Raw genomic sequence first — 326,318 nt, forward strand, 5'->3', positions numbered from 1 at the left:
CAATAGGCTTGGCTCCGAGGTGGTAGAGCTTATGCCGCTGACTGGCGAGGCTGGACTCGATATCTCGAAGGCTTTGTCGGCCAGAAATCTGGGACATCGCAATGCCAATGAACTGATCCCAGCGTGAAGCAGAACGGAGCTTTTGCCCTACATGATGCTCACGGGCCGTTCGCTCGAAATCATGTCTGGACAAGGGCTGGAGCAACTGATGAAACGCGGTGTTATGATGAGACAAAGCCTGAATCCTTTGTGAGTAGAGTGTTTGGTCGCACTCTCATTTTACTCACTCGGATTCAGGCTTTTTCATTTACTGCTATTTATGGGACAGCAGTGGCCCAGCGGCTCCCTTCTTTTACGTTTTAGCGCGTTTTCACTGAGGGGGTAATACCGATGCCAGATGGAGAGGCGCAACGTCGCAGTGCTCGATCATCATGAAAACTTCACGGATCTTCGGGGTGACGTCGTCAGGAAAACGGCTTAATCGAGAAGCAGTGACCATCTGGAAATCCTGTTGCACCAGAAAGGTGGGTGTCAGGGGCGATACCTGGATATAGGTCTTATCACCGATGGTCCGGGCGATGTAGATATCGCCATCCAGCCCATATCTGTTTTCCGGCATTTCGATGCGACCGGTTCGGCAGGGTGCTGGGTTGGACTGCCCGGCCGCAGTGGGGGCACTGACTTCTGTTGGATCAGCGCCTGCTGCAATAGCCTCTGCAAGCCGATCAGCTTCCTGCTCCGCTTGCATTCTCGCGCTCCGTGCATCGGTATCGACTTCAGCATTGGTCGGGTTCAGGGCCAGTTTTTCGTCGACCAAAAACATGATGCCCCTGGTGCCGATAAAACTGACAACCAGCACGATGAGAATCGACTTCAGGACGGTGTTCATCTGTAAGTGTCCATGGCTATCGATTTCCGGAAAACCGGATACTGCATCCATTCAAATTATATCAAAGTATAAGTAAAGCAAGTTTTCGTCGGGAATTCCATTCATATCCGCGGGGCATGTCAGGTCAATAGTAGGAATTGACGGTTGTTTTTAATATTAGTAAAAGCTAAATTAAATTGTATTAATAAAAACAACAGCAGCAGGAGTGATTCATGGCGGATATCGTGATTATCGGTGCCGGCGTTGGCGGTATGCCGATGGCTTATGAGATGAAGGCGTTGGCGCGCCCTGAGGATCGGGTCATCGTCGTCAGTGACAAGGACTATTTTCATTTCGTCCCCTCCAATCCCTGGGTCGCCGTCGACTGGCGTAAGCGAGATGACATCCTGATCCCCCTTGATAAACCACTGAGCAAACGTTCCATTGAGCTGGTTGTGGCCGTGGTGGAAAAGGTAGTACCTGAAGGCAACCGTCTGGAGCTCTCCGACGGACGCAGCCTCACCTACGATCATCTGGTGATTGCGACCGGTCCGCGCCTGGCCTTCGATGAAGTTCCGGGCCTTGGCCCTGAGGGGGAAACTCAATCCATCTGCCATGTGGATCACGCCGAGAAGGCCTGTGAGCGCTGGAAAGTGTTTGTCGAGAAGCCGGGGCCCATCGTCGTGGGTGCCGTTCAAGGCGCCTCCTGCTTTGGACCCGCCTATGAGTTTGCATTCATTATGGATAAGGACCTGCGTGACCGTAAAATCCGCGATCAGGTACCGATTACCTTCGTGACGCCCGAGCCCTACATTGGGCACCTGGGTCTTGATGGTGTGGGCGACAGCAAAACCATGATGGAATCGGAGCTCAGACAGCACCATATCGACTGGATCTGTAATGCGCGCGTTGAAAAGATCGAAAACGGTGTGATGTATGTGGTCGAGTGTGATGAGCAGGGCGAGGAGAAGAAACGCCACGAGTTGCCGTTTGACTATTCAATGATGTTACCGGCTTTTACCGGCATCGATGCGGTGCGTGGGGTGGAGGGGCTGGTGAACCCCCGGGGCTTTGTGATTATCGACGACTACCAACGCAACCCGACCCATCCCAATATCTGGGGTATCGGTGTCGCTGTAGCCATCGCCCCAAAAAAGCCTACCCCGGTACCTACCGGGGTGCCCAAAACCGGTTTTATGATCGAAAGCATGGTGACGGCCACCGCCTTGAATATCCGCGCCGAGCTGGATGGCGAACCGGCTTCCTCCCGGGCGAGCTGGAATGCGGTCTGTCTGGCCGATATGGGGGATACCGGGATCGCCTTTGTGGCCATGCCCCAGATCCCGCCACGTAACGTCAACTGGATGAAAAAGGGCAAATGGGTGCATCTCGCCAAGGTGGCGTTTGAGAAATACTTCATGCGCAAGGTCAGCCATGGCCAGTGTGACCCGATCTACGAGAAGGTTGTGCTGAAATCACTGGGGATCGAAAAGCTAAAATCCCAGTGACAACTGCTCTGATGGCGGCGTCTCGTCCAGGGTGACGCTGATGCCGACCAGGCGCACACGTCTTCCGGCGGCCCGCGCGTAAGCCGTATTCAGCACCGCGTCGAGAATGTCGCTGCGAAGCTGAACGGCCTGGCCGGCGGCCGTAGTCTGCTGAAAATCATGAAATTTCAGTTTGACCGTCACCGACTTGAACGTACGGCCCCGGAGTCGTTTCCGGAGTTCGGGCAGGAGGCTTTCGAGCACGTCGCGACACTGCCCCGAGGTGACCAGATCCCGCGCCAGGGTGGTTTCCACGCCAACGGATTTGCGCTCTCGCGACGGTTGTACCGGGCGGTTATCAATGCCCCGGGCACGCTGATAGAGGCTGTGTCCAAACTTGCCAAACGCTTCGGTCAACGCTTCCAGCGACCAATTCAGCAGGTCGCTTCCCTGTTTCAAACCCAGCGACTCCAGTTTTTCAGCGGTTCTTGGCCCGACGCCCGGGAACTTGTGCAGGGGTAACGCCGCCACAAAGGATTCGACCTGATCGGGCGTGATCACGCATTGGCCGTTGGGCTTGTTCTCGTCCGAGGCGATTTTGGCCAGAAACTTATTAGGGGCGATGCCGGCTGATGCGGTCAGTCCGGTTTCCTCCAGGATTTCACGGCGAATCTGCTCGGCAATTAATGTGGCACTTCCCCGGCACGCCCTGCAATCACTGACATCCAGGTAGGCTTCATCAAGCGATAGCGGCTCAATCAACTCGGTATAGCGGGCAAACACTTCGCGTATCTGGGCCGATACGGCCTTGTAAACCGACATGCGTCCCGGAATCAATATCAGCTCCGGGCAGCGGCGCTTGGCTTCGGCACTGGGCATAGCCGAATGAATACCGAAGCGGCGCGCTTCATAGCTGCAGGTGGAAATCACGCCCCTGGAATCCGCTTTACCGCCCACGGCGATCGGCTTGCCTTTCAGAGCGGGGTTATCCCGAATTTCCACTGAGGCGTAAAAAGCATCCATATCCACATGGATAATCTTTCGCTGCATTATCGGGCGCCTCGCGAGGTGTTAACCCCCGGTACGCTATTTGGAGTACACTTGCGTCGCATGGATTTGTGTATAAGGGAGCTCAACGTGTTTTTCAACAATAATAAAATTAAACAGCAACTTGCCGGTATGGAAGCGACGCTGCAGGAGATCCAGGCAGATAACCGTCGCCTTGAAGCAGAAAACGCGCGTTTACAGGAGCAGCTGGCCAGCCAGGCGAGTGCTCAGTCTCAGGACGCAGGGTACGAACAGCAGCTGTGTGGCGCCTGGATTAAAGGGGGGCAGCTGATTCAAGCGACCCGGGAAAGTATTGCCGGCAGCGCGCAGTCCCTGCTTGATGAGCGCGAGGGACTGAATAGTTCGCGGACTATTTTTGATGAAAGCCGCGGTGCGGTCCAACAGATTCTTTCGCAGATCCATCAGATCCGCAACGGTGCGCAGGAAAGTACCGGCAAGCTCAGTGAGCTTACATCCCTGGCCGATCAAATTGAGAAGTTCGTCTCGGTCATCACGGATATCTCCGATCAGACCAATCTGCTCGCATTGAATGCGGCGATAGAAGCGGCCCGGGCCGGTGAATCCGGCCGTGGATTTGCCGTGGTAGCTGATGAGGTTAGGAATTTGGCGCGCAAGGCCAGCGATGCCAGCAGCGAGATCGCCGCGCTGGTGAATAAAATCGTTGTCAGTACTCAGGCCGCCAGCGGTGATATCGGTTCAGTGCAAACGGCGAGTGAAGAGGTGGTGGCGTCCGCGGAGCAGATCCGGGCCGGTATGGATCAAGTCGTTAGCCTGTCTGGCCGCATGCGCGAGGTGATCAGTAACAGTGCCTCCGACGCGTTTTTTGAGACCGTCAAACTCGATCATGTGGCCTGGAAAAACAATATCTATGATGCGCTGATTAATGGCCGCGCCACTCATGAACAGGCGGTGGCGGACCATACGGCCTGTCGTTTGGGCCAGTGGTATTACATGGGCGAAGGTGCGCAGCGCTACAGTGAACTGCAAAGCTTTCATCGCCTCGAAGCACCCCATGAGGCCGTGCACCGGTCGGGCCGAGCGGCGCTTGATGCGGCGGCGGAAAACCGGATGGCAGATACGGTGCGTCACCTGGCGGCCATGGAGGAGGCGAGCCTGAAAGTTGCGGAAGTGATTGACAGTATGGCTCAGGAAGCGGAGCGCAGCCTCAGCTTCTAATCCTCCCAGACCTCCCTGACCGGTTCCCCGAAGTCGTCGTAGATTATTTTTTTACGGGGTTTGCGCGGAGCCGCGCGGCTTTTGTCGGGTTTATGTGCGGACTTGCTGCGACGGGCGTCGACGGCGGCCATCACGTCCATCAGTGGAGTGCGTGGCTGCGCGCCCCTGCCATCGGTAAATGGCGGGTGATAGGCGCTTCGTTCGTCCAGTCCGCTGGCACCCTGTGTGACTTGCTGAATTTCACCGCCGTCGCTGACATATTCAGCAACCTGTCGTTCCAGCTCGCGGCGTAGATCGGCTTTAGTGACGCGTTTACTCATGTCGGCGATTAGACCGCTTTCCGGCTTGGTTGTCACCCTCCTGCGTGGTTGAGACAGTATCTGTTGAACTGCTGTGCTGGGCCAGTACACAGGCGTAGATGCGATGTACCTGCGCGCTGAAGTTCTCCACGCTATGCGCCCGGGCGCAGTCCAGCGCCTGGCTCGAAAGGGCTTGGTGTTTGCTGTCGTCCAACAGCAGAGATTCTACCCGGTCGCACCACTGGCTGCGGTCGGGGGCGGTTTTATAACCGTTTTTGTCGTCAGTGACGATATCATCGATGCCGCTAGAGCGAACTGCGACAACCGGCATGCCCGCGGCCATGGCCTCCAGTACGACCATGCCCTGGGTTTCAGAGCGTGAGGCGAAGACAAACAGATCTCCAAGACGACAGTACGCGGCCAGCTCATCGGGCGGGACCGCACCCAGCAGCTGTACCTGATTCGCCAGGTCCAGAGTCGCGATTTTCCGCTCCAGTCGTTCGCGCTCCTGGCCATCACCAAGAATCAAGCAGCGGAAGCTGACCTGGCCACGCTGTTTCAGCTTAAGCAACCCTTCAATCAGGAAATCGATATCTTTTTCCCGGCTCAGGCGGGAGATGCTGATCAGTACCTTTTCATTGCCCAGTTTGAGCTCCGCCCTGCGCTTATCGATCTGTGCTTGCGGTACATCCCTGAACCGGTTGAACTCAATGCCTGTGGGCTGCACGAACACCGGCTTTTTGACGCCAATCATGCGCAGGTACTCCTCTGCAGACTCGGTGGGTACGATGACCCCGTCGCAGCGGTTGGCAAACCGGCGTACCAGACTGTGAGAGACCAGATTACGGAAGAGTGGGCCGGGCAAGGGCACGTAATGGGCGTAGTGCTCCAGCCGGGTATGGTAGGTATAGATCGCCGGAACTCTGAGTCGCCGTGCGATAAACAAGCCTGCACTGCCAAGCCAGAACGGGTGGTGGACATGGATCAAGTCAGGCTTGAACCGGAAGATACGGGTGTAGATTCGAGGTTCAAAGATGTTTGCCAGTCGAAATTCGCGCTTCTTACCCAGGGGTAGCAACGCACCGGCGCGGATTGTTTCGTCCTCGTCTTTAGCGGGTGAGTCGTAGCCCGGTGCTACAACCCGTACCTGGTGACCGCGCTCTTTCAATCCCCGTCTTAAGCGATCGATTGAGATGGGTACGCCCCCGATAAAGGGCAGGTAGTTGTTGGTAAACATGGCTATACGCAATGATTTATCAAGGTAAGGCTCGGGCTCCACGTCGTAGCTGGGGTAGTAGTCACGGTCAACGAAGATAGCGCTATACAGCCCGGTGCCCACAAGGACTAACGCACTCACGAGCAGAATAAAATTGAGATACCCCACATAAAAAAGCGAGTGGATAAAGAACCAGAGTCCTTCCAGAGTCCGCCAGATTGGATGCTGGCCGGAGTCCAGCCGGACGGGCTCGACGCTGACTCCGCTCTCGTTAACAGTAACCAGCGTATAGTGATAGAAACCCTGGTCGGTACTGGGCACAAAACCACCGCCCCCGCCCGTCATAATATAGCGCGTCCCCTGGGGTTGCTGGCTGACATAGAGCGGCAGACCGGTTGAAAAGGCGGTGTCGACGTTATGGGTTTCGGCCAGCATGACAAAGGCGTTGCGCAGAGTGTCCGGGAACAGGTATTCAAATTCGATCCCCAGTGGAGAAGAATCCTCGACCGGACGCAGGGCGTAATCGCTAAACAGGAAGGTGTGCGGTTGCCGGTTAGCCTGAAGCTCCTCTTCAAGCCAGCGTAACTGCCACTGGGGGCTTGTTTTACCGGTACTGTCGAGGAAAATAAAACGGCTGTTCCCGGCCGCAAAAGAGAACAGGTAAGGGCCAAAATGATCGTAAAAGCGAAAGCCCCCTAAGCGACTGTTCTCATTTTCCCCGAAGGTCAGCAAATAGGGTATCTCAAGACGCGAGAGGGTTCGGTAGAGGGCGCGGTACTTATCTTCTCCACCGCTGCTGACGGCATCGCCCGCCGAAATCATAAAGTCGATATCGGCGCTGTTCAGGCGCGGTATGATCTTGCGCTCAAAAATACCGATCGAGTTGTTGATATTACCGACAACGGCGAACCTGAACTCGTCGCGTCCTGCCAGTGCCGCCTCGATCCGTTCTACCTGCGTGGCATGGATTGCGGAAAAATCCTGCTCGAAGAAATTCAGATAGATCTTGTAGATCACCAACAGGGCAACGATCAGGGCATTGAGATAAAAGAGGGCGCGTAACCGTGGTTTAGTCATTGGGCCTCGGCCTGAAAACGGTGTGGAGAGTGACAGGAACGCCGATCAGCATGCCCAGATGAATGGTTAAAAAACGCCAGACGAGGATGGTCAGCACCAGATCACCGGACTGCACCAGTGCGGAGAAGAACAGGCCAAACACCCCCTCGGCGACGCCGGAGGCGCCGGGTGTCGGGGCGAAATACATGATAAACGTTGTGACAACGAGAAGGCCCAGCGTCAGCCCGTAGTCCACATCATAATCCAGGCCCCAGAGTACCACGGCCGGGAAGGAGAACAGCGCCAGAAGAAAGCCTGCCGTAAATAGAATCGCCAGCAAAGCGTAGCCGCACTGACCTTGAAAGAAAGCGCGGCATGCGTAGCGAAAGCGCAGCAGTTCACGACGGATAAAGAAATGCCAGCGCCCGCGACGCTGTTGGTTGATGAGGTGAAAACGACTCAGCAACAGAATCACTTGATCGGCGGTGGCCAGAAGCCAGCGCATGCGCCAGAGCAGCACTGCGAAAAAAAGCAGGTAAGCGGCCGCGAAGAGCGCCAGGTAGGCAGCCAGCTGATCGCCCAGCGGGCTCTCCCGTAAAGGCGGCAGCAGTAGAAGCAGTAGCGGGGTCGGTAGAAAAATAAAGAAAACTGCTTGTAGCGTTCTCAGCGTGGTAGCCGCTGTCGCCGCACCCAGGTGAACGCCCTGATGACGAAGGTACCAGATCTGGGCGACGCCGCCGCCTGTCGCCATGGGCGTTACATTGGAGACGAGCAGGTTGATGAATACGAGCCGGGTCTGAGCCAGCAGCGGAATTCGGTAGCCCAGTGCGCGCAGCGTAAAGTAGAGACGCAATCCATCGCAGGTGAAGTAGAGCAACAACAGTAAAGCGAGTGCTAGAAGAAACAACGGGTCGAACAGCCGACCATCCAGCGCGGGCCGCTCCAGATCGAGCTCGCTGACCATCACGTAGGGCACTGCGGCGCTCAGTGCAATGAACAAGGCCGTGAAAAGGAGCAACCTTTTCAGCGAGGGGCGCTGGGAGGGTTGTGCGCTCGAGTCCCTGATGCGATCTCTCCTAAGGTGGTGTTAGCTCTATTGTGGGGTGAGCGGCCAGGAAATCAACCCTTGATAAACAGTGGTTTATCGATAATGACCCTCTGGTTATAAGGGGCAATAGGGGCTATATTGTCGGCCATAAGCAACTTTATTGTTTCTCGGGCAACCTCTGTGTAGTCACGAACTTTACTATACTGAGTCGCACACAGGTTAGATCGACACGCGCCTCTCTCCATGTCGGTCGACTGCCCTGATATCGATGTTACACCCGGTTCGGGAGTACGAGACGCGATGGATTTTTCGGGCAGAAGTAGCAGGGGGCTCGCTCTCCTGCTTGCTGGCCTCACTTTGCTGATAGTTGCACTGCTGCTGATTCCCGAGCAGCCGCTCCCGGTTTGGTGGGTTACAGTCCCAGTCATATTTATGGGTAGCCTGACCCTTTGGTTGGTTCAGGTGTATCGCCGCTCGTTTCATGCCCAGCGGTGGGACAGGTTGACCCGTCGGTGCCGGGAGTTGCCCTATCTGGGCGTTGCGCTGCTGGATCTGGATCATGAACAGTGGAGCTGGAACAACCGGTCGATGGGACGGCTGCTTGGGGTGGATCCGGATCGAATGAGCTGGGCGTCGTTTCACGCGCTGCTGGTTGAGGCTGAACGGGAGGCAGCCACCGACATATATGTTCGGTTTAAGCGTGGCGAGTTGAGCTACCACCATGTGGAGCACTGGTTGGTGCGTCAGAACGACCAGGTGCGGCGGTGTCTCGAATTTGATCTGCAGCTGATCAGGGATGAAGAGGATTGCCGTTACCTGTTGGCGACCGCGTACGATATCACCGAGCAGAGGCTGGCGCTTAACTTGCTGCAGCGTCAGCGCGATCTGTATGAAATGCTGTCTCAGACCAATCAGGCCATCGTCCGGGCGCGGGATCGTCAATCGCTGCTGCAGTCGATCGTCTCCATCGCGGTTCGTCAGGGGCATATTCATCATGCCTGGATCGGTTCCTATCGCGACGAGAAACTGGTGCCGTTAGTTTGGGAGAGTGAGAACGAGGCCGAGCTGCTCCAGGTGCTCAATGCGGTGGACAAAATCGGTGAAAAGGCGCCCACTATTCAGGCGCTCAAGGCGAACCGGATTCAGATCTGGAATGTGGTCGATGAAACCGTTCAGATGGATGATCAGACTCGGCGTCTGGCACGTTTGGGGGGGATTCAGGCAGTTGCGGCGCTGCCTCTGCACCAGGAGGGTGAGCTGGTCGGCAATCTGACGCTGTACTCCAGCCAGCCCTACTTTTTCGATCAGTGGGTGATGCGAACCCTGGCGGAGATGGCCAGTGATATCAGCTTTTCATTGGCCAATCTGGCACGTCGCCAGAAGCTGGAGACCGCCAATCAGATCATTGAGTCAAGCTCGGTCGTGGTATTGCGTTGGTCTCTTTCGGCACCGCACACGATTCTGTTCGTCAGCGGCAACGTCAAGCGCTGGGGCTATGAGGCAAACGCGTTGATAGGACGTCCACTGGACTCGTTGATCTTTGCGTCGGATCAGGCCCGTTTCTGTCAACTTTCGGCACAGGTGGTCAGTGACAGCCAGCAGCGTTTTCGGCTGCTCAGTGCCGATGGAACGGCGCGTTGGGTCGAGGCGCAGCTGGTTGCTCATAGCGGCGCGGAAGGACCGGAAATTGAAGCGTTGATCAGGGATGTGCAGGCACGCAAAGAGCATGAAGAGCGTTTGCAGCTGGCCGGTGCGGTGTTTCAGAGCACCCGTGAGGGTGTCGTGGTAACCGATGACGAGCAGCGAATTCTCGAGGTGAACCGGGCCTTTAGCCAGCTGTTAGGCTATGAGCCGTCCGAAGTCATCGGAGAGACGCCCCGTCTGTTCAGTTCCGGTCGGCACGATGCGGCCTTCTACCGCCGAATGTGGGACAGCCTGGACCGGGATGGCAGCTGGCAGGGTGAAATCTGGAACCGGCGTAAAGATGGCACCTTGATTCCGGAGCTGCTGACGATCACGCGGGTGGATGACCCGGACGGGGGCGAGCGGCGCTATGTAGCCGTATTCGCTGATGTGACTGAGATCAAGCGCTCGTCGGAGCGGATCGAGTTTCTGGCCCACAACGATCCGGTGACGGAACTTCCCAACCGGACTCTATTTCTCTCCTTGTTGGATCAAGCGCTGCGCTCGAGTCATCGACATCAAAACGAAGTTGCGCTGCTGATTCTTGATCTGGACCACTTCAAGGATGTGAATGACAGCTATGGTCACGCCGTGGGTGATGAACTGCTGCAGCTGATAGCGGTTCGAATGGGGGGCTATCTGCGTGAGAGTGATACCCTGGCGCGTTTGGGCGGCGATGAGTTCGGGGTCATGCTGGTGGGTTCCGGGCGTCGCTTTGACGCCAGCCGGGTAGCCGAGCACCTGATCGCGCTGATGTCTCAAACCTGCAAGCTCTCGAACGGGGTGGAGATTAAGCCGGGTGTCAGCATCGGTATCAGCCTGAGTCAGTCCCGGAAGGCGTTGACCGCTCAAGACATGCTGCAGGAGGCCGATGCGGCGCTATATCGTGCCAAGTCACTGGGCCGTGGCTCCTACAGCTTCTTCTCCGAGGAGCTGACAAGAGAGGCCGCGCGTCGCGTCGAGCTGGAAGTCAAACTACGCCGTGCGATTGAGAATGAGCAGCTTGAAGTCCACTACCAACCTCAAGTTGATATCGTCAGCGGCAACATTGTCGGTGCTGAAGCCCTGGTCCGCTGGCCGGATGCGGAGCGGGGATACATTCCGCCGGCCGAATTTATCCCCCTGGCCGAACAGTCGGGTCTGATCAATATCCTGGGTGACTGGGTGCTGCAAGAGGTGTGCAGGCAGGGCGCTCAATGGATTGCGCAGGGACACCCTCCGCTGCCCTTGGCGGTCAATCTGTCGCCGGGACAACTGCGCAGCGAGCGGTTGACAGAGCGCATTGCAACCATTCTGGAGCGGTGCGCATTGCCGGCGCAGTGGCTGGAGCTTGAGCTGACAGAGGGGGCGTTGATGCACGACCCGGACACGGCTGAACTGTTACTTTCCCGTCTGCGTAAGCAGGGGATGCGACTGGCGCTGGATGATTTTGGAACCGGATATTCGTCTTTGGCCTATCTGCGTCGCTTCCCGCTGGATGTGCTTAAAATCGACAAGTCCTTTGTCGATGCGCTGCCCCACGAGCCCGAAGGGACTGCAATTGCCCGCACGATCGTGGCGATGGGACGCAGCCTTGGCATGCGGGTACTGGCTGAGGGGGTCGAGACTCAGGAGCAGCTCGATGCTTTACGGGCGATGTCATGCGATACCTACCAGGGCTACCTCTGTAGCCCTGCGTTACCGCCGGAGCAGTTTATCCAGTTCGTCAGTCGTTCACGGCAATCGCTTCCAGTCGAGTGACCCATTCATCCTTCCTGTGATCGGGCAGGAAACTGGCTGTCAGACTGTTCCGGGCCAGTTGGCGAGCCTGAGATTCAGTCATGCCGAGGGCATCCCGGACCGCGATAAAATTATCCAGCAGGTAGCCGCCGAAATAGGCCGGGTCATCCGCGTTAATGGTGATGCACAGGCCCTGATCCAGCAGCGCCATCAGATTGTGATCCGCCATTGTCCGGAACACCTTCAGCCGTGTATTGGATAGAGGACAAACGGTCAGTGGGATGAATCGCTGTTTGAGCTCGTCGACCAGGTCCGGATCGTCGGTACAGCGCACGCCATGATCAATACGTTCCACCTGCAACAGCTCCAGCGCTTCGCGAATATAGGCCGGAGGCCCTTCCTCTCCAGCGTGGGCGACGACATGAAACCCCAGCTCCCGTGCCTTTTGGAATACCTGCTGAAACTTGCTAGGCGGGTTGCCCTGTTCGGCACTGTCCAGTCCTACTCCAATGAAGCGGTCGCGAAAAGGCATAGCCGATTCCAGCGTTTGCAGGGCTGATGCTTCACTCAGGTCTCGCAGGAAACTCAGTATCAGGGCATGGGTGATTCCCAGTTTCTGTTCGCCGTCTACCAGTGCCCGATGAATACCTTGAAGCGGTACTTCAATGGGTAAGCCCCTTTGCGTGTGGGTCTGTGGATCAAAAAACGGTTCCACATGGACAACGCCATCGTCGGCACACCGTTGCAGATACGCCCAGGTCAGATCATAAAAGTCCTGTTCCGTGCGCAGTACATCGGCACCTTGATAGTAGAGGTTCAGAAAAGACTGCAGGTTGTCAAAGTCATAGGCCGCTTTCAGGGTTGCCACGTCCGGGTAGGGCAGTTTGATCTTGTTGCGATCAGCCAGGGCAAACATCAGTTCCGCTTCCAGCGTGCCCTCCAGGTGGAGGTGAAGTTCCGCTTTGGGCAAGCGGCGGATAAAGTCAGTATCGGCATTGGGCATAGTGCTTCTCCGCACAGTGATGTTGGTTAAAGTTTAAGCTGGGCTTGCCGGGCGTCAATCAGAGAGTCTTTTCTTGGCAAGATACATTCTATAAAGTAACCACAACAATAACTTAACGTTCCAACCAGTGGCATGGGTGATTCTCCGCCCGGTGTTGCCGGTTTTCGATACCAGGGCCCTGGTTCAGGTGTCCTAAGGAGCAGTGTGCCGAGCGGTTTTGTAGGTTACCTGGGTTCGATTCTGCTGTTGGCGTTGACCTATCTGGCAACCGCGTTGCTCGCCAGTGGTGTGGGCCTGCATCAGCAGATCATGCCATTTTGGGCGCCGGCGGGTGTTGCTCTGGCCGCCGTGCTGCGCTTTGGCCCCGGTATATTGCCGGGTGTGCTGCTGGGTAACCTGGCCTTTAACCTGGTTATCCCGCTGAGCTGGAGCGACTCGCTTACCACAGCCAATATCCTGACCGCGTTACTGATCGGTGCCGGGGCCTGTATTCAGGCGGCCGTAGCGGGCGCGTTGATTCGCCTGTTTGATGCCGACCCACTGGCCCCCGGCAGTGGCAGAGCCCTGTTCGCCTATGCCTTGATTGCAGGGCCAGTCAGTTGTCTGATCAATGCCACCATCGGCACAAGCGCGGTAACCTTCATCAACGCCGCCGGGGGTAGTGCCGGCTTTCTGAGTGACTGGTCGAGCTGGTGGATCGGTGACAGCTTCGGTGCCATCGTTGTGACGCCCCTGATTCTGGCGCTGTTGAAGGACCGAGAGGGTAAGAAAAGACACCTGTCTCTTGCCGTCCGGTTGATTGGCGTCATTGTCGCCGTCATGTTGCTCAATGCGCTCTTTATGGAGCGGCTGGGCTCACAGCTCAAGCGGGACTTTGAACGCGATACACGGTTGATTCAGGCCCAGCTCTCCTCGGCGGTCCAGCGAAACTTCGCAGACCTCTCTTTCCTTGGACAGCGCTTCACCGAGCCGGGCGGGGTCAGTCCTGCCGCATTCCGTCAACAGGTTCTGGCGCTGAAATCGGATAATCCCAGTGTCCGCGCCTACTCCTGGGACCCGTTGATTAGCCGGGAAAACCGTTCCGTATTCGAACGTCGGACAGCCGAGTTGCTGGGGGAGCCCTATGAGGTTTACGGTGAGTCGCCGCACGACAGTGATCTGCTAATCCCGGTGCAGTTTGTGGAGCCGATCGAGATGAACCGGCCTGCGCTGGGGTTCAACCTCCTGTCACTGGAAGACAGGCGGCGCTGGGTCATTCTGGCACAGGAGACGGGCGCGCCTGTGGTGACCGAAATCCTGAATTTGACCCAGGCACCGGATGAAGCCGGGTTTTTGATTCTGCACCCGGTGTACCGCTTGATCGGCGACTATGGCCCGCTCAGTCGCCAGCGCGTGCTGGTGGGCTTTATGGTCGGGGTATTTACCGTGGACCAGCTGCTGTCTGGCGCAGTTGAAGGGAAATCCCGCGGTGCGATCGAGTTGTCGCTCTATGAGGAAGGAGACAGTAAACCGTTTTTCTCGTCAGCGGGAATCGAGCAGGCAGACAAAGCGCTAACAAGTACGTTTGAGCTTCAGGTGGGCCAACGTCAGTGGCATATAGAGGCTCACCCCGGTGCTGACTACATGGCCGCACACCCGGCCAGCAATGCGCTTGATCTGCAGCTGATGCTGGCGTTGAGCGCCGTTGTCACCTCCGTGTTGATGCTGGCGATGCATGATCGAGAAAGAATACTGCTCGCCGAGGTCAACCGGCAGACGCGCTCGCTGGCGTTCCAGGCCAGGCATGATGATCTGACAGGGCTACCGAACCGCGCACATCTGCTTGAGACCGTGCATGGGCGGATCAGTGCTGGTGAAGCCAAAGCGTTCTCGTTGCTGTTTATCGATCTCGATCGCTTCAAACTGATCAATGATAGTTTGGGGCACCAGATGGGGGATCGATTGCTGCGCAAGTTGTCGGAAGTGCTCTGCGAGCGTCTGCCGAAAGGGAGTCATCTTTACCGCATGGGCGGTGACGAGTTTATTCTGCTGGTGGAAGGCGATAAGCGTGCCGCCTGTGATGAGGCTGATCGCGTTCTGATCGCCTGCACGCTGCCGCTTGAGGTAGACGCTGTTCGCCTGCAGGTGACCGCCAGTATCGGCATCAGCCTCTATCCCGAGCATGGCCGTGATCTGGATACCCTGATTAAACACGCCGATACGGCCATGTATCGCGCCAAAGCTCACGGTAAGAATCGCTACGTGGTTTATACCGAAGAATATACCGATCAGGCGTTTCGCTCCTTCTCGCTGGAGCAGGACCTGCGCCTGGCGCTGCAGCGGCGGGAGTTGGTGTTGCATTACCAGCCTCAGTTTGACTTGGCCAGTATGAAGCCCGTAGGTACTGAAGCGTTGGTGCGTTGGCAGCATCCCGAACATGGCTTGCTCCCACCGGGGCAGTTTATCGAGCTGGCGGAAGAAACTCAGCTGATCATCCCGCTGGGCTGGCAGGTGATTGAACTGGCTTGTGAACAGATGCAGCGCTGGGATGCCGAGGGGTTCGCGATGCCCTGTGTGGCGATCAATATATCGCCGCAGCAGCTGTTGCAGGTGGATTTTGTCGAGCGTCTGAATGCGCTGGTGGATGAGAAAGAGGTCCATCGGAGTCGGATTGAGCTGGAGATCACCGAGTTGATGATCATGCAGGATCCGGATCTGGCGATGATGCAGCTGCATAACCTTCGTAAATCCGGCTATCGCATCGCGCTGGATGATTTTGGCACGGGCTACTCATCGCTTGATCGACTCAAGCACCTGCCACTGGACCGTCTGAAAATTGACCAGGCGTTTACGCGCGATATCGGCAAGAATCCGAAGGATGAAGCCGTTATTCTGACGATCATTGCGCTGGGCCGCAGCCTGGGGATCGAGGTGCTGGCCGAGGGGGTTGAAACCGAGGCTCAGCAGGCATTTTTGGCGCAGCATGACTGCAACAGTGTGCAGGGGTACCTGCTGGGGCGGCCGGTTCCGCCGGAGTCTCTGAAAATTACCGTTTAAGCGGAGCCGGCGGCCCCTGGCGCTGTCCGGCGATCTGGCGGTACTGGCGTGGCGAGACGCCGGTCTGATTGCGAAAAAAGCGCGTGAAGTAGGCGGGGTCGTTAAACCCGAGCTCTGCCGCAATATCCTGAACACGGGTGGCGGTATACGTGAGTTGGCGTTGAGCTTCGAGCAGGCGTCGCTCATGGAGCAGCTGAATCGCAGTGCGCCCGGTCAGCTGTTTGCAGAGCTGATTCAGGTAGGGCGGTGTGATACCCAACTCATCCGCGTACTGCTCCACAGTCATTCCATGGTGATAACTCTGATTGATCCGCTCCAGGTAGGTTTCCAGATGGCGACTGCGGGGGTGCTGCATCACGGGCTTGCCGGCCTGTCGCTGCTGGAGCCGTTCACAGCGGATCACCAGCAGATCAATCAACGCCTGCAGTGAGCGGTCCCGGCTGCTGTCCGGGGCGTTCCGGTACTCCTCAAGCAGCATCTCCAGCAGCGTTTCGAGCCGCTTTTCATCCTTTTCCAACGGCACCAGCTGTGTTTGTGACAGCACCGGTTGAGACCGGTTCAGGGCTCGCTGTGTGCGCTCCAGTCGGGCCATGGAAATAGAAACAACCGTGCCACTGACGTCCCCCGACCAAAGGAAATCATGCACACACATGGGGGAAATAATGATGAGCTGGGGCGCGTGGACTGTCTGAATATGCCCGTCGATTTTTGCCTGTCCCTGCCCGCTTTGCAGATGAAACAGCTGTACAAGCCCCGGATGACGGTGGGGACGAATCTTGAAGGCGTGCGCACGGGAACGGGTGATCAGGGGTTCACAATGTAAATCGTCGGTGTCGGCACGCCACTGCTCTTCGCCATAAAACTGAACCGTAGGTATTGGATAGGGCTCACTCATCAGCATCTCACTTAAGCTGGATATCTTCGAAATATACAAGTTTTAATGCTGTATGTCCCTTCAGTGAAGAGGTGTTTAAACCCAGAATGGTTCCACCTGCCGGCGCCCAGGCTGTGCCGGCAACGACTGAAAATAAACAAAAGGCGGAACGGTTATGGTTTGGACTCGACACGACTACGACGAGATACCGGGTACGTACGTTTTTGATGGAAAACGTGCTAATTCCGGTTATGCACTAAACAAGATGGCTTTTTCTTTCAACTCCGAAGAAAACAGGAAGGCATTCGCGGCTGATATGGATGGCTACTGCCGCCGTTACGGGTTGAGTGATGAACAGCGTGAAGCGGTCTTGGCCGGGGATTTCCTCAAGCTGTTGCACTTGGGTGGTAACGTCTATTACCTGGCCAAAATCGCGGTCTTCCATGGACTAAATGTGCAAGATGCCGGTGCTGCATTCCAGGGCATTACCACCGCCGAATTCAAACAAAAACTGCTCGATCAGTCGGCCGGTTTTGAAACTCAGCTGAAGCGCGAAGGGGGATACTGGCATGGCTAAGATTATAGGTGGACTGACAACATCGCATATTCCCGCCGTAGGCAATGCCATGGCTGAGGGCCTGGAGCAGGATCCATACTGGAAGCGGTTTTTCGAGGGTTATGAGCCGGTCAAGCAGTGGTTGGATGAGGTTAAACCGGATCTCGCCATCGTGGTCTACAACGATCATGGCTTGAATTTCTTCCTGAATCAGGTACCCACCTTCGCGCTGGGCTGTGCTGACAACTACCAGAATGACGACGAGGGCTGGGGCATTCCCGCCAGCGCCGATGTGCCCGGGGATGCGCAGTTTTCATGGCATCTGGCCGAGTCGCTGATTCGGCAGGAGTTCGATATGACCACCTGTCAGGAGATGAAGGTGGACCACGGCTTCATGGTGCCAATGAATCTGTTCTGGCGCCATCATGAGAGCTGGCCGCTGAAGGCGATTCCGCTGGCCGTTAATACCGTGCAACATCCGCTGACCAGTGCCGCTCGCTGCTTCAAACTGGGTAAGGCTCTGCGCAAGGCGGTGGATAGCTATCCGGACGATCTGAAAGTCGTGGTTATCGGCACCGGTGGCCTGTCACACCAGCTGCAGGGTGAGCGCGCGGGTATCATCGATGTGGAGTTTGATCTGCAGTGCATCGACAAGATCATCAATGAGCCCGAGTGGATGACCGGGCTGTCCAATGATTACATTATGGAAAAAGCGGGTACTGAGGGGATCGAGGTGATCATGTGGATGATCATGCGCGGTGCACTCAGCGATAAGGTGGATGTGCTGCACAAGCACTACCACGCGCCGATCTCCAATACCGGCGCCGGTGTGCTGCTGCTCACCGATGCTCAGTAATGGGTAATCCGGCTCGGTGTTTTATGCCCGAGCCGGTTCCTTTTGGCGCAGATCTTCTCGAATCATCGCGATAAACGCTTCAATCAAGTGGGGGTCGAACTGCCCCTGCTCTTTCTCCGCTTCAAGTATTGAGATCGCTTTCTCGGCGGTCATCCCCTTACGGTATATACGGTCACCGGTCATGGCATCCCAGGTGTCGGCAATGGCTACGATGCGCGCCAATAATGGTATCTCCTCGCCCGCCAGACCGTCGGGATAGCCTTTGCCATCCCAGCGTTCATGGTGCCAGGCGGCGATATCGGCAAAGGCTCGGAAACGACTCAGCGGCTTCATGATGCTGGCGGTCATCACCGGATGCTGGCGCATGCGGTGATACTCTTCATCATCCAGCGGGGCCGGCTTGTTAAGGATGCTGTCGGGGATGCCGATTTTGCCCAGGTCGTGCATCAGGGCGCCTCGTCGCAGCATCGAGATCTGCTCGGCATCAAGGCCAATCCGTTCGCCCAGGCGCTTTGCGTAATGGGAAACACGACCGGAGTGCTGGGCGGTGTAGGGGTCTTTGGCTTCCAATGCCTGAGTCAGGGATTTGAGGGTCTCAATATAGCTTTTTTCCTGAGCCTCGAGCAGATCCTGAACGCTTTGCGCCAGGTGATTGATGCCACTGCCCAGTTCACCGATCTCATCGTTCTGACGTACATCGGCGCGACTCTCCAGCTTGCCCTTGTATAAAGCCTGAACCGTGCGATGGAGGTGTTGAACCGGGCCGGTTAAACGATAGTGGGTGTAGAGGCCCAGTAACACCAGCATCACGGCTGAGCTGAACAGAATCGAGTACCACATCTGCTGCTCGAACGGTCCGTCAAAGCGACTAATGGCCATTTTGATACCGGTCAGGTTCATCTCCGCCTCAAGCCCGGCGATTCGGCCATCGGGCAGTTTGATCGGAATCATATAGTCCGCTTTGACCGTTTCATGGTGTTGGTCCCACTCATGTTTTTCGCCCAGAGAGCTCTGCCGGGACTCGATCACCCGTGCGTAGGGCCCGCTGATCTCTTTGGCTGAACGGCTGGCATCGCTGTGGGCGATGATGGTGCCATCCTCACCGAAAATATAGAGCTCGAGAACTTCCATCCGGTTCTGGCTGGCGTTGATCGCATCGGCTTCGCTCTCCAGAGCCTGATCGGTGGCAGGCAAGCGCCCCAGTTCGATATTGCGGCCCAGAGTGTCCAGAAGAATGCCGATCTGGCTGCTGGTTTCGCTGAGAAATGCCTCCTCCATGACGGCATCGCTGCGCTGAGTCATGATGACACCGTTCAGCAGCAGGATGAGCAGGGCCACAATCAGAAAGCGCATGGAGAGCGGTATACGCAGTTTGTGGTTCCGGTCGGCAGTTATCTCCGGCATTCGGTTCACTCCGGCAGAGCTAGGATAAAACCCTATTGTGCGTGATAGTACTCGTGGAGAAAACCACGGGTGCCGGATAAAAGTGTCCGTACCAGCTAAAAAGGGCGTCAGACCAGGTATTTGTGGGTTTCATGTATCCGGCAGTGCGGCCACGTCGACCGAGACGCTGAGCTTCTGAGAGCCGCCCCCATCGAAGATTACACCGCGTAGCGGTGTCACATCCCCGTAATCCCGGCCAATGGCGGTGGTAATGTGTTGTTCTGCCGGCATGTTGTCGTTGGTGGGGTCAAATTCGAACCAGCCCTCACCCGGTGAGTAGACCGCAAACCAGGCGTGTGATGCATCGGAGCCGATCAGCTTTTGCTGGCCCGGCGGGGGCAGGGTTTCCAGGTAGCCACTGACATAGCGTGCGGCGAAGCCCAGTGAGCGCAGGCAGGCGATGGCCAGGTGAGCGAAGTCCTGGCACACGCCACGACGGTGTTCCAGCACTGCGTGCAGGGGCGTGGCCACGTTGCTGAAACCCGGGTCGTATTTAAAGTCGGTATAGATACGCGTGGTCAACTCCCGGACCGCCGACAGCAGGGGCCGGTCTTCACTGAATGAGGGCGCGGCATACTCTCGAATCACATCAGTCGCGCGAATCATGGGCGAGTCCAGACAGAACTCCCGGGCTAACAACGTCTCTTCATCCACGGCACTGCGTGTCAATTCCAGTGCCCGGGCACAGCTATTGCCCAGGTCGAGATCAAAATTAAGCGTGGGCTGAATGATTTTGATCTGGCTGGTTACGTCGATCTGCAGGGAGCTGTGGGGCTCCTGGATCGAAAAATAGTAGTAAAGATTGGCGTAAAAATCCTCGCGACGCACGCTGTACACCGGTGTCGGGGTGATACGGATCTGTGTGCTCAGGCACTGCTGACGCTGAGTATCCCGGGGCAGCAGGTGGGCGCGGTTGTAGCACAGGGAGACCGGGTTGGCGTACTCGTACTTTGTCAGGTGTCGGATGCGGTAGATCATGGCTCTTCGCTCCAGCTCGACTGCACCAGCTGCTGCGGACCGCTGCGGTGGTCAAAGTACCGGTCGGAGACCGCATTGGCTGCCGTACAGAGTAGCGTCTGTATCCGGGCCAGACGTTCATCCATGATTTCTCGGATGCCGCTGTCGGCCGCTTCCGCCAGTTCTGCCGGACGTGTTAGCTGGACCAGTGTCAGTGCTTCCAGAATGCTGCGGTGCTCTTCAGTCAGCACCGGTGAGCGTTCGCGACTCTGCAACTGTTCTATATGTTGGCGTAACAGGTCGATCTGGTAGTGCAGTGAGCGCGGGTTGGTCTTGTCGAGCATGATCAGGGTCAGACCCTGATCCAGCAGAGGCCGGGTCCGGTAGCGCCGACGGTAGGTGATCAGGACTTCGCTGGTTAGCAGGACTGTTTCTACCACCTGCTCCTGCTCCGAATCTTCCAGAACCGGCACCAGTAGGGCCCGTAACAGCGCGGTGCTTTGCAGGGTGCGCTCCAGGCGCCGCCCCATCTCCAGGAAACGCCAGCCGAAGCCACGAATCATGCTTTCCTGCGTCAGGCCCGACAGCGCCAGCAACGTGGTGACCAGTGGATCCAGTGCTTCTTCGGGCGCGGCTGTCAGGCCATTGCGTAGCTGAGCCGGTAACTGCGACAGCGCATCACGCAGGTCGTTGATCACCCGGTGGGTATCGGCAGAAAGCATCTCCTTGGTTTCTTCGGTGCAGTTGAGCATGGCCCGCAGATTGGCGGTGATACTGCCTGAACGCCGTGAATCAAGTATCACGGACAGCAGCTCATCCTCGGGTTTGGCCAGTGATGCACCACTGGGGCCATTAAAGCCGGGGTACGTCGTTGTGACCTGCGTCACCGCTTTGAGCAGCAGGTCGCGCACATTTTCGGGCAGAACACCGGTACTGTTGAGCTGGATAAATACGGTTCGCAGCAGGCGCATGCCCGCTTCCGCCCGTTCGCTGTAGCGGCCCAGCCAGAACAGGTTTTCCACCACGCGGCTGGGCAGGTCACTGGTCTGATCCTCGACAAACACCGGCGGGCGCTCTTCGATAAAGCTGACCCGGCGCTGGGGCTCGGAGGCGAGCACCCAGGTATCTTTGCTGGTGGCGCCCAGCTGGTTACTGACAATCCACTGATCGCAGCTGCTGGCGACGCGGGTCAGTCCTCCCGGCATGATGCTGTAGGCGCTCTGGTCGGCGACGGCAAAGCCGCGCAGGACTGTGGGCCGAGGGAGCAGCTCGTTGTGTTGCCAGGATGGAGACGAGCCGGGCAGGTTGGCTTCCTGAGCAATGTAGTGCAGGGGGGCCGCGCAGATCTGCTGCTTGAGCTTTTCCAGCTGCGCCGGGTTCAGGGTCTGGCAGTAGACGCTCTGCTCACCGGCGCGTCGGGCCGTGGGCTTGATAATCAGTTTGTTCAGGTTTGCGAGGACATGGGATCGATCTTCCGGATCCCCCATCCACCAGGTTTTTGCGGAGGGCAGGGCTAACTCGTGACCGAGGAAAAAGTGTGCGATCTCGGGCAGGAATTTATGCAGTGCCGGATTTTCCAGTACGCCCGAACCCAGTGGATTGGCAATGACAACGTTACCGGCGCGGGCAACCTCCAGCAAGCCTGCAACGCCCAGGTGTGAGTCCGAGCGCAGCTCCACCGGGTCACACCAGGTGTCATCCACACGACGCAGGATAATATCGACCCGGTGCAGCCCATCCAGTGACTTCATCCAGACATACCCGTTTCGAACCGTGAGGTCACCGCCCTGAACCAGTGAGTAGCCCAGATAGTTGGCCAGGTAGGTATGTTCGAAATAGGTTTCGCTGTAGGCACCCGGGGTCAGAATCACGACCCGCGGTGAATCGCCGTTGGGTGAAAGCGATGCCATTTTGCGCCGCATCGCCTGGAAAAACAGCGACAGGCGGTGTACCTGGCTGTCGCGGAACAGGCTCGGCAAAACCCGCGACATCACGGTCCGGTTTTCCAGCGCATAACCGGCGCCACTGGGTGCCTGGGTGCGATCACCGATGACTGTCATTTGGCCATCGCAATTTCGAACCATATCGACACCGTGCAGGATTAGCTGTTTGTCACCGGGAATACGTACGCCCTGACAGGCACGCAGAAATCCATGGTGGGAGTAAAGCAGCTCCGGCGGGATGATGCGGTGCCGGATCAGTTCCCGGGGGCCATAGAGGTCTTTCAGGATCAAATCGAACAGCTCTGCGCGCTCGACCAGGCCGGTCTCAATGCGGCTCCACTCTTCGCTGTCGATCAGCAGTGGGATCGGATCCAGGCCCCAGGTACGGCTGGTATCCGCCTCGCCGGCGATGTTGTATGTAGCACCGTCGTCACGGAGGATGCGCAACGCTTTCCTCTGACGGTCGCTGAGGCCCTCGGTCCCCATGGCGGTCAGCCCTTCGAGCAGGTAGCGCCAGTGTTCGCGCACCTTGCCTTCGGGGCTGTACACTTCGTCATAGAAGCTGTCCGGTCTTGAGTAACGCAGGGCGTTCTCGACCGGTTTCAGGCTATCTTGCGTTGCCACGTGATCCACTCAGTTTTTGGTCCGTCAAGCGAGAAAATGAAAAGCGGGCGTCATCATAGGAGATTTGCCCGCTTCAGGCCAGAAAGCCGTGCCCCAAATCAGGGCTCTCGCCGCAGGTCCAACGTGTAGGGGTACTCGTTGCTGGGCTCCTCCGGCGGCGGTGCCATCGGGCGAGGGCCCTCCTTATTGGGGAAGAACTCCCGCAGGGCTTCATGGAAGGGGGGCGGTGTCACGGCACCCGGTGTATGCCCGTAATCCCAGAATCGGTTAACGCGTCGCGACTCTGCCTCAAACGCATTGATCGGCTGAGTGTCATAACTACGTCCGCCGGGATGGGTGACGTGATAGGTGCAGCCGCCGATCGAGTGGCCATTCCATGTATCGATCAGGTCGAACACCAGCGGTGCATGGATGCCGATGGTGGGGTGCAGGGCTGAGGGCGGGTCCCAGGCTCGATACCGCACACCACCCACGTATTCGCCGTGACGGCCGGTGCTATGCAGTGGCACCCGACGCCCGTTACAGGCCAGCACGTAGCGACTGTCGGTCAGGCCGGTTACACGGGCCTGCAGGCGCTCCACCGAGGAGTCCACATAACGTGCGGTACCAAAACTGGAGATCTCTTCACCGAGCACATGCCAGGGTTCGATCGCCCAGCGCAGCTCGATTTGGATATCGTCGATCTGCACACGGCCATAGTGCGGAAAACGGAACTCTTCAAACGGTGCCAGCCATTCCAGTTGGAAGGGTAGACCGTGGGCCTGAAGATCATTCACCACATCGCGCAGGTCAGACCAGACATAGTGCGGCAGCATAAACCGGTCATGCAGCTCCGTACCCCAGCGCGCCAGGGGCTTGCGGTACGGCTCCTTCCAGAAACGGGCGACCAGTGCACGGAGCAGCAGCACCTGAACCAGCGACATCTGTGCATGGGGCGGCATTTCGAAGCCGCGGAACTCCAGTATACCCTGGCGACCCGAGGCGGTGCCCGGCGCATAGAGTTTGTCGATACAGAACTCGGAGCGGTGGGTGTTACCGGTGATATCCACCAGCAGGTTACGCATCAAGCGATCAACCAGCCAGGGTTTGTCGACAAGGCCTTCCGGCATCTGCTGGAAGGCGATCTCCAGCTCATACAGCGCTTCGTGACGTCCTTCGTCGACGCGCGGAGCCTGGCTGGTCGGACCGATAAACATGCCCGAGAACAGGTAAGACAGCGCCGGGTGGTGTTGCCAGTATGTGACGAGAGAACGCAGCAGATCCGGGCGACGCAACAGCGGGCTGTCCGCGGGCGTAACACCGCCCAGGGTCACGTGGTTACCGCCGCCTGTGCCACCATGACGGCCGTCGATCATGAATTTCTCAGTGCCCAGGCGTGACAGCCGTGCCTCGTCGTACAGCGCGGTGGTGTTTTCCACCAGTTCCTTCCAGCTCGTGGCCGGGTGGATATTGACCTCGATGACACCGGGGTCCGGTGTAACCAGCAGTTTCTGCAGGCGGGAGTCCTTGGGGGGCTCATAACCCTCAATGACCACCGGCAGGTTAAGTTCGGCTGCGGTATGCTCGATGGCATTAATCAGGCCGACGTAGTGCTCCAGATACTGCAGCGGCGGCAGGAACAGATACAGCCGTCCATCACGCGGTTCGATGCAGAGTGCAGTCTTGACCACATCAACCCATTTGCCTTCGCCGGATTCCTCCTGGGCATCCGCGTCTGGCATGATCTGGCGGTTATCAGCGCTGTTGATAGTCTCCTGTGACGGCTTCATATCCGCGAAGGGGCGGTAGCTCGGCAGTGGTGACTGTTCCGCGAACGGATCACGCTCGGGCTCGATTTCGGCCTCTTCGCGAGCGACCCAGGGCAGGGTGCTCAGCGGTAGCCGGAAGCCCAGCGGTGAGTCACCGGGGATCAGTGTCAGCTGCTCGCGCCTGAGCTCCCAGGGCGATGAACGCCAGCTCTGCTGGCCATAGTGCCAACCCAGCGGCAGCACATAGCCGGTTGGGGTATCCAGTCCACGGTCAAGCAGTTTGGCTAGACGCTTGCGCTCCAGATCATCCTTAAGGTTGATCTTTTTCGGATCCACGTTGACCGGTAGCTGCTGCTCCTGCCAGAGGTAGTAAAGTGCATCCTCATGGGCCTCGATCAGATACTTGTGATCGACATCCAGGCGTTGGCACAGGGTTTTCATAAACCACTGCGCCTCCGCGAGGCCGAAGCCGTAGTTCTTATCGACCCGAGCCAGAAGTTTGGGATCATGCCACAGAGGCTCGCCGTCGGTACGCCAGTAGCAGCCCAGCGCCCAGCGTGGAACTTCTTCGCCGGGATACCATTTGCCCTGCCCGTAATGGAGCAGACCTTCGGGCGCGAAACGCGAACGCAGCCGCAACAGCAGGTCTTTGGCCAGGCGCAGTTTATCGTCACCCAGGGCCTCGATATTCCATTGCGCGGAGTCCATATCGTCAATCGAGACGAAGGTGGGCTCGCCGCCCATGGTCAGACGCACATCGCCCGCTTCAAGCTCCTCGTCGATGGCTTTGCCCAGCGCATCGATACAGGCCCACTGCTCCTCACTGTATGGCTTGGTTACACGAGGGTCTTCGTGAATACGGAACACCTCGTTGGCGTAGGCGAACTCCACCTCACACTTATCGGAGTAGCCGGTAACCGGGGCGGCCGATGCGGGGGAGGGAGTACAGGCCAGCGGGATATGGCCCTCACCGGCAAAGAGACCGGAGGTTGGATCGAGTCCGACCCAGCCGGCCCCCGGGATAAACACTTCGCACCAGGCGTGCAGGTCGGTAAAGTCCTCGGCAGCGCCGGAGGGACCATCCAATGCTTCCTGATCCTGTTTGAGTTGAACCAGGTAGCCGGAGACAAAGCGTGCCGCCAGACCCAGCTTGCGGAGGATCTGAACCAGAAGCCAAGCACTGTCGCGGCAGGAGCCTTTGGCCAGTTCGAGTGTTTCCTCGCAGGTTTGTACACCGGGCTCCATGCGGATGCCGTACTCGATCTCTTTTTCGAGTCGCTGATTCAAATGAACCAGGAAATCGATGATGCGGGTTTTATCGCGCGGTACGCTTTTGACCCAGGTGTCGAGCTGCTCACCCTCTTCCATGACTTCGAGGTAGGGCTGCAGTTCTTTCTTCAGCGCATCGTCGTAGGTAAAGGGGTAGTTCTCTGCATACTCTTCGACAAAAAAGTCGAAGGGGTTGATCACCGTCATATCGGCGATCACCTCCACCTCAAACTTGAACTTGCGCGTTTTTTCCGGGAATACCAGGCGTGCCAGATAGTTACCGAACGGGTCCTGCTGCCAGTTGATAAAGTGGTTGTCTGGCTCGATCTTCAGACTATAGCTGTGGATATGGGTGCGAGAATGAGCTGCCGGCCGCAGGCGAAGAACATGCGGCGACAGGTTGACGGCACGATCGAACTGGTACTCGGTGGAGTGGCGAATCGCGATACGAATAGTCACGGCTTAGGTCCTTCAGGGTACTGGAAACCAGGTTTCGGCAATGGCTTCATGCAATGAACCGAACTGTACCTGCAAATCGTTCAGGAAATCGCGGAAATCGTTACCCAGGTCGGTATCCGATTCGATCTTGAGCGCATCAAGCTTGATACTCTTGATCTTCTTATGCACGTTCTCATTCTTGGGGAGTTTTCCTGCCGCCACATCCATCTGGGTCAGACAGAATTGGATCGCCCGCGGGAAGTGCGGATCTTCCAGCATGAAATTGGCGACCTCCGGCCCATAAACCGGCCCTTTGATTGTCTTGCGATAGGCCATATACGCGCTGGCCGAGCGCAATACGTTGCCCCAGACAATCTGGCGCAGGTTAACACTGGCATCTCCGTTGGCTTCCAACAGGCCAAATGCACCCGCATCCAGGATACGGGTGGTCATATCCGCCCGTTCGAGATCTCGCCCGAGCTTCATGAACTGCCAACCGGCATCATGGCTCATGGTGCCGTAGAGCAGTCCCGACAGCATCTGGCAGCCCTTGATGACCTCGGACAGGAACTCGTGGCGCTGGGAGCGGTTGATCCCTTGTTGGATGTTGTTCTTGGCAAAGAGGTAGACCTCGTTGATCAGCTCCCAGGTTTCTGCCGGAACCACATCACGGGATGTGCGAATGTTCTCGCGCACCATCTTCAGTGCCGACAGCATGGAGCTGGGATTGGTGTCGTCCGAAAGCATAAACTTGACGACGTTACGCTCGTCCTGGTTCTTGTAGCGGTCCTCGAACAGTTCGGTTGCACTGTTCAGAATGACCAGGTTGTACCAGCCGATATCGATCTCATTGGGGATATCGAACAGCAGCTTGTCGTAGACGTTAACCAGGCGGGCGGTGTTTTCGACACGCTCCAGATAACGGGATGTCCAGTACAGACGTTCAGCAACTTTGGATAGCATGATCAAACCTCCCCTGTTTCCACAATCCAGGTGTCCTTACTGCCCCCGCCCTGAGAGGAGTTGACCACCAGCGAGCCTTTGCGCATGGCAACGCGGGTCAGGCCACCGGTGGTGACGTAGATATTCTTGCCTTGCAGAATAAAGGGGCGCAGATCCAGATGGCGCGGCTCCAGAGCACCTTTCTCGACGATGGTTGGGGCCGTGGAAAGCTTCAAAGTGGGCTGAGCAATATAGTTGCGGGGATTCTCCTTGATCAGCTTGGCGAAGGCTGCTTGATCTTTCTTGGTGGAGTGAGGGCCTACCAGCATGCCGTAACCGCCCGATTCATTGGCCGGCTTGACCACAAGCTTGTCCAGGTTTTCCAGTACAAAGGCGCGCTGCTCTTCATCTTCGCAGAGATAGGTTTCCACGTTTTTGATGATCGGTTCCTCGTCCAGATAGTAGCGTATGATGTCCGGCACATAGGCGTAGACTACCTTGTCGTCGGCGACACCGGCGCCCGGTGCGTTGGCGAGTCCCACATTCCCTTTCTGCCAGGCGCGCATCAGGCCGGGAACACCCAGTGCGGAGTCCTTACGGAACACTTCTGGATCCAGGAACAGGTCGTCAATACGGCGGTAGATCACATCCACCCGTTCCAGTCCGCTGATTGTGCGCATGTAGACACAGTCGTCGTCGCTCACTACCAGGTCTGAGCCTTCTACCAGTTCCACACCCATCTGCTGAGCGAGGAAGGCGTGTTCAAAATAGGCCGAGTTGAATATGCCCGGAGTCAGGACGGCAACCACCGGCTTTTTCACTGTACGGGGGGAAAGTGACGCCAGCATGTCGAACAGGTTCGAGCAGTAATCGTCGACCGGAAGAATGCGATCGTTTTCGAACAGCTCCGGCAGAACGCGCTTGGTAATCGCCCGGTTCTCGAGCATGTAAGAGACGCCGGAGGGAACGCGCAGGTTATCTTCGAGCACATAAAACTCGCCGTCGCTATCGCGCACCAAATCAGTGCCGCAGATGTGTGCCCAAACCCCAAAAGGGGGCGAAATGCCGACACACTCGGGCCGAAAGTTCTTGGAAGCGGTAATAATATGCTCGGGAATGACGCCATCCTTGATGATCTTCTGATCGTGGTAGAGATCATCAATAAACATATTCAGCGCTTTAAGCCGCTGCTTGAGACCGGCGGCCGTTTTCTCCCACTGCTTGGCGGAGATAGTGCGTGGGATGATATCGAAGGGCCAGGCGCGGTCGATATTTCCCTCCTCGGTGTAGACGGTAAAGCTTACCCCCATCTCCTGGATTGTGGCCTCAGCCATCTGACGCCGGGTTTCTACTTCCTCTTCACTCAGAGAGTTCAGATAGGAGATCAAGCGTTTTGCGGGAAGCCGGGGGTTGCCGGCTGGAGTGACCAGTTCATCGAAAAAATCCTGAGGTTCGTATCGCTTCCAATCCATACTCATGAGTGAGTCCATCTTCAACTGGTGGCCGTTGTTCGGGTGGTACCGGATTGCCCGGTAACCCTCTGTTCTCTATGGTGTTCTTTGCCGGGTATGTTCCCGGAATAAGCGGCACTGTATCCGGGCTACCTCGTGCCCGTAGCCCGGCAGGAGCCGCCAGGCGTATGCCGGGGTCCTGTAAACATTAGCAATATATAAGCCATCGTCTGCTTGGCACTCGGTTTTCCTTGACCAACGAGCCAAACACACGGCTGCACACCCTAACATCCAAAGGCGTCATGAATAAGTCGATGGCTCGATCTCGGTCACGAACCTGCTCATTGTCTGAAGCGGTATGGATGAGAGGATCCTCATATAGGTATAGCACTGGGATAAGCGGTGTAACAGGTTTTTGAGCCGTGTCAGGCGGGTGGGATGCTAACGCAGGTGTTATTGCTGAGGGCTTCTATACTCAAGGTCATCGGTTTGTTGGTGGAGAGGTGATCGCGCTATGCGAGCAATCGATTCCCGGGCCGGCTTGCGGTGGGTGTTGTTCTGGAGCCTGCTGTTGACCGTCCTGTCAGTGCATTCGGAAGAGACTGTTCAGCCAGGAAGTATCTGGGCATTAACACTGGATGATGTGGTAGGGCCTGCCTCCGCCGATTATCTGGTGCGGGGGATTGAGCGTGCAAAGGAGGCCGATGCGGTGGCGGTACTCCTGACGATCAACACCCCCGGCGGCTTGGATAGTGCCATGCGCGCAATGATATCCGCGGTACTGGCGTCCGACGTTCCCGTGCTTTGCTATGTGGCACCGTCCGGGGCACGGGCCGCCAGCGCCGGTACCTATCTGCTATATGCCTGTCACCTGGCCGCCATGGCGCCCGCCACCAACCTGGGCGCGGCGACGCCGGTTTCTATCTCGACACCGATCAGTCCTTCACCGGGTTCCGACGGAGGCGGCTCCCGGGAGCAGGAGGGAGAGGAGTCGTCTCCGGTGGGGCAGGGCAGCGCCATGGAGCGCAAGGTTATCAATGACGCGGTTGCCTATATCCGCGGATTGGCGGAGCTGCGAGGCCGCAATGCTGATTGGGCAGAGCGCGCCGTGCGCGAGGGTGTCAGCCTGACGGCCACCGAGGCACTGGATCAGCAGGTGATTGATCTTGTGGCCGAGGATCGGACTCAGCTGCTAGCCGATGCGAATGGAGTCCGCGTCATGATCAATGGCGAGCCCCGGATCTTGGATCTACAGGGACGCCCTTTGTTTTCGTTTGCACCTGACTGGCGTAGCCAGTTTTTGTCGGTGATCACCAACCCCAATGTGGCCTATGTACTGATGCTGATCGGCATTTACGGCCTGATTCTGGAGTTCTCTAATCCGGGCTTTGGTCTTCCGGGTGTCGTGGGCGCTATCTGCCTGATGGTGGCGCTGTATGCCTTCCAGGTGTTGCCAATCAGTTATGCCGGACTTGGCCTGATGCTCCTCGGTGTGGGTCTGATCGCGGCAGAAGCGATGATGCCCAGCTTTGGGGTGTTAGGTGTGGGTGGTCTGGTGGCGTTTGTGGTGGGCTCGATCATTTTAATGGATACCGAAGTGCCGGCTTACCAGATTGCCATGCCGGTGATCGTGGCGCTGGCCGTCACCACCGGGGCGCTGTTATTTGCGGTGCTGGGAATGGCGTTGAAGGCCCATCAGAGGCCACGGCTTATGGGTAGCGGTGCGGCTCGAGGGCAAACGGTCACCATTGAGCAAGTCTATGAGGGTCAGGCATTAGCCCGTTTTGAGGGCGAACTCTGGGAGGTGCGCTGTCCTGATGCGTTGGCGGTGGGGGATCGGGTAAAAATTCATGAAGTTGATGGCTTAACGCTGGTCGTCGATAGACAGGAGGTGTGAAATGTTGGGTTTTCCCTATTTCGTAACAACGATTGTGGTGCTGGCGGTTCTGCTCCTGCTCTCCATGTTTCGGGTACTGCGGGAGTATGAACGCGGTGTGATTTTCCTGTTGGGCCGGTTCTACAAGGTCAAGGGGCCGGGCTTGATCATCGTCGTACCGGTAATCCAGCAGATGGTGCGCGTGGATCTGCGCACACTGGTGATGGATGTACCGACCCAGGATGTGATCTCCATGGACAACGTTTCGGTTCAGGTCAACGCCGTGATCTACTTCCGTGTGGTGGATCCGGAAAAAGCGATTATTCACGTGGAGAACTACCTGGAAGCCACCAGTCAGCTGTCACAAACCACGCTGCGTTCGGTGCTGGGCCAGCATGAGCTTGACGATATGCTGTCGGCGCGGGATCAACTCAACGCCGATATTCAAAAGATCCTCGATAAACAGACCGATGCCTGGGGGATCAAGGTGGCCAATGTGGAGATTAAGCATGTGGATCTGGACGAGAGTATGATCCGCGCCATTGCCAAGCAGGCAGAGGCAGAGCGCGCCCGTCGTGCCAAGGTAATCCATGCCAGCGGTGAGCTGGAAGCCTCGGAGCAGTTGTTGGGTGCCGCAAAGCGGTTGGCTGAACAGCCCCAGGCGATCCAGCTGCGCTATATGCAGACGTTGACTGAAGTGACCAATCAGGGCACCCACACGATTGTATTCCCGTTGCCGATCGACCTGATGAGCAAGATGAGTGATCTGGCCGATGTGGTAGCAGCCAGGCAAGGGACGCAGTCCGAGCCACAAGAGCAAAATAGCAATCATGGGAGTGAGGCGCCTGATCGGACGTAACGGATCAACGCGCATAAGCTCATCCCCAATCGTTCTTAGCGGTTTATCCTGCGCGCTGTATAATTTGCGGCCTTAAATTCCGGAAGATCCCGGGATGTCCGCTATAAATGTCGGGAAATACCCTTCGCCGACCACTCGGATGGTGAACGTTAATATGGATAAACCCTCTCCGCTGGCGCTAACCCCGCTGGCGCTGTTTCTGCTGTTTTTCGTGGGCAGCGGCCTCTGGTATCAGTTCCAGGGGACCGAATTTGCCTTTTACCAGATCTCCGCACCGGTGGCGATTTTGCCGGCCATCGTGCTGGCCGTACTGCTGGCCAAAGGGCCTCTGAACGAGCGGATCAATACCTTTATCGAAGGTGTGGGTGATAACACGATTATCACCATGGTGCTGATCTATCTGCTGGCCGGTGCGTTCGCCAGTGTCGCCAAGGCGGTCGGCGGTGTGGATGCTACCGTGAACTTCGGCCTCAGTGTGATACCACCGGCGTTTGTTCTCCCCGGCCTGTTCGTGATCGCCGCCTTTGTGGCCACTTCCATGGGGACCTCCATGGGCACCATCGCGGCTATCGCGCCGATCGCGGTGGGTGTGGCCGAGGCGACAGAGTTATCGCTGCCGTTAACGGTGGCCACCGTGGTGGGCGGAGCCATGTTTGGCGATAACCTGTCGATCATCTCCGATACGACGATCGCTGCGACCCGCACCCAGGGCTGCGCCATGCGCGACAAGTTCAAGCTTAACTTCAAGATTGCGCTGCCGGCGGCACTGCTGACCCTGGTCTGGCTCTGGTTCCAGAGCAGTACCGCCAGAGTCGAAGTGCCGGGTGATTATGACTTGATCCGTGTGCTGCCTTACCTGGCCGTTCTGGTGCTTGCGGTACTGGGCGTCAACGTGATGTTGGTGCTGTTTGTCGGCATTCTGCTGGCAGGGGGTGTGGGGCTGGTACTGACGCCGGATTATAACGTTGCCCAGTGGTCCCAGGATATTTATGCCGGTTACACCGGTATGCAGGAGATCCTGATCCTGTCACTGCTGATTGGTGGGCTTGGGGCGATGATGAAGTCCCAGGGCGGTCTGGCCTGGGTGTCCAGTGTGATCGACCGTATCAGTCGTATCGGGAAGCGCGAGCCGGGCACTCGCAGCGGTGAGCTGAGTATCAGTGCCGCCGTGGCGCTGACCAACGTCTGTACCGCCAACAACACAGTGGCGATTCTGCTAGCGGGGTCATTGGCCAGGGATATTGCCCAGCGTCACGACGTGGACCCGCGCCGCAGTGCCAGCCTGATCGATATCTTCTCATGCGTGGTGCAGGGACTGATCCCCTATGGCGCACAGGTACTGCTGGCGGCCTCCACCGCCAAGCTTTCACCGCTGGCGCTGATTGGCAATATCTACTATTGCTGGTTGCTGGCGTTGGTGGCCCTGGTGTCGATTGCTGTTGGCTATCCGCGTCTCAAGGTGCAGCCCACCCGCCAGCTCGCCTGATTACTCGCCCCTGAGCTGCTTGACCAGTGCGGCAGGCAGCTCGGTCAGGGTGAGGCTGCCTGTATCCGGGTCGAACCTGATGTTCTTGCCCAGTGATTCGTTGCTGAAGCTGATCGATACGTCCCGGCTACGACCGCTGTAACGGATGTATTTTTTCAGGCTGGAGCGGTCCGGGATGAAGGTGTCCTTCAGTTCCGGATCGCGTGTCTCGATGAACTGGTCGAGCCCGGTGGGAGCCTGGCTCTCTATCTCGCCGGAGAGTTCGCGGTAGTTTACAGAGTCGCCGTTTTTAACCTGTTCGATACAGTACTCGGCGACCTCTTTCTGATAGCGCCGGCCAGTCTCTTCCGGCATCTCCTTACTGTAATCTTCCACCAGCGACATGAACCGCTCGGTATCGGCGGTGGTATTGACGGTATCGGTGAAGCTGAGGAAGTCCATCATCAGTTTCTGCATCGGCCTTTCGCCAAAGCCGAAGCTGATCGTCAGGAATTTATGTTCATCGGGTTGGTGCACCTGATCCAGGTTGATTGTGGCGCAGAAGCCGAGTTTGGTGAAGTCGATATACTCGCAATCATCGGGCTTGTTATCGGCATCCACCCTGATCCCATCGCGCTGGCGCAGCTGAGCCAGCCAGAGGACAGGGCCCGCTTCCTGCTCGTCCACGGCAAACAGCCAATAGCCGTCGGACTCCACGTCCTGCTCTTCCAGTGCGATGGCCAGGTACTCGATGGCTTTCTGGCTGAATGAGACCAGGTTCAACGTATCGCCCAACCAGTTCACGACCAGTCCCTTGAAAACACCCGCTTCGTTGGCAAAGCAGCCGTAGCGCTTGCTGGCGCGGCGCACGAACAGTGGCTTGATCTCATTGAGCAGACGGCTCTCTGTTTCGCTCAGCTCCAGCGGCTTATCGCTGAGGCTGAAGGACTTGTCGCCGCTCTCGCGGGTGAGGCGGTGGATGATCGCTTGAGAAACAGACATGTGGACTCCGGCTGAAGAAACAGGCGCGGCATTATACCTCAGCGCCCGGGTTCGTTCCGATAGTCACGCCCGGGCAAAGCCGGGTGATTTTGTCCAGCATGAACCGGATGGGGCTCTAATGTTGGGATTCATGACCGTCTCCCTGATTCGCATGTTCAGCCCCCAAAATCATCGTAGCGGATGTTTTCCGGGTCCACGCCGAGGCTGTCGAGCATCTCGATTACCCCCTTGAGCATGGGTGGAGGGCCGCATAAGTAATACTCGCAGTCCTCCGGCGCCGGATGCTCGGACAGGTATTGCTCGTAGAGTACTTCATGGATGAAGCCGGTAGCGCCCTCCCAGTCATCCTCCGAGCGTGGGTCGGACAGGGCAACCGTCCATTCGAAGTTGTCATGCTCCCGGGCAAGCTCATCAAAGTCCTTGGTGTAAAACAGCTCCTTGAGGTTCCGTGCGCCATACCAGAAGCTGATTTTTCGCGCGCTGTTCAGGCGCTTGAGCTGGTCGAAGATATGCGAGCGCATCGGGGCCATGCCGGCACCGCCACCGATAAAGATCATCTCGTTGTTGCTGTCATCGGCGAAGAAGTCGCCAAAGGGGCCGGTGATCTCCACCGTGTCTCCGGGTTTAAGGCTGTACATGTAGGCCGAGACGATACCGGGCGGGATTTTGTCCATCGCTTTGGGCGGGGGCGTGGCTAGCCGCACGATCAGCGTCACGATGCCGGTTTCATCCACGTAGTTGGCCATGGAGTAGGCGCGGCTCTGAGGCTCCGAGGTTTTCGTTTCCAATGCCCAGAGCCCCATTTGCTCCCAGTCGTCCTGATATTCGCGGTCGATGTCAAAATCACGGTACTTGATCTCGCAGGGCGGGCAAGCGACCTGGATATAGGCACCGGCACGGAAGTCGATCAGCTCGTCCTTCGGTAACTTCAGCGTAATCTCTTTCATCAGTGTACCTACGCAGCGGCTGGACTTGACGGTGCAGAGCCATTGCCCGACGCCGAAGACATCATCCGGCACCCGGATATCCAGGTCGTCATGGACCACCAGCTGGCAGGCCAGGCGGACGCCGTCGCGTTTTTCGCGCACGCTCAGCTGATCACTCTCAGCCGGGCCCGGCGAGCTTCGGCCGGATTCGACCTGGACCTTGCACTGTTTGCAGATTCCCTTGCCGCCGCAGGCGGATGAAAGATGAATGCCATCTTCATCCAGTGCGCCGAGCAGTTTAACGCCGACCGGGAGACTCAGTGTTTTCTCGTTATTCACCCGGATTTTTACACCGCTGGATGGAATCAAGTATTTTCGTGCCAGCAGTATGGTTATCACCAGCGTGAGCACGACGCCGGTAAAAAACACCACACCCAACAGAATAGCTTGCATGACTGCCTACTCGCTTCCGCGCAGGCCGATAGTCACAGGTGCGACCTGTGCGGTATAACTTGAGAGTGAGCTCCTCCCTGAGCCCTGTTTATGGTCAATCGTTACTATGACTATAGAAGATGACTTGAATTGGAGTGCTTTCGCTGCCGGGCACCCCCCGATATAGTCGGGTGTTTAATAACATTACAGGCCCTGGTAACGGATATGCCCGACTTGTCATCCCGGTTCTCCATTCAACGTCCCTACCATCCGCGTGACGAAGCACCCGCAAATTATCGGGTAGCTCGTTGTGGTATCTCGGCGCTTGAGCGACAGCTGGAGAGTGACCGCGGACGCATAATCAACTCCGCGGCGGTGCGTCGCCTGCAGCAGAAAACTCAGGTGTTTCCCCTTGAGCATAATGCGGCGGTGCGCAGCCGGCTAACCCATTCGTTGGAGGTTCAGCAAACCGGGCGCTTTATTGTTCGTACCGTATTTGAAGAGCTCGGAGGCGGTGCCGGTATCCTGGGCCTCGGCGGACTGGAGAGAGCGACGGAGTCTCTCGTTGAGATGGCGTGCCTGATGCACGATATCGGCAACCCGCCGTTTGGGCACTTTGGCGAAGCGGCGATTTCCCGGTGGTTTGAGCAGACTCTACCGCAGCTACCGCCATTTACCCATGACGACCTTGATGAGCCGGGCAAGGCGCTGCGTAATGAATTGCTCCGAGAACTCAGTAGCTTTGAGGGCAACGCTCAGGCGATCCGGCTGATCAGTCAGCTGCAAAAGCTCAATCTGACATATACCCAGAGCGCCTGCATTTTCAAATATACCCGGTGCGCCACCGAGCCTAAACCGTCCGCCGGTGACGGCTTGGATTACCTGCGGAAAAAGCCTGGGTATTACTTCTCCGAGGGGGAATTTATCCAGCGGATGCAACGGGCGTTGGATATGGCGCCGGGACACCGCTTCCCGCTGACCTACCTGATGGAGGCGGCCGATGATATCGCCTACTGCCTGGCCGATCTGGAGGATGGCGTTGATAAGGGTATTCTCAGCTGCGAGCGTCTGGCCGACCTGCTCAAGCAGCAGTTTCGTGAGTTGCGAGAGCCCTTTGGGGATGGAGAATCACACCACTTCAACGGCAAGCGCTTTGCGGACTTGATCGATTACGCACTTAAGCGCTCCCAACAGGAGAGTATCAACAAGGAGCATGAGTTCTTTGTCTGGATGCGGGTCAATCTGGTGCACCCGCTGGTCAGGCATGCCGCGCAAGCGTTTATCGACAACATTGAGGCCGTGGCCGAGGGTAGTCTCAACCGCGCGCTACTGGAGGATGAGTCGCCCTGCCACAGCATTGTCGAGACGCTGAAGCAGGTAGCGATTCGACACGTATTTTCGGTGCCGGAGGTGGAAACGCTGGAGCTTCAGGGCTATCGCATCATCTCGGGGCTGCTGGAGCACTATCAGCCGCTCCTGATGCTACCCATGGATCAGTTCGAACGGCTCTGCACGGGTGGGAGTCGTGGGCTCCTGGTGGAAAGCCGGCTGTTTCATCGATTGCCCAACAAACATGTCAAAGCTTATCTGACTCTGCGTGATCAGCCCCCGATGTTGTCGAATGGTCGGACTCTGGATGCCCAGGTCTGGGAGCGCTACTGTCGGTGTCGTTTGCTGCAGGATATGGTGAGCGGTATGACCGATCAGTTTGCGCTGGATGAGTACAAAGCGCTGTCGGTGATGGGTGGCTGAGGCTGTAGGGGAGGGGCGCGTGACCATGAGGACCTCGAGCGGCGATGAATTTTCCAGCTGGGTTGTCGAGCTGATGCAGTGCATCGGCCCGGTCACTCCCAGACGCATGTTCGGCGGCACAGGGCTGTTTCTCGATGGCTTGATGTTCGCCCTGGTGATCGACGGGATTCTCTATTTGAAAGCGGATGAACAAACCCGGGCGCTGTTTATCGATCAGGGGCTGGAGCCCTTTACCTACCTGCGCAAGGGAAAACCCTGCGCGTTGTCGTACTATCAGGCGCCGGAAGAGGCTCTGGAGTCACTGGACGTGATGCGAGAGTGGGGCAGCCAAGCCTATGGCGTGGCACTGCGGGCGCGTAACGCCTAGCGGTGTTGTCGGAGGCCTCCGTTCGCGGTACCAGAGCCCCCGATACATCCGATTGCGGTTCAACCTTCGGATTCAAATTCAATCTCGCCCAGCGTGGTGATGACGGGTTGAACCCCGGCCCAAACCGGAAGGTTCATGTCCTCAGCATCATCCACCGGCCCACCGGTACGAATCTTGGCGGACACTTCGTCGAGTGTGAAGGCGATAACGCTGGTGGCTTTCAGCTCGGTTTCATTGGCCGGGCGCGCCTCTTTGGAACGTCCTTCATGGAACTTTTCGATCAGCTGGTCCAGCGACCGGCTTTTCTCATCGGGATCATCCACCAGGCGTGCATGACCGTAGATCAACACGCTGCGGTAATTCACGGAGTGATGGAAGGCGGAACGGGCAAAGACAATGCCATCCAGCAGTGTGACGGCGATGCAGGCTTCAGCACCCTCCAGCAGAACTTTGAACAATCCGTTTTTGCTGGACCCATGGACATACAGCTGGTCGCCGTCGCGCCAGTGGATAGTCGGTTGCAGTAGCGGCTTTCCGTTCAGCTGGGTGCTGACATGGCAGAGTAGCGCCTCGTCGAGGATCGCGTTGACCGTTTCCTTATCGTAGTTGGCCCTTTTCGCGCCCCGTTTGACCCGGGTCCGTTCGGTCTGTGTGTATTCGCTCATTGGCATTGGCTCCTTCAGTTGATGTGGATAGACTAGGGCTCATATTGGGTCTATTAAAGATCCAGTTTTATTGAAAATATTAGACCCACTATGGATGAAACAGGACTGACACGGACAGACTTGGGGCTTTTTCTGGAACTGAGCGCGATTGATCCGGAACTGCCTGCCTATCGACGTTTGTTTCTGGCCCTGCGCCGCTCGATCCTGAAGCGGCATATCGCCGGGGGCGCACGTGTGCCCTCCACCCGGACACTTGCCGGTGCGCTGGGAATCTCTCGTAATACGGTGAAAAGTGCCTATGAACTGCTTCAGGCTGAGGGCTACCTGGTTTCGCGACGGGGAGCCGGCTGCTATGTGGCCGATCTGCCCGAAATAGCGCCCGTGCACGTCGATGGTGAGCAGGCCAGTGCCGCCCGATCTGCGTGGGAGCCCCAGGCGCCACCTGCTCAAAACCCGTCGTACCAGTTGCTTCAGCCTGCGGTGCCGGCCCTGGATCAGTTTCCATACCGACGCTGGCAGCGAGCGCTGCAGAGTTCGGTGTCCAGCCCCCGTCTGTTGGCAGGCGATCCCCAGGGTGATGCGCGCCTGCGCCAGGAAATTGTGCGTTGGCTCAGCGCTCAGCGCGGCATGCAGGCTGATGCCAGTCAGGTGGTGATTACATCCGGTTCGCAGCAGGGGCTTTATCTGGTGGCGAATGAGCTGATAGCAGCCGGTGAGCCCGTGGCTCTGGAGCTACCCGGTTTTCCCGGTACTGAACGTGTTTTCGAGAGAGTCGGTGCGCAGATCGAACATTTTCGCCAACAGGATTTGGATGATATGGAAGCGCTGAGTAGGGTGAAGTTGATGGTCATAACACCGTCGCGCAACTTCCCGCTTGGACACACGCTGCCCGCCGACCGGCGCCTTGCACTGCTGAATCGGGCACATGAAAAAGGGAGCTGGCTGGTGGAAGATGACTACGACTCGGAGTTCTCCGCCGGTCCGGCGCTGTCTGCGCTGTTTTCGCTGGATAACCGGGAGCGGGTCATCTATGCAGGCACCTTCAGCCGGACCCTGTTTCCCGGGCTTCGTATCGGTTATCTGGTTATACCTAAGGGGTTGGTAGATCGCTTTGTGGCTCTGCGGCGAATTATCGACGGCGGGCTGTCGACTCCAGCGCAGGTGGCGTTGGCGGAATTCATGGCGAACGGTGACTATAGCCGACATCTCCGGCGAATGAAGCGGCTCTATGGGCAGCGACGGCAGCAACTTGAACAGCTACTGTCAAATAGCGCGCTCGCCAATTTACCGGTAATCGATGCCGGAGGCGGGATGCATCTCTGTCTGCAGTTACCCGATAGCTGGGATGACCATGCTTTAGCGCAGTCCCTTGTAAAGAAGGGGGTCAGCGCGAGAGCACTCCGTCTTTATGACAGTGCCGGCAGGCCCGGTCTTGTACTGGGCTTTGCCGCTGATGGCGCGGAGCGGCTGGCCCGGGGCGTTCAGCTGCTGGAGCAGGTGGTTGGGCCAGCGCTTTCCGGACGTTGAGTCAGGTTGCGCCGAGCGTCTCTACCCACCCCAAACCTCTTTCAACCGTCCAGAACAGTGCCAGAGCAAGACTGGGGTAGATGATAGCTTTGGTGAGTTGTGTTCGATTCAGACAGTTGAACTGCGTCGAGGCCCAGTGTGCAATCGCGAGCGTTACAAACACCAGGATTTGTCCTGCTTCGATACCCAGGTTGAATCCGGCCCAGTGAACCAGCAGTTCTGACACCTTCAGACCCGTCGCGTGTTCCAGTACATTGGCAAAGCCCAGACCGTGCAGCAGTCCGATCATACCGACTTGCCAGAGTGGCAGTGCATGGCGGTCAGGTGTGAGAAGCAGGCGTAAAAATCCGTAGACTATCGACAGCGCAATCAGTGTTTCGATTAAAGGAATGCTCAGAGGAGGCAGGGCTAACCAGCCCAGAGCCACTGCCCCGAGCGTCAGTGAGTGGCCCGCGGTAAAGATCAGCGAGTTATGGATAACGCGCCGCCACTGTTTGGCCCCGAATACCAGCACACACAGGAACAGCAAGTGGTCGAGGCCGATAAGCACATGGTGAACCCCGGAAGCGAATTGAGTAGCGAGCCGCTCCCCGATACCGGGTGGCGCGGCAAAGGATATATCCAGTGGGCCGTTGGAGGTCAGCTTTCCGGTCGGTGTGGTCAGAATATTGATTGACTGGTCTCGAATGACAGGCCATTCAGTGCCAGCGCTCGTGATACGCCGTATCTGCTGTAGCCGGGTATCAGGCACTCTCAGTTTAAGGTCGATCACCGCTTCTTCCAGCAGCAGCGTCGATGCAGGCAGGGACCAGCCTGGCTGAAGCGTCTGTTCGATGGCTGGTAAATAGCCGAAGGGTGAACGTTGGGCTATGGGTTCGATGCGGGCGGATTCCAGCTCTATCCCGGGGCTCCCGGTCTGCTCGAGATGGATCTGCAGATAAGAGACTGCGCGGTTTTTCAGTAATTGTTTATCGCCGCTCAGTGCCGGCAGATCCAGCACCGGTCGCTGTTCGGTATTGAGTCTGGTGTAGGGAGGCGCGGGGCTGTTGTCGCCCTGTTGCCAGTCCGGCTCCAGTAGTAGCGATGCCATCGGGACGCGGGCGTAAATCCATGTACCTCCAGCATCTTCGGTCAGGTAGATGATACGGGCGAGGAAGTTCTGGAAATGGGCATTCGCGGTCAGTGGCAGGAGCGAGAAGCTCAGTATCAGTAGAGTACGAAAGAGGCTTTGCATGGTTTGCTTCCCGGAAGCCCGCCCCCGGCAGGGCGGGCGGTTAATGGTCAGTCGCGAGGGTCCCACAGGCGCGAGTCGGTGGTTTTCTCGTAGGCTTTACCATCCGGCGCACTGACCAGTTCCATCTGCATCCCCCACGGGGCCATGAAGTAGATCCAGGTCAAGCCTTCAAGTGGTCCGCTGGTAAAAGGGTGTGGCGTCCCCAGAAACTTGACGCCCCTGTCCTTCATGTAGCTGATCGCCTGATCCAGGTCGTCGACATAGAAGGCGATATGGTGGCCTCCGATATCGCTGTTCCTGGGCTGACTGGGGTTCTGGTCCGGAGCGGTGTACTCGAAGATCTCGAAGTTGGTGCCGTTGCCGCATCGCACCAGATGGGCGACCGGGATGGTGGCACGTGGATTCACGTTCAGGTTCTCTTTCATCCAGTCATCCTCGAACGGGCCAAAGGGGCCAATGGTGAAGAAGGCTTCACAGCCCATCACATCGACCAGAAAGCCCACCGCCTCCTCGGTATCGGGGACGGTAAATCCAAAGTGATCCGTGCCTCGCATGCCGGGGGTCGCGGCCTGGGTCAAAGTGGATGTGCAGAGCAGGGTAGTGGCTAACAGCGCATGTCTGAGCAGAGCTTTCATGGTGGTACTCCAGTTTGTTTTTTTAAATTTCAGCCCGAAGCTTTCGGGCGGGGAGTTGTGCCTCGCGCGAGTCACAAAAAGGGAAAAAGGGGTGCGCAGGGCGCACCCAAAACAGATGCCTCTCAGGCTCTGGGGATGGGAACAAGGCAGACGACGGTGGGTCTAGATAGCGCCCTGTTTCATCTGTTCGGCGATGTAGTCCGCCTGACGGATCGCCAGGGCGACAATCGTCAGGGTCGGATTTTCGGTTCCACTGGTGGTGAACTGGCTGCCATCGGAGACGAACAGGTTCTTGATCTCATGGCTTTGCCCCCAGCCATTGACTACGCCGTCGCGGGCGTATTTGCTCATGCGGTTGGTACCCATGTTGTGACTGGCCGGGTAGGGGGGCAGATAGTTCACTTTCTTTGCGCCCACCGCTTCCAGCAGCTCGGTGGATTTGTCATAGGCGTGATTGCGCATGCGGGTATCGTTGATATGGTCGGTCTTATAGACCACCGGAACAGGCAGGCCGTATTGGTCTTTCTCCGTGGGGTGCAGGGTGATGTTGTTGGATTCCACCGGCATATCTTCGCCGCAGACCCAGAAACCCGCCATCTTGTCGTAGTTAGCCAGCGAGTCGGCTAACTCACGCCCCCATCCGGATTTGCCCGGGTTGAGGAAGGCGGACATGAAGGGCAGGCCCAGGTGCAAGATTTCAAGCTCGTAGCCGGCGTAGTGGCCACGACTGGGATCGTTATCCTTCCACTCATGGACGACGCCGGGCACCACGGTGCTTTTATACATGTGTACCGGCTTTTCGAACTCTGCGTAGACACCCGCGGTGGTGTGGGTCATATAGTTCTGGCCCACCTGACCCGAACCATTGGCCAGGCCGTCGGGGAACATGGCCGAAGCCGAGTTCAGCAGCAGCCGTGGTGACTCGATGGAATTTGCGGCCACAGAGACCAGGCGTGCTTTCTGGAAATGGTGGTTGCCATCCTTGTCGGCATAGAGCACGCCGGTGACTTTACCGCTCTTGTCGTGCTCGATACGCAAGGCCATGGATTGGGGACGTACCTCAACCAGCCCGGTGGCCTCGGCCTTGGGGATCTCTGTGTACATGGTGGACCACTTGGCACCAATCCGGCAGCCCTGCATACAGAATCCGTTGACCTGGCAGGCCGGTCGTCCGTCACGTATTTCGGTATTGATTGCCAGTGTCGCCTGCTCACATTTGGCACCGATACGGCGGGCCCCCTCCTCAACCACCTTGTAATGGCTGCTTTTACCATGGAAGGGCATGCCGGTGGCTTCGGTGCCGCAGACCCCCATCTTCTGCTCGGCTTTATAATAGTAGGGCTCAAGCTCTTTCAGCGTGATGGGCCAGTCGAGCACGTTGGCACCGGGAATGGTGCCGTTTTCCGTGCGCATACGGAACTCGTGCTCCTGAAACCGCATGGCGACACCCGCCCAGTGTACGGTGGCGCCGCCCACGCCCTTGACGATCCAGGCCGGGAGGTTGGGAAAGTCCTTGGCCAGTCGGGCGGGACCTTCCACATAGCGTTTGTCGAGCCAGGAGATCTTGCCGAACATCTTCCACTCGTCATTTTCGATATCGTCCAGCTTGAAGCGTTTGCCCGCCTCGAGTACGACAGATCTGATACCTTTCTGGGCCAGCTCGTTAGCCAAGGTCCCGCCGCCCGCGCCGGAGCCGACGATTACAACCAGGCTGTCATCATTGAGATCAAATTGTGTAGTCATTATTTGTTACTCCCACTCAAAGCCAGTCGATCTTGTCGTAACCCCGGTTGATGTAACCGCCCTTTTCCCAGGCGGAGCCGCCGTAGCCGAAACGGGGCCAGAGTTCCGGGTTGTTGTAGATACCCATCATCAGATCGCCCTTGATGCGCTGGAAGAAGGAGCTGTCTTCCATGGCGCGTAGTACGAAAACACGATCCGGCTCATTTTCGAGTTCGAGGAAGTTGCGGGCGAACAGCTGCTGGCTGCGCTGATCCAGCTCCTTCACGCCTTCAGCGAGCAGTTTTTTGAGTGCCGTGTCGGCATTGGCTTTATGGGCAAGCGGGGTCAGAACCGCGGCGTAATATTTATCTTCCAGGGTGTCGTGGGGGTAGATATCGCGGGCCATGCGCAGCAGTGTGGCGCTGCCATGTTCGCCCACGGCTGAAGCGGCCCAGGCGGTGGGTGTGAGCAGGCCGGTGCTCAGGATACCCAGCCCTGCCACGGCGATGCCGGAGCGGCCGAGGAAGCGCCGACGGCTCAGGTCGGTCGCTGGTTTTTCTGTTGTATTTTTCATGGTGACTCCATTTCTACTTGTTATTGGATGTCGCTTTATTTGCTGTTTAAGCGGATCAGAGTGTTTCGACGTAACGGCTGAATCGTGCCTCCAGTTGCTCGATGGTTTCGCCGAGCAGGTTGGATCTGCCGGGCAGCAGCTCAGCCAGGGATACATGGCGCTCCGCCCGGATGAAGGGGGCCATGCCGCAGTGGTGATAGAAGGCGTTGCCGGCTTGCCAGAGCCAGTCGAGCTCAGCCTCGCAGAGCACGACCGCATGGGAGAGCACCGCAAACTCGTTGTCCGATTCCGAAACTCCGGACTCCAGACGGCGCCAGCGCTGGGCGGTGCCGGCCAGCTTGCGGCCCTCTACCACAACGTTGTAATCGCCATCGCAGAAAGCGCCGTTTACCGAGGCACAGTGGCTCTCGATGCCCTGCCCGGCGAGGTGCTCAATCAGGGGGCGACAAAGCGTCATATAGCTGTCGTGAATGGCGCCCTTGTGGCGCTTGCTGCGAAACGCCAGTGCCACATTGATCAGCCCCGGCGACTGGGGGGTCAGGTCGCCACCGGTGGCGCGGACCTGAACCGGCCAGCCATCCAGGATCATCCGTCCAGCCGCCATGGCGTATTGCGGCCGACGGGTCAGCCGCTGCGGCACCACCAACGACTGGCTGCACCGCCAGATCAGAAAGCCGGCCCGAACCTCTCCACGGCTGACAGCCGAGAGCAGGGCCATCTCGCGTTCCAGTCCCTCGGACGGAGAGAGGATCTCCTGTGTTGGGTGAATCCGTGGGGCATCAAAGTCGACTGCCGGTGCATTCATGGCGCTCACCCTTTCTCGATCAGGTTACAGAGATCGGTCAGGAAGGCGGCGGCCGGTGCACCGTCGACTGCCCGGTGATCAAAGCTCAGAGAGAGGCCCATTACACGGCGCGGTTCGACGCTGAGATCCGACATGACCCGGGGCTGCAGGCGCGTCTCGCCAATCCCCAGAATGGCAATCTGCGGCAGATTGACGATGGGCGTAAAAAACTGGACGCGGGATAGCCCCAGGTTGCTCAGCGTAAAAGTGCCACCGGTCATTTCCGGGACGCTCAGTTTGTTCTCTTTGGCACGCTGAGCCAGCTCTTTCCGAGCGGCGCTGCGCTCCATCAGCGAGAGTTCACCGGCGTTGAACAGCGTTGGCGCTGCCAGCAGATTGCCGGGCAGCGCCATCGCCAGACTCAAGTGAATGGCGTCATGCAGGCGGATCTCTTTCCCCTCCACCCGACCGTTGAGGCCCGGGTGTTCGCCAAGCGTTGTGATCACCGCCTGGGCCACCAGGTCTTCGATAGAAACCTTGATTCCCTGGTTAGCCAGCCGCTGTTTGGTGGCAAACAGCTCGGTGGCATCGCACTCGGCGTGGTGGGTCAACTGGGCGGCTTCATCCAGGCTGCGGCGCATGTTGTCGGCGATCATTCCCCGCATGCCGCGCAGCGGAATCACGCGGCCCGGATTCTGCTCGATAGTGGGTTGTGCGGTCATATCACGCTCCTCAATCGATGGTGGCAACGAGGTCGCCCTTGTCGACCACGTCGTCGATATCCTTGATGATCTTCAACGTGCCGGAGGCGGGCGCTGACAGCTCATACTGGATCTTCTGAACCATCAGCTCGGCGATCATTTCGCCCTCACTGACCTCCCCGCCATCGCTGGCCAGCCAGCTGGTAATAACGGCTTCGCTGTCTTCTTCCCAGAGGTTTTCCGGTACCCGTACTTCAGTGCTCATGCGTTGTTCTCCATCAGTTCGTAAGCGGCAATAATCTTGTCGGCATTGGGCAGGGCCCACTGCTCCATGGGACGGGAGAAGGGAATTGGAATATCGGGGTAGGCGACACGTTGGGGCGCGGCTTTGAGCGCTACGCCCTGCTCGGCAACGGTGCAGATAATCTCGCCACTGACGCCATAGCTCTGGTAGTCCTCATCCACAACGATCAGGCGTCCGGTTTTGCGTACCGACTCGATCACCGTGTCGCGATCCAGTGGTACCAGTGAGCGCAGGTCGATGACTTCGGCACTGACGCCGCGCTCGGCCAGCTTGCGCGCCGCTTTGATGCCGTGGTGAACGCCGGAGGTAATGCCGACGATGGTCACATCGGTACCTTCCTGAACCACGGCTGCCTTACCGATGGGAACGGTATAGGACGCCTCGGGAACGTGGACAATGGCGTCCTTTTCGGTGCCGAGCCAGCCCATCCCCTGCAATGCCTTATGGAACATGAAAATCACCGGATTGTTATCGCGGATGGCCGCGGTCATCAGCCCCTTGGCGTCGTAGGCGTTGGAGGGGGCAACCACTTTCATGCCCGGCAGGTGGGCAAAGGTGGCGTGCAAACACTGGGAGTGCTGGCCGGCGTCGGAGTAACCGCCGCCGGTGGAGGTCATCAGTACCACCGGCACCTGTACTTTACCGCCGGAAAAATAGGTGTTTTTGGCCATCAGGTTGTAGATGGCATCGAAACAGACGCCAAAAAAATCGACAAACATAAGCTCGACAATCGGTCGCATGCCGTCGGACGCAGCGCCTACTGCGGCGCCCATGAAGGCGGTTTCCGAGATGGGGGTGTCGCGTACCCGTTCGCTGCCGAACTCGTCGTGCAGACCCCGGGTGTTGCCGAAGACACCGCCCAGGGGGCCGATATCCTCACCCATCACGAATACGCGTTCGTCCACGCGCATCTCCTGCGCAATGGCTTCTGCCATGGCCCGAGCGATGGTCAGTTTTCTCTCTTTAGTGGCAACGGTCATGGTGTTGCTCCTTCTGTCTATTATCTGGACCCGATAGCCTGCCTACGCGGCCTGATTGGGGCTGACGATGATCTTGACGTGGTGATCCTTGTTGGCGACCAGCTCCTTAAAACCCTTCTCAAGGATTTCACCGATCCGGATCCGCCCGCTGATCAGGGGGCGTACATCGATGCGACCGTCATTGATCATCGCGATGACATCGGCAAACTCGCCGTTATAGGCCAGAGAGCCGATCACTTGCTTTTCGGTGGCAACGATCTCGAAAAAGTTAAATGCACTTGGCTCCTCAAAGACTCCCACCAGTACTGATTTACCGCCTTTGCGAACCAGGTCGAGCGAGAGTTTGGCGGTGTCCTTGTGGCCGATGCATTCGAACGCGACATCAGCGCCGTAGCCGCGGGTGATCTGTTGGGTCTGTTCGACGGCATCACATTCAGAGGGGTCGAACACTTCATGCGCACCCACTTCCAGCGCCTTGGCTTTGCGGGCCTCCGACATCTCCAGGGCGATAACCCGGGAGGCACCGGCGGCACGGGCGCAGATGATTGTGCACAGGCCGATGGTTCCGGCACCGACCACCACCACCGTTTTGCCCAGCAGGTCACCGGCCTGCTTCACCGCATGCATGCCAACGGCCAGCGGCTCGATCAGAGCGCCGGCTTCGGTGGGAAATCCATCGGGCAGGGCATAAAGCAGATCGGCCGGAACATTGACGTACTCGGCGAAAGCGCCATTGTTCATCAGGCCAGTGAAGGCCAGTTTCTGACACAGGTTGTATTGACCGCGCTTGCAATAATCACATTCGCCACAGTGCTGGCAGGCATCGGCGGTGACACGATCACCCAGTCCGAAGCCGGTTACGCCTTCGCCAAGGGCTGTTATCTCGCCGCTGAACTCATGGCCGAGAATGCATTGGCCACTGATACCGGTCAGAGGGTGGGGTTCGTCGGTGGGAATAAACACGGGACCGGCCACATATTCGTGCAGATCGGAGCCGCAGATGCCGCACCAGTGCACTTTAATCTGTACCCAACCCGGTTGGGGGTGGTCCGGGAGGGGAACCGGCTCGACGCGGATGTCCTGACGACCGTGCCACACGGCCGCTTGCATAGTAGATGTCTGGCTCATTGTTGTTATCCTCTTGTCGCCATTGATCAGTTCGGGGGTCAGGCGAATACCTTCTCCATCGCTTCTTCAGGGGCCGGATACTCACTGTCGCGAGCGAATTGGATGGCCAGATCCACACGCTCATGGCTTCTCTGGACCAGCTCCTGATCTTGCTCTTCGGTCCAGCTCTCTGTGTCGATCAGGTGTTGGCGCATTTTCGGGATGGGGTCGCGGGCAAACAGGGCTTCTTTCTCCCCGTCGGGGCGGTATCCTTCGGCATCACCCATGAAGTGGCCTGCCAGGCGGTAAGTTTCGATCTCGATCAGGGAAGGGCCCTCACCCCGGCGGGCGCGGTCGATCGCTTCACCGGCTACCTCGAAGATCGCCAGCGGATCGTTGCCGGGGATGTAATGGCCGGGAATGCCGTAGGCAGCGGCGCGGGCATCGTTATGTTCGATGGCGGTGGATGTACTTTTGGCCACCGATATGCCCCAGGCGTTGTCTTCGATGACAAAGATCACAGGCAGCTTCCAGACCGCCGCCAGGTTGAGTGACTCATGGAAGGCGCCCTGGTTAGCGGCACCTTCACCGAGGAAGGCGACAGCAACGCCGGCTTTCTTCTGTAGCTGGCGGGAGAGGGCGGCACCGACCGCCGGCCCCATACCTTCGGCGATGATGCCTGAACAGGAGAAATTCACGTCGGCATCGAAAATATGCATATGGCCGCCGCGTCCGCCGCTAAGGCCTGTTTTTTTGCCAAAGATTTCGGCCGTCATGCCGTCTAGATCCACGCCTTTGGCAATGGCGACATGGTGGGGGCGGTGGGTTGAGGTGACCACATCGCCCGCTTCAAGGTGAGCACACACGCCGACGGCACAGGGTTCCTGGCCATTGGACAGGTGCATCTCGCCGGGAATGGGACCGTTGGCCATATTGAAGGCGGGTGATTTGCCCTCCATGTATATTTTCTCGATGCACTCCTCGAAATAACGGCTGGTGTGCATCTGTTCGTACATCCAGAGTTTTTGAGTTCGGTTTGGCTTCATGGTGAAACCTCTCCTTATATTCTTATGTTTGGAGTGAATGGCGCAGGGGCCGGGGTAGCACGCCGCGCCTTTAACAGAACTAGGGCAAGGCTTGTGCCATTAGTACAAGTTATTGATATAAATATGATTTTTAAGATTTCATGAAGCGGCCTGCTACAGAGTGTCGCAGGTGGGTGATACACAGTGGTTTAGGGCGTGCGACGGTGTGTAGAGTGGGGTATCGCGGGTGGACAGGTGATTAAATAACCCTCTATGATTGGGGAATAACTATAAACACAGGGGCCCCTCCAGGCAGTTATGGGCACTTACAACCAAGATCAACATATATTGCTGCCATCACAGCGTGATCAGGCAGAAATACCTACTCAGATACGCGGTTCCTGGGAACGTTGCATCGACCGCTACAAGCTCGAGCCCGGGCGCGATCTGCTTCCTCCCCGTCTCTCCGACCGAGAACTTCAACGTGAGCAGACTGAGCTCGACAGCCTTTTACATGTGGCAGAGCCGGTTTTTCAACGCCTTCGACAGGTAGGGGGTAACTCCGGTTACTGTGTGTTGGTCACCAACGCCCGTGGCGTTGTGCTTAGGCAGTTTATCGATACCCAGCAGGGCGAAGAGCTCAAAGAGCATGGTATGCGTGTCGGCACGGTCTGGAGTGAGGAGCTGGTGGGTACCAATGGCTTGGGTACCTGTCTGGCAACCGGCGAGGCGCTCACGGTGTATGCTCAGGAGCACTTTGGCCGGGAGCTGCGCCGTTTCAGTTGCTCCACCGCGCCGCTGATCTCGCCCCACGGAGAGATGATCGGCGCGCTGGATATCTCTACTTACGCTCAGGGCGAGAAACAGCTGCAGGGACTGGCGCAGAATCTGGTGTGTGACAGTGCGGACCAGATAGAAGCGGCCATGTTCCGCTACGCCTTTCGTTCGGCACACCTGCTGTCGATCGTTTGGGGACGGGAGGGTGATCCATCACTGAGCAGTGCACTGATTGCCACCAATGACGGGGGAACCGTTATCGGCATTACCACGCCGGCGTTGATGTTGCTTGGAGTCAGTGAGCGCGCCCAGATGATCGGCCTGGGCTTGTCGGAGCTTTTCGGCGTAACGCTTGAGGAGCTTCACCGGGAACCCTGTCGGTGTGCGGGGCTGGGCGACGACTCACACGTGATGTGGCTGAGCTGCCTGGACTCCCGAGTATTGACATCACCCTCAGTGACACGGGCTGAAATCAGCGCCAAACCGCTGAGCAGAGACCCCAATAACCCGCTTGTTCAGCTTGCCGGTGGCGATCATCGCCTGGCGCGCAACGCGGAAATTTGTCAGCGCGTTATCAATCGCAGGATCAATGTGTTGCTGCAGGGTGAAACCGGTACCGGCAAAGAGGTGTGGGCGCGGGCGATCCATGACAGCAGTCAGCGTGCTGAAAAGCCTTTTGTAACGCTTAACTGTGCGGCAATTCCCGAGTCGCTGATTGAAAGTGAGCTCTTTGGCTATAGTGCCGGTACATTTACCGGCGGTTTGAAAGGCGGCAAAGTCGGTAAAATTCAGGCCAGCCATGGCGGAACGCTGTTCCTTGATGAGATTGGCGATATGCCACTTGCGCTCCAGGCCCGTCTGCTGCGGGTGCTGGCCGAGGGCGAGATCACACCGTTGGGGGAGATCAAGGCGGTACCCATTGATCTGCACGTGATCACGGCAACCCACCGTGATTTGAAGCAGTTGATCGCCGATGGCGGATTTCGTGAGGATCTCTACTACCGTATCAGCGGTGTCCGTGTAGAACTGCCTGCGTTGCGAGAGCGTGCGGATAAAGCCGAGCTGATTGACCGAGTGCTTGACGAGATCAGTGAACAAAAGATCGAGCTTTCAGATGAGGTACGCCGGATTTTGACCGCCTATGAGTGGCCGGGGAATATCCGACAGCTGAAAAACGTTTTGCAGTTTGCGCTCTGTATGTCTGATGGCGAGCGCATTTACCCGCAGGACCTGCCCGAGGAGGTGCTGAGCAGACCGCTGGAAAACAGAGCGGCTATTTCAAACCTCCCGGACCATCCTCCCGAGCGCATGGTTTCCCTGGGAATACCCGCCAGGACCGCCGACGAGGAGGGGGAGCGCGGTCATCTGCTCAGTACGCTGGAAGCAAATCGCTGGGTGGTATCAAGGGCGGCCAAAGCCCTTGGCATCAGCCGCTCCACACTGCACCGGAAGATCAAAAAGTACAGTCTAAATTAAATCGGTGTTACAGCACGCTGTTAAAGCACTCCAGCTGCGGCGGCCCAAGGTAGATATCCTTGGCCGGTTTGGCATTGGCGTGTGCCTTGCGGAAGGCTTCGGACTTGGTCCAATTCTCGAAGGCTTCCTCTGACGCCCAGACGCTGTGAGAAGCGAATAGCGTGCACTCCTCGGTGGTCGGGCCCTGCAACAGGTTAAAGCTCTTGAAGCCCGGCACCTCATTGAGATGGGTTTCCCGGTTCTTCCAGATGTCGATGAAATCCTGCTCTTTACCCGGTGCGATCCGGAAACGATTCATGGCGATATACATGACTAATCCTCAGAAATGTGCTGCTTTAAAAGAGGCAGTGTAACTCTGCTAACGCCGGGTTAGAAAGGCAACAGGCGTACGCGTTGGTCTCGAAAGCGTTATGACAACCCGGTATCCTCGACCCTGAGTTAACCAAAGGAGAGTGGGATGTATCGCAGTGTGCTTGAGTTCTGGTTTGATGAACTGACGCCAGCGCAATGGTGGAAAAAAGATGAGGCGCTGGATCAACTGATCACTGAACGCTTCGGGGCGTTGTTCGAGAAGGCCAGGAAAAGTGAGCTGTTTGGCTGGCGGCGGGTGGCTGATGGACGTCTGGCCGAGATCATCATGCTGGATCAGTTTTCCCGCCATATCCACCGGGACACCCCTGATGCCTTTGCCCAGGATGATATGGCGCTTGTGCTCGCGCAGGAAGCTGTGTCTGCAGCGGCGGATATCGCGCTTACGCCCAAGCAGCGGACTTTCCTTTACATGCCTTATATGCATTCCGAGTCCGCCTTGATCCACCAGGTTGCGGAGAAACTGTTTCGTTCCACCGGCCAGACCGACTCGTTGGAATATGAGCTCCGTCACAAGGCGATCATCGACCGTTTTGGGCGTTATCCACATCGAAACGAGATACTGGGGCGCGAGTCGACGCAGGAAGAGATTGAGTTTCTCAAGCAGCCGGGATCCTCGTTCTGATATCGGGTGCGTTGCTGCATCAGACCAACGGTGCGCTGGGTCGCGGCCCCTCCGCCAACAGTTCGGATAGCCGCTGCAGCCCTGTTCCGAGCTGCTCTCGGTGTGGGGGCGGTGTCAGGCATATTCTGACAGCTTGCGGGGCGGGTTGGCTGCCCACGCAGAAGGGTTCGGGGCTTACCAGAGTAACGCCGCGGCTGGCTGCCTGAGTGATAAAGTCACTGGCGCGCCAGGGGTCAGGCAGATGAAGCCAGGCCTGGAACCCGCACGGGTGGGCCAGAAAGTCATAGCCCGCCAGATGTTGCTCCAGCAGCCGGTGGCGCGCCTCCAGCTCCCGCCACTGCCAGTCGATCAGCTCCTGCGCGTCTGGGGAGGTCAGCCATTCACAGACGGCTGCGCCCATCAGTCCCGGTGTAGACCAACACTCCGCGCGCAGACCGGCACTGAGCTGGGGAATCAATGCAGTGGGTGCCCGTAAGGCGCCAAACCTCAATCCGCCGGCGAGTATCTTTGAAACACTGAAAATGTACAGCGAACGTTCCGGTGCCAGGCGGTAAAAAGGGGTACCGCGCAATGCCGGACTCACGTACTGGACACCATCCTCAAGAATCAACAGATCATAACGACGAGCCAGCTCTACGATCGCCCTGCGGCGGGCTTCGCTCATTTGAATGGCGGTGGGATTGTTGTGCTCCGGCATCAGATAGATCAGCCGAATACGCTGGCGCTGGCACAGCTTCTCCAGTGCATCGGGTCGCATGCCCTCACGATCCATCGGCACCGGCAGGTGTTTCAGTCCCAGTTGCCGTGCCGCGGCAATCATACCCGGATAAGTCAGGGCGTCTGATGCGACCGCCTCTCCGGGCCGGATCAGTGTCTGCAGGGCCAGGAAATCGGCATGCTGGCCACCGGTGGTCAGAATCAGCTCTTCGCCGCTCATCGGCAGCTCCTGTGCAGTGAGCCACTGGGCAAGCTGCATACGCTGAGCCGGTGAACCCTGTTCGGGCTGATAGCTGAGTGACTGTGCGATTAAATCAGGTCGACTGCTTAATTTGGTCAGCGTTTGACTGAGTTGCTGAGCCCGTGTTGTTGAAGGAATCGGGATGCTCAGTGACAGGTCGATACTGTCCCCATCGGCCTTGGAAAGATGATGAAAGTCCGGCGTTTGCGATCCAACCTGACGCACGCGCGTCCCGCTGCCGACTCTGGCCTCTACCAAACCTCGGCGTTCCGCTTCCCGATAAGCCCGGGTGACAGTACCGACCGTAACGCCAAGCGCATCGGCCAGCAGGCGCTGTGGCGGCAGCGGGGCGCCGGGCTCCAGTGTGCCGTCGGCTATGGATGCCGCCAGCGCATCCGCTACCGACTTATAGATCGGGCCCGACAGCGTGTCGAGTTCCGGTAGCCAGCTGCATCGGCTCCGGGCTCTTGCTTGAATGCTCAAACCGCTCTCCTGTCAGTTACTGGAATTGTCATCATGACAATGAATTGTAACGGTCTCAAAGTGTTTATTGTAACCCTTTTATCTGCTGTGTAGATTGAATTGTACCTCTTGTTAAGAGGTGTTGTTCATTGTTTTGGGAAATTGAATCGATACAATTTAAGGAGGTCGATATGATTCCGGTTATTCCAATGATGTCTCACGCTGTGCGCCCGGCAGTTGTTATGGCTCGATCTTCTTTCATGAATCGATCCAAACCCAACCAGATACTTACAGACAGTGAGGGGCCGGGGCATGATCTCTACTACTGAGTTAGCGGCTATCGCAGGCCCATTCATCGCTTTTGCTTTCAGCATGTCGGCAACGCCTGGCCCCAATAACATGATGTTGACGGCGTCCGGGGCAAATTACGGTTTCTGGCGCACATTGCCTCATATGCTTGGCATAACGGTGGGGTGTATGGTCCTGATGAGCGGAGTGGCGCTGGGGCTGGGGGCCTTGTTTCAGCAGTGGCCCGCGTTGCAAACCCTGTTAAAGGTTGTTGGCAGTCTCTATCTGGTCTGGTTAGCCTGGAAAATTGCAACGGCACCGCCTCCGAAGCAGGGAGAACCGTCGGATCGTCGCCGGCCACTCACATTCTGGCAGGCGGCCGCGTTTCAGTTCGCAAATCCCAAGGCCTGGGTGATGACAATTTCCGGAATTGCGTCATTTACCCTCACCGGGGATGCGTTTCTGAGTTCGGCACTGGTTCTGATCGTCTTGATGGGGTTAACGAACCTGCCATCAATCGCAATGTGGGCCGGGTTTGGTGTAGCCATCGGCCGGTTGTTGAAAACACCAACCCATTGGCGCTGCTTCAATTGGGGCATGGGTGGGTTAACCGCGGCCTGTGTCGTGATGATCCTGGTTTGATACTCAAACCTATGCCCTGATTTGCATCCAGGGTACAAAAACAGTTGCCTGTAGCCCGGCAGGCGGCGTAAGCCGCTTGCCGGGACTTATCTTTTGCTATTTGCGGAAAATCCAACTATCCCTTAAGCGTCCCTTATACTGACTCAAAGCACAAAATAGGGGATGACCTTAATACGATTGAGTGGCAGAATCGGGGGTTTATCTGACTCTGCGGTCAGAAGTTGCTGCACGGAACCGGGGAATGACCGAAACAAAAACCGCCCTTGAACTGATCGATATACACAAGTCTTTTGGCTCGCTTGAGGTGCTCAAGGGGGTCTCCTTAAGTGCCGGTGATGGTGAGGTGATCTCCATCCTGGGTTCCAGTGGTTCCGGCAAAAGTACGCTGCTACGTTGTATTAATCTGCTGGAACGTCCCAGCCAGGGAAAGATCCGGGTGTCCGGTGAAGAGCTGGAGATGAAGGCCGACAAAAACGGTGACCTTCGTGCAGTGAATGCCCGCCAATTAGAGCGAATGCGCTCGCGGATCGGGTTCGTGTTTCAGAATTTTAACCTCTGGCCCCACAAATCAATCGTCGAAAATATTATCGAGGCACCGACCCAGGTCCTGGGTCTGCCCAAAGATAAGGCCTACGCACGTGCCGAAGCATTGCTCGATCGTGTCGGGCTTCTGGAAAAACGCGATGCCTACCCGGCTAATTTGTCTGGTGGGCAGCAGCAGCGTATCGCCATAGCGCGTGCACTGGCCATGGAACCGCAGGTTCTGTTGTTTGACGAGCCGACCTCTGCGCTGGACCCTGAGCTGGTCAACGAAGTGTTGGCGGTCATGAGATCTCTGGCTGAAGAGGGGAGGACGATGCTGATCGTGACCCACGAGATGCGTTTCGCGCGCGAGGTCTCCAGCCAGGTGGTCTTCCTGCATCAAGGGCAGATTGAGGAGTCCGGGCCGCCGGAAGATGTGTTCGACCGCCCGAAATCACAACGGGTCCGTGACTTCATGGCAAGTCACGCCTGATACCTATCCAAAAAACCAAGAAGACGGTGAAAACGCTATGAAACTACGCAAACTGATATCTGTTGCATCGCTGGCCGCTGTAACGGCGCTGGGTAGTCTGAGTGCTTCGGCTGCCGACAAGATCCGGATCGCCACCGAAGGCGCCTATGCACCGTTCAATATGACCAATGAGCAGGGTGAGTTGGTCGGATTTGATGTGGAGATTGCGAAAGCGCTGTGCGAGCAGATGCAGGCGGAGTGTGAAATCGTCGCTCAGGACTGGGACGGCATTATTCCCGGACTGTTGGGCCGTAAGTATGACGCGATTGTTGCTTCCATGTCGATTACCGAAGAGCGTCTGCGCGTCGTGGACTTTACCCAGCCTTACTACTCTAACGTTCTGGCATTCGTCGGGCCTGAAGGTAAGACGCTGGATACCAGTAAAGAGGGCCTCAAAGGGCTGACCGTTGGGGCGCAGCGCGCGACCGTAGCTGGGCAGTACCTGGAAGATAATCTGGCCGATAGCGTTAACGTAAAGCTCTATGACACGCAGGACAACGCATACCTGGATTTAGCCGCAGGCCGTCTGGATGCACTGCTGTCTGACAAGTTCCCGGCCTATGACTGGTTGCGCAGTGAAGATGGCAAAGGGTTTGAGTTCAAAGGTGAGGATATCGACATCGACGACAAGATCGCGATTGCCGTGCGCAAGGGAGATGGGTTGAAGGATAAGCTCAGTGCAGCGATTGCAGCGATTGTCGAGAACGGCACCTACGCTGAGATCAACGCCCGTTACTTCCCGTTCTCGATCTACTGATCTATCGGTGGCGCTCCGTTGGAGCGCCCGTTTCGGAATATTCAATCGATGGATTTACTCGGTTTTGGTGACCTGCTGCTCTCGGGCACCTGGGTAACGATCAAGCTGGCGCTGACCAGTCTGTTGTTTGGGCTGCTGTTCGGTTTGCTGGGGGCGGCTGCCAAGCTGTCGCCGATTAAACCGTTGCGGATGCTGGCAACGCTGTATACCACGTTGATCCGAGGCATCCCGGAGCTGTTGCTGGTCTTGACGATCTATTTCGGCGGCTCCATGGTGCTGATGGCGATCGCCGAGCAGTTTGGGTACACCGAATATATCGAGATCAGTGCGTTTGCCGCAGGTGTGGCAGCGTTATCCATCGCTTTCGGTGCCTATGCGACAGAGGTATTTCGCGCGGCTATTCAAGCGATTCCCAAAGGACAGTGGGAGTCCGCCCAAGCGTTGGGCATGACACCGTTGAAAACCTTCTTTCGCATTATCCTGCCGCAGGTTTGGCGTCTCGCGTTGCCGGGCCTGGGTAATCTGTTTCAGGTGTTGCTGAAGGATACCGCGTTGGTGTCGGTTGTGGGTTTAAACGACCTGATGCGTCAGGCCTATGTCGCGACGGGCTCCACCAAACAACCTTTTACCTTCTATATGGCAGCGGCGCTGATCTATCTGGGACTCACCGTGCTATCCACGCTGACAACAACCTGGCTTGAGCGTACGGCAGATCCCGCTGCGCGTGGAGGTGCGGCATGAATTGGAGCTGGGATGTCATTATTGATTACTTCCCGCGCCTGCTGGATGGCGTCTGGGTAACGTTGGAGCTGGTATTTCTGTCGGGACTGTTCGGCTTGTTGCTGGCGGTGCCCCTGGCTCTGATGCGGGCTTCGCCTAATCGGTGGCTGAGAATCCTGCCGTTTGGCTACATCTTTTTCTTTCGCGGAACGCCGCTTCTGGTCCAGATCTTCCTGATCTACTACGGCTCGTCTCAGTTTGATGCCGTGAGGGAGTCGGCGCTCTGGCCGATTTTGAAAGAGCCATACTGGTGCGCGATTATAGCTTTTACCCTGAATACGGCGGCTTACTCGGCCGAGTTGATTCGGGGAGCCATCCAGGCCATCCCCAAGGGTGAGCTGGAGGCTGCGGATGCCTTTGGTATGAGTAAAGCGCTGAAAATCCGCCGAATTGTTCTGCCCCGCGCGTTTGGTATAGTCCTCCCGGCCTACGGCAACGAGCTGATCCTGATGCTCAAAAGCAGCTCGCTGGCATCGACCATTACCCTATTGGATATCACTGGTGCCGCAAGGACGATCATCGCCAGGACCTATACACCGCTAGAGATATTCTTTGCGGCGGGGATGCTCTATCTGGTAATCAGCGCGATTATGATTGGCGGGTTCCGTCTGCTGGAGAGACGGCTGAACCGTCACCAGCATTACCGTGGTCCCGACGAAGTAGCCAAGGTCGACCCGCGTCTGGCGGAGTAGGGCTGAAAGCCCGTGTAGCCCGGCAGTAGCCGAAGGCGTATGCCGGGAAAGTTGGCTGCTCAGGCGTCGCTATTAATGACGTTGGTAGGCAGGACCGACTGCTCCTTCACCTCTTCCATCACGATATAACTCTTCGAGTTCTTCACGCCGGGCAGTGTCAGCAGCATCTGTCCGAGCAGCTCCCGGTATTGCGACATATCATGCAGCCGTGCCTTGAGCAGGTAATCGGCATCGCCGGAAACCAGGTGGCACTCCAGGATATAGGGCAGGCTTTCTACCGCCTTGTTGAACTTCTCGAACGCATCCGGTGACTGATAGGAGAGGGCGATTTCAACGAACACGAGCAGGTTGTAATCGAGCATCTCCGGGTTTACACGGGCATGGTAACCGGTAATCACGCCGTCTCGCTCCAGGCGTTTGACACGCTCCATGCAGGGGGTCGTGGAGAGACCGACGCGATCCGCCAGCTCCGTATATGAGATCCGTCCCTCCTGTTGCAGGATAGTCAGGATGTTGCGGTCGATGCGGTCGAGTTTTCGTGTTTTCTGCACAGAAGCCATAATGTGGTCATATATTTCGATTTTATTGTGAACTGTAGGCTATTTTAGCGATTTATAGCCAAATTCACAAAAAAATAATCTTGCTGATCCCTTAGAATGTTTTCCCGGCCAACCGACAGGCTTATGGCGGTCATAAAACGTATCTTCGATGCTACAAGATAAGTCGCTCTGTTGCATCCGTTTGACGGCTGGAGATTGGCATCGAGCCCGGGCATGGGAGAAGATAGGCGAGTCGGATCCTCCGCTCTTCTGACACCACATCTCCAGTTGATTTAAAGGAACAATCATGTCGAATAAAAGCATTATCAGTACCGACAAGGCGCCGGCGGCGATCGGCCCATACTCCCAGGCGGTGAAGGTTGGTAACACCGTTTATATGTCAGGCCAGATACCGCTGGTACCGGAAACCATGGAAGTGGTCACCGAGTCGTTTGAAGCGCAGGCCGTGCAGGTTTTCGAAAACCTGAGTGCTGTGGCTCAAGCCGCAGGCGGATCCTTGGCCGACATGGTCAAGCTCACCATTCTGCTCTCCGATATGGACTACTTTGCGGAGGTGAACACCGTCATGCAGCGTTACTTCAGTGAGCCTTACCCGGCGCGTGCGGCATTTGCTGTGAAGTCGCTGCCCAAGGGCGTGGATATCGAGATCGAAGGCGTGCTGGTCACCGCCGAATAAAGCCCACCAAGCGGAGGAGGGACAATGAGTCGAAAAGTGCGTGCTGATATCGACCTGGAGGCTATCCGGCATAACTACCGGCTGGCCTGCGCTCAAGCGCCGGACGCGAAGGCGGTTGCTATCATCAAGGCTAATGCTTACGGCCACGGTGCAATACCCGTGGCGCGGGCATTGGAAGCAGAGGTGCCGGCGTTCGGCGTTGCCTGCATCGAGGAGGCGTTGGAGTTGCGTGAAAGCGGTATTAAGTTACCGATCATGCTGCTTGAGGGCTGTTTCGATGAGCAGGAACTGCCACTGGTAGACAAGTTTGGATTCTGGGTGGCCGTTCATTCCTTGCATCAGGTGGAAGCGCTGGAGAAAGCCTCGTTTTCCAGTCGGTTTCCTGTCTTCCTGAAGGTGGATACCGGCATGCATCGGCTTGGCTTCGATCCTGCCGATGTGCCCGAAATGGTCGAGCGTCTCCAGCGCCTGGCCTGTTGTGAAGAGGTGATCCTGATGACCCACTTCGCTCGCTCCGATGAGCCGGCGGAGGTTGCGACAGCACAGCAGATCGAGCGATTTGAATCGATTCCGGGAGCCGCTGAGTTGGGTGCATGCCTGTCCAATTCGGCGGCCGTTATGGCCTGGCCCCGGGCTCACCGCAGCTGGCTTCGCCCCGGGATGATGCTTTATGGCGCAACACCCTTCACCGAATCTCAACGAGTGGCGGATCAGCTTCAGGCTGCGATGACGCTAACCACCGAGGTGATTGCGTTGCGCGATGTGGCTGAGGGTGAAGCGGTGGGCTACGGTGGAACCTTTGTCTGTAAGCGGCCAACGCGCATCGCAACCATCGCCATGGGGTACGGTGATGGCTATCCACGCCATGCTCAGAATGGTACGCCTGTGGTCATCCACGGACGACGGGCGGCTGTAGCCGGGCGCGTGTCCATGGATATGATGACCATCGATGTGACCGATGTGCCGGATGTAAACATCGGTGATCGGGTTGAGCTCTTTGGTAAAGCGTTGTCGGCGGCGGAGGTTGCCACCTGGTGCGGGACTATCCCCTACACCATGGTGACCTGTCTGACGCCCCGTGTGCCTCGCTATTACAGCGAGTAACGCCGGTTATTGACGGTCGAGCAGGCTAACCAGCATCTGCTTGACCGTTTCCGGTTCAAACGGCTTGTCAGCCATGGCGTCAACGCCGGACTGGCGGATATTCTTCAAATGCGCCTCATGTGCCTCTGAGGTCACCATCATGATTGGAATGTGTGAGTGCATTTCCGAGTGGCGGATAAAACTGGCCAGCTCCGCACCGTTGACCTCGGGCATGTTGTAGTCGGTGACGACCAGATCAACCATCTCGGTCTGAAGCTTCCGTATGGCATCACTGCCATCCACTGCCTCCACCAAGTGTCGAATCCCCAGGTTCTGCAGCACGCGGAGAATGTGACGGCGGGCCATACGGCTGTCATCGACCACCATGACACGCACCGAATCGATATCGAACATCTCCAGATCGACTTCATCGTTACCCAGCAGGTCCAACGTCGCGTTAAGGGCCGCGCCCAGATGATCGCGGTTGAACGGCTTGGGCAGGATGGCGACCACGCCGGATTGCTTGAATACCTCAAGCTGTTCACGCCGGGTTTCGCTGGAGATCAGCATGAAGGGGATATCGGCTTTGGCACCATCCGAGCGGATAAACTTCAGTAGCTGGTCGGCGGAGCCATCCTCGTAGTGGAGCGAGCTGATAATCAGGTCGGGATGGATGCGGTCAAGGATCTCCAGCGCTTCAGCCTTGGTTCTGACGGCATCGATTGCCATCACCTGCTCATCCTCAAGCTGGTGCATGATGATCTTGCGCTGCATGGTCGAGGGTTCGATCAACAGAATATGCAGATCATCGGTACTGATCCTGGACATCGCTCTTACCTTGGTTGTTATAGTACTTGCGCAGCTGAGTACTGCGTATTACTCGTGATTCGTGAACCACGAATAACATTACAAACTGAGTGCGATTAAGACTTTATCGGCAAGTGGGCGTGATTTCCAGCGCTCGAACCATTTAAGCGGTGACCCAGATCACCGATGCGTCCTCGTCGCTGACTGAAACCAGCGCATGACCCATCTCGCAGTCATAGTAGGCGCTGTCTCCGGTGCTCAGACGCAGTGGTTCGTAGAACTCCGTATAAAGCATCAGTTCGCCGCTGAGTACATAAAGAAACTCTTCCCCGTCGTGACGCACCCAGTCCTTGTATTCATCGAAGGTGCGGGCGCGCACAACGGTGCGATAAGGGATCATCTTTTTGGCAGAGAGATTCGTTGCCAGCAGCTCATGTTCATAGGTTGGAGTTGGGTGAGGCAGGCCCTCGCCATGACGGGTAATATCCCGTCTGCCGCCACCGCTGCGGTTGCGTTTGGGTTGGGTGAACAGTTGAGGCATGTCGATCCCCAGGCCGTTAACCAGCTTGGTCACGGCGCTGAAGGTCGGCGAGATCTGCTCGTTCTCGATTTTGGAAAGAGTCGAGCGAGCCAGGCCAGTCAACCGGCTGGCCTCTTCCAGTGTGAGGTTCTGGCTCAGCCGGATCTCTCGAACTCTTTGCCCCAGTTGCAGTGGTTCAACACGCGCATCGGTACCGGCGCGCTCAACCTGAAGATTCTGTTTGTCTGCCTGTAGAAAGTGGGGGTGATCGGCCATCAAGCTCTCCGCCGCATATACATCGGGAAACATTGTTTCCTAAAGTATACTTTTTGCGTACGGATCACCACATCAGATCATCAGGAATCTTGTAATCAGCGTAAGGATCGTCCTCATCCGGCTGGTCAGGCTCCGGCCGCGGCAGAACCGTGTCGGGAAGCCGCTGCTCGATACGCTCAACCACATCGGCGGGAATCAGGGCATACTCATCATCAAAAAAGGCGATACGTAACTGGCCGCGAGCAAGCTGACCGAGCATACCGTCATTGATCCAGAGCTGCTTAACCTTCTTGTCGTGCACAAAGTTGTAACGTGTTTCGCCCTCTTTCGGCAGCGTAACCCGATGTTGGGCGATCAGCTGGCGTACCTCTGCGGTCGCGGCTTTTTGCGCCTGCTCGGCCTGGCGCTGGCGGTTCAGTTCCCGGTCCTTCTCCGCCTTGGCCTGACGGGCGGCTTCCAGTGCGGCTTGCTGATCAGCATTATCCTTGGGCGCCTGCCCCTTTTTCTCTTTTTTCTTCGCCTGCTTGGCTTTCTTGGCTTGTTGCTTGTTGGCTACGCCGGCCTTGAGTAGCTGTTCCTGTAGTGAAATCGCCATGCTGGTACCCGAAAGATAAACGTTGTTTTGAGCCGTTACACAGAGCGGGAACTATACCGGAAGGGAGCGCTGGAGTGGAGGGTGATTGGCCTCGGTAAGTCGTGTGACAGGGCAGGCTGGAGTGAGGATAATGGATACTTAGCTATCGAATGACCACCTGTTGCAAGGATACGAATATGTCACTGATGTTATGGGGCTCGCTGTTTCTCGTTTGCCTGATGGGCGCCATGTCGCCGGGGCCGAGCCTCGCGGTTGTGTTGCGGGAAACAGTACGGAACAGCCGCTGGCATGGTGTGATCGCCGGGCTCTCCCATGCGCTTGGTGTGGGGCTCTGGGCGTTTCTCACTGTGCACGGCCTGGCGCTACTGGTTACCGAGCATCAGGGGCTGTATATGGCGTTGAGCTGGGGCGGCGCAGCCTATCTTGCCTGGATGGGCGTCCAGGCCTGGCGCCATGCCGGCGAGGCTAAAGCGCTTCAGATCGAAGAGGGCCGAGTGCATTCGCTTTTCACGGCGGCCCGTGCCGGTGCGATGATCTCACTGTTAAACCCCAAGCTGGCTCTGTTCTTCATGGCGCTGTTTTCGCAGTTTGTCAGTGCCGAACAAAGCCTGCTGGCTCAGTGGGTGATGATTTTAACCGCTACGGTTGTGGATGGAGCCTGGTACACATTGGTGGCGCTGATGCTGTCACAGCCCCGCCTGCTTAAGGCGCTGCGCCGCAGAGCAGCACTTGTGGAACGTGCCACCGGTACCATTTTGCTGGGGCTTGCGGTGCGGGTCGTGACGCTTTAACGGACAACCAAGGCGAGATAATTCATGGCAATAGGGCGAAAGATAAAGGGATGGCTCGGCGAGGAGCGTGTTGAAGCGCTTCGTGGTCGCTTACATGAGATCGGTGAACAAACAACCGAGCGGCATCTACGTCTGGCAGTGACCGGGTTGAGTCAAAGTGGCAAGACCGTTTTTATCACAGCGCTGATCCATCATCTGCAGCAAGCCCACCGCAGTGGCTCGTTGCCGTTTTTTGAGGTGGCAGCCAGCGAGCGGTTGGTAAGCACCCGGAACCTGAGTGCCGAGTCGGACAACCCGTTCCCGTTGGATGAGGCGCTGGCCGGTTTATCTCAGGAGCCTCCGCGCTGGCCTGAGTCCACCCGGGGGCTTTCCGAGGTACGTCTGGCGCTGCGCTATCGCCGGCCTGCCGGTCTGCGCCGGGTGCTTGGGGAAACCGGTACGCTCTATCTGGATGTCATCGATTATCCGGGGGAGTGGCTGCTGGACCTGCCGATGCTGCAGTTGGACTTCGGTCAGTGGTGTAAGCAGCAGTCCCGTCTGTTCGCGCGGGAGCCGCGCTCCTCGCTTTCAGCGCAATGGCGGGCGCGGCTTCAGGAGGTCGACTGGGCCGCACCGGCACAGCCGGATCTGATTCGTACACTGAGCCTGGAGTTTTCCGGCTTGCTGCAGCAGTTGCGGGAGGACCCATACGCGCTGAGCCTGCTGCAACCGGGGCGGTTGGTGTTGCCCGGTGAAGAAACAGACGACGAGCGTCTGCATCTGTTTCCTCTGCTGGTCGACAGCTGGCCTGAAAATGGCTGGCCCGAGGGTAGCAATGGCGCGCTCCTGGAGCAGCGTTACCACCGCTATCGTGATGAGCTGGTCCGGCCGTTTTATACCAAGCACTTCGCCCGCTTTGACCGGCAGATTGTATTGGTGGATTGCCTGAAAACACTCAATCGTGGTGAGGAATGTTTTCGGGATATGCAGGCGGCGCTGACCGATATTCTGCAAAGCTTTAACTATGGCCGATCGGGTTTTTTACGCCGGTTGTTCAGTCCCCGCATCGACCGGGTTTTGTTTGCCTCTACCAAGGCGGACCATGTCACCTCCAATCAGCACCACAACCTGGACCGGTTTCTGGAGTTGATTATTCAGGATGCTCAACGGGATGTCCGGTTTGAAGGCATTGAAACGCGCTGCATGGCCGTCGCCTCGGTGCGCTCCACGGAAGCGGCTCAGGCCCGGGTGGATGGGCAGCAGCTTTCCTGTCTGCGTGGGCGGCGTAAATCCGATGGTGAAGAGGTCGCGCTGTTTCCCGGTGAGGTGCCGGTGGAGCTGCCTGAGCCCTCTGACTGGAATGAAGAGCGCTTTCGTTTTGTCGACTTCGCACCGGCGCGTCTGCCCATGAACAGCCTCAAGGCCAGGCATCATATCCGGCTGGATCAGGTGCTCGAATACATGATGGAGGATCTGTTCCGATGAGCGATGACAGTCAGTGGAAAAAACCGCGCTACATCGACCCGGCACGCTTGGATAATGCCCCGGATTCTGCTGCGCGCCATCTGGGATACCCACCCCGTAGCCCGGCCGAAGACCAGAGGCCGTATGCCGGGAATCCGATACCACCCCAAGAGTTCCCGCTCGAGCAGGTAACAATCGAACCTGATGAAACAGATCAGCCTGTCACAACAGAAGCGCCCCAAAAAAGGGGCCTCTGGCGAAAGGTGTTTGCCTATTCGGCCACGGCGGTTCTTGTGACAGGTGTCGGGCTGGAGCTATACCGCCTTCTCGACTGGGGCTTTAGCACTCATATTGCTTTGGGCTCAACGCTGGCTGCGCTGCTCTCACTGGCGGCTGGAAGTGGCGCATTGCAGCTTTGGCGCAGTTTAAAAGGTCTGCGTCAGCTTCGTCGGACCGAGGAGTTGCAGGCGCAGGCGGCACGATTGGGGGAGCAGAGCGGCCAGGGGCAGGCAGCGGCTTTTCTTAGAAGACTGGAGCAGCAGTATCGGAATCAGCCGGGCCAGCGTGATATTGCCGATGCGATCCGCGACCTGGACTCCGCCTACAGTGACTCTGAAGTGGTCGAGTACCTGAGCCGCCACTTGTTTCTGGAGCAGGATGCGCGGGCGCGGCGTTGTGTGCAGCGCTATTCGGTGGAATCGGGGGTGCTGGTGGCGCTGAGTCCCTGGGCGAGCTTCGATATGCTGTTGGTGGGCTGGCGCAACCTGAGGATGCTGCGCGAAGTGGCAGCCATTTACGGCATCGCGCCTGGCGCGGCCACTCAATGGGCGCTGTTAAAGCGCGTCATGCATAGCCTGGCCTTCGCCGGACTGAGCGAAATGGCCATGGATGCGGGATCAACCGCACTCAGCGGCTCTCTCACAGCTAGTCTTTCGGCAAGAGCAGGGCAGGGGCTCGGTGCCGGGCTGTTTACGGCGCGTACCGGGCTTGAAGCGATTCGGCGTTGCCGGCCCATACCCAGTGAACAGCGGGACCGTAAGGTGTTGAAAGCAGTGACGGAAGGAATTGTTCAGAGATTGAGCCCAGCATCGGGAAAGGGCTGATCTTTCTCTTTAGAGGGGTTTGCATTCGTCAGACACGCTGCTTATACTGCGCGCCTGTTTCAGACAGTGATCGCTGTTTTGAAGCTAGGCGCAAAGCCGCGTTATGGTGGCTCTGCCGGTCCTCTCGCAACGATAAGCCGTGAACCTGGTCAGGCCCGGAAGGGAGCAGCCACAGCGGTAGACTCGTGTGCCGGGATGCTAGGCTGGTGGGGCCACCCCCAATAACGCTAAATTAGTCGTCAATGAGCTTTTTGTCTGCTGGCCTGCGCTTCTTAGCGTCTCGGTAGAAATTTTCGTGTGGGCCCAGGTTGAGTAGATAGAGCGTGAGCCGCTCTTCTTGCCAGCTGTAGCCCAGTAAAAACTGCTGACGCTCTACTGAAAACTTATATACCCGCATGTAAGAAAGATCGCCTTTCTTTTGCACACCGATCTCGGGATTGTCTACGACTTTGTCAATTGCATCTTCGACGGCTTCCAGTACCGCCTCCGGAAGTCTTTTGATCGCCTTGCTGAAGACGGGGGACTCGTAAACCTCAATCTGATTTTCGTTTTGTTCTTCGCTCATATTTGGTTACGTGCCCTGAGTTGACGGCCTCAGTCGCGAGCAGAGCATCGCGTATGAACTCATAGGTTAAATCAGGATTCTCTTCTGCTATCTGACCGATCTTTGCCCAATGTTCAATCTGCTTTGGTACAGTGCGAAATGAAGCCGAAGAGTGAATTTTCGCGTTTTCGACGAATTCGTCGTCTAAGCGAACACTTGTAGCCATTTCATATCTCCTTTACTCGCTTACCATTAATCAACGTAGCTGATTAGCCTCTGGGTAGACCTTTTATCTATCGATCAGGGCCTCATCTGCATTCATTTTCCTCGCGAGTATTGTTGTACTTTGCGACAAATTGTCGCGTTTTGCAATGTTTTGATATTTTTACCTCTGGAACGTTGCCTGAGAAATTGCTTTGAACCCGGTCAGGCCCGGAAGGGGGCAGTTGCAACAATAATCCGATTTCGCCCCAGTTTTTTGGCTTCATAAAGAGCCGTATCAGCACGGCGCAACAGGCTGTCGTAATCGTCATCTGGATTGATGCGGGTGATACCGGCGCTGACTGTCAGGTAAATGGTTTCGCCGCCCGGGGTCAGGAAGGGGGTGTCACAAAACCGTTGATGGATGCGTTCGGTGGCCTGCAGAGCCGCGGCTTCATCGATGAACGGCATTAAAGCGATAAATTCCTCGCCACCGTAGCGGAACCCGTCATCGGAGTGGCGCAGGTTGTGACGAATAATCTCGGCAAACTTGCGCAGCACTTCATCGCCGAACAGATGGCCGTGATTGTCATTGAGTTGTTTGAAGTGGTCGAGATCCATCATCGCCAGTGACATCGGCTGCTGGTAACGCTGGCAGAGCTCAATCTGCCGGTTAATCTCTTTTCTTAACTGGCGCGCATTATAAAGCTGTGTCAGGTCATCGGTGACGCTAAGCTCGCGGTAGCGCCGCTCATTTTCAACCAGTTGCTGTTCGGCCTTTTTGCGGTCGGTAATAATGACCAGTGTCTCGATGGCCCCGACCACTTTATGGTCGCAGTCCATCAGTGGGGCGGCAGTAAATGACAGCCATTCTCCGTCGTCGCCGATATCAGGGAAGAAGTCTTCGGCAGCGTAGGCGCCCTCGATCTTTGCGGCTTGTGTGAGCTTTGACGAGTAAAACTGACTGAGCGTATCGGCTTCGGCATTATCGACGATGATATCCGCCATGGTGGGGCGTGGGTGGGAGTAGAAAGGCATCCACTGTTTACGCGTTCCAATCATCTCCCCGGCGGAGAGCCCGGTTGCGCTGGCCAGCGCCAGATTCCAGTGGGTTATACGGTGCTCCCGGTTGATCACAAAAGCGGGGATAGCCAGCTTGTTGATCAGCTCATCGGGTGGAATCAGCTCCGTCAGAGGATCCAGGGGTTCAAGGGTTGCATGCTCCGACTGCTCCGGTACTTCTTCTGTTGCCATCAACTCTGTGCTCATCTATCGACTATCTGAGGCCCTGCAGTCACACGCTGTTATCCCGGGATGTTCCGGCGGAGGGTGCGGGGCTCTAGAAAAATCCATACTAAGCGAACGGCTATCATCCTTTAATTACAGAATAGTCGTATTCCATCCGCAGTAAAGGCCGCAGGAGCGTAACGACGCCGTGGCCAGGGCGTGGTAAGATCACCCCCTTTATCGAGACCCGGCGAGAACAGAACGAGGCGCGATGAGTTATCAGGTATTGGCACGGAAGTGGCGCCCCAGCCGCTTCCAGGAGATGGTGGGGCAGGAGCATGTCCTGAAAGCGCTGGTCAACGCGCTGGATGATGACCGGTTGCACCACGCCTACCTTTTTACGGGTACCCGCGGGGTCGGTAAAACATCCATCGCCCGGCTGTTTGCCAAGTCGTTGAACTGTGAGACCGGCGTATCCTCTGAACCCTGTGGCCAATGTACGGCCTGCCGTGAGATTGCCGAGGGGCGGTTTGTCGACTTGATCGAAGTTGACGCGGCCTCCCGGACCAAGGTGGAAGATACCCGTGAGCTGCTGGAAAATGTTCAGTACGCGCCCACACACGGGCGTTTCAAGGTTTACCTCATCGACGAGGTCCACATGCTCTCCGGCCACTCCTTCAATGCGTTGCTGAAAACGCTTGAAGAGCCGCCGCCCCATGTGAAGTTCCTGTTGGCGACCACTGACCCGCAGAAGCTGCCGGTGACCATTTTGTCGCGTTGCCTGCAGTTCAACCTGAAAAACCTGGTGCCTGAGCGGATCGTCAACCATCTGCGACATGTGCTGGAGGCGGAGTCGATTCAGTTTGAAGACCCTGCTCTGTGGCTCCTGGCTCGTTCGGCTGATGGATCGATGCGCGATGCGCTGAGTCTGACTGATCAGGCGATCGCCTATGGCGCAGGTGTCGTTAACGAGTCCGATGTGCGGGCCATGCTGGGTACCATCGATCAGCACCTGGTCTACGCCATACTGGATGCCGTGGCACGCCAGGATGGTGCTGCGGTGATGAATGTATGCGCGCAGCTGGCCGAGTTCTCGCCCGACTATGGCAGCGTGCTGGCTGAGCTGATCAGCTTGTTGCACCGGGTGGCGTTGGCACAGGCGGTGCCCGACGCAGTCGACAACAGCCTGGGTGATCTGGAGCGGGTGCGTGAGCTGGCAGCCGGTATGCGCGCTGAAGATACTCAGCTGTACTACCAGATTGCGGTTATGGGGCGTAAAGACCTGCCCTATGTGCCTCATGCGCGGGAAGGGCTGGAGATGGTTCTGCTGCGCATGCTGGCGTTCCGGCCGGCAGGTGCAGCTGTTGCCAAAAAGGCTCCGCCGGCTGAAGTAACATCAACTGCCGCCGGTAACGCCCATTTAGCCGACAACGTGCCCGCTCCAATGCCCAAGCCGGAAGCGGTGCCTGAGCCAGAACCAGAGCCTCCCAGGCAGGAGCCCAAGCCTGAACCTGCGATCAACACGGAACCACCGGTTGAGCCTCAGCCGGTTGAGCCAGCGCCCGTTTATACGCCCGGGCCTGCTCAGCCGGCGATGGTGCCTGATTCTCAGGAGATGCCGCGCTATGACGAGCCGCCTCCCTGGGATGAGTACGAAACCTCAGCCCCGGTATCGCGGCAGGCCGAGCCGGCGCCGGAGCCTGTTGAGCCTCCGGTAAAAAAGCCTGAGCCACCGCCCGCGCCGCCGTCGGCTCCGGCGGTGGAGAGCGAGAAACGCACACTGGCTCAGGAAACCGATGATCTGCCCGTGGAGCTGTCGGCGTTGAATGAGGCCCATTGGGTCAGTTTGGCGCTTGCGTTGGGGCTGAGTGGTATGACCGACAGTCTGGCGCGTGCCCTGTCTCTGGAATCGGTCAGTGCAAGCGGTCTGTGTTTCCACTATACCGCCGAGCAGGAGGCGATGCTGAACCAGACTCAGCGCGATCGTATTGCCGCGGCTTTGAAAGAGCGCTTTGGCGATGCGATCGATGTCACGTTTGAGCAGGCACCGCAAACTCGTGAAACGCCGGCTCAATATCTGGCGCGGCGCAAGGCTGAACGGCAGGCCGAAGCCGTGGCGTCAATGAAAGCAGACCCGCTGGTCCAGCAGATAATCGACCAGTTCGGGGCACGTATTGAAGAAGAATCTGTCACACCCATAGATCCAAATTAAGTAAAGAGGTTATCCGAGATGATGAAGGGTATGGGCAACATGGGCAATTTGATGAAGCAAGCCCAGAAAATGCAGGAAGAGATGCAGAAGGCTCAGGAAGAGATCGCCAACGCCGAAGTAACCGGCGAGTCGGGCGCGGGCCTGGTCAGCATTGTGATGAACGGTCGTCACGATGTGAAAAAAGTAAACATCGATGACAGCCTGCTGGAAGAGGAGAAGGAGATTCTGGAAGATCTGGTTGCCGCTGCGATCAATGACGCGGTGCGCAAAGTCGAACAGGATACTCAGGACCGTATGTCCAAAGTGACCTCCGGCATGGGCATGCCGCCCGGCTTCAAGATGCCGTTCTAACCATGGCGTTCAGTCCTCTGCTGCAAGAGTTGATTACATCGCTGCGCTGCCTGCCCGGCGTCGGTCCCAAGTCCGCCCAGCGTATGGCGCTACACCTGCTTGAGCGCGACCGTGAGGCTGCGCAGCGCCTGTCGCAGGCGCTGGTCGACGCCGTGGAAAATATCGGTGAATGTACTCAGTGCCGGACGCTCTCGGAAGATCCGGTTTGTGAGATCTGCGCTGATGAGTCCCGGGATCGTTCCCTGCTGTGCGTGCTTGAGTCACCGGTGGATATGATGGCGGTGGAGCAGACCGGCGGCTACAACGGCATCTACTATGTCTTGAAAGGCCATCTTTCGCCGATTGACGGGATTGGGCCTGACGCGCTGGGCATCGATGCGCTCGTGGAGCGGGTCAACAACAGCGACGTGCAGGAGCTTATTCTCGCCACCAACCCAACGGTGGAGGGGGAGGCGACTTCCCACTATATAGCTGAGCAGTTCAGCGGTGAGCCGTTGCGTATCACCCGAATCGCCCACGGTGTTCCCGTGGGTGGCGAGTTGGAATTTGTCGATGGCGGGACGCTCGCCCATGCCTTTGCTGGTCGACGTGTATTGCTCAAGGAGTCTGAATGAGCGAGGCAACCCCCTGGGATTGGCGTGTACTGGAAGCATCGGCCGATGCACCCTGCTGGATTCGAGATAGTGCGACGCTGGCGCAGTACTGCGCTCAGTGGCGGGCGTTGCCGATGGTGGCGCTGGATACCGAGTTTATGCGCACCGATACCTTCTACCCCAAGCCGGGCTTAATTCAGTTAGCGGATGAAACCACCTGCTACCTGATAGACCCGCTCTGTATTGAAGATTTCAGTGCATTTTCGGAGCTGATGGCTGATAGCCGTGTACTCAAGGTGATACATGCAGGCAGTGAAGACCTGGAACTGCTACTCAACAGTTTTGGCGTACTACCAGAGCCGATGTTTGATACCCAGGTTGCTGCTGCGTTTGCTGGCTGGGGCTTCAGCATGGGGTTGCAGCGTTTGGTGGACCATGCGCTGGGGGTTCAGATCGGCAAGGCGGAAACCACCTCGGACTGGCTGCAGCGCCCGCTGACACCTCAGCAGGAGCATTATGCGGCCCTGGATGTGGCCTACCTGCCCAGCATCGCTCTGCAGTTAAAGGCGGACCTTGAGAGTAAAGGTCGTCTGGAGTGGGTTCTGGAAGAGTGTGCTGAGCAGCGCCTGTCGGTTATTGATACAGATCCGGAAGGCTGGAGCTACTACCAGCGCTTCAGTCAGGTCTGGAATATACCCGATGTGAAGCGCGCGGGCTTGCGCGACCTGACGGCCTGGCGTGAGCGTACGTGCCGGGCGCGTGATATTCCCCGCAACCGTCTGTTACGTAACCAGCACCTGCTATCGATCGTAAATCGTTGGCCTCTGACGCTTGAAAGCCTGGCGCGGGTGCCTGAACTGCGTCGTCGCGTGGTCAAAGACGACGGTGAGGCGATACTGGCCTGTTTGTTGGGTGCCGATGAATCAGCACAACGTAATCCGCCTGAGCCCATCGTGCGTCCGCTACACTATGCATGGAATAAGCGAATTAAAGCGCTGAAAGCGATCGGTCGTGAAGTGGCCGAAAGAGAGGGCATCGCTCAGGAAGTATTGTTGCGTAAACGCGATATCGATGCACTGATTCAGTCACGCACAGAGGCTGGCAGTTATGAACTGCCGCGTAGCTTGTCTGGCTGGCGCAAGACTTTAGTGGGTGATCGCCTGCTGGAGAAGCTGAACGCGTTTGAAAACGAGAATTAAGATGAAGATTTGCAGTATTTACAAAAGCCCCAAAAAAGATGAGATGTACCTCTACGTTGATAAGCGGGATGGCCTGGCCCGCGTACCGGAAGAGCTGCTGGAGCTGTTTGGTAAACCGGTACATGCCATGGATATGCCGATGAAGGCTGATCGTAAACTGGCGCGCGTGGATGCGAAGAAGGTGCTGGAGGGCATCACCGAGAAGGGCTACTACCTGCAGATGCCACCCCCCAAGGAAGAGTACATGCTGGACCTGTTCCGGAATCGACCAGAAACCGGTGTACGCTGATGGCACAGGAAGTCTTCTGGCGCCGTAAATCGCTAAACGAAATGACCGCCAGCGAATGGGAATCGCTCTGCGATGGTTGCGCGCTGTGCTGTTTACATAAGGTTGAAGATGAAGATACGCAGGAGGTGTTTTACACCACCGTGGTCTGTCATCTGCTTGATCTGGAAAACTGCCACTGCACCGAGTACGAGCGCCGCTGCGAGTTGGTACCATCCTGCATAAAACTGCAGCCCAGGGATGTGGAGTCATTCGATTGGTTGCCGCCCACCTGTGCCTATCGGCTGATTCACGAAGGTAAAGACTTGCCGGAATGGCACCCGTTGGTGAGCGGTAAGGCGGACAGCGTTATCAAATCAAACGCATCGGTTTTGAGCGTCTACGAAGTGCGTGATAACGAAATTCACGAAGAAGAACTGATTAACTTTGTAGTGGAGTAATGGGATTTTCCCGGCATCCTCCTTACGGCTCCTGCCGGGCTACGGCTATCTGTTACCCAAACACCATCCCCAGGTAGAGTGCGTTAATCTGCTCGCCCCAAAGAATGGCGATCCATCCCGCAATTGCCAGATAAGGCCCAAACGGCAGCGGGTTGGAAGCCTCATGGCGCTTGGCGGCCATCAAAGCAAACGCAAGAATAACGCCCACCACGGACGATAAAAGAATAGTCAGCGGTAAAACCTGATACCCACCCCAGGCACCGATGGCTGCCAGCAGTTTAAAATCCCCATAACCCATCCCTTCCTTGCCGGTGAGCAGCTTAAAGGCCCAAAACACACTCCAGAGCACCAGATACCCGGCGGCTGCACCATAAACGGCATTCTCAAGGCCAGTGAAAACGCCCTGGCTGTTTAGCAGTAAGCCAAGCCAAAGGAGGGGAAGGGTAATCTTATCCGGCAGTAACTGATGGTCGATATCGATAAAGGTAAGCGCGATCAAGCTCCAGGTGAGCAACAGTAGCGCAATGCCCTCAACGCCCAATCCGTATTGCCAGCCGATAAAGGCGCCGAGTAGCCCGGACAGCGCTTCAATAGAAGGATAGCGGGCCGAGATCCGGGTGCCACATTGACTGCAGCAGCCCTTGAGAACCAGAAAGCTAATTACCGGGATATTCTCAAACCAGCGGATCTGATGGCCGCATTTATTGCAGCGTGATGCAGGTACCGCAAGATTAAAGCGCTCTTGGTGTTCCTCAGTCGCCTGGCCGGTGTCTGCGAGCCATTCCCGCTCCATCATCACAGGCAGGCGGAGAATGACCACGTTTAAAAAACTGCCAACCATCAGGGCGAAGAACAGCCCGACAACCAGTGCAAAAAGACCCGGTTCGACCAATAGCGCCATTAAACCACGTTACCCAGCTGGAAGATCGGCAGATACATGGCGATAACAAGGCCACCCACAAGAATACCGAGGATTGCCATGATCAAAGGCTCCAGCAGACTGGACAGGTTATCAACGGCGTTATCAACGGACTCCTCGTAGAAGTTGGCCACCTTATCCAGCATCATATCCAGCGAGCCGGATTCTTCACCGATGGAGACCATTTGTACCACCATAACGGGAAATACGCCGGACATATTAATCGCGTTAGTCAGCGACTGACCGGTGGATACCCCGTTTCGGATTTGCAGCGTTGCGTTACGGTACACCACGTTACCGGCTGCACCAGCCGTAGAGTCCAGAGCCTGAACCAGCGGGACGCCGGCTGCAAAGGTCGTGGCCAGAGTTCGGGCGAAACGAGCGACAATCGCTTCGTTAATGATAGGACCAATAATCGGAAACTTCAGGATCCCGCGATCGATAGCATTTCTGAGCTTTTCCGATCGTTTGAATGTGTAACCAAACCCAAAGCCAAATGCGACAATGCCTAAAAGACCTATAAACCAGTAGTCCTGCGCAAACTCAGATAAACCTATAACCCATAACGTAAAAGCCGGTAGATCGGCGCCGAAGCCCCGAAATACATCATCAAAAACAGGAACAACTTTAACCAGCAGAATAGCAGTGACTATGATTGCAACGATAATAACCGCGGTTGGATAGGTCAGCGCTTTTTTGATTTTTGCTTTAAGGGACTCAATTTTCTCTTTGTAAGTAGCCACGCGGTCCAGCATGGTCTCTAGCTGACCGGAGGCTTCACCGGATCGAACAAGACTGACAAAGAGGTCATCGAAATAGAGAGGATGCCGGGAAAGTGCCGTGGAAAAATCTGTACCCCCAGATACATCTCCTCGGATATCGTAAATCAACTCTTTCAGTTTGTTTTTTTCAGCACCCTGGCCAACGATATCCAGCCCCTGAATCAGCGGGACACCTGCTTTCATCATCGTTGCCATTTGCCGGGTAAAGAAGGCGATATCCAGCGGCTTGATGGGTTTGTTGCGTTTGCTGCCAAGGCTTAGGGAGCTTTCTTTTTTGACCTTGTTAGGGTTGATGCCCTGCTTGCGCAGCAAGGCTTTGGCGGAAGCGATACTTTCAGCGTCAATTTTGCCTTTACTGTTATTGCCGCTTTTATCTTTCCCTTGCCACTCAAATGTCTTTCGACTGGCTTCCTTGGTTTTCGTTGCCATAAATGGGCCCTGTTGTTAGCTCGCCTGCTGCTGTCAGTTAAACTTTAATTACCCGGTTCATCTCTTCCAGGCTTGTCAGCCCAGCAGCGACTTTTAACAAGCCGGATTGGCGCAGTGTCTTGAAGCCCTGTTCGCGGGCTACCCTGAGTATATCCAGTGAGTTGCCGTTTTCCATAATGCACTCGGCAATCTCCGTTGTCATCACCAGCATCTCGTAGATCCCCACGCGGCCCTTGTAGCCCCGGTTGCACTTGGGACAACCGTCGTGGTTGGGCTCAAACAGGTGCAGGTTTTTAATCTGGTCCGGCTTGAACCCCTCCTCAAGAAGCGCGGCTTCGGGTATCTCCACCGGGTTCTTACAGCTCTCGCACAGTCGTCGAGCCAGGCGCTGAGCAATGATTAGACTCACCGAGGTGGCGATGTTAAAAGCCGGAACGCCCATATTGCGCAGGCGGGTCAGGGTCTCCGGGGCGCTGTTGGTGTGCAGTGTGGAGAGTACCATATGACCGGTTTGAGCGGCCTTGATCGCGATTTCCGCTGTTTCCAGGTCGCGGATCTCACCCACCATCACCACGTCCGGGTCTTGTCGCAGGAAGGAGCGCAGGGCTTCGGCGAACGTCAGACCAACCTTGGGGTTTACGTGAACCTGGTTTATCCCCTCCATATTGATCTCAACCGGGTCCTCCGCGGTGGAGATATTGCGCTCTTCCGTATTAAGGATGTTCAGGCCGGTGTAGAGGGTTACCGTTTTACCTGAACCGGTCGGGCCTGTAACCAGCACCATCCCCTGAGGCCTGTTCAGAGTCCCCATGTAGATCTCCTTCTGGTCCGGTTCGAAGCCGAGCGCATCAACACCAATGGTTGCGCTGGTCGGGTCCAGGATACGCAGTACGATCTTCTCACCCCAAAGCGTTGGCAGGGTGTTCACACGAAAATCGATGGCGCGTTTATCGGAGACCTTAAGCTTTATACGGCCGTCCTGCGGGATACGTCGCTCGGCAATATCCATGTTGGACATAACCTTAAGTCGGGCGGATAGCCGCGAGGCCAGATTGGTCGGCGGCTTGCTCACTTCCTGCAAAATGCCATCGATACGGCAGCGGACACGGTAGGCTTTTTCGTAGGGTTCAAAGTGAATATCGGAGGCACCATTACGAATCGCGTCGAGGAGAATTTTATTGATAAACCGAACAATGGGCGCGTCGGAAGCGGCTTCCTCTGCCGTCTCCTCCTTTTTCTCTTCTTTTTTCTCGTCTAAATCAAGGTTATCAAGGTCTTCATCATCCAGTTCTTCCAGCGCTTCACTGCCCGCGTCGAGGAAGCTTTCAATACGGCGGACCAGCTTGTCCTGCTCGACAATGACCGCCTCAGTAGTCACGCCGGTATGGAACTTGATCTCGTCCAGTGCCTGAAGATTGGTAGGGTCCGATATAGCAACGAAAAGCCGATTCTGGCGTTGTATCAGTGGTAGCGCACGGTGTTTGCTGATCAGGTGATCAGAGATCACGCCTTTCGGAATTACTTCGGAATTGAATGCGTCCAGATCGAGCAGGGGCAGCCCAAACTCAAGAGACGCGGCGTTTGCCGCCCGGTGGGCACTGACCAGCCGCTGGTTGATGATGTAACTGACGAAGGACTCATTGGCCTCTCTTGCCGCATTTTGCGCCTCCATGGCGACGTCGGCTGAGAATATCCCGTCGTTAACAAGCCGTTTGGCCAGGCCGCTAAGTGGTTGAAATCCGTTTGACAACTGCTTTACCTTAAGCTTCGAGCGATGCGATCAGATCACGAATCCAGCGTTTTAGGTACTCTATAGCAGCGCTTCGCATCAGGCAAATGGCAAGGCAGCGCCAAGCGCCGTATCATGATCTAAAACAACTGTTTCAGGCACAATTATGAGTGAAGTTTCGGGGCGATGCCATGAGTGATACGCGAGACTGGCAGGCTTTGAATCTGTTTAACCTCTATCGCGTTGCGCTCAGTGGCTTCCTGGTCCTGCTGTCGTCCAATGTCTACACACCCAGTGGATTCAACCCCTGGGCGCCCAATCTCTTTTCCATCTGTGCCCTGGTCTATTTTGCACTCAGCCTGATTTCTGGCTTGAGTATTCAGCGACGTGAAGCACCACGTCAGCTTCTTTTCAGGGTGCAGATCCTGATCGACCTCGTGCTGCTCTGTTTACTGAGTTTTGCAATCGGCAACCCTACGGACCCATTCGGCTATCTCCTGGTGATACCGGTGGCCTTTTCCGGGTATTGGCAGCCGGGGCGTATGACCCAGTTTTATTCAGCGCTGGCGATACTGGGATTGTTGACGGTGGTCGCACTGCATGCGTGGTTTGGCGCACAGGGATATTCAGCGCTCCATTTGGGGGCGCTTGGTGCGGTGTTGCTTGCTATTGGCCTGATCAGTGGCCTGGTTGGCAGCAAAGTCGCGGAGTCACAAAGCCTGGCGCGGGAGCGGGAGCTGGACCTGGATACAGTAACGGAATTGAATGCCACGGTTGTCAGGCATATGGAAGATGGCATGTTGGTGATTGATAATGCGGGCTATCTTGTCCTGATGAATCCGTCCGCCGCCCGGATGATGGATCTTCCCGAAAATCTCAGGTTGCCCGTAGATATAAACCAGCTGTTACCGCGTCTTCAGCAACACCTCAATAACTGGCGTACAACGGCTGATACAGCGCCGGTGCTGATGGGGGGGATTTTCATTCAGTTTGCGGCCATGGGACGCGGAAGGCATCAAAAATTTCTGGTTCTTCTCGAAGATAAGGAAGTACAGAGCCAAGCGTTACAGAAAGAAAAACTCGCTGCACTCGGCCGCCTGACGGCGTCATTGGCCCATGAGATACGAAATCCGTTGGGTGCCATTAGCCAGTCTGCTCAGCTGTTGGCGGAGGCCCCGGCGCTGGATGCCGAAGACCAGCAACTGCTCACCATTATTCAAGGTCAATCCCGCAGGCTGAACACGCTGGTAGAGGATATCCTAAAGCTCTCGAGACAACGCACCGCTCATGAAGTCGACATCAGCCTGGCGGATTGGCTGGGTATTCTGGTTGATGAATGGCGACGCACTTGGCCGGACTTGGTGCAGTTTCTGGAGTTATCCGTAGGGGCGGAGTGCCGCCAGCTCAGTGTGAGCTGTGATCCGGGGCAGGTCCGGCAGATTATCACGATCTTGCTGGAGAATGCGCAGCGCCATGGGGTGGTAGAAGGTCAGCGTTTAAAGCTGGAAATTTATGTGGGGCGGCTGGACTACAATGCCGCCCCTTATATCGAAGTGAAAGATAACGGTCCCGGTATTCCTTCGGAGAGGCAGGGGGAAATCTTCGAACCTTTCTTCACTACCCATGGCAGTGGTACCGGGTTAGGGCTGTTTTTGGCACAGGAACTCGCATCGGCAAACCATTGTACCTTACGATATAGTGATAATCCGGAAGGCGGAAGTTGCTTCCGGCTGAATTTTCCGATGGACCGACCAATGAAAAAACGTTATGACCCAGAGTGACGGCAAGCAAGGGCGTATCCTGATTGTCGATGATGAGGTAGACCTGCGCTCGCTCCTGCAAATTACCTTTAAGCGGATGGGCCTCAGTTCGGTGGCCGAGCCGGACCTGCATTCGGCACGAGAGAGACTAAAAAAGGATCAGTTTGATCTGTGCCTCACCGATATGCGGCTACCGGATGGGCGGGGGATGGAGCTGGTGGAGGAGATTCAGCAACGCTATCCACACATGCCGGTGGCTGTCATCACGGCGTTCGGGAATATGGAGCTTGCTGTAGAGGCGCTGAGAGCGGGTGCGTTTGACTGTGTCAGTAAACCGGTAGACCTGGAAGTACTCCGGGCATTGGTGAGCAGAGCGTTAACCGTTGAAAAAAGCCCTGCCGTAAACGCAAGCCTAAGTGAAGAAAGGCTCGTTGGCCGTTCACGGGCTATGCGGGCACTTAAGGAACGCATCGACAAACTCGCCCGTAGCCAGGCCCCGGTGTGTATCAGCGGGGAATCGGGTACCGGGAAAGAGGTGATTGCTCGTGAGATCCATGCGCGTGGGCCAAGGGCAGACAAGCCTTTTATTCCCGTTAACTGCGGAGCGATTCCTGCAGACCTGATTGAGTCAGAATTCTTTGGCCATCTGAAGGGGGCGTTCACAGGTGCAAGCCAGCCCAGAAGCGGTTTTTTTCAGGCGGCGGAAGGCGGCACCCTGTTTCTGGATGAAATAGCCGACATGCCGCTGCCCATGCAGGTAAAGCTGCTCCGAGCTATCCAAGAGCGACGTATACGCCCGATAGGAGCAGAGAAAGAGCTCCCAGTCGATGTTCGGATACTTAGCGCCAGTCACAAGGCGCTGGATCGGGAAGTGCGAGAGGGCCGGTTTCGTGAAGATCTTTATTATCGGATCAACGTTATCGACCTGCACGTGCCGCCCCTGCGTGAGCGCCCCGAGGATGTTGAACTGCTGACCGAGCGAATACTGGCCCAACTGGCTGGTGTTTACGGTCAGAGCTTCGAGTTGACGGAGTCCGCGAGAAGCGCGTTGGTGGTGCATGACTTCCCCGGCAATGTGAGGGAGCTGGAAAACATCCTGGAGCGTGCCGCTGCGTTGTGCGAACACAGTAAAATAGAAGCGGAAGACCTGGGGCTGAGTGAGGAGTCGCTATCTCGACCCGGCAAAAACGCAGAGCCACGCGAAAATTTGGCCGTGGAGCTGAGCTTGGACGATGAGGCGGGCCCGGATAACGAGCTCGAACTAATTACAGAGGCGCTGGAGGCGCGGCGCTGGAACCGTACAGCGGCGGCGAAGGACTTGGGGTTGACACTACGTCAGTTAAGATATCGCATGAAAAAGTACCATATCGACTAAGCAACACTGACATGAATCAAACGGCAGTTTGTCAAATACTGACGAAAGGCGTGACAAAGTGTCAGGGTTTGCCATATCCTGAACAGCGGTAAGGGTGGTAAGCGCCGAAATTAAGGGGTTCCAGGTGGTTGGCACCTAAATTGCTTAATCCAATTTGGATTTAAATGGATTTCAACTCGCTGGAGAGATGAAAATGATGAAGAAGACACAACAGGGTTTTACCCTCATTGAATTGATGATCGTTGTAGCGATCATCGGTATCCTGGCTGCAGTGGCTCTGCCCGCCTATCAGGATTATACGAACAAGGCAAAGGCATCAGAAGTTGTTTTGGCTGCAAGTTCTGCGCGTACGTGTATCACTGAAATCGTACAGTCTGCTGGTTCAGGAGCGTCTTTGAGTAGTTGTGCAAGTGGTTACCAGGCTACTCAATACGTGGCGAGTCTGTCTATAACCGGTTCAGGCGTCGTTACAGCAAAAGGTTCTTCAGAGTTTGATGAATCACTCGAAATTGTGCTGACTCCTTCAATGTCGACCTACCATATTGAAAAGTGGACATGCTCTGGCACCCCAACAAAATGGATGCCTGGCTCTTGCCGCGGTTAATTTCTGAATAATTTTGATTGCAAATCCCCGGCTTAGCCGGGGATTTTTATTTGTATTGAAAATGTTTATTAAATTCCTTTTTTCTCCTGCCTCTCTTTTTCTGATTTTGCTCTTTATTTATTTGCCGGGAATTAGTGGAGCCCTGTATTACGATGATTACGCAAACCTGAAGAACTTATCTTCTATTAGTGACTTTAATAGCATTTATGATTTTGTTTTTAGTGGAAGAGCTGGTCCCCTAGGTAGACCCATAGCGCTCTTTTCATTTGTGCCATTTTCATCAGGATGGCCCGAAAATAAGCGCTTTGTGTTAGCTTTTAATATATTAATTCACTGCGTTAACTTTATATTGATATATTTATTATCCAAATTGATCCTAGTAAAAAGATTCGATGAATATAAAAAAATAGCTTTGCTTACAGCATTTTTATGGGCGGTTTTACCGATATTAGCTTCGACAACATTAATAACCATACAGCGGATGACAAGCTTAGCCGCATCATTTGGTATTCTAGGTTTAATTGGTTTTGTATGGGCATATAAGTTTTATGGATTTAAAAAGTATACCGAAGCCACGTTAATCCAATTCTCTTTGCTTGGTATCGGGACAGTTTTATCTGTTTTTACAAAAGAAACAGGCGCTCTTATTCCTATTTTTGCCTTTCTGTTAGATAGAACTATCTTTAGAGAAAGGCTGTATTTTAGAGTAAAGCCATATCTGGCTTACTCTAGAAGCTTTTTATTGGCAGCTCCTCTTATATTTTTTGTTTTTTATTTGTCACCTTTAAACAACGATTGGTTTGATAACAATAATTTTAGAGGCTTTTCGTTATGGGAGCGGTTTTCTACAGAGTTGACTATATTATGGGAGTATTTGTACCGAGGTTTTTTCCCCCAAAGCCCGACAGCGTATGGTCCCTTCCATGATTACTATGGAATTCGTGAATGGGATGTGATAACGATTGTAAGTGCTAGTTTATGGGTTTTTATAATATGTTTCAGTGCGTTTATATATAGAAAAAGTAAATGGCCGTTTTTTGCGGTTTTTTGGTTTTTAACTGGCCACCTTGCTGAGTCTACATTTATTAATCTGGAATTGTACTTTGAGCACCGGAATTACTTGGCGATGTATGGGGTGTGTTTAGCATTGACCATTGGTGCATATTCTGTGAAGGGGCCTCTTCGCAACGTTGTGAGAAGTGCATACATCTTGTACTTATTCCTCCTTGGAGCGATATTGCTGTCCATGACGTCGCTCTGGGGAGATCCGGTCCGAGCTGCCGATACTTGGAACATTAAACATCCTGGATCTGCAAGAGCAGTCTTACATGCCGTATTTCTAGACTTAGAAGAGAATAACAGTGATAAAATAGATAAAAGGGGCGTGGCTCTTCGAGAGTATCAGCGGAAAGCAATTGCATTGGAAGCTTTTGACAGAACAAAGAAAGCTTGTCCTGATTGCATAGATGTAAGGTTGATGGCGCTTGTATATAGCTGTGACTTTAACGATATTAAAGACAGAGCTGAGAGGTTAGATGAGCTTTCAGCTATCGCGCGGGTTGGTCGGGTTAATATGAATGTTGCGGATAATTTATTTGAATTAGTGGATCTTGCTATTAACCGAAGCTGTGAGGAAGTAACGATCAAAAATGTTTATAAGTTCGTCAATGAGCTTTCGGAAAACATAGCGGTCAAATCAACTATGTATGCTAGCAAAATACTGTTCAACAAGGCTCGTTTGCTAGAGGTTATAGGGAATTATGATGTTCTTTTAAAAGTACTGCGAGAAGCTGAACGGATATCTCCTAAAGCTCTACCTATTCTTCAGTATCAAGTTTATATAATGAAGAGAAATGGTGATTACGAAAGCGCAATAAAAGCAGTAGAAAGGAGACGAAAAAGTATTTTAAAAGGCGAAAATGAAAATGAATCTGGAGCAATGAATATGACGGTATTAGAAAAAATATTGGATGAAATAGATGCTGAAAGGAATGAAGGAAGAAAGATTCATGACTGAAATAACTGTCATAATTCCAGCAAAGAATGAGGAACGAGGTATAGGAGATTGTTTGAAAAAATTGAGAGAAGTTTGTCCTGAGTACCAAGTGGTAGTTGTAAATGACGGCTCAACGGATAGCACTAAAGCTATTTCAGAGTTAGCAGGAGCTATTGTACTAAATCATCCATACTCAAAAGGTAATGGCGCAGCAATAAAAACAGGTGCCAGATTTGCTAAAGGTGATCTATTAATATTTATGGATGCTGACGGTCAACATGATCCGTCAGATATTCCAAGATTAATTGATAAACTAAATGAGGGGTATGATCTAGTTGTTGGTGCTAGAGAAAGAGGGTCTCAAGCTAGTCTAGCAAGGGGTATGGCGAACCGATTTTATAATTGGTTAGCTAGTAATATCACCGGACATCGTGTCAAAGATCTAACGTCGGGTTATAGAGTAGTTAAAGCTGAGAAGTTCAAAGAATTCATTTATCTATTGCCAAATGGGTTTTCCTATCCAACAACTAGTACGATGGCATTCTTCCGAGCTGGATATTCTGTAGCTTATGTTCCAATTCACGCATCAAAACGAGTTGGACAAAGCCATCTAAAGATTTTCAAGGATGGTATTAGGTTTTTATTAATAATTTTTAAGATAGGTGTACTTTATTCCCCGTTAAAACTTTTTGCACCTATTTCATTTTTTCTTTTTTTAAGTGCAAGTGCTTGGTACATATATACTGGATTTACGACTGGAAGATTCACAAATATGAGTGCTCTTCTCTATGGCGGAAGTGTGATGGTATTTCTAATGGGTCTTATTTCGGAACAGATAACCGCGCTGCTTTATAAAGATAAAGGCTAATTTTTGTATGAAAGTTTGCTATATACTAGCGTATAAGTCTCCCAGCTATATAAGAAGTCTCTCTTTAATTAATGCGCTAAAAAAAACAACCTGGGTTGAGCTGGATCTGATTATTAATGAACGTAGAGGGATGCTTAGATATTTTGAGGTTCTTTCTAAATTATATAAATATAGAAAGAATAGAGATGTAGTTTACATCATAGGGTTTCGTGGGATCGAAATTTATTGGCCTGTGAGATGGCTAGTAGGAACTTCTACAATAGCACTAGACGCTCTAATGTCGCCGTATTTGTCACTGTCTGAAGAAAGAAAATTCGGTTGGTTTGGAGCCATGGCTTCCTATTTTTATCAACCGTTTGAGGCGTCAGTAATGAAAGATGCTAATTTAGTATTTACAGATACTGAAGGGCATTCAGATAAGTTCTCAAGTTGCTTCAACATTAACGAAAGCAAGGTAAAAATTATTCCAATAGGGGCTATAGAGAACTCCTACATCCCAAAAACGTTAGATGAAAAAAGCGAGTTCGTAGTACTTTACTACGGTTCTTTTTTGCCTCTCCATGGTGTGGAAACACTATTTAAAGCAATTTTAAATTTGAGGGGGGTTCCTATCCTATTTCAGTTAATAGGAGGAGGAAAAAAAATTGAAAGAAGGGTTAAATATATCAATAAAACTTTTCCTGATGTAAAGATCAAATATGAAAGGTGGGTTGACTATCGTGACTTAATTAATGAAATAATACCGAAAGCAAATTTAATTTTAGGAGGGCCTTTCGGGGGAACACCGCAAGCGTCTAGAGTCGTTACGGGAAAAACGGTTCAAGCGTTAGCCTCTTCTAAGGCTTGTATTGTAGGTGCAATGAATCGAAACGCATATGATTTTGTAGATAAATTTAACTGCTTATTAGTATCACAGAATGATCATGCTGATTTAACTGATAAAATAATTTGGGCGTTTGAAAATAGAGATAAGTTGATGAATATAGGTATAAACGGCAAAAAACTATATCAACATCATTTTGATGAGCACATTATTACTGATAGAGTTCAGAGTGCTTTAAGAAGTCTAACTTTTTAGTTTGCGGATAATTGTTTTAGATAGATCAAAAATGTACTGAGATATCGTGTATTCTTTTTTTAAGCACTTTATTTGAATATACAGTCTTTTTAAGTAATCTGCTGTTTTTAAAGGGTTTGATAATTTTTTGATATAAAAAAGATAACCTGCTTTCTTTGCGCCAATGACGTTGCGAGAATGTTGTCTGTAATAAACTAGTGGTTCATCGATGAAATATATGATGCCTCTATTTTTCATTACCTGGCAAGAAATCCACCAATCGTGCATCATGGCCTCGTTTGGTATCGGCGACGAAAGATTAACGGCTTTTCTATTGAAGATCATTGCACAACCAGAAACGCTATTCTCGACTAATATGTCTTCAAGCCTTTCAATTTTCTTTTTTAGCTTTAAGTGAAAGAAAAAGGAATCTTCAAAAATTGTTCCGGTTTCATCGATTAGTGATAAATCAGAATGGACCAATATTGGTAACTCTGGATTAGATTTTTCTAGCTCCAATATTTTATTATACATCTTCTCTAATTTTTCAGGTAACCAGATATCATCTTGGTCAGAAAACATAATGTAAGAAGATGATGATTTATTAAGAAGATATGAAAAGTTTTTTTTTGCTCCACCTGGAAAAAAATCGTCATCTAAGAAAAATACTTTATCTGGCATTTTCTGTGTGTAGGACCTAATGATGTTTCTTGTCTCATCGTTGGAACCATCATCGTGAATGATCAAGCGAAATGATTGAAAGCTTTGATTAATTATTGAGTCAATTTGTTGTCTTAAGTATTCGGCACCATTATATGTGGCTAACAAAACGTCTATCATCATATTTTGATATCTAATGATATATTATTTCTTTTGATTAAATGATGTAGAGATTTTAAGTTCTGATATTGCGTGTCGCTCATTTGAATATAGAGGTGTCTGAAATTGATTTTTTTTGAGTGAAGTAAATAGGGGAGTATCATTGTTTCTCCCATTATAATATCCCCTTCATACTCTATTATAGAGCCTTCTAGCGAAAAATCTTGGGCGAAAATCTCCTTTAAATTCGATTGCCTTTCTAAATGAATCCTTTTATTAGGGTTTGGATGTCTAATTATGCACACTTTTTTATATTTAGAAGGTAAAGAATTCACGCCCAACGATTCTATGATTACTGCATCGTAATTGTTAAGGTTTTCACAAGGCTGGCTTTTATCGAATAAGCTATTGATGTTTTCTGGTCTTACTTTTCTTATGTTGGATGTCCAGGAGCCCATTTTAGTGTAGTCGGAAAATGTAACTAGTGAACGTGCCTTTTGAGTTAAATTTTTCGAAATATTGATCGGATTTTCTCTCAATGTATCCATTCCATCATCTATTAAATTTACGTTATTAAGTAAATTGATGTAATGGAGTAGACTCTTATTTATCCTGTCATGTGGCACATAAGCCTCAATATTCGAAAGTGGTAGTAGATTGAATATGTTACATAAAATTGACGTCTTTGATATTGGTATATATTTTACGTTTTTGATAGCTTTATTTGGCGCTATTCTGGCTCTATCAAATAGCAAGAAGTATTTTATATTCTTATTTTTTTCCTGCTCGGCAAGACTGGTGGCTAAAGAAAAGGTGATTTTATTAAGGCACAATACAATCTTATTCATTTATAAATATTTTTTGCCAGTCATCTAAAATTCTTTTATTCTGGAGATAAATTAGTTTATCTATGTCGCCCCTCTGTCTTGTTTTTTTTGCGCTATATTTTAAATTTTCATAGTCGACACCTATGGTAATGAATTCCTGATACTTCTTATAACTTGGTATTGGGTCTGCTATTACGTTTAACCCATGTGAAAGAGCAGTTAAAACTCTATTAGATGATTTTGATAATGTGAAAGGAGTTTTTTTAATTGGTATAATACATGTATCATGGAGACTAAGAATATCCGATGAAAATTGCAAATTCCATTCAATATATAAAGTAGGACATTTTAGCCTTTCTAATATTGGACTAAAGCTTTTTTTTGAGTTGCTCATTACAGTAAAAGTAATTGGGCGTTTTTCATATACTTTATTCAAGATATCAATGGTTAGTGAAAGATCGTCGATCCCACCGCCCGAGTGTGGTGTCCCTTTATTACCAAACCAAATGATATTTTCGGGCCCTTTAGCTTCGTTGGATTTTAAAAAAGATTTAAGCCTTTTATATTCTCTATATTTGCTGGGGCTAAAGATTGTATCATACTTTGAATATGAGCTAGGCTTTTCAGTCAAATCCTCTATAACTCTTATTTTGTTTTTGTTTTTGTATTTTGATATCTCGTTTGCTAAATAATCGCTCGATGTGATTATATTATCAATTTTATCGATCGCGTTAATAAAGTCTATTTTCCTTTTTTTTAATTTAGGTGTTTCATGTTTGTAGAAGATATGATTATCACATAAATCAAGATATAGTTCGGTGCCAAATTTCTCTTTAAGCTTTATGGCATGCGCAATACTTTTTGAATCATAACGTTTTGATAAAATAAGGGTGTGAGGTCTTCTAAATGAAAATAAGAAAGGTTTTTTTATATAGAATGATGGTCCGTAAAGACGCTCCTCAAATAATTTAACGATATTAAGGCAGCGTATCCTATAGCTTGCAACTCTTTTATTATTTGTTTGCGGCCAAAAATAGATGTTCAAATTTTTCTCCTGATATTTGGTCTAGCTATTATTTCTATTCTGGCGCTTTGATGCGTAATACCTAAAAAAAAGGATAGTATTGCTCTTAGAAATAATGCTTTTCTGGAATTCTTTATCCATCTAAATAACGAATTTATCAGGCTTCCTTTATTTGTATATATTAATATACTTTCAATAATAGTGTTCGGATTTTTTTGCCACCGCACATTCGTTATTTCATACCCAGATTCTTGTAGGACACGAATTATCGATTTTTTATTGAAGTGATATAAGTGTGTCGGTAATTGTATATCGTAACATTTATCTCTAAAAATTCGCCTGCAAAGCGAGTTGGCATCGGGTATGGAAATAACTAATATTCCATCATCGGAGATCCAGTTTCTTATCTTTTTTAGGATCTTAGTGGGGGCATGCATATGCTCTAAAACCATCCACATAGTCACCACGTCGAAATATTTTCCAAGGTCCCTTAAATCATATATGTCTGTATATAGAATGTCTAAGTTACTATTAACTACATTATTTTCGGCATGGGAGGAAAATTCGATTCCTTTAACTTTCCAGCCCTTATCTTGCATTTCATTGATATATGCACCGTTAGCACACCCAATGTCTAGTAGATTTCCTGGTGGTTTTTTCTTAATGCATCTATTTTCAAGGCCCAACAACACTGCCAACTTATAGGCAAAGTTGCTTTTGTGTTTCTTACGTTCCTGTGAGTGATTGTAAGGTGTATATGTTGATGGGTAATAATACCCTATTGTATCTCTCGTTGGCCTTGGGTTTGTACGCTGAAGTCCACATGTCAAACATTCTACAATGGTGTAAGTTCCTTCTAAGCCATGTAAATGATCTCGACCGGATAGAACATGTTCATCGCGAGGTACGCAGCCATTGGGGCAGGTACAAAATTCTAACTCTATGAAACTTGGTATGTCATTCATGAAGTTTTTTTCTAAGAATTAAAAAGAGTATACCAAAATTAGACATGTAATGTAGCGTAATACCTAAAGCAATCCCTTTTATTCCAAACATCAAAAATAGTATGTATTTATAGATTATGCCAATGAGAAATCCTATTATTCCTATTTGTGCGGGTGTTTTATTTGAGCCTATTGTGAAGAAGAAAGCATTTGTTAAGATCCCACTAAGTGACGCAAATAGGAAACCACTTAAAATTATCATTATTTCAATTAAATTTTTTGTTAGACTTTGATCGATGTTCATCAAGTCTGAAAGAAGCTGAGGTATAAAAATGAATGAAATTCCGAGTGCGGTGATTATTATTAAGGTTCCGGATGTGATTATAAATAGTGATCGTATGTACAGCTTATATGCTTTTCTTTTTTCTTTCCTGTTTATGAGATTTGAGAAGCTAGGGATTAGAGGAGTGATGTAGACTTTTTCGGATATTGCAATTACGCTTGATATAATTGTCTGTGCAATATTTAAATCCGTTATTCCGCCTGCCTGTGTGTGTGAAGCGAAGTGCCTATCCACTAAAGGTGATGCTTTATAAAATGGTGTGGTTAGTGTAATAGGAAGCATTTTTAGCCATTCATCTTTCCTTGTTATTGATGTTTTTATTAAAGGTTTTTTGAAATCTATTATAAAAAGCTGGATGCTGTAAATAATAATGGATCGAGTTAGCATCCCCCAAGCTGCCATCGTTATATCTTCATTTCTTAGAGTTAAACTTAAAAAAATTAATAATATAACAGTTCCTACTAGGCTTGGAGTTTCTGCTAAAAGGTAAAACTCCTGAGACCTAAGCGTTATTGATATATATGCTGATATAATGCCAAAAAACGTACAAAACGATAAAATATAACTATAATCTTTGAAGTTTTCGATGTTTTCTTTTGAAAAGCCTGTAAAGATGAAACTTTCAGAGAAGTATGTCGAAATAAGAGATAAAATTAACGCAATAAGCGCTGAAATTATTGAATGGGCATAGCCAATCGATTTTTTTCTTCTGAATTGTGACCTGTTGTCATCGGCATTTGATATCGTAAGTTTTGTATACCATACGCTATGTAAGCTTGCAGTCCCGACAGCTAAAAGTATAAAAGGGATAGTTTGTGCAGCTATGAAAGTGTCTGTTTTTTCTCCAGGACCTATAAGCAAAATTATTAGTATTTGTATTGTCGCTTGGCCTATAAGTTGCGCTCCTGTAACCGCAGCAATATAAAACCTACGTTTCTTTGATACCATTATTTTTTTTGTTTGCAATAGGTCATTTTTTCTTTTTCATCGAACCATTCTTTAGCGAAGTCGGTATCTCGGTATTCGTTAAAATATGGACCTCCAATCGTCCAATGAATGTTCATGATTTCATTAGGTGGAGATGAGTATTCACCTACTAACCAGTTCCACTTCACATCTAATTCGCCAATATCCTCATCATTAAGCCACATGAAGCGGTGGAGGTTCATTGCCGGTGCTGTATTTATAAAGTCAGGAGTCAATTTTCTATTAGCGGGATGATTACAATTCCATAATATAACAGAAGACCAATTCTTCCTCGGATATTTATACTGTTTGTTTCCTAAATATTTATATTCGCACCTTGGGGTATAATCGTGTTTTACAACGTACACTGCCTTTCCGGGGTTTTTATCGACTTCATTTAAGAGGTTGTATATATCAGTCTGAATTAACATGTCACAATCAAAAAAAACAGCCCATCCCTTATAATCTGAAAGAAAGGGAACTAAAAACCTAGTGAATGAGAAGTCATTTGACTGCTTCGGGTCTCGTTCTCTTTTATATATTCCTTTTAAATTTTTTGTGCTTAGCGGAATAATAGAGACGGGCTTTGAGCTTCTAGTAAATATGGAGTGGGCCATTGTATGCCACGCAATTGATTCTACTTCATCGTACCCAATGAAAATATTTAACATTTCTCTACTCTTTTCGTTAAAGATTACCTACGATTTTGGGGCATGAAGTTCTACTTCTAAGAAGTTCCGTCCATGTTTATCCTTCTCCGATAAGGTTGGACTACCCTTGTCTAGGGGCCAGTCTATTCCTAGTGTTTTGTCATTCCATAATATGATCTGCTCATAGTTTGGTTGATAAAAGTCTGTGCATTTGTATTGAAATTCTGCAATCACCCCAGTGACTAAGAAACCATGTGCAAATCCAGGAGGGATCCATAACATCCGGCTATTCTCTTCCGACAGATATTCGCCAACCCACTGTCCGAAGGTGGGTGACGAAGGGCGAATATCGACCGCGACATCGAATACTTCACCGCGGGTTACCCTTACCAGTTTGCCCTGAGGGTGCTTGATCTGATAATGCAGTCCCCTAAGGGTATTTTTTACTGACCTGCTATGGTTGTCCTGTACGAACTTGGCGTCGATGCCGGCTTCGTGGAAATCTCGCTCGTTCCAGCTCTCCATGAAAAAGCCGCGTTCGTCTTTGAAGACCTTGGGTTCGATAATCTTGACGTCGGGAATTTTGGTTTCTATGACTTTCATAAGTTTCGTTCGGTTGGCTTATGCTTCAGCAGCTTTTTCAGATAGACGCCGTAGCTGTTCTTTTGCAGCTTTTCGGCCTCTGCGAGCAACTGGTCGTCGTTAATAAAGCCCATACGGTAGGCGATCTCTTCCGGGCAGGCTATCTTAAGACTCTGGCGCTTTTCCAGTGTTTCTATGAAACTGGCAGCTTCTTGAAGAGAGTCGAACGTACCGGTGTCGAGCCAGGCAAACCCGCGCCCAAGTAACTGTACATTGAGATCGCCGCGTTCCAGATACGCTTGGTTGACGCTGGTGATTTCGAGTTCGCCTCGATCCGAAGGCTCTATCTGTTTGGCGATGGCTACAACATCATTGTCATAGAAGTAGAGGCCGGTAACGGCATAGTCAGACTTTGGTACGGCAGGCTTTTCTTCGATGGAAACCGCTCTTTGCTGCGCGTCGAACTCAACCACGCCAAAGCGTTCTGGATCGGAAACCTGGTAGCCGAATACGGTAGCGCCTTTTGTTTGACTAGCGGCGCGTTGCAACATCTTACTCAGCCCTTGTCCATAGTAAATGTTGTCGCCCAGTACCAGACAAACACTGTCCTGTCCGATGAAGCTTTCGCCGATGATAAACGCTTGGGCAAGTCCATCCGGGCTGGGTTGAACGGCGTATGTCAGGTTTATTCCCCACTGGCTGCCGTCATTTAGCAACCGCTTGAAGCTCGCTTGATCTTCTGGGGTTGTGATTATCAATATGTCCCGTATTCCCGCCAGCATCAGTACAGACAGAGGGTAATAGATCATCGGCTTGTCGTAGACTGGCAGGAGCTGTTTGGAGATTCCCCGTGTGATGGGGTAGAGGCGGGTGCCGGAGCCGCCGGCGAGGACTATCCCTTTCATCTATTTCTCCAGGAATTCATTTAATGTTGAGGCCAGTTCAGTTTTCCACTCGGGTAGTTGAATATTGAGGGCCTGCTCTAATTTGCTTGTGTCTAATCGTGAGTTCAATGGACGCTTGGCCGGGGTTGGGTATTGATGTGTGGGAATAGGGTTGATGTCGTCTGCCGTTAACATTAAGGGCTCGCTTTCCCGGCTTGCGACATTGAAGATCTCCCGGGCAAATCCATGCCAACTCGTGTGTCCCCTTGGCGCAAGGTGATATATCCCGCTCTCTAAACCACTGTGAGCGGCCAGGGCCGTGACGTTTGCAATCAGTCTCGCGGGTGTGGGGGAGCCAATCTGATCATCCACTACGTTCAGCTCGGTGCGTTGTTTACCCAGATCGAGCATTGTTCTCATAAAATTCTTCCCACGCGCACTGTAGACCCAACTGGTGCGGAAAATCAGATGCTCGCAGCCTGAGTGCAGGATCGCCAGGTCGCCTTGGAGTTTAGTCTCTCCATATCGGTTTACAGGAGAGCCTTCCATTGATTCTTTTCGGAAGGATTGGTGATTGCCGTCATAGACGTAATCGGAGGAGTAGTGGACAAGTAGCGAGCCTTGCGTGGCTGAGTGGTTTGCCAGTATCTCGGGTAAATCCGCGTTCAGCTTTCTGGCGAGGTCCGGCTCGCTCTCTGCTTTATCAACCTGCGTGTAGGCGGCGGCGTTAATGACGATGTTGGGGCTGGTTTTTTGCAGGTACGCTTCCACTGCGGGTAGATCTGACAGGTCCAGTTCCTTGCGGCCGGGTGCGTACACCTTTCCTAAGCAGGCGATTGATCGACACACTTCAAAACCGACTTGACCGGTGGCGCCTAGCACCAGGATTTTCATCGCTGTATCCCTAGGCGTTCGCGCGAATAATTACCTGATTGTGCTTTTCGGCACCAGTCCAGGTTATCTAGGTACCATTTAACTGTTTTCTTTATCCCGCTCTCGAAGGTTTCAGCCGGGGTCCAGCCTAACTCTTTTTTAATTTTCGAGGCGTCAATTGCGTACCTCCGATCATGGCCGGGCCGGTCTTCAACGTAAGTGATTAAATCTCTGTAATGGGTGTCGGTTGGGGCTAGCTGCTGAAGTGTACTGCAGATGGTTTCAACCACTTCGATGTTACGTTTTTCGTTGTTTCCGCCAATGTTATAGGTTTCCCCGGGCGCGCCTTTTTCCAGGACGGTGCTCAGTGCACGGGCATGGTCTTCTACGTATAACCAGTCCCTGATCTGGTCACCCTTCCCGTAAACGGGTAGTGGCCGCTGCTCCAGTGCGTTCAGTATGATCAGGGGAATAAGCTTTTCCGGGAAGTGGTATGGCCCATAGTTGTTCGAGCAGTTGGTTATCATCGTGGGTAGACCGTAACTGCGTGCCCATGCTCTGACTAAATGATCGGAGCTGGCCTTGGATGCGGAATAGGGTGAGCTTGGGGCGTATGAAGTTAACTCGGAGAAGAGCTGCGCGGCGGCCTTATCATCGTCGTCGGGATGGGGGAGGTCGCCGTACACTTCATCGGTTGAGACGTGCAGTAGGCGGAAGCGATTTTTTTGCTCGTCCTGTAACCCCTGCCAGTATGCCCGGGATACTTCGAGTAATGTGTAGGTGCCTACGATGTTGGTTTCAATGAAGGCGGCGGGGCCATCTATTGATCGGTCCACGTGACTTTCAGCAGCCAGGTGCATTATGGCGTCTGGCTTGTGTGTATCGAACACCCTTTCCAGCTCGGGTCGGTTGCAGATATCGACATGCTCGAAGGTGTAACGGGGCGACTGGGCAACGGATTCAACGTTCGCAAGATTCCCGGCATAGGTGAGCTTATCGAGGTTTATCACCTCGTGATCGGTGTTTTGGATCAGGTGCCGCACAACGGCAGAGCCAATGAAGCCGGCACCGCCGGTGACAAGTATTTTCATCGTATCGTTTACTTCTGCCAGGTTTGCCCCGGATTTCGCTTTGCTGCATCGGGGCTACAGGGGCGAATAGCCAAGGCGCTAACCATGCGAGGCTATTTCGATTGTTGGTGCTCGCTCTCTGCCTTGGTAAAGAGCAGATAATGAAGCTTTAAGGCGGCTCTTCGCCTGGTTATCGCCATGGACTATTCGTATCTCTAGGGGCCTCTGTTTGATGCCGGCAACGAAGTTGATCAGGTCGTTTTTATCGGCATGGGCGGAGTAGCCACTGATGGTTTCGATGCGTGCGCGTATATCGATGCGTTCATCATCAAGCCAGACGTATCCGCCCTGGGGGCCGTATTGCTGGATATCGCGTCCTGGGGTGCCTTGGGCCTGGTAACCGACGAAGAGTACCGCATGCTTGGGGTTGTTCAGCATCGCTTTCAGGTAGTTAACGATCCGCCCTGCATTGCACATACCGCTGCCGGCGATAACGATGGCGGGGCGTTTGCTTTCGTTGAGGTGCTGGACCATTTGCATGTGTTGCTGATGGTTGTCGACCACAAGGAGGTTGTCAAAGCTCAGTGGTTTACCGCCCCGGCGCAGATGCTCGTGGGCTTCTTCGTCCCAGTAGGGTTTCAGTTCTTTGTACAGTTCTGTGAACCGGGTTGCCAGCGGGGAGTCCAGAATAACCGGCAGGGGCTCGGTCTGGTCAGCGGTGATTGTTTCCAGTTCGTAAAGGAGCTCTTGAGTGCGGCCAATGCTGAAGGCGGGTATCAGTACGGTGCCTTGGTTTTCTTGGGCTCGTTCGATGGCCTCCGCCAGGTGTTGCTGGCGCTGTTCCCGGTTTTCGTGGGCTTTGTCGCCGTAGGTGGATTCCAGAATCAATCTGTCCGCGCGCTCCGGTGATTGGGGCTCGGGGAGGATCGGCGTGTGGGGCGCGCCCAAATCACCTGAAAAGACGGTGACTTCGGTACTGCCGTCATGCTTGTCGGTGGTTTCACACTCTATATAGGCTGAACCCAAGATGTGGCCTGCACGTTGGAGCCGAACTTTCAGTTGTCTGTCAGCGGTCTCGATCAGGCTGAACCACTGGTTGTAGGGCAGTGCGATCATCCGCTCCCGAATCGTTTTCAGGTACTTCTCTACATGGGTATGGTCGCGGCTCACCCCGAGTTTGAAGGCGTCTTCCAGTACCGGTTCCAGCAGTAGCGATGAAGGGCGTGAGCAGATGATCGGCCCTTGGTAACCGGTTGCAAGCAGCCAGGGCAGGCGGCCCACGTGGTCGATATGTACATGGGTAAGAATCAGCGCTTTGATGCTTTCGGTCTCAAAATCGATATCCAGACTGTTGCCGGCTTCGTTACCTTGAAACAGGCCGCAGTCTACCAGCAGGCTGTTGTTCGAGTCGGTGTAGAGCTGGTGACATGAGCCGGTGACGCCGTTGGTCGCTCCGTGATGTATAACTGTTGTTTGCATTTCACGTCCTTGTGAAGGGTTTCTAGCGGTATTTTTCAGCAAATTTAAGCGTGCCTTCAAATACGGAAAGCAGCTCTTTTGAAAGCTTATAGGCTTTGTTCAGCAGGCTCGCTTGCAGTTCTGGATCATCTGGGTAGTCGTGGGCGAACTGGTTTCTCATTTCCCTGAGTAATAGCCATTGCTGCGTTGAGGGGATAGCACCAAGTTTTTCAAGCCGGTTGAGTTTGTCGATAAAGGCTGTCAAATCACCCTGCTCGTAAGTCAGATCCAGCAGGGCAGGGAAGAGTTTTGCTCCCATCGCATCCTGTAGCTTGGAGAAGCGAACGATAAACTGATCCAAGATTGCCAGGTCTACATCGCCAATGTTTGATAGATTTTCAGCGGTTAACGGAAATTGGTTGGACAGCGTATTTTGTGCCCAGCGCAGGCGTTTAGCGTGAGCCGCGCAGGTTTCGACGGTTTGATCAAACTGTTTCATAACGGGATGCCGCTGGCTTTGGCTGACCGGTGGATCGCGAGCTCCGGTGTTTGGGTGCGATGAATGACCAGGTCGATTTTTTGATCTCCCAGTTTGGCGTGTAGCTCTGCCAGGGCATTTAATTTTGCGTCAACCAAAGTGTCTGGGTCATCCAACTCCGGCTCGATATAGAGGTCAATATCGCCGCCGAGGGCGCCATCATCGGTACGTGATCCAAACAGTAAAATATGGGACGCCTCACCAAAATACCGTTTTAGGGTTTGCTGAATTGTAGTTTTTTGCCGATTAGTCAGGCGCATGGTTTTGACTGCGTTGGTTATCCGAAAATCCGCTTGTGATACTCGTGATCCAGTTCCCACATGGAGCTGATTCTGTTTTCTTCCCGGGCCAGGCGTAGCGTGTCTTTGGCGAGCAGTACTTTTCCTGATGAAATCACGCTATAGGCCAGTGTGAGCGGTATATGGTTTATATCCACCACTGATATTGGCTTGCTGTCCTTGGGCAGGGCATCTTGCCAGCGTTGCGCCAGAAGCTCCGGTTGTAGCCGCTTTTCCCAGGCGTCGTCAGGAAATCTGTTAAATGCCACCGCTAAATCATAGTCACTGTCGGCCTGGGCGGTCCCTTTCGCACGAGAGCCATATAGCCAAAGAATGCATACATTCGGCTCTTCCCGGGCTAAGGCGGTCAGCGTTTCCAGAGTAGGGTCCTGCTTCAGGCTCATGTGATCAGCCCTTGAGCAAACTGGAAACGTTCCTCGGCCAGCTGTGCTAAGTGTTCACGCATTGCATCGCAGTATGCAGTGTCATCGATGGCTGGATGTTTTGTCACGCATTGTCCCATCAGTTCTCGGCAGGGGTTTCAGGCACGCTACCGCCCGGAGGTTGTCTCGGGCGCCCTCGAACCCTGAGTATTCGTCGATGTTTTCTAGTTTAGGTCGTTTCGGTCACGGCGTGGGGGAGTTCCGCAGGTTCTGTTTGATAGTACATATCAAGCGACTGCCACTCCTGCTCGGTGCCATCTTCTATCCGTTTGACCCAGACCCGGCCCAATTGATCCACGGCGTAGATAATATGGGTAGAGCCTTCTTGAATAACTTGTATCTGACTGATTCGCAAAGTTTTTGGCAGGTGCATCCTGTGCCCTCCATGGTTTTCAGTGTGCCATAGATGACCGCTGAAGAGGAACTGTTCAAACGGCCATTTGAGAACTTGGATGGATGCAATAATGGGGCCGCGGGTGGTTGTCAGACCCGCGGTTGGATGATAGGGATTCAGGTCAGCCGCATCGACAGGTCGATAGCCCGGCAATGCTTGGTTAGCGCGCCAATGGAAATATAGTCAACGCCGGTCTCCGCAAAGGTGACGAGCGTTGTATCGGTAATATTGCCGGAGGCTTCCAGCTTGGCGCGTCCGGCGGTCGTTTCAACCGCTTCTCGCATCTGGTCTGGGCTGAAGTTATCGAGCATGATGATATCTGCCCCGGCCTCGAGCGCCTCATTGAGTTGGGTGCGGGTTTCTACTTCCACTTCTACAGGCTTTCCGGGGGCCATCTCACGCGCCTTGCTGACGGCGGCAGCAATCCCGCCGCAGGCGAGAATATGGTTTTCCTTGATCAGGAAGGCGTCGAAGAGTCCGATACGATGGTTGAAACAGCCGCCACAGCTGACCGCATACTTTTGAGCCATACGCAGTCCGGGGATGGTTTTGCGGGTGTCCAGCAGGCGCACTGATGTATGGGCAACTTGGGCGGCGTAAGCGGCGGCTATCGTGGCTGTGCCGGAGAGTGTCTGCAGGAAGTTAAGGGCTGCACGCTCTCCGGTGAGTAGTGAGCGGGCCGGGCCTTCAAAAGAGAACAGGGTCTGTTCAGGTGTCACGGAGTCCCCATCATGGACGTGCCACTGCAGCGTGACTGATGGGTCTACCTGCCGAAACACCTCGTCAACCCAGGCGGTTCCGCAGATGCGTGCTGCCTCGCGCGTGATTACACGACCCTGAGCCTTTTCCTGTTCGGGGATCAGTACCGCGGTAATGTCGCCATCGCCAATATCCTCGCTCAGTGCTGCCCGCACATTGGCTTGGATAATGGGTTTTAGGGTCTCGAGAGTCAGCATAATAAGCTCCGTTAGTCTTGCGAGGGCGTATTCTAGCGAACTCCCCGTATGTGAAGAAACAGAACCGCTCATTTGGCGTTACAAATGTCAGATTCTGACGAGAAGGTTGTTCGATTGTCAGGAGGTGACTCTATTCCGAGCCGCCGTTTTACTTAGTTGTAGCCTGAGAGCATCCCAGATGTAACGAAGTAGAATCCGGGGCTTGGTCCGATATGCCTCGCTGCTCTGCTCGTGGCGGAATGATTTTTGCTTTGTTTGGTTAATTGATGTACAAAAAGTGTGCGTTAGTTTCAGGCCTGTCGTCTGATTTATGAGTTTGGGTGCGTTGATGCCAGAGAACAGATCTCAAGAAAATGGTTTTAGCCTGATCGAGCTTATGATCACGCTGGCGATCGCGGTGATCCTGTTAACCGTGGGCGTTCCCTCGTACAGTAACTTTGTTCAGGATGCGCGTCTTGACGCGGCCCAGGACTCCCTGCTTGCTGCTATGCAGTTTGCGCAGAGCGAAGCGCTGAAGCGTAACGAGCAGATCAAAGTTCAGCCAAAAACCTGTGGTGCGGGAGGATGTGACTGGTCCTCTGGGCTAAACGTGCTCCATCTTTCACCTGATCCTGATGTGGTCTTGAGAGAGACCGAGGCGTTGGATAACGTCACTCTGGCCTGTACCAGTGGTTGTGATTCCCTGACATTTTATGGCGATGGCGCGTTGACAGCAGCTGCTGCCGGCGCGCAGTTTTCGGCATGCACGCCTCAGGGTAATGGACGCGGATTTCAGGTTTACATGACGGGTAAAGTTAAAAAGGTGGCGGATACTGACGACGGAGATGCGGTGACAGGATGCTGATAACGGGGTTGTGTAGAAAGCGCGACAAACGCCAGCGAGGCTTTTCGATGATAGAAGCCCTGATAACCTTGTTGCTGTTTTCGATTGGCATGCTCGCGCTGGGAGCGATGTACGGACGTGGGCTTGCTGTCAGCCACTCAAGTTATCTGCGCTCGCTAGCCGCAATTCAGGCAGCCGATATGGCGGAGCGTATGCGGGCCAATCCTTTTGGTGCCGTTAACGTTTACGAATTGGCAGATAATGAATGCACTGCCGCTGCGCAGCCGGCATTACCGGCGAGCTGCTCAGGTGATTGTGAGGGCGATACCCTGACGCCGGATGAACTCGCGGGTTGGGATCTGAATGCATGGTGTAACTCGAATTTGGCACTGTTTGGCGGTTTGTTTAATACCGCGACGATAAAGCCGGACGACGCCAGTGCTCCCGATTATTATGACATCCAGATTTCCTGGGGTGAGCGCAGCGTTACCGGTAATAATCAAAAGTCGGTTCAAAACCAGACATTTACCTATAGGTTCAAACCATGAAAAGCCTAGCGTTGAGAAGGCAAGCGGGTATCTCGCTGATTGAGCTGATGATCTCCATGGTTATCGGTTTGATTCTGGTGTTGGGTGTGGTTCAGGCGTTGGTAATGAGCAGGTCTGCAGTTGTCAGTCAGGAGAGTATGGCGGGTATTGCGGAGAATGCGCGTATCGCGTTCGAAATTATGAACCGAGAACTGCGCATGGGAACGCTTACCGGGGTGACGGCTAACTCGGTCACTTTTGAGGCCGAAAATGGAGCAACCCTCACCTACGCGGTTAACGGGACCGATTTAGAGGTCAGTGGTAGTCCGCTGGTTGATGGCATTAATGGTTTTTCGGTGGCTTTTGGATACCGACCAACCGCCGGTAGTGACAATATTGTGTATTCTACCAACCCGGCTGATTTGCCGGCAGACTTGTCTGATGTGCTTCTTCTTCGGCTTGGATTGACGCTAGCGGACCCTGAGGATAGTGGGTCCGATTTGCATATGGGGCAGCGCACCATCACTCACACAGTCGCGCTGCGTGAACCTCTGCTAGCCGCCATTTCTGGTATAGCCTCTGGGTCCGGCGGCGGATCCGGTGGAGGTGGTTCCGGCGGTGGAGACTCCGGTGGCGGTGATTCCGGTGGTGGAGATTCCGGTGGCGGGGATTCCGGCAGTGGAGATTCCGGTGGTGGAGATTCCGGTGGCGGGGATTCCGGCGGTGGAGATTCCGGTGGCGGTGATTCCGGTGGCGGGGATTCCGGCAGTGGAGATTCCGGTGGTGGAGATTCCGGTGGCGGGGATTCCGGCGGTGGTGATCCCGAGACGTGTATGCTCACGGTGTCAGGGAGCGCTCAGCATAAGAATTCCGTTATGACGGTATCTGTCGATGGGGCTGAGGCGACATCGTGCAATGCATACGAGACCGGCTCCGGCAGCAATAAGCGAGCGGTTTACAATTGCAGTGTGGGCAGTACCGAATCTGGCCTGAGCATCTCAGTTTTTGATGACCACGGCAGTGGCGCGACACGGAGTGATACGCTCTCTTGCGCCGGAGATAGCTCGGTAGAGCTGGTGCTTGACTTCTAAGGAACGGACGAATGAAGAGAGATCAAGGCTTTACACTGATTGAGTTAATGATTGTTGTTGCTATCGTTGCGATTATAGCGGCAGTTGCTTTGCCCTCCTATTTTGCGCAGGTACGAGATTCCAAGCGTACAGAGGGGCAGGTGGCTTTGATGGATTTGGCCCAGCAGCTTGAGCGCTGTTTTACCCAGGACAATAGTTATAACGGCGCAAGTTGCCCGGCAGAAGGCGCGAATGGCAGCACCGAAAGCGGTTACTATGATCTGGAGATTGTGGCTGCGTCGACCGATGCCACCACTTATACGTTAACGGCAACGCCTACATTTGATGACCCGGACTGCGGTACCTTGACGCTTACCCAGACCGGAAGCAAAACCGCCAGTGGTGGCGGCGACTGTTGGTAGTTAATTAAAACCGGGAATCCCAGATGGAACGAATCAGATCCAAAGAGAGTGGGGCGGCTTTGATCATCGGGATGATTATCCTGACGATTATGGCTATTGCCGGTATATCCATGATGGATACGACACTGCAGGACGAGCGCAAGACCAGTAATGCCAACGCCAGGCTTCAGGCCTTTCTGGCAGCGGAGGCGGGCGTTAACGCGGCCCGGGACTATGTGCTCTCGCTGTCCGACTGGGACCCCAGCGGGTGCACGGTAGGTGATGCGTTCAATAGCATGTCGGGCGTTTCCTATGACAGTACCAATGGAACAAGCTACACCGTTACCATCAATGCCTGTAATTCCGACAGCGTTGAGTTGGCGAGTGTCGGTTCTCAGACGGGTACGAACTCTACGCGCACGATTTCGTTTCTGATGATGGCCGCTTCGGACCCGCCTGGTGGTGATCCTCCCGCTGCGATTACCTGTCTTGGCGGCCCCTGCACAATTGATCCGGGTAATGGCAATGATGCGCCTATTGATGGCCGTGACCACGATATGCCGGAAGACGGTTGCAGTGGTAACAGCTGCTGGATGGATCCGATTGAAGGCGGCGATGCCATTCCTTCGGTCTACCTGGACGACCCTGACAACAGTACGCTTGTTGGTGCCCCGGGTGCGAGCAAGACATCTTTCTGTGGTCAAGACAGTAGCGATCCTACCTCGACGGTATGTGGGAACGATATAAACACCACCGCTGTTTGGGATGCGGGCGATTATCCGGATGACCCTGATACGGGTGAATCGACAGCGCCGACTCAAGAGCAGTACTTTGGCGATAGTTCGTTGCTGGGGGATGTGCTTTCAAAAGCAGAAAGTGCTAACTCCACCTTGGGCACCCACGATACGCCCAAGGTGACCAAGATCGATACGGACACCAGCGTGAGCGGGAATAGCTATAACGCGGGGTATCTCGTGGTGGATGGGGCCGAGTTCAGCCGCAGTGGTACCGGTGTTTACGTAGGGCTGGTCGTTGTAACTGGCTGCGGAACGATCGCTAATAGCGGTAACTTTGTGGTCTATGGCGCTATCATTATTGATGGTACCGGGTGTGGTGATGACTATCAGCCCGTGACCGGAAACGGTACCATCGATGTCAAATACAGCTCGACAGCGCTGGGCTTTGTCAGCGGTTTTATCTTCGCTGGTGATCCTTACGTGGATGACTGGGTCGAGAGTATTGATCGTGCATCGGATGCCTGATCATTGGATCAGGCATTGAATTCCATGGTTTGGCCTGGAAGTTTTTCTTTTGTTATCACAAGCGGTTAGTAAAGCGCCCTCTCCCAATTGCGATGACCGCCCGGGAGAGGAGATCTCCCTCCTTGTCGTTCACAATATCAGCCTTCCCCCGGGCCAGTTCGGCGGCCCGGGTATCCGGCAGCTGTTCACCAACTGCCTGGATCCCGACGAGCATCCCTTCTACCGTGAAATCCATGAGCTGCGCGTCTCTGCCCATCTCCTGATTGACAGGGAAGGACAGGTAATCCAGTTTGTGCCCTTCGAAAAGCGGGCTTGGCATGCGGGCGTTTCTCAGTTTGAAGGGCGCGAGCGTTGCAACGATTTCTCCATCGGTATTGAGCTGGAGGGCGCGGATGACATTCCCTACACGGATATTCAGTATCAGGTGTTAGCGGATGTTACGCGCGAGTTGATGGCGCTTTACCCCGAGATAACACCGGATCGAATTGTTGGGCATTGTGATATTGCGCCTGGACGTAAGACCGACCCGGGGCCCGCGTTTGATTGGGAGCGGTATAGAAATTTAATTATCGGCTGATCAGGTTTTCCGGATTTCGCTTCGCTGCATCCGGGCGAAGACGCCAATTACGTTCCTTCCGGGCTACATTCGCGAATGATTTTCACTTATTATTAACCTTTGATTTTGCAGGTGCACAGCGCCGGGTGGGTGTTTGTGCCGGAGTGATCAGGGGACCTATGCGCGAGTTATTGGCGGTTGATGGGCTGAAATGCGCTTACCAGGGCCAGCCGGTTTTGGAGTCTGTCAGTTTTACGATAGAAGAGGGCGAGATCGCGTGTTTACTGGGTCCAAGTGGTTGCGGTAAGACGACGGTCCTGCGGGCAATCGCCGGCTTTATCGAGTTGCAGGCCGGTTCAATTCGGATTAACGGCGAGACGATTAGCAGTGCGCAGAGCATTGTGCCTCCAGAGCGTCGTGGAATGGGGATGGTTTTCCAGGATTACGCTCTATTCCCTCATTTGAGTATTGCGGACAACATCGCGTTTGGACTCAAGGGATTAAGCCGGCCCGAGAAAAATGCGGTGGTCGATGAGGTTCTGGCGCTGGTTGAGTTGCCAGACCTTGCCAAGCGCTACCCTCACGAGTTATCCGGTGGTCAGCAGCAGCGCGTTGCGCTGGCCCGTGCACTCGCGCCCAAGCCGCGTCTATTGTTGATGGATGAGCCGTTCTCCAATCTGGATACGGACCTGAGGCGTCAGCTTTCAGGTGAGATGCGCCGAATCCTCAAGAAGCAGGGCATCGCGTCGATCATGGTGACCCATGACCAACAGGAAGCGTTCACGATCAGTGACCGCCTGGGTGTTCTGTCGGCGGGCCGCGTGCAGCAGTGGGGGACTCCCGAAGAGCTGTTCTACCAGCCCAGTACACCTGAGGTCGCTGCGTTTGTTGGCAAGGGCGTTATGGTGGAAGGGAAGGCACTGGCGGCTGATCGGCTTCAGTGTGAGCTGGGTGATTTGGAGTTTGCCGAGCCTTTTGGTCCGGCGGATCTGGACGGTTGTCCGGTTCGCTTGTTTTTGCGCCCTACCGATATCCAGCTGTCGCGGGATGGTGGTGTGGAGGCCGAGGTGCTCAGCTGTGAATTCCAGGGGAGTCAGACCCTTTATCGACTGCGTTTGGACTCCGGGTTGGAGCTGGAGTCAGTTGAGGGGGGAATGCACCGTTACCCGATAGGTGAGCGGTTATGTGTTCATGTCGCTCCACATCGGCCGATTGTGTTCTTCAGTTAAGAGAGGTCTTATGTCTAATCGCCACCCACTGAAAGTGGGTCTCACCGGCGGTATCGGCAGTGGTAAGAGCGCCGCCGCCAGCCTGTTCGCGGCGCTTGGCGTTGATGTTGTCGATTCCGATGTGGTGGCGCGACAGGTGGTCGAGCCGGGTGAGGCGGCGCTTGATGAGATCGCTCTCCGCTTTGGGCCTGAGATTCTGCTCGCTTCCGGGGAGTTGAATCGTCGGGCGTTGCGGGAGATTATCTTTAATGATCCGGAACAGAAGCGCTGGCTCGAAGCGCTGTTGCATCCGTTGATCCGCGCGCGCACGGTTCAGGCGCTCGACTCATCAAGCTCTGCCTATGTGATACTGGTATCGCCGCTGCTCTTTGAGAGTGGTCAGGATGCGTTGGTTGATACGGTGGTTGTGGTTGATGTTGATGAGGCACACCAGCTTGATAGAACGAGTGCGCGGGATGAGGTTGATGCAAGACAGGTGCGCAGCATTATGGCGACTCAGCTGGCCGCTGAAGCGCGCAGGGCGCGCGCCGATTATCTCATTGATAACCGTGGAGACCTGGGCGCGCTGGAGAGTCAGGTGGCCAGTCTTCATCGGAAGCTGCTAGCATTGGCGCAAATGCGAGAGAAGGGAGCAGAGTAATGGGTCGCGAGATCAAGTGCCCTCAATGCGGCAAAGCGACAGTGTATAGCACCGATAATCCGTTTCGGCCTTTTTGCAGCAAGCGCTGCCGGTTGATCGACCTGGGCGAGTGGGCGAGCGAGGGGTACCAAATAGCCTCAGAGCCTGGCCTTGATGATTACAGTACAGGTCTGGAGCCGGAAGAGCAGCCATTTACACCGACGCGGCATTAATTTTCCCGGCATCCGCTGGCGCTTCTGCCGGGCTACAAAATAAGGACACAAAAAAGAGCGCCGGAGCGCTCTTTTTTAATGCCTGCAGAAAGACTGGATATTAGTCTTTCTGGCTGGCCAGTTGCTGCTTGATCAGGTCGCCGATAGTGGTCGGACCGGCCACTTCAACTTCCTGGTTACGAACAGCGTTGATCGCTTCTTTCTCTTCAGCCTGATCTTTCGCACGGATAGACAGGTTGATGCTGCGGTTGCGACGGTCAGCGCCAGTGATCTTGGCTTCAACGTTTTCACCGACAGACAGCACAGTGCTGGCGTCTTCGATGCGGTCAGTCGAGATCTCGGCAACCTTCAGGTAGCCTTCGATGCCTTCTGCCAGATCGATGACTGCACCCTTGGCGTCAACGCTCTTGACCGGAGCGGTTACGATAGAGCCTTTCGGGTGAGCTGCCAGGAATTCGCTGAACGGATCCGAAGCGAGCTGCTTGATACCCAGAGAGATACGCTCTTTCTCAGCGTCGATGGACAGGATAACCGCGTCCACTTCTTCGCCTTTCTTGAACTGACGCAGCGCAGTTTCCGGATCCGCATCCCAAGAGATGTCGGACATGTGAACCAGGCCGTCCAGGTCGTTATCCAGACCAACGAAGATACCGAAGTCGGTGATGGTCTTGATAGTGCCGCTGACACGGTCGCCGGCAGCGTACTGCTCGGAGAAGCCAACCCACGGGTTCTGGGTGCACTGCTTGATACCCAGGGAGATGCGGCGACGCTCTTCGTCCACATCCAGGATCATCACTTCTACCTCGTCACCGATGTTAACGATCTTGGACGGGTGGATGTTCTTGTTGGTCCAGGACATTTCGGAAACGTGTACCAGGCCTTCAACACCATCTTCGATGGAAGCGAAGCAGCCGTAGTCGGTCAGGTTGGTGACGCGAGCGGCAACCTTGGAGCCAGCCGGGTAACGAGCCTTGATGTCATCCCACGGATCAGCAGACAGCTGCTTGAGGCCCAGGGAGATACGGCCACTTTCTTTGTCGAACTTGATGATCTTGACGGTGATCTCGTCGCCCGGAGTCAGCATTTCGCTCGGGTGGGAGATACGCTTCCAAGCCATATCGGTGATGTGCAGCAGGCCGTCAACACCACCCAGATCGATGAATGCACCGTAGTTGGTGAGGTTCTTGACGAAACCTTTAGCGATCTGACCTTCTTCCAGGGTAGCCAGCAGCTCTTCACGCTGAGCGCTGTTAGCTTCCTGCAGAACCGCGCGGCGAGAAACAACGATGTTGTTACGCTTCGGGTCCAGCTTGATCAGTTTGAATTCCAGCTCTTTGCCTTCCAGGTGGTCAACGTCACGGATCGGGCGCACGTCAACCAGAGAGCCCGGCAGGAAGCCCTGGATGTTGTTGATGCTGACAGTGAAGCCGCCTTTGACCTTGCCGGAGATGTAACCTTTGACGGTTTCTTCGGCTTCGAACTTGGTCTGCAGAACTTCCCATGCTTCAGCGCGCTTCGCCTTTTCGCGGGACAGACGGGTTTCACCGAAGCCATCTTCAACCGCTTCCAGCGCGACCTTAACGGTGTCGCCGACTGCGATTTCGAGTTCGTTGGCATCGTTGATGAACTGTGAACGCGGGATAACGGCTTCAGATTTGAGGCCTGCGTTTACAGTTACCCAGTCGCTGTCGATATCGACAACTTCACCCATGACCAGGGTGCCCGGGGTCATAGCTACGTTTTGCAGGGATTCTTCAAACAGTTCAGCAAAGCTTTCGCTCATGAAAATGTCCTATTTTGCGCCGGGTAACCCCAATTTGGTCGGTTTTTCCGGCTTGCCAGCCTGTATCGTCAGCTATACAGGGTCGGTTATCGATAGTCATCCACAGCCCCACCGCGCTGACGTAGGTGGATCGCAGATGATAAAGTGGCAAAATTATACAGATCGGGCCGCTTCGTGAACAGCCCTAACGTGAATGGGATCAGCCTGCCGGGCCAGTGCTCAAACTGGCTTGCAGCTTTTTGCGCAGCGGGATCTGACAGGGCGGAAGCACGATATCCAGGTCTGCCTGAATCGCCTCCGACAGGTTTACAGAGTCGGGGTTCTCGAACCAGCGGGCGATATCCCGGGCTTCCTGGGCATTATTGGCTGCCAGCTCGACGGCGTTGCCGACGCAGAAACCGTAGGTGACCAGTTCTTCATCGATCAGCTCTTCACGCTGCCCATGGTCAAGCAACATGCGATTCGCTTCCATAAAGCGCTCATATTCCAGCAGGGCGGCGCTGGCCATCATCTCTATCCAGAACTTGCTGTAGCCCTGGGCTTCCCGCAAGTTGCCGATCTTTCTGGCGAGCTCCTGGCGAGTGCGTTCCAGCTCCTGGCTCAGCGTCTCTGGTGCGAACTGCTCATTCAGCGACTTGTACTGCTCCAGGGAATCCACCTGCTCCTCAAGTTGCGTTATCTGGTACTTCAACGCTTCGTTTTCGTCGAGCAGTTTTTCCTTGTCTTTTAGCAGGCCATCGATCACCTTCTCAACGGGCGACAGGTCATCTTCTGCAAAGGTGGCAGGGACTTGCTTTGCCCCCAGTTCGCCGGTCGACTCGGTGTAGGGGCTCACCGGTATAATCTCAAAGCCGAATTTTTGCAGTATCTCTTCGTTAGCTTGTTGCTGCGCTTGAATTGAATCCCAATAGACGAAAACAGCTGTGCCAATTGAGCCCAGCACCAAGGGCACCGCAACGGCGAGAACAATCGCTGTTTTACTGATTTTCATTCCTTTGCCTCAGTGAGTCATCCTGCTTTGCGCCGTTGTCTGGCGGCTGACCAAGTTCGCCATATCAAGCGTAATCGCTGCGGTTTCTCGTAATACCGCTTCGGAGTCCGGGTCGATCGGCAGCCCCTGTTCATCCTTCGGTCGCATATCGTCAAGGGCAGAGAGCGTTTCGGCAGGTTCCAGTCCCTTCGCTTTGCGGCGCTGGTTCTCTCGCGCCAGGAGGCGAGCTTCGGCCTCGTCACGCTCTTGGCGAAGCTTCTGCTCGTTTAGCGTGATTTTGTTGGCGCGTTTGCGGTCATGGAGATGGCTGACCTGATCTCGCATAAAAATAAAATCCGGGTTGTCGTCGGTGCGATCGTGGTGCCGCTGCGCGAGTTCAGGTACCAGGCTGCGTAGGGATGGAAAACGCCCGTAGCGCACAGGTTTGACCTGATCCCAGGGGAGGGCGGCATCCAGCGCGCTTTCGCCGATATCTTTCTCGTCGTAGAGCGCAGGAAAGTTGATATCGGGTTCAACGCCCCGGTGCTGTGTGCTCTCGCCGGAGATGCGGTAGAACTTGGAGTGGGTCATCTTAAGTTGCCCGTGATCGATGGGCTGTACGACCTGCACGGTTCCTTTGCCAAAAGTACGGTTGCCGACAACCAGGCCGCGCTGGTAATCCTGAATCGCACCGGCGAATATTTCGGAAGCCGATGCGCTCAGCCGATTGACCAGTATCGTTAACGGGCCGTTCCAGGCCACATCCGGATCAAAGTCGCCCAGGATATCCACCCGGCCTTCGGGGTCACGAATCTGGACGGTCGGGCCACGGCTAATGAAAAGCCCAACCAGCTCGTTGGCTTCTCGCAAAGAGCCGCCCCCGTTATCTCTCAGGTCGATGACGATGCCTTCAACCTGCTCACGTTTGAGCTCCTCGATCAGCTTACGGACGTCCCGCGTGGTGCTTTTGTAGTCAGGGTCGCCACGCTGCATCGCGGTGAAATCGATGTAGAAAGCGGGGATGGTGATGACGCCGATCTTGTGGGGCTCACCCTGCTGATCCAGCTCCAACACGCGACTCTTGGCGGCCTGTTCTTCGAGCTTCACGGTATTGCGCACCAGTCGTACTGTCTTGCGCAGCGTCTGGTCGACCGCATCGGCCGGGATGATCTGCAGACGTACAACGGTATCTTTGGGGCCGCGGATCAACTGGACCACATCATCCAGACGCCAGCCGACGATATCTTCAAACTCGCCATCCTCACCCTGGGCCACACCGACAATCAGGTCCGCCGGTTTCAATTGGCCGCTTTTCGATGCGGGGCCTGCCGGTACCAGCCTGACAATCTTGGTCATTTCGTCTTCACGTTGAAGCACCGCGCCGATCCCTTCAAGGGACAGGCTCATGTTGATGCGGAAGCTCTCGGCATTGACCGGCGAGAAATACTGGGTGTGCGGGTCGAATTCAGCGGTCAGTGTATTCACGTAGGCCTGGAATACGTCCTCGCTTTTGGCTTGTTCAGCGCGGCTTTTCTGGGCACGAAAGCGCTTGAGGAGCAGCTCGCGGGCTTCATCGACTTCCTTACCGGCGAGTTTCAGGCTCAGCAGATCGTTCTTCAGGCGCTTGCGCCAGAGATCGTTCATTTCAGCTTCTGTTTCGATCCAGGGGGCGCTGTCGCGTTCAAGATCGATCGATTCATCAACGGTAAAATCGTACTCGGTGTTTTCGTCTTCGAGCCGACTGATCAGAAAATCCAGACGCGAAAGTTGACGCTCTTCAAGGCGGTTGAAGAGGCCGTAGGCTGCGCTCAGGTCGCCACGTTTTACCTGATCATCGAGTTGACTGCGCAGGGTTTCGAACTCTCGAATATCCGATGCGTAGAAATAGCTGCGCGTCGGGTCCAGGCGTTCGAGGTATCGATCCAGCAACGAACTCGACAGGCTGTCGTTAATCTCGATCTGGTTATAGTGGCCCTCTTTGAGCGTGGTGATTACGTCCAGCAGTGTCTGGCGATATACCGGGTCGGGGTCGAGACGCGCCTGGGCGGAAAAACTGAAGGTGAGGGCGGTGGTGGCCAGCAGCGCGAGTAGCGCCCGGATTGGCTTTCTCATCTGAGCAATGGGCTCCTGATCGTACACAATATTAACCTCTACCTGTGACCTGCCCGGTGCCTTCTGGGTTCCCTTCTAGAGGCGTCACGACTGTCACTCGGAACCACCGAGTGTAGTCAGGGGCTCATGTAATGTAAAATCGTTGCGAATTCGCGAACTTGGGAGATGACATGCATTTTAGCAGACGCTGGCTGCTCGTGATTGCTGCACTGGGAGTGCTGGCCGGGTGTGGCGAGGACCCGGAGGAGGCCAAGTTCCGTCAAGAGCTGATCGACAAAGCACTCAATGATGAGACGCGCAAAGCGGGCGACGCGTTTTTGGCCCGCAATGCAGAGAAACCGGATGTTCAGGTAAAACCCTCCGGTCTTCAGTTCCGGGTTATCGAAACCGGCGACGGCGTATCTCCCGGACCCAAGGATGTGGTCACCGTTCACTATGAGGGCCGACGGATTGATGATGTGGTGTTCGACAGCTCCTACGAGCGCGACAAGCCCGCGAGATTTCCTTTAAATCAGGTTATTCAGGGTTGGAGCGAAGGGCTTCAGGATATGAAGGTTGGCGGCGTACGTGAACTCTATCTTCCCGCTGATTTAGCCTATGGTGCACGCAGCCCATCGCATCTGATACCGGCCAATTCGGCACTGATTTTCAAGGTGGAGCTGCTTGATGTGGAGCCTGCCGATTCCGCGACCGATCCGAACCAGGGGGAATAGGGAATGAACCTGCAGACTTTCAACAGTGATCTCTTCAGTTTTCTTGATGCATCGCCCAGTCCCTGGCATGCCGTTGAGTCGATGGCCGCCCGGTTGAACGCGGCCGGTTTTACAGAGCTGATGGAGCGCGATAACTGGCGTACAGAGCCGGGCAAAGGGTATTACGTGATTCGCAACGGCTCATCGATCATTGCCTGGCGGGCACCGCAAACGGCGGTTGAAACCTCCGGCTGGCGCCTGGTGGGCGCCCATACCGACTCGCCCTGTTTGCGTGTCAAACCTCAGCCGGAAGCTAACCGGAGCGATTATTTTCAGCTGGGTGTTGAGGTATATGGTGGTGCGCTCCTCAATCCCTGGTTTGACCGCGATCTATCCATCGCCGGACGTGTTAATTACCGGGATAGCCGTGGCGATTTGTGTCAGGCGCTGGTGAACTTTGAGCGGCCGGTGGCCACGATACCGAGCCTGGCGATCCATCTGGACCGGGAGGCGAACAAAAGCCGCAGTATCAATGCGCAGACTTATCTGCCGCCGGTGCTGGGGCAGGGCGGAGGTAAGCAAATGTTCCGTGATCTGTTGGCTCAGCAGCTGAGTGTTCAGGGTGTGGCCGATGTGGATCGCGTGCTCGATTACGAGCTCTGTTTTTACGATGTGCAGGGGGCCGGCCAGGTGGGACTGGAGGGTGAGTTTATCGCCTCTGCACGTCTTGATAACCTGCTCAGCTGTTATATCGGCTTGCAGGCATTGCTGGCCTCTTCGGCTGGTGAAGGGCAGGTGCTGGTCTGCAACGACCATGAAGAAGTCGGCAGCATGAGTGCAGCCGGGGCGCAGGGGCCGATGCTCAAGCAGTGGCTGGAACGGTTGATGCCGGAGGCTCAGGCCCGTAACCGCGCCTTGGCCAGCTCCATGATGATCTCGGCGGATAACGCCCATGCGCTGCATCCCAACTTCATGGATAAGCATGACGAGAACCATGGGCCCTTGATCAATGGCGGGCCGGTGATCAAGATTAATGCGAATCAACGTTATGCCAGTAACAGCGAGACCAGTTCGCTGTTTCGCGAGCTGGCGGCTCAGGTTGAAGAGCCGGTCCAATCATTTGTTGTGCGCTCCGATATGGGGTGTGGCAGCACGATTGGCCCTATCACCGCGGCAGAGCTGGGTGTACGTACGCTGGATATCGGTGTGCCTCAGTTTGCCATGCACTCCATCAGGGAACTTGCCGGCAGCCGTGATGCGTACTCGCTCTTCCGCATACTGAAGCCGTTTTATGAACTAGAAAGTGTGTAAACACCGTGGAGGGCAAGGATGCCTACAATTTCAGAGTTTTTCGGCATCGTTATCAGGATGTATTATGATGATCACAGCCCACCGCATTTCCACGCTTATTATGGTGATCAAGCAGCCTTGATCAGTATTGAAACATTGGAGTTGATCGAAGGCTCGCTATCGAAACGCGCGACAGCGATGGTGCTGGAATGGGCCCAGGCACACCGTGAGGAACTGAAAGCCGATTGGGCTTTGGCTGAAAAGCATCAACCTCTTGAGAAAATCGCGCCTCTGGAGTGATTACATGCATAAAGTGACAAGTGTTCGAGTTAAGCCTGGATACGTATTGGTGTTGACGTTTGAGGATGGTACGGAGGGTGAGGTTTCCGTTGCGGATCGTTTGTTTGGCCCCATGTTCGAACCTTTGAAAGACCCAGAGTTCTTTGCTCAAGTCCGTGTCGACAAATTTGGTGCTGTGTGTTGGCCCAATGAAGCTGATCTTGCGCCGGATGCCCTCTATCAGAAAGTCAGGTCTGCTGCATAACAGGATTGCTGCGACTCCCCATTTATTTGAGAACTTCTAGGCTTGTGCCATCCTGAATAGGGAGAGAAAAACTCTCCGCGACTGTGCTTCAGGAGGCCGCTATGGGACGGGCGATCCGCTCAGCCGATTTTTCCGAACGTTCGATTCAGCGCTTCAAAAAGCGCCTCAACTGTGAACTTGAAGTGCTGGGCCGGCTGCTTGCTACACCCGGGTTCGGGGAGGGAGATCGCAGTTTTGGTGCCGAGCTTGAGCTCTACCTTGTTAATGCTCAGGGGCGCCCGGTGGGATGCAATGCCGAAGTTCAGGAGGCACTGAAAAAACCGCAGGTGACGCTGGAGCTTAACCGCTACAACATTGAGTACAACCTGTCGCCGGTGCCTGTGCGGGGTCGGCCGTTCGCAGCTACCGAACAGCAGATTCTCGATGCGTTCGCGATGCTCGATAGTGCTGCGGACGAGCATGGTGCCCGGGTGTTACTCATCGGTATTCTGCCAACACTGAAGCGTCGTGATTTCGGGCCGCGTAATATGACCGATCTGGCCCGCTATCACTGTTTGACCCAGCGCCTGGCGGACCTGCGCGGCAAGCTGTTTTCGATCCGCATCAATGGTGAAGAGCCTGTTGAACTCCGTTCCCGGGATCTGACGCTGGAAGGTGCCAACACCTCATTGCAGTTGCACTATCGGGTGGAGCCTGCCAACTACGCCCGCATTTTCAACGCGGTGCAGTTGGCTACGCCCATAGCATTAGGCATTGCTGTGAATTCGCCGTTTATGGTCGGTAAACGGCTCTGGCAGGAAACCCGGATTCCCCTGTTTAAGCACGCGATCGATGGCTACACGCGTGACTTGAGAGACGCACATCTGCCCTCACGTGTGGACTTTGGTAACGGATGGGTGAGGGAGGGGGTACATGAGCTTTTTGCCGAGAATGTGCGCCTGCATGAGCCGCTGCTGCCGATCTGCAATCGCAATAATCCGGAACGGTTGTTGGAGGAGGGCGAGATACCCGATCTTCCTGAACTGCAACTGCATCAGGGGACCGTCTGGCCCTGGAATCGCGCAATTTACGATGCAGCGGATGGCGGTCACCTGCGGATCGAATTAAGAGCCCTGCCCGCGGGGCCAACCGCCTGCGATATGATGGCTAATGCTGCGTTTTTGATCGGACTCAGTGAGGGGCTCGCGCCGGAGATGGAGCGTTACATTCCGGCCATGCCCTACCAAACCCTGGTTTACAACTTTTACCGGGCTGCCGAGCATGGGATGCAGGCCCAGCTTTTCTGGCCCGCACAATCTGGAGGCTTCGAAGAGTTGACCGTTCTGGAGCTGGCGCGGCGGCTGTTACCCGTTGCCTATCAGGGGCTTGAGCGAGCCGGGATTTACAAACGCGACAGAGACCACTACCTGGGTCTGATCGAAGAACGTTTGAGCGCAGGCCAGACCGGGGCGTCCTGGCAGCTACGCCAGTTCAACCGCCTTTTCCGCTCGAACAAGCGACATATTGCGCTAAGCAAAATGGTTCGGGGTTATATGGAGTACAGTCACCAGAATATCCCCGTTGCTCAATGGAAGGATATAACGTGACCACAGAAAACGACCCGATTCGAATTATAGAGGCACCGAGTTCGGCAAGCTGGGCGAGTGATGCGGCTGCTTTTCTCGAGCAGCTGGGTGGGGCCGCCATGATCATTGTTCCGGGGCGGGATCGATCGCGCACGCGGGCTGTTTGCACCTTGTTGCATGGCAATGAGCCGTCGGGCCTGCGTGCGTTGCATCGTTTCCTGCGTTCGGGGCATCAGCCGGCCGTCAATCTGATCTGCTTCATCCCCGCCGTTGAGACAGCACTGCATGAGCAGCTGCATCAGCACCGCTACCTGCCCGGTGAGCGGGATATGAATCGCTGTTTTTTGCCGCCCTATAATGACCGTCCAGGGCGAATCGCCGAACGGCTGCTGCAGTTGATCGCTGCTTTCCGGCCGGAGTGTCTGGTCGATATTCACAACACCTCCGGTGCGGGGCCGGCCTTTGGCGTCGTTGCCCATGAGGATGAACAGCACGAGGCACTGGTCTCTCTGTTCACGAAGCATCTGGTCGTGACCGATATTCGTCTGGGGGCGCTGATGGAGATGAGCCGCCCGGAGATGCCGATAGTGACCGTGGAGTGTGGTGGTGCCGGCGATACCCGCGCCGATCGTGTCGCGTTCGAGGGATTGATGCGCTATGTGGATGATGATCAGGTTTTGAAATTAGCGCGTGGCACCCATCTGGAGATCTACCATACCCCGGCGCGACTTGAACTGATCGATGATGCGCAGCTCGCCTTTGCGACCCGGCCTGTGCCCGGCGCCGATCTGACCGTTCCGCCGGATCTCGAGCGATTTAACTTCGGAACGGCTCCGGCCGGTACGTTTATCGGTTGGTTGGCACCCGGCGAGGCGCCGGCTCAAAAACTGAGGGCGCGCAGTGGTTCTGGCGTTGATCGCTTTACGGAACTGTTTCGGATTGATCAGGGACGTCTGGTGACGGCGCAGCCGCTCAAACTGTTTATGATTACGCACAGGCCCGACATCGCCAAAAGCGATTGCCTTCTCTATGCCGCGCCGGAAAGTGGTCACAGTCGTCTGTGACCACGGTTGCCGTGATTTAGACCATCGCCGGGTAATCGGTATAACCGGTAGGTGTTGACGCGTAGAAGGTGCTGGGATCGGGTTTGTTCAGCTCAGCCTGTTGCTGCGCCCTTTGAGCAAGATCCGGGTTGGCGATGTAAAGCACGCCAAACGCCACCGCATCCGCGTTACCTTCATTGATCCAGGCTTCTGCGCTGTCCGGCGTAAAGCGTTCATTGGCAATAAATACCCCGCCGAATTCCTGTTTCAGTGTTGGTCCGAGGCTGTCTTCTCCAACCTTTTCGCGTGCGCAGATAAAGGCCAGGTTTCGCTTACCGAGTTCACGGGCGACATAGGTGTAGGTGGCACTCAGGTTGCTGTCATGCATATCGTGCGCATCGGCACGGGGTGAGAGGTGCATTCCGACACGATCACTGCCCCAGACCTCAACGACGGCATCGGCTACCTCAAGCATCAGGCGTGCGCGGTTCTCCAGAGAGCCGCCGTAGGCATCGGTGCGCTGGTTGGTACCTTCGAGCAGGAACTGCTCCAGCAGATAGCCATTGGCACCGTGAATCTCGACGCCGTCGAAACCAGCCGCTTTCGCGTTGATAGCCCCCTGGCGGTAAGCCTCGACAATACCGGCGATCTCGTCCGTTTCCAGTGCGCGAGGTGTTACGTAGGACTTTTCCGGGCGTACCAGGCTGACCGTACCTGCCGGTTGAATAGCACTGGGAGCAACGGGGTCTCGGCCATCCAGGTATATCGGGTCTGAGATGCGGCCCACATGCCAGAGCTGCAGAACAATCCGCCCGCCTTCAGCGTGAACCGCTTCGGTGACCCGCTTCCAGCCCTCGACCTGCTCATCGGACCAGATTCCGGGTGTGTTGGGGTAGCCCACGCCCATGGGGCAGACCGACGTGGCTTCTGAAATGATCAGGCCGGCACCCGCCCGCTGGCGGTAGTACTCCACCATTAAGTCACCGGGGATTCGACCGGCCTCGGCCCTGCAGCGGGTCAAAGGTGCCATGACGAATCGGTTGGGTAGCTCAAGTGCGCCGACGGTTAACGGCTCGAACATTTTACTCATCAGTTATAACCCCTTTGATTTGCGAATTTTCCCGAACTTCGTGATATTCCGTCCGGTACACACGTCTGTGCAGCCCGGCAGGAGCCGAAGGCGGATGCCGGGGGCTACAGAGTCTGCTCCAGGGCGTCGAGAAACGCCTTAATCGTTTCTTCATTGCGCTTGAAGTAGACCCACTGGCCGACCTTGCGTGTTGTGACCAGGTTGGCTTTCTGCAACGTCGACAGGTGCGCCGAAGTCGTGGATTGGGATAGCCCGGTTTTCTTGTCGATCATGCCGGCACACACGCCGTAGTCCAATGGATGCGCCTGATCTGAAAACCAGCGCTCGGGTTCCTTCAGCCATGCCAGAATCTGGCGGCGGACCGGGTGTGCCAGGGCTTTGGTCGCGGTGTCGATTTCGTTGCTGTCAGTCATTTCAATATCGATTTTTTTCGAAATATATATCGAATTATTTGGATATACAAGCAGGGGTTTATCCGAAGTATGCCAGAAATCGGGATCGGATAGTTCCCGGCAGAGCCGAAGGAGGATGCCGGGACGGAATCAGGACGCTTTTGCTATCACCTGGGTGGGACGCTTTTTGCCTCTGCGCTCGTTAATCAACGGTACACACTGGTGGTCATCCCGGTAGATCACTTCGCAGTCGTAACACTGGATGCATTCGCTGTAGTTGATTCTGCCTGAGGGCTCTATCGCGCGGATTCCGCACCGGTTGGCGCAAAGCTGACAGGGGCTGCCACACTCCTCACGTCTTGGTAACCAGCGGAAAACATGTAGTTTCCCGACCACGGCAAAGAAGGCACCGAGGGGGCACAGGTAGCGGCAGAAAAACTTGTGAATGAAGAGCCCCGCGATGAGCAGCAACAGGGCGTAGATCACAAATGGCCACTCGCGCACAAAACCCATGGTGATGGCGGTTTTGAAGGGTTCCACCTCGGCACCGCGTTCGGCGGCGCTCAGTGAATAAAAGCTGACGCCGACCAGTCCGGCTAAAAGCAGGTACTTGATGGCCCAGAGACGGCGATGAATTTTGAAGGGTATGCGGCGCTGTTTGATCTTCATCTTTTTGGCGATTTCACCCACGAGCTCCTGCAACGCGCCGAACGGGCAAAGCCAGCCGCAAAAATAGCCGCGTCCCCATAGGACCAGAGTTAACAGGACATAGCACCAGAGGATAAAGATGACCGGATCGATCATCAGAACCGATGAGTCTGCGCTGCCTGCGACGACTCTCAGGATGGTAAAAACGTTGGTTATCGACAGCTGACCCTGGGTCAGATAACCGATAAACACCAGTGTGTAGGCCAGGTAGCCCCAGCGAATAGCCTTGAAGCGTGTGTTATCCGCCGTTACCCAGCGATGCCCGAAGATAATAGCCGTTAACAACAGGAGGCCAATGGTGAGCACGGCGATTTTCAGGGCGCTGTCTTGCCAGATTTGCACCCACAACGGTGTGCTCTTAGTGGTTTGAGGCTCCTCGACAATGAACAGCCGTTCAGGCAGTTGGTACTCCGCGGCAAAGGTACGAATCTCATCCGGCCTCAGATAGCCTTGGGGGCGGTTAACGACAAGTTTGAGAGTCCAGGGGGAGGCCGGGTCGAAGCCGGCACCACGTTTGATCCGAAACAGTCGAAACTCTTCAAAGTCGGGCATTGCTGAAGGCTGCTGCGGTTCAATCACGTTGTAAAAGTCCAGGTCTCGCAACTCGACCTGAATGCCATTTTGTTCAAGCGCCAGACGGTCTGGCGGTGTGCCGCGCACAAAGTCATCACCCAGAATCGAATAGGGGCCCCGGTTCATAACCAGAATTGCATGCTCGCCCGGCTCCAGCTTCTCCTTCATCAGGCGCTGGTAGTGCGCATCACCGAGCAGGTAACGGCCTGTGCTCGGGGTGTTCAGGTAGGCAAACTGGAGGTCGATGAAGTTTTCACTGTTCGGGTTATCTTCGCTCTGGCCGTCGAAGGCGTTATCAACGTCGCTCTGGCTGAGTGTCAGTGAGCGGACCCAGTTATTTTCGGTGAGTTGCGGCCAGTCCAGCGGTTCATATAAGTCCTCACGGACTTTGGCAGGTGGTTTGCGATAGGGGATCAGTCCCGTCGCCTGGGCTGCCTGGATAGCGGACAGCATCACGGTTTCGTTCAGGACGATGGCAGAGACTGTCGCTTTGGTGATTCCGTCTATATAAACGTTACTGCCAGAGTGTTTGTCCCGAACCGTGGCACTGGTGACCTTGATGGTGTGGCGCAGATCCAGACCCGGGTATTGATCGGTAAAGCGGTGCATGGGCTCGGGGCCCAGGCCATGCAGAAAAATGGGCTCATGGTGTTCCAGTACTTTTACGCCTTTGTAGAGCCCATCCCGATCGATACCGACCAGCAACTGGTAAGGGGCACCGGAGAAACCGGGAGGCGTCACATAATCGCTGGAAAGAAAGGCGTAGCCAATGAGTTCAGTGACCTGATAGACCGGCCAGACGGGCGGATCATCCTGGTGTGGCTTAATCTCGGTGGCTTGCGGAAAGATCTCCTTGATCAGCTCCGGAATTGGCCGGTTGTCAGTATCCGGTTGAGCCATGGCTGGGGTATTCAAGGCTCCCGGGGCCAACAACAAAACGAGCGCCACGCTCAGGCGCTTTGATAAGAGCCGCATACCTGCACCCTCTGGTTCTTTATTGTTATCCTGACCAGAGTGTCAGAGTGGGGCCGTGCTGGCTAAGGGTCGTTGGGCCTAATCTGACTGCTACTTTGGGCGTAGCGCAAAGAGTTTCGGCTACTGATAGGAAGGGTGATGCACGCATATTTGGATGAGCAGTTGCTGGAGCAGGTTTCTGCCCTGGCGGGGCGGGCCGGGGAGGCGATTATGGCCGTCTACCAGCGGGATTTTGATGTCACTCATAAGGCGGATGAATCGCCACTGACCGAAGCTGATTGCGCAGCCCATCGGTTGATTATGACGGGCCTGGCCGAGCTGGAGCCCCGGTTGCCTGTGCTCTCGGAAGAGGATGTGACCGGTTTTAAGGGCCCGGACGCTGAAGGCCGCTATTGGTTGGTGGACCCTCTTGATGGAACCAAGGAGTTCATCAAGAGAAATGGTGACTTTACGGTCAACATCGCACTGGTTGAGCAGGGCTGCCCCGTGTTGGGCGTGGTGTTCGCGCCGGTGACTCAGGTGGGCTGGCGCGCGGCGAAGGGGCTGGGTGCCTGGCGTTATGATTCGGCGGGTGCTGCACCCATCAAGGTCCGAAAGCACCGGTCAGAGGAGCCCTGGCATATGCTGAGAAGCCGTTCCCACCCCAGTGTCGACATGCAGGTCTGGCTGGAGGCGATGAGGCGTAAAGGGGAGGTGAAGCTGGAGTCGGTAGGGAGCTCGTTGAAGTTCTGCTACATCGCGGAAGGGCGGGCTGACCTCTACCCCAGATTAGGGCCGACCTCGTTGTGGGATACCGCAGCTGCCCAGGCCGTACTTGAGGAGGCCGGTGGCGCGGTAATTCGATTGGATGGCCAGGCGCTTTCTTACGAGGATACCGATGAGGTTCTGAACCCATGGTTTATAGCCCGGGGTGAGAGTGACGTAGATTGGGCCGAGTTTGCGACAAGGCTCTTCACACCTGGCCCGGATGGAGCCTAGCGAAATCCGGGGCAAAAAAAACGGGCGCCGATCGGCGCCCGTTTTAAGGTCGTACTGACTGCTATTTAAACGGACAGGGAGTCCAGCAGGTTGTTCAGCGTGCGGCTCGGACGCATAACGTCAGAGGCTTTGGCCGGGTCTGCGTGGTAGTAACCACCGATATCAACAGGCTGACCCTGAACGGCGTTAAGCTCGTCAACGATCTTCTGCTCGTTCTCGGTCATCTCTTTAGCCAGTGGCTTGAAGATATCGGCCAGCGCCGCATCGTCGGTCTGGTTGGCCAGTTCCTGTGCCCAGTACAGGGCCAGGTAGAAGTGGCTGCCGCGGTTGTCGAGTTCGCCAACCTTGCGTGACGGAGACTTGTTGTTCTCCAGAATCTGGCCGGTCGCTTTGTCCAGCGCCTGTCCCAGAACACGGGCACTCGGGTTGTCGTACTTCATGCCCATCTCGTCGAGAGAGGCTGCCAGTGCCAGGAACTCACCCAGTGAATCCCAGCGCAGGTGGTTCTCCTGAACCAGCTGCTGAACGTGCTTCGGAGCAGAGCCGCCCGCACCGGTTTCGTACATGCCGCCACCGGCCATCAGCGGAACGATGGACAGCATCTTGGCTGAGGTGCCCAGTTCCATGATCGGGAACAGGTCAGTCAGGTAATCGCGCAGTACGTTACCGGTGACAGAGATGGTGTCCTTGCCGCGGATGGCACGCTCCATGGATTCGCGAATCGCGCTGTTGTAATCCATGATGCGAATGTCCAGGCCGGTCAGGTCATGCTCTTTCAGGTACTCTTCGACCTTGGCTTTCAGTTGCATGTCGTGAGCACGTTCCGGGTCCAGCCAGAAGATGGCAGGTGTGTCGGAGTTGCGGGCACGGTTAACGGCCAGCTTGACCCAGTCGCGGATCGGCGCGTCTTTGGTCTGGCAGGCACGCCAGATGTCGCCTTTTTCCACTTCGTGCTGCATCAGCACTTCGCCGGTAGCGGCATTAACCACACGCATGGTGCCGTCAGCCTTCATTTCGAAGGTCTTGTCGTGGGAGCCGTATTCTTCCGCTTTCTGAGCCATCAGACCCACGTTCGGTACGGAGCCCATGGTCGTCGGATCGAAAGCGCCGTTGGTCTTACAGAAGTTGATCACTTCCTGGTAGATGCGGGCGTAAGTCGATTCCGGCATGACTGCCTTGGTGTCTTTCAGCTTGCCGTCGCGGCCCCACATCTGACCGGAGCTGCGGATCATCGCCGGCATGGAGGCATCGACAATAACGTCGCTCGGGATGTGCAGGTTGGTGATGCCTTTAACGGAATCCACCATGGCCATTTCCGGACGCTCGGCGTAGCAGTCATGGATATCCTGCAGGATCTCTTCCTGCTGGGATTCCGGCAGCTGCTTGATTTTGTCGTAAACGCTGGACAGACCGTTGTTCGGGTTAACGCCCAGCTCTTCGAACGTCTCGCCCCACTTGTCGAACAGATCTTTGTAATAAACGGTGACAGCGTGACCGAATACGATCGGGTGGGAGACTTTCATCATGGTCGCCTTCACGTGCAGGGACCACATAACACCGGTTTCTTTACATTCGTTGAGTGTCTCTTCGAAGAAGTCGCGCAGTTCGCGGCAGCTCATACGCATGCTGTCGAACACTTCACCCTGCTGCAGGGGCAGCTCTTTCTTGACCTCTACGTTGCCATCTTTACCGACGAATTCGATGCGGACATCACCGGCATCTTTCATGGTGATGGACTGCTCGCTGGAGAAAAAGTCGCCGCCGCGCATGTAATCGGCGTGAGACTGAGATGCCTTGCTCCACTTGCCCATAGAGTGCGGGTATTTGCGGGCGAATGCTTTGACTGCGGCGGGCGCACGGCGGTCAGAGTTGCCTTCGCGCAGAACCGGGTTTACCGCACTGCCGAGAATCTTGCTGTAGCGGGCTTTATTTTCTTTCTCTTCATCGGTCTTGGGTTCTTCTACGTACTCGGGTATGTCGTAGCCCTGAGACTGCAGTTCCTTGATAGCAGCGCGCAGCTGAGGAACGGAGGCACTGATATTCGGTAACTTGATGATGTTGGCGTCCGGGCTCTGGGTCAGCTGGCCCAGCTCGGCCAGGGCGTCCGGTACGCGCTGATCTTCGCTCAGACGCTCCGGGAATGCAGCGAGAACGCGGGCTGCAACGGAGATGTCACTGGTTTCGACTTCGATACCGGCGGCTGCCGCGAAGGAGCGAACGATCGGCAGCAGGGAGTGAGTCGCCAGCGCCGGTGCCTCGTCGGTAATCGTGTAGATGATTTTCTGATTTGATGTCGTCATTCTTTTCCCCAGTGTTGTATGGCGTGTAGCCAATAGTGCTCGAAAAGGTGACTTGGGAACCCATCGGCCAGCCGATGACTTCTTGGCGAGCCTTGTAAACTTTGAGGCTTCCGGTTTCCCTGATGATCGCCCTAATCAACTGTTAGAGGCCGCAGGAATGGCGCGGTCTCCTACTTTATACGTAATTTTTGTGGCGTCGCATTGTACCTAAAGAGGAGCGGCCGATATAGCGTGAGTCCGGTCTGAAAGCGTGTTTTTGGGCATTTCTAGCCATAAGTCTAATAAGAAAAACGGAAATTGAATGGCCTTGTTGTTATAGCCTGACCAGCGGGTGAGAAACCCGACCGATGATTGATTCGGCTCAATACTGTCTCTTTATTGCTGCGTTAGTATCCGCGCTTTCCAAGAATCTACCCATTTCCAACAGGCCGGGGTGTGTATGTCCGTAGTCGAAGGTTCGCGCTTACCGCAGGTGGCACTTGCGTTCATGAATGAGGATCACGCCCGGGCAGAGTCTCTGCTTCAGCGTCTGGAGGCTATGATCGCCAATGCGGCCACCGATCGTGAATCCCGGGAAGAGATCGGGCGCTTGCTCGCGGCGCTGTATGAACATTGTCAGCAGCACTTCACCCATGAAGAGCGGGAGATGGAGCGTGTGAACTTTCCGGCACTGGCGTGCCACCAGGGCGAGCACGCCCGTGTTATTGCGCAGATGGATCAGGCGTGCCGCCAGTGGCGCGCTGCCGGCGACGTGGGCCACCTCTACGAATATCTGTCAATTCTGCCCGACTGGCTTCGCAATCATGTGGCCACCATGGATCACGTGACAGCCGAGTTTGTCAGCCGTCACGACGAGGTCAGCTAAGTTCCAGTTGAATATGGAAGGTGGTTCCGACGTCCGGGTTTGAGGTGACGGCCATATGGCCCTGGTGCTGTTCCGTTATCACGAAGTGCGCAAACGACAGGCGCTTGCCGGCCCCCGTTGTCCGTGGGTCCTGATCACTGTTGTGCAGGTAGGGTTCAAACAGGTACATCTGTTCATCGTCGGTGAGCCCTTTGCCGTTGTGCTGGATTCTCAGGGATACCGCGTCGTAGCTTTGGCCGACATAAAGCTTGATGGTTGGCTGAAAGTCGCTGTCCGTTTTCTCGGCGATCGAGTGATAGGCGTGACGGAACAGGCTCAGGAAAACCTGCTGCAACTCGGTCACATAGCAGGGGATCAGCGGCAGCCCCTCCTCGTAATGACGCTCGATCACAATATCACTGAAGCTTACCGTGTCCGGCAGTGTCAGAACGTCGCTGGCCTGCTCCAGTGAGTGTTCCAGAATATCGATGACGTTGGCGGGCTCCGGCTTGTCAGTACGGCCACGCGCAAACTGCATCAGGTTGCGTATGATCGATTCCACCTGCTCACCATTACGTGACGCGTTATCCAGCAGCTGCTGGACCTTGTTGGTATCCGGTGCGCTGTCGCATCCCTGTGGGGAGAGTTTTCCCGACTCCAGGATTCCCTGGAAGCTTCTGAGATCAAACAGAATCGCCTGTAGCGGGGTGTTGATGTCGTTGGCCATGGCGGTGGCAAGCTCGCCCATGGAGGAGAGCTTGTCATGGTGGATCAGCATGTTCTCCGCCGTGACACGCTTGGTCACATCATCAACCAGAATCACCACGCCGGGTTCGCTGTAGTTCTCCAGCGGGTAGACCATGATATCGAAGTGGTAGCTGCCCGGCTGGCTATGACGCAGCGTGATCGCCTCGCCTTTCTCCAGGGCCTTCTGGATATGGCGAGGCGCTACGGTAATGTCGGAATAGATTGACCACAGGTTCTGGCCGATCGCATCGTCTGCGCTGATACCGGAGATCTGTTCCGCCCGCCGGTTCCAGTGGGTGATATTGCCTTTGTCGTTCAAACCCACCAACACCAGCGGCATGGAGCTGAGAATGTTGTGGATGTAGGCCTCGGATGCCTTGAGCATCTTGGTGGTAATGACATGCTCGGCGACTTCGCGCTCCAGTTTGGCCGTTCGCTCCTGAACCCTTTCCTCCAGATGACCTTTGATCTCCTCCAGAGCGATGTTGTAGCGCCGTGCCCGGCGCCAGGTGATAAACAGGATCAGCGCAACCAGCGTCAGGAGAATGATCAGAACGCCGCTGGAGAAGTTGGCGACATACTGCCACTTGGTACTGCCGTCATCCTCCTTGAAGACATCAAGCAGGGCGGCCTGGGCGAACGGCTGAACGAGCAAGAGGGAAAGCGCAGATAGAAATCGGATCATAGTGTATGTCATCGATGTCGGTGAAAAGGTGAATCAATAGCATCAGAACGCGGTAAAGCGATGCTATCGGATGACGAATCCGACGATTATAGCGGATAGCGCGCGTCGACGGGATAGAGGGCGGTCGATTGTCTTGCCTAACAGGGTGGTTAGTAAATTTTCGGTATGCGGTCTAACTGGAATGTTTGATTTCGATTGGTTGAGTCCCCCTTGGGGTGTAACCCCAGGTGTAACACCTGAGCGGCGCGATCCTTGGCTGCTAGCGTTCATTGGCATGGTACTTGTTTCCAGGTGGATATATAGCGGAAAGCAGCGTTTCCCGGATTACGCTTCGCTGTATCCGGGTTACGGGTAGGTGTAGCCCGGCAGGAGCCGCAGGCGGATGCCGGGAACAGAGAGAGCGATAGATGAATACAGACAACGTCCTGATCCTGGGTATCGGGAATCTGCTTTGGGCTGACGAGGGGTTTGGCGTCCGTTGTGTCGAGCTGCTCAATCAGCGCTACCGTTTTGCCGACACTGTCAGCCTGCTTGATGGCGGCACCCAGGGAATCTACCTGGTCCAGCATGTTCAGCAGGCCGATATCCTGGTCGTGTTTGATGCGATCGATTATGGGCTGGAGCCGGGCACCCTTAAGGTGGTTCGTGACGACGAGGTGCCGAAGTTTATGGGTGCCAAACAGATGAGCCTGCATCAGACAGGCTTCCAGGAAGTGCTGGCGATGGCGGAGTTTACCGGCGCCTACCCGCGGGAGCTGATCCTGATCGGTGTACAGCCGCAGATGCTGGAGGACTTCGGGGGCAGCTTGACCGAGCCGGTACGTGCGCAACTGGACCGGTCACTGGAAATTGCCCTTGAGTACCTGGCCGAGCGCGATATCCGCCCGCTTGAAACCATCACGGCACCGACTCCGGGTACGGAGGAGCCTTTATCACCGCAGCAGTTGGCGCTGGAGCGTTACGAGTCCGGGCGACCGGATGAGGCCGAAGCCTTTCGCCACGGTGATATCCGGTTCGTCAATATGACCCGTGGCGAGGAGGATTAACGGTGTGTATCGGCATTCCCATGCAGGTGATAGTCGTCGAAGCAGGGCGGGCACTTTGCTCGGATAGCGACCGTCGCGACTGGGTAGATATCCGGCTGGTAGACACACCGGCACCGGGGAGTTGGCTATTGGTTTTTGCCGGCGCGGCCCGTGAGTTGATCAGCGCCGAGAGAGCGGCCCAGGTGCGAGATGCCCTGCGTGCACTCCAGGCCAGCGCTGAGGGCGATCATGCCCGGATAGATAACCTGTTTTCTGATCTGGTGAACCGGGAACCCACGCTGCCGCCCCACCTTCAGGCTCAGTTGGAACAACATAATAAAGGGGATAAAGAGTGAACCATCCACTACTTAATCAGCTGGTGGAGCGCCATGGCTTCCCCTGCCTGAACAGCGAGAATTTCGACTCGTTCATCAAGAAGGCCCCCTGGTCGGTGCTGTTTTTTACCGAAGACCCCAACCGCTTCTCAGAGTCTCTGGATGTGGCCGTGATTCTGCCGGAGCTTGCCAAGCGCTTCACTCAGCTATCACCGGCCGTGATTGCCCGGGACTCAGAGCGTGCGCTCCAGGGGCGGTATAACTTCAACGCCTGGCCAACCCTGGTTTTTTTGCGGGAAGGGCGCTATCTGGGTGCGCTGTCACGGGTTCGCAACTGGGATGAGTACCTCGCGGAGGTCGAACGTATCTTGAGTCTTGAGCCATCCCGCGACCCGGGCATCGGGATTCCGGTCGTTTCCAGCACCTCGTCAGCCTCGCCCTGCGGCCACTAAGGAGTGATCATGAAAACCGATATTCCGCTGTTTGATCTGACACCGGCCATAGGTCCCGGCTCTAAATCCGAAGACGATGGCCTCAGTTATATGCCGATGCCGAAAGAGATGCATACCTTCGAGCCGCCGAGGTTGCCGGAGCCGGAAGAGCTCTCCCAGGCCCCGGGGGCTATGGTACTGCTGGGGCGTGTGCAGGAGGCGCTGGATCAATACCGGCCGGGGCAGGCTGTAGAAGTCATCGAACTGGATAGTCTGGATGAGGCTGAAAAAGCGCTGCTATACCAGGTCCTGGGAGAGGGTGAGGTTGCGCTTCAGATTATCGGTGATCACCCGGTTCGAGCCCAGGAGACCGTGTTGGCGGGGCTCTGGTGGTTACAGAAGTTGGATCAAGCGGGCGCGGTCGTTAGCCAGTGGCTGGAGGTGGCCGATGTGCCTCAATGTGCCCGCGACAATGCCTTCCCCTCGTCGGATGTTCCGGTGATCGAACTGGATCAGTTGCCGTTGGGCGTTCTGAATGCAGGGCCTGTTCTGGTGGAGTTGTTGGATGTGGCCCGCAAGCACCAACAGGAGGCCCGTGAACTGCCCCATGTGATTAACCTCTCACTGCTGCCGTTTGCGCCTGAGGATCATCAGTTTCTCGGAGAAAAACTGGGACAGGGACAGGTAGTGATCCTCTCCCGGGGATATGGAAACTGCCGTATCAGTGCCACCGCGATCGCCGGTATCTGGCGCGTTCAGTATTACAACAGTACCGACCAGCTGATACTCGATACGCTGGAGGTGATCGATATCCCTCAGGTGGCCTGTGCGGCGCGGGAGGATCTGGAAGATTCCGCAGAGCGCCTGCGGGAGATGCGCGAGGTTTTGGTGTGAGCGCGGGTTTTGAGGGAAGCTATCTGGGCGATGACAGCCGAATTACGGATACAACCCGGTTGGAATGCAAGATTTGCTGGTATCTCTACGACCCGAGTGACGGTGATGAGGTCTGGCAGATCCCGCCCGGCACGCCTTTTACCGCGTTGCCCGATCACTGGCGCTGCCCGCAGTGCGATGGCGACCGAGACCAGTTTATGGTCGTGGATGAGCCATGAGCACCGTGGAGCATCTGTTACTGGCGCATTACCGGGATGCAGCGCAGCGCATGGGCGACATACCGCTTTATAACGCAGCGCTTGAGGTTGAGCTGGTGGCCTGGCAGTTGCTGGATCAGAGCGGGGCAGCGGGTATTTTGGTGACGCCCTGGTGTGTCAATCTGCTCTGGGTGCCGCTAAACCAAGTCGATATGCCCGTTAAAGGCGAGCCCTGTGTATTAGCCCTTGAATCAGGTGAGTATGAGGGTGTCTGCGCGGAGCTCGCCTCAGTGGGGCGCTATGGTAGTGCGGCCCTGATTTCGGATACCAGCGTCATGATCGACCACGAACAGGCGCGAGCATTGGCGAACGAAATGGCGGCGCTGATCTTCGCGCCTGCTGTTGCCCACGAGGCTCAAGCGTCTGAGGCGCTTGCTCAAGGCAAGCCTGAAAATCCGCAACGGCGCGCGTTGTTCCGACGTGCACTGGGAGGTGCCCAGTGAGTGTGGGGCCAGGCCAGCTGTGCGTCGATATACGCCATGATGGCAGGCAGATAACGGATCTCAGCGTGGCGCTGGAGCGTCCGGTTGACGCTGTTTCCAGGCTGCTTGTCGGGCGGACGCCGGAGGAGGGGCTCGCACTGGTCGGCGTCCTTTTTTCGCTCTGCGGGAGAGCGCATCAGGCCGCCGGCAGTCTGGCGGTGGCCCGCGCCTTGGGCACTGAAGTCTCGGCTGAGCAGTGGTGGCGGCAACAGCATCTGTTGGTGGTGGAGCGTGTGCGAGAAACCGCTTTACGGTTGATGCGAGACTGGCAGCTGCCCGGTACTGATGAGTCTTCAGTCCGGGAGCTTCTGGCGCGCACGGCGACGTTGATTTCGTTAGTGGAAAGCTCGGGTTCTGACCTGGCTCAGAGTGCACTGACGTTAAAGAATTGGTGGCTTGGGCTGTGTCGGGCCGACGATAGTTGGAGCGCCTGGTGCGAAATGCGGTCGCTGCGGTGGCAGGGCATCACTCTGGGGCCGGGCTTGCCAGACCTTGAACCTGAGCGAGTCAAGAGCGCCGTTGCAGACTGGGTTCGAGGTGAACCGAATGAACCGGCGCGACTTAAAAACCTGCTTGCCGTTTGCGGGCAGACCGGGCCGGCGGCGAGTGGCGAACTGACAGAGGCGAAGGCGGTGATTCAGTCCTGTCTCGAAAGGTTGTTGATGCAGATTGAAGCCGACCTTGCCTGGCTGGTTGCGCCTCACTTAAGTGTGCAGCCGGAGCTCGAGCACGGGGACACAATCCGGGGCGAGGAGCTGGGTTGGGCCTGGGTTCAGACCGCCCGGGGTTGGCTCCTGCATTCGGTTGCCATGGATAGAGGCCGGATCGCACGCTGGATGATACTGGCTCCAACCGACGTGAACTTTCATACTGAAGGTGTGCTTCGCAAACGCCTGCCGGGTGTGAAGGTTGAGCCGGAAAAGGCGAAGGCGTTGGTGAGCGATTTGGTGCTGGCGCTAGACCCCTGCGTGGATTACAAGGTGAGTATTCAATATGCATGAGATGTCGATTGCCGAAGGGGTGATACAGCTCCTTGAGGAGCAGGCGGTCAGTCAGGGGTACTCCCGGGTCAAGCGGGTCTGGCTGGAAATAGGGCCTCTGGCTGCGGTGGAGAGTGAAGCGCTGCGCTTCTGTTTCGACGCTGTGACCCGAGGTACGCTGGCGGAGCAGGCGCAGCTGGATATTATCGATCTGCCCGGTGAGGCCTGGTGTCTGGCGTGCTCCAGCCAGGTACCGATCACACAACGTTATGATAGCTGTGTTAACTGCGGTAGTTTCCAGCTGCAGGTGACGCGGGGCGATGAACTGAGAATCAAAGAACTGGAGGTGGAGTAGTATGTGTACCGTGTGCGGCTGTGGCGAAGGCGAAGTACAGGTGGCAGGTCACGAACACAGTCACGAACATCACCACCACGGACATGAGGGTGGACATCACCACCATCACGAACAACCCGACAGCTCCCCGCTGGTGGCCCAGGGGCAGAACCTGCATTACGGCAAGGGTGCCGCCCATGCTCACGCACCCGGTATGAGCCAGAGCCGCATGGTGCAGATCGAGCAGGATATCCTGGGTAAGAATGACCGGTATGCGGCTCAGAACCGGGCGCGTTTCGACGCGAAGTCGCTGTTCGCGCTGAATCTCGTTTCCAGCCCGGGTTCGGGTAAGACGACTCTGCTGACCCGGACCATCGAACTGCTTGGCGAGCGCATCCCGCTGGCGGTGATCGAGGGTGACCAGCAGACCGCCAACGATGCCGAACGGATCCGCGCCACCGGCGCGCGTGCGGTACAGATCAACACCGGCAAAGGCTGTCATCTGGATGCCCACATGGTCGGCCACGCGCTGGAACATCTGGATGCTCTGGAGGGCGGTGTTCTGTTTATAGAGAACGTGGGCAACCTGGTGTGTCCGGCGGCTTTCGATTTGGGAGAGGCTCATAAGGTGGCGATCCTCTCAGTGACCGAAGGTGAAGACAAACCGCTTAAGTACCCGGATATGTTCCACGCAGCGGATCTGATGTTACTGAACAAAACCGATCTGCTGCCCTACCTGGATTTCGATGTGGAAGCCTGTCTTGAATACGCCCGCCGGGTGAACCCGGAGATAGAGGTGATTCAGGTGTCTGCTCGCTCGGGCGAGGGTATGAGCGACTGGCTTGAGTGGATCGACAGCCGCCGCACAGCTCGCATCCGCCAACGAATCGAGACATTGCAGAAGCAGGCTCAATCGCTTGAAGCGCTGCTGTGACGGGGAGCCGCTAATGTCGAATCAGCCCCGCGCAACCGTACTCTGTGTTGATGATGAAGTGCGCTCACTGGAAACGCTGGAGCGCACCCTGGATGAAGCTTTCGACGTACTCACGGCCCGCAGTGCCGAAGAGGCGATGTCGCTGCTGGAGAGTAACCGGGTACAGGCGGTGCTCTGTGATCAGCGCATGCCCGGCCAGACCGGTGTTGAATTTCTGATCGCGGTGCGGGAACGCTTCCCGCAAACGGCGCGTTTGATTCTGTCCGGCTACACCGATTCAGAGGATATTATCCGGGGGTTGAACGATGCCGGAATCTTTCAGTACCTGACCAAACCCTGGCACCCGGATCATCTGCTCCTGACCTTGAAAAACGCCTGTCAGCTGATGGCACTGCAGTCGGAGAATGAGCTGCTGGCTACGGAGATGCGCCTGACGACGCCGCAGGTGGAAGCCCAGGTGGAAGCGAAGAAGGCGCGTCTGAGGCAACGCTTCGACTTCAGTGAAATACTGCGTGCCGCAGACAGTCCGCTTAATCCGCTTTGCGATCAGGTTGCCCAGATTGCACCCTTCGATATCTCGGTTCTGGTAACCGGCCCTTCCGGAAGCGGCAAGGAGCTGTTCGCCCGGGCGCTGCATTACAACAGCCTGCGTGCAGACAAGCCCTTCGTGGTTGAGAACTGTGGTGCCATGCCCGATGAACTGCTGGCTTCAGAGCTGTTCGGGCACCGCAAGGGCGCGTTCACCGGCGCGATCAACGATCACGTAGGTCTGTTTGAACAGGCGGATGGCGGCACCATTTTTCTGGACGAGATCGGTGAGATCTCTCCGGCGTTTCAGGTCAAGCTGTTGCGTGTGCTGCAGGAGCGCGAGGTGCGTCGGGTGGGGGATAGCCAGCGCCGGCCGATCAATGTACGTGTGATCGCCTCCACCAATCGCAGTCTCGAAGAGGAGGTGCGGGCCGGGCGCTTCCGAGAAGATCTGTATTACCGGTTGGCCGAGGTCACGCTGGAGCTTCCATCCCTGTCTCAGCGGCCGAGTGATATCCCGGTGCTGGTGCGGGCCTTCCTCGATCAGGCGGGGGAGGCGTTCGACAAGCCCGTCGACGGTTTCAGTGACGAGGCGATTGAGTGCCTGCAGGGATATGGCTGGCCCGGTAACGTGCGCGAACTGCAAAACGAGGTGCGCCGTATGCTGGTGATGGCGCGGGATCCGGTACTGGGAGCCGACCTTCTGAACCCACGGGTTCTGCGTACCTGTGTGGATGGTGAGCCCGCGCCGATGCTGGCGGAGGTGGCAGACCTCAGCGGCACTCTGAAAGAGCGGGTAGAGCAGCTGGAGAAGCAGATTCTGCGCGAAACCCTGATTCGTCACCGCTGGAACAAGAGCCGCGCCGCGCGGGAGCTGGGACTCTCCCGGGTGGGGCTTCGCGCCAAGATCGAACGCTACGAGCTGGAGACACACTGATGCCCGCCGTGCGCCTTCTGGTCAGCGGCCAGGTGCAGGGGGTGGGATTTCGCCCTTTTGTGCATCGGCTGGCCACTGGGCTGGCGCTGAAAGGCGCAGTCAGTAACGGTCACCAGGGCGTACAGATCGATCTTCAAGGAGAGGACGACGCACTGGCCTGTTTTCGCCGGTCACTGGAGCGCGAGCTGCCAGCGCTGGCACGGATTGACCAAGTCCGCGAAACGCCGCTGGAACCGGGTGAGCCCTTTACCGATTTCCGCATTATCGCCAGTGAACACAGTGACCGGCCCCTGGACCTTCCGGTTACGCCGGATGCGGCCGTTTGTCATGATTGTTTGCGGGAGCTGTTTGATCCGTTAGACCGGCGCTACCGCTACCCGTTTATCAACTGCACACACTGTGGTCCGCGCTACTCACTGATCCGGGCGCTGCCCTATGATCGCCCCAACACCTCCATGGCCGCCTTTAAGCAGTGTGCTGCCTGTGAGCAGGAGTACCAGGCTCCCGAACACCGGCGCTTTCATGCCCAGCCCAACGCCTGCCCATCCTGCGGGCCCCGGTTGTGGGCTGCGGACAACCGTGGAGCGCCCGTTGAGGGTGATCCGATCGTAATGGCTGTGGCGGCGATCCAGCGGGGCGAGATTCTGGCTGTCCGGGGCGTCGGCGGTTTTCACCTGGTGTGTGATGCCACCAACGCGGCAGCCGTGCGAAAGCTGCGTGAGCGTAAGTGCCGTCCGAGTAAACCATTTGCGATTATGGGCTTGAATGCGCCGTCACTGGCAATTCAGGTTGAGGTGACGGCAAACGGCCTGGCGCTTTTGCGATCGAGTATCGCGCCGATCGTGCTTCAGCGTCGACTCAAAGGCTCAGGCCTGCCTGATGCGTTAGCACCGGGCCTTGATCGTCTGGGCGTAATGCTGCCTCATACCCCGCTGCACTGGCTGCTGTTTCACGAGGCGGCTCAGCGACCAGGGGGAGTCGATTGGTTGGCGCAGCCACATTCAATGCTACTGGTGATGACCAGTGCCAACCGCAGCGGAGAACCACTTATTACCGCTAACGATGAGGCGCTGTGTAAGTTGGGCGGTATTGCCGACCTGTTTCTGCTGCATGATCGCGAGATCGAGCACCGCTGCGATGATTCCCTGTTTAATGCCCTCAGCGAGCCGGCCATGCCGATTCGGTTGGGTCGAGGCGCTGCGCCGCTGGCCCTGTCTCTGCCTGAGCGCGGGCCTTCGGTGCTGGCGTTGGGCGCTTATTTGAAGAATACCCTCTGCCTGACGCAAGGCGCCCGTGCCTATCTCTCGCACCATGTGGGAGACCTGGATAATGCTGACAACTGTCGCACACTGGAGCGCACGGTGGATCAGTTGTGTGATCTGCTGAGCGTGCGCCCGGGGCATATCGCCTGTGACCTGCATCCCGACTTCCATGCCAGCCGTTACGCTCAGCGGTTGAGCGAGCACTGGGGTGTGCCCTTGCATCCTGTTCAGCACCATCACGCCCATGTGGCGGCGGTGATGGCGGAACACGGCCACTGTGAGCCTGTGCTCGGGGTGGCCCTGGATGGGGTCGGCCTGGGGTGGGACGGGTTGCTGAGAGGCGGTGAGTTGTTGCGTGTGGATCGACAGGGTTTTAAACCGCTTGCCGCTTTAACACCACTGCCACTGCCCGGCGGCGATGCGGCGGCCAGAGAGCCCTGGCGGATGGCGGTGGCGGTGCTCTATCGCTTAGGGCGGCATGATCTGATTGATCAGCGCTATGCTGACTGCGCCGCTATTCAACCGGTTCTAAAGATGCTGGAGCGCGGTGTTAACTGTCCGCCAACCACCAGCCTGGGACGGGCCTTTGATGCGGCGGCCGGGCTGCTGGGTATCTGTGAACGGCAGTCGTATGAAGCACATGCGCCCATGTTGCTTGAGGCGTTGGCAAACAGTCGGGGTTTTCAAACTGAGCAGCAGCGAGGTGCGCTTATACAGGCGACTGATCTGCGCGGTGACCTGGATCTGTTGCCTTTGTTCGCTTCGCTCCTTGAGGCGACGGATCCGGCTGAGGGTGCACGCGCTTTTCACGCGGGGCTGGTTACGTTGCTGAGTGCATGGATAGCCCGGCACGCGGAGCACGAGGGGTTGAACACGGTCGCACTGAGTGGGGGCTGTCTGCTGAACCTGTATCTACGGGACGGCCTGCGTGAACGACTTAGCCAACAGGGGTTTAGTGTCTTGTTGCCGGAAAAAGTGCCGGCCAACGACGCTGCTATTAGTCTGGGCCAGGCGTGGGTGGTACAGATGCGGTTGGATCGCGGTCAACTATTGAATAATTAAAAGCAGTAAGAGGAAACAGCCATGTGTCTGGCGATTCCGGTACGGATCGAAAAGCTGATCGATGAAGAGCGTGCGCTGGCCGATATCGGCGGTGTGCGCAAGGAGATCAATATAGCCCTGGTGGATGATCTGCAGGTGGGCGACTACGTGATCCTGCACGTGGGGTACGCATTGAACAAGCTTGATCCGGAGGAGGCAGCGAAAACGCTGGCGCTGTTCGAGGAGTTGGGGCAGCTGCAGGCGGCCCGGGATGCGGCCCTGGAAGGGGAGGCTCAGTCGTGAAGTATGTTGATGAGTTTCGCGATGGCGATAAAGCCCGCAATATCGCCGCCCAAATCCGGGTTGAGGCTGACCCGGCTCGCACCTATAACCTGATGGAGTTCTGTGGCGGTCATACCCATGCCATCTTTCGGTATGGCATTCCTGATCTGTTGCCGGACAACGTGAAGCTGATCCATGGCCCCGGTTGCCCCGTTTGCGTCCTTCCCATTGGTCGGCTGGATATGGCGATCAACCTGGCCCGGCGCCCGGATGTAATCCTCTGTACCTACGGCGATATGCTGCGGGTGCCGGGCTCCGGACGGGAAAGTCTGATGAAAGTGCGTGCCGAGGGCACCGACGTTCGTATGCTCTATTCACCGGCGGATGCGATCAAGCTGGCACAGCAGCACCCGGACAAGCAGGTGGTGTTTTTTGCTATCGGTTTCGAGACCACGACACCGCCCACGGCGCTGGTACTGGACCAGGCGAGAAAGCTGGGACTCGATAACTTCTCAGTATTCTGCAACCACGTCCTGACGCCGGCGGCGATGCACGCCATTCTCAATACCCCGGAAGCGGATAACGGTGCTCTTGCATTGGATGGCTTTATCGGCCCGGCCCATGTCAGCACCGTAATCGGCTCGGCACCCTATGAGCCCTTTCCGCAACAGTATAATCGGCCGGTCGTAATTGCCGGGTTTGAGCCGCTGGATGTGCTTCAGGCGATTCTGATGCTGATCCGACAGCTTAACGAGGGCCGCTGTGAAGTGGAGAACGAGTTCACCCGTGCCGTAACCCGCCAGGGAAACCTGAAGGCTCAGGCGATGGTGGACCGTGTATTTGAACGGCGCGCCAGTTTCGAATGGCGAGGGCTTGGTGCCATACCGGAAAGCGCGCTGCAGATACGCTCGGAATACGCGCAGTTTGATGCCGAAAAGCGGTTTGAGCTGGAGCAGCTGGAGGGGCGTGAGAATAAGGCCTGTGAGTGTCCTGCGATTCTCCGGGGGGTGAAGAACCCGCGCGACTGCAAACTCTTTGCTAACCCCTGTACACCGGACAACCCTCTGGGCTCCTGCATGGTCTCTTCGGAGGGGGCCTGCGCGGCCTACTACAGCTACGGGCGCCACAGTGAAAGCCGCATACCGGTACAGGAGCAGCGGGTATGAGTCGTTTAAATATCGCCAATGGCCGGATCGAAATGGTCCACGGCAGCGGTGGACGTGCCATGGCCGAGCTGATTGACCAGCTTTTTGCACAGGCGTTTGATAATGAGTGGCTGGCGCAGAGCAACGATCAGGCGCAGTTTGAGCTGCCTCCGGGGCGCGTCGTGATGGCCACCGATAGTCATGTGGTCTCGCCGCTGTTTTTTCCAGGCGGCGATATCGGTTCGCTATCGGTGCATGGAACCATCAACGATGTGGCCATGGCAGGGGCTACCCCCTGTTACCTCTCGGCGGGTTTCATTCTTGAGGAAGGGTTTGCTCTGGCCGATCTGAAACGCATTGTGGATTCGATGGCGGCCGCGTCGAAAGAAGCGGGTGTACCAATCGTCACCGGCGACACCAAAGTGGTTGAACGCGGTAAAGGCGATGGCGTTTTTATCAACACCACCGGTATCGGGGTCGTGCCGGAAGGGCTTAACCTATCCGGTGACCGGGCTCAGCCCGGCGATGCGATTCTGGTTTCTGGCTCGATGGGGGATCATGGCGTCTGCATTCTCTCTCTGCGCGAGAGTCTCGGGTTCGAAAGTGAAATCCAGTCGGACTCCCAGGCGCTGCATGGGCTGGTGGCGGCCATGGTGGATGCGATTCCCGACATCCGCTGTCTGCGCGACCCCACCCGGGGCGGGCTGGCCAATACATTGAACGAGCTGGCGCATCAGTCCGGGGTGGGCATGCAGCTTTGGGAGAAACAGATCCCGGTGCGTGAACAGGTTAAAGCGGCTTGTGAATTCCTGGGGCTGGATCCTCTCTACGTGGCTAACGAAGGTAAGCTGATCGCGATCTGCCCTCAGGACCGGGCCGAGCAGCTGCTTGCGGTGATGCGGGCACATCCTCAGGGCGAGGAGGCCGCGATTGTCGGTCAGGTCGTGGAGGATCCGCACCGGTTTGTCCAGATGGAAACCCGCTTCGGCGGCAATCGGATGGTGGATTGGCTGAACGGCGAACAGTTGCCCCGGATCTGCTAGTCAGCGCTTTTTAGAGCGGAGTCAGTCGCGTATAGACCCAGAGCACCGCAAAGCAGGTCGCCAGCATAACCGGCGCATAGATTCGGTTTAAACGTAACAGCTCCAGAGCGCCGATTCCGTAGCGGGCTCTCAGGCTGAGCTGAACCCCGGAGAAGGGGGATAAACCGACCCCCAGCGACCAACCCATCAGCATGGTCAGACCCAGCAGGTTGGGATCTTCCACGGTTGGCGCGAGTACGCCGCCGACCAGTACGACACTGGTGACCGGATGCATGCCCGCCATGGCCAGGCCGACCAGGACCAGCAGTGTGACCGACGCCGCACCTGCGCCGAAGTGATCAGGTGCCAGCGCCAGGTTCAGGGAAGAGAGAGTGGCGGCCACGCCGGCCGCCAGCATGGCGGCGGCGACAAACAGAAAAATCTCCCCGGCCATATTGGGCAGCCCATCACGAATATGGAGCAGACCCTCAGTCAGGCCGCTATTGCCGCCGCCGATGAGAAGCCATACCAGCGTGACGAGCAAGGCAATGAGAGAGACCAGGGTCAGGACTTTTACCTCGGGCCAGATCAGGTGGGCGATAATCACCGACACGGCCAAGGCCACGGGCAGCCAGAGCGACTGCAGGTGCATGGGGTAGCCGGCGGTAATCTCTGCGTCCGGCGAACGTCGAATTTCCCATGCAGTAAACAGCAGGGCGACGAGACCGAGCGGGAGGCCGAACGTAACCAGTGATGAAAGCTGGGCACCGGGCGCGCTGATCAGCGCCATACCCATGGCTGCAAAAAAGGGAGACCAGAATGCGCAAATCGCGAAACTGCGCAGCAGTGTGACTGCCTGGAGCGGCGTCATAGCGCTTTGCGTCCGTAAGCGGTCGCCGACGATTAACACCGCGGAAATATTGATCACCGAGCCAAATAGATGGGTACCGATCAAGGTATTGGTCAGCGCGGTTTTGCCTCTGGGCAGTGCTTCATTACTGCGGATGCCGGATGTGGCCACCAGTCGTAGAAAGCTGACGCCGATCAGCATGGCAACCACCATCTGGTTACCCGCCAGCGCCTGGAACAGGTAGCGCGTGTCCGCGCCGTTGGCGAGACCGAAGAGCAGTCCAATAACGCCGATCAAAAAGAGAGGGCCAATCTGTTTGAGCTGGCTGCGGTTAAGACGAGGGAATAGCAAAATGGCAGCGAGCCAGAGTGGAACGCCCACCCAGTGGCCGGCAAACCACCCGGTCAGCCCGGTGGTCAGTGCCGTAATCAGAGTAATAAAGAGCAGCCAGCCCGCGAGTGCAGCTATCCGTGCTTTCATGGTGTGAGATACGGCCCCGTTTAGCGATGGATAAAGCGCGTTATGATCCCTGTGGCTGCGGTTAAACGCAAATGTCAGGAGGCAGACCGAGGTGAACCGGTCAGGCTGTCATTGAGTCTCAGGGTGAATGGCTCGAGCGTCAATCGGCCCAGCGGGCGCGGATCGCTTCGAACTCCGGTAACAGGTTTTCCAGATGTGTGACCAGCTGCGGGTCGAAGTGCTTACCGCTCTGCTCTCGGATGTGCGCCACCGTGCGATCAAAGCTCCAGGGCTCCTTGTAGGGGCGGCGGCTGGTCAGGGCATCGAACACATCGGCCAGGGCGACAATACGCCCTTCAATGGGAATTGCCTCGCCCTTGAGGCCCTGCGGGTAACCGCTGCCATCCCATTTTTCGTGGTGGGTCAGCGCCACTGAGCGGGCCAAACGAATCAGACGGGCACTGGAGTCACCGAGTATTTCAGCACCGATGATCGGGTGCTGCTTCATAATGGTGAACTCTTCGTCGGTGAGTTTGCCCGGCTTGGTCAGGATCTCATCGGGTACGCCGATCTTGCCGATATCGTGCATGGGGGCCGCGTGCAGCAGATCTTCGGCGGCGGGTGCGGAAAAACCGCAGGCCAGCGCCAGAAGGCGAGAGTAGTGGCTCATTCGCAGAACATGCTGGCCGGTTTCGTTATCCTTGTATTCGGCGGCCCGGCTGAGCTTCTGAATCAGCTGCACATGGGCTTCGGTGAGCGCATCGGCGCGAACAAGCGACAGGTGGGTTTTGACGCGCGCTTTGATAATCGCGGGAACGACCGGCTTGGTGATAAAGTCGACAGCGCCAAGCTCAAACCCGTGGGCTTCATCCACGCTGTCACGCAGCGCTGTCACAAAAATCACCGGAATCGACTGAGTCAGCGGATTTTGCTTCAGGGTCGTACACACGTCGTACCCGGTGATACCCGGCATCATCACGTCGAGCAGAATCAGATCAGGCTTTTCCTGCTCGGCCAACGTCAATGCGTCGTCCCCGTTACGGGCAAACAGTAACCGGTACTCCTCGTGCAGGAGCTGTCGCAACACCTTGAGGTTGGATGGCTCGTCATCCACGACCAGAATCGAGGCTTTGGCATCCGGTCCGTTCATTGGGCATTCTCCTGGTGTATCTGTTCGTCCGTGGGCAGCAGCTCCAGCGCGGTCCTGAAGTCAAACTCGTCCAGCGCATTAAGCGCAGGTTGAAGCTGCTCGCGCAGGGCGGGCGGGCAGTTCTGGTTTAACTGTTCGACCAGCGCATCGTCCATCTCGCCATGGTGACAGAGGTTGCGCAGTTGCTCCAGTGCGGTCGTAAAAAGTGCCCAGTCCTTCGGCTGCTCAGCTTGATGCAGGGTTTCTTCCGGCTTGAGGCTTTCAAGCTCGTTCAACTCAGATTCTACACGGTTGAGCAGCTGCTGAACCTCATCGATCAGACGTCGGCAACGCTGGGTATTTTTCTGCTTGGCATCGGATTCCAGGCTGCTCAGGCGCCGGGACAGGCGACTCAGAGCCAGGTTGCCCGCCACACCCGCAGCGGCGTGGCTCTGCTGAATCAGCTCAGTCCACTGGCCCTGTGTGACCTGAGTGACTGTTATGGGGGCTTGTTTCAGTCTTTCCAGGAAGCGACGCAGCTGTTCACAATAGCGGGGCTCCGAGCCCCAAAGTGCCAGTGCTTTGGATAGGTCTATCTGTACATTGGGTCGCCGACGTGATTCCAGTACGGATGCGGTGGGCGTGACCGCATGATCCAGTACCCGTGCCAGCTCTTCCATCAACAGTGTGGGGTCGATCGGCTTGTTTGCGAAACCGTTCATACCCGCATCGCGCGCGGCCTGCCGGTCGGATTCGAGTACGCTGGCGGTCAGTGCGACGATGGGTAATGGCTTGAGTCCCAGGTCCTGTTCTCGCTGGCGTTGCCGGCGGGCGGCGCTGAGACCATCCAGGTTGGGCATCTGCACATCGAAGATGGCCAGATCAAACGGATCGCGCTCAAGCTGTGCCAGAGCCTCGATGCCGTCGTGGGCTTTCACCACGTGATGGCCATCGCGAGTCAGGATCAGTTCGAGCAGCTCCAGGTTCTGTTCGATGTCATCCGCGATCAGCACATTGAGCGGCGGCAGGCTTGGATGTGCCTGTGATTTCTGAGGCTGCTCGTCCGGGGGGATGGCTTCGGTGAGTGGCAGCGAAAAGTGAAAGCAGCTGCCGACGCCTGGCGTACTGGTGGCTCCGATCTCTCCGCCCATCAGCTCCACCAACTGTTTACTGATGGTCGTCCCTAAGCCGGTACCACCGAAACGGCGGCTCATGGAGGCATCGGCCTGGGTGAAGGGGTCAAAAATATTGGCCAGCGCCTCGGGTTCCAGGCCAATCCCGGTATCGATGACGCGGAACTCGATTGAGTCGCTGTCCGCTAACGGGGCAACGTGCAGGTGGACATGACCCACCTCCGTAAACTTGATGGCGTTACCCAGCAGGTTGTTAAGCACCTGGCCGATACGCTCTGGCGCGCCCAGAAAATAGTTCGGAAGCTGTTCATCCAGTTTCAGTTCAAGCGCCAGTCCTTTCTGTTGTGCCTGCAACCAGAGCGTCGAGATAATGCCATCGAGCAGCTCGTGGAGGGAAAACGGGCGAACCTCCAGCTCCAGCTTGCCTCGTTCCAGTTTGGCGCTGTCCAGAATATCGTTCAGAAGGTGAAGGAGGGAACGGCCTGCATTGGCGATCAGGTGAGTGTAACGGCGCTGCTGATCATCCAGGTCCGTATCCATCAATACATCGCTAAAGCCGATGATGGAGTTCATCGGCGTGCGGATTTCATGACTCATGTTAGCCAGGAAAGTCGCCTTGGCCATGGCGGCGTGCTCGGCATCGCGTTTAGCTTCTCGCAGCGCCTGCTCCATTCGTTGACGTTCAGTAATATCCAGCAGGACCCCATCGATCCAGGGAGTTTCTCCATCTTTACTGAGTCCAAATCCGCCACTGTCCAGCACCCATATTTCGCGACCGTCCCTGCGAGCAATGCGGTACTCGATGGCGTAGCTGGTCCCCGCCTGCTGTGCGTTGAGGACATTCTCCATGACCGATTGCCGGTCATCCGGATGGATCAGATCGCCCATGTTTATACGACCGTTCAGGAAATCCCGGTCGCTCCAGCCGGTCAGCTCTTCCACCGCATCACTGACAAAGAGCATGCTCCAGTTCGTATCGATCAGGCAGCGAAAGGCAACCCCCGGCATATTGCTGATCAGGGAGCTGTACTGCTGCTCGCTTTCCCGTAACGCCGTTTCAATGGCCCTTCGTTCACTGATATCGGTAATAAAGCCCACGTAAAGCGACGGCAAACCCGGTTGTTTGACTTCCCCGACCCCCAGTCGGATCGGTATCTGTCGGCCATCTTTGTGAAGGGCCATCACTTCCCGGCCTGAGCCGATAATTTTGGGTTGTCGGGTTTCGCGGTAGTTTTTCAGATAACCGTCGTGGTTCTGCCGATAGGGCTCGGGCATCAGAACGCTGACATTGCGGCCAATCACTTCCCTGGCTTGCCAGCCCAGTATGTGCTCGGCCGCCGGGTTCATCGCCTGCACGATACCCCGTTCACTGATCGTGATAATTCCATCCACCGCCGTATCCAGGATCGCCTCCAGCTGGCGCTGGTGCTCCCGGTTTTCCCGTGAGAGGAAACGGTAGCGAATCAATGTATTGGCCACGGCGGCACCGCCGAGCAGCGTTACGGTGATAACGGCAATAAGTAACGCAAATGGAAGGTTGGCATCCGTGCTCTCCGGGGTTGTAGCGGCGGTCGCTTCAAAGCTCACGGCCTGCATCCCGGTGTAGTGCATGGCGGTAATGGCGCTGCCCAGCACCAGTCCGCAAAGCGGTCGATTCAGACGCCGAAAGCGCTCGGGTAGCAGGGTTGAAGCGGTGCGTGCGCTGAGGATAAGCGCGAGACTGGCGATCAAGATCGCGACCAGAAACGACCCGGCAATGTAGAGCAGGTTGTAATGCATCAGTGCGTCCATGCTCATGGCCATCATGCCGGTATAGTGCATGATGCCAATGCCGCTACCGACAACGGTGCCGGCGAGGATAAGCGCTCTGAATCGAGGTTTGGGCTGCGCCAGGGTACTCATCACTGCACCGCCGGCAACCAGAGCCGGGACCACCGACAGCGCGGTAGCCGTAACGTCATAGTTCACGGCAAAGGGCAGACGGTAGGCCAGCATGCCGACAAAGTGCATCGACCAGGTGCCCCCGGCAAGTACCAGGGCGCCGCCGGCCAGAATGACTCGCCGCACTGATTTTCCGGGGCTGAGCCGGGCCGTGTCCAGACTGAGTAATGCCAGGATCGCAGAGGCGACGGCAATGACAAAGGATACGAAGACAATCTCTGTCACATAGTAGCCGGTGATCGGGGTGCCGGTCACGAGTACCGAGGCTGGGGCCATCTGAGTCATTGATGGATTCCGTTGTCGCTGCGTCCGAAATCCGTCCGGTACGTATTTAAAAGGGCAGTGGATCGGCGAGTCTATCCAATGTTGACCAGGATGCCAAGTTGTAGCCCGGGAGTGCCGCGTAAGGGGCCTGTGTATTGCGATTGGAATATTTCATTTATGTAGTTCGTTATAAGAATTTCTTTCGCCCTAAAGAGTTTCGGTTGTTCGTTCATCAACTCATCTTTTAGCCGTCACGATTCGGAAATGTCATTTCATTAGCCTGTGCACCATTCATTATCAACGGTGCAGGTGAGTATGAAAAACAAGGTGATTCTGGTCGTGCTCGACGGCTTGGCTTACGAGACCGCCAGCACCTGTATGGGCTATTTGCATGCTTTGACTGCACAGGGTATCGCTCGACTGTATCGCCTGGAGTGCGAGTTACCCTCACTTTCAAGGCCGCTGTACGAAACGATTCTTACCGGTGTAACACCGGTGCTCAGTGGCATCAGCCACAACGGGATTACGCGTAATTCAACCCAGCAGAGCTTGTTTCACCGGGCTCGCTCTGCCCAGCTGATCACTGCTGCTGCGGCATATCACTGGATCTCGGAACTTTACAACCGCACACCCTATGATCCGGTGCGTGACCGGTTTACCGAGGCGCCCGAGCTGCCAATCCAATATGGCTGCTTTTATCACCGGGACCACTACCCCGATGACCACCTGCTGCTTGATGCGGAATGGTTGCGTCGGCGACATGATCCGGACCTCCTTTTGATTCACCCCATGAATATCGATGATGCCGGTCATAAGGCTGGATTTGATAGTTCCGCCTACCGCAATGCGGCCCGCCACGCGGATGCGACACTTTCCCATTACCTGCCGGAATGGATCGCCAACGGTTATCGGATAGTGATTACCGCCGACCATGGCATGAACAACGATCGCTCCCATGGCGGCACCTTGCCTGAAGAGCGCGAAGTACCGCTGTACCTGATCGGTGAGCGGTTTAGTCAGGCGCCTCACAATGGCATACGGCAGACCGATATTTACCCATTGGTCCTGACGTTGCTCGGTATACGGGAGTGTGACAACGCTGATCTGGGTGGGTTGATCAGGGAGGTAGGCGCATGAGTCTGGCGATCTTTGATCTGGATGAAACCCTGATTCGGGGCGACACGGCGTCGCTCTTTTGCCGCTTTATGGTGGATACCGGGTTAGCTGACGGCACTTTCGTCGATCGGGAGCAGGAGCTGATGCAGCGCTATGCCGACGAGACGTTGTCGATGCCGGAGTACGTGGCTTTTATGCTCAAACCGCTGCGGCAACTCGATGTGGACCAGGTGAACGCGCTGATGCCTCGGTTTGTGGACGATTGTATAGCGCATCGGATCTATCCTCAGGCGCACTCCCTGATTGCTCATCAGCGTGCAGTGGGGCGTCACCCACTGATTATCTCCGCAACGCCGGAGTTTCTGGTACGGGCTGTGGCCCGAGCACTGGCCGTGGATGATGTGTTGGCGATCAACCTGGAAGTGGATGAGAGCCAGCGTTATAGCGGTGCAATCCAGGGCATACCGACATACCGGGACGGCAAAGTTCACAGGCTTCTCGATTGGCTGAAGGAAACCGGCTACTCCCTGGAAAACGCTCGCTTTTACTCCGACTCGATCAATGACCTCCCGCTGCTCGAGTGTGTCGAGTACCCATTCTGTGCCAACCCCGATCCCAGGCTGGCCGCTGTGGCCAGGCAACGGGGGTGGCCGGTTATGCATTGGAACGATATCGAAAGTGTGGGTTACCGCGCTGAAGAGTCGCAGCCCAGTGGAACAGTTCTATATCCCTGAAACCGCTAAGACAGGAAGACAAGCATGAACAAGCAGTTCCTTGCGAAAAGTATCGCAGCTGGTGTCGCCACTTTTATGGCTGGTGGCGCACTGGCGGCCTGCCCGACCCTGACCGGTCCCGAGCAGGGTGGCCAGTTTCCGCACGTGTTCGAAAAGGATGAATTCGAGGCGAAGCACTCATGTGAAATGAGCTTCAGTGAAAACCCGGTGATTGGTCAGCTGAACCAGCGGATCGCCGGCAACCCCGGACTTGCCCCGCTGGCAGAGCGTTTGCCGGCGGAGCCGCTGGTGGTGGTGCCCTACGCCGAAGTGGGGCGTTATGGCGGCGTTCTGGATGGTATCTCCAAGGCGACCGAGTCCGGCACATCGGACCTGCTCTCCATCCGTCATGTAAACCTGCTGCGCTTTAGCGATGACTTGAGCACCGTTGTCCCGAATGTGGCCAAGTCCTGGTCGTGGAACGATGACTACACCGAACTGACGCTGGAGCTGCGTGAAGGTCATAAATGGTCCGACGGCAAGCCGTTCACCGCTGAAGATATCGTGTTCTGGTACGAGAACCTGGTCCTCGATACCCATGTGATCAAGGAACCCAAAGCGCGCTTCCTGTCCGCGGGTAAGCCGATGAAGGTGGAAGCGCTGGATGCGGCCACCGTGCGTTTCAGCCTCAATGTGCCCAAGCCGGGTCTGACCGCCATGTTTGCATCTGATTTCGCGCAGCCGTTTCAACCCAAACACCTGATTGGCCAGTTCCATCCGGCGCTGAACCCGGAAGCGGACAAACTGGCTCAGTCGCTGGGCTTTGAAAACGGTTATGAGGTGGTCAAGTTCTACTACGGCCAGTCTGACTGGAAAGATGTGCCGACCCCGATACTCAAGGATGCGGAGAAAGCTCAGAAGCTGGTCGATGCCGGCTTTACAGCGACAGCACCGACGCTTGAGTCTCATATCGTTGTTGAGGATACCCTGGAAGGGCGTCGTCTGGTGGCTAACCCCTATTTCTTCCAGGTGGACACCGCCGGTAATCAACTTCCTTATATCAACGAAATCAACGAAGTGTATATCGGGGATGAGGATATCCAGAGCGCCAAGATGATCGCCGGGGAGATCGACTATAAAACTCAGGCGGTTAACCTGACTTCAGCGCCGGTTCTGCTGGAGAACAGCGAGCAGGGCGGCTATGACGTGGCGCTGCGTCCGACCATCGGCATGACCACCTTCGCCTTTAACCTGACCGACAAGGACAGTGAGCGCCGGGCGGTATTCAATGACGTTAACTTCCGCCGGGCCATGTCGGTAGCGATCGATCGAGCTCAGATCAACGAGGTCGCCTATTTCGGACTGGGTAAGCCAGCTCAGTACACCGCCTTCGATGCCGATACCGCACCATTCATCACCGAAGCGGTGAAGACTGCCTGGACCGAGCATGATGTGGCCAAGGCCGCTCAGTTGCTGGACCAGGCCGGTGTTGTCGATAAGGACGGCGACGGTATGCGTGACCTGCCATCCGGTAAGAAGCTGGAGCTTAATATCCAGTACTCGACTCAGGGCGTCGCCACAAAAGTGGTGGAAATTGTCGCCAACAACTGGACCCAGGTCGGTGTGAAAACCAGCCTTAAAGAGGTGACCAGTGATGAGTACCGCAACGCCCAATCGGCCAACGACCTCAGTGTCATGGTCTGGAACATGGGCAGCCCGCAGTTCACCCTGGCAACCGACCCGGCCTGGCTGCTGCCGCCCTATGGCACCTTCTTCGATCTGCGTACCGGGATGGAGTGGGCTCAATACCTGAGCACCGAGGGTAAAGAGGGTACTCAGCCGCCGCAGACCGTGTATGACATGAAAGCGCTGGCCGAGCAGTTTGGAACACTCGAACTGGGCAGCGATGAATCTCAGAAGGTCGGCCTGGAGATCGCCAAGCGCACCGTTGACGATCTGTTCATTATCGGCACGGTTAAGGCGGTCAGCCCCATCTACCGCAACAACAAACTGAACAATTTCAACGTTCAGAAAACCGCCTCCTACGACTACTACTGGAGCTACCCCTACCAGCCCAAGCAGTGGTTCTTGAGCGAGTAAGGGCATTCGACCGGGCGCCTTCGTGGCGCCCGCTTCTGCAAGCATCATCTGCGGTGGTGTTTCCAGAAGCGCAGCGGTGTAAATCTTGAACGGATAGCAGAGATGACAGCGTTTTTTGCCAACACCTGGTTGTTTTGGCTGTTACTTTTGACCGGCGGCGGCCTGTGGCTTGCCGCACGCCAGAGTGACTATTTTCACTACGTATTCAACCGTTACCTGATGGCGTTGATCACACTGTTGTTGGTCAGTTTTGTCGTGTTCGGCTTGATGGAGGTGCTGCCCGGCGATTGTGCGGAAAAGTACATGGCGTACAAAAACACTCAGGGTGAGGTGATCAGCCAGGCCATGATCGATGCGGAGCGGGCACGCATGGGGCTGGACCAGCCGATGGTGCAACGTTGGCTGAACTGGGTCACTGACCTGACGTTGCGTGGCGATCTGGGTTTCAGCTGTGCCAAGCGTCAGTCGGTGAATCTGGCTCTGGGGGATCGCTTCTGGATGAGCCTGGGGTTCTGCCTGGCCGGACTGTTCCTGGCCTACCTGATCGCTGTTCCCTTTGGCATTCTGTCCGCTTACGTGCTCAACAAACCCTGGGTTGATCGTAATCCCCAGAACTCGCCCGGACAGCGAATGCGCAACTCCGTGCTGCTGGGCATCAACAAACTGGTTGATCTGCAGTTGAGGATTATCAGCTACCTGGGGCTGGCACTGCCGAACTTCCTGTTGGCCCTCACCATTATCCTGCTCTATGTGTTTGCCGGAGAGCCGACGCCCACCGGGTTGTTCTCCGATCAGTGGCGCAATGTGCCCTGGTTTGTCGATGGTAGTTTCCAGCTTGGCAAGCTGACCGATTTTCTGGGTCATATCTGGTTGCCGATTTTTGTTATCGGCTGGGCCGCCACCGCGTTGCAGTTGCAGACCGTAAGGGCGCTGGTGGTGGATGAGTCCAACAAGCTGTACGTGGAAGCAGCACGCGCTCGTGGCATCGAGGGTTTCTCGCTCTGGGCCCGTTATCCGGTGCGCCACTCCATCAGTCCGCTGTTCAACTCGGTGGGGTTCGATTTTCAGCGGGTGTTCAACGACCTGCCCATCGTTGCGGTGGTGATCGGCTTGACCGATGCTGCGGCGCTGTTGATTGAGGCGCTGGCGATGACCAACGATCAGGAGCTGGCGGCCGGCATTTTGTTTTTGGTGGCAGTGGTGGTGATCGGCATGAATCTGGTGACCGATGTGGTGTTGGCCGCTGTGGATCCGCGGGTCCGCCGCAGTGTGATGTCGACGGGGGGGCAGTGATGCTGACATGGATAGGCAAGTGGCGCCGCTCGGCCACAGGCCAAAATGAAGAGTCTTACTACACGGCGGGGCAGTTTGCCCTGATAAAGGCGCGTTTCGTTAAGAAAACCACCGGTGTTGTCGCAGGTATTGTTCTGCTGGCTCTGGTGCTTCTGGGGCTGTTCGCACCCTTCTTTTCCCCGGTGGATCCGACGATTCGAGGGGCAGACCCGGACTACCGGCGCGGTGCGCCACAAGCGGTTCATTTCTGTGACAGTAACGGTTGTTCGCTCAGGCCCTTCGTTTACACCTATGTGAAAGAACGTCCCAAGCTGGATCTGAGCGCCTTGGCCGGCGGTGATCTCAATGCGCTTGATAAGCTCACCTCCAGCGGTGCACTGAATGCCTCGACACAGAACAAGTTCATCGAGCAAACCGATCAGCGGCGCTACCTGCAGTTTTTTGTTCGCGACTGGGAGTACAGCTTGCTGGAGATTGGCTGGCTGGGTGTCGATATCCGCTCAAGCTTACATCTATTCGGTGTGGAGCAGGGCAAGATTCACCTGATGGGCACCGATGAGGATGGCAAGGATGTCTTCAGCCGGACGCTGCACGCGATCTGGGTGACAATCAGTATCGCCGTGGTTGCGCTGGTGGTTAAGCTCTTTACCTCCCTGCTGGTGGGGGGCGTCAGTGGGTATTTCGGGGGGCGTGTTGATACGGTACTGATGAGTATCACGGAGGCGGTGAGGGTGATACCGCCGATACCGATCTATCTTGCCTGTGCCGTTGCGCTGTCACAGATCGATCTGACCCCGGTTCAGCGTTACTTCGCCATTGCCGTGGTAATCGGGGCGCTGGATTTCGCCACCCTGGGGCGGCGACTGCGCACCCATATCCTGGTGGAGCGTAATCAGGATTATGTGTTGGCGGCGCAGCTGTGTGGTTCCTCCACCGGGCGGATCATCTGGCGCCATCTGGTACCCAGCTTTTCCAGTTATATCATTGTGGATACGCTGATCAACTTTCCCTACGTCATCCTGGCCGAGACCAGCCTGAGTTTTCTGGGGCTGGGTCTGACCGAACCGGTCAATAGTCTGGGGGTGTTGCTGCAGAAGGCGCAGGACCCGGATATTCAGCAGAATATGGTCTGGCAGTACTTCCCGGTCGTGGTGTTTGTCGCACTGATCATGGCCTTCGTATTTGTTGGCGACGCCCTGCGCGATGCCGCAGACCCTTACTCGGAGCGCAACCGATGAAACTACAGAGTAAGCCTGCGATGCCATTACTGGAAATTAACGATCTGACGGTGGACTTTGAAACGCCGGAAGGCACTATTCGGGCGGTTGACCACCTCAATATGACCATCGAGCCGGGCGAGGTGATGGGGCTGGTCGGTGAGAGCGGCTCGGGTAAGTCGATCACCGCCAAGACCCTGATGCGCCTGAATCCCGGCAATGCGCGGATACAGGCGCAGAGCCGAATCCAGTTCCATCGTGACCCGAGTGTGGATGTGCTTAAGTTGCGTGGTCGCGATCTGCGAATCGTTCGCGGTGGTGAAGTCTCGATGATCTTTCAGGAGCCGATGGCCAGCTTTGCCCCGGCCATCCGCATCGGTGACCAGATCGTTGAGACAATTCGCCTGCATCTGGGTCATGACCGGCAAACAGCGCGACGTATCGGCATCGAGCTGTTTGAGCGGGTGGGCATCCGTGAGCCGGAAAAACGGTTTGATCAGTATGTGTTTGAGCTTTCCGGTGGGATGCGTCAGCGGGCGATGATCGCCATGGCGCTGGCCACCAAGCCGAAGCTGCTGATTGCTGATGAGCCGACCACGGCACTGGATGTGACCATACAGGCGCAGGTGCTGGAACTGATGATGGAGCTGCGTGAGCAGCTGGGTATGGCGATACTGTTTATCACCCATGATCTGGGCGTGATCTCCAAGGTAGCGGACCGCCTTACGGTGATGCAGCGGGGCAAAATGGTGGAACAGGGGCACGCGCAGGCGGTACTTCATGCGCCGATGCACGGCTACACCCGCAAGCTGCTTGATGCGCTACCGCACCTTAACGATCTGCCTCAGCCGCCCACGGAGCGCCCGGCCCCCCTGGTCTCGATAAACGCGCTCTCGATCAGCTATCCGCAGTCTGGAAGGCGCAAGGCGGAAGCTTTCCTGGCCGTTCCAGAGGTCTCGCTGGAGCTACCCCGAGGGCAGATTATCGGCCTGGTGGGCGAAAGTGGTTCGGGAAAAACGTCGCTGGGTAAAGCGTTGTTGGGTGCGGCCCCGATCAGCGGCGGTGAAGTGGTATACCATACCGACCCGCCGCTGCGTCTTACTGGAAAGGGTCGGATCGACCGGCGCCGTTTTGCCCGTGTGGCCCAGCTTGTCTTTCAGGACCCGTACAGCTCCCTGAATCCACGAATGACCGTGCGGGATATCATCGCTGAGCCCCTGGAGGCGATGAAAATCTGCAAATCCCGCGAAGAGATAGACCGCAAAGTGATCGAAGCTGCGCAGCGCTGTCATCTCGAAACATCGCATCTACGCCGTTTCCCCCACGCCTTTTCGGGCGGACAACGTCAGCGCATCAGCATCGCACGGGCGCTGATTTGCGAACCTCAATTCCTGGTGGCCGACGAGGCCGTTGCTGCGCTGGATGTTTCGATCCAGTCGGAGATTCTGACGCTTTTGCGTGAACTGCGCGACGAATTGGGCCTGACAATCCTGTTTATTTCCCACGACCTGAGCGTCGTCGCCAACCTCTGCGATCATATCTGTGTGATGCAGCATGGAAAGCTGGTGGAACAGGGTAGTGTGCGCCAGATTTTCCTGGAACCGAGGGAAATCTACACCCAATCCCTGATCGCTTCGATACCGGTGATTGAGGCACCCCGACGTCAAGATCTGTTGGTGACGTTGTGAGTGACGGTTCAGATCATTGGATTCCCGGGCTATCGATGACGGAGATACGCGCATTTAATGCGACGGTTCAGGAAGGCAATTTTTCGCGGGCAGCGCTTTATCTCGGTGTCAGCCAGCCAGCGGTTACGGCTCAGATTCGTAAGTTGGAAGCGCGCTTCGATATCCCGCTACTGGAGCGCTTTAACCAAACCATCAAGCTCACCCATCTGGGCCAGCAGCTTTATCGAATTACGCGGCAGTACAGGGATCTCGAGTCTTCGATTCAGTCATTGATTGCACCGCCATGGGATGCGCGCCCGCTGGAGGTGAGGTTGGCAACCGCGTCACCTTTGGTATTCATGCCGTTAATCACGGCCTTTAGCCAGGCTTACCCGGACTCCACGCTGAAAATTACCTCGGGCACCACCGATGAGTGTCGTGATCTGGTACTCGCGAGCGAAGTGGATTTGGGACTGTTTCCGTTACCGGATTCGGAGCCCGGCTTGTCGCGGTTGGCGTTCCATTCCCATCAACTGGTCGCGGTTATTCATCCTGACAACCGGTTGGCCGCCGAGTCGAGTGTGAGTGTCCATCAGTTGGCCAATGAAGCGCTGATTTTTTCACGGAACGAGTCGTTCACGCAGAAACGGGTTAATGAGGTATTTGCCCGGGCTGGGCTTTTTCCTACCTCCAACATTCTGATGAATGTCAGGGCGGATATTTGTGAAGCAGTGGCCCACGGGCTGGGTGTCGGTTTTGCTCTCAGCCACGATATCCGATCTGATGATGCGCGTTACAGAGCCGTGCCGGTAAAAGAGGCGGCATTCGAGGTTCACGAACATCTGGTCTGGTTGAAATCACGCACGCATCTGCCTGAAGTTCAGCACTTTGTCGGGCTGGCTATAGAATCAAGGCGTTAGCGGTATGTGCGACATTTGCGACAATAATTTACTGTCCTTTCCCGGGAGTGTGTGATAAATCTCCCTCCTGATTTCCAATGGCGAGTTGAGACCTTGGCGCGTCCTCCCCTCGCTTTGTAAGCAGGTATTGGATTGGACCAGATCACAAACCCCGGTAAGCGTCGGTTAACCAACGTCGCATCTTTTTTGCTGTCCCTTCTGCTGGGCCTGTGTATCCTGTTTTTGCTTGTTACCAACTGGCGTCTAAACCAGCTGCGAGAGGTTCAGTTGCAGCTGGAAAATGCCGATAATCTGTCGGTGCTGACAGAGCATCTGGCTTTGCGTCGGGGGCTGAGGGCGATTCAGGGGGAGGGTGATCCCAAGGTTGGCCAGGAACTGGTGTTCATCGATCAACTGCTTGATGAAAGGACGCTTCAGGCAGGCCGAGTCTACCGTGAAAATGCGGCAGTCCAATCGGTGCTGCGGCAGGTTCGAGATTTGACACAAAGCACCCGCCAGACCGGTGTTTCTGATCCCATTCGCGATTTCCAGCTGCATACCGAATTAATCGGTACGATTCTCGATCTGCTGAGTGAGCCGCTGATTCCGGCGGCATCCATGCTGACCGCTCGGGACGAGCAGGCACTTCGCTACATCATTCATCAAAGTAAACAATACCATGAGTTACTGGGGCAGATGCGAGGGGCGATCTCTGCCTACATGGTCAATCTTGCCCCCGATTGGGCCGCGGTAGCGCGCTCGAAAATCGAGCAGGTTGAGGAGCTAAGCCCCACTCATCATCGTAACCTTTACCGGTTGGCGGAGGATCTTCCTACCGTGACCGATCAGCTACATCGCATGGAAGATGTGGCCCTGCGAAGCGAAATCGAGCTGATCAATGCGCTAAAACGGGCTTTACGCCAGGAGTCGGACCTCGATAGTACGGAACTTTTCTACCTGGCGACCCGATTCATGGATTTAAACGGGTTTGTCGATAACGTGTTTAAGCAAGAGTTCGAGCGCCAGCTGGATGCGATGAGTGCGCGATACTATCGCGATGTGCTCTTATTAATCGCGGCTCTGGCCGCACTGATTACTGGCAAAATCGTCCTGTACACCCGAAAGCTCAACCGGGAGAAGCAAAGCACGGCGCAGCTGAACAGCACCCTGTCGATGTTCAAGCGGGCCATGGATGAGCACGCGATCATCAGTATCACGGACGCCAAAGGGGTGATCACCTATATCAATCAAAAGTTTCGTGAAGTCAGTGGGTTTGATGAATCGGAGTTGATTGGTAAAACCCATCGAGTGATTAACTCCGGCTTCCATCCCCCTGGCTTTTTTGCCGAGCTTTGGCAATCGGCCCTTGCCGGTAAGGTATGGACTAACGAGGTCTGTAATCGACGTAAGGATGGCAGCCTATATTGGGTGTCTGCCACGGTTTTTCCGCAGATGGGGGAGGACGGTAAGCTGGAATCCATCATTTCTGTGCGCACGGAGATCACCGAGCAGAAAGCGATTGAGCGACAACTTCAGGAGGAGAAGGCCAAGGCCGATCAGGCCAACCGTGCCAAGAGCCAGTTCCTGGCCAATATGAGTCATGAAATACGCACGCCGATGAACGCGGTCATCGGCTTTACTCATCTGGCCCTTAGAGACGAGTCTACTCCACATACCCGGAGTTACCTGAGCAAGATAGAGCGCGCTGCGAAAGGCCTGTTGGCGATTATCAACGACATTCTGGATCTGTCCAAAATCGAGTCGGGTAAGCTGGGGATCGAACAGACGTCGGTAAACCTGCGCGATCTGGTCGATGATGCGGTGCACAGCGTATCAATCAGAGGCGACAGACAGGAAACGGTCCCCATCCTGACCGACTGGGATGAGCGGATTCCCGAACGGGTCCGAGGCGATCCTGTTCGGGTTGGTCAAGTGCTGCTCAATCTCTTGTCCAATGCCGTCAAGTTTACCGAGCGTGGGGAGGTGCGTGTTTCCGTGCGGATGGGGGCCGAGCAGGGCGACGGGTGTATCCAGGTTTTCTTCTACGTCATCGATACCGGCATCGGCATTTCGCAGGAGCAGAAAGCAAAGCTGTTTAAACCCTTCTCCCAGGCCGATGATTCGACCACCCGGCTATATGGGGGAACCGGGCTGGGGCTCTCAATCAGTAAACAGCTCGTTGAGCTGATGGGGGGAGAGATTCAGGTTCAGTCGGCACCCGGCCAGGGTAGCTGTTTCTATTTCTCGTTGCCTTTTGAGACCGCCGGCGTTGATGCCGTTGAAGCGGAGGGAGCCCCGCAATCGACTGCTGCTGTGACGAAAAGCGCTCTGCTCGCACCGCCGCCACAGCCGGTCGAACTGACGGGTCGGCGAATCCTGGTGGTGGAAGATAATCAGATAAACCAGGAGGTGATTGCAGGGCTCTTGGCTCCCTACCAGGCGTCATTGACTCTGGCAGGTGATGGTGCTCAAGCGCTGGAGCAGCTGCGTGCCGGGTCGTTCGATCTGGTGCTAAGTGATATTCAGATGCCGGTGATGGATGGGCGCGAGTTTGCTCGCCGAGCTATTGAGGAGCTGGGTGACGCCTGTCCTCCTATTATCGCGATGACCGCACATGTCTCTGCTGAGGAGGTCAGTCTGTGTCTTGAAGCTGGGATGACGGACCATCTGGCGAAACCTATAGAGCCGAAACGCCTGGACGCGGTACTTGGCCAATGGTTGCCGGGTATGAGCGGGTCGACTGTTGACTCTGAAGCTCCGGTCTCGGATACCAGTACCACTATTGATGACGAAACCATTGATGTTAAGCGCGGACTGATGATGGTTGGAGGAGACAAGGCGTTACTGGCTGCTGCGCTCTCCGTATATGCGGATACCTATCGGCACTTCGATTTTGAGACCGAGCGCTGTGAGTCGGATGATGACCAGCGTGCGGTGCACTCGTTGAAAAGTGTCGGGGGGACGCTGGGGATGCAAGCCCTGGCTGTGGAAGCTGTTGAGCTTGAAAAGCAGCTCAAGGCCGGCAGCTTGCCAACGTCTGAGGAAGCCGATGATTTTGTCGCTTTAGTCAGACGTTGGGCGCGTGAGGCAGAACGCGTGCAGCGTGAACTGCTGGCTCAAGAGTGAGTGTCCTGATCTTTCAGAAGACGGTTCTTCGCTTCGATCCACTGCGCCATGTACTGGGTGCTCTTCATGCTATGGTGGCGCAGCATGGCTCCGGTGAAGTTAGCCAATCGGTGAGGTTCCAGATTCTCTCGTAACTGCTTGATCCGCTCAATCAAAGTCTTCTCGTGCCGGTCGATGGCAAAGCGTTCGTTGTGTAGCTCAAAACCTTGATGCTGGTAACGGGTCCACTGGCTCGCTTCGCAATAGAGTGATGCCGCGAGTGTGGCAAACTGTTCCGGCGAGTCCGCCAGGGGTTGTGGCCAGCTATCGGCCCCGTTCATCCCCTCTGCCCCGATCGATGTCGTGATTGACGGCGTGCCACAGGCCAGTGCGTCCACTAACTTGCCTTTAAGTCCGGCGCCAAAGCGCAGTGGGGCGAGGTTAACTCGAGCTTGCTGCATCACATCGTTTACGTTATCCGCCCATCCTTTGACCATAAAACCTTCTCTGGGGTTGTGGAGCTGGGTTGCTTTGGGTGGCGGGTAGGCCCCATAGATATGGAGTTCGGCCTGCGGCAGTTGCTTACGGATCAATGGCCAGATCGTCTGCTTGAGCCAGAGCATGGCATCCCAGTTGGGGGCATGGCGGAAATTGCCGATGACGATGAAGTGCTGACGTTCTTCAAATCCAGGAAGTCGTTTCTTGTGCTCGGCAGTGACCGGAGGCCGCATAAACGGAAGCTCCAGAAGCAGAGCAGGGTCAACGTTGAAGTCAGTCCTCAGGCGATCGATTTCGGCACCGGAAATCATCAGGGACAGGTCACTTCGTAGAATAGCCGCTATTTCGCGCTTGGCGTGCTCTGAAAACAGGAGCTCTAATGGCACATCCATCTGAACCTGTCCGGTTCGCTTGCAGGCCTGCTGGCGTGCATATCGTAAGCTGGCGAGATCCTCGGTGTCGAGTATGCGTACTGCATCAGGGCAGCACATTTCTACCCGCCAACCAAATTGCTCCTCCATCATGAAGCGATCAAACATCACCAGATCGGGCTGCAGTTCACGGATAAAGTCATCGAAGCTTGAGCAGTTCAGTGCGATGTTGATTTCGGAGATACCGAGGGCCGGGAGGTTGGCGCGATGCGTGCTTTTCTCGGCGGGGCTGGCAAAGGTGACCTGCCAGTTCTGGCGACGATAGGCGTCAAGCAGGGCGAGCATGCGGTATCCAGCAGCGCTGGAGGCGGGCTCTGGCCAGACATAGCCGATAACGAGGATGTTCATGATGAATCAACCAACCCAGGCATAGAGGGCGTGTTATGAGGGTGGTTATAAAGAAAGATAAAGATGGTCGGAGTGGAGGGATTCGAACCCCCGACCCTCTGGTCCCAAACCAGATGCGCTACCAAACTGCGCTACACTCCGACGGGGATGGCTCCTCGAGCTGGACTCGAACCAGCGACCAATAGATTAACAGTCTACTGCTCTACCAACTGAGCTATCGAGGAATATCCCGTTTCGGTAAGGTGGTTGGCTCCTCGAGCTGGACTCGAACCAGCGACCAATAGATTAACAGTCTACTGCTCTACCAACTGAGCTATCGAGGAACACCTCAACCGAGGACGCGTATATTAATGACCGGCCCCAGGCGCGTCAAGCGCTTACGGGAAAAGATTTTCTGTCGTGGAATTTCGTTTAATTCCTGATCAAATAATGACTTACGTAAGGGGACGCATCTCGGAATTTTGGGCCAAGCAGCCTCTAGCCTGAGGCAAAGAATCAATGAAACCGGCGGCAGCTTGTGTCTGTCGGAGCCGCTCCGCATTAAAAGATGTAACAGGGGTGTACTTTGGTCCAATAACCTAACGCCGATTCACTGCTTTAATTCATTTAAGGGGCGTGCGTTCGTACTTATATCTTATGAGTTCGCCCGACATGGAAGCTGGACCAGAGACGCGGTCGAGCCCTCAACTCAAGCAGTCGAGGTGGGTCATGTCGGACGTTATCGGTACAGTATCTTTTTTGAGTGGAACTACCATCGCCGTTGCCGGTGATGGGGTCGAACGTGAGTTGTCGCTGGGTGACGCGGTTATGATGGGCGACGTCGTCCAGGTTCGCGGCACGTCCCGAGTTGAGATCTCGCTTGAGAACGGCGAGACAGTCGCTCTGAACGGGGGGCAGGAGTGGATAGCCTCGACAGGGGCTGAAACAGCGCAGCCGTCAACTTCCGGCGATGTGATTGGCACGGTCACGTCTGTTTCGGGGCAGGTCGTTGCTGTCGCAGCGGACGGCACTGAGCGCGTGCTTCTTGCCGGTGATGTTATCCGTGCCGACGAGGTGGTTCGCACGGGGCCGGATGCGCGCATTGAGTTCGCGATGGAGTCTGGTCGTCCGGTAGTACTGGAGAACGGACAGAGCTGGCTGGCCTCGTCTGACACATACACTCCGGCTGATCAGTTCGATCCTTCAGAAGCAGTATCGGCTGAGGATTCTTTCTCCGACATCGATGCTATTCAGGCCGCAATTCTTGCCGGCCAGGACCCGACAGCGGTTGGTGAAGCCACCGCAGCGGGTGCTCCCGGAGCTGGTGCTGGCGGTGGTGCCGGCAATGAAGGCTCAAGCTTTGTTACATTAAATCGCACCGGTGAGGAGGTTGATCCGACCGCAGGTTATGGGACCAGTGGGCTTGGCGACGGGAACCTCAATACCATTAACGACGAGTCGCTCCTTGGAAATCGTGAACCGGTTGCGGCACCGGATACGTTCTCCATCGATGAAGATGCGACGTTAACAATTGTTGCGCCGGGCGTCCTTGGCAATGATTCCGATCCGGATGGTGACCCGTTGACGGTTGTTAGCTTTACCGGGACCAGCAACGGATCGGTTAGTTTGTCTCCGGATGGCACGCTTTCATATACGCCCAATCCAAATTTCAACGGCGTAGATACGCTGACTTACACGGTTGATGATGGTAACGGTGCCACCTCGTCAACCACCGTGACCATCAATGTAAATCCGGTCAACGACGAGCCCGTTGCTGTTAATGATGCATTTACCACCGACGAAGATACGGTGCTTACCGTGGCTCCTTCCGGGGTGTTGGCCAATGATAGCGACCTGGATGGCGATACGCTGACCGTATCCAGTTTCACTCAGCCTGCCAACGGCACTGTTAGCATTGGTGCCGACGGTTCTTTGCAATACACACCGAATGAAGACTTCAACGGTGTCGATACACTCAGCTACACCGTGAGCGACGGTAACGGTGGAACCGCCTCGGCAACTGTATCGATTACCGTAAACCCAATAAACGATGATCCGGATGCAGTTGATGATGCTTTCAGCACTGACGAAGATACCGCGTTAGTTATCGCTCCGGCGGGCGTGCTGGCGAATGATAGCGATGTCGATGGCGATACGCTGACAGTTACCAGCTTTACCCAACCTGCTAATGGGACTGTTTCCATCAACGGTGACGGGGCACTCGAGTATACGCCGAACGAGAATTTTAACGGTGTCGAAACACTGACCTATAGCATCAGCGATGGTAACGGCGGCACGGACACAGCCACTGTGACGATTACCGTTAACCCGGTCAATGACGACCCGGAAGCGGTGGATGATAGCTATACAACGGATGAAGATACCGCACTCTCTATCGCGCCTGCCGGCGTCCTGGCCAATGACAGCGACCTGGACGGCGATACACTGACGGTTTCCAGCTTTACTCAACCGGCGAACGGTACGGTTAGCATCGGTTCTGATGGCTCACTGCAATACACGCCGAACGCTAACTTCAACGGTGTTGATACACTGACCTATACCGTTAGTGACGGCAATGGTGGAACGGATACAGCCACCGTAGCGATCACGGTTAATCCGATTAATGATGCCCCTGATGCGGTCGATGATGCGTACACCACTGACGAAGACGTAGTGCTGACCATCGCGCCTGCCGGTGTGTTGAACAATGATAGCGATGTCGATGGTGACTCCCTGACCGTCACCAGCTTCACTCAGCCAGCTAACGGCAGTGTCCTGCTTGGCGCGAACGGCGCGCTTCAATACACTCCTGACGAAAACTTCAACGGCACCGATACGCTGACCTACACCATTAGCGATGGCAATGGTGGGAGCGATACAGCGACCGTGGCCATCACCGTAAATCCGGTTAACGATGCGCCGGAAGCGGTTGATGATGCCTACGAAGTAGCTGAAGACACGGTCTTGACCATTGTGCCTTCGGGCGTATTGGATAACGACAGTGATGAAGACGGTGACACTCTGACCGTCAGCAGCTTCACTCAGCCGGCCAATGGTTCAGTGACGGTGGGTGCCAACGGTGCACTGGAATATACGCCAGACGAAAACTTCAACGGTATCGATACGCTGACTTACACAGTCAGCGACGGTAACGGTGGAACGGACACGGCTACGGTTTCTATCACCGTTACACCGGTTAACGATTCGCCGGATGCGGTCGATGATACCTATGAAACAACTGAGGATACGCCGCTGACCGTTGTGCCGGCGGGTGTCTTGGGTAACGACAGCGACCCGGATGGTGACCCGCTGACCGTTACCGGCTTCACGCAACCGGCTAACGGTACTGTGGCGGTCGGTAGCGATGGCTCCCTGGAGTACACGCCGAATGAGAACTTCAACGGTACCGAAACCTTTTCCTACACCATCAGTGACGGTAACGGCGGCACAGACACAGCGACAGTGACTATCAATGTCGGTGTCGTCAACGACCAGCCGGATGCTGTGGATGATACGTACGATACGACCGAAGATACGCCGCTGACCATCGCACCGGTAGGTGTGCTGGGTAACGACAGTGACCCGGATGGTGATCCGTTGACTGTTACCAGCTTCACTCAACCGGCCAACGGTACGGTGACTATTGGCAGCGATGGATCTCTGCAGTACACCCCGGATGAAAATTTCAACGGTACCGATACCCTGACCTACACCATCAGCGATGGCAATGGTGGAAGCGATTCAGCGACCGTTACGATCAACGTAGCATCCGTCAACGATACGCCGGATGCGGTGGATGATAGTTACACCACTAACGAAGATACGGTTCTGACCATTGCGCCAGTTGGTGTCCTGGTAAACGACAGCGACCCGGACGGCGATACGTTGACCGTAACCAGCTTCACCCAGCCAGCCAACGGATCGGTGACAATAGGTAGTGACGGTGCGCTGCAGTACACCCCGGATCAGAATTTCAACGGCACCGATACGCTGACCTACACCATCAGTGATGGCAATGGCGGTTCGGACTCCGCGACGGTGAGTATCACTGTGACGCCGGTGAATGACGGTCCGGATGCGGTGAACGATACCTATACGACCAGCGAAGACACGGTGCTTACAATCGCACCGGCCGGTGTATTGAGTAATGACACGGACCTGGACGGCGATACGCTGATTGTTACCAGCTTCACCCAGCCCGCTAACGGCTCGGTGACAATTGGTAGTAATGGCTCGCTTCAATACACCCCGGATGCCAACTTCAACGGCACCGACACACTGACCTACACCATCAGCGACGGCAATGGCGGTAGCGACACGGCAACGGTGACTATTAATGTCACCGAGTCCAACGATACTCCGGACGCTGTAAATGATACCTACACCACCAACGAAGATACGGTGCTGAATATTGCGCCGGTGGGTGTTCTGGTCAATGACAATGACCCGGATGGGGATACATTGGCCGTTACCAGCTTCACCCAGCCCGCTAACGGCTCGGTGACAATCAGTAGCAACGGCTCGCTTCAATACACCCCGGATGCCAATTTTAACGGCACCGATACGCTGACCTATACCATCAGTGACGGCAACGGTGGTTCCGATACGGCTACCGTTACAATCATTGTGAATCCGGTAAATGATGCACCTGATGCCGTTAGTGACAGCTATACAACCGGCGAAGATACGACGTTGACGATCGCTGCGGCGGGTATCCTGGGCAACGACAGTGATCCTGATGGGGATACACTGACCGTGTCCAGCTACACGCAGCCGGCCAACGGTTCAGTATCCATCGGTAGCAACGGGTCGCTTCAATATACCCCGGATGCCAACTTTAACGGCACCGACACACTGACCTATACCATCAGCGATGGCAATGGCGGTAGCGACACGGCGACGGTGACTATTACCGTTAACCCAAGTAATGATGGACCCGATGCGGTTAATGACAACTACACCACCCAAGAAGATACTGCACTGATCATCGAGCCGGTCGGCGTGTTGATCAATGACAGCGACCCCGATGGGGATAATCTGACGGTGACCAGTTTCACTCAGCCGGGCAACGGTTCAGTGACCGTGGGTAGCAACGGTTCTTTGCAGTACACGCCGGATGCTAACTACAACGGTAGTGATAGCTTTACTTATACCATCAGCGACGGGAACGGCGGCACCGATACTGCCACCGTTAATATCAATGTAACGCCGATCAATGACCTGCCTACGGCCGTTAGCGATGAATACTCCACAACGGAAGACACACCTCTGAGTGCAAGCTCGGTATTCACCCGCGTCGATGGTGGCGAAAACCTTGACGATCATGATGTTGAAGACAGTCCGAGCCAGTTCACGATTGTTGGAATTCGTCAGGACGCCAACGATTTAAGTGGTGGCAGCTCTCAGCAGGATCCATCGTCCCTGACGTTGTTTACCAATGGCGGTGGCACCGTGGTGATGAACATTGCGGATGGCACCTTCACCTACGATCCTGCCGCTAACTTCAACGGGACTGACAGCTTCCAGTACCAGATGCAGGACAGCGATGGCGGCCAGAGTAACTGGGCGACCGTGACGCTGAATGTGGGTGCGGAGAATGACCTGCCGGTGGCCGTGGACGATAGCTACAGCTTGAGCGAAGATGGCAGCCTCTCTGCCAGCTCCGTGTTCAGCAAGGTTGATAGCGGTGAAAGCCAGGACGACCACGATGTGGAAGATACGGCGTCTGACTTCACCATCGTGGGTATCCGTCAGGACGGCCAGGACAGCACCGGTGGTGCGTTGAACCAGGCTGAGACCACGCTGACGCTGACCACCGATGGCGGTGGCACCGTGGTGATGAACATTGCGGATGGCACCTTCACCTACGATCCTGCCGCTAACTTCAACGGCACTGACAGCTTCCAGTATCAGATGCAGGACAGCGATGGAGGCCAGAGTAACTGGGCAACCGTGACGCTGAATGTGGGGTCGGTCAATGATCTCCCTGAGTTTGGAGAGATGTCTTCATTGCTGGTTGATGAGGACGATCTACTGCTTACGCCGGTAGATGAAGCCACCGATAGTGGGACTGTAACGGTAACTGATCTAGATGGTGATTCGGTCAGCGTTAACTTTGCATCCAGCCAGACTTTGCCCTCGGGATTGAAGACAGCTTCGGGTGATACGGTGAGCTTTGATGCTTCACAGAGTACCAGCACCAAGCTTGTCGCTGTGGATGAGAGTAACAAAACCGTCTTTACCGTGACCCTTTCTTCAACCAGCACAGGGGCTACCACGACCAGCGCTGCCTATGTATTTACGCTCTATCAGGCCCTGATGCACTCGGGTGATGGCGAGGCCAGCAGTACGGATATCGGGTTGTCCTTCACGCTGGAAGCGGATGATGGCAACACACCCAGCGGTTCGCTGCCGACAACGACATTGACCGTTGATGTGAATGACGATGTGCCGGCAGTGCTGAATACATCGGATGCTCAGATTAGTGAAGCGTTGAACGCCAGTGTAACCGGAGACCTGGAAGTCAGCTTCGGGGCGGATGGTTTTGGATCGCTGGTGTTCAGCACTAATGTGACGACGACCCGCTCCGACACCGGTGCAACGGTTGAGTTGAAATCGGGTGGTGAAACACTGACCTGGTCACTGCAGGATACCAATAATGATGGTGTCGATGAGCTTGTAGGATCCAATAGCCAGGGAGCCGTCGTTACTGTCGAAGCATTACTCGACACTGACCAGTATGAAGTCACCCTGGATCAGCTATTGGATCCGATACAGGAGCAAGTGGACTTTGAGTGGCTGGCTGAGTCGGTTAGCCAGCCAACAGGCCCGCTGTCTGCTTTCGATATTGAGGATAACCAGGGAGATATTGTCGCTCGGCTTGTTGATTACAACGGTGGTACGGTCAACGGTAGCTCCGATGGGTTTGGCGTGGATGGCAACACCATTCAGGCGAACTCCAATGAAGTGATGAAAGTGGATTTCCTGGGGGCCAAGATAACGAGTGCAAGCGTGTCGTTGTTAGAGAAGTCGACCGATGCGGTTATAGAAGTAAAAGCGTTTGATAGCGATAACAACCAAGTGGGTAGTACCTATACGGTAGATTTTTCGACTATCACTGCAGGAACTCACGAGGCTACAGTTGCGGCATCGGGTGGGGATACCATCAGCTATCTGACTGTCGCCGGGATAAATGGCAACTCAAAGGTTATCGGCGTTTCGGCAGATGGGTACACAGACGTGGACGTCGAAGGGGTGGACCTGGGTATCAGTGGCCATATCACCGACGCCGATGGTGACTATGCAACACCGGTAGCTTCCTCTGAGTTTGATATGGATGTGACCGTTCTGTTGGATAACAATACCAACCCGGCTGAGTAAAAGTGCCAAAGAAAACCCCCTTCAAGTTAACTTGAAGGGGGTTTTTAGTGTCCGCAATTCACTTGGCAATGCGTCTCTGCAAATCGGTCCAAAGCCCTAGCTTTCCTGAACTCCCCACGCGTTGACCCGTGCCCCTTTCTTTGGCCAGCCAAAGCCCATCGCCATTAAAGCTATAGACCGGAACCAGGTCTTTGCGTTGATTCGCCGGAAGAATCTGTGGATTCAGGTTGTCCAGTACCAACGGTATTGAGCGAGGCTCGGGGAAATAGGTCAGCACCATATGGGCCTCGCCCCAGTTCAGCGCCTTGACATACATAATCCGCATGCGGTCATCGGGGATACCCAATTCCCGCAGCGTGAAGTACTTGGCGATCGCGTAGTCTTCACAGTCGCCGCCATAGGTAGTGAGCTTCTCAAACGGTGTGGCCCAGTAATCTTTCACCTTCCAGTGAACAATATCGGTGTAGTAAGGGATGAGGTTGAAAAAGTCATTTACCTCTTTAACCTTCTCCGCTTCGCTCAGGTTTTGATTGGACTCAACCAGGTTTTTAAGTGCGTTGAGTCGCAATACGGCCCCTTTGCCGAACTTAGCTTCAACCCGGTTTAGCAGCCCGGGGCTGAACTCCACCAGGTTGCTTGCGACCGCGGACTGACATAGCGCCGAAGCGGCGACTAGCCAGCAGGACAGGGTCAGTGCCCGGGCGAGGTGTATCAGGCCCTTCATGAGTGCACTCCGTTACCGGCTTGCCGCTGTCAGGCCGATTTCCCGGATCGCTTCGTAGTCGGCGTCCGACTCGACTGCTTCGGCCAGTACGTTAACGTTAAGCAGATCGCCGAGCTCTTTCATCGCTTCCACAAGACGCCGTTTCTCGGAGTCACTGCTGATATGCTCGGTATAGATCCGTGCCAGACGGATGTAGTCCAGTTTGAACGATTTAAGGTCGTTCATCGGGATGAACCGGCTTTCAAAGCGTTTGAGAATAACCTTGGCCCCGGCGCGGTGGGCGAACTCGATGAAGCTGGCGAACGCCGGCATGTTCCGGGTCGCGCCATAGGCCGTCACACTGAAGACCAAGTGAGCGGCTTGCGCTGGATGCTCATGAAGCAAAGCGTAGACCTGGCGACGGAACTCGTTATCGGCCAATGTCGTGAACGAAAGGTTGACGGCTATATCCTGGGCCACATTATCAACCCGGATACGCTCCAGAACCTGTTTCACAATATGCAGGTCAAACTCAACGATGCGTCCCAGTGTTTCGGCTACGGAGATAAAGGTGCCGATCGGTAACGCTTCTCCATCAGAATCGAAGACCTTGGACATCGCTTCTTCAATGATGAGTTTGTCCTCGTTCCTGGAGGCAAGTGAATAAGCCTGCATACCGTAATCGATTCTGACATGTTTGTTGTCGACGATCTCGGCGACCAGTTTTTTCCACTCATCCATACTGCGCGTGTTAGCGCTGTACTCGGTGATGGCAAAACTGTTCTGGCCTATCAGACGGGCTTTTTCGTAGGCTTCCGTCGCTGCAGATACAAGAGCGGCGGTAGTGCCCTGCGGATCAAAGGCGACGCCGCCGATATGCGCGACATTTTCTCGATCATACTGTTTGCCCAGCTGGGCAAGGCGACTAAGAATTTTCTCGCACAGAGCTTCTGCACTTTTTTGGTCAGCCGAGTCGGAAATCAGAATGAACTCCGAACCCACGATTCGGTATAGAAACTGCCCATTGGCACTTTGATCCTCGAGCCCCGCCCGAATCTGCTGGACGAATTCGCGGATAAATGTATCGACACGCTCGGAGCTGTTCTTTGCCGCCAGTTCGCCCAGCTCATGGATGCGGATGATGAACACATAGCCCTGCTGCCGGGACATGAAGCGTTCTTTCATCTCTGTTTCGAAGGTACTGCGGGTTTCCAGACCGGTCAGCTCGTCAACGCGCAGTCGCTTGCCGGTCGCTTCGAGTTTCTGGTTGAGGCCGGTGATAACCCTCTCAATCTTGTTGGACATCAGGTTCATGGCGTGGGCGACGGTTTTTATCTCCGTAGTCCAAGGCAGCTTTTCTATGGTCTCGAAACGGCCATCGGCGATGCTCAGGGCCTGGCTTTCAATGCGCTTAAGCGGTCGCAGGACCAGGCGGATCAGAAGGAACAGGATGCCGATAAAGATCGCCAGCGCTATGCAGGCAAAGATCAATGACTCGCGGGCCTGTTGCCAGAGCTTAAGATAACCAAGGCCCGGGTGGATGGTGACGTGTACTTCGCCGCCCACAACCCAGCCGGCGTCGATTTCAGAGCTGGCGGTAACCGTTTGCATGGGTAGCAGATCAGTAAACCAGGTGGGTACGTCGTCAAAGGATTTGGGGTTGGTGCGCTGGACTAAAGTGTCGCCATCAATATTCTCCAGCCGGATCTCCAGATAGTATCCCCGGTCAAAAATGGTGTTCACCATCGTTGAAAGAATGGTGTCGTCCTGATCGAGAATGTAGGGGCTGAGCGAAAGCCCAAGGGATGTGGCCGTATCCTGGGCGTGTACCTCTGACTCGACCTGCAGGTAGTCGCGTATATTGCTGAGGCTCGTGTAGAAGTTGATCGCAAAGATAGCGAGGAACATGGCCGATACGAGCAACAGCAGCTGCTTCGCCAGTGTCATCGATTGACTCCCTTCTCGATAATAAGCGCCAAAATTCGTAAAGGGAGTCTGATGAGCTCAGGCTAGCCTGCCAGCCAAGCTGTTTGATAGGGCTGAAGCTCCAGCGTTCCCATCCGGTCATTGTAGACCTGATCGCTGAGAAGGTCGCGCCATTCCTCGTTATGGGGCAGGTTAATTGCCGATAGCGAAACCGATTGAGAGTGGTCCGTAATATTGCTGATGGCAAAAATATGCTGGTTTCCGTCCAGGCTCTGACGCCAGAGTGCCACGATGGCATCGCCGAGCTGCAGCGTGAATTGCGGCCCGTTGGGGTGAAATGCCGGTTGCGACCGGCGCAGTGCAATCAGTTTTCGGAGGCGGCTCAACACCTGTGCATGATTATTGAGCGGGTCGGCCAACGCGGATTCCAGCTCGTCGCTGTCCCACTGGTGCCGGTTGATTGCACGATTATGCTGTGACAGCTCCACCCGACGGTAATCGTTTTCGGTACTCAGAAGACTGTGGATGTAAAACGCAGGAATGCCCTCCATGGCCAGCATGATGGCATGGGCGCAAATAAAGCGCTCGATCTGCCAGCTGTCTTCCCCCTGGAGAGTGCCTCGCATGGCGTCGAACAGGGCCACATTGATCTCGTAGGGACGCACTTGCCCGGTAGCGAGGGAACGCCAGGATATTTTGGCGCCGAACTGTTCCAGAGCCCTGACCATCTGGTTGACCTCGTGTTCGTTGAGCAGTCCTTCCACCGGACGCAGGCCGATGCCATCGTGTGAGGCGATAAAGTTAAGATAACAGGTACCCTGCTGAGTGGGAGGCATACCCATCAGCCAGGTTCGGATCGCGCTGCTGTTACCGGTCAGCAGGGTATTAACCAGTAACGGGGGGAGCGAAAAATTGTAGATACTGTGCGCTTCGTTGGCGTTACCGAAGTAGGAGAGGTTCTCCTGATTGGGAATGTTGGTTTCGGTAATGATGATTGAGCCCGGTTTGGCGTGTTCGACCAATAAGCGCAGCAGGCGGATGACTTCGTGGGTTTCCGGCAGGTTGATACAGGGCGTGCCCAGCTCTTTCCAGAGAAAGGCCACTGCATCCAGGCGAATGATGCGCACGCCGTGATCGAGATACTTGCGCAGAATGCCGACAAACTCCAGAAGCACCGCTGGGTTGCTGAAATCCAGGTCAACCTGATCGTGGCTGAAAGTGCACCAGACGTAGCGGGTGCCGTTGAGGGTTTCCACTTCCTTGAGCAGCGGTGAGGTGCGAGGGCGCACGACCTGGCTGATATCGTCTTCAGGCGATGCGAGGCGGAAGTAATCACGGCCCGGCTCCCGGTCTGCCTTGAAATTTTCGAACCAGAGGCTGCGGCTGGAGCAGTGGTTGATCACCAGATCCGCCATCAGATCAAATTCGCTGGCGATCGCTTCGATATCACGCCACTCACCGAGGCCGTCATTCACCTCCACATAGTTGATTACCGAGAAGCCATCATCTGAGCTCCACGGAAAGAAGGGAAGGATATGAACAGCGCTTATGGTGTCTCTGAGGTGCTTATGCAGAAAGCCTTTGAGTGTGGCTAGTGGTTTCTCCTTCTCATTCAGTATGCTGTCACCGTAGCTGATCAGTAGCGTGGTGCCTTCGTCCCAGAGGTTTTCATGAGGGGGAGGCGCACAGCATCCGGCGTCAAGCCCCATACGCTCAACCACCTGGTCGGTGAGAAGGTCGTTGCTACCCCTGGGGTAGATGGCGTCCAGGTGAGCATGGATGCGTTGTTTCAGCTGTACCAGCTCGGTGGCGCTCATGCAGAAAACTCCTGTGTATCTGCCTCCACGGCTTCAATCAGGCGCTCGAAGATATCGGGTACCGCGCTGCTGACCCGGTTCCAGCTGGGGATAAACGGAGTTTCCATGGGTTTGCTGAGGAAGTCTTCGCCGGCGCGCATCACGTTGCGAGCGAACATCTCCACCGCCAGCTCCTCATTGTGAATATCGAACTCCAGGCCATTGATCAACGCGTCGTTGCGATAGGTCTCCACAAAATCCAGCGCGATGCGGAAGTAGGTGGCTTTGAGTGTCCTGAACAGCTCCTGGTTAAATACCACGCCCTGAGTTGCGAGCTTGCGGAACATCGATTTACTGATGTCGATCGACATCTTGGAGAGACCGGCTTCCGCGTTTTCCGCCGACATGGGTTGATGCTTGTGGTCGTAGGTCTGGGCGATATCCACCTGGCAGATTCGATTGTGGCTGTAGTTACGGTTCATTTCCGACAGCATACCCACTTCCAGCCCCCAGTCGCTGGGAATTCGGATGTCATTGATGACGTCGCGGCGGAACGAAAACTCCCCGGCCAGCGGGTAACGAAATGAGTCCATGAACTCCAGGTATTCCGTGGGCCCGAACACTTTCTTCAAAGCACGTATCAAGGGTGTCACCAGCAGGCGGCTGACACGACCGTTGATGCGGCCATCGGCAACACGGGCGTAATACCCTTTGCAGAACTCGTAGTTGAAACTGGGGTTGGCGACAGGATAGATCAGCCGGGCCAGCAGGCCCCGGTCGTAGGTCAGGATATCGCAGTCGTGCAGGGCGACCGACTCGGCGCGGCCGGTGGCCAGTACATAGCCCAGGCAATACCAGACGTTTCGACCCTTGCCCGGCTCCCGGGGTGCCAGATCCAGTTCGCTCAGGCAGCGATCGATCTCCCTGAGCCTGGGGCCGTCGTTCCAGAGCACGCGGTGGTGCTGAGGCAAGCGGTTAAAGAATGAGAGCGCGCTGCGGTATTGCGCCTCATCGGCGCGGTCCAGGCCGATGACTATCTCGTTGAGATAGGGAACCTTGCAGAGATCATCCAGTATTTTCGGTAGCGCCGGACCTTCCAACTCCGAGTAGAGCGAAGGCAGGACCAGCGACATGGGGCGCTGCTTGCCATAGCGCGTCAGCTCCGACTCCATCTCGCCCAGCGGACGGTCGCAAAGGTTATGGAGCGTTGTTATTACACCGTTTTGATAAAAATCGCCCATGGTTCTCTCCTGTCAGGCGGGGGATGACAGTCTGACCCCACCACATGGAGTCAGGGAGCGCCGTAACGATCTAGCAGTTTTTGGACCACATCGTTCCATCCCTGGGCACCTGTGCGCTCGCTGTAGATCACTTCAGGGGCGGAAATCTCCGGTGCCGGACGAGCACGGTTGGCGATCAGGACGGCGATATCAGCGGCTTCGAGCATGGCGATATCGTTATCGCTATCTCCCAGCGCGATAACAACCGGCGTATCGCCAAATACCGGACGGTAAAGCAGCTTGAGTCGTTCCAGTGCAGCGCCCTTGTTGGCTTCGGCGCCGAGTATGCTAAGGAAACGTCCGCCCTGAAGGCCGTGCAGATCGTGGTCAGCCAGCTCCGCCAGGAACTCTCGGCGTTTCTCATCGCTGTCTTGCCATAAAACGGCTTCGGAATAGCGCCGTTTGAGGGCCAGCGGAGCTGCTTCGGCGGACAGGCCCGTCTGTTTTTGCAGTTCCTCCTGAGTCCAGTCGCTGAAGGTTTCAAACCGGTATTTCTGTTTGAGCTGGGTCAGCAGGTCGCGTATTTCGGCAACACCCACACCCAGCGGCAGCTCTACGTATCCTTCGGTGATCTCTGTGGTTGTCCCCTCAAGGTGCATATGCTGCTCTGGAATGCACAGCGCAGAGCCGTTTTCGATAATAAAAGGATCCGTATTGCCAAGCGCTTCACGCAGCTGCAGGAGTTCCGCCCGGGTTTTGCTGGTATTCAGAATCACCGGTATACCCGCGGCGTGGGCACGCTCCAGAGCCGGAACTGCCTCATCAAAGCGGTAGTCCTCATGGTTGAGCATGGTGCCGTCCAGGTCGGTGACAATAAGTAGCGGTTCAGTTTTTTGTGAGATGATCTCGGTCATAACGTTGTTGTTCCGGTGCACCTCGGAGTGGGTGCTGCCGGATCACTCTCCTGACAATGTTCGGTGAAATAATTGTTCTGCTACATGGGTTATAGCAATTAATCGCCATAAGTCCCATGGGTGACCTCAAGACTGCCCCGGATCAGGCATTAGAATTTATATTGTGCACTCATATGGTGCGTTTTGTGGTTTTCGGTGAGTGATTAAATAGAGCCTATAATGTAACTAACTTTCATCAGCTCGGTTTTAGAGGCTTGCTTCTCGCAACTGGCGAGATGCGTCTGACTAAAGTCTAACTTGCTGAAGTCTCGGTAGTTTCATGTGAATAGTGGTTTTTGCGGGTTTTGCCTGTTGTAGATACAGGTAATTGAGTTACGTTTTTGTTATTATTTGTTTCTGTGCGAAGAGGCTTGTAAGGATCCTAGGAGCTCCATGACCCCATTTAATCTCGTTCATGAAATTGACGCCGCTTTGGAGAGTCTAAACCGCTCGGAAAAGAAAGTCGCCGAGGTGATCCTGGCTGATCCACAGGCTGCCACACGTGCCTCTATCGCGGTTTTAGCGAAGGCGGCCCAGGTCAGTGAACCGACGGTAAACCGATTTTGTAAGCGTTTTAATACCGCGGGGTTTCCTGATTTCAAGTTGCATCTGGCGCAGGCCTTGGCCAGTGGCGTGCCGTATGTGACGCGTAATGTGGAGCCGGATGATACGGCCGAGCTCTACACGCCCAAGATTTTTGAGGCCACCATGGCGAGCCTGTCGATCGCCAAAGAGCGGTTGAACCCCAGCGATATAAATCTGGCGGTGGACCAGCTCATCCAGGCCAAGCAGATCGCCTTCTATGGGTTGGGTGCGTGCGGCTCTGTGGCGCAGGACGCACAGCATAAGTTCTTTCGTTTCAATATTCCGGTGGTTGCCTATGATGACGTCATGATGCAGCGGATGGTGGCAGCGGCGTCAGGTACTGGTGACGTGATCGTGATTTTTTCCAGCACCGGGCGCACGCGAGAGTTAGTCGATGTGGCAGCGGTGGCGCGTGAAAGCGGTGCCACCGTCGTCGGCATCACAAATCCGGATTCCCCACTGACGCGCCACTGTACCATCGTTCTCGGTGTTGATGAGCCGGAAGACACCGACATTTACATGCCGATGATGTCGCGTATTGTGCAACTGGTGGTTGTCGATATTCTGGCAACGGGGGTTACATTGCGACGCGGCCCGGATTTCCTGCCGCATTTAAAGCGCATCAAACAAAGTCTGAAGGATACACGTTATCCGGCAACGCCTCGGCGCGAGGATGCTGAGTAAACGAGACGGATGAGCCCGGCTCGGGTGTCGTATCCTCGGAAAGATAACCGGTCCAAGGAGTCAGCTATGTCTGCAGTCCTGTTCAATAGTCACAGCACGGCCGACGGTCAAATAATTATGGAGGTTGTGCTCAACGCAGAGCGCAGCCTGAACGCGCTCAGTCTGGAGATGATTGGCCTGATAGGGGCCAGGCTTACTCAGTGGGAGGGTGATGATCAGGTTCGTGCCGTGGTGCTTAGAGGAGCGGGCAGCAAGGCGTTCTGTGCCGGCGGTGACGTGGTCGCGCTGTACCATGCGTTAAAAAGCGGCAGTGACCGGGATACGGCTCGACGCTACTTTGAAGCGGAGTACAGGCTGGACTATCAACTCCATACCTATTCCAAGCCGTTGATCTGCTGGGGTGATGGGATTGTCATGGGTGGGGGTATGGGGCTGCTCAGCGGTTGCAGTCAGCGTGTCGTGACCGAGCACTCAATGCTGGCGATGCCGGAGGTGACTATCGGTCTGTTTCCGGATGTGGGGGCAAGCTGGTTTCTGAATCGGCTACCGGGGCGTTTGGGGCTGTTTTTGGCGATGACCGGAAACCCTGTGAACGCCGCTGACGCTATCTACCTGGGTCTGGCAGACCGCTTCATCACCTCCGATCGTTACGCGTTCATGCTTGAACAGTTGTGCGAGCAGGTTTGGACCGGCGAAGACGCGGAGCGACTGGTCAGCCGCGTTTTACGCACGCTCGAGGCGGAAAGTAAATCGCAGTTCAGCCCACACTCGCCGGTACGTGATCACTTCGATCTGATTCAGGATATCACCGACCAGGACAGTGTGGACGCCGTTGTTGAAGCATTGCTCGCGACCGAAACCAATGATAAATGGATAGAACGGGCTCAGAACGCCGTACGTAAGGGTAGCGCGCTGTCGCTTTGGTTGATCGATCGCCAGCTGCGGCGATGCCGCTCTCTTTCCTTACGTGAGTGCTTTGCCGAAGAGCTGAATCTGGCGGTTCAATGTGCATTGCATCGGGAGTTTCCGGAGGGGGTTCGGGCATTGCTGGTGGATAAGGATCGCAAGCCGCAGTGGACGTTCGCGTCGGCCGGTGGTGTGAGTAAGCAAGCGGTAGATCAATTCTTTGAGCCGGTTTGGCCGGAAAGCCCGTTGGCGGATCTGCCGAAGCCGGATGTGGCGGCCGATTAAAATCTGAGCACATTTCTTGCTTGGTCTGTTGGCAGGATATTTCGAAGCCATCGGGTGAGGGTGATGCCAGCACAGTCGTTGCGCGATCCGGGTTTTCTCAATCACTCTCCGATCTGAGCCTGTTGTTTGGGGTTGAATTCGGTTTTATGGAGGTGACTATGAGTAGCGATTATCAGAAAGCAGAGCCGAAGCCGGAATTTACAGTGCGGCGTAAGCTGAAATTTGAGTGTGACAATGAGCAGCAGTGCCATCGCGCGCTTGAACATTTACGGAATATGTCTGCTGTCGTATCGGCAGAGTGCGAGGCTGATAGGCTGTGTTTGAAATATGATGCGGCGTTGGTCCAGCTGGATCAGTTGCTGGACTTGATCGAGCCTGCCGGGTTAACGCTCCGTAACGGGTGGCTTGATCGTGTCAGACTTGGCTTTTACCGCATGACGGATCGAAATACTTATGATGCGGCGAGGCATGTGCCGCACTGTTGCAGTAAATCGCCCAAATAGGTTGGGAGGCCGCATGGAAATAGCGGTGCTGCATTATTCAGCCAATAAAAAACTTCAGAGTTTACCGGTATGGCGGTAGACTTGCGCAAACGCAGGTTTCGCCCGCGCCTGCTTGTATCCGCCGGGATATTCGGTGTGGCCTTTCTATAATACTTTGCTTGGCACCGTTCAGGATGTCAGCTGTTAGCACATTTATGATGAAAGAAGACGAGATTACTGAGTACCTTCAGCAGTTCTCCATGGAGCAGCTGGAACAGATCAAGTTATTGGTTGAAACAACCGCAAAAAAGAAAAAAGCGCAGCGTGAAAAACCGATGCGCTCGACGGTTGGGTTGCCTCCCACACCCCCTAAAGACGTCGCCGCACTGGCGGAAGCTGCGGATCTGGATATCAGCAGTCTCATGCGGGATATCGATCGCCGTAAGCGCTGATTTTCCACATAAATATCCGCCTGGGTGGTTGATTTCAGGCAAAAATAAGGCATCTGTCGATAAACTACGACATTGGTCAAAAAAAGCTGACATACCAGTTGCATCTTCAATCCCACGCCGTTTTAATGGACACCGTTGCGAGGCTTACAACTGACAGTTGGTAGATTCGCAACAGTGTGACAAAAATAAGCAGGCGATCTTCGCCCCGATAAAGCCAACCTGTACTGATGGGGGTAGTAATGGCTATCAGTATCGAACTTCCGTCAGAACTCTGTATCTCCGAAGTGGAGTCGCTCAAGCTACAACTCCTGGAGGCCCTCTCCCAAGCGGAAGACGTGGATCTAGATGGAGCCGGGGTTGAGCGTATCGACACGGCCGGAATTCAACTTCTGGTCGCACTTTCCAAGCTCGTTGAAACTCAAGGCGGTTGCATGCAGTGGCGCCAGGCTTCGTCTACTCTGGTTGAAGCGGCCAGCGAACTGGGTGCGGGCGACCAACTTAATCTTCCCTCTCGGTAACACCAAGGTTTTTACAATATGGCAATGATCCTCGTAGTGGATGACTCCGCTTCTCTGCGGAGTATGGTTTCCTTCTCGCTGAAGCAGGAGGGTCATCAGGTCACTGAGGCATCGAGCGGTCAGGATGGACTGAATAAAGCCAAGCAAGGCAAATTCGATCTCGTGCTCACGGATGTCAACATGCCCGGCATGGATGGCATCACACTCTGTTCAGAGTTGCGTAAGTTGCCGGCGTTTAAATTTACGCCGATTCTCGTGCTTACCACGGAAAGCTCGGCGGATATGAAACAGAAAGGCAAGGCGGCCGGTGCAACGGGCTGGCTGGTTAAGCCGTTTAACCCCGATACGCTGTTGAGTACGGTAAAACGCGTAATCCGCTGAGGGTTCTCGCATGTCGATCGACCTGTCCGAATTCATTCCGGTCTTTCTCGAAGAGAGTTTCGAGGGGCTGGACACGATGGAGTCCTGTTTGCTGGAGCTGCAGCCCGGTGATATGGAAACTATCAATACCATTTTCCGAGCGGCTCATTCTATTAAGGGCGGGTCGGGCACCTTTGGCTTCGATGAGGTTGGGCGCTTTACTCACGAACTGGAAACCCTGCTCGACAAAATGCGTAATGGGCAGTGTGAGGTGACACCGGACAGGGTAGCGTTGCTGTTATCCTCGGTAGACTGTGTACGCAGTCTCCTTGTATCCGCCAGTGAGGGTGGGGAGGTCGACCGCAGCCAGGTCGAAGAGGTAGAGCGCCAGTTGGTCGCTGTGGTTCACGGCGATGAGGTATCCACCCTGGCTGATTCCTCCGCCTCTGCGCCGGACGAAGGCGTCGTTGACGGGGGCGATGGCTGGCGCATCCGCTTTACACCCGACCCCGGGCTGCTGATGAGCGGCAACGACCCGATGTTGCTGTTTCGAGAGTTGGCGCTGCTCGGCCCGCTCGAGATAAATCTGCTGACCGATGCCCTGCCTGCGCTGGATAACCTGGACCCCACTGAATTATATCTCGCTTGGGAATTAACGTTGTCCGCGGCTGTGGATGAAACAAGTATTCGCGAGATCTTCGAGTGGGTCGAAGATGACTGTGAATTGATACTTGAACCATTTACGGCCGGGACGACCGGGGCGGAATCCGGTCAAACGTGGGACATTACGCTTCGGCCCGACGCCGACTTTCTGGTGACTGGAAACGATCCGCTTCTACTGTTCAGAGAACTGGCTGAGCTGGGTGCTCTACAGGTGCTGCTGGATTCGGAAAACCTGCCGGCGCTGGATCAACTGGACCCGGTAGAGCTCCGGTTAAACTGGCACATGACTTTGCATTCCGCGTGCTCCGAGGCCGATATTCGTGCGGTGTTTGATTGGGTGGACGACCAGTGTGAGCTAATCATTACGCCAGTGGGGGGAAGCCCAAACCCCGAGAGTGCGGGCACTGCTGGAGGGGCGCAGCCTCTCATCTCCGGTGAACCAATCAGTTCCGCCCCCGCCGCATCTGAAGCCACCGGCGATCAGATCCTACCGCCGTCAGCCCCAGCCGGAGCCCCGAAGTCTGCCGTTAAATCGGATACCAAGCCCGCCGCGAAGGCCCCAGCAGGGCGTTCAGGGGCCGACTCTTCATCAATCCGTGTAGAGACAGGAAAAGTTGACGCACTGATTGACCGGGTGGGCGAGCTGGTGATCACCCAGGCGATGCTGGCCCAGGTGTGTGAACAGCTGTCCGATATCGATCATCCAGCTGTCGAGCAGCTCCTGGCGGGGCTCGGTCAGCTGGAGCGAAATACCCGGGATCTGCAGGAAGATGTAATGCGGGTTCGGATGCTGCCAATCAGTTTTGTATTCAACCGTTTTCCCCGCGTCGTGCACGATGTAAGCAGCAAACTGGGTAAAAAGGTGGAGTTGCTGCTCAAGGGCGAGCAAACCGAGCTCGATAAAACCGTTATGGAGAAGATTGGCGACCCGTTGGTGCACCTTGTACGGAACTCGCTTGATCATGGTCTCGAGACACCGGCCGAACGGTTTTCGGTTGGTAAGCCGGAAACTGGCCAGGTACTGCTTAATGCCTACCACGAAGGCGGCTATATCGTTATCGACATCTCCGACGATGGTCGCGGGCTCAACCGGGACAAGATTCTCGGTAAAGCGGTCGAGAAGGGCTTGGTGTCAGCGGATGCGAATCTGGCACCTCACGAAATCGATGAGTTGATCTTTTTACCGGGATTTTCGACCGCTGATCAGGTCAGTGATCTTTCCGGCCGCGGCGTGGGTATGGACGTGGTGCGGCGCAATATCGAGTCGCTGGGCGGCCATGTGTCGGTGCACTCGGTTCCTGGCGAAGGGAGCCGGTTTAGCGTTCGTCTGCCGCTAACCCTGGCCATCGTTGATGGCCAGCTGGTCAGGCTGGGGCAGGATACCTATATCGTGCCACTGGTCTCCATCGTTGAAACGATCAAGGCCAGCGATTCAATGTTGACCGCGCTCGGCGGTAGCCGCTGCCTGCTCAGGTTCCGGGGCGAGTACCTCCCTCTGGTGAATCTGCGAGAGCTGTTTGAGCTGGACGGGCCTCCCGCCGATATTGCCGAGCACCTGATCGTGGTGGTTGAGAACGCCGGTCAAAAGCTGGGATTGATTGTCGATGAGCTGATGGGGCAGCAGCAGGCTGTGATCAAGAGCCTTGAGGTCAACTTCAAGCGAATTGCAGGAATTGCAGGCGCGACAATCATGGGCGATGGCGGTGTTGCGCTGATTCTGGATGTCGCCGGCCTGATGGGGGTTGCTCTGGACCCGGAATTGGCCAGCGCGGCGCGACGCCGCAGTAAGCAGGAGGGGTTGGATCAATGACGGCGAAGAACCTGCGGGCCGATGCTGAAGGCGGGCAGTACCTGAGCTTTCTGGTTGATAACGAAGAGTATGCGGTTGATATCCTCCGCGTTCAGGAAGTCCGGGGATGGACGCCGGTGACACGCATTCCGAACAGCCCGGGTTATCTCAAGGGCGTACTGAATCTGCGCGGAGCGATTGTTCCCGTGGTTGATATGCGCGAGCGATTTGGTTTTCCGGTCCGTACCTACGATCCGACCACGGTGGTGGTGGTCGTGAAGGTGCTGACGCAGGACCGAGAGCGCGTGATGGGGCTCGTGGTTGATGCTGTTTATGAGACCTACCACATAGCGCCGTCGGATATACGGCCGGCCCCGGAGGTGGGGACGGCGATTAGCAGTGACTATATTGGCGGGCTGGCCGCTATTGAGGAGCGCATGGTCGTGATTCTCGATATCGACCGCCTGATGAATTCCCGTGAGCTGGCGGTGGAGCCGGCACTTGTTGACTAACAAGAGCAGCTGTTTCGGAGGCTGACCCATGAAAACGAACCTGCCGGTGACGGATAACGAAGTCAAGCTCAAGGATGGGCAGGAGCTGGTAACCAAGACGGACCTGAAAGGGATCATTACGTACACCAACCCCGCTTTTATTGAAGTGAGTGGTTTCAGCCGTGCTGAGCTGGTTGGTGCCAATCACAACATTGTTCGTCACCCGGATATGCCGGAAGCGGCGTTCAAGGATCTGTGGGAGACCCTCAAGCTCGGTCGGCCCTGGTCCAAGCTGGTCAAAAACCGCTGTAAGAATGGCGATTACTACTGGGTTCGGGCGAACGTGACGCCGATTTTCCAGAACGGTCGCGTGGTTGAGTATATGTCGGTTCGGGTGCGCCCAACTGATGAGGAGATCAGCGATGCCGAGGCGCTCTATGCGCGGCTGAACGACGGCAAAGCCAGCCTGCCCAGCCCCTCCCGTATACCTACGGCAACGTTGCAGTCTGAATATACCCGTTCAGTGGTTACCGCGTCGGTGATTGGCACTGTCATCGGTGGTGGTGGCTTCCTGGCCGGCGGCGGTGAGTGGGCGTTGGCGGCGGGTGGCATCGCGGGTGTGTTTACGCTCGCCTGGGGTGGTTATTCCCTGCTTAGAAACCGAGTGGTAGAGCCGCTTAAAGCCGTACAGGTTCGTATGCGCGAAGTCGCCGAAGGGAACTACCTTAAGCCGATGGCGATCGAAACGGCGGGTGAAATCGGTGAGCTGGAGCGGATGACCAAAATTCTGGCGGTTAAGCTGGGTTTTGAGGTCAATGATTCCAAGTTGAACGAACGCCGCGCTCAACGCATCAAGGTCGCTTTGGATAACGTTAACTCCAACGTCATGGTAGCCGCCAACAACGGCGAAATTATCTACCTGAATGAAGCTGTTCTGGAGATGATGCGCAAGGCCGAGAGCGACATTCGCAAGGACCTGCCGGAGTTCAGCGCCGATACGATACTGGGTTCCAATTTTGACCTGTTCCACAAAGATCCGAGCCATCAGCGCCGGATGCTTGAAGCACTGAAAGATACCCATCGGGCCCGGATCAAGGTAGGTGGCCGTAGCTTCGACCTGGTCGCCAACCCTGTAATAGATGAAGAAGACAATCGTCTGGGCACCGTTGTGGAGTGGTCGGATGTGACCGAACAGCTGATTGCTGAGCGCGAAGTGGCCGATCTGATCTCGGAAGCGTCTGAGGGACGCTTGGATCGACGCCTGGAGGTCGCGCACTACGAAGGCTTCATGCGGACGATTGCCGGTGGTGTCAATGAACTGCTGGAAGCGATTGTGCGTCCTCTACACGAGATCAAACGAGTCGTTTCAGCGTTGGCCGACGGGGATCTGACCCAGAAGATGGAGGGGCAGTATCGGGGTGATTTTGCCGAGCTGCACGGCGCACTGAACCAGTCGGTAGAGCGTCTTGAGAGCATGGTGAATGATATCCGTCACTCCGGTAGCAGCATTGCTGTCGGTGCTTCGGAAATCGCCACCGGTAACACGACCCTCAGTGAACGAACCGAAGCTCAGGCAGCCAGCCTGCAGGAAACCGCTGCCAGCATGGAGCAGATGACCAGTACCGTTAAGCAGAATGCGGACAGTGCTGAGGAGGCCAGTCGTTTGGCCAAGGATGCCCGGCAGCTGGCGACCCAGGGGGGAGAGATCTCGACCCGGGTGACTCAGTCCATGAGTGAAATCAGCGCGAGTTCCTCCAAGATCTCTGAAATCATTGGTGTAATTGACGAGATCGCCTTCCAGACCAATTTGCTGGCACTTAATGCGGCCGTAGAGGCAGCGCGTGCCGGTGAGCAGGGGCGTGGCTTTGCCGTCGTCGCTTCAGAGGTGCGTAATCTGGCTCAGCGCAGTGCTTCCGCCGCTAAAGAGATCAAGGAGCTGATCAGCGATAGCGTAGCCCGAGTCGGTGAAGGTGAGCGCTATGTTAAAGAATCGGGGCTGGCACTTGAGCAGATCATGGGCGCCATCGAGAGCGTGAGCTCCATTGTCGGTGATATCGCCGAGGCCAGCCGCGAGCAGGCGGTGGGTATCGATCAGGTGAATGTGGCCGTTAACAGCATGGACGAAGGTACTCAGCAGAATGCCGCGTTGGTGGAAGAGGTGGCCGCGGCATCTTCGGCCATGGAAGAGCAGGCCGCACAGCTGCAGCGGCTGGTGAACATGTTCCGCGTCAATGGGGGTGAGGCTCAGGCTGCAGCTCCGGTGAAACGTGAGCAGGTATCAAAAATTCGTCAGATGGCAGCACAAACCAACCAGCATGCTCAGCCGGTCACGTCGCCGCGCGCTCAGGCAAGTAAGGTAGCCAGCACCGACGACGAATGGGAAGAGTTCTGAGATAGCGCCGATGAGTGAGCGTGGTGTTTCCGTCAGCGACCGGGAACAGCCTGAGAAAGTCCGGGAGTTCACGTTTACCCGCCGTGATTTCGATTGGGTAAGACGCGAACTTCAGGATTATGCAGGCATCGTGCTGGCCGAAAATAAGCAGGATATGGTGTACAACCGTCTGGTGAGCCGCATTCGCGCACTGAAGCTGAAGAGTTTTAGTGAGTACTTTGCGCTGTTGGACGGATCGCCTGAGGAGTTTGGTCAGTTCATCAACGCGATGACCACCAATCTCACCGCTTTTTTCAGGGAAAAGCACCATTTCGATTACCTGGCAACCCGATTGCTGCCGGCGATCAGGGTTCAAGGTGAGCGCCGTTTACGGGGCTGGTCCGCCGGTTGCTCTATGGGTGAGGAGCCTTACAGCATAGCGATTGCGCTCCATGAGGCGCTCAGTGACTTTGATCAGTGGGATATTCGCTTGCTTGCCTCTGATATCGATTCGGGCGTGCTCAGAACGGCTGAAGCCGGTGTTTACTCCATGGAGCGTCTGAGCACGATCGACACGGGCGTTGTGCGTCGTGCCTTCATGAAGGGGACCGGGGCTAACGCGGGTCGGGTGAGAGTAAAGTCTCACCTCAGGGATATGATCAGCTTTCGGCAGATTAATTTGATGCAGCCCTTCCCGATTAAAGGGCCGCTGGATTTTATATTTTGTCGAAACGTGATGATCTATTTTGACCAGCCGACTCAGGCACGGTTACTGGACCGGTTTGCGGATGTGCTCGCACCGGGCGGTGTGCTGATGGTTGGTCATTCCGAGTCGCCTTATCGACTGACCAAGCGCCTTCGATTGATCGGCGGCACCGTTTACCAGAAGGTGTCTTGAATTGAGTGCTATCCCTCAACAGCCCGGAACACTGCCAGGCTTCGGACAATACCGGATGCACTGGGACCCGCGCTGGCAGGCCTATACGGTCAAAATTGGACCGGGTGATTACTACGTTGCGGCGGTTAGAGCCGGCGAGCGTCCGCCACTGATTACGACTGTGCTGGGTTCCTGTGTCTCCGTTTGTATTTGTGATCCGAAGGCCGGGCTCGGCGGCATGAACCATTTTATGCTCCCCGATGAGCAGCCGGGCAATGACCCGCTGAGCCGAAGTGCGCGCTACGGCGCTTTCGCCATGGAGCAGCTGATCAACGAGTTGCTTCATTTCGGCGCGTCCCGGGATCGGCTGGAAGTTAAGGTCACCGGTGGCGGCGATATGACCGGTGGCCACTGGCAGATTGGCGAGCAAAATGCGCGCTTTGTCCACCGTTACCTCCTGTCAGAAGGTTTCAGGGTGCTGTCGGAAGATCTGGGTGGTGCATGCAGTCGACGTGTTGTGTATGACCCCGCTGTTGGCCGAATGCTGGTTAAGAAAAGTGAGGCCCAGTGGCGCACCGAACTGCTCGAGCAGGAGCGCCGTTACCGGGATACCATCGTCAGTGAGCCGGATGGCGGCGATGTGGAACTGTTTTAATACTACTGATGAGGAGGGCGGATGGCCGCTGTCCGTGTACTGATCGTCGATGACTCCCGAGTCGTTCGGGAAGTGTTGCGAGATCTGCTCGACTCGCACCCGGGTATCGATGTTGTGGGTGTCGCTGAAGATCCTTTCGAAGCGCGGGATCTGATTAAAAAGTTGAATCCGGATCTGATTACGCTGGACGTGGAGATGCCACGCATGGATGGCATTACGTTTCTGCGTAACCTGATGCGGCTGCGACCGATGCCTGTTCTGATGCTCTCGTCACTGACGCAGGCGGGGGCGGAGGTCACCCTGGATGCACTGGAGGCCGGGGCTGTTGACTTTATGCCCAAGCCAGCTCGGGATGCGGATGATGATGCGCTTGATGATTTCCGCACTCTGCTTTGTGACAAGGTACTGGCGGCGGCGTCTGCCCCGATCCGGCAACGTCAGTTGGATCGCTCCCGTGTGGCACCGGTGAGTGCACCGGCGGCTGTGCTGCCGACCGAGCTGGTCAGGAATGGGCTGATTGGAATCGGTGCTTCTACCGGCGGTACGGTGGCGCTACTGGAGGTACTGCGGGCGTTGCCGACTCAGCTTCCTCCCATCGTAATCACCCAGCATATTCCCGCCGCCTTCAGTGAGCGGCTTGCCAAACGTATCGACGAAGCGTCCCGCATTAGGGTGTCTGAGTTGGTGGATGGAGAAAAGCTACTGCCCAGTCATGCCTATCTGGCACCGGGAGACCGCCATTTGAAGGTTGAGAAACGGGGTGGTCAGCTGATAGGACGTGTACTCGATTCCGACAAGGTGAACCGTCACCGCCCTTCGGTTGAGGTGATGTTCGATTCGTGTCGTGCCGTTCCGGCCCGGAATCTGGCGTTAGTGATGCTGACCGGAATGGGGGAGGATGGTGCCGAGACGATGGCGGAAATGCGTCGTAGCGGTGTTTTTACCATCGCTCAGGACAAGGCCAGCAGCATTGTCTGGGGGATGCCCGGTGCCGTGGTTAATCGCGATGGTGCAGAGCAGGTGTTGCCGTTACAGTCCATCGCTCCGGCGTTGGTGGAACATTTTAAAGCCAAGGCGGACCGTCTTGAGTCAGGAGCATAATTATGTCCAAACAGAGCCTTTTACCAACGCTGCTACTGGGAGTCGCGGCATTGATTTTGGCAGGGCTGCAGCTGGGATGGACACCGAGCTGGGCGGGCTGGGTCAGCTTGGTACTGATGATGGCGTCGATGATTTGGGTGGTGCGGCCGAACATAAGCGCTCGAGTAAACGAAGGCGAGTCCGCTGAAACCAACGAGTTGCCGGAAGAGTATGGCCAGACCCTGGATGAGCTGGGGCAGACGCTGAACTCCGAAGTCAGCCTGGTGCGTCAGGAGAGTGATCGGGTACGTGGGCTGGTTGGCGATGCCGTTGAGTTGATGCGCGAAAGTTTTTTGCAGCTCAATGAACTGAGCGACCGGCAGCAACAGATTACGCATCAGGTGTTGAGTCAGGCGAATCGGCAGAATGCGGATGGTTACTCCATGGAGGACTTTGTTAATGAGTCCAACAGCTCGCTGGACGGCTTTGTATCGGTCATTGTGGGCGTCAGTCGGAGCAGTCTTGATATCGTCCACCGTATCGATGACATGATGGATAAGCTCGAACAGATCTTTGCGTTGATCGAAAACGTGGAGGGTATCGCCTCCCAGACCAATCTTCTGGCGCTCAACGCCAGTATCGAGGCCGCTCGCGCAGGCGAAGTGGGCCGCGGCTTTGCCGTGGTTGCGGATGAAGTACGGACTCTGTCGAAGAACTCTTCCTCTCTCAATCATGAGATTCGCGATACGATTCAGGGCGCAAAACAGACAATCAATGAACTGCGCAGTTCGGTTGGTGAGATGGCATCCACGGACCTGAGTGACAATATCGAGGTGAAGGAGCGGGTGGCGGAGATCATGTCCACCATGGCCGGTATGAATGAAACCCTCAACAGCAAGATTTCGGAGATGTCCGACATCGGCGATGCCGTTTCCAATGCGGTTCAGGGGGCTGTGCGTTCACTGCAGTTTGAGGATATCTCTTCACAAACGTTGGATGCGATGGCGGGCAATCTGGATGCACTGGAAGAGATGGCGCAGATGGTAGCACAGCTGCGTCGTGAAGATGCGCGTATCAGTAGCGATACACTGAGTGAGATTCGGGCACGCTGTCAGGCGTTGCGCGAAGAGTCTGAAACCCGTTACGCCCGTCCAACCGTTTCCCAGCAGAGTATGTCGGAAGGCGAAGTGGAACTGTTCTGAACCATCAGGAGAAAAAAGGAATGTCTGTAACCACCCGAGTCGATGCCGAGAAAAAGCGTGTCGTTATCAATATCAGTGGCAAGTTCGATTTCTCGCTGCATCAGCAGTTTCGCGAGGCGTACCGTGACCGTACCGAACGCGGTTATCGTTTTGAACTGAACTTGAGCGAAGCCAACTATATGGATAGCTCTGCGCTGGGTATGGTGCTGCTGCTCAAGGAACACGCGGAGAAACAGGGCAGCCAGGTGGTGATCACTCGCCCCGGAGAGTCGATTCGCAAGATCCTCAAGATCGCCAATTTCGACAAGCTGGTGCCGATCGAGGGCTGACAATGCTGGACGGGATCCTCAAGCAGGACAGAGAGTACGATGAAAACCTGGTGATGATCGTTGATGATTCGATGATCAACCGCATGGTGTTGGTATCTACGGTCGAGAAGCTCGGTCTGCAAACCGTTGAAGCGGAAAGTGGAGAACAGGCGCTTGAGCAGTTTGAGCAGCACCGTCCGGGAATGGTCATTACCGATGTGCGTATGCCCGGTATGGATGGCCTGGAGCTGACCCGTCGCCTCAAGGAGATGACCGGCGAGTACTTTCTTCCGGTGATCATCGTTTCTGCGACAGATGAAGACAACATTATCTCCGACAGTATCGACGTCGGGGGCGACGCCTATCTTAAGCGTCCCTTTCCAGCCGTAGTACTGGCCAGTCAGGTTAAGGCGCTTAAGCGTTTTAGCGCCCTTCATCGACAACTGCGCCATCACAATGAGGTCCGTCAACGGGAGGATGAGATTGCCGAACAGCTCTTCAGTCGGGCTGTCGATGTGGGCAATGCGGAGGATGAGGGACTTTGTTTCCTCAAGCGCAGTGCCGAGACCTTCAGTGGTGACCTGGTGGTTAGCGCACGCCGACCCAATGGTGATCTGAATGTCCTTCTGGGGGATATCACCGGTCATGGGTTAACTACGACAATCGGTGCACTTCCGGTATCCGAAACATTTCGTGCCATGACCAAGAAAGGATACGAGCTGGAAGAGATTGTCGCCCAGATCAATCGCAAGCTTTTAAAGCTGCTGCCCACCGGGATGTTCGTGGCAACTGCCGTTTTATCGCTGTCGGCGCAGGCCCGTTTCGTAAGAATCTGGAACGGCGGCTTACCCGACATTCTGATCCAGCGCGGTGAACGTCTGACTGCAATCGGTTCATCCCACCCGCCGCTGGGTATCTTACGCCGTATTGATCAGCTCGATATCAAGACTGAGCCTCTGGATAGCAACACCCGCTTGCTGCTGTTCAGTGATGGTTTAATAGAGGCATCCAATGCGGACGGGGAGCTGTTTGGTGAAGAGCGTGTCAAAGAGTTGGTGGGGCGCTGTGCTCAACGTTGCTGCCGACTGGTTGACCAAATCGATTCAGAACTGACTCAGTTCATGGCGGATACGGCGTTTCAGGATGATGTGACCGTTGTTGAAATTGATGGCGAGCGGTTACAGCGGCCGATGGCTGCGCCAGCCAAAAGCGTGTTGGCCACACCCCAGATCGAAGAGTCCGCGATTGATCACTGGAACTGGTCGGTAGAGCTGCAGGGGCGCTCTTTGGCCCGCGTGGATCCAGTGGCTCAGGCGATGCACCAGCTTTACGAGTATGAAGGAAACGACGAGCACTGGCAGGTCGTATTCACGGTGTTGACCGAGTTGTATGTGAATGCTCTGGATCATGGCGTACTGGAGTTGGACTCGTCGCTCAAATCCAGTGCTGAGGGCTTCGCTCAGTATTATGAAACGCGAGAGCAAAGGTTGACGGACCTGTCCGGCGGGACCGTCAATATTGAACTGCAACATACCCGCTTTAGTAATGGCGGCCGCCTGATCATCAAGGTGACCGATAGCGGTCGCGGCTTTGACTATGATGCCTGGCAGGTTAAATCCGCATCGGCTGCCGGCCTGAGTGGACGGGGCATCCATCTGATCCGCGAGGTCTGTGATGGCTTGACCTACAGCGAAGGCGGCTGCTGCGCCGAAGCCACTTACCGTTACGCCCTCTGATCTATCCGTGTCGGGCCAATGTCGCCCGGCACGCCTTCCTACACTGTCTGCTTTGCGACAAACACTCTGCAATTGTTTGTTTGTCGTCTCTTTGTTCGTGTCTGCTTTTCTGTAATCGACTGTTAAACAAAGATTTTTTTCGTGGAACGCTGTTTGCAGCGTGATAAGCGAGAAACTCCTTTCGGTTGCAGAGGTCCGCCAGATGACAACCAGTGTGCGTCAAGCAGTGATCAACGATACCACCTTGCGTGATGGTGAGCAGACCGCCGGCGTCGCGTTTAACGCTGAAGAGAAGGTACAGATCGCGCGAGCGTTGGCGGATGCCGGAGTGGGTGAGCTGGAGATCGGTATTCCAGCCATGGGCGAAGCCGAGCGTGATGTTATGCGGGCCATCGCCTCCGAGGTTAACAACGCGCGTCTGATGGCCTGGTGCCGGATGTGCGACAACGACCTCTATTCTGCTATCGACACCGGCGTAGACTTGGTAGACCTTTCCATCGCTGCCTCCGATCAGCAGATCTCCCACAAACTGAATCGCGATCGTGGCTGGGTGCTGGCGCAGATTGAGCGCCAGACGCGCAAAGCGTTGGATCTGGGGTTTGAGGTGTGTATCGGCTGCGAAGACGCATCCCGTGCCGATATCGATTTCCTGCGTCAGATGATCGATACCGCTGTTGCTGCCGGTGCCCGTCGAATTCGCTACGCCGATACGCTGGGTATTCTCGAACCTTTCGGTGTGCTGCAGATTATGCAGACCCTGCGTGCCCATACCGACCTGGAGATCGAAATGCACGCTCATAACGACCTTGGGCTTGCCACGGCCAATACCCATGCGGCTGTGCTGGGGGGCGCTACCCATATCAATACCACCGTCAATGGTCTGGGCGAACGCGCCGGTAACGCTGCGCTTGAGGAGGCTGTTGTCGGGCTCAAGCATCTGTACGGAATCGATACCGGCGTCGATATCGCCAGCCTGCCGCGCCTCTCGGCTTTGGTGGAAGTGGCGTCTGGGCGCGCGGTTCACTGCCAGAAAAGTCTGGTAGGCAGCCATGTTTTTACCCATGAAGCGGGCGTTCATACGGACGGACTGTTGAAAGATTGCCGTAACTACCAGGGTGTCGACCCGCTATTGCTGGGTCGTCAACATGAGTTGGTATTGGGCAAGCACTCAGGTACCCGCGCCGTGATCCACGCTTTTGGATTGCTCGGTATCGAGCTAAGTCGCGACGTAGCAGGCTCTGTTTTGAATGAGATTCGCGGGTTTGTGACCCGCACCAAACGCAGCCCCTCACCGCAGGAGTTGCAACAGCTGTATACCCATCTGCTCAATGCTGAAGGAGGTCTTCACTATGAAGCCGGAAACTGATCGTACCGAAGAGAACAAGCGTCATCAGGCGGAAGATCAACATGCTGCAGCGATGAAGCGCCACCTGGTGCTGTCTGGATTCATGATGGGGCGTGGCGCGCCGGTTGCACGTCCGGTTACCCGTTGTCCGGGTAAGTGAGGATTGATGATGACCGCGACAATCGCCACCGAAAAACAGGCAGGCAAGCCCAATGGGTTGCTGGCGGCCTGGCGCGAGGATGTGCGTTGCGTATTTCAACGCGATCCTGCCGCGCGTAACTGGATTGAAGTATTGACGACTTATCCCGGTGTCCACGCCGTCCTGATGCATCGCCTGGCACACAAGCTGTGGCGCGCCAATTGGCGGTTCGCAGCCCGTCTGATCGCTTACCTGATGCGGTTGGTTACCAATGTGGATATTCATCCGGGTGCGAAAGTCGGTGCGCGATTGTTCATTGATCATGGAGCCGGTGTGGTGATCGGTGAAACGGCTGTGATCGGGGATGATGTGACCCTTTATCACGGCGTTACGCTTGGCGGCACCAGCTGGAACAAAGGCCGTCGACATCCCACCTTGGGTGACCGGGTATTGGTTGGTGCCGGTGCAAAGGTGTTGGGACCGATTACGATCGCCAGCGATGCCCGGGTAGGGGCGAACTCCGTGGTTGTTCAGGATGTTCCGGAAGGCGGCACTGTCGTCGGCATCCCCGGGCGAATCGTGTCCGATAAGCCGGTCACCAGCGGTGAACATGGTATCAACCTGAACCACCACCTTATTCCCGATCCGGTTGGTCGCGCAATCAGTTGCCTGCTTGACCGCATCGACACGCTTGAGGCCCGACTTGAGGCGCAGGGGCGTCTTGAGCCTGACTATCAGGCAACTTTTTACTCCAACTGCACTCCGTCCAGCGATATCTGCGAAAAGGACTGTGCAGGCGGCAAGCAACATTATTCCTGAGGAGTCGCACGATGGATCTGCACGATTTTGATGTCAACGACCTGTATTTCGAGTCGCCTCCCGAGGCGCGGGTCCTTGATCTGCTCGAGCAGGCCTCACACGCCTACGGCGAGGGGAAGGCTGAGCCCTATCTGCAGGAGGCTCACGCTCTGGCGCCGGATAACCTGATGGTGCATGTGGCGCTCTATCGTTTCTATTACTACCAGCATCGGTACGCCGATGCGCTGAGCATCGCCGAATGCGCGATCGCGATCTCCGGGCGTCTGTTTGGTTTTCGTGGTCATTGGCGCCAGATGACGCTGGAACTGCTGGCTCACGGCATGGTGCAGTCTTTCAGCATGGTGCGTTTCTACCTGCTGGCTCTGAAAGGCGCAGGTTATCTGCAGCTGCGAATGGGAGAGATTGAAGCGGGGGTCGAACGTCTGGAGAAGGTGCAGGAGCTGGATACCGCCGATCGACTCAATGTTTCGATGCTGCTTGAAGTCGCCTACAACCATATGGGCATCTACACACTTAAACAGCGCATGACTGCGTGAGGGGAACCGTTATGAGCGACATCACATTCATCGACGATCTGGAAGAGCTGAGCTCAGCGGAAGAGTTTCTCGAGTTTTTTGAAATCGAGTTCGACGCCAAGGTGGTGATGGTCAACCGCCTGCATATCATGCAGCGTTTTCACGACTACATCAGCAAGGCGTCTGATCTGCCGGATGTCGAAAGCGACGAAGCCGGGCTAAAAGCGGTTTACAAGTCGATGCTGGAGCGTGCCTATACCGACTTTGTAGAGTCCGATGCCCTGACCGAAAAGGTGTTCAAGGTGTTTCATATGCATGAGCCCCAGACCACCTTCGTTCCCCTTGATCAACTGATGGAGTCTTAACGCCTATGCGTCCTCGCTTCGAATATGGTGATGAAGTGCGTTTGATCCGCAATGTCCGCAACGACGGTACCTTTCCCGGCACCGAAGTGGGGCAGCTGTTGATGAAGCGTGGGGCTGTGGGATGTGTCTACGATGTGGGCACCTATCTGCAGGATCAGCTGATCTACAAGGTGCACTTTCTCGGTGAGAACAAAACCGTAGGTTGTCGTGAGGAGGAGCTGATTCCGGCCGCAGATCCCTGGGTCCAGAACCGCTTTGAGTTTCGCGACAAGGTTAAAACCCGCTGCGCGCTTAAATTTGAAGGTGAATTGATCGCTCAGGCAGGTGATCGCGGCGAAATCGAAAATGTGTTGCGCGATGAAGAGATCGAGGGTGGCATCCATTACAACCTGTATATCAATGGACACACGATCATGATCCCGGAAATGGCTTTGGAACCCGCCGAGCCAGAGGAGTCTGATAATGAGCATACCCACTGACAATCCCCATGCGGTTTACGCCCTGTTCAAGCTGGCGTGGAGCCACTATGAATGTGCGCCGAAAGACCTGGATGCAGAACAGTCCAAGGAAGCCGCAGCGCGCGTAGCGCATCAGCTAAATATCGAGAGTGCAATTCTCTACTCAGACGAGAACCAGGGAATCGTGGTGCCGGATGGGCAGATCAAGCGAGCGCTGAGTGAGATTCGAACCCGTTTTCAGAATGAAGAGCAGTTTCTTCTGGCGCTGGAACAGGCTGATCTTGATCTGACGCTCCTTGAAGAAGGTCTCACTCGCGAGCTTCAGGTCGAAGCGGTTCTGGATCGCGTCACAGCAGGAAACGTTTCGGTCAGTAAAGAGGATGCTGAGCTTTTCTACTACATGCATCCTGAGCGTTTCTCGGTTAGCGAAAAGCGAGAAGTGCGCCACATTCTGATCACCGTCAACGACGATTACGCTGAAAACAGTGAGAGCAAAGCACTGGAACGTATTCGTGAGATTCGTGCCCGAGTGGAGAAAAAGCCCGCCCGCTTCGAAGATCAGGCCATGAAACATTCGGAGTGTCCCACCGCCATGCATGGTGGTTTAGTGGGCAAGGTCGAACGCGGCAAGCTGTTCCCGGAGCTTGACGCCGTGTTGTTTGAAATGAACTCCGGTGAGCTCAGTGAGCCGGTGCGGTCGGAGTTGGGTTTCCACCTTCTGTTGTGTGGCGAGATCGAACCGGCACGCACCGTTCCGCTTGATGAGATCCTACCTAAACTGCGGCAGAGCCTTGAAGACCGTCAGCGCGCGCAGTTCCAGCGCCAATGGATTACAGAACAGCTCAGCCGCATGAATACACCAGCCCAAGTGGTGAACGCATGACTGATAACTCCAAGCTCCAATGCTCGTTTTGTGGCGTCGAGCAGTCGCCTGAAACCCCTTTGATTTCAGGGAACGATGGCTATATCTGCTCCGCCTGTGTCGAGTTGGCCCACCAGGTCGTCAACAGTTGGGGGCAAAGCGCAAAACGCGCTGATCTGGCTGAGACGCTACGGGTCCCTAAAGAGATCAAGGAACACCTGGATCAATATGTTATTGGTCAGGATGGAGCGAAAGAGATTCTGGCGGTTGCCGTTTATAACCACTACCAGCGTCTGATCAACATGGGCCAGAATGAAAGCCTGCATGATGTGGAGCAGGCGGTGGAGCTGGAAAAGTCCAATGTTTTGATGGCCGGGCCCTCCGGCACCGGTAAAACACTGCTGGTTAAGAGCCTGGCTCGGGTCATTGGTGTACCCTTTGTTGTCGCCGATGCGACTACCCTGACTCAGGCTGGCTACGTGGGCGATGATGTGGATACCATCCTGCGCCGTTTGGTGGATGCTGCCGATGGGGATGTGCAGCGTGCTCAGTGGGGGATCGTTTACGTCGATGAAGTCGACAAACTGGCCAACAAGGGGGCTGGCGCCACGGCGACCCGTGATGTTTCCGGTGAGGGTGTGCAGCAGGCACTGCTGAAGATGGTTGAAGGCAATGAAGTTAAGGTTCCCAAAAGTGGCCGTCGTCACGAGGGCGGTGAAGAGGTCATCGATACCACCAATATCCTGTTCATCGTTGGTGGGGCCTTCCCGGGACTTGAGGAGCTGGTGCGCAAACGTTTGAAGCCTGAAAAAGCCGGTATCGGTTTCCAGGCGGCGTTTGTCGAAGATCCGGAACATAGTCATGATCAACTGCTCGCTGCTCTGCAGCCGGATGATCTGCAGGGGTTTGGTCTGATCCCCGAGTTTATCGGTCGCTTCCCGGTGATTACCTTCCTCCACGAACTCGATGCAGATGCGTTGGTGCGGGTCTTGAAGGAGCCGCGCAACTCGCTGGTCAAGCAGTACACTCAGCTGTTTGCCTACCAGGGCGTTGAGCTTAATTTCACCGAGGAGGCTTTGAGCCGGATCGCGGAGCTCGCCTGTACCCGTGGCACCGGTGCCCGTGGTCTGCGTTCCATCATGGAGTCGGTGTTACGCCGCACCATGTATGAAATGCCTTCCAATCCACAGATCAAGAAAGCGGTGGTTGATCGCGAGCAGGTGGATGATGCCAGCGAGTTGATCGTTCGCGAGATCTTCGGCGACGGTGAGGAGAATGAGAACCGGGTCGAAGAGGAGCTGGCAACACAGGCTGAACAGAAAGGTGCTCAGTCGTAGTTCTTTAAACTTCAAACGCATAAAAAATCCCGCCACGGCGGGATTTTTTATGCACGGGAGATTCCCGGATTCCATTTTATTCCATCCAGACGGTAGCCCGGCAGAAGCCGATAGGCGCATGCCGGGACGCAGGTAATAAAAAACGGCGCACCAGGGCGCCGTGAATAGGGAACGTGATGAGAGAGATCGGTTCGGGAATCAGACGTTCAGGTCGAATTCCGGTGCGATCTGAGACAGCCAGGTGTTCAGACGCTCGTCGGTCAGGTTGGACTGGTTGTCCAGGTCCAGAACCAGGCCGACGAAGTTGCCATCCTCACCAACAGCTTCAGAGCTGTTGAACTCGTAGCCATCGGTGGGCCAGGGACCAACGATTTTAGCGCCACGCTCGGAGAAGAATTCGTTCAGCTCGCCCAGAGCATCTACAAATTCATCCGGGTAGCCTACCTGGTCGCCGAGGCCGATCAGCGCGATAGTCTTGCCGCTGAAGTCCTTGTCTTCAATCTTGGGCAGAAACTCTTCCCAGCTCTCGTCTTCCATATCCGCGGAGAGGCCGGGCAGAAGGCCTTCACCCAGAGTCGGAGTGGCGAGGATCAGGAAGTCGTATGCAGCGAACTCGTCCGGATCAGCCCGATTGACGTTGAGTGGCTTGGCCATGGTCTCGTCGTCGAATTTCTTGCCGATCATTTTGGCAACCTTGCGGGTTTTACCTGTATCGCTGCCAAAGAAAAGACCGATACGTGCCATGATGTTCTCCTTCAGGTCATCAACTACAACAATAAAAGCGATCCCGGCGGGCGGGGGTTAGTTATTGAGGTAGATGCGAATTCCATACCATGGCTGTTTTAGGCGTTAACCCCCTGATTTGGGGCCTGGAATAGGAGGATTGTCGTAAAAGTGTCGGGTGCTTGTCATAAACCCCACAGGTCGTTCAAAAAGTTGGGCTGTGGGATTTATGACAAGCGTCGTTGGTGTCGTCATTCGCAAGCGATCAGGGGTGTCATACAGTGTGCACGGGGCTGGGTGGTACTGCTTGAGCCCAGTAGTGACGCGCCTTTGATCTGTGCGTAGACCTGCTGCCCCTCCTTGAGGGCCATCTGTTCTACCGATTTGCGAGTGACGCTGGCCAGCAGGGGGCTTCCCTCTCCCATATTACCGATACGCAGCAGTATGTTGAGGCTGGGGCCGTCGGTGGGGAGGATTTTCCAGATCACGGCAGGCAGTCGATTGAGGATGGTGGTATTGAGCGCTTCCTGATGGCTCAGGCTGACATCGGTGGAGGCGATCCTTAATCGCTTGTAGACGCCGGTAGGGCCGAGCTGGTCCGGTACTTCCAAAGTTCCTCCCTCGATCTGCAGGGTGCTCAGGCCGTAGCGGGCATCGTAGTGTCGTACCTGGCCATCCAGTACGGTCACCGCATCCTGGGCGCGCCCAAATGGCAGATCTGGCCGGGTCAGCAGTTCGCCAATTTCGCCCTTGGCGATGATCGAGCCTTCTTTGAGTAGCAATAGATGATCGGCCAGGCGCTCCACTTCGCGGCGGTCATGGGTGACATAAATGACCGGTATTTCCAGGTGGGAGTGTAGCTGCTCCAGGTAGGGTAAAATTTCGTTTTTGTTGTCCTGATCCAGCGCTGAAAGGGGTTCGTCCATCAACAGCAGGCGCGGTTTCATCAGCAGGGCGCGAGCGATAGCCACCCGCTGCTTTTCGCCGCCGGACAGGGCATGAATATCGCGCTCCAACAGGTGGTCGATTCCCAGCAGGCCGGTCAGTTCGTGCAGCTCGTTGTCGTTCGAGCTCTTGATGCCGGCGCGTCGACGACCATAGGTCAGGTTGCGTTTTACGTTCAGGTGAGCAAACAGCCCCGGCTCTTGGAATACATAGCCGATGGGGCGTTTGTGGGTAGGCATGAACTGTTTCCCGTTCTGCCAGATCTCGCCATCTACCTCCAGCTTACCTTCGGGCAGAAAGTTTAAGCCGGCTATACAACGCAACAGTGTGGTTTTACCGCAGCCGGACGGGCCAAACAGGGCGGTTACGCCGCGTGACGGAATAGAAAACTCGAAATCGAGCTGAAAGTCACCCAGCTGTCCCCGGAAGCAGGCATTCAATGTGGTCATCGGTAGAGTCGCCCCCAGCGTTTCTCAATCAACATCATGGTAAAGATCAGGGCGAAAGACCCCACGAGCATACCGCCAGAAAGAATATGGGCCTGGGTCCACTCCAGGGACTCCACATGGTCATAGATGGCAATCGAAAGAACTTTTGTTTCCCCCGGCAGGTTGCCACCGATCATCAGTACGACGCCAAACTCGCCCACGGTATGGGCAAACCCCAGTACCGCACCGGTCAGAAAGCCGGGCCGTGCCAACGGCAGAGCTACAGTCAGGAATCGGTCCAGCGGCGAGGCGCGCAGGGTGGCGGCCACCTCAAGCGGTTGCGAACCAATCGCCTCAAACGCATTGCGTATCGGCTGTACCACAAACGGCAGCGAGTAGATAACCGAGCCGATAACCAGGCCTTCGAAAGTGAAGGGCAGCGTGATATCGAAGTGCTCCTTGAGAAAGCCGCCCGGCGCGTTTTGAGGTGACATCGCCAATAACAGATAGAAGCCCAGTACGGTGGGGGGCAGGACCAAGGGTAGTGCGACCATGGCATTGATGATCTCTTTCCACCAGACCCGGTTGCGGGATAGCCACCAGGCCAGTGGTGTACCAACCAACAGCAGTATCAGCGTGGTAAGTGCGGCCAGCTTTAAGGTCAGAAATATCGCCTCACTCATGGGTATCTCCGGTGTGTTTTTTTCAGCAAGACAGCCTCTGTTGGACGGCCCCGCCTGACGCTTTACTCAAGGCCGTAGCCGTATCGCTGAATGATTTCTCGAGCTGAGTCGCCCTTCAGGTAGTCCATCCATGCAGTTGCGGCCTCATTGTCGGCACTTGCACTGAGCAGTACTGCTTGCTGGCGTATTGGACTATAAAGCGATTGCGGGATCAGCCAGCTTGAGCCGGTGCTGTCCAGTGCAATCTGGGCGCGGGCAACCATAGCGGCGGGTACCGCACCGGAGTACGCCATTTGGTAGGTCTGAGCGATGCTGTCTCCACGCACGGTGGTGCTTTGGTAGTGCTCCCAGAGCCCCATCGCTTCCATGGCTTCAACGGCGGCGGCTCCATAGGGAGCGGTTTTCGGGTTGGCAATTGCCAGGCGTTCCAACGATTTATCTTTCAGTACAGATCCATCGTCGTCGATAGTTGAGTCTCCGGCACTCCAGAGTACCAGTTGGCCTACCGCGTAGGTGAACAGAGAGTCTGTAACCGCTTGCCCATCGCTGACCAGTTTCTCGGGGCGCGCTGCATCGGCCGCCAGAAATACATCGAAAGGCGCGCCGTTAATGATCTGGGCGTAGAGTTTCCCGGTCGAAGCAAAGCTAAGTTCGACGGTATGCCCGGTATCCTGCTCAAATCGGGCGGCAATCTCCTTGGCCGCTGCCGTAAAGTTGGCCGCCACGGCTGCCTGCACCTCACCGGCGCTGACTTGAGCTCCTGTGGCAAGAGGGCCGCTGACGAGTATCGCCTTAAACGCTGTGTTAATCCGCATATCTGTTTCCTTTCAGTTTGTTGGGTCCGTTGGCTGAGCTCAATCGGCTGTTGCGATCATGATCTCTTCAGGTTTGATCAAAAGCTGAACCCGGGCACCCTGTTTGATCCAGCTTTCTTCGTTGATGTCGAAGGGACGGGCTAAAGCCAGCTCCGCGGTATCGCCGAACCTGAGAACGAGTTCTCGCCCCAGGGCACTGCTGTCACAGCGAACAATGCGTGCCGGGATACAGTTCACGTCACCTCCGGGTGGGTTGGCCTGTGGGGGCAGCAGGTCCGGCGTGGTTGCCTTGATGATGGCGTATACCTCGCGCTTTGGACGCAGCGCCAGACGCTCGATACTGCTGCGCGTGATATGGCTCGTCACCAACGCGCCACCCAGGTTCAGAGTGAGGCGGGCGATTACGCCATCGATCCGAATCTCGGAAATAACCCCCTGTAGCTGATTGCGTGCGCTGAACCTGAGCCCGGCGAATCGGGGGGGAGCGGGGTCTTGCCGGGATTGGTAAATCCGCATCAGCGACAACAGAGCTTCTCCTGCCGCGGTTAAAGAGCTGCCGCCACCGCGTGCGCCACCGGTATGCCCAAGGGTCAGGGGGGTGCCACTGTCCCGGTCCAGCTCGCGTAGATGATTCCAGGCGGTTTTATAGCTGACACCGAGTTGTTGCGCGGCGCGGGTCAGTGAGCCGGTCGTGGCTATTGCGTCGAGTAGTCGCAAGCGCTTCTCCAGTCTGCGCTTCTTTGCCAGGCTTTCGACCAGAGCTTCCAGCTGATAGTCCCTATCGATCATGGTTTTATACCGTTATGTAAATAAAGCTGTTTCCAAGTATAGAGCTTAAACCGTGCCGCATATTTAATTATTTGATTAATAATGAATTAAATGATGCCGTACGGTAATTATTCGTTATGTAAAAATGTAGATACAGGTACAAATGTAGGTTATTCGACAAGGGATTGTCGGGTGGTTGGTCAGTGCGAGCCGTCGGAAGACGGCCCCTTATACGTGGGCCTGATTTCCGTTAGAATCGATCTCTTAAATGTTCAGCGAGTGGACCCGTTTTCAGTGCTCTTCAATAAGCTACCGGACGATATCTTTCTGCCGCTCTCGGGTCAGAACCGCTACATCTATGAAGTGGTTCTGCTGGAGCTGGCGGATCTGTTTTTCGATGAGGATCTGATCGATCCTTTTATCCCCAAAGATCTGGTGCGCTCGACGATCGAAAATGCAGTGGTTCGCTTCGGCATTCGACGTTGGGCAGCAGAAAGTGACGAGGAGGGCGAGAGTGAAGTTCCGCTTTCCAGCGCTGACTATACCAATCGTATCTACCGGCGGTTGGTTCAGACCGGTTGGCTGGAGGAGGAGCAGCGAATCTATCGCACCTACGTGCTGCTCTCGCCGGCGATCAGCTATCTGCTGCGTTCGCTCACATCCATCGCGCGGCTTGAAAAACGCAGCTACGGCGGTGCTGTACTCAATGTGCTCAGCTCGCTGGAGTCGGCGATTGCCGATCCGGAAGGGCGTGGTATTACGCTGGCGGAAGCAGCACAAACCGCGGCTGATTTCAGCGCCCATCTGACCGATATGCTTTTGGGGCTACGCGAGCTCAAGATTAGTCTCTCGGGCAGTTCGACGCCGCAGGAGATTGTGCGCAGCTTTTTCGACCGGTTCGTTGAGCATATCCTGGTTTCCGATTACAAAACGTTGAAGACCAAGAACAACCCGTTCCGCTTCCGGCGCAAGATTCTTTCGATGATGCGTGATCTTCAGTTTGACCCGCTCAAGGTGGATCAGCTGACGCGCCATTATCAGATGCAGTACGAGCTGGATCAGGAAGAGGCGGAAGCGCTGGTTCACCAGCATATCAACCGTATTATCCGGATCTTCGAGTCCGTGGATCAGCGCCTGGCTGCCATCGACGACTTCCGCTATCAGCTTGAAAAACGCGTGGCGGATACGGTCCGTTACATGGATAAGACCACACCGGGCATGGCAGCGCGCCTCTCACGTTTGATCGCCGAGCTGGCTAAAAAAGAGGACTCGGCGATTCCTTCGGTGGGCAACCTGGAGGAGGTGGGCTTTATCTCGCCCTCCAGCGTGCGCTCCCCGATCCGCCGTCGTGTGGAAGCCAAGCCGCGCATGATCACTCAGGCCGAGATCGACCCGAAGGTGCTGGAACTACGGCAGCTGTTCAAAGAGTGGAAGGAGCGGCGCGAGGTCAAGGTAGACCGGATCGAAGCCTACCTCGAAGAGCAGTTCGCCGGTCGGGACTCGCTCAATGCTACTGAATTCCGCATCGACAGTATCGAGGACTACATCTGCTTCAGTTATGTGCGCCACCTCAACTCGCTGGGTAAAAAGGCGCGCAAAACGGCGGATCGTTACCGCATCCAGTTCGAAGACCGCTACGTCAATGTCTCCGACATGGTGGAGTGTCGTGGCTTCGTGATTCACAGAACAACCTCAGGAACCTCTACAGGAACGCCCAATGCTAGGTGATCTGCAAAAAGTCGTCTCCCGCAACGAACAGCATCAAGCGGACGATTTCATCCGTGCGGCCAACCTGCTGCTGACCAGTCAGTTTCTCTACGCTGACCGCCCGTCTCACCGCGAGCACTACTTCCTGGTTGCCGGGAATGTGGAGTACTTCCGCAATCTGTTTGCAGCCATTGGCTGGAGTCTGGTCTATCAGCCGGATGAGGCCTATCTGGGGATACTGCCGCAGGGTGAGGAGCGCGTGCTGCGTCTGCGTCTGGACGAGTCTCTGCTTCTGCTCTGCCTGCGCCAACAGTATGAAGCCAAGCTGGAGGCGTTTGAGGTGGAGGATGGCAAGGCGTACAGCTCCACCGATGAGTTGCTGAGGCTCTATGTAAACCTCACCGGCAAAGAGATTCCCAACGAAACCCGTCTCAAGGAGATCCTTTCGCTCTTTACCCGCCATGGTGTGGTTGAGCGCAGCAAGGCGGACGAAACCGATCCTAAAAATGTCCCATTGCGGATCAATCCGACGATTCGTCAGGTGGTCGTTGAGGATTATATCGGTCAGCTTGAGGCCCTTTGCGATATTGAAAATCGTGATGAGGTGCAGGATCTGATCGAGGAGGAGGTCGAGCAGAATCGCCGTGCCGAAGATCAGTCCGCCGCTGAAGCGGTATCCGAGGTGCAGCCGGGGGCGGAGGAGCTGGCACCCGATAGCGATCTCCCGGCAGATAGCGAGCAAGCTGTAAACAACGACGAAAACGAGATAGAAGCAACCCGGGAGCGCAGCGATGAAACAGCTTAACCGTATGGTGCTGGTCAACTGGTACGTCCTGGGGGCCATGGAAATACCGATCAAGGGCAATGTTGCCATTGTCGGACCGAACGGCTCCGGTAAGTCGTCGCTGCTTGATGCGATGCAGACGGTCCTGATGGGTGGCCATAAGCGTCATCTGAGTTTCAACGCCTCTGCCGGTGAGAAGAGTGAACGTTCTCTGCGCACCTACTGTCTGGGTTTTCTCGATGATCAGGGCAAGAAGAACAGCGCCCGTGAGGACTCGATTACCTACCTGGCGATGAGCTTTTTTGATACCGAGACCGCTCAGGAAAGCTGTGTCGGTATCGCTATCAGCGCATCCACCGCCAGTGCCGATGAAGAGATTCTGGGTCGCTTTTTGCTGCCTGACTTCTCGGTCACTTTGGATGACTTTACGGTAAAAGAGGGTAACGGGCGGATGCCGAGGCCCTGGACCGAAGTGCGCGACAGCCTGATGAAGCAGTGTCCGGATATGGTGCTGGAGAAGCGTGCGGCGAAGTTCGTCAAGGAGATGGTGAGCCACCTCAGTCACGATCCGCAGGTGCCGAATGATGACGATAAATTTGTTAAGAACTTCAAGAACGCGTTGAAGTTTGTGCCCATCGACAGCCCGACCCGCTTTGTACGTGAGTTCGTGCTGGATGAAAATATCGTTCATGTGGGTGCGTTTCGTAAGTCGCTCGATGAATACCGGGTGATGGAGCAGAAAACCCAGGAAGTGGCCAACCGCATCGGCGAGCTGGAGAAGGTGCAGGAGATGTGCCGGGGTATCGCGCGTAACCTGCGTAACTCAGTGGAGTATGAGTGGGTTGTCCATGAGACCCGTTTCGAACAGGCAGACTTCAAGAAGGAAGCCGCTGCCGAGCGCCTGGAAGAGGCGCAGGAGCAGGAAGAGAAACTTCAGGTTGAATTGGGGCAGATCAGCGAGCAGCTTAATAAGGCGATTCAGGATCTGGCTAACGCCCGTGCTGAACTCAATACCTCCGATTCCGCCCACCAGATCAATGCGCTGGAATCCTCCATTCGTGCTCATCAGCATGAACTGAACGTGGTGAAAGAGCGCATTCAGAATGTCTATAACCTGTTGCGGACCACGGTCGGCTTCGCTGAGCATACTGATATGCTGCCGGAGAGTTTCCGTCCGCTGGTTGCCCAGTCGGTCGAACTCTGGCGCTCGGGTGAGAATGTATTGGCCGAGGCCTGGCCGCAGTCTCCGGTGGATGTGGACACCACGGTGGAGCAGCTTCGCGCCGGGATCGATTCCGTGCGCAAGGCCGTATCCCGCCGCTACGAGGAGTCGGTGATCCGACTCAATGAGCTGCGCTCAACGATCCAGAATCAGAAAAGCGCGGTTGAGCAGCTGCAGCAGGGCCGGGCGCCCATCCGGCACAACACCCGCGAGTTGATGGAGCTGCTGGCCGAGTACGGTATCCAGTCCACACCGATCTGTGAGCTGGTGGATATCAATGACGACAAATGGCGCATTGCCATTGAGTCTTTCCTCGGCGCCCGCCGTGAAGCGTTGGTGGTGGAGCCGGACCGGGTTAAAGAAGCGATTACCCTGTATCGTCGCAAGGGACGTCACCTGAAAGGTTGCCGCGTTATCAACACCACCAAGTCCGGCGACTGGCTGCATCGCAGCAAGCGTGGCTCCCTGGCTGAGTTTATCGATACCGATAATGATCATGCCCGTGCTTATATGAACCGAGCGCTGGGCGGTGTTATGGCGGTGGAAACCGAGCAGGAGCTGCTTAAACAGGAGCGCGCGCTAACCTACGACTGCATGCTGCAGACCGAGGGCTCGACCACCTCGATCAACGAGCTGAGCCCGATCATGGGCATTCGTCGCCGCGGTGATCAGCTGGAGCTGCAAGGCAAGCAGGTTGATGAGCTGATCGCCGAGTTTACGACACTTGGCAAGAAACACGAAACACTGGAAAAACTGCGTGATTCATTGATCAGTCTGGCTAACGGCCTGATGGGTGTTAACGAGCGGGTTTACGACCTGTGTACCCAGCGTGAGCAGATCAGTGGTGAGATCCGCGGCTTCGAGCAGGCAATTCACGACCTGCGCAACCACGATGACTCCGGTATCCAGGCCCGAATTGCCGAGCTGGCCGAACATCAGAAAGCGGTCGAGACGAAGCAGAAGTCCCTGATGGACAAGCTGCAGAAGGTGCGTACCAGCATCATCAAGGACAACGCATCGCTGGAAGTGCTGGATCAGGATTTGGTTGAGCATGCTCAGGCTCGTACCGTCTGTGAAGAGAATACCCATTTTGATGCACAGGCGGCGCAGGAAAAGCGTGACTACCTGGATGAGACCTGTGGGGGAGAGCTGGAGCGCATCATCTTTGAGGCGGCCAAGAAAGCTCAGGGCGAGCTTCAGCTGCATGAGAAGAAAAAGAACGGCGTACGCGATGCCGTGGCCCAGTACAAGGCGCGTTACCACGGCGGTGGCATGAGCCACCAGGAGCTGGACAAGATCGGCCCCAACTCCACCCATGAGGATCTGGAGAAGTTTGTCGACAGCACCGTGGAAGCGCTGCGCGAATCGGAGCTGGCCGAATACGCCAGGAAGGCGGAGCGTGCGCGTCTGGAAGCGGAGACTGCTTTCCGCTCCGACTTTGTTGCGCACCTGAACGACCAGATCAACAAGATTCGTGATCTGATCCGTGAGCTGAACTCTCACTTGAAGAACCGTCCGTTCCACAAGGAGATGTACAGCTTCGAGATGATGCCCAACCCCGAGCTCAAGGATATCCTGGAGCTGGTGGAGGCCTATACCCGGATGGATCAGGCCAATGTGGGGTCTCTGTTCGATATCCAGCATGACGGCGACAGTACCCATCGTGACGCCCTGGCGCGGATCCATGATGTACTCAAGGATGAGGGCGAAAGTAGCCTGTTGCAGGATTACCGTAACTTCTACAATTTCGAGCTGGTGGTGAAAGATCTGCAGGGGAACCGCAAGACCACGCTGTCTCAGCGGATCAAGACCGGTTCCGGTGGTGAGCACCAGGTGCCGTTCTATGTGGCGATGGCGGCGGCATTGGGCGCGACCTATCGTCTGAAAGAGGGCAGTGATGGTAAGCCGGTGGGTGGTTTCAGCCTGTCGGTGTTCGATGAGGCGTTCAACAAGCTGGATTCAGAAAACACGGTGACCTCGCTTGGCTTTATGTCGGATCTGGGGCTGCAGACTATCATCGCGGCGCCGGATGAAAAGTACTCGCTGCTGTCCTCCTGCATGGATACGATCATTAACGTGTGCCGGGATGGTCGCGTAGTCGATGTGGATGTGGAGTTTCCCACCGATAAGGGCAAAGAACTATTGGCGTCCGATCATCCTTACAAGCTGATGCCGCGAGAGGAGCTGGAAAGCAGCGAAGCGGATCAGGCTGAGCTGGTCTGATCGTTTCAAAGCGCGGGTTGTTCCGACTCGCGCAGCCGCGGGGGCGGTGGTTCGAGGTTGGGGGTAAAGCTGGCCAATGGCTCTCCCTTGTAGAGTACGAACAGCCGGCCGCCGTCCCGGGCTACCTGCCAGTGTTCCGCGCTATCGCGCAGGGCGATCAGCAGGGTGCGGGGGGAGAGCAGTGGCGGGTTACACTCGTCGTTCCAGTCTCGGTACTGAGCGTTAGCCAGTAGTTTTGATAACGACGCGACGGTCCAGTTGTCGGGGAGCTCTCGTAACGGTGTGAGAAGGCCCGATTGTGAGGGTGCGATCAGGTTGGGCTCGCGGGCGCGGCGTTTACGTACACTGACATCGCCATGCACGCCGAGCAGCGCGTTATCACGCACGTTGGCATCAAACTCCAGTTGCTCCAGTCCCTCAATGATCCGTCTTAACGACCAGTTACACCCCTTGATCAGGTCCCAGGCGGGTTTCATGGAGGCCCTGGAGCCCAGGGTGTAGCGCTCGGGGTCCCGGTGATCCTGGCTAAACAGAGTCAGTTGCAGAAAGTGGGTTTGAAAATCCACCAGACACTCGGGCTGTTCAATCAGACAGTAAGGCTGTTCGCGGCGCATAAACGCCAGCCACTGTGAGCGATTTTCCAGTTCCGGGAGTACACGAATAATCATCAAAGCGCACCTGAATCGAGCGCCCCATTGTATAGGTAGAAACAGCCGATGACGATAAAGTTACTGAACCGTTCAGCACTGACTGTGCGACCCAAAGCGCCGATGGCGGACTGGGTTGCCCGGGTTGCGCCGGACGAGGCATTGGATCTGGAGCAGCTTCGTCGGGAGGGGACAACATACCTGATCGATGAAGTGGAACAGGAAAGTGACTTTGCAGATGCGCTTAAAAACGGATGGCAGGCGATCTTTGAAAACGAACTGGCGGCCTGGGACGAGTTTGCCGATGAATGGCCAGAACCGCTGACACCTGAGCTGTTCGATCAGTGGTTTGACGTGGAGCCGCAAATACTGGCGTTTGACCTGTCGGCACAGCCCTTGCTTCGGGCAGAACTGGAGAGTTGATCGAATAATATCGATAGCCCGGGAGTTGTCGGGTGATGGAGAGCGTTATGAAGGATGTTGTCGGGCACCTTGAGTTGCACCCATTGAGGGATTCGCTCTATGACGAGCTGCACTCGCGTCCGTTCCAGGTAATTCCAAGCCCGGCACGGGTGACTCATCTGGCACTCCAGGTGAATGAGGAGCAGAAAAAGGAGCAGTTTCTTCATCTGCAACGGCTTCACGAGCTGCTCGGATACGAGGTGCCCGAATATGAGACGCACTGTTACGAACAGACCTTTGGGCAGCTGCGCATTCGATGGGAAAAACACCTGGAATTCACCAGCTATACCTTTATCAATCTGGCGCCGAGTCAGGGTGGTAACCCCTTCGATGAAGCCGGCATCAGCGTCCTTCCCGCCGGCTGGCTGGAGCAGATGCCCGGTACCGTAATCGCCGCTTTCCATGTGGCCATTGAGGACGCCCGCGAACATCCGGAACCGGGTCCCGAAGGGGTTAAGCCCTGGTTTGAGAATCTGCGCCTTATTGGCTCCAGCCCCCAGAACGGTGATGCCCGGGTCTGGACCACGTTCCGGCTGCATTCGGATGGGTTCGGGCGGCTGCTGGTTTACAACAAGCGTATGAGTGACTCTCAGCTGGGGCGTCTGGTTCAGCGTCTGGTGGAGATCGAAACCTATCGCCTGATGACCTTGCTGGCTCTGCCCGAGGCGCGCCGGATCTCGCCGATGCTGGGGGATATGGATGCACAGCTGGCGCAGATTACCCACCTGTTGGCCGAGAACGGCGAGGCGGACGAAAGCGGTCTGCTCGCAGAACTCACCCAGATGGCAGCGCGCATCGAGGCATTCCGGGCTCAGACGACTTTCCGGTTTGCCGCCACCCGTGCCTATGGCGACCTGATCATGAGCCGGATCGACGAGCTCAAGGAGGATGAGGTCTCCGGCCATCTGACCATCAACGAATTTCTAAGCCGTCGATTGCTTCCTGCGGTGCGGACTTGCAGCGGGGTCGGGGAACGTCTGGAAGACCTTTCGCGCCGGGTGGACCGGGCATCTGACATGATGCGTACCCGGGTCGAGATGGCGATCCAGCAGCAAAACCGGGAGCTGCTCAGCTCCATGGATCGCCGTTCCAAGATACAGTTGATGATGCAGCATACGGTGGAAGGTCTGTCCGTGGCCGCAATCAGTTATTATCTGGTCGGGCTGGTAAAATATCTGCTCGAAGCGCTGTATGGGGCCGGAGTACCTTTCGACAAGAGCATTGTCACCGGTATCATGGTGCCTATCGTGTTGCTGGTGGTTTGGATGGCCACCCGGCGTATACATCATCACTTCCACACGCTGGCCAAGAAAGAGCTACCGGAAGTTGAAGCGGAGACAAAACGCAATGAGCGTCGAAAACGAGATTGAGAAACGCCTGCGTGACGGGCTGGAGCTGATCGAGTACCGGTTGGAAAACGAGAGTCACATGCACTCCGGTGATCGTACCGATACCCACTTTAAACTGGTTGCGGTCAGTCCGGACTTCTCCGGCAAGCGACTGGTTCAGCGTCATCAGCAGATCTATGGCTTGTTGTCTGACCTGATGCAGAACCCGATTCATGCTCTGGCGATGCACCTGCATACACCGGAGGAGTGGGCGAGTCAGCAGGGTTTTGTGCCGGATTCCCCCAATTGTATGGGCGGTTCTAAAACCGGTTGATCGTTTTAACCGGCGCACGCCCTCAGTGTCTGCCGGGGGGCTCTGATTGAAAACGCTGTGCGGCGATTGTCAGCCATGGGAGAGTGAGATGTCCGAACATGAGTACCGCCGGGTAAAGGCGTCCCAGACCACGCTCAAGGAGCTGATGGTTCCGCACTATGCCAACTTCGGCGGCAAGGTCCATGGTGGCGTGATTCTTTCGCTGATGGATAAGATCGCGTACACCTGCGCCGCGTCCCACGCGCGCAGTTACTGTGTTACCGCCTCGATCGATTCGGTGGACTTTCTCAATCCGGTAGAAGTGGGCGAGCTGCTTACCCTGCATGCGTCGGTAAACTACGTCGGGCGCTCCTCCATGGAAGTGGGGATCAAGGTGATCTCGGAAGATTTTCACAACGGTATCGTGAAACCGACCAATACCTCCTACTTCACTATGGTGGCCGTGAATGAAGAGACCCGTAAGCCGATGACGGTTCCCGGGTTGGTGCTTGAGGACGATGTGGAGATAAAACGCTTCCTGGAAGGGATGATGCGCCGACGCTTCAAGCAGCACCACCGTGAAGAGATGCGTGAAGCTCGCCGAGCCCTTGATATTGAAAAAGAGCTGCACAAGCTTGAAGGGCAGAACTGCCAACTGGAACGCAGCTAAACGCATAGTCAGTAGCCCCCGGAATAAGCGGCGCATATCCCAGGGGCTATATGTTCGTACCCTCCGAATACAGTGTCCGTCTGGACGTGTACTAAGTCTGTTGGAAGGTGGCTCTGGCGCAATACCGCGCGTGAGCCCTATCGACTGATCCTTCAAGACCCCATTTTTTAGTGAACTCAATTCATCTCTCGTGTGAGCATTTCTAACGCGTTCATATGTCTTTAGTGTTGCTAATGCGAATAAGAATGTATATCGTTTAGATAAAGATAAGCTATCGTGCTTGCTAGAGATGTGTGGAGTAAAAGGATGAATCAGGAAGCCTCAGCGATCGGCACTGGAAACAGCGAGCCCGTTATTCAGACGCATAGCGATATATCGGCGCAGGCGCTGCTCGATCATCTCCAGAGCAGTGCGACAGATCCGCTTCCAGTCACGGATACCACTTTGAACGGCTGGCAGGAGGCTGCTGCGACAAAGCTGGTGGACTTTCTACAGATCGGCGGTCCGGTGGTGTGGATTCTTAGCCTGTTCTCGGTTTTTGCATTGACCATTCTGTGTATCAAGCTATGGCAGTTTGCACGCCTGCGCCCCGAAAGCCGGGCCAGTGTGGAGCAGGCGTTGGCTCACTGGCAGGCCGGTGATGATCAGCAGGCGATCACCTGTCTGAACCGCAGCCGACCTCTGGGGGCGCTGGTGTATCTGGCGATGACCGGAGTGGTTGAGAAACATGATCCTGAGCTGTTGCGTGAAGAACTGTCGCGCCAGGGCTCTGCACTGCTGAATCAACTCAGATCGTACCTGAGGCCGCTGGAAGTTATTGGCACCTTGAGTCCGCTGCTGGGTCTGCTCGGGACGGTTCTGGGGATGATTCTGGCGTTCCAGCAGATGGAAGCCGCGGGGAGTCAGGTTGATCCGTCGGTGTTGTCTGGCGGTATCTGGCAGGCGCTGTTGACCACCGCCGTAGGTTTGGTGGTTGCGATCCCGGTGATGCTGGCCCACAACTGGCTGGACCGTAAAGCGGAACGGGTCGGTGAACAGATCAACGAGACGGTAACGCGGGTTTTTACTGGACGGGCTCGTCAGATGGCGGATTTGAAATGTCGGGAAAAGGTGCTTCGTAATGCAGCTTGATCTGACATCCGGCGCGCGGCGGGCCCGCATCAGCATAACGCCGTTGATCGATGTGGTTTTTATCCTGCTTCTGTTCTTTATGCTTTCATCCAGCTTCATGCAGTGGCGTCAGCTTGATCTGCCGATGCCTACCGCAGGCTCAGCCTCGGACGCGCCGGTAGTTCGCATACGCCTGCTTAACAATGCAGGTGCCATAGAAATCGGTGAATCTCGGTCACGAATGGGTGATACGCAGTGGCTGAAAGAGCGCGTTTTGGATAGCTCGGATGCGGTGTTTGCAGTCGATGTGGCTGAGGGTGTGCAGATGCAGGCGATGATCCACCTTGTCGATGCGTTGAAGTCTGCCGGCGCTACGCGGGTTTCACTGGTCGGGGTGCTGCAATGATTATCTCCTCTGGCGCCAGGAAAAGTTCGCTTGGCAATGACGACAATGTCATTCCACTGATCAACGTCGTGTTTCTGATGCTGATCTTTTTCATGATCGCCGGGCAGATCAGTAAAAGTGATGCAGTAAAGACAGTGCCACCGGATTCAATTAACGATCGGCCTTTCGCCGAAACGCCCGGTATCGAGCTGCTTGTCGCGGATACGGGTGCTCTGTTTATCGATGATAAGCCGGTCGGCATTGACCAGTTGAGCCTTCGTGTCGCCGATGCGTTTCGTCAGTCCGGCGGGAGCGATCAGTTTCAGGTCACGGTGAAGGCCGATAGGTTCTTGCCGGTATCTCGCCTGCAATCGGTACTGGGTGAAATACGAAAAAGCGGCATTGTTCGGGTCTCCCTGGTGACAAAGTTGGTCTCTGCTTCGGTAGGAGGTGGAGTCTGATGGCCGTTACCCGCAGGCACTGGTTTGTGGCGCTGGCGCTGGCTGTGGCTTTGCATCTTGGTCTGTTCTCTCTGGTTGCGGCGCAGTCGCCCACTGACGGTGCAGAAGCCGCGGGTGAAATGGGCGTTGAAATAGACCTCGGCATGATGGGAGACCTTGGTGAAGCGATCGAAACCCAGGAAGAGCAAACCCAGGAAGAGCAGGCACAAGAGCCGGTAGAGCAACCTGTTGAAGAGCCGGTAGAGGAGGTTGTCGAGCCCGAACCAGAACCCGTACCTGAACCTGAACCTGAACCTGAACCGGTTCAGCCCAAGCAGAAGCCAGTAATAGAGACCCAGGCCAAACAAAAGCCTGAACCCAAACCTGAACCGAAACCCGAGAAGCCGGAACCGGTAAAGCCTCAACCTCCGGAGCGGCCCCTGACTCGCAGCGATGACAGGAACATTCAGCAGGAGCAGCACAAAGCGTCCACCGGTCGCAGCAGTGCGTCGACTAACGGTGGTAGCCCGGGCGCAACGCGCTCCTACTTTACTGAGTTGGCCGCGCACTTGGCCCGCCACAAACGGTATCCCGTCTCATCCCGTCGTCGCGGAGAGGAGGGGATTACCAAGATCACATTCGAGGTTGATCGAGATGGGCGTTTGTTGAGCTATCAGATAGCTCAGAGTTCGGGCTCGCACCGGCTGGATGAGGCGGTGATCGATATGCTCGAAAGCGCCCGGCCGCTGCCAGCGTTTCCACCCGATATGCAGCAGCAAACACTGAAAATAACCGTTCCTGTGGAGTTTGCGATCCACTGAGACAGAACCTTTTTAGCCGTCAGTCCAAGCCGTTCTATACGGAAGTAAATACCAATAACAACTGAAGAAAGCCGCTGTGAAAGAAGAGCGGCAGCCAATCTTTATGTCTTTAATCGAAGGGAAAACCCATGGCTGAATCCAAACTGACTTTGAAAGAACTCTCCGCAACGCCGCACTTTACGAGACGTTCCGCGCAGATGGCCGGCACACTGACGTTCGCAATTTCTACTGCCATGCTGGGCAATGCCTATGCGGAAGAGGTGGCGCTCGACAAGCTCGTGGTCGAGGATGAGCGGATTGCCGCAGACTCCAACCCCTATGCAGAACCCGGTGCGCCCTACAAGGCAAAAACCACATCCGATAAGCGCCGTGTCCGCGAGATTGCTGATACGCCGCAGACCATGACCGTACTGACCAAGGACACCATCGAAGATTCCGGTAAAACCGAGCTGGAGGATATTCTCAGTGCGCAGCCAGGTATCACGCTGGGGACCGGTGAAGGCGGTAACTCTTTTGGTGATCGCTACATTATCCGCGGTTACGAGGCGCGCAGTGATATTTATACCGACGGCCTGCGCGAGCCCGGTCTGATTACCCGGGAGACCTTTGCTCTTGAGCAGATCGAAATCAGCAAGGGGCCCAGTTCGACCTTCGCCGGTCGCGGTTCCACCGGCGGTGCGGTCAATACCGTGACCAAAAAAGCCAGCATGGAAGACGACTTTGTGAATCTGGAAGGAGGCCTGGGTACCAACGCTGCCCAGCGCTACACCGTTGATGCCAACCGCGTGATCAACAGTGATCTGGGGGTCCGGTTCAACGCCCTTTACTCCGAGGCAGATACCCCGGATCGCTCGCCGGCCGGGGAGCGTCGCACCGGTGCATTGCTTTCTGGTGTCTATCAGCCGTCACGCAACACGGTGCTGTCGGCCGATTTTTACCACTTCCGCGCTGATGATCGCACTGACCCGGGTTATGCCTATGACCGCAGTACCGGTGGGTTCAACGAGTATGATTATGTGGGTCAGAACGGCCTCGACTTCCAGCGTAGCGAAGCCGACATCTTCACCTTTACCGTGGAGCACGATTTTGGGCGTGGGGTGGAGCTGCAGAATAAAACCCGTTTGGGAGAAACCGCCAATGAATACGTGGTGTCGGCATATTCTGAACGGTTTTCCAATAACCTGCGCTCTTTTGGAGGCTGGCAAGAGAATGACTATCTGGGTAACCAGACCAACCTGATTATTGATCGCGAGCTGTTCGGTAAGCGAAACTCGATCGTCGTTGGGGTCGAGCTGGCCCGTGAAGGTGTTGATTCCGGCAGTTATACACGGGTTGACTACAACAGCTTCGATCTGGACCCCTATAACGCGGATAATGGACTCTGGGAAGGTCGCGTAGAACGCAATGACGCCAATGCCGAGCTGGAGCTGAAAACCGTTTCGGCCTACCTGATGGATACGGTCACACTCACTGATCAGTGGGAGGTGTTCGCCGGTGTCCGCTACGATCACTTTGATTACTCTCTGAAAGCGATACCCCGTGGTGAGTCCGAGTTTGCCGAGTATGAATACACCGATGGCTTCTGGAACGGGCATTTGGGCGTGGTGTACTCGCCCTGGGAGAATGGCAACGTTTACGCCAGCTGGAGCACTTCATCCAACATCAACGGTGGCGAAGCCGATGCCGGTACCAACTGTGGTTACGGCGGCCTGTGTAACGCCGATGATGGTTCCTACACCGATATCAAGCCGGAAGAATCCGTTAATCTGGAGATCGGTACCAAATGGGAGCTGGTGGATGACAAGCTGCTGGCCACCGCGGCGATCTTCCGTACCACCAAGGATAACGTCATCGAAGGTGCGGATTATGAGTCTGCCGGTTCCGGCAACACCGGTAAGAACCGTGTTGAGGGTATCGAACTCGGCCTGTCCGGCAAACTGACCGACAAGCTGAATGTGCAGGCTGGTGTCGCGATCATGGACTCCGAGACGCTGGACTCCTACTTCGATGGGACACACGCCGTAGAGGGCCGGGGCGGGATCTCCTACCCCAACTATATCGGTCTGCCGAAAGCAAACTTCGCCGAAAAGAGCGCCAACGTTCAGTTGAGCTATCAGGCCACACCCGCGTTTGCGTTTGGGGGGACTGCGACCTACTCCAGCGAAATCCTGGGTGGGCAGCCTGATCAGGGCTCCAGCGGTAGCGTTAAACTGCCCAGCTATACCGTGTACGACCTGCACGCCAGCTACGCGTTTGATGAGCAGTTGAGCCTGAGTGCCAACGTGCAGAACCTGACCGACGAGCAGTACTACACCGCGATCTACCGTGGCGGCAGCATCGTCTATCTGGGCGATGGTCGCTCCGCCAGCCTGAAACTGGCCTATAAATTCTAACCGTTTGACGGCTTGCCGGTCGGGGTATCCCGGCCGGCTTTTTTGCGTGCTTTCAAATGCTGAAACTGTGCCTGTATCTGAAAGCGCGAGGAGAGAGCAGTGATACTACCGATAACCAATGTTTTAACCGCGCACCAAGTCGCTCAGATGCGAGAGCATCTGGATCAGGCGAGCTGGGTAGACGGAGCCGTGACTGCCGGCGGGCAGGCGCTGTCAGCCAAGCATAATCTTCAGCTCAGCGAACAGGACCCTCTTGCACGCGAGCTTGGTGATGCAATCCTGACCGCGTTGGCGCGCAACCCGCTCTTTATCTCTGCCGCGCTGCCCCTGAAAATCCTTCCGCCCATGTTTAATCGATATAGTGATGGCGGTACTTACGGTTTGCATGTGGACAATGCGATCCGGGTGATACCGGGCACCGTTACCCGTGTACGGACCGATCTGTCGGCCACGCTTTTTCTGGCGGAGCCTGACGAGTATGAGGGCGGAGAGCTGGAAGTTGAGGGCAAATACGGTACTCAGCGGGTCCGGCTCAATGCCGGTGACATGATTCTCTACCCTTCGACCAGCTTGCACCGGGTGACGCCGGTTACTCAGGGAGCTCGCGTGGCTGCCTTTTTCTGGATTCAAAGTATGGTTCGCGACCATGAGAGACGTGAAATGCTGTTTGATCTGGATACCAGTATTCAGTCGCTGACTGGTGCGGAAGCCGAAGGTCAGGATCTGCAGCGGCTGACGGCTATCTATCACCGACTGATTCAACAATGGGCGGACACCTGATGAAAGCAGCGCAGCCTTATACACCCCTGAGCGAAATCCCGGCTGACCTGGTCAGTGTGACCGACTATGCCCGGCGGGCACCCGAGCATATGCCGCGTGCCATCTACGAATATATTGCTGGAGGCGGTGCTGATGAACTTACTTTGCGCGGCAATCGCGAGGCGCTGGATCGGTGGCAGATTCTGCCGCGGGTGCTGGCAGATGTTACGGAAGGTGGTACCCAGACCGAGTTGCTTGGTCAGCATCTGAGGCACCCGATTGTGCTGGCGCCAGTCGCCTTCCATCGATTGGTTCATCCCGAGGCGGAAGTGGCGACTGCCCGGGCTGCCAGTGCGCTCGAAACGGTGATGGCAGTGAGTACGCTGGCGACGGAGTCGATTGAAGAGATTGCATCGCACCTGTCTCAACCGGCCTGGTTCCAGCTCTACATGCAGCAGGATCGTGACTTTACGCTCAGCCTGGTACGGCGCGCTGAGCAAGCCGGATATGCCTGTCTGATGATCACCGTCGATGCCAGTCTGCACGGCATTCGCAATCGTGCCCAGCGCGCCGGATTTGAGCTGCCTGAAGGCGTTGAGGCGGTTAACCTCAGGGATAGACCGCCTTTGCCCCGGGCAGTATTGGATCCGGATCAAAGCATCGTTTTCCAGGGCATGATGAGTGAGGCGCCGACCTGGGACAGTATTCAGTGGCTTTGTGAGCGCACGAAGCTGCCAGTCATTTTGAAAGGGATTCTTCACCCGGCGGATGCGATTAAAGCGAAGGAGTTGGGCGTGGCCGGACTGGTTATTTCCAACCACGGTGGGCGCACCCTGGATTGCATCCCTTCGGCGGTGGATATGCTGCCAAAAATTCGCGAGCAGGTGGGGCCTGAGATGGTTCTGCTGGCCGATGGTGCCGTCGAGCGCGGCACGGATGTGTTCAAACTGATCGCGCTGGGGGCGGATGCGGTGATGGTCGGTCGCCCCCAGATTTACTCGCTAGCGGTTGCCGGAGCACCGGGAGTGGCGCATATGCTGCGTATCCTGCGCGAGGAGTTGGAGGTGTGCATGGCCATGGCCGGCACACCCAGACTGTCTGATATTGGCCCCCAAGCCCTGATTCGGGTTTGATCAGTGCCAGAGCTCGCAGACCGGTGTATCCCGGGAAAAGCGGTGGGCGACCTGTGCCTGCAGCAGTTCGGCACAGGCCAGCGCATCGGTTAAGGCATTATGAGGCCGGTAGTAGGGCAGGTTATAACGGCCCCGGCTGTCGGCGAGTCGGATCGACTCGCTACTGCGACCCATCAACCGGTCGATCAGGCCCGGTGGCCGACGTCGATGCAGGCGGGCTTCCAGCTCCATGGTATCGATAACCGGAAATTCGATGCCCTCACCAATGCGCTGGCGCAGGGCCGCGTCCAGGAAGGGGCGCTCGATACCGCGGTGATGGACAACCATCAAGTGACCTGCCATCAGGTCCAGCAGCTCCTCCAGAATACGGGTTAAATCCGGAGCGTCCTCCACCTCGGAATGGGTGATCCCGTGAATGACAACCGACTCGTTACGCAGGTCGGCCCGGGGTTTGACCACCCAGTGCCGACCTTCACGCAGACGGATGCGATCCAGCGACATGGTCACCAGTCCGATGCTGACAATATCGTCCTTTTGCGGATCGAGTCCGGTGGTCTCGAAATCGATAGACAGCATGGGGACGTCCGCAATGGGCGTTTCCCCGGCCACAGCCCCCGCCTCATAGAAACGCTTCAAATGGGGATTGCTCGCCTGCTGCGCAAGGGTTGCAAAACGTTCCGACCACTCGGGAACCTCCGGGCTTCCGGGAAGCCGGGTTTCCGCTTCGGCGACTTTGTCACGGCCTAGATAGAACACGATACGCCCTCAGTTTGCCCGGCCGGGCTGATAACGGTACTTGAGAAACTTCTGTGCATTGCTGAGGATCTGGAAGGCATCCTTCAGGTTTTTACGCTCGAAGTCGGACAGGTTCTCCGGTTCGATATCGTTGTCCGGTTCGCGGCCTGCTTCCAGGTCCAGTGCCTGATGGCGAATACGGACCATGGAGATAAATTCCAGGGCATCGCGCAGATCCTGTCCCCGACCCGTGGGCAGGATATCGGCCTCGATGATATCTTCGAGCCGTTCAAAAGAGTTACGTGATCGTGAACCCACTGCCATGCCGTGAACACGAATCAAGTCCGCCAACGGCGCTGTACCACGGCGTTTCATATTGATTGAGCGGGTATGTTTACCCGAATGCTCCATCACGAAATCTTTGAAAAAGCCCAGTGGTGGTGTGCGCAGCAGCGCGTTGCGTGCCATGCAGGCGAGGAAGGTTGAATTATGGCGCGCCTTGCGACTGATCAGGTTGGTCAGGTGCTCGACCCACTCACTTTTGCCCCAGACCGCATCCAGGTCGAAGAAGATAAAGCTATTGAGGAGCTTCTCGGCGGTTGGTTTCTCAATCCAGTCGGAAAAGTACTGTTCCCAGACCCGCAGCGGCTGACGCCATTTGGGATTGGTGGCCATAATCTGGCCCTTACAATATTCGTAACCACAGGCGTCCAACCCATCACAGACAAAGTCGGACAGGTCGCTGAAATATTCTCCATGGATATTGGGGTCGTAGCTATTATCCAGAATCAGTGCATTGTCCTGATCGGTGACGATCAACTGCTCATGACGGGCCATGGAGCCCAGGGCCAGAAAACAGTAGGGGATGGGCGGTGGCCCCAGCTTCTCTTCAGCCAGCTCCAGCAGGCGCTGTTTAAAGCTGCGACCGATAACCGCCATGGCGCTGCCAATCATCCGTGAATTGGCATCCTCATTCACCATGCGGCTGAAGCAGGAGCGTACCTCTCCGGAGAGCACCTTGAGCTCTTCAACGCTATGGGCGCGGAAAATTCGGCCGACCACGAACAGGCTGTTCTGAGATTCGTAGCGAATGATGTCCGAGAGTGCCAGAACGCCAATGGGCTCCTTGTGCTTAAGAACCGGCAGATGGTGAATGTTGTAACGCAGCATCGCCATCATCGCTTCGAAGACGAGCTGATTGTGCTCCACATGGATAATATCGGTACTCATCACCTTTGATATGGGAGTGGCGTAGTCCAGCCCTTCCGCCACCAGTCGGTTACGGATGTCACGGTCAGTGATCACGCCGACCATACGGGCCTTATGGCTGGGCAGATCCTCACGGTCATCGGCGCTGGAGTCCGTAATCAGCAGTGACGAGACACCCTCGTCACGCATCAGCTTTGCGCCTGCCTGAATAGTGGAACCGATATCCATGCTGACCGGAGCACGGGTGACCAGGGATTCAACCCGGGACGTCATCAACTCGTTGGCGTCCTCCCGTCGGGCAAGGGCATGACGCAGGCGGGTTCTGTCTTCCACTTCGACAAAGTCCGCGAACAGCTCATTGTTCTCGAACAACTCACTGAAAATGGCATCCGGAATCAGATACACCAGGGTATCTTCCAGTGCAACGGCTGGAAATCGCGTCAGCTTGTGGCGCAGCAAGCCGAATTCGCCAAAATAGCCACCTTCACTGAGTCGGTTGTACAGATCGCCGTTACGCCGGTAAACCTCAACCGCCCCGCTGCGAATGAAGTACCAGGCATCGACGGGAGCGCCAAACTCTAAAATCCGATCCCCGGCCTTGAAGTAGCTGACCTCGACGTTAGTCGCCACGTGGTTCAGTGTCTCTTCCGGCAGTTCGGTAAACGGCTGCCAACGGCGGAGGAAATCGAGAATCTCTAGGTGTTCAGCCTGCATGACAGACCTCTAAGTCATTGTCTAACCAAAAAGGGCGGATAGCATAGTCGCGCTATCCGCCCCGTTTATGGAGTGCGCAGGTTTAGCTTGCGCGCGGCTCCGATGCCAGTCCTTTCACCACCGACACGGCGGCGATCAATAGGACGATGGTGAATGGGAAGCCGGTAGAGACCGCCATGGCCTGCAGCGCTACCAGGCCGCCGCCAACAATCAGGGCGATGGCAACCAGCCCCTCGAACACACACCAGAACACACGTTGCGGAGTCGGTGCATCAACTTTACCCCCGGCGGAGATGACATCGATAACCAGGGAGCCTGAGTCAGACGAGGTCACGAAGAACACGACAACCAGGATGATGGCGATGAACGATGTGATCTGAGCCAGCGGCAGGGCTTCCAGCATTGCGAACAGTTGCAGCGGAAGATCCGCATTGGCGGCCGCTTCATAGCCGTCGGCAACAAACTGGGTGATCGCTGTATTGCCGAATACGGTCATCCACAGTACGCAGGCCAGTGACGGTACGATCAGCACGGAGATGATGAACTCGCGTACGGTGCGGCCGCGGGATACACGGGCGATAAACATGCCGACGAACGGTGACCAGGAGATCCACCAGGCCCAGTAGAATGCAGTCCAGCCGGACGCAAAGTTAGGATCCTCGCGGCCTACAGGGTTGGCCAGCGCCGGTAAATGCTTCAGGTAAGCAAACAGGTTATCGAAGAAACCGGTGAAGATTGCCAGGGTTGGACCGACAAAAATAACGAACAGCAGCAGCAGAAGCGCCAGCACCATGTTAATTTCGGACAGTCGTTTAACACCGGCTTCCAGGCCTGCCATCACGGAGATCAGGGCGATCGCGGTAATACCGATAACCAGCAAGATCTGAGTGGTGTCTCCCAGCGGCAGCCCAAACAAGTGGTTCAGGCCTGCTGCTGCCTGGGACGCGCCCAGACCCAGCGACGTGGCCAGACCGAACAGCGTTGCCAGTACGGCGACGATATCGATGATATGACCGACCCAGCCCCAGACAGCTTCGCCCAGCAGCGGGTAGAATACGGAGCGGATGGTGAGCGGCAGACCCTTGTTAAAGGAGAACAGTGCCAGACCCAGCGCCAGAATCGCGTAAATCGCCCAGGGATGCAGCGCCCAGTGGTAGATGGTTGCGGCCATGCCGAGCTCGGTGGCCAGCGCCGCGTTGTCTTTAGCCTCACCGACGGCCCCGCCGAGCGGAGCCCAGTCGCTACCACTGAAGGAGGTCGAGAAGTGTGTCAGTGGCTCCGACACGCCGTAGAACATCAGGCCGATACCCATACCGGCGGCAAACAGCATGGAGAACCAGCCCAGATAAGAGTAGTCGGGTGTTGCCAGTGTACCGCCCAGCCGCACGCGGCCCAGGGGGGAGAACGCCAGCACCAGACAGATGATGACGAAGATATTACCGGCACCGATAAAGAACCAGTCCAGGTTCGTGGTCAACCAACCACGGATGCCGTTGAAAAGAGGCTCAGCCTGATTTTGAAAAGCCAGGGTGAGAAAAACGAAGGCGACCACGGCCAGCCCCGATATGGCAAACACCCGGTTGTGAATATCAAGGCCAAAGGGGCCCACGTTGACAACAATGTTGTCCTGACCGATCTGGTAATCGGTATCGTAAGGATTCACCTCACCGTCGGGTATCATCGGATCTTTAGAATCCGTCATATCGACTTTCTCCTTAAGGCAGCTTGCTAGATACATCCATATCTGCACCATCGGTCGATCTATTTAACAGACCGTAATTGACCATTGGCTCAGATTTGGCACAGTATCGGGATAGGCTAATTGAGAAGCAAGAGCAGGACCGCCGGAAGTGGCCTTCAAGCGTGCGAATCGTGTGCGGGAATCCTTTTCCAGTCATGGGGTTATACTCTTGCCGCTAGAGAGAACACAACTAAGCATAGACAAGAATTGCTGCTTGTCTTACCTGTTTGCGAAATAAACTTAGCTATTTCAACAAAATGAAAGATGGATCAGTACAGGTGACTTTATGACGTTTGAAGCGGGTTTGAGCTTTTTACTGGCAATATTTATTTTTGGTATTACGCCCGGCCCGGGTGTGTTTGCCATTATTGCCCGCGCAATGAGCCGGGGTAGTTTAAGTTGTCTGCCATTGGCGCTGGGTATGATTATTAGTGATGTGATCTATCTGATCCTGGCGTGCCTTGGTTTGGCGGCATTAGCCACCCACTGGGGAGAGCTGTTTACCGTTATCCGTTTGCTTGGGGCGGCCTACCTCTGTTACCTGGGCTGGAAAATGTGGCGTGCTTCTGCCGTTCCCGTCGAAGAGAACCCGGCGCTGGATCGTCGTGATGCTGCCCATGCGTTTCTGCAGGGTTTTCTGATCTCAGCATCCAACCCCAAGGTGATTCTTTTCTATATCGCGTTTCTACCTACGTTTATGGATGTCACGGCACTGAGTACGCAAGGGATCGTCGAAGCCTCGGCGCTGACCGTCATTGGGTTGCTCGCGGGCCTGATGTTGATCGCCACCAGCGCTGCGCAGGCGCGTCGTTATCTACGCTCCGAACGTGCGGTACGTGGCATGAACCGGGTGTCGGGCTCAGTGATGGCGCTGGCGGGTGTTTACCTGGCTTCCAGAAATTGATGGTTCACAGGGCTCCGTTATCGAGGTTTAGCAGCAGTCGCGTTGCTTCCTGACCGATCAACGTGATGGCTGCTTCGGCCTCCGGGCCGGGTATCCGGGCATAATTCAAACGGATGCAATGACGGTACTTACCGGAGGCGGAAAACAGTATGCCGGGTGCAATGCTGATCTTTCGGCCCCGCAGTTGATGCTCCAGTTCCAGGCTGTCCAGGTCGCCGGGTAGCTCAATCCACAGCAAGAACCCGCCCTGGGGATAGCTGATCCGGGTGCCGGCGGGGAAGTCGCGCTCGACCTGGGTGATGATCCAGTCCCTGTTTTTCTCGTACTGAGCACGCATCTGGCGCAGGTGCTGGTCGTAGTAGCCCTGTGCCATGAATTCTGCGATCGAGTCCTGGGCGAAGGGCGCACAGGGACCGCTGCTGACGTACTTCATATGCTGCACCTGTTCCCGGTAACGCCCGGGCGCGACCCAGCCGACCCGGATTCCGGGGGCGATGGTTTTCGAGAACGAGCTGCAGAGCAGAACCCGGCCATCGGTATCATAGGCTTTCAGCGTATGGGGACGTGGATACTCATAGCTGAGATCGCCATAAATATCATCTTCGATAATGGCCAGATCATACCGCTGAGCAAGCTTGATCAATCGCTGACGGTGGGATTGTGGCATGGTGTAGCCTAGCGGGTTGTTGCAGGTGGGTGTCACCTGCAACAGCCGGATAGGCCACTGTTCCAGGGCCATTTCCAAGGCATCCAGGCTGATGCCGGTGACCGGATCTGTGGGGATCTCCATCGCTTTGAGCCCGAACGCTTTAATCGCCTGCATTGAGCCATAGAAGCTGGGGGAGTCCACGGCGACTACGTCGCCAGGCTGAACGATAGCCCGGATGCTGATCGAAAGCGCCTCCTGGCAACTGGTGGTGATGACGACGTCATCGGGGTGCAGTTGGCAGCCGGAATCGATACAGCGCCGCGCTATCTGGGTTCTCAGCGCCACTGAGCCCCGCAAACTTTCATAGTCAAAGCTGCGCATCAGGTTTGACGAAGAGAGACTTCCGTTGAGCGCTCGTTGCAAGGGTTTAAGCGTGGGGCCGCTGAAATCCGGCGCGCCATACCCAAGGCGGATCATGTCTGTTTGTCCGCTGGTACCGATCAAATCCATGACCTGGCTCCACTGCGAAACCTCGACCGGCCGTTGTACCGGGCGGGTGACTGAAGGCATCTGAGTGGGCGTTGGCCGACACTGAACAAAATAGCCGGATTTGGGCTTTGCGTGCACCAATCCCTGCTCTTCCAGTACATGATAGGCTTCCTGAGCCGTCGCGATGCTGACTTTGTAATCACGGCTTAGCGAACGTATGGAGGGCAGCCGGGAGCCGGGGGAATAGAAGCCCCGCTCGATGCGGTTACGCAGTTCTTCGCTTATCTGCTCATATAGTTTCAATACAAAATTTCCGTTCAGTTCGCGAAAACTATACAGATGGGCTCATTCATACCGGTACAGTACCATGATTTATGAATCTGTACTGTTAAATATTTTAGTTTCTATATCTGTACTGGTATTTCCCAGGCGATAACCTGTCTATCTCGATATAAGGAGATAGATTCATGATTATTATTGAACTGCTTAGCCGTCTGGTTGAGGCCTTGCGTCGTGCTCTGCAGCGGCGCCGGACTCGTCAACGACTGCTCACCCTGACTGATCGGGAGCTTTGGGACGTGGGGATCTCACGGTCTGACGCGATTGCAGAGGGTCGAAAACCGTTCTGGCGCGCCTGATTGATTGAAGTTGCGCGCGCCGGTCTGTAAGAGTGTTTCTCATTCGCAATGAGGTGATTTCTGTCATTCCGCTTTTCAAGGCGTTCGGTAGAATATGGGTACAGATTTTATGTGCAGATATCGGAGACCGATGGGATGACTCAAAACTACCAATCCGGAGTGATTGCTGAAGCCAGTGGCGATGCGCTGTTCCTGCTTTACAACCGTAATCACAGGCCCGACAACGATCAGCGTATCAAGGCACTGCTGGCCGCTTTGCCGGATCGGTTGGAAACGGTACGCGCAAGGCTGCCGGAGTCGGCGCTCCATCTGACGATTGCGGTGGGGTCCGCTTACTGGGATCGCCTGAGTCCGCAGGCACGTCCAGCGCTTTTGCGGCCGTTTCCGGCGCTTGAGAACGGTGTCCGTGTAGCGCCTTCCACACCGGTGGACTTGATGTTTATCATTCGTGGCGAGCAGCACGACGCATGCTTTGAGTTGGCGCGGGAGATTACGCGCGAGATTGAGTCTGCAGCGGATCTGGTCGATGAGATCCACGGCTTCCGCTACCTGGATGCGCGTGATATGACCGGATTCGTGGACGGCACCGAAAACCCCCAGGGGGACGACCGGCTCGAGGTGGCGCTGGTCGGTGAAGAAGATCCGGCTTTTGCCGGTGGCAGCTACATTCACCTTCAGCGCTACGAGCATGATTTGGAGGCCTGGAACCGTCTGCCTGTGAAAGAGCAGGAGGATGCCTACGGACGAACCAAGGCTGACAATATTGAGTATCCGGGTGCGGAAAAGTCACCCCATGCGCATACTAAACGCACCTCTCTAAAGCGGCCCGATGGTACATCCATGGAAATTCTGCGCCAGAGCATGCCCTATGGTGATGCGCGCCGCAAAGGCCTGATGTTTGTCAGCTGCTGCCGTACACCGGAGCATTTTGAGCTCATGCTGAAAAGCATGGTGGAGGGCGATGAGCAGGGCAGGGCGGATCGCATACTGGAGTTTACCCGAGCGGTGACCGGTGCTGCCTTTTTCGCGCCCTCCACCGAGTGGCTGAAGCGACTGGGATAGGCGATCGAGAGCACCGGTATTTTGAAAATCCTCTTACTCTCCGCCTACGATGCGGTCAGCCACCGTTACTGGCGGGAAGGGCTGGTGGAATACTTCCCCGAGCACCAATGGACCCAGCTTACACTGCCGCCCCGTTATTTCAGTTGGCGGATTCGTGGCAACAGTTTGAGCTGGGCATTTGGTGAGCAGGCACTGCTCAATCAGGCGTATGACCGGGTTCTGGCGACCTCCATGGTGGATCTGACTGCGCTGCGCGGTTTCGTGCCCGCCCTGGCCAGAATCCCGACGCTGGTCTATTTTCACGAAAATCAGTTCGACTACCCCGCATCGGGTAATGAGTATCAGAGTGTTGAACCCCGGATTCTCAATATCTACAACGCGCTCTGCGCTGATCGAGTCCTGTTCAACTCGGCTTATAACCGTGACACCTTGCTGGAAGGCGCTGCTCGGTTGCTGAAAAAGTTGCCGGATCAGGTGCCCCCGGGGCTGATCGAGAGTATTCGCGCCAGGGCCCGGGTCGTCCCGGTTCCTCTGCCGCAGTCTGTTTTCCTCCCTGCGCAGGCTCAACCGGGGCCGCTGGAGCTGGTCTGGAACCATCGCTGGGAGTTCGATAAGGGGCCGGATCTGCTGCTCGCGGCCGTGACGGAGCTTCAGCGACGCTATGTGCCGTTTAAATTACACGTCGTGGGACAACGCTTTCGCTCGGTACCTGCCGCGTTCGCGCAACTCAAGCCGCTTTTGCGTGACCGGGGGCAGCTGGGATGCTGGGGACCCGTGGAGTCGGTTGCGGAATACCGGCAACTCCTGCAGCGCTGCGATGTGGTGTTGTCTACCGCGTTGCATGATTTTCAGGGGATCTCGGTACTGGAAGCGGTTGCCGCAGGTTGCAGTCCCCTGGTGCCGGACCGGCTTGCCTATCCCGAGCTTTTTCCCGAGTCCTGTCGCTACAGGGCGGGCGAGGGCGAGATAATGGCCTTGGTCGAGAAGGTCTCCCAACTGGCCCAGATGAAAGCCAGCGGCGACAGGTTGCCTGTGCCCGACGTGAGTCAGTTGGGGTGGCCTGTCATGAAGGCTGTGTGGCAAAGCGCGTTGAGCGCTAACTAACGGATTCTGGTTCGGATGGAGTTTATCAGGCGTCGGATAGAGCAGCAGGTGTTCAACCTGACCGGGCTGGCACTGAATCAGATCGATTATGAAACCCCGGCGGGCGACCCCGGGCTGTTTGGTCCTGATGCCATCTGCTGGCGGGTACATGCCGACTTCCCATCCATGTTATGTGGTGGCATCGGGGCGTTAATGTTACAGATGCTGCATCCGCTGGCTCTGGCTGGAGTCTGGGATCATTCCAGCTTTCGCGAGGATATGATTGGACGACTGCGCCGGACCAGCCAGTTTATTGCCGGTACAACCTTCGCGGCCACCGAGGATGCGCGCTGGCTGATCGAGCGGGTCCGGGAAATTCACAGCCATGTGAGCGGATATGCGCCGGATGGGCGGGCTTACTCCGCCAATGATCCCGAGCTGCTCACCTGGGTGCATGTGGCTGAGGTCAGGAGCTTTATGGCGGGTTATCTGAGATATGGTGATCCCACTCTGAGCACGCAGGACCAGGACCATTACTTTGCAGAGGTCGCATTGGTCGCTGAGGCGCTGGGCGCACGAAATGTGCCGCGCAACCGGGGCCAGATTGAGTCCTACATCGACCAGATGCGTCCGCAACTCTGCTTTGATCAGCGTACCGCGGAAGTGCTTCAGCTGCTGCTTGCAGCGCCATCTCCCAATATCGCGACCAAACCGGTGGCCTATCTGATGGCGCGTGCGGGTCTGGATCTGTTACCGGACTGGGCTTGCGAAATGGCCGGTATAGAGCTGAGCTCCAGCCGCCGTCGTTTGATTCAGTCAGGGATGCAGGCGCTGGCCCCGTGCCTGCGTTGGGCCCTGCGCAATGGCGTGTCCCGGCGGGCAAAGCGGCGTATGGGGCTGGCCTGAGAACTGACAAAACACGGTTCAGGCCGTATCATTCAGCCCAGTTGCAATGGAGTTTGAGCATGTCCGAATCACCCGTTCGTCTTACCGAGTACAGTCATGGGGCCGGCTGTGGCTGCAAGATATCCCCCAAGGTTCTGGACCGGATTTTGGCTAGCCAGCTGAGTTTGCCCGATTCGCCCAATTTACTGGTCGGAAACAGCAGCAAAGATGATGCCGCGGCCTACGATCTCGGTAACGGTCAGGTTGTCCTCAGCACCACCGACTTCTTTATGCCGATCGTGGATGATCCGTTCGATTTTGGCCGGATAGCGGCCACGAACGCGATCAGCGATATCTTTGCCATGGGCGGCAAGCCGTTGATGGCAATAGCAATCCTCGGTTGGCCGATCAACAAGCTGGGGCCCGAAATCGCCCAGCAAGTGGTCGATGGTGGCCGACAAGCCTGTGCCGATGCGGGCATCCCCCTGGCGGGTGGGCACAGTATTGATGCCCCGGAGCCTATCTTCGGACTTGCCGTTACAGGGCTCACCACGCGTGAGGCTCTCAAGCAGAATAACCGGGCCCGTGCCGGTGACTACCTCTATCTCACCAAACCGCTGGGGATTGGTGTGCTGACCACGGCTCAGAAGCAGAAGAAACTTAGGCCCGAGGATACCCATCTGGCTCGGGATCAGATGTGTCGCATGAATACGGTTGGTAGTTGTGTCGCCGAGCTGTCAGGTGTTTCGGCGATCACAGACGTGACCGGGTTTGGATTGCTGGGTCATCTGCTGGAGGTCTGTGAGGGCAGTGGCGTCAGTGCGCAGGTTCAAGCGAGCGCGGTACCCCTGATCCCACAGGCTCTGGATTACCTGGCGCAGGGGTGTATCCCGGGAGGGACCCTGCGTAACCTGGAGAGCTACGGTCACAAGCTGGACGCCAGTCACGAAGCTACCCGAAACCTGCTGTGTGATCCGCAAACCAGCGGTGGCTTGCTGATTGCGGTGGAGCCGGGGTGCGCTGACGAGCTGGAAAGCCTGCTTGTCGGGGCAGGTATCGAGCCGTGCCGCATCGGCCAACTTACGTCAGACAGCGGCGGTCTTCCGGTTCAGGTTGTGGGAGCGATAAACCTGTGACCCGCGCCGATACCCAAGATTTTCTGACTCTTTTTCTCAACGATGTGCCGATGATCGATACCCGGGCACCGGTCGAGTTTGAGAAAGGGGCCTTTCCCACCAGTGTCAGCCTGCCGTTGATGACGGATGATGAGCGGGCCCAGGTGGGCACGTGTTACAAGCAGAAGGGACAGCAGGCCGCTATTGAGTTGGGGCATCAGCTGGTCATTGGCGAGATCAAGCAGCGGCGGGTAGAGGCGTGGATGGAGTTTGCTCGTCAGCACCCGCAAGGCTTTCTCTATTGCTGGCGCGGTGGACTGCGTAGCGAGACGGTTCAGCGTTGGATGCGAGAGGCGGGGTGTGAGTACCCGCGTATCCTTGGCGGATACAAAGCGATGCGGCGCTTTCTTATTGACCAACAGGACGCGATCTGTGCTGACCAGCCATTGGTGTTGATTGGGGGCCGCACCGGCTCTAATAAAACCGATCTGGTAAATGCGTTACCTGGCAGCGTGGATCTGGAGGGGCTCGCCTGGCACCGCGGTTCCAGTTTTGGCCGTCGGCCACAGGGACAGCCTACCCAGCTCAGCTTTGAGAATGCACTGGCGGTGGCGCTACTTAAGGCGCTGCATACCGAGCAGGTTCAGGCCGGTCAGCCCATTATTCTGGAGGATGAGGGAAGGCTGATTGGGCGCTGCTCGTTACCGCCTGTGTTTCAGGAAGCGATGAGCGCAAGCCCGGTTGTGGTGCTCGAGGTACCGCTGGATGAGCGTGTGGAGCACAGTTTTAAGACCTACATCCTCGATAAACTGACCGAGTGGCAGGGGGTGAAAGGGGAGGAGGCCGGGTTCGAAGCGTTTGAGCAGGACCTGACGGATTCGCTCTACCGGGTGCGCAAGCGCTTGGGCGGTGTCCGTTATCAGGAAACCCGGGCGCAGATGGGTGAGGCGTTGGCCGCGCACCGAAACGGTAATCCGGACCTGCATTGGGACTGGATACTGGCGCTGTTGGTGGACTACTACGACCCGATGTATGAGTACCAGCTCAGCAAACGAGAAGATAGAATTGTTTTTCGCGGTGACCGGGAGGCGGTTCGCGAATTTATCCAGGACTTTCGTTATTCCAAGTAAGGAAGAGATCAATCATGTTTAAAGTACTCCGTCGTGTACTGCTGCTGGCGCTGGTGCTGCCGGCGTTGGCTCAAGCTGAAACTTTCGTGTTTACGGCCATCCCCGATGCCGATGAGTCCCGGTTACAGCAGCGTTTTGGCAAGGTGGCTGACTATCTGAGCACGGAGTTGGGTGTGGATGTGCAGTACATCCCGGTTAAATCCTATGCTGCAGCGATTACCGCTTTTCGGAACGATCAGGTCCAGCTGGCCTGGTTTGGCGGGCTCTCCGGTGTTCAGGCACGTCGTTTGGTCGATGGCTCCGAAGCGCTGGCCCAGGGCTATGAAGACCAGTTCTTCAAAACCTACTTTATCGCCCATGAGAGCGCAGGTCTGGACGCGGGCGAAACTCTGAGCGAAGCGCTTAAGGGCAAGACCTTTACCTTCGGCTCCAAAGGCTCCACCTCCGGGCGCCTGATGCCGGAGTTTTTCCTGCGTGAGCAGTTGGGTGAAGCCCCGGAAGCGATCTTCTCCCGGGTCGGTTTCTCCGGTGACCATAGCCGCACCATCGCGCAGGTGGAAAGTGGTGCTTACCAGGTCGGTGCGGTCAACTATGCGGTTTGGGAGAAAGAGCTGGCCAACGGCGAAATCGATACCGACAAAGTGTCCGTGATCTGGACTACACCGACCTACCCGGATTACCAGTGGACCATTCGTGGTGATGTAGATCAACGCTTCGGTGAGGGGTTCAAGGCCCGGGTCCGTGAAGCGCTGCTGGGTATGGACGACCCGGCGTTGCTGGAAAGCTTCCCCCGCAAGAGCTTTGTACCCGCCTCGAATAGCGATTATGCGCCGATCGAGGATACGGCCAAAGCGATCGGCTTGCTGGACTGAACCGGTGTCCCCGCACAAAACACTCGTCAGGCTCAGACATGAGTCGCTGTCGCTGGGCGGCCATAAGGTGCTGAGCGACATCAGCCTGAGCATCAAGTCGGGCGAAAAAGTGGCGCTGGTTGGACCTTCGGGTGCGGGAAAAACCACGTTACTGAATCTTTTATACCGGCGTGTGCCAGAGTTGTGTGCCTTGCAGCCTCAGGCCGGTGGTTTGGTTGATCTGCTGTCGGCTTATCAGAATATTTTCATGGGTGCTTTGGAGCGCGTGGGCACTCTGGCCGCACTGTGGAACCTGGTACACCCCTTGGCGGAACACCGTCGCGAGATTGAAGAGCTGGCGCGCCTGCTTGATATTGAGGAGAAGCTCTGGTCGTCGGTAGACCGACTCTCAGGAGGGCAGCGTCAGCGCGTCGCCATCGGACGTGCGCTTTACCGTAAGCGCCCTGTTTTTCTGGGGGATGAGCCGGTTTCCTCGGTCGATCCACTTCAGGCTGAAGCGTTGCTCAAAGCAATTCTGGAACGTCACGAAACGGCTGTGATCAGTTTGCATAACCGGCGCCTGGCGCTGACCCACTTTGACCGGGTGATTGTCCTGGCGAACGGTGCAGTCCGTTGTGATTGTGCGAGCAGCGAGCTCGATTCATCCGCGCTGGATCGGTTTTATCTGGAGGCCGGTGAGGATAGCTCAGTCATCCCTGGTGTGCCTGAGCATGATGCCTGGGCGATCGGTAACGGATGATTCGCGGACGCGGCACGACTTTTTTTTGCGGCTCATCGGCCCGGGTGCTCAATGGCGTCTGTCTGTTACTGACGTTGGTTGCCCTGCTGTGCCTGCCCATCGCCGATATTCAGATTTACCAGGTAGACCCCTGGGCCGAACTTGGCCGTATGGGCACCGGTTTGATATGGCCTCATTGGAGTGATGCCTGGGAACTGAGCCGCGCCGTGGGTCAAACGGTGGCGTTCGCCTTGCTGGCCGTGGCAATCGCAGCCCCTGTGGGGTTATTGCTCGCAATGCTGTTTCACTGGCGTTCGGTGCGTATTCTTTGTGCGTCGGTGCGCTCGGTGCACGAGCTTTTCTGGGGCCTGATCTTTATGCAGATATACGGTCTCAGTGCGACCACAGGTCTGCTGGCGATTCTGGTTCCATTCAGTGGCGTTTTTGCCAAGGTCTTTGCCGAGATCTTCGAGCAGCAGTCTCTGGAGCCCGGACGCACGTTGTCGCCGAAGGTCATGGGGCTGCGACGTTACGCGTATACACTGATCCCTCAGTCCTGGCCGGCTTTGGTCAGCTATACCCGCTATCGCTTTGAGTGCGCGCTGCGTTCCAGCACCATCCTGGGCTTTATCGGATTGCCGACACTGGGTTTTCATCTGGAGACCGCGTTCAAGCAGGGGCAGTACGCCGAAGCGGGCGCACTACTCTGGGCGTTTATCCTGCTGATCGCCACCTTGCGTTTCTGGCTGCGCCCCCGGTTGCTGCCGTTCTATCTGATTATCGCCGTGGTTTTACTGCCGGAAACGGTCGGGTTTAGTAACGGTGGTTATCTGTGGCAGTTTATCAGCCGGGATATCTGGCCTGCGCCGTTACTGGCCGGTGAGTGGGCACAGGCCACGCAGTGGTATATCGAGCTCTTCCAGTCTCAAGTCTGGCCAGCGCTGGTACAGACCTTGGCACTCACCCAGATTGCGTTGGTTTTGTCGGCGCTGGTGATTCTGGCTCTGTATCCTTGGGCAACCCGCTCGATGGCAGGGCCGATGATGCGTTGGCCGGGCCGGTTTCTGCTACTGTTTTTACGTTCCACTCCGGAAATGGTTCTGGCATTTGTGCTGCTTTTACTGTTTGGGCCTTCGGGACTGCCGGCTGTGATCGCGCTTGCGTTGCATAACGGTGCCTTGATCGCTTTTCTGGTGGCCAATGCCAGTGATGCGGAGTGGGGCGGTCGCTTGAGTCGGCCGGATGATCCGTCGGGCCTAAAGCGTTACGCATACCTGGAAACACCGCGTCGCTTTCCCGCCATGCTGGCTTTTCTGTTCTATCGATGGGAAGTGATTCTGCGTGAAAGTGCCATTATGGGCATTCTGGGTATCGCGACACTGGGGTTTTACATCGATTCGGCGTTTGAAGAAATTCGCTATGATCGGGCGCTGGTTCTGATTTTGTTTACCGCCGGGTTGAATATACTGGTGGATACGGTATCCCGCCGCTTACGGCGGTTGGCACATCCAGAGGCGCATCTTGAGGCCTCGGGCATTGACGAGAAGGTGGATAGGGATAATGGATGATTCGGTGAAGCAGGAGCTGGAGCAGATTCAGGCGATCTACGACCTGGTGGTCCAGTTTTTTGTCAATTACAGCTTCCAGATAGTCGGTGCGCTGATCATTCTGCTACTGGGCCTATGGGTAGCGGGCCGCGTTTCCCGCTGGACGCTGGGATTGATGCAGCGGCACAACATGGATATCACGTTGAGCCGCTTTATCGCCAGTTGTGTGAAGATTCTGCTCGTTGCGGTGGTGGCGATTATTGTTCTGGGTAAGCTGGGGATCAGCGTGACCCCGCTGGTCGCAATGATCGGCGCTGTGGGCCTGGGAGCCGGTTTGGCGATTCAGGGGCTACTTTCAAATTACAGCGCAGGCCTGACGATTGTAGTGACCCGCCCCTATGTTGTCGGTGACACGATCAGCGTCCAGGGCGTGACGGGGCAGGTCAAAGAGGTGCATCTCTCGCATACGCTGCTGACCAATGAAGATGGCGTAGAAATCTCTATACCCAACAAACATATTATTGGCGAGATTATTCATAACTCCCACCAGCATATGCTGGCGGAGGTGGCGATTGATATCGCCTACTCGGCTGATCCGGAGCGAGCCACCGAAGTGCTCAAGGCAGCGCTCAATGGCTTCAAAGAAGAGCTTTGCCAGGAGCCCGCGCCCCAGGTGGGAATAGAGGCGTTTGGCGAGAGCGGTATCACCTTGGGTATACGCCTTTGGATTCCCACCGAACGCTACTACGATGTGCTTTATCGTGCGAACCTGGCCATGTTCAATGCATTGAAAGCGGAAGGTATCGAGATACCCTTCCCGCAACGCGAGGTTCGCCTGCTTAATGCGACAGGTGTCGGTGGATAAGCGCCATTCTCAAGCCCGGGTTGATACGGACATCCGGTGCGGTTCATATCGGTTGATGTGCCCGCACCCGCTCGCGAAACTCGCTGGGTGTATGCCCGGTCTGCTTGCGAAAGAAACGAGAGAAATAGGCCGCGTCGTCATAGCCCAGTGAATAGGCGATCTGTTGAACCGACATGGTCGAATAGGCCAGGTCGCGCTGGGCGGCGTGGATCAAGCGGGTATTGATAATGTGCAGGGGCGACTGGCCCAGCACGTCCTGGCAGATCCGGCGTAGCTGGCCGGCGGTGATCCCCATGGCCTGGGCATACTCCTCCACTGTTTTCAACGCCCCCAGATTGTTGTTCACCAGCGCCCGAAAACGCTCCACCTGTTCGGTTTTGCGGGAGCCGGCGGTGGGATGCGGTGCACGGATCTGCTGATCGACCCGGCGGATCTGCACCAGTACCGAGATCAGCAGGGCTCCGGCCGCGCTGATACCCTGACTGTCACTGGTCAGCGTCTCCTGCTCGATCAGCTCGAACAGGGTGGAAAGTGTTTTGTGGGTGCGCGGGTTGTCCGGCAGATCGGTAACAAAGGGTTTGTCGAAAATATCACTCATGCTCGGCATGGATGCCGCGATCATCGCCTCCAGCGGTTCCTGTGCGGCGGTGACTACCGAGCCATCCAGACCGGCCCCCATGTTGAACCCATGTACTGTCTGCGCCGGAATCAGAATAAAGCAGGGGGCCTTGAATGTGACACTGGCTCCATCAAGATGAACAACACCGCCTTTTTTCTGCACGTATAGCAGCTGTACCAGCGATTCGTGCTGATGCGGGTCGATCTTCCACTCATAATGTTTGGCGCGCCGCGAGATGGGTTCATAATGGATTGATTCGAACCAACGCTGCTCCGGGGTCTCTCCATAGAGGGCATAGCTGGGGATGCTGCTCATGTTCGTACTCCGACAAATGCACGAAATGTCCTATCAGTGGCCTGTTTTGTCAATTCGGATATTTCTCCGGATTCAATATTCTGGTTTTCAGGATCAGAGAACGTTTTATTAAACGTACCTCTCCGACAAGCCTGTTATAAATATAAAATAATTATTGGGTTATATCATGAAAAATAAAAAACGCCTTATGGCCGTTGTAGCCGCTGCCGGTTTCTCCCTCACGCAAACTGTTTCTGCCGCTGATGTTAATCTGCGTTTTGCCCACTTCTGGCCGGCTAATTCCGGTATTGCCAAGACGCTGGCGTCCTGGGGCGAAACCGTCGAAGCAGAATCTGAAGGCCGGATCAATGTGGAGATTTACCCCTCCCAGACATTGACCAAGGCAACCCAGACCTATGACTCCGTAGTCCAGGGGATCGCCGATATGGGCGCGATTATTCAGGGCTACACGGCTAATCGTTTCCCGCTGTCGCAAATCGTCGAATTGCCGGGGATCGTCAAGACCGGTGAGCAAGGCTCCTGTGTGCTGCAGAAGCTCTATGATGAGGGGCATCTGGACAGTGAGTACAACGATGCTCACGTGCTGTTTATGTTTACCCATGGTCCGGGCCATATCCACACCAAGGGTAAAGCGGTAGAACAGCCATCAGATCTCAGCGGCATGATGGTTCGCCGCCCGACTGTGGTGGTAGGTGAGCTGCTTGAAGGCCTTGGCGGACAGCCCGTAGGCCTGCCAGCGCCGGATATGTACAGTGCCATGCAGCGCGGCATTATCAACGGCGTAACCCTGCCCTGGGAGGCGATGGCCTCATTTCGTCTGAACGAGCTTGCCGATCACCACACTCAGGTCGGCCTCTATTCGCTCGCGTTCGTGGTCACTATGAATCAGGGTACCTATGCCCGTATGCCGGAAGATCTTAAGAAGGTCATTGATGACAATACCGGTATGCGCTGGGCCGAGAAACTGGGCAAGGCCTACGATGAGCTGGATATGGTCGGCATCAAACAGGCCAGGGAGATGGGGCACACCATTACCGTGATTGAAGGCGGTGCTGACAACCCGGCCTGGAAACCCACGCTCGATCAGGTGACTACCAACTATATCAGTGAGCTGAGTGGCAACGGTTTGCCGGCTGAGCCTATCTACCAGCGGGCCCAGCAGCTATCTACCGCCTGCGGCGCGTAACCCACGTTAGTGTTCGCGGTCTGAGGTCGGTTGCGTAGGGTTAGCGGCCTCATCTTTCCGGTAGTCGTGTGTTCGTAGGCAAGCTCGATTACCGGCTTTTTATCCCCTCTTTTTTGGTGTTTAAAAATGCCATGGGATTCTTTTGTTTAAAAGCCGGGTTTTTATTAGTGATTTTAAAATAAATCCGCAATAAATTTTGAGGTTTATTCAATATGTCGGCGGAGAATAAAACTGAAAACTGGCTTGGAATGGCCGGTAAAAAATATGCAGTAACCGGAGCCGGCAGCGGTATCGGTTACTCCATTGCAGAAACCTTGCTCGCGGCGGGTGCCCGGGTTGCTCTGCTCGACCGAAACACTGAAGGCGCGGAAAAACTGCGGGAGTTATACAGCAGCACCGGGCAGGAACCGGTTGTGCTGCAGTGCGATATATCCGATCCGGCCAGTGTAGATCAGGCGGTTCAGGGTGTGTGCGAAGCCTTTGGTGATCTGGACGGGCTGGTTAACTGCGCAGGCATGCTGCGTCCGGCATCAATTCGTGATGTCGAGTTGGACGAGTGGGATGCCGTACTGCGTACTAATCTCACCGGATACATGCTGTGCAGTCGCGAATTTGCCAACCTGATGAGTAACGGCGGCTCCATGGTTCATATCGCCTCGGTAGCGGCCCATCACCCACAAACTCACAGTGGTGCTTACAGCGCCAGTAAAGCAGGGATTACGCTGCTATCCCGTCAAATCGCGGCTGAATACGGCCCTGAGGGGATCCGCAGCAATGTGATCTGCCCCGGCATGATCCGCACTGCACTTTCAGAACCTTTCTATCAGCAACCCGATATCAAGGAGCAGCGTGAGGCGATGACAGCCAGTCGTCGTATCGGTGCGCCCCAGGATATCGCCAACGCCGTTACCTTCCTTCTGAGTGATCGAGCCGGCTACATCAATGGTGCCGAGCTGACCGTGGATGGTGGCATGGAAACCATGCTGATGGACCTGATACCGCGTCCGGGGTTTACCGCTAAAAAGTCGGCCTGACGCTTAACTGCCAATGCTCGGTGTCCGGGCAGGAGAGATGAAAATGTCTACAGAGACCTTAACCTGCGACCTGGTGGTCGTCGGCGCGGGCGCGGGAGGCCTGTCGACGGCGGTCACCGCCAAGAAAAACGGGCTCGATGTGATCGTGCTAGAAAAAGCTGATGTATTCGGTGGCACGACTGCCTTTTCCGGCGGTGTGCTCTGGATTCCCGGTAACCACCATGGGCTCAAGCAGAATCCCCAGGATACCCGCGAGGCGGCTGAGGAGTATATCCGCAACGAGTCCGGCGAGTTCTTCGATACAGAGGGTGTTAACGCCTTTCTGGAGAAGGGCCCGGAGATGGTGGATTTCTTCGAGCGCGAGACCAGCGTCAAGTTTATCCCGACCCTCTATCCGGATTATCACCCGACACTGGGTGGTGGTGTCGATATCGGCCGTTCGATCCTGGCGTCACCTTTTGATATTCGTCAGCTCGGCAAGGATATCAAGCGGATGCGCCCGCCGCTGAAGACGATCACCTTCATCGGCATGATGTTCAACTCCTCCAATGCTGACCTGAAGCACTTCTTCAACGCCACCAAGTCGCTGACTTCGTTCCTGTACGTCTGTAAACGACTGGCGATCCATATGAAGGAGCTGGTGCTCTATCGAAAAGGGGTGAATGTCACCAGTGGTAATGCGCTGGCCGCCCGTTTGGTCAAGAGTGCGTTGGAGCTGGGTATTCCGGTTCATACTTCGGCCCCGGCCAGGGAGCTGATCCAGGAAAATGGACAGGTTACCGGTGTTCGCGCGGTGGTTGATGGTGTTGAGCGAGTGATCAAGGCACGTAAGGGCGTTGTCCTTGCCGCCGGCGGCTTTGCCCATGATGTGGAGCGCATCGCCAAAGCCTACCCGCATCTGCAACGCGGTGGTGAGCACCACTCGCCGGTACCGGACAGCAACACCGGTGACACCCTGGCCATGGTAGAGAAAATCGGTGTGCCGGTGTCCTGTGATTTCAAGGAGACCTCTGCCTGGATGCCAACCTCGCTGGTACCTAATGGCGATGGCACCTTCGGTAAATTCCCCCATCTGCTGGATCGTTACAAGCCGGGTGTCATCGGTATCAACCCAATGGGCAAGCGCTTCTGTAACGAATCAGAGTCCTACCATGATGTGGGCGCGGCGATGATCGAAACCTGCGCCAACCGCAAGGAGACCTATATGTGGCTGATCTGTGATCAGACCTGCCTGAGCAAATATGGCCTGGGTTACGTGAAGCCGTCTCCGATGCCGATTGGTGGTTTTCTGCGCAATGGGTATCTCAAGCGCGGTAAAACGCTCAAGGAGCTGGCTGCGGTTATCGGTGTGGATGGCTATCAGCTTGATAAAACGGTTCAGGAGTACAACGAAGGCGCTGTGGTTGGTGAGGACCGTCAGTTCGGTCGCGGCACTACCGCTTTTAACCGTTACCTGGCCGATCCCGAGAATAAGCCCAACCCCTGTGTGGCGCCGGTTCAAAAAGGCCCCTTCTACGCGGTCAAAGTCTTCATGGGTGATCTGGGTACGTTCGATGGCATCAAAACCGATGTCTACGGCCAGGTGTTGAGTGCCGATGGTGGCAAGGTCGAGGGGCTGTACGCGGTGGGTAACGACCGTCGCAGCATCATGGGCGGTAACTACCCGGGCGCCGGGATCACCCTCGGTCCGATCATGACCTTTGGCTACATTACCGCGCGCCGCTTGGCGGGTATTGACGACAAGCTTGAGCAGCCCAAAAACGATGCAGATGCGATGAGCGGGGAGGTGGCACATGGCCGTCAAGCCGCTGGTTGATTATCGCGTATACACCATCACGCCACGCAAAATGGCTGAGTTCGTCGAGGTGTTTAATGGCCTGGCGATGCCGATTCTGAAAGAGACACTGGGCACCCCATTGGGGTTTTACACCACATTGGTGGGTACTCAAAACCAGTTTGTTCACCTGTGGGGATACGACTCGCTGGAGGACTACGAGAAACGCAGCGCAGCCCGGGACAGTCACCCTGACTTTCCCAAATATCTGGCAGCCTCGGCCCATCTGATCGTTGCCCAGGAAACCAGCCTGATCAAGGGAATCGACCTGCTCAATGGCTGGGTGGATTCATGAACCGCCCGGTGGCACTGGTGACAGGCGCCGCCCGAGGCATCGGACTGGCTACCTGCCGGGAGCTGGCAGAGCGGGGCTATCGCCTCGCTCTGGCTGACCTGGACGGTGCGTTGGCGCAGTCAGAGGCCCAGGCGCTGGGCGATGGGCATGTTGGCTATGCGCTGGATGTGACCTCACAAGCGCAGGTTTCACAGACTGTCGCTCAGATCGAGCAAGCGCAGGGCCCGATAGCGCTGTTGGTAAACAATGCGGGCATTGGCGATCAAGCTGTGTCGACGCTGGAGCAGAAAGCCGAGCCTTTCTCGCAGTTGCTGGATGTTCATCTGCGAGGTGCATTCCTGCTCAGCCAAGCCTGTGCTCGCTACATGCTCGGTCGAGGCCGTGGCGCCATTGTCAATCTCAGTTCGATTGCAGCTTTTGGCGGCATTCCCGGCCGTAACGCCTATGCCGCTGCCAAGGCGGGCATCAGTGGGATGACAAGATCGATGGCCTGTGAGTGGGCGCGCCAGGGGGTGCGGGTCAATGCCGTTGCACCGGGATACGTGGAGACGGATCTGGTACGCCGGCTGGCAGAGGAGGGGGCATTGAATCAGAGCGCGCTGGAACAGCGTACGCCGCTCGGACGTCTGGCGCAGCCACAGGAGATCGCCAAAGCAATCCTTTTCCTGGCCTCCAGTGATGCCAGTTATATCACCGGCACAACGCTGGAAGTAGATGGCGGCTGGCTGGCTCTCGGTGCTCCGGAGGCCGTTCTGAACACGGATTAACGACAGAAAAAAACCACAACACACATAAAACCTCTCAATAACAATAAGTAAGAGGAAACTCTATGCTTGGTATCAGTATCTTCAACGGCCTGGTATACGGTTCGTTGCTGGTCATCTGCGCCTCGGGGCTGGCGATGATCTACGGCTTACGCCGGGTGGTCAACTTCGCTCATGGCGCCCTCTATATGCTGGGGGCCTATATCGGCTACACACTCAGTATCTATCTCAACTTTTGGTTTGCTCTGGTGCTCGCGCCACTGGCGATGCTGGTGATCGGCATGCTGCTGGATAAGGCCGTTTTCCGTCCGCTACAGGACCGGGATCCACTGTCGGTACTGCTTGTGACCTTCGGGCTTCTGCTGGTTTTTGAAGACCTGGTCCGTGCCGTATGGGGCCGTGGCAACCTGTCTATCGACGTGCCCGAGCTCCTCTCCAGTAGCGTCGAGCTGTTCGGCAATCCAACGCCTCTTTATCGGTTGGCTGTCATCGGCTTAGGCGTGGGTTCCATGGTGGCGCTCTGGGCCTGGTTGCGATTCTCCCGTACAGGGTTGTACGTGCGAGCTGCCAGTACCGATCCGCTGACCACTGCAATGATGGGGGTAAACACCGAGCGGGTTAACGCCCTGGTGGTTGGCATAGGCACCGCGCTGGCTGGCCTTGCCGGTGTGGCGGCAGGCCCTATGCTCTCACTCGCGCCAAGCATGGGCGGCGATGTGCTGGTGGACTCCTTCGTCGTGGTCGTTATCGGCGGTTTGGGAAGCCTGGGCGGTGCACTGGTTTCAGCGATTCTACTGGGTCAGGTCCAATCGTTCGGCACTATCTATTTGCCGAGTCTGTCTGCTGTTCTGCCATTCCTGATGATGATCGCGATTTTGATCTGGCGCCCGTCCGGGTTGGCCGGTAACCGCGTCTGAGCCTGGGGAGAGAAACCATGTTGCACTTCAAATACCTGCTTTGGTTGCTGGCCGGGATTCTGCTGCCCCAGATTGTCGGCTCCGCGACTTTGATGTCACTCCTGACCCAGGCGGTGATCTACGCGCTATTCGCGCTGGGTGTCGGCATTCTGCTGCGCCAGTGTGGTCTGGTCAGTTTTGGTCATGCCGCGTTTTTCGGCAGTGCCGGTTATATCGTGGCGCTGCTGATGCGTGATCTCGAATTTGGCGCCGGAACCGCGATTCTACTGACCCTGTTCGCCCTGGCTGTTGTTGCTTTCCTGTTGGGGTTGGTGGTGTCCCGGATACCCGGTATCGCCTTCGGTATGCTGACGTTGGCAATAGGTCAGACTGTTTACCTCTCCACTTTGCAGTCAAGGGAGCTGCTTGGCGGCGCCGACGGACTCAATATCGCCTGGCCGGGCTCGATCTTTGGCCTGGATGTTCGCCTTTTCTACGACCCGGCGGGCATGTTCGTGATCAGTTGGGTAGTAACGCTGGCGGTGATCTACCTGCTGGACCGCCTGTTCCGCACTCGCTTTGGCAGTATCACCAGTGCCATTCGGGATAACGAAGAGCGAGCGCGCTTTATCGGCCTCAATATCACCCTGCCTAAAGCGTTGGTGTACTCACTTTCTGCTGTGGTGTCAGGTCTGGCCGGGATTCTTTCGGCGATCTACACCGGCTTCATCTCACCGGAAACCCTGCACTGGAGCGTGTCGGGCATGGCGCTGATCATGACCATCGTTGGTGGCGTGCGTCATCTGTGGGGGCCGGTACTCGGGGCAATTCTGTTCTTTTTCGTTAAGGAGTATGTGGGCGAACTCACGGACTACTGGATGGCGATGCTTGGTGCCGTCGTGATTCTGATCGTGGTGTTCGCGCCCAACGGTGTTTCGGGGCTTATAGCGCCTCTGTTAGAGCGTAAAAAGCGCGTAACAAAAACGGTTGTGGGTAAACAGGTGGAGGCCGGATCATGAAGCAGAAGGCGTATTTCACCGTTGAGGATCTGGTCGTCGATTACGGCGGTGTGCGTGCCATCGATGGTATTCGTCTGGCCTTGGATAAGGGCGAGATTCGAGGGCTGATTGGGCCCAACGGGGCGGGTAAGTCCACGTTTATCGATGCTGTCACCGGGCGACGATTGCCCACCGCGGGCCGCGTTACTCTGGGCGGGGAGGATATTACCCGCCTATCGATAATTGCGCGCAGGGACCGGGGGCTCTCCAGGTCCTTCCAGCGCACCAGCATTTTTGCCGACATGCCGGTGTTGGAGCAGGTGTTTCTTGCCTCTCACCAGGCCAGAGCGGAGCACCCGGAAGAGGATGCCTTGGCGATCCTCAAGGAGCTGGATCTGGAGGCTTATGCCGATTGGCGCGCCGGTGATCTTGGCTATGGCCAGCAACGCCGCCTGGATCTGGCGCTGGCGCTTGTCGGATCGCCATCCGTTTTGCTGCTTGATGAGCCTATGGCAGGCCTCACGGTCACCGAATCACGGGATCTGGCGGAACATCTGAAGCGGCTGGCTCGGGAACGAAGGGTCACGGTACTACTGGTGGAGCACGACATGGAGATCGTGTTTGGCATCAGTGATCGGGTCACCGTTATCGAGCTGGGTAAACCGCTGGCCGAGGGCACGCCCGATGAGGTGCGTGCAAATCCGAAAGTTCGTGAAGCCTATCTGGGGAGTGCCGCATGAGTACCTTGCTCTCTTTTGACCGGGTTAATGCCTACTACGGTAATGCCCATATCCTGCACGACTTTTCACTGGACGTTCACGAGGGTGAGAGTCTGGCACTGATCGGGCGCAACGGTGTGGGGAAAACCACCGTGGTCAACGCATTACTGGGGCAGGCCCGGGTGCGCAGCGGATCGATCAGTGTTGATGGCCGTGCGCGACCACGTTGGCGGCCCTATATGCCGGCAAAGCAGGGCGTGATGGTAGTCCCTCAGGGACGTCACATCATCGCCAACCTGACGGTGGAGGAAAACCTGCTGTTGGGCGCCGCTATTCAGGCAAAAGGCCCCTGGAATCTTGAGCGTATCTACCAACTGTTTCCAATCCTCAAGGAGCGTGCACATACCCCGGGTACGGCACTGTCCGGCGGCCAGCAGCAGATGCTGGCAATCGGACGCAGCTTGATGGGCAACCCACGCCTAATGATCCTGGATGAGCCGACCGAGGGGTTGGCGCCGGTCATCGTCGATCAACTGGGCGAGATCATTCGTCAGGTCAACGACCAGGGCACCACCATCCTCCTGATTGAGCAGAACCTGCATCTGGTCGCGGGGGTGTCTCGACGCTACCTGGCGGTGGAGAAGGGTAGCGTTGTGGCGTCGGGTGAGGTGGATCCTCAGCGTATCGAACAGCTCCAGCAGTTCGTTGTGGTTTAAAGCATGAGTGGCGCAGCGGCGGGCGTCTTGAGTATCCGCCGCAAACAATAAATCTAAGCGAGGTAACAATGAAAAAGCGCACAATCATCAAAGCGATTGCCGCATCAGCGGTGGTTTCCATGCTTTCCCCTGTGACTTTTGCAGCGGACAAAGAGCCGGTTCGCATCGGTGCCGTGTCATCGCTGTCCGGCGTGTTTGAGCAGCAGGGGCAGGAAGTGCTCAGAGCGATTGAATATGCGGTTGAGGAAGCCAACGCCAATGGTGGCGTTGATGGCCGTGCAGTGGAGATAGAGATCGCCGATGACGAGAGTACGCCTGATGGTGGCCGTCGCGCGGCTGAGAAACTGGCGCGCTCCGGTCATAACCTGCTGATCGGTCCGATCTCCTCTTCAATTTCACTGACTCTGTCTCAGAACCTGGACCGCTGGGATGCCATGTATGTGGCGGTAGCCAGTAAGCTCGACGCGCTGACCGGAAAATCCTGCCATGCGCGTATGTTCCGTACCAACCACTCCGATGTCATGGATCTGGCGATGATGAAAGAGTGGCTTAAGACCGTTGATGAAAAGCGCTTCGGCATCATCGCGGCTGACTACACCTGGGGCCACGGCTCCGCCGAGTTCTTCGAAAAAACCGCGAAAGAGCTGGGTAAAGAGGTGAAGGTATCCCTGTTTGCGCCACTGGGGACCAAGGATTTTGCGCCCTATGTGGCACAACTGCGTGAGGCGGATATCGATGCGATCTGGGTCGCCATGGTCGGTCGTGATGCTATCTCCTTCGTCAAGCAGGCGGATGCCTTTGGTCTGAACGAGAGCAAGCGACTTGTCGGTCACGCCCTGATTTTCAATTACCTGGTGGACGCCACCGGGGACGCTACTGAGGGTGTATGGGGCAATATCGGATACGGTGCTGGTATCGAAAGCCCGATGAACGCGCGCTTTGTCGCCGGCTTCAAAGAGAAGCATGGTCGTGTGCCCACCGAGAACGAAGGGCAGGCCTATAACGGAGTGCAGGCGATATTCCAGGGCGTGCGTCTTGCGGGTAGTACCGAGCCCGAGGCTATCTCCAAAGCGTTGGTTGGTGCCACATTCGACAGCATCTATGGACCGGCCACTATGCAGGCTGACCATCAGCTGATCATCCCCAACTATGTTGGACAGGTGAAAAATGTGGATGGCAAGCTGCGTCCGGTGGTCGAACAGACCTACCCCACCAGCCTTTACCCCGGTGCTTCATCGGAGTGTTCGCTGTAACGACCTCGATCGCTTGAGATCAGCCCGCCTCAGCACTTATGTTCAGGCGGGCTTTTTGTATCTCATGCATGTCAGTCAAAAGGTGTTCTAAAAGTACAAGTATAGGTGTCAATCTTCCATTCATAAGCGGGCTGCACTCATGGAACATGGCGAGCTATCTATAATGAGAAACAAAAAAGTTAGAGAGACGTTCTATGAAAACTATCAAGACACAAGTAGCCATCATCGGTGCCGGGCCTTCGGGTCTTCTGCTGGGTCAACTGTTGCACAAGCAGGGTATCGACAACATCATTCTTGAGCGCGTAACCGGTGATTACGTACTCGGCCGTATCCGTGCCGGTATCCTGGAACAGGGTTTTGTTGAGCTGGTGCGTGAAGCCGGCGTCGATGAGCGGATGGATGCCGAAGGCCATATCCACGAGGGTGTGGAGTTGGCTGTAAACGGTGAGCGCCACCGTATCGATCTGAAAGAACTGACCGGTGGCGATGTGGTCGTCTGCTACGGTCAGGTGGAGATCACCCGCGACCTGATGGAAGCGCGTCAGGCGGCGGGCCTTGAGACCTATTACGAAGCGTCCGAGGTTCAGCCCCATGATGTTAAATCAGATAGCCCCTCAATCACCTTTACCCATGGCGGTGAAGAGTATCGCCTGGAGTGTGATTACATCGCTGGTTGTGATGGTTTCCACGGTGTTTCCCGACAGACCATCCCGGCGGAAATCCGCACCGAGCACGAGCGCGTGTACCCCTTCGGCTGGTTGGGTCTGCTGTCCGACACGCCTCCGTGCCATGATGAACTGATCTACGCCAAGAGCGAGCGTGGTTTTGCCCTGGCCAGCCAGCGTAGCGCGACCCGTTCCCGTTACTATCTGCAGGTGCCGCTCACCGATAAGGTTGAGGACTGGACCGACGAGATGTTCTGGGATGAACTCAAGGCGCGTTTGCCGAAGGAAGTGGCCGACAACATGGTCACCGGTCCTAGCCTGGAAAAGAGCATCGCACCGCTGCGCTCGTTTGTCTGCGAGCCGATGCAGTACGGCAACCTGTTCCTGGTCGGTGATGCGGCGCACATTGTGCCGCCCACTGGCGCCAAGGGTTTGAACCTGGCCGCCTCCGACGTGGCTACGCTCTACAAGATCATGACCCGCGTCTACAAAGAGGGCGACAAGAGCTGTATCAGCCAGTACTCAGAGATCGCCCTGCGCCGCGTCTGGCACGGTGAGCGTTTCTCCTGGTGGATGACTAACATGATGCACAACTTCGGTGACGAGGTTGGCAGCAACGGCCTTGATGGCCAGACCTTCACCCGCTTCATGGAGTCCGAGCTGGATTACTTCCTCAACCATGAGAATGGTCGCCGGGTGATTGCCGAACAATACGTAGGCCTGCCCTACGAAGAGCTGAAGTAAGCCCCTCGTAACAGCGTTCATTGGGACACTGTCCTTCCTGGCCCGCCTTGTGCGGGCTCTTTTGCTTTGTAGCCCGGGAGCCGCGCAGCGAATCCCGGGAACTGAGGTCTGGAACGCGGCCGTCGGGAGACTTTCCCGCTGGCTCCGGTTAAGCTGGCAGCTTACACAATCCGGCAAAACGACTGACCATGCTAGACACCCTTAAACTGTTTACTGATAACTGGTTGAACCTGGCTGCACTGATCTGGTTCATAATCTGCTTTCGCGGGTACATGTTTTACTCCGAACGCAAAAGTCACACCGTCTCCTGCCTTTCCAGCATCATGCACCTGTATCGCTATGAATGGATGCGCCGTTTGCTGGCCCGAGACGTTCGTATCGCTGATACGGCTGCCATCGCTAACCTGGAGAGGACCGTTGCTTTTTTCGCCTCCACTACCATTCTGGTGTTGGCCGGTCTGATGACATTACTGAACTACACCGAGCAGGCGATTACTCTGGTTAAGAACCTGCCGCTGGTGCACCCTTCATCACCCATGGAGTGGGAGCTTAAGCTGCTGATTCTGCTGACCCTGTTTGTCTATGCTTTTTTCAAGTTCACCTGGAGCCTGCGTCAGTACGGCTTTGTCTCGGTGATGATCGGCGCGTCGCCCGAGCCTGGCGATCATCTGGATGAAAAACATCTCAATGCCCACGCCGACCGGATGGCGCGTATGAGCTCCATGGCGGCCAACAACTTCAACGTGGGGCTGCGCACCTACTATTTCAGCCTGGCGGTCCTGAGTTGGCTGATCAACCCCTGGATCTTCATGGCCCTTTCCGCCGGTGTTGTCTACGTGCTCTATCAGCGTGAGTTCACCTCGCCGACATTGAAGATACTGACCATGAGTACCGATATCTAAAACAGGGTCTTGAATTCGCTCTACCCGACCCCATCTCTGGTGAGGAATAAGAATGAGCCCGCCGGCTCGTACCGATCTAAGTGGAGTTGGGTAGACGACCTATGAGCACAGAAACTCAGAAAGAGACCCTTGGTTTTCAGACAGAAGTGAAACAGCTGCTGCAGCTGATGATCCACTCTCTCTATTCCAACAAGGAGATCTTCCTGCGCGAACTGATCTCCAACGCATCCGATGCGTCGGAAAAACTGCGTTTTGAGGCCTTGTCGAACGCGGAGCTGTTCGAAAACGATGGTGACCTCAAGATCCGTGTCGAATTCGATGAAGAGGCCAAGACAGTCTCCATCACCGATAACGGCATCGGCATGAGCCGCCAGGATGTGATCGACCACCTGGGTACCATCGCTAAATCTGGCACGGCGAACTTTCTGTCCAACCTGACCGGCGATCAGGCGAAAGACAGCCAGTTGATCGGCCAGTTCGGTGTCGGTTTCTACTCCTCTTTCATCGTGGCCGATCAGGTGGATGTGTTCACCCGCCGTGCGGGCCTTGATGCCAGTGAAGGTGTGCACTGGTCCTCCACCGGTGAGGGCGAGTTCAGCATCGAAAACGTCGACCTGCCGGAGCGCGGTACCAAGATCGTCCTCAAACTCAAAGAGGGTGAAGAGGAGTTTGCCAACGGTTTCCGTCTGCGTACTCTGGTTCGCAAGTACTCCGACCACATCGCCATCCCGGTGTTGATGGAGAAAGAGGAAACGCCGAGCGAGGATGACGAAGAGCAGAAGGACGCTAACAAGGCGCCGGAGTGGGAAACCGTGAACGCGGCCACCGCGCTCTGGTCGCGCAGCAAGAGCGAAATCTCCGATGAGGAGTATAAAGAGTTCTATAAGCACGTCTCCCACGACTTTGCCGAGCCGCTGACCTGGGCTCACAACCAGGTGGAAGGCAACCTGGAATACACCAGCCTGATTTATGTCCCCGAGCGTGCTCCGTTCGACCTCTGGAACCGCGACGCACCCAAGGGACTGAAACTCTATATCCAGCGTGTATTCATTATGGATCAGGCGGATGAGTTCCTGCCCCTCTACCTGCGCTTCATCAAGGGTGTGGTCGACTCCAAGAACCTGTCGCTGAACGTCTCTCGCGAAATCCTGCAGAAAGACCCCAACGTGGACAAGCTGCGCTCGGCCCTGACCAAGCGTGCACTGGATATGCTGTCCAAGCTGGCCAAGAATGATGCCGAGAAATACCAGGCGTTCTGGAAAGAGTTTGGCCAGGTTCTTAAAGAGGGGCCGGCTGAAGATTACAGCAACCGCGAAAAAGTACTTAAGCTGCTGCGCTTCGCCTCTACCCACAACGACAATGCCGAGCAGAATGTCGGTCTGGAAGACTACATCAGCCGCATGAAGGAGGGTCAGGAGAAGATCTACTACGTGGTGGCTGATTCCTACAACGCCGCGAAGAGCAGCCCGCACCTGGAGATCTTCCGCAAGAAGGGTATCGAGGTTCTGCTGCTGTCCGACCGTATCGACGAGTGGATGATGAGCCAGCTGTTCGACTTCGACGGCAAGTCGTTCCAGGACGTAAGCAAGGGCGAACTGAACCTGGGCGATGTGGAGTCCGAAGAGGAGAAGAAGGAGCAGGAAGAGGTCGCCAAGAAGATGGAGGGCCTCACCGAGCGCCTGAACAGCGCCTTCGGCGAGCGCGTCAACGAAGTGCGGGTCACCCACCGTCTGACCGACTCTCCGGCCTGTCTCGTTGTGGGCGACTACGACATGGGCGCACAGATGCGCAAGATCATGGAAGCTGCCGGTCAGCCGGTGCCTGAAGTGAAGCCGACCTTCGAGTACAACCCGGAGCATCCACTGATTGCCAAGCTGGACAGCGAGCCCGATGAAGATCGCTTCAAGGATCTGGCGTTGACCCTGTTCGATCAGGCGGAACTGGCCGCCGGTGGTCAACTGGAAGATCCGGCCGCTTATATCAGCCGTCTCAACAAGCTGCTGCTGGAACTGAGCGCTTAACGGCATCGATCAGCAGTTCGCTACGCAGGGCGGCCTTTGGGTCGCCCTGTTTGTTTCTGGATTCCGAACCCGCCACCCTGTACCTTTCCCGCATCTGGAAAATGGAATTTAACGACCCATGAGCAAGACACTTCGCGTACTGCACAGCTCCGACTGGCACCTTGGACGGCTGCTCTACGGCCGTCGACGCTACGACGAATTTGCGGCCTTTCTGGACTGGATGCTGGAGGTGATTGAGCAGGAGCGGATCGAGCTGCTGCTGATCGCCGGAGATCTGTTCGATACCACCACACCGAGCAACAGGGCTCAGTCTCTCTATTATCGGTTTCTGCATAACGTCGCAGCCTCCCCGTGTCGCCACGTGGTAATCGTGGGTGGCAATCATGACTCGCCCACCTTTCTTAATGCGCCACAGCAGCTTCTGCGGGCGTTGGATGTCCATGTAGTGGGTGCCGCCTGTGATGACCCCGCCGACGAAGTACTGCTTCTGAAAGACACGGCGGGCGAGCCAGAGGCGATTGTCTGCGCCGTCCCCTATCTGCGTGATCGTGATATCCGTCATAGCGAGACTGGAGAAAGTACCGATGACAAAAGCCGCAAACTCATTGAAGGGATATACGACCATTACGCCCGGGTTTGTGCAGCCGGTGAGGCAATGCGTCAGGAGCAGGGCCCGGACCTGCCACTGATCGGCATGGGCCATCTGTTTGCGGCGGGAGGCCAGACACTGGAGGGCGATGGTGTTCGCGATCTTTACGTGGGCTCACTGGCACAGGTCGGTAGTGATTGCTTCCCTGAAACTCTGGATTACGTAGCTCTGGGTCACCTGCACGTACCGCAGACGGTGGCCGGTCAGGAGCGAATTCGTTACAGCGGCTCACCACTGCCCATGGGCTTTGGTGAGGCACACCAGCAGAAACTGCTTTACCGGATTGAGTTCGAGGGGCGTGTGCCTTCAATCCGGATGCTGGAGATTCCCTGCTTCCAGCGCCTGGAACGCCTTAAAGGTGATCAGCAACAGCTGGCTGGCGCTATCGCGAGGTTGGCGACCGGGCGGGAATCGGTCTGGCTGGAAATTCACTATGAGGGCGATGCGATTGCCGCGGATCTGCGCCAGTGGCTGGAAGAGCAGGTCAAAGGAACCCAACTGGAGATCCTGCGGGTGCGCAACAACCGGGTGATTGAACGGGTACTCTCCCGGGTGGGTGAGGAGGAGACACTGGATGACCTGTCGCCCCCCGAGGTATTTGATCGTGCGCTGGCCGCGCACCAGGTGCCAGAGGCTCAGCAGGCGGATCTCAAAGCGTTGTTTAACGGTCTGCTGCGAGAACTCGACGAACAGGATAATCGCGCCGAATAGCGGGTAACAGGGAGAACCTTAATGCGCATACTGAATATCCGCTTCTGCAATCTCAACTCACTGGTGGGCGAGTGGCAGATCGATCTGACCGATCCGGCTTACCTGACCGAGGGGCTGTTCGCCATTACCGGTCCCACCGGGGCGGGCAAGTCCACGCTGCTGGATGCGATCTGTCTCGCGCTCTATGGGCGTACGCCGCGCCAGTCCAATGTCAGTAAAAGCCAGAATGAGGTGATGTCGCGCCAGACCGGTGAATGTTTTGCCGAGGTGGAGTTTGAAACGCCGCAGGGCCGCTGGCGGGTGTACTGGAGCCAACATCGCAGCCGCAAGCGGCCTGATGGAGCATTGCAGCAGCCCAAGCAGGAAATCGTCGAGGTCGCCACCGGCAAGGTGCTCTACACCAAAATCAAGGAGGTGGCCGAGACCATCGAACGTCTCACCGGGATGGATTTTGACCGCTTCACCCGGTCGATGCTGCTGGCACAGGGTGGTTTCGCCGCCTTCCTGCAGGCTGACCCGGATGCGCGGGCACCGATTCTTGAGCAGATCACCGGGACCGCGATCTACTCGGAGATCTCGAAAGCGGTGCATCTGCGCCGCGGCGAGGAAAAACAGAAACTCGATCAGCTCCGGGCAGAACAGTCCGGCTTGCAGCTGTTGGACTCTGAGAGTGAGCAGCAGCTTAAGCTGGAACGCGATGCCGTGGACAAGCAGGTTGTAGCTCAGCAGCAGGGGGTGGCCGAACATCAGAAACTATTGGACTGGCGCGGTCAGCTCGATCGGGAGATCCAGCGAGGTCGTGAGCTTGATAAGAGCCTTCAGGCGCTGAATACAGAGCGAGAGGCGTTTTCAGCCAGCCAAAGCCAGCTTGATCAGGGCTTAAAAGCGCAGGCTTTGCGGACTGCTTATGAGCCGCTACAACAGCGCCGACGTGATTTGGCGCAGCAACGTGAGACGCTTGAGGGTCTGCAGAAGCAGCTGCCCATGCTGGCGGAGGCCGCCCGTCAGGAAGCAGCGAAGGCAGAACAGGCGCAGCAAGGGTTGCAGCAGGCGGAAACGGCGCTGACCGATAAGCAGCCTTTGATCACACAACTGCGAGAGCAGGACTGGAAAGTCGCGGAGCAGCGTAAACTCGTCGAGCAGTTAAAACAGGCGTTGCCCAGGGCGTTGCTGGAGTCCCCGGCGTTGGACACAGAGCAGCTTGGGGCCGAGATTGAGGCGACTGAGCGTGAGCTTCAGGAGCTGCTGGCTGATGGTGGCCGCGATACATTGAACACGCAGCTCGAACAGATCCGCCAGCGTGGCGAACTGCTGGCCGAGCTCAAACACTGGGTGGAGCAGAGCGATACGCTCAACAAGGCCCATACCGCGCTGGAAAATGCTCAGGCTGAACTGGCAGCGCAGCAGGTGCTGGTAAGCACTGAGCTTGGACAAAAACAGCAGCGGACGGAGGCTTTACAGCGTGAGCAGCAAGACCTGTTGAAACTGCAACGACTGGCTCAGCAGATCGCCAGCCTGGAGCAGCAGCGTCATGAGCTGGAAGCCGGTAAACCCTGTCCGCTGTGCGGGTCGCTGGAGCACCCCTGGCGCAGTGACGCGCCGCTGGAGCTCAGCGAAGAAACTGCACGCCTTCAGGCCGTGGAGAAAGAACTGGGTGAGCTTTCAACCGGGGTCAAAACGCTTGAAATCCGCCTGGCGGAGTTGGCTACACAGAAGCGCAGTCACGGTCAGCAAATAGAGCAGAATCGGGCCCAGGTGGCATCGCTTGAGAGTCAGATCAATGAGGCGCTGAAGCCTCTGGGCTGGTCCGCCCGACCCACTGCCGAACAGGTGAAACAGGCACATGGCGACGCCGGCGAGCGCTGGCAGGCTGTGCGTGCCCGGATCAAGCAGATCGACACTCTGGAGGCCAGACAGAAGCAGCAGCGTGAAACCCGGGAGAGGGCGCGTAAACGCACCGAGTATGACCGTGCCTGTATCGCTTTGAGACAACATCAGGAGGCGCGGGCGGCGTTATCACCGGAGCCGGATACGGAAGCCTGGGATAGACGTCTTCAGGGTGCGGTCAGTAGGGCGCGCAAAGCGTTGGAGCAGGCGCGAACGGCTGAGCAGCAACGCAGTCAGCTTCTGGCACAGTGCCGGGCGCAGATTGGCACCGAACAGGCGCGTATCGAGCGGCTAAGCACTGAAATAGGCAGGCTTCAGGCGGAGTTCGACAACGCCCTGTCCGACAGCGCCTTCGCCGATGAGGCGGCCTTCAAAGCGGCGCTGTTGCCTGCAGAGCAGGTTCAGCGCCTGCAACGGGACGCCGATTCACTCAAGGCGCGTGAAAATGAACTTAACGGCCTGCTACGTCATAACCGGGACACGCGGGCGGGGCTGGAACAGCAAGCGTTGACGGAACAGTCCCATGATCAGTTGGACGAGACCATGCGCCAGCTGAAAGGGGATCTGGACCGGCTGCTGGAGCAGCGTGGGAGCCTGCAGCAGCAGCTTGAGCGTAATGAGATACTCAGGCAGCAGTTTGGTGAGCAACAGCGCAGGATAGAGGTGCAGCAACAGGAGCTCAGCCGCTGGGAGCAGTTGCATGAACTGATCGGATCCGCCGATGGCAAGAAGTTCCGCAACTTTGCCCAGGGGCTTACCTTTGAGCTGATGGTGGGCCATGCCAATCGCCAGCTGCAAAAAATGTCGGATCGCTATCTGCTGGTGCGCGACCTGGATCAGCCGCTGGAACTGAACGTGATCGATAACTATCAGGCGGGGGAGGTGCGCTCCACCAAGAACCTGTCGGGGGGTGAAAGTTTTCTTATCAGTCTGGCGTTGGCGCTGGGGCTTTCCGGCATGGCCAGCCGCAATGTGCGCGTGGATTCCCTGTTTCTCGATGAGGGGTTCGGCACGTTGGATGAGGACGCGTTGGAAACAGCACTGGATACCCTGGCCGGGTTGCAGCAGGAGGGCAAGTTGATCGGTGTCATCTCCCATGTTCAGGCGCTCAAGGAACGAATCGCTACCCGTATCGAGGTCCAGCCGCTCAGCGGCGGGCGTAGCCGGATTCAGGGCCCCGGTTGTAGCGGTTGAACTGGCGAACTGCGTTAACTCCTCTATGCTGAGTTCGATAGCTGTCCAAGAGACAGATCGATATGGGGAGGGCCTATGCAATCACCCTGGCGGGCGCTGTTTGACGCGAATGCCAAATCGCGCCCCTACCTCAATGCGGAACTGGATGCGCTGTTATCCATGCTGCGTCAGGCCGCCGGCGCCGGTCATGGCCGTGAGCGCCAGGCGGAGCTTGCGCAGACCCTGAGTGGACTGGCGCTTCCTGCCTGGCTGATCGGCGAGATTATCAGTGATCACAATGATCTGATCTATCACTGTGCCATTGAACGGGCACTGGACCAGATGCGCGCTGACGGCTGGGGGGAGCCCCCGGTCGGCTTTTGCGTGATTGTCATGGGCTCCGGCGGTCGCCATGAGAGCCTGCTTGCGCCGGACCAGGATAATGGCCTGATTCTTGGCAGCTATCCGATGCATCGCCACAACGAGGTCGATACCTGGTTCAGGACCTTTGCCGAACTTTTCACCGAATACCTGGATCAGTCGGGCATTCCTTTTTGCCGTGGCGATGTGATGGCTTCGCGCCCCCTCTGGCGTAAGCCGGTTAACGAATGGCAGACTCAGATGCGGCTTTGGATGGCGGGCCGGCGCGTTAAGCAGGTTCAGCAGTGCAATATTCTGTTCGACTTTGCCCCGGTTTATGGTGATGTGGCCTTGGTTGAACCGGTACGCGAAGCGATTTTTCATTCGGTACCCACCGCAGGTCTTTTTCTCAACGAGATGGCGGAGCTGCTCGATGAGGTGCCGGTGGCTCTGGACCGTCTTGACCGGTTGCAGGGCGATGGTCGGGAAGCGCCGCATCCACGGGCTATCAATCTTAAACGTCAGGGGCTTTTGCCGATGACAGCGGCGCTGCGTCTGCTGGCGCTGGTGTATGGCTGCCGAGAGGTGGCCACCCGTGAACGTCTGTTCTGGCTGGAGCGCACCGGCGTTCTCAAACCCCGGCAGGGTCAGGCTCTGGCGGCGGTGTTTGAACGACTTGTTAAGCTTCTGCTGGAGGCACAGACCGAGCGCAGCCTGAAAGGTGCGCGGCCTGATAACTGGATCGATCCCGAGCAGCTCTCGGCACTGGAGCGCGAACAGTTACGCTTTGATCTCAAAGCGGTCCGTAGCCTGGTACGCAAAGCCGGTCAGTCCACATCGGTGGTCTCTTCAGGAGCCCGCGGTAACTCAAGAACCAAGCAGGCACCGCCCAGGCGCTCGGACCTGTCGATCCAGAGCCGCCCCCCCAGCTGATTGACGATGCCGCGGCTGATTGGCAAGCCTAAACCGGTGCCACGGGGGCGCTGATGGGAGCCGCCTTTTTCCTCCAGGCTGCGTGCCTGTTCGATCTGGTGAAACTTCTCGAACACTTTCTCCCGTTCCTGCTCGACGATGCCGCTGCCGTTGTCCTCCACGGTTACCCGGAAGCCGCGTTTGTAAGGCGCGACGGTTGCCAGTACCTGTCCTTCGTTCTCGTCAGCGAACTTACTGGCGTTGTCGAGCAGGTTGATTAACACCTGTTGTAGCCGGTCCGGATCGGCGATAACCGGACAGGGGGACGCGGTCAGCTTTAATTCATGGCTAATGCCGCGCTCCTGGAACAGGTGTGTCACCGCTTCCAGCGCGCGGGAGAGCAGCTCCTGCAGATCGCAGTGTTCGGGGTGAAGTGTCATCCGGCCCGATTCCAGGCGCGCCAGATCGAGAATCTCTTCGATCAGGCGTGACAGGCGTTCACTTTCCCGGACGATGATTGCCAGGAAGTGTGTTTGCTGCTCCCGGTCCAGGTCATCACTGTCGCGCAGTATCTCCGCAAATGCCCGGATCGATGTGAGGGGGGTGCGCAGCTCATGGCTGACCATGGCGACGAATTCATCTTTAAGCCGGTCCAGTTCGCGCAGGCGTTCGTTGGCGCTGCGCAGCTCTTCACCGATGCGGGCAAGCTCCGTAGATTTCTGCTCCAGTCGGCGGTTGTACTCCAGCGTTTGCGAAGTCGTGTCCAGAATGCTGAGGATGGAGGACATATCCAACGCTTCACCCCGGACCACAGAGTTGATCAGTATCCGCGCGGTAGCGCTGCCCAACGCACCGGTCAGGCCCTGCTCGGCGGCCGCGATCATCTGAGGGGTTGCCGGTGTTTCGTCGTCTGGCCGTTCTGTCCCAAGCAGGCGGGTGGTGGAGGACTGCCCCAGGTAGCGCACCAGCAGGCCGAACAGTTCACGTCTGCTGGCCTGGCCCTGCCAGATGGGGGCCTGCTCCGCTTCGGGCTTCAGTGCGTTGGTAAAAAGCGCCGCCTGAGTCTGTTCAAGATGACCCGGTCGGGCAAACAGTGAAATGCCGACCAGCAAGCCGATATTGACCAACATTGTCCAGAACAGCGCATGCGTATAGATATCCCAGCCTTCAAGCCCGAACAGGGCGTAGGGGCGTAACGTCTCGATACCGAAAGGCCCCTGCTCGATAAAACCGGTATCAAGCCAGCCCGACAGGGCAAAGCCCGGAATCAACAGGGTCCAGGCCCAGACCAGGATACCGGCGATCATACCGCAGGCTGCCCCGGTACGGCTGGCACCACGCCAGTAGAGGCCGAGCAGCAAAGCGGGGGCAAACTGGGCAGCCGCGGCGAAAGAGACCAGGCCGATAGTGACCAGACTGTATGCCTCGCCGATCAGGGCGTGGTACAGATATCCGAGAATCAGGATGAAAACGATAGCCACCCGTCGGATACCCAGCAACCAGCCGGACAGGTCTCGCCTCTGATCAAGCTGCAGGGCTCGCCAGCGCAGCAGCAACGGCATCACCAACTGGTTGCTGACCATGGTTGAAAGCGCGATGGTTTCCACGATCATCATGCTGGTCGCGGCTGACAAGCCGCCGATAAAGACCAGCATCGGCAACCCGTTAAGCCCTGCCGAGAGCGGCAGCGTCAGCACATAGTTATCGGGCTCACCGGTCGTACTCCCACCCAGCATGCCGGCCAGGGCAATTGGAATTACAAACAGGTTGATCAGCAGCAGATAAAAAGGGAACAGCCAGCAGGCACGCTTCAAATGTTCTTCGTTGACGTTCTCCACCACGAGCACCTGAAACTGGCGTGGTAGCGTGATGAACGCCAGCATCGCGAGAATCAGGGTGCCAAACCAGCCCAGCGCGCCCCCGGGAATCTGCTCCAGGCCAAAGTGATGGGCGGCTTCAGGCAGGAGCTGGGCGGCCGTGGCAAACAGGTCAGCCGGCCCTTGGTAGAGCACAAAGGTGGCAAACACACCCACGGCCACGAATGCGAACAGTTTGACCAGTGACTCAAACGCGATAGCGGTGACCATCCCCTCATGCCGCTCGCTGGCGTCCAGGTGGCGGGTACCGAACAGAATGATAAACACGGCCAGCACCAGCGCGACCCAGAACGCTTTATCGTTCCAGAAACCTGTCAGCGACAGAGCCGGTGGCGTTTGTCGGGGATACTCCGTCAGAATACCGTAACTGACCGTGATCGCTTTCAGCTGCAGGGCGATATAGGGCATGATCGCCACGATTGCGATGGCCGCGACCAGTGCGCCCAGTGCGCCACTCTTGCCATAACGCGCGCTGATAAAGTCGGCAATGGAGGTGATGCGCTGAGCGCGGGCGATACGGATCATCTTGCGGATCAGCATCCAGCCACAGAGCATGGCCAGTGTTGGCCCCAGGTAGATCAGCAGATAACTTAATCCGGTGGTGGCGGCTCGCCCCACACTGCCATAGAAGGTCCAGGCGGTGCAGTAAACGGCGATAGACAGCGCGTAGATCGTGGGTGAGTTGACCAGTGAACGGCGTTGTTCCGCCCGCCGGTCGCCCCAGGCGGCAATGATGAACAGCAGCGCCAGATAGCTGAAGGAGATGGTCAGCACCAGCCCTTCAATCCTCATGGCGGCCCTCCAGAATCAGTGCCGATATAAGTATCACCAGTGCCCAAATCAGGTAGATCGCCACTGGCAGTGCCGAAAAACCAAGGCCCAGTGGGCGGTCAAACAGGAGTAACAGGGGCGGGGAGAACAGCAGAAGCGCCAGAATCGTCAGTGCCAGTAAACGGCTTTCGGCGCGCTTTCTCATGATAATGCTCCCTGTTTCTGGAACTCCAGAGCGTCTCCCAGGTTCATAACGCCCCGGCTTTCCAGGCGCGGAATCAGCGCCAGCACCAGCTCGGCGGTTACCCGGGCATCGCCCAGCGCCGTGTGGCGAGTGCCGGGGGGAAACTGGATCTGGAAGCGGTCGGCCAGCGCATCCAGGCCGTGGGCTTCCAGTGTGGGGTCAAGAGCTCGGGATAATGCCAGAGTGTCCAGTACCGGCATATCAAACTGCAACTCGCTGCCTTCCGCTGCCAGGTTCAGAGCCAGCAGATCGAAGGCGGCATTATGAGCAACCAATACACCCCGGCCCACATATTCCCGGAAGCGCGGCAATACGACCGCCACCGGAGGTGCCTGGTTTACATCGTCATCGCACAGGCCATGGATCCGGGTGCTTTGTGGTGGAATCGGGCGCTCCGGATTGACCAGTTGATCATAGTAGTCCTGTGCCAGCAGGCGTCCGTTAACAATCCGGCAAGCTGCCAGACTGATAACCCGATCGCCTTTGCGAAGCTCCAGCCCGGTCGTCTCGGTATCGAAGACCACCATCTCAAGTTGTGTCAGAGGGATCTTCTGTAACTGGCTATCGGGTGGGGGTAACTCCGCGATACTGAAGTCGTGAAACTCCGGACGTGCGTCCCGGTCGGTTGTCAGCGCCGGTGTCGCTGGCTCCAGACCGCGCTCGGAGGCGGGGAGTGGCAGACGCAGGCAGGCCAGGCCTCTGCGAGCCCCGGCCCGGGACCAGAGCTCTGCCCCATGCTGTGAGAGGACATCGGAGATCCGGGGAGAGAAGGGGTCATCGAACAGCGCGGTCGTCTCCCATTGCTGGATACGGGCGTGGCTGATCGGCTCTCCGTGCCAGGTGAGATCCAGATAAACCCGCCGGTTGCCCAGAAGCGGCTCGATATCCAGGGCATTGATCGACACCTCTTGCTGCAGCAAGCGAATCAGTACCGACAGCATTGAGAGTACGGCCGGGGCATCCACCTTCAGCCAGACCGGGATCCCCACCGGTGTGATGCTGATCTGTTGATCGGCGAGTCTTTCGCTCAGTGCCGCCAGCAGATCATTGGACCAGGTCTCCTCCAGCCGTGCCTGGGAGAGCTGCTGCGATTCGATCACCCGGGTCAGTCCGTCCAGTTCTCTGGCCAGTGCATCCCCTTCCTCGATAATAGCGCCGTGTAGACGGTCAAGTATCTGTGGATCATCAGTTGCCTGCTCCAGTAGCTGGGCGGCGCTGTTAAGACTGCCCAGGTGGCCTCTCATCCGGGGGACCAGCGTGGCCAGTGAGCGGCGCCAACTTTGCTCCGCAGAGAGCTCGTGGGTCGTATCGTGAAGCGTGATCAGTGCCCCGCCATGACGCGCTCCGAGACGGCGCAGATCGCAGCGGTACCAACGTGAGCGTCCGGGCAAAAGCAGCTGGCGCGGGCTGCCATTATCAGGCAGCTGGCGCAGAGTTTCTCCCAGACTGGAATGTGGAATCAGCTGGGAGATACTGCGGCCCAACCCAAGCGCCGGGTTCTCGGCAAATACGTTCTGAGCGGCGGGGTTAAACAGCAACAGTCGCTGGTGGCGGTCACAGATCAGCAGGGGTGTGGCGAGCTCCTGAACAACGCTTTCCAACTCCTCCTGAATAAACGCGGCCTTGCCTGCGCCTTCCTGGTGAGCGTGTTCAATCCGTGCCCGATCTTCGCGCCAGCCGCTGCGTATCCTGTCGAGATCCGGCTCCAGATTTATCAGCCAGCCGGAAAGCGGGAAATCGCCGCGGGCATCCGGGCTGGCTATCAGCCGTGCCAGCAATACTTGAAGCTGTCGTAGCGGTGCCAACAGCTTGCGCTCCAGCAGTGCTCCGCCGCACAGGACCAACGCGCCGGGCAGGAAAGCCAGACACCAGACAACGATCCGGGAGGGGCCGTCCAAGGTGTTTCGGGTTTCCAGCCATGCGATCAGGCCCAAGGGGATAAACAGACAGGCGCCGGCGAGCAGAAGCCAGATGCCGATCAATTGCTGGCGGGAGCGCATGATCAATCTCCATCAGGTATCTGGGCCAGCAGCGACTGCACCCGCGTCACCAGCTCTTGCGTTGAGAACGGCTTGGTGACGTAATCATTGGCCCCCAGTGCAATGCCTTTCTCCTTCTCGACCTCCCGCCCGTGGGCTGTGAGCATGATGACCGGCAGCGATGTACAGGCTGGGTTAGCGCGTATCTCCTCCAGCAACTCAAAGCCGCTGGTATCGGGTAGGCTGATATCGAGCAGTACGATATCCGGGTGGCTTGCCTCGAGGTGCTCCCGGGCCTGGGCGCCTGTCGCGGCTGTCAGCACCTGAAAGCCGGAGCGCTGCATCAGAAACTCCAGCGAGAGCAGAATGTTGGGTTCGTCATCTACGATCAGAACCTGGGCCATTGGTACTCCTTACTTCGTTTTTGCACCGAAGGGTAGCGGGGAAAGGCTCTACAGGCAGTCTAGTGCGGGTTGAACAAAGTTGGTAACCGGTGGTAGCGGAGGATAACCGTAAAGTAGCAGCGAAAAAGTCGCGGCTTTGCTTTTTATCGCAGGTGCAACAGAGTTAAAATGCGGGTTTTATTGCTTCGCCAAGATAAAGGAACTGCAATGCTGATCGATAGGTTGCGTCAGGGCGCTGTGCTGGCTGCCGCTACGTTGACATTAACCCTGTCAACACAGGCCCACAGTGAGACGGAGGCGGATCCATGGGAAGGGTTCAACCGTGCCATGTTCTCGTTTAATGAGCAGGTCGACCGTTATGCGCTCAAGCCGGTCGCTCAGGGCTATCGTTTCGTGATGCCTGACCTGGCGGAGCAGGGCGTATCCAACTTTTTCGACAACATCGGCGATGTGGGCTCTGCCGTCAATAATCTGCTGCAGGGCAAAGTGGATGCGGCATTGACCAGTGTGACCCGGGTTGTTTTCAATTCGACGATTGGTCTGGCCGGTCTTATCGATGTGGCGACCCCCATGGGGCTGGAAGAGAAGCCGGAAGATTTCGGTCAGACTCTGGGCTACTGGGGAATGGGGTCCGGACCCTATCTGGTGCTACCGTTGCTCGGGCCGAGTTCTGTGCGAGATGGGCTTGGACGTATACCGAATAGCATGCTTGATCCGGTTTCCGACGTTGATCACGTTCCAACCCGCAACTCCCTGTACGGGCTGCGTCTGATCGATGCGCGCGTGCGGCTGATGACAGCGGAACAGATCATTTCGGGTGATCGATACATCTTTGTGCGGGATGCCTATTTGCAGCGCCGTCAGTTTTTAGTCCATGATGGCCAGATACCCGTACGCTACGACGATAACGACTTCTGATTATCCCCGACCAAATGGGCTCAATGGGTGAGTCGGTCGTGGTCTATCAGCTAAATCGAGCAACTGATTAATGAGTCTCAGAGAGCAGGCGATCCTGATGGTGTCGGCCTCGACAGCTGTCACTGATCTGATATTCGAGCTCTGCGAACAGTGTGAAAGTGAACACCTGCGCATTTTCGTTGCCCGCACGACGGACGAAGTGGAGCACCTGCTTGAGCATCGTATGATCTCGATGGCGATCGTCGACCGGTCGACTCTCTCCGATCTGCCCTATCTCAGTCAGCTGGCGCGCGCTATAAACCCCATGCCTACAGTCGCTCTGGTAGAGGAAGGAACCGCGGAAAGCCTGGTGGCGTCGTTACGTAATGGGGCCGACGATGTTTTTTCTCTGACAGAGTTGCAGACCCATCCTGAGCTGTTCGTTGATGCCATGACGCGCCAGCTCAAACGGGTGCAGATGATCGAAGAGGCGCGTTTCTTGCGAGAGAGCCTGGAGCGCAGCCTTGATGAGCTGCGCGCCGACCAGCACGCCGCTCAGCAGCTTCAGCAGAAGCTGTTGCCGCCGCCGGTTCGCGAACTCAACCACGTCTGTTTTCAATATATCCTTCAGCCCAGCCTGTTGCTCAGTGGCGATTTTGTCGACTCAATAGCCATCAACGAGAATCAGACGGTTTTTTACCTGGCCGACGTATCCGGGCACGGAGCCTCGTCTGCACTGGTCACGGTGTTACTGAAAAACATGACCTACCGCCTGGTACGAAACTACAACCGCAACTCCAGTTTTGATATCCAGTCGCCGCTGGCAACGTTACACCGGGTCAACCGTGAACTGCTGTTGACCGGTCTGGGTAAACATCTCACGATGTTTATCGGCCTGATTGATGAAAGGGACTCCAGTCTGACCTATGCTGTTGGGGGGCATCATCCAATGCCAATTCTCAGGCAACGGGGCGAGGCGGTGTATCTCGAAGGACGGGGTATGCCGATCGGTTTGTTTGAAGAGCCGGTATTCGATGAAAGACGTATTGATCTGGACCCCGAGTTTTCGCTTACCCTGTTCTCGGACGGAATCCTGGAAGTAGCCGAAGGTGAAACACTGGAAGCGAAGGAACAGCTTTTGCTGGAGGCGTGTAAAGGTAAAAATCTGTCGCCCCAATCAATTTTTGACTGTATCATCCCGGTCGGGCGCATAAACCCGGACGATGTAGCGATCATGACGGTAACTCGAGTGTGACTATGAGCGATGGCTCTATTTTTTACGCCTGTCGCGACGGCCATTACGTTCTGAAGTTTGTGGGTGAGGTGCGTCTGACGCTCTGCTCCACAATCGATCTGCACCTGGAATCTGTCCTGGCACGCCGCGAGATCAGTGATACGCTGATCGATCTGACCGAAACCACCACGATTGACAGTACCTCGCTGGGGTTGATCGCCAAACTCGCGATCAAGGCCTCTGAGCTGGGCATGCCGCGCCCGACGCTGATCTCCACCAATCCTGATATTACCCGGATACTTTATTCCATGGGGTTTGATCAGGTTTTCCTGTTGCTCGACAGTGTGCCCACCAGTGGGGTCGATCTTGAGCAGGTGCCCTTTGTACAGGAATCCGAAGACCAGGTGCGAGAGCGGATTATCGGCGCACACCGGGTGTTGATCGACCTTAACGAAGCCAACCGGGCGGCGTTCAAAGACCTGGTGGCAACGCTGGAGAACTGCAGTTAGCGGGGCGGTCTTCAAAGCAGGCAATAAAAAAGGATCCCTGACGGATCCTTTTTTATTGCCTGAAAAGCAGCGGGGCGTCCCCCGCGTTTTATCAGTAGTCGAACTTGCGGTCGGTGTAGATACGGAACGCTTTTTCCCAGACAGGACCGACTTCGCCATTACCGACCGGCTGATCATCCAGGCGGGTAACCGGCGCGATCTCTTTGGAGGAGCTGGTGATCCAGATCTCGTCAGCATTGCGCACTTCGTCCATGGTGATGGTACGCTCTTCCACCGGAATGCTGCCGTCGGCCTTAATGCTGTCGATGATGATACGGCGGGTAATGCCCGGCAGGATCTGGTTGTCTTCCACGGGCGTGATTACGGTACCGTCTTTGACAATGAAGACGTTACAAGAGCTGCCCTCGGTCAATTCGTTTTTCTGGTTGTAGAGCAGGATTTCGTTATTGCCGGATGCATGCCCCTGCTGGAAGTGCATGACGTTGCCCAGCAGTGAGGTCGATTTGATGTTGCAGCGCTTCCAGCGCAGATCTTCGGTGCTGGAAACCTTGTAGGCGTGAACGGCTGAACGATCCACCGGCTCCGGGTCCTTGATACCGAACGTGAACGCGAAAATGGTCGGCTCAACATTTTCCGGGTACGCATGGAAGCGTTTGGTATCGGCGCCGCGGGAAACGTGCAGATAAACACCGAAGTTGCTGCCTTCGTTCTGGTCGATCAGGGAATCAAGCAGCTGACGCCATTCGTCGATGCTCTTCTCGCACTTAATCTCAAGCGCCTTCAGGCCATTGATCATACGCTGCATGTGCAGAGCAAAACCCACGGGCTTGCGGTTGTAGTAGGGGATCACTTCATAGATGCCATCACCGAACAGAAAACCGCGATCCAGCGGAGAAATACGGGCCTCTTCAAGAGGAACAAAGGCGCCGTTTACGTAAGCAATACTCATTATAAAAACCTCTCTATGTCCGGAGCCGGCTGGTAATCGCCAACTGGCATCTCATCTACTGTGTCATTGAAGCAAGAGTTTTATAAAAGTGGATATCTATTTCAATAACCCTGAAAAGAAAAAGATAATTTCACAAAAATGGTTAATATCCAGTTGTATTGGCCAATTTAAGGCGTTCTAACAGGATAAAGTTTCATGCTCCGGGATGTCATTGATCATCTCCCGCGCCGTGGCCGACAGTAGACGTGGGAGAATCCGGTCATCATCCAGCCGCCAGGCACAGCAAAAGTTGAGAGCCGGAGCGGCCGGTAGACGCTCAAGAACCTTCAAACGTCCTTCGTTGACGCCTGTCGCCACCAAAGGTTCCGGTAAAAAAGCGATACCGACGCCCTGCTCCACCAGCGTTAACAGACTGGCCACTGAGCTGCATGTGTGCACCACCGGCGCTTGATCGCCCAGCGGTTCAAACAGCTTTTGCAGGTGCCGCCAGGGGCGTGTGCCTCGGGGGAAGGATAAGACGGGCCGGTCTCGAAGATCGCCCAGGCCTCTGATAGAGCGCTCCTGCCCCAAGGCTGAACTTCCTACCCAGCATTGAGCGTAGCTGCACAGCGGCTCGGTGACAAATGCGGGCAGGGGGTGTTCATCGGCGACCATCAGTACCAGATCCAGCTCCGAGGCGTTGAGCTGATTGATCAGAGAGGCGGTGGTGTCGGAGATCAGTTCGTAAGCGATGAGGGGGTGCTGTTCATGCCAGATTGCCAGCAGCTTCGAGAGCCAGAGGTGTGCCAGGGTATCAACGATGCCGATTCTGAGAACGCCGCGCTCCGGTGCATCGTCGACCAGTTGGGCTTTCATCTCCCGGCTGATCGCCACCAGCTTTTCCGCATAGGGGAGAAGTTGGGTGCCCCTTGGAGTCAGATGAGTACCGCGTTTGTCACGAACGAATAGCTGGACATTGAGCTCATCTTCCAGCGCGGCAATCCGGGCAGAGATTGCCGGCTGGGAAGCGTGCAGCTGGGTGGCCGCCGAATGAAAGCTGCCCAGCCGCGCTACGGTTAAAAAGGTGTGAAGGTTTCGCAGGCGCAAATCGGTTCGCTCCGCTAGAAGGCTATTGGGGCGTCAGCGTTGCGAAGCCGGTGATTTCCCGAAGTTGCGCGATGACATACTCCCCTTCATTGAACGGGAGGCCGTCTTCGGTCAGTTCATTGAGTCGAGTGACGCCGTCCACGCTGCCGCGCTCGGAAAGATACCGCAGGATCGCCGGTGGGTCGATGCGAGCCAGCAGATCCTCGCCGCTCCAATAACCCAGCAGCGCGATCAGGCCATAGGCGCCCCAATTAGAAACATCGGCGATCAGTAGTTCATCAACGCGGGTGGCGCTGGGAACGATGTTCAGCTTGCTGATCGCATCATAAATATTACCCATACCGATTTCGTTACCGCCATCGCCGATGCCGATGGTGGGGCAGTTGGCCGCACGAACAAAGGTGTCGAAGCAGGCGGTGCGAGCGCTGATGCTCTCGCCACGCATGTTGTAGTAGCCGCCATCTTTGGCTTGTCCCGGTCGCTCAATGGAGACAACCGCCTCCGGTCGGTAGCGGGCCAGGGCTTCCAGCGCTTCCAGTTCACGTTCGTCATGCTCGCCCACCTGGATCTCGTGGATCCGGTAATCCGGCGCCAACATCTTTGAGATCGGTTTACCGCAGACGATGATCGGATCCGCACCCAGATGTTTGAGCGTCTGGTAAAGTGCAATAGCACCCACCGGCCCATCCGTCTCGAAGGTATCTACCACCGGGAAACCGGTGCCGATCAAAACCGTACCCTTGATGTTATGCAGATAACGAGCTGCACGGGCGTAATAGCCGGTCTGCAACGCCGGTTGTACGTCGCGCATGCCGCGCAGGTTCTGGCGTACCAGAATATCCTCGATCTGCTTGCTGAGAGTGGAGTCTTGGCTTGTCATGATGCTTGTTATCCTTTCAGACCGACACAGCGATAGGGTTAATCATTTGATAGTAACGACGGCTTAGCAGCAGCTGGTTGTGTGCTTCATCCTGAGTAAAGGGGGTGAAGCTCACTTCGGTACCGGGCAGCATCTGTGCAAGACGCGCGGTATCCGGCGAGAACAGGCTGCCGATTTTCGGGTAGCCGCCGATTGTCTGGCGATCATTCAGCAGCACGATGGGTTGACCATCTGCCGGCACCTGGATCGCTCCGAGGCAGATACCCTCTGACAGGATGCCGTTGATCGAAGGTGATATCGCCGGACCTTCAAGCCGATAGCCCATACGATCTGCCCGATCACTCACCTTATAACTGCTGGTGAAGAGAATCTGTTTCTGGACCTCACTGAACGCGTCCTGCTGATAGCCCAGGATCACCCGCAATGGGCTGGTATCCCGGTAATCCGGTTGATACTGCTTGGGTAGCCGGTAGCCCGCCCCCTGGGGTTCGCTGGAGCAGGGGAGAATGTCGCCGCTTTGCAGCTTCTGGCCATTGAGTCCTCCCAGCTTTTCGCGTTGTACGGTTGCCGTGCTGTCGAACATGGGCTCAATCTGAAAGCCACCGCTCACCGCCAGATAAGCGCGGGCACCGGCTTTGCTAAAGCCGGCTTCCAGTCGCTCGCCCGCCCGGATCCGGTGGGCGCACCAGCGTTCCACTTCATTGCCTGCGATCTTCAGCGGCATCTCGCCGCCAGTCAGGACCACCCAGGTGTCGACCTGAGCCTCCAGAACCAAACCGCCAATGCTGATTTCCAGCACAGTGGCATTGTTGTCGTTATCGAGCAGCCGGTTGGCCCAGTCAAACGCACTGGGGTCCAGTGGACCGCCGGTGGTGAGGCCAATGCGGTGGTGGCCAAAGCGGCCACGGTCGGTGATCAGGGTCATCAACCCAGGCTGTAACACCTTGAATCCGTTCATAGTTCACCTCCCAGTTCCAGGTAGCGCTCTCTGCTGATCGGTTCGAAACTGACCCGGTCGCCAACCTGAACCGGCATGCTGGGATCCGCATCCGGGTTGAACATACGGGTCGGGCAGCGACCGATCAGGTTCCAGCCGCCAGGCGAGGCTGCTGGGTAAATGGCCGTTTGGCGGTCCGCGATGGCGACTGAACCTCGCGGTACGGATTGGCGTGGGGTAGAAAGCCGTGGCGCTGCGATACGCTCATCCACCTGACCCAGGTAAGCGAACCCGGGGGCGAAGCCGATGGCATAGACCCGGTATTCGGTGTTGGCGTGCAGGTTAATCACCTCGTCGATGCTCATCTGTGCCCGTTGCGCCAGTGCTTCCAGGTCGGGCCCTGACTCCGTGTCATACCAGACCGGTAGCGTGATCAGGTTGCCTTCATGGGTGCTCTCCGCCGCGCCGGACTCTGCGATCGAACGCAACTGACGTCGAACCTCAAGATGGTCGGTCTGGAACGGATCGTAGATCACCAGCAGGGAGGCGTAGGAGGGCACCAGATCGATTATCGCGGATCCTAAAAGCCGTTCGGTTTCAGCAACGGCATGCTGCACCTGAGCTGAGATCCGCGGGTCGGTTTCCTCGCCAAAATAGACGATCAGGGCGTTCTCGCCGGCGACTTCTATCCTCATGATTTCAGCAGCTCCCGGATCTCTCGAATCGCTTCGATGCCTTCGGCGTTGTCACCATGGACACAGATGGTGTCGATATGCAGTTTCAGAGTATGACCGCTGACCGTGGTGATGGTCTGGCTGTCGGCGATCTGACGTACCTGTTCCAGCATCTTTTCCCGGGTATGGACGGCACCGGGTTTGGTGCGGGAAAGCAGTTTGCCGTCATCGTCATAACAACGGTCGGCAAAGGCTTCGAATAACAGTTCGATGCCGTAGTGTTCCGCCTCCTGACGGTGGTTATCCGCCTCCGGGGTGGCCTGCAGCATCAGCTTGACCGGTCGATAATAATCGGCGATCGCCTTCATGATCGCTTGACGCACGGACGGCTTGGCCATCATGTCGTTGTAAAGCGCACCATGGGGTTTTACGTATTCAAGATGCAGCTGTGCGGAAGCGGCCATGCCATCCAGTGCGGCAAGCTGATAATGGATCAGCGCGTGGATTTCATTGGCGCTGGCGTGGATTGAGCGGCGCCCAAACCCCATCAGGTCGGGGTAGGCCGGGTGAGCCCCAACCTGAACGCCATTTTCACGTGCCATGCGCAGCGTTTTCTGCATGACCAGCGGGTCGCCCGCGTGAAACCCGCAAGCGATATTGGCCTGATCGATGTGGGGCATAACGTGTTCGTCCATGCCCATGCTCCAGGCACCGAAGCTTTCGCCGAGATCACAATTGAGCAGCATGAGTCCTCCCGTATGAAAAATCAGAGAATGGCCAGACGGCTATTGGGCAGGTCGGTAACCAGCATATGGCCCGGGCTGTGAGTGATGCAGACCGGCGGTCGAGCGGATTCTATCGCCACCTGTGGTGTAACACCGCAGGCCCAGAATACCGGGACTTCGCCTTCATTAATGCTGACCGCATCACCGAAATCCGGTTTGCTGAGGTCATTGATGCCGATGGCTGCCGGGTCGCCGAAATGCAGTGGCGCGCCGTGAACGGATGGGAACCGAGAGCAGATCTGGATCGCCCGGATCGCATCCGCCGGTTTCATCGGACGCATACTGACCACGGTAGTGCCGCTGAAGCGTCCCGCGCTCTTGCAGGGAATGTTGGTGCGATACATCGGCACGTTCACTTTCTCTGTGATATTGCGGATTTCCAGACCATCCGCCATCAGCGCTTCTTCAAAAGAGAACGAACAGCCGAGCAGGAAGGCGACCATATCATCCTGCCAGTGGCCGGAAATATCGGTCACCTCTTCCACCAGCGCGCCATCCCGGTAGAGCCGGTAGCGGGGTACATCCCGGCGGATATCAATATCCTCGCCCAGGTCCGGCAGCATGAAGTCACCGGGCGAAGCCGACATGCCGATCAATGGGCAGGGTTTGGGGTTGAACTGGCAGAACTTGAGGAATTCATCGGCGTAGTCCGCCGGCAGAATGGCTAAATTGGCCTGCACATAGCCTGGGCAGTAGCCCGAGGTATTGCCATTGAATGCACCGCTGCGGATTTGCTGGCGCAGCGCCAGAGGGGTGGAGTTGTCTGCCATGTATACAAAGCCCTCTTTATCAGAAATGGGTCGCATCGACATAAAAATGTGATAAAGAGAGTGTATAACGCTTTCAAGGGATGTCTAATCGATATTGGCTGCTAGCGTTGATAACTTTTGTTTATCAGTGTGCGCGAGTTGAAAAGTTAAATTGAAAGAGTAAACAAGGTGGCCCGGCGGCCGCCATAAGACGGATGCCGGGGAATAGAGAGTGGGTGTTGTCAGCCTGCCAGCAGTTTTTCCAGTTTGACCTGATCCGCGGCAAAGTTGCGGATACCTTCGGCCAGTTTCTCGGTCGCCATGGCATCGCCGTTCATCGCCCAGCGGAAGCTCTGTTCATCCAGCTGTTCCTGTGCATCGTCGCTGCGGCTCTCGGGAGAGAGGCGGCGGTCCAGTGGCGCATTGGTTTCAGACAGCTCTTTAAGCAGCGCGGGGGAGATCGTCAGGCGGTCACAGCCGGCCAGAGACTGAATTTCTCCGATATTGCGGAAGCTCGCGCCCATGACGATGGTGTCATAGTCGTGGTTTTTGTAATAACGGTAGATGCGGCTCACCGACTGAACGCCCGGGTCGTTATCCAGAGCGAAGTCAGCCTGCGGCTCACGCGCTTTATGCCAATCCAGAATACGCCCCACGAAGGGTGAGATCAGAAAAACCCCGGCGTCGGCACAGGCCTGAGCCTGGCTGAACCCGAACAACAGTGTGAGGTTGCAGTTAATGCCTGCCTTTTCCAGCTCTCTGGCCGCCTCGATCCCTTCCCAGGTGGAGGCGATCTTGATCAGAACGCGGGAGGCGTCCACGCCCTGCTGCTGATAGAGATCGAGCAGTCGCTTGGCCTTCTCGACGGTGCCTCGGGTATTGAACGAAAGGCGCGCGTCGACTTCGGTGGATACCCGGCCCGGAACGATCTGTGTGATCTCGCGGCCGATCAGAACCGCCAGATAGTCGCACATGTTCGCCAGCTGCTCTTCCTGGCTGCCGCCCTGTGATGCAGCATACTGGCGAGCTTTCTCCAGCAGCGGCGCATACTTTTCATCCTGGCTTGCTTTAAGTAGAAGCGAGGGGTTGGTGGTGGCGTCCACCGGCTGAAAGGTGCGGATGGCATCGATGTCGCCGGTGTCGGCAACAACCGTGGTCATCTGCTTAAGCTGTTCGAGCTGATCCATGGGCGTTTTCGTCCTCTTGGGGCTGTGTATTCGGGGTAACAAACTCCAGTGCCTGGCGGAAGGTGTTTGCGCAGGCACCGCGCTGGTGGCCATTCTCGCTCAGATAGCGGCGGAACTGTCGGCCGCCACGCTGGCCGTGGAACAGGCCCAGCAGGTGTTTTACAACGGCGTAGAGTGGGGCGCCTTCAGCAAGGCGACGCTCCAGATAGGGTATAAAAGCTTCCGCTACTTCTATTCGGCTCAGCGGCGTCTCGTGGGTGCCAAACAGCTGCTGGTCCACTTCGCTGAGCAGTGGGTAGGGGTTCTGGTAGGCTTCACGACCAACCATGACGCCATCCACATGGGTTAGATGATGCTTGGCTTCTTCCAGAGATTTGATACCACCGTTAATAATGATCTCAAGCTCCGGGTAGAGTCGTTTGATCTCATAAACGAAGTCGTATTTCAGTGGCGGAATCTCGCGATTTTCCTTGGGGCTCAAGCCTTGCAAAATCGCTTTGCGTGCGTGAATGGTGAAGCTGGTGCAGCCGCTTTCACGGACCTGTTCAACAAAACCGTGCAGATGTTCGAAACTGTCCAACTCATCGATACCTAGGCGATGCTTGACCGTTACCGGAATGCGGGTGGTCGCCTGCATCTCGCTCAGGCATTCAGCGACCAGCCTCGGGTGGGCCATCAGACAGGCGCCGATCATATTGTTCTGGACCCGGTCGGAAGGGCAGCCCACGTTCAGGTTGACCTCATCGTAGCCGGCCTCCTCTGCCATGCGTGCGCAGAGAGCAAGTTCCTTGGGATCGCTGCCGCCAAGCTGAAGGGCAACCGGATGTTCGCTGGCGTCATAATGCAGGAAGCGCTCCCGGTCGCCGTGAATCAGAGCGCCGGTGGTTACCATCTCGGTATAAAGCAGTGTCTGAGCTGACATCAGCCTGTGAAAGACGCGACAATCCGACGTAGTCCAGTCCATCATCGGCGCTACGCTGAAGCGCCGGCTGGGTTCTTTCGCTTGAGTGTGCGTCAGGGGTTCTGCTTTGTCAGTCGTTGGTTTTTCGGTCATCGAGGGCCGTGAAAAAAATCGTTGCACATACGCGGATGCGCCGTGGTGGAAATTGGCCGCCAATATATCACAGTGCCCGTGACAACCCTATTCCAGGCAGTGCTCCCCCTCTGGCTTAAGTCGGGTGGGCTGCATTTCGTGCGGCGATGCGGGTCGCGCGGCCCTCTCGTAGTGTTTGTCTCTCAATCACATCAAAGCCGCACAGCTTTAACAATTGTTCGATATCCTCGGCACTGTATCGATTGTGCTCAAAATAATCGCGAAAACACTCGTGCATCGTCGGGGCGTCGGCCGGGTCGTGAGCAAAGTCCAGGTCAGGGAACTTATGGTGCAGGAAGTTGACTACTGGCTGGCGCACCATGTCGGTGAGAATCAAAACACCGCCGGGTTTAAGCCAGTGGCGCAGAGCCTGGAATAGATTGATCGGCTGGTACAGCTCGTGAATCAACATATTGGCAAGGCAGGCGTCGAGCGGGGCGCTGTCGAAAAAAGCAGGCCCGGGGGCATTAAGATCGGCGATGCGGATCTCCAGATTGGCGGGTTGATCCTCAACCCTGGCCAGCATGTAGGGTGCGATTTCGATTCCGGTGAGTCGGTAGTCCGGATGTTTCTGAGCGAGCTGCTTCAGAAACAGAGCGGGCCCACATCCCAGGTCGGCGATGTGAAGCGCGTTCCCCGAAGGCGTATGAGCATACCAAAATGACCAGAAGTCATTATCATGGTTGCGCTCATGGGTATCGATGGTGCGCTCGGCGGCGCGGTGCCCATCACCACCGTGGTGCTGTTCGAGGTAGCGACGGGTTTTATTGAGTTCGTCGGTCATGAGAGTGTCCTGCGCCGGTCGCGGTTAATCTGACGTTATAGATGAGCATATCACGGGCTTACAATGACAAGACGCGTTGAGCTGTATTCTGTGGGGGAGTTTCAGTGTTTGTGACCAAGGCGACGGGTTTCGGCCGTTTTTATCATGCAACCCGTTACTCAATTAAGGGTATACGGGCGGCTTATCAGAGTGAACCGGCGTTTCGTTACGAGGCGTGGGCGGCTGCGCTGATGTTTGTGCTCTCTTTTTGGGTGGCCCAGACGGGATTGCAGTGGGGGCTGATGGTGGCCGCGCTGCTGATCGTTCTGCTCACCGAGCTGGTGAATACGGCCATCGAAGCGGTGGTTGATCGTGCGGGTACCGAATTTAATACGCTGGCCGGCTTGGCCAAGGATTTGGGCTCGGCGGCGGTTTTTTGTTCGCTGCTGATTACGGCGGCTATCTGGGGCGGTGTTATCTGGGACAATTACTTCTCGGGCATGTGAGAAGCAAAAAAAACGCCGCTTACCTCTCGGTAGCGGCGCATTCGCAGTGCCCCTCGTGTGCGAAAAAATGGTTGGAGTGCCGCTGCTTTGCGTCTGGCTACCAACCTGATTCGTATAAAGCACATGCTGTGCCAATTAGGTAAAAAGCGCTTTGTTCGGCGGTTTTACGGGCGATGTACCTGATATTTAACCGCTGGCTAACGGAAAATCTCACCAAATCGGTGCAGTGTTGCACGTTGCTGGTGCCAGAAATGCTGCGCTGCGGCAGGCTGGATTTAAAACGGCGCAACTAAGCCGACGATAGCCGGGATACCTCTTTCAGGGCTATAATTGCCGCTTTTCCCAATACATTCTCGAATCAGGACATTATGACCGTTCGTACCCGTATCGCACCCTCTCCGACCGGCGACCCCCACGTCGGCACCGCTTATATCGCTTTGTTCAACCTGGCATTCGCACGTCAGCATGGTGGCCAGTTCGTGCTGCGTATCGAGGACACCGACCAGACCCGCAGTACGCCGGAGTCTGAGAAGGCGATCCTGGATTCCCTGCGTTGGCTGGGCCTGGAATGGGATGAAGGCCCGGATGTGGGCGGTGAGTTTGGTCCTTATCGTCAGAGCGAGCGCAAGGATATGTACAAGGACTTTGCCATGCGCCTGGTGGAAGAGGGCAAGGCATTCCTGTGTTTCCGTACCGCCGATGAGCTCAATGAGCTACGTGAGGCCAATAAGGAAGCGGGTCGTCAGCGTGCACTGAAGCAGGAAGACCTGGAACTGCCCGCTGATGAGGCAGAGCGTCGTATGGCCGCGGGTGAACCCTACGTGGTACGTATGAAAGTGCCCACCGAAGGTGTCTGCGAAGTCGACGATATGCTGCGTGGCACCATGGAGCTGGACTGGGCCCAGGTGGATGCACAGATTCTGCTTAAATCCGATGGTATGCCGACTTACCACCTGGCCAACGTGGTTGATGATCATCTGATGAAGATCACCCATGTTATCCGCGGAGAGGAGTGGATCAACTCCGCGCCCAAGCACAAACTGCTGTACGAGTACTTTGGCTGGGATATGCCGCGTTTGTGCCATATGCCGTTGCTGCGCAACCCGGATAAAACCAAGCTCTCCAAGCGTAAGAACCCGACCAGTATTCTTTACTACCAGCGCATGGGTTACATGCCGGAAGCGCTGCTGAACTATCTCGGCCGCATGGGCTGGTCGATGCCGGACGAGCGGGAGAAGTTCTCCCGTGCGGAGATGTTTGAGGCCTTTGATATTCAGCGCGTGTCCCTCGGTGGGCCGGTGTTTGATCAGGAAAAACTGAGCTGGCTGAATGGTCTCTGGATTCGTGAGGATCTAACAGCCGAGCAGTTTGCTCAACGCTTCCAGCAGTGGGCGCTGAACCCGGAATACCTGATGCAGATTATTCCGCTGATCCAGCCTCGCGTAGAGAAGTTCTCCGATGTGGCACCACTGGCAGGCTTTTTCCTGTCCGGCATGATGCCGGTTAGCGAAGCGAGCTTTGAGCATAAGAAGCTGGAGATCGACGATGTGCGTCGGATTCTTCAGTTTGCTTCCTGGTACCTGGATGAGCAGCGCCACTGGGATCGTGATCAGCTGTTCAACGGCCTGAAAGCGCTGGGCGAAGCGCTCGGGTTCAAGATACGCGACTTCCTGTTCCCGCTGTTTGTAGCGATCTCCGGTACCGCTCAGACGGTCTCCGTTGTCGATGCGATGGAGATTCTGGGGCCGGATATCAGCCGTGCCCGGGTGCGTCATGCGCTGGAGGTGATTGGTACGCCGTCCAAAAAGCAGACCAAAACCTGGGATAAAGAGTATCGTGGCCTAAGCGTGTAACCGCTTATGTTTGCTTTGTTACCGAACGGCCACCCACTGCGGTGGCCGTTTTTGTTTAAAAACTAACCTGTTGATCGTAAAAGAAAACTTGGGTAAAGGCCGGTGCTTAAAAACGCTTGACAGCCATCGGAGCGCTCAGTAGTATACGCCCGGTCTTTACGGAGGGGCCTTAGCTCAGCTGGGAGAGCGCAACACTGGCAGTGTTGAGGTCAGCGGTTCGATCCCGCTAGGCTCCACCAAATCCGTAAATGTCACTCAGCGTCCCATTCGTCTAGTGGCCTAGGACACCGCCCTTTCACGGCGGTAACAGGGGTTCGAACCCCCTATGGGACGCCATTTCCTCTTCAGGTTTCATACCTGATTCGTGGGGCCTTAGCTCAGCTGGGAGAGCGCAACACTGGCAGTGTTGAGGTCAGCGGTTCGATCCCGCTAGGCTCCACCACTTTTGCGGCAGATCAGCCGAAATCACCACCAATTTCCTTTTCAGTAATCCATGCCTGCTGAGTTTTACGTTGCAGGGAAACTCTCTAAACAGCAATAGATAATCAGCTATGTGTGGATGCTAAAGACGTTGTTCCGGAATATGTGAGATGAGAAGTTCCCATTTAAAAATAGATGGGAACGTAATATGCACGAATCCAGAGGGTGTTCATAGTTCTGTATCAGCCAGTATTCACAGATCGACGTACTCGTCGATCCGCCCCTCAAAGTGGATGCTCAGCTGCGACAGCGTGAGGTTCCAGTTCTGGACCGGATGAGTCCATTTTTCGGAGGCCTTCAACATAGTACGCCGACAGATTCTCCCACTTGCTACGCCAGGATTTGATCACCAGCGGATACTGCTGGCCCCATTTGGTTTCCAGGTCGTCCAACGCTTGTTCTGCCGCGTTTTGGGTTGTCGCCCGGTACACACACTTTAGATCCACCATAAAGGCCTTCTGGTTCTTGCTGGCGACGTACTTCATCGAGTTGCGGATTTGGTGGATGATGCAGAGCTGCACTTCGGTTTTCGGGAAGATGGTGGCAATGGCTTCCGGGAAGCCGGCCAGGCCGTCCACTGAGGCAATCAGGATATCCTTGACGCCGCGATTGTTCAGGTCGGTGAGGATATTGAGCCAGTAGCGAGCCCCTTCGCTTTCGGACCGATAAAGGCCCAACAGCTCTTTCTTGCCCTCGATATTGAGGCCCAGGATGGTGTAGAGCACCTTGGAGACGAAGCTTCCGTTTTCCTTGACTTTGTAGTGGATCGCATCGAGCCAGACGAAAGGTTAGACCGGTTCCAGATCGCGTTCTTGCCAGGCTTTCAGCTCCGGTACCAAGCGGTCGGTAATGGCGTTGATGGTGCCGTTGGAGACCTCCAGGCCGTACAGATCCATCAAGTGCTCACGGATGTTCTGATAGCTGTTGCCCAATGCGAACAGCAACGGCACCTTACGCTCCATTTCATCGGTCAGGCGGGTCTGGTATTTCTTTACGGTCTGAGGTTCAAAGGAGCCGTTACGATCACGCGGCGTATCCAGTTCAAACTGACCGGATGAGGTCTTGATGGTCTTACGTGACGAGCCGTTCTTGCGATTGGGAGTCGCGTTGCTGGCGAGGTGGTGATCCAGTTCACCGGCCACAGCGGCTTCCGTGACCTGTTTGATCAGAGGTGTCAGCAAACCGTCCTTGCCGTTGATCGGCTGGCCGGACTGCAAAGCCTTGGCGAAGGCCTCAACGTCGATTTCAAATTTGTTGTCGGACATGGTGTGTCGTTCCCTGTTTGGAGCAGTTTAGGTAAACGACACAGAACTTTGAACACTACCCCATCCGGGCCTCATAATTTTTTAAGGGGATGCCGTTCGATAAAAAACCCCGCCGAAGCGGGGTTTTATTAACGTGCTGTTGATAATAACCTGAGAGCGGCTTCAACTAAAAAGTGTGATCTGTTTTTAAATAGTTTGTTCTCGCTGACTGTTTTATCGATTTTGGTTACAAGTAAGTGGGGTAATGTAATATTTAATCTATCGATTTGGCCCATATATCTGGTTAGGTCTACTTCGATCATAAACCACACACCTCCACTATACTCCTCCTGATGGGTTAGCTCCTCCAGTTGACTGGCCTGAGGGATATCCTCCCCGTCTTCAACCAGGGTTTCCAATTGCAGATCGATCGCCTCGTTTACGTTACCGATGGCTTCTTCTAATGTATCACCTGCTGAAAAACAACCTGGGAGATCCGGCACAGTTACACCGTATGCGCTATTTCCCTCTTGATGAATCACCACGGGATACAGCATATTTTTCACCTTTTGGTCCCTTTTGGATTACCAGTTACTTGCCTCTCGAGGAAAAGCAACCGGGCTATTTAAGCCCGGCCTGCTTCAAGATACTGGCAACAGTTTTGGATGGCAGATCCCTTTTAGGGTGAGGCAAGGTTACTTTGCCTTCTTTTGTGGGGGGCTTCAGTTGGTGATGCGAACCCCTTACCTTGTGGATATACCATCCATCTTCTTCCAGCACCTTCAGTAGATCCCGACTATTCATCGGCTGCTCCCTGTCGGTTGCTGACTATTTCAATTATACACACCATACACACTCAGTCAAATTGAAGTGTGTATGGTGTGTGTTTCAGGGGAGCGTCTGAGCAAGTCCTCCGCATGAGACAATCCTCTGTTCAGGCATATCGGGGATATTTCAGCTTACCTTCTCTGACAGCGAGCTCAGCAACACGCGCCGTCAGACCGGCACGGAGAAGTTTTTGGCGGGGGACGATCACCTTGCTACTGGCAGACTGGCAGATTATCTGTTGTTATTTAGAGTGTTTTGGTACGACGTAAACCTCAGCAGGCAGATAAACGATGATCTACTTTGCCTATGGTTCCAACATGTCTCTGGCCAGGCTGACTCAGCGAGCACATGGTGCCCGACGGATCGCCTGCGGGCTGATCGAGGCTCATGATCTGCGCTTTCATAAGGTGAGTCCCGACGGTTCCAGCAAGTGCGATGCTTTTTATACCGGTGAGCCGGACGATTGCGTTCATGGTTGTGTATTTGAACTGAGCCCGCACGAAGAGCTGATTCTCGATGAAGTTGAAGGCTTGGGCAGAGGCTACGAGAAGAAGACGGTCCCGGTGTTATGCGCCGATGGTGCTGTCATTCATGCACAAACCTATTATGCGACACTGATCGATCCGGCGCTGACCCCTTATGACTGGTATCTGAATCATGTGCTCGTCGGAGCCCGTGAACTGTTGTTGCCCGACAGTTACCTTGCCCGCATTGAGTCGGTTCCCAGCCGGGTTGACCCGGATCGCGAGCGAAGCCTGAGGCAGTGGTCTGTCCACAATAATAGCAATGCGAACCTGGCGTGATAGAGGGCTTTGGCGTTCGGCTTTTGCCGCGCTGCTGGGGCTGATTGCGCTCTTCGCGTTGGGCCAGTCGGGTTATTTTCTTTGGCACACCTTTGTCAATCGCTCAGCCCCGGCCAGTGTTTTATCCGGATACTGGGCACCGGCAGTGGCTTTCTCTATTCCCGGCGCTGTTTTGTTATACCATGCTAGGGCTATTTTTCTGGGCCGCCCCGTTGGCTGGCGAGTGTGCATCGATATTCTGGTCGCACTGTTCTGGCTTGGGACGTTGCTCGTTTTTGGCCTGTTGGCCCTGGATCTTTGAGCAGAGCCGTTCGGTGTAAAACTGAATCAGGGACTGATAATGACCCATTCCCAACTGCATTGGCCGTCGACCGATCTGGAAGCATTAAAAGCCAGGTTGCATCGTGTTGATGAGTTTCTGATCATTCAGGATCTGGATGGCGTCTGCATGGGGCTGGTCAATGATCCACTGACACGCCGGATCGAGCCAGGTTACCTGCACGCGGTATCTCGATTGAAAGGGCGCTTCTTTGTATTAACCAACGGCGAGCATATTGGCTGTCGGGGCGTTAACGGAATCGTTGATCGGGCACTGAGCGAAAGCGACGCCGAACCCGAAGATCACGGGCTCTACCTGCCGGGGTTAGCCGCGGGCGGTGTGCAGTGGCAGACAGCCGGTGGCCAGGTTTCTCACCCTGGCGTTGAGGAGGCGGAGCTTGAATTTCTGGCATCGATACCGGCCAGAGCCCGCGTCTTTCTGGATCACTGGTTATCAGCCCGGGATTTAGGGCTCTCAGGGTCCGCGCTGGAGAGGCTGATCGATGCGACCGTGTTGGATAACCGGGTCTCGCCCACGCTGAACCTGAACTCCCTCTATCGGGTGCTGAGGGATAGCCTTGAAACCTATCGCCAGTTACAGACTGACGCGCTTGGGTTTATGCATCAGTGCCTGGCTGACGCGCAAGCGCTGGGTCTTGATGATGCGTTCTTCATTCACCTGGCACCGAATCAGGGAAGCGAGGCGGGGGTAGAGCGACTGAAACCGGCCAGTGAAACCGGTGCAGGCACCACGGATATACAGTTTATGTTGCGTGGTGCGGTCAAGGAGGCCGGCGTACTGGCGCTGTTGAATCGCTACTATGGAACGCGCACCGGCCAATACCCGCTGGGGGAGGCGTTTAGCGTGCGGCAGGCGCCTCGATCGTTGGAGGCGCTGATTACGCTCGCGCAAGATGCGTTTGACCCAGAGCTTATGCCTGTGTTGGTAGGGGTGGGGGATACGCTCACCAGCTTTCCTGATAAAGGGCATTACCAGCGTGGTGGCAGTGACCGAGGATTTCTGACCCTGCTCAAAGCTTTGGGCGATCGCTTTCACACGGATAGCCTGGCACTGTTCGTCGATAGCAGTGGTGGAGAAGTGGCCCGGCCCGGCGTCTTAGCCTCTGAGCTTGATACAGATCCGGCTCGGGCCTTGGCGGGTATCACTGATCCAGAGGATCCATTAAAAATTGATTTTGTGTTTACCGGTGGGCATCACCAGTATGTGAGTTTTTTCTGCGATCTGGCTCATGGGCTGACGCATCCAGGAGGGAGCATCCCGTGACCTATAAACAACTTGCTTTTATTCATTTGGGCCTGATTATTCCGGCGATTGTGCTGGGAGCAGGGCTTCTGTTGGCTAAGAAGGGCACCGATCGCCACCGGTTGGCAGGGCGGCTGTATATGGTGCTGATGTTTTCCACGGCGCTGGTCTCTCTGTGGATGCCCGCTCATGTGGGGCCGCAACTGCTATTTCACTTCGGTTACATCCATTTACTAAGTCTATTGACGCTGGTGACGGTACCTCTGGCCTGGTGGGGGATACGTCAGGGTAACCTGCGGTTGCACCGCAATGCGATGATCGGATTGTTTACAGGCGGTATACTGGTCGCTGGAACATTCGCGCTCATGCCGGGCCGGATGCTCAATAGCTGGATTTTCTAATTCTGATGTTTGCAAACCGCCGCAGCCTTTTTCTTCTGCTCTCGGTGCTGATCTTTCTGACCGATGCGCTATTTGTTGTATTGAACTACCAGAGTGACCGGCAAACCCTCAATCAGACTCTGGCTGATGAGGGTAAAGCGCTACATAAGTCTTATCAGGTCGCGTTATCGATGACGCTGACCAATATGCAGCAGATAGCTACCTTCGTGGCCGGCGACCCTCGTGTACAGACTCTGTTTGAGCAAGCCGTGGACGCGGTGGAGCAGGAGGGTGGTGGTCCCGGCGGTCCGAAGGCCGCTCGCCTGAGAGATGAGCTGTATGAAGTGGTCGCGCCTGGTTGGCAGAAAATGACGGCCGAGTATCAAGTTCGGCAACTTCATTTCCATCTGGGGCCTGGCTCCACCAGTTTTCTGCGCGTGCACAAGCCTGAAAAATTTGGCGACAATATGGATGATCTTCGCCATATGGTGGTCGATGTTAATCGTGATCGTCAGCCACGGACAGGGCTGGAGTTGGGGCGGGTATACGCGGGTTTGCGCGGTATTGTTCCGGTCTTCAGTCCAGCCAGTCCCAGAGAGCCCATCGGCGCCCTGGAAGTGGGGACCTCCTACGGTACCTTGATAGACTCCCTGAGTCAGTCGATCGGTGCACAGGTCGCCGTCCTGCTCAAAGAGCAGCGGGTGGAGGAAGCGACCTGGCAGCGGCCAAATGAGTCCCTGATGACTGATTGCGGTTGCTTTATAGAGGCAACGTCCTCGTCCTCTCTTATTGAGCTTCTGAGTCTGGAAGATGAATCGCACCAGCCCGCATCCTTCGAGGGCCGAACCTATCTGGTTGAAGCGGAGAGTGGGCACTACGCAGTCTCTGAGTTTGCGATTCGTGACTATGTCGGCCAGCGGGATGGCAGCGCAGATTCTGTAGGGCGGGTTGTGATCTGGTGGTCCGCCGATGATCTGATCGCCGGGCTGGAGGCGAGTACCTGGCGCAACGTGGTGTATGGCCTGATCGGTTTCGTGCTGATTGAGGTGGTCCTGTTCGGAGCGATGCGTCTGACTTTACGTGGGCTGGAAGGTGAGGTTGTGCGCCGTACACGAGAAATTCACGACTTGAATGACCGGCTGAAAAAGATAGCCCATCATGACTTCCTCACCGGTGTTTATACCCGTCGGTATTTAATCGAACGGTTGCAGCAGGAATGTAATCGAGCCAGTCGAGAGCAAACGCCGTTAACGCTGCTGATGCTCGATATCGATTACTTCAAGATGATCAACGATACCTATGGACATCCTGCGGGCGATCAGGTGTTGGCGGACATGGGGGCGCAGTTGCTTGATAACTGTCGGGATTATGACCTGGTGGGGCGTTATGGTGGAGAGGAGTTCTGTGTCGTTCTGCCCGGTCTTGAGGTTGCTGAAGCGTTCAAGGTAGCAGAGGCGCTGCGCCTGCGGATTCAGCGCAGCCTGGCATTGCCGGATAAAGCCGGCAAACCGGTTACCGTCAGTATCGGCTTGGCCGAGTACGATCCGGAGCAGTCCTACCAGCAGTTAATCAAGACCGCTGATCAGGCCCTTTACCGGGCCAAGGAAAATGGCCGGAATCGTTCGATCATATCTGAGCCTCTGGTGACTTCCGGCTGACAAACTGTTGCCTGACTACGCTGTTAAACGCCTCAACGTAGCCTGCGTCGAACTGGCTCCCCGAGTTGGCGTTTACCTCCGATACGGCGCTGAGTAGCGAGCGTTTATAGCTGCGGTCCGCGCGTTCGCTGGTAATGGAGCAGAAGGTGTCGACGATTGCCAGAATTCTCGCGCCCGGATGAATCTGTTCTGCTTTCAAACCGCCGGGATACCCCTGGCCATCAACGCGCTCATGATGCTGAAGTACGATAGTTGAAGCTTCATCCCATCCACCCAGGTTGATCAGTAACTGACTTCCCAGCTTCACATGCTCCTGCAGCAGCTTTGTTTCATGGTTGGTAAGGCCGGTTGTTTTTTCCAGAATCGTTTGGGGGACAAAGCCCATGCCTAAATCATGGACCAGTACGGCCGCTTCAAGTTGCTGGGGGCTGGCAGGCTTATCGAGCATGTCATTGAGTGCTAGGGCCAGAGCGAGCTCTTCCCTGGAGCGCTCCCGTCGGTAGATGCTTAACCCATCTATTTTTTCAGCCAGTGTCTGGAACAAAGCGCGGTGATCGGGTTTGAGCGTCAGGGCTGGGTTGGGTTTCACCGGTGCGCCAGTGACGGCCTGCCCGCCGATCCGGGACAGGGCGCATTCAAGCGTTTCCACAAAACAGGGAGCGGGCGCCAGTACCAGCAGGTCGAGCTGATCGGCGAGGGTGATCAGTTTATTGTCATCTGTGACGCCGTCAGCAATCAGCGTTCGCAAAAGGTATTCGGTCTGCGAGCAGGTCACGGACACCAGGTCGCTGACCCGATCAGACAGGGGGATTTCACATTTGCGGATCCGGTCGAGAACCTCTTCCAGCCGATGCAGTATATCAACCACGGACTGAGCGCCGATCATGGCACAGTTGCCTTTGAACGAATGAAGGTGGCGGAAGACGCCGTTCACATCATCCAGGCTTTGGCTGCGTTCAAGCGCTAGCAGCGAGTCCTGGATAGAGAGCAGGTTCTCTTCCATGCACTCGAAGAAATCAGCAATCAGTGAGGGAGTGAGCTCCAGCTCATCCAAAATGACAACGGCGTTCATGATTCTTAAGTTACGGTGGTCGCTAACAGTTGTTCACCAATATATGTCACAAATGTCGCAAAGTATATAAGTGCTTTGTTTGTCTGGGCTGAAATTTACTCATCGATCAGGTTTTGATGGCCGTTTCCGCCTATTGTGATTACGAGCGAAACGATAAAATTGGATCGTCTTATTCACGGCAAATGGAGTTTGGTAACCCGATGTCCCCCATTCTCAGAAAGGCGGCTCTCGCTGCTGCTGCACTTGTGCTTCTCGGCTGTTCGGCTTCACCCACCGGCGAAAGTACGTTATTACTGAACTCCCCGGAGCAGATGAATACGCTGGGGCGGCAGAGCTTCGAACAGCTCAAAGCGAATACACCAGTCGAGGATGATCCGGCGCTGAACGCTTATGTCAGCTGCGTTGCGCACGCGGTGCTTGATCAGGTGCCGGCTCATTACGGTTATGGAGCGGATGACTGGGAGGTTGTCGTATTCCGTGATGACGCCATCAACGCATTTGCGCTGCCCGGGGCCAAAATCGGCGTCTACACCGGCATGCTGAAAACCGCTCAGAATCAGGATCAGCTGGCGGCGGTGCTGGGTCATGAGGTTGCTCATGTGCTGGCTCAGCACGGCAATGCCCGGATGAGCCAGCAGCAACTGACTCAGATAGGTCTAGGGATCACAACAATTCTTCTCACTGACCGGGTCGAGACCCGTACTCAGAAAATGTTGGTAGGTGCTTTGGGATTGGGGGCTCAGTTTGGTGTTCTGCTGCCATACAGCCGCAGTCATGAGCAGGAAGCGGATGTCATGGGGCAGGAAATAATGGCGAATGCAGGCTTCAACCCCACCGAGGCGGCGGAGCTCTGGCGTGTTATGGCGCAGCAGGGTGGTGCCCAGCCGCCGGAGTTCATGTCGACCCACCCGTCACAGTCGCGACGTATTGATATGTTGAGCCAGCGTGCCCCGGCGCTGATGCCACTCTACCGGCAGGCGCAGGCGGCGGGGTACAAACCCCAGTGTGAACGTCTCAGACGGTAACCAACAAAAGATCAGTACCGAACATCGAAACAGGCTCCGGGACGAGCCAAGGAGAGTCAATGTCGGATGTGCACAGTCACCGCGCTACGGATTCCAGGGTGCGGGGGCGGTTAGGGCCTTTTGAGCTATGGACGCGAGGTCCACGCAGGCTGAGAAATCGGATCTTCGCGGCCTGGTTGATTAGTCTATTGGTCGCACTGGGATCTGGCTGGCTGGCCATGTCTCTGGGGTGGACGGGACTGTCCTGGCAGCTGGGTGCGACTCATTGGCATTTTTCTTTCTATCCGCCGGTCCTGATCGCCATGGGTTGGCTGCTCTGGTTTGGGTTCAGTTGGGCTGCGGCTCTTGCGTGGGTCGTGGGCTGGGTGTTACCCAGCGTTGGCGGCATGCCGGTTGGCGATGCCGCCTTTTATGCGCTGATCGATCCGGCCGGAATCGCTGTGTTCGCCTTGGTGTACTATGCGGTCCCTCAAACCGCTGACTTGCGGATCTGGCCGAATGTTATCCTGTTTGTCGTACTCTCGTTCGCTGCGGCGATCTACAGTTCGTTGGGCGCATTTTACTGGGCACAAAGCGTATCCGTTGCGCCTACCGATCTGCTCAGGTTATGGCAGGGATGGTGGCAGGGCTACCTGCTGCAGAGTCTTTCGGTACTGCTGCCTCTGGTTATGTTGCTCGATCGCAGCTTTAGACGCTGGCAGGCGCGTACGGGCCTTTGGAGTCTGCAATTGCCGCACTCAGCGAGCTTCTCACGAATAACAGCCTCGGTGGTTGTGCTCCTTTCCGCATTCCTTCTATTTACCTACCTGTCTGTGGAACAGATTGACGGCATCTTGAGGGTTGCGTCGCTCAGTCGTGAGCCAGCAGTGTGGCAACCGTTGTCGGCAGCGAGCCGGGACGCGATTGGCGCTCTTTTCTGGGTAGTGATCTTGATTCTGTTGGCGGTTGCGGTATTCGGTATCGCTGTGTTTCGGTATTGGACGCGGCGCCTGCAGCGCTCCCGTCGCGCTTTGCTTGAGATTAACGAGGCCTTGCGTGAAGAGGTTCAACGGCGGGAGGCGGTACAGGCGGAGCTTTATCGGGAAGCTACAATCGACCCTCTTACCGGGCTGTATAATCGTCGTTTTATGCGCTCCTGGCTTGAAAAGGAGCTGGCCCGGGAGCGTCGCCATGATGAAACACTGGCAATGTTGATGATCGATATCGATCACTTCAAGAAGCTCAACGACCATTATGGCCATTCGGCCGGCGATAGTGCCCTGACCCAGCTCTGTACTTTTTTGCAGGAAAACGTACGTGAAAGTGACATCGCCTGTCGTTTTGGGGGGGAAGAGCTGGTGTTACTGATGGGGGATGTGGATCCCCCCAGTGCTCACCGGCGGGCCGTTGATCTGCTTGAAGGGGTCCGCGAGCTGGAGATATCGCATGATGGTGAAAGGCTGCCTTCGCTGACTGTGTCGATCGGGCTGGCCCTGTCGCCCCGCGATGGGACCGACTTTGATTCGTTGATCCAGTCCGCCGATGATGCCATGTATAAAGCAAAGCGGTCTGGCCGTGATCAACTCTGTGTGGCCGGATCGGACAATGAATAGGTTGCCAGAGCAGTACTCGGTAACGGTAGGAGTGCAGGTGTGACAGAGCCTTCGGCACAAGCCAGTTTTTTTAGCGCCTGGGTGGCGGAAATGCGTGCGCGTCCCTATTCGGCAGTGGGGCTGGGCGCGGCTATCGCGGTTATTTTGCTTCTGCTGGTGAGTCAGTTGGTTGCCCATCCGGTCTCGGCGCGGGCGCTGGAAGTTGCGGCGATAGGTGGCTTGGCTGGCTTCGGGTCCACGGCAGCCGGCGCTGTGGGCGCGCTGTTCCTGCGTGGCTTGAGCCAGCGTGCAGAAGACAGCATGTTGGGTTTTGCCGCCGGTATGATGTTGGCGGCAGCTTCTTTCTCGCTGCTCCTCCCGGGGCTGGCGGAAGGAGAGCGGCTGACCAGCAGTGGCATACTCTCTGCCCTGATCATGACGGTGGGACTCGGGCTGGGTGTTGCCTTGATGTTAGGGCTGGATCGATTTACGCCTCACCAGCATGAGCATCTGGGTGCGTGTGGCCCGGCGGTGGCCCGGATCAGTCGAGTATGGTTGTTCACGTTGGCCATCGCCCTGCATAACCTGCCGGAAGGGATGGCCATCGGGGTCAGTTTCTCGGCGGGAGATCTGGCTGTTGGATTGCCGCTGACAACGGCTATCGCGGTGCAGAACGTGCCTGAGGGGCTGGCTGTCGCCATGGCGTTACGGGCTGCTGGGATTACTCCCGGGCGCGCTGTGCTGTTTGCCGCCAGTACCGGGCTGATGGAGTTGCTCGGCGCATTCCTGGGGCTGGGTGTTGCGGGCGGTTTGCCGCTTGCCTATCCGGTGGGGCTGGGGCTTGCGGCCGGGGCGATGATCTTTGTTGTGTCCCATGAGGTCATTCCGGAGACTCATCGAAACGGTCATCAGACGCCAGCCACGCTGGGACTGATGATGGGTTTTGGCTTGATGATGATACTGGATACGGCGCTGGGGTAACGTGAGGCCGCCTCTGGAAACACGACACTTTTACCGGAACGGTCCCGACTATGCAGGGGCTGAAGTGGTGGACTTTGCCGCGATCCGGCGCCGGTTCGATTTTCGGACAATTCGTATCGGCCGTTGGGTCAAACCCGCAGAGCAGCAGCGTGCTGCGCGCCATTTTCATGATGCGCTCTGCGATCTGATGCAGATTCTTCAAGTTCCTGAAGAGGTGATTTCACTGCGTGGCACACTGGGGCTGCATTACGGGGCCGGTGGCCGGCCCGGTGTGGCTGCCCATTACGATGCAGGTGCCCGGGTCTTTGCGTTAGCCAAAAATGCGGGCCCCGGCAGCATCGCCCACGAATGGTTTCATGCCTTTGATCATTACATCGCGTCGAATGCTTTCCAAAATGTGGGCGCGGGGCTTTTCGGTTCCCGTGCCTGGCTACATGACGCCACCGCGGTAGAGCATCCGTTGAACGTCAGGCTTTACGCCTGCTATCACGCCATCATGTTGTCGCCGGAGGGTGATGCGCCCAGCGAACTGGTTAATCGCTCCATGGTGGTCGATCGTAATCGCGGTGATCTCTACTACAGTTTACCCGAAGAGGTCTGTGCTCGAGCATTCGAGGCCTGGGTACAGGATGCACCGTTGAAAAACCACTTTCTGGTCAAGGGCACCCGGCAAACCAGAGAAGCACAACTGGGTCTTTATCCAGAAAAGGCGCAAAAGGAACGCGTCGGGAGGGCCTTCACGGCGTATTTTTCCTGTTTAGGACAATTAATGGTCGCTCAAAAGAGACGTTAGTAAATCTATACTATACTATTCGCCACCATCCAAAGATGATCATTCGGTCAATAGTTTGGTCCGTATTCCGAGGGAGCTCAATAGACGCGCATGCAATATCTGTTTTATCTCAGCGCCAGCGAATCTGTGCAGGATGCCTTTACCAACGCGCTCGATCCCGTATGTGACGTGCTCATAGCCAGTTCGCCGGAGGCTTTTTGCCGGCAGCTTGTGGAAGTGGCTGTTGCCGGCAACTATGCCGGTGTACTGGTGATTGATGAGCCCGCTTATAAGCGTTTTGGCAGTGATATGTGTCAGACGCTGATTGCGCGTGCCCGGGAACATGCGTTGAGCAGCATCATGCTGATCCCCGAGCAGGCTCCACAGTTGAAAGTGACTGCAGCCAACGCGGGATTTGACGACACCATCAGCGCGCCGTTTATGACCGCTGTTATCGACAGCAAGCTGCGGACCCACTTCCGTCTGCAGGAGTTGACTCGGCGGGTTGATGAGCAGACAGATGCCATGGATCATGTCATGTCCGAACTTGCAGTCGTGCAGGACGCGGCTATTCTCAGCCTGGCGGCGATCGCCCGGGTACGTGATCACTCCACCGGTAACCACATTCTCAGGACCCAGCATTATGTCAAAGCGCTGGCGGAGCATCTGCGTTATCACCCAAGGTTCGAGGCGGAGCTGGATGAAGATACCATCGAACTGCTCTACAAAACCGCTGCTTTGCACGATATTGGCAAGGTGGCTATTCCCGACTCGATCCTGCAAAAGCCGGATCGCCTGACTGATGACGAGTTTGTCATTATGAAGCGGCACACCCTGTTCGGCTTTCGTGCCATGCACACCGCTGAGCAGTTAATGGATCAAAAGGTGGGTGTGCAGGCGGCGCGTTTTCTCAAGATCGGTCAGCAAGTGACGTTGAGTCATCATGAACGCTGGGATGGGCTTGGCTACCCTCAGGGGCTTAAGGGCGAAGCGATCCCCGTGGTAGCCCGGTTAATGGCGGTGGCCGATGTCTACGATGCGGTTTCGTCCCGGCGCCCCTATAAAGATGCGTTGGGCCACAAGGCGGCTGCGCGAATTATTATCGACGGTCGGGGAACCCATTTTGATCCAGATGTAGTTGATGCGTTCGTGGATCTCGCCGATACGTTTGAGCACATAGCGGGTGTGCTCGAAGATCGTTTCCCGTCATTAACGGATTTGACGCTGCACTCCATGGATGAGCTGATGCCCCATGAGCTGGATCAGCGTTAACGAACAGTCCGTCAGTTAACATACAGTTTGAATTTCCTGCGCACGAAACTAATCAATGACCGCTTCTGCCCCTCGCCTGTTCTTTGTTGATGATGAGCCCAATGTACTCAGCGCCCTGCGCCGGGCGCTGCGCTTTCGGTATGCGGACTGGACTCCCTGTTTCTTTTCCGATCCGGCTCAGGCTGAGCAGGCACTGGTTGAGAGTCCGCCCGATATTATCGTGTCTGAACTTCGCCTGCCGGGATACGAAGAGTCGAACAGTATGCTTGCTCTGGCCCGACGGCAGGCACCGACCGCGGTCAGGATACTGTTGAGTGGTGAGGTCAGTCTGGATGCGGCGCTTGCCGGCGCCAACAGTGCCCATTTCATGCTGCGCAAGCCTTTCGATTCCATGTCGCTGTTTCAGGTTCTCGAGACCGCTCAGCGACTCATCGCGCTGCCTGTGAGCGAGCAGCTGCGAACGGATCTGGGGAAATTGAAGTCATTACCGGTGCTACCTCGGGTTTATCAGCAGCTGAGCGATGAGCTTCGTAAGGAGGAACCCAGTACCAAGCGGGTGGCGGCGTTGATCGGAGAGGATCAGGCGCTGATGACCAAGGTGCTACAGGTTACCAATTCGCCGTTTTTTGGGTTCTCTTCCCGAACCACGGAAATAGAAGTGGCTGTGACGCGGTTGGGCTTTACAACACTCAAAAGCCTGGTGCTGCTGGTTGAGCTTTATCACGGTGGTGACGCACGCAGCTCTCGCTGGATGAACCGGTGGATGGACGAGGCGCTGACGATGGCGACGCTGGTGGACAGCGTACTGCGGGACAGCGAGCATACACTGGATGCTGAAACACGCCACGCCTGCATGCTCGCCGGTCTGCTCTACAACGTGGGTAAACTGGTCAATCTCAGTCGCTGTGAACAGGGAGCCGAACCGCTTGATATGGCCTGGATAGAGGCCGATTTTGAGCATGCGGGTGGTTATCTGCTTGCGCTCTGGGATTTCGATACGCGGGTGGTGCAAGCGGTGTTACATCAGACGAGTGCTGTGCTGGATGCGAGTACAGATCCGGTGGTTATTGTTTTAAATCAAGCGCGCCGTCTCAGGGATGGCGAACTCAGCATTGAATCGGAGACTCCTTGATGTCAGCGCATCAGCCCTCTGCACGACGCTCCATTTTCCACGTGATTGCGAACGGATATATCAAAAGTGCCCTGATTCCGGTCGTGCTTATCGAGCTTGCGCTGATAGCGGCTTACCTGGTGACCAACACCCTCATCCGTGATGAAAACATTCAGATGATGAATACCAGCGCACGGGCGAATCTACAGGAAACGGCGCGACTGGAATCCTATGCTATTGATAACCAGCTTGAGGCGGTCACCCGGCAGACAGCGCTGTACGCAGAGCGAACCCGTCAGGCACTGGCCAGTGATTATCAGCCGAGCAGGGTAGAGTTGAATCGCTATGCCAACAGTGAAGGCGGGGCCTGGTACACCACCGAAGATACCGGTGGCTCGGCTCTGCTCTACTCGGCCATTACCTCAGTGGGCCCGGAGGAGCGTGCCAAGGCCTGGCGACTTGAGCAGCTTGACCCGCTGATGAAAGAGATCGTGCGTACCAGTGATCTTGTAACCCAGGTCTATTTCAACAGTCACGATTCTCTCAATCGGATCTATCCCTATTTTGATGTCCTTGACCAGTATCCGGTCGATATCGATATCCCCAGTTACAATTTTTATTATCTGGCCGATGCTCAGCACAATCCGAATCGGGAGGTCGTCTGGACGGATGTCTATGTTGATCCCGCGGGTCAGGGCTGGTTGGCATCGGCGATTGCACCGGTCTATCGCCAGGGCGATGATTTTCTGGAGGGTGTCGTAGGCCTTGATATTCAGGTTAACTCGATTATCGAGCACGTGTTGCAACTGGAACTGGCCTGGGACAGCTATGCATTGCTGCTTGATGGCAGTGGCACCATTATGGCGATGCCCGGACGTGCTGAGACCGATTGGGGGTTGGCAGAGCTAACGGAGCACAGTTACGAGGAGGCGATTCATAGCGATATCTTCAAACCTGATGCGTTTAATATTTTTAAGCGTGAAGATACGCGGGGGCTGGCTGACCGGGTCAGTGCGACCAGCGGTGTGGCGGAGTTGACCCTGAATGGAGCCAGCAAACTGGCTTCATGGTCGGAAATTCCAAACACCGGCTGGCGGTTGCTGGTTGTCGCGGATGAAGAGCAGCTCTATGCGGATGCGAACGCGCTGAAAGATCGATTCGATCAGGTGGGCATCGCCATGATCGCCGGCCTGATCCTGTTTTACCTGCTGTTCATGTTTTACCTTTACCGGAAATCGCTGCGTCTCAGTGGAGAAATCTCCCGCCCCATGCAACAGCTGGAAGGGCAGATCAGTCAGATAGCCGATGGCGACTACGACCTGCCTGTTACCGACTTTCAGATCCGTGAGGTGCAGCATATATCGGACGGGCTCCAGGCCATGTCCGCCGAACTGGCAGCCGCGCACAATAAGCTGACCGAGATTAACCAGGATCTGGAGCAGCGGGTGCGTGAGCGTACCGATGAGTTGGAGCAGGCGAACCATCTGTTACGGGATGAGAAGTCGGAGCAGGAGCGATTGATCACAGAACTGCGTGAGATGCAGGCGCAGCTGGTACAGTCTGAGAAGCTTGCTTCGTTGGGGCAGCTGTCAGCCGGGGTTGCCCATGAGATCAACAATCCGCTTGCTTTTGTCAGCTCCAATATCGATTGTCTGCGCGATTATACGGACTCACTGATGCGGCTTCAGTCCGGCACTGAGGCGCTGCTGGATAATGATGCACAACGCAAACAGCTGGCGTCAATGAAAGCGCAGGAGCAGTTTGACGTAATCGCCGAAGAGCTACCGGATCTGATTGCCGACTCCGCGGAGGGCGCGCGGCGGATCAAGGTGATCGTCGATAACCTGCTCGACTTCTCCCATATTTCCAATACCGAATGGAAAACGGCCGATATCAACCAATGTCTGGAGACGACGTTGGTGATCTGTCGCAATGAGCTGAAATATAAGGCGGAAGTCACCAAGGAGCTGGCAACGTTAGAGCCGATAGTCTGTATCCCGTCGCAGATCAATCAAGTGATTCTGACCCTTTTGATTAATGCGGCCCAGGCGATTGAGCAGCACGGGCGAATCGAAATCCGGACCCGGTCTGAACAGGGTGGGGTGAGCCTGCGTATCTGTGATAACGGCAGCGGTATCAGCGCCCAAGATCTGCCTCGGATATTCGACCCCTTCTTTACCACCAAGGAAGTGGGGCAGGGAACGGGGCTGGGGCTATCGGTTGCATATGGCATCGTGAATGCTCATGGCGGCCGTATTGAGGTGGACAGCACACCCGGAGAAGGTAGCTGCTTTACCGTTTGGCTGCCGGAGACCCAGACCTGAACCCTGCTTTTGCAATCGCAGACCTGTTCTGGAACACTGCGCGGCTCTGGATCAGGAGTACGGCACAATGTCAGCAGGCGTAGAGGTTTTTTTGGCGCGGGATGAGTACGGCGTCATCCGTGTGCTGGATGATGGCGAGCGCCGCATTCTCAGCTTTGGCGGCGATGATGAGCAAAGCTGCGCGCTGCGCAGTGAACCCTGGCGCCTGCAACACGAATACACGCGGGCGATGGTTCTGGTCCTGCTGTTCTGTCAGCCGCGACGGGTTTTGAGTCTGGGGCTCGGCGCTGGTTCACTGAATACACTATTGCACCGCAGCATTCCCGGGTTGAAACAGCACGTTGTTGAACTGCGCCCCTCCGTCGTGGAAGCCGCCCGCGGCTTTTTCGGATTACCGGACGGTAAGCGACTGACCGTGGAGGTGGGAGACGCGGGTTGTTACCTGGATGGGCCGCCGGAGCGCCGTGTCGATCTGTTGTTCAGCGACCTGTACGGTCCCGAAGGAATGGATGATCAGCAGATCACAGAGCGGTTTGTCGAACGATGTCAGGTGCATCTCAAGGACGATGGCTGGCTGGTTTTAAACTGTTGGCGCGAGCATCAGGACAGTGATCTGATCAATGTGTTGAGTGGCGGTTTCAGTGAAATCTATGGTTGCCAGACGCCGGATGGTAACTGGATTCTGTATGCCGGTAATCGGCCCGTTCAGCTGGGTAGCCGGGCGGTTCGTAAGCAGTTGCGTGAACTTGAGCAGCAGCTGGGCTTCTCGCTTTCCGCCACATTCAAACGCATCCGGGCAATACTGTACAGCGGCGACTAAACTAGATGCTGCACCCACGTAACCGATGGCGTACAGGATGTTATGAATGCTAAACCGACCTCCGGTGACCAGGGAGTTGGTCGTTTTTTAGAGCGATTGTCGAAGCTGAGGGCGCGTTCCGGCGCCCGTATCGCACTCGTTGCCGTGGTGCTGTTTCTGGTTTTCGATTTTACCGCGCTGGCGCTTAATTTCTGGCTTTCTTATCGAATTGAAACGCAGGCGGTCAATATCAATCTGGCGGGCCGCCAGCGGATGCTCTCTCAGCGTATGGTGAAAGTCTTACTGCAGATTGAGGACCAGCGGGCGCTGGATCAGGGGTCCGGCGACCTGATGCAGGAGTTGGCTCGAACCTATCGCCTGTTTGACAATACGCTGGAGAGTTTTGCCAACGGTGGTGTGACGACAGCTGCGCTCGGTGCCGAAATAGAACTGGCTCCACTGGTGGGGGCGAACAATCGAGCCCTGATCAATAACGCTTTATCACTCTGGAAACCCTACCGGGAAGCGGTGGGCGCGTTGTTATACACGCAAGCCGGCGATTCCGACACGCTTCAGCGTGCGGTTACGCTGGCGCGAAGCTCCAACCTGGAACTGCTTGATCTGATGAATCGACTGACCACGGAGCTGGAGCGTCAAACCCAGCGGGAAGCCCGTCAAATTCGCTTTTTCCAGGGGGCTCGCCTTCGTGCTTGCTCTGCTTAACTTCAGTTTTGCATTGTCGATCTATCTGCTGGATCTTCGGCGTACTCACCGTGAACTGGATTTAATCGACAGCATAATCAATCGGGTTGCGGCCGGCGTTCTTGTTGCGGATAAATGGGGCAATATTCTACGTGTTAACCAGCCTATGGAGAGCCTGTTCGGTTACAGCGAATCTGAGTTGGTGGGTCACCCTGTGGGAAGTTTGATCCGGGAAGAGGCGGGGGAGCGTTTTGGCAGCCATCGTGATGGGCGCCAGCTCCACTGCTCGGTGGAGGTTAGCCAGGCGCAGCTCGGCGGGCGGCCGGTGCAGGTTTACACGGTGGTCGATGTCAGCGACGAACGTAAGGCACGAGACAGGCTGTCGGTGCTCGCTTATCATGATCAGCTGACGGGGTTACCGAACCGTTTACTGTTTGATGATCGCCTCAAGCTGGAACTGAATCATGCCCGTCGGCGTAACTCGGTACTGGCTGTCCTGTTTATCGACCTGGATCGCTTCAAACCAATCAATGACAACTGTGGTCATGATGTGGGCGATCAGGTCCTACGCCAGCTGGCGCTTCGTATGACTGCGACCCTGCGTAACAGTGACACCGTCTCTCGTTGGGGCGGCGATGAGTTCACGGTGATTTTGACCGACTTGGAAAGTGTGGAAGATGGTATTACGTTGGCGAACACATTGATTGGCGAGATCACCAAACCTTATCGGGTTGAGGGGGGCACGCTTGAGCTGGGAGCCAGCGTCGGGATGGCCTGTTATCCCGTGGATGGAGAAAGCGCGGCACTGTTGCTGCAACGTGCGGATCAGGCGATGTACTGGGCGAAGCGGAACGAAACCGGTACGCTGGCGCTATTCAGCGGTCTGACACAGGCGGAGCAGCAGGAGTCATCGAGAGAATTATGAGTGGTGTTATCTGGAAACAAGCAGCCTTTCGTCTTCGGCCCCAGGCCCGAGGCTTTCATCTGATTACTGACCAGATTGAACAAGCGCTGGTTGATGAACTGGCACCGGTCCGCTGCGGTCTGCTTCATCTTTTTCTACAACACACCTCGGCATCGCTGACACTGAATGAAAGCGCCGACCCCACGGTCAGGGTCGACTTTGAATCGCACTTCACGCGCAGTGTACCCGAGCAGCCAGGGCTCTATCGCCACGACTATGAGGGGCCGGATGATATGCCCGCTCACCTGAAAAGTAGTTTGCTGGGTGCCGAGTTAACCCTGCCTGTCACTGAAGGGCGCCTCAATCTGGGGACCTGGCAGGGGATCTACCTCTGCGAGCATCGTGATGCTGCCGGAGCCCGACAGATTGTTGCCACGATTCAGGGACAGGGTTAATTCCTTGAGAGCGCCACTCACCCGTTTTATTCAGGAGCTTGCGGCTTGACTCTGATGGATTGGGCCGGCCAGGTGGTCAGCCTCGTTGCGCTTGGCTTATGTGTCCTGGCCTTCTCCAGCAAAGATGATCGGAAGCTGATGAGCCTGCTGGTCTCTGCCAATATCGCATTCGCCATTCAGTTTGCACTGTTTGGCAGCTGGGCTTCCGCTCTGCTGACACTGCTGGTGATTGTACGCATCGTGTTGGCCCGACGATATGCGCGAAACTACTGGGTCATGTCCGGTGTGCTGGCGGCCAGCTGTCTCGGTGCCTGGTTTACCTGGCAGGGGCCTGTCGATCTTTTGCCACTGCTGGCAATGTTTCTGGGCACGCTGGGGATGTTTCTGCTGCGGGGAGTCCCCATGCGCCTGATGTTGGCGGCGGCCGCCACTGCCTGGCTGCTTGCCAATCTTGTCGTCGGCTCCATTGGGGGTGTCGTGGCGGAGGCCATTGTGGTTTTTACCAACCTGATCACCATTTTTCGGCTTATACGTCAGTCTTGAGCCGGCCTGACCTTTGCTCTGGCCTGACCTTTGCTAAGTACAGGGGCGCAGTAGTAGAGGTGAATATGTCTGAAAAGTTGTTTCCCTGGTTTCAGCCGGTCGTTGATGTGGCCAGCGGCCGTGTGGTTGGGTACGAAGCGTTGGCACGGATGTGTGATGAAACGGGGGCTGTCGTTTCAGCGGCACCCCTGTTAAAAGCCGACTCGGCATCGGCGGAAGAGAGATTGCACCATGATCGTGCATTGAGATGGGAGGCGCTGCGCCTTTTTGCAGCACAGGACCGCTCGGATCAAACTCTGGCACTAAACCTGTCACCGGAGTGGATCGACGCGCTGGATTCATTTGAGTTGCTACCGACGCTGGAGATGATCCGGGAAGCCGGCGTGCGCCCGGAGCAGGTGATTATCGAGATCACCGAGATCAACGGAGACCTGGACCGGATCTGTCAGCTGGCTCAGTGTTATCGTGACGCCGGTGTCAAAGTAGCCTTCGATGATTTTGGCGCCGGTTTCCAACAGTTGGATCGAATTATTGCGTTTACGCCCGATATCATCAAAGTGGATATTCGCATGTTCTCGCCGGGTCGGATGACGCCCCAAAAACGCGCTTTGCTGCAGATGATGGGGGAGATGGGCGCCCGTCTTGGCAGTAAAGTGGTTTTTGAAGGGGTCGAGACCGAAGACGAGTTTTTTCTGGCCCTGCATTGCAACGCCAGCCAGATTCAAGGGTTTATGTTCTCCAAGGCCCGGCCTGATTTTGCCGGGCCTGACACGTTCAAGTCACAGGTTGCGGATCTTCTGGCGATGCATCTGGATCTGGCGATCGAGGAGACCGCACGTCGCCAGTGGCATGCGGAAGGGATTCATACCGAGTTACTGGCCCTGCGCGGTCTGATTTTAGCCGGTGAGCAGGCGTTATCTGAACATTTGGCCGGGTATCGCCCGGACCCGGACATCTTGCGCTTTTTTATCTGCGACCGGCAGGGACAGCAGCTTTCGCCCAACTGGCAGTATGATGGCAATCAGTGGTTCGGCGACAGCACGGTTATTGGCGCGAACCGCAGCTGGCGGCCCTACTTCTACCAGTTGGTGGGCGCCAGTGACTACGAGCGCCGTATACTGCGCTCATCCACCTACATCGATATCGAGAGTGGGCGGGAGTGTTACACACTGACGCTGGCGCTGGATGCTAAGCGCGTATTGCTGGTCGATGTGGCTGATCGTGCTCAGAGTCCGCGTCCGATGTCGGCACTGATCGCCTGCCAGAGTGATTTGATGCCCGCTTTATCCTGATCACTGAGCTGGTCTACGGCAAAAGCCTGCTCGATACTGGTCTCCATCGCATCACTGAAGGGGGCTTCTGCCTGCGCCTCACTAGCTGCGATCAGGCTGGCATGGCCGAGCAGATAGGCGGCGAAAAAACGTTGGTCTTCCTGTTCCGGCCCGGCGCTGGTTTCCAGGTCGAGCAGAGTTTGGTAGGCGCGCTCGGCGGTTTCAGAGAAGGTGTTCATTGGGTCTCCACGTGGTTGAGCAGCAGTCCGTACTCTTTACCGTCGGACTCGGTTTGATGCAGTTTTACGATGAGATAGTCGAGCGCGGGTGCAAACCAGATATGGGTCGTTCTGGGGGAGTCCGTCTCGCGCACCCGTTCAACCTTCAAGGCGACGTAGTCGCCCTCGGGGGTGGTGACCGTTTCCTCTCCAAGCACCCGAAACCGGTATTCAGAGAGTGGCCCACCGTCCGCTACAGGGTAGAGTAGCTCGCGTTTACCGGCGGCGAGGTCGAGCCTGAGCTGGAGCTGGTAGCTGAGTTTGTCTTGAGTCGCAGGCGGGATATCCATCTGCCAGGGTTTGTTTTTGATACGGGTCGTTACCCGGTTGTGAGTCCAGTCAAAACTGAGGTCGGCCGCGCGTTTGCGACCAAGGACTTTGCGCCGGTAGCGGTATTCCTGAGGCTGGATGCCATGACTGCTATAGGTGAACCGCGTCTCCTCGCTCTGTGAGGCCACCAGGGCCTGCGCCTGGGAGCTGAATAGCCAGCTGCCATCCTCCAGCTGCTTCAGTTCCCGGGTTGCATCAGCGGTAATCGCCACGCCCGTGTCCAGCGTGGCGCTGTAGGTTGCTCGGAAGGGCAGCAGTGTTTGGGCCAGAGCCATTGGAGTGGTGGCCACAAGCAGCAATACAACGGCCAGCCCCCGACGCACCATCCCTGTTACTCCGTATAACGAAAGCCAGAGGCGGGCAGAGCGGTACCATCCAGGTGCACTGAGCCAGCGCGGAGGGCTAAACGATCCCGGCAGAACCACTCCACCGCAAGTGGATAGATCCGATGTTCCAGGGAATGCACTCGCTGCTGGAGGCTGTCGGCGTCGTCACCGGGTTCGATGGCCACGGGCGCCTGGACGATTAAGGGTCCCCCATCCAGCTCTTCGGTAACAAAGTGCACGGTACAGCCATGTTCCCGGTCACCCGCGTCGATTGCCCGCTGATGCGTGTGCAGGCCTTTGTATTTGGGCAGCAGTGATGGGTGGATGTTGAACAATCGACCGGCGTAGTGGCGCACAAACTCGGGTGTGAGGATACGCATGAAGCCCGCCAGCACGACCAGATCGGGTTCAAAACTATCGATCAGTTCCTGCAGCGCTGTATCGAAATGCTCACGATCAGCGAATTCCCGGTGGCTCAACACCCGTGTCTCGATGCCGGCGTTGGTCGCGCGGGTTAAGCCATAGGCGTCCGCCTTGTTGGATATGACGGCGCTGATCCGCCCAGGGATGTTGCCCTGGGCGAGGTGGTCGATAATAGCCTGGAGGTTGGAGCCGCTGCCTGAAATCAGGACGACGATCCGTTTATCACTCATCAGTTGCTCAGGCCCCGTAACTCCACCTGCTCTTCGCCTTCGCCGGCCTGCTCGATGGTGCCGATGATCCAGGCGGTCTCACCCTGTTCGGCCAGCAGTTTCAGCGCATGGGCGCTTTCGTCGGCGGGTACGCAGATAACCATACCAACACCGCAGTTGAGGGTGCGGTACATCTCACGCTGAGCCACGTTGCCTTCCTGCTGCAGCCACTGGAAAACGGGTGGAATGGTCCAGGAGGTGGTGTCGATAACCGCTTTAGCATTCTCCGGCAGTACGCGCGGAATGTTTTCGAGCAAACCACCGCCGGTGATGTGGGAGAGGGCGTTAACCTGGCTTTCACGGATCAATTTGAGCAGCGGTTTAACGTAGATACGAGTCGGCTCAAGCAGTGCTTCTGCCAGTGTCTTGTCACCCATCGGCATCTGCAAATCAGCCTGGCTCACCTCAAGAATCTTGCGGATCAGAGAGTAGCCGTTGGAGTGTGGGCCGGACGAAGCCAGAGCGATCAGCGTATCACCAGTGCTGACCTGGGAGCCGTCGATGATCTCCTCTTTTTCGACAACGCCGACACAGAAACCGGCCAGGTCGTAGTCATCGCCGTCGTACATGCCCGGCATTTCGGCAGTCTCGCCGCCGACCAGTGCCGCGCCGGCCATTTCGCAGCCTGCGCCAATGCCGGTGACCACGTCTGCGGCCATATCCACGTTCAGGTGGCCGGTGGCGTAATAGTCGAGAAACAGCAGCGGTTCCGCGCCGGCAACGACCAGATCGTTCACACACATGGCGACCAGATCAATCCCGATGGTGTCGTGTTTTTTCAGATCCATGGCCAGGCGCAGCTTGGTGCCTACGCCGTCAGTGCCGGAGACAAGAACCGGCTGGCGGTAACCCGCAGGCAGCTCGCAGAGTGCACCAAAGCCACCCAGTCCGCCGAGAACCTCGGGGCGGGAGGTGCGTTTGGCGACGCCTTTAATACGCTCAACCAACGCGTTGCCGGCATCGATATCGACACCGGCATCCTTGTAGCTCAGTGATGCTTTTTCAGAACCTGTAGACATGGAGTGAATCAACCTTTAAACAGCGGGACGTTATAAGGAGTGGCATTTTACAGCCCTCGACAGGGGCAAGGCCAGTTTAATGCCACGGGATTAGCCGGTTTTTCGCTGCGCTTACGTCGGCAAACTACGGTATGGTAAAGTTTAGCGCTATTTTCGCCAGCGCTCTTTGCCAGAGGAACCGGCACCGATGTTTTCAGTTCGACCGATACAACGCTCACTCCGTCATATCCTGTTGGGGATCTGTTGCCTGCTGCCGTTGTCGGCATCTGCCGAATCGCTCTACTCGGCGCGGGTCGGTGCCGGGTTGGCGCCGGAGCAGCAACTTCAGGCCGCTTTGAATGAGGTGGTTATCAAGCTCAGTGGGACTCGTTCAGTACTGGAGCGCCCGGAGCTATCCACGCTCAGAGACAATGCGCCCCTGCTGGTTGAAAGCCGCGAGCCACAGGCAGAGGGCGAGGTGATCCGGTTTGAGGAGAAGGCGCTGACCAGCCTGATGGCCAATCTGGGGCTGCCGGTCATAGCCGGGCAGGATCGCCCGGAGCTGTTGGTCTGGTTGCTGCACCGTACCGCCAACGGCGTCGAGTTTATCGAGCCCGGTACGCTGTTCTACCCCGCCATGCGGGAGGTGGCGGCTTCACGTGGCTTGCCGCTGCGGGTGCCATTACTTGATCTGACCGATCAACTGGCGATTACGCCTGAACAGGCCGCAGAGGGGGCTTCTCCGGCGCTGCTGAGAGCCTCTGCACGCTACCAGCCGGATGCGGTTCTGGTCGGTGTCATGGAGGGAGGGCGTGTACTTTGGAGCTACAGCAGCGGAGATCTGCGCTACCAACGCCAGAGCGATGCGTCCCAGGCCGGTATTGGCCCCGTATTGAACGCCATGGCGGATCAGTTGCTGGCGGGTGAACCGCTGCCGCAGGAGACCGTCGAGTATCAGTTCCAGCGCGTGGTTGTCGATCAATACGTGCCGGCGGGTCTTGAGCTTGAACTGACCGGTATCACCTCGGCCGATGATTACCTTGCGGCAACGGCGGCACTGCGGAGTCTGCCTCAGGTTGACGCGGTGATCACCTCGCGCCAGACCTCTCAGCAGCTAATGCTGACCCTGGTGGGGCTATCCCCGGCCAGTGAAGGGCTGGTGAGACAGGATGCACGTTTCCAGATCGTCGCGCCCGGGCGCTATCGATGGGTTGGTTCGCCGGAGTCGGCAGTTCAGTCGCAGGGCGGCCAGCCGCAACCCTAATCCGGCTCGACAGGGAGATCACTTATGCAGATCAGTGAATCGCAACGCTGGTTTTTGCTGATTACGTCCATCGTGGCCGGGGTGCTGGTTTACCTGCTGGCACCGATTCTCTCGCCGTTTTTGGTGGGCGCCTTACTGGCTTATTTGACTGACCCGGTGGCCGATCGACTTGAAGCCAGAGGTTTAGGCCGTACCCAGGCCGTGGTGCTGGTCTTTGTTATGCTGACGCTGTTGATGGTGATCTCGGTACTGCTGTTGATTCCTCAGCTGAGTGAACAGATCCAGACCATGATCCGCCAGGTGCCGGCAGTACTGGATGTGTTGCATAACCGTTTACTGCCTTGGGTGGAGCAGACGCTGGGAGTGAGTTTCAGTCGCCCTGATATCGAGAGTGTGCGTCAGCTGGTACGTGAGCACTGGCAGCAGACCGGCAACCTGGCTGCGCAATTGATGGGCGGTTTGACACGGTCGGGCCTTGCGGTGGTGGGTTGGGTCGCGAACCTGGTATTGATTCCGGTGGTGACTTTTTATCTGCTACGTGACTGGGATGTGATGATGGCGAATATCCAGCATCTGCTGCCCCGTAATCTGGAGCCCAAGGTGACGCTCTGGGCCCGTGAGTGCGATGAAGTGCTGGGGGCCTTTGTAAAAGGGCAGTTGATGGTCATGCTGGCGCTGGGCATTATCTATGCGGTCGGGCTTTGGATTGTCGGGCTTGATCTTGCGCTGCTCCTTGGTATGCTTGCCGGCCTCGCGAGCATCGTCCCCTACATGGGCTTTATCGTCGGAATTGTGGCGGCGGCACTGGCCGCCTACGTGCAGTTCCAGGATCCGGTCATTTTGGCCTGGGTGGCGGCGGTCTTCGGTGTCGGTCAGGCACTGGAAGGTATGGTGCTGACACCTCTGCTGGTGGGGGACCGAATCGGCCTGCATCCGGTTGCGGTGATTTTTGCGATCATGGCCGGAGGTCAGCTGTTCGGATTTGTCGGTGTGCTGCTGGCGTTGCCGGTAGCAGCGGTGATTATGGTTCTGTTGAGGCACCTGCACCAAGGGTACAAAAGCAGTCGGTTATATACGTCCGACCAACCGGATCAATCCGGTGAAGTAGAGTGAGATGAGTACGAAAACGGCACCTCTGCAGCTACCTCTGGGTATCGGCCTTAGAGACGACGCACGCTTTGAGAATTATGTCAGTGGCGATAATGCGCTGGCCTGCGCCCAGCTGGAGCAGGCCGCCCGAGGGCAGGGCGAGCAGTATATCTATCTCTGGGGGCATCCCGGCGTAGGCTGTTCCCATCTGCTTCAGTCCTGCTGTCATGCCGCCGACCCGGTTAAGCGCACCGCGGTGTATCTGCCACTTTCCGAGCTGATGCATGCGGGGCCCGAGCTGCTTGATGATATGGACCAGCTGCAACTCGTCTGTATCGATAACCTGGAGCGGATCGCCGGACAGCGTGCGTGGGAAGAAGCGCTTTTTCATCTGTTCAATCGCATGCGTGCTGTGGGTCATGTGTTGATTCTGGCGGCTGATCGTTCGCCCAGACGCCTCGGTTTAGATCTGCCTGACCTGGAGTCGCGCCTGAACTGGGGATTAGTGTTTCAGGTCAGGCCACTGGATGATGCGGCTAAAATCGTTGCGCTGAAATCACGGGCTGCGGCACGGGGGTTAACGCTGGGTGACGAAGTGGTCCGCTACCTGATGCATCATGGTAGCCGTGATATGTCGAGCCTGCTTGTCACGCTGGATCGACTCGACCGCGCGTCTCTCAGCGCTCAGCGCCGGATCACCGTTCCCTTCGTCAAACAGGTGATGGGCTGGTAGATCAGGCCGGGTATAAAAGGCCACACTGTCATCATAGGTTAATGCCTTATCGCTTAGGCTGAGCACTCCGATAACCCAGGGAGTGCGTGACGTGATCGACCATGATAGACAGATTCACTTCGCTTCGGAGGTGACTTCGGTCGCCGAGCCCGAGTCCTTTTCCTTGATTGTCCCTGATGTGCGCATGACGCTGGCGCATCGAGTCCGTCCCGACCGGGGTTCACGTCCGCTGCTGGTTCGTCATTGGTTTGAAGGTGAGCTGGCCGGCAGGCCGGGGCGGCTTCTGGTATCTACCTCCGGTAAGGTGATCATGGATCTGTATGTGCCTGACCGGCAGTCGGAGCAATTTAGTGTTGATCTGCCGACACTGGGCTGCCTGGAGTTCTATTTTGATGCCGACCGGTTTACCGATCATCTCCACGGTGAGTGGGAGTTGCGTATCTATAGCGCCAAATCGGAGTCGATCGCAAAAATGCTCGGGCTCATTCGTGATGAGGACTTGATGGTCGATTGAGCTTTAGAGGACAATTCGCGCCATCTTTCTTGATGGCACGGCTCATGTATCGGCTTATCTCCCAGCACACCGATTTTATCGTTATCGATAAGTTTCCGGATATCAGCGTCCACCGTGACCAGGCGGAATGTGGCCTTGTGACCCGGATCGAAGCGGACCTTGGTCGTAAGCTCTGGTTGGTTCACCGCCTGGATAAAATGACATCCGGATTGCTGTTGCTGGCCACATCCAAAGCCGCCTGTGAAGCGCTGGCCCGTCAGTTCCGGGAACATCGTATCGAGAAGTACTACCTGGCGCTCTGCGACCGCAAACCGAACAAGAAACAGGGGCGTGTAATCGGTGATATGGCGCGCAGTCGACGCAGCGGTTGGCGGTTGCTGAAAAGCCGGGAGAATCCGGCGATCACCGAGTTTTACAGCCGCTCAGCAGGCCCCGGCTTGCGTTTAGTGCTGTGCCGCCCGGCCACTGGGCAAACGCACCAGATCAGGGTGGCACTGAAAAGTCTCGGTGCCCCGATTATCGGTGATCCGCTCTACCATGAAAGTGTTCAACCGGCGCCCGACCGAGGCTACCTGCATGCCTGGCAGCTGTGCTTCACAATGGGCGATGAAGCGTTCCGCTTTATAGCGCCGCCGTTGAATGGAGCTCTGTGGTCTGCAGACTCGGTGCGCGATGCGATTGAGCAGTTTAATCCACCCCGGCAGATGCGTTGGCGCGGGGCTGGCCCTGATCGGGCGCCGGCGGTATGATCGGTCGCTTTTCCGCAAAGGGGAAGCGTCGTGGCTGAAGAGACGCCAATTCCACGGGATTTTTATGCCCGTGATCCTGAAGACCAAAAACTCCTGCTCCAGGAAACCTGGTGTGATCACTGTCAGCAGGTGGGCCTGGGCATGACTGAGCCCGTTGAATACGAACTCTTTGGTATTATCTTCATTGAAGGCAAATGTTGTCAGTGCGGCGAAACGGTAATGACCGAACTGACCGACGACGATTTTTAACGGAGTCATCTGTGGATCAACAGCAGTCCGAACGTTTTGGCGGTACCGAGCGCCTTTACGGCGTTGATGCCGTAGAACTGTACCGGCACAGTCATATCGCTGTGATTGGCGTTGGCGGCGTCGGCTCCTGGGTAGCCGAAGCGTTGGCGCGAACAGCCATTGGTGAGGTGACGCTGATCGACCTGGATGATGTTTGCGTGACCAACACCAATCGGCAGATCCATGCGCTCAGTTCCACCGTGGGACAATCCAAGGTGGCCGTGATGGCGGATCGAATGCGTGATATCAACCCGGATTGCCTGGTGCATGAAGTGGAAGAGTTTGTCAGCCGCGATAATCTCGACGAATTGATCCACACCGAGTTCGACTACGTGATCGACTGCATCGATTCCGTGGGCGTTAAAGCGGCGCTGATCCACCACTGCAAGCGACGTAAGATTCCGATCATCACCGTTGGTGGTGCCGGTGGTCAGGTCGATCCAACCCGAATCGCAATCGCTGATTTGAGCCGCACCGAACACGACCCCCTGGCAGCCAAACTGCGTAACCTGCTACGCCGTCATTACGGCTTCAGCAAAAGCGGCCGCCGCTTCGCGGTGGACTGCGTCTACTCCACCGAGCAACTGCGTTATCCCCAGCCCGACGGGTCCGTCTGCGCCACTAAAACCGTCCATGACGGCCAAACGCGTTTGGACTGCTCCGGCGGCTTTGGTGCATCCACCTGTGTTACTGCAAGCTTCGGATTTGTGGCCGTATCGCGGGTATTACAGAAGATGTATGAGCGTTATCTGCGTCATAGCGGTTGATCTGTTTTGTCGCGTCTCTAGACCAGCGTCGCTCCATCGGCGGTGATGCTCAGGCTGCCTCCTTCGGTAAACAGAAGAGCGATCTCGGGGTAACGGGTCCTGTCGCTTAACAGGTGGCTGTACTTCTCGATAACGGCATTAATTTGTGCCTGGCTCTCGGCCTGGGCATATTCCTCATGGAACGGCTCCAGCTCTTTCAGCGCGGCGAGATGTGAAGAGAGCGCGTTCGCGGTGCTCAGTTCCCGTGCCATAGCCGGATCGTTTTCCAGTGCGGATCTGAGCTCATCGGCGTAGGGATAGTCCGGCGGCAGAACCATTTTTCCCTCTGAATCGTAACGAATACGCTCCGGCACTTCGGGGATACCGTTGGCAGCCAAGAAATCGGGGAACACGCTGGAGATATGGTCCTGCAGTGCCCTGACGTTTTTCTCGCTGGGCAGCAATAGACCATCCAGTGATAGGGAGGGCTGGGAGTAACCATCGGAAAAGTAGGTTCCAAGGCTTAAATTCCGTTCGCCTTTGCCTGTATCCATCGCATAAACATCGGCGGCATCGGCGACCGTTTGCCCCAGTGCTGATATCTGGGTCGAGCGGTCAGTATTTTCCGCCTGGGGGCGCTGTGTTGCCGCAGCCGGGCTGCCGCTGGTATTCGAGTTGCCGGTGGTTTTGTTCAATAAACCGATATAACTGGCGGCGTGACCGATTTGAATTGCCATCACGGACTTCCTTTCGTCTTGAACTCAAATAGATCAAAAGCAAGTTAGGGGCCAAGTTTAATATCCTTAGCCCCTCGTTCTCTATTGCTGCCACTGGATGAGACCGGTGCTAGAGGTCGAGTCAGTTATTGAGTGTTCCTCTGCCAGCTTTCTGGGGGCTGGACCAATAGAGGACGGAAAAAAAAGCGCTCGGTTTTATAGCCGAGCGCAAGAACGGTTTGTGACACTTCAGGCAGCGTCGAACCAAACCGGAACAGCGCCGTTAAGCTAGTTCGTCTTTGATGAACCAGTGATGCTTGGCGCTGTTGAGGAGCGTCAGATACACGCAGAAAGCAATTAGAAAGGTGAGTGGTGCTGAAAAGAGTGCCAGTGATGCGTTGCCAAAGTTGAGCACCAGTATTCCGATACCCGCACCGGCAAACCAGGCGGTAAGCCCACAAGGGTTCAAGGCGGTCACGCGACGGTGGTCACACTCTATATGTCCGTCAAACAACTGGTCATATTTTGGCGAAAAAATATGTGCCAGCGCGATGGCCACCCAGGCCACAACAAAAATACCCTGATAGGCAAGTGCTTGAAGGATAAAGTTGAATACGTTTAACAGCATCAGGGCGTAAACGATACCGCCCACCAAGATTGCCCATCCAAAACGGGGAATGTTTGTAATGCCAAACCGCTCAAAGAAGGCCTGCATGTTCTCTGCTGCCAGGTAGAAGTTGGCCGTATTTATCCGAGTTTGGCTTACCCAGACGAAAAGCAGTCCCCAGATACCCATCAGTTTCAGAATAGCGAGAACCACTGATACTTCAGAAAGCCCGCCCTCCGTCGGAATTGTAGCGGCGAGAAAAATACCAATGGTGCCGTTGATCAGAAAGGTGAAAAGGTAAAACGGCATACCAAAGTTTATTCGGGCATGAAATTCAGAGTCGCTTTCCCGGCCGAAGCGTGCGTAATCCCAGGTGTACATCATGAGAATCCATACGCCCATAAAGTAGGTAAAGCAGTTCCACCAGCCATTTTCGGGGTTACCGCCCTCGGGGCCAAGCGCCAGCCAGGCATGGCTGTAGCCGAACTCGTTGATTGAGAAGGCGACAGCCGCAACCAAACCGAGTATGTAGAACGGGAGCAACACGCCGTTAAATTTATCGAGCCAGTTTTGTACGCCACCGAACACCAGCGGAACGCTATAGAGGACCACGATCAGGTAGGCTATCTCGAGGCTGAGGCCAGGGAAGTAGGCTTGGATAGCGACTGCGATCACGGAACCCTCAAACACGCTGTAGTAGATTGCAGTCGCGAAGAAAATCAAGGTGGCCAGTGCGGCACCGACCTTACCGAACAGTACCCTTGAGAACAGGGCCACCGATAGCCCGGTTCGGATGGCGTAGCGGGTAATGATCGAATTGATTATCCCGTAGGTAACCACGGACAGAGCAAGCCCGATCAGGGCGTTGATCGTACCGAAGTTCATCGCCAGTGTGGCGGAGACCACCAGCCAGAACATCGCGCTGCAAATCGCCCACCATGCCATGCTCAGAGAGCGGCGGTTCAACCGCTCCGTTTCAGGAACAGGCATCGACGCGTTGGCATCAATCCCGTCTTCTTTTTGATTTATTTTTCCTGCCATGGGAGTTCTCTCTTGTTCTCTCAATTGCTGATTGAATGGCCCGGATCCCGACGACATATTTGATCGGCGGAAAACGGGCTATTCACAGGCTAAGCGGCGGGAGAGATGAAAGATTGTGCTTGAGGGGCCTTACTTTTGTTTGTAGAGGAACCTTGGCTTATTAACGCTGCTCGCGTGCCTCCCTGGGCGTGCAACCGAAGCGTGATTTAAACTGCCGGCAAAAGTGAGCCTGGTCATTAAATCCCCAGCGGTAGGCTATTTCTGCCAAGGTGACATGACTGGGCTCGGCACGGATATCGTTGAGTGCAGACTGCAGTCGCAGTTCGCGAATCCACTGGCTAACCGTTTGGTTGGAATCTTTGAAGAGTTTGTGTAGGTAACGGGTGGAAATCTGGCATGCCTGCGCGATCTGATCAGGTTTCAGGTCGCTGCGCTTCAGGTTTGCACGGACATAGTGCTCAATATTATGCAGGTGTGCGCTGCGAAGGCCTGATTCTTGGCTCATCAGTACACGATCGTCGTTCTCCAGGCTTAGTGCAAGTATGTCGATGAGTTGTTGGCTGAGGTAAGGGTGACTGCTTGGCGCGGCGTGGCTGGATTGAAGTACAAGACTTTGTAGCAGGGTGAAAAAAACGGCTCCGATCCCTTTCTGGCGGTCAAACTCCATGTACAGATAGCGTTCGGGCGCACGGATGCGAGTGCACAACTGTGATAAGGGAATTCGCAGAACCCACAGGGCGTTGTGGCTGTTGTAACTGAAATCATATGGTAAATCACTGCGTTCAAGTATAAACGCCCCCGATTGGCAGACCACTGAGTGGTTGGCCTGGCTGAAGCTGACAGAGCTTTGATCGGGGACGGTGATCAGGTAGCAGGGCTCTTCGCTGTCATCTATATGATGATGGTGGCGACGAAATCGGGTCGGTGAGCTTTCCAGGCGCGATATGCCGATCTGGCCAAGCTGCCACTGCTTGAGGTTTCCATGAAGACGCTCGGGCTGGGCCATCTCCAGGTCGAGCGGAAAGTAGGTGCGACCAATGACGTCCTGCCAGTAGGCCTGCCGTTCGGCCTGCGGCAACGTGTGGGTGCTATAGCTGCTGTGCATAGCGACCTCGCTGTTATTATTGTTCGGGTCATTTGACTGTAAGACATAATACCCCGTGATGGGGGAAAGACCAGACCCGCGCAGTTGGCGGGTCTGGGCTGGGTCAAAAGCTCTTTTTTCGACTAAGTCGGTAACAGTGGTTGGGTTCCAGAACGAGTTCCCAGCCGGGACGCACGACTATATTTGTGGTGGGCTCCTCCACAATAGCGGGACCTTCGATCACCCTTCCCAAATCCAATGTCGGACCCGAGTAAACAGCGGTATCGGTCCAGTGGCCCTGGTCGTCGAACAGCGCTGGGCGATACTCGATCAGTGCTGAGTCGGCACTATGGCCTTTAGTCTTGAGAGGGGCCAGCTCGGGTTTTTGTACTTTGCCCACCAGTGTCGATTCGATGTTGACGAGTTCAACCGGGTTGTGAGGCTCTGCATAGGTGTAGAGCTCCTCATGGCGTTTGTGAAAGTCGTCGATGACCGCTGCAATTTTTTCGCGCGTGATCCGGCCTGGATGGATCTCCACATTACACTCGTGAATCTGGCCAACATAACGCATCTCCACGCTACGTGAGCAGCTGATCTCGTTATCCTTGAATCCATCGGAGAGTAGATGCTCCCGACCCTGGCTTTCCAGATCGTCAAACTTCCTGTTCAGTTTGCTCAGGTCGGCGTTGCCATCAAGGCGCATGGGTTCAGATGCCAGGTAGTTGTAGCGTACATCGGAGATGATCTGGCCAAAGGCGCAAAATACCGATGACACCTTAGGCACCAACACCGTGGTACTTCCGATCTCTTCGGCCAGTGCGGTAATGTGCATGCCGGCAGCTCCACCGGCGCACAGCAGGGCAAAGTCCCGTGGGTCATATCCACGCTCAATAGAGACGCGACGGATGCCGTTGACCATGTTCAGGTTAACGATGGTACTGATACCGTAGGCGGCTTTCTCAACGCTGATACCCAGGGGATCTGCGACATGCTCTCGTACAGCTCTGACGGCAGCCTCTCGGTCCAGACGGATAGTGCCACCCAGCACAGCGTCTGGGTTGAGGTAGCCAAGGACCAGGTTTGCATCGGTGACTGTCGGATAGGTGCCGCCCTTGCCGTAACAGACCGGCCCCGGGTTGGCTCCGGCACTTTCCGGTCCGACCTGAAGCATACCGTACTCATCCACGTGGCATATGGAGCCGCCACCGGCTCCCAGCGTTTCCACCTGAATCATCGGCACGCCGATCCGGTAACGCAGAAAGTCGATATTTTTATTGAGATTGGTTTGGCCATCCTTGGTCAGCGTAATGTCAAACGAGGTACCGCCCATATCGACCGTAATTACGTTATCAATTCCAAAGGGTTGCCCCACATATATTCCTGCCTGGGGGGCTGAGGCGGGCCCGGAATTTATTGCATTTACAGCCCGGCCCTGCATGGCTTCGCCGATCGCCAGCCCACCGTTGGATTGGAAATAACGTACCGGATATCGGGCACCGAGACTCTTGAAGTATTCATCGATTCGTTCAACGTAACGACGCATGACCGGGCTGAGATACGCGTTGACGACCGTTGTAGAGGTGCGAGTGTACTCCCGGACTTGTGGATAGACTTCGCTGCCGGTGCAGACGAATACGCCGGGCATCATCTCCTGGACGATCGCTTTGGCTCTGCGCTCATGCTCGGGATTACGTACCGCCCAGACAAAAGAGATTGCGACGCTTTCGACCCCTTGATCACGGAAATAAGCGACGGCATCGCGGATCTCCTGGTCGTTGAGGTTGCGGTCAATACAGCCGTCAGCAAGCACGCGTTCGTTGATCGGACGGCGCAAATGCCGGGGCACTATCATGTGGGCCGGAGGGAAGTCAGCTTCATATCTATAGCCTTCCTCTTTATGCCCGAGACGAATTTCCAGGCTGTCTTCGTGACCAGCGGTGCACAATAATCCAACCTTTACACCTTTTTTCTCAATTAGCGCATTTAAAGCGACAGTAGTACCGTTAATGCAGAGGTCACACTCGCTGACGATCTCTTCGATCGGGCGACCCAGGGCTTCGCTGATCTGGGCGAGGCCGGCTCTGATCGCCAGTGTTCCATCCTGAGGTGTCGATGGACTCTTGAAAACTCGAAGGTCACCATTTTTTTCTGCCAGTACAAAGTCGGTAAAGGTTCCGCCGGCATCGATACCCAGTCGGTAAGTATTTCGCATGGTTCTTATCCTTGTTTTTTGAGTCAAACGCGGTTGCAGTCGCGGGTGGCCGTAAGTTCGCGACGCAGCTTTTCGGTCGCATCGAGATCAATACCGGTTAGGGCGTCATTGAGGACTACGCCGTATTCGGTTCGCGCCGCCGCCGGGGAGACCAGACCATTAATGACATCCGCGAGAACGGAGTTGGTTGAGCGTTGGAATGGATCTCCATAACCGCCGCCGCCGGGGTTGAAGTTCGAGACTGTTTGTCCGGGTTTGACCGTGAGGATTGTGTTCTGAGTATGAACCGTTTCTTCGCTGTTACTGTGCACCACCAATTTGCCAAGCTTGGGTGGTAAGAGCTGATTTCGGGCACCGGCTGCACCCATGGTCGGTATTTGACGACCTTCACCAAAGGCGATCACGGTCATCTCGTGGTCGATGGGTTCCACTTCCCAGACGGTACCCGAGCCGCCGCGGTACGTGCCTGCGCCACCGCTGTCGGTGATCAGACCGTATCGGCGGATAATGATTGGATAGGAGTACTCGAGCAGCTCAGTGTCACCGGAACTGAGTGCGCCAAAGCAACAAAGGGGGCCACAGGCATGCCAGCCGTCCATTACCTGAGTGGCACCGGCACCCGAAATAATAGAAGCCAGTACCATGGTGACATATTGCTCATTTGTGCGGGGATCGATACCGGCAATATTGATGCCGCTGGCATGGCCCCAGCTTGCAGTTACCCGTTCCGGAGCTGCTTTCTCCAGTGCCTGGCGTACCGCATCCGTGAGGGTCTCCATCGGGGTCGTTGTGCAATTGACGTGGGGGGCTGGTTCCTGAGCATTGCACAGCGTCCCTTTCGCGCCCAGGTCGACGGTGACACAGCGATACATCCCTTCGTTATAGGGCGGTGGCAGCTGAGCGAACATCATCAATCCGAGATAAACGCCGGACATGGAGTTGCCTTCATAGGAGTTGATGAAATAGGGAATCTGAGGCGGACTCTGTACTTCGATATGGATATGATCATCCTTGATCGTGGCTTTCGCTGTGATCTCCATCTGTCCGAAACCGTGGCCAGAGTCCTCCAGCACAGCCGATCCAAAGTATTCGCCATCCGGCACTTCACGGATCAGGTTGCGCATCTGCCGGTCGGCCATGTTTTTCAGTTCAGCTATGCAGGCCTGAACCTGCTCCACACCGTATTTTTCGAGTAGCGCTAACAGGTTTCGCTCGCCGACTCGGCAGGCACCGAACTGAGCGTTGAGGTCTCCCTCTTGGTCCCGGCGGGCTCGCATGTTGGTCAGAAGAAGATTGATAACATCTTCGCGACGTTCGCCCTTGTCCCAAAGCTTTACCGGCGGAATACGTAGTCCTTCTGCATAGATCTCCTTCGCATCCGGGTTATAGCCAGCGGGCACCGGCCCCCCAATGTCAGTGAGATGGCCTTTACAGACGGTCCAGAAAACCAACTCACCCCGGTAGAACACCGGTTTGTACATACAGCAGTCGAGGATGTGGCTGCCCTTGTAAGCGGGGTCATTGTGGTAAATGACATCGCCTTCGTGAATATCCTCGCCGAAAAACTCAGCGATCTCTTTCATCGCAGGGATCAGTGAGCCCAGGTGAATGGGAATATCCTGGCCCTGAAGGATCATGTCGGGATAGTGGTCGAAGAGGGCATTACTGTAGTCGTGGGCCAGATTAAAGACACTGGAGCGCCCGGTTTTTTCCAGCGTTAACGTCATTTCGCGCTGGGCAGTCTCTAATGCGCCTCGGACGACGGCGAGAGTTATTGGGTCAACGTGAGTGGACATATGCGTTCCCTTATTGTTTTTGGGTGGGACGGTCGCGGCGACGGGGATACCCGAACTCGCTTAAAATTCAGTGTAAGAACTTGGAAAAGAGGAATATTGATTGGCAGCGTCTGGATCGTTGATGTTCAGCGCACCGCTGACTGAGATGCCTGGGTAAAGGCGCGAGGAGTTTTAGGTGTATTGAGCGCAATGTTCGCGGTCTTAGTCGCCTGCTAGCGATTACTTAATTATCAGTTTCGGGAAATTGAGATCCTGAATATAGCTCCATGCTCTAACCCTCGTCATGACAGGCCTAGAACGGATTCGCGGCGATTCCCACAGTGGCGCTGTGGCATTGCTGGCGCTAGTCTTATTTACTTATAATAAAGTCATTCACTATAAATATAAAAAAACAGGTAGCGCCGCAATGCTCAACAATGTTTTGAACAACGCCAGTGTGTTTGAAGGTGCCCATCCCCTCCAGGTTTCAGAGTACGTTAATCAGCATGTGGGTCGCCATCGAATCCGACTGAATGGCGGCAGCGAGTCCAAAGGGCCTTCAACCAATGCGAGACTGAGCTATACCGATTTTGCTGATCTTGGCCTTTCACGCATCAGTTACGGTGATGCGGTAACCGTGTCCTGCCCCGATCTGGCTGAGGTCTATCATTTTCAAGTGGTCACGCATGGTGAATGCTACTGGCACTATGCCGATGATCAACGCCTGCGGTTACGGACCGGTCAGGCTTTGATGATGAACCCGAAGGAGCAGATTGACCTTTCTTACTCACCGGATTGCGAAAAGGTGATCATAAAAGTGCCGGAGCAGGTTCTGATCAGCCAGTGCATTGAGCAGGTGGGTGTGCTGCCAAAAAGTGGTATTCGCTTTGCGCGACGGGCAATTGATCTGGATAGCTCGGTCTGTTTACTGAGATTTCTGGATGCGCTGCTGACGGAGGCGAGCGAGAGCGAGCTGGAACTGGAGAGTCTCCAGATACCCTACCGCGATATCCTGCTTAACAAGTTGCTTCAGCACTTTGACAGTAACTTCAAGGACAACGCCAGCGGTGGGATTTCTGATCGGGGCTTCGCTGAGTTGATCGCTTTTATCGATATGAACCTGAAGGCAGAGCTTGAAGTGGAAGAGTTGGCGCGCATGAGCAATGTGAGCGTGCGTACGGTATACAATCTGTTCGCTAAACACTTTGGGCTTACTCCGCGGCTCTATATTAAGAACGCGAAGCTCAGAGCGCTGCGCAACGAGCTGGTTGGTAACACCCGCCTGCGCAACGTAACCGAGGTGGCGCTGGATTATGGTTTCTCCCACCTAGGGCGTTTTTCATCCGATTATCGAAAAATGTTTGGTGAGTTGCCGTCGGAAACCTTTCGCCGCCACCACTGAGTGAAATGACGCTTAGCCGCGCCGTCCGCAGATTGTATCAGTGGTGCGGCGTGTGCATTCCATCAGCGCCCTGTGATAGGGGCTCCCGGGTTCAACATCGATATCGCCAGCAATACCCATCAGGCTGATGACTGATGAGATGTTGCCGTTGATATCGTAAACCGCGCTGCCCATGACGTTAATGTCAGGCAGGTAGTCGCCGTAGAAACAGCAGTAATTTTGTGCCTTTATCTGCCCCAGATGCTCATAAAACGCCGCTTTCTGCATCGGCTCGCCCCGATGACGGGGAAGGGCGGGTGGGTCTTTATAAAAGCTTTCGATGATCTCTTGTCTGCGCCGGTCCGGCAGGTTGGCCAGGAACAGTCGTCCGGAGACCGAGAAAAAGGGGGAAAGCTCGATGCCTAGCCGAACGTTTACGGCTACTGGAATACTGGCATCAAGCCACTTGATGACCAGAGGCGCATGACCATTCCAGATGGTCACGGAGCTGGTTACGTCCTGCTCCTCGTTCAGCCGGTCCAGTGCCGCAAAAGTCTGCTGGATCGGGTCGATACGTTTAAGTGCAGAGACCCCCAACGTCAGACTGGCCTGACCCAGGCTATAGCTGTTCTGTACGTTCTGCACGATATAGCCCGTACGCATAAAGCTAACCAGGTACTTGTAGATCCGACTGGGCGACATCTCCAGCGTGTCTGACAGCTGTTTAAGGCTCACCGGGTGGCTGGATTCCGCGATCCTGTCGAGGATTTTCAAGCCTAGCTCCAGGGAACCGATACCTTGGCGGGCGCCGTTGATACTTTTTTCAGCGTCAGGCATCTTTGAACTCATCGCATCTAATCAGCCATATTCGGAAATCTTGCGCCATTCTAAAACAAGGGCTTGATCAACTAAATCAGTTTACCGGCCTTCGTTGCAGCGAAGGCCGGTCAGGGCTCAAACACCGAGATAGGATTCAACCTCATCCAGGCGTTCGCTTAGCCCTTCGGAGCTGTCGCTGAATACCACTTCGCCTTTGACCAGGACGATATGTTTGTCGCAGAGGTCTTTCAGCACCTTGATATTCTTATCGACGATAAGCGTCGAGATGCCACTTTCCTTGATCGTACGGATCACCTCCCAGATCTCCTTGCGGATCAGCGGTGCCAGGCCCTCGGTTGCCTCATCCAGAATCAGCAGATCCGGATTGGTGACCAGGGCTCGGCCAATCGCCAGCATCTGTTGCTCGCCCCCGGACAGCTGGGTGCCCAGGTTGGCAAGGCGCTCCTCAAGACGAGGAAAGGTGGCGATGACCCGGTCATAATTCCAGTTGCTTTCGCCCCGGGTGTTACTGCGGGCGGCCATCTGTAGATGCTCTTTGACTGTCAGGTTGTGGAACATCCCCCTGCCTTCCGGCACATAAGCGATATCCCGGCGCATTCGCTGCCAGGTGGGTAGGGTGGTCATCTCTTCGCCTTTGAAGGAAACACTGCCGCTGCGGGGCTCGACCAGACCGAGGATCGACTTCAGTGTGGTTGTCTTCCCCATGCCGTTGCGCCCCATCAGGCTGACCGCTTGACCGGGGCTCAGATCAAAGCTGACGCCGTGGAGCACGTGGCTCTCGCCATACAGTGTGTGCAGACTTTTGACTTCGAGTAGTTTATTCATCGCTTCAATACACCTCATCGCCCTGGCCCAGATAGGCTTCACGTACCCGTGGGTCTTCACGTACCTGTTCAACTGAGCCCGTAGTCAGGTGCTGTCCATCCACCATGACGGTCAGTTGATCGGAGAGCTCGAAAATCGCATCCATATCGTGCTCCACTAGGACGATGCAGTATTCCTGTTTAAGTCGTTTTAGCAGGTCGATAATCAGCAACGACTCCTCATGCCCCATGCCGGCCATGGGTTCGTCCAACAACAGGACACAGGGGGAGGTGGCCAGTACCATAGCGATCTCGAGCTGGCGCTGTTCGCCGTAGCTGATATGCGCGGCAACCTCATCGCGGCGCTTGGCCAGACCTACTTTTTCCAGGGCATGGGTGGCCAGCTCCTCCAGCACTGTCTGGTTATAGCGTGAGCGCAGGAAATTGAAGCTGCCCCCCATGCGGCGCTGGGCTGAGATACAGCAGTTCTCCAGGCAGGTAGCGCTGGGATAGATATTGGTTTTCTGAAAGCTCCGGCCAATCCCTCGTCGCGCGAATGCATAGGGCTTGATGGCATCGATCGGTGCACCTTCGTGGATTATCTTTCCGCTGGTGGGTTTGTAGTGGCCACACAGCAGGTTAAGAAGAGTGCTTTTACCCGCGCCGTTGGGGCCGACCACGCCGTGTAACTGGCGGTCTTTGAACTTCAGGGAGATATCATCCAGTGCCTTCAATCCGCCCCAGTATTTGCAAAGACCTTCTGTTTCCAGAATTACATTGGTGTTCATGAGCGTTTCTCCAGCAACTTCTCCAGATATCCGGCGATTCCGTTCTTGAACAGGATGACCATCAGAATGATCAACGCCCCCATGAACAGCAGCCAGTGCTCGGTCATGTGTTCAAGTACATAGTGCAGCCCCTCATAAACGAAGGTGCCGAGAATAGCGCCGTACAGGGTGCCGAGGCCGCCAAGAATCGACATCACCAGTGCCGAGCCGGAGGTCTGCCAGGAAAGCATGGAGGGGTTGACGAAACCGTACTGCATGGTGAACAGGTAGCCGGCATAGGCTCCCAGAGCCGACGCCATGACATAGGCCATGAGCCGGAACACGAACACGTTATAGCCAAGGGCAGTGGTACGTCCGGGATTCTCATGTATTGCATCTATGACCCGGCCGAACCTTGAACGGGTTACGATGCGAAAGAAGAACAGCGTATTGAACAACGAAAGCAGGCACAGATAGTAGAAGTGGATCGGGTTATCCAGATCAAACATGCTGATACCAAACAGGCTGGTATCTGGCTTAACGTAGATAAATACCCCGTCGTTTCCGCCGAACTCGATCGAGTCGGAGAAAAAGTAGAAAGCCATCTGGGCGAAGGCGAGGGTAATCATGATCATGTAGATACCGCTGGTGCGCAGCACCAGGAATCCGATAATCAAAGCCACCAGCGCGGATATCGCACAGATATAAAAGGTGTAGATCCAGAAGTTTACCGCCTCATATTCCGGGGCGATCATCACGAAAATATACCCGCCCATGCCATAGAACATGGCATGGCCCAGAGTGATCAGACCACAGCGGCCCACCAGATAATCCAGCGACATCACAAAGATGGCAAAGATCATGATTGTCGTCAGCTTGCTGACGTAGAAGGTGTTTTGTTCCAGAAAGAGCGGCATCATTAAAGCCAGGGGGAAAAAGACCCAGATAAAGATGCGCTCGGCGCGTTTGTGAAACAGCATGAGATAGGCTCCTTCAGGATGAGAATAAACCCTGAGGTTTCAGCAGCAGGATGAAGGCCATGAGGATGTAGATCATCATGCTGGAAAGCTGTGGTACCAGTATCGAAGCGAAGGTATCCACCAGACCGACCAGCAGGGCACCGACGAGCGCACCTTTGATCGACCCCATACCGCCGATAACCACGACGACAAAGCAGGCGATCAGTACGTGTTCACCCATGCCGGGTACAATCGAACTCATTGGGGCTGCGGCCACGCCCGCGACTGCAGCCAACATCACGCCAATGGCGAAAACCACGGTATATAACCGGCTGATATCGATCCCCAGGCATTCCACCATCTCCCGGTTTGATTCACCGGCACGAATCAGCATACCGAGGCGGGTCCGGTTGATCAGGTAGTACATCAGCACGGCAATAGCTACACAGAGAAAGGCCACAAAAATGCGGTAGACGGGATACTCCACCACTTCCGTCAGGGGTACGGAGCCTGACAGGGCATTCGGGACCTGAACACCCAGAGGGTCATCGCCCCATAGAATGCTTTGCAGTGCATTGAAGACGAAGATCATGCCGATGGTAAGAAGCACCTGGTCCAGGTGGTTACGCTTATACAAGCGCTGAATCAGAGTCTTCTCCACCACAATCCCTATCCCCAGTGCGATCACCGCAGAAATGATCGCACTGAGCGTGAAACTGCCGGTGTTCTCGACGAAATACCAAGCCAGGTAGGCACCGATCATGTACATGGAGCCGTGGGCCAGGTTGAGAATGCCCATCACGCCGAATACCAGCGTCAGGCCTGACGCGATCAGGAACAGGAGTAGCCCGTACTGCAGTCCGTTGATCAGCTGCACAAAGAACAATGAGGTAGTCATGGATCAATCCGTAAATCAGATGGCGAGCGACAGGGGGCAGCAAACGCCTTGGCGTTTTCGCTGCCCGAACTAAGCGCTTCAATCAGAGCTTGCAGCCGCGCGCCGGATCCTCCAGCGCAGCGGAAGGCACGTCGATCACCTTGTTTTCGCCATCAATAACCTGGCGCAGGTAGATGTTCTGAATCGGGTTATGGGCTTTGGAAAAGGTGATTTCGCCGCGAGGACTGAACAGTTTGGTTTCCTCCATTGCTTTGATCAGCGCTGCCTGATCGGCAATGTCACCGCCGAGCTTATCCACGGCAGAGGCTATCAATAGGCCCGCATCATAGCCCTGTACCGCGTAGATATCGGCGGGCTTTTCGAACATTTGCTGGTAGCTCTGGCGGAACTTGGCGTTGACCTCGTTATCGAGCGCATCGGCGTAGTGCAGCGCGGTCCGCACACCTTCGGCGGAAGGACCTTGAGCCTCCAGGGTGCCCTCGGTCAGGAAGCCGCTACCAAGGAGCGGAATCTTGCCCTTGAGGCCCAGTGCGTCGTAATCCTTGACGAACTTAACGGCGCCACCTCCAGCGAAGAAGACAAAGACTGCATCCGGGTTGATAGAGCCAATCTCGGAAAGATAGGACTGAAACTCGGTTTTGGGGAAGGGAACCAGGATCTTCTTAACGATCTCGCCGCCGCCAGCGGTATAGGATTCCTCGAACGCATCCAGGCTTTCGCGCCCCATGCCGTAGTTCCAGCTCATGGTGACGACACGCTTATAACCGTTGTCCAAGGCTACTTTGCCCATGGGATAAGAGGGCTGCCAGGAGGAGAAAGACGTACGGAAGATATTGGGGGCACAGAGTGGGCCTGTAGCCGCACCGGCACCGGCGTTAGGGATAATCATCACGGTATCTTTGTTGCGCAGGACCTTGATCATGCCCATGGCAACGCCGGAGTGCACCGGTCCGATAATGAAATCGGCATTATGTTGGTCGAGCAGGGAAGAGGCGATCTCTGGCGCGCGCTCGGGGCGGGCCTCGGTATCCATTTCGATAAATTCAATTTTACGGCCATGTAGCTCGGCGGCCTTCTCCTCCAGGGCCATTTTCAGACCGTTACGCCCGGCGTCGCCCAGCGCGGCGTAGATACCGCTGAACGGCAGCATGATTCCCACCTTGATCGGCTCCTCGGTTGCGGCAAATGTTGGAGCAGAGAGCGCACCGGTAAGAGCACCGGCGATAAGAAGATGGCTGAGCTTCTTGTTGTTTTCCATGTGAGACCTCTACTTGGGTTCGTTGTTTTTATGTCTGGTTGATTAGAAAGAAGCCCCCCTTAAAGCAATAGCCGCCCAGTGCAGATCAGTGTCCAGAATCTGCAATCTCTGCATGACACACCGCTCTTTGCACACAGTGGATAGGGCTTGCAGCGAGCGGATTTCCCGTTGCGCCCGCGCTGACGAATATCGTTCTCGTACCCCTTTGCCCCGCCCCTGTGGCGCTCCACGGGCATACAAACAACGAGAGGTGTGACGATGAAAAAAGGTGTAATGCGACCGGGACACATCCAGATTCGCGTTCTGGATCTGGATGAGGCATTGGCCCATTACCGTGATCTGCTGGGTCTGATCGAGGTGGGCCGCGACAGTCAGGGAAGGGCCTATCTGAAGGGTTGGACCGAAGTCGACAAGTTTTCAGTGGTGCTGCGTGAGGCCGATACTGCCGGTATGGATTTCATGGGCTTCAAATGCGTGAGTGAAACCGTGGTGGATAGCCTGCGTGAGGAATTGATCGCTTTCGGCTGCTCGGTGACTGATGTGCCAGCCGGTGAACTGGACGGCTGTGGTCGCCGGGTTCGGTTTACCGCACCGAGTGGCCACGATTTCGAGCTCTTTGCCACCAAGGAGCAGACCGGCAAATGGGGCCTGGCAGCGCGTAACCCGGAGGCTTGGCCGCGCGATCTCAAGGGGATGAAAGCAACACGGTTCGATCACTGTCTGCTGTATGGCACCAACCTGGATCAAACCTGGGATTTGTTCCGTGACGTGCTTGGCTTTGATATGGCCGAGCAGGTGATGACGCCGGATGGGAAGCGGGTCGGGCAGTTCCTGACTGCATCCATGAAAGCCCACGATCTGGCGTTTATCGATCATGCAGAACCCGGCAAATTCCATCATGCCTCGTTTTTCCTGGAGACCTGGGAGGATGTGCTGCGTGCGGCGGACCTGATCTCCATGACCGATACCTCTATTGATATCGGGCCTACCCGTCATGGTCTGACCCACGGAAAAACCATCTACTTCTTTGACCCCTCCGGCAACCGTAATGAGGTTTTCTGCGGCGGCGATTACCACTACCCGGATCATCCCCCTGTGACCTGGGATGCGGACCAGCTCGGCAAAGCGATCTTCTATCACGACCGTGTGCTGAACGAGCGTTTCTTGACCGTTTTGACCTGAGAAACCTCACCGACCCGTGCAGTGGCACAGGTCTGCAAACAGCGGATAAAAGAGCGCGAGTTCTGGATAGTGAGCCCCGACGCGCCCTTTTAATCTGATAAAAAATAAGGAGGGTAACGCATGAATAACGAACTGATCGACAAGCTCAACAGCATGGTGGAAGAGGATAAAGAGAAAGGTCTTTATCGCTGCCGCCGGGAGATGTTTACCGACGAAGAGCTGTTTGAACTCGAGATGAAGCACATTTTCGAGGGTAACTGGATCTATTTGGCCCATGAAAGCCAGATCCCTAACGCCAACGACTACTTCACCGGTTTTATCGGCCGCCAGCCGATTGTTATCACGCGCAACAAGGCCGGTGAGCTGAACTGCTATATCAACGCATGCAGCCACCGTGGTGCCGTGCTGTGCCGGAAGAAGAAAGGCAACAAAGCCGTACATACCTGCCCGTTCCACGGCTGGAGCTTCAACAACGACGGTAAGCTGGTCAAGGTAAAGGACCCGGATGGAGCGGGGTATCCTGAGTCTTTCAACTGCAAGGGTTCCCATGACCTGAAGAAAGTGGCTCGATTTGAGTCCTACCGGGGGTTCCTGTTTGGCAGCCTGAACGAAGATGTTAAGCCGCTTACCGAGCATCTGGGTGAAGCTGCCAAGATCATCGATATGATCGTGGACCAGTCACCGGAAGGCCTGGAAGTGCTGCGCGGTTCTTCCACCTATACCTACGACGGTAACTGGAAAGTACAGGCGGAAAACGGTGCCGATGGCTACCACGTTTCAGCCACTCACTGGAACTACGTGGCCACCACTGGCCGTCGTAAGGCTGGCATGTCAGTGGATGATGTGAAGGCGATGGACGCGTCCACCTGGAACAAACAGAAGGGAGGCTTCTATGCATTCGAGCAAGGCCACATTCTGCTGTGGATGCGCTGGCCCAACCCGCAGGATCGGCCGCTGTATGAGCGCCGTGACGAACTGGTTGCCAAGTATGGCGAAGCCCGTGCTGACTGGATGATCGGCAACCTGCGGAACCTTTGTCTCTACCCCAACGTCTTCCTGATGGATCAGTTCAGCTCTCAGATCCGTCACTTCCGTCCGATCTCCGTGGACAAAACAGAAGTCACCATTTACTGCATCGCACCCAGGGGTGAAAGCGCAGAAGCCCGTGCCCACCGTATCCGCCAGTACGAGGATTTCTTTAACGCCTCCGGTATGGCGACGCCGGACGACCTGGAGGAGTTCCGTGCCTGTCAGGAGGGTTTCAAGGCGGGAGCCCTGCCGTGGAACGACATGTGCCGCGGTTCTGAACACTGGATTCAGGGGCCAGATGAAGATGCCACAGGATTGAACATCAAGCCGGTATTGAGCGGCGTTAAGTCCGAGGATGAGGGGCTGTATACCGTTCAGCACCGTTATTGGGCCGAGGCACTCACATCGGCTGTGCGCAAGGATCAGGAAAAATAAGAGAGGGTGAAATGAGCATTACTTACGAAGAAGTACGCGACTTTATCTATTCGGAAAACCGCACACTGGATGACAAGGACTGGGATGCCTGGGTTGAGCACTACGACAAGGAAGCCGAGTTCTGGGTACCCAGTTGGGACGATGATGGCGAGCTGGTAACCGATCCCCAGAGTGAAATATCGCTGATGTACTACGCCCGCCGGGATGGCCTGGAAGATCGTATCTTCCGCATCAAAACGGAGCGCTCCAGTGCATCCAGTCTGCCGGAGCCGCGCACGCAGCACATGGTCAGCAACATTGAGGTGCTTAACAGCTCCGCCAACGATGCCGAGGTTCGTTACAGCTGGCTGACCAATAGCTACCGCTATAAAACGACGGATACCTATTACGGCACCACCTTCCTGACACTGGTGCGGGATGGTGATGGCGCCCTGAAGATCAAGAGCAAGAAAGTGGTGATCAAGAACGACTGTATCCATCACGTCGTGGATATCTATCACCTCTGATCGGGTTCTCTTAATAATAACGAGCGACCTGGGAGCCGGATACCGGCTCCCAAGGGCGCCGAGGTAGCAAAGCATGCATAAAGTAGCACTCAACTTTGAAGATGGCGTAACCCGCTTTGTTCAGACCCTACCCGGCGAAACCGTAGCCGACGCCGCTTATCGATCGGGCCTGAACATCCCCATGGATTGCCGGGATGGTGCTTGCGGTACCTGCAAATGTCATTGTGAATCCGGCAGCTATGAGATGGACGGCTATATCGACGACGCGCTGTCCGAGCATGAAGCGGAACAGCAGTTCGTACTGACCTGTTGCATGATTCCACAAGCCGACTGCGTGGTCAGCGTGCCCGCCTCGTCTGAGGTTTGTGTTCGCTCCCAGCAAGCGGATGTACACGCAGAGATAACCAATATCAACCGGTTGTCTGATTCGACATTGAGCTTCACGGTAGCGGGCGATCAGGTGCGAGCCATGCACTTCCTGCCCGGCCAGTATGTGAATATCCAGGTTCCCGGCTCTGACCAGACCCGAGCCTACTCCTTCAGCTCCATGGTCAAACAGGCCGATGAGTCGGTCTCTTTTCTGATTCGTGTTGTCCCCAACGGGCTGATGAGTACGCATATGGCCGAGCAGGCACAGGTGGGTGACAAACTGACGCTGCGCGGTCCATTCGGTTCTTTCTATCTGCGCGATATCAAACGGCCCGTGCTTATGCTCGCCGGCGGTACGGGGCTGGCACCTTTTCTGGCCATGCTCGACAAGATTCAGGATGACGGAACCGAGTACCCGATCCACCTGATCTACGGTGTGACCCATGAGGTTGATCTGGTTGAGCTCAAAAAACTTGAAGCCTTCGCTGAGACGATCGAAGCGTTCACCTTCATTGCCTGTGTGGCGTCGCCCGAGAGTGAGTGGCCACACAAGGGCTATGTGACCAACCATATAGAGGCTGGGCATGTGAACGACGGCAACGTGGATATTTACCTCTGTGGTCCTCCCCCGATGGTAGAAGCGGTCAGCCAGTTTATGGAAGACCAGAATCTCAAGCCCAACAGCTTCTACTACGAGAAGTTTGCCGCGAGCCAGTGAGGAGGCGCTTTCCATGAGAGGAAGCAGATTCAACGATAAAGTGGTTGTGGTGACCGGCGCAGCTCAGGGGATCGGGCGTGAAGTGGCCCTCCAGATGGCAGCAGAGGAAGCCACGCTGGTACTGGTAGACCGCTCGGAAATCGTGCAAGAGGTGGCCCGGGAAGCTGAACAGGCGGGTGCCAAAGAGGTCAGGGTCGAGCTGGCTGATCTTGAACAGTATCGCGACTGCTGCCGGGCGATCGACTCGGCGGCGGAGGCGTTCGGGCGCATCGATGTGCTGGTCAATAATGTGGGGGGCACCATCTGGGTTAAACCCTATGAACATTATGAAGAGGCGCAGATCGAGGCGGAGATACGCCGCTCTCTTTTTCCGACGCTCTGGTGTTGCCACGCTGTACTGCGACCCATGCAGGCGAATGGAAGCGGAAGTATCGTCAATGTCTCGTCAATTGCAACGCGAGGGCTCAACCGAGTGCCCTATGCCGCAGCCAAAGGCGGTGTAAACGCGATGACCGTCTGCATGGCCTATGAAAACGCCCGTCATGGCATACGGGTCAATGCGGTGGCTCCCGGCGGCACTGATGTGGGTGAGCGTCGCATACCGCGCAATACCGCTGAACAGAGCGAACAGGAGCAGGTCTGGTATCAGCAGATTATCGACCAGACCATCGATTCCACATTCATGAAGCGCTACAGCCAGCCCGAAGAGCAGGCCAGCGCGATCCTCTTTCTGGCCTCCGATGAGGCCTCCTATATAACCGGCACCGTGCTACCGGTGGGTGGGGGCGACTTGGGATAGGTTGCTTTGTGGTGAACTTGGGGGCTGATGCCCCCTTTTTTGACCCTGGCTATTTGTCTGTGTCAGCTTTCGGGTTTCGCTTAAGAAGCCACTGTCTAGGGCGATCCGCGTGATCGCTGTGCAATACGAGGTAAGCAGCGGAGCCAATCACAACCCCCCAGAAGGCCGAACCAAGACCGAGAATATTCATGCCTGACGCTGTGGCTAGAAAGGTGATCAGGGACGCTTCCCGGTGTTGCTCATCCTGAAGAGCGCCCACCAGGTTGCCGCTGATCGCGCCAATCAATGCAAGGCCGGCCAGAACCGCGATAAAGGTACTGGGCATGGCGCTGAACAGCAAAATCATGGTGCCGGCCAGAGTACCTCCAATCAGGTAGAAAACGCCGTTGGCGATACCGGCGATGTAGCGCTTGTCAGGATCTTCATGGGAATCCTTACCCGTACATAGAGCGGCGGTGATTGCCGCGATCACGATGGTTATCCCCCCGAAACAGGCCACAAACAGTGAGCTGATACTGGTAACAGTCAGGATCGGTTTCGCCCTCTGGTGCTCATAGCCCGAGGCTCTCAAAATCGCCATACCCGGTAAAAACTGGCCTGTCAGGCTGACCAGTACCAGCGGTATCGCCAGGCTCAGGGTTGCGCTCAGGCTCCATTCCGGCGCGATGAAAACAGGTTCAGTAATCATCAGCTTCACACCATCGAGCCGACTGCCTTCCAGCAGTACTGAGAGTAGAATACCAACAAGCAGCATCAGTATAAGGCTGTAGCGGGGCAGGTAGCGTTTAAGCAAAAGGTAGGCGCCGATCATGCAGAGCGCCAGTACTGGAGCCTCGCTTACGGCACCGAAGGCGCCGGTACCAAACTGGAACAGGATGCCGGCCATCATACCGGCGGCGATTCCCTTGGGAATCATCCTCACCAGGTGATCGAAGTAGCCGGTGATGCCGATCAAAAACATGAGCAGTGCGGCGGTGATGTAGGCACCCACTGCCTGGTTAAGACTCAACTCCGGAAACAGTGTGACCAGCAGGGCGGTACCCGGAGCGGACCAAGCGGTCACGATCGGCACCCGTGTCCACCAACTCAGCAGGATGCCGGCGGCCGCAGCGCCAATCGAAACCGACCACACCCAGCTTGTTAATAGGTCGTTGGATACTTGAGCACTCTGGGCGGCCTGAAAAAGAATGAGCAGGGGACCGGAATAGGAGACGAGCACAGCCAAGAGCCCGGCGGAAATCGCCGTTAGTGAAAGATCTTTACCCATCTTTGGTGAAACTCCCTCAATCTGCAGTGAGCGTATAGTCCTGGTACTTTAGATGCGCTGAGTGGATAGAGTAACCGGTGTGCTCCGGTAACACTGTTTGGAAAATCCGAACAATGGAAAACACGATGGATCGTTTCAGAGCGATGAGGCTCTTTGTAAGTATTGTAGAGAGGGGAACGTTCACCGGGGCGGCTGAACAGCTGAACATGTCCCGCGCTTCAGCCACGGCGCTTATCCGACAGCTAGAACAACATGTTGGAGTTAGCCTGCTGCATCGAACCACTCGACAGCTCAGCGCGACGCCAGAAGGTGAGCTCTACTACCATCGGTGCCGCGATATTCTCCAAGATCTGGCCGAGGCTGAGAGCCTCCTGTCTCAGCGCGCGAATAGCCTGACCGGACGGCTCAAAGTTGATCTGCCAGCATCCCTGTGCCGCTTGGTCGTGATGCCGGCATTGCCCGATTTTATCCGCCGTTACCCGGATATCCGTCTGGATATAAGCGTGAGTGATCGGGTTGTTGATTTGCTTGGTGAAGGCGTGGACTGTGTACTGAGAATCGGTGAATTAAATGACTCGACGTTGATCGCTCGTCGCCTCGCCGAACTTTCTCAAGTGACCTGCGCGAGCCGAAGTTACCTTGAGCGTCACGGCATTCCCGTAACGCTGGAAGAGCTGGAGCGACATCACTATGTGGAGTTTCGCTCAGCCAGCACCGGGCGGGTCGATCCTTTGTATTTCCGTTTATCAGACGGCGTTGTGCAGCGCCGGCTCAGTTCCGTGCTGTCCGTTAACAATGGAACCTCCTACGTGGCAGGCTGCGAGGCGGGACTGGGGATCGTGCAGGTACCGCGCTACCATGTGGCCGCTCAATTAAATAATGGTGACTTAGTCGAAATTCTATCTCAGCTGGCGCCGCCACCATTGCCCCTGTCTGTTCTCTACCCACCACAGCGGCAGGTTCCGAACCGGCTGCGGGTGTTTATAGATTGGTTGGTGGAGTTGCTTCGGCCATTTTAGCTTGAATACAAGAGGTGCTGTTCATTTCGGCTTTGGGGAAACCGTCAGTAGCTAAAAGCGCTCCGTGCTATTTAGCTGCTGATATCGCACAGATGGGCGCCTTAGGTTGGCGCCCCCATCACTCGTAAGGCGCACCGATATTGCCGAGTGCTACGAACACCGCGGGCGCCACGAAGTTGTCCTTTGCCAGATCATCATCAGTCACACGTTCGCCGCCACAGAGTAGGTGAGCACCGGCCTGCTTGGCGGCCTCGACATAGCCCATTACCTTGTTTAGGTGAGCTTCGGAGATCAGTGCGCTGATGTCCATTGGTGCAGACCTCGCCCTGAGTGAAGAAGTTAGCCATCATTGCGCCGGATACGGCATGTTTCAGGTCCGCACCCTCAAAAATGATCAACGGTGATTTGCCGCCCAGTTCCATGGTCACAGACTTTAGTATTCTGGCGCTGGCTTCCATCACCTTCTTTCCGGTTCCACACTCGCCGGTGAAAGAGACCTTAGCGATCTACGGGTGCGCCGCGTCCGCAGCGTATCTTCCGGGCAATCGTCGAGGGGTTAATCGCAATAGTACTGCTGATCGGTGGTGATCTGTCTGCGCTGCCGGCTGGTGTGACAGCGACAGCTACTCCCTTCTCCATTGTTATGTTGTTGATGTGCTACCGCATCGTCATTGCGCTCAAAGGGTAAAGAGCACATCTTGGTTAAATAATGTCTTAACCTAACCGGGTTTCCGAGGTGCCTGAGCCAAATGTTAAGGGCGCCCCGGAAATTACATTTTTGGGGTACCAATAAACAATCGAAGGGAAGTCACACTTGTGCTTTTTCAGAAATCGACACTGTAACACAGTAGGCCCCCTACAAAACTTGATGGGTCGAGCGGGAAAAGGTTCCTGCATCTACAGCTAGCTTTAATCTTGAGAAGCCAGGGGACTGGGAGCGGTTCTGTTCGCTAAATGAAATGTCCTTCCAATAACGGCTCCATTTTTCTTTCGGGTAGGGGCAGGGCTTTGCTCTGTTCCCCTTGTGCTTGGTCAAACGCTCGGTGCGAGCGAGATGTTTTGGGGTTTGAGTTAGGCAGCCAAGACCTAATGGATGATAAACGCATCTTTGTTGGGGACATGCCAAACAGGTCTCGAAAACTGTGGCTGAAATGGGTGCTGCTCAGGAAGCCACATGCGATTGATATTTCCGCGATTGATCGGTCGGACTGCAACAATAACTGTCTTCCTCTAGATAGCCTTAATTCAAGATAGAATCGAGAAGGGCTGATTTCGAAGTAGCGAGAGAACAGCCGCTCCATGTGTCGTCTTGAAATTGAAATATAGGCTGCAACTTCCTCAAGACTTAGCGGTTCCTCAATATTACTCTCCATTAGCTCTAGAGCGCTTCGAAGAGACGCTGGAAGGGCTCTGTGTTTGTATTTTTTGATTAGGTGGTCATCTACATCGGTATAAGTGTCACACGCGAGAATCTCATCCACACCTAGTTTCAGAGAATCCCCAAAAAGAGTATCCACCAATTCTAACATTACTTTCATGGTGCTGTTGGGCCCCGAACTGCTGAAGAATCGGCCATCGATCTCATATGACTTAGTGCTCACGTCTGTTTTTGGAAATAACTCCTTGAGTAGGGCCAAGTTTTCAGGATGTGCGGTACAGGTACGACCGTCCAAGAGTCCTGTGTTTGCTACATGGTAAATGCCGTTCCAGATACCGCCAATCCACTTTTGACGCCTAGCGCAACGGGTTAGCACCGACTCTAGGGTTAAACTGTTGATTAACGGTGTACGGTATCCTCCGCAAATCACAAGCATATCGAGGTCGGCCCGGAGAGCTTCTTCCAAGCTTTCTCGAGTTTTAATTTCCAGACCAACATCACTGAGCACGTGATTGCCTTCGAGACAGACGTGAGTGAACTTTACCAATTCGTTGTTATTGATAAGGTTAGTTGTCGTCAGCACGTCGACAGCGTTCGTAAATGCAGCCATCGAAAAATTTTCCAGTAGTACAAATACGACTTTAAAAGGCGTTTCACAGTGCTGTTCTTTACTGAACGATGCGTGGCTAAGGAGTTGGCTCGGCCCTGATACGTTTTGGTATTGATAAGATAAGTTATTTTTTTTCATGTGAGCAGCCTCTTTTTCTTGTAGGTATAGGATCTTGGAAGTTGGGCTCTGCTTCTTGTAGCGCGAAAGGTCGGTTCGATATGGGGATGATAAGAGAAATAGATGTATTTTATAAATTTATATATTTAATTGTATCATTTATAAATATAATATCAGTTACGTTTCATGAGATACTCAGGTCAGGTTATGAAAAATCTACCGATGGATTTACTGCGGACCTTCGTCACGGTTCAGGAGTTGGGCGGATTTACTCAGGCTGGGGAGCTTTTGGGGCGCTCGCAGCCTGCTATTAGCCTTCAGGTAAAGAGACTCGAAGAGCTGGTAAATATCCCCCTCTTTACCCGAGGTAATGGGCTCAAATTGACCGAAGAGGGGCAGCAGCTCTTTGGTTATGCACGAAAAATTTTAGAGCTGAATGATACGGCAATTTCACGACTGGTCACGCCGACAGTTAGTGGGTCCGTTCGGCTCGGTATACCAAATGACTTTGAAGTATCCTTCTTACCATTGATGTTATCGAAGTTCTCAAACACACATCCTGGAGTAACACTTGATGTGACCAGTGAGCTCAGTATCAATTTGAGAAGTGGCTTTAGGCGCGGCAACTATGACCTGGTCATGAGTATGGATGAGAATCCATCCGACGAAATCTTGGCTCGGGATGCAATCGTAGAGCCCTTGTCTTGGGTTAGTGGCCCCGGTTTCCAATTGGATTCGGAAGAGCCAGTTCCTCTCGTGCTTTATCCCGAGGGGTGCGTCTACCGACGTCATATTACACAGGCACTGAATAACGCCGGGATTCCCTGGCGCATCATGTACTGCACTTCCAGTTTGCTCGGGATTCAGACCGCGATTGAAGCTGGACTTGGCATAACTGCTTTAGCGAGTAATACAGTACCGACAGGTCTCGGCTCTCACCGCAAGTTCCAGTTTCTGCCGTCGCTAGGGGAAGTAACCATCGGTTTTAATTATGATCTCGCGAATCTAGCGCCAGCGCCTGCACGGTTGCTGGACTATCTCCGAAGTGGCCTTTCTCAGAGCCAACGTCACGGTTGAGCGTGATTGTTGGCAACTGGCGCGTCAGTGCATAACAAAATTCTCTTGAGCTTGCGCGCATTGCATATCTACAACTATGGCGTTACCAAGATGCTGTAGGGCGCTGCTAAATCGCTCTGTACAAAATTGGTCAAGAGCGATACCAATGATTGAGGCTCGATAACGCTGAAGCCCATGGAAGTCTGGCTCATCGACTGTTTGTGTGAAGCTTTTTACTTGGAACCAGTGACTTTCCAGTAGTAGTCGTATCTCATGATAGAGCCCTTGACGGTATTCTCCGCTGATATTTAACGTAGATTGATTGGCGGTGTAGTGATCGACTGAGGCGAGTCCTCTGGACAACACATGTAGGCCATGTGCCGACAGAGTTTCGAGCTGCCGCCAAGCAAAATCCGAATGATGATCGGGTAGACTGACTTTTATGAGTCCCGCCATTCTTCCATTCATCCCAATGACTTGATGATCAAGCAGGTAGCCTTCACAGAAGGCGAATGTTTCAGTCAGTCGTTGCAGCAGCTCTGGGTTGTCATCGGCCGCTATGCTGATAAGCCAGGTTGAATACACCGTCGAAATATCCATCTATAGGCTGAGTTTTAGCGCGGCCGGCTTAACGCCGGCCGCAAACCTCAGGCAAATTCAGTTTTGATGCTGCCTTGGATGCCTTCTACGCATACCCTAAACAGCAGTTTTCCGTGCTCTGCAGTTGCCTTGCTGGCCGATGACAAGGTACCACTGGCGGGGACCCAAGATGGCTCTGGAGGAAAACGGTCATAAGGAGGGAAGGTGGCGGGGGCGTGGTTTACAGTTTTGTCCATGTTCACTAGGTCAGGGTGGAGGTAAAGCATCAGAGATGTCTCCAGTACTCCGCCATGCTCAACGTCCCAACCGGTAAACCCGTCCGGGAAAACCGCCTTTATAGTGGTTTGGTCGACATAGTCCCAGTAGGACAGCAACATAATGTTACAGTCGATACCGTCACGGCGGAGCGATTCCAGAGCTAAATCGATCCCCTCAACGATGAACATAGAGTTCTCGTAGTGTCCGTTGACGAGAACGAAGCGCCGATTGCCGTGTCGGGCAAGCGCGATCAGAACATCCTGAATGGTGTCGATCAATGTTTTTCCATTGATACAGGTCGTCCCGGGGAAAAAATTTCCGCCACCTGATTTCACCTGGGATTTGTATCCATAAGAGATCGCAGGTGCAACCAGGGCATTAGTCAGACCTGAAGCCACGGACTCACTGATCGCCTCCGGTATCAGGACATCAGGGTTCATCGACATATGGGGGCCGTGCTGTTCAATGGCGCCAATTGGTAGGAGGATCACAGCGTCTCCGTGTTGGGTACGTGACTGGTACGATTTCCAGTCCAAATCTGCGAGCCGGTTCATCAAGAGCCCTCCTGTAAAGGCATGGTATTCGCACGCGTTTCTACGAGTATCCTTTTGTGTTCTTGGCTGACACCTTTAGCTAGGGATATGCACATCAGTACCATGAGCACAGAGAAAGGCAGCGCTGCTGTAATCGATGCGGTTTGCAGTGTACTCAGTGCGGAGCTGCCTCCGGCAACCAGAAGTACCGCTGCAACAACCCCCTGCATTATCCCCCAGAACGTGCGATGGCGTTTCAGCGGGTGTTCTTCCCCTTCACTCATAATGGTGGTTAGAACCAAAGTTCCGGAGTCAGATGAGGTTATGAAGTAAGTCGCGACCAGTAGAGTTCCTGCAATAGTTGCAAGGTTGCCGATCATACCGACATCCATACCTGCGAAGGTTGCATAGAGCGCTTCGGATACATTGTTGCTTACCGTTTCAGCAATATGCCCTCCAGAGAAGAGATCGAGATGTAACGCCGTACCACCGTAGGCTGCAAGCCAGACGAAGGAGAGCAGGCTGGATACTCCGATGACTCCAAACACGAATTCTCGTATTGTTCTACCGCGAGAAACCCGAGCTACGAATACGCCAACAAACGGGGCCCAAGACATCCACCAGCCCCAATAGAAGACGGTCCACCATCCTTGCCACATACTTTTCCAGGTGGATCCTGTATCACCTACATTTTGGGTCGCTGACTCCACAAATACGTTGAGTGCCAGCAGGTCGATAACATAATCAGCGGAGACGTTGAATAGAAGTTTGATGATGTATAGCGTCGGCCCAAATGCAATGAAGAAAACTAGCAACAGGATTGTCAGCCACATGTTGCTTATCGATAGGTACTTGATACCGCGCTTCAATCCTGTCAGAACCGATACAAGCGCACAGGCCGATATCACAACGACCAACAGTAGTTGGATACTGGTGTTCTGTGGGACCCCCCAAATGGCGTGTAGACCTGCGTTAATTTGTTGAACGCCCAGTCCCAAGGAAGTTGCTATGCCGAAGAGGGTGGCAAATATAGCGATTACATCGACCGTTATACCGACTCCTCCTTCGACGCGATTGCCGAGTAGCGGATAAAGTGTGTATCGAATACTCAGCGGCTTGTTCAGGCGATAAGCGACAAAGGCTAGGGAAAGCCCTACTACTGAATATATAGCCCAAGCATTAAGTCCCCAATGGAAGAATGTCACTTTCATAGCGACTTCAGCGGCTTCTGCGTTTCCTACGTCCGAGGAGAATGGCGTGCCACTGGAGAAGTGAAACATTGGTTCGGCGATGGACCAGAAAATAATCCCGATACCTTGCCCGGCGGCATATACCATCGCGAACCAGGCAAAATAGCTGAACTCAGGCTTTTCGTCATCTCTTCCGAGCCGAATATTTCCATAGCGACTGAAGCCGATCCAAAGACAAAATCCAAGAAACCCTGCTGCTAGGACGATATACCAACTATTGGCCGTCAAAGTTACCAGAGTACGTGTGTCATCGATCAATCGTGCAGATTGTTCGGGAAATATCAGAGTATAAAGCGTAAATGCCAGTGTTATGACCAAAGAAATCACCACGATAAACGGGTTGATTCCCCGAAAAAGGCCTCTCGATAGAACCATAATGGTTACCTCTTCGAGTTGGTGAGAGCCGATCTCATAAAACGGTTCGGCTTATCACCGCGATGAATGTTATTTTTATCTTTTAGCAGCGTCTCATGGACGGGCCTTAAGCCATCCTTTAGATACCGGCCGCCACAACGTAGCCGCCGGTGGGCATATTTATCCCTTGATAATGTTGTACTCCGGTCCGAACGGGAAACGGGTAATGTTCTCCGCACTCTCTTCTCCGACAACGAGAATATCGTGCTCGCGGTAGCCGCCTGCCCCAGGCTTACCCTCCGGTACCATAAGCATCGGCTCCATCGATACAACCATGCCCGGCTCGAGCACTGTTTCAATATCCTCACGGAGTTCGAGGCCGGCCTCTCTACCGTAGTAATGGCTTAAGGTCCCGAAAGAGTGGCCATAGCCGAAGGTGCGATATTGCAGTACATCATGATCGGCGAAGATCTGATTCAGTTCCGCCGCAATATCACAGCAGCGCGCGCCCGGTTTGATCAACTCAAGACCGCGGCGGTGTACCTTACAGTTAATTTCCCAGAGTTCTAGGTGGCGGTCGGAAGCGTGTTCCGAGAAAAGAGTGCGTTCCAGCGCAGTATAGTAGCCAGCGATCATTGGGAAGGTATTAAGACTCAGGATATCTCCGGCCTCTATTTTTCTTGATGTCACAGGGTTGTGAGCGCCATCGGTATTGATCCCGGACTGGAACCAGACCCAGGTATCCATCAGCTCCCCGTGCGGGAAGGTCGCTGCGATCTCTCGTACCATCGCTTGTGTGCCAGCTAGGGAAACCTCGTATTCAGGAACACCAACGGCTATCGCATCCCGGATGGCAGCCCCACCTACGTCGGCGATGCGTGCACCCTGTTTGATCAGCTCGATCTCCTCGGCGGATTTGATCATGCGCATTTTCATTGTCGGAACGCCGATATCGACAAACTCTGCACCGGGTAGGGCGTCTTTCATTTTGTTTAGGTTTTGCAGAGGCATGTGGTCATGCTCTACACCAACACGCCCGCCATCCTTGATCAATTGCTGTACGGCGTAATAAAAGTTGTCCTTCTGCCAGTCGGTGTAGACGACGTTGTCGCCAAGTTGATTGCGACGGTAGGGTTGGCCGCCATCGATATTGGCTGTGACCGTTGTGTAGCTGTCTTGAGTAATGACAAGGCCATAATCGCGGCCAAATCGACAATAAACAAAATCACTGAAATAGTTGATGTTGTGATAAGAGGTAAAAAGGACCGCATCGATCTGCTGTTCTGCCATGTAGTTACGCAGGTTGTCCAAGCGTCGTTGCAGTTCGGCACGGGAGAAAGTCGGACGCACCTTTCGGCCATTAGGGATGGTCAGTGTTTTGGGCATCGATAGCATTTTCTACTCCTGTTTTTGTTCTTCTCGTAAAGGTCGGTCGAAGAACCATTTTGTGGACACAGCTTGTGTCAGCGTTGTGAAGGACTGATCACAGAACTCAATTAGATGCTAGCGATGCTTGTGTTATTATAGAAATTAATAATAAAAATATTGTTATTTAACTTACAAATGCTCTTGATTACGACGGTGCTCGACCGTATTCGATAGGCGCAAAGGAAAGGTCGACCTTCAGCGTGCTCTTTTTTATAGCCCCAATGCTCAAATACTGTGCATCTCTAGCAACTTCTCTAAGGTAGCTACGAATAAGCCCGATCCAAGGCTCTGAAATGTCGTTGTCACCGCCTCAGAGGCGAAAATTCAACACTTTTAGCCCTTTTTAACCAGCTGCAACCACCTTTTCAGGCAGTGCAGACGGATTAACCCCGTGCTCTCAACATCTGATCCACCCGCACAACGTTGGCCAGTGCGAACAGCATGGCCAACTTGCAGTCGTTTTTCTTCAGGCCACGGTAGCGGGCTTTTACAAAACCAAACTGGCACTTGATGATCCGAAACGGATGCTCAACTTTCGCACGGATACTGGCTTTCAGATACTCGGTGCGGATTCTGACCTTATTGATCCGAGGGTGTTTTTTCAGTGTCTTCAGCTTCCCTGGCTGTTCTGCGATGTACCAGTCCGCACTGACATCTTTCAGCTCGTCTCGCTTTTCGGCGCCCCTGTAACCCGCATCAGCAAAGATGAATGCTTCTTCACCGTGTAGCAGTTGATCAGCCTGATTAAGGTCGTGCTCATTGGCCGCAGTTGTCGTGAAACTGT

The 326,318-nt window shown here is 55.8% G+C and carries 300 protein-coding genes, 6 tRNA genes, 1 other RNA gene and 4 pseudogenes; 184 read left to right on the forward strand and 127 right to left on the reverse strand.

Annotation, left to right across the window (positions count from 1 at the left end):
- Positions 1 to 235, reverse strand: a 235-nt coding sequence (locus tag G403_RS24765; RefSeq protein WP_156899610.1) for a DUF4372 domain-containing protein, incomplete at its 3' end; no start/stop codon positions are given.
- Positions 236 to 370: 135 nt separating this feature from the next.
- Positions 371 to 889: a hypothetical protein gene (locus G403_RS0100015; RefSeq protein ID WP_027852175.1), complete on the reverse strand. Its 519-nt coding sequence runs from the start codon at positions 887 to 889 to the stop codon at positions 371 to 373.
- Positions 890 to 1,101: 212 nt separating this feature from the next.
- Between G403_RS0100015 and G403_RS0100020 the strand changes: the two genes are divergently transcribed.
- The gene (locus G403_RS0100020) at positions 1,102 to 2,376 is read left to right on the forward strand and encodes an NAD(P)/FAD-dependent oxidoreductase (protein ID WP_027852176.1); all 1,275 of its coding nucleotides are present in this window, start codon (positions 1,102 to 1,104) and stop codon (positions 2,374 to 2,376) included.
- On the opposite strand, the gene dinB is transcribed toward G403_RS0100020, so the two are convergent.
- Positions 2,362 to 3,405 (reverse strand): DNA polymerase IV, encoded by a 1,044-nt coding sequence (gene dinB / locus G403_RS0100025; RefSeq protein ID WP_036231899.1) that lies wholly within the window; start codon positions 3,403 to 3,405, stop codon positions 2,362 to 2,364. The two genes, G403_RS0100020 and dinB, sit on opposite strands and share 15 nt — an antisense overlap.
- Before the next feature lie 129 nt (positions 3,406 to 3,534).
- Here dinB and G403_RS25830 point away from each other — a divergent pair.
- Positions 3,535 to 4,173, forward strand: a pseudogene (locus G403_RS25830) (methyl-accepting chemotaxis protein); the annotation flags it as partial.
- Positions 4,174 to 4,206: 33 nt separating this feature from the next.
- Positions 4,207 to 4,599: a CZB domain-containing protein gene (locus G403_RS25835; RefSeq protein WP_425411688.1), complete on the forward strand. Its 393-nt coding sequence runs from the start codon at positions 4,207 to 4,209 to the stop codon at positions 4,597 to 4,599.
- On the opposite strand, the gene G403_RS0100035 is transcribed toward G403_RS25835, so the two are convergent.
- From G403_RS0100035 to G403_RS0100045, 3 genes are read right to left on the reverse strand one after another with little or no spacing between them, the layout of a single operon-like run.
- The gene (locus G403_RS0100035; protein ID WP_027852179.1) at positions 4,596 to 4,919 is read right to left on the reverse strand and encodes a hypothetical protein; all 324 of its coding nucleotides are present in this window, start codon (positions 4,917 to 4,919) and stop codon (positions 4,596 to 4,598) included. The two genes, G403_RS25835 and G403_RS0100035, sit on opposite strands and share 4 nt — an antisense overlap.
- Complete coding sequence (locus G403_RS21555; RefSeq protein WP_084403869.1) at positions 4,912 to 7,191, reverse strand: glycosyltransferase; 2,280 nt, start codon at positions 7,189 to 7,191, stop codon at positions 4,912 to 4,914. Before G403_RS21555 ends, G403_RS0100035 begins: the two co-directional genes overlap by 8 nt.
- Positions 7,184 to 8,188 (reverse strand): lysylphosphatidylglycerol synthase transmembrane domain-containing protein, encoded by a 1,005-nt coding sequence (locus G403_RS0100045; protein ID WP_342665420.1) that lies wholly within the window; start codon positions 8,186 to 8,188, stop codon positions 7,184 to 7,186. Before G403_RS0100045 ends, G403_RS21555 begins: the two co-directional genes overlap by 8 nt.
- A gap of 462 nt (positions 8,189 to 8,650) precedes the next feature.
- Here G403_RS0100045 and G403_RS24220 point away from each other — a divergent pair, with 462 nt between their 5' ends.
- Positions 8,651 to 11,641 (forward strand): bifunctional diguanylate cyclase/phosphodiesterase, encoded by a 2,991-nt coding sequence (locus G403_RS24220; RefSeq protein ID WP_169719868.1) that lies wholly within the window; start codon positions 8,651 to 8,653, stop codon positions 11,639 to 11,641.
- On the opposite strand, the gene G403_RS0100055 is transcribed toward G403_RS24220, so the two are convergent.
- Positions 11,607 to 12,623 (reverse strand): adenosine deaminase, encoded by a 1,017-nt coding sequence (locus tag G403_RS0100055; RefSeq protein ID WP_027852181.1) that lies wholly within the window; start codon positions 12,621 to 12,623, stop codon positions 11,607 to 11,609. The genes G403_RS24220 and G403_RS0100055 overlap by 35 nt on opposite strands.
- Before the next feature lie 204 nt (positions 12,624 to 12,827).
- Here G403_RS0100055 and G403_RS24225 point away from each other — a divergent pair, with 204 nt between their 5' ends.
- On the forward strand, positions 12,828 to 15,659 hold the full coding sequence (locus G403_RS24225) for a bifunctional diguanylate cyclase/phosphodiesterase (RefSeq protein WP_051298275.1): 2,832 nt from the start codon (positions 12,828 to 12,830) through the stop codon (positions 15,657 to 15,659).
- Here the strand turns inward: G403_RS24225 and G403_RS0100065 are convergent.
- The gene (locus tag G403_RS0100065; RefSeq protein WP_169719869.1) at positions 15,649 to 16,554 is read right to left on the reverse strand and encodes a helix-turn-helix domain-containing protein; all 906 of its coding nucleotides are present in this window, start codon (positions 16,552 to 16,554) and stop codon (positions 15,649 to 15,651) included. The genes G403_RS24225 and G403_RS0100065 overlap by 11 nt on opposite strands.
- Before the next feature lie 154 nt (positions 16,555 to 16,708).
- Between G403_RS0100065 and G403_RS0100070 the strand changes: the two genes are divergently transcribed.
- Both G403_RS0100070 and G403_RS0100075 read left to right on the forward strand, forming a co-directional pair.
- Entirely contained in the window at positions 16,709 to 17,110 is a 402-nt protein-coding gene (locus G403_RS0100070) for a protocatechuate 3,4-dioxygenase (RefSeq protein WP_027852183.1), read from the forward strand.
- A complete protein-coding gene (locus G403_RS0100075; RefSeq protein ID WP_027852184.1) occupies positions 17,103 to 17,945 on the forward strand; it encodes a class III extradiol dioxygenase family protein in 843 nt (280 codons plus the stop codon). The genes G403_RS0100070 and G403_RS0100075 overlap by 8 nt, the downstream gene beginning before the upstream one ends.
- Before the next feature lie 21 nt (positions 17,946 to 17,966).
- On the opposite strand, the gene G403_RS24230 is transcribed toward G403_RS0100075, so the two are convergent.
- The 6 genes from G403_RS24230 to G403_RS0100105 all read right to left on the reverse strand — a co-directional run bounded on the left by G403_RS24230 (position 17,967) and on the right by G403_RS0100105 (position 28,787).
- On the reverse strand, positions 17,967 to 19,349 hold the full coding sequence (locus G403_RS24230; protein WP_051298276.1) for an HD-GYP domain-containing protein: 1,383 nt from the start codon (positions 19,347 to 19,349) through the stop codon (positions 17,967 to 17,969).
- Positions 19,350 to 19,478: 129 nt separating this feature from the next.
- Positions 19,479 to 20,366: a transglutaminase family protein gene (locus tag G403_RS0100085; RefSeq protein WP_027852185.1), complete on the reverse strand. Its 888-nt coding sequence runs from the start codon at positions 20,364 to 20,366 to the stop codon at positions 19,479 to 19,481.
- Complete coding sequence (locus G403_RS0100090; RefSeq protein WP_245578168.1) at positions 20,363 to 22,912, reverse strand: circularly permuted type 2 ATP-grasp protein; 2,550 nt, start codon at positions 22,910 to 22,912, stop codon at positions 20,363 to 20,365. Before G403_RS0100090 ends, G403_RS0100085 begins: the two co-directional genes overlap by 4 nt.
- A gap of 98 nt (positions 22,913 to 23,010) precedes the next feature.
- Positions 23,011 to 26,388 (reverse strand): transglutaminase family protein, encoded by a 3,378-nt coding sequence (locus G403_RS0100095; protein WP_027852187.1) that lies wholly within the window; start codon positions 26,386 to 26,388, stop codon positions 23,011 to 23,013.
- 12 nt (positions 26,389 to 26,400) lie between these two features.
- A complete protein-coding gene (locus tag G403_RS0100100; RefSeq protein ID WP_027852188.1) occupies positions 26,401 to 27,330 on the reverse strand; it encodes an alpha-E domain-containing protein in 930 nt (309 codons plus the stop codon).
- Positions 27,331 to 27,332: 2 nt separating this feature from the next.
- Positions 27,333 to 28,787: a circularly permuted type 2 ATP-grasp protein gene (locus tag G403_RS0100105; RefSeq protein WP_027852189.1), complete on the reverse strand. Its 1,455-nt coding sequence runs from the start codon at positions 28,785 to 28,787 to the stop codon at positions 27,333 to 27,335.
- Between the two features lie 487 nt (positions 28,788 to 29,274).
- On the opposite strand from G403_RS0100105, the gene G403_RS0100110 reads away from it, so the two are divergent.
- The 3 genes from G403_RS0100110 (at position 29,275) to G403_RS0100120 (ending at position 32,981) form a co-directional block, all read left to right on the forward strand.
- Positions 29,275 to 30,657, forward strand: a complete 1,383-nt coding sequence (locus G403_RS0100110) for an NfeD family protein (protein ID WP_036231902.1) — start codon at positions 29,275 to 29,277, stop codon at positions 30,655 to 30,657.
- Position 30,658: 1 nt separating this feature from the next.
- Positions 30,659 to 31,495, forward strand: a complete 837-nt coding sequence (locus G403_RS21575; RefSeq protein WP_051298278.1) for a slipin family protein — start codon at positions 30,659 to 30,661, stop codon at positions 31,493 to 31,495.
- Positions 31,496 to 31,649: 154 nt separating this feature from the next.
- Positions 31,650 to 32,981 (forward strand): Na+/H+ antiporter NhaC family protein, encoded by a 1,332-nt coding sequence (locus G403_RS0100120; RefSeq protein WP_027852191.1) that lies wholly within the window; start codon positions 31,650 to 31,652, stop codon positions 32,979 to 32,981.
- On the opposite strand, the gene G403_RS0100125 is transcribed toward G403_RS0100120, so the two are convergent.
- Entirely contained in the window at positions 32,982 to 33,962 is a 981-nt protein-coding gene (locus G403_RS0100125; protein WP_027852192.1) for a nucleoid-associated protein, read from the reverse strand.
- 155 nt (positions 33,963 to 34,117) lie between these two features.
- A complete protein-coding gene (nqrF, locus tag G403_RS0100130) occupies positions 34,118 to 35,341 on the reverse strand; it encodes an NADH:ubiquinone reductase (Na(+)-transporting) subunit F (RefSeq protein ID WP_027852193.1) in 1,224 nt (407 codons plus the stop codon).
- 204 nt (positions 35,342 to 35,545) lie between these two features.
- Here nqrF and dgt point away from each other — a divergent pair, with 204 nt between their 5' ends.
- Both dgt and G403_RS0100140 read left to right on the forward strand, forming a co-directional pair.
- Positions 35,546 to 37,072 carry a dGTPase gene (gene dgt, locus G403_RS0100135; RefSeq protein WP_027852194.1) on the forward strand — a complete coding sequence of 509 codons (1,527 nt, stop codon included), beginning with the start codon at positions 35,546 to 35,548 and terminating at the stop codon, positions 37,070 to 37,072.
- Positions 37,073 to 37,097: 25 nt separating this feature from the next.
- Positions 37,098 to 37,439 carry a TfoX/Sxy family protein gene (locus G403_RS0100140; RefSeq protein WP_036231905.1) on the forward strand — a complete coding sequence of 114 codons (342 nt, stop codon included), beginning with the start codon at positions 37,098 to 37,100 and terminating at the stop codon, positions 37,437 to 37,439.
- A gap of 59 nt (positions 37,440 to 37,498) precedes the next feature.
- On the opposite strand, the gene G403_RS0100145 is transcribed toward G403_RS0100140, so the two are convergent.
- Positions 37,499 to 38,104 carry a pyridoxamine 5'-phosphate oxidase family protein gene (locus G403_RS0100145; protein WP_027852196.1) on the reverse strand — a complete coding sequence of 202 codons (606 nt, stop codon included), beginning with the start codon at positions 38,102 to 38,104 and terminating at the stop codon, positions 37,499 to 37,501.
- 90 nt (positions 38,105 to 38,194) lie between these two features.
- Between G403_RS0100145 and pdxR the strand changes: the two genes are divergently transcribed.
- Positions 38,195 to 39,631, forward strand: coding sequence for a MocR-like pyridoxine biosynthesis transcription factor PdxR (gene pdxR / locus G403_RS21580; protein ID WP_051298281.1), 1,437 nt, complete (start codon positions 38,195 to 38,197; stop codon positions 39,629 to 39,631).
- A 1-nt stretch (position 39,632) separates the two neighbouring features.
- Here pdxR and G403_RS24235 read toward each other — a convergent pair whose 3' ends face one another.
- The 10 genes from G403_RS24235 to G403_RS0100200 form a co-directional block, all read right to left on the reverse strand.
- Entirely contained in the window at positions 39,633 to 40,865 is a 1,233-nt protein-coding gene (locus G403_RS24235) for a HupE/UreJ family protein (protein ID WP_027852197.1), read from the reverse strand.
- A gap of 47 nt (positions 40,866 to 40,912) precedes the next feature.
- The gene (locus G403_RS0100160) at positions 40,913 to 41,500 is read right to left on the reverse strand and encodes a VOC family protein (protein WP_027852198.1); all 588 of its coding nucleotides are present in this window, start codon (positions 41,498 to 41,500) and stop codon (positions 40,913 to 40,915) included.
- Between the two features lie 162 nt (positions 41,501 to 41,662).
- Positions 41,663 to 43,243 carry a GMC family oxidoreductase gene (locus G403_RS0100165; RefSeq protein WP_027852199.1) on the reverse strand — a complete coding sequence of 527 codons (1,581 nt, stop codon included), beginning with the start codon at positions 43,241 to 43,243 and terminating at the stop codon, positions 41,663 to 41,665.
- Between the two features lie 16 nt (positions 43,244 to 43,259).
- Positions 43,260 to 43,796 (reverse strand): twin-arginine translocation signal domain-containing protein, encoded by a 537-nt coding sequence (locus G403_RS0100170; RefSeq protein WP_027852200.1) that lies wholly within the window; start codon positions 43,794 to 43,796, stop codon positions 43,260 to 43,262.
- A gap of 55 nt (positions 43,797 to 43,851) precedes the next feature.
- Complete coding sequence (locus tag G403_RS0100175) at positions 43,852 to 44,601, reverse strand: lipoyl protein ligase domain-containing protein (protein ID WP_051298283.1); 750 nt, start codon at positions 44,599 to 44,601, stop codon at positions 43,852 to 43,854.
- Positions 44,602 to 44,606: 5 nt separating this feature from the next.
- Complete coding sequence (locus G403_RS0100180; protein WP_036231907.1) at positions 44,607 to 45,302, reverse strand: 2-oxo acid dehydrogenase subunit E2; 696 nt, start codon at positions 45,300 to 45,302, stop codon at positions 44,607 to 44,609.
- Between the two features lie 10 nt (positions 45,303 to 45,312).
- Positions 45,313 to 45,546, reverse strand: coding sequence for a biotin/lipoyl-containing protein (locus G403_RS0100185; RefSeq protein WP_027852203.1), 234 nt, complete (start codon positions 45,544 to 45,546; stop codon positions 45,313 to 45,315).
- Positions 45,543 to 46,565: an alpha-ketoacid dehydrogenase subunit beta gene (locus G403_RS0100190; protein WP_027852204.1), complete on the reverse strand. Its 1,023-nt coding sequence runs from the start codon at positions 46,563 to 46,565 to the stop codon at positions 45,543 to 45,545. The genes G403_RS0100185 and G403_RS0100190 overlap by 4 nt, the downstream gene beginning before the upstream one ends.
- Positions 46,566 to 46,607: 42 nt before the next feature.
- Positions 46,608 to 47,693: a 2,3-butanediol dehydrogenase gene (locus G403_RS0100195; RefSeq protein ID WP_245578169.1), complete on the reverse strand. Its 1,086-nt coding sequence runs from the start codon at positions 47,691 to 47,693 to the stop codon at positions 46,608 to 46,610.
- A 38-nt stretch (positions 47,694 to 47,731) separates the two neighbouring features.
- Positions 47,732 to 48,718 carry a thiamine pyrophosphate-dependent dehydrogenase E1 component subunit alpha gene (locus tag G403_RS0100200; RefSeq protein WP_027852206.1) on the reverse strand — a complete coding sequence of 329 codons (987 nt, stop codon included), beginning with the start codon at positions 48,716 to 48,718 and terminating at the stop codon, positions 47,732 to 47,734.
- A gap of 327 nt (positions 48,719 to 49,045) precedes the next feature.
- Here G403_RS0100200 and G403_RS0100205 point away from each other — a divergent pair, with 327 nt between their 5' ends.
- Entirely contained in the window at positions 49,046 to 50,950 is a 1,905-nt protein-coding gene (locus G403_RS0100205) for a sigma-54-dependent Fis family transcriptional regulator (protein ID WP_245578170.1), read from the forward strand.
- Between the two features lie 7 nt (positions 50,951 to 50,957).
- Here the strand turns inward: G403_RS0100205 and hmuQ are convergent, their stop codons facing one another.
- The gene (hmuQ, locus tag G403_RS0100210; protein ID WP_027852208.1) at positions 50,958 to 51,260 is read right to left on the reverse strand and encodes a heme-degrading protein HmuQ; all 303 of its coding nucleotides are present in this window, start codon (positions 51,258 to 51,260) and stop codon (positions 50,958 to 50,960) included.
- Positions 51,261 to 51,407: 147 nt separating this feature from the next.
- Between hmuQ and G403_RS0100215 the strand changes: the two genes are divergently transcribed.
- Positions 51,408 to 51,944: a DUF924 family protein gene (locus tag G403_RS0100215; protein WP_027852209.1), complete on the forward strand. Its 537-nt coding sequence runs from the start codon at positions 51,408 to 51,410 to the stop codon at positions 51,942 to 51,944.
- A 19-nt stretch (positions 51,945 to 51,963) separates the two neighbouring features.
- Here G403_RS0100215 and G403_RS0100220 read toward each other — a convergent pair whose 3' ends face one another.
- Positions 51,964 to 53,385: an aminotransferase-like domain-containing protein gene (locus G403_RS0100220; RefSeq protein WP_245578171.1), complete on the reverse strand. Its 1,422-nt coding sequence runs from the start codon at positions 53,383 to 53,385 to the stop codon at positions 51,964 to 51,966.
- Between the two features lie 291 nt (positions 53,386 to 53,676).
- Here G403_RS0100220 and G403_RS0100225 point away from each other — a divergent pair, with 291 nt between their 5' ends.
- From G403_RS0100225 to G403_RS0100245, 5 genes are all read left to right on the forward strand, one after another.
- On the forward strand, positions 53,677 to 54,294 hold the full coding sequence (locus G403_RS0100225; RefSeq protein ID WP_036231910.1) for a LysE family translocator: 618 nt from the start codon (positions 53,677 to 53,679) through the stop codon (positions 54,292 to 54,294).
- A 241-nt stretch (positions 54,295 to 54,535) separates the two neighbouring features.
- The gene (locus tag G403_RS0100230; RefSeq protein WP_027852212.1) at positions 54,536 to 55,309 is read left to right on the forward strand and encodes an ABC transporter ATP-binding protein; all 774 of its coding nucleotides are present in this window, start codon (positions 54,536 to 54,538) and stop codon (positions 55,307 to 55,309) included.
- A 37-nt stretch (positions 55,310 to 55,346) separates the two neighbouring features.
- Positions 55,347 to 56,105 (forward strand): ABC transporter substrate-binding protein, encoded by a 759-nt coding sequence (locus G403_RS0100235; protein WP_027852213.1) that lies wholly within the window; start codon positions 55,347 to 55,349, stop codon positions 56,103 to 56,105.
- Positions 56,106 to 56,153: 48 nt separating this feature from the next.
- Positions 56,154 to 56,846 (forward strand): ABC transporter permease, encoded by a 693-nt coding sequence (locus G403_RS0100240; RefSeq protein WP_027852214.1) that lies wholly within the window; start codon positions 56,154 to 56,156, stop codon positions 56,844 to 56,846.
- Positions 56,843 to 57,577, forward strand: coding sequence for an ABC transporter permease (locus tag G403_RS0100245; protein WP_027852215.1), 735 nt, complete (start codon positions 56,843 to 56,845; stop codon positions 57,575 to 57,577). The genes G403_RS0100240 and G403_RS0100245 overlap by 4 nt, the downstream gene beginning before the upstream one ends.
- 59 nt (positions 57,578 to 57,636) lie before the next feature.
- Here G403_RS0100245 and G403_RS0100250 read toward each other — a convergent pair whose 3' ends face one another.
- Positions 57,637 to 58,137, reverse strand: a complete 501-nt coding sequence (locus G403_RS0100250) for an Lrp/AsnC ligand binding domain-containing protein (protein WP_027852216.1) — start codon at positions 58,135 to 58,137, stop codon at positions 57,637 to 57,639.
- A 286-nt stretch (positions 58,138 to 58,423) separates the two neighbouring features.
- Here G403_RS0100250 and G403_RS0100255 point away from each other — a divergent pair, with 286 nt between their 5' ends.
- Together G403_RS0100255 and alr are read left to right on the forward strand one after the other, a co-directional pair.
- Positions 58,424 to 58,813: a RidA family protein gene (locus tag G403_RS0100255; RefSeq protein ID WP_027852217.1), complete on the forward strand. Its 390-nt coding sequence runs from the start codon at positions 58,424 to 58,426 to the stop codon at positions 58,811 to 58,813.
- Between the two features lie 24 nt (positions 58,814 to 58,837).
- Positions 58,838 to 59,917 carry an alanine racemase gene (alr, locus tag G403_RS0100260; RefSeq protein ID WP_027852218.1) on the forward strand — a complete coding sequence of 360 codons (1,080 nt, stop codon included), beginning with the start codon at positions 58,838 to 58,840 and terminating at the stop codon, positions 59,915 to 59,917.
- 6 nt (positions 59,918 to 59,923) lie between these two features.
- Here alr and G403_RS0100265 read toward each other — a convergent pair whose 3' ends face one another.
- The 3 genes from G403_RS0100265 to G403_RS0100275 all read right to left on the reverse strand — a co-directional run bounded on the left by G403_RS0100265 (position 59,924) and on the right by G403_RS0100275 (position 62,094).
- Positions 59,924 to 60,724 (reverse strand): response regulator, encoded by an 801-nt coding sequence (locus G403_RS0100265; RefSeq protein ID WP_027852219.1) that lies wholly within the window; start codon positions 60,722 to 60,724, stop codon positions 59,924 to 59,926.
- Positions 60,725 to 60,866: 142 nt separating this feature from the next.
- Positions 60,867 to 61,499, reverse strand: coding sequence for a helix-turn-helix domain-containing protein (locus G403_RS0100270; protein WP_027852220.1), 633 nt, complete (start codon positions 61,497 to 61,499; stop codon positions 60,867 to 60,869).
- 64 nt (positions 61,500 to 61,563) lie between these two features.
- A complete protein-coding gene (locus G403_RS0100275) occupies positions 61,564 to 62,094 on the reverse strand; it encodes a DUF2058 domain-containing protein (RefSeq protein WP_027852221.1) in 531 nt (176 codons plus the stop codon).
- 176 nt (positions 62,095 to 62,270) lie between these two features.
- On the opposite strand from G403_RS0100275, the gene G403_RS0100280 reads away from it, so the two are divergent.
- From G403_RS0100280 to ffs, 4 genes are all read left to right on the forward strand, one after another.
- Positions 62,271 to 62,885, forward strand: a complete 615-nt coding sequence (locus G403_RS0100280) for a LysE family translocator (protein WP_027852222.1) — start codon at positions 62,271 to 62,273, stop codon at positions 62,883 to 62,885.
- A gap of 24 nt (positions 62,886 to 62,909) precedes the next feature.
- Positions 62,910 to 64,349, forward strand: a complete 1,440-nt coding sequence (locus tag G403_RS0100285; protein WP_051298285.1) for a YcjX family GTP-binding protein — start codon at positions 62,910 to 62,912, stop codon at positions 64,347 to 64,349.
- On the forward strand, positions 64,346 to 65,431 hold the full coding sequence (locus G403_RS21590) for a TIGR01620 family protein (protein ID WP_051298287.1): 1,086 nt from the start codon (positions 64,346 to 64,348) through the stop codon (positions 65,429 to 65,431). Before G403_RS0100285 ends, G403_RS21590 begins: the two co-directional genes overlap by 4 nt.
- A gap of 113 nt (positions 65,432 to 65,544) precedes the next feature.
- An RNA gene (ffs, locus tag G403_RS24770) (signal recognition particle sRNA small type) lies at positions 65,545 to 65,643 on the forward strand.
- A gap of 20 nt (positions 65,644 to 65,663) precedes the next feature.
- Here the strand turns inward: ffs and G403_RS0100295 are convergent.
- The 3 genes from G403_RS0100295 to G403_RS21595 all read right to left on the reverse strand — a co-directional run bounded on the left by G403_RS0100295 (position 65,664) and on the right by G403_RS21595 (position 67,430).
- Positions 65,664 to 65,996: a type II toxin-antitoxin system RelE/ParE family toxin gene (locus G403_RS0100295; protein WP_027852224.1), complete on the reverse strand. Its 333-nt coding sequence runs from the start codon at positions 65,994 to 65,996 to the stop codon at positions 65,664 to 65,666.
- On the reverse strand, positions 65,965 to 66,201 hold the full coding sequence (locus G403_RS24775; RefSeq protein ID WP_084403873.1) for a TA system antitoxin ParD family protein: 237 nt from the start codon (positions 66,199 to 66,201) through the stop codon (positions 65,965 to 65,967). Before G403_RS24775 ends, G403_RS0100295 begins: the two co-directional genes overlap by 32 nt.
- A 200-nt stretch (positions 66,202 to 66,401) precedes the next feature.
- Positions 66,402 to 67,430 carry a sensor domain-containing diguanylate cyclase gene (locus tag G403_RS21595; RefSeq protein WP_051298289.1) on the reverse strand — a complete coding sequence of 343 codons (1,029 nt, stop codon included), beginning with the start codon at positions 67,428 to 67,430 and terminating at the stop codon, positions 66,402 to 66,404.
- 244 nt (positions 67,431 to 67,674) lie between these two features.
- Between G403_RS21595 and dnaX the strand changes: the two genes are divergently transcribed.
- From dnaX to G403_RS0100330, 6 genes are read left to right on the forward strand one after another with little or no spacing between them, the layout of a single operon-like run.
- Complete coding sequence (gene dnaX / locus G403_RS0100305) at positions 67,675 to 69,615, forward strand: DNA polymerase III subunit gamma/tau (RefSeq protein ID WP_027852225.1); 1,941 nt, start codon at positions 67,675 to 67,677, stop codon at positions 69,613 to 69,615.
- An 18-nt stretch (positions 69,616 to 69,633) separates the two neighbouring features.
- The gene (locus tag G403_RS0100310) at positions 69,634 to 69,966 is read left to right on the forward strand and encodes a YbaB/EbfC family nucleoid-associated protein (protein ID WP_027852226.1); all 333 of its coding nucleotides are present in this window, start codon (positions 69,634 to 69,636) and stop codon (positions 69,964 to 69,966) included.
- A 2-nt stretch (positions 69,967 to 69,968) separates the two neighbouring features.
- Positions 69,969 to 70,580 (forward strand): recombination mediator RecR, encoded by a 612-nt coding sequence (gene recR, locus G403_RS0100315; protein ID WP_027852227.1) that lies wholly within the window; start codon positions 69,969 to 69,971, stop codon positions 70,578 to 70,580.
- Complete coding sequence (gene rnd, locus G403_RS0100320; RefSeq protein WP_051298291.1) at positions 70,577 to 71,758, forward strand: ribonuclease D; 1,182 nt, start codon at positions 70,577 to 70,579, stop codon at positions 71,756 to 71,758. The genes recR and rnd overlap by 4 nt, the downstream gene beginning before the upstream one ends.
- Before the next feature lies 1 nt (position 71,759).
- The gene (locus G403_RS0100325) at positions 71,760 to 72,047 is read left to right on the forward strand and encodes a YcgL domain-containing protein (RefSeq protein WP_036231914.1); all 288 of its coding nucleotides are present in this window, start codon (positions 71,760 to 71,762) and stop codon (positions 72,045 to 72,047) included.
- Positions 72,047 to 72,484, forward strand: a complete 438-nt coding sequence (locus tag G403_RS0100330; protein WP_027852230.1) for a YcgN family cysteine cluster protein — start codon at positions 72,047 to 72,049, stop codon at positions 72,482 to 72,484. The genes G403_RS0100325 and G403_RS0100330 overlap by 1 nt, the downstream gene beginning before the upstream one ends.
- A gap of 52 nt (positions 72,485 to 72,536) precedes the next feature.
- Here G403_RS0100330 and G403_RS21600 read toward each other — a convergent pair whose 3' ends face one another.
- From G403_RS21600 to pilB, 3 genes are read right to left on the reverse strand one after another with little or no spacing between them, the layout of a single operon-like run.
- Positions 72,537 to 73,385, reverse strand: a complete 849-nt coding sequence (locus G403_RS21600; RefSeq protein ID WP_036231917.1) for a prepilin peptidase — start codon at positions 73,383 to 73,385, stop codon at positions 72,537 to 72,539.
- Positions 73,385 to 74,614, reverse strand: a complete 1,230-nt coding sequence (locus G403_RS0100340; RefSeq protein WP_027852231.1) for a type II secretion system F family protein — start codon at positions 74,612 to 74,614, stop codon at positions 73,385 to 73,387. The genes G403_RS21600 and G403_RS0100340 overlap by 1 nt, the downstream gene beginning before the upstream one ends.
- Positions 74,615 to 74,651: 37 nt before the next feature.
- Positions 74,652 to 76,364 carry a type IV-A pilus assembly ATPase PilB gene (pilB, locus tag G403_RS0100345; RefSeq protein ID WP_027852232.1) on the reverse strand — a complete coding sequence of 571 codons (1,713 nt, stop codon included), beginning with the start codon at positions 76,362 to 76,364 and terminating at the stop codon, positions 74,652 to 74,654.
- 170 nt (positions 76,365 to 76,534) lie between these two features.
- On the opposite strand from pilB, the gene G403_RS0100350 reads away from it, so the two are divergent.
- The 6 genes from G403_RS0100350 (at position 76,535) to G403_RS0100375 (ending at position 84,024) form a co-directional block, all read left to right on the forward strand.
- A complete protein-coding gene (locus tag G403_RS0100350; protein ID WP_027852233.1) occupies positions 76,535 to 78,124 on the forward strand; it encodes a sensor histidine kinase in 1,590 nt (529 codons plus the stop codon).
- A complete protein-coding gene (locus tag G403_RS0100355; RefSeq protein ID WP_027852234.1) occupies positions 78,111 to 79,478 on the forward strand; it encodes a sigma-54-dependent transcriptional regulator in 1,368 nt (455 codons plus the stop codon). The genes G403_RS0100350 and G403_RS0100355 overlap by 14 nt, the downstream gene beginning before the upstream one ends.
- A gap of 193 nt (positions 79,479 to 79,671) precedes the next feature.
- Positions 79,672 to 80,082 (forward strand): pilin, encoded by a 411-nt coding sequence (locus tag G403_RS25740; protein ID WP_425411685.1) that lies wholly within the window; start codon positions 79,672 to 79,674, stop codon positions 80,080 to 80,082.
- A gap of 55 nt (positions 80,083 to 80,137) precedes the next feature.
- Positions 80,138 to 82,099, forward strand: coding sequence for a hypothetical protein (locus tag G403_RS0100365; RefSeq protein ID WP_156899611.1), 1,962 nt, complete (start codon positions 80,138 to 80,140; stop codon positions 82,097 to 82,099).
- Positions 82,092 to 82,946: a glycosyltransferase family 2 protein gene (locus G403_RS0100370; RefSeq protein ID WP_027852237.1), complete on the forward strand. Its 855-nt coding sequence runs from the start codon at positions 82,092 to 82,094 to the stop codon at positions 82,944 to 82,946. Before G403_RS0100365 ends, G403_RS0100370 begins: the two co-directional genes overlap by 8 nt.
- Positions 82,947 to 82,953: 7 nt before the next feature.
- Complete coding sequence (locus tag G403_RS0100375; RefSeq protein ID WP_027852238.1) at positions 82,954 to 84,024, forward strand: glycosyltransferase family protein; 1,071 nt, start codon at positions 82,954 to 82,956, stop codon at positions 84,022 to 84,024.
- Here the strand turns inward: G403_RS0100375 and G403_RS21605 are convergent.
- The 16 genes from G403_RS21605 to nadC form a co-directional block, all read right to left on the reverse strand.
- Positions 84,013 to 84,846 carry a glycosyltransferase family 2 protein gene (locus tag G403_RS21605; protein WP_051298293.1) on the reverse strand — a complete coding sequence of 278 codons (834 nt, stop codon included), beginning with the start codon at positions 84,844 to 84,846 and terminating at the stop codon, positions 84,013 to 84,015. The two genes, G403_RS0100375 and G403_RS21605, sit on opposite strands and share 12 nt — an antisense overlap.
- On the reverse strand, positions 84,843 to 85,670 hold the full coding sequence (locus tag G403_RS0100385) for a hypothetical protein (protein WP_027852239.1): 828 nt from the start codon (positions 85,668 to 85,670) through the stop codon (positions 84,843 to 84,845). Before G403_RS0100385 ends, G403_RS21605 begins: the two co-directional genes overlap by 4 nt.
- Complete coding sequence (locus tag G403_RS0100390) at positions 85,663 to 86,694, reverse strand: hypothetical protein (RefSeq protein WP_027852240.1); 1,032 nt, start codon at positions 86,692 to 86,694, stop codon at positions 85,663 to 85,665. Before G403_RS0100390 ends, G403_RS0100385 begins: the two co-directional genes overlap by 8 nt.
- Entirely contained in the window at positions 86,691 to 87,638 is a 948-nt protein-coding gene (locus G403_RS24780; protein WP_084403875.1) for a class I SAM-dependent methyltransferase, read from the reverse strand. Before G403_RS24780 ends, G403_RS0100390 begins: the two co-directional genes overlap by 4 nt.
- Positions 87,631 to 88,926 (reverse strand): lipid II flippase MurJ, encoded by a 1,296-nt coding sequence (locus G403_RS0100400; protein WP_156899612.1) that lies wholly within the window; start codon positions 88,924 to 88,926, stop codon positions 87,631 to 87,633. Before G403_RS0100400 ends, G403_RS24780 begins: the two co-directional genes overlap by 8 nt.
- Positions 88,908 to 89,597: a hypothetical protein gene (locus G403_RS0100405; RefSeq protein WP_027852243.1), complete on the reverse strand. Its 690-nt coding sequence runs from the start codon at positions 89,595 to 89,597 to the stop codon at positions 88,908 to 88,910. The genes G403_RS0100400 and G403_RS0100405 overlap by 19 nt, the downstream gene beginning before the upstream one ends.
- Positions 89,598 to 89,624: 27 nt before the next feature.
- Complete coding sequence (rfbC, locus tag G403_RS0100410; RefSeq protein WP_027852244.1) at positions 89,625 to 90,179, reverse strand: dTDP-4-dehydrorhamnose 3,5-epimerase; 555 nt, start codon at positions 90,177 to 90,179, stop codon at positions 89,625 to 89,627.
- Entirely contained in the window at positions 90,176 to 91,063 is an 888-nt protein-coding gene (gene rfbA / locus G403_RS0100415; protein ID WP_027852245.1) for a glucose-1-phosphate thymidylyltransferase RfbA, read from the reverse strand. The genes rfbC and rfbA overlap by 4 nt, the downstream gene beginning before the upstream one ends.
- Entirely contained in the window at positions 91,064 to 91,936 is an 873-nt protein-coding gene (rfbD, locus tag G403_RS0100420) for a dTDP-4-dehydrorhamnose reductase (RefSeq protein WP_027852246.1), read from the reverse strand. It abuts the gene before it with no gap.
- Positions 91,933 to 93,006, reverse strand: a complete 1,074-nt coding sequence (rfbB, locus tag G403_RS0100425) for a dTDP-glucose 4,6-dehydratase (protein WP_027852247.1) — start codon at positions 93,004 to 93,006, stop codon at positions 91,933 to 91,935. Before rfbB ends, rfbD begins: the two co-directional genes overlap by 4 nt.
- Positions 93,007 to 93,084: 78 nt before the next feature.
- Positions 93,085 to 94,464, reverse strand: a complete 1,380-nt coding sequence (locus tag G403_RS0100430) for an MBL fold metallo-hydrolase RNA specificity domain-containing protein (RefSeq protein ID WP_027852248.1) — start codon at positions 94,462 to 94,464, stop codon at positions 93,085 to 93,087.
- Positions 94,465 to 94,486: 22 nt separating this feature from the next.
- Positions 94,487 to 94,942, reverse strand: coding sequence for a hypothetical protein (locus G403_RS0100435; RefSeq protein WP_027852249.1), 456 nt, complete (start codon positions 94,940 to 94,942; stop codon positions 94,487 to 94,489).
- A complete protein-coding gene (locus G403_RS0100440; protein ID WP_027852250.1) occupies positions 94,939 to 95,241 on the reverse strand; it encodes a nucleotidyltransferase domain-containing protein in 303 nt (100 codons plus the stop codon). Before G403_RS0100440 ends, G403_RS0100435 begins: the two co-directional genes overlap by 4 nt.
- A gap of 17 nt (positions 95,242 to 95,258) precedes the next feature.
- Complete coding sequence (gene mntA / locus G403_RS0100445) at positions 95,259 to 95,663, reverse strand: type VII toxin-antitoxin system MntA family adenylyltransferase antitoxin (RefSeq protein WP_027852251.1); 405 nt, start codon at positions 95,661 to 95,663, stop codon at positions 95,259 to 95,261.
- Between the two features lie 208 nt (positions 95,664 to 95,871).
- A complete protein-coding gene (locus tag G403_RS0100450) occupies positions 95,872 to 96,075 on the reverse strand; it encodes a hypothetical protein (protein ID WP_027852252.1) in 204 nt (67 codons plus the stop codon).
- 137 nt (positions 96,076 to 96,212) lie between these two features.
- Positions 96,213 to 97,052, reverse strand: a complete 840-nt coding sequence (nadC, locus tag G403_RS0100455; protein ID WP_027852253.1) for a carboxylating nicotinate-nucleotide diphosphorylase — start codon at positions 97,050 to 97,052, stop codon at positions 96,213 to 96,215.
- Between the two features lie 328 nt (positions 97,053 to 97,380).
- On the opposite strand from nadC, the gene G403_RS0100460 reads away from it, so the two are divergent.
- From G403_RS0100460 to G403_RS0100500, 9 genes are all read left to right on the forward strand, one after another.
- Positions 97,381 to 97,896, forward strand: coding sequence for a GspH/FimT family pseudopilin (locus tag G403_RS0100460; RefSeq protein ID WP_169719870.1), 516 nt, complete (start codon positions 97,381 to 97,383; stop codon positions 97,894 to 97,896).
- A complete protein-coding gene (gene pilV / locus G403_RS24240; protein ID WP_051298295.1) occupies positions 97,890 to 98,423 on the forward strand; it encodes a type IV pilus modification protein PilV in 534 nt (177 codons plus the stop codon). The genes G403_RS0100460 and pilV overlap by 7 nt, the downstream gene beginning before the upstream one ends.
- On the forward strand, positions 98,420 to 99,493 hold the full coding sequence (locus tag G403_RS0100470; protein ID WP_027852255.1) for a PilW family protein: 1,074 nt from the start codon (positions 98,420 to 98,422) through the stop codon (positions 99,491 to 99,493). The genes pilV and G403_RS0100470 overlap by 4 nt, the downstream gene beginning before the upstream one ends.
- An 11-nt stretch (positions 99,494 to 99,504) precedes the next feature.
- Positions 99,505 to 99,894: a type IV pilin protein gene (locus G403_RS25745; protein ID WP_027852256.1), complete on the forward strand. Its 390-nt coding sequence runs from the start codon at positions 99,505 to 99,507 to the stop codon at positions 99,892 to 99,894.
- A gap of 23 nt (positions 99,895 to 99,917) precedes the next feature.
- Positions 99,918 to 101,135 (forward strand): pilus assembly PilX family protein, encoded by a 1,218-nt coding sequence (locus G403_RS0100480; RefSeq protein ID WP_027852257.1) that lies wholly within the window; start codon positions 99,918 to 99,920, stop codon positions 101,133 to 101,135.
- Between the two features lie 49 nt (positions 101,136 to 101,184).
- A complete protein-coding gene (gene ampD / locus G403_RS0100485) occupies positions 101,185 to 101,712 on the forward strand; it encodes a 1,6-anhydro-N-acetylmuramyl-L-alanine amidase AmpD (protein WP_027852258.1) in 528 nt (175 codons plus the stop codon).
- Positions 101,713 to 101,870: 158 nt separating this feature from the next.
- The gene (locus tag G403_RS0100490) at positions 101,871 to 102,920 is read left to right on the forward strand and encodes an ABC transporter ATP-binding protein (RefSeq protein ID WP_027852259.1); all 1,050 of its coding nucleotides are present in this window, start codon (positions 101,871 to 101,873) and stop codon (positions 102,918 to 102,920) included.
- Between the two features lie 10 nt (positions 102,921 to 102,930).
- The gene (coaE, locus tag G403_RS21615; protein WP_036231925.1) at positions 102,931 to 103,560 is read left to right on the forward strand and encodes a dephospho-CoA kinase; all 630 of its coding nucleotides are present in this window, start codon (positions 102,931 to 102,933) and stop codon (positions 103,558 to 103,560) included.
- Complete coding sequence (locus G403_RS0100500; protein WP_036231927.1) at positions 103,560 to 103,772, forward strand: DNA gyrase inhibitor YacG; 213 nt, start codon at positions 103,560 to 103,562, stop codon at positions 103,770 to 103,772. Before coaE ends, G403_RS0100500 begins: the two co-directional genes overlap by 1 nt.
- Positions 103,773 to 103,872: 100 nt before the next feature.
- On the opposite strand, the gene rpsA is transcribed toward G403_RS0100500, so the two are convergent.
- The 3 genes from rpsA to G403_RS21620 form a co-directional block, all read right to left on the reverse strand.
- Positions 103,873 to 105,555, reverse strand: a complete 1,683-nt coding sequence (gene rpsA, locus G403_RS0100505; RefSeq protein WP_036231929.1) for a 30S ribosomal protein S1 — start codon at positions 105,553 to 105,555, stop codon at positions 103,873 to 103,875.
- Positions 105,556 to 105,754: 199 nt separating this feature from the next.
- On the reverse strand, positions 105,755 to 106,546 hold the full coding sequence (locus G403_RS0100510; RefSeq protein WP_027852262.1) for a hypothetical protein: 792 nt from the start codon (positions 106,544 to 106,546) through the stop codon (positions 105,755 to 105,757).
- A 9-nt stretch (positions 106,547 to 106,555) separates the two neighbouring features.
- Positions 106,556 to 108,637, reverse strand: a complete 2,082-nt coding sequence (locus G403_RS21620; protein WP_036231932.1) for a carboxy terminal-processing peptidase — start codon at positions 108,635 to 108,637, stop codon at positions 106,556 to 106,558.
- 170 nt (positions 108,638 to 108,807) lie between these two features.
- Here G403_RS21620 and G403_RS0100520 point away from each other — a divergent pair, with 170 nt between their 5' ends.
- From G403_RS0100520 to G403_RS0100545, 6 genes are all read left to right on the forward strand, one after another.
- Positions 108,808 to 109,350: an FKBP-type peptidyl-prolyl cis-trans isomerase gene (locus G403_RS0100520; protein ID WP_027852263.1), complete on the forward strand. Its 543-nt coding sequence runs from the start codon at positions 108,808 to 108,810 to the stop codon at positions 109,348 to 109,350.
- A 3-nt stretch (positions 109,351 to 109,353) separates the two neighbouring features.
- Positions 109,354 to 110,640, forward strand: a complete 1,287-nt coding sequence (locus tag G403_RS0100525) for a M18 family aminopeptidase (RefSeq protein WP_027852264.1) — start codon at positions 109,354 to 109,356, stop codon at positions 110,638 to 110,640.
- Between the two features lie 18 nt (positions 110,641 to 110,658).
- The gene (locus tag G403_RS0100530; RefSeq protein ID WP_027852265.1) at positions 110,659 to 110,919 is read left to right on the forward strand and encodes a DUF4160 domain-containing protein; all 261 of its coding nucleotides are present in this window, start codon (positions 110,659 to 110,661) and stop codon (positions 110,917 to 110,919) included.
- Positions 110,920 to 110,923: 4 nt separating this feature from the next.
- Positions 110,924 to 111,163 (forward strand): DUF2442 domain-containing protein, encoded by a 240-nt coding sequence (locus G403_RS0100535; RefSeq protein WP_027852266.1) that lies wholly within the window; start codon positions 110,924 to 110,926, stop codon positions 111,161 to 111,163.
- Between the two features lie 101 nt (positions 111,164 to 111,264).
- Positions 111,265 to 112,749: a glutamate-cysteine ligase family protein gene (locus G403_RS0100540; protein ID WP_027852267.1), complete on the forward strand. Its 1,485-nt coding sequence runs from the start codon at positions 111,265 to 111,267 to the stop codon at positions 112,747 to 112,749.
- Positions 112,746 to 113,792, forward strand: coding sequence for a M14 family metallopeptidase (locus G403_RS0100545; RefSeq protein WP_027852268.1), 1,047 nt, complete (start codon positions 112,746 to 112,748; stop codon positions 113,790 to 113,792). The genes G403_RS0100540 and G403_RS0100545 overlap by 4 nt, the downstream gene beginning before the upstream one ends.
- A gap of 16 nt (positions 113,793 to 113,808) precedes the next feature.
- Here the strand turns inward: G403_RS0100545 and G403_RS0100550 are convergent, their stop codons facing one another.
- The 3 genes from G403_RS0100550 to G403_RS0100560 form a co-directional block, all read right to left on the reverse strand.
- A complete protein-coding gene (locus G403_RS0100550; protein WP_027852269.1) occupies positions 113,809 to 114,861 on the reverse strand; it encodes an alkene reductase in 1,053 nt (350 codons plus the stop codon).
- Positions 114,862 to 114,965: 104 nt separating this feature from the next.
- Positions 114,966 to 115,274 carry an ArsR/SmtB family transcription factor gene (locus G403_RS0100555; protein ID WP_027852270.1) on the reverse strand — a complete coding sequence of 103 codons (309 nt, stop codon included), beginning with the start codon at positions 115,272 to 115,274 and terminating at the stop codon, positions 114,966 to 114,968.
- 129 nt (positions 115,275 to 115,403) lie between these two features.
- Positions 115,404 to 117,509, reverse strand: a complete 2,106-nt coding sequence (locus G403_RS0100560) for a NosR/NirI family protein (RefSeq protein ID WP_027852271.1) — start codon at positions 117,507 to 117,509, stop codon at positions 115,404 to 115,406.
- A gap of 138 nt (positions 117,510 to 117,647) precedes the next feature.
- On the opposite strand from G403_RS0100560, the gene cysQ reads away from it, so the two are divergent.
- Positions 117,648 to 118,487, forward strand: a complete 840-nt coding sequence (cysQ, locus tag G403_RS21625) for a 3'(2'),5'-bisphosphate nucleotidase CysQ (protein ID WP_036231939.1) — start codon at positions 117,648 to 117,650, stop codon at positions 118,485 to 118,487.
- A 65-nt stretch (positions 118,488 to 118,552) separates the two neighbouring features.
- Here cysQ and G403_RS0100570 read toward each other — a convergent pair whose 3' ends face one another.
- The gene (locus G403_RS0100570) at positions 118,553 to 120,787 is read right to left on the reverse strand and encodes an NADP-dependent isocitrate dehydrogenase (protein WP_027852272.1); all 2,235 of its coding nucleotides are present in this window, start codon (positions 120,785 to 120,787) and stop codon (positions 118,553 to 118,555) included.
- 439 nt (positions 120,788 to 121,226) lie between these two features.
- On the opposite strand from G403_RS0100570, the gene G403_RS0100575 reads away from it, so the two are divergent.
- Positions 121,227 to 121,652: a bacteriohemerythrin gene (locus G403_RS0100575; RefSeq protein ID WP_027852273.1), complete on the forward strand. Its 426-nt coding sequence runs from the start codon at positions 121,227 to 121,229 to the stop codon at positions 121,650 to 121,652.
- Here the strand turns inward: G403_RS0100575 and G403_RS0100580 are convergent.
- Entirely contained in the window at positions 121,645 to 123,063 is a 1,419-nt protein-coding gene (locus G403_RS0100580; RefSeq protein ID WP_036231942.1) for a two-component system sensor histidine kinase NtrB, read from the reverse strand. The two genes, G403_RS0100575 and G403_RS0100580, sit on opposite strands and share 8 nt — an antisense overlap.
- A 407-nt stretch (positions 123,064 to 123,470) precedes the next feature.
- Between G403_RS0100580 and G403_RS0100585 the strand changes: the two genes are divergently transcribed.
- The 14 genes from G403_RS0100585 to hypE are packed head-to-tail and all read left to right on the forward strand — an operon-like array spanning position 123,471 to position 134,973.
- On the forward strand, positions 123,471 to 124,109 hold the full coding sequence (locus tag G403_RS0100585) for a HyaD/HybD family hydrogenase maturation endopeptidase (RefSeq protein ID WP_027852275.1): 639 nt from the start codon (positions 123,471 to 123,473) through the stop codon (positions 124,107 to 124,109).
- 2 nt (positions 124,110 to 124,111) lie between these two features.
- On the forward strand, positions 124,112 to 124,444 hold the full coding sequence (gene hypC / locus G403_RS0100590) for a HypC/HybG/HupF family hydrogenase formation chaperone (RefSeq protein WP_027852276.1): 333 nt from the start codon (positions 124,112 to 124,114) through the stop codon (positions 124,442 to 124,444).
- Positions 124,441 to 124,875, forward strand: a complete 435-nt coding sequence (locus G403_RS0100595) for a thioredoxin domain-containing protein (RefSeq protein ID WP_027852277.1) — start codon at positions 124,441 to 124,443, stop codon at positions 124,873 to 124,875. Before hypC ends, G403_RS0100595 begins: the two co-directional genes overlap by 4 nt.
- Positions 124,876 to 124,884: 9 nt before the next feature.
- Positions 124,885 to 125,748: a hydrogenase expression/formation protein gene (locus G403_RS0100600; RefSeq protein WP_027852278.1), complete on the forward strand. Its 864-nt coding sequence runs from the start codon at positions 124,885 to 124,887 to the stop codon at positions 125,746 to 125,748.
- A complete protein-coding gene (locus G403_RS0100605) occupies positions 125,745 to 125,966 on the forward strand; it encodes a rubredoxin (RefSeq protein WP_027852279.1) in 222 nt (73 codons plus the stop codon). Before G403_RS0100600 ends, G403_RS0100605 begins: the two co-directional genes overlap by 4 nt.
- Positions 125,963 to 126,448: a [NiFe]-hydrogenase assembly chaperone HybE gene (hybE, locus tag G403_RS0100610; protein ID WP_027852280.1), complete on the forward strand. Its 486-nt coding sequence runs from the start codon at positions 125,963 to 125,965 to the stop codon at positions 126,446 to 126,448. Before G403_RS0100605 ends, hybE begins: the two co-directional genes overlap by 4 nt.
- A complete protein-coding gene (locus G403_RS0100615) occupies positions 126,445 to 127,488 on the forward strand; it encodes a hypothetical protein (protein WP_027852281.1) in 1,044 nt (347 codons plus the stop codon). The genes hybE and G403_RS0100615 overlap by 4 nt, the downstream gene beginning before the upstream one ends.
- Positions 127,481 to 127,822: a hydrogenase maturation nickel metallochaperone HypA gene (gene hypA / locus G403_RS0100620; RefSeq protein WP_027852282.1), complete on the forward strand. Its 342-nt coding sequence runs from the start codon at positions 127,481 to 127,483 to the stop codon at positions 127,820 to 127,822. The genes G403_RS0100615 and hypA overlap by 8 nt, the downstream gene beginning before the upstream one ends.
- A gap of 1 nt (position 127,823) precedes the next feature.
- Positions 127,824 to 128,735: a hydrogenase nickel incorporation protein HypB gene (gene hypB, locus G403_RS0100625; protein ID WP_027852283.1), complete on the forward strand. Its 912-nt coding sequence runs from the start codon at positions 127,824 to 127,826 to the stop codon at positions 128,733 to 128,735.
- A gap of 13 nt (positions 128,736 to 128,748) precedes the next feature.
- The gene (locus G403_RS0100630) at positions 128,749 to 130,200 is read left to right on the forward strand and encodes a sigma-54-dependent transcriptional regulator (RefSeq protein WP_027852284.1); all 1,452 of its coding nucleotides are present in this window, start codon (positions 128,749 to 128,751) and stop codon (positions 130,198 to 130,200) included.
- The gene (gene hypF, locus G403_RS0100635; RefSeq protein WP_027852285.1) at positions 130,200 to 132,524 is read left to right on the forward strand and encodes a carbamoyltransferase HypF; all 2,325 of its coding nucleotides are present in this window, start codon (positions 130,200 to 130,202) and stop codon (positions 132,522 to 132,524) included. Before G403_RS0100630 ends, hypF begins: the two co-directional genes overlap by 1 nt.
- Before the next feature lie 21 nt (positions 132,525 to 132,545).
- Positions 132,546 to 132,806, forward strand: coding sequence for a HypC/HybG/HupF family hydrogenase formation chaperone (locus G403_RS0100640; RefSeq protein WP_027852286.1), 261 nt, complete (start codon positions 132,546 to 132,548; stop codon positions 132,804 to 132,806).
- Complete coding sequence (hypD, locus tag G403_RS0100645; RefSeq protein ID WP_027852287.1) at positions 132,803 to 133,951, forward strand: hydrogenase formation protein HypD; 1,149 nt, start codon at positions 132,803 to 132,805, stop codon at positions 133,949 to 133,951. The genes G403_RS0100640 and hypD overlap by 4 nt, the downstream gene beginning before the upstream one ends.
- Positions 133,948 to 134,973 (forward strand): hydrogenase expression/formation protein HypE, encoded by a 1,026-nt coding sequence (hypE, locus tag G403_RS0100650; protein WP_027852288.1) that lies wholly within the window; start codon positions 133,948 to 133,950, stop codon positions 134,971 to 134,973. Before hypD ends, hypE begins: the two co-directional genes overlap by 4 nt.
- A gap of 10 nt (positions 134,974 to 134,983) precedes the next feature.
- Here the strand turns inward: hypE and G403_RS0100655 are convergent, their stop codons facing one another.
- The 3 genes from G403_RS0100655 to G403_RS0100665 form a co-directional block, all read right to left on the reverse strand.
- Positions 134,984 to 136,282 (reverse strand): hypothetical protein, encoded by a 1,299-nt coding sequence (locus tag G403_RS0100655; RefSeq protein ID WP_027852289.1) that lies wholly within the window; start codon positions 136,280 to 136,282, stop codon positions 134,984 to 134,986.
- A 139-nt stretch (positions 136,283 to 136,421) separates the two neighbouring features.
- Complete coding sequence (locus G403_RS0100660) at positions 136,422 to 137,411, reverse strand: response regulator (RefSeq protein WP_027852290.1); 990 nt, start codon at positions 137,409 to 137,411, stop codon at positions 136,422 to 136,424.
- A complete protein-coding gene (locus G403_RS0100665) occupies positions 137,408 to 140,749 on the reverse strand; it encodes a PAS domain S-box protein (RefSeq protein WP_051298299.1) in 3,342 nt (1,113 codons plus the stop codon). The genes G403_RS0100660 and G403_RS0100665 overlap by 4 nt, the downstream gene beginning before the upstream one ends.
- A 294-nt stretch (positions 140,750 to 141,043) precedes the next feature.
- Between G403_RS0100665 and G403_RS21630 the strand changes: the two genes are divergently transcribed.
- The 8 genes from G403_RS21630 to G403_RS24245 all read left to right on the forward strand — a co-directional run bounded on the left by G403_RS21630 (position 141,044) and on the right by G403_RS24245 (position 152,859).
- On the forward strand, positions 141,044 to 141,865 hold the full coding sequence (locus tag G403_RS21630) for an alkaline phosphatase family protein (RefSeq protein ID WP_051298301.1): 822 nt from the start codon (positions 141,044 to 141,046) through the stop codon (positions 141,863 to 141,865).
- On the forward strand, positions 141,862 to 142,578 hold the full coding sequence (locus tag G403_RS21635) for an HAD family hydrolase (RefSeq protein WP_084403876.1): 717 nt from the start codon (positions 141,862 to 141,864) through the stop codon (positions 142,576 to 142,578). The genes G403_RS21630 and G403_RS21635 overlap by 4 nt, the downstream gene beginning before the upstream one ends.
- A gap of 24 nt (positions 142,579 to 142,602) precedes the next feature.
- A complete protein-coding gene (locus G403_RS0100685; RefSeq protein ID WP_036231946.1) occupies positions 142,603 to 144,657 on the forward strand; it encodes an ABC transporter substrate-binding protein in 2,055 nt (684 codons plus the stop codon).
- Between the two features lie 102 nt (positions 144,658 to 144,759).
- Positions 144,760 to 145,950, forward strand: a complete 1,191-nt coding sequence (locus G403_RS0100690) for an ABC transporter permease (RefSeq protein ID WP_027852293.1) — start codon at positions 144,760 to 144,762, stop codon at positions 145,948 to 145,950.
- The gene (locus G403_RS0100695) at positions 145,950 to 147,188 is read left to right on the forward strand and encodes an ABC transporter permease (RefSeq protein WP_036231949.1); all 1,239 of its coding nucleotides are present in this window, start codon (positions 145,950 to 145,952) and stop codon (positions 147,186 to 147,188) included. The genes G403_RS0100690 and G403_RS0100695 overlap by 1 nt, the downstream gene beginning before the upstream one ends.
- A complete protein-coding gene (locus tag G403_RS21640) occupies positions 147,185 to 148,855 on the forward strand; it encodes a dipeptide ABC transporter ATP-binding protein (protein ID WP_051298304.1) in 1,671 nt (556 codons plus the stop codon). Before G403_RS0100695 ends, G403_RS21640 begins: the two co-directional genes overlap by 4 nt.
- Positions 148,852 to 149,754 (forward strand): LysR family transcriptional regulator, encoded by a 903-nt coding sequence (locus tag G403_RS0100705; protein ID WP_156899613.1) that lies wholly within the window; start codon positions 148,852 to 148,854, stop codon positions 149,752 to 149,754. Before G403_RS21640 ends, G403_RS0100705 begins: the two co-directional genes overlap by 4 nt.
- Positions 149,755 to 149,886: 132 nt before the next feature.
- On the forward strand, positions 149,887 to 152,859 hold the full coding sequence (locus G403_RS24245; RefSeq protein ID WP_051298306.1) for a PAS domain-containing hybrid sensor histidine kinase/response regulator: 2,973 nt from the start codon (positions 149,887 to 149,889) through the stop codon (positions 152,857 to 152,859).
- On the opposite strand, the gene G403_RS0100715 is transcribed toward G403_RS24245, so the two are convergent.
- The 4 genes from G403_RS0100715 to G403_RS0100730 form a co-directional block, all read right to left on the reverse strand.
- Positions 152,850 to 154,115 (reverse strand): glycosyltransferase, encoded by a 1,266-nt coding sequence (locus tag G403_RS0100715; protein ID WP_027852296.1) that lies wholly within the window; start codon positions 154,113 to 154,115, stop codon positions 152,850 to 152,852. The two genes, G403_RS24245 and G403_RS0100715, sit on opposite strands and share 10 nt — an antisense overlap.
- A 64-nt stretch (positions 154,116 to 154,179) precedes the next feature.
- Positions 154,180 to 154,256, reverse strand: a tRNA-Pro gene (locus G403_RS0100720).
- Between the two features lie 7 nt (positions 154,257 to 154,263).
- Positions 154,264 to 154,339: transfer RNA gene (locus tag G403_RS0100725), tRNA-Asn, on the reverse strand.
- Positions 154,340 to 154,362: 23 nt separating this feature from the next.
- A tRNA-Asn gene (locus tag G403_RS0100730) sits at positions 154,363 to 154,438 on the reverse strand.
- Between the two features lie 385 nt (positions 154,439 to 154,823).
- Between G403_RS0100730 and G403_RS21650 the strand changes: the two genes are divergently transcribed.
- Positions 154,824 to 161,474 carry a retention module-containing protein gene (locus G403_RS21650; RefSeq protein ID WP_027852297.1) on the forward strand — a complete coding sequence of 2,217 codons (6,651 nt, stop codon included), beginning with the start codon at positions 154,824 to 154,826 and terminating at the stop codon, positions 161,472 to 161,474.
- Positions 161,475 to 161,532: 58 nt separating this feature from the next.
- On the opposite strand, the gene G403_RS0100740 is transcribed toward G403_RS21650, so the two are convergent.
- The 5 genes from G403_RS0100740 to G403_RS0100760 form a co-directional block, all read right to left on the reverse strand.
- Positions 161,533 to 162,198, reverse strand: coding sequence for a transglutaminase-like cysteine peptidase (locus G403_RS0100740; RefSeq protein WP_027852298.1), 666 nt, complete (start codon positions 162,196 to 162,198; stop codon positions 161,533 to 161,535).
- A 12-nt stretch (positions 162,199 to 162,210) separates the two neighbouring features.
- On the reverse strand, positions 162,211 to 164,124 hold the full coding sequence (locus G403_RS0100745) for a bifunctional diguanylate cyclase/phosphodiesterase (RefSeq protein ID WP_027852299.1): 1,914 nt from the start codon (positions 164,122 to 164,124) through the stop codon (positions 162,211 to 162,213).
- Between the two features lie 62 nt (positions 164,125 to 164,186).
- A complete protein-coding gene (locus tag G403_RS0100750) occupies positions 164,187 to 165,920 on the reverse strand; it encodes a sugar phosphorylase (protein ID WP_027852300.1) in 1,734 nt (577 codons plus the stop codon).
- Positions 165,917 to 167,140: a glycosyltransferase family protein gene (locus tag G403_RS0100755; RefSeq protein WP_027852301.1), complete on the reverse strand. Its 1,224-nt coding sequence runs from the start codon at positions 167,138 to 167,140 to the stop codon at positions 165,917 to 165,919. Before G403_RS0100755 ends, G403_RS0100750 begins: the two co-directional genes overlap by 4 nt.
- 50 nt (positions 167,141 to 167,190) lie before the next feature.
- The gene (locus G403_RS0100760; protein ID WP_036231953.1) at positions 167,191 to 168,033 is read right to left on the reverse strand and encodes an HAD-IIB family hydrolase; all 843 of its coding nucleotides are present in this window, start codon (positions 168,031 to 168,033) and stop codon (positions 167,191 to 167,193) included.
- A gap of 432 nt (positions 168,034 to 168,465) precedes the next feature.
- Here G403_RS0100760 and G403_RS0100765 point away from each other — a divergent pair, with 432 nt between their 5' ends.
- The 23 genes from G403_RS0100765 to clpX all read left to right on the forward strand — a co-directional run bounded on the left by G403_RS0100765 (position 168,466) and on the right by clpX (position 189,356).
- The gene (locus G403_RS0100765) at positions 168,466 to 169,341 is read left to right on the forward strand and encodes a MurR/RpiR family transcriptional regulator (RefSeq protein WP_036231956.1); all 876 of its coding nucleotides are present in this window, start codon (positions 168,466 to 168,468) and stop codon (positions 169,339 to 169,341) included.
- A 66-nt stretch (positions 169,342 to 169,407) separates the two neighbouring features.
- A complete protein-coding gene (locus tag G403_RS0100770; protein WP_027852304.1) occupies positions 169,408 to 170,532 on the forward strand; it encodes an enoyl-CoA hydratase/isomerase family protein in 1,125 nt (374 codons plus the stop codon).
- Between the two features lie 158 nt (positions 170,533 to 170,690).
- Positions 170,691 to 171,035: a hypothetical protein gene (locus G403_RS21655; RefSeq protein ID WP_036231959.1), complete on the forward strand. Its 345-nt coding sequence runs from the start codon at positions 170,691 to 170,693 to the stop codon at positions 171,033 to 171,035.
- A gap of 239 nt (positions 171,036 to 171,274) precedes the next feature.
- Positions 171,275 to 171,466 (forward strand): hypothetical protein, encoded by a 192-nt coding sequence (locus tag G403_RS0100780; RefSeq protein WP_156899614.1) that lies wholly within the window; start codon positions 171,275 to 171,277, stop codon positions 171,464 to 171,466.
- A gap of 239 nt (positions 171,467 to 171,705) precedes the next feature.
- Positions 171,706 to 171,984, forward strand: coding sequence for an STAS domain-containing protein (locus G403_RS0100785; RefSeq protein ID WP_036231965.1), 279 nt, complete (start codon positions 171,706 to 171,708; stop codon positions 171,982 to 171,984).
- A gap of 18 nt (positions 171,985 to 172,002) precedes the next feature.
- A complete protein-coding gene (locus tag G403_RS0100790; RefSeq protein ID WP_027852307.1) occupies positions 172,003 to 172,365 on the forward strand; it encodes a response regulator in 363 nt (120 codons plus the stop codon).
- A gap of 10 nt (positions 172,366 to 172,375) precedes the next feature.
- Complete coding sequence (locus G403_RS0100795; RefSeq protein WP_027852308.1) at positions 172,376 to 174,817, forward strand: chemotaxis protein CheA; 2,442 nt, start codon at positions 172,376 to 172,378, stop codon at positions 174,815 to 174,817.
- On the forward strand, positions 174,814 to 175,308 hold the full coding sequence (locus G403_RS0100800; protein WP_027852309.1) for a chemotaxis protein CheW: 495 nt from the start codon (positions 174,814 to 174,816) through the stop codon (positions 175,306 to 175,308). Before G403_RS0100795 ends, G403_RS0100800 begins: the two co-directional genes overlap by 4 nt.
- 28 nt (positions 175,309 to 175,336) lie before the next feature.
- On the forward strand, positions 175,337 to 177,679 hold the full coding sequence (locus G403_RS0100805; protein WP_027852310.1) for a methyl-accepting chemotaxis protein: 2,343 nt from the start codon (positions 175,337 to 175,339) through the stop codon (positions 177,677 to 177,679).
- Between the two features lie 10 nt (positions 177,680 to 177,689).
- Positions 177,690 to 178,556, forward strand: coding sequence for a CheR family methyltransferase (locus G403_RS21660; RefSeq protein ID WP_051298307.1), 867 nt, complete (start codon positions 177,690 to 177,692; stop codon positions 178,554 to 178,556).
- Position 178,557: 1 nt separating this feature from the next.
- Positions 178,558 to 179,190, forward strand: a complete 633-nt coding sequence (locus G403_RS0100815) for a chemotaxis protein CheD (RefSeq protein ID WP_245578172.1) — start codon at positions 178,558 to 178,560, stop codon at positions 179,188 to 179,190.
- A 21-nt stretch (positions 179,191 to 179,211) separates the two neighbouring features.
- The gene (locus G403_RS0100820; protein ID WP_027852312.1) at positions 179,212 to 180,291 is read left to right on the forward strand and encodes a protein-glutamate methylesterase/protein-glutamine glutaminase; all 1,080 of its coding nucleotides are present in this window, start codon (positions 179,212 to 179,214) and stop codon (positions 180,289 to 180,291) included.
- Positions 180,292 to 180,293: 2 nt separating this feature from the next.
- Positions 180,294 to 181,472, forward strand: a complete 1,179-nt coding sequence (locus G403_RS21665; protein WP_027852313.1) for a methyl-accepting chemotaxis protein — start codon at positions 180,294 to 180,296, stop codon at positions 181,470 to 181,472.
- 20 nt (positions 181,473 to 181,492) lie between these two features.
- Positions 181,493 to 181,801, forward strand: coding sequence for an STAS domain-containing protein (locus G403_RS0100830; protein WP_027852314.1), 309 nt, complete (start codon positions 181,493 to 181,495; stop codon positions 181,799 to 181,801).
- Between the two features lie 2 nt (positions 181,802 to 181,803).
- Positions 181,804 to 183,516 carry an ATP-binding SpoIIE family protein phosphatase gene (locus G403_RS0100835; protein WP_027852315.1) on the forward strand — a complete coding sequence of 571 codons (1,713 nt, stop codon included), beginning with the start codon at positions 181,804 to 181,806 and terminating at the stop codon, positions 183,514 to 183,516.
- A 202-nt stretch (positions 183,517 to 183,718) separates the two neighbouring features.
- Positions 183,719 to 184,882 carry a homocitrate synthase gene (nifV, locus tag G403_RS21670; protein WP_051298310.1) on the forward strand — a complete coding sequence of 388 codons (1,164 nt, stop codon included), beginning with the start codon at positions 183,719 to 183,721 and terminating at the stop codon, positions 184,880 to 184,882.
- The gene (locus tag G403_RS25210) at positions 184,866 to 185,021 is read left to right on the forward strand and encodes a hypothetical protein (RefSeq protein ID WP_156899615.1); all 156 of its coding nucleotides are present in this window, start codon (positions 184,866 to 184,868) and stop codon (positions 185,019 to 185,021) included. The genes nifV and G403_RS25210 overlap by 17 nt, the downstream gene beginning before the upstream one ends.
- 9 nt (positions 185,022 to 185,030) lie before the next feature.
- Positions 185,031 to 185,819 (forward strand): serine O-acetyltransferase, encoded by a 789-nt coding sequence (gene cysE / locus G403_RS0100850; protein WP_084403879.1) that lies wholly within the window; start codon positions 185,031 to 185,033, stop codon positions 185,817 to 185,819.
- Between the two features lie 11 nt (positions 185,820 to 185,830).
- Positions 185,831 to 186,355 carry a hypothetical protein gene (locus G403_RS0100855; protein WP_027852317.1) on the forward strand — a complete coding sequence of 175 codons (525 nt, stop codon included), beginning with the start codon at positions 185,831 to 185,833 and terminating at the stop codon, positions 186,353 to 186,355.
- 11 nt (positions 186,356 to 186,366) lie between these two features.
- A complete protein-coding gene (nifW, locus tag G403_RS0100860; RefSeq protein WP_027852318.1) occupies positions 186,367 to 186,699 on the forward strand; it encodes a nitrogenase-stabilizing/protective protein NifW in 333 nt (110 codons plus the stop codon).
- A 5-nt stretch (positions 186,700 to 186,704) separates the two neighbouring features.
- Positions 186,705 to 187,178, forward strand: coding sequence for a nitrogen fixation protein NifZ (locus G403_RS0100865; RefSeq protein WP_027852319.1), 474 nt, complete (start codon positions 186,705 to 186,707; stop codon positions 187,176 to 187,178).
- Positions 187,162 to 188,040, forward strand: coding sequence for a nitrogen fixation protein NifM (gene nifM / locus G403_RS21675; protein ID WP_036231973.1), 879 nt, complete (start codon positions 187,162 to 187,164; stop codon positions 188,038 to 188,040). The genes G403_RS0100865 and nifM overlap by 17 nt, the downstream gene beginning before the upstream one ends.
- Complete coding sequence (gene clpX, locus G403_RS0100875) at positions 188,037 to 189,356, forward strand: ATP-dependent Clp protease ATP-binding subunit ClpX (RefSeq protein ID WP_027852320.1); 1,320 nt, start codon at positions 188,037 to 188,039, stop codon at positions 189,354 to 189,356. Before nifM ends, clpX begins: the two co-directional genes overlap by 4 nt.
- A 198-nt stretch (positions 189,357 to 189,554) precedes the next feature.
- Here clpX and G403_RS0100880 read toward each other — a convergent pair whose 3' ends face one another.
- The 5 genes from G403_RS0100880 to G403_RS21685 form a co-directional block, all read right to left on the reverse strand.
- Positions 189,555 to 190,100, reverse strand: coding sequence for a flavodoxin (locus tag G403_RS0100880; RefSeq protein ID WP_027852321.1), 546 nt, complete (start codon positions 190,098 to 190,100; stop codon positions 189,555 to 189,557).
- Positions 190,101 to 190,330: 230 nt separating this feature from the next.
- On the reverse strand, positions 190,331 to 191,473 hold the full coding sequence (gene modC / locus G403_RS21680; RefSeq protein ID WP_051298315.1) for a molybdenum ABC transporter ATP-binding protein: 1,143 nt from the start codon (positions 191,471 to 191,473) through the stop codon (positions 190,331 to 190,333).
- On the reverse strand, positions 191,470 to 192,135 hold the full coding sequence (gene modB, locus G403_RS0100890; protein ID WP_027852322.1) for a molybdate ABC transporter permease subunit: 666 nt from the start codon (positions 192,133 to 192,135) through the stop codon (positions 191,470 to 191,472). The genes modC and modB overlap by 4 nt, the downstream gene beginning before the upstream one ends.
- 62 nt (positions 192,136 to 192,197) lie before the next feature.
- On the reverse strand, positions 192,198 to 192,950 hold the full coding sequence (modA, locus tag G403_RS0100895; RefSeq protein ID WP_027852323.1) for a molybdate ABC transporter substrate-binding protein: 753 nt from the start codon (positions 192,948 to 192,950) through the stop codon (positions 192,198 to 192,200).
- A gap of 39 nt (positions 192,951 to 192,989) precedes the next feature.
- Positions 192,990 to 193,739 (reverse strand): TOBE domain-containing protein, encoded by a 750-nt coding sequence (locus tag G403_RS21685; protein WP_051298318.1) that lies wholly within the window; start codon positions 193,737 to 193,739, stop codon positions 192,990 to 192,992.
- Positions 193,740 to 194,012: 273 nt separating this feature from the next.
- Here G403_RS21685 and G403_RS0100905 point away from each other — a divergent pair, with 273 nt between their 5' ends.
- The 3 genes from G403_RS0100905 to G403_RS0100915 are packed head-to-tail and all read left to right on the forward strand — an operon-like array spanning position 194,013 to position 199,654.
- Entirely contained in the window at positions 194,013 to 195,446 is a 1,434-nt protein-coding gene (locus tag G403_RS0100905) for a Wadjet anti-phage system protein JetA family protein (RefSeq protein WP_027852324.1), read from the forward strand.
- Entirely contained in the window at positions 195,436 to 196,230 is a 795-nt protein-coding gene (locus G403_RS21690; RefSeq protein WP_084403880.1) for a DUF4194 domain-containing protein, read from the forward strand. Before G403_RS0100905 ends, G403_RS21690 begins: the two co-directional genes overlap by 11 nt.
- Positions 196,217 to 199,654, forward strand: coding sequence for an SbcC/MukB-like Walker B domain-containing protein (locus tag G403_RS0100915; RefSeq protein WP_027852325.1), 3,438 nt, complete (start codon positions 196,217 to 196,219; stop codon positions 199,652 to 199,654). The genes G403_RS21690 and G403_RS0100915 overlap by 14 nt, the downstream gene beginning before the upstream one ends.
- A gap of 5 nt (positions 199,655 to 199,659) precedes the next feature.
- Here G403_RS0100915 and G403_RS0100920 read toward each other — a convergent pair whose 3' ends face one another.
- Entirely contained in the window at positions 199,660 to 200,322 is a 663-nt protein-coding gene (locus G403_RS0100920; RefSeq protein ID WP_027852326.1) for a hypothetical protein, read from the reverse strand.
- 48 nt (positions 200,323 to 200,370) lie between these two features.
- On the opposite strand from G403_RS0100920, the gene G403_RS0100925 reads away from it, so the two are divergent.
- From G403_RS0100925 to G403_RS0100975, 11 genes are all read left to right on the forward strand, one after another.
- The gene (locus tag G403_RS0100925; RefSeq protein ID WP_245578173.1) at positions 200,371 to 200,724 is read left to right on the forward strand and encodes a hypothetical protein; all 354 of its coding nucleotides are present in this window, start codon (positions 200,371 to 200,373) and stop codon (positions 200,722 to 200,724) included.
- Positions 200,725 to 200,771: 47 nt separating this feature from the next.
- Complete coding sequence (locus G403_RS0100930) at positions 200,772 to 202,133, forward strand: DUF3422 family protein (protein WP_027852328.1); 1,362 nt, start codon at positions 200,772 to 200,774, stop codon at positions 202,131 to 202,133.
- Positions 202,111 to 202,425, forward strand: coding sequence for a BolA family protein (locus tag G403_RS0100935; RefSeq protein ID WP_027852329.1), 315 nt, complete (start codon positions 202,111 to 202,113; stop codon positions 202,423 to 202,425). Before G403_RS0100930 ends, G403_RS0100935 begins: the two co-directional genes overlap by 23 nt.
- Positions 202,426 to 202,513: 88 nt before the next feature.
- A complete protein-coding gene (locus G403_RS0100940) occupies positions 202,514 to 203,074 on the forward strand; it encodes an acyl-CoA thioesterase (protein WP_027852330.1) in 561 nt (186 codons plus the stop codon).
- Between the two features lie 306 nt (positions 203,075 to 203,380).
- The gene (locus G403_RS0100945; protein WP_027852331.1) at positions 203,381 to 204,205 is read left to right on the forward strand and encodes a MotA/TolQ/ExbB proton channel family protein; all 825 of its coding nucleotides are present in this window, start codon (positions 203,381 to 203,383) and stop codon (positions 204,203 to 204,205) included.
- Positions 204,195 to 204,590, forward strand: a complete 396-nt coding sequence (locus G403_RS0100950; RefSeq protein WP_027852332.1) for an ExbD/TolR family protein — start codon at positions 204,195 to 204,197, stop codon at positions 204,588 to 204,590. The genes G403_RS0100945 and G403_RS0100950 overlap by 11 nt, the downstream gene beginning before the upstream one ends.
- Positions 204,587 to 205,030: an ExbD/TolR family protein gene (locus G403_RS21695; RefSeq protein ID WP_051298321.1), complete on the forward strand. Its 444-nt coding sequence runs from the start codon at positions 204,587 to 204,589 to the stop codon at positions 205,028 to 205,030. Before G403_RS0100950 ends, G403_RS21695 begins: the two co-directional genes overlap by 4 nt.
- Positions 205,030 to 205,830, forward strand: a complete 801-nt coding sequence (locus G403_RS0100960; RefSeq protein ID WP_036231977.1) for an energy transducer TonB — start codon at positions 205,030 to 205,032, stop codon at positions 205,828 to 205,830. Before G403_RS21695 ends, G403_RS0100960 begins: the two co-directional genes overlap by 1 nt.
- A gap of 128 nt (positions 205,831 to 205,958) precedes the next feature.
- Positions 205,959 to 208,223: a TonB-dependent receptor gene (locus G403_RS0100965; protein WP_027852334.1), complete on the forward strand. Its 2,265-nt coding sequence runs from the start codon at positions 205,959 to 205,961 to the stop codon at positions 208,221 to 208,223.
- A 99-nt stretch (positions 208,224 to 208,322) separates the two neighbouring features.
- Positions 208,323 to 209,003: a Fe2+-dependent dioxygenase gene (locus G403_RS0100970; protein WP_027852335.1), complete on the forward strand. Its 681-nt coding sequence runs from the start codon at positions 208,323 to 208,325 to the stop codon at positions 209,001 to 209,003.
- On the forward strand, positions 209,003 to 210,115 hold the full coding sequence (locus tag G403_RS0100975) for an alpha-hydroxy acid oxidase (protein ID WP_027852336.1): 1,113 nt from the start codon (positions 209,003 to 209,005) through the stop codon (positions 210,113 to 210,115). The genes G403_RS0100970 and G403_RS0100975 overlap by 1 nt, the downstream gene beginning before the upstream one ends.
- Here the strand turns inward: G403_RS0100975 and G403_RS0100980 are convergent, their stop codons facing one another.
- From G403_RS0100980 to G403_RS0100990, 3 genes are all read right to left on the reverse strand, one after another.
- Positions 210,116 to 210,871, reverse strand: coding sequence for a 3'-5' exonuclease (locus G403_RS0100980; protein ID WP_027852337.1), 756 nt, complete (start codon positions 210,869 to 210,871; stop codon positions 210,116 to 210,118).
- Positions 210,872 to 210,880: 9 nt separating this feature from the next.
- Positions 210,881 to 212,773 carry a DUF294 nucleotidyltransferase-like domain-containing protein gene (locus G403_RS0100985; protein ID WP_027852338.1) on the reverse strand — a complete coding sequence of 631 codons (1,893 nt, stop codon included), beginning with the start codon at positions 212,771 to 212,773 and terminating at the stop codon, positions 210,881 to 210,883.
- An 82-nt stretch (positions 212,774 to 212,855) separates the two neighbouring features.
- The gene (locus G403_RS0100990) at positions 212,856 to 214,475 is read right to left on the reverse strand and encodes a BCCT family transporter (RefSeq protein ID WP_027852339.1); all 1,620 of its coding nucleotides are present in this window, start codon (positions 214,473 to 214,475) and stop codon (positions 212,856 to 212,858) included.
- A gap of 325 nt (positions 214,476 to 214,800) precedes the next feature.
- On the opposite strand from G403_RS0100990, the gene G403_RS0100995 reads away from it, so the two are divergent.
- On the forward strand, positions 214,801 to 215,418 hold the full coding sequence (locus G403_RS0100995) for a LysE family translocator (RefSeq protein ID WP_027852340.1): 618 nt from the start codon (positions 214,801 to 214,803) through the stop codon (positions 215,416 to 215,418).
- Between the two features lie 4 nt (positions 215,419 to 215,422).
- Here the strand turns inward: G403_RS0100995 and G403_RS0101000 are convergent, their stop codons facing one another.
- The gene (locus tag G403_RS0101000; RefSeq protein WP_027852341.1) at positions 215,423 to 216,859 is read right to left on the reverse strand and encodes an aminotransferase-like domain-containing protein; all 1,437 of its coding nucleotides are present in this window, start codon (positions 216,857 to 216,859) and stop codon (positions 215,423 to 215,425) included.
- Positions 216,860 to 217,023: 164 nt separating this feature from the next.
- On the opposite strand from G403_RS0101000, the gene G403_RS24785 reads away from it, so the two are divergent.
- From G403_RS24785 to G403_RS0101050, 10 genes are all read left to right on the forward strand, one after another.
- Positions 217,024 to 217,194 carry a DUF1127 domain-containing protein gene (locus G403_RS24785; protein WP_084403881.1) on the forward strand — a complete coding sequence of 57 codons (171 nt, stop codon included), beginning with the start codon at positions 217,024 to 217,026 and terminating at the stop codon, positions 217,192 to 217,194.
- A 135-nt stretch (positions 217,195 to 217,329) separates the two neighbouring features.
- Positions 217,330 to 218,256 carry a Dyp-type peroxidase gene (locus G403_RS0101010; RefSeq protein ID WP_027852342.1) on the forward strand — a complete coding sequence of 309 codons (927 nt, stop codon included), beginning with the start codon at positions 217,330 to 217,332 and terminating at the stop codon, positions 218,254 to 218,256.
- 21 nt (positions 218,257 to 218,277) lie between these two features.
- Positions 218,278 to 219,360 (forward strand): tRNA-queuosine alpha-mannosyltransferase domain-containing protein, encoded by a 1,083-nt coding sequence (locus G403_RS0101015; protein ID WP_027852343.1) that lies wholly within the window; start codon positions 218,278 to 218,280, stop codon positions 219,358 to 219,360.
- A gap of 15 nt (positions 219,361 to 219,375) precedes the next feature.
- A complete protein-coding gene (locus G403_RS0101020; protein ID WP_027852344.1) occupies positions 219,376 to 220,245 on the forward strand; it encodes an oxygenase MpaB family protein in 870 nt (289 codons plus the stop codon).
- Positions 220,246 to 220,304: 59 nt separating this feature from the next.
- Positions 220,305 to 221,360 carry a selenide, water dikinase SelD gene (selD, locus tag G403_RS21700; protein ID WP_036231982.1) on the forward strand — a complete coding sequence of 352 codons (1,056 nt, stop codon included), beginning with the start codon at positions 220,305 to 220,307 and terminating at the stop codon, positions 221,358 to 221,360.
- Entirely contained in the window at positions 221,357 to 222,469 is a 1,113-nt protein-coding gene (gene mnmH, locus G403_RS0101030) for a tRNA 2-selenouridine(34) synthase MnmH (protein ID WP_027852345.1), read from the forward strand. Before selD ends, mnmH begins: the two co-directional genes overlap by 4 nt.
- A 14-nt stretch (positions 222,470 to 222,483) precedes the next feature.
- On the forward strand, positions 222,484 to 223,341 hold the full coding sequence (locus tag G403_RS0101035; protein ID WP_027852346.1) for a putative selenate ABC transporter substrate-binding protein: 858 nt from the start codon (positions 222,484 to 222,486) through the stop codon (positions 223,339 to 223,341).
- 4 nt (positions 223,342 to 223,345) lie between these two features.
- Positions 223,346 to 224,080 carry an ATP-binding cassette domain-containing protein gene (locus G403_RS21705; RefSeq protein WP_245578174.1) on the forward strand — a complete coding sequence of 245 codons (735 nt, stop codon included), beginning with the start codon at positions 223,346 to 223,348 and terminating at the stop codon, positions 224,078 to 224,080.
- Positions 224,077 to 225,627, forward strand: a complete 1,551-nt coding sequence (locus G403_RS21710; protein ID WP_211232622.1) for a PhnE/PtxC family ABC transporter permease — start codon at positions 224,077 to 224,079, stop codon at positions 225,625 to 225,627. The genes G403_RS21705 and G403_RS21710 overlap by 4 nt, the downstream gene beginning before the upstream one ends.
- Entirely contained in the window at positions 225,620 to 226,471 is an 852-nt protein-coding gene (locus G403_RS0101050; RefSeq protein WP_036231985.1) for a mechanosensitive ion channel family protein, read from the forward strand. Before G403_RS21710 ends, G403_RS0101050 begins: the two co-directional genes overlap by 8 nt.
- Positions 226,472 to 226,514: 43 nt before the next feature.
- On the opposite strand, the gene G403_RS0101055 is transcribed toward G403_RS0101050, so the two are convergent.
- Entirely contained in the window at positions 226,515 to 227,405 is an 891-nt protein-coding gene (locus G403_RS0101055) for a helix-turn-helix domain-containing protein (protein WP_027852348.1), read from the reverse strand.
- A gap of 166 nt (positions 227,406 to 227,571) precedes the next feature.
- Between G403_RS0101055 and G403_RS0101060 the strand changes: the two genes are divergently transcribed.
- From G403_RS0101060 to G403_RS21725, 16 genes are all read left to right on the forward strand, one after another.
- The gene (locus tag G403_RS0101060; RefSeq protein WP_027852349.1) at positions 227,572 to 228,591 is read left to right on the forward strand and encodes a TRAP transporter substrate-binding protein; all 1,020 of its coding nucleotides are present in this window, start codon (positions 227,572 to 227,574) and stop codon (positions 228,589 to 228,591) included.
- 212 nt (positions 228,592 to 228,803) lie between these two features.
- On the forward strand, positions 228,804 to 229,625 hold the full coding sequence (locus G403_RS0101065; protein ID WP_027852350.1) for an SDR family NAD(P)-dependent oxidoreductase: 822 nt from the start codon (positions 228,804 to 228,806) through the stop codon (positions 229,623 to 229,625).
- Positions 229,626 to 229,668: 43 nt separating this feature from the next.
- A complete protein-coding gene (locus G403_RS21715; protein ID WP_211232623.1) occupies positions 229,669 to 231,441 on the forward strand; it encodes an FAD-dependent oxidoreductase in 1,773 nt (590 codons plus the stop codon).
- On the forward strand, positions 231,419 to 231,754 hold the full coding sequence (locus tag G403_RS0101075) for an NIPSNAP family protein (protein ID WP_027852351.1): 336 nt from the start codon (positions 231,419 to 231,421) through the stop codon (positions 231,752 to 231,754). The genes G403_RS21715 and G403_RS0101075 overlap by 23 nt, the downstream gene beginning before the upstream one ends.
- Positions 231,751 to 232,521: an SDR family NAD(P)-dependent oxidoreductase gene (locus G403_RS0101080; protein WP_027852352.1), complete on the forward strand. Its 771-nt coding sequence runs from the start codon at positions 231,751 to 231,753 to the stop codon at positions 232,519 to 232,521. Before G403_RS0101075 ends, G403_RS0101080 begins: the two co-directional genes overlap by 4 nt.
- Before the next feature lie 62 nt (positions 232,522 to 232,583).
- Complete coding sequence (locus tag G403_RS0101085) at positions 232,584 to 233,435, forward strand: branched-chain amino acid ABC transporter permease (RefSeq protein ID WP_027852353.1); 852 nt, start codon at positions 232,584 to 232,586, stop codon at positions 233,433 to 233,435.
- A gap of 17 nt (positions 233,436 to 233,452) precedes the next feature.
- Positions 233,453 to 234,433, forward strand: a complete 981-nt coding sequence (locus tag G403_RS21720; protein WP_051298325.1) for a branched-chain amino acid ABC transporter permease — start codon at positions 233,453 to 233,455, stop codon at positions 234,431 to 234,433.
- Entirely contained in the window at positions 234,430 to 235,152 is a 723-nt protein-coding gene (locus G403_RS0101095; protein ID WP_027852354.1) for an ABC transporter ATP-binding protein, read from the forward strand. The genes G403_RS21720 and G403_RS0101095 overlap by 4 nt, the downstream gene beginning before the upstream one ends.
- Positions 235,149 to 235,847, forward strand: a complete 699-nt coding sequence (locus tag G403_RS0101100) for an ABC transporter ATP-binding protein (protein WP_027852355.1) — start codon at positions 235,149 to 235,151, stop codon at positions 235,845 to 235,847. Before G403_RS0101095 ends, G403_RS0101100 begins: the two co-directional genes overlap by 4 nt.
- A 68-nt stretch (positions 235,848 to 235,915) precedes the next feature.
- A complete protein-coding gene (locus tag G403_RS0101105) occupies positions 235,916 to 237,100 on the forward strand; it encodes an ABC transporter substrate-binding protein (RefSeq protein ID WP_027852356.1) in 1,185 nt (394 codons plus the stop codon).
- Between the two features lie 203 nt (positions 237,101 to 237,303).
- The gene (pobA, locus tag G403_RS0101110) at positions 237,304 to 238,509 is read left to right on the forward strand and encodes a 4-hydroxybenzoate 3-monooxygenase (protein ID WP_211232625.1); all 1,206 of its coding nucleotides are present in this window, start codon (positions 237,304 to 237,306) and stop codon (positions 238,507 to 238,509) included.
- Positions 238,510 to 238,697: 188 nt separating this feature from the next.
- Positions 238,698 to 239,411, forward strand: a complete 714-nt coding sequence (locus tag G403_RS0101115) for a DUF599 domain-containing protein (protein WP_027852358.1) — start codon at positions 238,698 to 238,700, stop codon at positions 239,409 to 239,411.
- A gap of 101 nt (positions 239,412 to 239,512) precedes the next feature.
- On the forward strand, positions 239,513 to 241,432 hold the full coding sequence (htpG, locus tag G403_RS0101120) for a molecular chaperone HtpG (RefSeq protein ID WP_027852359.1): 1,920 nt from the start codon (positions 239,513 to 239,515) through the stop codon (positions 241,430 to 241,432).
- Positions 241,433 to 241,550: 118 nt separating this feature from the next.
- Entirely contained in the window at positions 241,551 to 242,792 is a 1,242-nt protein-coding gene (locus tag G403_RS0101125; protein ID WP_027852360.1) for an exonuclease SbcCD subunit D C-terminal domain-containing protein, read from the forward strand.
- 21 nt (positions 242,793 to 242,813) lie between these two features.
- Positions 242,814 to 245,873 (forward strand): AAA family ATPase, encoded by a 3,060-nt coding sequence (locus G403_RS0101130; RefSeq protein WP_027852361.1) that lies wholly within the window; start codon positions 242,814 to 242,816, stop codon positions 245,871 to 245,873.
- A gap of 75 nt (positions 245,874 to 245,948) precedes the next feature.
- Entirely contained in the window at positions 245,949 to 247,145 is a 1,197-nt protein-coding gene (locus tag G403_RS21725; RefSeq protein WP_051298328.1) for a DUF294 nucleotidyltransferase-like domain-containing protein, read from the forward strand.
- Here the strand turns inward: G403_RS21725 and G403_RS0101140 are convergent.
- The 4 genes from G403_RS0101140 to G403_RS0101155 are packed head-to-tail and all read right to left on the reverse strand — an operon-like array spanning position 247,040 to position 252,399.
- Positions 247,040 to 249,793, reverse strand: a complete 2,754-nt coding sequence (locus G403_RS0101140) for an ATP-binding protein (protein WP_027852362.1) — start codon at positions 249,791 to 249,793, stop codon at positions 247,040 to 247,042. The two genes, G403_RS21725 and G403_RS0101140, sit on opposite strands and share 106 nt — an antisense overlap.
- Positions 249,783 to 249,977 (reverse strand): hypothetical protein, encoded by a 195-nt coding sequence (locus G403_RS0101145; RefSeq protein WP_027852363.1) that lies wholly within the window; start codon positions 249,975 to 249,977, stop codon positions 249,783 to 249,785. The genes G403_RS0101140 and G403_RS0101145 overlap by 11 nt, the downstream gene beginning before the upstream one ends.
- A complete protein-coding gene (locus G403_RS0101150) occupies positions 249,974 to 252,016 on the reverse strand; it encodes a 3'-5' exonuclease (protein WP_027852364.1) in 2,043 nt (680 codons plus the stop codon). Before G403_RS0101150 ends, G403_RS0101145 begins: the two co-directional genes overlap by 4 nt.
- A 2-nt stretch (positions 252,017 to 252,018) precedes the next feature.
- On the reverse strand, positions 252,019 to 252,399 hold the full coding sequence (locus G403_RS0101155) for a response regulator transcription factor (protein ID WP_027852365.1): 381 nt from the start codon (positions 252,397 to 252,399) through the stop codon (positions 252,019 to 252,021).
- A gap of 207 nt (positions 252,400 to 252,606) precedes the next feature.
- Between G403_RS0101155 and G403_RS0101160 the strand changes: the two genes are divergently transcribed.
- The 3 genes from G403_RS0101160 to G403_RS0101170 all read left to right on the forward strand — a co-directional run bounded on the left by G403_RS0101160 (position 252,607) and on the right by G403_RS0101170 (position 255,039).
- Complete coding sequence (locus G403_RS0101160; RefSeq protein WP_156899616.1) at positions 252,607 to 253,317, forward strand: MlaA family lipoprotein; 711 nt, start codon at positions 252,607 to 252,609, stop codon at positions 253,315 to 253,317.
- A 70-nt stretch (positions 253,318 to 253,387) separates the two neighbouring features.
- On the forward strand, positions 253,388 to 254,551 hold the full coding sequence (locus G403_RS0101165) for a PP2C family protein-serine/threonine phosphatase (protein WP_084403883.1): 1,164 nt from the start codon (positions 253,388 to 253,390) through the stop codon (positions 254,549 to 254,551).
- 2 nt (positions 254,552 to 254,553) lie between these two features.
- Complete coding sequence (locus G403_RS0101170; RefSeq protein ID WP_027852368.1) at positions 254,554 to 255,039, forward strand: STAS domain-containing protein; 486 nt, start codon at positions 254,554 to 254,556, stop codon at positions 255,037 to 255,039.
- A 91-nt stretch (positions 255,040 to 255,130) separates the two neighbouring features.
- Here the strand turns inward: G403_RS0101170 and G403_RS0101175 are convergent, their stop codons facing one another.
- The 10 genes from G403_RS0101175 to G403_RS21735 form a co-directional block, all read right to left on the reverse strand.
- Entirely contained in the window at positions 255,131 to 255,988 is an 858-nt protein-coding gene (locus G403_RS0101175) for an aminotransferase class IV (RefSeq protein WP_027852369.1), read from the reverse strand.
- 177 nt (positions 255,989 to 256,165) lie between these two features.
- On the reverse strand, positions 256,166 to 257,074 hold the full coding sequence (locus tag G403_RS0101180; protein WP_027852370.1) for a LysR family transcriptional regulator: 909 nt from the start codon (positions 257,072 to 257,074) through the stop codon (positions 256,166 to 256,168).
- Positions 257,075 to 257,096: 22 nt separating this feature from the next.
- Positions 257,097 to 257,954 (reverse strand): DUF4392 domain-containing protein, encoded by an 858-nt coding sequence (locus tag G403_RS0101185; RefSeq protein WP_027852371.1) that lies wholly within the window; start codon positions 257,952 to 257,954, stop codon positions 257,097 to 257,099.
- Positions 257,955 to 257,970: 16 nt separating this feature from the next.
- Positions 257,971 to 258,912 (reverse strand): 5-oxoprolinase subunit C family protein, encoded by a 942-nt coding sequence (locus G403_RS0101190; RefSeq protein WP_027852372.1) that lies wholly within the window; start codon positions 258,910 to 258,912, stop codon positions 257,971 to 257,973.
- Positions 258,909 to 259,586: a 5-oxoprolinase subunit PxpB gene (gene pxpB / locus G403_RS0101195; RefSeq protein ID WP_027852373.1), complete on the reverse strand. Its 678-nt coding sequence runs from the start codon at positions 259,584 to 259,586 to the stop codon at positions 258,909 to 258,911. Before pxpB ends, G403_RS0101190 begins: the two co-directional genes overlap by 4 nt.
- The gene (locus G403_RS0101200; protein ID WP_027852374.1) at positions 259,583 to 260,311 is read right to left on the reverse strand and encodes a 5-oxoprolinase subunit PxpA; all 729 of its coding nucleotides are present in this window, start codon (positions 260,309 to 260,311) and stop codon (positions 259,583 to 259,585) included. Before G403_RS0101200 ends, pxpB begins: the two co-directional genes overlap by 4 nt.
- Before the next feature lie 20 nt (positions 260,312 to 260,331).
- A complete protein-coding gene (locus G403_RS0101205; protein ID WP_027852375.1) occupies positions 260,332 to 261,120 on the reverse strand; it encodes a putative hydro-lyase in 789 nt (262 codons plus the stop codon).
- Positions 261,121 to 261,341: 221 nt separating this feature from the next.
- A complete protein-coding gene (gene tal, locus G403_RS0101210; protein ID WP_027852376.1) occupies positions 261,342 to 262,286 on the reverse strand; it encodes a transaldolase in 945 nt (314 codons plus the stop codon).
- Positions 262,264 to 263,340, reverse strand: a complete 1,077-nt coding sequence (gene dusA, locus G403_RS21730) for a tRNA dihydrouridine(20/20a) synthase DusA (RefSeq protein ID WP_084403884.1) — start codon at positions 263,338 to 263,340, stop codon at positions 262,264 to 262,266. Before dusA ends, tal begins: the two co-directional genes overlap by 23 nt.
- A gap of 115 nt (positions 263,341 to 263,455) precedes the next feature.
- On the reverse strand, positions 263,456 to 264,163 hold the full coding sequence (locus tag G403_RS21735) for a class I SAM-dependent methyltransferase (protein ID WP_051298335.1): 708 nt from the start codon (positions 264,161 to 264,163) through the stop codon (positions 263,456 to 263,458).
- 110 nt (positions 264,164 to 264,273) lie between these two features.
- Between G403_RS21735 and G403_RS0101225 the strand changes: the two genes are divergently transcribed.
- The 5 genes from G403_RS0101225 (at position 264,274) to G403_RS0101245 (ending at position 266,943) form a co-directional block, all read left to right on the forward strand.
- A complete protein-coding gene (locus G403_RS0101225) occupies positions 264,274 to 264,648 on the forward strand; it encodes a diacylglycerol kinase (protein ID WP_027852377.1) in 375 nt (124 codons plus the stop codon).
- Between the two features lie 368 nt (positions 264,649 to 265,016).
- Positions 265,017 to 266,501, forward strand: a complete 1,485-nt coding sequence (gltX, locus tag G403_RS0101230) for a glutamate--tRNA ligase (protein WP_027852378.1) — start codon at positions 265,017 to 265,019, stop codon at positions 266,499 to 266,501.
- A 163-nt stretch (positions 266,502 to 266,664) separates the two neighbouring features.
- Positions 266,665 to 266,740 (forward strand) — tRNA-Ala (locus G403_RS0101235).
- Positions 266,741 to 266,761: 21 nt separating this feature from the next.
- A tRNA-Glu gene (locus G403_RS0101240) sits at positions 266,762 to 266,837 on the forward strand.
- A 30-nt stretch (positions 266,838 to 266,867) separates the two neighbouring features.
- Positions 266,868 to 266,943, forward strand: a tRNA-Ala gene (locus G403_RS0101245).
- Positions 266,944 to 267,174: 231 nt separating this feature from the next.
- Here the strand turns inward: G403_RS0101245 and G403_RS21740 are convergent.
- The 3 genes and pseudogenes from G403_RS21740 to G403_RS0101260 form a co-directional block, all read right to left on the reverse strand.
- A pseudogene (locus tag G403_RS21740) lies at positions 267,175 to 268,246 on the reverse strand (IS256 family transposase).
- A 128-nt stretch (positions 268,247 to 268,374) separates the two neighbouring features.
- Entirely contained in the window at positions 268,375 to 268,782 is a 408-nt protein-coding gene (locus G403_RS0101255) for a type II toxin-antitoxin system HicB family antitoxin (protein ID WP_027852379.1), read from the reverse strand.
- A 64-nt stretch (positions 268,783 to 268,846) separates the two neighbouring features.
- Entirely contained in the window at positions 268,847 to 269,029 is a 183-nt protein-coding gene (locus G403_RS0101260) for a type II toxin-antitoxin system HicA family toxin (RefSeq protein ID WP_027852380.1), read from the reverse strand.
- A 314-nt stretch (positions 269,030 to 269,343) separates the two neighbouring features.
- On the opposite strand from G403_RS0101260, the gene G403_RS0101265 reads away from it, so the two are divergent.
- From G403_RS0101265 to G403_RS24250, 5 genes are read left to right on the forward strand one after another with little or no spacing between them, the layout of a single operon-like run.
- A complete protein-coding gene (locus tag G403_RS0101265; protein ID WP_027852381.1) occupies positions 269,344 to 269,856 on the forward strand; it encodes a gamma-glutamylcyclotransferase family protein in 513 nt (170 codons plus the stop codon).
- Positions 269,840 to 270,157: a hypothetical protein gene (locus G403_RS0101270; protein ID WP_027852382.1), complete on the forward strand. Its 318-nt coding sequence runs from the start codon at positions 269,840 to 269,842 to the stop codon at positions 270,155 to 270,157. Before G403_RS0101265 ends, G403_RS0101270 begins: the two co-directional genes overlap by 17 nt.
- Before the next feature lie 39 nt (positions 270,158 to 270,196).
- Positions 270,197 to 271,459, forward strand: coding sequence for a glucosylglycerol 3-phosphatase (stpA, locus tag G403_RS21745; protein WP_051298340.1), 1,263 nt, complete (start codon positions 270,197 to 270,199; stop codon positions 271,457 to 271,459).
- Positions 271,456 to 271,839: a DUF2306 domain-containing protein gene (locus G403_RS0101280; protein WP_027852383.1), complete on the forward strand. Its 384-nt coding sequence runs from the start codon at positions 271,456 to 271,458 to the stop codon at positions 271,837 to 271,839. Before stpA ends, G403_RS0101280 begins: the two co-directional genes overlap by 4 nt.
- A gap of 5 nt (positions 271,840 to 271,844) precedes the next feature.
- The gene (locus tag G403_RS24250; protein WP_051298342.1) at positions 271,845 to 273,476 is read left to right on the forward strand and encodes a sensor domain-containing diguanylate cyclase; all 1,632 of its coding nucleotides are present in this window, start codon (positions 271,845 to 271,847) and stop codon (positions 273,474 to 273,476) included.
- On the opposite strand, the gene G403_RS24255 is transcribed toward G403_RS24250, so the two are convergent.
- Positions 273,445 to 274,548: an HD domain-containing phosphohydrolase gene (locus tag G403_RS24255; protein ID WP_051298344.1), complete on the reverse strand. Its 1,104-nt coding sequence runs from the start codon at positions 274,546 to 274,548 to the stop codon at positions 273,445 to 273,447. The two genes, G403_RS24250 and G403_RS24255, sit on opposite strands and share 32 nt — an antisense overlap.
- A gap of 200 nt (positions 274,549 to 274,748) precedes the next feature.
- On the opposite strand from G403_RS24255, the gene G403_RS0101295 reads away from it, so the two are divergent.
- From G403_RS0101295 to G403_RS0101355, 13 genes are all read left to right on the forward strand, one after another.
- Positions 274,749 to 275,573: a M48 family metallopeptidase gene (locus G403_RS0101295; protein ID WP_027852384.1), complete on the forward strand. Its 825-nt coding sequence runs from the start codon at positions 274,749 to 274,751 to the stop codon at positions 275,571 to 275,573.
- 59 nt (positions 275,574 to 275,632) lie between these two features.
- Positions 275,633 to 277,165 (forward strand): sensor domain-containing diguanylate cyclase, encoded by a 1,533-nt coding sequence (locus tag G403_RS24260; protein WP_084403885.1) that lies wholly within the window; start codon positions 275,633 to 275,635, stop codon positions 277,163 to 277,165.
- Between the two features lie 39 nt (positions 277,166 to 277,204).
- The gene (locus G403_RS0101305; protein ID WP_027852385.1) at positions 277,205 to 278,125 is read left to right on the forward strand and encodes a ZIP family metal transporter; all 921 of its coding nucleotides are present in this window, start codon (positions 277,205 to 277,207) and stop codon (positions 278,123 to 278,125) included.
- 1 nt (position 278,126) lies between these two features.
- Complete coding sequence (locus G403_RS0101310) at positions 278,127 to 278,918, forward strand: CLCA_X family protein (protein WP_027852386.1); 792 nt, start codon at positions 278,127 to 278,129, stop codon at positions 278,916 to 278,918.
- A gap of 90 nt (positions 278,919 to 279,008) precedes the next feature.
- Entirely contained in the window at positions 279,009 to 280,169 is a 1,161-nt protein-coding gene (locus G403_RS21765) for an HD-GYP domain-containing protein (RefSeq protein WP_051298348.1), read from the forward strand.
- Between the two features lie 55 nt (positions 280,170 to 280,224).
- Positions 280,225 to 281,301: an HDOD domain-containing protein gene (locus G403_RS0101320; RefSeq protein WP_027852387.1), complete on the forward strand. Its 1,077-nt coding sequence runs from the start codon at positions 280,225 to 280,227 to the stop codon at positions 281,299 to 281,301.
- The gene (locus G403_RS24265; protein ID WP_027852388.1) at positions 281,301 to 283,604 is read left to right on the forward strand and encodes an ATP-binding protein; all 2,304 of its coding nucleotides are present in this window, start codon (positions 281,301 to 281,303) and stop codon (positions 283,602 to 283,604) included. Before G403_RS0101320 ends, G403_RS24265 begins: the two co-directional genes overlap by 1 nt.
- A 67-nt stretch (positions 283,605 to 283,671) precedes the next feature.
- Positions 283,672 to 284,424 carry a spermidine synthase gene (locus tag G403_RS0101330; RefSeq protein ID WP_027852389.1) on the forward strand — a complete coding sequence of 251 codons (753 nt, stop codon included), beginning with the start codon at positions 283,672 to 283,674 and terminating at the stop codon, positions 284,422 to 284,424.
- Positions 284,425 to 284,466: 42 nt separating this feature from the next.
- Complete coding sequence (locus G403_RS0101335) at positions 284,467 to 285,126, forward strand: type IV pili methyl-accepting chemotaxis transducer N-terminal domain-containing protein (RefSeq protein ID WP_027852390.1); 660 nt, start codon at positions 284,467 to 284,469, stop codon at positions 285,124 to 285,126.
- A complete protein-coding gene (locus tag G403_RS24270) occupies positions 285,110 to 286,030 on the forward strand; it encodes a GGDEF domain-containing protein (protein ID WP_051298350.1) in 921 nt (306 codons plus the stop codon). Before G403_RS0101335 ends, G403_RS24270 begins: the two co-directional genes overlap by 17 nt.
- Complete coding sequence (locus G403_RS0101345) at positions 286,027 to 286,464, forward strand: secondary thiamine-phosphate synthase enzyme YjbQ (protein ID WP_156899618.1); 438 nt, start codon at positions 286,027 to 286,029, stop codon at positions 286,462 to 286,464. Before G403_RS24270 ends, G403_RS0101345 begins: the two co-directional genes overlap by 4 nt.
- Positions 286,465 to 286,518: 54 nt before the next feature.
- Positions 286,519 to 287,007 carry a YgjV family protein gene (locus G403_RS0101350; protein WP_036231992.1) on the forward strand — a complete coding sequence of 163 codons (489 nt, stop codon included), beginning with the start codon at positions 286,519 to 286,521 and terminating at the stop codon, positions 287,005 to 287,007.
- Positions 287,008 to 287,072: 65 nt separating this feature from the next.
- The gene (locus tag G403_RS0101355) at positions 287,073 to 288,299 is read left to right on the forward strand and encodes an EAL domain-containing protein (RefSeq protein WP_027852393.1); all 1,227 of its coding nucleotides are present in this window, start codon (positions 287,073 to 287,075) and stop codon (positions 288,297 to 288,299) included.
- On the opposite strand, the gene G403_RS21780 is transcribed toward G403_RS0101355, so the two are convergent.
- Genes G403_RS21780 through purM form a run of 4 tightly spaced genes read right to left on the reverse strand, consistent with a single transcriptional unit; the run spans position 288,233 to position 290,923 of the window.
- Complete coding sequence (locus G403_RS21780) at positions 288,233 to 288,517, reverse strand: YfcL family protein (protein WP_051298351.1); 285 nt, start codon at positions 288,515 to 288,517, stop codon at positions 288,233 to 288,235. The genes G403_RS0101355 and G403_RS21780 overlap by 67 nt on opposite strands.
- On the reverse strand, positions 288,514 to 289,212 hold the full coding sequence (locus tag G403_RS0101365; RefSeq protein ID WP_245578175.1) for a DUF3108 domain-containing protein: 699 nt from the start codon (positions 289,210 to 289,212) through the stop codon (positions 288,514 to 288,516). Before G403_RS0101365 ends, G403_RS21780 begins: the two co-directional genes overlap by 4 nt.
- Positions 289,213 to 289,217: 5 nt before the next feature.
- Complete coding sequence (gene purN, locus G403_RS0101370; RefSeq protein ID WP_027852395.1) at positions 289,218 to 289,865, reverse strand: phosphoribosylglycinamide formyltransferase; 648 nt, start codon at positions 289,863 to 289,865, stop codon at positions 289,218 to 289,220.
- Positions 289,865 to 290,923: a phosphoribosylformylglycinamidine cyclo-ligase gene (gene purM, locus G403_RS0101375; RefSeq protein ID WP_036231996.1), complete on the reverse strand. Its 1,059-nt coding sequence runs from the start codon at positions 290,921 to 290,923 to the stop codon at positions 289,865 to 289,867. Before purM ends, purN begins: the two co-directional genes overlap by 1 nt.
- Before the next feature lie 187 nt (positions 290,924 to 291,110).
- Here purM and G403_RS0101380 point away from each other — a divergent pair, with 187 nt between their 5' ends.
- The 7 genes from G403_RS0101380 (at position 291,111) to tcdA (ending at position 296,306) form a co-directional block, all read left to right on the forward strand.
- Entirely contained in the window at positions 291,111 to 292,166 is a 1,056-nt protein-coding gene (locus G403_RS0101380; RefSeq protein WP_027852397.1) for a DUF2066 domain-containing protein, read from the forward strand.
- 30 nt (positions 292,167 to 292,196) lie between these two features.
- Positions 292,197 to 293,279 carry an AI-2E family transporter gene (locus tag G403_RS0101385; RefSeq protein ID WP_027852398.1) on the forward strand — a complete coding sequence of 361 codons (1,083 nt, stop codon included), beginning with the start codon at positions 292,197 to 292,199 and terminating at the stop codon, positions 293,277 to 293,279.
- Between the two features lies 1 nt (position 293,280).
- On the forward strand, positions 293,281 to 293,988 hold the full coding sequence (hda, locus tag G403_RS0101390; RefSeq protein WP_036232000.1) for a DnaA regulatory inactivator Hda: 708 nt from the start codon (positions 293,281 to 293,283) through the stop codon (positions 293,986 to 293,988).
- 91 nt (positions 293,989 to 294,079) lie between these two features.
- A complete protein-coding gene (locus tag G403_RS0101395) occupies positions 294,080 to 294,502 on the forward strand; it encodes a hypothetical protein (protein ID WP_027852400.1) in 423 nt (140 codons plus the stop codon).
- 44 nt (positions 294,503 to 294,546) lie between these two features.
- On the forward strand, positions 294,547 to 295,251 hold the full coding sequence (locus tag G403_RS21785) for a TIGR01621 family pseudouridine synthase (RefSeq protein WP_051298353.1): 705 nt from the start codon (positions 294,547 to 294,549) through the stop codon (positions 295,249 to 295,251).
- Positions 295,252 to 295,281: 30 nt separating this feature from the next.
- Positions 295,282 to 295,500 (forward strand): hypothetical protein, encoded by a 219-nt coding sequence (locus tag G403_RS0101405; protein WP_027852401.1) that lies wholly within the window; start codon positions 295,282 to 295,284, stop codon positions 295,498 to 295,500.
- Between the two features lie 11 nt (positions 295,501 to 295,511).
- On the forward strand, positions 295,512 to 296,306 hold the full coding sequence (tcdA, locus tag G403_RS0101410; protein ID WP_027852402.1) for a tRNA cyclic N6-threonylcarbamoyladenosine(37) synthase TcdA: 795 nt from the start codon (positions 295,512 to 295,514) through the stop codon (positions 296,304 to 296,306).
- Between the two features lie 17 nt (positions 296,307 to 296,323).
- Here the strand turns inward: tcdA and G403_RS0101415 are convergent, their stop codons facing one another.
- The 5 genes from G403_RS0101415 to capB all read right to left on the reverse strand — a co-directional run bounded on the left by G403_RS0101415 (position 296,324) and on the right by capB (position 303,741).
- Positions 296,324 to 297,022, reverse strand: a complete 699-nt coding sequence (locus G403_RS0101415; protein ID WP_027852403.1) for a hypothetical protein — start codon at positions 297,020 to 297,022, stop codon at positions 296,324 to 296,326.
- 262 nt (positions 297,023 to 297,284) lie between these two features.
- Complete coding sequence (locus G403_RS0101420) at positions 297,285 to 298,649, reverse strand: purine-cytosine permease family protein (protein WP_051298355.1); 1,365 nt, start codon at positions 298,647 to 298,649, stop codon at positions 297,285 to 297,287.
- A gap of 160 nt (positions 298,650 to 298,809) precedes the next feature.
- Positions 298,810 to 299,754 carry an AraC-like ligand-binding domain-containing protein gene (locus G403_RS0101425; RefSeq protein WP_027852405.1) on the reverse strand — a complete coding sequence of 315 codons (945 nt, stop codon included), beginning with the start codon at positions 299,752 to 299,754 and terminating at the stop codon, positions 298,810 to 298,812.
- Between the two features lie 103 nt (positions 299,755 to 299,857).
- Positions 299,858 to 301,945 (reverse strand): caprolactamase subunit alpha, encoded by a 2,088-nt coding sequence (gene capA / locus G403_RS0101430; protein ID WP_027852406.1) that lies wholly within the window; start codon positions 301,943 to 301,945, stop codon positions 299,858 to 299,860.
- 23 nt (positions 301,946 to 301,968) lie between these two features.
- The gene (capB, locus tag G403_RS0101435) at positions 301,969 to 303,741 is read right to left on the reverse strand and encodes a caprolactamase subunit beta (RefSeq protein WP_027852407.1); all 1,773 of its coding nucleotides are present in this window, start codon (positions 303,739 to 303,741) and stop codon (positions 301,969 to 301,971) included.
- A gap of 406 nt (positions 303,742 to 304,147) precedes the next feature.
- On the opposite strand from capB, the gene G403_RS0101440 reads away from it, so the two are divergent.
- Complete coding sequence (locus tag G403_RS0101440) at positions 304,148 to 305,122, forward strand: AraC family transcriptional regulator (RefSeq protein ID WP_027852408.1); 975 nt, start codon at positions 304,148 to 304,150, stop codon at positions 305,120 to 305,122.
- Positions 305,123 to 305,134: 12 nt separating this feature from the next.
- Here G403_RS0101440 and G403_RS0101445 read toward each other — a convergent pair whose 3' ends face one another.
- From G403_RS0101445 to G403_RS0101470, 6 genes are all read right to left on the reverse strand, one after another.
- Positions 305,135 to 305,938, reverse strand: a complete 804-nt coding sequence (locus G403_RS0101445) for an IclR family transcriptional regulator (protein WP_027852409.1) — start codon at positions 305,936 to 305,938, stop codon at positions 305,135 to 305,137.
- 117 nt (positions 305,939 to 306,055) lie between these two features.
- The gene (locus G403_RS0101450) at positions 306,056 to 306,766 is read right to left on the reverse strand and encodes an ABC transporter ATP-binding protein (RefSeq protein WP_027852410.1); all 711 of its coding nucleotides are present in this window, start codon (positions 306,764 to 306,766) and stop codon (positions 306,056 to 306,058) included.
- Between the two features lie 4 nt (positions 306,767 to 306,770).
- Positions 306,771 to 307,532 carry an ABC transporter ATP-binding protein gene (locus G403_RS0101455; protein ID WP_027852411.1) on the reverse strand — a complete coding sequence of 254 codons (762 nt, stop codon included), beginning with the start codon at positions 307,530 to 307,532 and terminating at the stop codon, positions 306,771 to 306,773.
- Positions 307,529 to 308,491 (reverse strand): branched-chain amino acid ABC transporter permease, encoded by a 963-nt coding sequence (locus G403_RS0101460; RefSeq protein WP_027852412.1) that lies wholly within the window; start codon positions 308,489 to 308,491, stop codon positions 307,529 to 307,531. Before G403_RS0101460 ends, G403_RS0101455 begins: the two co-directional genes overlap by 4 nt.
- 13 nt (positions 308,492 to 308,504) lie before the next feature.
- Entirely contained in the window at positions 308,505 to 309,368 is an 864-nt protein-coding gene (locus G403_RS0101465; RefSeq protein WP_027852413.1) for a branched-chain amino acid ABC transporter permease, read from the reverse strand.
- 82 nt (positions 309,369 to 309,450) lie between these two features.
- The gene (locus G403_RS0101470; RefSeq protein ID WP_027852414.1) at positions 309,451 to 310,626 is read right to left on the reverse strand and encodes an ABC transporter substrate-binding protein; all 1,176 of its coding nucleotides are present in this window, start codon (positions 310,624 to 310,626) and stop codon (positions 309,451 to 309,453) included.
- Positions 310,627 to 310,884: 258 nt separating this feature from the next.
- On the opposite strand from G403_RS0101470, the gene G403_RS0101475 reads away from it, so the two are divergent.
- From G403_RS0101475 to G403_RS0101495, 5 genes are all read left to right on the forward strand, one after another.
- Positions 310,885 to 311,808, forward strand: coding sequence for a catechol 2,3-dioxygenase (locus G403_RS0101475; protein WP_027852415.1), 924 nt, complete (start codon positions 310,885 to 310,887; stop codon positions 311,806 to 311,808).
- Positions 311,809 to 311,928: 120 nt separating this feature from the next.
- On the forward strand, positions 311,929 to 313,272 hold the full coding sequence (gene benA, locus G403_RS0101480) for a benzoate 1,2-dioxygenase large subunit (protein ID WP_027852416.1): 1,344 nt from the start codon (positions 311,929 to 311,931) through the stop codon (positions 313,270 to 313,272).
- 11 nt (positions 313,273 to 313,283) lie between these two features.
- Positions 313,284 to 313,778 carry a benzoate 1,2-dioxygenase small subunit gene (benB, locus tag G403_RS0101485; protein ID WP_027852417.1) on the forward strand — a complete coding sequence of 165 codons (495 nt, stop codon included), beginning with the start codon at positions 313,284 to 313,286 and terminating at the stop codon, positions 313,776 to 313,778.
- Between the two features lie 73 nt (positions 313,779 to 313,851).
- Positions 313,852 to 314,865 carry a benzoate 1,2-dioxygenase electron transfer component BenC gene (gene benC, locus G403_RS0101490; protein ID WP_027852418.1) on the forward strand — a complete coding sequence of 338 codons (1,014 nt, stop codon included), beginning with the start codon at positions 313,852 to 313,854 and terminating at the stop codon, positions 314,863 to 314,865.
- A gap of 13 nt (positions 314,866 to 314,878) precedes the next feature.
- Positions 314,879 to 315,664, forward strand: coding sequence for a 1,6-dihydroxycyclohexa-2,4-diene-1-carboxylate dehydrogenase (locus G403_RS0101495; protein ID WP_027852419.1), 786 nt, complete (start codon positions 314,879 to 314,881; stop codon positions 315,662 to 315,664).
- A gap of 49 nt (positions 315,665 to 315,713) precedes the next feature.
- On the opposite strand, the gene G403_RS21790 is transcribed toward G403_RS0101495, so the two are convergent.
- Entirely contained in the window at positions 315,714 to 316,931 is a 1,218-nt protein-coding gene (locus G403_RS21790; protein WP_084403887.1) for a benzoate/H(+) symporter BenE family transporter, read from the reverse strand.
- A 125-nt stretch (positions 316,932 to 317,056) separates the two neighbouring features.
- Here G403_RS21790 and G403_RS0101505 point away from each other — a divergent pair, with 125 nt between their 5' ends.
- Complete coding sequence (locus G403_RS0101505) at positions 317,057 to 317,950, forward strand: LysR family transcriptional regulator (RefSeq protein ID WP_027852420.1); 894 nt, start codon at positions 317,057 to 317,059, stop codon at positions 317,948 to 317,950.
- Between the two features lie 154 nt (positions 317,951 to 318,104).
- On the opposite strand, the pseudogene G403_RS24790 reads toward G403_RS0101505, so the two are convergent.
- Positions 318,105 to 318,456, reverse strand: a pseudogene (locus G403_RS24790) (aldehyde dehydrogenase family protein); the annotation flags it as partial.
- Between the two features lie 17 nt (positions 318,457 to 318,473).
- On the opposite strand from G403_RS24790, the pseudogene G403_RS25215 reads away from it, so the two are divergent.
- Positions 318,474 to 318,638: pseudogene (locus tag G403_RS25215) on the forward strand (BCCT family transporter); the annotation flags it as partial.
- A gap of 262 nt (positions 318,639 to 318,900) precedes the next feature.
- Here G403_RS25215 and G403_RS21795 read toward each other — a convergent pair.
- On the reverse strand, positions 318,901 to 320,076 hold the full coding sequence (locus G403_RS21795; RefSeq protein ID WP_051298360.1) for a GlxA family transcriptional regulator: 1,176 nt from the start codon (positions 320,074 to 320,076) through the stop codon (positions 318,901 to 318,903).
- A gap of 186 nt (positions 320,077 to 320,262) precedes the next feature.
- Here G403_RS21795 and G403_RS0101520 point away from each other — a divergent pair, with 186 nt between their 5' ends.
- Positions 320,263 to 321,132 (forward strand): LysR substrate-binding domain-containing protein, encoded by an 870-nt coding sequence (locus tag G403_RS0101520; RefSeq protein ID WP_027852422.1) that lies wholly within the window; start codon positions 320,263 to 320,265, stop codon positions 321,130 to 321,132.
- 24 nt (positions 321,133 to 321,156) lie between these two features.
- Here G403_RS0101520 and G403_RS0101525 read toward each other — a convergent pair whose 3' ends face one another.
- The 5 genes from G403_RS0101525 to G403_RS0101545 all read right to left on the reverse strand — a co-directional run.
- Positions 321,157 to 321,711 carry an ACT domain-containing protein gene (locus G403_RS0101525; RefSeq protein ID WP_027852423.1) on the reverse strand — a complete coding sequence of 185 codons (555 nt, stop codon included), beginning with the start codon at positions 321,709 to 321,711 and terminating at the stop codon, positions 321,157 to 321,159.
- Positions 321,712 to 321,758: 47 nt separating this feature from the next.
- Positions 321,759 to 322,523 carry a creatininase gene (locus G403_RS0101530; RefSeq protein ID WP_027852424.1) on the reverse strand — a complete coding sequence of 255 codons (765 nt, stop codon included), beginning with the start codon at positions 322,521 to 322,523 and terminating at the stop codon, positions 321,759 to 321,761.
- Positions 322,523 to 324,127 (reverse strand): BCCT family transporter, encoded by a 1,605-nt coding sequence (locus tag G403_RS0101535; protein WP_027852425.1) that lies wholly within the window; start codon positions 324,125 to 324,127, stop codon positions 322,523 to 322,525. Before G403_RS0101535 ends, G403_RS0101530 begins: the two co-directional genes overlap by 1 nt.
- Positions 324,128 to 324,286: 159 nt before the next feature.
- The gene (locus G403_RS0101540; RefSeq protein ID WP_036232007.1) at positions 324,287 to 325,501 is read right to left on the reverse strand and encodes a M24 family metallopeptidase; all 1,215 of its coding nucleotides are present in this window, start codon (positions 325,499 to 325,501) and stop codon (positions 324,287 to 324,289) included.
- Between the two features lie 416 nt (positions 325,502 to 325,917).
- On the reverse strand, positions 325,918 to 326,318 hold a 401-nt coding region (locus tag G403_RS0101545; RefSeq protein ID WP_027852427.1), incomplete at its 5' end, for an IS5/IS1182 family transposase.

Origin of the sequence: Marinobacterium litorale DSM 23545, from assembly GCF_000428985.1 — a bacterium.
Lineage (GTDB): Bacteria > Pseudomonadota > Gammaproteobacteria > Pseudomonadales > Balneatricaceae > Marinobacterium_D > Marinobacterium_D litorale.

Bases quoted from the DNA above. Each gene is read 5' to 3' on its own strand.
- G403_RS0100160 (WP_027852198.1), bottom strand. From the start codon at position 41,500: ATGAAAGCTCTGCTCAGACATGCGCTGTTAGCCACTACCCTGCTCTGC.
- htpG (WP_027852359.1), top strand. From the start codon at position 239,513: ATGAGCACAGAAACTCAGAAAGAGACCCTTGGTTTTCAGACAGAAGTG.
- G403_RS0100280 (WP_027852222.1), top strand. From the start codon at position 62,271: ATGTCACTGATGTTATGGGGCTCGCTGTTTCTCGTTTGCCTGATGGGC.
- G403_RS0100340 (WP_027852231.1), bottom strand. From the start codon at position 74,614: ATGGCAACGAAAACCAAGGAAGCCAGTCGAAAGACATTTGAGTGGCAA.
- G403_RS0100285 (WP_051298285.1), top strand. From the start codon at position 62,910: ATGGCAATAGGGCGAAAGATAAAGGGATGGCTCGGCGAGGAGCGTGTT.
- G403_RS0100695 (WP_036231949.1), top strand. From the start codon at position 145,950: ATGCTGACATGGATAGGCAAGTGGCGCCGCTCGGCCACAGGCCAAAAT.
- G403_RS0100920 (WP_027852326.1), bottom strand. From the start codon at position 200,322: ATGATTATTCGTGTACTCCCGGAACTGGAAAATCGCTCACAGTGGCTG.
- clpX (WP_027852320.1), top strand. From the start codon at position 188,037: ATGACTGATAACTCCAAGCTCCAATGCTCGTTTTGTGGCGTCGAGCAG.
- G403_RS0100175 (WP_051298283.1), bottom strand. From the start codon at position 44,601: ATGAATGCACCGGCAGTCGACTTTGATGCCCCACGGATTCACCCAACA.
- G403_RS0101350 (WP_036231992.1), top strand. From the start codon at position 286,519: ATGGATTGGGCCGGCCAGGTGGTCAGCCTCGTTGCGCTTGGCTTATGT.
- G403_RS21655 (WP_036231959.1), top strand. From the start codon at position 170,691: ATGAGTAGCGATTATCAGAAAGCAGAGCCGAAGCCGGAATTTACAGTG.
- G403_RS21665 (WP_027852313.1), top strand. From the start codon at position 180,294: ATGTCCAAACAGAGCCTTTTACCAACGCTGCTACTGGGAGTCGCGGCA.
- G403_RS0100275 (WP_027852221.1), bottom strand. From the start codon at position 62,094: ATGGCGATTTCACTACAGGAACAGCTACTCAAGGCCGGCGTAGCCAAC.
- G403_RS0101095 (WP_027852354.1), top strand. From the start codon at position 234,430: ATGAAGCAGAAGGCGTATTTCACCGTTGAGGATCTGGTCGTCGATTAC.
- G403_RS0101475 (WP_027852415.1), top strand. From the start codon at position 310,885: ATGAAAAAAGGTGTAATGCGACCGGGACACATCCAGATTCGCGTTCTG.
- benB (WP_027852417.1), top strand. From the start codon at position 313,284: ATGAGCATTACTTACGAAGAAGTACGCGACTTTATCTATTCGGAAAAC.
- modA (WP_027852323.1), bottom strand. From the start codon at position 192,950: ATGCGGATTAACACAGCGTTTAAGGCGATACTCGTCAGCGGCCCTCTT.
- G403_RS0100580 (WP_036231942.1), bottom strand. From the start codon at position 123,063: ATGATCCGATTTCTATCTGCGCTTTCCCTCTTGCTCGTTCAGCCGTTC.
- G403_RS0100250 (WP_027852216.1), bottom strand. From the start codon at position 58,137: ATGGCTTCTGTGCAGAAAACACGAAAACTCGACCGCATCGACCGCAAC.
- G403_RS0100185 (WP_027852203.1), bottom strand. From the start codon at position 45,546: ATGAGCACTGAAGTACGGGTACCGGAAAACCTCTGGGAAGAAGACAGC.
- G403_RS0101530 (WP_027852424.1), bottom strand. From the start codon at position 322,523: ATGAACCGGCTCGCAGATTTGGACTGGAAATCGTACCAGTCACGTACC.
- G403_RS0100990 (WP_027852339.1), bottom strand. From the start codon at position 214,475: ATGACGGATTCTAAAGATCCGATGATACCCGACGGTGAGGTGAATCCT.
- G403_RS0100665 (WP_051298299.1), bottom strand. From the start codon at position 140,749: ATGACTCAGATGGCCCCAGCCTCGGTACTCGTGACCGGCACCCCGATC.
- G403_RS25740 (WP_425411685.1), top strand. From the start codon at position 79,672: ATGATGAAGAAGACACAACAGGGTTTTACCCTCATTGAATTGATGATC.
- G403_RS0100715 (WP_027852296.1), bottom strand. From the start codon at position 154,115: ATGAACATCCTCGTTATCGGCTATGTCTGGCCAGAGCCCGCCTCCAGC.
- G403_RS0101295 (WP_027852384.1), top strand. From the start codon at position 274,749: ATGTCCCCCATTCTCAGAAAGGCGGCTCTCGCTGCTGCTGCACTTGTG.
- G403_RS0100535 (WP_027852266.1), top strand. From the start codon at position 110,924: ATGCATAAAGTGACAAGTGTTCGAGTTAAGCCTGGATACGTATTGGTG.
- G403_RS0100770 (WP_027852304.1), top strand. From the start codon at position 169,408: ATGTCTGCAGTCCTGTTCAATAGTCACAGCACGGCCGACGGTCAAATA.
- G403_RS0100350 (WP_027852233.1), top strand. From the start codon at position 76,535: ATGAGTGATACGCGAGACTGGCAGGCTTTGAATCTGTTTAACCTCTAT.
- G403_RS0101100 (WP_027852355.1), top strand. From the start codon at position 235,149: ATGAGTACCTTGCTCTCTTTTGACCGGGTTAATGCCTACTACGGTAAT.
- dusA (WP_084403884.1), bottom strand. From the start codon at position 263,340: ATGACCGAAAAACCAACGACTGACAAAGCAGAACCCCTGACGCACACT.
- G403_RS0101170 (WP_027852368.1), top strand. From the start codon at position 254,554: ATGAGCGATGGCTCTATTTTTTACGCCTGTCGCGACGGCCATTACGTT.
- G403_RS25835 (WP_425411688.1), top strand. From the start codon at position 4,207: ATGCGCGAGGTGATCAGTAACAGTGCCTCCGACGCGTTTTTTGAGACC.
- G403_RS21780 (WP_051298351.1), bottom strand. From the start codon at position 288,517: ATGAACACCTTCTCTGAAACCGCCGAGCGCGCCTACCAAACTCTGCTC.
- G403_RS0100180 (WP_036231907.1), bottom strand. From the start codon at position 45,302: ATGACCGCACAACCCACTATCGAGCAGAATCCGGGCCGCGTGATTCCG.
- G403_RS0101130 (WP_027852361.1), top strand. From the start codon at position 242,814: ATGCGCATACTGAATATCCGCTTCTGCAATCTCAACTCACTGGTGGGC.
- G403_RS0100165 (WP_027852199.1), bottom strand. From the start codon at position 43,243: ATGACTACACAATTTGATCTCAATGATGACAGCCTGGTTGTAATCGTC.
- G403_RS21595 (WP_051298289.1), bottom strand. From the start codon at position 67,430: ATGGCAACAGAAGAAGTACCGGAGCAGTCGGAGCATGCAACCCTTGAA.
- G403_RS0100200 (WP_027852206.1), bottom strand. From the start codon at position 48,718: ATGAAGCCAAACCGAACTCAAAAACTCTGGATGTACGAACAGATGCAC.
- G403_RS0100125 (WP_027852192.1), bottom strand. From the start codon at position 33,962: ATGTCTGTTTCTCAAGCGATCATCCACCGCCTCACCCGCGAGAGCGGC.
- G403_RS24780 (WP_084403875.1), bottom strand. From the start codon at position 87,638: ATGAATGACATACCAAGTTTCATAGAGTTAGAATTTTGTACCTGCCCC.
- hypB (WP_027852283.1), top strand. From the start codon at position 127,824: ATGTGTACCGTGTGCGGCTGTGGCGAAGGCGAAGTACAGGTGGCAGGT.
- G403_RS0100245 (WP_027852215.1), top strand. From the start codon at position 56,843: ATGAATTGGAGCTGGGATGTCATTATTGATTACTTCCCGCGCCTGCTG.
- G403_RS0101460 (WP_027852412.1), bottom strand. From the start codon at position 308,491: ATGCTGTTTCACAAACGCGCCGAGCGCATCTTTATCTGGGTCTTTTTC.
- dinB (WP_036231899.1), bottom strand. From the start codon at position 3,405: ATGCAGCGAAAGATTATCCATGTGGATATGGATGCTTTTTACGCCTCA.
- G403_RS0100655 (WP_027852289.1), bottom strand. From the start codon at position 136,282: ATGAAAGCACGGATAGCTGCACTCGCGGGCTGGCTGCTCTTTATTACT.
- G403_RS0101450 (WP_027852410.1), bottom strand. From the start codon at position 306,766: ATGAATAAACTACTCGAAGTCAAAAGTCTGCACACACTGTATGGCGAG.
- G403_RS21640 (WP_051298304.1), top strand. From the start codon at position 147,185: ATGAAACTACAGAGTAAGCCTGCGATGCCATTACTGGAAATTAACGAT.
- cysE (WP_084403879.1), top strand. From the start codon at position 185,031: ATGACCGCGACAATCGCCACCGAAAAACAGGCAGGCAAGCCCAATGGG.
- alr (WP_027852218.1), top strand. From the start codon at position 58,838: ATGAGTCGAAAAGTGCGTGCTGATATCGACCTGGAGGCTATCCGGCAT.
- G403_RS0101495 (WP_027852419.1), top strand. From the start codon at position 314,879: ATGAGAGGAAGCAGATTCAACGATAAAGTGGTTGTGGTGACCGGCGCA.
- G403_RS21630 (WP_051298301.1), top strand. From the start codon at position 141,044: ATGAAAAACAAGGTGATTCTGGTCGTGCTCGACGGCTTGGCTTACGAG.
- purM (WP_036231996.1), bottom strand. From the start codon at position 290,923: ATGTCTACAGGTTCTGAAAAAGCATCACTGAGCTACAAGGATGCCGGT.
- stpA (WP_051298340.1), top strand. From the start codon at position 270,197: ATGACCCATTCCCAACTGCATTGGCCGTCGACCGATCTGGAAGCATTA.
- G403_RS0100105 (WP_027852189.1), bottom strand. From the start codon at position 28,787: ATGAGTATGGATTGGAAGCGATACGAACCTCAGGATTTTTTCGATGAA.
- G403_RS0101440 (WP_027852408.1), top strand. From the start codon at position 304,148: ATGCTCAACAATGTTTTGAACAACGCCAGTGTGTTTGAAGGTGCCCAT.
- G403_RS24230 (WP_051298276.1), bottom strand. From the start codon at position 19,349: ATGCCGGAGATAACTGCCGACCGGAACCACAAACTGCGTATACCGCTC.
- G403_RS0101255 (WP_027852379.1), bottom strand. From the start codon at position 268,782: ATGCTGTATCCCGTGGTGATTCATCAAGAGGGAAATAGCGCATACGGT.
- G403_RS0100120 (WP_027852191.1), top strand. From the start codon at position 31,650: ATGGATAAACCCTCTCCGCTGGCGCTAACCCCGCTGGCGCTGTTTCTG.
- G403_RS21620 (WP_036231932.1), bottom strand. From the start codon at position 108,637: ATGAGAAAGCCAATCCGGGCGCTACTCGCGCTGCTGGCCACCACCGCC.
- G403_RS0101075 (WP_027852351.1), top strand. From the start codon at position 231,419: ATGGCCGTCAAGCCGCTGGTTGATTATCGCGTATACACCATCACGCCA.
- G403_RS24785 (WP_084403881.1), top strand. From the start codon at position 217,024: ATGATTATTATTGAACTGCTTAGCCGTCTGGTTGAGGCCTTGCGTCGT.
- G403_RS24220 (WP_169719868.1), top strand. From the start codon at position 8,651: ATGGGTAGCCTGACCCTTTGGTTGGTTCAGGTGTATCGCCGCTCGTTT.
- G403_RS0100945 (WP_027852331.1), top strand. From the start codon at position 203,381: ATGAATCAGGAAGCCTCAGCGATCGGCACTGGAAACAGCGAGCCCGTT.
- nadC (WP_027852253.1), bottom strand. From the start codon at position 97,052: ATGCTGACTCTCGAGACCCTAAAACCCATTATCCAAGCCAATGTGCGG.
- G403_RS0101320 (WP_027852387.1), top strand. From the start codon at position 280,225: ATGACCGCTTCTGCCCCTCGCCTGTTCTTTGTTGATGATGAGCCCAAT.
- G403_RS0100370 (WP_027852237.1), top strand. From the start codon at position 82,092: ATGACTGAAATAACTGTCATAATTCCAGCAAAGAATGAGGAACGAGGT.
- G403_RS21555 (WP_084403869.1), bottom strand. From the start codon at position 7,191: ATGACTAAACCACGGTTACGCGCCCTCTTTTATCTCAATGCCCTGATC.
- G403_RS0100855 (WP_027852317.1), top strand. From the start codon at position 185,831: ATGGATCTGCACGATTTTGATGTCAACGACCTGTATTTCGAGTCGCCT.
- G403_RS0100215 (WP_027852209.1), top strand. From the start codon at position 51,408: ATGTATCGCAGTGTGCTTGAGTTCTGGTTTGATGAACTGACGCCAGCG.
- G403_RS0100760 (WP_036231953.1), bottom strand. From the start codon at position 168,033: ATGACCGAGATCATCTCACAAAAAACTGAACCGCTACTTATTGTCACC.
- G403_RS0101035 (WP_027852346.1), top strand. From the start codon at position 222,484: ATGTTTAAAGTACTCCGTCGTGTACTGCTGCTGGCGCTGGTGCTGCCG.
- G403_RS0100270 (WP_027852220.1), bottom strand. From the start codon at position 61,499: ATGGCCGATCACCCCCACTTTCTACAGGCAGACAAACAGAATCTTCAG.
- selD (WP_036231982.1), top strand. From the start codon at position 220,305: ATGTCCGAATCACCCGTTCGTCTTACCGAGTACAGTCATGGGGCCGGC.
- G403_RS0101540 (WP_036232007.1), bottom strand. From the start codon at position 325,501: ATGCTATCGATGCCCAAAACACTGACCATCCCTAATGGCCGAAAGGTG.
- G403_RS0100430 (WP_027852248.1), bottom strand. From the start codon at position 94,464: ATGCAAACAACAGTTATACATCACGGAGCGACCAACGGCGTCACCGGC.
- G403_RS0100660 (WP_027852290.1), bottom strand. From the start codon at position 137,411: ATGAACGGACCGGATGCCAAAGCCTCGATTCTGGTCGTGGATGACGAG.
- G403_RS0100800 (WP_027852309.1), top strand. From the start codon at position 174,814: ATGACGGCGAAGAACCTGCGGGCCGATGCTGAAGGCGGGCAGTACCTG.
- G403_RS0100265 (WP_027852219.1), bottom strand. From the start codon at position 60,724: ATGTCCAGGATCAGTACCGATGATCTGCATATTCTGTTGATCGAACCC.
- G403_RS0101355 (WP_027852393.1), top strand. From the start codon at position 287,073: ATGTCTGAAAAGTTGTTTCCCTGGTTTCAGCCGGTCGTTGATGTGGCC.
- G403_RS0100630 (WP_027852284.1), top strand. From the start codon at position 128,749: ATGTCGAATCAGCCCCGCGCAACCGTACTCTGTGTTGATGATGAAGTG.
- G403_RS24235 (WP_027852197.1), bottom strand. From the start codon at position 40,865: ATGCAAAGCCTCTTTCGTACTCTACTGATACTGAGCTTCTCGCTCCTG.
- capA (WP_027852406.1), bottom strand. From the start codon at position 301,945: ATGCGAAATACTTACCGACTGGGTATCGATGCCGGCGGAACCTTTACC.
- G403_RS25745 (WP_027852256.1), top strand. From the start codon at position 99,505: ATGAAGAGAGATCAAGGCTTTACACTGATTGAGTTAATGATTGTTGTT.
- G403_RS0100925 (WP_245578173.1), top strand. From the start codon at position 200,371: ATGACGATAAAGTTACTGAACCGTTCAGCACTGACTGTGCGACCCAAA.
- G403_RS0100570 (WP_027852272.1), bottom strand. From the start codon at position 120,787: ATGACGACATCAAATCAGAAAATCATCTACACGATTACCGACGAGGCA.
- G403_RS0101455 (WP_027852411.1), bottom strand. From the start codon at position 307,532: ATGAACACCAATGTAATTCTGGAAACAGAAGGTCTTTGCAAATACTGG.
- G403_RS0101205 (WP_027852375.1), bottom strand. From the start codon at position 261,120: ATGGCAGACAACTCCACCCCTCTGGCGCTGCGCCAGCAAATCCGCAGC.
- G403_RS0100985 (WP_027852338.1), bottom strand. From the start codon at position 212,773: ATGCAGGCTGAACACCTAGAGATTCTCGATTTCCTCCGCCGTTGGCAG.
- G403_RS0100795 (WP_027852308.1), top strand. From the start codon at position 172,376: ATGTCGATCGACCTGTCCGAATTCATTCCGGTCTTTCTCGAAGAGAGT.
- G403_RS0100530 (WP_027852265.1), top strand. From the start codon at position 110,659: ATGCCTACAATTTCAGAGTTTTTCGGCATCGTTATCAGGATGTATTAT.
- G403_RS0100835 (WP_027852315.1), top strand. From the start codon at position 181,804: ATGCTGGACGGGATCCTCAAGCAGGACAGAGAGTACGATGAAAACCTG.
- G403_RS0100190 (WP_027852204.1), bottom strand. From the start codon at position 46,565: ATGACCGTTGCCACTAAAGAGAGAAAACTGACCATCGCTCGGGCCATG.
- nqrF (WP_027852193.1), bottom strand. From the start codon at position 35,341: ATGCAAGCTATTCTGTTGGGTGTGGTGTTTTTTACCGGCGTCGTGCTC.
- G403_RS21590 (WP_051298287.1), top strand. From the start codon at position 64,346: ATGAGCGATGACAGTCAGTGGAAAAAACCGCGCTACATCGACCCGGCA.
- G403_RS0101050 (WP_036231985.1), top strand. From the start codon at position 225,620: ATGGATGATTCGGTGAAGCAGGAGCTGGAGCAGATTCAGGCGATCTAC.
- G403_RS0100880 (WP_027852321.1), bottom strand. From the start codon at position 190,100: ATGGCACGTATCGGTCTTTTCTTTGGCAGCGATACAGGTAAAACCCGC.
- G403_RS0100170 (WP_027852200.1), bottom strand. From the start codon at position 43,796: ATGAAAAATACAACAGAAAAACCAGCGACCGACCTGAGCCGTCGGCGC.
- G403_RS0101080 (WP_027852352.1), top strand. From the start codon at position 231,751: ATGAACCGCCCGGTGGCACTGGTGACAGGCGCCGCCCGAGGCATCGGA.
- tal (WP_027852376.1), bottom strand. From the start codon at position 262,286: ATGGATCAGCTCGAACAGCTTAAGCAGATGACCACGGTTGTTGCCGAC.
- G403_RS0101505 (WP_027852420.1), top strand. From the start codon at position 317,057: ATGGATCGTTTCAGAGCGATGAGGCTCTTTGTAAGTATTGTAGAGAGG.
- G403_RS0101165 (WP_084403883.1), top strand. From the start codon at position 253,388: ATGAGTCTCAGAGAGCAGGCGATCCTGATGGTGTCGGCCTCGACAGCT.
- G403_RS0100575 (WP_027852273.1), top strand. From the start codon at position 121,227: ATGTCCGTAGTCGAAGGTTCGCGCTTACCGCAGGTGGCACTTGCGTTC.
- rnd (WP_051298291.1), top strand. From the start codon at position 70,577: ATGAGCGAGGCAACCCCCTGGGATTGGCGTGTACTGGAAGCATCGGCC.
- benC (WP_027852418.1), top strand. From the start codon at position 313,852: ATGCATAAAGTAGCACTCAACTTTGAAGATGGCGTAACCCGCTTTGTT.
- G403_RS21785 (WP_051298353.1), top strand. From the start codon at position 294,547: ATGTATCGGCTTATCTCCCAGCACACCGATTTTATCGTTATCGATAAG.
- G403_RS21690 (WP_084403880.1), top strand. From the start codon at position 195,436: ATGCTAGGTGATCTGCAAAAAGTCGTCTCCCGCAACGAACAGCATCAA.
- G403_RS0100015 (WP_027852175.1), bottom strand. From the start codon at position 889: ATGAACACCGTCCTGAAGTCGATTCTCATCGTGCTGGTTGTCAGTTTT.
- G403_RS21720 (WP_051298325.1), top strand. From the start codon at position 233,453: ATGTTGCACTTCAAATACCTGCTTTGGTTGCTGGCCGGGATTCTGCTG.
- coaE (WP_036231925.1), top strand. From the start codon at position 102,931: ATGTCTAATCGCCACCCACTGAAAGTGGGTCTCACCGGCGGTATCGGC.
- G403_RS0100100 (WP_027852188.1), bottom strand. From the start codon at position 27,330: ATGCTATCCAAAGTTGCTGAACGTCTGTACTGGACATCCCGTTATCTG.
- recR (WP_027852227.1), top strand. From the start codon at position 69,969: ATGGCGTTCAGTCCTCTGCTGCAAGAGTTGATTACATCGCTGCGCTGC.
- G403_RS0100490 (WP_027852259.1), top strand. From the start codon at position 101,871: ATGCGCGAGTTATTGGCGGTTGATGGGCTGAAATGCGCTTACCAGGGC.
- G403_RS0101335 (WP_027852390.1), top strand. From the start codon at position 284,467: ATGAATGCTAAACCGACCTCCGGTGACCAGGGAGTTGGTCGTTTTTTA.
- G403_RS0100600 (WP_027852278.1), top strand. From the start codon at position 124,885: ATGAAAACCGATATTCCGCTGTTTGATCTGACACCGGCCATAGGTCCC.
- G403_RS0100325 (WP_036231914.1), top strand. From the start codon at position 71,760: ATGAAGATTTGCAGTATTTACAAAAGCCCCAAAAAAGATGAGATGTAC.
- G403_RS0100755 (WP_027852301.1), bottom strand. From the start codon at position 167,140: ATGGGCGATTTTTATCAAAACGGTGTAATAACAACGCTCCATAACCTT.
- G403_RS0100140 (WP_036231905.1), top strand. From the start codon at position 37,098: ATGAGGACCTCGAGCGGCGATGAATTTTCCAGCTGGGTTGTCGAGCTG.
- benA (WP_027852416.1), top strand. From the start codon at position 311,929: ATGAATAACGAACTGATCGACAAGCTCAACAGCATGGTGGAAGAGGAT.
- G403_RS21790 (WP_084403887.1), bottom strand. From the start codon at position 316,931: ATGGGTAAAGATCTTTCACTAACGGCGATTTCCGCCGGGCTCTTGGCT.
- G403_RS0100930 (WP_027852328.1), top strand. From the start codon at position 200,772: ATGAAGGATGTTGTCGGGCACCTTGAGTTGCACCCATTGAGGGATTCG.
- G403_RS0100085 (WP_027852185.1), bottom strand. From the start codon at position 20,366: ATGATCTACCGCATCCGACACCTGACAAAGTACGAGTACGCCAACCCG.
- G403_RS0100110 (WP_036231902.1), top strand. From the start codon at position 29,275: ATGCGAGCAATCGATTCCCGGGCCGGCTTGCGGTGGGTGTTGTTCTGG.
- G403_RS24260 (WP_084403885.1), top strand. From the start codon at position 275,633: ATGTCGGATGTGCACAGTCACCGCGCTACGGATTCCAGGGTGCGGGGG.
- G403_RS24265 (WP_027852388.1), top strand. From the start codon at position 281,301: ATGTCAGCGCATCAGCCCTCTGCACGACGCTCCATTTTCCACGTGATT.
- G403_RS0100685 (WP_036231946.1), top strand. From the start codon at position 142,603: ATGAACAAGCAGTTCCTTGCGAAAAGTATCGCAGCTGGTGTCGCCACT.
- G403_RS0100240 (WP_027852214.1), top strand. From the start codon at position 56,154: ATGGATTTACTCGGTTTTGGTGACCTGCTGCTCTCGGGCACCTGGGTA.
- G403_RS21660 (WP_051298307.1), top strand. From the start codon at position 177,690: ATGAGTGAGCGTGGTGTTTCCGTCAGCGACCGGGAACAGCCTGAGAAA.
- modC (WP_051298315.1), bottom strand. From the start codon at position 191,473: ATGACCACATTGAATGCCTGCTTCCGGGGACAGCTGGGTGACTTTCAG.
- G403_RS0100440 (WP_027852250.1), bottom strand. From the start codon at position 95,241: ATGCGCCTGACTAATCGGCAAAAAACTACAATTCAGCAAACCCTAAAA.
- G403_RS0100640 (WP_027852286.1), top strand. From the start codon at position 132,546: ATGTGTCTGGCGATTCCGGTACGGATCGAAAAGCTGATCGATGAAGAG.
- G403_RS21685 (WP_051298318.1), bottom strand. From the start codon at position 193,739: ATGATCGATAGGGACTATCAGCTGGAAGCTCTGGTCGAAAGCCTGGCA.
- hypE (WP_027852288.1), top strand. From the start codon at position 133,948: ATGAGTCGTTTAAATATCGCCAATGGCCGGATCGAAATGGTCCACGGC.
- G403_RS0100065 (WP_169719869.1), bottom strand. From the start codon at position 16,554: ATGAGTGAGCCCTATCCAATACCTACGGTTCAGTTTTATGGCGAAGAG.
- hda (WP_036232000.1), top strand. From the start codon at position 293,281: ATGAGTACGAAAACGGCACCTCTGCAGCTACCTCTGGGTATCGGCCTT.
- G403_RS0100965 (WP_027852334.1), top strand. From the start codon at position 205,959: ATGGCTGAATCCAAACTGACTTTGAAAGAACTCTCCGCAACGCCGCAC.
- G403_RS0100375 (WP_027852238.1), top strand. From the start codon at position 82,954: ATGAAAGTTTGCTATATACTAGCGTATAAGTCTCCCAGCTATATAAGA.
- G403_RS0100385 (WP_027852239.1), bottom strand. From the start codon at position 85,670: ATGAATAAGATTGTATTGTGCCTTAATAAAATCACCTTTTCTTTAGCC.
- G403_RS0100865 (WP_027852319.1), top strand. From the start codon at position 186,705: ATGCGTCCTCGCTTCGAATATGGTGATGAAGTGCGTTTGATCCGCAAT.
- G403_RS0100915 (WP_027852325.1), top strand. From the start codon at position 196,217: ATGAAACAGCTTAACCGTATGGTGCTGGTCAACTGGTACGTCCTGGGG.
- rfbB (WP_027852247.1), bottom strand. From the start codon at position 93,006: ATGAAAATACTTGTCACCGGCGGTGCCGGCTTCATTGGCTCTGCCGTT.
- G403_RS0101065 (WP_027852350.1), top strand. From the start codon at position 228,804: ATGTCGGCGGAGAATAAAACTGAAAACTGGCTTGGAATGGCCGGTAAA.
- G403_RS0101055 (WP_027852348.1), bottom strand. From the start codon at position 227,405: ATGAGCAGCATCCCCAGCTATGCCCTCTATGGAGAGACCCCGGAGCAG.
- G403_RS21695 (WP_051298321.1), top strand. From the start codon at position 204,587: ATGATTATCTCCTCTGGCGCCAGGAAAAGTTCGCTTGGCAATGACGAC.
- G403_RS0100830 (WP_027852314.1), top strand. From the start codon at position 181,493: ATGTCTGTAACCACCCGAGTCGATGCCGAGAAAAAGCGTGTCGTTATC.
- G403_RS0101260 (WP_027852380.1), bottom strand. From the start codon at position 269,029: ATGAATAGTCGGGATCTACTGAAGGTGCTGGAAGAAGATGGATGGTAT.
- G403_RS0101365 (WP_245578175.1), bottom strand. From the start codon at position 289,212: ATGGTGCGTCGGGGGCTGGCCGTTGTATTGCTGCTTGTGGCCACCACT.
- G403_RS0100950 (WP_027852332.1), top strand. From the start codon at position 204,195: ATGCAGCTTGATCTGACATCCGGCGCGCGGCGGGCCCGCATCAGCATA.
- G403_RS0100035 (WP_027852179.1), bottom strand. From the start codon at position 4,919: ATGAGTAAACGCGTCACTAAAGCCGATCTACGCCGCGAGCTGGAACGA.
- G403_RS0100055 (WP_027852181.1), bottom strand. From the start codon at position 12,623: ATGCCCAATGCCGATACTGACTTTATCCGCCGCTTGCCCAAAGCGGAA.
- G403_RS0100310 (WP_027852226.1), top strand. From the start codon at position 69,634: ATGATGAAGGGTATGGGCAACATGGGCAATTTGATGAAGCAAGCCCAG.
- rfbD (WP_027852246.1), bottom strand. From the start codon at position 91,936: ATGAAAATCCTGGTGCTAGGCGCCACCGGTCAAGTCGGTTTTGAAGTG.
- G403_RS0100935 (WP_027852329.1), top strand. From the start codon at position 202,111: ATGAGCGTCGAAAACGAGATTGAGAAACGCCTGCGTGACGGGCTGGAG.
- G403_RS0101200 (WP_027852374.1), bottom strand. From the start codon at position 260,311: ATGCTGCTCAATTGTGATCTCGGCGAAAGCTTCGGTGCCTGGAGCATG.
- G403_RS0100020 (WP_027852176.1), top strand. From the start codon at position 1,102: ATGGCGGATATCGTGATTATCGGTGCCGGCGTTGGCGGTATGCCGATG.
- G403_RS21715 (WP_211232623.1), top strand. From the start codon at position 229,669: ATGTCTACAGAGACCTTAACCTGCGACCTGGTGGTCGTCGGCGCGGGC.
- pdxR (WP_051298281.1), top strand. From the start codon at position 38,195: ATGGATGAAACAGGACTGACACGGACAGACTTGGGGCTTTTTCTGGAA.
- G403_RS0101265 (WP_027852381.1), top strand. From the start codon at position 269,344: ATGATCTACTTTGCCTATGGTTCCAACATGTCTCTGGCCAGGCTGACT.
- G403_RS0101060 (WP_027852349.1), top strand. From the start codon at position 227,572: ATGAAAAATAAAAAACGCCTTATGGCCGTTGTAGCCGCTGCCGGTTTC.
- G403_RS0100780 (WP_156899614.1), top strand. From the start codon at position 171,275: ATGGAGCAGCTGGAACAGATCAAGTTATTGGTTGAAACAACCGCAAAA.
- G403_RS0100820 (WP_027852312.1), top strand. From the start codon at position 179,212: ATGGCCGCTGTCCGTGTACTGATCGTCGATGACTCCCGAGTCGTTCGG.
- G403_RS0101020 (WP_027852344.1), top strand. From the start codon at position 219,376: ATGGAGTTTATCAGGCGTCGGATAGAGCAGCAGGTGTTCAACCTGACC.
- G403_RS21765 (WP_051298348.1), top strand. From the start codon at position 279,009: ATGCAATATCTGTTTTATCTCAGCGCCAGCGAATCTGTGCAGGATGCC.
- purN (WP_027852395.1), bottom strand. From the start codon at position 289,865: ATGAGTGATAAACGGATCGTCGTCCTGATTTCAGGCAGCGGCTCCAAC.
- G403_RS0101270 (WP_027852382.1), top strand. From the start codon at position 269,840: ATGCGAACCTGGCGTGATAGAGGGCTTTGGCGTTCGGCTTTTGCCGCG.
- G403_RS0101330 (WP_027852389.1), top strand. From the start codon at position 283,672: ATGTCAGCAGGCGTAGAGGTTTTTTTGGCGCGGGATGAGTACGGCGTC.
- G403_RS0101445 (WP_027852409.1), bottom strand. From the start codon at position 305,938: ATGCCTGACGCTGAAAAAAGTATCAACGGCGCCCGCCAAGGTATCGGT.
- G403_RS0100790 (WP_027852307.1), top strand. From the start codon at position 172,003: ATGGCAATGATCCTCGTAGTGGATGACTCCGCTTCTCTGCGGAGTATG.
- G403_RS21650 (WP_027852297.1), top strand. From the start codon at position 154,824: ATGTCGGACGTTATCGGTACAGTATCTTTTTTGAGTGGAACTACCATC.
- G403_RS0100500 (WP_036231927.1), top strand. From the start codon at position 103,560: ATGGGTCGCGAGATCAAGTGCCCTCAATGCGGCAAAGCGACAGTGTAT.
- G403_RS0100405 (WP_027852243.1), bottom strand. From the start codon at position 89,597: ATGTTAAATATTTTCATTGGGTACGATGAAGTAGAATCAATTGCGTGG.
- nifW (WP_027852318.1), top strand. From the start codon at position 186,367: ATGAGCGACATCACATTCATCGACGATCTGGAAGAGCTGAGCTCAGCG.
- rfbC (WP_027852244.1), bottom strand. From the start codon at position 90,179: ATGAAAGTCATAGAAACCAAAATTCCCGACGTCAAGATTATCGAACCC.
- G403_RS0100235 (WP_027852213.1), top strand. From the start codon at position 55,347: ATGAAACTACGCAAACTGATATCTGTTGCATCGCTGGCCGCTGTAACG.
- G403_RS0101415 (WP_027852403.1), bottom strand. From the start codon at position 297,022: ATGGCAATTCAAATCGGTCACGCCGCCAGTTATATCGGTTTATTGAAC.
- G403_RS0101085 (WP_027852353.1), top strand. From the start codon at position 232,584: ATGCTTGGTATCAGTATCTTCAACGGCCTGGTATACGGTTCGTTGCTG.
- G403_RS0101140 (WP_027852362.1), bottom strand. From the start codon at position 249,793: ATGAGGATTGAAGGGCTGGTGCTGACCATCTCCTTCAGCTATCTGGCG.
- G403_RS0101465 (WP_027852413.1), bottom strand. From the start codon at position 309,368: ATGACTACCTCATTGTTCTTTGTGCAGCTGATCAACGGACTGCAGTAC.
- G403_RS0100690 (WP_027852293.1), top strand. From the start codon at position 144,760: ATGACAGCGTTTTTTGCCAACACCTGGTTGTTTTGGCTGTTACTTTTG.
- G403_RS0100550 (WP_027852269.1), bottom strand. From the start codon at position 114,861: ATGAGTAAAATGTTCGAGCCGTTAACCGTCGGCGCACTTGAGCTACCC.
- G403_RS0100585 (WP_027852275.1), top strand. From the start codon at position 123,471: ATGAATACAGACAACGTCCTGATCCTGGGTATCGGGAATCTGCTTTGG.
- hmuQ (WP_027852208.1), bottom strand. From the start codon at position 51,260: ATGTATATCGCCATGAATCGTTTCCGGATCGCACCGGGTAAAGAGCAG.
- G403_RS0100740 (WP_027852298.1), bottom strand. From the start codon at position 162,198: ATGAAGGGCCTGATACACCTCGCCCGGGCACTGACCCTGTCCTGCTGG.
- mntA (WP_027852251.1), bottom strand. From the start codon at position 95,663: ATGAGCCTGAAGCAGGACCCTACTCTGGAAACGCTGACCGCCTTAGCC.
- G403_RS0100510 (WP_027852262.1), bottom strand. From the start codon at position 106,546: ATGAAAATCAGTAAAACAGCGATTGTTCTCGCCGTTGCGGTGCCCTTG.
- G403_RS0101535 (WP_027852425.1), bottom strand. From the start codon at position 324,127: ATGGTTCTATCGAGAGGCCTTTTTCGGGGAATCAACCCGTTTATCGTG.
- G403_RS0100070 (WP_027852183.1), top strand. From the start codon at position 16,709: ATGGTTTGGACTCGACACGACTACGACGAGATACCGGGTACGTACGTT.
- G403_RS0100145 (WP_027852196.1), bottom strand. From the start codon at position 38,104: ATGAGCGAATACACACAGACCGAACGGACCCGGGTCAAACGGGGCGCG.
- gltX (WP_027852378.1), top strand. From the start codon at position 265,017: ATGACCGTTCGTACCCGTATCGCACCCTCTCCGACCGGCGACCCCCAC.
- G403_RS0101125 (WP_027852360.1), top strand. From the start codon at position 241,551: ATGAGCAAGACACTTCGCGTACTGCACAGCTCCGACTGGCACCTTGGA.
- G403_RS0100745 (WP_027852299.1), bottom strand. From the start codon at position 164,124: ATGACACTGGCGAAGCAGCTGCTGTTGCTCGTATCGGCCATGTTCCTC.
- G403_RS21795 (WP_051298360.1), bottom strand. From the start codon at position 320,076: ATGAAAAAAAATAACTTATCTTATCAATACCAAAACGTATCAGGGCCG.
- G403_RS0101520 (WP_027852422.1), top strand. From the start codon at position 320,263: ATGAAAAATCTACCGATGGATTTACTGCGGACCTTCGTCACGGTTCAG.
- G403_RS0100525 (WP_027852264.1), top strand. From the start codon at position 109,354: ATGAACCTGCAGACTTTCAACAGTGATCTCTTCAGTTTTCTTGATGCA.
- G403_RS0100940 (WP_027852330.1), top strand. From the start codon at position 202,514: ATGTCCGAACATGAGTACCGCCGGGTAAAGGCGTCCCAGACCACGCTC.
- G403_RS21735 (WP_051298335.1), bottom strand. From the start codon at position 264,163: ATGACCGACGAACTCAATAAAACCCGTCGCTACCTCGAACAGCACCAC.
- G403_RS0101470 (WP_027852414.1), bottom strand. From the start codon at position 310,626: ATGGAAAACAACAAGAAGCTCAGCCATCTTCTTATCGCCGGTGCTCTT.
- G403_RS0100540 (WP_027852267.1), top strand. From the start codon at position 111,265: ATGGGACGGGCGATCCGCTCAGCCGATTTTTCCGAACGTTCGATTCAG.
- G403_RS0100450 (WP_027852252.1), bottom strand. From the start codon at position 96,075: ATGCACCTGCCAAAAACTTTGCGAATCAGTCAGATACAAGTTATTCAA.
- G403_RS0100785 (WP_036231965.1), top strand. From the start codon at position 171,706: ATGGCTATCAGTATCGAACTTCCGTCAGAACTCTGTATCTCCGAAGTG.
- rpsA (WP_036231929.1), bottom strand. From the start codon at position 105,555: ATGAGCGAAAGCTTTGCTGAACTGTTTGAAGAATCCCTGCAAAACGTA.
- cysQ (WP_036231939.1), top strand. From the start codon at position 117,648: ATGCACGCATATTTGGATGAGCAGTTGCTGGAGCAGGTTTCTGCCCTG.
- rfbA (WP_027852245.1), bottom strand. From the start codon at position 91,063: ATGAAAGGGATAGTCCTCGCCGGCGGCTCCGGCACCCGCCTCTACCCC.
- G403_RS0101105 (WP_027852356.1), top strand. From the start codon at position 235,916: ATGAAAAAGCGCACAATCATCAAAGCGATTGCCGCATCAGCGGTGGTT.
- G403_RS0100995 (WP_027852340.1), top strand. From the start codon at position 214,801: ATGACGTTTGAAGCGGGTTTGAGCTTTTTACTGGCAATATTTATTTTT.
- nifV (WP_051298310.1), top strand. From the start codon at position 183,719: ATGACAACCAGTGTGCGTCAAGCAGTGATCAACGATACCACCTTGCGT.
- G403_RS0100470 (WP_027852255.1), top strand. From the start codon at position 98,420: ATGAAAAGCCTAGCGTTGAGAAGGCAAGCGGGTATCTCGCTGATTGAG.
- G403_RS0100750 (WP_027852300.1), bottom strand. From the start codon at position 165,920: ATGAGCGCCACCGAGCTGGTACAGCTGAAACAACGCATCCATGCTCAC.
- G403_RS0100975 (WP_027852336.1), top strand. From the start codon at position 209,003: ATGAAAGCAGCGCAGCCTTATACACCCCTGAGCGAAATCCCGGCTGAC.
- hypA (WP_027852282.1), top strand. From the start codon at position 127,481: ATGCATGAGATGTCGATTGCCGAAGGGGTGATACAGCTCCTTGAGGAG.
- G403_RS0100520 (WP_027852263.1), top strand. From the start codon at position 108,808: ATGCATTTTAGCAGACGCTGGCTGCTCGTGATTGCTGCACTGGGAGTG.
- G403_RS0101010 (WP_027852342.1), top strand. From the start codon at position 217,330: ATGACTCAAAACTACCAATCCGGAGTGATTGCTGAAGCCAGTGGCGAT.
- G403_RS21635 (WP_084403876.1), top strand. From the start codon at position 141,862: ATGAGTCTGGCGATCTTTGATCTGGATGAAACCCTGATTCGGGGCGAC.
- G403_RS21725 (WP_051298328.1), top strand. From the start codon at position 245,949: ATGCAATCACCCTGGCGGGCGCTGTTTGACGCGAATGCCAAATCGCGC.
- G403_RS0100230 (WP_027852212.1), top strand. From the start codon at position 54,536: ATGACCGAAACAAAAACCGCCCTTGAACTGATCGATATACACAAGTCT.
- G403_RS0101185 (WP_027852371.1), bottom strand. From the start codon at position 257,954: ATGACAAGCCAAGACTCCACTCTCAGCAAGCAGATCGAGGATATTCTG.
- G403_RS24255 (WP_051298344.1), bottom strand. From the start codon at position 274,548: ATGAACGCCGTTGTCATTTTGGATGAGCTGGAGCTCACTCCCTCACTG.
- G403_RS0101345 (WP_156899618.1), top strand. From the start codon at position 286,027: ATGAGTGGTGTTATCTGGAAACAAGCAGCCTTTCGTCTTCGGCCCCAG.
- G403_RS21600 (WP_036231917.1), bottom strand. From the start codon at position 73,385: ATGGCGCTATTGGTCGAACCGGGTCTTTTTGCACTGGTTGTCGGGCTG.
- G403_RS0100075 (WP_027852184.1), top strand. From the start codon at position 17,103: ATGGCTAAGATTATAGGTGGACTGACAACATCGCATATTCCCGCCGTA.
- G403_RS0100960 (WP_036231977.1), top strand. From the start codon at position 205,030: ATGGCCGTTACCCGCAGGCACTGGTTTGTGGCGCTGGCGCTGGCTGTG.
- modB (WP_027852322.1), bottom strand. From the start codon at position 192,135: ATGAGTGAGGCGATATTTCTGACCTTAAAGCTGGCCGCACTTACCACG.
- pxpB (WP_027852373.1), bottom strand. From the start codon at position 259,586: ATGAGGATAGAAGTCGCCGGCGAGAACGCCCTGATCGTCTATTTTGGC.
- capB (WP_027852407.1), bottom strand. From the start codon at position 303,741: ATGTCCACTCACGTTGACCCAATAACTCTCGCCGTCGTCCGAGGCGCA.
- G403_RS0101160 (WP_156899616.1), top strand. From the start codon at position 252,607: ATGCTGATCGATAGGTTGCGTCAGGGCGCTGTGCTGGCTGCCGCTACG.
- hypF (WP_027852285.1), top strand. From the start codon at position 130,200: ATGCCCGCCGTGCGCCTTCTGGTCAGCGGCCAGGTGCAGGGGGTGGGA.
- G403_RS0100295 (WP_027852224.1), bottom strand. From the start codon at position 65,996: ATGAGCGAAGAACAAAACGAAAATCAGATTGAGGTTTACGAGTCCCCC.
- G403_RS0100255 (WP_027852217.1), top strand. From the start codon at position 58,424: ATGTCGAATAAAAGCATTATCAGTACCGACAAGGCGCCGGCGGCGATC.
- G403_RS0101115 (WP_027852358.1), top strand. From the start codon at position 238,698: ATGCTAGACACCCTTAAACTGTTTACTGATAACTGGTTGAACCTGGCT.
- G403_RS24250 (WP_051298342.1), top strand. From the start codon at position 271,845: ATGTTTGCAAACCGCCGCAGCCTTTTTCTTCTGCTCTCGGTGCTGATC.
- dnaX (WP_027852225.1), top strand. From the start codon at position 67,675: ATGAGTTATCAGGTATTGGCACGGAAGTGGCGCCCCAGCCGCTTCCAG.
- G403_RS21605 (WP_051298293.1), bottom strand. From the start codon at position 84,846: ATGATGATAGACGTTTTGTTAGCCACATATAATGGTGCCGAATACTTA.
- G403_RS0100805 (WP_027852310.1), top strand. From the start codon at position 175,337: ATGAAAACGAACCTGCCGGTGACGGATAACGAAGTCAAGCTCAAGGAT.
- G403_RS25210 (WP_156899615.1), top strand. From the start codon at position 184,866: ATGAAGCCGGAAACTGATCGTACCGAAGAGAACAAGCGTCATCAGGCG.
- G403_RS0101150 (WP_027852364.1), bottom strand. From the start codon at position 252,016: ATGCGCTCCCGCCAGCAATTGATCGGCATCTGGCTTCTGCTCGCCGGC.
- G403_RS0101525 (WP_027852423.1), bottom strand. From the start codon at position 321,711: ATGGATATTTCGACGGTGTATTCAACCTGGCTTATCAGCATAGCGGCC.
- G403_RS0101380 (WP_027852397.1), top strand. From the start codon at position 291,111: ATGTTTTCAGTTCGACCGATACAACGCTCACTCCGTCATATCCTGTTG.
- pilV (WP_051298295.1), top strand. From the start codon at position 97,890: ATGCTGATAACGGGGTTGTGTAGAAAGCGCGACAAACGCCAGCGAGGC.
- hybE (WP_027852280.1), top strand. From the start codon at position 125,963: ATGAGCACCGTGGAGCATCTGTTACTGGCGCATTACCGGGATGCAGCG.
- G403_RS0101420 (WP_051298355.1), bottom strand. From the start codon at position 298,649: ATGGCAGGAAAAATAAATCAAAAAGAAGACGGGATTGATGCCAACGCG.
- G403_RS0100330 (WP_027852230.1), top strand. From the start codon at position 72,047: ATGGCACAGGAAGTCTTCTGGCGCCGTAAATCGCTAAACGAAATGACC.
- G403_RS0101145 (WP_027852363.1), bottom strand. From the start codon at position 249,977: ATGAGAAAGCGCGCCGAAAGCCGTTTACTGGCACTGACGATTCTGGCG.
- G403_RS0100195 (WP_245578169.1), bottom strand. From the start codon at position 47,693: ATGAGCCAGACATCTACTATGCAAGCGGCCGTGTGGCACGGTCGTCAG.
- G403_RS0100560 (WP_027852271.1), bottom strand. From the start codon at position 117,509: ATGCGGCTCTTATCAAAGCGCCTGAGCGTGGCGCTCGTTTTGTTGTTG.
- G403_RS0101155 (WP_027852365.1), bottom strand. From the start codon at position 252,399: ATGGCCCAGGTTCTGATCGTAGATGACGAACCCAACATTCTGCTCTCG.
- G403_RS21575 (WP_051298278.1), top strand. From the start codon at position 30,659: ATGTTGGGTTTTCCCTATTTCGTAACAACGATTGTGGTGCTGGCGGTT.
- G403_RS0101425 (WP_027852405.1), bottom strand. From the start codon at position 299,754: ATGCACAGCAGCTATAGCACCCACACGTTGCCGCAGGCCGAACGGCAG.
- G403_RS21710 (WP_211232622.1), top strand. From the start codon at position 224,077: ATGATTCGCGGACGCGGCACGACTTTTTTTTGCGGCTCATCGGCCCGG.
- G403_RS0100435 (WP_027852249.1), bottom strand. From the start codon at position 94,942: ATGAAACAGTTTGATCAAACCGTCGAAACCTGCGCGGCTCACGCTAAA.
- G403_RS0100225 (WP_036231910.1), top strand. From the start codon at position 53,677: ATGATCTCTACTACTGAGTTAGCGGCTATCGCAGGCCCATTCATCGCT.
- G403_RS0100355 (WP_027852234.1), top strand. From the start codon at position 78,111: ATGACCCAGAGTGACGGCAAGCAAGGGCGTATCCTGATTGTCGATGAT.
- G403_RS0101190 (WP_027852372.1), bottom strand. From the start codon at position 258,912: ATGAACGGATTCAAGGTGTTACAGCCTGGGTTGATGACCCTGATCACC.
- G403_RS0100555 (WP_027852270.1), bottom strand. From the start codon at position 115,274: ATGACTGACAGCAACGAAATCGACACCGCGACCAAAGCCCTGGCACAC.
- nifM (WP_036231973.1), top strand. From the start codon at position 187,162: ATGAGCATACCCACTGACAATCCCCATGCGGTTTACGCCCTGTTCAAG.
- dgt (WP_027852194.1), top strand. From the start codon at position 35,546: ATGCCCGACTTGTCATCCCGGTTCTCCATTCAACGTCCCTACCATCCG.
- G403_RS0100480 (WP_027852257.1), top strand. From the start codon at position 99,918: ATGGAACGAATCAGATCCAAAGAGAGTGGGGCGGCTTTGATCATCGGG.
- G403_RS0100765 (WP_036231956.1), top strand. From the start codon at position 168,466: ATGACCCCATTTAATCTCGTTCATGAAATTGACGCCGCTTTGGAGAGT.
- G403_RS0101175 (WP_027852369.1), bottom strand. From the start codon at position 255,988: ATGAGTATTGCTTACGTAAACGGCGCCTTTGTTCCTCTTGAAGAGGCC.
- G403_RS0100460 (WP_169719870.1), top strand. From the start codon at position 97,381: ATGCCAGAGAACAGATCTCAAGAAAATGGTTTTAGCCTGATCGAGCTT.
- G403_RS24775 (WP_084403873.1), bottom strand. From the start codon at position 66,201: ATGGCTACAAGTGTTCGCTTAGACGACGAATTCGTCGAAAACGCGAAA.